Here is a 446,166-nt window from a genome sequence, read left to right on the forward strand (position 1 = left end):
CGGGCGGCGTGCTCGGCCAGCGCGTCCACCAGGTGCGGCACGTCCGCCTTCTCCGGCTGGACGTCGACCCGGAGCCCGAACTCGACCGCGGTCTCCGCGGTCTTCGGGCCGATGCACGCGACCAGCGTGCGGGTGTGCGGCTTGCCGGCGATGCCGACCAGGTTCCGCACGGTCGAGGACGAGGTGAAGCAGACCGCGTCGAACCCGCCGGTCTTGATCATCTCGCGGGTCTCGGCGGGCGGCGGCGCGGCCCGGACGGTCCGGTAGGCCGTCACGTCGTCGATCTCCCAGCCGCGCTCGCGCAGGCCGGCCGACAGCGTCTCGGTGGCGATGTCCGCCCGCGGCAGCAGCACGCGGTCGACCGGGTCGAGCACGTCGTCGTACGGCGGGAACTCGGCCAGCAGGCCTTCCGACGACTGCTCACCGGCCGGGACCAGCTCGGGGATGATGCCGAACGAGCGCACCTTCTCCGCGGTGGCCGCGCCGACGCAAGCGATCTTCACGCCGGAGAACGCGCGGGCGTCCAGGCCGAACTCCTCGAACTTCTCCCACACCGCGCGCACCGCGTTGGTGGAGGTGAAGACGATCCACTGGTAGCGGCCGTCGACCAGGCCCTTGACCGAGCGCTCCATCTGCGCCGGGCTGCGGGGCGGCTCGACCGAGATGGTCGGCACCTCGTGCGACGTCGCGCCGTGGCCGCGCAGGCGCTCGGCCATCTCGCCGGCCTGCTCCTTGGTGCGCGGCACCAGGACCTTCCAGCCGTAGAGCGCCCGCGACTCCCACCAGGACAGCTTCGAGCGGTGCCCGGCGGCCTGGCCGATCGTGACGATCAGCGGCCCGACGAGCTCGCCCGCGTCGTTGGCGACCTTCTCGAGCGTGGTGTCGAGGGTGCGTTGGGTGTTGATGGTGCCGTTCGCGGTGACCGCGACCGGGGTCGACGCCGGGACGCCGTTGCCGGTCAGCGCCGACGCGGCCTCGGCCAGGTGGGCCGACGTCGCGTGCAGCACCAGCGGGCCCGGCGAGGCGGCCAGGGCCGCCCAGTCGACGTCGCCGCGGACGTCGACCTCGGTGTGCGTGCCGCCCAGCGCGACGCCCGCGTAAGCCGGGACGGCCGCGCCCGGCGAGACGCCCGGGATGATGTCGAACACGGCGCTCGTGCGCGCGACCGCCTGCACCTCGGCCACCACGGCCGGGGTGGTCAGCGGGTCGCCCGCGATCAGGCGCAGCACCAGCCGGCCGGCCTTGGCCTCGGCGGTGAGGTCCTTGGCGACCTCGGCCGCCTCGCCGACGGCGGGCCGGACCTCGGCACCCTCGGCCGCCATGGCCAGCACGGCCTGGGGCACGTCGGGGTCGGTCACCACGACCTCGGCCTTGGCGAGCAGTTCCTGGGCACGGACCGTGAGCAGGCCGGCGTCGCCGGGCCCGGAGCCCACGAACGCTACGCGCCCGGTGGTCTTTCGCGCGGGGGTCATCTGTGCGTTTCTCCTCTTGCGGCGGCCGCGCGCGATCGCACGGCCACAGGTCTCCTACGTCTGTGAAGCGCCCCGAAGGTCGCTTACTGCGCGGGGCCGGAGAGGGCTCCGGCTCCGAGGTCCAGCAGCTCGGCGGCCAGGTCCTTGCCCAGCTGGGCAGCCTGGTCCTTGTCGGCGAGCGCGATGGCCCGGACCATGTCCACCGCGCCGTCCTCGCCGTCGACCGCGGCGGTGCCGCGCAGCGAGATCCGTTCCACGACCTTGCCCTCGGCGTCGAGATCTTCAACGATCTCGGCGAGCGCGCCCACCGGCGCGCTGCACCCCGCCTCGAGCGCGGCCAGCAGAGCACGCTCGGCCGTCACCGCGGCCCGCGTGCTCTCGTCGTCCAATGTGGATGCGAGCAGCTGCTCGAGGTCCACGTCGGCGGTCCGGCACTCCACCGCCAGCGCACCCTGGGCGGGCGCGGGCAGCATCTGGATCGGGTCGAGGGTCTCGGTGATCACCTCGGCCAGTCCGACCCTGGCCAGTCCGGCACGCGCGAGCACCACGGCATCCAGCTCGCCGTCGGTGACCTTGCGCATGCGGGTGTCGATATTGCCGCGAATCGGCACGATTTCCAAACCGAGACCGAGCGCGCGCAGCTGCGCGGTGCGCCGCGCCGCGCCGGTGCCCACCGTCGAACCCGGCGGCAGCTCGCCCAGCGTCAGCCCGTCGCGCGCGATCAACGCGTCCCGTGGGTCTTCGCGCGGCGGCACGGCGGCGAGCGTGATACCCGGCTCGGGTGCGGTCGGCAGGTCCTTGTACGAGTGGACGATGACGTCGACCTCGTTGCGCAGCAAGGCTTCCCGCAGCGCGGAGGTGAACACGCCGACGCCGATCGTCGCGATGGGCGCCAGCGACTTGTCGCCGGGGGTGGTCACCTTGACGATCTCGACCTCGACGCCGGTGGCGCGCAGCGCGTCGGCGACGGTCCCGGTCTGGGTGAGCGCGAGCTTCGAGCCGCGGGTCCCCATGCGAATGACTCTGGTCACTACTACTTCTTCTCTGGTGGGGGCTTCGGGCTCGCCATCGCGGCGGGTGCCTGCGGGTCGAGGCAGAACAGTTCTCGCAACGCGTTCGCGTAGTCGGTCTCGGCGGTCTCGGCGGCCAGCTGCTTGACCCGCACCGTCGGCGCGTGCAGCAGCTTGTCGACCACCCGGCGGACCGTGCGGCCGACCTCTTCGCGGACGGCGCCGTCGAGTTCGGGCAGCCGGTGGTCCAGCCGCAGCAGCTCGGCGTCCACCACCTCGGCCGCACGGCGGCGCAACGCCGTCACCGTCGGGGTCACTTCGGCGCTGCGCTGCCCGGCGAGGTAGTCGCGGACCTCGTCGAGGACGATCCCGGTCGCCTTCGCCGTCTGGCGCTCGGTGGTCGGGGTGCCGGCTTCGCGCATCCGGCGCTGGATGGTGGCCAGGTCCACGACCCGGACGTCGGCCAGCTCGCCGACCGCCGGGTCGACGTCGCGGGGCAGGCCGAGGTCGCAGACGGCGAGGGCCCGGCCGCTGCGCGGCAGGACCTGCGCCGGCGCGAACACAGCGTCCTGCGCTCCGGTGCAGCAGATCACGATGTCGGCGTCGCGCACGGCTTCGGCGACCCCGGACAGCGGGATCGCGCGGGCCGGCACGCCCTGGTCGGTGACGTTCGCGGCGAGGCGGCGGGCGCGGGCGTCGGTGCGGTTGGCGACGGTGATCTCACCGATCCCGGCCTTGCGCAGCTGCGACGCGCTCAGCGCGCCCATCGACCCGGCGCCGACGATGACGGCGTGCTTGCCGGTGACGTCGCCCGCCGCGGCGAGCGCCTCGGACACGACCGACGCGCCGAGGGTGTCGAGCCCGGTCTCGGTGTGGACGCGCTTGCCGACGCGCAGCGTGGTCTGGATCAGCTCGTGCAACGTGCGGCCGACGGTGCCGGCCTCGCGCGCGGTGGCGTAGGCGGACCGGATCTGGCCGAGGATCTGCGTCTCGCCGACGACCATCGAGTCGAGGCCCGAGGTGACCGAGAACAGGTGCTCGACGGCAGCGCCGGCGTAGTGCACGTACAGGCTGTCGTAGAGGTCGGCCGGTTCCATCCCGGACTGGCGGGACAGCACGCCGGTGACGTCGTCGAGGCCGCCGTGGAACGTCTCGACGACCGCGTAGACCTCGATCCGGTTGCACGTCGAGACGAGCATGACCTCGCTGACGTGCTCGGCCTGCTGCAGCTCGTCGAGCACCTTGCCGATCTCGGGCGTCGGCACCGCGACGCGCTCGAGCGTGCTCAGCTCCGCACTCCTATGCGAGAGACCGACCGCCAACACGCTCATGCCGTCACCTCGCTGACGCTCGGTGAGCGCCTGAGCGGCTGCGCTGTGCCGAATGATTCACTCGCAAGCTCGCTCATGAGCGCACCACCATTTCCCGTCCGCCGTCCGGACCCGAACCGTTCCGGCCGCCCTTCCCATTGTCGGACGGCAGGCCCGTGCCGGGTAATCCGGAATTGCCCTGACTGCCGGCGGCGTCATCCGCGCGGCGGGCCACATGGAACGAGAGTATCTGCAGCTCCACGGCCAAATCCACCTTGCGGACCTCGATGTGAGCAGGAACCTGCAGCACGACCGGGGCGAAGTTGAGGATGCACTGGACACCGCCCGCGACCAGGCGGTCACACACCGACTGCGCGGCGGTCGGCGGGGTGGCGATCACGCCGATGGAGATACCGCGCTCGGCGCAGACCCGCGGGATGTCGTCCATGTGCGACACCGGGAGGCCGCCGACCGGCACGCCGATCAGGTCCGCGTCCAGGTCGAACAGCGCTTCGACCGGGAAACCGCGCCCCGGGAAGCCGCCGTAGTTGGCCAGCGCGTGGCCGAGGTTGCCGATCCCGACCACGGCCACCTTGTGCTGCCGGGTCAGGCCGAGGATGCGTTCGATCTGGCTGACCAGGACGCTGACTTCGTAGCCGACGCCGCGAGTGCCGTAGGAACCCAGGTACGAGAGGTCTTTGCGCAATTTCGCAGAATTGACCCCCGCCGCCTGGGAGAGTTCCTCACTCGAAACGGTCGTCGCGCCCTGCTCGGACATTCCGGACAATACGCGGAGGTAGACGGCGAGGCGGGCGACCGCCGCTTCGGGAATCGACTTCGCCCGGACGGCCTCGGGGGCATCCCCGTTGCGGCCGGTGCCCTCGGCGGGTACGGCCGGGATTTCGGCGGTCGGCGCGTTGTCGGCGTCCGGGGTGGCCGGACGGCGGGGCCGTCGGGGCGGCCGGCCGGCGGAGTCCGCTCCGTCGCGCCTCCCCCGCTGTGTCACCACGCCGTCGTCTCCTGCTCGCTGTGCACCCGGCGGCCATCGCCACGGCCGAGCCGAACTGTGTCTTGACCCAGGGCGCGGGGTCCGGTTCGATGCGGACCGCCCGGGGGCGATGGTCCTACGGTAGACCACTTGTGAACGCGCGCACAAAGTCACTGGTCGGAGGCGTTTCCCGGGGACCGGGAAGGGCCGCCGATCATGACGCGGCGTCAGAATCCTTGCCCGCCAGGCACTTCCGGGCTCAGCGCGGGTCGGGGGCGTTCGGGGACCGATCTTCACGACGCGGTGAGCGGGCCGCCGGGCACGGTGAACGGCTCCGGTGCGCCGGTCACTCAGCGGGCGTCGAGGGTGACCGAGTGCCAGCCCGTCGCGCCGTCCGGCACCGGGTCCGCGCGGTTCTCCGTCTGGGTGTAGCCGTCCTGGTCGGTCGCGCGGACGAACGCCTGGTGCGTCCCCTTCGGCACGTCCAGCTCGATCCACCACATGCGCCAGGTGTCCTTGCTCACCTCGGCCGACAGGGTCGCCTCGCGCCACGAACCCTGGTCCAGCCGGACCTCGACCTTCGCGATGCCGGTGTGCTGCGCCCACGCCGTGCCGGCCAGCCGGACCTTGCCCGCCGGCACGTGGCCGGAGGCGGCCGGGGTGTCGATCCGGGACTCCGTCTTGATCGGCGCCTGCTCGGCCCAGCCGCGGTTGAGCCAGTACGCCTGCCGGTCGTCCCACTTGGCGAACTCGAGGGACTCGACCCACTTCGTCGCCGACACGTAGCCGTACAGGCCGGGGATGACGATCCGGGCCGGGAAGCCGTGCTCGACCGGCAGCGGCTCGCCGTTCATGCCGATCGCCAGCATCGCGCCGCGCCGCGGGTCGAGCGCGACGTTCGCCGGGGTGCCGCACGTCCAGCCGTCGACGCTGGTGGCGTACATCTGCTCGGCGCCGGGGTGCACGCCGGCTTCGCCGAGCAGGTCGACGAGGTCGACGCCGAGCCAGGTCGCGTTCGAGATCAGCGGGCCGCCGACCTCGTTGGAGACGCAGGTCAGCGTGACGCGGCGCTCGACCAGCGGCCGGTTGCGGATGTCGGCGTAGGAGAAGGTCACCTCGCGGTCGACCATGCCGTGGATCTTGAGGCTCCAGTCCTCGGTGCGGATCTGCGGGACGACCAGCGCGGTGTCGATGCGGTAGAAGTCGCCGTTCGGCGTGAGGAACGGCGGCGAGCCGAGCTTCGCGAAGTCGGCGTCGGCGGGCAGCGGCGGCGCGGTGCGGGCGGGGACGAGCGGCCCGACGGCGGCCCGGGAGTCCTCGGCGTTCGAGCTGGTCCCGGCCACCTGGCCGACGACGGCGGCGATCCCCGAACCGGCGGCGACGCCGATCCCGGCGCGCAGGAACTTCCGCCGGTCGAAGCCGCGGTCGTGCCCGAGGTCCACGGGCAGCGCGAGCCGGTGCAGCATCGTGAACACGACGAGCCCGGCGACCAGGGCGGCGACCGGCGCGAGCAGCGAGACCTGCCCGAGGTCGCTGCGCGCGTAGACGGCGGCGACCCCGGCGGCGCCGAGCAGGAAGACGAGGACCTGCCCGGCCCGCGGTGTCCGGCGCGAGAGCTGGCCGGCGAGCACCGCGAACAGCACGAGCACGACGCCGAGCCCGATCTTGAGGACCGGCTTGTCCCAGGTGCCCAGCGTCCGCTCGGCCCACTTCACGATCCCGGTCGGGCTGTGGTCGATGACGTAGTTGGCGACCGCGATGAACGGTGAAGCGGTGTAGCCGACGAAGCCCGCGACGAGGTGCCCGACCCCGAGGGCGGCGGCCAGCGCGAGGAGGCCGATGAGGGTGGCGACGGGCAGCGAAAGCCGCCTCGGCGCTTCGGGCGGCGCGTCCTGCAGAGTGCTCACGCCTCCATCTTCGGAGCACCGGCCCCGGAAGGCTGCCCGGAACGGCTTACGGACGTGTTACGGCTGGGGCCCGGCGCAAGTTGTCGTGAGTGGTAATCAGGGTTCTAACCCGAATTACCACTCACGACAAGCCGCGGCAGACTGCGGTCAGGCGAGGGCCTTCCGGAGCCGGTCCTCTTCCACCCGCCAGTACCCGTGCTCGGCCCCGTCGACCAGGATCACCGGGACGCGGTCGCCGTACTCCGCGCGCCACTCCGGGTCCGTGTCGACGTCTTCCGTCTTCCACGGCACCGCGAGCTCGCCGCAGATCCGGGCGACGTCCGCCTCCGCGACCTCGCAGAGGTGGCAGCCCACCCGGCTCATGACCGTCACTTCGTGCGCCATGGCGTCCTTACTACCGCAGTCGCGTGCGGCGCAGCTTGCCGGTGGCCGAGTGCGGCAGCGACTCGGCGAACTCCACGGCGTGCGGCACCTTGTACCCGGCCAGGTTGGCCGCGCAGTGGTCGACGACCTGCTGCTCGGACAGCGACGCCCCGGTCGCGGGCACCACGAACGCCTTCACCGCTTCGCCGCTTCGCTCGTCCACGACGCCGACGACCGCCGCCTCGGCCACCTCGGGCAGCTGCCCGATGACCTCCTCGACCTCGCGCGGGAAGACGTTGAAGCCGTTGACGATGATCAGGTCGTTGGCCCGGTCGACCAGGTGCAGGTCGCCGTCGGTGTCGAGGTAGCCGACGTCGCCGGTGCGGAACCAGCCCTCCTCGTCCGGGCCGTGGCCGCCGTCGGGCCAGTAGCCGGAGAACAGGTTCGCGCCGCGGATCGACACCAGCCCGGTCTCGCCTTCGGCCTCGAAAACGTCGTCGACGTCGTGCGGGTCGAGCGGCACGGCCTGGTCGGTGCCGTCGCTGTCCACCAGCCGCAGCTCGACCCCGGGCAGCGGCCGCCCGACCGAGCCGGGCTTCGGGTAGCCGGTGACCAGCGTCGAAGTCACCACCGGCGCGCACTCGGTGAGCCCGTAGCCCTCGAAGACGTCGAGGCCGGTGGCCTCGCGGAGCGCGCCCAGCACCTTCGGGTGCAGCGGCGCGGCGCCCGACGTCATCCGCCGGACGGTGGCCAGCCCCCGGCTCAGCTCCTCGGTGCCGAGCGCGGCGAACTCGGCGTACATCGTCGGGACGCCGGTGATCGTCGTGACGCCGTGTTCGGCGCAGTCGGCCAGCGTGCGGTGCGCCTCGAAGCGCTCCGACAGCACCGCGGTCGCGCCGACGGACGTCGCCTGCAGCAGACCGGGCCCGAGGCCGTAGACGTGGAAGAGCGGGATGGCGATCAGCACGCGGTCGTCGTGCGTGAGGACACCCTCGACGCCGCTCAGCTGCTCCAGGTTCGCCAGCAGCGCGCGGTGCGACAGCATCACGCCGCGCGGCGGGCCGGTGGTGCCCGAGGTGTACGAGACGACGGCGATGTCCTCGCCGGCCCGGCCGGCGTCGGCGACCTCGGCTACTCCATCCGGGTCGGATTCCGGAGTGAGCCCGCTCACGCCCTCCGGCAACGCCTCTTCCGCGTCGCGCGTGATGACAACCTTGGCACCGCTGTGCTCGAGCAGCTTCTCGAGCTCCGGTCCCGGCGACTGCGGCGACATCGGCACGACGACCGCCCCGGCGCGCAGGGCGCCGAAGAACGCGACCACGAAGTCCACCGACGTCGGCAGCCGCAGCGCGACCCGGTCGCCGGGCTCGACACCCGCCTCCGCCAGCCGCTCGGCCAGCGCGTGCACGGCCGCCTCGACCTGGCGATACGTCAGGACCCGCCCGGTGCCGGTCTCGCGGACGGCCGGGTGGTCCGGCCACGTCGCCGCGGCCCTCGTGAGCAGCCCGCCGACCCCCGACTGCGTCCCCTCTGGAGCACTCACCCGTGGTCCACCTCTCCTCGCCCGGCCCAAACCGTTGCAAGTCTGTCATTCGGAGCGACGTCATGGGTGCTGACCGCGAGCGTCGAGTCTGTGCAACCCCGGAGCCACTACCTACTTCGCGGTAACTACACGTATGCTGCACTGCGTCGCGGGGTGGTGTTGATCACCGCCGCGACCGGAGAGAGGGAGTCGCCGTGACGAACTTGCCTGCCCACGAGGTCGTGGGGCATGCGAGCCGGCAGGCCCCTGCTCGTCCGGGTTCCGGGGGTACCGTGGCCCACTGGGCCGAAGCCGCCGCCGGAGGTGCCGCCCGATGACCGTGCCGACCGCCGCCGTGAGCCGTGGGCCCGTCTTCATGTTCGCCGAGCGCGTGTTCGGGCGATCGCCGTCCGTGCCGTTGAGCAGGAAGGCGGTCGACGAGGAGCGCGCCGAAGCGGCGAAGGCCGAGGCCTGGGACCTGGTGCGCGCCGCGCAGGACGGCGACTCGTCCGCGTTCGGCCGGCTCTACGACCGCTACGTCGACGTCGTCTACCGGTACGTGCTGTTCCGCCTCGGCGACCGCGACCTCGCCGAGGACGTCACCAGCGAGACGTTCCTGCGCGCGCTGCGCCGGATCACGTCGGTGAGCTACCAGGGACGTGACGTCGGCGCCTGGTTCGTCACCATCGCCCGCAACCTCGTGCTCGACCACGTGAAGTCGAGCCGGTTCCGCCTCGAGGTCGTCACCGACGAGGTGACCGAGCCGGGTTCGGCCCCCTTCAGCGTCGGCGCGAGCGTCCAGGCGGGCCCGGAGCAGGAGGCGATCAGCCGCGCCACCCGCACCGAGCTGCTGCGCTGCGTCGCCGAACTGGGCGACGACCAGCGGGAATGCATCATCCTGCGGTTCCTGCAGGGCCTGTCGGTGGCGGAGACGGCCGAGATCATGAACCGCAACGAGGGTGCGATCAAGGCGCTCCAGCACCGCGCGGTACGCCGTTTGGCACAACTTCTGCCCACCGGATTGCGCTGATCCCGCGAACTTTTCGGCCCGTCGACCGAAACCGGTAACCCTGACGCCTTCTTAATCGTTACTCCAGCCAGACCGGTGTCAGGACCGGCCACGGCCCGAGATGGAGCTGCGCAGTGAGGTTTGCGCGTGAGCGAGCCGAGATCGACCGGTTCGCGCGTGCCCTGGAGCCGTCCCCGGTACGCCGGGACGGCGAGTTCGCCGACGAACTGGCCCTCGTCGGCGCACTGCGCGAGCTCGGTACGGCCGGGGCCCCGGACCTGGAGACGCGGCAGCGGATCCGCGCGGAGATCGCGGGCCGCCTGGAGACGGCGGCGGCCACCCCGCGTCGGAGGTGGCGGCCGCGGACCGCCGACCTGGTGGCCGCCGCGCTCTTCCTGGTCCTCGTCCTCTCCGGCCTGACCCTGGTGCTCTCGCGGAACGCCTTGCCGGGTGACCCGCTGTACGGCATCAAGCGGGCCGGCGAGTCGACGGCACTGGGCCTGACCTTCGGCGACCAGGCGAAGGCGCGCAAGCACCTGGAGTTCGCCACCAACCGCGTCACCGAGCTCGGCGAGCTGGCCGCCCAGGGCGCGAGCGAGGCCGACTACCGGACGGCGTACGACGACTTCGCGGCAGACCTGCGCGCCGGGGTCGCCCAGATGGCCGCGGTGGCGACCAGCGACGGCAGCGGCGCGCAGGCGCTGTCCGACGTCCGGCTGTGGGCGCGGAACCAGGCGGCCCGGATCACGGCGCAGCAGCCCACGCTCCCGGCGGGCGCGGCGACGGTGTTCGGCAACGTGCGCGACCTGCTCGGCAAGGTCCAGGAGCGCACGAGCGGGCTGGCCGCGCGGATGAACTGCTACCAGATCACCACCGGCACCTTCGACGACCTCGGCCCGCTCCCGGCTACCGGCGAGTGCACGCAGCGGCCGGTTCCCTCGTCCGGCGGCGAGCCGACGTCGGCGCCGACCGGCCCGTCGTCGGCCGAAAGCGCCGCGCCGACGCCGACGGGCACGCAGCTGCCGCCGTCGGACGCGACGGCGACGCCGGGCTCGCCCCTGCCGACGGGCGGGGTGACGCCGCCGCCGGTGTACGGCCAGGTTCCGACGACCACGCAGCGTCCCCCGGTGACGTCGACCACGCAGCCGCCGCCACTGGTTTCGATCCCGCCGCTGCTCCCCGGCCTGCCGCCGATCGTCATCGGCTGAGGTCCGGGCCACACCTGCGACGGCCCGGTGGGCGGCTCGCTACGCTGTGCGAAGGACCCGGACGTTCGCAGGGACGTGGCCAGACGTGGGCAGACGTGGAGGCGGTGTGCGTGTCAGCTTGGCGTGGCAGGGATAAGAGTCAGGAGCTGGAACGGCTCGCCACGCTCGCGGGCGAGGCGTCGGCCGAGGCCGCCCACGCCCAGGTGGTTTCCGAACCGCCCGCTCCGCCCGCCCCGCCGGATCTCACCGCAGCCGCGTTCTTCGACGTCGACAACACGATGATGATGGGCGCGTCGATCTTCTACTTCGCCCGCGGGCTCGCGGCGCGGAAGTTCTTCACGTCGTCGGACCTGGCCGGGTTCGTCTGGGGCCAGATCAAGTTCCGGCTCGGCGGCCGCGAGAACAAAGAGGACATCAAGACCCACCGCGAGCGCGCATTGTCCTTTGTGGCCGGTCGCACGGTGGCGGAGCTGACGTCGATCAGCGAAGAGATCTACGACGAGCTGATGGCGGACAAGATCTGGTCCGGCACGCGCGCACTGGCCCAGATGCACCTGGATGCGGGCCAGCGGGTCTGGCTGGTGACGGCGACCCCGATCGAGCTGGCGGCGATCATTTCGCGCCGGCTGGGGCTGACGGGAGCGCTGGGCACGGTGGCCGAGACCCGCGACGGCGTGTACACGGGGCGTCTGGTGGGCGACCTCCTGCACGGCCGCGCGAAGGCGCACGCGGTGCGGGCGCTGGCGTCCCGCGAGGGCCTGAACCTCAAGCGCTGCACGGCTTATTCGGACTCGGCGAACGACATCCCGATGCTGTCGGCGGTGGGCACCGCGGTGGCGGTGAACCCGGACGGCGGGTTGCGCGACGTGGCGCGGGCACGCGGCTGGGAGATCCGCGACTTCCGCACCGGCCGCAAGGCGGCGAAGATCGGCGTCCCGTCGGTACTGGGCGCGGGCGCACTGGCCGGCGCGGTCGCGGCCGGAATGGCCTACCGCCGCCGCTGACGTGTCGACCCTTCAATCACGCGAGTCGACCCTTCAATCACGCGAGTCGGCTCTCTGATCACCGGCGCCGGCTGCGACTCGCGTGCCGGAAACGACGACACGCGTGATCAGGAAGCCGACACGCGTGATTGAGGCGACGACACGACGCCCGGGCCTCAGCCGCGGAAGATCGACTTCCGTTGCGAAAGGCGCTGGTACAAGGTCTGCTGGATCGACTCCCGCACCTGGTCCGTCAGCTGGAACACCAGCATCGGGTCCTCCACGGCCTCGGGGCCGTACGAATCCGTCGCGATCGGCTCGCCGAACTCGATGCTCCACTTCGTCGGGAGCGGGATCGCGCCCAGTGCACCCAGCAGCGGGAAGAACGGCGTCACCGGGAAGTACGGCAGCCCGAGCATCCGGGCCAGGATCTTGATGTCGCCCAGCTTCGGGTAGATCTCCTCCGCGCCGATCACCGACACCGGGATGATCGGCACGCCCGCGCGCAGCGCCGCCGACACGAAACCGCCGCGGCCGAAGCGCTGCAGCTTGTAGCGGGACGAAAACGGCTTTCCGACGCCCTTGAACCCCTCGGGCCACACGCCGACCAGCTCGCCGCCGCGCAGGAGGCGTTCCGCGTCCGCGTTGCAGGCCAGCGTCTGGCCGGACTTGCGGGCGAACGAGCCCACCAGCGGCACCTGGAACACCAGGTCCGCGCCGAGGCCGCGCAGGTGCCGGCCGCCGGTTTCGTCGTGGACCGCCACCGCCGTCATCAGCGAGTCGAGCGGCAACGTGCCCGAGTGGTTCGACACCAGCAGCGCGCCGCCTTCGAGCGGCAGGTTCTCGACGCCGAACGTGTCGACGCGGAACCACTTCTTGTACAGCGCGCGCAACGGCGGCAGGAACACCGCGTCGGTCAGCTCGGCGTCGAAACCGAACTCGTCGACCGTGTAGTCGCCGGTCAGCCGGTCGCGGATGAAGCCGAGCGCCGAACGCGCGGCTTCCGAAAGCGGCTCCGGGGCCGGCTGGTCCGCACCCGGGAAGGCGACGACCGGCGCGTCCACCCGGGCGGCTTCCTCCTCACGGAGGTCGCGGTCCGCTGCCGGCTTCTCCCGGCCAGGTCCGTGCAGGGGGATGACCTGCGCCTCGGCACCGCCCACTGTCTCCGCCTCGCTTCCGAAGTCGTCCAAGTCGTGCGGTCTGCGGTAAAAATCGGAGCTTCGCTCCGGGCCTGGGGCTCCGTCACCCGGACCCCCGGAAGGCCTGGTCACCGGCTCGACTGCCCGGTCGCCGCGGCGACGAGCACCTTGCCGGCCAGACCCGCCAGCTTGCCGCCGTCGAGCACCGGCCGGAGCCCGCGTCCGACGATGTAGTCGTCGAACGCCTCACGCGTGGTCCACCGCGGGGTGTAGCCGAACTCGCTCTTCAGCTTCGTGATGTCGACGACCCGGCCGAAGTTCAGCAACCGGACCTGGTCGGCGGAGAAGTCCACCACCCGGGCACCGCGCAGAACCTTGCCGACCGACGGCACCACGCTCCGCGGCATCGGCAGCTCGACCCGGCCCGCTCGCCGGATCGCCTGTGACAGGGTGAGTACCCCCTCCGAGCCGACGTTAAAGACGCCGGGCTTGTCGTTCAGGGTCGCGCGCTCCAGCACGGCCAGCGCGTCCGAAGAGTGCAGCAGCTGGATGCGGGCGTCGTAACCGAAGACGGTCGGCACGACCGGCAGCGCGAAGTAGCGCGAAAGAACGGTGTCGGTCGACGGCCCGATGATGTTGGCGAAGCGGAACAGCGTCGTGGTGATGTCGGGACGGCGCCGCACCAGGCCGCGCACGTAACCCTCCATCTCGACGGCGTCCTTCGCGTACCCGCTGGAGGACGTCGGGATGAGCTCGGAATCCTCGGTGAACACCGCCTGCGAGCGGGCGCTGGCCCCGTACACCGCCGCCGTCGACTTGACCACCAGCTTGCGGACCAGCGGCGAGCGCTGGCACGCGGCCAGCAGCCGCATGGTGCCGATGACGTTGACTTCCTTGATCGCGGTGCGCCGCCCGGGCCCGGCCGGGTGCGCGGTGCAGGACGCGTGCACCACGGTGTCGACCTTCGCCGTGCTGATCACCTTGGCGATCAGCGGGTTCCGGATGTCCGCGCGGACGAATTCCGCGTGGCCCATGCGCTGCAGCACCGCCTTGTCCGGGGCGACCGTGTCGACACCGATGACCCGCTCGAAGTCGGGGTTGTTGCCCAGCCGGGCGAGGAGTTTCCCGCCCAGTTCGCCGGCGACTCCGGTGACGAGCACGATGTTCGACGGCATGCGACTCCCTGCGGCGTAGGGCGTGGTGGGGGTGGACGATCACCCGAAGTGCGCGAGCCTGCACTCACTGGAAGCATCGCGCGGACACCCTTGAGATGTTACCGCTCTTCAGTGGTAGCTCCGGGTTGTCTTACGTGCTATTAACCGCTATTCCCCCGGAAAGCGATGAAGGCCTCACTCGAACGGGGGGAACCGGCCCACCACATGGACGTGGCCCGTCCAGGGACTGGACGGGCCACGGCTACGCACGGCAGGTTCTACTTGCCGGCCTTACGACGCTGCACTCGCGTGCGGCGCAGCAACTTGCGGTGCTTCTTCTTCGACATGCGCTTGCGGCGCTTCTTGATCACAGAGCCCATGGGCGCTCCTTAGGTCGTCGTCGGTCACGCTGCCCGGCGCAGCGTCCAACGGGTGGAGCGCACAGGCACGAGCGGTCTTCCAGGTTACCCGTCACCCTGCGCGGGCCGGTCGGCGGGCACGTTGTAGCGCTGCGCGCCGCTGGCCACGGCGTGCCCGACCGCCGGTTCAGCCCACGTCGTAATACGCACCCTGGAGGTACTCGTGCACTGCTTTCTCCGGCACCCGGAACGACTTGCCCACCCTGACGGCAGGCAACTCACCCGAGTGCACGAGACGGTAGACGGTCATCTTGGAGACCCGCATCAGCGTGGCCACCTCGGCGACCGTCAGGAACTGGACCTGCCCGACTGCCGGCAGATCCTCCTTCTTGTTCGGCGACATGTTTACCGCGTCCTTCGACACGCGTCGCGCCACGAGGCTTCCCCACCTGTGGTACCGACACGCACGTGCTCTATCGAGAGTAGCGGGACTGGTGGGACTAATGCGACGCCTGTCACCGAGATGGGCTCCTACCAGCGCTAACGCATGAGCACCCGCGCGTGCAAGACCGCAGGAATCGCCCATTACGGCGAATCCGGACGCTCGGTGCCCGGCTCGAGCGGCAGCCGCAGCGCGCGGACCGTGAACGAAACGGCGTGGTACCACCCGCAGACGAGCAGCAGGTCGAGCGCGCCGTCCTCCCCCACCGCGGCCACCAGGCCCGCCCACGCCTCGTCCGACAGGTCCGACGTCGCGTGCAGCTCGTCGACGGCCGCGAGCACCGCGCGGTCTTCCGGCGACCAGCAGCCATCAGCCGGACCGCCGGCCGCGAGCGAGCGGAGCTGGACGTCGTCGAAGCCCGCCTTCTCCGCGTACACGGCGACGTGCACGCCCCACTCGTAGTCGGCGCCGCACAGCGCCGTCGTCCGGTCGATGACCAGCTCACGCTGCCGGACGCTCAACGCCGAGCGCCGGGAGAAGTAGTAGCGGCCCCAGCTCGCGACCCCGCGGGCCAGGCCGGGACGCCGCGCCCAGACGCGGAACAACTGGAGGGGTGGCCCGAGTTCGCCGAGCACCGCGCCGGTCTCGGCGTCGAACGGCGGCTCGAGGGGCGCGATCCGCGGCTGCTTCGATTTCAGAGGCATGACGGGCACGCTAGCATCGGGCGCTTCGGAAAGGAAAGCAATGACGACTCCCCTGCCCGGTCGCCCCGTCCGGGGTTCGACGACGGGCCGCCCGATCATGGCGCTGCTCGACCTGCTGGGCCGGCGCTGGACCCTGCGGATCCTGTGGGAGCTGCGCGACGGCGCGAAACCGACGTTCCGCGAGCTGCAGCAGCGGTGCGACGGCGTCTCGTCGAGCGTGCTGGCCACGCGGCTGCGCGAACTGGGCGAAGCGGACCTGGCCGACCACGCCGGCGACGGCTACGCACTCACCGAGCAGGGGAAGTCCCTGTTCACGACGCTCGTGCGGCTCGACGCCTGGGCCGCGGACTGGCGGCCCCGTCAGTCTTCGTGAGCCTTGCCGAGCGCCTCGGACCGGTCCTTCGCCGCCTCGATCGCGTCGAGCAACGCGGCCCGGACGCCGTGCTTTTCCAGTTCGCGGATCGCGTTGATGGTCGTGCCCGCCGGCGACGTCACGGCCTCGCGCAGCAGCACCGGGTGCTCGTCGGACTCGGCCAGCATCTTCGCCGCGCCGACGGCCGACTGGATGATCAGCTGCCCGGCCAGCGCCCGCGGCAGCCCCAGCAGGATGCCGGCGTCGATCATGGCCTCGACCAGGTAGAAGAAGTACGCCGGGCCGGACCCGGACAACGCCGTGACCGCGTCCTGCTGGCCCTCGGGCACCTCGACGACCTGGCCGACGTGCGAGAGCAGGTCGCGCACGACCGCGAGGTGGTCCGCCGTGGCCCAGCGACCCGCCGAAATCGCGCTCATGGCCTCGTTGACCAGCATCGGCGTGTTCGGCATGACCCGCACCACCGGGACGCCCTCGGCCAGCCGGCGCTCGTACAGCGACGTCGGCAGGCCCGCGCACAGCGACACGACCAGCGACGACGGGCTCAGCAGCGGCGCGAGCTCGTCGAGCACCGGGTCGATGTCCTGCGGCTTCACGGCCACGACCAGGACGTCGGCCTGCTTCGCGGCTTCCTCGACCTCGACGCCGCGGATGCCGTAGCGCGCGGTCAGCTCCTCGACGCGCGCCGGGTACCGCTCGGTGAAGAGGAGGTCGCCCGGCTCGTGGCCGCCGTGCAGCAGCCCCGAGAGCAACGCCTCGCCGATCTTGCCCGCACCCAGCACCGCGATGACCGTCATGGCGTAGAGCGTGCCAAACGCGGCTCAGCCGCCCGGGGCCGGGGCGAGCCCGAGCTGCCGGGCCTGGCACACCAGCCGGCCCTGCGAGTCGACGACCGTGGCGTCGGAGTCGAACCACGACTCGTGCACCGACCGGGACTCGACGACCACCCGCAGCCAGCCCGGGGCCGGGCGGGTGCGCAGCAGGGCCGTCAGCTGCACCGTCGGGGCCCAGCCGATCCGGCCGAGGTTCATCACCACCGGCGGGTTGACGTCGGAGGCGAGCAGCGAGAAGTACGGGTCGACGAGGCCGTGGCGCGGCCGGACCCACAGCCGCATCCGCGGCGGCTCGCCGGTGCGCCCGGCCAGGTAGCCCGCGGTCGCCGGGTCGAGCCGCACCTCGCAGCCCTTGGCCAGGTTGAACGGGCCCTCGGTGCTCTCGGCCATGGCGAGCGCGCCGGGCGGGGGCTCGGCGGGCATCGACGGCACGTCCGTCCACTCCGGGCGCCGCATCGGCAGCCGCCCGGTGGTCACCCTGGCCTCGACGCAGCTGCGGCCGCGCTGCTCCAGCCGGACCTCGACGACCGTCGCGCGGCGGCCGACCTTCCGGACGTCCGTGCGCAGCAGCACCGGGCCGAGCGCGGGCGCGTGCAGGAACTCCGCGCTGACGACCAGCGGCTCCGCGTGCGGCTCACCCCGTTCGTGCAGCGCGGCGACCGCCGCCTTGGCCAGCAGGGCCAGCAGGAAACCCCCGTGCGGGTGCGAGCCGATGGCCCATTCCGCACGCAGCACCGCGGTGAAGGTGCCGTCCCCCAGCGACCGCGCCACACTCGCCGTGTCGAAGGACACGGCGGTGCCGTCCGTTCCGCTCACGAACGCGCCGTGCCAACGGGGGAATCCGGAGAGGTGACGATCAACGAGCGCGACGGGTTCACAGCCGGAACTTTACGTGTTCCGCCGGGATTAATGGACCCGGGAGTAGTCGTGTCCAAGCGAAAGCGCGCAATTACTGCCCGAGGTGGAATCGCGCGAACAGCAATGCCTCCGCCAGATCCCGGACCCGCTGGGCGCCGGTGACGGCGTGCCGGGTGTTGATCTCCAGCACGATCTGCCCGGCGAAACCGCTGCTGACCAGCTTCTCCAGGAGCTGGGCGCAGGGCTGGCCACCACGACCGGGCACCAGGTGTTCGTCCTTCGGCAGGCCGGTGCCGTCGGCCAGATGGAGGTGTGAGAGTCCTTCGCCCATCCGCTCGGCCAGTGCGAGGGCGTCCATCCGGGCTGCCGCTGTGTGGGACAGGTCGAGCGTGTAGTGCCGGAAACCGACGTCCGTCGGGTCGATCGACGGCCGGAACGCGGAGACGCGGGAATTCTTCGAACCGCCCGGCGGGCGCACCTTGAACATGTTCTCGACGGCGATTTCGATCCCGCTGGACTCCTCCAGCTCGTCGACGAGATCACCGAAGGCGTCACCGTAGCGGCGCTGCCACCGGAACGGCGGGTGCACGACGACGGTGCGCGCGCCGAGCTCGAGAGCGGCGTCGACGGACATCCGCAGCCGCACCTCGGGGTCGGGCGACCAGATCCGCTGGGTGATCAGCAGCGACGGCGAGTGGATGGACAGCACGGGCACCCCGGTGCGCCGAGACCACCGGCGAAGGGCGCTGACGTCCTGGCTGACCGGGTCGGCCCAGACCATCACCTCGACGCCGTCGTACCCGAGTTCGGCGGCGATCTCGAAGGCGGTCCCGGCCTTGAGGGGCCACACGGACGCCGTGCTGAGCCCGACGGGGACCGGCTTCTCGTCTGTCACGCGCGCCATCCTGCCTCGTCACCGAGGGTGCGGAGCAGGGGCGTGCGCCGAGGGGGACTTGGGTCACGACGCCGGGCTGGGCGAGGCGGCGGCCCGAACGTCGTGAATGACTCATTCACGTCGTCGGACGAGGTGAATGAGTCATTCACGACACGCGACCGCGCCGCCGACCCGTTCGCGCCATCAGGCGGGGGGACGTCAGCGGCCGACGAGCAGCAAGGCCGCCGGCGACACCGTCACCACCAAGCCGACCAGCACCGCCAGCACCGTCGTCTGCAGGTCCTCGGCCCGGCGGATCTTCCGCACGATCCAGACCAGCGCGACCACCACCAGCAGCGCCGCCACCAGGGCGGCCGCGGGGATGTTCACCCACAGCCAGTTGAAGCCCAGCCACACGGCCGCGCCGCCGACGACGCCCATCGCCAGCTGGCCGGCCAGCGCCAGCCACGCCTTGCCCGGCGACGTCGCGGGCTCCGGCTCCGCGATCGGCTCGGCGGCGTCGTCGTACTCGTCGTCCTCGTAGCCTTCGCCCTGCTCGTAGCCGTAGTCGTCGTGCTCGAAGTCCGGGCCGTCGGCCGGGTAGCCGTCGGCGAACTCGCGCTCGTAGGGCTCGAGGTCGTCCGGGATCGGCGCCCGCGAGGCGCGGTCGCCGGGCGCGAACGGCATCGGCGGCGGGTACGTGCCGGTCGGCGGGCCGGCGTCGTAGGCGGCCTGGTAGCCGCTGCTCTCCGGCGCGAAGCCCTCGGGCTCGAAGTCGTCGTCGGGGTAGCCGTCGTCCGGGGTGTCGGTGGGCACCACCGGCATGACGCCGATCTCGGTGTCCTCCAGCTGCTCCTTCTGCCGGCGCTTGCGCCAGTTGGCGAGCCCGCCCGGCGGCGCCGGCTCGGGCGCGTCGGGCTTGCTCTTCCCCGGCGCCGGCACGGGTGGCGGCTGCTCGCCGGCCACCGCGTCGAACTGCTCGGTGTACGCCTCCTGCTGCGGCTGCGGACGGCGCGCCGGGCCGCGGCGCGGGCGGCCGGGTGCGGCCGGCGGTGTCGCGAACGTGCCGCTGGCCATCGGGGGCGGCGGGACGTCGACGTCGGCGTCCGGCGTGCCGTTGAGGCCGTCGAGCCGGGCCGACAGCGGTCCGCCGGACGGCGGCGGCGTCGGCAGCTGCTGCGACGGCTGCGGCGGCGGGGTCGGCAGCTGCTGGGAAGGCTGCGGGGGCGGCCGGCGCCGGACCGGCGGGACGGCCCCGCGGGTCTCCTCGGCCGCGGGCGGCGGCGGGGCCGGCAGCTGCTGCGACGGCTGCGGAGGCGGCGGCTGACGCCGGGGCGCGCGCGGCGGTACGGGCAGCTGCGCCGACTCCTGGGGGCCCGCGAACTGGCCGGACTCCTGCGGCGGCCGCGCCGGCGGGCCGGCGAACTGCCCGGACTCCTGGGGCGGCCGGGCGTACTGGCCCGACTGCTGCGGCGGCGCCGGGGGGCGCTGGTACTGGCCGGACTCGGCGCCGCCGGGGGCGGGCCGGGCCGGAGGCGGCGGGACCGGCCGCGGCAGCGGCTGGGAATCCTGCGGGACCGCGCGGGGTGCGGGCGGCGGCGGAGACGGCGGTTCGGCGCGGCGCCGGCCGGCGGGCCGGTTCGGCGGCGGGGGCGTGCCCTCGCCGGCGACCCGGTCGATGATCGCCTGCGGGCCGGTGTCGGTCACCCCCGGGCGCCGGTGGGAGCCGGTCGCGCCGGGCGGGGTCTCCGGGGTGCCGGGCTCGTCGTCGTCCTCGGCCGCGCGCCGCCGGCGACGGCGGCTGCCGCCGTCGACCTGGGCACCGTGCTGGGCGAGCAGCTCAGCCACGGTCTTCTGCGGCTGGTCGCCTCCGGTCTGGTCCGTCATACCTGGTAGTCCCCTGCGCGCTCCGGGTTCTCGGCTCTCGGCGAAGCGGTGTCCGACGGCACGCCGGCGGCGCCGCGCGCGCTGTACGCCGACCTCTGCATGTCCGTCACCTCTCCACCGTGCCCGTTTACCTTCCGGGAAGTCCAACCGCGTGCTTTCACCGGTCCTCCTGTGCGCCGAAACGCGCCACGAGGGCGGCTCCAGTTTCATCCGCGCCGTTGGAATGGTCCAGCCGCCGCAGGATGACACCTTCTCGCAGAGCCCACGGGCAGATCTCGAGTTCCGGCAAACCGAGCGCCCGCATCGTGGCCTGCGCGACGAGCGCGCCCGCCACCAGCTGGTGCGACCGGCTCGAGCTGACGCCCTCGAGCTGCGCGAGATCGGCCGACGGCATCCGCGAGATGAAGGCCAGGAGCTGGCGCAATGCGGTGTCCGTGAGCGTACGTCGCACGCGCGGGCCCGCCGCCGAGGGGGCGGCGCCGGTCAGCCGGGCGAGGGACCGGAACGTCTTCGACGTGGCGACGACCCGGTCGGGTTCACCCCATTTGGTGACCTTCCGGGCGAGCTCGGTGAGCTGGTCGTCGAGCCACGCCGACGTCGCGACGAGTTCCGAGCGCGTCGGCGGGTCGTGCTTGAAGCGGGTGCGCGTGGTGCGGCCGGCGCCCAGCGGCAGCGACTCGGCGAGGACGGGCTCTTCGTCACGGCCCATCGCGATCTCCAGCGAGCCGCCGCCGATGTCGAGCACGAGCAGCTGGCCGGCCGACCAGCCGTACCACCGGCGGACGGCGAGGAAGGTCAGCCGGGCTTCGTCGACGCCGGACAGGACCTGCAGCTCGACGCCGGTCCGGTCGGCCACGCGGGCCAGCACCTTGGCGGAGTTCTTCGCTTCGCGGACCGCGGACGTGGCGAACGCCATGACCTCTTCGCAGCCGAGGCGGGCGGCGGCTTCCTTCGCGGACTCGACCGCGGTCACCAGGTCGTCGGCGCCGGCCTTGGCGAGCTCGCCGCCGGGGGTGATCTGCTCGGCCAGCCGGAGCACGGACTTTTCGGAATGCATCGGCGTCGGGTGGGCGCCACGGTGGGCGTCGACCACGAGCAGGTGGACGGTGTTGGAACCGACGTCGAGTACCCCTAGGCGCACGGGGGTCCAGGGTACCGGGCCCAGCGCCAGGTCTCGAACATGTAACCAACAACACTCGGTGCGGTACCGCCCCGGCGCGCCTCCACCGGAAGCGGTACCACCACGAAAAGGACTTACGTCTCGAACTTGTACCCGAGGCCCCGAACGGTCACGAGGTGCCGCGGCGAGCCCGGGTCCGGCTCGATCTTCGACCGCAGCCGCTTCACGTGGACGTCCAGCGTCTTCGTGTCACCGACGTAGTCCGCGCCCCACACCCGGTCGATCAGCTGGCCGCGCGTCAGCACCCGGCCGACGTTGCGGAGCAGGTACTCCAGCAGGTCGAACTCCTTGAGCGGCAGCGACACCTCGGCGCCGTCCACCGTCACCACGTGGCGCTCGACGTCCATCCGGACCGGGCCCGCCGACAGCACCAGCGGGGCCAGCTCGCCGTCCGAGCCCGGCTCGCCGCCGCGGCGCAGCACCGCGCGGACCCGCGCGATCAGCTCGCGCGCCGAGTACGGCTTCGTCACGTAGTCGTCCGCACCCAGTTCCAGGCCGACGACCTTGTCGATCTCGCTGTCGCGCGCCGTCACCATGATCACCGGCACGGCCGAACGCTGGCGCAGCTGCTTGCAGACGTCCGTGCCGCTCATGCCCGGCAGCATCAGGTCGAGCAGCACGATGTCGGCGCCGTTGCGGTCGAACTCCTCCAGCGCGGCCTGGCCGGTGCCGGCCACGGCCGCGGTGAACCCTTCCTTGCGCAGCAGGAAGGCGAGGGGGTCGGCGAACGACTCCTCGTCCTCGACGATGAGAACCCTGGTCACAGGTTTCCTCCATGATCTGGGCTGTCCTGCCCGGTAACCACGAGCCTCGGGGTGCGCTCGGGGGTCTTCTCCTGCCGTGGTGCCGGCGAGGTCTTGGCGACGGCCGTCCGGCCGGCGTCGGGGGCCGGGTCCGGACGGACGTGCGCGGGGATGCGCAGCGTGAACGTCGAGCCGGTGCCGGGGCGGCTCCACAGCCCGACCGACCCGCCGTGGTTGGCCGCGACGTGCTTGACGATCGCCAGGCCCAGCCCGGTGCCGCCGGTGGCGCGCGAGCGGGCCTTGTCGGCGCGGTAGAAGCGCTCGAACACGCGCTGCTGCTCGTCCTCGGCGATGCCGATGCCGCGGTCGGTGACGGCGATTTCGACCATCCCGTCCGCGAGCCGGCGCGAGATCGACACGGGGCTGCCGGCCGGCGAGTACGCGACGGCGTTCTCCAGCAGGTTCGACAGCGCGGTGACCAGCAGCGTCCGGTCGCCCTCGATGAGCAGGCCGCTGGGCGTGTCGGTGGTGATCCGGATGTCGGCCGACTCGGCCGAGAGCGTCGTCCGGCCGAGCGATTCGCGGACGACCGCGTCGACCTCGACGACGTTCAGGTCCGGCAGCCGCTCGGCGCCCTGCAGCCGCGAAAGCGCGATCAGCTCGGTGACGAGCTGGCCGAGCCGGGTGGACTCGCGGAGGATCTTGCCGCCGAAGCGGCGTACCTCCTCGACGTCCTCGGCGGCGTCGAGCACGGCCTCGGTGAGCAGCGCGATCGCGCCGACCGGGGTCTTGAGCTCGTGGCTGACGTTGGCGACGAAGTCGCGGCGCACAGCCTCCAGCCGGATGGCCTCGGAGTGGTCGACGGCCTCGACGACGGTGAAGCCGTCGCCGAGCGGCCGGACCTGGCCGAGCACCGCCTCCGGCTGGCGGCCGCGCGCTTCGAGCGGCGAAAGGTCGATCTCCATCGGCTCGTCGGTCTCGACTACCTGCTCGGCCGCCTTGCGGGCCCGCGGGTCTGCCTGGTTGACCTTCACCAGGCCCAGCTCGTAGGCGCGCGGGTTGTGCAGCACCATGTCGCCGAACTTGTTGAGCACGACGACACCGTTGTGGGACGACCGGACCAGCCGTTCGAGGAGCTCCGCGACGGTCGGGCCCGGCGGCCGGGCCTCTTCGTGCCGGGTCCGCGCCCGCGCGACGAGGTAGCCGACCACCGCACCGGCCACCAGAGCTCCGATGGCCAGTGCGAGTGAAACAGGCGTGGTCACAGGCCGATCGTAAGCTGTGATGTGGCCCTTCGGCCTAGCGTTGTCCGCCTTGTCGTGAGCACCGCGACACCTGGGGAGGACATGTTCGCCCGGGCGTCAGCCCACGTTCACCCGATCGATTCCCCGGCGAGACATTCCGGGTGAATCACCCCTCGCCGTCGAGGGTCTTCAGATCGTCGGCCGTGAGCTCCAGGGCCGCCGCGGCGACGTTCTGCTCGAGGTGCGCGACGTCGCCGGTGCCCGGGATGGCGAGCACGTGCGGTCCTTGGTGGAGGGTCCAGGCGAGCCGCACCTGGGCCGGGGTGGCGTCGTGCCGGCGCGCGACCTCGGCGACGCGCGCGTCCTCGCCCGTCCCGCTCGCGACGGCGAAGAACGGCACGAAGGCGATCCCCCGCTCGGCGCACATCCGGACGATCTCGTCGTCCTCACGGCGCGCGGTGAGGCCGTACTGGTTCTGGACGCAGACGACCGGCGCGATCTCGAGGGCTTCGGAGAGGTGCTCCGGGGCGACGTTGGAGATGCCGAGCTCGCGGATCATGCCCTTCTCGCGCAGGTCGGCGAGCACGCCGAAGCCTTCGGCGAGGGAGCCGGTGCCACGGTCGAGGCTCTGGCCGATCCGGTAGTTGGCGACGTCGAGGTGGTCGAGGCCCAGCTCGCGAAGGTTCTCTTCGACCTGGTTTCGCAGCTGGTCCGGCCGGGCGGTGTAGAAAGCGCCGGTGAAGTCGCGGCCCGGCCCGACCTTGGTGGTGATCGTGAGGTCGTCGTACGGCGCCAGGGCCCGGTTGATCAGCTCGTTCGCCGAGCGCGGGCCGGCGAAGTAGAACGCGGCGGTGTCGATGTGGTTCACGCCGAGCTCGACGGCGCGGCGGAGCACGGCGATCGACGTCTCGCGGGCCCGGATGCCGCCGTCCGAAGTGGACATCAGGCGCATGGCGCCGTACCCGAGCCGGTTGACTTCGAAGGAGCCGAGTTTCCAGGTGCCCGCCGCGGCGGCGGGAGAGGTGTTCGTGGTCATGGCTCCAGCCTCGCGACGTGGCCCGATCGCCGCCGGGAATGGCATTTAGCTGCCAGACTGGAATACGTGGAGAGAGTCAGTGACGTCGTCGTGGTGCGGGGCGAGGCCGAGCTGTTCGAGCGGACGGCCCACCTGTTCGCGGCCGCGACGGAGGTTTCGTGCGCGGCCCGCGACCTGCACACGTGGTCGGTGGCGCACCCGACGGCGCCCGAGCGGGAGCAGGCCGTGCGCGACACGAACGTGCGCAAGATGTACCTGCCGGGCGTCCTGTTCGACCCGGCGCTGGCGGACCACCTGCGGTTCATGGCCACGCACGGCGCGCGGATCCGGATCACCGAGCGCGAGATCAACGAGACGATCCTGCTGGACCGGCGGATCGCGATCGTGGCGGGCGACAACGTCGGCGGCGTCCGCAGCTACACCGTGATCAGCAGCCCGGAGCTGGTCCAGGGCATCCAGTCGCTGTTCGAAGCGGCTTGGCACGGCGCCACCGACCTGGAGTCCTACCAGGCCCGGTTCACCGAGCTGGGCGCCCGCGAGATCCTCGAGCAGCTCGCGTCGGGGTGCAAGGACGAGACGGCGGCGCGCACCCTCGGCGTCGGCCTGCGGACCTACCGGCGGCGGGTGGCGGAGCTGATGGAGCTCCTCGGCGCGTCGTCCCGCTTCCAGGCGGGGGCGAGGGCCCGCGAGGCCGGGTTGCTGTGAAGCGAGCGCTGCTGGCGCTGGTCCTGGTGACGTCGGCGTGTTCCTCGTCGGTGCCGGGCACGGCCAAGCCGCTCACCGGCAACCTCGCGGTGATCAACGCCCCCGGCACGGCCGCCGCGCTCGACGGCGTGAAGACGGCGGCCGAGGCGGTCTTCAGCTACGACTCCGCGAACCCGGCGGCGTTCGACCAGGCCGTCGCGGCGAACGTCACCGGGGCCGCGAAACAGCAGCTCACGACGTTGTTCGACGCGGTCAGGAAGAGCCCGCAGCCGGTCCACCTGACCACGCGCGTGATCCGGAGCGCGGCGCTCGAGCTGACCGGCGACCGGGTCCGGGAGCTGGCCGTGCTGGAGCAGGTCAACGGGACCTCGAAGGGCTTGGCGACGGCCGCGCTCACCGCGCAGAAGGCGGGCGGGCGCTGGCTGCTCTCCGACCTCGCGGTGAACCCGGCACAGCCGCCGCCGGCGCCGCACCCGGACGACGGCAGCCTCGCGGGCCTGCGCGATTCGGCACTGGCCGGGGCGCGGGCGGTCGCGGGTGCGCTGTTCACGACCGACAGCGGAGACCCGGAAGGCTCGTACGCGCGGGCCGAAGCGGTCGTCGCCGACCCGCTGCTGAGCGACTACCGGACGAAGAAGTCCACCTACGTCGAGGCGATCCGCAGGAGCGGCACGAAGGTCGCCCTCGGGCCGGACCCGATGGCCGGGGTGACCGCGCTCGACGGCGGGAAGGCGGCCGTCGTGTTCTTCACGACGCTGAAGGTGACCGACCCGGCGGGCGCCGTGACCGATCGGCCCTTCACGACGGAATTCGACCTGATCCGCGAAGGCACCACCTGGAAGGCGACCGCGGTCCGCACGGTCACCGGGTCCTGAAAGCCGTGAATGGCACATCGAGGGACTTGAAGTCCCTCGATGTGCCATTCACGGACTTGCGTCAGCGGCCCTGGTTCGCCACCGCGGCGGCGGCTTCCTTGGCGGCCTCGGGGTCGAGGTACTCGCCGCCCGCCTTGACCGGCTTCAGGTCGGCCGTGAGGTCGTAGCGCAGCGGGATGCCGGTCGGGATGTTCAGGCCGGCGATGTCCGCGTCGGAGATCCCGTCGAGGTGCTTCACCAGCGCACGCAGCGAGTTGCCGTGCGCGGCGACCAGCACGGTCTTGCCCGCGCGCAGGTCGGGCACGATCTCGGACTCCCAGTACGGCAGCAGCCGCTCGACGACGTCCTTGAGGCACTCGGTCAGCGGCGCGTCGTCGCCGAGGTTCGCGTAGCGGGGGTCGCCCGCCTGGCTCCACTCGTCCTTCGGGTCGATCGCCGGCGGCGGGGTGTCGTAGGAGCGGCGCCAGAGCATGAACTGCTCCTCGCCGAACTCGTCGAGGGTCTGCTTCTTGTTCTTGCCCTGCAGCGCGCCGTAGTGGCGCTCGTTGAGGCGCCAGTCGCGCTTCACCGGGATCCAGTGCCGGTCGGCGGCGTCCAGCGCGATGTTCGCGGTGGAGATCGCGCGCCGCAGCAGCGAGGTGTGCACCACGTCCGGCAGCAGGCCGGCGTCGGCCAGCAGCTGCCCGCCCTGCCGCGCTTCGCCCTCGCCCTGCTCCGACAGCGGTACGTCCACCCAGCCGGTGAACAGGTTTTCCGCGTTCCACGTGCTCTGCCCGTGCCGCAGCAGCACCAACGTCCCAATCTCGGCCATGGTGGACAGCCTGCCAGAGCGGACCAGTCCGCCCACCGGTGACCTCGGCCTACACAGAGTGTGTTACCTCCGAGTAACACCTTCACTCTTGCACAAGTCCAAGTGCCAACAACGCGCAAAATCCTGGCAACGGACTGCGCACCGTTATCGCCACCGACTAAATTCACTCGAACGGACTAGTCAGTAGTCTTGTGATTACAGGTCGAGATCTGACAGGTTGACGTACGTCCCGAGCGGCCGGATTCCACGCACTCCCCGGCCGGTTTCGGGCTTCGACCGCGGCTCGTCTCCCCCTGCCGAGCCGCGGCCCGCCGGCCCCGTTGGCATCCCCCTCGTCACCGGGTCCTGATCGGCGGGAACTTCAGCGGGGCGGCTCGAGATCGCGACTCCCCCCTCCCTCGAGCCGTCCCGCCTGTTCCGCTCACACCCCGCAGCACCGCCCAAATGACGTGAATGACTCATTCACGTCATCGGACGAGGTGAATGAGTCATTCACGTCACCCGCAGCCGCACTGGCGCCCGCTCAGCTTTCGGTGTGCACCGGCTCCGGCTTCACCGGACGGCGACGGCGGTTCAGCCGCCAGCCCACCCACGCCAGCGGGACCACGAGCAGCAGGAACGGCGCCACCGCGCCCAGCACGGTCAGCAGGCCACCGCCGAAGGTCAGGAACGCGTCCCAGCCGCCCGCCAGCCCGCCGAGGAAACCGCTGTGGTCCTCCTGCGCGGGCGGCGGCGCGGCCACGCTCCGGACGGTCATCGCCACGGTCGCCATCGCGACGCTGCCGGCGAGGGAGTTCCGCTGCTGTTCGAGCGATTCGAGCGCCGACTCGCGGCTCGTCAGCTCGCTTTCGATCGATGTGATGTCCGACACGGAGCTCGCCTGCGAGAGCAGCGCACGGATCCGCTCGACCGACTTCCGCTGCGTCGCCAGCCGCGCTTCGACGTCGACGACCTGCTCGGTGACGTCCTGGGTGTTCAGCTCCCGCTTCACCATGCTCGAGCCGAGGTGCGAGAGCTGGTCGAGCACGGGGTCGAGCTTGTCCGCGGGCACCGCCAGCGACAGCGTCGCCGAGTCCTCCCCGGTCGCCTCCTGCCCGGTGTAACCGCCGGCGCCCAGCGCGATCCCGCGGGCCTGCGCGACGACGTCGACGACCTTGGTGGCGGTCAGCTCCAGCCGGGCGCTGCGCGAGAGCTTGCGATCGGTGGCGCCGGCCTGCGGCGGCGTCACTTTCGAACCCTGTTCGGTCTTCCCGGTGTTCCCGGTGCCTTGCTGCGGCGCGGCGGGCACGCGCGCCGAACCCGCACTGTCCGCCGTGGACGACGCTCCGTTGTCCGCCGCCGAGCACCCGGCCAGTGCCAGCGTCGCCGCCGTGATCGCGAGCGCCGCTCTCCATCGAGTCCGCATCCTGATCTCCCTCCAGTTTCGACTGGCGGTGAGACGGATGTCCGGTTCAGGGCCGTTGCACGGCCCGGGTCACGACTCGGTCAAGCCCGGTTCGTGCGGCTGGGCGGGCGCGACGAGGTGCTTGAACGCCTGCAGGTTGGCCAGCGACTCGCCGCGGGAGACGCGCCAGTCCCACTCCCGCTTGATCGACGTCGCGAAGCCGAGCTCCAGCAGCGTGTTGAAGTCGCCGTCGGCGGCTTCCAGGACCTGGCCGAGCACCTTGTCGAGCTCGTCGGCGGTCATCGTGTCCTTGCCGAACCGGCCGACCAGGTAGATGTCGCCAAGACTGTCCACTGTGTAGTGCACACCGTAGAGTTTCGCGTTGCGCTGCAACAGGAACCGGTAAACGTCCTCATGGGACTCGTCGGGACGCCGGCAGACGAAGGCCTCCACCGAAAACGCGTGGTCGCCGTCGACGAGCCACGCGTTCGTCTGCAGCTTCTTCGTTCCCGGCAGCGTGACGAAGTACTTGCCGGGACCGCGCTTGTCGTACTTCAGCTCCGCAGAGTCCAAAGTAGACTGGATCAGCTCGTCCAGGCTCACACCGCCACCTCCGCGCGCAGGTCCAGCGCGTGCCGGAAAGCGCTGGTGGCCTGAGCATAGATGTCGAGGAGCGCGTCCGTCGTACGACGCCAGGAGAACCGCCGCGCGTGCACGACGGCGTTCGCGCCGAGCTCGGCGCGCCGGTCCGGGCGCAGGGCGACGGCGGCGAGCGCGTCCGCCCACTCCTCCGCGCCGTGCCCGGGGACCAGCAGGCCGGACACGCCGTGCGGCACCGCCACCGGCAGCCCGCCGACCTCGGCCGCGACCACCGGCGTCCCGCAGGCCTGCGCCTCCAGGGCGACCAGCCCGAACGACTCGTTGTAGCTGGGCACCGCGACGACGTCGGCTGCGCGGAAAACCCGGGCGAGCGCCTCGCCCGGCTGCGGCGGCAGGAACCGGACCTGCCGCTCGATGCCGAGGGAAACGGCGAGCTCGCGCAGGGCCTGCGGCTGCTCCAGCCCGGTGCCGGACGGTCCGCCGACGACCAGCACGACCAGCTTCGGTGCCAGCTCGGGGCGGCGGCGCAGCAGGGCCGCCGCGGCGTGCAGCAGCACGTCCGGCGCCTTCAGCGGCTGGATCCGGCCGGCGAAGGCCAGCACGACGTCGTCGGCGGCCAGGCCCAGCTCGGCGCGGGCGTCCCGCTGGGGGCCCGGCGTGAAGCGATCGAGGTCGACGCCCGGCGGCACGGCGTGCACCGCGTGCGGCTCGGCGTCGTAGAGGTCGATGAGCTGCCGGGCCTCGACCGCGGTGTTGGCGACCAGCCGGTCGGCCTCGGCGACCACCTGCTCCTCGCCGATCACGCGGGTGCGCGGCTCGGGCTTGTCCCCCTCGGCCAGCGCGGCGTTCTTGACCTTCGCCAGGGTGTGCGCGGTGTGCACCAGCGGTACGGACCACCGGTCGCGGGCGAGCCAGCCGACCTGGCCCGACAGCCAGTAGTGCGAGTGGATGAGGTCGTAGTAGCCGGGCTCGTGGAAGGCCTCGGTGCGCAGCACGCCGGAGGTGAACGCGCACAGCTGCGCGGGCAGCTCGTCGCGGCTCAGCGGCTCGAACGGGCCCGCCTGCACGTGCCGGACGGTCACGCCCGGCGCGAGCTCGGCCACCGGCGGCTGGTCCGACGCCGTCGCGCGGGTGAACACCTCGACCTCGACCCCGCGGCGGGCCATCTCGGTCGCCGTCTGGCTGACGTAGACGTTCATCCCGCCCGCGTCGCCCGTTCCTGGCTGCTCGAGCGGCGAGGTGTGCACGGAGAGCACCGCGACCCGGCGCGGCGCGGCACGGAACCCCCGGATGGAGCTGGTCACCTTGGTCGTCTCCCGCGTTACGTCAGCATTCCTCGGCGAACTGCCGGAGTACCGCGTCGAACTCGTCGGCGGACTCGGCGAAGGGCGCATGCCCCCCGTCAAGGAACCAACGCCCGGTGGCACCCGGAATCTTCCCGATCGTGTGCTCGGCCGCCGCGGGGTCGATCACGCGGTCGTGCGAACCGTGCACGACCAGGGTCGGCTTGTCGATCGCGGCCAGGACTTCTTCGCTGCCGATGTCCCGGCGGAACAGGGCCGCGCGGACCGAAGGGGGCACGCTCAGAGAAGCCCCGAGCAGGGCCTGGACCTGCGCGCCGGGCACCGGGCCGCCGGCCATTTCGCGGCTGAACGCCGTGAGCGCCGGGACCGCGATGTCCGGATCATCCGAAAGCATCGCCCGCATGTGCTCGCGCATCAGCGGGCCGACGCGCCCGCCCGCCCGGTCGCGGCCGATCTCGGTGATCGCGCCGACGAGCACGATCCCGCGCAGCCGTGCGGTGCCGTGCACCCGGATGTGGTCCACCAGCACCAGGCCGCCGTAGGACCAGGCGACGACGATCGCGTCCGGCCCGGCGAAGTCGAGCACCGCGGCGAGGTCGTCGGCCCAGACCACCGGGTCGTCGTAGCCCGCGGCCGGGACGTCGGACGCGCCGTGCCCGCGCAGGTCCATCGCGACCAGGCGGAACCGCTCGGTCAGCGCCGGGTCGGCGAGCTGCGCCGCCCAGCAGCCGGACGACTGCGCCCAGCCGTGCACGAACACGATCGGCCTGCTGTTCCCGGCCCCTTCGACCCGCAGGCCGAGGCGTGTCCCGCCGTGCCCGACGACTTCGGTGCGCACGGGCTACTTCGCACCCAGCCCTTGCCAGGCCGACCAGCTGTAGTTCCAGTCCTTGACGTCCGAGGCCATCGGCGCGCCCAGCTTCGAGCCGGTGATCTCGACCGGGTCGCCGATCAGCGCGGAGTCGTAGAAGTCCTTGGCGTCGGCCTCGAGGAGGTTGACGCAGCCGTGGGAGTTGTTGGTCTTCCCGATGTTGGCCGCGTTGTCCTGGTTCTCGTGGATGTACTCGCCGTGGTTGGAGAACCGGCAGGCCCACTTCTTGTTGACGTTCGTGTAGCCGTAGCGGGCGTTGTCGAACACCGCCGTCGGCTCCCGGGTCATGATGATGTAGGTGCCGTTGGGGGTGTTGCGGTCGACCTCGGCGTCCAGGCCGTTCGCGCACGGGTAGCTCTTGACCTGGGAACCGTTGCGGTAGACGAGCATCTGGTGGTCCGGGGTGTTGACCTTGACCACCTGGTTGCGGCCGATCTTGAACTTCGTGGTGACGTCCGCCTTGCCGTACGCGCCACCGCCCAGCTCGACGCCGTACAGCTTCGCCTCGACGCTGACGGTGATGTTCTGCGGCCAGTACTCCTTCGGCCGGTAGTCGACCTGGCTGTCGGAGAGCCAGCCCCAGGCGCCTTCGACGTTCTTGTCCGTCTTGACGGACAGGGCCTTCTCGACCGCCGCGCGGTCCTTGACCGGCGAAGCGAACTTGACGCTGATCGGCATGGCCACGCCGACCTGCTGGTTGTCGGCCGGGTTGAGCGTGGCGCGGACCTGCTTGGCCGGGGTGACCGTGCTGAAGGTGCCGGTGAGCTCGACGGGCTTGCCGTCGGTGCCGGTGGCCTTGGCCGCGTAGGTGTAGGTCTTGCCGTAGCCGAGCGGCTCGGAGCTGGTCCAGGTGAGCCCGTCCGGCGCGGTGTCGCCCTTGACGGCCTTGCCCCCGTCGGCGGTCACCTTGCACTCGGTGAGCTTGCCGTCGGCGACCTTGATCACGACGGGCTTGAGGACGGAAGCGTCCTTGGCGTTGACGGCGGGCTCGGCCGTGATCTTCGCCACGGGCTGCGCGCCCTCACCGTCGGCACCCGCGGCGCCGGTGGGCAGCGCGGTGCCGTCGTTCGTGCTCGAACACGCCGCGGCGACCAGGGCGGCCCCCGCCGCCAGAGCGGCCTTGAAGACCGTACGCCGTTCGATCACCGAAACCTCCCGAGTTCCCCCGCCGGCCAGCGGGGCACACGCCCTTAGCGCTGGTAGCCCAGCCGACGTTACCCGCCGAAAGGTAAAGACCATCCGATCAGGTGGCGCCGCCTATGTCGACAAAGACGTCCTGTACACGTCCAGGTTGCCCGTTTCGGCTCAAATCACGCAGTTGATCAGCAACGGTTCCGGGTGGAGCCGGACGCCGAAGCGCTCGTAGACGCCGTCGCGGACCTCGCGGGCCAGCGCCAGCAGGTCCTCGGTCGTCGCGTCGCCGCGGTTGGTCAGCGCCAGCGTGTGCTTGGTCGACAGCGAGACGCGGTTCCCCGGCCCGGGGTACCCCTTCGCGAAACCGGCGCGCTCGATCAGCCAGGCCGCCGACAGCTTGACGCCGCCCTCGGCCGGGTACTGCGGAGCCTCGGAGCCCACGCTGTCCGTGATGCGTGCCAGGACCCCGTCCGCCTCGGCCGACGGGACGATCGGATTGGTGAAGAAGGAGCCCGCGCTCCACGTGTCGTGGTCGTCCGGGTCGAGCACCATGCCCTTGCCGCGACGCAGCTCGAGCACGGCTTCGCGCGCTTCGGCCGCCGGGACGCGGGCCCCGATCTCGACGCCGAGCGTGCGCGCCAGCTCGGCGTAGCGGATGGGCGCGGAGAGGCCGTCCTCGCGGATCTCGAAGCGGACCGAGAGGACGACGCCGGTGTCGGTGCCCTTGAGGACGCTGGTGCGGTAGGCGAAGCCGAGCTCGTCCGCCTTGAGCGTGCGCACTTCGCGCGTCCGCCGGTCGTACAGCTCCAGCGAGACGATGGACTCGGCGACTTCGCAGCCGTACGCGCCGACGTTCTGGATCGGCGTCGCGCCGACGCTGCCCGGGATGCCGGAGAGGCATTCGAGCCCGCCCAGGCCCGCTCCGACCAGCCCGGCGACGAACGCGTCCCAGTTCTGGCCGGCCTCGACCTCCACGACGTCACCGTCGTCGCGCCGCCAGCCGGTGTTCGCGACCTCGATCAGCGTGCCGTCGAACCCCGCGTCCGCGACGACCAGGTTGGAGCCGCCGCCGAGCAGCAGCACCGGTTCGCCCGCCGCGTCGGCCTCGCGGACCGCCGCGACGAGGTCTTCGCTGGTCACGGCGCTGACGAAGTGGCGGGCCGGGCCGCCGAGGCGCAGCGTGGTGTACGCGGAGAGCTTCGGGAGTGCGGGAGTTCGGGCGGTGTTCACGCGTCTGACGGTACTGTCCGGCTCATGGGATCCCGGATCGAGCACCGTGCTGAGTTCTCCGCCGACGTCGCCGCGACGTACGCCGCGGTCGCCGGCGAAGGCGCGCTGCGGGCGCGGCTCGAGCAGCTCGGCGGGCACGGCGCCGCGCTGCTGTCGTACGAGGTCTCCGGGACGGACCTGCGGTACGAGCTGCGGCAGGGGATCAGCGCCGAGAAGCTGCCCCAGGCGGTGCGGACGCTGCACAAGGGCGACCTGCTGGTGACCCGCACGCAGACCTGGCGCGTGAGCAACGACGGCACCGGCCGGCAGGGTCAGGCGACGGTCGAGGTCGGCGGCGTCCCGGGTGAGATCGCCGCGCGGACGGCGTTGCTGGCCAACGGCGGCAAGACGGTGCTGCGGATCAGCGGCGAGGTCACGGTCCGGATCCCGCTGTTCGGCGGGAAGCTGGAAAGCGTCATCTCCGAGCAGGTCACGAAGCTGCTGGAGCGCGAAGCCGAATTCACGGCGAAGTGGCTCACCGAAGCAAACTGAGCCCGGTCGGCGCGCCGACCCGCGGCACGACCAACCCGAACCGCCTCCGCCGGGTCGACCGGTGGATCACGTACGCGCCCGCGACGACCCGGCTGCTGCGCGCGGCGGGCTCGCCGCTGGTCGTCGACCTCGGTTACGGCGCTTCGCCGGTGACGACCGTCGAGCTGGCGCGGTGGCTACGGCGCGTCCGGCCGGACGTCCGGGTGCTGGGCCTGGAGCTGGATCCTTCTCGCGTGGCCTTCGCGCAATCCGCGGCGTCGCCGCCGCTGCTGGACTTCCGCCGCGGCGGGTTCGAGCTGGCCGGGACGCGGCCGGTGCTGGTGCGCGCGTTCAACGTCCTGCGGCAGTACGCGGAGGACGAGGTCGCGGGCGCGTGGGGGCTGGTGCTGGACTCGATGGCCCCGGGCGGCCTGCTGGTCGAGGGCACGTGCGACGAGATCGGCCGGCTGTCGACGTGGGTGCTGGTTTCGGCGGCCGGGCCGGTGTCCCTGACGTTGTCGATGCGGCTGGCGGGGCTCGAGAAGCCGTCGACGATCGCCGAGCGGCTGCCGAAGGCGCTGATCCACCGGAACGTCCCGGGCGAGCGGGTGCACGCGTTGCTCTCGTCTCTCGACGCGTGCTGGGCGACGGCCGCGCCGCACCAGGCGTTCGGGGTGAAGTCGCGCTGGCTGGAGACGATCCGGCTGCTGGTCGCCCGGGGCTGGCCGGTGGCGGACCCGCGGATCCGCCTGGGTGAGCTGACGGTCCCCTGGTCCGCGGTCGCCCCCGCCTGACCACAGCGCCCCAATGTGGCGTTCGGTGCGTCAGACGCACCGAACGCCACATTGGGTGCGTCTGACGCAACCAACGCCACATTGGGGCGCTTGTTCACCGGGGCACCCCCGCTGCGTCACCCCGAAGTGACCTGCGGTGATCACCATTGAGCCGTGGAACTGCTGGCGCACGTCACCGAGCTGCTGCGCGACGCCCTGGGCTCGCCGTGGCTGTGGGTGCTCGTCTTCGCCGTGTCCGGGTTGGACGCGCTGCTGCCGTTCATGCCCAGCGAGACGACCGTCGTGACCGTCGCCGTGCTGCTCGGGCCCGACCCGGCGGACCTCACCCTGCTCGCCGCCGTCGCGGCGGGCGGGGCGTGGGCGGGCGACTGCCTCGGGTACGCCGTCGGCCGGGCCGCCGGGCCGCACGCGATCGCGCGGCTGCAGCGGGGCGCGGACGGGCAGCGGCGCTACGCATGGGCGCGCGAGCAGGTGCGGCGCAACGGCGGGTTGCTGATCATCGCCGCGCGCTACCTGCCCGGCGGACGCGTCGCCAGCGCGCTCGCCACCGGCAGCCTCGGCTATCCCCTGCACCGGTTCGCACCGCTGGACCTCGCCGGCGCGGCGATCTGGGCGGTCTACAGCGTGCTGATCGGCCTCGCCGGCGGAGCCGCCTTCGCCGACGAACCGGTCAAGGGCCTCCTGCTGTCCTTCAGCCTCGGACTCGGTCTGGTGGTCGCGATCGAGGCCGGCCGGCGGCTACGGTCGGCCCATGCTGGAAGCGATCGACATCCACGCCGACGCGCTGAAGCGGGCGGCGCTGACGGCCGGTCCGGCGGCCCGGGTGCCGAACTGTCCGAAGTGGACTGTTCATGACCTGGTTGCGCACATCGCCTTCGTGCACGGCTTCGCCGTCGGCCTGGCGGTGAACCGCCCGGTGAGGCCGGAGCCGCCCGCGGACTGGGCCGACGTCCTGGGGTGGTGGGACGGCCAGCGCCTGGCCCTGCGCGAAGCCCTCGCGAGAGACCCGGAATCCCCGGCGTTCTCGCCGTACCCGGGCTTCGCCGTGACGGTCGGCGACTGGACTCGCCGGATGGCCCACGAGACGGCGATCCACCGCCTCGACGCGGAATCGGCCCTCGACGACGTCCCGCCGACGCGGTTCGACCCCGGCTTCGCCAACGACGGCATCGACGAGTTCCTGACCTACCTCACCCCGCGCTTGGGCAAGAAAGCCGACGTCCGTGTCACGACGCCGGAGCGCACCTGGACGTTCGGCGAGCCGGTCGCCGAGGTCGCCGGCGCCGCCGACGACGTCTACCGCGCGCTGTGGGGCCGTCCGCACGGCGCGTCCGTCACGGGCGACCTCGCACCGCTCGCGGCGCCCTGACCAGCGCGAGGGACAATGCTCGGCGTGACCGCTCCCGAACGCCGCTACGTCATCACCTTCGGCTGCCCCGACCGCACCGGCATCATCGCCCGGATCTCCGGGTTCCTCGCCGAGCACGGCGGCTGGATCGTCGAAGCGGCCTACCACACCGACCCGGACACGGGCTGGTTCTTCACCCGCCAGGTCGTCCGGGCCGACTCACTGCCGTTCGACGCCGCCGGGCTGCGGGCCCGGTTCGCCGAGGTGGCCGCGGACCTGTCGGCGGACTCGAGCTGGCAGGTCAGCGACACCGGTGAGCGGCGCCGCGCGGTCGTGCTGGTGTCGAAGGCCGGGCACTGCCTGTACGACCTGCTCGGCCGCGTCGCGTCCGGGGAGCTCGACGTCGACATCGCCGCGGTGATCGGCAACCACGAGTCGCTGGCCGACATCACCCGCGCGCACGGCATCCCGTTCCACCACGTGCCGTTCCCGGCCGAGGGCAAGGCCGCCGCGTTCGAAGAGGTCCGCAAGCTGGTCGACGAGCACGACCCGCACGCGGTGGTGCTCGCCCGGTTCATGCAGATCCTGCCCGCGGACCTGTGCCGCGAGTGGGCCGGCCGGGCGATCAACATCCACCACAGCTTCCTGCCGTCGTTCATCGGCGCGAAGCCGTACCACCAGGCGCACACGCGCGGCGTGAAGCTGGTCGGCGCGACGTGCCACTACGTGACGGCGGACCTGGACGCGGGCCCGATCATCGACCAGGACGTCATCCGCGTCGACCACGGCGACTCGGTCGAGGACATGGTCCGCAAGGGCCGGGACATCGAGAAGGTGACACTGGCGCGCGGCCTGCGCTGGCACCTGGAGAACCGGGTCCTGGTGCACGGCAACCGGACCGTGGTGTTCTGACGCGGTCGTGAGTGGTAATTCGGGTTCTAACCCGAATTACCACTCACGACGGGTCACGCGCCGATGGTCGAGGCGTCGATGACGAAGCGGTAGCGCACGTCGGAGTTCTCGACGCGCTCGTAGGCCTCGTTGACCTCGTCGGCCGAGATGGTCTCGATCTCCGCGCCGATGCCGTGCTCGGCGCAGAAGTCCAGCATCTCCTGGGTCTCGGCGATGCCGCCGATCATCGACCCGGCCAGCACCTTGTTGCCGCCCAGCAGCGAGAAAGCGTTGTACGACAGCGGTTCGCCGGGCGCGCCGACGTTCACCATCGCGCCGCCGACCTTCAGCAGGCCGAGGTAGGCGTCCACCGGCAGCTTGGCCGACACGGTGTTGAGGATGACGTCGAACTTGCCCTTGAGGACGTCGAACGTCGACTCGTCGCTGGTCGCGTAGTAGTCCGTCGCGCCGAGCTTGAGGCCGTCTTCCTGCTTCTTGAGGCTCTGGCTCAGCACCGTCACCTCGGCGCCCATGGCAGCGGCGATCTTGACGCCCATGTGCCCGAGCCCGCCGAGGCCGATCACGGCGACCTTCTTGCCCGGCCCGGCGCCCCAGTGGTGCAGCGGCGAGTAGGTGGTGATGCCCGCGCACAGCAGCGGCGCCGCGATGTCGAGGCTGATGCCCTCGGGGATGCGGCAGACGAAGGCGTCCTTCACGACGATCTGGTTGCTGTAGCCGCCGTAGGTGTTCTCGCCGTCGAAGCCGACGCCGTTGTACGTCTGGACGTTGCCCTTGACGCAGAACTGCTCGGTGCCGGCGAGGCAGTACTCGCACTCACCGCAGGAGTCGACCATGCAGCCGACGCCGACGCGGTCGCCGACCTGGTACTTCGTGACGTCCGAGCCGACCGCCGCCACGACGCCGGCGATCTCGTGCCCGGGGACCATCGGGAAGATGGCCTGGCCCCAGTCCTCCTTCGCCTGGTGGATGTCGCTGTGGCAGATTCCGGCGTAGGCGATGTCGATGAGGACGTCGTCCGGACGCAGGTCGCGGCGCTCGATCGTGGTCGGTGCGAGCGGCGCACCCGGCGCCGGGGCGGCGATGGCGTGCGTAGTGGTGCTCATGGAACCCTCCAAGTTCAAGTACCGTGGTGTTCGTAAGAGGTCTCTTACATCTCTACGTAAGAGGGGTCTTACATATTTCGAACGGGAGATGTGATCCAGGTCATGGGCGGGAAGTACCACCACGGCGACCTCCGGGCGGAGCTCGTGCGCGTCTCCCTCGACCTGATCGCCGAGCAGGGCCTGGAAGGCTTCTCGGTCGCGAAGGTCGCGAAGCTGGCGAACGTCAGTCCCGGCGCGCCGTACCGGCACTTCGCGACCCGGGAAAGCCTGCTGGCCGAGGTCGCCTGCCACATCGCGTGCCAGCTGGCCGACCGCGTCGCCGAGGCGGCAGCCGAGCACGCGGACCCCGCGGACGCCCTGGCCGCCGGTGCGGGCGCGTACACGCGGTACCTGATCGAACGACGGGCCGGGATGAACGTCATCTACGCCGACGGCCTCCACGGCCCGGAGCACGTCGAGCTGATGGAGCAGACCCGCCGCCTGACGGACGAGTTCCTGATGCGCTGCCTGGCGGTCGCCCCCGACCCGGCGACGGCGCTGGAACTGATGGAGCAGCTGTTCACCCAGGCCCACGGCTACGGCACGTTCCAGCTCGACGGCGTCTTCGTGAAGCACGGCTATTCGGTGGATCTCGTGGTCCGGAAGTCGACCGAGGCCGCGCGGATCGCGATCGCGGGCCGGATTGTCGGTGGTCCGCGCTAGCTTGTCGGCATGGGGATCAGCGAGACGCACATCGACACGCACGAGGCCCTGCGCGAGCTGCTGGGCGAACCGAAGCCGAGGACCCGGCAGAAGGTGCTCGCCCACATCGACGAGCACGCGCGGACCCTGATCGCGCACTCGCCGTTCGTGCTGCTGGCGACGTCGTCGCCGGACGGCAGCTGCGACGTCTCACCCCGCGGCGACCCGGCGGGGTCGGTCCTCGTGCTCGACGACCGGACGCTGGTGCTGGCCGACCGCCCGGGCAACAAGCTGATCGACAGCTTCCGCAACATCGTCGACAACCCGCACGCGGGGCTGTTGTTCCTGGTACCGGGGATGAACGAGACGCTGCGGGTGAACGGCCGCGCCCGGCTGGTGTCGGACGCGCCGTTCTTCGATTCGCTGGTGGTGCGGGGCAAGCGGCCGAAGCTCGCGGTGGTCATCGAGGTCGAAGAGCTGTACATGCACTGCGCGAAGGCGTTCCTGCGGTCGTCGCTGTGGGACCCGTCGACGTGGCCGGAGCGCTCGACGCTGCCGACCCTGGGCACGATCCTGCGCGACCAGCTGTCCCTGTCCACGTCGGCGGAAGAACTCGACGAGGACCTCAACGAACGGTCGCTGACCCAGCAATACTGAACTCATGCTCTGCGTCTTCGACGTCAACGAAACCCTGCTCGACCTCGCCGCCATGGACGACCTCGTCGGCGGCCCCGAGCTGCGGCGCGAGTGGTTCGGGCTGGCCATCCACACCGTGCTGACCGTGACGGCGACCGGCGGTTACCGCGACTTCGCGGGCATCGCGGGTGAAGCCGCGGCCGAGATCGCCGCCCGGCACGGCCGGGACGTGGACCTCGCGAAGATCGGCGAAGGGCTCCGCTCGCTCCCGGCCCACCCCGACGCCGAAGCGGGCCTCACCAAGCTGCGCGAAGCCGGCCACGACGTCGTCGCGCTGACGAATTCGCCGCTCACGACGGCCGAGGCTCAGCTGCAGAACTCCGGTCTCGCCCAGCGCTTCGACCGGATCTTCTCGGCCGAGCAGGCCGGCCGGCTCAAGCCCGCGCCCGAGCCGTACCGGCAGGTCCTCAACGCCTACGGCGTCGAGCCCCGGCACGCGGTGATGGTCGCCGCGCACGACTGGGACATCGCGGGCGCGCAGGCGGCCGGGCTGCGGACGGCGTTGCTCGCCCGCCCCGGCGTCCGCCCGCTGCCCGGCTCACCCGAGCCGACGTACACGATTTCGGCGTTGACCGAACTGGCCGGACTGCTGGGTTAGTCCGCGATCCGGACCAGCATCTTGCCGGTGTTGGCCCCGGAGAGCAGGCCGAGGAAGGCGTCCGGCGCGTTGCGGATGCCGTCGACGAACGTCTCGGAGTACTTGATCTTCCCCGACTTCACCAGCGGGGCGACCTCGCTGACGAACTGCTGCTGCAGACCCCAGTGGTCGAGCACGAGCAGGCCGCGGATGGTGATCCGCTTGGCGATGATCTGCGCGAGGTTGCGCGGCGCCGGCGTGGGCTCGGTGGCGTTGTACTGGGAAATCATGCCGCAGACGGCGATCCGGCCGTGGACGGTGATCGCGTCGATCGCGGCTTCGAGGTGTTCGCCGCCGACGTTGTCGAAGTAGACGTCGATGCCTTCCGGCGCCGCCTTGTGCAGCTGCTCGGCGACCGGACCGTCCTTGTAGTTGAAGGCGGCGTCGAAGCCGAGGTCGTCGATCAGGTACCGGACCTTCTCCGCCGACCCGGCCGAGCCGATGACGCGCTTGGCGCCCTTCAGCTTCGCGAGCTGCCCGACGAGCGAGCCGACGGCACCGGCCGCGCCCGAGACGAACACCGTGTCGCCCGGCTTGAACTCGGCCGACACCAGCAGGCCCGCGTACGCGGTGAGGCCCGGCATGCCGAGCACGCCGAGGTAGGTCGAGAGCGGCGCGGCTTCGGCGTCGACCTTGACGAACCGCTTGGCGTCGAGCACGGCGTGGGTGCGCCAGCCGGCCTGGTGCAGCACGTGGTCACCGGGCTTCACACCGTCCACATGGGACTCGACGACCTCGCCGACCGCCCCGCCGGACATGACCTCGCCGACCTCGAAGGGCGGCGCGTACGACTTCACGTCGCGCATGCGCCCGCGCATGGCCGGGTCGACGCTCATGACCAGGTTGCGCACCAGGATCTGCCCCTCGCCGGGAGCGGGGATCTCGGTGTCGACGACCTCGAAGTTGTCGTGCGTCGGAACACCTTCCGGGCGCGAAGCCAACCGGATTTCCGTCGCCTGTGCGTTCACCGTCGAACTCCTCAAGTCTCTCGAAGCGGGGCAAGCGCCCCGGATTCCACCGGGTAGAACCGGCTAACCGGGGCGCGCATTCCGATTGTGACGCGCTACACCCAACCTTCTTCCCCACCGCCACCCTCAACGGAGGCGCTTCGCGCCACTGTCACACTATTTCGGCGAGCTTCCCGAGCACGCCGTCGTAGATCTTCTTGAGCCCACCGGGCGCGAACGTCTTCTCGAAGAAGCCGCCGATGCCGCCGGCGCCGTCCCACGACGTCTCGATCCGGACCAGGCTCTTCTCACCGGCTTCGGAGACCGTCCAGGTGGTGACCATGCTGGAGTTCGCGTCGGTCTCGACCAGGGTGCCGGGCTTCGGCTCGCTGACCGTGGCCTTGACGTCGCGCACGCGCTTGGACGTCGCCTGCAGCTTCCAGCCGGCCTTGGTCCCGGCGCCGACGCCGCCCTCGGTGACCTCGTAGTCGCGGTAGTGCTCGGTGAGCAGCTTCGGGCGCGTTTCGGCGTAGTCGGCGACGAGCGCGCGGACCTTGTCGGCCGGGGCGTCGATGGTGCGCTCCGCGGTGGCCGTGACCTTTCCCATTTCGCTCCTTCTCCTTCGGACGTCGATTGTGGTCCACGATTCCACCACCGGCCGGGAGGCTGCTCACCGCGTTAGGCTGACGCGCATGAGTTCCACGACGGACGCCGTCGGCCGCCGGCGCGCGACCGTGGCGCTCAAGGAGGCGCTGCGAGACCTGCGCAACCAGCTCTCGCTGCTGAACCACCAGGTCAGCGCGCACCTGGCGCTCAAAGACGTCGACCTGGACTGCCTGGAGTTGATCGGCCGGCACGGGCCGTTGAGCCCGAGCGCGCTGGCCCGCCGCGCCGGTCTGCACCCGGCGACGATGACGGGCATCCTCGACCGGCTGCAGAAGGGCGGCTGGATCGTCCGCGAGCGCGACCCCGAGGCGGCCGACCGCCGCGCGGTCGCGGTGCGCGCGGTCCGCGGCCGCAACGCCGAGCTGTTCCGGCTGTATGCGGGGATGAACACGGCGATGGACGAGCTCTGCGCCGGCTACAGCGAGGAGGAGCTGGCGCTGATCGCCGGCTTCCTGCGGCGTGCGACGTCGGCGGGCAACACCGCGACCGGTGATCTGGCTAACGGCTGACCAGCGGTTTTTGTGCTGTACTCCACGTATGTGGCAGTCGGGCGAAGCTTACGAGGCCTACATCGGACGGTGGAGCCGCCGGATCGCGGAGACGTTCGTCCGGCAGCTCGACGCCCCAGCCAGCCGGCGCTGGCTCGACGTGGGCTGCGGCACGGGCGCGCTGACGTCGGCGGTCCTGACGGCGGCGGACCCGGCGGAAGTCGTCGGAGTCGACCCGTCCGGGGGATTCCTGAAGACGGCGCGCGCCGGCGTGACCGATCCGCGGGCGTCGTTCACGCTCGCCGATGCCCGTGAGCTCCCCTTCCCGGACGACCACTTCGACGTCACCGTGTCCGGGCTGGTCCTGAACTTCGTGCCCGACCCGGCGAAGGCCGCGGCGGAGATCGCGCGGGTGACGGCCGCCGGCGGCCTGGCGGCGGCGTACCTCTGGGACCTCGCGGAGGGCATGGAGCTGATCCGGCGGTTCTGGGACGCGGCGGCCGAGCTGGACCCGGTGCGGGTCGCGGACCTAGACGAAGGCCGCCGGTTCTCGCTGTGCCGCCCGGAGCCGTTCGGCCGGCTGTGGACGGAGGCGGGCCTGACCGGCGTGTCGGTCGGCGAGATCAAGATCCCGACCGTGTTCTCGGGTTTCGACGACTACTGGCAGCCGTTCCTCGGCGCCCAGGGCCCGGCCCCGGCGTACCTGGCGACGCTGCCCGAGGCCCGCCGCGACCAGATCCGCGAACTCCTGCGCAGCCGCCTGCCGACGAACCCGGACGGCTCGATCCCGCTGTCGGCCCGCGCCTGGGTGGTCCGGGGCACGGCGTAAAGCGCCCCAATGTGGCGTTGGTTGCGTCAGACGCACCCAATGTGGCGTTCGGTGCGTCTGACGCACCGAACGCCGCCTTGGGGCGCTGGGGTCAGAGACCGGCCTGGGACAGCCAGTCCTTCGCGACGTCGGCGGCCTTCTCGCCGTCCGAGTCGACGCGCTTGTTCAGGTCGCGCATGACGTCCGTCGTCAGCTTCGCGCTCACCGCGTTCACCGCGTTCGCGAAGTCGGCGCCGCGCTCGTCGAGCACCTTCTTGTTCACCGCCGGCACGACGTTCTCGGTCGGGACGATGTTCAGGTCGTCCTTGAGCACCGTGTAGTTCGAGTCGCCGGTCAGCGGGCTGACCGAGTCGACCGGGATCACCGTGACGGCGCCCGACTTCAGCTGCTCGACCCGCGGCCCGGCTTCCTGGATGGTCTGGAACGTCGCGTTCGTCAGCTTGTAGACGTCCTTGAAGCCCTGGAAGCACGGCAGGCGCTTTTCGCATTCCGGCGGCCCCGCCATGACGACCTTGTCCAGCTTCTTCAGGTCGCTGATCGACGCGATGCCCTTTTCCTTGGCCAGGTCGGACTTGATGATGTAGGTGTTCTTGTCCTCCGCCGCGGCGAAGTTCAGCAGGCCGACGCCGCTGGGCTCGAACAGCTTGGCCAGCTGCTCGTGCTCCTCCTGCGCGGTCTTGCCGGCCTCCTTGCCGAAGCCGGTGGTGATCGCCGCGCCCTGGTACTCCGGGATGAACTGCAGCTCACCGGACTTCAGCGAGGGGTAGATCAGCTCCCGCGAGCCCAGGTTCAGCTTCCGCGTCACCGGGTAGCCCTTGGCCTCCAGCGCCTGCGCGTAGATCTCGGCGAGGATCTGGCTGTCGGTGAAGTTGAAGGACGCGACGACGATCGGCGCCCCACCCTTGCTCTGCGCGGCGGGCTTGTCACCGCTGTCGCTGCCACCCCCACAGGCGGCCAAACCGAGCGTCGCCGCGACGGCCACCGCCACCACGGACGCGTTCCGGAACCAGCGCACGAATCCCCACTCCCTCGTCACTCGAACAGACGAAAGGACCCTAGCCCTGACCTCCGACAAGTATCCACATGTTGGGAGAAAGCCCCTCAAATTCCCAGACTTCGGAATGATTCCCCACCAAACGGGGTAGGGTCGACCGGTGCACGTGACCGCGGTGACCCCGCTGGCCGCCGACAGCGGACCCCCGATCTTCCAGTGGAAGTGGGTGGACCGCAACGCGGACGACATCGTCCAGCGCCTCGGCGAACACATCTCGCTCACCGCCGCCGCACTCGGCGTCGGGCTCGTCGTCTCGATCGCGCTCGCGGTGCTGGCGCTGCGGTACCGCTGGTCGTACCCGGTCATCCTGGGCACGGCCGGTGCGCTCTACGTGATCCCGAGCCTCGGCGCGTTCGCCGTGCTGGTGCCGTTCTTCGGGCTGACGTTCCTCACCGCGATGATCCCGCTCGCGACCTACACGCTGCTGATCCTGGTCCGCAACATCGTCACGGGCGTCGACCAGGTGCCGAACGAGGTCCGCGAGGCCGCGGTCGGCATGGGCTACACGCGCGGCAGGCTGCTCTGGCAGATCGAGCTGCCGCTCGCGCTGCCGGTGGTGATCGCCGGGCTGCGCGTCGCCGCGGTGACGACGATCGGCCTGGTCACGGTGACGTCGATGCTCGGCCTCGGCGGCCTGGGCTACTTCATCCGCGCGGGCATCCAGACGGCGACGCCCAACCCGACGGAGATCATCGTCGGCGTGGTGCTGTCGGTGGTCCTGGCGGTGGTCGTCGACCTGGTTCTCTGGCTCAGCGAGCGCCTGCTGGCGCCGTGGTCGCGGAAGGTGGGGGCGCGATGAGCTTCCTCGACCAGCTGAACGCGTGGCTCGCGGATCCCCACCGCTGGAGCTGGACGGACAAGGCCGGGATCCCGTACCGGACGCTGGAGCACCTGAGGTTTTCGTTGCTGGCGCTGGTGATCGCGGCGGTCCTGACGATCCCGGCGGCGCTGTGGCTGGCCCACTACCGCCGGGGCGCGTTCCTGGCGAGCAGCGCGGTGAACATCGGCCGCGCGATCCCCAGCTTCGGCCTGATCATCCTGTTCTGGTTCCTGGCCAGCCGCTGGGAGCTGGACACGACGTTCTGGCCGTTGCTGCTCGCGCTCGTCGCGCTGGCGATGCCCCCGCTGTTCACGAACACATACGCGGGGGTGGTGTCGCTGGAACAGGAGACGGTCGACGCCGCCCGCGGCACGGGCTACCGCGAGTGGCAGATCATGGTCCGGCTCGAACTGCCCCTGGCGTCCCCGGTGCTCCTGGCGGGCGCGCGGGTGGCGTTCCTCCAGCTGATCGCGACGGTGGCAATCGGCGCGATCGTCAACGACGGAGGCGGCCTCGGCCGCTACATCGTCGACGGCTTCGCGCTGGGAGCGTCGGGCTACGGCGAGATCTTCGCGGGCGGCCTGGCGGCGGTGATCCTGGCGCTGGTGTGCGACGGGCTGTTCGCGCTGATCACCCGCGTCGCGACGCCCCGGGGCCTCGCCCTGCAGAACGCCCGGCGCGAGTCGTAAGCCCTGGCGTCCACGCCTGCCTCCGGTCCACCACATCAGCGTTTGTCGCACTCTGGACGCAACAAACGCTGCATAAGTGCCGTACTATTGCTGCGTGGAGATGCGACAAGCGTTGGAGTTGATCAGCGGGTTCACCGCTGACCAGTGGGGCATGGTCACCTCTCGCCAGGCCTCCGGCGCCGGCGTCGACCGCTCCACCCTCCACCGGCTGGAGGCGGCCGGCTATCTCGACCGGGTCCGCCACGGCGTCTACGCCTCCACCACCGCCGTGGTCACCGCCGCCCGCGACGAGCAGGCCGCCTGGCTCTCCCTGGATCCGGCGACCGCGGCCTGGGACCGGCCGCCGCTGGACCCCGACGGCGGCGTGCTGTCCCACCGGTCCGCGGCCCGCCTGCACGGCCTCGGTGAGCTGGTCGACGACCGGATCACGTTCACCACCCCCCGCCGTCGCACCAGCCGCGATCCGGACCTGTGGTTCAAGAGGGCCGAGCTCGCGGAGGACGACGTGACCACGGTCGACGGCCTCCCGGTCACGACGGCATTGAGGACGATCCTCGATCTGCTCGACCAGCACGTCGACGGCAGTCACCTCGCCACGATCATCCGCGAGGCAGTCCTGGCGAACCTCGTCCGGCTGGACGAGCTCGCCGACCGGATCGGCCCCTACTCCGTGCGCTACGGCGTCCGCCGCCCCGGCGACGGCGAAGCGCTGCTTGATCATCTGCTCGCCGGAATAGGCACCAGCACGGTCGAGCTGGCCCTCCGCCCCGCACCGCCCCGCGCGGCCGGCGCCGCGAGGCTGCTCGCGGCGAGCACCGGCCCTCGAGGTGAGGCACGTGGCTGAACCGAAGCGGCCGGCGAGCCCCCGCGCCTACATCAGCTCGCAGAAGAGCCGGGCCGAGAACGCGGCGAGGATCACCGGCGGCCGGGCGAACGAACTGCTGGACCTGCATTTCCACCGCAGGCTGATCGCCCGGGTCTTCGACGGTGACGACGCCGTCAACTGGGTGCTCAAAGGCGGCCAGGCCATGCTCGTGCGCTGGCCGACCGCCCGGTACTCCACCGACGTCGACCTCCTGAGCATCGAGGACAGCACCGACACCGCGGTCGAGGCGTTGAAGGCCGCCGCCGCCCGGCGGCTGGGCGACGACATCTGGTTCCGCCACCTCGGCACTTCCGAGCAGACGCACGTCGACCGCCCCACCCGCAAGGTCAAGTTCATGACCATGTTCGGCACCGCGCCGCTCAACCGCCAGGTCAGCGTCGACGTCGTGGTGTCCGGGCACCTCCCGCAGGGCGAGATCACGACCGAACCGCTGCAACCGCCGTTCGACACCGACTGCACCCCCTGGCCGGAGGCGCGCGTCTTCCCCTTCGAGGACCACGTCGCCGAGAAGATCTGCGCGATGTACGAGCGCCACCGGGCAGGCGGCAACCCGTCGACGCGGTACAAGGACCTCGTGGACCTCATTCTCTTCGCCTTGAAGGCACCGCTGCCCGGCGCCGGAACCCACCGCATCCTGCGCGACGAAATCGCCAGGCGCCGCGGGCGGGGCATGGTCCTCGAACTGCCTGATCGCTTCCGGCTGCCGGACGAGAAGACCTGGCCCGGTGGCTACGCGAAGATCGCCGGGCAGGTCGCCGACCTGCCCGGGAACCTGCGGCACATGAAGGACGCCCGGCTGCTCGCCGATGCCTTCCTCACGCCCCTCCTCCAGGCGGAGCCGCCGGCCGGCCGCTGGCAACCGGACCAGCGCACCTGGGGATGACGCGAGCTCAGGTCGACGCGGGCGCGCCGGTGAGGCCACCCTCCCGGCAAGCGGCGATCAGCCGCTCGACCTCGGGCCCCAGCGGCCGGTCCTCCTCGACCGGCGGCACCACCGACCGCACCCATTCATAAGCGGCGGCCAGGCTCGCGACCCCGTCCGAAGCCAGGTAGCGCGCCTGCGATCCCGTGATCAGCTCGCACGCCGTGATCGCGAACAAGTGCGCCGCGGCGGCCCGAAGCTGCTCCCCCGCCGCCCACGCAAACGCTTGCACGTCTTCCTGACCGGCCGAGGTGTCGATCGAACCGAGCGTCGCCGGGGAAGCGAGCCGGCGCAGTGCGTGCAGCTCGCCGACGGCCCGCTTGTGCAGCGGCACCAACCCCGCCCGCGGCCCGGGATCCGACGTGAGCTGCGCCGGGAGCCCGCTGAAGCGCTCGTCGAGCAGGCGGTGCATGCGCTGCACGGAGAGCTCGCCGAGGTGGACCAGCGCCGCCGTCACCGCGTCCATGCGCAGCCCGAGGTCCACCGCGTGGTACGCCGTCCCCGGGATGAGCTCCCCCTCGACGAACGACGGCGAGTCCCCCGGCATCGTCTGCCACCGCGCGACCGTCTCGTGCAGGTCGGTGTTGACGCGGGAAGCGTGGGCCAGCGCCCGCGGCGCGACCCGCACCGACAGCGGCGCCTGCACGACCCCGGGGCGCACCGGCCCCGCACCCACCATCCCGGTCAGGGCCTGCAGCAGCCGCCGCAGGTGGTCGTCGCCGCCCGCCGTGACCGGGGAGAACACCTCGCGCGGCGCACCGAGGACGTCGATCGCCATCGCCTCGGTGAGCGTCTGCAGCTGGATGAGCTGCCGCGCTTCGGCCCAGCCGCGCTGCGCGTGCATCACGGCCAGCGGAGAACCCTGAAGCAGCGAAGCACCTTCCTTGGGCCCCAGCACATACGGCTCGGCGCCTCGGCGAGCGAGCGCCTCCACGGCGGGGGTCTCGACGCCGTCTTCGAGGACCGTGCCGATGCCGAGGAACGTCTGGAAAGCGTGTGACAGCGGGATGATCTCGCCCGAGCTGCCGAGGCCGCCGCGCGGGACAGCGGGCGTGAAGCCGTCGTTCAGGCGGTCCACGAGGAACTGCACCAGCTCCGCGCTCACCCCCGACCACGGCTGCAGGAAGTCCCGCAGCCGCGCGACGAGCAGCGCGCGGACGTCCTCGGGCGGCAGCCACGGTGGCCCGCCGACGGCCCGGCCGATCAGCAGGGTGCGCTGGTGCTCCGCCTGTTGCCGCGCGTCGAGCGCGACGCCCGCCAGCCGGCCCATCCCGGTGGTGACGCCGTACACGGGCTTTTCGCGGCTTTCGAGCGCCGTCAAGAGCGCTTTCCGGCGCTGCCGCAGGGTCTCCACCAGCGGTTCGGCCAATTCCCACCGTTCACCGTCGGTGAAATCGCTTCCGGTGACGATCATCGGTACGGCAGCATCGTGCCGACGCCGGAAGCCTCGGCACGGGCCAGGATCATGTCCGCCACCGCGACGTCCGTTGTGGACAGTCCGCGGTGCCAGAACAGGATCCGCTCGGCGTCGTGCTCGCGGCCCGGCTTCTTCCCGGCCACGATGTCGCCGATCTCGGCGTGGACCCGGTCCGCGGTGAGGAGGCCGGCGTTGAGCTGCGGGCGCAGGGCGCCGAACCGCGGGTTGCCGGACCGCGATTCGCGCCAGTCGTCGACGACGACCTTGTCGACGTCGTCGAGCAGCGTGAGCTCGAGCGCGCTGATCGTGCCGTAGGGCACCAGGAAGGTGCCCGGCCGGAGAAACTCGCGCCGCACCAGCGGCTCGGGTTCGACCAGCCGGGAGGCCTCGACCTGGATGTCCGCGCCGTCCAGGGTCTCCTCGGCCGTGGCGCAGACGCGGACGTCCTTGCCGAGCCGCTCGGACAGCCGGCGGCCGAAGTCCTCACGGGACTCCGGGCGCTTGCTGGTCACGCGGATCTCGGCGAAGTCGAACAGCGAGTCCAGCAGCACGACGTTCCACCAGGCGGTCCCGCGGGCGCCGATGTGCCCGAGCACCCGCGAGTCCGGGCGGGCCAGGTACTTCGCGCCGACGGCGGTCATCGCGCCGGTGCGGGCCTCGGTGATCATCGTGCCGTCGACGATCGCCCGCGGCATGCCGGTGTCCGGGTCGAGCAGCAGGATCAATGCCATTTCCGAAGGGAGGCCCCGTTCGAAGTTCCCCACGAAGTCGCCGACGACCTTCACGCCACTGACCTGCTTCGCGGACAGATGACCGCGAAGGATGTTGAAGTGGCCCTTGCCGCCGTTGTCCGGCACGAGGTGCGTACGCGGCTCGAAGACGACCTGACCGCGGCCGTGGTCGGCGAGCACGTCCTCGACCGCGCCGACGATGTCCGCGTCCGTGACGCCGAGCGAGTCGACGTCGGCACCGGTCAGGTACCGGAGCCAGACGGACGTCACCTGGCGAGGTCCTCGATGACCTCGGCCCCGGGCAGCGAGGCCAGCGCGGTGCCGGAGATCAGCAGCTTGCTGCCGCGGATCCCGCTGCCGATGACGAGCTGGGGAGCGTCGGCGACCCGCTGGTCGATCAGGACGGGCCAATCGGCGGGCAGGCCGACCGGCGTGATGCCGCCGTACTCCATCCCGGTCAGGGAGACGGCTTCGTCCATCGGCGCGAACGACGCCTTGCGGACGTCGAGCCGGCGCTTGATCACGCCGTTGACGTCGGCGCGGGTGGTCGCGAGCACGAGCGCGGCCGCGAAACGGACTTCGCCCGCGCGCTTGCCGGCGACGACGACGCAGTTCGCGGAAGCTTCGAGCGGCGAGCCGTACGTCTCGCAGAAGGCGGCGGTGTCGGCCAGCGCCGGGTCGATCTCGGCGACGCCGACGGCGTCCGGGTCGGCGAGCGCGGCCAGCGCTTTGGCGACGGGCTCGGCGAGCAGGTCAGTACGCGAGGGGGCGGGAACGACGGTGAGGCTCCCGGCGATGGTCCAGGTCACCTCGCCAGCCTAACTACCAGTTGGAGCCGCCGCGCTGGACCTCGATCAGCTTGGGGCGGACGTCCACGATGTAGACCAAGGCCGCGGCCATGGCCGGCACCCAGAAGATCATCCCCGGGCCCATCACGCTGAACAACGCCATCGCGAGCGTCGCGCCGCCGGTGATGAGCATCCAGACGGGCTTGGTCTTGCGATCGGCCGCGGAATAGGCGTCGGCGCGCTGAAGGAGCGCGTGCACGAACGCGAAGAGCCCGACCAGCGCGCTGCCCCAGTGGATGACTTCGAGGATCCAGATGGCAACCAGCACAGCGACAGCTTACGGCAAACCGCCCGAACGACCCCGGCCCCGCCACCGGGGTGCGGTGGCGGGGCCGGGGTGTTCACGGCGTTTTTACTTGTCGGCCTTCGGCGCGGCCGGCTTCTTCGCGGCGGCGCTGGTGGTCGTCCGGCGGGCCGGAACAGCCGTCTTCGGGGCCGTCTTGTTCGCGACCTTGCGGCTCGCGGAGCGGGTCTCGTGGGCGACGTCGTCACCCAGCTCCTCGATGGCCTCGGCAGCTTCGCCGGCGACCTCGGTCACCTTGCGGGCGGTCTTCTCGCCGACCGAGCGGGTGCGCTTGGTGAACGTGCCCAGCACGCCGTCGACGCGCTCGCGGACCTCGCTGGTGACGCCTTCGACCTGGCCCTGCGCGGTGGTCAGGGCCTCCTCGAGCTGCTCGATGGCCTTCTTGACCTGCGGCTGCGTGGCGAACTTGTCCCACGCCTGCTCGCCCGACTCGGCCAGCTTGTTGTACAGCTTGAGCGCGGCCTCGGTGTACTCGTCGATGACCTTGCGCAGCTCGGCCGGGTCCAGCTTCTCGCGGAGGCTCTCGACGTCGGTCGGCAGCTCCTGCAGGTTCTTGCGGGCGGTCTCGCTGCCCTTGGTCACGTTCTCCTTGGCCTTCGCCACGGCGTCCGTGACGGCCTGGCCGGCCAGGTTGCCGGCACCGAGCGCGGCGAGCAGCGGGGTGCGGACCTGGTCGAGGGCGTTGGTGACGGCCTTCTTGACGTCTTCGGTGGTCTTCGGGGTAGTCATGATGACTCCTTGAGGGTTGCGGCTGGAGTGGTGTCTGGGGTGGGAGACGACTCTGCGGCCGGCCGTGCCGCGGCGTTCTCCCGGCGGAAGGACTCGTAGACGTCGAGCAGGACCTGTTTCTGCCGTTCGGTCAGCTCGGCGTCGGCGCGAATCGCGTCGCCCACCGGCCCGCCCGTGGGCAGATCGAGGATCCCGGCCTGCACGTACAGCGCTTCCGCCGAAATGCGCAGGCCCTTGGCGATCTGCTGCAGGATCTCCGCGCTGGGCTTGCGGACCCCGCGCTCGATCTGGCTCAGGTACGGGTTGGACACGCCGGCGAGCTTCGACAGCTGGCGCAACGAGATCTTCGCGGTGTTGCGCTGCTGGCGGATGTACTCGCCGATGTCGGAGGCGATGTCCGCGACCTTTTCCATGGGGCTGCCGGATCCTGGCTGCGTCCCACCGGTTTCTGCCATTCGGTCACCTCCTCGCGACACCTACAACACTACGCCGATGTGCTAGCTATTGCAAGCACTCTGCTTGCAACTATCGGGTGTGGTGGTGGTCACCGCTAACGTGGTCGCATGACGCGCTCGGCCCGGCTGCGGCGGCGCCTCGTCGAGCACCTGCTCGACGAGGACGTCCTGCACGCCCCGGAATGGATCGCCGCCTTCCGCGCGGTTCCGCGCCACGTCTTCCTGCCGCGGTTCTTCATGCCGGCGGGCGGGCTGTGGGCGGCGGTCGACCGGGACGACCCGGGCTGGCTGGAGACCGTCTACTCGCGCGACGTGCTGGTCACGCAGCTGGACGACGACCCGGACCGCTGGGAGCTCGCCCGGCGCACCGGGCCGGTGGCGGGGACGCCGACGAGCTCGTCGAGCATGCCGTCGATCATGGCGATCATGCTCGAGGAGCTGCGGGTGCGGGACGAGCAGCGCGTGCTCGAGATCGGCACCGGCACCGGCTACAACGCCGCGCTGCTGAGCCACCGCTGCGGCGCCGGCCTGGTGTCCACAGTGGACATCGACCCGGTGATCGTCGGCGAGGCCCGCGAACGGCTGGCCGAGGCGGGCTACCGGCCGGCGTGCGCGGTGGGCGACGGCGAGCTCGGCTTCCCGGCCGGGACGATGTTCGACCGCGTGCTGTGCACCGCTTCGGTTTCCTCGATCCCGGTCGCGTGGCTGGCGCAGACCGTGCCGGGCGGGCTGGTCGTGACGACGCTGAACCGGCCGATCGGCGCCGGGCTGGTCCGGCTCGTCGCCGGCGAAGACGGCACCGGGCAGGGCCACGTCCTCGCGCGCGACGGCCGCTTCATGCCGCTTCGCGCGCACCGGCTGGCGCAGGCCGACCCGCTGCCGATGCCGTCACGCGACGACTGGGAGCAGACGCGGCTGCCGCTGTCCACGCTGCTCCAGCCGCGCAAGCAGTTCGAGTTCTTCGCCGGGCTGGCGATGCCGGGCGTGCGGCCGGTGCGCGACCACGACGGCACGGACCCGCACACGGCGGGCGGGCCGGGCGAGAGCGGGGTCGCGCTCGTCCACCCGGACGGCTCGTGGGTCCGCCACCGCAAGCGCGCCGGCGCGGACGAGGTGGCCCAGGGCGGCCCGCGAGCGCTGTGGGAGCTCGCCGAGGCGGCCTACGTCGACTGGTGCGAGCTGGGCAAGCCGGAACGCGACCGTTTCGGCGTGACGGTGACCGGCGACCGCCAGGAGTTCTGGCTGGACACCCCCGACGGCCGGACCTGGCCCCTCACCTGACGCATCTTTCCTAGGGAAAGTGACGCTCACGTCGGCAGGCGGGTGCGGATCCACTTCTCGACGTGGTCGGCCGTCGCCTCCGCGGAGGCCTCCGTCGTGTCGACGAGGTCCACGCCCAGCTCCTCCGCCGACTTCCGGAGCCAGTCGTTGAACTCCAGCATCTCCGCGATCCGCGGCTCGTCCCACTCGCGCCACGCCGGGCGCGCCCGCAACCGCCGGGTGAGCGACTCCGGCGTGCCGACCAGCGCCAGGTAGTGGATCTCGCTGAAGAACGCGCGCTCCGGCAGCGGTTCGAACTCCGGGGGCGCCACCGTTCCGCACAGCACGACCGGGCGGCCGTTCTGGTGCAGCATCGCCGCCATCCGGAGCCACACCGCGCGGAACGCCGCGACGTCGTCGCGCAGGGCGCCCGTCCAGAGGACGTCCTGCTCCAGGACCACGACCTCGCCGGCGAACCGGTCTGCCAGCAGGGGGCCGAGCGTCGACTTGCCGGCGCCGCTCGGGCCGGTCAGCGCGAACAGCGGCAGCCGCCGGAACGGCCATCGATGTCCGCACCGGCGACACGAAAGCGACGCCCCGCTGACGACCGGGCGGTCCGCCCGGTCGCCGCACGCCGGGCAGATCCGCAGGTCGAGACCCACCTCAGTCGAAGAGGTTCTCGAGGAAGCCGCGCTTGCGGTGGCCGTGCCCGTACGGCCTCGGCGAATCCGAGTACCCGCGGTGCGGCCGCGGCGAGTCCGCGTACCCGCCGCGGTAGGCCTTGGGCGAATCCGGATAGCCGCCGCGGTAGGGGCGCGGCGAGTCGGGACGGCCGTGACCGCCCTGGTAGGGCGGTGGCTGGTGGCCGTAGAACGAACTCTCCGCACCGGCGATCGCTTCGAGCTCACCGCGGTCCAGGAAGATCCCGCGGCAGCCTTCGCACTGCTCGATGTGGACGCCGTTCTTGTCCACGGTCCGCATCTGGTTCTGACACTTCGGACAAATCACACATGCGAGACTACGCAAAAATCGGTCAGCAGGCGCAGAGGCAGAACGGGTGGCCCACCGGATCGGCGTAGACGCGGAACGTCTCCGGCGCGTCGTCCAGCAGTTTCGCGCCCAGGCCGAGCACGCGCTCGTGCGCCGCTTCCAGGTCCGTGACGTTCAGGTCCAGGTGCAGCTGCTGCGGGTTCTCCGCGGACGGCCAGGCCGGCGGCCGGTAGTCGGGCACCCGCTGGAACGCGATCCCGGCACCGCCCGCGGGGTTGGCCAGGGTGACCCAGTGGCCGTCTTCGGCGACTTCGGGCGCGTCCCACTCCAGCACCGCCCGGTAGAACCCGGCCAGCGCCACCGGGTCGGGGCAGTCGAGCGCCACCACACCCAGCGTCGGCACCGCACTCATCGTCGCTCCCTTCGATCACGAGTAACCGTCTAAAGCATTATGTGGGTTAGCGCACGCGGGGGCAACCACCGGCCGCCGTACACTGGCCCGGTGCACACCGACGCCTCCCTCGTCGTGGAGTTCCTCAACACGGTCAACGTCGAAGAGGGCACTGACCTGCTCGAAGATCCCGGGCAGTGGCGGGAGTGGGCGGCCGGGCGCGCGTTGACGGCCAATCCGGCCGCCGAGGCCCGCGCGGCGCGGGACGCCCTGCGCGCCGCGATCGGCGACCCGCGGCTGCCCGGCGGGAGCCTCGACGTCGGCACCCGGATCTCCCTCACCGACGACGGCCCGGCGCTCGTCGCGGACGACGTCGTGGGCGCGGTCTTCGCGGCCTGCGCGCGGCTCGTCGTGCGCGGCGACTGGATCCGGCTGAAGATCTGCCCGGCCGACACGTGCCTGTGGGCGTTCTACGACGAGTCCCGGAACCGGTCGCGCACCTGGTGCTCGATGCGGGTGTGCGGAAACCGCGAGAAGGCGCGGGGCTGGAGGGCGCGCGCCGCCGAGACCGCGGCGGGCTGACGGCATCCGCTCTCATCCGAGCGGCGGACCCTCGAAAGGCTGTGGACAGCTCGCGCACCGAGCACCACATATCCACGGCCCCGGCCGGGTCACCCCCACACGTTGTGGACAGGGATTAGGCCATCACCGTGAAAAGCTGTGGATAACCCCGGGGATAACTCAGGTTCCTGTGGACAACTCGTTTGAAGCTCCCCCAGGTGTGGTATAGGACTCGGCCGTCAGAACAGCAGCTCCGCCACCACGTAGATGACGAGCCCGGCGAGCGCACCCACGACGGTGCCGTTGATGCGGATGAACTGCAGGTCGCGGCCCACCTGGAGCTCGATCTTGCGCGACGTCTCCTCGGCGTCCCAGCGCTCGACCGTGTCCGTGATGATCGTCGTGATCTCGCCCGAGTAGTTCTTCACCAGGTACGCCGCGGCACCTTCGACCCAGCCATCGGCCTTGGCGCGCAGCTGGTCGTCGTGCACCAGGCGTGAGCCCAGCGACACGAGGCCCAGGCGGACGCGCCGGCGCAGCTCGCTCGACGGGTCCTCCGCCGCGGTCAGCAGCATCTCCTTCGCCGTGCTCCACGCCGAGCCGATCAGCCGCTGGACCTCCTCGTGGTGCACGATCTGGCCCTTCACCTGCTCGGCGCGGGCCATCACGTCGGGGTCGGTCTGCAGGTCCTGCGCGAACTCGCCGAGGAACTTGTCCAGCGCCAGCCGCATCGGGTGGTTGACGTCGGTCTTCACCGCCCACGCGAACGACAGCACCTCGCCGTAGACCTTGTCCGCGAGCATCTCGTCGACGAACTTCGGCGACCAGCTCGGCGCCCGGTCGGACACCACGCGCAGCATCGTCGTGTGGTTGTCGCGGACCCACTCGTACGCGCGGTCGCACATCAGGTCGACCAGCTTGTGGTGCGCGCCGTCGGCGAACACGCCCTGCAGGATCTTGCCCAGCGGCGGGCCCCACGGCTTGTCGATGATCCGCCGCGCGACGGCCTGCTCCATGATCGCCTGGACGTCCTCGTCGCGGAGCACCTTCACCGCGGCGCGGACGACGGTGGCCAGCTCGGACGTGACGCGCTCGGCGTTGTCCTCCTGGGCCAGCCACGCACCCAGGCGGCGAGCGATCTCGACGCGCTTCAGCTTGTCGCGCACGACCTCCTCGGAGAGGAAGTTCGACCCGACGAAGTCGCCGAGGCTGTTGCCCAGCGCGTCCTTCTTGTTCGGGATGATCGCCGTGTGCGGGATCTTCAGCCCGAGCGGGTGGCGGAACAGCGCCGTGACGGCGAACCAGTCGGCCAGCGCACCCACCATGCCGGCCTCGGCCGCGGCGCGCACGTAGCCGACCCACCCGGGCCAGCCGCTCGACTGCGCCCAGCTGGTCAGCAGGAACACGACGGTGGCACCGATCAGGAACGACAGCGCGACCAGCTTCATCTTGCGCAACGCGCGCCGCTTTTCCTCTTCACCGGCTGCGCCGCCCGGCGGGTCGGCGGGCGTCACCTTGGCGGGGGTCAGTTGCTCCACATCACCATTGTCCGTGAGGATGGCTGATCGTGCGCGAACCTGCTCTCGTCCCCCGCCTCCGGCCGTTCACCTCGACCATCTTCGCCGAGATGACCGCGCTGGCCGTCCGGCACGACGCCGTCAACCTCGGCCAGGGCTTCCCGGACACCGACGGCCCGGCCGGCATGCTCGACGCGGCCAAGAACGCCCTGTTCGGCGGCGCGAACCAGTACCCGCCGGGGCCCGGGCGCCCCGAGCTGCGCGCGGCGATCGCGCGGCACCGGCTGCGCTACGGCACCGAGTACGACCCGGACACGGAGATCCTGGTCACCGCGGGCGCGACCGAGGCCATCACGGCGACGCTCATCGCGCTGACCGAGGCCGGCGACGAGGTCATCGTCATCGAGCCGTACTACGACTCCTACGCCGCCGCGGTCGCGATGGCGGGCGCGCAGCGGCGGGTCGTCGGGCTGGTCGAAGGCCCGGACGGGCGGTTCGGCCTCGACGTCGAGGGGCTGCGAGCCGCCGTCACGCCGCGGACGCGGGCCGTCCTGGTGAACTCGCCGCACAACCCGACCGGCACGGTCTTCACCCGTGCCGAGCTGGAGGCGCTCGCCGCGCTGTGCGTCGAGCACGACCTCATCGCGATCTGCGACGAGGTCTACGAGCACCTGGTGTTCGACGACGCGGAGCACATTCCGCTGGTCACGCTGCCCGGGATGCGCCCGCGGACGGTGAGCATCTCGAGCGCCGGGAAGACGTTCAACTGCACCGGCTGGAAGATCGGCTGGGTCTGCTCGACGCCGGAGCTGGTCGCGGCGGTGAAGGCGGCGAAGCAGTTCATCACCTTCGTCTCCGGCGGGCCGCTGCAACCGGCCGTCGCGTACGCGCTCGACCACGAGCTGACCTGGGTCGAAGGCCTGCGGGAAAGCCTGCAGGAGAAGCGTGACCGGCTTTCGGCGGGCCTCGCCGACGCCGGGTTCGCGGTGCGGCCGACGGCGGGCACGTACTTCGTCTGCGTCGACGTGCGGCCGCTGGGCTTCACCGACGCCGCCGACCTCGCGTGGGAGCTGCCCGGACGGGTCGGTGTCGCCGCGGTCCCCGTGAAGGTGTTCACCGATCACCCGGACGAGTGGAAACACCTCCTGCGTTTCGCGTTCTGCAAGCGCAATGACGTCATCGACGAGGGCGTCACCCGATTGCGCAAACTGGTCTGACGACCGCGGCCGGCGGGCGGAAATTCTCCGGCGGCCGAATCGGCGGCAAAAGCCGACGGACCGCGCGGCGCGCGGCCGGCGGCGCTGCGGCACCGGCTGGGAGGAGGTCGACCGGTTGCCGTAGCGGGCGGTCACGCTCCGCGAGGACATCGGAGGGGTCCCCGCAGCGGGTCCGGCGGCCGCGGAAGGCCTCGCGGCGCGCGCGTCCGCCTGGCGAGAATCCGCGGTGCGCGGTGGGGCCGGGCCCGCGCCGCGCTCACGGACCGCAGCCGGGTTACGGGCCGTTCGAGCCGCACCGGACCAAGATCAGCGGGCTCGTCAGAGCCGGTTCGGCCCGGTCGCCGTCCCCCATCCCGGACTTCTTTCGATCGACTGGCCGAAACCGGGACGAATTCACTGGCTGCCACCGTTCGGGCACGGATCGCGGTCGGGCTGCCGGAAACATCAGGTCAACGCGCGAATGTGCAAGTTGCAGTACTCGTCCGAATGGCCGCACCGGAACCCCCGAACGGCACTGAGAGTGATCAACTTGTCGGCCGCAGATACCTTGCCCGGTAGGGCCGTTCCGCCTTACGGGCTGGATCGAACGCGGGAGAGATGAAAGACTCCCGAGCGGTGCTAGAAAGAGTGCAGCCCCGGGGGAACTGCGACCTGGCCGGAGAAAGACCCAGCAAGAACGAATCTCGAGCGTGCATCGCTAGAGATTCAGGCGCGGACGGTGGTGGTGGCGGTGAGCAGCACGGCGAACGCGCGCCGCAGCGCTCCCGCTCAACCTGCGCTCACAGCGGGTGAATCCCCTGCGCGCGCGGGCACTCCGCGGCCATGGGCGGCCGCGCTGCAGCGGCCCGCCGCCAAGATCCTCGTCGCCGGAGGCCTGACCGTCGCCGGGTGGCTGCTCACCGCCGCCCTGTCCGGCAACACCGCGTCGGCCGCCGAAACGGCGAGCTGCCCGGACGCCCCCGCCGTCTCCACTGTGGACCATTCGGCGAAGCTCTTCGCGCACGGCAAGCACCACAAGAGCCACCGCGAAGCCGTCGCCCCCTGCGCGCAGCCGGGCGAAGGCAGCACAGCCGACGAGTCCCCGGCCGGCGACACCGAGACACCGGACACCGAGACCCAGACTGAGACCAAGACCGTCGCGAAGCAGAGCGCGACGGAGTCCACGAAGGACACTCAGACCGCCGAAGAGCCGGCAGCGGAACCGGCGGCCACGACGAAGGCAACGTCGTCCGGCGGCCTGCTCGGCGGGCTCGTCGGCGGCGTCCTCAACGTGGTCGGCGGCACGCTGAACACGGTCACGACCACCGTCAACGGAACGCTGAGCACCGTCGGCGCCGTCACGGACACGCTGTCCCACACGATCCTCGCGCCGCTCACCCAGCCGCCCGCGGGCCACCCCGAGGCGCCCGCCCTGCTCCCCCTCGACGACATCCTGAGCCCGATCCTCAACGGCGGCTCGAACTCGGGCGGCGTCACGGTCACCGTGCCCGGCCTCGTGGTCGGCTCCGTCACGCAGCCGACGACCCCCGCCGTCGCCGAAACCGCGCCCGCCGCGGCTCCCGCGGCGACCGTCCCGCAGACCTCCCGGGTCGCGGTCGGGCACCTCATCGAGCAGCAGAACACCCTGGCCGCCAAGCAGGAGCAGCCGCGGGACTCCGGCGTCCACGCCACGGGCGGCGGCGGCGACAGCACCCCGGGCCTGCCCGGTGGCACGAGCGCCCCGAGCGCGCCGGCCCCGACCGCGGCCCCCGGCCACGACGGCCCCGGCGGCGCCCGCAACCAGTTCGCCGTCCACACCGACGACGTCACCACCACCCAGCTGAAGCTCATCGGCGCCAGCCGCGACCACGACGTCGACGGCGCGGGCAGGGAAGCCGCCCTGCCCACCACTTCCCCCGACTGACCCCGAACCGGGCAGCCGGGGAGAACTGCGTCCAAAACAAGATCAACTAGACGCACTCGCACGCCGTGCAGGCGTGGCACTTCCCCTGCTCCAGTACGCGATCCGTGACTCTTTCACGTCTCCTGACGCTCACCCGCGTCCGACGTACTCCAGGGGCTGAAAGCCATGCGAAACCACAGTCTTTCCGACCGGCCGACCGCGCCCGGCCGGGTCGGATCCCGGTCCCGGCGCCGCGCTGCCCCCGCGGCGCCGGGACCCACACCGGGCGCGCTCCGGGAGTTTTCGCTCACCGCGCCGAGCGGAAACCCGCAGTACCGAGAGCGCGCCTGAACCGCGGGCTTCCCGGCACGTCGAGGGGCTGTGCCGGGAAGCCAGCGGTTACCCGCGAGCGGGGTCACGTCCGCGAACGGGGGTGTGGAACACCGAACCGGTGCGCTGGATGCACATGAACGCCGCCCATCCCTGGGAGCAGGCTCGCATCCAGCGCACCGGTTCGTTTTTTCAGGCGATCGGGGCGTCCAGGGAAGCCGGGGTGCCGCTGACCGACGCCGCCGCGGCGCTCAGCCGCCGGACCGCTTCCTCGATCTTGTCCGGCGGCAGGGAGAACGGCAGCCGGATCCACCGCTCGAGTCCGCCGTGGACGCCGAAGCGGGAGCCGGGCGCCACCTGGACGCCGTGGCTCGCCGCCGCCACCGCCAGCCGCGAGCTCACCGGCTCCGGCATGCGGCACCACAGCGACAGCCCGCCCTTCGGCAGCGTGAACGTCCAGTCCGGCAGGTACCGGTGCACCGCGCCGGCCAGCGCGTCGCGGTAGCCGCGCAGCTCCTCGCGACGGCGGGCCAGCGCGGCTTCGTCGGCCAGCAGCTCGGTCAGCACGATCTGCTCGAACACCGGTGAGCCCAGGTCGACCGCGTACCGCGCCGAAACGAGCCGGCCGAGCAGGTCCTCCGACGCGCGGATCCAGCCGAGCCGCAGGCCGCCCCAGTGCGTCTTCGACGCCGATCCCACGCAGATCGCCAGGTCGCCGGCGAACGCGGCCAGCGGCGGCGGCCCGTCGAGCGGGTCGCCTTCCAGATCCAGCTCGACGAGCGTCTCGTCGACGACGGCCGGTGTCCGGGAGCGGGCCAGCACGGCGCCGAGCCGGGTGCGGCCTTCGGCGTCCAGGCGGAGGCCGGTCGGGTTCTGGAAGTCGACGACGAGGTAGGCGAACCGCGGGTTCGCCTGGCGCAGCGCCGCGTCGACGCCCGCGATGTCCCAGCCGCGCGGCCCGGTCGGGTCGAGCGCCACCGGCACCGGGATCGCGTGCGCGGCGCGGATCGCCTCCAGTGCGTTCGGGTACGTCGGCTGCTCCACGAGGACGCGGTCGCCGGGACCCGCGAGCATGCGCAGGACCAGCACGAACGCGTGGTGCGCGCCGTTGGTGACCATCACCTGCGCGGGCGTCGTCGGCAGCCCGCGTTCGGTGTAGCGCCGCGCGATCTTCTCCCGCAGGCCGAGCAGGCCGCGTTCCTGGTAGCCGTGGTCCCCCAGGTGGTCGGCGAGCCGGCCGCGAGCCGCGTCGACCGCGGCGGCCGTGCCCGGGATGGCCGGCGAGGACGCGTGGGTGAAGTCGATCGAGCCGTCCCCCGCCGGGGCGAGCGGCCCGCGACGACGACGTCCGGGTGCGGCGATCCACGACCCCGCGCCGCGGCGGCTCGCGACGAACCCGCTTTCCCGCAGCCGGTCCAGGGCCCCGCCGATCAGCGTCCGGCTGGCGCCGAGCGCGTCGGCCAGCTCGCGCTCGGCGGGCAGCCGGGTGCCGAGCGGGAGCTGGCCGTCCAGCACCTGCAGTTCGATGGCCGCGGCCAGGTCGGCCGCCCCCTGCCGAGACCCGCCTTGCCGCCACGAGCCCAGCATGACGGCCAATCGGGGACCGGAGATGCGTCCACCTACCGGGATGACGGATTCCATCAGGCCAATATCCCGAAAGTGGCTATGGTTTACAAGACCACTTGCCCTTGATAGTGGGGGCGTGGCTCAAATCGATCTCCGGCCCGTCCGGATCTCCCGTGACCCCGTCCGCCGCAGCGTCCAGCTCGTGGCCGGCCTCGCCCTCTACGGCACCAGCGTCGCCTTCGTGACCCGGGCCGGCCTCGGCCTGGAGCCGTGGAGCGTGCTGGCCGAGGGCGTCATGAAGCACACCGGCCTGACCTTCGGCACGGTGACTGGGCTGATCTCGGTGGCCGTGCTGCTCCTGTGGATCCCGCTGCGCCAGCGGCCCGGGATCGGCACCATCGCGAACGTCGTCGTCATCTCGGTGGTGGTCGACCTCGTCCGCGCGGTGCTGCCCGACCAGCACGAGCTCGGCTGGCAGATCGCGTTGCTGGCCGGCGGGGTGGCGCTCAACGGCGTCGCGACCGCCACCTACGTCGGCGCCCGGCTCGGCCCGGGCCCCCGCGACGGCCTGATGACCGGGCTCGCGGGGCGCACCGGCTGGTCGGTCCGGCTGGTGCGCACCGGCATCGAGGTCACCGTGGTCGGCATCGGCTTCCTGCTCGGCGGGACCGTCGGGATCGGCACCGTGCTCTACGCCCTGGCCATCGGCCCGCTCACCCAGGCACTGCTGCCGCTGACCACCTGGCGCGACCGTGCCGCCGAGGCCGCGATGCCGTGAATGACTCATTCACCTCGTCCGGCGACATGAATGACTCATTCCTGTCATCGGACCAGCCGCCACGACCCGAACCTCGGACGCGCGGCGCTAGCCGGCTTTGCGCTGCTGCACGGCCCGGCGCAGCGTCGGGTAGTCGGCGCCGCGCCGGGCGAGCACGTCGTCGGTGTCCCGCTGCTGGGCCAGTGCCAGCAGGATGTGCTCCTGCCCGAGGTGCTTGTCCCCCAGCCGGACGGCTTCCTTGAGGCTCAGCTCCAGGGTCTTCTTCGACTGGGCGGTGAACGGGATGTGCCCGCGCTTGGCCGGCCCGAGCCGGCCGGCGAGCGCGCCCTCGCCGTGGGTCTGCTCGACGCGTTCGACGATCTGCTCGACGTCGATGCCGAACTCGGTGAGTGCCTCGGCGTCGGCGTCGCTGACCCCGCCGCGGCGCCGGGTGCGCGCCAGTTCGGCGGCGATCTCGTCGGTGGAGACGCCCAGGTCGGTGAGCAGGGGAACGCCGGTCTTGACCAGCCCGGCCAGCAGGTGCGCCGGCCCGATCTCCACCGAACCGGACTCCCGCGCCACGATCTGCGCTTCGACGACCGCCATCCGCGCTTCCGCCGTGAACCGTTCGAACATCAGTGCCTCCCGTACTTCTTGTGCACGGCCTGCCGGCTGACCCCCAGCTCGGCGGCGATCTCCTGCCATGACCAGCCGTCGATCCGCGCACTGCGGACCTGCACGGCCTCCAGTTGTTCCACCAGCCGCCGGAGCGCGGCGACCGCTCGCAGTCCCACCCGGGGATCGCGGTCGCCGGCCCGGGCGGCCAGGTCCGTCGCTTCCGTCATGTCTGTCAACCTACGTTGACAAGACCGGCTTGTCAACCTGGGTTGACAGGATTCGGCGCGAAGGTCCCCGACCGGCGACGTACAGTCGGGTGATGCCCGAGATCGTCATCGCCGAGCGGGCCGGGGTGGGCGCCGACGGCCACCCACGTCCGACCGAGGACCACGTCGTCGTGCTGGACAACGCCGTGTTCGTCCTCGACGGCGCCACGTCGTCGGACCCCTCGCAACCGCCGGGCGGCTGGTACGCCGAACGGCTGGCCCGGCACCTCGCCGACGACCTCCGCGCGGCGCCCGCCGCCGCCCTGACGGACGTCCTGACCGGCGCGATCGCCGCCGTGACGACCGAGAACGAGCTGCGGCCGCAGCAGTCGCCGTCGAGCACGGTCGCCGCCGTGCGCTGGCTCGAGGACCGCGTCGACGCGCTGGTGCTGGCCGACAGCCCGGTGGTCGGGTTCGGCGGCTTCGGCGTCGACGTCGTCTCCGACGACCGCCTAGCCCGGCTGCGGCGGCGGGGGATGCTCCAGACCGGCGCGGACGTCCGGCGCCGGCGCAACGCCCACGACGGCTTCTGGGTCGCCGAAGCCGACCCGGGCGCGGCCGCGCACGCCGTCCGCCGCAGCTGGCCGCGGGCCGACGTCGACGCCGTCCTGCTCGCCAGCGACGGCGTCTCCATCGGTGTCGACCAGTACGAGCTGTTCGACTGGCTCGAGGTCCTGGCGATCACCCGCACCGACGGTCCGGACGCCGTGCTGGACGCCGTCCGGACCGCGGAGAAGCAGGACCCGGACGGCGAGCGCTGGCCGCGTCCGAAACGCCACGACGACCAGGCGCTCGTGCTGATCGACTTCGCATCCGGGGGAATTCAGGGTCTTCCCTGATCACGGCCGTCCCGTTCTCCGAGAACCTGGAGGCATGGGGACGGAACAGGGGAAGCGCACGAGACCGTGGCGGCTCGTGGCGCTGGGCGCGATCGGCTGGGGGCTGTTCACGGCCGTGGTGCTGCACATCATCAGTTCGCACAACCCGGTGTACGACACGCTGTCGAGCTACACCGTGACCGACCGGGGCGAAGGCATGCTCGCCGCGAGCGTGTTGTCGCTGGCCATCGGCTCGCTGGCCGTGCTCGGCGCGCTGCACGCCGCCGGCGTGCCGCTGTCGCGGACGACCCGGCTGCTGCTCGCACTCTGGTCGCTCGGGCTGGCCGCGGCGGCGGTATTCCCGGCGAGCTACCCGGCGGCGCCGGACCCGGTCAGCGGCGAGATCCACCTCTACGCGTGCCTGGTCGCGTTCCTGAGTCTGCCCGGCGCGGCGATCTCGCTGCTGGAACCGTTGCGGGGACGGCCCGAACGGGCCGCCGTCGTGCGGGCGATCCGGCTGAGCGCGGGCGCGTTCGGGCTGTTCGCGGTCAGCTTCGTGCTGGTGCGGTTGAGCGAGGCGGAAATCGGGCCGTTCCCGGAGCTCTCGGACGCGTTCCCGATCGGCGTCATGCAGCGGCTGCTGCTGCTCGCCGACGTCGTCCTGCTCGGCACGCTGCTGCGGGTCGCGACCCGGCTGGAGTCAGCCTTCGACGGCCGCCGCGAATTCGGGCGCGTAGCCGTACAGGCCGGGCATCCCGCCGGTGTGCAGGAACACCACGTGGTCGTCGGGGGCGAAGTGACCGGCCCATTCGACCAGCGCGGCGGCCACCTTGCCGGTGTAAACCGGATCGAGCACAACTCCCTCGGTGCGGCCGAAAAGCCGTAGCGCGTGCCAGACCGCGTCGGTCGGGATGCCGTAGCCGGGACCGAGGGTCGAGTCGCTCATCTTCGTGTGCGCGAGCGACGGCGGCTCGACGCCGAGCAGCTTCGCCGCGCCGTCGACGAGGTCGCGGAGGTTCTCGGTGGCCTCGTCGAGCGGGTGGCTGACGCAGGCGATGCCGACGCCGAGGTTCCCGAGGAGCGCGGTGCCCAGCACCACGCCGGCCGCGGTGCCACCGCTGGCGTGCGGGACGACGAGGTGGGCGCGTTCGACGCCGCGTTCTTCGAGCTGCTTCGCGAGTTCGCAGGTGGCACGGACGTAACCGAGGGCGCCCAGGTCGTTGGAGCCGCCGACCGGGATCGTGGCGACCTTCCGGCCCTCGGCGGTGGCTTCGGCGACGAGCCGGTCGTAGGTGCGGCCGGTCTCCTCGCCGTCGGCGCAGACGTGGACGGTCGCGCCGAAGAGCTTGTCGAGCGGGATGTTGCCGCCGCGTTCGTACGCTTCGCCGTCGCGCGGGACCTTCGCGGTGAGGACGAGTTCGCAGCGCAGCCCGAGCTTCGCGCAGGCGGCGGCGGTCTGGCGGCCGTGGTTGGTCTGGAGCGCGCCGAACGTGATCACGGTGTCCGCGCCGGCTTCCTTCGCGGCGCCGAGGTGGTATTCGAGCTTGCGGAGCTTGTTGCCGCCGGCGCCGAGCGGGTGGACGTCGTCGCGCTTCAGCCAGAGGTTCCGCAGACCGAGGGCTTCGCCGAGCCGGGGCGCTTCCTGCAGCGGCGTGGGCCAGCCGCCCAGGTCGACGCGGGGGATCGCGGCGAGTGCGGCGTCGGGGAATCCGGCGAAGTCGAACGTCATCGGCCCTCCAGGCTCGGTCGTCCGCCCACTGTAGAGCGCCCCAATGTGGCGTTCGGTGCGTCTGACGCACCCAATGTGGCGTTCGGTGCGTCAGACGCAACCAACGCCACATTGGGGCGTTCGGGAGTAGCCGGAAACCATCGGTATCCGGTAACGTTCGTTCGAACGAACGAGAACCTTCGGGGGCCGCCATGACAGCCATGAGCCTGGACTTCACCGGTCTCACCGCGCAGGCCGCGCAGCTCGCCGCCGGCGAGGTCACCTCCGCCGAGCTCACCGCGACGGCGCTCGGGCGCGCGCTCGCGAGTCAGCCCACGCTCAACGCCTTCCGGCACCTGCGCGACGACGCGGCTCTCGCCGAAGCAGCCGAAGCGGACCAGCGGCTCGAGGCCGGGGACCGCAAACCCCTGCTCGGCGTCCCCGTCGCCATCAAGGACGACGTCGACCTCACCGGCCTTCCCACGTCCTTCGGCTGCGCCGGTGAGTTCCCGGTGGCCACCACCGACGCGCCCGCCGTCGCGCTGCTGCGCGAGGCCGGTGCTGTCATCATCGGCAAGACCAACACCCCCGAGCTGGGCCAATGGCCGTTCACCGAGGGCCCGGCCTTCGGCGTGACACGCAATCCGTGGCACGCCGGTCACACCCCCGGGGGTTCTTCGGGCGGGAGCGCGGCCGCGGTGGCGTCGGGGGTCATCGCGGCCGCGCTCGGTTCCGACGGCGCCGGCTCGGTGCGCATCCCGGCCGCGTGGACCGGGCTGGTCGGCATCAAGACCCAGCGCGGCCGGATCCCGACCGACGGCGAGCTCTTCCACGGCCTGACCGTGCTCGGGCCGCTCGCCCGGACCGTCGAGGACGCCGCGCTGCTGCTGGACGTCACCGCCGCCACCGGCACCGCGTTCCGGACCGCCGCGACGCGCGAACCCGGCCGGCTGCGGATCGGGCTGTCGACCAAGATCCCGTTCACCGCGACCAAGACCCGGCTCGACCCGGTCGTCGAAGCCAGCGTCCGGCGACTCGCCGACTCGCTCGCCGGGCTGGGCCACGAGATCGTCGAGGTCGAGCCGGACTACGGGCTGATCGGCCTGACGTTCCTGCCGCGCTCGCTCACCGGCGTCCGCGACTGGACGCTGCGGGTGCCCGACCGCGCCGGGCTCGATCCGCGCACGCGCAGCAACGCCGGTCACGGCCGCCTGCTGGCCGGGCCCGCGCTGCGGCTCGCCCGCGCGCTCGAGCCGGGACTGCACCGGCGGATCGGCTCGGTCTTCGGCCGCGTCGACGTCCTGCTGACCCCGACCACCGCGACCCCGCCGCCGCCGATCGGCACGTTCGACGGGCTGTCCGGCTGGGAGACCGACCAGGCCATGATCGCCGCCTGCCCGTACGCTTGGCCGTGGAACGTGCTGGGCTGGCCGGGGGTCAACGTCCCGGCCGGGCTGACGGACGGCGGGCTGCCGCTGGGCGCGCAGCTGCTCGGCCCCTCGCACGCCGAGGAGCGGCTGGTTTCGCTCGCCGCGCAACTGGAAGAGGTCGAACGGTGGCCGGAGCGGCATCCCGAGACAAGCTGGTAAGCACCCGGGACGCCATCCTGCGCGGCGCGTTGACGGTCGTCGGCGAGCACGGTGTCGGCGGGCTGACGAACCGCCGGATCGTGGCCGCCGCCGGCGTTTCGCTCGGCACGCTCACCTACCACTTCCCGAGCCAGACGGCGTTGCTGCGCGAAGCGATGCTGATGTTCGTCGAGGACGAGACGGCGAAGCTCCGCGCGATCGTCGACGGCTACCGCTCGGAGGGCCTGAGCGTCGAGCAGGCCGCGTCGGTCGTCGAGCACGTGATCGCGCAGCTGCCCTTCGGCGCCGACGAGCTCGGCGCGCACGAGCTGTACCTCCAGTCCGCCCGGGATCCCGAGCTGCGCGAAGCTTCTTCGCGCTGCTTCGCGGCGTACGACGAACTGGCCGTGACGATCCTCGAAGCGCTGGGCGTGCCGGAGCCGCGGCGGCTGGCCGGGCCGGTCGTCGCGCTGATCGCCGGGCTGCAGCTGCGGCGGCTGGCGACCGGCGACACCGGAACACCGGTGGCCGAGCCGCTGATGATGCTGCTCCGCGGGGCTTGATGGCGCGGGCGATCGTCCGCGGCACGGCGGCGTGGAAGTACTTCGGTGACTTCCGCGACGCGCTGCTGGCGGGGCAGGTGCTGGTGCTGCAGGTGGCGCACCCGGTCGTCGCGGCGGGGGTGCGGGACCATTCGGACTACACGTCGGATCCCTGGACGCGGTTGATGCGGACGGGCGCGTCGCTGTCGATCTACGTCTACGGCGGTGTCGCGGGTGCGCGGGTGGAGGCGGCGCGGCTGCGCTCCCTGCACCGGTCGTTCACCGGCTTCCTGGACGGACAGCGGTACAGCGCTTTGGACCCGGCGGCGTATGCCTGGGTGCACGCGACGCTGGTGAAGGTTCCCGTTGACGCGCAACGGTTTTTCGGACGCCCACTGTCCGGTGGGGAACTCGACGAGTACTACGCGCAGATGTGCGACGTCGGGCGGTTGCTCGGTGTGCGCGAGCGCGACCTGCCGCCGGACTGGGCGAGTTTCGAGCGCTACTACGACTCGATGGTGGCCGGGTTCGCCGGGAATCCGACGATCGACCAGCTCTTCGAGACGATCCGGACGGTGCCGAAGCCGGTGCGGTGGCTGCCCGACTCCTGGTGGCGGTGGCACGCCCGGATCCAGATGTTCCTGCTCCGGGCGACTTTGCCGCCCGGGCTCCGCACCCGCCTCGGTCTACAGTGGACTCTTCGCGACCAGCGGCGGTTCATCCGGTTCGCCGCGGTGGTGCGGGTTCTCGCGACGCCGGTCCCGGCCGGGCTGCGGACCGCGCACATGCGGTGGATCGGCAAGCTCAACGTCTGGCTCCGCGCGCACCCGAAGGTCTACCAGCGCCTGGTGGGCAGCAAGACGTCGTGAGTGAGAAACAGTGTTCTAACCCTGTTTCTCACTCACGACCGCTGACCCGCGCGTAGTGGGCCCGGGCCTTGGCGCGGTTCCCGCACCGGGCCATCGAGCACCACTGCCGGTTCCGCCGCGGCGAAGCGTCGCAGAACCGCAGCCCGCAGTCGTCCGCCGCGCACACGCGGACTTCGGCGTCGCTGGTCGCCAGGTCGATCGCGTCCGCCGCCAGAGTCGCGAACGCCGACGCCACCGGGTCCTTCGGGGCCGGCACCTCGCGACGCAGGCGTCCCCCGGCCAGGACCAGCCGCGGCGGCGGTGCGGGCGCCGAGGCCGCCGCGTTGTTCACCAGGTCGGCGTCCATCTCTTCGGGCGCTCGCAGCACCCGGTCGATCGCCTCCCGCAACGCTTTCGCCGCCAGCACGTTCCCCGCCGTCACCGGCACCGGACCCGTCGTGAACCCGGCGAGCGCGAGCCACTCCGCCAGCGCGTCGGGCCCGGTCAGCAGCTCGACGCCGCCGTCGTGCCGGCTGCGCAGGGTGTTGACCAGGTCGAGGCACGGCCGTCCGCCGTCGAAGACCCATTCCATGACCACATTCTAACCGTTGCGAACAGTTAGAAGTGCGGCTACCTTCTAACCGTATGAACAGGTTAGAAAGCACGGCCACGGTCAACGGGCTCCGGATGCACTACCTCCGCGCCGGCGACGGCCCGCCGCTGTTCCTCCTGCACGGCTGGCCGCAGACGTCGCACTGCTGGCACAAGATCCTCGAGCCCCTCGCCGCCACGCACACCGTCATCGCCCCCGACCTGCGCGGGTACGGCCGCACGGACAAGCCCCGGACCGGCTACGACAAGCGCACGATGGCCGCCGACGTCGCCGCCCTCGCCGAGCACCTCGGCTTCGAGCGCACCGCCGTCGCCGGGCACGACCGCGGCGGCCGCGTCGCCCACCGCTGGGCCCTAGACCGCCCGGACCAGGTGGACCGCCTCGCCGTCCTCGACATCGCGCCGACCCGCGCCATGTGGCAGCGCCTCGACACCGGCGTCGCGAAGGCCTACTGGCACTGGCTCTTCCACCTCCAGCCCGACCTGCCGGAACTGCTCGCCGGGCAGAACATCGCCGGCTACCTCGGCTACTTCTACGAGCGCTGGACCCACCAGCGCCACGGCCTCGACGCGGACGCCGTCGCCGAGTACGTCCGCGCCTTCTCGCAGCCCGGCGCGCTGCGGGCCGGTTTCGACGACTACCGCGCGTCCTTCCCGGACGACGCCGAACTCGACGACGCCGACTTCGCCGCCGGAAAGCGCGTCACCCAGCCACTTCTCGCCCTCTGGGGCGCGAACGGCCTGCTCGGCACCCTGCCGACGCTCGAGATCTGGCAGGAGTACGCGAACGACGTCACGGGCGCAGCACTGGCCGAATGCGGACACTTCCTGCCCGAGGAACAGCCGGACGAAGTCGTCTCCCACCTGCGGAAGTTCCTGAACCCCTGAGAACCCCGGGGGCTCCGGTCCCCCGCACTGGGGACCGGAGTTCCCTCCCCGCCGTGACGCCCGCCACCCGCGTCCGTGGCTAGGTTCGAACCCACGATGGGGACCAAACCAAGAGCTGTAGTGCTGATGCTGCTGGCCGCGCTGGGGATCGCGGCGGGCGGCGGAACCGCGCACGCCGACGGCGCACCGTCCGGCACCGACATCCAGGTCGCGCAGACACTCGGCGCACGCGAGCTGACCGTGATCATCCGCCGGGTCGACGTCACGCCGTCGCCGCTGCGGGTCGACGTCGTCACCCACCAGGGCACCGCGCCCGGCACGCTGCACCTGGCCGTCGCGGCCGATGGTGTCGTGACCTCACGCGGCGACGTCACGTTCGGCGCCGAACCGGGCGTGTACCCGGGAAATCTCCAAGTCGACAAGCCGGGGCCGTGGGAACTGTCGCTGAACGACGGCAGCGCGACCACCGCGACGATCCCGTTCACCGTGCCCGCGCGGGTGGTCCCGCCGTGGGAGAAGGCGACCTACGGCGGGTTCGTCGCCGCGGGCGTGTTCCTGCTGCTCGCGCTCGTGGTGGGGATGCGGGCGAGGCGCACCGCGTTCGCGCTGATCCCGGCCGGTGGCGTGGTCGCGGCGCTCGCCGTCGCGGTCACCGGCGCCCTGCTGTCGGCGAGCACTCCCCCGCCCCCCGCGCCCGGCAGCCAGCTCGACCCGACGTTCGACAACGTCACCGATCCCTACGCCAACGCCCAGTTGTCCACAGTGGACTATTCGCGGCCACCGGTGAACCTGGCCGTCACGGCCGAGCGCGGCGAGCTGACGCTGAGCCTCTCCGACGGCGCCACCGGCCGTCCGGTCGACGACCTGCTGATCCACGACAACGCGCTCGTGCACCTGGTGCTGGTTTCGCCGTCCGGACGGATGAGCCACCTGCACCCGGTGCGCGTCGGGCCCGGCACCTACCGCGTCGGCGTGGCCGATCCGGAAGCGGGCACCTACACCGCCGCCGCGGAGCTCGTCCGGCGCGGTGGCGGGGTCCAGCTCGTCCGGTCCACTGTGGACTTGACGGGCACTGCCGCACCCGCACCCGAACCGCCGGGCGCCGGACCGCGGACGGTCGACGGCACGCCGGTCGACCTCACCGTCACCCCCGGCACGCCGACCACGATCACCGCGCACTTCAAGACCCAGGATCTCCAGCCGTGGCTGGGGATGCTCGGCCACCTGATCATCGCCGGGCCGATCACCGGGCAGCCGGGGACCGACGCCGCGAAGGCACCGACGTGGGCGCACGTGCACGCGATGATCCCGCCGGTCGCCGGCCAGCTCGACCGCCCCGACGAGACCGTCGCCGCGTACGGGCCGGATGTCAGCTTCACCTACACCTTCGCCGCGCCCGGCCGGTACCGGATCTGGCTGCAGGCCGAACGCGGCTACCGCGTGCTCACGATCCCGGCCGTGGTGGACGTCCCGACGACCGGAGCCGCCCGATGAAACGCCCGACGTTGCTGGTCATCGTGGTCGCGCTGGTCGTCGTGGCCGGGGCCGCCTGGCTGCTCTGGCCCGCCGGCAGCGCGAAAGCCTCCACGCAGCAAGCGGTTTCCGGGCCGTACACCGTGCAGTTCTCGGCGGACGAGCCGCGCATCGGCGGCAACACGTTCGCGCTGGGCGTGACCGGGCCCGCGCCCGAGGCCGTCACGATCGAGCCGGTCATGGCGCAGATGGGGCACGCGTTCGCGCCGGTGCCCGCCGCGCCGGACGGCCCCGGCCGCTTCCGCGCCGCGGACGTCGGGCTGCCGATGGCCGGGCAGTGGGAGATCACCGTGTCCGTGCGCGGCCCCGGCGGGCCCGCCCAAGTCGTTTTTCCGTTGCTCGTCAAGTAGAAAGGTTCGGGGGAATGGATCTCACCGCATCCGGCGTGCGCACCACGTCGGTGGCGAAACAGGCGCGAACGGGGTTGCTGCCGGCGAACGTCGTGCTCGGCGGCTCGCTGCTGTCCCTGGTCGGGCTGACCTGGGACATCCAGTGGCACAGCGACGTCGGGCCGGACACGTTCTTCACGCTGCCGCACCTGTTCCTGTATGCGGGCAGCGCGGTCGTCGGCCTGGCGAGCCTCGCCGTCGTGCTGCTGACGACAGCGGCCCGGCGCGCGGGCCGCCCGGTCGACCCGCGGATCGGCGGGCGCGTGGTCAACGTGTTCGGCCGGACGTTCGCGGCGCCGCTGGGCTACCTGGTCTCCGGCGTCGGCGCGGCCACTTTCCTGCTGTACGGCCTGTGGGACCAGTGGTGGCACGGGCTCTACGGCTTCGACGCGGTCATCGACTCACCGCCGCACATCGGGCTGCTGCTGTCGATCACGGTGTCGCTGATCGGCACGACCGCGGTGTTCGCCGCGGCGCGGGAGTACCGCTGGGGCCGGCTCGGCACGCTGGCGTCGCTGACCGTGCTGCTCACGTTCGGCCCGGTGCTGGCCCTCGGGCTGCAGCAGGTGCCGGACGACTACGCCGACGCCGTGTCGATCGGCTGCTCGATGATGGCCGTGCTGCTGGTCACCGTCGGCGCCGGGTTCCGCCGCCGCCCGGGCGGCGCGGCCGGCACCGCGGCGCTGGTCCTGGTCGTGCAGGGGATCTTCTGGTGGTTCTCGCCGTGGGCCGCGAAGGCGTACGCCGACCTGGTCGACCTGCCGCTGCGAGACGCGATCTCCGGCGTGCCCGAGATGCCGTCGCTGACGCCGCTGGCGCTGCTGCCGGTGGCCGCGCTGATGGAGCTGGGGTACCTCGCCGGCCGGCGCCGGGGGTGGCGCGCTGGCCGGGTGTCCGTGGTCGCCGGCGGGATCGCCGGGGCGCTGCTCGGGCTGAGCCTGCCGATCCAGCGCGTCCTGCTCTACACCGGCGCGCACCTGCCGCCGGCCTGGTACCTGACGACGACGGCCGTGCTCAGCGGCCTGTTCGGGCTGCTCGGCGGGTTCGCCGGGTGGCGGTTCGGCGGGATGCTCTGCCTGCTGGCGCCCGCCAAGAAGGGGGAAACCGCTGATGCGTAAGACACTCCTGGCCCTGGCGGCCGTCGCCGGGCTGCTGTTCGCGACCGCGGCGCCGGCGAACGCCTACGAGCCGGTCAACATCGTGCACACCGAGCACGTGCAGGCCGGGCCGTACGGGATGACGGTCGGGTTCAGCACCTGGCCGCTGAAAGCCATGCAGTCGCTGGACTTCACGTTCATCCCCGACGGCGGGATCGACGACAAGTCCGGCACGCTCACGATGATCAACCCGGAGGGCGGCAAGAACCGCACGCAGCCCCTGGTCCGGCACCCGCGCAAGCGCGAGGTCTGGGGGCTGGACGTCCGTTCGATGCCGCGGCCGGGGGAATGGACGTTCCACTTCACGGTCAACGGCCCGGCCGGGTCCGGCACCGGTGACCTCCGCGCGCTGCCGGTGCTCGACCAGCCGGGGCCGCCGATGGGCCTGAGCTGGGCGATCAGCACCCTGCCGTTGATCGGGCTCGTGGTGCTGGTCGTGGTGGCCTGGCGCCGGACCCGGAGCCGGTTGCGCGGGGGTGAGCTTCCGGCAATCGGGTGAGATTTCCCTCACATTCGGCACTCGAGCGTATCCGTGCCGTCGCGAAGGCCTCCTTCACCGCAGAGACGGGAAGGGGGCCTTCGCGATTTCCAGGCACAGGCGGGTGATCACCATCACCGCCACGGGGGAGGGATCAGGCGGGCAGATCGAACTGCCCGGCCTTCACGGCGACCAGGAACGCTTCCCACTCGGCGGTGTCGAACACGAAGACCGGGCTGGTCGCGAGCTTGGTGTCGCGGACGCCGATCAGGCCTTCCCGGCCGAGGTTGACCTCGACGCAGCTCCCACCGTTGGGCTCGCTGGCGAACGACTTCTCCCAGGCAGCCTCTTGGAACAGGGACACGGCCGTGTTCGGATCGTAATCCGCGAACGACGGATAATCCGCCATGGGTCGTACCTCCGAGGATCGATGGGGGGCGCGGCCGTGACCTGGTCGAAAGTACCCGCTCCCGGCTACTCAGTGTCTCAATGGAGTACGCCGCACGGCCAAGCGGGTGATCAACTAGGTCCGGTCTCGACATGAAGATTATTCCAGGAGTAGGATTAATCGCATCGGCCGGGGCGCTGGTGTCGGTGAATGACTTCCTGCATGCGATGGGCGGTCCCCGAACGCAGGCCACCGGCTGACGACCGACCAACCACCACCGCAGGACCTCATGGGGGAGGATCAGCGTGATCGTCGAGGACAGCGCGCCACCGAGCGTGCTCGTCGTGGGCAGGCTCGCCAGGGGAACCGCCGGCGAGGCCCGCCGGGTGGTCCACGTCTTCGGACTGGACGCGACCCGCGGCACGAGTCAGCTGGTCCGAACCAAGTGCGGGGAAGCGCTTTCCCGCTCCGATGTCGAGTGGCTGGCCCCCGGGGCCGGCATGCCGTGTGAACCCTGTCTCGGACTGACCGGCGGCGAAAGCACCCGGTCACCGCGACGAGAGCTGGGGGTGTAGACGATGGCCGTCCGGCTGAACTCGCTCTTCCGCCGCGAGGAGGAAGAGCACCGCGGCCGCCGCGGGATCGGCAACGAACTGAGGAACCGCTTCGGCTTCAGCCTGATCCAGGCGCCCCTGCGCAAGACGACGACGTGGGCGACGGACCAGGACCTGCCGCTGCAGCGCTACTCCGACGGGGTCCGGACCACCCGGCCCCTGGAAACCGCGATCGACCTGAGCCCGCTGCTGCGCGGCCGGGTGGGATCGCGCGCCTGAACTGCCGTACCACCACGAAAAGAGCCCCGGTTCCCTGATGGGACCGGGGCTCTCGCCGTTCACGGCTGCGGTTTCCGCAGGAGCAACCGTCCCTGGCGGAACGGCCGCTCCCCTGCCGTGGGCTCGCGGTACATCCGGCCCACCTCGACGAGTCCCGCCGCGGCCGCCAAGGCCATCAGCTCGTCCAGCGGCCACCGGTACGCCGTCGTGACCTTGTGGTCGAACTCCGAGACCGGCCCGCCGCCGGCTTCGAAGCAGCCCAACAGAACGTGACCACCCGGCGCCAACGTCCGGGTGAATTCGGCGAAGTACCCCGGCACCTCCGCCGGCGGGGTGTGGATCACCGAGTACCACGACAGGATCCCCGCCAACGACGCGTCAGGCAGGTCCAGGGCCGCCATCGACCCCACCTCGAACCGCAACGCGGGCTCGGCCGCGCGCGCCAGCTCGATCATCGCCGGCGACAGATCGATGCCGAACACGTCGAGCCCCAGCGAGTGCAGGTGTGCCGTCAGGTGGCCCGGACCGCACCCGAGGTCGGCGACCGGGCCGCGGCCGCGCACGGAATCCGCGAACGCCGCCCACGCGGCCCGGTCCAGCGCGTCGCCGTCCCAGATGTCGCGGACGAACTCCGCGTACTGGACGGCGACCGCGTCGTAAGCCGTCGTCACGGTTTGCGGCCGAGGCCGCAGATGTGCCCGACGAACGCCGGGTCGTTCGCGACCTTCTTCGTGGCCCGGGACTCGATCTCCTCCGGGTGCCACTCCGGCAGGTAGACGATGCCGGGCTCGACCAGCTCGAGGCCGTCGAAGAACGTCGTGAACTCCGCCTTGCTGCGCAGGTGCAGCGGGGTGCTCGACCTGTTGTACTGCGCCACGATCGACTCGCGGCTCTCGGCGTCGGCCATCGCGTCGAGGCCTTCGGTGGTGAGGTGCGAAGACAGGAAGTACGAGCCGGACGGCAGCAGCGACAGGTACTTCTGGATGATCTCGGCCACCGGCTCGTCCTCGCCCAGGAAGTACAGGACGCCGACGATGATCAGGCCGATCGGCCGGTTCGTGTCGAGGACGCCGGTGTCGAGGGCGCGCTTCCAGATGTCGGCGGGGTCGCGCAGGTCGCCCTGCAGCACCGCGTGCCGGTCCGCGACGCCCTCCTTCTCCAGCAGGACCTGCGAGTGCGCCACCGCGACCGGCTCGTTGTCGACGTACACGCACCGCGCGTTCGGGTTCACCTCCGCCGCGACCTCGTGGACGTTCCCGACCGTCGGCACGCCCGACCCCAGGTCGAGGAACTGGTCGATGCCGTTGCGGGCCAGGTACCGGACACCGCGGCCGAGGAAGTCGCGGCCGACGCGGGCGACCGTCTTGATCATCGGGAACGTCTTGACCGCCTGCTCGCCGAACTGGCGGTCGATGGCCCAGTTGGCGTTGCCGCCGAGGAACCAGTCGTAGATGCGGGCCGCGTTCGGCCGCTCGAGGTCGACGCCTTCGGGGGCCTCGGGATCCTGCGTCGTCATTTCCGTCCTCCAGGCTTGCGGCCGACACCGCCGACCACGCTCGCGAGGGGGACCGGGGCGGCGCCGGGCTCGGGGCGCCACTCTCCCACAGGCACGATCCCGGGGTCGACGACGTCGAAGTTACCGAAGAACGCGGCGATCTCGTCGAGCGACCGGGAAACCGCCGGCGAGCTCGACCGCTCGGACAGCTTCACGAGCCGCCGGATCTGCGCCAGCTCGTCGCCCTCGACACCGGACTCGGTCGCGTGCGAGAGGACGTACGCCGACCCCGGCGCCAGCAGCGTCCGGTAGTCGCGGATGGCTTCGCGGACGCCGGTGACGTCCGGCAGGAAGTGCAGCACAGCCACGCTGAGCAGGCAGATCGGCCGGTCGGGGTCGAGCACGCCGGTGGCCAGCGCGGCCTCCCAGACCTCCTCGGCGTCCCGCAGATCGGCGTACAGCACGGCGTGGCGCTCGGGGTCGCCCTCTTCGTCGAGCAGGATCCGCCCGTGCGCGACGGCCACCGGCTCGTTGTCGACGTAGACGCAGCGGCAGTCGTCGGCGTACTCGTCGGCCACCTCGTGGACGTTGCCGGCGGTCGGGATGCCGGATCCGAGGTCGAGGAACTGCGTGATGCCCTCGGCGACGCAGTGGCGCACGGCCCGGCCGAGGAAGTCGCGGTTGCTGCGCGCCAGCGTCTTCGCCAGGGGAAACGCTTTCACGGCCAGCTCGCCGTACTGCCGGTCGATCGCCCAGTTCGCGGTGCCGCCGAGCGCCCAGTCGTAGATCCTCGCCACGTTCGGCCGGTCGAGATCGACGACGTCGGGGAGGAAGTCGGGGTCCACGATGTCCCCTTCGGGCGGCACTTCCGGTGGATTAGAGCGCAACAGACCCACTCTACCGAAAGTTGTTCACCGGCCGGGACAGTTGGCGCCGCCGTTCGCCCTATTGGATCTGCTGCATCTGGCTGCGGTAACCCTCTGCAAGCTCCTTGAGGAACTGCCGGGTCTCCTGCCGTTCCAGCGCCGCCCCACGCAGCCTGTCCCACGAGTCGACGAAGATGTTGAAGTCCTTGACGTCGTCGAGGTACAGCCCGCCGGCGGAGTGCTCGATGTAGACGAAGTCCCGGGTGCGGTCCGGGAAGCGCATGATCGTGAAGTCGTTGGGCACCGCGGCCAGCCGTGCCCCGAACGGCAGCACGTGGACGTAGACCCGGGGGTGCCGCTCGAGCGAGAGCAGGTGCTCGACCTGGTCGAGCATCACCGCGGGCGCGTACCCGCCGGGGGCCCGGCGCAGCGCGCCCTCGCTGATGATGAACCGGTAGTACGGCGGCTGCTGCTGCTCGAACACCGCCTTGCGGTCGAGCCGGTTGCGCACCAGGGACGTCACGTCCGTCGCGCCGGCCTCGGTGAACTGCTTGAGCATGTAGTGCTCGGACTGCAGCGGACCGGGGATGCGCTCGCCGTGCCAGGTGAGGATCTCCGCGGCCGCGGGTTCCAGGTCGGTGAAGGTGCGGAACCAGTGCGGCACCACCGAGCGGTAGCCCGACCAGTGGCCGCGCTGCCCGGCGGCGGCCCGCGCCAGGTTCATCAGCGTGTCGGCCTCTTCGCCGTTGATCCCGAACGCGTTCAGCATCGATCGCACATCCCCGAGCTTCACCCCGACGGCACCGGACTCGATCTTGTTGACCTTGCCCTGGGTGCAGCCGAGTACCTCGGCGACCTGCTGCTGTGTCATCCGCGCCGCGGTGCGGGCATGCCGGAGCTCGTTCCCGAGCTGCTTCCGGCGCGAGGTGACGGTGCTGGCCATCGCCCTGCTCTCCCGGACCACTACAAGCGACGGCGGCCGCCGGCCGCCGTCGCACGCGAACTATCGAACCCACCCAGGTTAGTGCTTCACCTTGCGGATCTCGATGATGACATCGCGCAGCGTTCCAGGAAACGCCGCAGAACGCCAGTCACCTGCGTTGTCACTCGCCTGGACCAGCGAAATTCCGAATTATTCCGCCAACCGGCGCAGCCGGGTCTCGGGCATAGTGGGCCGGTGACCGATCGTTCGCCCGCCGCCGCCGCCGCCGTCACCCGCCTGGCCGACCGGGTCCACGGCTACGTCCAGCCGGACGGCTCCTGGTACATCAACAACTGCGGGTTCGTCGACGCCGGCGACCACACCGTGCTGATCGACACGTGCTCGACCGAGCGCCGCACGCGCGCGCTGCTCGAGACGGTCGAAGCCGCGACCGGCAGCCCGGTGAGGACGCTGGTGAACACCCACCACCACGGCGACCACACCAACGGCAACTACCTCGTCACCGGCGCGGCCGTGCTCGGCCACCGCAAGACCCGCGAGCTGATGGTCGCCGAGGGCATCCAGACGTTCGAAGGCATCTTCGTCGGCAGCGACTGGGGCGAGCTGCGGTCGCGGCCGCCCGAGGTCGTGTTCGACGACCGGCTGACCGTGCACGCCGGCGACGTCACCCTCGAGCTGATCCACCCCGGCCACGCGGCCCACACCACCAACGACGTCCTGGTCTGGCTGCCGGAGCAGCGCGTGCTCTACGCCGGTGACCTGGTGTTCAACGGCGGCAGCCCGTTCGCGCTGATGGGCTCGGTGGCCGGCTGGCGCCGGGCTCTCGACGTCGTCCGGGAGCTTTCGCCCGAGGTGATCCTCCCCGGGCACGGTCCGGCCTGCGGGCTCGAGACCGTCGACACGGTGGACGCGTACCTGAAGTTCGTCCAGGAGACGGCCGAGCGCGGGAAGGCCGCCGGGCTGTCGCCGCTGGAGCTGGCCAAGGAGACGGACCTGGGCGAGTTCGCGTCGCTCTCCGAGCAGGAGCGGCTGCCGGGCAACCTGCACCGCGCGTACGCCGAGCTGGACGGCGCCGAGTGGGGCGCGCAGATCGACCTGGTCGCGGCGATCACCGACATGCTCGCCTACAACAAGGGCCCGATCCGCTGCTTCTCCTGAACTGAGTGAGCTGCTCCTCCGTGCCCTTCCTTGAGGCGTCGATCGGACTAGTGTCTGAATCGAGAGAGTCTTCGAGAGGATGCGGATGAGCAAGAAGGCGAGCATCGGGGTCACCGGCCTGGCGGTCATGGGCCGCAACCTGGCCCGCAACCTGGCCCGGCACGGGCACACGGTGGCCCTGCACAACCGGTCCGAGGAGCGGACCCGCGCGCTGGTGGAGCAGTTCGGCGACGAGGGCGACTTCATCCCGGCGTACTCGGCGCAGGCGTTCGTCGACGCGCTGGAGCGGCCCCGGCAGATCGTGATCATGGTCAAGGCGGGCGGCCCGACCGACGCCGTCATCGAGGAGTTCGCGCCGCTGCTCGAAGAGGGCGACGTGATCATCGACGCCGGCAACGCGCACTTCGCCGACACCCGCCGCCGCGAGAAGGCGCTGCGCGAGCGCGGGCTGCACTTCGTCGGCAGCGGCGTCTCCGGCGGCGAGGAAGGCGCGCTGAACGGGCCGAGCATCATGCCCGGCGGCTCGAAGGAGTCGTACGAGTCCCTCGGCCCGCTGTTCGAGGACATCTCGGCGAAGGTCGACGGCGAGCCGTGCTGCACGCACATCGGCGCGGACGGCGCCGGGCACTTCGTCAAGATGGTGCACAACGGCATCGAGTACGCCGACATGCAGCTGATCGCGGAGTCGTTCGACCTGCTGCGCGGCGCGGGCGGCTACTCCCCCGCCGAGATCGCCGACGTGTTCCGGACCTGGAACACCGGGCGGCTCGACTCCTACCTGATCGAGATCACGGCCGAGGTGCTGGCGCACGTCGACAAGTCGTCCGGCAAGCCGTTCGTCGACGTCGTCGCGGACGCCGCCGAGCAGAAGGGCACCGGCCGCTGGACCGTGCAGATCGGCCTCGACCTCGGCGTCCCGATCTCGGGCATCGCCGAAGCCGTCTTCGCGCGTTCGCTGTCCGGCTCGACTTCGCTGCGCGCGGCGGCTCGCGGCCTCGGTGGTCCTTCGCGGTCGCCGCTGTCCGGGTCGGAGCTGGAGCGCTTCGCCGACGACGTCGAACAGGCGCTGTACGCGTCGAAGGTCGTCGCGTACGCGCAGGGCTTCAACCAGATCCAGGCCGGCGCGACGGAGTACGGCTGGGACATCGACCTCGGCAAGGTCGCCTCGATCTGGCGCGGCGGCTGCATCATCCGCGCGAAGTTCCTCAACGACATCACGGCGGCCTACGCCGAGGAGCCCGAGCTGCCGACGCTGCTGACGTCGGGCGGCTTCCGCAAGGCGGTCGAGGACGCGCAGGACTCGTGGCGCTCGGTGATCTCGACGGCGGTCCGGCTCGGGATCCCCACGCCGGGCTTCTCGACGGCGCTGGCGTACTACGACGGCCTCCGCGCGGACCGGCTGCCGGCGGCGCTGGTCCAGGGTCAGCGGGACTTCTTCGGCGCGCACACGTACCGCCGCGTCGACCGCGACGGCTCGTTCCACACGGCCTGGGCCGCTGAGGGCCGCCCGGAGTCCGACGCCTGAGTTCAAGTCCGTGAATGTCGCATTGAGAGACTCTAAGTCCCTCAATGCGACATTCACGGCTTTCGGGGCTGCGCGAGCGGGAAGACCCCCTGGTCCATCCCGATCAGAGCAGCGTCACTGGTCCCGCGCGGCGAGGATCTCGGCCAGCACCTCCAGGATCTTCGCCTCGGCCTTGTCCTTCTCGACGCCGAGACCGTCGAGCACCTCGAAGCCGGCGCCCTCGCCCTGTTCCAGCAGGGCCAGGAGCATGTGCTCGGTGCCGATGTAGTTGTGCCCGAGCCGCAGGCCTTCGCGCATGGTCAGCTCGAGGGTCTTCTTGGCGGCCCCGGAGAACGGCACCGGGTCCGGCGCGGGGTCGGCCCGCTCGGGCAGCCGCGCTTCGGCCGCTTCCCGCACCGCTTCGAGCGTGACGCCCTGGGCCAGGATCGCCCCGGCGGCGAGCGCCGCGGGCTCGGTGAGCAGGCCCAGCACGATGTGCACGGTGTCGATGTACGGGCTGCCGTGCTCGACGGCGGCCTTCTGCGCCTCGACGACGACGTGCCGGGCCCGGTCGGTGTAGCGGCCGTAGACGCGTTCGATGCTGCCGCCCGGGTCACCACCGGGGTCGACCTTGGGCACGAACCGCTTCTGGGCGGCCTGCTTGGTGACGCCCATGCTCTTGCCGATCTCGGTCCAGGAGGCACCCGCGCGCCGGGCCTGGTCGACGAAGTGGCCGATCAGGTGGTCGGCGACTTCGCCGAGGTTCTCGCCCACGTACACGGCGTCGGACAGCTGGGCCAGGACGTCCTTGTCGTTGTTGCTCTTGATGGCGCTGATGAGGTCGTCGAGTCTGACGGGGTTGGGTAAGGTCATGCCGTCAACTGTAGGTTGACGATCTGGCGCCGTCAACCATGAGTTGACGACGGTCAGGCCGCTCGGGACTTCAGGTGCTCCTTGAGGTTGAATTCGCTCGCCGCCAGGTCCGCGTACCGCGGGTGGGGGTCCGCGGTGAACAGGCGCCGCGCGGCGATGTGGTCCGCCGGCCGGTTCACCGACTCGACCGCGATGAGGACGTCGTCGCGGAACGACAGCACCGAGAACTTGCCCGCGGCCTGGTCGCCCGCGACCACCGTCCGGTCGGCGCCCGCAAGGATCCCGGCGATCTGCAGCTTCGCGCCCGACTGGTCGGTCCAGAACCACGGCAGGCTCGCGTACGGCTCGGGCGCGCCGGTGATCGCCGCGGCCACGCACCGGGCCTGGTCGACGGCGTTCTGCACCGACTCCAGCCGGGTCGCGGCGCCGGCCTGCACGCACGGGAAGTTCGCGCAGTCGCCGATCGCGAAGATCTTTTCGTCGGCCGTCCGCAGGTGCTCGTCGACGACGACGCCGTTGTCCACCGCGAGCCCGGCCGCCGCCGCGAGCGTCGTCTCCGGCACGACACCGACCGCGATGACGACCAGGTCGGCGGGCAGCCGGGAGCCGTCGGACAGCTCGACCTCGCGCACCCGCGAATCACCGTGCAGCGCCGAGACGCCCTGGCCGAGCAGCACCGTGTGCCCGGCTTCGCGGTGCAGCGCGGCGAAGTAGGCGGAGATCTCCGGCGTCGCGACGCGGTTGAGGAGCCGGTCCTGCGCCTCGACGATCGTCACCGGGCGGCCGGCGTGCGACGCGAACTCCAGTCCGATGAAGCCACCGCCGACCACGACGACGTTCCCGGCGTCGGCGAGGGAAGCGCGGAGCCGGTCGGCGTCGTCGCGGGTGCGCAGGGTCAGCACACCCGGCAGGTCCGCGCCGGGCACGGGCAGCGTCCGGTTGCGCGCGCCGGTGGCCAGGACGAGGTGGTCGTAGTCCAGCTCGGTGCCGTCTTCGAGCCGCACCAGCGAAGCCTCGCGATCGATCGAAGCGACCCGGCCGGCGACCAGCTCGATGTCCTTCTCGGCGAAGAAGTCCTCGCCGCGCAAGTGCAGCTGCTCGAGCCCCGCGGTCCCGGCCAGGTAGGCCTTCGACAGCGGCGGCCGCTGGTACGGCACGCCCGGCTCGTCCCCGACCAGCACGACCCGGCCCTCGAAGCCGCGATCCCGCAGCGACGCCACGGCCTGGAACCCGCTCTGACCCGCCCCGACGACGAGAACGGTGGTCATCCCTGCTCCCTCACCCATCCGGCAACCTCACCGCCATCCGACCACAACCCGGCCCGGGCCGTCGAGGAGCGGAGGTGATCAGTGGGGTTCCCCGCTCGTCCGCAACGCCCGCGGCGCCCGGAGCACCCGCGAAATCCCCCGTGCCGCGGCGCGCACCGCCGGGACCAGCGTCCGCGGATCCGTCCCCTCCGCCGGGACGACCACCGAGATCGCCGCGACCACCTCGTCCGTCGAGTCGTGGACCGGGGCCGCCACCGACAGGGAGATCAGCTCGATCTGGCCGTCGCTGATCGCGTAGCCGTCGCGGCGGACGTCGGCCAGTACCCGCCGCAACTGCGAAGCCGAACTGATCGTCTTCGGGGTGAACGCCTTCAGCGGCGCGGACAGGACTTCCTCCTGAGCTTCGGCCGGTGCGTGCGCGAGCAGCACCTGGCCGACGCCGGTGGCGTGCGCGGGCAGCCGGCCGCCGACGCGGGTCAGGACGTTGACCGCGCCGCGGCCCGAGATGCGCTCGACGTAGACGACTTCCGGCCCGTCGAGCACCGCGAGCTGCACGTTCTGGTGCGTGGCCTCGTAGAGGTCCTCGAGGAACGGCATCGCGCTCTCCCTCAGCTCCGCGCCGTGCGGAGCGAGCGAAGCGACTTCCCACAGCCACAGCCCGACGCGGTAGACGCCCGCTTCGTCACGTACGAGCGCGCCGCGCCGGGTCAGCTCGCCGGCCAGCCGGTGCGTGGTCGACAGCGGCAACCCGGCGCGGCGGCTGAGCTCGGACAGCGTCAGCCGCGGCCGCTCGGCCGTGAAGGCGCCCAGCAGATCGAGGACGCGATCCACGACCGAGGGCGGCCGCCGCGCGCTGTGCCGCACGTCAGAGGTCGTCGTCCGGCAGGAGCGGGCGCATGAACGTCCGCCGGTACCGCACCACGCACCCGCTCTCTTCGCGGATCTTGTCGGCTTCGATGAAGTCCGGGTCGACGCCGAACAGCGTCCGGTAGCGCTCGTACGCCGCGAGGCTCTCGAAGCTGAACAGCGCCCGCGCTTCGTCGCTCGCGCCCTCCGACGGCAGGAAGTAACCGTGGTGGATGCCGCCTTCCCGCTGCACCAACCGCATCCACGCGGCGGCGAAGCGTTCGAAGTCGGGCAGCTTCGCGGGGTCGATGACGTAGTCGACGACGCACGTGATCATCAGTGGCCGCCCCAGACGCGATCAGCGGTCGCCACGATCAGCTCGAGCTTCCGCAGCTGGTCGTCCGGGGTGAGGTCGTTGCCCTCCTCGGTCGAGGAGAACCCGCACTGCGGCGAAAGGCAGAGCTGGCCGATGTCGACGTACTGCGAAGCTTCCTCGATGCGCCGCACCAGGACGTCGGGGTCCTCCAGCTCCGGCCGCTTCGTCGTGACCAGGCCGAGGACGACCTTCTTGTCCTTCGGCACGAACCGCAGCGGCTCGAAGCCGCCGGAGCGTTCGTCGTCGAACTCCAGGAAGAACCCGTCGACGGCCAGCTCGCCGAACAGCGCCTCCGCGACGAACTCGTAGCTCCCCGAAGCGACCCACGACGACCGGAAGTTGCCGCGGCACAGGTGGGTCGTCACCGTGAGCCCCTCCGGACGCTCCGCCAGCGCCGCGTTCATCGTCGCGATGTTGCGCAGGTGCTGGCTGTCCGGGTCGCCGCCCATCCGCGCGACGAGCTCCCGCTGCGCCGGGTCGTTGAGGTAGGCGAGGCTGGTGTCGTCGAGCTGCAGGTACCGGCAGCCGAGGCCGGCCATCGCGGCGATCTGCGCCTGGTACGCCGCGCTCAGGTCGGCGTAGAACTCTTCGAGGTCCGGGTAGACGCTCTCGCTGACCGCCGCCCGGCCGCCGCGGTAGTAGACCATGCTCGGCGACGGGATGGTCAGCTTCGGCGTCACGCCGGGGTCCACATGGGACTGCAGGAACCGGAAGTGGTCGGCGAAGATCGGCGCGTCGAGCCGCACCTTGCCGTCGACCTGCAGGCCCGGCGGGCTGAACTCGAGGTCGCCCGCCAGGTTGTGGAACTTGACGTGCAGCCGCTCGTCGCTCTTCGAGATGCCGCCGAGCGCGTAGATGAAGTCCATGTGCCACGAAGCACGCCGGAACTCGCCGTCGGTCGCCGAGCTCAGCCCGGCCACCTTCTGCATCTTGATGACGTCGCGGATCGCGTCGTCCTCGACCGCGCGGAGCTGCTCCGCACCGATCTCACCGCTTTCGCGCCGCCGTCGCGCGTCGCGCAGCACCGGGGGCCGCAGGAGGCTCCCGACGTGATCGGCGCGAAACGGCGGGCCCACCTGGGAAATACCGCCCGAAGTCATGCACCGATGGTCACACATCCGCGGCCGTCGCGCCGCCCCCTGAAACAAGATCATGACACCGGGTTCTTGCTACGGTCACGCGCACCGCGTTAGGTGTGCCGCGGGCTGTGCCGTCGGAAAGAGGGGCTTGACCATGACGAAACCCGACGTCCACCCGGTCGACCAGGGCCTGCCCGCAGGCCGGCTCGCCCTGCTCGGCCTGCAGCACATGTCGATCATGTACGCCGGTTCGGTCGCGGTGCCGCTGATCGTCGGCAGCGCGCTGAAGCTCGACACGGCGACGATCGGGCTGCTGGTCAACGCCGATCTGCTGGTGGCGGGCATCGCCACGCTGATCCAGGCGGTCGGCATCGGCAAGGTCCTCGGCATCCGGCTGCCGGTGGTCGCGGGCGCGACGTTCAGCGTCGTCAACCCGATGATCCTGATCGCGTCCCAGTACGGCCTGCCCGCGGTCTACGGCGCGATGCTGGCGTCCGGCGTCTTCGGCCTGCTCATCGCCAAGCCGTTCGCGAAGCTGATCCGGTTCTTCCCGCCGCTGGTCACCGGGACGCTGCTGCTCGTCATCGGCGTCTCGCTGCTCGGCCCGGGCGCGGGACTGATCGCGGGCAACGACGCAGGCGCACCGGACTACGCGGCCCTGTCGCACATCCTGCTCGCGTTCGGCGTGCTCGCGCTGCTGGTGCTGTTCACGCGGGTGCTGCGCGGGTTCGCCAACCAGATCGGGCCGCTGCTGGCCCTGGCGATCGGACTGGTGATCGCCATTCCGATGGGGCTCGTGCACTGGGACGGGCTCGGCGCGGCCGGCTGGTTCGGGCTCGCGTCGCCGTTCCACTTCGGCGCGCCGACGTTCCCGGTCGCCGCGGTCCTGTCGATGTGCGTGGTCATGCTCGTGACGTTCACCGAGTCGACCGCCGACATGATCGCCGTCGGCGAGATCACCGGGCGCCCGCCGACCGACTCCGACCTCGCCCGCGGCCTGGCCACCGACGGCTTCTCGGCCGTGCTCGGCGGCGTGATGAACTCCTTCCCCGACACGGCGTTCGCGCAGAACGTCGGCCTGGTGCGGATGACCGGTGTGCGCAGCCGCTGGGTGGTCGCGGTGACCGGCGGGATCCTGGTGCTGATGGGCCTGGTGCCGAAGATCGGCGCGTTCATCGCGGCGATCCCGCAGCCGGTGGTCGGCGGCGTCGCGGTGGTGATGTTCGCGATGGTCGCCGCGGTCGGCGCGCAGAACCTCAAGAAGGTGGAGTTTTCCGGCAACCACAACACTTTCATCGTCGCGGTCGCCCTCGGCGTCGGCCTGCTGCCGGCGTTCGCGCCGAAGATCTTCCAGCACTTCCCGGCCTGGCTGCAGACGATCTGCGGCAGCTCGATCACGGTGGCGGCGGTGCTGGCGTTCGCGCTGAACCTGCTGTTCAACCACCTCGGCCGGCGCTCGGAGCCGGATCTGCTGGAAGCGCCGTGAGCAGCCGTTCGACGAGCCGGGCGCCGGAACACCTCGGACTTCAGCGACCTCGTGGAGCAGCTGCCCTGATCACCAGCAGATGATCAGGATGCACGACGGCCGCGGCGGCGCCGGCGTCGTCGTGTGCGCCGGCGGCTGACCGCCCACCGGGGTCGTGGTCGGGGTGACCGGGCTGCCCGGGCCGCCACTGGTCGGTGTGGTGGTCGTCGGCGTCGTGGTGCCGGTGCTGCTCTCGGTGGTCGGGTCGGTGCCCGGCACCTCGGTGACGGTCTCACGGGGCACGCCGGCGCCGGGAACGACGTCGCCGCCGCCGGTGCCGCCCTCCGGCGGCGAGTCCGTGGCCTGGTCGGCGCCACCCAGCCCGGTGGTGCGCTGCGGGAACGGGATGACCTGGATCTGGTCGACCGGGGACGCGTCCTGGGTGCCCTTGCCGCCGAGGCCGACCAGCACCGCCGCGGCCCCGCAGCCGATGACGACGGCGAGCATCACCGCGAGCACCCGCCAGCGCGACTGGCCCGGCCCCGAACGGTCGCCCCAGCCCTCGCGCACGAGCAGCTCGCCGACCGATACCTCGTCGTTCACCCCGACAGACCTTCCCGAGAGGGCCTTTCGGCCGACATCGTGATCGTATTCTTACCGCACAAAGCACCCGAACGGGTGAGGTATCGGCAAAAATTCGTCACGTAACGAATGCCTTGACGGTGGGTGACATTCCACAGCGGATTCACAGCTGCGGTTCGGGAGACTCCCAGCATGACCGTCGAAGCTCGAACCATGCTGCTGAAAGCCGATCGGCCGATCCCCCGGATCGCCGTTCCGCGTCGCAGCCTGCGGGCGTTCGTCAAGGTCCTCCCGAACCCGAAGGCGACCCCGTTCACCTTCGGCTACCTGGTCCTCCTGCTCGGCACGACCCTGCTGCTCAAGTTCGCCGACCCGGAGCTGACCGCCCGACTGCTGCGGCTGTCCAGCACCGACGCCCACAACCTGTGGCGGCGGCCGCTGACCTCGCTGCTGACCAGCGCGATCTGGCTGTCCGACGAAGGCTGGCTCGCCTACGTCGTCATCTTCGCGATCGCCGTCGCGCCGCTGGAACGCCGGTACGGCGTCCGCCGCACGGCGACCGTGTTCTTCTCCGGCCACGTGCTGGCCACGCTCGTCACCGAGTTGCCGGTGATGGCCCTGATCAGCGCCCACGTCCTGCCGAACTCGGCCGGGCACTGGCTCGACATCGGCGTCAGCTACGGCTTCTTCACCACCGCCGGCGCGCTCGTCTTCCTGCTGCGCGGCCGCGCGCGCCTGGTCGCGCTGGCCGTCACGGAAGCGTTCATCGCGGTGATCTGGCTCACCGACGACCCGGCGAGCCTCGACTCGGTCGTCACCCTGCTCGGCCACGCGGTCGCCGCGCACTTCGGGCTGCTGTTCTGGGGACCGAGGCTGCGCGGCCGAGCCGCAGGCCGGGCCCGGATTCCGGCGGGTAGGCAGGCGCCGGAGTCGGTGGTGTAATCGACGGGCCACAGCCGCGAAGCATGGGGGACGGACGCTCATGGAGGCTGACTCCCTCGGCGAGCTGGTCGAGCTGAGTCCGGACGCGATCTGCGTCCACGAGAACGGCGTCCTGACCTATGCCAACCGCGCGGCCCTCGAGACGTTCGCCGCGCGTTCGGCGGCCGAGGTCGTCGGCCGCCGGTTCACCGACTTCGTCGCCGAGGACTCGCGCACCGCCCTCGTGGGGAAGCTCGCGCTGCTGGCCGAGCCGGGTCAGGCGAGCGAGCCGGTCGAAGCGCTGATGTCCCGGCTGGACGGGAGCAAGTTCGCGGTGGAGACGGTGTCGGTACGCCTCGCCGGCCGGCTCGCGTACCAGGTCGTCATGCGGGACATCACGGCGAAGAAGGCGGCCGCCGACGCCCTCCGCTACCAGGCCGCGCTCGTGTCGCACGTCAGCGACGCGCTGATCGCGACCACCGGCGAAGGCGTCGTGACCAGCTGGAACCCGGCCGCCGAAGCGGTGTACGGCTGGACCGCGGCCGAGGCCGTCGGACGGCGGGCGAGCGAGCTGGTCGGCGCGGCGCTCGACCTGCCGGCCATCCGGCGCGACGGCGGGGTCGCCGAAGCGGTGCACCGGCGGCGCGACGGCGCTCCCCTCGCGATCCGCGTTTCGGCAGCTGAGATGAATGACGGTTACGTGCTCGTCTGCGCCGATGAGACCGCGCGGCGGCGGGCCGAGCAGAACTACCGCACGGTCGTCGCGTCCCTCGACGAAGGCGTGCTGGTGATGGGCCCGGGCGGGCTCATCGAAGCGGCGAACCCGGCGGCCTGCCGGATCCTCGGCGTCCCGGAAGCCGAGCTGATCGGCGTCCCGTGCCACACGCTCGCGCTGTTCACCGAGTCCGGGCGCTGGATCCCGCCGGACGAGACGCCGTCGGTGCAGACGCGCAGGACCGGCGTCGCGCACAACGGCCTGGTCGTGCGCCTGCGCCGGCCCGACGGCCGCGACGTCTGGGTGTCGCTGACCTCGCGGCTGCTCAACCCGGACGACCCGGCGGCGATGACCGTGGTCACGTCGTTCACCGACATCACCGAGACCCGCGCGATCAGCGCGCAGCTCGCGCACGACGCGACCCACGACCCGCTCACCCGGCTGGCCAACCGGACCCTGGTGCTCGGCAGGCTCGACAGCACCGGGCGCGGCGCGGTCACCGTGCTGTTCCTCGACTTGGACAAGTTCAAGGTCATCAACGACTCGCTCGGGCACTCGGTCGGCGACCAGGTGCTGCGGATCGTCGGCGAGCGCCTGCGCCGCTGCTCCGGCCGCGACGACCTGGTCGGCCGGCTCGGCGGCGACGAGTTCGTCGTCGTCACCGGCGAGGTCACCGAACCCGGCGAGGTCCGCGCGCTGGCCGAGCACCTGCGGGCCGCGCTGGCCGAGCCGATCGGCGTGCTGGGCCGGCAGCTGCACCTCGACGCGAGCATCGGCGTCGTGCTCGTCGGCAGCGCCGACCGCCGCAGCGCCGGGGACCTGCTGCGCGACGCCGACGTCGCGATGTACCAGGCGAAGACGCTCGGCCGGGGGCGTCACCACTTCTTCGACGTCGGCCTGCGCGAGCGGATGCAGCGGCGGCTGCGGATGGAGCAGGACCTGCGCGACGCGGTGCACGACGGCCAGCTCTGGCCCGCGTACCAGCCGGTCGTCGACCTGCGGACCGGCGACATGGTCGCGGTCGAGGCGCTGCTGCGCTGGACGCACCCCCGCCACGGCGCGATCTCGCCCGCGGAGTTCATCCCGCTCGCCGAGGAGAGCGACCTGATCAACGTGATCGGCAAGGAGATGCTGCGCGCGAGCACGCGCGAGCTGGCCGGCCGGCGCCGCGACCAGGGCCTGGACCTGACGCTGAAGGTCAACCTGTCGACCCGTCAGCTCGACGACCCGCACCTGGTGCCCGCGGTGCAGGACGCGCTGGCCCACACCGGGCTGCCGGCCGGCGCGCTCTGCCTGGAGGTCACCGAAAGCGCGTTGATGCGCGACCAGGAAGCGGCCGCGGAAGTGCTGGCGTCCCTGCGCTCGCTGGGCGTGCTGCTGGCGATCGACGACTTCGGCACCGGGTATTCCTCGCTCGCCCAGCTGCGCCGGCTGACGCTGGACACGCTCAAGATCGACCGCACGTTCATCACCGGCATCGCGGAGTCCCGCGACGCGGCGGCGATCGTCACGAGCATCATCGCGATGGCCCACGCCGTCGACCTGACGGTGATCGCCGAAGGCGTCGAGTCCGCGGAGCAGGTGGACCTGCTCCGGTCGCTGGGGTGCGACCAGGCGCAGGGCTACCACCTCGGCCGGCCGGTGCCGGCTGCCGAGCTGTTCGGTCAGTAGACCTTCAGCAGCCTGCCCAGCTCGTCCGGCGTCAGCTCGATGCCGAGGTCCTTGAGGGTGGCGTCGAGCTCGTCGGGTGCGACGGTGGTGGTTTCGCTGCCGCCATCGGGCTTTTCGACGGTCAGCTCGCGGCCGAGCAGCTTCCGGCTGACGCCCGGTTCGAGCGTCATGATCACCAGCCGCCCGGTGAACGGCGACTTCGGGTGCGTCGAGGTGTAGTGGTGGTAGACCTCGTAGTCGATCGGGTGCATCCCGTCGAGCCGGAAGTCGAGCAGGTCCTCGGCGCCCTTCCCGAGCGTCCACCAGCCGTTCTTCTCGGTCAGCCGGTGCGGCCAGCCGGCCTGGTCGGTTTCCTGGCCGTCGACGAGCGGCATCGGGGCCAGGATCCCGGCGCCGAAGCCGACGTCGGCGTGGAACTTCCGGCCGTCGATCTCGGCCACCAGCGTCATGTGGGTGTACGGCCCCGGCCGCCGCGGCTGGACGCGCGCGGCGAGCCGGTGGATGGTGTAGCCGAGCTGCTCGAGGACGGCGGCGAAGAGGCCACTCTGTTCGTAGCAGTAGCCGCCCCGCCGCCGTCCGACGAGCTTCGCGCTCACGACGTCGAGGGAAATCCCTTGGTGCTGCCGGAGAACGACGTCGACGTTCTCGAACGGGATGGCCTGGACGTGGGCGCGCATGAGGTCCCGCAGCGCTTCCTCCGACGGCGGATTCGCCGGCCGCCCGATCCGGGCGAGGTACGCGTCGAGGTCGACGGCGTCGATGCCCCATTCCCCTGCAGTGGTCATGGGTCCAGCGTGCACCCTCGACCTCGATGGAGGTCAACCCTCGTGGATGATCTTCCGCACCTCGACGGCGGTGTACCGGGCATCGGGGATCATCGCGGCGAGCTCGACGGCGCGTTCCTCGCTTTCGACGTCGACGACGTAGTAGCCGCAGAGGAAGGCTTCCGACTCGACGAAGGCGCTGTTCCGGACCCGGGTCGCGCCGTCCTGGACGCGGACCGTCTTGGTTTCGGCGGCGTCGGCGAGCGCCTTGGTCTCGACCATTTCGCCGGTGTCGGTGATGTGCTTGATGAAGGCGCCGTGGCCTTCGTAGACGCCGTTCTTCTGGTCGTCGGTGAGGGTGGCCCAGACGGCCGGGTTCATGTGGAGGGTCAGGAGGTATCGCATATCGGCTCCCCGGTGTGGGTGGCGGCCCCGGGTGGGCTGCCTTTCGCCGGGTGGTCGGCGCCGCGTCTCCGGCCCGGACACGGGCTTTCGGGGTTCACTCGTTCGGCCTAACGGGCAGGGTGGTGAGCCCGCGGATCCGGATCCCTTCGTGCCAGGCGAGCTCGTCCTCCGCCAGGCTGAGCCGGGGGAACCTGCTCAGGAGCCGCGTGAAGGCGACCTGTGCCTCCAGCCGGGCGAGGGGCGCGCCGACGCAGTGGTGGATGCCGTGCCCGAAAGCGACGTGCCCGGCCCGGGTCCCGGGCCAGGTCCAGCCGGTCGGCCCCGGCGAACCGGGCCGGGTCCCGGTTGGCCGCCCCCAGCGCGACGTGCACGAACTCGTCCGTCTCGATGCGGACCCCGCCGATCTCCAGTGGTTCGCCGGCGTAGCGCAGGGTCGCGAAGCCGACCGGCCCGTCGTAGCGCAGGAGCTCCTCGACGGCGGCGGGCACCAGCGTGAGGTCCGCGCGGAGGGCGGCGGGCTGGCCGGGATCGAGCAGCAGGGCGTACATGCCGTTGCCGATGAGGTTGACGGTGGTCTCGTACCCGGCGAAGAGCAGCAGGAAGGCCGTGGCGACGAGCTCGCGTTCGCTGAGCCGGTCGTGCGCGTCACGGGCTTGGACCAGGCGGGAAAGGAGGTCGTCCCTCGGGTTTTCGCGCTTGCGCCGGACGAGCTCGACGAGGAACGCCTTGAGCTCCCGGACCTGCGCGGGCGTCGCGCTCCCCGCCGCCCCGAAGCCGGCTGTGAGCCGCCGGAACTCGACGCGTTCGCCGGGTGCGACGCCGAGCAGCTCGCCGATGACGGTGACCGGCAGCGGCACGGCGAGCCTCTCGAGAAGGTCGACCTCGTCGCCGGCCAGCTCGTCGAGGAGCGCGTCGCAGATCTCTTCGACCCGCGGCCGCAACGCTTCGACGGCTCGCGCGGTGAAGACCTGGTTCACGAGCTTGCGCAGCCGGGTGTGGTCGGGCGGATCGGCGTCGAGCATGTGCGTGCTCGCGGTCGAAGCGACCCCGGCCCACCGCGCGTTGGCCCCGGCCTTCCGCAGCCGCGGATCGGCGAGCGCCGCCCGCGCCTCGGCGTACCCGGTGACGACCCAGCCGGTCTTCCCGTCGGGAAACCGGACGCGGTGCACGCTGCCGTCCGCGCTCCACTTGCGGTAGTGCCGGTGCGGGTCGGCGAAGAAAGCGGTGTCGAGTTCGATCGAGGTCGGCTCCGGCTTCAGCGTCGGCTCAGGAGGAGGTACCGTTCGTCGTCGATTTCCTTGCCCCACAAGGCGGGATCGTCGAGCTTGCGGACTTCCGCCTCGCGCCGGTGCGCTCTCACGAGGGCCCGGCATTCGTCCGGCGTGAGTCCGGCACCGGTGAACCAGCGTCCCTCGATGAGGACGAGCCGGCCTCCGGGGTTGAGCAGCCGAACCCATTTCTCCAGGGCGGCAGCCGGATCGGGCATGGCCCAGAGGACGTGCCGCACGAGGACGACGTCGTAGGTCCGCGTGCCGGGCGGGTCCGCGGCGTCGCCTTGGCGGAAGTCGATCGTGCGGCCGGCGGCTTTCTTCCTCGCCACGTCGAGCATGCGGCTCGAGAGGTCGATCCCGCAGACGTCGTGGCCGGCTGGCGAGGAGGAGGGCGAGGCTGCCGGTGCCGCACCCGAGGTCGACGACGGTCGCCTTCGCGGCAGGCATGAGCGGGAGGACGAGGTCCGCCCAGGCCGCGCGGACGGCGGGGTCCCCGAGGCCGTGGTCGGGTTCGTCGTCGAAGGTCGCGGCTTCCGCGTCCCAGGGGTTTTCCGTCACGCGGGCGATCTTGCCCGGCCCCACCGACGAAAACCGCCCCGAACACCCGGGGCGGTTTCGTCACCGGTCAGTTCAGGGAGTGCACTTCCACTGCACGGGCAGCGTCTTCCCGGTCGCTGCATCGACGTAGGTCCCGCCGACGACGCCGCCTTCGGTGATCGAACCGGCGTTCGCGCGGGTCGAGCCGGCCGGGGCCGGGAGGTACTGCCAATCCGTGCCGGGAGCGGCGACGACCGGGACCGTGGCCTGCTCGCCCGGCTGCCGGTCACTCATCAGGACCGTGCCGGCCGAGGTCACCGCGAAGCCCTCGGTCGTCGGCGTTCCCGGCGTCGCGAGCAGCGCCCCGCTCAGGTCCCATTCGACTGCGCCGTAGCCCAGGGCCGAGCCGACGATCCGGTGGCCGCGGATGCCCGCCACCCGGGAGACCGTTCCGCCGAGCGGCGGGGTCAGGGCCCGGCGGGTGCCGTCGGGGGCCCAGACGTACCCGTATCCAGCCGACCCGACCAGGCCGAAGACCGCGACGCTCCCGTCGTCACCGATTTGCGGGATCGTGGGGAAGAAGCCGTCCGGCGCCGGAAGGACGACCGGCGGGTCCGCCTGGTGCCCGGTCCGCCACACCGCGACCTTGCGCGCGCCGTCCCGCGTGATCAAGCCGGCGATGTCGCCGGCGGCGTTGATCCCGTAGAGGGCCGGGGATTCGTCGCCGAACACCGAAGCCGGCTGGAACGCGCCGGCGTGGTACCAGAGTGGCGAACCGGTCCCCGCCTCGCTGGACCGTCCGCCGACCACGTCGCCCGCCGCGTTGATGCCCGTCAGGTCCAGCGAGCCGCTCTGCTGGGGCAGCTTTTCCGGGACGCCGTCGCGCCAGACGATCAGCTGCTGACGGCCGCCGGTGATGCTCCGCCCCGCAAAAGTGGTGTTGCCATCGGTCGCGGACACCAGCGCGCTCGTCACCCCCACCGGCAGGGCGAGCGGCTCGGCAACGTAGGTGCAACCCGCCGCGGCCGCGGGCGTGGCCGCCACGAGTGCGACCGAAGTAGCGGCGACGGCAACCGTGGCCAGCGCGGCCAGCCTGGATCTCAGCATGAGCAAGGGTTCCCTCCCGGTCCACGGGAGGACAGCACTCACCACCGGCTGTCCATCGCCGGCAGCGCATCCCCCCAGGCGATCAGCTTCGCGGATCATGACCGGGCGCGGCAAGCATGGGACCGACTGTCCGACCTGATGGCCCAACCTTCGCCGCACACGAAAAAACCGCCCCGAACACTCGGGGCGGTTTTCGTTCCGGTGGCCAGGGCCGGGGTCGAACCGGCGACCTTCCGCTTTTCAGGCGGACGCTCGTACCAACTGAGCTACCTGGCCGGGAACGCCGGCAAGGAGCCGAACGATCTTGCGACCCTGACGGGACTCGAACCCGCGACCTTCGCCGTGACAGGGCGACGCGCTAACCAACTGCGCCACAGGGCCTTGCGTGTACTACGATCTTGCCTTTACTACGGTACTGCGTACTCCCAACGGGATTCGAACCCGCGTTGCCGCCTTGAAAGGGCGGAGTCCTAGGCCGCTGGACGATGGGAGCCCGGCCGGTTTCGGGTGACCGACCGACCGCGCTCTCAGGTCCCCCCGGGAGCGATTACAAGCATAGGGCACGCCACCACCGCTTTGCAGCGGGGGCTCCTTAAGCCCCGGGCGCCGCCGCGACCTGCGCAAACAGCTCGGCCAACCGCTTTTCGAGCTCGGCCTGCTCCGCCGGTGCCAGCGCCGAGGCGAGCAGCTCGCCGACCCGGTCGTCGGTCAGGGACTCCGCGCGCCGCCAGCGGTCGCGCAGATCCGGCTTCCGGGAAGCCGCCGCCACCAGCTCGTCGGCCGCCTCCGCCGGCCACGCCGTGCGCAGCAGCCGCTCGCGGCCGCCCTCGGGGTCCGCGATCACCGCCTCCGGCACCGACAATCCCAGCGCCCGCAGTGCCGCGAAGTGCAGGCCGCCGCGCAGCTCGCGGAAGACCATCAGGGCGAACCCCAGCCGCTCGACGTCTCCCGAAGGGCGCGAAGCGTTCTTCCAGCCGGCGAACAGCGCCAGCCCGCTCGCGTCCGCGGCGTCGACGACGCGGAACAGCAGCTCCGCCAGACGGCCGGGCTCCGATACGGCCGAAAGGTTGACGCGCGACCACCGTGCCGATGACTCCGCGTAGGCGCGGACGGACGCGGGTGCGTCCAAGGCCGCCGTCGCCGGCGGCAGGACGAACTCGAACAGCCAGTGCGGGAAGATCCCGAACAGCTCCGCGGCCACCTTCGGCGGGACGTCCCCCAGCACCGCCGAGCGCCCCCGCACGTACAGCGAGCGCGGCGGCAATCCGACCTCCGTCTCCACCGCCGCCAGCTCCGGTGACGTCATGAACCTGCCGCCCAGCACCTGGACCACCGCACGAATCCGGTTCGCCAGCCCCGCCGCGCCCTCGATCGTCGTCATGTCCGTCCCCTTTCGACACAGCAAACGTAACACTGTTACGAAACTCGCGTCAAGGAAACCGGACCACCTCGAGAATCACTTTCCGGAAACGGCCACAACCAGCACGAACATCACCGGACAGGTCCGGCGGCACCCACCACCGCCGACCGGACCCACCAGCCCGCACCCACTCAACGCTGAACCGGCGCCTGCCCGTCCTCGTCCAGGTTCAAGCCCAGCATCTCCAGCAACTGCACACAGTCCTCGACCCCCAGCGCACCGTTCGCCACCGCCAGCCGAGCCCGCCGAACCTGATCATCCGACACCCGCTGCGCATCCGCGGCCCCGCTCCGCTGCGCCGGCAACCCCCCGGCGAACGGAGCACTCCCCCCATCGGCACCTTCGTACCGAAGGAGGAACTGCCGCACTTCAACAGACCCGCTCATAGCCCCTCCATACGGCTCACAACAGCTTGGCCGCGAGGCTAACCAGCACCGGCCGCCACACACAGCCCCCCGGAGAGTGAACCTGAGGCCACGCTCCGCTCAACGCAGCGCAATCGGCACGGAGGGAGAAGGCGACCACCCGAACGACGGTCACCTGCGCCGGAAGTGACACCAGACCCGGAAATTTCCCGCTCTCCACTCGCCCGGACGAGGAACTCGTGCAACAATCGAAGTGCTGACACACCCCCGGTCAGCGCCTGTGGAGATCCCCTCCGACCCCCGCGTTCCTCCCCCTGGCGCGGGGGTCCTCCATTTCTTGGGGCGCTCGGGCTTCGCCCTTCGCTGGGCCCCAATTCATTCCGGTGTGCCGACCCGGGGGCCGAGCCCCCCGGACCCCCACGGTGCCTCGCTCGCGGCTTCCAGCGTGGTCCTTTTTTCGCCTCGGGCGCTGGGCGCCCCGGCGACCGCTCTGGTGGGTTCGTGGTGATCGACTCGGTGGGTTAGTGGGGGGTTGCCGTGTGTTGTTGGTTGTTGGGCTGATGGGGTAGGGGTTGGGCTGAATGGGGAATGAATTTGGCGTGTCGTGGCTCACAGTGGTTTGCGGGGTGAGACCTAACCGTTATCGTGGCTGGCGTGCCTCTTCCCTCCCTTGGCCGCTTGAGCAGCCGGACGAACCTCAAAGCCGCGTCCTCCGGACGCCATCGTGGTGCCGCTAAGCCTGCGGATGATGGTGTTGTCGAGGACAAGGAACTCACCTCCTACCTCGCCGCCCTGGCGCCCGATGCCGACAACGAGAGCACGGGCACCGGCAAGCGCTTCGGTGAGGCCCAGGTCATCCAGCTGCGGATGAGCCTCATCGCCAACCAGCAGCTCAAAGACATCGCCGCCGACCGTGACATCTCGCCCCAGGCGCTCGCCCAGGAGTGGATCCTCGAGCGGCTCAACTGGGAAGGTCAGGCTTCCTCGCTGCAGGACCAGCGCCAGCAGGCCGGTGACCTGGGCGACCTGACCGACCTCACCGACGAGTTCCACTTCCCCGCCGACGCCTTCGACGCGCCAGCCGTCGGACGACGCTGAGCGCGTCCTCTCGTCTTCACGAGAAAGGGCCCCCGGCGTGATCGCCGGGGGCCCTTCACTCAGGCCTTGAGACGCGCAGAGGGCCTGTCTCTCAGATCGCGCGGACCTTCTGGGCCTGCGGGCCCTTCTGGCCCTGGCCGACCTCGAACTCCACTCGCTGGTTCTCCTCGAGGGTGCGGAAGCCGCGGCCCTCGATCTCCGAGTAGTGAACGAACACGTCGCCTTCGCCGCCGTCCTGCGCGATGAAGCCGAAGCCCTTCTCCGCGTTGAACCACTTCACAGTGCCTTGCGCCACCGCTGTACTCCTCGTTACACAGATCCGCTTCGAATGCCACCGAAGCGGCACCCCGACCGTCCCGGGCGGTTCCAACGAGACGAGTCAAGAGCGGTTCGGCTCCATGGCTCGCGTCAGAAGTTCCGCGAGTGTGAAGCCACGAACACGCAAAACGACGGCCTGAGAGCAGACTACCGGGATCTGGCCAAAGTTGAACCCCGTGATCGAGGCGAAAACCGCCTGTCCGGGCCAAGGTCACCGGAACGTCGTAGGGCTCCCGCCACGTTCTGTCGGACCCACCGGTTAGTCTTGCGCAGCACAGCGACACCGTGATCACCGGGTACGGCTCGGAGTCGCCCGTGCCCCCTCAGTGAAAGCCTCCGCGGCCGCTTGTGACCTTCGTCACGCGACTGCTGCTCAACGTCGCGGGTCCGCGGGACGTCTCGATGAGGGGAAGCACCAAAGGGGCAAAGGGGAATGGGTTGACGGTGAGGACTTCCACGCGGCGCCGGGGCGCTGCTGTGGCACTGGGCTTGGTCGCCGTGCTGACGCTGGGGGCGTGCAGCAGTGAACCGACGGTGTCGGCGAGCGGGACTTCGGGCGGGGGCCCGACACAGGCGCCCGCGCCCACCGCGCAGCCGGCGAAGCTGACGGTGACGCCGGCCGGCGGCGCGCAGGACGTGCCGCCCGGCGAACCGGTCGAGGTCAAGGTCGACAGCGGCACGATCGTCTCGGTCACGCTGACGAACCCGGACGGCAAGCAGGTCCAGGGCCAGGCGTCGGCGGACAAGAAGAGCTGGAACACCACCGAGCAGCTCGGCTACGGCAAGACCTACACCTGGTCCGGCCAGGCGCAGGGCGCCGACGGCAAGAACGTGCCGATCAGCGGCGCGTTCACCACGGTGAAGCCGAAGCGCCAGATGTCGGCCAGCCTGAACGTCGGCGACGGGCAGACGTACGGCATCGCGATGCCGATCGCGCTGTCCTTCCCGAGCCGCGTCACCGACAAGGCTTCCGTCGAGAAGGCGCTTTCGGTCGAGACCACGCCGAAGACCGAAGGCTCGTGGGGCTGGACGGACGGCGACACCTCGGTGCACTGGCGGCCCAAGGAGTACTACAAGCCGGGCACCACGGTGAAGGTCAACGCCAAGATCTACGGCGTCAAGATCGGCGAAGGCACGTACGGCAAGCAGGACGTGTCGGCCAGCTTCACCATCGGCCGCTCGCAGATCGTCAAGGGCAACACCCAGCAGCACACGATGCAGGTGATCCGCGACGGCCAGCAGATCGCCGACTACCCGGTGAGCTACGGCCTCGACTCCGACCCGGGCCGCGTCACCCACAGCGGCGTGCACGTCGTCATGGGCAAGCAGGCCACGTACGCGATGAGCAACCCGAAGTACCACTACGAGAACGTCGTGGTGCCCTGGGCGGTCCGGATCTCCAACAACGGCGAGTTCATCCACGGCCTGGCGGCGTCGGTCTGGGCGCAGGGCAAGAAGAACATCTCGCACGGCTGCCTGAACCTGTCGCCGGCGCGGGCCAAGGAGTACTACGACGGCGTGCTCACCGGTGACCCGGTCGAGATCACCGGCAGCACGCAGACGCTGAGCGCCAAGGACGGCGACTACAGCGACTGGACGTACGACTGGGCGAGCTGGCAGAAGCTGTCGGCGCTCGCCGGCTGAAGCCACTGACCGAACACCGGGCGGCCGGGAAGTCCACGCGGGCTTCCCGGCCGTTCGCGTTTTTCCGCGGACCCGGGAAATTCGATGCAACCCCGGTGATCACCCGCCGCATGACTATGGGCAGAGGCGCGCCGATCCCGGGCGCGCCCGCGAGAAGAGGAGCTGTCTTGCGTATCCGCATCGCCCTTTCCCTCGGCGCGCTCGTGCTCGCCGGTGGTGCCCTGACCGGTGGCGTCGCGCTCGCTTCGGACGCGCAGCCGTCCGCCCCGACCGCGACGACCCGGCCGACCGAGCCGCCGTCGGCCATCCCGACCACCAGCCGCAGGCCGACCAAGGCGCCGACCGCCGTGCCCGCGCCGCCGCGCGAGGCGACGAGGGCACCCGCCGCGGTGCCGCGCGTTCCCCGCGCCGTGCCCGCCGGCCCGACCGGCGACCTGCACCTGCCGGCCATCGGGGTGACCCGGTAGCCAGGTGATCTCCCGCTCCCGTCCGTCGACCGGGCCGGGCTCGCCGTGGGACGGCGAGTTCGCCCGGTACTTCGGCGAGCGCGCGCACAGCCTGCGGTCCACGGCCTTCCTGCTCTGCGGCGACTGGCACCAGGCCGAGGACCTCACGCAGGCCGCGCTGCTCAAGCTGTACCTCGCCTGGCCGAGGCTGTCGCGCCACGACGCCTTGGACGCCTACGCCCGCAAGGTCGTGCTGCGCACGTTCCTCGCCGAGCACCGGCGCAGCAGGTGGAAACGGGAGCGGCTCACCGATGCTCCGCCGGAACTCCCGGCGGAAGCCGCCACGAGCGACCAGGACATGCTGGTCCGCCAGGCGCTGGCCGTCCTGGCCCCCAAGCAGCGCGCCGTGCTGGTGCTGCGGTACTTCGAGGACCTGAGCGTCGAAGAGACGGCGCAGGCACTCGGCTGCAGCACCGGCACGGTGAAGAGCCAGGCCTCCCGGGGCCTGGCGACGCTGCGCAACCGGCTCGGCCCGCACTACGGTGCGCTGACCTTCAGCGCGACCACGGAGGGGAGGTGACGAACATGGACCCCGAAGACGACGTCCGCGCGTTCCTGACCGGCGCGGCCGGCGGCACCCAGCCGCCGATGCGCCTCGAAGCCACCGACGTGATCGAGCGCGGCGGCCGGGTCCGGCGACGGCGCAAGCGCTGGGCGGTCGCCGGCACCTCGACGGCGACGGCGGTGATCCTCGCGGTGGCCGGTTTCCTGGCCGGTCACCGCGCCGGACCGCCGGACCCCGTGCCGCCCGCGAACCCGGGGCTGTCCACGATCGGCACGACCTCTCCCGCCCCGACCACGGAAGCCGAGGTTCCGGCGACGTCGATCGCGCCGCAGCCGCCGGCGGCCGAACCGGACCGGACCCCGTCGCGCGCGCAGCGGACGACCGTGCCGTCGCCGGCGACGAGCCGCAAGGTGGAGCGGCCGACGTCACCGCCGTCGGCGAACCCGACCGGGACGAGCGCGACGGCGCCCGTCGCGACGACGACGTCTCGCTAGCTGTTTCCGCAGGTCAACGGCGTGGCGTAGATCACTGCACCAAGGTGGCTTCCTCACGAAATACCGGGCCGGGTCGTGGCGATATGCCCGGTGGCGTTCCGATCGGACGCCGCACACCCGCTCAGCCGGGCGCTCCGGCGCCGGCCCGAGAACCCGAGGAGGAAGCACATGGTGCTCGCCGCACTGATCGTCGAAACCGGAATCGCTGTCGTGGTCGCGAGTGCGCTCGCCGCTTGGTCCCGCAAGCGCTTCGCTCCTCGTAGCGACGCGAGCTGACCTCGGCGCACGTGTGCCCCGCCCGGTGATCCGGACGGGGCACACGCTTTTCGGGACCGCTCAGCGCTGAGCGGACGCGAGGGGCTTGTCTTCGGTGTCGATCTGCTCGATCGGCACCTGCGACGTCTCCGGGATCTTGATGATCGGGATGATCGCGATGAGCGCCGCCGCCATCAGGTAGTACGCCGGCCAGTCCTCGTTACCGGTGCTCTTGATCAGCGCCGTGACGATGACACCGCAGGTACCGCCGAACAGCGACGTCGAGATGTTGTAGCCGATCGCGAAGGAGCCGTAGCGCACGCGGGTCGGGAACATCGCCGGGAACGTCGAGCCGATCACCGCGAGCATGAGCACCAGCAGGATCGCCACGATCAGGAACCCGATGAACAGCCACACGATGCTGCCGGACTGCATGAGCTTGAGGCTCGGCCAGCTCAGCACCAGGAACCCGATGGCCGCGGTGAGCAGCAGGGGTTTCCGGCCGATCCGGTCGGACAGCGCGCCGAGCGGGATGATGATCGCCATCTGCAGGACCTCGACCGCGATGATGATCAGCGTCGACGTGTTGTCGTTGATCTTCAGCGTGTCCGTGAAGTACGTCGGCATCGTGGTCAGCAGCAGGTAGTCCGCGACGTTCAGCAGCAGGACGATGCCGATCAGGTTGAGGATCATCCGCCAGTTGCGGGTGAAGATCTCCTTGAGCGGCGCCTTCTGCGGCTTCTCGCCCGAGGCCTCCAGCCGGCGGAACTCGGGGGTGTCCTCGAGCTTGTTCCGCAGGTAGAGCCCGATCAGGCCGAGCGGCAGCGCGACGAAGAACGGGATCCGCCAGCCCCAGGCGTCGACCTGGTCGGCCGACAGCGAGAGCGTCACGGCGAGCACGACGAGGTTGCCGAGCACGTACCCGGCGAGCGTCCCCAGCTCGAGGAAGCTGCCGAAGAAGCCCCGGCGTTTGGTCGGCGAGTACTCGGCGATGAACGTCGCCGCGCCGCCGTACTCACCACCGGTGGAGAAGCCCTGGATGATCCGCAGGAGCAGGATCGCGATCGGGGCCGCGATCCCCATGCTGTAGCCGCCGGAGTACGTCGGCAGGACGCCGACCAGGAAGGTGCAGCCCGACATCAGCAGGATCGTGATGGCCAGGACCTTCTGGCGGCCGATCTTGTCGCCGAGCGGACCGAAGAACGCCCCGCCGAACGGCCGCACGATGAACCCGACCGCGAGCAGGGCCAGCGACTTGAGGACCGCGTTGCCTTCGCCGGGGAAGAACTCCGACCCGATGCTGACGGCGATCGCACCCGACGTGAAGACGCCGTAGTCGTACCACTCGGTGGCGTTCCCCATCGCGGACGCCCACACGGCGCGCTTGACGGTTCTCTCGTCCACTGACGGCTTCCCCGTCGTTGCTGCTGCTTCTTCACTCATGCCGGCGACGACCTCCTCCGAGCAGTGCCCATTGGGCCGTTCGAGCTCATCCATTCAGTCTTAACCGGCTGCCGCAGCTCGGCAGCCTGAGCCGCGAATCTTCTACGGTGGGGAACTTTCCGGCTACCGAGAGGTATACGTTGCCTGCTTACGCCGTGGGTCGCGCGCGGCGGACGGCTACCGGCGAGTTAACGTCAGCGCATGAGTCGTGTTTCTCAACCCTGGCCGCCGGTGGCGGTGGAGCCGGCGGTCCCGCACCCGAAGGCGCCGGCGCCCGGCACCGAGCTCGGCGTGCACTTCAGCGAGTGCTTCGGGTGCGGCGACGAGGCCGACGCCGGGTTGCACCTGCGCTCGACGGTCGGCGAGGGCCAGGTGATCCACTCGCGGTTCACCGTGACCGCGGCGCACCAGGGCGCCCCCGGGCTCGCCCACGGCGGCCTGCTGGCCTGCGCCTTCGACGAAGCCCTCGGCTCGACGGTCGGCAACCTGATGCGCCGCCCGGCGGTGACGGGCAAGCTCGAGACGGACTTCCGCCGCCCGGTCCCGGTCGGCTCGACGCTGTTCATCACGGCCCGGCTGGACGGCATCGCGGGCCGCAAGATCTACGTCAGCGCCGACGGCCGCCTCGACGCGGAAGACGGCCCGATCGCGGTGAGCGCGCGGGCGCTGTTCATCGTGGTCGGCTTCGAGCACTTCAGCACGCACGGCGACCCCGAGGCGCTGGAGAAGCTGTCGGCGCAGCACGAGAAGAACCAGCAGCGCCAGCGCGAAGAGCGCGACTGGGACATCAACCCCTAGTCTCCCGCAGCTTGTCGTGAGTGTTCAGGGCGGTTAGAACCGCCCTGAACACTCACGAGCCCGATCAGGTGAGGGTGCGGGGGCGGATGGCGTTCGCCCGGTCCACGAGCTTCACGCGCTCGTCGACCGTGCTCGCCAGCCGCGCCAGCGCGCGGTAGCACCGCTCCAGCCCGAACCGCAGCTCCCGCTCGTCCAGCGGGAACCCCAGCACCCGTGCACCCGGCGTGGGTTTGCCCTGCTTGAGCCAGTCGTGCGCGGCTTCGAGCACCCCCGCGGACAGCCGCGTCTGGCGCTCGAGGTCCAGCCGGAGCCGCTCCAGCCGGGACGACGCGTCCAGCAGGTCGTGCTCGGTCACCGGCGTCTCGCGGCCGTTCGCCTTGGTCGCCGTCGTCTTGATCCTGATCGCCGCGACCTGCGCGTCGACGTAGTGCGTCGAGGACTGCGGGACCGTCTCGAGCACCTCCACCGCGCTGTTGCGCGCGCCCTGCGCGAGGTACACCCGCGCGAGGCCGAACGCCGCGCTGACGTACGTGCGGTCGGTCCGCCAGACCAGCTCGTAGAACCGCGCCGCGGCGAAGTAGTCGCCGACGCCCTCGGCACTGATCCCCAGCGCCAGCTTCGGCGCGATCTCGCCCGGCAGGTCGTCGTACACGGACTCGAACGCGACCTGCGCGACCCGGGACCGCCCGCCCGCCAGCTCGATCAGGCCGCGGTACCAGTCGATCCGCCAGTCGTGCGGGAAGCCATTCTTGATCGCCAGGTACTGCCCCGCCTGCAGCTGCCGCTGCGCCTCGGCCAGCTCGCCCAGCTCGATCCGGGCGCGCACGATCCGCAGCCGCACCTCGATCGACTCGCGCGGCGCGCCGGCCAGCGCCTCGATGGCACCGCGCGGGTCGAGGGCGGTCGTCGTGGCGAGCACGCCCGCCGCCGGGTCGTCCGTGTCGACCTGCGGGATCGGCAGGCCGGCCACGACCTCGTCCGCGCCGGGCAGCGGCACGCTCTGGCCGGCCTCCGGCACCACCAGCTGCACACCGAAGGTGCGGCTCTCCGGGCCGAACACCGTCGACGCGCCGGGCCGCGGCTTGCCGGTGCCGAGCGCCATGATCTCGCGCAGCACCCCGGTCAGCTGGTCGCCCATCTCCTCGGCGGAGAGGAACCGCCGGTCCGGGTCGGCGTGCGTCGCGCGCCGCAGGAACCGGTAGTACGAACCGAAGAGCGCGAACAGCGGGACCGCGTCCGGGCCGGGCAGCGTCGTCTTGAACTTGCTGGTGTAGCCGGTGAACTCGAAGCTCAGCACCGCGAGCGTGCGCCCGACGGTGAACAGGTCCGACGCCACCGACGCGCCCTGCTTCGCCAGCTCCGGCGCGCTGTAGCCGGTGGTGAAGAACAGCGGGCTCTCGTAGTCGTCCATCCGCCGGACCGCGCCCAGGTCGATCAGCTTCAGCTGCTCGTTGGTCTGGATCACGTTGTCCGGCTTGAGGTCGCAGTAGAGCAGGTTCTGACTGTGCAGGTACCCGAGCGCGGGCAGGATCTCCAGCCCGTACGCGATGACCTGGCCGATCGGCAGCGGCTCCGGGCGGCGGCTTTCGCGGTGGTGCGCGAGCGCGAGCTGGCGCAGCGACTGGCCGCCCACGTACTCCATGACGATGTAGCCGACGGTCGTCCCGCTGTGGGCATCCGGGTGCTGCACGAAGTTGTGGATCTTGACGATGTTCGGGTGCTCGACCTCGGCGAGGAACCGCTGCTCGTTGGCCGCGGCCGCCATCGCCGTCTGGTCGCCGGTGTCGATCAGTCCTTTGAGGACGACCCAGCGGTCGCTGACGTTGTGGTCCTGCGCCAGGTAGATCCAGCCCAGGCCGCCGTAGGCGAGCGCGCCGAGAACCTCGTACTGGCCGCCGACCAGCTCGTTCGGCTTCAGCTTCGGGACGAACGAGAACGGCGCGCCGCAGTTCTCGCACTTCCCTTCCGCGGCACCGGGTTTCCCGTCCTTGCCGCGGCCGACCTTCGCGCTGCAGGTGCCGCAGAACCGCTTTTCCTCCGACACCACCGGGTTCGTCAGCACCGCCGACGCCGGGTCGCGCGCGGGCACCGGCGGGACCTCGACCAGCCCGGCGCCGAGCCGGCCGCGGCGCGAGCGCGACGTCCGCGACGACGTCCGCCGCGAGGTGCCGGGGAACGACCCCGACCCGGAGCCCGAACCGCTGCCGGTTCCCGAGCCGGTCCCGGTGCCGGTGTGCCGGCCTTCGCTGCTGCGCTCGGGCAGGACGCTTTCGGTGCCTGGGTCGGGCAGCGGCGTGCCCGGGCCGGTGTCCGGCCGAGGGGCCGGCGGCATGATGCTCTGGGTCTCCGGCGCCGGCGCGGCGAGCACGCTCGTCGGCTGCGGCGCGTTCGGGTCCGGGTGGACCACCTGCGTCGGGGGCTGCACGGCCTGCGTCGCCTGGACCGGCGGGAGGACGGGGTTGATGCTGCCCGGCGGGCGGGTCGGATCCTCCGCGCCCGGGATCGTCCCGCGCACCGCCGACGGCCGGCCACCCGGTGGCGTCGGCGGGCGGCGGACGGGCGCGTGGATGACGGTCTCCTCGCCCCGGGGCGGCGCACCGTCGTCGAGGCGGCCCGAGATCGACGGCTCCGGCGTCTCCCACCGCACCGGTGGCGGCGGCTGCCAGCTCGGCGTGGCCGGCTTCGGCTCGTCGTCCGGTGCGGCGTGCCGAGGACGGCGCGGCTCCTCCGACACTGCTTACCTCCCAGATCCCCGGCCTGCGGGAACCAATCCTAGTCGCGACGCGCTCACCGGTACTGCGGCGACGGCGGCGAGGCCGACCCGAGCGACGGCTCCACCCACTTGCGGTAGCTGTCCTGCCAGACGCCGGTGCCGCGGATCTCGTCGAGGACCGCGTTGACGTAGCGGACCATGTCCTCGTTGTCCTTCGGGATGCCGATGCCGTAGTTCTCCTGCGTGAACTGCGCGCCGACGACCTTGAGCGTCGGGTCCTGCGCGGCCATCCCGGCGAGGATCGTGTCGTCGGTCGACACCGCGGCGACCTGGCCCTGCTGGAGCATCACCAGGCAGTCGGACCAGTTGTCCACCGAAACCGGCACCACCTTCGCCGGGTCGGTCGCGATCTTCGCCAGCGACGTCGACTTCTTGGCCGCGCACACGCGCTTGCCGCTCAGGTCGGAGAGCTTCTCGGCCTTCGACTCCTTGGCGACCAGGATCCGCTGCCCGGCCACGTAGTACACCGAGGAGAACTGGACCTTCTTCCGGCGGTCGCAGGTGATGCTGTAGGTCCGGACCACGACGTCGACCTGGTGCGCCTGCAGGACGTCCTCGCGCTGCAACGACGGGATCGCGCGGAACTGGACGTGGCCCTCGGAGGTGCCGAACAGGGCGCGGGCGATGGCGTTGACCATGTCGATGTCGAAGCCCTCGAGGTTGCCCGAGGTGGGGTTGCGGAACCCGAAGAGGTAGGTGGTCTGGTCGACGCCGGCGATCAGCTTCCCGCGTTCCTTGATCTTCGCCATGGTCGAGTCGCTGCCGATGTTCCCGTTCGGCGGCAGGCTGGCCAGCGGGTTGCAGCTGGTGTCGGCGCCGCCGCCCGCGGTCGCGTCCGGGCCGCCGACGTGCGCGGGCTGCGGCCAGGCCGCGTTGCTCACCGGCGCCGGGTCGACCGGTTTCCCGGGGCTGCCGCACGACGCCGCGAGCAGCGCGACGAGCGCCAGCACGCCCGCCCGGACCGTGTTCCCCCGCCTGCTCACCGGTACTCCCTCAGTCGCTCCCGGATTCCCATGGTGACCCCCGCCGCTGCGACCACCGCGAGCACGGCGAGGCCCGGCGCCAGCAGCGTCAGCGCGGCGTCGCCGGCGTGGGTGTCGTCGAGGAACTGCTGCCTGCCGACGTCGATCGCCGCCTGGAGGCTGTCGTCGAGCCGCCGGAACGCCGGGGCCGAGCCGGTCTCGCGGTCCTCCAGCACGGCGGTGTCGACCGCTTCCTGGTACTGCCCGGAGTCGTCCTGCCGGCGGACCTGCTGGTGCGCCTTCAGCCAGTCTTCCGCGGCCTTCGTCGCGTCGGCGACCTTCGCGGCGCCTTCGCCGTCCGTGATCAGGCCGCGGGCTTCGCCGAGCAGGCCGCCCTGGCCGTCCGGGCCGACCAGCTGGGCCGCGTTGGTGCCGAAGTCCCGTTCGTACGCCGCGCCGTCACCGCGGGCGACCAGCGTCAGCGTCTCGTCGGCGCGGGCCTGCAGCGCGGCGATCCGCGCGCGGACGAGCACGTCGACGCGGTGCGAACCGTCGTCCTGGCCGCTGCCGACCAGGCTGCCCTGCACGATCAGCGCGACCGAACCCCACAGCAGCGACACGACGACGGCGGCCGTCGCGACGACCAGCCCGATGTTGAGCACCCGGTTGGTCCGCCGGGTCAGGTAGACCTGCGCGACGACGAGCGCGGCCAGCAGCGCGACCATCAGGATCGTGGCCAGCCACGGGAAGCCGGTGGAGCTGTCCTGCTCCTCGATCAGCCGCTCGGTGTCGACGCGGTAGAGGTCCTGCGCGGCGGGCAGGATCTTCGCGCGCATCAGCTCGGAGGCCTCGCGCAGGTAGGACGCGCCGACCGGGTAGCCGAGGCGGTTGTTCGCGCGGGCGGTCTCGACGAGCCCGGTGTAGACCGGCAGCGACTGGTTGAGGACGTCGACCGGGGCGGCCGCGGCGGCGACGTCGGAGGAGTCGGAGGCGGCCTTCGCGAGGGCGGCGCCGGCTTCGGCGATGTCGCGCTCGTAGCGGGAGCGCAGCTCGGGCGGCTCGGTGCCGATGGAGAGGAACGCGCTGGCCGCGGTCGCGTCGGCGTCCGAGAGCGACTTGTAGACCTGCTGCGCGGCGGCGGCCAGGGGCTCGCGGTGGTCGATGACGCCGCTGATCGTGTCGTCGCGGTCCTGCACCGACAGCGTCGCGACCAGCCCGGCGACGAGCGCGAGCAGCACCAGCCCGACGGCGATCACGGTGAGCCGGCCCGGCGTCGTCGCGGCGGACCGGATGATCGCGCGCACCGCCTGGCCGGGCAGGTCCAGTAGCCCGAGGAGGCCGCTGCGGCCCCGGTCGCGGCCGTCCGGTGGCGGCGGCGGGGGTCCGGGCGCGGGCGCCGCGGGACCCGGGGCCGTCGCAGTGCTGGTCATCCCCGATTCCTCCCCGAAAGCCGTACCCCGAGAAGGTAGCCGAGTGGCGGCGCACGCGGGCACGGGCACCACCCGCCGTCACCAGCACGTGATCTCGGCGCGAGCCGGTCAGCCCCGGATTTCGGCGAGTACGCGCCAGTAGCCGTCTTCCGGGCCCGACTCCAGCGCGCCATCGGCGAGGGCCAGGCGCTCGCGCATCCCGGCCAACCCGAAACCTTCACCTGTTCGAGTGAATCCACCGAGCTTGTTGCGGACCTCGAGCCGAACAACGCCGGGCTCGTGGTCCAGCCGCATCCGGACGTCTTCGCCGGGCGCGTGCTTGCCCGCGTTCGTCAGGGCTTCCCGCGCGACGCTCACCAGCGCGACGACCGCCGCGGACGGCAGCGGCCGGGCCTCGCCGCCGGTGTCGAAGGCGACTTCGACGCCGTGGTTGCCGGCGTGCTCGGCGGCCACCGCGGCGAGCGCCTCGGCCAGCGGCGGGACGTCGCGGCGGAGCGCGGCGACGGCGTTGCGCGCTTCGGCCAGCCCGTCGGCGGCCAGGCGCCGCGACCGGCGGACCGACCGCAGCGCACCGTCCACATCGGACCGTTCCTCGAGCAGCGCCTCGGCGAGCTCGAGCTGGACCCCCAGCGCGCCCAGGGAATGCGCCAGGACGTCGTGGATCTCGCGGGCGATGCGCGTGCGTTCGTCGAGCGCGGCGGCGCGCGCGTGTTCGGCCTGCGCGAGCCGGGTCTGCTCGAGCAGCGCCCCGGCCTGGATGGCCTGGACCTCGTACTGACGGCGGTTGAGCCCGACCAGCACGAGCATCAGCATCACGGCGGCGTCGCCGAGGGCCGCGCCGGCGGAGTGCCCGGCGACCGTGTGCGCGGTCACCGCGAGCGCGACGTCGAGCAGGCCGGTCCCGAGGATCACGCCGACACTCAGCGTGGTGAGCGCCGCCAGCCGGCCGAGCGGGATGACGGACAGGAGGAGCGCCGACGAGTCCCCGGCCTGGCCGACCAGGGCCGCCGGCAGCACGCTCGCCACGGCGAGCAGCGTCGCCGCCGTCCTCGGCCGCCGCGACGCGAGCAGGACGAAGCCGAGCCAGCAGGCGCTCGAGACGCCGTAGGCGGCCCAGATCCGCGGGTCCGGTTCGCGCGCGGTCACCAGCGTTCCGGCGACGAACAAGGTGCCGAGCACCTGCACCACGAGCCAGCTCGGCGCGATGGTGTCGGGCAGCAGGGGACGTTTCGGCACGTCGCCATCTTCCCCGGTTCGATCAGCCGCGGATGGCGGGGGCGAGCGAGTGCGGCAGCACCGCTTCGGGGCTCGGCGGGCGCCGGACCAGCACTTCGACGTCGTCGGCGAAGCGGTACGGCTTCGCGCCGAGGATGCCGCCGAAGTGGCGGCGCAGCCGGGACATCTCCGCCCGGACGGTGACCGTCCGGCCCGCGTCGCCGAACAGGTCCGACGACAGCTCGGACGCCGAGCGGCCGGCGCGGTGGCTGGCCAGCACGTAGAGCATTTCGGCGTGGCGCGGGCTGAGCCGGTGCGTCCAGGTCCCGGCCGCGCCGGCCACGGTCAGCTCGGGTTCGCGCGGCGACCGGACGTCGAGGACGACGCGGGTCGGCGCGGCGGCGTCGTTCTCGGTGGGGCGGATCAGCCAGCCGCCGGGTACGGGCTCGACCGCGCAGTGGCCGTACGCCGGCAGCCAGACCCCGCCCGGCGCGAGGTTCGCGGGCAGCGCGATCCGGTCGACCGGCGCGAGCCCGGCGGCCGCGGCGACCCAGCCGTGCTCGTCGGCGACGACGGCCTGCCCGCCGACCTTCGCGAGCACCGGGACGGCGAAGCCGCGAAGGCGTTCCAGCTCGGTGAGGTGGGTGGTGCGCAGCTGGGACTCCGCGAGCCGCGTCACGGCGTCGACCAGCGCCAACGTCGTCGCGTGGACGGTCGAAGCCGGGCCGGAGAGGTCGACGACCCCGAGCAGCCTGCCGTCGCGTGGGTCGTGCAGCGGCGCGGCGGCGCACGTCCAGGAGTGGTGTGCGCGGACGTAGTGCTCGGCGGCGTACATCTGGACCGGGCGGCGGGTGACCAGCGCGGTGCCGATCGCGTTGGTGCCGACGGCTTCCTCCTGCCAGCCGACGCCTTCGACGAAACCGAGCCCGTCGGCGCGGCGGCGGACCGAGGCACTGCCGTCGCGCCAGAGCACGGTGCCGCCCGCGTCGACGATCACCATGATGTGCGCGGCCTGCTCGGCCACGCTGATCAGCCCGCCGCGCAGCGTCGGCAGCGCCTCGGCCAGCCCGCTCGTGCGGCGGCGTCCTTCGAGCTCTTCGAAGGTCAGGACGGGCGCGGCGGACCGGCTGTCGGGATCGATGCCGAGGCGGCGCATCCGCTGCCAGGACGCGTCGACCACCGGCCGCGGCCGGCTGGGCAGTGCCTTGCCGGTCAGGGCCGCTTCGTGCACCTGCGCGAGGACACGGGCGTGCCGCCGGGGATCCGCCCCGGCAGGCAACGCTGCCTCGAGGTCTCGTTGCCCCAACCGCCGCTCCTTGCGCTCCGCCTCCTCAGTCTGCCTTTTCGGTCCGCTGATCGGAAGGTGGCGAGCGTCGCGGTCAGCTCGGCTCGTTGGCCACCTTGACGCCGCCGAAAACCGCGGTCGCGTTGACCTTCAGCAGCGGCGCGTCCACCGGCAGCGAGCCGTTTCCTTCGGTCTTGTCCTCGTAGCCGCCGAGAATCGGCAAGCCGCCGAGCTCCACCCGCCAGTCCTTCGGCACGAGGACGTCGACCCCGCCGAACAGCGCGAACGCGTCGACGCTGGCCTGCTCGTCGATGTGGGCACCCCGCAGGTCGAGGGTCGCGCCGCCGAAGACGGCCGCGGCGTCGGCGTGCTGGAAGTGCTCCGAGCGGTCCACCGTCTTCGCCCCGCCGAACAGGACGACCGACTCGGCCTGCGGCAGCCGCGTGCGGCTCTGCCGCCACAGTCCTGTGAGCACCGCCACGCCGCCGACGAGCAGCACCGCGGGCCAGAACAGATCGCCGTCGGTCCAGCTCAACTGCCCTGCCAGCAGCACGAGCCCGACCACGGTGAGCACGGTCGGACCGAACGTCACCCGCCGCTGCGACCACATCGCGGCCACGCCGAGCCCGATCAGCGCGACCGGCCACCAGGTTCCCGCCGTGCCGTCGAACCCCGCGACCCCGGTCGCGTCCAGGACGCCCAGCACCCCGAGCGCCACGAGGACCAGCCCGAGCCAAATCCGGATCAGCTTCATCTCGACCTCCTCCGGGTCCGCCCCCTGCTCCGACGCTCGCTTGCCGGAGGCGGGTTTTCCCAGAGAAGAAGGACCTCAGCCGCGGTGACCTCCGTCGAGGATTGCGGCGAGCACGGCGCCCGGGGCTTCCAGGTGCACCAGGTGGCCGGCGTCGTCGACGTACACGTCCGCCTCCCCGGGTGGCAGCACGGCGTCCCGGCGACCCCAGATCGTCCTGGTCGGCACGTCCACTCCGGACAGCAACGGAGCTGCGTCGATGGCCTGCGCGTCACCGTCGAGGAGCGTGTCCAGGAGGGTCGTGAGGACCTTGTCGACGCCGTCGCGCCGCTTGTACCTGAGCAGGTCGTCGGCCAGCTGGCGGGTGACGAGGTCCGGCGAGGCGAACAGGGCGCTCAGGTGCGGCTTCAGCTCGCGCCTGGTCGTCGCCGCCGCGAACCCGCGCAGGTAGCCGGCGTTGACGGCGGTGCCGAAGCCGGCCGGGGCGACCAGGGTGAGCCTGCTGACCTTGTGGGGTGCTTTCGCGGCCGCCGCCGTGACGACCGCGCCGCCCAGCGAGTGCCCGACCAGGTGCGCGCGCTCGATGCCCAGCGCGTCGAGGAAGCCGAGGACGGCGTCGGCCAGGGTGGCGAGCGAGCCGTCGCCGACGTCCTTGGTCGAATCGCCGTGGCCGGGCAGGTCGAGGGCGTGGACGATCTTCGTCCGGGAGAGCGGCTCCTGCACGAACAGCCAGGAGTTCTTGTCGCCGCCGTAGCCGTGGACCAGGACGACGACGTCGCCCTCGGTGCCGAGCGTCGCGTAGGCGAGCGTCCTCCCGCCGACCTCGGCAGTGCCGGTGACCGGCCCTTCGGGAGCCACAACCGCGCCCGCCTCGATCTCCTCGCGAGCTTTTCGGACGGCCTCGTCGAGTTCCGCGTCCTCGGTGTCCGCTTTGGCGAGCAGGGCGATCGTGCCGCCGACCGGCACCTCCTCGCCGACCGCGGCGACCACCCGCCGCAGCACGCCGTCACCCGGGGACTCGAGCGTGCCGTTGATCTTGTCGGTGTCGATGTCGGCGAGGTCGTCACCCGCTTCGACCTCGTCGCCTTCGGCCACGAACCAGTCGGTGATCCGGCCGCGTTCCATCGAGAGGCCCCACTTGGGCATCGTGACGGGCTGGATCATCGCCGGTACTCCACAACCGCCTTCGCCGCGTTGAGGACCTTCTGCGCGTCCGGGATGTAGAGGTCCTCGAGCGCGTCGGAGAACGGCACGGGCGTGTGCGGCGGCGTCACCATCTCGATCGGGGCGCACAGCGAGCCGAACGCCTTCCGCGCGACGAGCGCGGAGATGTCCGTGGCGAGGTTGCAGCGCGGCGAGGCCTCGTCGACGACGACCAGGCGTCCGGTGTTTTCGACGCTTTCGAGGATCGTGTCGGTGTCGAGCGGGCTGGTCGTGCGCGGATCGATGATCTCGGCTTCGATGCCGTTGCCGGCCAGCTCTTTCGCCGCTTCTTCGGCGATGGCGACCATGCGGCCGATGGCCACGATCGTCACGTCACCGCCGTCGCGCACGACGTTCGCCTCGCCGAACGGGATCGTGTAGCTGTCCTCGGGGACGTCGCCGCTGGTGTCGTAGAGGGCCTTGTGCTCGCAGAAGATCACCGGGTCGTCGTCGCGGATGGCCTGGATGAGCAGGCCTTTCGCCTCGTACGGGCTCGACGGCACGACGACCTTCAGGCCCGGGATGTGCGTGAAGATCGGGTACAGGCACTGCGAATGCTGCGCCGCGGCCCGCAGTCCGGCGCCGTACATCGTGCGGATCACCACCGGCGTCCGCGCGTTGCCGCCGAACATGTACCGGAACTTGGCCGCCTGGTTGAAGATCTGGTCGAAGCAGACGCCCATGAAGTCGATGAACATCAGCTCCGCCACCGGCCGTTGCCCGCGCGTCGCGGCGCCGATCGCCGCGCCGACGAAGGCGGACTCGGAGATCGGCGTGTCGAGCACGCGGCCCGGGAACTTGTGGAAGAGGCCCTTCGTGACGCCGAGGACACCGCCCCAGGCGTCGTCGTCACCGGGGCTGCCGGCGCCGCCCGCGTTGTCCTCGCCCATGACGATGACCGACTCGTCGCGTTCCATCTCCTGGGCGAGCGCCTCGTTGATCGCTTCGCGGTAGCTGATCGTCCTGGCCATGACGTGCGCTCCTTAGTACGACACGTAGACGTCGGTCTCGAGGTCTTCCTTCGTGGGTTTCGGCGCGGCCTTCGCTTCGGCGACGGCGTCTTCGATGAGCTTCGCGACTTCGGCGTCGATATCGTCGAGGACCTGTCCGGGCAGCTCACCGCTCTCGGTGACGCGTTCCCGGAACCGCTTGAGGCAGTCGAGGTTCTCGCGGGCGTCGGCGACTTCGCCGGCCCGGTAGGTCTGCTGGTCACCTTCGAAGTGGCCGAAGTAGCGGGTGAACTTGACCTCGATGAGCGTCGGGCCCCCGCCGCCGCGGGCGCGTTCGACGGCCTCCCCCGCGGCTTCGTGGACGGCGAAGAAGTCGAATCCGTCGACGATCAGGCCCGGCATGCCGAACCCGGCGGCGCGGTCGGCGATGTTGTCCGAGGCGACGGACCAGGTGCTCGACGTCGCTTCGGCGTAGCCGTTGTTCTCGGCGATGAAGAGGGCGGGGAGGTCCCAGACCGACGCGAGGTTCAGCGCCTCGAGCGTTGTCCCCTGGTTGCTGGCGCCGTCGCCGAAGAAGGCGACACCGACGCCGCCGGTGTTCTGCTGCTTCGCGGCGAGGGCGGTTCCGCAGATGAGCGGCGGCCCGCCGCCGACGATGCCGTTCGCGCCGAGCATGCCCTTGGAGAGGTCGGCGATGTGCATCGAGCCGCCTTTGCCGTGGCAGGAGCCGGTCCGGCGGCCGTAGATCTCGGCCATCATGGCCTTGACGTCGACGCCCTTGGCGATGCAGTGGCCGTGGCCGCGGTGGGTGCTGGCGATGGCGTCACGGTCGTCGAGGTGGGCGCAGACACCGGCGGCGGAGGCCTCCTCACCGGCGTAGAGGTGCACGAACCCGGGGATTTCGCCGGTGGCGAACTCCTCGTGCACCCGCTCTTCGAACGCTCGGATGGTGCGCATCACGCGATACGCCTCCCGCAGGGTGTCCGTCATCTTCGACGCTCCTTCCCTAGTTCGGTTTCCGTGCGCAACAGCCCTTTCCGTGCCGCCTCCGCCATCGCCGCCCGGACGTCCACGACCCACGGACCGTCCGGCTTGAGCTCGACGAACGCGCTTTCGCCGGTCTTCAGCTCGAGTTCGCGCTCCCCGTCGAGCGCGATCACCCCGCCGGACGCGGCCAGCTCGACCCGCATCCCGGGTTTGAACACACCCCACCCGCGCACGCCGACGGGCCGGACGAGCCCGGGCGCGATGGGCGCGTGCACGACGTACGGCGTCTCCTCAATCGGCCCGAGCTGCAGCGCGACGCCGTCCGGGCTCGACCGCGGGCTGGGGCAGAGCTGCCCGGGCACGCTGGACAGGCCGATGCCGTCGGGTTCGGCGAAGGTGCAGTAGAGCTCGGTGAGCGAAGACGGATCCCACAGGGCCCTCGCCCCGATGTGCCTGCTCAGCGACACGCAGACGTCGACGAGCGCGATCTCCCGGCGGGCTTTGGTGACGACCTCGAGCACGCTGACGCGGTGGGTGACGAGGTCCGGATCGATCTGCCCGGCGGCGATCAGCCCGGCGGCCAAACCGGCGACGGTCGCCTCCCGCATCTGCGGAAAGGCGTTGTTGGTCCCGGTGGAGAGGGCAAGGATCGGAACGTCTTCACAGGCCGCGGCGGCAACCCGGGCGGTGCCATCCCCACCGAGGACGACGATGACCCCGGCCCCCGCCTCGACCATCCGGCGGACGGCATTGGTCGTGTCGGCGGCGGTGCCGGTGATCGGATCGTCCGCGCAGAAGTCGACCTTGGGCCAGGTCCCGCCCCGGCCGAGCGCTTTGAGAACCGCGGCGGAGATCCCGCCGAGATCGGTGGAGACGAGGGCCCGGTCAAGCCCGGTCACCGCGAAGGCGGCCAGCAGCCGCTGGACCATGTTCGCCTTTTCCGCGGTGGGGAACACCGAAGCCTGCGCAACCAGCCGGCGGATGTCCCGCCCCGAAGCCGGATTCGCGACGATCCCCGCCACCGTCTCGCCCAACCTGACCTCCTTGTCACCGCACCGGAGAACAGAAGACTCCGCGGACGGGTGAAAGGGAAGGGTTGCAGGGCGTTGCAGTGTTCAAGTGGCTGTGTTCAGGGGCCTGTGTTCAGGCGCCGTCGCTTGCGCAGTCGCGCTGGCCGGACCACTCGGGGATCGCGCAGCCGCGCAGGCAGGCCGGACCGCTCGGGGATTGCGTAGCCGTGTGGCTGGTCGGATGGCTAGGGATCGCGCGGGCTGGATTGAGCAGCCTCGCCCGCGTCACCGCGGCCGTGCCGGGCGGATCGCGCAGACCGGCCGGCCGGATCGAGCCGGTGTACCAGCCGCATTGTGAGCGGCGCACCACACCAGCCACGCCTGTCCCGCCGAGGCAGTGCCGGGCGCCTCGCGCGACCACGCCGACCGCGTGCCGAACGGCCGGGCCGCCGAGTGAGCCAAAGGTCACACCCGCGCCGGAATCTCCAGTGGACTGTCCACCGTGGAGATCAACCCGGCGGAGAAGAACAACCCGAGGTCAAACCCCGGCGAAGAGCTACGAGACCAGGCTCGCCGTGCCCTCGTAGGAGAAGCCCGCCTCCTCGACCGCGGCCCGCACGTCGTCCTCCGCCAACGGGGTTCCGGCGCGAACGACCACCCGGCCGGTCGCGACGTCGACGTCCACTTCGGTCACTCCCGGCAGGCCGGTGAGTTCTTCGGTGACCGACTGGGCGCAGTGCCCGCAGCTCATCCCGGAGACGGTGTACCCGTGCTCGATCATGGTGCGCAGCATACGAAAAGAGCCGCCACCCCGTACGGGTGACGGCCCTTTTCCAAGATCAAAGTCAGATCACGGTGACCGACGTGGCCTGCGGGCCCTTCTGGCCCTGGCCGATCTCGAACTCGACGCGAGCGTTCTCCTCGAGGCTCTTGAAGCCGTTACCCTGGATCTCGCTGTAGTGAACGAAGACGTCGCCGCCACCGTTGTCGGGGGTGATGAAGCCGAACCCCTTCTCGGAGTTGAACCACTTCACAGTGCCCTGAGTCATCAAAAATCTCCATATGCAACCACAAAACAGGAAGCCACTTCGGCGCCCCGGGTCAACACCAGGACGGTTTGCTTCCTCGGCGAGGAGACACTACGCCCGCTGAATTCTGCGAGCGTGACTCAACACGAACACAAAAATCGAGACCTTGGTCAGTAAAGCACACCTTGAGCAGGGCGGACAAGCCGTCATCACCCGACAGGGGTGAGCTATTCGCCACTCGCCGGGCGCAGCCCCTCCGCGCTGAACGGCGAACGCCAGGTCGTGTCGCGCTCCGCGGCGACCACGGCGTCGTCGTGAGCCTCCGCGCTGGCGCTGAACAGCACCGGTACGACGCCGGAGGACTTCCGCGCTGGTTCGGATGCGTGCTGGTGATCGGTCACGTCGAAACTCCCCTCGTTCCCTGCCCGCTGCGGCGCGGGTCATGACCGTGATGGTGCCATGCGGCACCGACAGAAACCGGTTGTTTCCCGCCGGGACCCGGCCGGGAAGGTTCAGCGGCGAACCACCACCGGAACAACGTCAGATTACCCGAGCCGCCGCCGTGCTACCACACAACTTCCCCGGCGTTTTCCGAAGCGAAACCGAGCAAACCCTTACTGGGCGGGCGGTTGCGGACGCCCCTGCCCGAGCAGGGCCGAAAGCCGCACGTCCGGAGTAACCACGTCCGGGTCGGTGCGCACGTCGATCACGCACGGCCGCTGCCGCACCAGCGCACTGGCGATGATCGGCTCGAGCTCCTCGCGATCGTCCACCGTGTACCCGGCCGCGCCGAGTCCACGCGCCCAAGACGCGAAGTCGGTCAGCGGGATGGAGACCCCCGACAGCCTGCCGTGCATGCGGGCCTGGTGCATGGCGAGCGCGCCGTGCACGCCGTTTTGGAAGACGACGACCATCACCGGCGCCCGGTACCGCACGGCCGTTTCGATCTCCTGGCCGGTCATCAACGTCCCGGCGTCGCCGACCATGGCCACGACGGTCCGCCGCGGCTCGGCCAGCTTCGCCGCCACCGCGGCCGGCACGGCGTAGCCCATCGCGGCGTTGCTCGGGCCGAGCTGGCTGCGCGGCGCGGTGAAGCACCAGTACCGGTGCATGAACTGTGCGAAGTTGCCCGCGTCGCTGGTCACGATGGTGTCCTCGGGCGCCAGCTTCCGCAGCGCGCGGACGACGTCGACCGGGTGCACCCGGGTGTTGCCGCTCGTGTCGGGCGGCGTCATGAAGGTGTGGACGGCCGCGTTCGCCGCCGAAGCCCGCCGCGTCCGCGGCGACGCCACCTCGCGCAGCTCCCGCAGGAACGGCTCGACCTCGGAGTCGACGCGGAAGGTGAGCCCGCGCCGCTTCGGGCTGACGTCGATGCCGGTGCCGACCATGACCAGCGTCTGCTGGGGCGTCGGGTAGCGGTAGGCCTGGGTGGTGACCTCGTCGAGCTGGGTGCCGAGCGCGAGCACCAGATCGGCCCGTTCCAGGGCGTCCAGCTGCCGAGCAGGGATGCCGAGCCCGAGGTGGCCGGCGTAGCGCGCGTGGTTCTCCGGGAATGCGTCCTGCCGCCGGAAGGCGTTGTAGACGGGCAGCGCGAGCTCGTCGGCGACCGCGATCAGCTCGTCGCGCGCGGACCGGGCCCGCCCGCCGACGATGACCACGGGGTACTTCGCCTCGTCCACCAGTTGCGCCACGGCGTCCGCCGAACGGCCCAGCGTGCCGGAAGCCGGCGGCCGGACCCGCGCCATCGGCTTCGCCGCGTCGTAGGGCATCCCCCAGACGTCACAGGGCACGCCGAGCACGACCGGCCCCGGCCGTCCCTCCTGCGACGTGGTCAGCGCGTGCGCGAGCAGGCCGGGCAGGCCGTCCGGGTCGGTCACCCGCAAGGTCGACTTGGCGATCGACTCGAACATGGCCGTCAGGTCCGACGTCGGCAGCTCCCCGGACGACGAAGGCAATGGTTCGGTCGCCGGCGTCTCCAGCAGCACGACCATCGGCGTCTCGTCCTGGTACGCCGTCTGGACGCCGATCGCCAGGCTCGCCGCGCTCGGCCCCCGGCTGGCGAGCAGCACGGCGGGCCGTTCGGTGAGCTTGCCCTCCGCCTCCGCCATGAACGCCGCGCCCGCGTCGTGGCGCGCCGAGACCAGCGTTATCTCCCGCTCGCGCTGCATGGCGTCGAGCAGTTCCAGGAAGGATTCGCCCACCACCGCGTACACGCGGCGGACACGCGCCTCGGTCAGGATCCGCACGGCCGTCTGGGCGACGGTCGCTCCCAGTTGGTATCTAATGAGGAGAGCTTAGGCGGGCACCGTTCAGTGCAGTCAAGTGATCTTCGCCGAAACCCGGTAAGGATGGGCTGAATGTCCGCTTTGACCGACTGCTAGCCGATCAAGGGAGCGAGGACCGCAGTCTTGACCGCGACCGAACATGAAACCGTTTTTACTTATGGTGCACCGGCGTTGAAGTACGGCACCGGCGCCAGCGACGAGATCGGCTACGACCTGACCCAGTACGGCGTGCACCGCGTGCTCGTCGTGACGGACCCGCAGGTCGCCGCGACCGGCTGGCCGCGCCGCATCGCCGACGGGATCGCGGGTTACGGCATCGAAACCGAGATCTTCGACGGCGTACACGTCGAACCCACCGATGTCAGCATGCAGAAGGCGGTTGACTTCGCCCGCGGAACCGGTCCGTACGACGCCTTCGTCGCCGTCGGCGGCGGGTCGGCCATCGACACCGCCAAGGCGGCGAACCTGCTCACCAGCAACGACGGCGAGCTGATGGACTACGTCAACGCACCGGTCGGCGGCGGCCGCGCGCCCGATCGCCCGCTGAAGCCGCTGGTCGCCGTTCCCACGACCACCGGCACCGGCTCGGAGAGCACCACGGTCTGCGTGCTCGACGTGCTGTCCCTGCGCGTCAAGAGCGGGATCAGCCACCTGCGACTGCGCCCGACCCTCGCCGTCGTCGACCCGCGGCTCACCGTCAGCCAGCCGGCCGGGGTGACCGCTGCCAGCGGCATGGACATCCTCTGCCACGCCGCGGAGAGCTACACCGCGAAGCCGTACACCGACTTCGAGCGCAAGCGCCCGGAGCAGCGCGTGCCGTACTGCGGCTCGAACCCGCTGGCCGACATGTTCGCCGAACAGTCGCTGCGGCTGCTGTCGTGGGCCCTCCCCGCCGCCGTGCGCGACGGCGACGACCTCAAGGCGCGCGAAGCCATGGCCCTCGCCGCGACGTTCGCCGGACTCGGGTTCGGCAACGCCGGCGTGCACATCCCGCACGCCAACGCGTACCCCATCGCCGGGCAGGTCAGGGATTTCCACCCGGACGGCTACCCGGGCGACGAACCCATGGTGCCGCATGGCATGGCCGTGTCGCTGACGGCGCCCGCCGCGTTCCGCTTCACCTTCGACGCGGCGCCGGACCGCCACCTGCGCGTCGCGCGCCTGCTGGCGCCCGACTTCGAGTGGCCCGGCGACTTCGCCGACCACCTGCCCGCGGTGCTGATCGACCTGATGCGGCAGATCGGCATCCCGGACGGCATCGGTGCCGTCGGCTACGCGGAGTCCGATGTGGACTCCCTGGTCGAGGGAACGCTGAAGCAGCAACGGTTGCTGGCCACCGCACCCCGCGAGGCGTCCGAGGAGGACCTTTCCGGCATCCTGCGCGAGTCGGTGTCGCTGTGGTGAACGGGTACCCGCACTGGCAGACGGTTCCGTTGCGCTGGAAGGACAACGACGTCTACGGACACGTCAACAACGTCGTGCACTACTCGCTGATGGACACCGTGATCAACACGTGGCTGATCGAGCAGGGCGGCCTCGACATCGAAGCCGGGGAGGTGATCGGGCTGTGCGTCGAGTCGCACTGCGGGTATCACTCATCGGTTTCCTTTCCTGGAACGTTGCGGGTGGGCTTGCGCGTGGCACACCTTGGGAAGTCCAGCGTGCGCTACGAAATCGGCATGTACGCCGCCGACGAGTCCCTGGTCGCGGAAGGGCACTTCGTGCACGTCTTCGTGGACCGCGAGACCCGCAGGCCGACGCCGCTCGCCGGCAAGCTGCGTGCGGCGCTGGAAGCACTGCAACCCGGATGACGTCGACCGCCGGCGGTTCACCTCCTCTCTGACGGTGCCGGTTCCGGGCCGGGTTCTTCCCGCGCTTCCGATCATGCATCACGGCACCGACAGAACCGGTCGACCGGCCCGAGTTGTCCACAGGCGAGGAAAAGATCGGCGAGTTGTCCACAGATTCGCACCGAGGGGTTCCCGGACCGCTCGACGGCGATAATCTGGAAGCACCAGGAGATACGTCCACAGTGGACGGGAAGTCAGCTCGCTCGAGCGGCTCGCGACACGGATGACGGCCTAGGCGTCGATCCGGTGGCACCGTTGTGAGAAGGCGGCCCGCTCGTGGCTCCGTTGCCGGCAGGCGTGCCGGCGGCGGTCCCCACGTCCACTGACGGACCAGCAGTAGCTGCGGCTCCGTCGCCGGCAGGCGCCCCGGAGGCGACCGCAGATCCTGTGCCCACTGGCGGATTCGCAGTGGTAGCGCACCCGTTGCCGGCAGGCGCCCCGCCAACGGTCGCGCCACTGCCCGCAGGCGGCGAGCCCCCGGTACCGGCCGGTTGGCTTCCTGCACCCGCGGTCGGCTCGGCACCGGTGGCTGGGTCCCCAGCCACCGGTGTCGCCCACGCCTGCATGAGTTGGGCGTACCGCGCCGACCTGGCCAACAGGTCGGCATGGCGGCCCAGGGCGGTCTCGCGGCCGTCCATGACGAGGACGCGATCCGCGCGCAATGCCGACGAAAGCCGGTGCGCGATCACCACCAGGACACCACCCCGCGCGGCGAAGGCCCGCTCCGCGCGGGCCTCCGACACCGGGTCGAGATGGGAGGTCGCTTCATCGAGGATCACGAACTCCGCCGAACTGGCGTAGACCCTGGCCAGCGCGAGCAACTGCGCTTCGCCCGCGGAGATGCCTTCGCCGCCGTGACCGATCTCGGCGTCGAGACCACCGAGGCGCCGAAGCAACACGGCCGCGCCCACCGCGTCGACAGCGGCCGACAGCACGTCGTCCGAAGCTGACGACGCGAAGAGCCCGACGTTGTCCCGCACGGTTCCCGCGAAGACGTAGGCCTCCTGCGGGATCAGCGCCACGAGCTCGTGCCGAAGCGCCGCGGGCACGTCCCGGACCGGGACGCCGCCCAGCAGCACGCGGCCTTCCTGCGGCGTCAGCATCCCGGTCAGCAAGCCGGCCAATGTCGACTTGCCGATGCCACTCGGCCCGACGACGGCGAGGTGCTCCCCCGGCCGCAGGCCCAGGTCCAGCCCACGGACCACGGGCTCAGCCGTCGCGCCCCAGCCGAACGTGAGGCCACGAACCTCGACGTCAGTGCCGCGCGGGGTCGCCGTGCCGTCGGACACGACGGGCAGCTCGGCCGTCTCCGCCAGCCTGCGGAGTGCGACCAGCAGGCGCAGGACGACGGTGCCGGCCGTGGCTGCCAGGCCTCGGAGGGCCGGTTGCATCGTCGTGGCCAGGTAGACCAGCGCGCCGAGCGCGGCTCCCGCGGTCAGTTCGCCGCGCGCCACCAGGCCCGGCGCCAACGCCAGCGCGAGCAGCAACGGGACGAACCCGCCGAGCGAGATCACCAGGGCTCGGAGGGCGCTCGACCGCGCCACGCGGATCGCGGCCGTCGCCTGCTCGTCGACCGCGTCGTACATCGCCAGCGCGGCGATCGGCTCGGCGCCGCACGCCACGATGTCGCGCATCCCGGCCAGGGACGCGCCCGCCGTCGCGGCCGTGTGCTCGTCGGCCAGGGCGAGCGCGCGCTGGCGGCGAGCGAGAGAGGGAAGGAGGCAGACGAAGGCGACCAGCGAGACGACCACCGGCACCGCGACCGGGATCACCAACGCGCCGGCGACCGTCACGAGGCCGGCGAGCGCGGAAGCCGTCGTCACCAGCATGCCGCGGGCTTGCACCAGCAGGCCGGCGGTCGCGTCGCGGACGACTTCGACGTGCTGGGTGATCCGGGCGACGCCGCTGGAGTCCGGCTGGTTGCGCGGCGGGGACTGGTCGTGCAGCACGCCACGGACGACCGCCGTCACCAGGGCGTCACGCAGCGGCTCGACCACCTTGCCGAGTTGGTGCCACACCATCCGCGAGCCGAACGCGCCGAGCACGGCGGCGAGCCCGAACAACGCCAGCCAGCCGAGGCCGGCCGCGGGGTCGCCGACCGAGAAGCCCCGGTCCACGGACAGCTCGACGAGCCGGCCCGAGAAGAAAGCAGGTACGCCTTCGAGCAGCGAACACATGAGCAGCACCACGCCGCCACGCCATTGCCCGGCGAGAGCGGACCAGTACAACCGGCGCAGGCTCACGCGTCCTCCGTGAAGACACCCCGGTAGCCGGGCTCCTGCCAGAGCGCGGCGTGCGGGGCCACCGCGCGGATCCGGCCCTCCTCGAGCCAGGCCACCAGGTCGGCGCGGGCGGCGGTGCCCGCCCGGTGGGTCACGACGACGCGGGTGCGGCCGGGCAGCGCGCCGGCCACAGCGCGCTCGACGGCGGCCTCGGTAACCGTGTCGAGGCTGGCCGTGGCGTCGTCGAAGATCAGGACGCGCGGGTTGTGCACGATCGCGCGGGCCAGACCGAGCCGCTGGGCTTCGCCGCCCGAAAGCGGCGTCTCGGACAGCGGCGTGTGGTAGCCGTCGGGCAGGCGGACGACGACCTCGTCGACCTGCGCGGTCCGGCACGCGTTGCGAACGGCGGACTCGCCGGCCCAGGAGCCGTAGCCGACCGCGTCCGCGACCGTGGCGCCGAGCAGCGCGGGCCGTTCGAAGGCGTAGCCGATGACGGCGCGCAACTCCTCGCGGCGGATGCGCTCGAGCGGACGGCCGTCGAGCAGGACCTGACCTTCGTCGGGCGTGATCAGTCCGCCGAGCACACCGGCCAGCGCGGACTTGCCCGCGCCCGACCGGCCGACGACCGCGAGGAAGGTCCCACCGTCGATGCGCAGGTCGATCTCCGCCAGTGCGCCCGTGACGCCGACGTGGCGGAGTTCGACGGTGCCGTCGCCGGACAGGAGCGGGAGCTTGCCGGGCACGGGTTCGGGCTCGTCGAGGACCTCGACGAGCCGTTCGGCGCAGCCGCGCGCCCGGGACAGCATGGTGAGCAGCGGGATCTGGGTGACCAGGCCGAGGCCGAGCGCCACGTAGCCGAGCGTGGCCACGACGTCGCCGACGCTGAGCCGGCCCGCGAGGACGCCGAAGCCGGCTGCGGCCAGCACGGAGATTTCCACGGCCGGCGTCAGCAGGCCGGCGCGCCAGACCATCCGCGCCTGGGTGCGCCAGAGGCCCTGTCCGGCGAGCGTCAGCTTCGGCAGGGGACGCAGGACCCGTTCGGCCTCGCGGTCGGCGGTGCCGGACGCGGCGATGGTGCGGAGGCCGGCGACCGCGTCGACCATCCGGGCCGCGAGCTCACCGGAGACCCGCTGGTAGGTGAGGACGTCGTCGGCGGTGCGGCGGAGATGGCTGCGGGCGAGCAGCAGGGCGAACGGGATGCTGCCCAGGAAGACGAGCGCCAGGCGCCAGTCCAGGAGGGCGAGCAGGACGACCGCGCCGGTCGAGATGACCAGCATCGAGCCGCACTGGATGATGATCGTGACGATGCCACCGGCACCGACGCAGTCGCCGGTGAGGCGGCTGATCGCGTCGCCCTCGGCGAAGCGCGAACGGGTGCCGAACGCGAAGAGCTTGTCGGAGACCGTGCGGCGCAGCCATGCGGACGCCGTCGCGGTGACGCGGGTGGTCAGGATGCCACCCACGACGTCGGCCGCGATCTCCGCGCCGCCGACGAGCAGCAGCCAGGAGACTTCGGGCCAGCTCCGGCGGCCCGCGACAACGCTGTCGACCGCTGCCGCGAGCGCGCCGGGAAGGAGCAGACCGGCCGCGGTGGCGACCAACGCGGTACCCACGACGGCGGCCAGCCGGGGACGATCGAGACCGGCCACCCTGGCCAGCAACCGATCGGCGGGGCCGCGCATCTCACTCCTTCGGACGAGGTACCGCCGAGGCGGTACCGGGGCCACAATGAAGGTGCGGGAGCGGCGCACTTGGCCTGTGCCGCTCCCGCACCGTTCACCTAGGCACTACTTGCCGGCGATCCGCCAGGTCAGTGGCAGGTCAGCAGGCTGATGGTGCTGTCGGCGCAGGAGGCGAGCAGGCTCAGGTTCGACGTGCCGCCGCCACCGCCACCGTGGCCGCCGTCGAGCACCTCGGGAGTCTCCATGGCCTGCAGCTCCAGAACGAGTTCCATCGTGTTCCTTCTTTCTCTTCTTTGGATTCCGCCGGTCAACGACCGGTGGTCTGGGGGGACGGCGTGCTGCCCAGGAAGGGCAGCACCTCCTTGCCGTCCAGGAGGGCGGCGAGCGCGAGGAGGATCCCCGCACTGCCGGTCTTGAGGTCCATCGACAGACGCAGCAGCTGGTTGCCGGGGAAGGCGAGGCCGCCCTTGAACGGCACCGCGTACCAGGCCAGCCGCGCCAGGTGCAGGTCGATCGCCGCGCGGATCGGCGGCTCCGGGTCCGGGTCCATGCCCAGCGCCACCGCGAGCCCGCACCGGCCGTAGAGCAGGCCGGGGTGGATGACGAACTCGCCGCGGCACGATTCGCGCAGCGCGGGCAGGCTTTCGCAGGCTTCGGCGTCCGGGCGGTGCCGCGCCAGCTGCTCGGTGACCAGGAGGATCCCGCCGCTGCCGATGCCGACATAAGGCAACGTACGAGCCGCGCCGTCGCGGACCTGCAGCGAGCCGTCGTCGGACTCGACGCACTCTTCGAGGTCACGGCACAACGCCTGGTCGGCGAAGGACAGCCACGCCGGTTCGCCGGTGCGCTCGAAGAGCCGGACGAACAGCAGCGCGGGTCCGGACCAGCCGGACAGCAGGCCGGCGCGGGCGAAGTTCCCCGGGGGCGTGGCCGTCTCCAGCGATTCGGCCAGCCGGACGGCCGTGCTCAGGGCCTGGCGGCCGAACTCGTTGTCCTGGCGGACCGTCGCGAAGTGCAGCATGGTCAGCCCGATGCCGGCCAGGCCACCTTCCAGCGCGTGGTCGGTCGTCTGCTCGACGAGCCTCGCGGACGACGCCAGCAGCTTGGTCGCCTCGTCGTGGTGACCGAAGTTCTCCAGCACGTAAGCGATGCCGTAGCTGCCGTCGTAGAACCCGGGCCGGGTCGGCGGCTCACGGCGGACCGAGTCGATCAGCCAGCGCTCGTGTTCGGGGAACCGGCCGGCGCCGATGACGTCGAGGGCGTGCAGCACGCCCGCGGCACCGACGCCGAAACAGGCGCCGCCGACCCGGAACTGCTCGATGTCACCGGGGAACAGCCGGTCCTGGCGCTCGGGCGTCGCGCTGGCCAGGATCGCTTCGGCGATCTGCTTGCGGACCAGCGGCCAGTCGGGCTTCTCCTGGTCGAGCTCCGTGTGGACCGGTGCCGGCTCCGCGGGAGCGTCACGCGGGGCCAGCACCGCGACTGCGGCGTCCGCGTACCCCCGGGGCAGTGCGAACCGGCGTTCGACGAAGTCGGCGATACCGCGCAGCTTCGCCGGCGCGAGCTCCGTCAGCTGCGAGAGCGGAAGGAACAGCCACAGCCGCAACGCCGCGATCGCGTGCTCGTCGATCTCGAAGCCGGTGCGGTCGGCCGGGGCGCGGAACCCGGGGGCGCCCAGCGCCGGGCGGTCGCCGGACTCGACGTCGAAGGCCATCTCGAAGTCGATCAGGGAGATCCGGCCGTCGTCGTCCTCGTCGATGAGGATGTTCAGCGGGTGCAGGTCGCCGAAGACGACACCGCGGGCGTGGATCGCCTCGACCGTCTCCTCGACCCGGGCGACGACGTCGAGCGCGCGCCGGGCGTAGGCGGCGAGGTCCGCGTCGGTCGTGTCGCGCCTGGTCAGCGGGTAGTTGCGGGCCAGCCAGTTGCCCAGCGAATTGCCCGGCATGTACTCCATGGCCAGGTAGTGGTGCTCCCAGACCGTGAAGTGCTCGAAGACGCGCGGCACGCCGGGGACGTCGTTCAGCCGGTCGAGCACCTCGTGTTCGCGGCGCAGCCGTTCGACGGCGTCGATGCGCGCCTTGTCGAGGCCGGCGTGCGGACGGGCTTCCTTGAGGACGACCTCTTCGCCGCCCGCCTTGGGGTCGGCGAGGTAGACGCCGCCACCGTTGGAGAAGTGCAGGGAGCGCGTCACCTGGTAGGGGAACTGGGCCGGGTCGCCGCCCTTGCGCGCGGCGACGCTGCTCTGCAGGCAGGCCGGAATCTTCACCCAGTCGGGGACGGAGAACGTCGGTTCCCGCTTGTCGGGAACCAGCCGGCCATCCGGCTTGCGGATCGCCAGGACGCGGTTGCCGTCGTGTTCGACCCACTGTTCGGCGAAACCGCCGTAACGGACGTAGAGTGGCCCGTCGCCGTATCTGAGGTCGCTCAGGATATAGGCACCGTGCTCGCCGTCGAGCCGAACCGCCAGATCTTCGAGAACGCGCCCCAACTCGTCTTCGTCAGCCGGATAAATGGTGATGAGCTTGGCGCTGCCGTCACGGGGGGCGTATTTCGAATTCCGGGCGAGCAGGATCATCAGCGAGCGGAGGTGCTTGTAGGAGATCCGGCGCTCGATACAGTACTCGTGCACCTGCACGAGCACGCGCCGGGCGTTGTCCAGACCGGCGGAAACGTGGATTTTCCAACCCTGGCCGGGAAGTTGGCGACCCTCCGGACGCAGCGACCGCCAAACTCCGCGATCACCGGTGATCCAGCCGGAGGCCGGCGCCGGCAGCGCCTGGGCAAAATCGTCGACCGGCGCGCCGATTTCCTGTTGTTCGTCGTAGAACAACGGATCGGCGAAGCAAAATGCTTCGTAGCGCAGGTCCATCGAAGATACCCCTCCATGCGTTCCCCCGGGCACCTCAGCTCCGGGGACGAGGAATATTCCCCCATGCCGGACAGCCCCGCGCCTATCCGCCAACCCGGGGGTTCAACTGGGCTATCCGAGGTAGGCGAAACGGGCACATACCAGTCGGTAGCCGAACCCAGCGTGATTCTTGGCCGATTGCCAACCACTCTGTCGGGGTGTAACACGAAGCCTTTTACAACATTCCCGCAGGTCCACACCAGGATAACACGGAATAAACCACCGAATTGGCACGATGCCATCAACACCTTCTGGTGATCAATTCACCTGGTGCGACCACACCTCGTTGATCCGGGAAGTCCACTGTGGAGCGATCCGGGTGGTCCACGCCACGCCCGCGGCACCTCGGCGGACGGACCTGCCGGTACTACGGAGTAAGTTGGCGTCCGGCGGACCGGAAGGAGGAACGGGTGATCTTCGGATTCGCCGTGACGGTCGCCGTTGCGGCCACGCTCGTCGCGCTCTGGAGCTTCGTCCAGTCGGCCCGCAACCGGCTGCCGGACAACCCGCTCCTGATCGGGATCGCGGTCGTCGAGGTCCTGCTGGTCGTCCAGCTGGTGATCGGGATCGTGCTGCTCGCCGGCGGCGACCGGCCGGGCAGCCTGGCGACCTACCTGGCCTACCTGATCGGCTGCCTGGTCGTGCTGCCCGTCGGCGCCGCCTGGGCACTGGCCGAGCGGAGCCGGTCGAGCACCGCGGTGCTCGGCATCGCCTGCCTGGCCATCCCGGTGATGGTGCTGCGACTGAACGAGGTGTGGAGTGGAGCAACAGCGTAGGACGGCCTCCGGCCCCGGACGGGTGCTCGTCGCCGTGTACGCGATCTTCGCGCTGGCCGCGACGTCGCGGGCCGGCGTCCAGATCAGCACGAAGTTCCACGAAGCACCGCTGGCCTACCTGCTCTCGGCGTTCGCCGCGGTCGTGTACATCGTCGCGACGATCGCGCTGGCCCGCCGCGGCGACGGCTGGTGGCGCGTGGCGCTGGCGGCCTGCTCGATCGAACTGCTGGGCGTGCTGACCATCGGCACGCTCAGCCTCGTCGACGCGGCTGCGTTCCGGCACCCGACCGTCTGGTCGGTCTACGGCGAGGGCTACCTGTTCATCCCGCTGGTGCTGCCGGTCATCGGGCTGTACTGGCTCCGCCGCACCGCCCCGGTCAAGGTCACGGCCTGACTCCGCAGTCGAACAGCACCCCGGCGGTGGCGGCGTCCGGGCCGATCCGCGCGGGCGGCACCGGACGGCAGTGCTTCGCCTCCCACCCGATGCGCCCGGTCAGCTCGCCCGCGTCCCCCACGGCGGCGGTCCGCTGTTTGGCGGCGCCGCGGCCGATCTCGAGGAACACCTGCGGCAACAGCACGTACCGCAGCTTCCCGGCCGACACCCACTGCGGCAGGTCGGCGGCGGGCGGCGCCGGATCGAAGCCCAGGTAACCGCCCAGCGGCGCCACGCGCGCGTCGGTGTTCAGCAGGAACGGGTCCGCGCCGTAGGTGCCGCCCTCGACGGCCAGGACGATTTCCGTGGACGACGCCTGCGCGTACGCGAGCACCTCCCGCTGACCCGGGCTGAGCCGGTACGCGTTCTCGATGAACCGGACATACCCCGCCTCGGCACCCTGTCCGGTGTTGAGGCCGACGACCGTGCGCACCGCGTCCGTCGACGGCGGCCCGGCACCCGGGTCGGCGGTCTCCAGCACGCTGGCCGGACGCACGGCGGTGTCGACGACGAAGGCGGCGGGACCGGCCACGACGGCGGCCAGCCCGATGACGACCGCGACGCGCGGAGCCCGCAGGAGCGCCGCGACGACGGCGAGCAGCGCCAGCGCGAGCACGGGGTACCGCAGCCACGGCAGCCAGTCCGGCGTCCGGTCGAGGAGGACGTAAGCGAGCAGCGCCGTCCCCGCCACCGCGGCCGGCAGCACGAACCGGGCCGGTCCTTCCGAGCGGTGCCACCGCCAAGCCGTGGCCAGGCCGGCCGCGGAGAGCGCCGCGATCGCCGGGGCGAGCTCGGCGGTGTAGTAGGCGTGGAAGATGCCGCCGGTGAACGAGAAGACCGCGGCGCCGACGACCAGCCAGCCACCCCACAACGCCCAGCCGGCCTTCGTTTTCGCCGCGGCGCCACGAGCGCGGCAAGCGGCGACGACCAGGGACACCAGCGCGAGCGGGAGCAGCCAGGCGATCTGCCCACCGACCTCGGCGTCGAACAACCGCAGCGGTCCCGCGCCGCCGCCGAGCGCCGCGCCGATCGTGGCGCCGTAGCCGCCGCCGATCCCGGTCGACCCGCCGACCAGCCGCGTCACGCCGTTGTAGCCGAACGCCAGCTGCCAGACCGAGCCGTCCGTGGTGCTGCCGACGAACGGCTTCGCGCCCGGCCACAGGGTGACGACGACGGGCCAGGCCAGTGACACGACGAGCGTCACCCCGCCGGCCAAGCCGATCCACGCGAGACGTCGTCCGCGCGAGCCGGGCGCCGCGACGAAGTACGCCAGCGCCAGGCCGGGCAGCACGATCCACGCGGCGAGCATCTTCGTGAGGAACCCCAGCCCGACGAACACCCCGGCCCACACCAGCCACCGCGCGTTGTCGACGGCGCGGGTGACGCAGTAGGCGGCGAGCAGCAGCACGAGCACCAGGAGGGTGTCCGGCACGTTGTCGCGGTTGATCGCCGCGGTGATCGGCGTCAGCGCGAACAGCGCCGCGGCGAGCAGGGCGGTCCGGGGGCCGGCCCAGCGGCGCACCACCCGGTGCAGCACGAACACGGCGGCCACGCCTTCGACGACCTGGACCAGCGCGATCGCCCAGGGGTGGAAGCCGAACACGGCCACGCCGAGCGCCTGGGTCCAGAACGCGAGCGGTGGCTTGTCGACCGTGACGACTCCCGCCGGCTCGAAGCCCGCGAAGAAGAACGCCGAGACGTCGTGGGACATCGAGTGCACGGCGGCGGCGTAGTACGGCTGCAGCGGCCTGCTCAGCGCCCATCCCCACAACGCCGCCGCGACCGCCAGCACCGTCCCCAACGCGATCCGCTCGGCCTTCGCCGTCATGTCGCCCCCTCCGGTTCCCTGGGAAAGGTAGGGCGGCGCGGCGCCGGAGTCCTCAAGCTCCGGATTGAAGTGGGCCTCCACCCGTGGGTTGAGCGCGGAACAGTACGGGAACTGCACGTAGTCCATTCGGCGAAATAAATACGGATGCGACCGGACTTTCGTCGGTTCCGGACATTCCCTGAAAACTCGGACACTCTTCTCGTTCGGTCCCCACCGGCTTTCCCGTGCGGGTCTCCGCACGAAAAGGAGTGAGCGTGAAACTCGGCAAGTTCGTCCTGCTGGCCGCGAGCACCGCGCTGGCCCTGGTCGGCTTCGGCGGTCCCGCGGCGGCTCAGAGCACCCCGCAGGCCCAGCCGTCGATCATCGGCGGCAGCACCGCCTCGAGCGGTCCCTGGGCGGCCCGGCTGTTCGTGAACGGCCAGCAGAACTGCACCGCGACGATCATCGCGCCGCAGTACATCCTGACCGCGAAGCACTGCGTCAGCAGCTCCGGGACGTACACGTTCCGGATCGGCAGCCTGGACCAGTCCAGTGGCGGCACGATGGCCACCGGATCGACGATCACCCGCTACAACGGCGCCGCTGACCTGGCGATCGTCCGCCTCACGACGTCGGTGAACGCGACGTACTCGCCGCTCGGCAACGTCGGTGACGTCTCGGTCGGCCAGAACGTCTCGGTCTACGGCTGGGGCGCGACCAGCCAGTGCGGTTCCGAGATCAACTGCCAGTCGCGGTACCTGAAGGTCGCGACGGTGCGGGTGAACTCGATCGGCTGCAGCGACTACACCGGCGGCGTCGCGGTGTGCGCGAACCGCGTCGACGGCATCACCGCCGGCGGCGACTCGGGTGGCCCGATGTTCGCCTCCGGCCGCCAGGTCGGCGTCGCGTCGACCAGCGACCGGTCGAACAACACGGCGTACACGAACATCACGCGTTATCGCAGCTGGATTTCCCAGGTGGCCGGCGTCTGATTTTCCGGAAAGGGCCCGGCCGTTTCCGCGGCCGGGCCCGTTGCCGTCAGGACGTCGAAATGTCGTCGAGCTGTTCCGCGGCGGGCCGGACCGGGTAGAGGTCACCGCCCGGTTCGACCGGCACCCGCGGCAACGCCGTCCGAGCCGCTTTGTCGCCCGCGTCGGCCGCCGCGTGCAGGACGTCCAGCGCGGCGTACTGGCGGAAGTCCAGCTCGGGGTAGGACCACTGTCCCTGCGTCGCCCCCGGGATCAGGAAGTCGACCGCTTTGAAGAGCGTCGCGCCACCGGGTGCGGTGTAGTGCCACAGGTCGACGCCGACGTGCTTGCCGATCTGCGCGAGCCGCGTCAGCGCGACGAGGTTGAAGTTGGAGTAGTGCCAGCTGCGCGTCCGGCTCGCTTCCGCCGGCTGGTAGCCGTCAGCCCGGATCTGCGGGGCGATCCGCTTCGGCCCGGCGTCCTGGGCGATGGTCTTCGCCAGGTCCCGCTGCCCCGTGCCGAGCGCCAGCGCGGCGGCCATCATGTCGTAGAAGCTGCCGTGGTTGTTCTGCGCCGCGGCTTCGTCGGTGCCGTTCTTGCTGGTGCGCAACCAGTTCAGGAACTGCGTGTACCAGCCGGTCATGCCGGCCTGGTCGGTCTTCGTCCAGCCGGGGGCGCCGGTGGCGAGGATCGCGGTGGCGTCGACGACCTCGGTGAGCGTGTAGGAGAACTCGATGATGCCGATGCCGCGGCCGTCCACCTTGCACGGGATGCCCTGGGCGTAGTTCATGTTCGGGTTCATCTTCGTGGCGGCGTCGAGGAACCACGTGCGCAGGTCGAGGGCCGCACGCTGGGCGTACCGCGCGTCGCCGGTGTAGTACCAGGCGAGGGCGAGCTGGTAGATCGCGGCGAAGGCGTTGCCGCGGTAGGCGTGGTCGGTGATCTCGTCGACGATCGGGTTGCGCTGGCCGTCCTTCTGCACGAACGGGCAGCCCCAGGGGTTCTCGACGGTCGGGTCGGTGGTGGGCCACCAGTAGGGCGCGAGGCTGAGGTAGTCGTGCTTGTCGCCGCTGGGCGGGACCTGCTTCTTGGAGGTGACGCTCCAGGGCCCGGTCGTGAGGTCGGTCTTCGCGGCGGCGAGCAGGTTGTTCAGGGCGGTCTTGGCCGTGCGTTCGCCGACGAGCGCGGCGAACTTGGTCCGCAGCAACTGGTTGCCGTCGAGGACGGCGGTGTCCGGGGCGCAGATCGCCCCGAGGACCGGGACGGTGCAGCCGTGCGCCGCCGGGGCGGCCTCGGCGGGCGCGGCTACGAAGGTGGCTCCCGCGACGAGGGCGAGCACCGCCACGACAGTGTGGCGAAGAAGCATGTCCGCTCCATTCACGAATATGAACACAAATCCTGTGAGTGAATGGAGAGTACGCATGTGAACATCACTTCGGCAATGGGCCGATGGTTCAGTCGCGAGGACGGAAGAAGGCTTCGAGTCGCGCGGTGGCGAGCTCCGCCCAGGTGTCGGTGGTGACGAGCACGGCCGCGGCCCCGGTGGGGAACTTGGTCCGGACCAGCCGGGTGTCGTCCCCGTAGCCGGCGAGGTGCAAGGTCAGCTCGCTGACCCCAGGCTCGTGTCCGACGAGGGCGAGGGTGACGACGTCGTCAGGAATCCGGCGAGCGGCGGCCAGGAACTCTTCGGGGCCGGCACCGTAGAGATCTTCGTCGTACTCGACGGGTGGCGTTTCCGAGAACGCCTCGCTCACCCGCTCCCAGGTTTCCCTGGTGCGACGGGCGGTGGAACAGAGGACGCGATCGGGGACGTAGCCGTTGTCGCCGAGCCAGCGGCCGAGCTTGGGAGCGTCCCGAAGTCCCCGGGGCCCGAGGGGGCGTTCGCGGTCCGGGACGTCGTCCGGCCAGGCCGATTTGGCGTGCCGGAGGACGATGAGCCGCCTGGTCGCGTCCATGTTCACCGCCTGTCATCCGGAGTCGGTGCCCGTCACCGTAACCGAGAAACTCGGGGCGCACGGCCGAGCCGGGCGCCCCGAGCGGACTAACACCAGAACCAAAGCCAATGAAACATCTATTTCCTTCCGAGCATTCAACAGAAATGATTCGGAGCGGAACACAAAGAGGAATCCTCATGTGTCGCTCACGTGGTTACGCGGAGATTAGGGCAAGAAGAGCCCCTGGCGCAAGACTTTTGCTGACATAGAGTTACGTACAGCTGTGTCGGTAAAGGCATTCGACGAGCAGGGGTCAGCCGCTAGTGGCCAGAACCTGCGTGTTCGCCCACGGGGACACATAGTGAGAGTGTACGAACGTTCAGCGGTTCACTCTTTGGTGGACTATGAAGAGTGAGGCCGGGGCGGCGAGGGCAGGGAAACCGTGTCCTCGTCGCTCATCCGGGCATCCGGGACGTCGGGCGCGCCCCCGAGCTCGGCCAGGTACCGTTCGACCCGCTCGGCGCGGCGGTGACGTTCCCGGCCACGGTACAGGCTCGCGGCCCGCTCCCAGGCGATTCGCGCCGGCTCCAGGTCACCGCGCCGCGCCAGGGCATGCCCGAGAGCGGTCAACGCCCGGGCTTCTCCGGTCGCCGCGTGCGATCGCTCGGCGAAGACCACGGCTTCCCTGGCGAACCGCAAGGCGTCGTCGATCCGGTCTTCGGCGAGCGCCAGGTTGGCCCGAGCGGTGTGCAGCCGCATGACCGCCGACAGATCACGCACCTTCTCCAGCAGCGGAATCGCCTCGCGGCAGTGCGCGCGCGCCGAATCGAACTCGCCGAGGTCAGTATGGACGCCGACGAGTTCGGTGTGCGTTTCGACCAGCGCCGCCGCGTCACCGATTCCACGCCGCAGGAGCAGAGCCTGCCGCAGATGCTCGAGCGCACGATACGGCCGGTCGAGCTCGGCCAAGGTCTTGGCCAAATTGTGCGCGGCTTTCGCCTGCCGCTCCTCGTCCCCGATTTCGCGGGCGGCGACGGCGCATTCTTCGTACAACGCCGCGGCTTGATCGAGCCGTCCCGCATGCCGGTGCCGGTGCCCCATGTTGAGCTTCACCGTGAGCACGGCCAACGGTACGTCCCGCGCCATGGCCAGCTCGAGGGCCTGCCTCAGGTGAGTCTCCGCAACGGCGTCGTGCCCGGCGAGCAGGTGGATGTAGCCGAGGTCGTTGAGACAGGCCATGCGCGCCAGGTCATCTCCCGACGCGGCAGCGGAGCGGACTGCGACGGTCAGGCCGGCGATGATGTCGTCGAAGTATCCGAATCGATTCAGAATGCCGCCGGTGACGTGCGGGAACCGCCAGGCGAACTCGTGGAGGCCGTGATCGGCCGCGTAGCGAACCATCGCGGTGAGGTTCGCCCGCTCGCGCAAGCACCAACGCATCGCAGCGACGGGATCGGTAAACCGATCCGGCCGGCACCCGGGTTCGACGGGCGGCATCTTCGGTCCGGACCCGTGGGGGTGGACGCTCCGGTGCGCGTTGTGGGCGGTGTGCAGGTAGTAGGAGACCAGCCGCCGGCGCGGCCCGTCTACCGGCGTACCCGGCGTGTTCAGCGCCTGGGCGAAATGGTGGAACAGGTCGTGGATGCGGTAGCGGTCGCCGTCCCCCGGTTGCTGGACGAGATGGGCCGCGACGAGCAGGTCCAGTGCCCGCCGGCCCTCCGCCACCGGGACACCGGCCGCCGATGCCAGCACCTCGACGCCTGCTTCAGATCCCGGATGCAGGCCGAACACCCGGAAAGCCTGCTGCGCGGAAGGTTCGAGGCATTGGTAGGACCATGAGAACGCCAAGTACAGGTTCGTCTCTTCGCCGTCGCCGTCGTCACTGATCGTCAGCAGCGTGGCCGGGTCCCGGACCTGCTCGACGATGGTCTGCAGCCGACTGCCCGCCCGGCTGGCGGCCCGTTCGGCGACGATGGTCAAGGCCAGGGGCAGCCCGTTGCAGAGCGAGGCAAGACTCGCGATCGCGGCCGGTTCCCGTGCCGAACGGTCTCCCAGTCGCCGGCGGAGCAACTCGGCCGACATCTCGCCGGAAAGCGGGTCGAGGGTGATCGTCGGGCACTGGTGCCGCCGGACGAGGGCTTTGAGCCGCCGCCGCGCCGTGACGATCACCGCACAGTCGGACAGGACGCCGAGCAGGGGCTCGATGTGCGCGGTGTCCTCGGCGTTGTCCAGGATGACCAGCATCGGCCGATCGCTCAGGAGGCTGCGCAACCGTGCGGCCCGTCCGGCCGCGCCGACGATCTGGTCGACGGGGTAGTTCAACGCGGACAGCAGCACACCGACCACGTCGGCGGGCTCGACCCGCGGCGCGGGGCCGACCCCTTGCAAGTCGATCAGCATCACCCCACCGGGGAAGCGCGAAGCCGCCTTCCTGGCCCAGTGCACGACCGTGCTGGTCTTGCCGACGCCCGGCGGGCCCGTCACCGCCACGACGGTCGGGACGAAGGCGCCAGGCGGCGTCAACGCGGTGTCGAGATCGGAGAAGATGTCCGCCCGGCCGGTGAAACCAGCCACATCGCGCGGCAGTTCGCGCAACGGCGCCGGCGGCGTGTAAGGCCGATCCACCGGACCGGGATCCGATTCCGGGTCCGCGGGAAGCGGTTCCGGCGCACGCAGATGGTCCTGTAGCGCACGGAGGTCTTCGGCGGCTTGGTCGTCCCCGGCCTTGCGGAAGTACCGGTACGTGTCGAGGTAGTACTCGTTGCGTGCCGCATAGCGGCCGACGGCGGTCAGCGCCTGCAAACGCAGCTTGGCGAACCAGAGTTCGTCGGCACACTCGCGGCTCAACTCGTCGAGCAGGAGCAGGGCCTCATCCGGCCGCCCGACCGTGAGCAGTTCCGAGAGCAGGAACGTGTTGGCAGGGATCCAGTGATTCGCGGTGACGGAAGTCCGCCAATTCCGCGCCGGTTCCGACGTGATACCGGCGAGCGGTTCGTCGCGCCACAACGCCAACGCGGCACGGGCCGCCTCGCAAGCTTCCCGGTGCTCGTCCTGGTCGCTCAGTTCGTGGGCACGCCGCATCGCCGAACGGAATGCGTGGAAATCGATCAGCTCGGGGTCGATCTCGAGCTGGTAGCCACCGGTGATCGCGACGATCTTCGCGGGCGCCCCGGCTTGGTCGAGCGCCTGACGGATCCGGGCGATGCACTTGTAGAGCGCGCCTCTCGGCGCGCGCGGGCGCGCCTCGTCATCATTCCAAGCCCAGTTAACGAGGGTGTCGATCGACATCCATCGCCCCGGTTGCGTCAGCAGTGCCGCGACGACGTTGCGTTCGCGCCGGTGGGTCCACCTCACGCTCAGATTCCCGTGCATACGCATCGTTGTTTGCCCGAGAATTCCGAACGTGATCTCCATTCTGCGTCCCCTCCGCCGCAGAGGTGGCACGGCCGCCCACTCCTCCTTGACGAGTTTTGCATCCACCGTCCGGAAACGCTATGACAACCGGATAACGACGAGCACCGGAAACGACCTGTCGATCGGTTGTCAGTTTTTTGTCCAACGTGCGCAAGTGCCTTGTCGAACGGCCGTTGCAGGCTGGCCGCATGGTCGCGACGAATACGGGAGGGTGCGCGAACATGGACAGGTGGATTCGTGGGCCGATCGGCCTGGACGCCGGTCGCCGGGTCACCAGATCCGGCTGCCGGAACGCGTTGGTGGTCGTCCCCACCATGACCGCGGGCACCCGGTTGCTCGACGTGCTGCCGCTGCTGGAGGCGGATCACCGCGTGCAGACGGTGTTCACCGTGCCGCACACCGGCGACGGGTGGCACGGCGTCGAGGAGTTCGTCCGGGCCCAGCACGGGCTCGTACTGCCTTGGCACCAGGCTGTACAGCACCGTTTCGACCTGGTGCTCGCCGCCAGTCACCGGCACCTCGAAGAGCTGCACGGCCCGATTCTGCTCCTCGCGCACGGTGCGGGGACGGTCAAGTCACGGCGTTTCAGCCGCAAGGCCGGCGCGGCGACGCTCCCGGCGACCGGCCTCGACCGGGAACTGCTCACCCATCGCGGCCGGATCCTTCCGGCTGTCTTGGGGCTGGCGACCGACGCGGAAGTCGCCGCACTGCGGCGGTCCTGTCCCGAGGTGCTGCCGCGCGCGCTGGTGGTCGGGGACATCTGCCTGGACGAGATGCTGGAGAGCGTCGCGTTGCGGGAGACCTACCGCCACCGGCTGGGCATCAGGCCCGGCCACCGATTGGTCACCGTCAGCTCGACCTGGTCGGCCGACTCGGTGTTCGGGCGGCTTCCCCGGCTCTGCCATGTGTTACGGGGCGCGCTGCCACCCAGCCGCTACGCAGTCGCGGCCGTGTTGCACCCGAACGTCTGGACCGTGCACGGACGACGCCAGGTCACCGCGTGGTTCGCGGACTGCGTCCGTGACGGCCTGCTGCTCATCCCACCCGACCAGGGCTGGCAGGCGACCATGGTGGCCTCCGACTGGGTGATCGGCGACTACGGCTCGACGACGGCCTACGCGGCGGCAATCGGCCGCCCGGTCACCCTCGCGGCGGACGGCGGCTCGGCCATCCGCCCCGGCAGCATCGCGGACCTGGTGCGTCGCAACGCTCCCGGCCTGCGGTACGACGTTGCCTTGGCGCCACAGGAGGAACTCGCGTCACGAGCGAGCGATCGCCTCACGCGGGTGGTACGGGCGGCGATCACCTCCCGGCCCGGACAGGCCGCGGCCGTCCTCCGGCGCGCGATGTACGAGCTCCTCGCGTTGCCCGAGCCGGACGGCGCGGCGGGCACCCGGTTCGTGCCGGCACCGAATCCGCTTCAGGGCATCGCGTGACCGGCGGGGGCACGCTCGCGGTCGTGCGGCACGTACCCGGCGTCTGGCACCTGCGGGTTTGCGGACCGGGACGGGCCGCCGACGTGCTGGTCGTCGCCGAGGACGCCCCGCGTGCTTGGTGGGAGGCCGGAGACCTGGTGGTGTGCCGGGAATCCGGGGACGTCTCGGCGGCGCTCCTGGCGGCGTCACGGGCGCTGTCGTCAGCTCCCGGCGCCGGGGGCGCGATCGCCGCGTTCCCCGGCGGCTGTGCCTGGGTGATCCGAGGCCGCAGTGGGTTCGGCGAGTTCGCCGGCACGTGGGTCTCCGAGCCCGGCGTAAAGCTCGCGTGCCTCGGCGCGGTGGCGACGGCCGTCCTCGCCGTGTCCGGCCTCCAGCTCGACCTGCCCGAGGACCGCCAGCACTTCGGCCGTGTAGTAGGGCGAGTCGAGGTCGCGCACGACCTGTAACGCGTCCAGGAGGACCAGCTGGGCTTCGTCGTGCCGGCCTTGGTTCGACCGCAGCCCCGCAATGGCCGTGATGGCCCTGACGTGCTGGATCGGATCCCCCAGCTCGGCCATGGCCCTCGCCGCGGCAGTCAGCTCGATGATCGCTTCCTCGTCGCGGCCGAGCTTCGCCAAGACCTCGCCGCATCGGCGGCGGCACAACGCGACTCCGCGGGGGATGCCGAGGTCCTCCTGCAGCTGGGCGGCCCGCTGGTAGTACCCCAGTGCGGCGAAGAGGTCGCCCTGGCCGCGGGCGGCGCGCCCGAGCTGGGAGAGCGCGGTCGCCTGGGTGGGGCCGTGCGCCTGCTGCTCGCCGAGGCGCAACGCGATCGAGTTCTGCGTGACGGCTTCATCGAACCGGCGCAGTTTCGCGTACGCGAAGCCCAGCTGCGAGCGCAGTCTCGCCTCCACCAGCGGGACGTCGCACCGCTGGGCCGCGGCCACCCCCGCCTTGTGCATCGCCACCCAGGGCTCGTAGTCGCGGTGGTGCAGGAAGAAACCCCATGATGCTTCGCAGAACTTCCAAAGTTCTTCGTCCCAGTGCCGCCGGTCGGCCTCGGTGACCACCGCGTGGATCGATCGGAGGTCACGCCGCCACCACGCCACCGCCGCGGCCCGGTCCGGGAATGCTTTCCGGTGACGGCCGGGAGGGGTGACGCCGAGCCGGGGACGCTGCGGATGGATCATGTCGTCCGCGGCTTGTGCGCGAGCGAGGTACCACCGCGTGAACCCACGGACCACGGCGGCCTGGTCGGCGGTCTCGAGCTCCCGCTCCGCGCGCAGCCGAGCATCGCGACGCACCAGGTCATGCTGGGCAACGCGGTCATCCGCGGCATCGACGAGGAGATTCGCCGAAACGAGGGTGTCGACGGCGTCTTCGACGCGCGCGGAGGGCTCGCCGAGAACGTCGGCGAGCGCGTCGAGCGAGACATCCGGGCCGGGATGCAGACCACAGGCGCGATAGACCCGAGCGGCTTCCTCCGGCAGTTCGGAATACGAGGTGTCGAAGACCGCCTGCACCTCGCGCACGTCGTCGGGTGCGCCGGAGCCGGCGCCGAGATGGCGCGCGTAGGCGCTCGCTTCCCTGGCCATGCTCCGCAGCGGACGGGCCCGCAACCGGGCACCGATGATCCCGAGTGCGAGCGGCAGGCCGCCGCAGATCTCGATGATCGTTCCGGTCGCTTCCGGTTCCGCGGCGATCCGTTCGGGTCCGACCACCTCGCCGAGCAGCCGGCGTGAGTCGTCCGGAGTCAGCGGAGCGAGGTCGAGCAGTTCCGCGCCGTCCATCGCGAGACCGCCGAGCTGCCGTCGGCTCGTCACCACGACCATCGCCGAGGAGGTCGCGGGCAGCAGCGCGCGCACCTGCGCGGCGGAGACGGCGTCATCGAGCAGGATGCCGACGAACCGGCCCGCGACGGCGGCCCGGAACACGGCCGAACGCTGTCCGGGATGCGGCGGGATCGTGTCCACGGGGATACCGATCGCGACGAGAAAGCCGAACAGGATCTCGCCGGCGGGTACCGGATCGCCACCTGGTTCGGTCAGCCGCGTGTAGAGGAGGCCACCGGGAAACCGGTCACGGTGATCGGTCAGCCAGCGTACGGCGACCGTCGTCTTGCCGACGCCGCCGATGCCGCTCAGCACCACGATGGGCGGCCGGTCCGCCCGGCGCAGCCATGTCCGGTCCAGCAGGTCCAGCGCAGCCTCCCGGCTGACGAAGCCGTCCGCCGGAGCCGGGATCTGCACCGGCGGCGTCCGCTCAGGTGTGTCATCCATCCGAGATCTCCCCGTAGGTCTCGAACTTTCCGTTCTACCGCCGGTCCCGGCACGTGGCGGCGATTCACCCACTTTTCCACTCGAACGCGCATGCACGTGCACACGAACTTTGCGCACAGTGCCCGATCGGCGAAATTCAATACAGTCAGTTTTGTGACCCGGCACACATTTCAGCTGTCTCTGGGCTTGGCACGGGTCGACGGTCGCAGCTCGACACCTTCGCGCAGCAACAGTTCTCGCACACGCTTGTAGTACAGCCCGTGTTTCTCGGCGAGAGCGAGGATACTGGCCCCGGCCCGATACTCTTCGACGAGGATTTCCGGCGGCACCGGAGATTCCCGCGGCGCCGGCCGGGACCGCAACTCGACACCCGCCTTGAGCAGGCGCCGGCGCAGCCAGGAGTAGCTGAGACCGCTCAAACGAGCCAGTTCGGCGAGCGAAGCCCCCCGTGCGTAAAACTCGGCGAGCAGGTTGTCCTGTTGATCGTGAGTGAGATCGGCGAACGTTCGGTAGCGCGGTGTCCTTTCGTCCATGATGCCCCCGTCGCATCCTGGTTGGTGAAGCCGGATCGCAACAAGTCTCGGTGTCTCATCGCGGTGACAGCTGCTTTGGTTACTGCGCGTTCCGGTGAATTGACGCAAAACCTTACGAAATCAGATCCGGATGGAGCTGGTGGTGATCACGAATTCCGCTGCGCAACCGCGCCATCGGGGAGGGAGAGGTTGGGATTCCCGGATGTGGCATCGCGCCGAAGCGACGACGGCTCGGCGTGGCCGAGCGCGGGTGAGCGAACTGTCGGTCGACCCGGCCGGGGTCTCGCCTCGACGGGCTCAGGGAGGTTCCGGACCACACTCGGCTGCGCCGGGGTTGCCAGGGCTCCCGGGCCGCGAGGAGCCGATCTTGGCCGCCAGGCCACTGACCAGGGAGTTTGAGTGGGCCGCCTGGGGCTCGAACCCAGAACCTACGGATTAAAAGTCCGCAGCTCTACCAATTGAGCTAACGGCCCGCGCCCCAAGTTTAGCCAGGGGTCTGCCACCCACCCGCACACCGGGTCCGGCTGAGGGCGCGCCGGAGGTCAAGACTGGTTCTCGGCCCGCTGGGCCCGCATGATGCCTGGCATGCCGGGTTCACTGCTGATCCTCACCGGGCCGCCCGGTGCCGGGAAGTCCACGGTTGCCGGTCTGGTCGCCGAAGACGCGCCGAAGCCGACCGTGCACCTGCACACCGACAGCTTCTACGTCTGGATCCGGACCGGGTTCGTCGCGCCGTACCTGCCCGAGGCCGCGCGGCAGAACGACGTCGTGCTCGGGGTGATCGCCGAGGCCGCCTGCGGGTACGCCCGGGGTGGCTACGACGTCGTCCTCGACGGCGTCATCGGCCCCTGGGCGCTGGAGCCCTTCCGCGACGCCGCCAAGCGGGACGCTCTGGATCTCTTCTACGTCGTCCTGCGGCCGAGTCTCGAGGTGACCCTCGCCCGCGGGACCGCTCGCGAAGGCCGGGAACTCACCGAGGTCGAGCCCATCACGGGGATGCACCGCGCGTTCGCCGGCCTCGGCGAGCTCGAGAAGCACGTCATCGACACAACGGACCAGACCATCGGTGAAACCGCGGACGCAGTACGGCGCCGAGCACGCTCGGCGCCGTACTTGCTCTGATGTGGACAGACCGTCGTCAGCAGGTCACGAACAGCCCGGTGTAGGCCGTGCACTTCTTCGACGCCGTGTCGTTGGCCGCGACCGGGTCGGCCGGGGCGCTGGCCGCGCGCTGAGCCGTCGCCGTGAACGCGCCCCAGGCGAAGACGCCGCCCTCCGACGTGAACTTCGCCGTGGCCGAAGCGCCCGGCGCCAGGGTGCCGATCGCGCAGTTCGCGGTCGCGCCCGAGCGGGTGCACCCGGTCGCCGACGTGACCGTGCGGCCCGAGCCGGCGTTGGCCGTCACGCGAACGCCGGTCGCGGTGGCCGGGCCGCTGTTCGACACCGTGATCACGTAGTCGACGCGGGCGACCAGGCCGACCCGCGGGGTGGCGGTCAGCGCGACCTTGACGTCGGCCTTCGCGGCCGGGGTGATCGTGATGGCGGGGCCGTCTTCGACGCTGAACGCGTAGTTGTCGCCGGCGAACTGGTGCTGCAGCGTGAACTCGCCGCCGGTGACGTCTTCCTTCACGCGGAAGGTGAACGTCACGGTGCGGCTCTCGCCGGCCCCGAGGTCGCCGACGCCGCCGCGGTAGCTGCTGAGGTACTGGTCGCAGCCGATCGTGCCGGCGCAGGAGACCAGGTCCACCAGCTCGGTGATCGGCTTTTCCTTGGTGTAGACCGCCGCCTTCGCACCGGTGACGGTGAAGTCCGTCGGGTTGTACAGCTGCTCGGTGACCGTGAACGTGCCGCCGGCGGAGACCGACGTGTCGCTGACGTCGATCGTGCTGGGAGCCGGCGCGGCGGACGCGACGGCGGGGGCCGCGAAGAGAGCCGCTGCGGTCAGCGCGGCCAGCACGGCGGTTCTTCGACCGGTTCGCTCCATGGTCTTGATCTCCTGATTCCGGACGAGGGGTGCCGCTCCGACCCGGTGGGGACGGGTGATCGCAGCAGCTGACGAAGATCAGATCGCCGCACCCCGATATTCGTTACCCGGTTCTCGAAACCGTGTCTGAACTGGGGTTTCCCGCTGTTGCCGGGTCACCGTCCGCACCGGCGGCCCGAAAATTGTCGGACCCCCGTGGCACGCTCCGCACATGACCGAACACACGACTCCGGTGGTCTCGCCGGCCCGCCTGACCGGCGACCGGATCGACCCGTCGCCGGTCGCGGACGAGCGCCAGGCGCTGACCGAGACCCTCGACTACTACAGACGCACCTTCGAGCTGAAATGCGCGGGCCTGGACCCGGCCCGGCTGTCCGAACGATCGGTACCACCGTCGACACTGACGCTGCACGGGCTGCTGCGGCACCTCACCGGCGTCGAACGCTGGTGGTTCCGGATCCAGTTCGCGGGCGAGGACGTCCCCAACCTGTACTACTCCGACGACGACCCGGAGCAGGACTTCGCATCGCTGGACGGTGACGTCGGCGAGGCTTTTTCCTTGTGGCACGAGGAATGCGAGCTCGCCAGGCAGATCGTCGCGGCGAGTTCGCTGGACGACACCGGGACGCGCGTCAGCACCGGCGAACCGATCAAGCTGCGCTGGGTGATGCTGCGCATGATCGGCGAGTACGCGCGCCACATCGGCCAGGCCGACCTGGTCCGCGAGCGGATCGACGGCGCCACCGGCGAATGATGGCTCAGGCTCGCGCCGCCGGGCGGCGAAGCCGGAAAAGGAGGTTGCCCGCGAGCGGAATGACGATCCAGCACGCGTAGGCCCACTGCGTGACGAAGGCGACCGGGATCGACACGGCGAAGGCGGCGATCATCGTGCCGAGGCCGCGGTAGACCTCGCCGAAGAGCTCCGGCGGGATGTCCGCGCAGTGGAGACGGTGTCGCTGGATCTGCCTGGTCATCATGAGGAACAGCGCCAGCGCGATGACCTGGACGAGTGCGTACAGGACGAAGCGGAACTCGAACCCGCCGTCCTCGGCGAGCACCTTCGTGGCGAAGGGCATGAGCACCATCATCAGCAGCCAGCCGAAGGTGAGCCGCAAGAGTCCGCCGCGCACGGTGGTGACGAAGTGGAACAGGCGGTGGTGGGCTCGCCAGCGCCCGCCGATCACGGCGAAGCTGATCAGGAAGGAGATGTATTCGGAGCGATGATGCCCGAGTGATCGCAGCAGTTCGGCGCTGGTGGCGCCCTCCGGCAGCGGCAGCTCGAGCGCGAGCAGGGTGATCGCGATGGCGACGACGGCGTCCGAGAAGAAGGTGAGGCGCTCGGCGGCCAGGCCCCGGCTTCGGAGCTTGCAGTGTCCTCATCGGACGAGGCGCTACTCATGGCAGGTGAGCCTGCCAGACCCGGCTGTGGGACGGCAGCCGAGGTCGGGCGCGTGCGATGCTGACGCCATGACCGTCGACCCCGATTCGGGACTCCTGTCCCCGGTCCGGGCCGGTACGCCGGCCGAAGCGTCGACCGGCGACGAGGCCTGGTTGCGCGCCATGCTCGACGCCGAGGCGGCGCTCGCGAGAGCGCAGGCGCGGCTGGGGACGGTGCCGGCCGGGGCCGCGGACGCGATCACGGAGGCCGCGAGCAGCGCGCGGATCGACGTCGTCGAACTGGCGCGCGGGTCGCGGGCGACGGCGAACCCGGTCGTCGGGCTGGTCAAGGCGCTGACGTCGGCTGTCGGCGCGATCGCGCCCGACGCCGCCGAATACGTGCACCGCGGCTCGACCAGCCAGGACATCTTCGACACGGCGATGATGCTGGTCGCGGACCGGACGCTGCGGCCGCTCGCCGCCGACCTCGACGCGACGGCCGAGGCGCTGGCCGAGCTGGCGCGCGAGCACCGGGACACGACGATGCCCGGCCGGACGCTGACGGCGCACGCGGTGCCGACGACGTTCGGGCTCAAGGCCGCGGGCTGGCGGCAGCTGGTGCTGGACGCGGCTGTCCGGATCCGGCGCGTGCTGGACGGCGGGCTGCCGGTCTCGCTGGGCGGCGCGGCCGGGACGCTGGCGGCGTACATCGAGTACGCGCGCCTGGCCGACGCCGCGAAGCCCGAGCAGGTAGGGCACTCCGCGCAGGCCGGCGCCGGCGAGCGGGAGGGCGGGGGCGGGGGCGGGGGCGGGGGCGGGGGCGGGGGTCAGGATCTCGCCGACGCTGCCGCCGTGGCCGGACACCCCGCCGGTGACCGCGGTGCCCCCGGCGACTACGCGGAACGCCTGACCGCCGCGTTCGCCGAGGAGACCGGGCTGGCCGCACCGGTGCTGCCGTGGCACTCGCTGCGGACGCCGGTCGTCGACCTCGCGAGCGCGCTCGCGTTCACCGCGGGGGCGCTGGGGAAGCTGGCCGTCGACGTCGCGACGCTCACCCGGACCGAGGTCGGCGAGGTCGTCGAGCCGGCCGCCGAGGGGCGGGGCGGCTCGACGGCGATGCCGCACAAGCGGAACCCGGTGCTCGCGACGCTGATCCGTTCGGCCGCGCTGCAGGTGCCGGTGCTGGCCGCCGGCGTCACGCAGTCGATGCTGACCGAGGACGAGCGCTCGGCCGGGGTCTGGCACGCCGAGTGGCAGCTGGTCCGCGAATGCCTCCGGCTGACCGGGGGCGCCGCGCACACCGCCGTCGAGCTGGCGCGCGGGCTCAGCGCGCAGCCCGGGCGGATGCGGGCGAACGTGGCGTCGACGCACGGGCTGATCGTCTCCGAGCGGCTCTCCGCCGTGCTCGCGCCGCTGCTCGGCAAGGCGAAGGCCAAGGAGCTGCTCGGCGAGGCGTCCCAGCGGGCGGTGCGCGAAGACCGGCCGCTGCGCGACGTGCTCGACGAGCTGCCCGCGATCACCGACGTCCTCACCCCGGCGGCGCTGGACGCCCTCCTCGACCCGGCCGCGTACACCGGCGCGGCGGCGTCGCTGGTCGACCGTGCCCTCGGCGAGCCGCGGCCGGACGGCGCTCCGGAGTAGCGGCCAGGACAGCTCCCAGCCGGCGGCGGCTCCAACCCGCGGCGTACCCCAGGTCGCCGGCAGGCCCTGCCCTCGACGGCGGGCCTGCGGCGACGCAGGCCCCCGGCAAGCTGGCGCCGAAGCAGCCACCCGGCCACCGCGGCGCGCCAGGTCGCCGGCAGCTCCAGCCCGCGGCGGCAGTCCTACCTCCCCGCCCTGCGGCGGCGCAGGCCCACCGGCGACCTGGTACCAAGCCAGCCGCCCGGCCGCCGCACCTTTCTGACCAGGGGTGGGCCTCGGCCGAAAATACTTTGAACCGCCCCCGGCGGGGGTCCGTGTAGTGGGTATCAGGCAGCCGCACCGAGCGGCGGGAAACCCCAACGGACACAAGGAGAACTTCCATGCTTCGCACGCGCATCGCCGTCTCCGTCGCCGCTGCGGCAGCCGGGCTGGCAGTGCTCACCGCTTGCTCGGGTGCCGAAACTGCTCAGCCGGTCATCGCCCCTGCGGCGGCGGGCGGCACCGGTGGCGGCCAGATCGCCAACGGGCAGGTCGGCAACGCAGCCCCCGCGTCGAACGAATCGAAACTGGTCGTCGCGGACGTCGCCAACGTCGGGCAGGTGCTCACCGATCAGAACGGCATGACCCTCTACCGCTTCGACAAGGACACGGCCAAGCCGCCGAAGTCCAACTGCGACGGTGACTGCGCCAAGGCCTGGCCGCCGATGCTGGCCACCGGGGACGTGCAGGTGCAGGGGGTCGACAAGAACCTCGTCGGGAAGGTGACGCGCTCCGACGGCACCGAACAGATCACCGTCGGCGGGTGGGCGCTCTACCGCTACGCCAAGGACACCAAGGCCGGCGAGGCGACCGGCCAGGGCGTCGGTGGCGCCTGGTACGCCGCCAACGCCAAGGGTGGCAAGGCCGGGCAGGCCGCGAGCGAAGCCGGCGTCGTCAAGCTGAGCGCCAGCAACATCGACGGCCTCGGTGAGGCGATCGTCGACCAGAACGGCATGACCCTCTACCTGTTCCAGAAGGACACCAAGAAGGCCAAGACGTCCGCCTGCAACGGCGACTGCGCCAAGACCTGGCCGCCGGTCCTCTCCAACGGCAAGGTCGAGCTGCAGGGCATCGAGTCGAAGCTCCTCGGCAGCATCAAGCGCTCCGACGGCACCGAGCAGGTCACCATCGGCGGCTGGCCGGTCTACACCTTCTCGAAGGACCTGAAGCCGGGCGACGCGAACGGCATGGGCGTCAACGGCACCTGGTTCGTCATCGAGCCCAACGGCTGCAAGGTCGGCACCACCCCCAGCTCCACCGCCAACCAGGCTCCGGCTGACAGTGGCGCTGGGAGCAGCAGCAACTCCGGCTCGGGTGGCACCACCTACTGAGCCACCCAGCAGTACTTCCTAGTGGGCGAGGCCCGGCGGACGCTCTTCGCGAGCGACCTCCGGGCCTCGCTCGTCGTGGTGGCGACGCAGGAACGAACGACGGCGCGGCTCTTCGGCCGGGAGGGCGTCCGTGCGGTCGGTGTCCGCGACGCGGTCGGTGCGCTGCTCGACGACGGTCGGTTCGTCGGCCACCTCGTCCTCGGGGATGTGGATGGTGCGGCGGGCCGGCAGCACGGCGATCAGCAGGCCGAGCGCGGCGACACCGAGGTGCAGCCAGGTGTCGGCGCGGCCCATGTCCATCGGGTTGCCGGCGTTGGCGAACGGGTTGGTCGAGATGAGGCCGTCGATCATCAGGCCCCACACGAAGAGGGCGCCGTAGAAGATGAAGAGCAGCCAGCCGAACGCCCGGGCGCGGCCCGAGCCGAAGGCCAGCAGCAGGCCGACGACGCCGGTCACGACGCGGACCAGGCTCATGAGCGGGTTACCGGAGAACCGCCACAACCCCGCGTCGTGGTGGCCGGCGAAGTTGCCCACGCCGGTCCTGGTGAATCCGATGATGCCGACGATGATGAACGCGATCCCGGCCAGTCCGGCCAGCACCTGCGCCGGCTGCAGGCCGCGTACCCGGATGCGTGCGCCTTTCGCGTGAGTCATGACTCCAGTCCTTCCCAGCGTGTGGTGACGACAGTCACCGCACACAGGTACCCCGCGAACACGGTGCGCGAAACGACAGTGCTTGCCCGCAGGACCCCGGAGCGTTCCCGGATCCGGGCCGATCCGAGAGCTATCCCACAAACTCACCCGATCCGGGGAACGCCAGGCCGCGCTCCCGGCAATCCGGATCATGCGCAAGCTGAGCGGCATCTTCCTGGTGGGACTGTGTGTGGGGGCGATCGGCGCGGTGGCCGTGACGATCGGTCACGGTGCGGCTCAGGCGCCGCGGGCGATCGCCGCCACCGAAGCGCTGACAACGATGTCTGAAATGCCCGGCACACCGAGCCCGGCTCCCGAGCCGACGCCGGCTCCGACGCCCACTCCGTCGCCCACGCCCAAGCCCGAGTCCAAGCCCGAGTCCAAGGTGGACGCCGCCGGGCTGGACCGGCTGGTGCCCGGAGGCACCGTCAGCGTCGTCGTGTTCGACCGCCAGCTCGGATCGACGACCGTCTCGGTGCACGCGGACCGCGGATACACCTCGGCGTCGCTCGTGAAGCTCTTGATCGCCTTGGCCGTGCTCGAGCGGGGCGGTCCCGTGGCGGACGTGCAGCGGATGCTGTCCCGCAGCGACGACGACCTCGCGAGCCGGTTCTGGACGGCTTACGGCGGCCCGTCGATCGTGACGCGCTGGGCCGCGAAGATCGGCCTCACCGGCACCCGGCCGCCCACCGATCCCGGGCGGTGGGGCGACACGCGGATCACGGCGAAGGACGTGGTGCGGCTCTACCAGTACGTGCTGGCACACGGGCCCGCCGCGATCCTGGCCGCGCTGCGGGCCGCGACCGAGCGGGGTTCGGACGGTTTCCGCCAGTACTTCGGCATCCCGGATGCGGCCGGCGACCGGCCGTGGGCGGTCAAACAGGGCTGGTCGTGCTGCGGGCCGACGCGGATGCTGCACACCTCGGGCCTGGTCGGTGCCGACGAGCGGTACATCGTGGCGGTGCTCAGCGAGCACCCGTCCTCGGTCGACTACGCGACCGCCTCGAAACGGGTGACGTCGGTGGTCTCGGCGCTGCTCGGCTGACGGCCGTGGCTACTGGTCCTTGTCGGCCAGTGCTCCTTGCGCCCCCGAGCGGGGCAGCGGCCAGGGCAGCGCCCCGCCGGTCGTCTCCAGCTGGCGGCCCGCCGGGGCCGGGCCCGACATGTGCGCCCCGATCCACGCCAGGACGTCCGGGATCTGGGACTTGAACGTGTTCATGTTGTGGCCGGCGTCCTTGATCCGCCACGACGACAACTGGACCGGCGGCCGCGCGGCCGCGCGGATCCGGTCGATCGAGGCGCTTTCGTTGGCCTCCTTGTCGCCCGCGATCGCCAGGATGTCGATCGGTGCGGGGTGGAGACCGACGTTGATGCGGACATTGTTGGCGTCGTTGATGTCCTGGCGGTTCTTGAACAGGTTTTCCGTCTCCGCGTCGATCTGGGCCTTGTCGTAGCCGCTGACGCTGACCGCCTGGCCGTACCACTGGGGATGCCGGGTCACCAGGTTCATCGCGCAGTAGCCGCCGGAGGACCAGCCCGCGATCGTCCACGCCCGCCGGTTCTGCGACACGCCCAGCTTCTGCAGGGCCCAGTCGTGCAGGTCGGCCGTCAGGTACGTGTCGTTCGCCGAGCCGTCGACCTCGTCGACGCACTCGGTGTCGTGGCCGACCTTCGGGACGCCCGTCGGGTCCGGGACGATCACCACGGTCGGGGGCAGCGCCTTCTTCGCGATCGCCGCGTCGAGCTGCTCCGGCATGTGGTAGCCGCTGGTGAAGACCTCGGGGCCGGACGGGTAGTTCGGGATCCACTCGATCGCCGGGAACTTCAGTTCCTTGTACGCCGCGTCGAAGTACTGCGGGGGCAGGTAGACCGTCACGTCGCGGGTCAGCTTGGTGCGCCGGCCCGTCACCTTCATGTGGACGACCGTCCCCTTGCCCTCGCGCGCGTGCGCCACCCCCGTGTCGCGCAGTTTGTCGAGGTCTTCGCCGTTCTGCGCCGCTTCGGCGTCGGTGCCCGGGGCGGCGTAGACGCCGGTGCCGAGCAGGGACCCGACGGTCGGGAAGAACCCGCCGATCATGTTGCCCGCCATGGCGGTCGAGAGCACGACGAGCACGACCGCGAGCAGGGTCGTGGCGCTGCGCCACAGCCGCTTGCGCTTCCAGCGGTCCCAGAACCACGGGACCGCGATGATCGCGAGCAGCGTCAGCACGACCACCACGATCATGTTGACCGGCGAGTCCAGCCGGATGCTGCTCAGGTGCATGGGTTCGGTCCTTCCGGGCGGGCAGGAATGCGCGCCCGGGTCGGTCGGGAGTCGCGTATATATCACGTTTGAGCAGGCATGCACGTTGCGGCCCTGTGAGTTGGGTCATAGGGCCGCAACGCGGTGCGGACTCAGCGTTCTCTCAGTTATTCGGCCAAAGCCCGCGTCAGGACCGTGATGGCCTGGGTGATCGCCGCCTCGGCGGCGTGGGTCTCGCGCAGCGCGTTGACCATCACGAAGTCGTGGATGATCCCCTGGTACCGCACGGCCGTGACCGGCACGCCGGCCTGACGCAGCTTCGCCGCGTACGCCTCGCCTTCGTCGCGAAGCACGTCCGCCTCGCCGGTGATCACCAGCGCCGGCGGCAGCTCGGCCAGCTCGTCGAGCGACGCGCGCAGCGGGGACGCGGTGATCTCCGCTCGCTGCGCGGGATCCGTCGTGTACTGGTCCCAGAACCACTTCATGCCTTCGCGGCCGAGGAAGTAGCCCTCGGCGAACTTCGTGTACGACTCGGTGTCGAAGTTCGCGTCGGTCACCGGGTAGAAGAGCACCTGCTGGCGGAAGGTGACGTCGCCGCGCTGCTTGGCCAGGATCGTCAGCGCCGCGGTCATGTTCCCGCCGACGGAGTCGCCGGCGATCGCGATGCGCGAGGGGTCGAGCCCCTTCTCGGCGCCGTGCTCGGCGACCCACTTCGCCACGGCGTAGCTCTGCTCGATGGCGACCGGGTAGCGCGCCTCGGGCGAGCGGTCGTATTCGGGGAAGACGACGGCGGCACCGACACCGGCGGCCAGTTCGCGCACCAAGCGCTGGTGGGTGTGGAAGTCGCCGAACACCCAGCCGGCGCCGTGGACGTAGACGATCACCGGCAGCGGGCCTTCGACGCCGGCCGGGCGGACGATCCGGGTCTCGACCTCGCCGGTGGGGCCGCCGGGGACCTGCAGGACCTCGATCTCGGCGTCGGCCATGGCGACGTCGCCGTCTTGGACGCCGTCGACGGCCTTGCGCCCTTCCGCCGGCGGCAGCTGGAACAGGTAGGGCGGCTGGTCGGTGGCCTCGGCGAACGCCTGCGCGGCCGGTTCCAGGGCGAGGTTGTGCGGGTTGGCGGTCATGTCGTCCTCCTCGGGGGGCGTGAAGCTGACACGACTGAAGGTAGCCCTCAACTGAGTTGTGCACAACTGAATTGTGTCCAATGAGATTAAGGGCACTTGAGTTGTCTTCCGAAGCCGCGCCGAGGACCATGGAGTGTCACGAGCAAGGAGGACGCGATGGCATCACTGCGACTGGACGACCAGCTCTGCTTCGGCCTGTACTCGGCGTCGCGCGCGGTGACGTCGCTGTACCGGGTCGTCCTGGACGGCCTCGGCCTGACCTACCCCCAGTACCTCGTCATGCTGGCCCTCTGGGAGCGCGACGACCGCCTGGTCAAGGAGCTCGGCGCCGAGCTGAACCTCGACTCGGGCACGCTGTCGCCGCTGCTCAAGCGGCTGCACGCGGCCGGGCTGGTGGAGCGCAACCGGCAGGCCGACGACGAGCGCGCGGTCATGGTCAGCCTCAGCGACGCCGGGAAGGCGCTGCGCGCGAAGGCCGAGGGCGTCCCGGACGTCATCGGCGACGCGATGGGCCTGGACGAAGCCGGGATCGCCCGGATGCGCAAGGAACTGGACCGGTTGGCGGAGTCCGTGAACGCCTACCGGGAAGCGCTGTCCCCGGCTGGCTAACATGGCCGCGAAGGGGATGGTCATGATCAACCACGACGACGCGCTCAAGGCCGTCGAGAGCAGTCTCGACCGGCCGTCGGCGGCGCGGATCTACGACTACTTCATCGGCGGGCACACGAACTACGCGATCGACCGCGAGTTCGCCGAGAAGGTCCGGGCCCGGCTGCCGCTCATGGGTGAGTACTGCCTGACGAGCCGCCAGTTCCTCGGCCGCGCGGTCCGCCAGTGCGTGCGGGAGGGCATCCGGCAGTTCGTCGACATCGGGTCCGGGCTGCCGACCGCGGGCAACGTCCACGAAGTCGCCGACGAAGAGCGAGAAGAGCTCGACACGCGCGTGCTCTACATCGACAACGAGCCGATCGCCCTCGCGCATTCGACGCTGCTGCTCGCCGACACCGCCGACCCGGAGCGCCACCACGCCATCGCCGCGGACTTCCTGCAGCCGGAGGACCTCTGGGACCGCGTGGCCGCTTCGGACGTGATCGACGTGCGCGAGCCGATCGCCCTGGTGATCAACGCCGTCATGCACTTCATCAAGGACGAGCAGAACCCCGACGAGCTGCTCGGGTACTACCGGGAGCGGCTGGCGCCCGGCTCGCTGCTGGTGCTGTCGCAGATGACCAACGAGAACCCGGTCAACGACGACGAGCGGCAGGCGCTGATCGACCTGCTCGAGTACTACGAGACCACGACGAACCCGGGTTTCCTGCGGCCGATGGCCGAGTTCGAACGCTTCTTCGGCGGGTGGCCGATGCTGGAGCCGGGGCTAGTCTACGCGCCGGCCTGGCACCCGGACGAGCGGACGGTGTTCGCCGGCTCGCCGTCGGAGTCGCGGGTGATCGGCGGCGTCGCGCGCAAGCCCGGCCCGTACAGCCTCGCCCGCGATGCAGTGAATGACTCATTCACCTCGTCCGGCGACATGAATGACTCATTCATGTCGTCGGACCAGCCCCGCAAGCCCTAGGAGGCTGCCCGCAGCCCTTCGAGCACGTCGAGCACCGCGCTCCTGCCCAGGTCGACAGCCTTGCGCAGCACCTCGGGGTCGCGCTCCAGCACCGCCACGTCCGGGGACCCGGCGGGCGGCCGGACGGTGAGGATCCGCGGGTCGGACGCCAAGACCTCCTCGTCTTCGACGTCGCGGCGGTAGGTGTCGCGCCAGGCTTCGATCGCGCCCGGGGCTTGGCGGCGCAGGAAACGCGGCACCACGACGTCGTGCACGCGCGGCGGCGGCAGCGGCAGCTCGTCCGCGCGGCGGGTGCGCAGTACGAGGACGTCGGTCGCGTCCTGGGCCAGCGCCGTGCGGTACGGGATCGGTTCGGCGACGCCCGCGTCGACGAACCGGCGGCCGGTCATCGGGATCGGCGGGCCGGCCAGCACCGGCATGCAGGACGACGCCGCCAGCGCGACCTTGATCGCGTCGACGTCGTCGAGAAAGGGGTGGAGGTCGGTCGACTCCCCCGTGTCCGCATCGGTGGCCAGCGGGTGGAAGGTCACCGGGTTGGCCAGGATCGCCGGGAAGTCCATCGGCTCCAGCACCGAGTAGACCTGGTGGACGAGGTACTCCAGGTCGATCACCGCGCGGCCGCGCAGGGTGTGCAGCGGGTTGATGATCCGGCGCATGACCACCGGGTTCCACCAGGTCCGGACGCCGGTCGACGACCGGCCGCAGAGCAGCCACGCGCCGTTCAGCGCGCCGGCCGACGAGCCGTAGACGGCGTCGAACGCCGGCGTGACGCCCAGTTCGTCCAGCGCCAGGACCATGCCGCTCGAATACGTGCCGCGGCTGCTGCCGCCTTCGACGGCGAGCGCGAGGCGCCGGCCGTCGGTGCGCTCGCCCGGGACACTGCCCGTCGCCATCCGTTCCGAGATCAGTTCGAGTACCGGGTGCACTCCTCCCATCCTCGTCGTTCCGGGCGATCCGTCGACCCGTTTTGTGTCACTCTCGGGGGTGAAGTGATGCGCGCCTCGTTGCACTGCACCTAGTTGCATATGCATGCTGAGGCGCATGGCACTGGAGCACGCGATCCTCGTCTCCCTGTCCGAGCGAGCCGGCTCGGGCTACGAGCTCACGCGCCGCTTCGAGAAGTCGATCGGGCTGTTCTGGAGCGCCACCCACCAGCAGATCTACCGCGTGCTGAAACGGATGGAAGAAGCCGGCTGGGTCGCCGTCGACGTCGTCGCGCAGTCGGGCCGGCCGGACAAGAAGGTCTACACCGTCAGCGACGGCGGACGCGCCGAACTCGTCCGCTGGCTGGCCGAGCCGGACCCGTCGGCCGGGCCCGTCGAACTCGCCGTGAAGATCCGCGGCGCGACCTTCGGCGATCCCGGGGCCGTCGCCGCCGAAATCGTCCGGCACCGCGCGGCCCACGCCGAACGCCTCGACGTCTACCGCCAGATCGAGAAGCGCGACTTCCCCGCGCCCGCCGCCCTCGAAGGCCAGCACCTGCACCAGTACCTGGTCCTGCGCGGCGGCATCCGCGTCGAAGAGGGCCAGGTCGAGTGGTTCGACGAAGTCCTCGCCGCCCTCCACCACGAGAAGGACGCCTGATGAGCCCCTACCCGAACCTGCTGGCGCCGCTCGACCTCGGCTTCACGACGTTGCGGAACCGCGTGCTCATGGGGTCGATGCACACCGGCCTCGAAGACAAGGCCGCGCACTTCCCCGAGCTGGCCGAGTACTACGCCGAACGCGCCCGCGGTGGCGTCGGGCTGATCGTCACCGGCGGGTTCGCCCCGAACCGCACGGGCTGGCTGCTGCCGCTCGCCTCCAAGCTCACGACGTCCGCCGAAGCCGAGCGGCACCGGCAGCTCACCGCGCCCGTCCACGAGGCGGGCGGCAAGATCGCGCTGCAGGTCCTGCACGCGGGCCGGTACGCCTACCACCCGCTGAGCGTGTCCGCGTCGAGCATCAAGGCGCCGATCAACCCGTTCCGGCCGCGCGCGCTGACCGGCTACGGCGTGCGCAAGCAGATCGAAGCCTTCGCCGACTGCGCCGCTCTCGCGCGCGAGGCGGGCTACGACGGCGTCGAGATCATGGGCTCCGAGGGCTACCTGATCAACCAGTTCCTGGCCGAGCGCACCAACAAGCGCACCGACTCCTGGGGTGGCACCCCCGAGAAGCGCCGCCGGTTCGCCGTCGAGATCGTCAAGCGCACCAGGGAAAAGGCCGGCGACGACTTCATCATCATCTACCGGCTTTCGATGCTCGACCTCGTCCCGGGCGGCCAGCGCTGGGAAGACGTCGTCGCGCTCGCGAAGGACGTCGAGGCCGCCGGCGCGACGATCATCAACACCGGCATCGGCTGGCACGAGGCCCGCGTGCCGACGATCGTGACGTCGGTGCCGCGCGCCGCGTTCACCTGGGTGACCGGGAAGCTCAAGCCGCACGTCGGGATCCCGGTGGTCACGTCGAACCGGATCAACATGCCGCAGGTCGCCGAGGAAGCGCTGAGCAGCGGCGACGCCGATCTCGTGTCGATGGCGCGGCCGTTCCTCGCCGATCCCGAGTGGATCCGGAAGGCCGAGAGCGGCCGCGAGGACGAGATCAACACGTGCATCGCGTGCAACCAGGCCTGCCTCGACCACGCCTTCAAGCGCAAGCTCGTGTCCTGCATGGTCAACCCGCGCGCGGGCCACGAAACCACGCTGACGCTGACGCCCACGCGGCGCTCGAAGCACGTCGCCGTCGTCGGCGCCGGGCCCGCCGGGCTCTCGGCCGCGACCGCACTGGCCGAGCGCGGCCACAGCGTCGAACTGTTCGAAGCCGACGACGAGATCGGCGGCCAGTTCGGCATCGCGCGGAAGATCCCGGGCAAGGAGGAGTTCGCCGAGACGATCCGCTACTACCGGCGGCGCGTCGAGGTGACCGGCGTGAAGCTGCACCTCGGCACCCGCGTAACCGCGAACGACCTGACCGGCTTCGACGAGGTCGTGCTCGCCACCGGTGTCGCGCCGCGCGTGCCGGCGCTGCCCGGGATCGACCACCCGAAGGTGCTGTCGTACGTCGACGTCGTCCGGCACGGGAAGCCGGTCGGCGAGCGGGTCGCGGTGATCGGGGCCGGCGGCATCGGCGTCGACGTCAGCGAGTTCCTGACGCACGCCGGATCGCCCGCGCTCGACCTCGACGCGTGGATGGCCGAGTGGGGGGTCACCGACCCGGAACAGGCGGCGGGCGGGCTCGCGAAGCCGCGGCCCGAGCCGTCGCCGCGGCAGGTGTACCTGCTGCAGCGCAAGAAGTCCGGGATCGGTTCCGGGCTAGGCAAGACGTCGGGCTGGGTGCACCGGGCCGCGCTCAAGGCGAAGCGCGTCGAGCAGATCCCCGGCGTGACGTACGAGCGGATCGACGACGCCGGCCTGCACATCACCGTCGACGGCGTCCCGCGGCTCCTCGAAGTCGACACGGTCGTGGTCTGCGCCGGTCAGGAACCCGTGCGCGAGCTCGCCGGCGAACTGCGTGCCGCCGGCCTCCCGGTGCACCTCATCGGCGGTGCCGACGTCGCCGCCGAACTCGACGCGAAACGCGCGATCGACCAGGGAACGAGGCTCGCCGCCGCGCTGTAGCCCGTGAAGCGTCCGGCACACTTTCTTTCGGGATCCGGGTTGCGGAGCCCCCGGCTCGGGGCGCAGGCCCGGTTGTTACTGGCAGGATGGGCCCCGTGCGAGACGTATGCGTGATCGGGCTCGGGCTGATCGGTGGTTCGCTGCTGCGCGCAGCGGCCGCGAGCGGCCGCACGGCGTTCGGCGCCGCGGTTTCCGAAGTGGACGCCGACGCGGCCAGCAGGGCGGGTTACGACGTCACGACGGACGTCGAAGCGGCCCTGCACCGGGCGGCGGCCGACGAGGCGATGGTCGTGCTGGCCGTCCCGCTGCCGGCCGTCGAGGACCTGCTGCGGCTGGTCTCCCAGCACGCGTCGCACTGCCTGCTCACCGACGTGACCAGCGTGAAAGCGCCGGTACTGGACGCCGTCCGCCGTCGCGTGCCGTACACGCGGTACGTCGGCGGGCACCCGATGGCCGGGACGTCGAGCTCGGGCTGGCTGGCCGGGGACGCCACGCTGTTCCAGGGCGCGGCCTGGGTCGTCGCCGTCGAAGACGACACCGATCTCGAAGCGTGGGCCGAGGTCGCGGGGTTCGTGCTGGACCTCGGGGCGCACGTCGTCCCGCTGCCCGCCGAGTCGCACGACGAAGCCGTCGCCCGGATCTCGCACCTGCCGCACCTGTTCGCGGCGATCCTCGCCACGATCGGCGCCGAGGGCGGGCCACTGGCCATGTCGCTGGCCGCCGGGTCCTACCGCGACGGAACGCGCGTCGCGGGGTCGAACCCGCAGCTCGTGCGCGCCATGACCGAAGGCAACCGGGACGCGCTGCTGCCGATCGTCGACGAAGCCCTCGGCCGGCTCGGCGCCGCGCGCGGTTCGCTCGCCTCGACCGGCGGGCTGGCGGCCACGATCAACGCGGGGTACGAAGGCGCGCAAGCGCTTGCCGCCAGCCTGGACGCCGAGCGCGCCGGCGTCCGGATCAGCCTGTCGGCCCCGGACGCGCGGCAGGGCCTCGTCGCGCTCGGCGAACGCGGCGGCCGGATCACCGGCCTCGCGGACGGGATCGCGACCGGCGAGGTCCAGTAGCCGAACGCCGTGAATGGCACATTCACGGCCTAAGTGTCCGTGAATGTGCCATTCACGGACTTCGGGGCTACCGGGCCGGCGGGGTGTCCGGCGTGTCGTCGAACTTGTTGAGGAAGTCCTTGGCCTTCTCGACGCCGCTGTCGATCTGCGAGTCGTGGCCGGAGAACTTGGACTTCGCGAAGTCCGCGGCCTTGTCCAAGCCCTCCTCGATCTTGTCGTTGTGCTCCCGCAGGGCCTCCTCGGCCTTGCCCTTCAACGCATCGAAGTCGATTCCCATGACGGCAATTGAACAGCACGAACCTCACGTGCGCCTGTGGTAGGGCAGGAACCGCCGGACGAGCCGCAGCGGCGTGCGTTCCACCAGGTCGGGCCCGCGAACGGCGTCGAACGCCGACTCCAGCTGGTCGACCACGCCGGCCAGCTGCGGGCTGTCCGGCAGCGGCACCGACCGCGGCTCGCGCTCCTCGCGGATCGCCGACGCCAGTTCGCCCACCGCCGCGGTGAGCAGCTCGACGTCGCCCGGAGCCGGTGGCGCCACGCCCCGCCCGATCGTCACGCCGACCTCGGTGACGGCGTCCGCCACGCGTTCCTGCGCGGCGATGACCGGCCACCACGCCACCGCCTGGCGGCCGTTCGCGGACGGCTCGACGACGACCTGCTGGAACGCCGTCCGCAGGTCGGCCAGCGCCCGGTAGGCGCCACGCCGGGCCCGCGACCGCGCCAGCCGCGCCTCCCCTTCCGATGCCTCGACGAGCGCGAACGAGACGTACTTCGCGACCGCGTCCAGCCCGTCGGCGAGCCGGCCGCCGACCTGGGGACGGCGGCTTCCCGGCCACAGCAGGTAGCCGAAGACGAGGACGATCGCGCAGCCCAGGACGGTGTCGAGCAGCCGGGCCACGACGACGTCCCAGCTCCCGGTGTTCGCCAGGTCCATCTGCAGGATGATCAACGGCGTCACGAACGCGCTGAGGATGCCGTAGTTGCGCACCTTCCCCACCGCGACGCCACCGGCGAAGATCGCGATCAGGGCGACCAGGATCCAGCCGTGGCCGCCGGCGGCGAGCACGAGCGCGCCGACCCCGACGCCGACGACCGTGCCGATGCCGCGCAGCACCGCGCGGCCGAACACCGAGCCGAAGTCGGGCTTGAGCACGATCCCGACGGTCAGGGTGATCCAGTACGACCGCTCCAGCGGCACGAGCAGGCCGACGACCTCGGCGATCGCGACGCACAACGTCAGCCGCAGCGCGGCGATCCACGTCAGCGGGCCGGACGCCAGCGAGCCCGCCCACGTCCGCAGGCGCCGGTACCAGGGCGTCGGCTCCCGGCGCTTGCGGTCGTCGCCCTTGCCGATCCGGACCAGGCCGGCGTACAGCGCGGCCAGCACCGGGTCGGCGTCGTCGTCCGGCCTCACCGGGGGCTCCGGCAGCGGCTGGCTGGCCAGCACCGACGCCGACAGCGCGACGAAGTGGTCGATGACCTCCTGGGACGCGCGGCGGCCGGAGTTGACCATCGCCACCGACGCCTCGACCGCGGGCGTCGTCGCCGAGAGCAGGTTGAGCAGCTGCCGGTAGGCGGCGTCGCGGCCGGACAGCCACGAGCGGGCGGTGAGCAGCTGGTCGTACGCGGTGTTCATCGCCGTGGTCAGGCGGTGGCGGGCGACGCGTGAGACGGCTTCGTCGGTCGCCGAGAGCATCGCGGCCAGCTCGACGTAGACGTGCGCGACGGCGGTGCGTTCGGGGCTGGTCGCCCGGAACGTCCAGCTGGCGAGCGCCACCGCGAGGCTCCACACCGCGCCGAGGCAGAAGAAGCCGAAGAGGACCTCCACGCGCACGCCGGTCGCGTGCTGGCCGGTGCCGAGCACGCAGAACACGAACATCTGCAGCCCGGCGACCGAGGCGTTGCTGCCGGCCGCGCTGATCAGCGCGGACACCGCCGCGACCAGGATCACCGCGGGCACCGACAGCGCGGGCGTGCCGCCGGTGAGCAGCCCGACGAGGTAGCCCGCGGTCGCCGCCAGCGTCGCACCGCCCAGCCGGCGGGCGCGGTAGCGGTAGGGGCCGGCCGACTCGGACAGGACGGCCGGCAGCGCGCCGGTCGAGATCAGCGCGCCGACGGCGATGTCGCCCGCCGCGTAGGCGACCGCGAGCGGCACGGCCAGCGCGAGGACGGCGCGGGCGACCATGTTCCACGGCACGGGGACCGGCTTGCTGCGCAGGAGCTGGGTCAGCCAGTGCGGCGCGGCGATGTCAGGGCGCGTCGTGCTCACGCCCCCATCTTGACCTACGCTGCGCGGAGCGCTTAATTATCAGTCTGTCAACAACGTGGGAGGTTCCGGTGGGCCGCAAGTTCTCCTTCGAGGTCAACCGCACGAGCACCGCGCCGCCGGCCGCGTTGTTCGCGCTCGAAGCCGACGGCCCGCGCTGGGCGGAGTGGGGAAAGCCACTCATCGTGCAGGCCCGCTGGAAGCGCCAGGGCACCGGCGAGCCGGCCGGGGTCGGCGCCGTCCGCGAGGTCGGCCTCTGGCCGGTGCTGATCCGCGAGGAGACGATCGAGTACGAGCCCGGCCGCAAGCACGTCTACACGTTCTTCGGCGCCAACCCGATCAAGGACTACCGCGCCGAGGTGCTGTTCACGCCGACCGACACCGGCGGCACGCACCTGCGGTGGACCGGGTCGTTCACCGAGCCGGTCAGGGGCAGCGGCCCGATTCTGGCCGCCGGACTCGAACGGGTGATCCGACTGTTCTCCGGCAAGCTGGTCAAGGCGGCCGAAACCCGGCGCTGACCTGGGTGGCCCCGGCCACACCAGATCAGCCGACGCAACTTCACCCCCCACCCCCACGTCACTCTTTCGTGTAGTTCTTCGCTACACGGAAGGGGGGCGCGGGATGAAGCTCGTCGCAGCTGTGGCCGCCGCCGCGGCACTGGCACTGGCACTGACCGCCTGCTCGGCGAACGAGCCGGCGCAGCGGGAGTTCGGCACCAGCCAGCCGAACCCGGCGCCCGGGGGCGGGCCCGAGGCGACGACGTCGGCGCCGTACCCGTTCGGCACGGTCCAGCAGAAGGCACCGGCGATCGCGAACGGCCAGGTCCCGGTCGTCAAGCGGATCCCCACCGACAAGCCGTACGTCTTCCTCACCATGGACGACGGCGCGGTCAAGGACCCCGGCGCGCTGAAGCTCATGCAGCAGAACGGGACCCACCCGGTGCTGTTCCTCAACCAGAAGTACGTGAAGGGCCACGAGGCCTACTTCAAGCAGATCCTCGACGCCACCGGCGCGACGCTCGGCGACCACACGGTCGACCACCCGAACCTCAAGGGCAAGCCGTACGAGTTCCAGCGCAAGGAGATCTGCGACGACGCGGACGACTTCCAGCGCGGGCTCGGCGTGCGGCCGTCGCTGTTCCGCCCGCCATTCGGCAACTACGACCAGAACACGCTGCGCGCGGCGGCCGCGTGCGGGATGCGCGCCGCGGTGCTGTGGACGGCCGCGGTCAACGACGGGCACGTCCAGTTCCAGGCCGGGGACAAGCTCAAGCCGGGCGACGTCGTGCTGATGCACTTCCGCAAGACGTTCGCGGAGGACTACACGGCGTTCGTCGAGCAGGCGAAGAAGGACGGGCTCACCCCCGTCCCCCTGGCCGACTTCCTGGGTTAAAGCACGACCGTCGGCGTCACGACGGTCCGGCGGCACGACACGTCACCGAGGTGCACGAGGATCTGCGTCGTCCCGCGCGGCACGTTGTCGAGCACGAACCGGCCGCCTTCGTCGGCGGTCGTGGACGACGTCCCGTGCTCGGCGACCCGCACCTCGACGCCGTACTGGCCGGCGGGCACGAGCCAGCCGTCGATGCGGTGCAGCTTGCCCATCTTGGTCAGGTTGATCATCACGGTCAGGTCGCTGACGGTGAAGGTGATCGTCCCGGTGCCGCCGCCGCGCACGCCGGCGAGGGTGTCCAGCCGTTCCCACCGCGCGACCTCGACGTCGAGGTCTTCGAGGGCGAGCGCGAACTGGACCCGCTGCACCAGGTCCTCCGGTGGCGGGTCCAGCTCGTCGAGAAAGCGGCCGATGCCGGCCAGGATCACCTCGTCGGAAAAGGCCTCGCCCGGCGCTCCGAGGTCGTTCATCGGCTTCCCCCTTCACTGGCGAGGAGATCGCGCATCTGGTCGAGGCAGCGCCCTCTGGTCGGTCCGACGCTGCCGCGGGGCATGCGCAGCGTCTCGGCGACGAGCTGGTACTCCGCGCGACCCGCGAGCACGGTCAGCCGGAGCAGGTCCTGACAGCGGTGGGGCAGCCGGACGAAGGCGCGCCAGACCCGGCGGTCGCGGTCGGCGCGGACGGCTTCGTCTTCGGGTGCCGGTTGGGTGCTCGGCATGGCTTCGGCGACTTCGTCGCTCAGCGGCACGGGCTGCACGCGGCGGCCGAAGGGGTGGGTGGCCTCGCGCCGGGTGGTCGTGATCAGCCAGGCGGCGAGGGCCTTCGGGTCCCTGAGCTTCCCGAGCTGGCTGAAGAGGGCGAGCCACACGGTCTGGACGACGTCCTCGGCGACCGAGCGGTCGAGGCCGTTGGCCCGGGCGACGTGCCAGACGAGCGGGGTCAGCTCGGCGACGAGGCGGTCCATCGCACGGCGGTCACCCTCCCGGGCGGCCTGCATGCACGCGGCGTGCAGCTCGGCGCCGGTCAAGCCCTCCCAAGGCGGGTCTACCTCTGTGGTTTGCACGTCGGTCACGGTATCTGCCCCTCTTCGGAAAAGTCTTCGAGTCGGCTTCGGCAGTATCGCGGGTCCTTCGGGGGGAAGGAGCGTGCAGGTGGATCTCGGATACATCAATTCACTTACTTCGTCGGTCGCGCTTCCGGTCAATGACGGCTGAGGGAGGTACCGGCCGGCGCGAGCGGGTGACCCACGCCGACCGGTACTCCCCTCCCTCAAGGGCCCGCTCCCCAACGGGCCCGCCGGATGTCCCCTCCCCCGAAGGGCACCCGGCCTACGGTGTCCGGAAGCCCCCTCGGCTCCCGGCCACCGCGCATCGCGAACTCGGCACCCCCTGCCTCGTTCCCATCTCCGTGCTTGGCTGCTCCACAGGACGCAGTGACGGGGCGGCCAGATACCCGAACCGCGAACTTTTTTTGAAGATCGACGCAGTGCGGCTAACCGATCACCGAACGTGCTTCGGCAAGCGTTTGCGCCCACCGCGCGTAGCCCGCCGGGCCGGGGTGGAAGCGATCGGACGCGAACGCGGCGGGGTCGAGCAGCCGCGGGTCCATGGGCAGGTGCGTGACGCCGGGGATCCGGGCGAGGGTGGCGGCGGCGCGGTCGAGGGCGGTCGAGCGGACCGCGAGGACGTCCCGCAGTGGCCTCGGCAGCGCCGGGAAGCGGGACATCGGCGGCACGCCGGCCAGCAGGACGTCGACCGGGCCGAGGCGCCGCCGCAGCTCGACGACCAGTGCCAGCAGGTCACGCCGGTAGCCCGCGGCCGTCCGGAGCTCGATGGTGTCGTTGACGCCGAGGGCGATCACCACCAGGTCGGCCGGGCGGACCAGCGGGACCAGTTCGGCGCGGACGGTCCGGGCGTTGGCGCCGGTCCGGCCGACGGCCTGCCAGCGGACCGCCCGGCCGTCGCGCGCGAGCTCGCGGGCGAGGCAGCCGGTGAGCGCTTCCCCGTGGTGTCCCGCGCCGACGCCGTCCACTGTGGACTCGCCGAGCACGGCCAGGCGGAAGGGCTCGCCGGTGCCCGGCACGAGTCCGTCGGCCGGGCCCGCGGCGCCCGGGAGCCGCGGGGTCTTCCGCTTGACGTAGAGCGCTTGCGCCAGGATCACCATGGGTTCGAAGTTAGCCGTGGGCGATCGAAACCCCGGCCCTGACCAACGTGGGGTCCGCCACCGCGTCGAGCAGGAAGGCGGCGACGTCGGCGCGCCGGATGGTGAACGTGCGGACGTTCCCGTCGAGGCGGCTCGCGACCTTGCCCGTGCGCGGCCCGTCGAGCAGCATCGGCGGGCGGACCACGGTCCAGTCCACGTCGGACGCCGTGACCACGTCCTCCATCGCGAGCATGTCCGCCCAGCCGTGCTTGAGGAACGTGTTGAGCAGCGGTTTCACGAGCGTGCGGGTGAAGAAGCCGTCCCCTTCGGTGTGCATGCCGCTGGCGCTGACGACCAGCAGCCGCTTCGCCCCGGCCCCGAGCGCCGCGCGGGCGCCGTCCGCGCAGACCGTCGTGGGCCCGCGGTCGCGGGAACCCAGCGCCGAGATCACCGCGTCACGCCCCTCGATCGCGGCGGCCAGCTTCTCCCCTTCGTGCAGTTCCGCGACGACGACGTGCGCCGGCAGCTTCAGCCGGGCGGGATCGCGGACGACGGCCGTGACCTCCCAGCCGCGGTCGAGCGCCTGCCCGACGACCTCGCGGCCGACGCCGCCGGTGGCTCCCAGGACGGTGATCTTCATGGTGGTTCCTCCTCGGTTAGTGAACACTCACCAGGTAGGGTGAGTGTTCACTAACCGGACTGAGAAAGCACTGAGGAGCGGGCATGGGAAGCCGCGAAGAGATCGTCGCCGCGGCAGCGAAGGTGATGCGCGAGCAGGGCTACGCCCATGCGACGACCAAGGTCATCGCGCAGACCGCGGGCTACTCGGAGGCGATGCTCTACAAGCACTTCCGCGACAAGACCGACCTGTTTCTCAGCGTGCTCTCCGACGAGCTGCCGGCACTGGGCGCGACCCTGGCCGAGCTGACCGCGGACCCCGGGCGGGCACCGCTGCGGGACAACCTCGTCCGCGTCGCGCGGCTCGGCGTGGCGTTCTACCTGGACAGTTTCCCGATCGCCATCTCGATGTTCTCGTCACGGGAGTTGCTGCGCTCGCACCGGCAGCGAGTGGGTGGCGTCGGACCGCGCATTCCCCTGAAGGGCGTCGAGGACTACCTGCGGGCCGAGGTGGAACTGGGAAGGCTCAAGGCGGGCACCGACGTCGAGGCGGCCGCTTCCCTGCTCCTCGGCGCGTGCTTCCAGCAGGCGTTCCTGGCCACGTTCGAAGAGCGCGAGCCGGCCGACCTCGCCGACCGGCTCGCGGACACCCTGCTCGCCGGGCTCTAGGCGTTCTTCTCCTCGCGGAGCTTGTGCCAGCGCTCGTACATGCCGTTGAGCTCCTCCAGCATGAACGACAGGAAGTCCCGCATCTCGGCGAGCCGCTTCCCGGAGGGCGAGTCCTCGCCGAGGGCTTCGATGCCGTTCTCGGCCGCGTCGCGCCACATGACGATCATGCGGTCGCGCTTGAGGAACGTGGCGTACCAGAGGTCGTCGTAGAGGCGGTAGTGGTCGCGGCGCTCGCCGGGCTCGCGCTCCTTGGCGACCAGGCCGATCTGCTCCAGGTAGCGCACGGCACCGGAGATGGCCGCCGGACTGACCGACAGCTGCGCGGCCAGGTCGGCGGCGGTCAGCCGGCCCTCGTCTGTGGTCATCAGCGCGGCGAACACCCGCGCGGACATCCGCTGCATCCCGATCTGCGAAAGCACGAGCCCGAGGCTCTCGACGTACCGGCGGACGGCGTCTTCATCTCGCTTCGTGTCAGGCGTCGTCATCGGCCCATCCTCCCGTACCGCCCCCAGCAAGATCACTCGATCTAGACATTTTCTTAACTTCACAACTTCGTGAAATCAGTGTAGCTTCCGAAGCATGGAAAACGCCATCGCGATCTCCGGCCTCCACAAGTCGTTCGGCCGGACGAAGGCCCTCGACGGCCTCGATCTGCAGGTACCCGCTGGGGAGGTGCACGGCTTCCTCGGCCCGAACGGCGCCGGGAAGTCGACCACCGTCCGGGTCCTGCTCGGCTTGCTCCACGCGGACCTGGGGGACGTCCGGCTGCTCGGCGGCGACCCCTGGAAGGACGCGGCGAGCCTGCACCGCCGCCTGGCCTACGTGCCCGGCGACGTCAACCTCTGGCCCAACCTCTCCGGCGGCGAGGTGATCGACCTGCTCGGCCGCCTGCGCGGCGGGCTCGACGAGAAGCGCCGCGCCGAGCTCATCGAGCGGTTCGACCTCGACCCGAAGAAGAAGGGGCGGACGTACTCGAAGGGCAACCGGCAGAAGGTCGCCATCGTCGCCGCCCTCGCCTCGCGGGTCGACCTGCTGATCCTCGACGAGCCGACGTCCGGACTCGACCCGCTGATGGAGGCGACGTTCCAGTACGCCATCCAGGAGGAGCGCGAGCAGGGCCGGACCGTGCTGCTCTCCAGCCACATCCTCGCCGAGGTCGAGGCGCTGTGCGACAAGGTGAGCATCATCCGCAACGGCCGCACGGTCGAGTCCGGCACGCTGGCCGAGCTGCGCCACCTGACCCGGACGTCGATCACCGCCGAGCTCGCCGGACCGCCGAACGGGCTGGCCAAGCTGGCGAACATCCACGACCTCAAGGTCGACGGCAACCGCGTCCGGTTCGACGTCGAGACGCGCTCGCTCGACGACGCCCTGCGCCAGCTCACCGAGGTCGGCGTCCGCAGCCTGGTCAGCCAGCCGCCGACGCTGGAAGAGCTGTTCTTGCGGCACTACACCACCGAAGCGAGCGCGAAATGACCGCGACGCTCGAGCGCCCCGCCGAGGTCGTGCCCACGCACGAGCTGGCCGGCACCTGGCACCTCACCCGGCTCGCGCTGCGCCGCGACCGCATCGTCCTGCCGATCTGGATCGTGCTGCTGAGCATCGTCCCGGCCAGCACGGTCAAGACGTTCACGCAGTTCTACCCGACCGTCGCCGACCGGCAGGCCCTGCAGGCCGGCGCGAACACCAACCCGTCGTACGCGCTGCTCTACGGGCCGCCGTTCGACCTGACCACCGCCGGCGGGTTCATCGCCTGGCGCACGTGCGGGTTCCTGGCGCTGCTCACCGGGCTGATGGTGGTCTTCACGGTCACCCGGCACACCCGCGCCGAGGAGGACACGGGCCGCGCGGAGCTGCTCGCGTCCGCGGTCGTCGGCCGGTACGCGGCGCTGACGTCGGCCGTCCTGGTGGCCGGCGGGGCGAGCGTGCTGATCGGCCTGATCCAGTACGGCAGCATGGTCGGCGCCGGGCTGCCCGCCGCCGGTTCACTCGCCTTGGGCGCGTCGGAAGCCTTGACGGGACTGGTCTTCACGGCCGTCGCGGCGGTCGCCGTCCAGCTCGCCGAGTACTCCCGCACGGCCAACGGGATCGGCACCGCCGTGGTCGGCGCCGCGTTCCTGCTGCGCGGCGCCGGAGACTCCACTGTGGACGCTCGCTGGCTGTCGTGGCTCTCGCCGATCGGCTGGGTGCAGCAGGTCCGCCCGTTCGCCGGGGAACGCTGGTGGGTGCTCCTGCTGCCGGCGGCCTTCGCGCTGGTCGTCGGCGCGGCCGGGTACTGGCTGCTGCCGCGGCGCGACGTCGGCGTCGGCATCCTGCCGCCGCGGCCGGGCCCGGCGCAGGCGGCGGCGGGCCTGCGGACGCCGTTCGCGCTCGCCTGGCGGCTGCACCGCGGCCCGCTGCTCGGCTGGACCGTCGGGATGGCCGTGGTCGGCGCGGTGTTCGGCTCGATCGCCAGCGGCATCGGCGGCCTGGTCGGCTCCAGCCCGCAGGCGCAGGAGATCATGGCGCGCCTCGGCGGCAGCGAGGCGCTCACGCAGGCGTTCCTCGCCGCCATGGCCGGGATGTTCGCGATGGTCGCGTCGCTGTACGGGATCCAGGCGGTGCTGCGCATGCGCGGCGAGGAAACCGCGATCCGGCTCGAACCGGTGCTGGCCACCAGCGTCGGCAAGCTGCGCTGGGCGGCGGGTCACCTCGTGTTCGCGTTCTTCGGCACGGCGTTGCTCCTGCTGGCCGGCGGGCTGTTCATGGGCCTGGCCAACGGGTTGCGCACCGGCGACGTCGGCGGCTCGGTCGGCAACTCCCTCGCCGGGATGCTCGTCCAGCTGCCCGCGGCGTGGGTCGTGGTCGCACTGGCGGTGACGATCTTCGGGCTGCTGCCGGGCTTTTCGGCCGCGGCCTGGGCCGTCGGCTCGCTGGCGCTGCTGCTGAGCCTGTTCGGCCCGGTCGTCAACCTGCCGCAGGCGGTGCTGGACGTGTCACCGTTCCAGCACCCGCCGAAGATCCCCGGCCAGGAGCTCGTCGCGACCCCGCTCGTCTGGCTCACCGCGATCGCGGCCGTCGCCCTGGTCGCCGGCCTGGTGGGCTGGCGGCGCCGGGACGTCGGCTAGCGCGGCTTCAGCTCGTGGCCGGGTCCGGCCACCAGCTGGGCCTGCGGCCCCGCCTTCCCGCAGGCGGGGCCGCCCGGTTCGGTGAAGGCGGGGGTGACGGCCACGGTGTGCGGCTTGCCGTCGTCGAAGCGGACGGTGACCCGGATCGGCTCGGCCGGCAGGCCCGGGATGTCGGCGAAGCCCTGCAGGCCGCCGGTCGGGACCATCGAAGCGCCACAGGAGCTGTCCGGGCCGGTTCCCGTGCAGGACGTCGGCCCCGCGGCCGTCTCGGGGAAGAGGCCGACCGGGCGCGTGACGCACTGGCCGCCCCAGCACGCCTCGAGCGTCGCGCGGGTGATGCCCGCGGGGTCCGGGACGGTCAGGCCGATGCCGACCGGGGTGCCGATGGCCGGGCACCCGGCCTCCGTCCCCGAGCCGGCCTGGCCGCACCCCGCGGTGACGAGCACGATTGCCGCGATCCACCGAATTCTTCGCATGCCGATCAGACGGAGACACTCGCGCGCGGGTTGCACGAGTCAGTCGCGCCAGACACTGGTCAACGACAAGGCGGGCGAGGTCGACGTCGGTGTGGTGGAGGTCGGCGAAGGGGTCACCGTCACCGCCACGACGCTCGTGGTGGTGCTCGGCGGCGAGGTCGTGACCGACGTGACGGTGGAGGGCGGCACCGACGCGGTCACGGTGACCGGCACGGCGGGCACGGTGCTGGTCGGCGGGGCGACGACGTCGGCGGGTTTGGGGGCATGCCGCCCCGCGACGAGCAGCGCGGCCACCAGCAACCCGGTGGCGAACCCCGCCAGCCCGGTCACCGCGGCGGAGCCCCAGGTAGGTCGGCCGTGCATCCGGTCACCCCCTCGCCACGCGCAGCGCAGGTACGAGGACTAACTCGCGTTGATCTTAGCTTCTGTTACCTACCGTGCGACTTGAGTCTGCTTGACTCAACTTTGTTGAGCGTGGCACGTTGGGATCATGCGGGTGCTGGAGAACCGCGACTTCCGCCGCCTGTGGCTGGCCGACCTCGTGAGCCAGCTCGGCAGCCGGATCGACGTGCTGGCGGTGCCGCTGCTCGCGGCCACCGCGCTCGGCGCGCCGGTCTTCGAAGTCTCGCTGCTGCGGACCGCGGAAACCCTCCCCTACCTGGTACTGGGCCTGCAGGTCGGCGCGTGGTGCGACCGGATGCGCCACCGCCCGGTGCTGATCGCGGCCGACGTCGGCCGCGCGGTGCTGATCGGGTCGATCCCGGTCGCCGCGCTGTTCGGCGTGCTCGGCCTGGCGCACCTGCTGGCCGTCGTCTTCGGGGTCGGGCTGCTCGGCGTGTTCTTCGACATCGCGCACCAGACCTACGTCCCCCGCCTGGTGCCGCGCGAGCAGCTGCCGGAAGCGAACGCCCGGCTCCAGACGAACCTGTCGATGGCAGCCGTCGCCGGCCCGAGCCTGGCCGGGCTGATCATCCAGGCGCTCGGCACCGCGGCCGCCTTGGCCGTCGACGCCGTCAGCTACCTGTGCTCGGCCCTCTGGCTGCGCCGGATCGAGACGCCGGACGCGCGCCCGGACCCCGGCGAGCGGCGGTTGCTGCGCGAGATCGCCGACGGGCTGCGGCTGGTCCGCGGCGACCGCGTCCTGCTGGCGGTCAGCGTCCACGGCGCGGTGTCGAGCTTCTTCCAGTCGGTGCACCTGGCGATCGTGATCGTCTTCCTCGCGCGCGACGTCGGGCTCTCGCCGTGGGCGATCGGGCTGCTCGGCACGTCGACGCTGACCGGCGCCCTCACGGCCGGGCTCATCGCGCGCCGGATCGGCGACCGGATCGGCGGCGCGCGGGCGCTCTGGGGCGCGGCGGTGCTGTACGGCCTGGCCTACCAGCTCTACCCGTTCACCGGCCGCGGCTGGGCCCTCGCCTGCTACGTCGTCGCCGGGTTCTTCGCGAGTTTCGGCGTCATCGTGCTGAACGTCTTCGGCATGAGCTTCCAGCAGTCCGCGGCGCCGCCGGAACTGCTGGGCCGGGTCAACTCGATCACGCACACGCTGGTGTTCGGCGCCATCCCGCTCGGCAGCCTCGCCGGCGGCGCGCTGGCGAGCGCGTTCGGCATGCGGGTGACGCTGCACATCGCGGCGGCGGGAGTGCTCGCCTCGGCCGCGATCCTGGTGTGCTCGCCGGTGCGGAAGCTGCGCGACCTAGTTCCCGGCTGACGCGCGCAGGCCGTCGACGACCACGCGGACCAGGTGTTCGCGGCCCGGCGCGTACCGCTCGACGGCGAGGCAGCCGACGATGAGGGCGCGCAGGTCGTCGCCGTCGATGTCCTGCCGGACGACTCCGGCAGCCTGGGCCCTGCGCAGGAGTTCTCCATACGCCGCACGGAAGTCGTCGCCCGCGCCGGCCTTGAACGCGTGCCCGCCGGTCTCGGCCAGCGCGTCGCAGATGGCACGGTTGAGCGACGCCTGCTTGATCACGCGGACGAAGTAGTCGAGGAAGACTTCGCCGGGGTTGTCGGCCGTGGCGAGCGCGCGTGCCTCTTCGGCGAACTGCTCGATGCGTTCGAGGACGACGGCCTGGAAGAGCGCCTCCTTGCTGGGGAAATGCCGGTAGACGGTCCCGGCGCCGACCCCGGCCAGCCGCGCGATGTCGTCGAGCGGCACGGCGAGCCCGTCGGCGGCGAACGCCTCTTCGGCGGCAGCCAGGACCTTCGCCCGGTTGCGCCGCGCGTCCGCGCGCATCTTCTCCATGTCTTCTCCTCGTTGACAAACGGAGTGCACGCTCCGTATTGTCGTAAGCGGGTGCACCGTTCCGATTCAACGTCCAGTCTTCCAGGAGAATTCCGATGCCTCGCACCGTGCCCGAAATCGCCTCGCTGGTCAGCCAAGGGATGTCCACATTGGACACCACGCCGTTCGCGGACCTCTTCGCCGCCGACGCGGTGTACGAGCTGCCGTTCCTCGGCCACCGCGTCGAAGGCCGCGACGCGATCCTGGCGCGCCTCGCCGCGGCCGGCGCGCGGGCCCGCGACCTGGGCCTGCGGGAAGCCCAGGTCGCGGCGGAGGTGACGGAGACAGGGTTCGTGCTGGAGCTCGCGGTGGCCGGCCGCCCGTCGTCGGTCGGGGTGGTGACGGTGGCGGGCGGAGAGATCACGGCGTACCGCGACTACCCGAACCTCTCCGTCGCTTCGCTGCGCACGCGCGAAGTCTTCGACCGCTTCCTGGCCGCGTCCGTCGAGAACCGCTGGGACGACCTGGCCGACCTCTACGCCGAGGACGTGACCCTCGAAATGCCCTTCACCCTCCCCGGCGTGCCCCGCGTGACGAAGGGCCGCGAAGAACTCCGCCGCCGCTTCCACGCGGCCGGTGCGGTGCGGCGGGTCGTGGGAGCCGGCAACGTCGTGGTCCACGAGACGGCGGACCCGGCGGTGCTCGTCGCGGAGTTCGACCTGCACCAGGAGCTGCGCGGCACGGCTTTCACGGTTTCCTACGTCATGGTCATGACCGTCGTGGACGGCCGGATCGCGCACACCCGCGACTACACCGACACCGCCGCGGCGGCCGAGCGGGTCAAGGCGTTGTCGCCTGCTGGCTCGCCGGCGGGATGAACAGCCGCTCGAACATGCTCACCGAGTGGTCCCACACCCCCGGCACCAGCAGGACCGCGAGCACCGCGAACACCGGGAAGATCAGCCGCTTCTCGACCTTCTTGCCCGTCTTGAACCGCAGCACCCGAGGCGGCCGGATCTCGTACCAGGTCTCGCCGGCGATCGGAATCGGGAACAGGAAAGGACATCCGGCCTCGGTGAGCGCGTCACCGAGGCAGTGGGCCAGGCAGCCGGCCGCCACGGCGACGCCCAGCCAGCCCGTGATGGCAGCCAGCTCTCCCGCCCGGTCGGGCGGCGCCGTGAAGAACCACCAGGCCACCGCGGCCCCGCTCACCGGCAGCAACCAGTCGCCCAGTGCGCCTTCCGCCAGCATCAGCCCGAAGACCACCACGCCGACGACCGCCCACGGACCGCCGGTCTCGGTGCCCCACGACGTCAGCGCGCCGAGACCCGCCGCGAACAACACAGTGTGGGACAGGTGACGGTGCTTGCCCGTCACCTTCTCGTCGCGCGGGCCCTTCGTCAGCGCGTAGAACGCCGCCGACACCCGGCGCAGCAGCCACGACAAAGCACCCGTCAGCCAACCGAGCAGACGGGACGCACTCGCTCCGGGGTGATCGAGGTCGGGCAACAGGGCGAACCCCGCTGTCGTGGCGGCGAAAACCACCGCTTGGTGCACCGACCCCGCCCCGACCGCGGGCGCCAGGGCCAAGCCCGCGCACCAGCCGGTCAGGGCATGCGTCCGCCCCATCATCGTGCCGCCCCCAGATCCGCGAACCGAAATCAGTCCGCCGGACCGTAGCGGGCGGTCAGGCTTGGGGGTCTTCCGACACGCTCAGGTGTTCGGCCACGCCGGTGAGTTCGATCACCCGGCTCACCGCGGGGCTCGGGACGACCTCGAGTTCGACGTCCTGCTCGCCGGCCTGGCGTTGTGCGCGGAGCACCACGTTCAGCGCGGAGGAATCGAAGAAGGTCACCCCGGTCAGATCGGCCACGACCCGCTGCGCGCGCTTGTCCGCGATCAGCCCCGCCAGGGCCTCCTGCAGCTGCGGGCTGGTGAGCAGGTCGAGCTCGCCGGTGACCACCACCCGGGGCTCCGTCGCGTCGGTGTCCAGCGTGATGCCGAACCCGGGCGGGGTGGCGTTCTGGTCGGCTGCGGGCATGCAGTTTCTCCTCGTCAGGCGCTGCTCCTGCGCCGGGTACGCGCCTGTTGTCTCAAGCGGCAACCGTGTCACCGTGCCTTCCCCGAAGCTCGTGGTGGCACGGTCAAGGCAACTCCGGGGCCAACCCTAACCCAGGAAGCGGCCGAGCCCGCCACGGCCGCCGCCCTTTCGCGCGGGGTACTCACGTGCGATCGAATCCTGCCTGGTCAGTGCGCACTCATCACCTTCCGGGCCGCCCTGCGTTGCCGCAGGAACAGCTGCCGCCGTTCGATCTCACCGAGGCCGCCCCAGATGCCGTAGGGCTCTTGTACCGTCATCGCGTGCGTGCGGCACTGGGCCAGGACCGGGCAGGTCTGGCAGATGGCCTTGGCCCGCGACTCGCGGCGCTCCCGCGCCGAACCCCGCTCGTTGTCCGTGTGGAAGAACAGGCTGCTGTCCGCGCCGCGGCACGAGCCGCGAAGCTGCCATTCCCACTCTTCAGCAACCACGTTGGGCAGCCGGCTGACGTCAGCCATGTCGTCCCTGCCTTTCCCAGGATCAGCATGTCGATCGCTACATGCCCGCCGGTGGAGCGGATCAAACGCGGGTTTGGTTTGCTCACCCCACGGGCATCTCGCGACCGGGCGTGAAGAGGACATCGCCGAACACCTGGAGCGCGAGCCGGAGAAAGGAACAAACGTGGAGGACAACGCCCCGCTCGTCCCGGAAGGCGCGCAGGTCATCGAGGTGCGGACGGCCGCGATCCCGCACGTCGTGCCGACGTTGCGCACCATCGTGGCGGACATCGCCATGCGCCAGGACTTCGACCTCGACGCGGTCGAGGACCTCCGGATGGCGGTGGACGAAGCGTGCTCGCTGCTGCTCCCCGCCAGCTCGGACGGTCGGCTCACCTGCGTCTTCTCGTGGAGCGGGCCGCGCATCGAGGTCTCGGTGTCGGTGCTTTCGGACACCCCCGACCACGAGGACGACTCCGGCCTGTCGTGGCAGCTGCTGACCGCGCTGGCGACGTCGGCCCAGCGCACCGTGACCCCCGAGGACGGCCGTTACCTGTCCCGGGTCGACCTCGTCCGGGAGAGCCAGGCGGCGGACTCGTGAGCGATCCCGCCGGGAGCAGCGGGAACGACCTCGACGTCGGCGCGCTGTTCACCCAACTCGCCGCGCTGCCGGCGGGCTCCCCGGAACGCGAGCGCGTCCGGGACACCCTGGTGCGCAGCCACCTGGAGCTCGCGCGCAACCTGGCCCGGAAGTTCCGCAACCGCGACGAGGCGATGGAGGACCTGGTCCAGATCGCCACGGTCGGGCTCATCCACGCCGTCGACCGGTTCGACCCCGAGCAAGGGACGGACTTCCTGGCCTTCGCCGTCCCCACCATCTCCGGGGAGCTGCGGCACCACTTCCGGGACAACAGCTGGTCGGTGCGGGTGCCGCGGCGGCTCAAGGAGCTGAACGCGAACATCTCCGCCGCGCGCGAGGAGCTCACCGTGCAGCTCTCGCGCGCGCCCAAGCCCAGTGAGATCGCCGCCCGGCTCGGCGTCCCGATCGAGGACGTCTACGAGGGTCTTCGCGCTGGTCAAGGCCGCTACGGCGCGTCGCTGGACCACCTGCTGGAGAACGCGGCGCACACGCGGTTCGGGGCGCCGGACGCCGAGCTGGGCCAGGCCGAGCTGCGCGAGGCGCTGCGCCCGATGCTGGACAGCCTGCCGGAGCGGGAGCGCAAGATCGTCGCGCTGCGGTTCGGGTCCGGGATGAGCCAGTCGGACATCGCTCGCCGCGTCGGGGTCTCCCAGATGCAGGTGTCGCGGTTGCTGGCCGCGACCTTGAAGAAGCTGCGTTCGGGCCTGGACGAATCCGAGCTCGCCGACGGCACCTGATTAGCCGCTCACGCGCTTGGGTACTTCGCGGACGGTACCGGAACTCACTGGGAGGGGGACCGATGGCGACGAACATCCCGCAGCGCACCGCGGTGCCGGTCGCGCCGCTGACGGTGCTCCTCCCCGACGACGTCACCGCTCCGGCCCGGGCCCGGCACGAGGTCCGCTCGATGCTGCTCGGCTTCGGCCTGGACGAGCCGCAGCTGGACGACGTCCTGCTTGCCACGTCCGAGCTGGTCACGAACGCCTTCGAGCACGGCGAGGGCCCGCAGCGGCTCGAACTGGCCTACTTCGAAGGCCAGCTGACGCTGCGGGTGCACGACAGCGGCAGCATGCTGCCCGAGCTGCGGGCGCCGTCGCCGGCCCAGGCACGCAGCCGCGGGCTCGTGCTGGTCCAGGCGCTGGCCGAGGACTGGGGCTTCGAGGTCTGCCCCGGCGGCAAGTTCGTCTGGGCCGTCTTCCGCATCCCCGGCGCCTGATCAGGGCTCCAGCAGTTCGCGCGCGGCGGCCGTCTCCCCGATCCGCTGCCGGAAGGGCTTGCGGTCCAGCGCTTCGACGATCGCTTCCAGCACCCCGCGCAGCGGGTAAGGCAGCTCCGCTTCCAGCGCCTCGGACGCCTCGGTCGTCGCCGTCCACTCCGCTTCGATCAGCGGGAGCAGCTCACGCGTCTTCGCGGTGAGCGACACGATCCGCTGCCGGGCGTCGGCACCCGGTTCGAGGCTGACGAGCCCGGCGCGGTTCATCTGCGCGACGGTCTGGCTGGCCGCCGAGTGCGTCACACCCATCTCCGAGGCGAGGTCGCGGATGGCCAGCGGACCACGCGCGAGCAGCGCCCGCACCACCCCCGAGTACCGCGGGCGGTATTCGGCGAGGCCGATGTCGGCGAGGAACTTCGCCACGTCGCTCTCGAGGACCTCGAGGACGTGCCGCATCCGGGTCCCGAGTCCGTCCGGACCCGAAGTCATGGCCATGACGGCCGATCATAGGCGGGGCCGTGTGCTTGGATCGCGGCATGGAGAACCGCAAGATCACCCGGCTGGGCCGTGACGTGTCCGTCGTCGGGCTCGGCTGCTGGCAGCTCGGCGCCGACTGGGGTGAGGTCGACGAGAACGACGCCCTGGCGGTGCTGCACGCGGCGGCCGACGCCGGCGTCACCTTCTTCGACACCGCCGACGTCTACGGCGACGGGCGGAGCGAGCGGCTGGTCGGCCGCTTCCGCGCCGAGCGCGACGTGTTCGTGGCGACCAAGATGGGCCGCCGCGTCGAGCAGGTGCCGGAGAACTACGTCGCCGCGAACTTCCGCGAGTGGAACGACCGGTCGCGCCGCAACCTCGGCGTCGACACGCTCGACCTGGTCCAGCTGCACTGCCCGCCGACGCCGGTGTACTCGTCCGACGCGGTGTACGACGCACTGGACGAGATGGTTTCCGAAGGCCGCATCAAGGCGTACGGCGTGAGCGTCGAGACGTGCGAAGAGGCGCTGACGGCGCTGGCACGGCCGAACGTCGCTTCCGTGCAGATCATCCTGAACTGCCTGCGGCTCAAGCCGCTGGAGCGCGTCCTGCCGGCGGCGGCCGAGGCGGGCGCGGGGATCATCGCGCGGGTGCCGCTGGCGTCGGGCCTGCTGTCGGGGCGCTACACGGCGAGCACGACGTTCGCGGCCGACGACCACCGGAACTTCAACCGCCACGGCGAGGCCTTCGACGTCGGCGAGACGTTCTCGGGCGTGCCGTACGAGGTCGGCCTGGAGGCCGTCGAGCGGCTGCGCGGGCTCGTTCCGGCCGGGCAGACGCTGGCGCAGTTCGCGCTCCGGTGGATCCTCGACCAGCCGGGCGTGAGCACGGTGATCCCGGGCGCGCGCAACGCCGCGCAGGCGACGGCGAACACGGCGGCGGCCGGTCTGCCGCCGTTGTCCGACGAAGCACTGGCGGGCGTTCGCGAGACGTACGACGAGCTGATCCGGCCGCTGGTGCACGATCGCTGGTAGGCCCGGCATGATGGGCCGATGATGACGCCCGAAGAGCTCCTGACGACCACCAGGACCGTCCGCAAGCGCCTCGACCTCGACCGGCCCGTGCCGCTCGACCTGGTGAAACACTGCATACAGGTGGCCCTGCAGGCGCCGAGCGGCTCGAACACCCAGCGCTGGCAGTGGCTGGTGGTCACCGACGCCGGCCAGCGGGCGGCACTCGGGCAGATCTACAGCCGGGCGTGCCACGAGTACCTGGAGTCGCCGAACGCGGCGGGCAAGCAGTTCGCGGACGACCCGTCGCGGGCTCCGGTGCAGAAGCGGGTCGGCGACAGCGTCGCGTACCTGGCCGACCGGATGGGCGACGTCCCGGTGCTGGTGGTGCCCTGCCTGGAGACGGCGTCGGCGGAGCTGCCGGCGGGCAACCAGGCGGGGATGTGGGCGTCGCTGCTGCCGGCGGTGTGGAGCTACATGCTGGCGGCCCGCTCGGTGACGCTGGGAACGGCGTGGACGACGCTGCACCTGAAGTACGAGCAGGAGGCGGCCGAGGTCCTGGAGCTGCCGAAGAACGTCCACCAGGCGGCGCTGATCCCGACGGCGTTCTACACGGGCGACACGTTCAAGCCGGCGGCGCGCCAGCCCCTCGAAGAGGTGCTGCACCTCGACCGCTGGTGAGCCGTGCAGGCCTCCTTGCCGGGGCGGAGGGGGACGTCGGCAAGGAGGCCGTCACGGCCTTTCGGCGGCCGGGTGGCTCACCCCGTGTACGCCTTGAAGATGTTCGTGAACTCGTACAGCGACTGGGAAATCCCCGAGCACGTCGCCACCGCGCCGCCGCCCGGACAGCCGCCGTTGTCGCGGCCCGCCGACCAGAAGCCGATGCTCGCCACGTGGTTCGCCTGCGCGTACGACAGCAGCTGCCGGGCCGCCGCCTGGTCGGTGACCGAACCCGTGTCGTTGCGGCCGATCATCGGGGTCAGGCCCAGGAGCCCCTTGACCTCGGCGTCGGACTTCGCCGGCCAGATCGTCTTCAGCTGACCCAGCGTCGCGTTCGCCGCGGAGACCAGGGCGTCACCCCATGAGCCGCTGTAGCCGAAGTCCATCAGCATCGGGTTGACCACCACGTTCAGCCCGCGCGACGCCGCGTCCTGCAGGATCGACACCGAGAACGGGTCCATCCCGTAGTCCTGGCCCTGGATCCGCATCGTGTAGCTGAGGTGCGTGCCGCGTTGCTGCTGCAGCCGCAGCAGGGCCTGGTTGACCACGGCTGTCGGGATCGACGCCTCGACGTCGACGTCCAGGCTGTTGCTGCCCACCGCGTCCAGCGTCTTGACGTACGCGTTGTAGAGCGCGTCCACCGAGCCGCACACGTTCTCCAGGTACGGGCCGAGCGCTCCCCCGGACGCCACCGTGACGCCGCCGCCCAGATTTCGCAGCGCATTGACGTCGTTGATGATCCGCGAGTCCAGCAGCGGGACCGTGCCGCCCCACTGCGGGTCGCAGCCGAGGCTGCTGCCCAAGGCGAAGGCGAGCGTGAAGTTCTTCTGGCCCGTCGCGTTCGCCACCGAGACCAGTGACGGCGTCGCCATCGTGATGTCGAGGTAGGGCGACACGCGCGCGCTGCCCCCGGTCGGCGGCGGCGTGGTCGTGCTCGGCGTGGTCGTGCTCGGCGGGGTGGTGGTCGCCGGGGTCGTGGGCGTGGTCGTCGGGGTGCCGCCGCCGGCGCACGGCCGGCCGTTCAGCTTGCAGTTGGCGGGCAGGCCGCTGCCGCTGACCAGGAACCCGAAGCTCGTCGACGCGCCCGCGGCGACGGTGCCGTTGTACTCGCGGTTGACGAACGAGTGGTGGGCGCCGCTCGGGGTGTCGAGCGCGTCCCAGTACGACCCGAGCGTCGAGCCGGCCGGCAGGTCGAACTCCAGCTTCCAGCTCGTCAGCGCGGACGTGCCCGCGCTGATCGTGTACTTGGCCTGGTAGCCGGAACCCCAGTCGGAATCCTTGGCGAACGCCGCCGACGGCGCGGTGGCGGCCGTCGCCGGCGAGACGACGAGGACCGTCGCCACCGAGAGGATCGTCGCGGCGAGGGCGAGCTTGGCTTTCACGGTCCCTCCTCAGCGCACGGTCAGGGTGAGCCGCTGGATGCCCCAGGCGTCGGCCTGCGAGCCGGGCAGCCAGACGTCGACGATGTCGTCCTTGATCCAGCTGCCGATGTCCGCGGCGTAGCACTCGCCGTAGCCCGGCACGGAGAACCTGGTGCCCCACGGGATGTTCCGCGCGTCGACGGCGCAGAAGCCCGGCCCAGCGCTGTAGCCGAGCGCGGTCTGGGCGACGTCGTTGTAGGACGTGACGCGGTAGGTCAGCGTGGTGCCGGCCGGGATGCGGTAGGCCGCGAGGTGATTGCCGCCGTCGAGGCGGTAGGCGGTCGAGATCTGGCCGAGCGAGCCCGGCGAGTTGTCCTCGGCCGTCATCGCGTAGAGCTGGTAGTTCGCGTCCTGACAGGGGCTCGCGTCGGTGACCGTGAGCGTCGGCTGGCCCCAGTCGCTGATCCACTGGAGGGCCTGGCCGTTGCGGAACGCGCGGTACGCCTTCGCGCCGGCGACGCGGGCGAAGGTGAAGGTGACCTTGCCGTCGGAGCCCAGGCCGCCGGCGACCGAGCCGGGCGCGGGCAGGCGGTTGCTCACGTCCACGGCGCCGACGAGCGTGCCGGGACCGTGGCCGCCGGTGACCGGGCGGTCCGGGATGGTGCCTTGGTAGAAGTGCTGGCAGGCGGGCAAAGAAGCCGCCGACGCGGGTGCGGCGGGAGCGGCGAGGAGGCTGCCGGCGGTGAGGGCCGCCAGCCCGAGGACCCTGGCGAAACGCATGACGGAGTGACCTCCATGGTGGGGACCGGGGTGGAGGTGACGCAGGTGGGGAGGTGCGGGTTCGCCGCGGAACTGACGTTAAGTGGCCTGGACCACACAGTCAATAGGTCTAGACCTTTAAGTTTCCGGGTCCGCCGAACGGCCCAGCGCCCCAAGGTGGCCTTGGGGCGCTGGGGTTACAGGTAGCCGACCAGGCGGTCGGCGATCTGGGCGGGGTGGCTCAGCGGGGCGCAGTGCGGGCCGTCGACCTCGTCGGCCTCGATGCCCAGCCGCTCCCGGGCCACCTTCCGCTGGAAGTCCGGTACGAAGAACCGGTCGTCACGGCAGAGCAGGACCCGGGTCGGGACGTCCGGGTGGGCCGGCAGCGGCCACGGCTCGTCCCACTCCTTGCTCACCTGGTCGCGCCCGCGCGCCATGCCCTCCTCGGCCAGCTCGAGCGGGACGCCGTTGAAGTACGTCTCGATGTCGCTGAGCCCCTCGGGCCCCGAGAAGCCCGTGTTCCCCCACCACTGCCCCGGTGGCTCCCCCGGCGCCGGGATCATCCCGGCCAGGTACACCAGCAGTCTCGCCCGCGCCTTCTCCGCGACCAGCGGCGCCGTGAACCCGCCGTAGGAATGGCCGACGACGGCGACGTCCGTGCGGTCGCCCAGCTCCGCGAGCACGGTTTCGGTGAACGACGCCAGCCCGGCCGACGAGTCGGTGATCGGCAGGTCCGGCGCGATCGCGTCGTGGCCGCGTGCGGCCAGCTCCGGCACCAGCCGATGGAAGTCCCACCCGCTGCCGCCGCCCCCGTGGATCAGCGCGAACGTCGTCATGCCGGCCAGCTCAGCAGCGCCGCAGCATGTCCGTCAAGGCCATTTTCTCCCCTTGCGTGACGGTCAGCCCGTAGTAGTGCTTCACCACGATCCAGTCGGTCGCGTAGGTGCACCAGAACGCCACGAGCGGCGGTTTCCACTGGTCGGGCGCCTTGTCGCTCTTCTGCTGGTTGAGGTTGTCGGTGACGGCGAACAGCTGCGGCCGGGTGAGGTCGTTGGCGAACTGCTCGCGCTTCTCGGTCGTCCACGACTTCGCGCCGCTGGCCCAGGCCTGCCCGAGCGGGACCATGTGGTCGATGTCGAGGTCGGTCGCCTTGGTCCAGGTCTCGTCGTCGTAGACGCTCTTCCACGTCCCGGACGTCGCTTTGCAGTCCTTGTCCGTCTTCACGTCCGTGCCGGCGCGCTTCAGCACGACTTCGCGGGTGTCACACCCTGACCCTTGGCTGTCCCAGTGCGGGAACTTCTCCCGCGAGTAGCCGTCCATGGACGTCCGCGCGGCGATGGTGAGTTCGTCGAGCTGCTTCTGCGCGTCGGCCGCGCTGACCGGAACCGGTGCCGGGGAGGACGACGGCGGCGGGGTCGCACCGGAGCTTCTGCTCGTGGCCCAGTACCCGAAGAGGGCGATCGCCAGGATCGCGACTACCAGCAGAGATCGTTGGGTCACGCTGAGCCGAAAGCCGCGGGCCGCCACGAATTTCTCCTCTCGAATTCACCTGAGCGCGGCGTAGTCTCACCCCTGCCGGCCTGGGAAAACCGCGCCGACACGACGACCTGGCGCGAATGTGACCTCGCCCACCCTCAGCTGAGGTGTCACACCGGGCCGATCATCTGCGACTACCGGAGCAGGACCCATCCGGAGGGAGCAGCCGATGCCCGGCCGGCTCAAGAAGTTCGACGAGTTCTTCCAGCGCAAAGCCGCCGAGGGCGGCAACGTCGTCGCCATGGCCCGCATGGGGTCGGCGATGCGCGAGCGCGGGGACCTCGCCGAGGCCGAGACGTGGTTCCGCAAGGCCGCCATGGGCGGCGACCGCGTCTCCATGACCTCGCTCGCCCACCTGCTCGCCGAACGCGGCGCGCAGGACGAGGCCGAGCGCTGGTACCACGAGGCTGCCCTGGCCGGCGAGCCGCACGGCATGCTGAACCTCGCCCGGTCCTACGAGCGGCGCGGCAAGCGCGAAGACGCCCAGCACTGGTACGGCGAGGCGGCCCGCACCGGCGACCTGCCCTCGATCGCGGCGCTCGGGCACCTGCTGCGCGAGCAGCGCCGGACCGAAGAAGCCGAGACGTGGCTGCGGCAGGCCGCGGACGCCGGGATCACCAGCGCGATGATCGACCTGGGCATGGTGCTCCGCGACCGCGGCCAGGCCGCCGAAGCCTCCCGCTGGTGGCGCTCGGCCGTGCAGGCCGGCGACCTCGCCGCCACCTGCCAGCTGGGCAGGCAGGCCGAACGGCTCGGCCGGCCCGGCGACGCCGAGTCGTGGTACCGGCAGGGCGCGACCGGGGGGCACGTCGAGGCGATCGTCCGGCTCGGGCTGCTGCTGCACCGCCGCGGCGACCTCGAAGAGGCCGAGAACTGGTACCTCGACGCCGCCGAGCGCGGCGACCCGGCCGCGATGACCAACCTCGGCGTGCTCGCCCGCAACCGCGGGGACGAGGGCGAGGCCGCCGCCTGGTACCGCAAGGCCGCCGAGCACGGCAGCGTCCCCGCGCTCACCAACCTCGGGCACCTCGCCGAGCACCGGGACGACCTCGCGGAAGCGGAGCGGTGGTTCCGCCGGGCCGCCGAGACGGGCGACGTCCAGGGAATGCTCAGCCTGGCCCGGATGCTGCGGTCGCGCGGGTCCGGCCATGAGGCCGAACAGTGGCTCGCCCGGGCGGAGCACGTCCAGGGCGACCGAGAGCACCACTTCTGACCGTTCGATCTATTGTGTGATCCAACTCACAGCTCTAGCCTGATTGTGGGCTCCCACCACCGAGCAGCCCGGAGGAAGTACCGCGATGTCGTGGTCACCGAATCACCCGGACTCCGTCGACGCCCTCTTCGAGCGCCGGAAGGCGCCCGTGCTCTCCCTGGCCGACGACGCCAGGACAGTCGCCGAGGCGTGCCACGACATGGCCCGCCGCTTCCACCGCGGCGGCAAGCTCGTGGTGTTCGGCAACGGTGGTCCCAGCACCGACGCCCAGCACGTGGCGGTGGAGTTCGTCCACCCGGTGATCGTCGGCAAGCGCGCGCTGCCGGCGATCTCGCTGACCGCCGACGTCGCGACGGTCACCGGCGTCGCCAACCGCGTGGGCCTCGAAGACGTCTTCGCCCACCAGCTGCGGATCATCGGCGAACCGGCCGACATCGCGTTGGGCATCTCGGCCGACGGCGAGTGCGCCAACGTCCGCCGCGCTCTCGAAACGGCCCGGGACCTCGGGATGCTCACCGTCGCACTGACCGGTGGTAACGGCGGCGCGATCGCCGCGACTACCGGGCTGGACCACGTCTTCATCGCCCGCTCGGCCGACCCGCGGATCGTCAAGGAGGTGCACGTGACCACCTACCACGTGCTGTGGGAGCTGGTGCACGTCTTCTTCGAACACCCCGGCGTGCTGACCCCGGAGGTGGCGTCGTGAGCGCCAGTGACGCCGACAGAGAAGTCGGCCCCGTCTGCCACGACGGGGTGTGCATCACCTGCTCCGACACCGCGGTCGAAGTGACCGTGGTCGAACTCCTGGACCTCGGGTTCGCCGTCGTGGACACCGGTTCGGGCCGGGAAGAGGTGAGCGTGGCGCTGGTCTCGGCCGGCGTCGGCGACCGGATCCTGGTGCACGCCGGGGAAGCCATCGCCCGCCTGGAGAACACCCAGCCGAGGAGTTGACGCGCGATGACGCGGGAACAGTTCCCCGTGGACGCGGACGGTCTCGAAGCGCTGTACCCGTTCCTCTACGCGGGTTCCAGCGACGTCGACGCCGTCCTCGACCACGTCCGGAAGTCCACTGTGGACAAGGTGCACGAGATCGTCGCCCTCCGGGCCGAAGTGCTCGCGGCCGACCGCGAGCGCCTGTTCGCCTGCGCGCAGGACGTCGCGCGCGCGTTCGCCGGTGGCGGCCGGCTGCTCGCGTTCGGCAACGGGGGCAGCTCGACCGACGCCCAGGACCTGGCCAGCCTGTTCCTGAGCCCGGCGGGCGACGCCCGGCCGTTGCCCGCCTTCGGGTTGACGAACGACATCGCCGTGGTGACCGCCCTTTCCAACGACATCGGGTTCGACGTCGTGTTCGCCCGGCAGATCGGCGCGTTCGGGCGGCCCGGCGACATCGCGGTGGGCCTGTCCACCAGCGGGAACTCCGCGAACCTGGTGCGCGCCTTCGACGAAGCCGCCCGGCGCGGCATGGTGACCGTCGGCATCGCCGGCTACGACGGGGGGAAGATGGCCGAGCTGGACAGCATCGACCACCTCTTCGTCGTCCCGTCACCGTCCGTGCACCGCATTCAGGAAGCCCAGACGACCCTTTACCACGCGCTGTGGGAGCTGACCCTCGGCGCGCTCGACGAACTCGGGGTTGATCAGCCGTGACGCATGCCGCAGAGAAGACCGAGACCGAAGAACAGCCCATCCACATCCTCTGGATCAACGCCGGCCTGTCCTGCGACGGCGACTCCGTCGCGCTGACGGCCGCCACGCAACCGAGCATCGAGGAAATCGTCCTCGGCGCTTTGCCCGGCCTGCCCAAGATCGCGGTCCACTGGCCGCTGATCGACTTCGAGTGCGGCCCCGACAAGGGGGCCGACACCTTCATCGAGTGGTTCTACAAGGCCGACCGCGGTGAGCTGGAACCGTTCGTGCTGGTCGTCGAGGGTTCGATCCCGAACGAGTCGATCAAGGACGAAGGCTATTGGTGCGGGTTCGGCAACAACCCCGAGACCGGCCAGCCGATGACCACCAGCGAGTGGCTGGACCGCCTGACCCCGAAGGCGCTCGCCGTGCTGGCCGTCGGCACCTGCGCCACCTACGGCGGCATCCACGCGATGGAGGGCAACCCGACCGGCGCCATGGGCGTGCCCGACTACCTGGGCTGGGACTGGAAGTCCGGCGCCGGCATCCCGATCGTCTGCGTGCCCGGCTGCCCGACCCACCCGGACAACCTGTCCGAGACCATCACCTACCTGCTCTACCAGGCCGCCGGGCAGGCGCCGATGATCCCGCTCGACGACCACCTGCGGCCGCAGTGGCTCTTCGGCGCGACCGTGCACGAAGGCTGCGATCGCGGCGGCTACTACGAACAGGGCCAGTTCGCCGACACCTACGACTCGCCCAAGTGCCTGGTGAAGCTGGGCTGCTGGGGTCCCGTCGTCAAGTGCAACGTGCCCAAGCGCGGCTGGATCAACGGCGTCGGCGGCTGCCCGAACGTCGGCGGGATCTGCATCGGCTGCACCATGCCGGGCTTCCCGGACCGGTTCATGCCGTTCATGGACGAGCCGCCGGGGGCGCACCTCTCGGCGTGGGCCAGCGGCGCGTACGGGTCGGTGATCCGGCGGCTGCGGAAGATCACCGAGCGCAAGGCCGACAAGGAGCCCCGGTGGCGGCACACGGGCAAGAAGCTCGACACCGGCTACCAGTCTTCTTGGCGCTGAAAGGGATCGGGACATGACGGAGACGCAGACCGACAAGGGCATCAGCACCAAGGGCAGGACCGATCTCGTCGAAATGGCGTGGGATCCGATCACCCGGATCGTCGGCAGCCTCGGGATCTACACGAAGATCGACTGGGCGGCCAAGAGGGTCGTCGAGTGCCACAGCACGTCGTCGGTCTTCCGCGGCTACAGCATCTTCATGAAGGGCAAGGACCCGCGCGACGCGCACTTCATCACCAGCCGGATCTGCGGGATCTGCGGCGACAACCACGCGACGTGCTCGGTGTACGCCCAGAACATGGCCTACGGCGTCCGCCCGCCGCACCTCGGCGAGTGGATCCTCAACCTCGGCGAGGCCGCCGAGTACATGTTCGACCACAACATCTTCCAGGAGAACCTGGTCGGGGTCGACTACTGCGAGAAGATGGTCGCCGAGACCAACCCCGGCGTCCTGGAGCTGGCCAACCGCACCGAGGCACCGCACGCGCGTGACCACGGCTACCGGACCATCGGCGACATCATGCGCTCGCTCAACCCCCTGGAAGGCGAGTTCTACCGCGAGGCCCTCCAGGTCAGCCGCAGCACGCGCGAGATGTTCTGCCTGATGGAGGGCCGGCACGTCCACCCGTCGACGCTGTACCCCGGCGGCGTCGGCACGGTCGCCACCGTGCAGCTGTTCACCGACTACCTGACCCGGCTGATGCGCTACGTCGAGTTCATGAAGCGCTGCCTGCCGATGCACGACGACCTGTTCGACTTCTTCTACGAGGCCCTGCCCGGCTACGAAGAGGTCGGCCGGCGGCGGATCCTGCTCGGCTGCTGGGGCAGCCTCAACAACCCGGAGTACTGCGACTTCAGCTACGAGAACATGGAGTCGTGGGGCCGCAAGATGTTCGTGACGCCCGGCATCGTCGTCGACGGCAAGCTGGTCACCACCAGCCTGCTCGACATCAACCTCGGCATCCGGATCCTGCTCGGCAGCTCGTTCTACGAAGACTGGGCCGACCAGCCGATGTTCGTCACCCAGGACCCACTCGGCAACCCGGTCGACCAGCGGCACCCGTGGAACCAGCACACCATCCCGCGGCCGGCCAAGCGCGACTTCGACGGCAAGTACTCGTGGACGATGTCGCCGCGCTGGTTCGACGGCAAGGACCACCTGGCCCTCGACACCGGCGGCGGCCCGATCGCGCGCCTGTGGGTCACGGCGCTCGCCGGGCTCGTCGACACGCCGTACGTCAAGTCGACCGGGCACAGCGTCACGATCACCCTGCCGCGCACGGCGACCAAACCCGAAGTCGCCTTCGAGTGGAAGATCCCGCAGTGGAGCAACGCGCTCGAGCGCAACCGCGCCCGGACGTACTTCCAGGCGTACTCGGCCGCGATGGCGCTGCACTTCGGCGAGCAGGCGCTGGGTGAGGTCCGCAAGGGCAACACCAAGACGTGGGAGCCGTTCAAGGTCCCGGACGAAGGCGTCAGCTGCGGCTTCACCGAAGCCGTCCGCGGTGTGCTGTCGCACCACATGGTGATCAAGGGCGGCAAGATCGCGAACTACCACCCGTACCCGCCGACTCCGTGGAACGGCAGCGTGCGCGACAGCTTCGGCACGCCGGGGCCGTACGAGGACGCCGTGCAGAACACGCCGATCTTCGAGGAGAACACGCAGGAGAACTTCAAGGGCATCGACATCATGCGCGCGGTCCGCAGCTTCGACCCGTGCCTGCCCTGCGGCGTCCACATGTACACCGGCAAGGGCAAGGTCCTGGAGCGGCTGCACACCCCGCACGCGTTCGGCGGGGAGATCGGCTGATGACCGACGTCGACCGGGTCGGCGAGCGCATCGAGCAGCTGCTGGGCGAGTTCGACGGTGCCGACGCCGAGCTCGCCGAGGACCTCGTCCACACGCTGCTCGAGTTCTACGGCGCCGGCCTGGCCCGGATCGTCGAAGTCGTCGGAGCCGACCAGGCCCTGCTGGACCGCCTCGCCGAGGACGACCACATCCGCGGCCTGCTCGTGCTGCACGACCTGCACCCGAGGTCCACGCACGAGCGGGTCACGGAAGCGCTCGACAAGGTCCGGCCGTACCTGGGTTCGCACGCCGGCGACGTCGAACTCGTCGGGATCGACGACGGCGTCCTGCGGCTGCGGCTGCAGGGCACCTGCGACGGCTGCCCGTCGTCGACGGTCACCGCGAAGTACGCCATCGAGCGCGTGGTCCGGGAAGCGGCGCCGGAGATCGCCGACGTCGTCGTCGAAGGGGTCGCGCCGGAAGAGACCGGGCCCGGCGGGCGGCCGCTGCTGCCGCTGGTGCCGTGTCCCGTGGAGGTCCCGTGACGGGCGGCCTGCGCAGGTTCCGCACTCCCGCACCGCGCGCCGCGCCCGGCGAGCGGTGCGAGATGTGCGCGGAACCGATCGGCGCGGAGCACGGGCACGTCATCGACCTCGAGTCCCGGACGATCCTGTGCACCTGCCGGGGCTGCTACCTGCTCTTCACCCACCGCGGGGCGGGCGGGAAGCGGCACCGGGCGGTGCCGCAGCGCTTCAAGCACGCTCCGCGGTTCGGGCCGGGGATGGCGCTGTGGGAGTCGGCCGGGATCCCGGTGAAGACGGCGTTCCTGTTCCGCAATTCGGTGCAGGAACGCCCGGTCGCGTTCTATCCGAGCCCGGCGGGCGCGACCGAGTCGCTGCTGCCGCTCGGCACGTGGGACGAGCTGCTGGCGGGCACGCCGGCGTTCGCCGACATCGCCGACGACGTCGAAGCCCTGCTGCTGAACAAGCTCGACCTCGGCTTCGAGTGCTTCCTGGTGCCGATCGACGTCTGCTACGAGCTGGTCGGACTCGTCCGCGCGAAGTGGCGTGGCTTCGACGGCGGCACCGAAGCGCACGAGGCGATCGACGGGTTCTTCGCGCGGCTGCGGGAGCGCAGCGAGGTCGTGGCGGATGGCTGAGCTGACCTTCGACTGCATCGACGTCCGGCCGCTGAAGTACGCCGCGTCGCCGACGCTGGCGTTCAAGCTGCGGATCTCCGAGCTGACCGGGCAGCCCGTCCACGCGATGGTGCTGCGCGTCCAGATCCGCATCGAGCCGCAGCGCCGCCGGTACGCCGACGACGAGTCGGAGCTGCTCACCCACCTCTTCGGCGACCGGTCCCGGTGGGGCGAGACGCTGAAGCCGTTCCAGTTCACGACGATTTCGGTGACCGTGCCGGGGTTCACCGGCGCCACCGAGGTGGACGCCGAGGTGCCGTGCACCTACGACCTCGAAGTCGCGGCCGGCAAGTACTTCCACGCGCTGTCCGAGGGCGTCGTGCCGATGGTGCTGCTGTTCAGCGGCACCGTGTTCGGCAAGGGCGGACCGGGGTTCTGGGTCGAGCAGGTGCCGTGGCACACGCAGGCCGAGTGCCGGATGCCGGTGGCCGTCTGGGACGAGCTGATGTCCCGCTACTTCCCGAACGTCGCGTGGATCAAGCTGCCGCGGGACACGGTGGACGCGCTGCTCAAGTACAAGGCGCAGCACGCGATCCCGACCTGGGAAGCCGCGATCGAGCAGCTGCTGGCCGGTGGGCCGTGAACGCCGGGGACCAGGCCCGCGCGGTCGGCGACGCCGTGCTCTACGAGGGCTACCTCCTCTACCCGTACCGGGCGTCGGCGGGGAAGAACCGGGTGCGCTGGCAGTGGGGCGTGCTGGTGCCGCCGTCGTACGCGTCGGCCGAGATCGGCGAGCACGCGTCGACCCGCGTCGAGTGCCTGCTGGAGCCGATGGCCCACACGATCCTGCGCGTCAAGCTGCGGTTCCTGCAGGCACAGACGCGGCTGTCCCCGGACACCACGTGGGACGAAGCCGTCGAGCACGAGATCGACTTCGAGCTGCCGCTTGCGGACCTCCCGGTCGAGACACCGTTCCGCGTGCCCGGCGGCGAAGAGCGCGAAGACGCGCTCGTGCGACGGAGGCACGAGCTGTCCGGCGTCCTCAGTGCCCGGGTCGACCCGCTCGACGGGCCGTTCGGCGGCGCCCGGCTGCGGCTGGACCTGCACAACACGACGTCGTGGCGCTCCGACGGCGTCCGCGAGCACGCCCTTCGCCACGCGCTGCTCGCCGCGCACCTGGTGCTCGCCGTCGACACCGGGCACTTCCTGTCCATGCTGGACCCGCCGGAGTGGGCCAAGCCGGCCGTCGAAGCCTGCCGGCAGGAACGGCTGTGGCCGGTGCTGATCGGCGACACCGCCCGCAGCACGGTGCTGCTCGCGTCGCCGATCATCCTCTACGACAACCCGTCCATCGCCGCCGAAAGCGCCGGAGAACTCTTCGACGGCACCGAGATCGACGAGATCCTGACGCTGCGCACGATGACGCTGACCGACGAGGAGAAGCGCGAGGCCCGGGCCACCGACCCGCGCGCGGCGGCCATCGTCGACCGCGTCGACACGATGCCGCCGGAACTGCTCGACCGCCTGCACGGGACCGTGCGGTACCTGCGGTCGGTCACCGGCGAGCCCGAGTCCGAGACGGTGACCGTCGGGGGCGTCCGCGTCACGGCCGGGTCGAAGGTGCGGCTGCGGCCGAACCTGCGTGGCGCGGACGCCCAGGACATGTTCCTCGCCGGCCTGGTCGCGACGGTCCGCACCGTGCTGTCCGATGTGGACGGCATGACGCACGTGGCCGTCACCCTCGACGACGACCCGGGCGCCGACCTGCAGAACACGCACGGCCGGTTCCGGTACTTCTCACCCGACGAGATCGAGCCCATGGAGGTTGCGGAATGAGGCCACGAGTCCTGGTCGCCGGAATCGGCAACATCTTCCTCGGCGACGACGGCTTCGGCGTCGAAGTCATCAAGGAGCTGGAAGGCACCGACCTGCCGGAGTGGGTTCAGATCGCCGACTACGGCATCGCGGGCATGCACCTCGCCTACGACCTGATGGGCGGCTACGACACGACGATCCTGCTCGACGCGACACCGCACGGACGGCCGCCCGGCACGCTCTCGCTCATCGAGGCGGACACCGACGACCTGGCCGCCTCGGCGTCGATCGACGCGCACGGCATGCAGCCCGAAGCGGTGTTCCGGCTGCTGGGTTTGCTCGGCGGCGACGCCGGGCGGGTGCTGATCGTCGGGTGCGAACCGGCCTGCCTCGACGAAGGGATCGGGCTGTCGCCGGCGGTCGAGGCCGCGGTGCCGGCCGCGGTCCGCGCCGTCACCGAGCTCGCCTGGGGAACCAGTCCCGAACTGCCCCTCAAGGAGAAGACGGAGGTCTGACATGAAGCGTCTGCTGCTGCTGGCCGTGCTGCTCGGCGGGGCCACCTGGCTCGCCAAGCAGTTCGGGCCCGATATCCGGCGGTACCTCGAGATGAGCAGGATGTAACGGCCGTGTGCCTCGGGATCCCCGGCGAGATCATCGAAATCAGCGAGGAGCGACCGGACCTCGCAAAGGTGTCCGTGAGCGGTGTCAAGCGCACCATCAACATCGGCCTGCTGGAGGACGACCCACCGGTGCCGGGCGACTGGATCCTGATCCACGTCGGCTTCGCACTGTCCAAAATAGACGAACAGGAGGCGGCGGCCGCCCTGGAGTTCCTCGAGAGCATCGGCAAGGCTTACGAGGACGAAATGGCCGCCCTCCTGGAGTCCAGGATCGAATAGAGGAGTCGTCATGCGCTTCGTCGACGAGTTCCGCGACGCGGAGAAAGCGCGGGCGCTGTCCGCGAAGATCACGTCGTTGTGCGAGCCGGGCCGCCACTACAAGTTCATGGAGGTCTGCGGCGGGCACACGCACACCATCTACAAGCACGGCCTCGAGGACTACCTGCCCGAGAGCATCACGCTGGTGCACGGCCCGGGCTGCCCGGTGTGCGTGATCCCGATGGGCCGGATCGACGACGCCATCCACATCGCCCGGCAGCCCGGCGTGCTCATGACGTCGTTCGGGGACATGATGCGCGTGCCCGGCTCCGGCGGGAACTTCTTCGACTCCAACGCCGAGGGCACCAACATCCGCATGGTGTATTCGCCGCTCGACTCGCTGAAGATCGCGCGGCAGAACCCGGACCTGCGCGTCGTGTTCATGGCCATCGGGTTCGAGACGACCACGCCGTCCACCGCGATGACGCTGCTGCGCGCGGCCGCCGACGGCATCGAGAACTTCTCGGTGTTCGGCAACCACGTCACGATCATCCCGGCGATCAAGGCCATCCTCGACTCCCCCGACCTGCGGCTCGACGGCTTCATCGGGCCGGGGCACGTCTCCACGGTGATCGGCTGCCGTCCGTACGAGTTCATCGCCCGCGACTACGGCAAGCCCGTCGTGGTCGCCGGGTTCGAGCCCCTGGACATCCTGCAGTCGATCTACCTGCTGATGCTGCAGCTGTCGGAGAAGCGGGCCGAGGTCGAGAACCAGTACTCGCGGGTCGTGCCGTGGAACGGCAACCTCGTGGCGCTGAAGGCGATCAACGAGGTGATGGAGCTGCGACCCTACTTCGAGTGGCGCGGCCTCGGGTTCATCACGCACTCGGCGATGGCGATCCGCGAGAAGTACGCGAAGTTCGACGCCGAGCGGATCTTCGAGATCCCCGGGGTGCGCGTCGCCGACCCCAAGGCGTGCCAGTGCGGCGAGGTGCTCAAGGGCGTGCTGAAGCCGTGGGAGTGCAAGGTGTTCGGCACCGCGTGCACCCCGGAGACGCCGATCGGCACCTGCATGGTCTCGCCCGAAGGCGCCTGCGCGGCGTACTACAACTTCGGCCGGTTCAGCCGCCAGCGCGTCCGGGAGGCGAGCCGCGCATGACGACCACCGAGCGCGAGCAGCAGGTCCTCGACCGCATCGAGCGGGCCCGGCGCCGGCGCGCGAAGGTGCGTGAAGAGCGCATCACGCTGTCCCACGGCGCAGGCGGCAAGTCGACGCACACGCTCATCGAGGCCGTGTTCCTCGACGCGTTCCGCAACCCGCTGCTCGAGCCGCTGGAGGACGCGGCGTCGCTGACCATCGGCGACGCCCGGCTGGCCCTGACGACGGACTCCTACGTCGTCTCGCCGCTGTTCTTCCCCGGCGGGAACATCGGCGACCTGGCGGTCAACGGCACGGTGAACGACCTCGCCGTCTCCGGCGCGCGGCCGCTGTACCTGACCGCCGGGTTCATCCTCGAGGAGGGCTTTCCCGTCGAGGACCTGCTGAAGATCGTCGAGTCGATGAAGACGGCCGCCGAAGCGGCCGGCGTCCAGATCGTCACCGGCGACACGAAGGTCGTGCAGCGCGGCAAGGCCGACGGGGTCTACCTCAACACCGCCGGGGTCGGCGTGCTCACCCGCACCGGCCTCGGCGTCGCCACCGTGAAGCCCGGAGACGCCGTCCTCGTCTCCGGGCCGATCGGCGACCACGGCGTCACGATCATGCTGGCCCGTGGCGAGCTGGACATCGACGCCGACCTCGAGTCCGACACCGCACCGGTGCACGACCTGGTGGCGGGCCTGCTGGCCGCGGTGCCCGGCGTGCGCGCGATGCGCGACGCGACCCGCGGCGGCGTCGCGACGATCCTCAACGAGATCGCGAAGGCCGCGGAGGTCGCCGTGGTCGTCGACGAAAACGCCATCCCGGTCCGCGACGAGGTCCGCGGCGCGTCGGAGCTGCTGGGCATCGACCCGCTGTACGTCGCCTGCGAAGGCCGGATCGTGGTCGTCGTCGACGGCGCCCAGGCCTCGGACGCGCTGGCCGCGTTGCGCGCGAACCCGCTCGGCGCGGACGCGGCGGTGATCGGGCGAATCGCCGACGACCCGCCGGGGATCGTGCTGCTGAACACCGCGTTCGGCGGCACCCGGATCGTGGACCTGCTGGTCGGGGACCCGCTGCCGAGGATCTGCTGAATGCACGAAATGTCGATCACGCAGTCGGTCGTCGACGCGATCGTCGCCAAGCTGGGCGACGCGACGGTGACGAGCGTGCAGCTGGAGATCGGGCGGCTGTCCGGCGTGGTGCCGGACAGCGTCCGCTTCTGCTTCGACGTGCTGTGCACGGGCACTTCCCTCGAAGGCGCCCGGCTGGACATCGCCGAGCCGCCGGGCCGCGCCCGCTGCCACGACTGCGGCGAGGAGTTCGCCCTCGACGACTTCATCGTCCTGTGTCCCTGCGGCAGCGCCAACGCCGAGGTGCTGACCGGACGCGAACTGCGCATCACATCGGTGGAGGTGGTCTGACATGTGCGACACGTGCGGCTGTTCGGATTCCGAGGTGCGGATCACCGACCACACGCACACGGTGGTGCTGGAACAGGACATCCTGGCGAAGAACGACGAACTCGCGGCGCACAACCGCGCGCACCTGCGCGAGTCGGACGTCTTCGCGATCAACCTGATGAGCTCGCCCGGCGCCGGCAAGACGACGCTGCTGGAGCGGACCATCCGGGACCTCGACGTGCCCTGCGCGGTGATCGAGGGCGACCAGGAGACCCTGCTCGACGCCGAGCGGATCAAGGCCACGGGCGCACCGGTGGTGCAGATCAACACCGGTGCCGGCTGCCACCTCGACGCGTCGATGCTGCACCGGGCGCTGCATTCGCTGTCGCCCGCGCCCGGCTCGACGCTGTTCATCGAGAACGTCGGCAACCTGGTCTGCCCGGCGTTGTTCGACCTCGGCGAGGCGGCGCGGGTCGTGGTCCTGTCGGTGACCGAGGGACCCGGGAAGCCGTTGAAGTACCCGCACATGTTCGCCGCGACCGACCTCGTGCTGCTGAACAAGGTCGACCTGCTGCCCTACGTCGACTTCGACGTCGCCGAGTTCGAGCGGGACACGCGGCGGGTCAACCCTTCGGCGTCGATCCTGCCGCTCAGCGTGACTCGCGGCGACGGCCTTCAGGACTGGTACGACTGGCTACGGCGACCTGACCGAAACTGATCCCGCCGTCGTTGGTGGGCACGGTCCGGTGGGTGAGCACGCGGAACCCCGCGTGCTCGAGGTTTTCGACGGTCCGGTCGAGCAGCAGGACGTTCTGGAAGACCCCGCCGGAGAGCGCGACGGTGGTGCTGTGGTCGCGGAAGCGGTCGCAGGTCCGCACGATCGCGTCGGCGACGCCGTTGTGGAAGCGGGCGGCTCTCTTCGCCCGGGTGCCCGTGTCGTCCAGGAGGGCGGCGATAAGGTCTTCGCCGTGGACGACGTCGTCGACGCGTGCCCGGTAGGCGGACTTCTCGGCGGGATCGGCCAGCTGTTCCAGCTCGATGGCGGCCTGACCTTCGTAGGTGATGCTGTCGCGGACGCCGAGCAGCGCGGCCGCGGCGTCGAAGAGCCGTCCGGCGCTGGACGTCAGCGGTGAGTTGATGCCGCTGCGCTTGAGCTTCACGACGTCTTCCCGCGCCGGCCGGCCGAGTTCGTCCACATAGGACGCGGCCATCCGCCAAGGCTGCTTGATGGCCATGACGCCGCCGGGCATGGCTACCGGCCGGAGGTGGCTCAGCCGCTGGTAGCCGGCGAGGTCGGCGAGGAGGAACTCCCCGCCCCAGATGGTGCCGTCGGGGCCGAAGCCGGTGCCGTCGAAGGCGACGCCGAGGACCGGGCCGTCCTCGCCGTTGTCGGCCAGGCACGCGGCGATGTGGGCGTGGTGGTGCTGGACGCCGAGCAGCTCGACGTCCTGCTCGAGCGCGTATTTCGTGGACAGGTACTCGGGGTGCAGGTCGTGCGCGACGAGCACCGGGTCGACGTCGAAGAGGTGCTTGAAGTGCTCGATGCCCTCGGTGAACGCCTTCAGCGTCTCGTAGTTCTCGAGGTCGCCGATGTGGTGCGAGACGAAGGCGTGGCGGCCCTTGGCGAGGCAGAACGTGTTCTTGAGTTCGGCGCCGCAGCCCAGGAGGTGCTGCTTCGCGGGTCTGCGCAGCGTCACGGGCTCGGGCGCGTAGCCGCGCGAACGCCGTTGCAGCTGGGGTTCCTGCCGGACGATCCGCACCACGGAGTCGTCGGTGCGGACGTGGATGGGCCGGTCGTGGACGAGGAAGGCGTCGGCGATGTCCTCGAGGCGGCCCAGGTCCTCGTCGAGGTAGACGATGGGCTCGTCGGAGACGTTGGCGCTGGTCAGCACGATCGGCCCGGTGCTCTCCAGCAGCAGGTGGTGCAGCGGGGTGTAGGGCAGCATGAGCCCGATCCGGCGGTTCCCGGGCGCGACGGCGTCCGCGAGATCCGCCTTCTTCGGCAGCAGCACGATGGGCCGTCGCCGGCCGGTCAGCGCCCGCTCGGCGGCGTCGTCCACTTCGGCGAGTTCCCGGGCCTGCCTCAGATCGGCGACCATGACGGCGAACGGCTTGTCCTCCCGGTGCTTGCGCTGCCGAAGCCGGCGCGCGGCCTCCTGGTGCCGGGCACCGACGGCGAGGTGGTAGCCGCCGATCCCCTTGATCGCGACGACCTGCCCCGCGCGCAGGGCTTCGACGGTCGCCGGGATCGGCTCCCCGCCACCGGGCTCGAACCGCAGCGCGGGCCCGCAGGCCGGGCAGCAGACGGGCTGGGCGTGGAACCGCCGATCGGCCGGATCCTCGTATTCCTGCTTGCACTCGGCACACATCCCGAAGGCGGCCATGGTGGTGAGCGGCCGGTCGTAGGGCACGCCCTTGACGATGGTGAACCGCGGGCCGCAGTTGGTGCAGTTGACGAAGGGGTACCGGAACCGCCGGTCGCCGGGGTCCCGGAGTTCGCGAAGGCAGTCGTCACAGGTGGCGGAATCGGCGGAGATCAGCGTGTCGGCGGCCCCGCCGGCCGGGCTGGCGACGATCCGGAACCCGACATCCCCGTCGGGCGGAATCTCCCGGGTCTCGACCCGATCGACGACCGCCAGCGGCGGCGCCTGGTCCCTGAGTGCTTCGACGAAGGCTTCCACCCGGGCTTCCGGACCTTCGGCCTCGATGAAGACGCCGTGCACGTCGTTCCCGACGAACCCGGCGAGCCCGAACCTGGGCGCGAGCTGGTGGACGAAAGGCCGGAACCCGACGCCCTGGACCACTCCGGTGACACTGATCGCCACGCGCACCCGATCAGTCTGCGCTCCGGTCGACCCACGCGGCCAGTGCCGGGAGGTCCGGCGGCTGCCGCAGAGCGTCCAGCACCACGTTCACCCCCGCCCGCAACGGCGTCCCCCGGCGGACCACCGCCGCGATCGTGCGCGTCACCGGGGATGCCAGCTCGCGCGTCGCCACCCGGTACCGGCGGTCCACCGCCAGCTCCGGCAGCAGCGCGATCGACAGCCCGGCTTCCACGTGCTGCAACGTCATCAGGTAATTGCTGAACCGGCACACCACCCGAGGTTCGAAGCCCGACTCACGACACAACCGCAGCGTCAGGTTCGCCATGTACGACTGCGGGACGTCCAGTGCCCACGGCTCGTCCGCGAAGGCGGACAGCGAGGCCGGCCCGCGCGGGCCGCCCGGGGGTGTCACCAGCACGATCGGGTCCGTTGCCAGCGGGACGATGTCGAGGTCGGGGCCCAGCGGCAGCTGCACGAAGTCGGTCGTCGTGATGATCACGTCCGCGTCGCCGCCGCGCAGGGCCGGGATGCTCTCGTGGGGCTCCAGCTCCAGCAGCTCGACCTCCAGGTGCGGGTACGCGCCCGCGAGCCGCGTCACCGCCGGGACCGCCATCGTGTGGATCGCGCTCTGGAACGCTCCGAGCCGGACCTGGCCGACCGGCTCCTCGCCGAGGCTGCGCAGCTCCGCCTCGACCGTGTCCATGTGGTCGAGGATCGCCCGCGCGCGCCGCGCCAGCATCAGCCCGGCCGGGGTCAGGCGGACCCGGCGGCCGGTGCGTTCCAGCAGCTGGGTGCGGGTCTCCGCTTCGAGCACGGCCAGCTGCTGCGACACGCTCGACGCGCTCAGGTTCGCGTCCTGCGCCACCGCGCGGACCGTCCCCAGCGTGTCGAGCCGGCTCAGCAGCCGCAGGCGCCACGGGTTCAGCATCACCCCATTCTTGTGCGGAAGAACCGAACAAGAAAGCCGGAATCGTGAGATGGACGTGTCGCTCGGTGCGGCCTTACCGTCGAAGCATGGCTGCTCCGACCTCCGCACTGTCCACGTCCGAAGCCTTCTGGGCCGACGCAGACCGGCACCTCGTGCGCTACGCCGGCGCCGGCGCGTTCACCCGCGAGATCATCGACCACGCCGAAGGCAGCTTCGTCTTCACCGAAGACGGCCGCCGCATCCTCGACTTCACCTCCGGTCAGATGAGCGCGATCCTCGGGCACTCGCACCCGGAGATCGTCGACACCGTCCGGCGGCAGGCCGCCAAGCTCGACCACCTGTTCAGCGGCATGCTGAGCCGCCCGGTCGTCGACCTCGCCCGGCGCCTCGCCGAGACGCTCCCGGCGCCGCTGGAGAAGGCACTGCTGCTGACCACCGGCGCGGAGTCCAACGAAGCCGCCCTCCGCATGGCGAAGCTCGTCACCGGCAAGCACGAGGTCGTCTCGTTCGCCCGGTCGTGGCACGGCATGACGCAGGCCGCGGCGAGCGCGACGTACAGCGCCGGCCGTCGCGGGTACGGGCCCGCCGCGCCCGGCAACTTCGCCATCCCGGCGCCCAACGCGTACCGGCCGGACTTCACCGACGCCGACGGCCGCCTCGACTGGCGCCGCCAGCTCGACTTCGGCTTCGAGCTGATCGACGCGCAGTCCGTCGGGAGCCTCGCAGCGTGCATCGTCGAGCCGATCCTCAGCTCCGGCGGCATCATCGAACCGCCGCCCGGCTACTTCGCCGCGTTGCGGGAAAAATGCCGTGAACGCGGCATGCTGCTGATCCTCGACGAGGCCCAGACCGGGCTCTGCCGCACCGGGAACTGGTACGCGTTCGAGCGCGACGGCGTCGTCCCGGACATCCTGACGCTGTCGAAGACGCTCGGCGCCGGGCTCCCCCTCGCGGCGGTGCTGACCAGCGCCGAAATCGAGCAGGAGGCGCACGAACGCGGGTTCCTGTTCTTCACCACGCACGTCGCGGACCCGCTGCCGGCGGCGGTCGGCAACACCGTCCTGGACGTCCTGGCCCGCGACCGCCTCGACGAGCGCGCGCTCCGGCTGGGCTCGCTGTTGCGCCACGGCCTCGAGCGCATCGCCCACCGGCACGAGGTCGTCGGCGACATCCGCGGCCGCGGCCTGCTGGCCGGGCTGGAGCTGGTCGTCGACCGCGAGACCAAGCGCAGCTCGGACGAGCTGGGCGCGCGCGTCACGCGGCGCTGCCTGGAACTCGGGCTGCACATGAACATCGTGCAGCTACCCGGAATGGGCGGGGTGTTCCGGATCGCGCCGCCGTTGACGGCTTCCGAAGAGGAGATTTCGCTCGGCCTCTCGATCCTCGACGAGGCCATCGGGGACGCCGTCAAGACACTCTGAGGGCGGAATCCGGTGGCCTGCCGCGACGTTCTTCGTTAGGACTGACAAGGACCTGTCGCGAAGGAGCTCCCCATGGCTCTCGGCTTCCCCAGTCGCTCGCTCACCGTCGACCTGCCGGTCATCGCGCTCACCCTCGCGGCGATCGCGCACTGGATCCGGGGCGCGCCGGCGGACGCGCTGATCTTCCTGGCGGTCACGCTGCTGCTCCTGATCACCGAACGCCCCTCGGCGGACGACGGGTTCGAGCTCGCGGAACCGTTCCGGGTGCCGGGGTTCGCGGTGGTCGCGGCGGGGTTGCTGGTGCTGGCGTTCGGCCGCGACAGCGTCCCGGTGGCGGTCGCGATCTCGGCGATCGGACTGGTCGCGCTGTTCGCGGAGTGGCGCGACCCGTCGCTGCCGGTGGACCGGCCGGTGCCGCGCCGGGCGTGGCTGTGGTCGGCGGTGGCGCTCTCGTGGTGCGCGTGGGAACTGCTGTCGTTCGTCTACGAGCAGGCGGCGGGCGGGCTGTCGGTGACCCACCCGACGATGAGCGACCTGGTCGACCCGCTGCTGGCGAGCCGGATCGTCCAGGCGCTGGCGATCACGGGCTGGCTGGCGGCGGGCCTGGCGATGCTGCGCGCGGCGGCCACGGCGAGGCGGTCGTGAGCACCCGGGTCGTCACGGAGCTGGGCTTCGGGCTGATCGTCCTGGCGGCGATCGGCCTGGGCGTGGCGAGCCACGTGTGGCCGAAGCGGGTCCCGAAGCTGACGAGCGTGCTGGCCGTGGTGATGCGGCGGCGGAGCGCGCGGATCGCGTTCGTGCTGGCCTGGTGGTGGGTGGGCTGGCACTTCTTCGTGGGGCATTGAGAAAGGTCTCCTTGCCGGCCCGGGGAGCCGGCAAGGAGACCTTCGTTCACGACGGCGTCAGAAGCCCGCCGTCACCTTCGTGAAGTCCCAGTCGTTCTGCGTGATGCCGCTGCAGGCCGACTGCACACCACCGCCGGGACACCCACGATCCCGGTTCACCGACCAGAACGCCAGCCTGCCGATGTGGTTCGCCTTGGCCCAGTTCGTGATCTGGGTCCACGTCGAAAGATCGGTCAGCTCCTGCTGGTCGGACAGGCCGTTCATGCCCGAGATGCCCAAGTGGCTGTACGCCGTGGCGTCGCTCCAGCCGAACGTCGACTTCAGCTTGTCGCGCAAGCCGTTCGCCGCGTTCACCGTGCTCTGGTACATGTTCGCACCGCCGCCGAAGTCGAACGGCATGATCGTGTACACGTCCACGCCGGCACCGAGGGCCTTCGACTGGTCGATGAGCCGGTTGCCGTAGTAGTTCGGGCCGGTCGTCGACGTGCCGAACGTCAGGATCGTCTGCACGCCCGGGTTGTTCTGCTTGACGATCTTCAGCGCGTTCAGGATCCGGTCCTGCACGGCCTCGTTCTCGAACTCGTCGGAGTTCTCGATGTCGATGTCGATCGCCTTCAGCCCGTACGCGTTGATCACCTGCTGGTACGCGCCGGCCAGGGCGGCGGGCGTCGAGCAGTTCGGGCCGAGCTTGTTGCCGCTCCAGCCGCCGAACGACGGGACGACCTGACCACCCGCCGCCTTGATCTGCGCGATCGCGTTCGCGTCCGCACTGCCCGACAGCGGACGGCTGCTGTCCCACGCCGGATTGCAGCCACCGGAGGCGTTGACGAACGCCATGGTGAACCACTTGACGCCGGTCGCGTTCATCACCGTCTGCGGGTTGGGCGGGCTGCCCCAGCCCATGTACAGGTACGGCGCGCCCTTGCCGCCGGTGCCCGGCGGCGGGGTGGTCGTGGGCGGGGGCGTCGTCGTAGGCGGCGGTGTCGTCGTGGGGGGTGTGCCCCCGGCGGAGCACGAACCCCCGTTCAGCTTGCAGTTCGACGGCGCGACGTACGAACCCGAGTACGCCACGTTGAAGCCGAAGCTCGCGCTACCGCCGTTGCCGACGTTGCCGTTCCAGGTGTTCTTCACCGTGACGTGCTGGCCGGACGCCGTGTAGCTGCCGTCCCACAGCGAGGAGATCTTCGCGCCGCTCGGCAGGTCGAACTCCACGGTCCAGGTCGGCAACGTCGAGCCCGAGCCGTTGGCGATCGTGTACTTGCCCTCGTACCCGGTGCCCCAGTCGGAGCCCTTGGTGAAGGTCGCGGACACGCCGCCCGCCGCGTTCGCCGGGGCGATCACGAACATCGCGCCGACCGTGGCGGCCGCGGCCGCCAGCCCGAGCGCGGGCAACCACCGGCGCCTCATGACAAGCCGTTCTTCATCGCGGTGATGAGCTCGCCACCGGTGGTGTCGCCGGTCAGCTCCCAGAAGAAGGCGCCGCCGAGACCCTGCTGCTTGGCGTAGGACATCTTCCCGCCGATGGTCGCCGGGGTGTCGTAGCTCCACCAGTTGCTGCCGCACTTGGCGTACGCGGTGCCGGCGAAGGTGCCGGTCGACGGGCAGGTGTTCTTCAGGACTTTGTAGTCCTCGATGCCCTGCTCGTACGTGCCCGGCGCGGGGCCGGTCGCGGGGCCGCCCGGGGTCGACTGCGTGACGCCGGTCCAGCCGCGGCCGTAGAACCCGATGCCCAGCAACAGCTTGCTCGACGGGACACCCTTGCTCTTCAGCTTCTGGATCGCCGCGTCGGAGTAGAAGCCCGGCGTCGGGATGCCGGCGAAGTCGGTCAGCGGCGAGTGCGGCGCCGTCGGACCCTGTGCCGCCCAGGCGCCGAAGTAGTCGTAGGTCATCACGTTGTACCAGTCGACGTACTGCGCGGCGCCGCCGTAGTCGGCGACGTCGAGCTTGCCGCCGTTGCTGCCGTCGGCCGTGATCGCCGAGGTGATCAGGAACGACGAGCCGAACTTCGCCCGCAGCGCGCCCATCAGGTTCTTGTAGGCCGCGGCACCGCTGGTGTCACAGGACAGGCCGCACGAGTTGGGGTACTCCCAGTCGATGTCGATGCCGTCCCAGATGTCCGCCCAGCGCGGGTCCTTGAGCAGGTTGTAGCAGGACTGCGCGAACGCGGCCGCGTTCTGCGACGCCTGGCCGAAGCCGCCGGAGTAGGTCCAGCCGCCGAACGACCAGATCACCTTGAGCCCGGGGTGCAGCTTCTTCAGCTTGCGCAGCTGGTTGAAGTTGCCGGCCACCGGCTGGTCCCACGTGTCGGCGACGCCGTCGACGCTGCCCGCGGCGTCGTAGGTCTTCTGGTAGTCGGCGTACGGGTCGTCGTTCGCCGTGCACTGGCCGTTCGTCACGTTGCCGAACGCGTAGTTGATGTGCGTCAGCTTGCTCGCCGAACCCGACGTCTCGATGTTCTTGACGTGGTAGTTGCGGCCGTAGACACCCCACTGCACGAAGTAGCCGACGTTCTTCAGGCCGCCCGGCGGGGGCGGCGTGGTGGTCGTCGGCGGCGTGGTCGGCGTCGTCGGGGTGGTGGTCGGCTGCGTCGGGGTCGTCGGCGTGGTGGTCGGGGTGCCGCCGCCGGCGTCGCAGGAGCCACCGTTCAGCTTGCAGTTCGACGGCGCGGCGTAGGTGCCGGAATAGGCGACGTTGAAGCCGAAGCTCGCGGTCGAGCCGTTGCCGACGTTGCCGTTCCAGGTGTTCTTGACGGTGACGTGCTGGCCGGCCGCGGTGTAGCTGCCGTCCCAGAGGGAGGCGATCTTCGCGCCGGACGGGAGGTCGAACTCGACCGTCCAGGCGGGCAGCGTCGAGCCGGAGCCGTTGGTGATCGTGTACTTGCCTTCGTAGCCGGTGCCCCAGTCGGAGCCCTTCGTGAAGCCGGCGCTGACACCGCCGGCGGCGCTCGCCGGCACGGTCACGAGACCGACCGCGATCGCGCCGACCGCGGTGAACAGACCGAGGAGGTGCCATCTCTTTCTGGACATCGCTCTCCCTTGAACCAGGTGCGGGGACGGCGGTACCACCAGGCGGGGACCGGGGCGGTGTTTTGCGCCGTTTGCGAAGACGTTACGTGGTCCAGACCAATTAAGGAAGAACAACCACGGAGAGTGCTGAACGGCGGGTGACCAGCTGAGACGTTGGCGTGTTCACTGGTCCAGTCCAGTTACGCAAAGCAGCCGAGCCCGGCGGGTACCGGGCTCGGCTGCGGGTGGTTCGGATCAGTGCTGCGGGGGCGGTCCCCAGCCGGGATGCGGCGGGTACTGCTGCTGCGGCTGGTTGCCCGCGGGCCCGGCCTGCTGAGGCTGGCTCCACTGCTGGTTCCCGGTCGCGGGCTGCTGCGGCTGGTATCCCCCAGGCCCCTGCGGCTGGTTCCACGCCGCCTGCTGCGGCTGGTACCCGGTCTGCTGCGGCTGGTTCCACCCGGGCCCGGCCTGCCCGGCCGCCGCCGGCGTCCCCTCGCCGGGCTTCTTCCGCCGGTTCCGGATCCCGGTCCACAGGCTCTTGGCCCCGAAGACGACGATGAGCGCCCCGCCCCCCATCGCGGCCCACGTCCCGGCCTTGTCGGAGCTCTGCTGCTCGTCGACCGACTTGCGGCCGGTCTCCGCACCCGTCGAAGAGGAGCTCACACACTCGTCGCCGGACTGCATGATCCGCCCGCCACAGCGGACGGTCGAGTCGCCGAGCTTGCTGAACCCACCGGCGATCGCGGCGATCCCGAACAGCACGACCAGGCTCGAGATGATGATGCGTTTCATGTGCGTGTTCCCCTCGTCCTCGACATCGAGGTGATCACGCGCGAAGGGGCCGAACGGCTTAGTGGTGACACAAAGAAAGAAGCCCCCTCGCGAGAGGGGGCTTCTTTGCTGTCTCAACCAGACGTGCGCCCGAAGGGATTCGAACCCCTGACCTTCTGATCCGTAGTCAGATGCTCTATCCAGCTGAGCTACGGGCGCGTGTTCAGTTGTTCTCTAACCTAGCACCCGGCGAACCGGGTACCAGCGGAGGCTCCGGGATTTGAACCCGGGAGGGGGGGTTACCCCCAACCGCATTAGCAGTGCGGCGCCATAGACCAGACTAGGCGAAGCCTCCTGGGCCCAACGACCACTGCTCAGATAGGTTACACACCCCCCGATCACCCTCCGACAGCACCCCCCTCACGCCCGCTGCAGCAGCCTGAGCAGGCGCGGAGAGCGTCCGCCGAGGCCTTCCGCCTCGAACGTCGCGATGCCCACGCGGGGCAGTTCGCGGACGCCCGGGTACACCAGATAGCGGGGCACCCAGCGGGGCTGGAACTTCGCGTTGAACTTGTACAGCGTCTCGATCTGGATCCAGCGCGAAAAGAAGTGGAGCACCTTCGCCGCCGTCTTGGCCACCGGGCCCGCGCCGATGCGCTGGCCCTGTTCCATCAGCGCCCGGAACGCGGCGAAGTTGAGCGACACCTGCTCGACGCCGTGCCGCCCCGCCGCCAGCAGGAGCTCGGAAATCATCAGCTCGTTGACGCCGTTGTCGGCCGTGCGGTCGCGGCGCATGACGTCCAGCGACAACCCCTTCTCGCCCCACGGCACGAACTGGAGCACGCCGCGCACCCGCCCGCCCTGCTCGGCCGTCACCAGCACCGAACCCGCGTCGCCCATGCGGCCCAGCGCCATCGAGAACCCGCGCTCGGTGTCCGTGCCGCGCCAGTTCGCGGCCAGCGTCACCAGCTCGGCGAGTTCCCCGGGACGCAGGTCCTCGGCCCGGCGGACCAGCACCTTGTAACCCGCGCGCTTCGTGCGGGCCGCGGCCTGGCGGACGCCGCGCATGACGCGTCCGTCCAAGGTGAACCCTTCGGCGTCGACGACCGCTTCGTCGCCGATCTCCAGGACCTCCAGGCCGAACCGGGCCCAGACCGTCGCGCCGAGTTCCGAGACACCCATCGCCGCGGGAACCCAGCCGTTGCGGCGGCAGACCTCCAGGTACTCCTCGATCGCACCCGGCCACGCCTCGTGGTCGCCGAGCGGGTCGGCCGAGCACAGCGCGACCCCGGCGATCACGCGGTAGGTGACCGCGGCCTTGCCCGTCTTCGAGAACACCGCGAACTTGTCCCGCCGCAGCGCGAAGTAGCCGAGCGAGTCCCGCTCGCCGTGCTCGTCCAGCAGCTTGCGCAGGCGCGCGACCTCGTCGTCGGACAGCCGGGGCGCCGGCTCGGCCGAGCGCAGCAGGAAGTACGCCGAGACCAGGATCGCGGCGAGCCCGAACAGCAGGCCGACGGCCGCGGTCATGTCCTCCAGCCACATCTGGTGGAACACGGCGGGCCCGCTGGCCCCGACCAGCGCGAGCGCGGACTCCGCCAGCCGGTCCGGGAAGCTCATCGGCTCCAGCACCGCCCGGGACGCCACGGACAGCAGGATGACGTTGATCACGAACCCGGCCAGCGCCAGCTGCAGGAACACGCGCACCGCGCGCCAGCGCCCGACCACCGGGTCCGGCTTCGCGACGAAGTAGCGCCGGCTCGCGATCAGGCCCACCAGCAGCACGACCGAGACCAGCCCGGCGCCGAAGACGTGCCGGAGCCCGATGTGCGACACCGTGAGCAGCACCGTCGCGCCGATCGCCAGCTGCCAGGCGCGGCGCTTGCGGCGGCGCAGGCCCGCGGCCAGCAGCACGAGCAGCACGCCCGTGACCAGCGCGACGGTCGCCGCGGCGACCGTCGCCTCCTGCGGCAGCTCGAGCCACTCCGACAGGTGCCCGCGCAGGTTCCGGCGCCCGGCGGGCACCAGGACCGACACGAGCGTCATCAGTCCCGCCAGCCGGGTCACCCAGGTGATCACCCCCACGGTGGTGGCTCCCGCCACCCGCCAGGTGGTCTGCGCGCGTGTCCCCGTCACCACCTGTGCAACCCGTTGTGGACGATCATGCTTCCCCCATCTACCCTCCGGCGAGCTCCACGAACGGCGTCAGCGCCGCGGGGTTCGCCAGCGCGTCGCGGCTGACGGCCCGGTCAGGAGCCACACCGGCGAGGATCTTCTTCACCGGTACCTCACACTTCTTACCGTTCAAGGTACGAGGAATCTCCTGAACCACTACGAACCGATCGGGTACATGCCGGGGTGACAGTGCGCTACGGAGCTCCTTCTTCAGCCGGGGCTCGACGTCTTCGAGCTCGACGCCGTCGGCGAGCACCACGAAACAGATCAGCTGCCCGTCCTCGTTCCCGGCCGCCGAAGTGTCCACGACCAGGGAATCCACGACCTCGTCGTAGCCCTCGACGACCCGGTAGAACTCCGCCGTGCCCATCCGGACGCCGCCGCGGTTGAGCGTCGAGTCGCTGCGGCCGTAGATCACCGCCGAGCCGCGGCCGGTGACCCGGATCCAGTCGCCGTGGCGCCACCTCCCCGGGTACATCTCGAAGTAGGCCTCACGCAGGCGCGAGCCGTCGGGGTCGTTCCAGAAGAACACCGGCATCGACGGCATCGGCTTGGTGATGACCAGCTCGCCGACCTGCTCGACGACTGCGTTGCCGGCCTCGTCGAACGCGTTGACCGCGGCGCCCAGCGCCGGGCAGGACAGCTCCCCCAGCCAGACCGGCACGTCGGGCGCCGACGCGACGAACGCCGCGCACAGGTCCGTGCCGCCGGAGACCGAGCAGATCTGCACCTTCCTCCCGACCTCGTCCACGATCCACCGGAAGCCCTCGACGCTCAGCGGCGCCCCGGTCGAGCCGAGCGCGCGCAACGCCGTCAGGTCGTAGCGCTCGGCGGGCTTGATGCCCGCCTTCAGGCAGCTCTGGATGAACGGCGCCGACGTCCCGAAGTACGTGACGCGGTGCTGCTCGGCCAGGTGCCAGAGCGCGTTGAGGTCCGGGTAACCGGGGCTGCCGTCGTAGAGCACGATCGTCGTGCCGACCAGCAGGCCGGAGATGAGGAAGTTCCACATCATCCAGCCGGTGGTGCTGAACCAGAAGAACCGGTCGCCCGGACCGAGGTCGGTCTGCAGCGCGAGGGCCTTCAGGTGCTCCAGCGTGATGCCGCCGTGGCCGTGCACGATGCCCTTGGGCAGGCCGGTGGTGCCCGACGAGTAGAGCACCCACAGCGGGTGCGCGAACTCGACCGGCTCGAACAGCAGCGGCGCGCCCTCGTGCTTCGCGAGCAGTTCGGCCCAGTCGAGCGCGCCGTCCATCCGGCCTTCGCCGACGTACTGGACGAGCACGGTCGCGGCCAGCGACGGCAGCTTCGCCTGCAGGTCGGCGAGCGTCGTCCGGATGTCGAACCGGCGGCCGTTGTACGCGTAGGCGTTGACCGCGAAGAGCACCTTCGGCTCGATTTGCACGAAGCGGTCCGCGACCGCGCGGACGCCGAAGTCCGGCGAGCACGACGACCAGATCGCCCCGATGCTCGCCGCGGCGAGGAACGCGACCAGCGTCTGCGGGCAGTTCGGGGCCAGTGCGACGACGCGGTCGCCCTTGCCGACGCCCAGCTCGAGCAGCCCCGCCCGCGCGGCGGCGACCTGCGCGCGAAGCTCGCCGTAGGTCAGGTGGTCCGCGAAGCCGTCTTCGCGGTGGAAGATCACCGCCGTCTCGTCGTCACCCTTCGCGGCGCCCGCGACGCCGGGGGTGAGCGCGTGCTCGGCGTAGTTCAGCGTGGCGCCCTCGAACCAGACGGCGTCGGGCATCTCGCCGGAGAGCACCGCACCCGGCTGGTCGTGCCAGCGGACGCCGAGGAAGTCCGCGACCGCCGTCCAGAAGTCCGGACCGCGCTCGACCGAGAACTCCCAGAGCGAGTGGTAGTCGTCCACCTCGACGCCGCGTTCGGCGCGCAGCCACTGGCGGAAGGCTTCGATCTTGGTGTCGGCAACGTGGCTCGGCTCAGGGCGCCAGAGCACTTCGGGGGCGTCGGCGGTGTGCGTCACGTCACGAGCGTAATCCTTCGGATCCGGATGTGACGGCGCGCGGAATCCCCTAGCGCAGGTGGGCGTCGAACCAGTTGAGCGTCCGCTGCCAGGCCTCGGCGGCCGCACCCGGGTCGGCGTCGAACCGGTGGTTCGCACCCGGGTAGTGGACGACGTTCGTAGCGACCTTCGCCGACGCCGCGGCGTCGCGCAGCCGCTCGACGTCGGCACCGCCCGCCTCGTCGCCGGCGTCGCCGTACATGCCGAGCCACGGGCTGGTGAGCTTGCCGGCGATCTCGACCAGCGCGGGCAGTTCGGCGGCCTGCTGGCCGCCGACGCTGACAGCGGCCCCCAGCCTGCGGTGCGAGGCGACGACGAGCGCCGCGGTACCACCCAGGTCGAAGCCCATGACGCCGAGCAGGTCGGCCTGGACGCCGCGTTCGACGAGCCAGGCGAGGGTGATGTCCGTCGCGTCGAGCAGGTCCCGCTGCGTCAGCTCCGCGTTTTCGAGATGCGGCGTGACGGTCAGCCAGCCCTCGACGGCGAGGCTGGCGAGCAGCAGCTTCACGCCGTCGGTGACCCCGTCCGCTTCGTGCAGCACCACCAGACCGCCGCGTAGCGCGCCTTCGGGTTCCGAGAAGGTCAGGCGCAGAGCGCGGCCGTCGGTGCGCTGGTAGTCCACGGTGCTGGTCGACGTCATACGTCACTCAATCACTCGGAGGTGAACGGCGGGAAGCCAGTTTGGCAGGTCTGCTGGTCACATACCGCCTGTAGGGAGTCGCGGGGCGGCGGGCGGAAAAGATACGGTTGCCGGGTCGTCCCGTTCAATCCGAGGAGCGCCGAAGATGTCGTCCGTGTCCCCACGTGCCGATCTCGAATCGTTGCCGAAATACATCCCCGGCCGGACGATCGAAGGTGCGATCAAGCTGGCGAGCAACGAGGTGCCCGGCGGCGCGCTGCCGAGCGTCGCGCGGGCGATCGCCGAGGCCGCGGCGGGCATCAACCGCTACCCGGACACCGGCTCGCAGGCCCTGCGCGAGCGGCTGGCGCGCGAGCTGGACGTGCCGGTCGAGCGCGTCGCCATCGGCTGCGGCTCGGTGTCCCTGTGCCAGCAGACGATCCAGGCGGCGTGCGCCCCGGGCGACGAGGTGCTCTTCGGCTGGCGGTCGTTCGAGGCGTACCCGATCGTCACGCAGGTGGCCCACGCGAAGCCGGTGCTGGTCCCGATCACCGAGGGCCAGGAGCTCGACCTCGACGCGATGCTCGCGGCGATCACCGACCGCACGCGCGTGGTCTTCGTCTGCAACCCCAACAACCCGACCGGCACGGCGGTGCGGCGCGCGGAGCTGGAGCGGTTCCTCGACGCGGTCCCGGAGCACGTGCTGGTGGTGCTGGACGAGGCGTACAAGGAGTTCGTCACCGACCCCGAGGTGCCCGACGGCGTCGAGTACACGCGGACGCGCTCGAACGTCATGGTGCTGCGCACGTTCTCCAAGGCGTACGGCCTCGCCGGCCTTCGGGTGGGTTACGCCGTCGCGCCGGAGCCGATCGCCGACGCGCTGCGCCAGGTCTACGTCGCCTTCTCGGTGAACATGCTGGCCCAGGTCGCGGCGCTGGCGTCGCTCGACGCGGCCGACGAGCTGCTCGAGCGCTGCCAGGAGATCGTCGCCGAGCGCGGCCGGGTGCGCGACGAGCTGATCGCGGCCGGCTACCAGGTGCCGGAGACGCAGGCGAACTTCGTCTGGCTGCCGCTGGGTGACCAGGCGGTGCCGTTCGCCGAGCACGCGCTGGACCGCAAGCTGGTGGTGCGCCCGTTCGCCGGCGACGGCGTGCGCGTGACCATCGGGACCCGCGAGGAGAACGACCTCTTCCTGGCCGCGGCGCGCGACTTCAGCCGCTGAACTGCTTGATCGCCAGCTGGATCACGGCGGCGACGCCGATCACGACGATCACGCCGCGCAGCACCGCCGGCGGCAGCTTCCGGCCGATCTTCGCGCCGAGGAAGCCGCCGGCGGTCGACCCGACGGCCAGCCACAGCACCACGGGCCAGCTGATCGGCGCGACGAACGCGTAGATCACCCCGGCGACGACGTTGACCACGGCGGCGAGGACGTTCTTGACGCCGTTGAGCTTCTGCAGCGGTTCGGACAGCAGCATCCCCATGACGGCCATCAGCATCACGCCCTGCGCGGCGGTGAAGTACCCGCCGTAGATGCCGATGAGGAAGATGAAGAACATCAGCAGCGGGCCGGGCTTGTGCTCGGTGCCGTTCCGTTCGCGGCGGTCGGCGACCCACCTCGACACCTTCGGCTGCACGATCACGAGGATCACGGCCAGGCCGACGAGCACGGGGACGACGGCCTCGAAGGCGTCCTTCGGCAGCGACAGCAGCAGGACGGTGCCCCCGATGGCGCCGAGGAACGACGCGACGGCGAACTTCGCGACCTGCGGCCAGTAGCCGCCGAGCTCGTGCCGGTAGCCCCAGGCGCCGCTGAGGGTCCCCGGCGCGAGGCCGATGGCGTTGGACGTCGTCGCCGTCACCGGTGGGTAGCCCAGCGCGACCAGGACGGGGAAGGTCACGAGGGTCCCCGACCCGACCACGGCGTTGATGGTCCCCGCCCAGATCCCGGCGACCACGATGACCACCGCGTGCCACCACGTCATGAAGCACTCACGTGCGGAGCCTAAGCATCTCGGCGCAAGGCCGCGAAGCGGACGGGCCCAGATGTGGCAGGCGAGACAGTCACCACGGCGTGAAGACGCAGAACTCGTTGCCTTCCGGGTCGGCCATCACCTCCCATTCGAGGTCGCCGCCGCGGGGGTGGATCAGCGTCGCGCCCAGTTCCGCCAGCTCCGCCGGATCGCCGAAGACGTCCAGGTGCATGCGGTTCTTCACCGTCTTCTCCTCCGGGACCGGGTTGACCCAGATCAGCGGCCCCTCCCCGGCCGGGTCCACGATCGGGACGGGCCAGTCGTCCGGGCGTTCGCCACCGGTCAGCGAGTCGCGGCGGACGTAGCCCATCGCCCGGCACCACCAGTCCGCCAGTGCCTGGTGGTCGGTCGCGTCGAGCGCGAGGTCCTTGAACCGTGCGGTCATGGCGTGATCATGACAGTCACCACCGACACTTTCCGGAGCTGACAGGATGGCCGGGTGGACACCGAGCAGGTCTGGAGCACGACCGTCGACCGGCTGCGGTCGCTGATCGACTCCGGGAAGCTGCCGCCGGGCTCCCGGCTGCCCGCCGAACGCGTCCTGTGCGAGGACCTCGGCATCAGCCGCGGCTCGCTGCGGCAGGCGCTGCGCGTGCTCGACTCCATCGGCTACGTCCGGATCCGCGCCGGCTCCGGCACCTACGTCCGCGAGCAGCAGGAACAGCCCCTGCGCACCTGGTTCACCGAGCACGACCAGCTCGTCGAGAAGCTCTTCGACCTGCGCGCGACCGTCGAACCGACCCTCGCCGAACGGCTCGCGCGGCAGGCGACCGCGAAGACCGTCAGCCGGCTCGAGGACAACGTCGCCGAGATGGCGCAGGCCGCGGAGGACGGCGACATGCTGCACGTCATCGCCGCCGACGCCGAGTTCCACCGGGTGATCGCGCAGAACGCCGGCAACGACGACGTCGCCGGGCTGCTGCGGTCCGTGCTCGCCCTGGTCGGCGAGGAACGGCGGGCGGCGCTGCGGCTGCCCGGCCAGATCCGCAAGGCCGTCGACGACCACCGCGCCATCCTCGACGCCATCCGCCGGTCCGACCCGGCCGCGGCCCGCGAGCTGACCCTCAAGCACCTGGTCGACGCCAAGACCTACGCGCACGACTTCGCCGCGCACCCCGAAGAGCGCTAGACTTTTCACAACATTGTGAAACTTTTGGGGGTCGTGATGGAGAAGGTGCACTTCACCGAAGAAAAGGCCACCATGCTGGCCACCCTGTACGGCCGCGCGCTCGACAGCCGCGAAGCCGACCCGGTGCTCGGCGACCACGCCGCCGACGAAGCCGTCCGGCAGATCGACTACGACTTCGCCAAGCTGGGGATCACCCGCGACAGCGCCGTGAGCGTCGTCCTGCGCGCGAAGCCGATCGACGAGTGGGCGGCCGACTACCTGCGGCAGCACCCCGACGCCCTCGTGCTGCACCTCGGCTGCGGCATGGACACGCGCTTCCAGCGCCTCGCGCCGCCGGAGACCGTCCACTGGTACGACGTCGACTACCCCGAGGTCGTCGAGCTGCGCGAGAAGCTCTACGCACCCGCGCCGAACCACACGAACATCGGCACGTCGGTGACCGACTTCGGATGGCTCGACCAGGTGCCCTCGGACCGCCCGGCGCTGATCGTCGCCGAAGGCCTGACCATGTACCTGACCCCGGAGGACGGCACCGAGCTCATCCGCCGGCTGGTCGCGAAGTTCCCGTCGGGCGAACTGATCTGCGACGTCTTCAGCAAGCTGGGCATCAAGGCCCAGAAGCTCAACACCCCGGTCCGGCGCGCGAAGGCGACGCTGCGCTGGGGCATCGACGACCCGCACGAGCTGGAGCGCTACGGCCTCGACCTGATGTCCTCTTTGGACGCCTCGCACTGGTCCACTCCGGACGTCATGGCGCGGCTGCGGCCGTTCACGCGGTTCCAGCTGCGGATGCTCAAGTACTTCCCGGCGCTGGCCCGGATGGCGAACATCGTGCGGTACCGCTTCTAGCGCGACTCCAGCACCCGCGCCACGAACTTGTGCAGCTTCTCCTCCATCCGCGCGAGGCGTTCGGCCAAGGTGAGCGTCTCGTGCGGCTGGGGCACGTCGGACTTCAGCTCGCCGCGGACGTACTGGCAGCAGGCCAGGTTCCCGCAGGCGTAGATGCCCAGGGTGTTGCCGTCCCGGCCGGGCTTCCCGGCGCGCTTGCCCGAGAACAGCGTGATGTCGGCGAGCCCGTGGGTGGTGGTGCAGAAGCCGCAGATGTTGCTGCGCAGGCGGGACTTCGGGGCCGGCGCGGCCCGCAGCGCGAGCCCGACCACCTCACCGGCGTACGGCAGCACGAGGTAGGCGCGCCCCGGCGCCTTCGGGTCGCGCCAGCCGAGGAACTCCCGCCGCTCCCACGGGATTTCTCCGGGCCGGGCGGGCAGTGTCACGCCCTTGGCCTCGCCGCGGGTGCAGTTGACGAACGAGGCCCGGATCTCCTCCTGGCCGAGTGGCTCCATGATCCGCACGGTAACCAGCGGCCACCGGCGGTGGCCACGCATTTTCGGCCGTACGATCAACGCCGTGCGCAAGATCGCCGCAGGCAACTTCCGGGTGGTGTTGCGCACGAGCCTGGGCTTCGCCGGGCTCGGCCTCGGCTCCAGCGTCGCCGGCTCCGGGGTCGTCGCGCTGCTCCTGCTGCTGCAGGGCCTGCCGGGTGACGTCGGGGACCGCGGGTGGATCCTCGGGCTGACCGCCGCCGGGATCGTCGCCGCCTCGCTGCTCGTCGGGACACTGTGGACGGCGTGGCTGCAGCGCCGCACCGCGATCTGGTTCGTGCTCGGCCGCCCGCCGTCGGAAAGCGAAGCGAAACGCGCGCTGCGGCTGCCCGTCGACATGGCCGTGGTCAGCGGGACGCTCTGGCTGATCGGCACCGCGGTCCTGAGCGTGCTGGCCGGCGTGCTCGGCTCGGGCGAAGACGCGGTCGGCATGGCGACGGTGATCGGGCTCGGTGGCCTCACCACCGTGGGCCTCACCTACCTCGCCGCCGAGTGGGTGGCGCGGCCGGTGATGACGATCGCGCTGGAGATCCTCCCGCCGCGCGGGTCGCTGCCGGTCACCGTGCTCACCCGGCTCGTCGTCACCTGGGCGCTGGCCAGCGGCGTCCCGTTCGTCGGCGTCCTGCTCGTCGCCACGCCGCCGGACCTCGGTTCGGGCAACCACACCGCCAGCCTGATCATGCTGTCGGTGATCGGGCTCGGTGTCGGCGCGATCGGCACCGCCCTGCTGGCCAGGGCCGTCGCGGCGCCGCTGCACCGGCTGCGCGTCGCTCTCGACCGGATCGCGCGCGGCGACAACGACGTCACGGTCGACGTCGACGACTCCAGCGAGATCGGCCTGCTCCAGACGTCGATCAACCAGCTGGCCGCGGGCCTGCGCGAGCAGGCACGGATGCGGGACCTCTTCGGCAGGCACGTCGGCGCCGACGTCGCCCGGCACGCGCTGGAGTACGGCGCGTCGCTCTCCGGCGACGTCCGCGAGGTCACGGCGTTGTTCGTCGACGTCGTCGACTCGACCGCACTCGCCTACCACACGCCGCCGGAGGAGCTCGTCGAGAAGCTGAACCGGCTGTTCGCCGCGGTCGTCTCCGCGGTCGGCGCGCGCGGCGGGCTGGTCAACAAGTTCCAGGGCGACGCCGCGTTGTGCATCTTCGGCGCCCCGACGCGGCTCGCGGACGCGCCGACGGCCGCGCTGGCCGCCGCCCGCGCGATCCGGGACACGGTGTGCGCGAACGGCGAGCTCGACCTCGGCATCGGCGTCTCGAGCGGCCCGGTGTTCGCCGGGCAGCTCGGCACCAGCAGCCGGCTCGAGTACACCGTGATCGGCGACGCCGTCAACGAGGCCGCGCGGCTGACCGAGCTGGCCAAGACGGTGCCGTCACGGATCCTCGCCAGCGACGCCGTCGTCTCGGCCGCGCTGCCGAGCGAAGGCGCGTACTGGGAGAAGCACGGCGAGGTGGAGCTGCGCGGTCGCCAGGAGCCGACGCCGACCTGGACAGCCGGCCCGGAACCTCAGGACAGCTGACCCAGCTCCGGCCAGCGCAGCACCGTCGAGCCCCAGGTCAGGCCCGCACCGAACGCGCTGAGCAGCACGCGGTGCCCGGCGACGAGGGTGCCGTCGGCCCGGGCGTCGGCCAGGGCGAGCGGGATGGACGCGGCACTGGTGTTGCCGACGCGGTCGATGTTGGCGACGACGGCGTCGGCCGGCATGCCGAGCTGCTTCGCCGTCGCCTGGAGGATCCGGATGTTCGCCTGGTGCCCGACGAAGCGGTCGACGTCGCCGACCATCCAGCCCGCGCGCTCCAGCACGGTCCGCGACGACTCCGCCATCCGCGCGCAGGCGTGCCGGAACACCGCGGTGCCCTGCATCGCGAGGAAGCGGTCGCTCGGCTGGTCGGACAGCCGCCGCCGCGCGCCGCCGGCTTCGACCCACAGCAGGTCGGCGAGCTCGCCCTCGCTGTGCAGGTCGAACGGCCCGAACGCGCCGGGTTCGTCGGGCTCGCCCGCTCGCAGCAGGACCGCGCCCGCACCGTCGCCGAAGATCGGGACGGTCGTGCGGTCTTCGGGGTCGATGAGCGTGGTGAAGGTGTCGGCGCCGATCACGAGCACGCGCTCGGCCAGGCCGCCCGCGATGAACCCGGCGCCCGTGGCCAGCGCGTAGACGAACCCGCTGCAGACGGCGTTGACGTCGAAGGCCGCGGCGGTGCCCAGCCCGAGCCGGGCGGCGACCTGCGGCGCGCTGGCCGGGCAGGGCTGGTCGGGGGTCGACGTGGCGAGCACGACGACGTCGGCGGAGCCGCCCGCCAGGGCTTCGCGGCCCGCCCCGACCGCGAGGTCCACAGTGGACTCGTCGGGCCCCGCGACGCGGCGCTCGCGGATGCCGGTGCGGGTCCGGATCCACTCGTCCGAGGTGTCGAGCCGGGCGGCGATCTCGTGGTTTCCCAGGACTGTCGTCGGCAGCCACGAACCGATTCCGGTCAGCACGGCGGCAGGTGCGGGCACGGGAAAGCCTCCCCACGCCGGCGGGTTGGCGGGCAGACCGGCTGGTCTTCCACTTGTATGGGCTACCCCCTGGTAGACCGGCGAGTTGTGTTCCAGGTCACGGAAAAAGTTGTTTCACTTTCCCGGCGGACGGAGTAGTGAGCGACGTCACGCAAGAGTGAGCGCGCAGCGAACGCCGGGCGAATCGTCGGGGGTCCCGGCTAGCCTGCTGGAGTGCAGACTCCCGACCTCGACCAGCTGGACACCGCCATCCTCGCCTGCCTCCAGGAGGACGCCCGCACCATCGCCGAGACGATCGGCGCGAAGGTCGGCCTCTCGGCCGCGGCGGTGCAACGGCGGATCAAGCGGCTGCGCGAAGCGGGGGTCATCGAGCGCGAGGTCGCGGTGCTCTCCCCGGAGGCGCTCGGACTGAGCATGACGTTCGTGGTCATGGTCGAGATGGAGCGGGAGAACCTGGCGGTCCTGGACGCGTTCCGCCGCCAGATCCTCGCCGACGACTGCGTCCAGCAGTGCTACTACGTCACCGGCAACGCGGACTTCGTGCTGGTCGTGACGTGCCCGGACATGGCGGGCTTCGAGGCGTTCACCCGGCGGATGTTCTTCGACAACCCGAACGTCCGGCACTTCACGACGAGCGTCGCCATGGACCGGGTGAAGGTCGGGCTCACCCTGCCGCTCGGGCCGTAGGCGGGGTCCAGGACCACAGCTTCTCCGTCTGCTTCCGGATCACCGCCGCGGGCGCGCGCATGCCCAGGCGGTTGAGCGCATACCCGAGCCGTGACGTCGTCAGGGCCATCGCGCCCTTCCGGCGGGCCATCCGCGCGATGCCGCGGGTCCGGGCGAGCCGCGCCCGGTCGTAGCCCTCGAGGCCGACCGCCGCGAGCGTCACCGCGTCCTCGATCGCCTGGCACGCGCCCTGGCCCAGGTCGGGCGCCATCGCGTGCGCGGCGTCGCCGAGCAGCGCCACCCGGCCGCGGACGTAGGCCGGGAGCGGCGGCAGGTCCGTGACGTCGTTGTGCAGCACCTTCGGCGTCGCGTCGAGGAGCGGCTCGACGTGCCAGCCGCGCACCCGGCGCCGGACCTCGGCCAGGTCGTCGGCGTAGCGGACGCCCGGACGGCGTTCGTGCACCGCGAGCGCCCAGTACACCCGCTCGCCGCCGATCGGGTGGGCCAGGAAGTACGCGCCGCGGCCGAAGGTGAACGTGCCGGCCTCCTCGACACCGGGTTCGGTGACCCCACGCCAGACCGTGCAGCGGAACCGGGGCGTGATGCCGGGCCACAGCGCTTCCCGGACCGCGCTGTGGATGCCGTCCGCACCCACCACCAAATCGGCTGTCACCCGACCGGCGTCGTGGACGACTTCGCCGTCCTCGGTCACCGAATGCACCGCGCAGCCGGTCCGGACCACCCCGTCCGGCAGCTCGGCGGCGAGCAGGCGGTGCAGGTCCGCGCGGTGGAAGCACGACAACGGCGTGTCGTGCGCGGGGTCGAAGCGCCGCAGCCGCTCCCCCGAGGGCACGCACAGGTTGTAGGCCGCCTGGGACGGCGTCGCCGCGGCCCGCACCTTCTCCCCGATGCCCAGCGAGTCGAGCGCACGCAGGGCGTTCGGCGCGATCGACAGCCCGGCGCCGACCTCGCCGAGCTCGGGAGCGCGTTCGAGCACCTCGACGTCCCAGCCCGCCCGGATCAGGGCGAGCGCCGCCGTGACGCCGCCGATGCCGGCGCCTGCCACCACTGCCTTCATCGCGGTCCCTCCAGAGCCTCGGCCAACCACGCGAAGGTGTCCCGCGCGGCTTGGACCCGGGCGGCGCGCTCGTCGCCGGGTTCGAACAGCGCCAAGCCGTCGTCGGCGATGTCGACGAACGAGGCGAGCGTCGCGATGCGCTCCCGGACCACGCGCGGCCAGGCGTCGTCGTCGATGCGGAAGTAGGTGGTGCGGTCGCCCGGCACACGCTGCTTGCGGACCAGCCGCGACGCCGTCAGCAGGTTCGTGTTCGAGGTGAGCGACGCCCGGCTCGCGCCGATGGCCTCGGCGATCGCGGTCGCCGACTGCGCGGGCGGGTCGCAGACCATCAGCCAGCCGAGGATGCGGCCGGCGATCGGCGGGATGCCGTACTGCTCGGCGAAGAAGGCCGCGGCCCGTTCGGCCCAAGCTGTCGACTCGTCCATGCTAGTTGAGACTAGCATCTTCTGAAGGTCGGTAGGCTGGCCGTCTTGGGGGAACCATGCTTCGACACCGGCGGATCTTCCTGGTCGCCACCCTGATCGACGCTCTCGGCAGCGGGCTGTGGGTGCCGTTCGCGCTGCTGTTCCTGGTGCACGGCCAGGACATGGGCCTGCTCGACGCGGGGACGTCGCCGAGCACCGGTGCGCTGCTGGCGCTCGTCACCGGCCCGGCGACCGGGGCCGCCATGGACCGGTTCGGGCCGCGGGCACTGCTCGTCGCCGGGAACCTCGTGCGGCTCCTGGCCTTCTGTGCGTACCCACTGGTCCACACCAGCTGGCAGGTGATCGTGGTTTCGGTGGTCGCCGGGTTCGGCGACCGGCTGTTCTGGACGTGCAACGCGCCGATGGTGGCCCGGCTCACCTCGGGCAGCGGAACGGACCGCATGCTGGCGACGCAGACGGTGGGACGGTTCGCCGGCGCGGGGATCGGCGCGGCCGCGACCGCGGTGCTGCCGACGATCACGAGTCCGTGGGCGTTCCACCTGCTCGCGTACGTGAACGCGGCGAGCTTCGGGGTGGCAGCGGTGCTGATGGGGTTGCTGCCGCGGGCCGAAGCCCGCACGCACGCGCCGTCCGGGAGCTGGCGAACTGTGCTCGGGGATCGGCCCTTCACCGGGTTCTGCGTCACCCACACGGCTTTCACGCTCGCCAGCGCGAGCAAGTTCGCCGTGCTGCCCATCGTCGTGCGCGATTTCCTGCACGGTCCACAGTGGATCGCCGGGACCGCGATCACGCTCGGCACCGTGGTCGTCGTGACCGCGCAGCGCCCGATCGTCTCCCTGCTCGCCGGGCGCAGCCGGACCGCGGGGCTGATCGGCGCCGCGACGCTGTTCTCTGTTTCCTTCGCCCTGCTGATCCCGTTGGAAATGGTCCCCCTGCACATTGCGACCGGGCTGATCCTCGTGACGAGCCTCGGTTTCTCCGTCGCGGAGGCGATGTTCGGCCCCACCGGCACCGCGACGGCCGCCGCGGCCGCGCCCGCCGGCGCCGAAGGCCGGGCCAGCTCGATCTTCCAGCTCTCCTGGGGCCTGCCCGTCGCGCTCGCCCCGGGCCTGCTGGCCGTCCTGCTCAGCGTGAGCACCGCGCTGACCTGGTCGGTACTGGCCCTGACCTGCACGGCGGCGATCCCGGCACTGCTCGTGCTGCGGAAGAAGCTCCCCCAGGCCCTGCGCGAACCGTCACCGGCAGTCGCGGGTTGAACGCAAGGGGTATGTGCCGGACGTTACACCACAATGGACGGATGCAACCGATCAAGTGAACGTGAGAGTTCCTCCGTCATGCCGCAAGGCCCTGGCCATCTCCTTGCCGAACAGTTCGCGCCGCGCGAACCGCCACCGGACTCCAGGAGGGGCCATGCACACCGACGCCGTTCACCAGAGCCAGTTCGTGGTGCTGAACGAGAGCACCACGCCCGTCCTTTCCCGCCTCTCCTACCACGCCGACGAGCCGTTCGCGGTCACCGTCGCGTTCCGGACCGAGCGCGGCCGGTGGATCGAATGGACCTTCGCGCGTGACCTCCTCGTGTCCGGCATCGACGAGCCGGCCGGCCTCGGTGACGTCCGGGTCCGCCCGGACCTGTCCGAGGACGAGGACTTCCTCACCCTGGAAATCGAGTCACCGGACGGCTATGCGTCGTTCGAGCTCGAGGTCGAGGACGTCCGGACGTTCCTCGATGCGTCCTACGAGCTGGTGCCGCTCGGCGAAGAGAGCGCGCACTTCGACGTCGACGGGCTGATCGAGGAGATCAGCAACGTCTGACCCCTGAACCTCCCATTCCCGCGGCGAGGACGAAGGGCGGGTTTCGAGTGCGCTGGAGGCACTCGAAACCCGCCCTTTCGCGTTGCCGGGATCAGCTGGTCTTGAGGGTGGTGCCGGTGCCGGACAGCGCGCCGGCGATCGGGAAGAAGTACGTCGTCGCGGTGTTGCCACCGGACAGCAGGCCCTGCGCCGAGTTGCCGCTGATGAAGCCGCCGCCCGAGTCACCGGCCGCCGAGCGGACGTTGGTCGCGGTCATGCCGTTGACCGTGCCCTCGGAGTACCGGACGCTCTGGTTCTTGGCGCCGATGGTGCCGCAGGTCCAGCCGGTGGTCGAACCGGCCTTGCAGACCGACGTGCCGGTCGCCGCGTTCGACGAACCCCGCACCGCGGTCCCGTTGTTCATCTGCGCGACCGGGGTCCAGCTGCTGGTGGTCCGCACCGCCGCGTAGTCGCTGCCGGGGAAGCGGTAGGTGATCCAGCTGCCGAGCGCCGCGCCGTTCGACCCGGTCAGCGCGCCGCCGCCGGTGAGCGCGCCGCAGTGGCCGGCGGTGAGGAAGCCGGTCGTGGTCGAGAAGCCGACCGAGCAGCGCGACGAGCCACCGATGTAGTAGGCGTCACCGCCGCGGATGTTGGCGTGCAGGGCCGGCTTCGCGGCCGCGTCGAGGATCGTCACCGACGACTTGTCCACACCGGACCGGGTGAGGAACGCGTCGGCGGCGGCCCGCTGGCCCTGCAGGACCGACAGCGTGACGCGGTTGGTGGCGGAGTCGACGCCCCAGCCCGTGATCGCGTACGGGGCCGAGCTGTCGAGGGACTTGAACTTGTCCACAGTGGAGTCGAGCTGGCGGGCGCTGAACTTCACGACCTCCGCCTCGGCCCCGGAGGCCCGGATCCTGCCGACCGCGGCGGCGTCCGTCGTCTGGATGTGCGCCTTGCCCGTGGCGGCGTTGTAGGTGGCGCCGCCGAACGCGTCGCCGAGCGTCGCGCTGACGGCCTCGGTGACCTTGTTCGCGACGTCTTCGCTCTTCAGCCGCGTCAGCACCTGGTCGTGGGTCAGGCCCAGGTCGCGCTGCATGGCGGGCACGATGTCCGGGTTCAGCAGGTCCTGGCCCGACGCGGGGACGGCGACCGCGACGAGCGCACCCGTCGTCATCACCACGGCGGCAGCGGCACCGAAGAGTCTGGCGATCTTCATGCTTCTCCCTAGATGGTTACGCGCGGCTCTGCACTGGCCACGCAGTGGTACTCCCCCGAGTGAGGGTCCCCGCAGTGGGCGTTACGGTGCAATCCGGACGCCCGGCGAATGGGTATACGCATTCCCCCCGGACGAATCCCCTGCTCCAAGCGGTCCCACCCGCGGGTTGTCACCCGGTCGGACAGGTCCTTAAGTAGGGTTTCCAAGAACTACTTTCAGTAGCCGTCACACCCCCCTGAACGCGTTATGCGCAGCCGGAATGCGGTAATCGCCGGCGTTTCCCACGCACGGTGACCCGGGACCGGCGAATCCCGCGGCAAACCGGTGACAGCCGGTAGGCGGACGTGTGAGGGCGGTACCGACCACCTATTCGGTTAATGGTTTACGGACGGATGCGCGCTGCTTAGGCTCCCGCGCACAGCCCCCGGTGTGCGTCGAGGAGGTCGTTATGTGGTTGACGGCTCCCCGCCCCACCTCGGTGTCCGTCCGGTCGGGACCCGCCCGGCTGACCGGCCGCGACACCGAGCTGGACGCCATCGTCGACGTACTCCGGAGGCGCCCCGCCGCGGTCATGATCGAGGGTGAGCCCGGCATGGGCCGGACCCGGCTGCTCGCCGAGATCGGGCGGCGCAAGGAGTTCGCCGGCGGCCGCGTGCTCACCGGCGCCTGCCAGCCGCTGCGGGAACCGTTCCCGTACGGGCCCGTCCTGGAAGCGCTGCGCTCGGTGGGCGACGCCCCGCTCGGGCCGCTCAGCCCGGTCGCCGGGGTGCTGCGGCCGTTGCTGCCGGAGCTCGCGGAAGCGCTTCCTCCCCGGCCCGAGCCCCTCGCCGACCCGGTCGCCGAACGCCACCGCGTCTTCCGCGCGATCCGGGAACTCCTGCAGGCGTGCGGGCCGGCGCTCGTGCTGATCGACGACCTGCAGTGGGCCGACGAAGACACCCGCGACCTCCTGCGGTTCCTCGCCGGCGCGATGCCGCCGGAGCTGGCGGTGGTCGCCACCTACCGGTCCGCCACCGACGCCGGGGCGGTGACCTGGAGCGCGCCGTTCCGGACCGACCCGGCCGTGCACTCCGCGCGCGTCGCGCTGGGCGCGCTCGACGTCACCGCCGTGCGCAAGCTCGCGGTCGAAATCCTCGATCTTCCCCGCGTCACCGACGAGTTCGCGGCGAAGCTGCACGAGTGCACCGCCGGGATCCCGTTCGTGGTCGAAGAAACCCTGCGGGCCCTGCGCGAAGCGGCCGAGCGGCTGCCGGTCGGCGAAGTCCTCTCCGACCGGATGCTGGAGAACCTCGAAGTCCCGGTGCTGCTGCGCGAAGCCGTCACCGAACGGCTTTCCGCGCTGCCGGGGTCGGCGGTGCGGTTGGCCGGCGCGGCCGCGGTGCTCGGCGTCGGCGCCGAAGCCGACGTCCTCGGCGAGCTGGCCGGGCTGTCCGGCGACACCCTCCGCACCGCGCTGCTCGCGGCGTTGTCCGGCGGGGTGCTCGGCGAGGTCGGCGACAGCAAGTACGGCTTCCGGCACCCGTTGGCACGCAAGGCGGTCTACGACACGGTGAGCGGGCCCGAGCGCGCGTTGCTGCACGCGCAGGCGATCCGCGTGCTCGCCGCGCAGCCGTCGCCACCGCTCACGCTGCTGGCCCGGCACTCCCGCGCCGCCGGCCGCGTCGACCAGTGGCGCCACTACGCCGAAGCTGCCGCCGACGAGGCCGTCACCCGCGGCGAGACGTCCCGCGCGATCGACCTCCTGCAGTCCGTGCTGGCCGAACCCGGCCCGGCGCAGTCCGACATCGGGCGCGTCGCCGGCAAGCTGAGCCAGGTCGCGCTGCGCGGGTTCCGGCCCGACGTGATCGGCACGCTCGAACGCGTCCTCGAAGAGGTGGCGCTGCCGCCGTCGGTGCGCGGCTCGATCCGGCTGAGCCTCGGCATGCTGCAGGTCCGGACCGTCGGCGGGCTCGGCCGCGGCCGGCTGGAGGTCGAGCGCGCGATCGGCGAGCTGACCGACCGGCCCGACCTCGCCGCGCGCGGGATCACGCTGCTGGCGCAGCCGATCGACGGCCTGACGCCGTTGTCGTGGCACGAATCCTGGCGCGCCCGGGCGAACGAGGTGTACGAGCGGCTCGACGACCCGGAGCTGCGGCTCGCGCTCACCGCCGACCGCATCGCGGCCGCGTCGCACGTCGGCGACGGCTCGGCGTGGGCGGAGTTCGAAGCGCTGTCGGACACCGTGGGCACGGTCGCCGAGCGCGTCCAGCTGGCCCGGCTGTGGTGCAACCTCGCGGACGGCCAGTCGTGGGCCGGGCACCTCGACCGGGCGGACCGGCTGGTGACCGAGGGCGTCCGGCGGGCGACCGACGCGGGCGCGCTGTACGCGATCGGCCTGATCCAGGGCACCCGCGTCCGGCTGGACTGGGTGCGCGGACGCTGGAGCGGGCTGGCCGAAGCCGCCGAGCAGCTGCGCGACAGCTACCCCGAGCTCGGCCCGATCGTCATGGAGTCGTCGCTGGTGCTCGGCGGGCTCGCGGCCGTGCGCGGGGAGTTCGCCGCCGCGCAGCGGCACCTGAGCGCGGCGAGCGTCCACGCGCCGGACCGCGGGCCGATCCCGGTGGTGCTTTCGGCGGCCGGAGTGCTGATCACGGTGCTGCTCGCGACCGACGACGTCGACGGCGCGTGCGCGGTGGCCGACACCGCGGTGGCCGCGGCCGGGCGCAAGGGCGTCTGGATCTGGGCGGCGGCGCTGGTCCCGCCGGCGGCGCAGGCGTACGCGCGGGCGGGGCGCTGGCCCGAGGCGGACAGCGTGGTCGAGGCGTTCGCCCGCGGCATCGAAGACCGGGACGCGCCGGTCGCGACGGCCGCCCTGGTGGCCGGCCGGGCGGTGTTGCTGGAGGCACGCGGAAAGCACCTGGCCGCGGCGGCGCTGTTCGACGAAGCGGCCTCGGGCTACGCGGCACTGCCGATGCCGTACCCGGCGACGGCCATGCGGGAGCGGGCGGCGATGTGCCGGCTCGCGGCGGGCAACCGCGACGCGATCGAGGAACTGACGGCGGCGGCCGAGGCGTACGAGCAGCTGGGCGCGACGCGGGATGCCGGGCGGTGCCGTCACCAACTGCGGGAGCACGGCGCTTGGGCGCCCTCGCAACGCGGGCGGCGCGGGTACGGGAGCGAGCTTTCGCCACGGGAGCGCGAAGTCGCGCGGATGCTGGCGGAGGGAAGGACGAACCGCGAGATCGCCGACGGGCTGTTCCTGTCGCCGCGGACGGTCGAGCAGCACGTGGCGAAGGTGCTGCGGAAGCTGGGCGCTCGGTCACGGACGGACGTGGCGCGCAAGTTGCCCGGCGAAGTCACCACGGCTCCGGCGGGCTGACCAGCGCCCCAATGTGGCGTTCGGTGCGTCCCACGCACCCAATGTGGCGTTCGGTGCGTCCCGGCTCGCGCTGTTGACCACTCGCCAGCACCCCAAAGTGGCGTTCGGTGCGTCCCACGCACCCAATGTGGCGTTCGGTGCGTCCCGGCTCGCGCTGTTGACCACTCGCCAGCACCCCAAAGTGGCGTTCGGTGCGTCCCACGCACCCAATGTGGCGTTGGGTGCGTACCGGCTCCGTTGTTGACCACTCGCCAGCGCCCCAAGGCGGCCTTCGGTGCGTTCAACGCACCCAATGTGGCCTTGGGGCGCTCTGGGGGGCGCGCTGGCGGGGTGGGCGGGAGCGACCTAACGTGAGCCGGTGACTGAACAGGCACTTCCCGCGTGGCGCCGGCGGACCTCCGGGGAGACCCGGTGGCCCGCGATGGGCGTCGTCGTCGCCACCCTCGTGCTGCAGGTCGCCCTGCCCGCCGACATGGCGCTGCACCCGCGGTGGCTGCTGCCCGCCGTCTCCGGGTTGCTCGTCGTCGCGCTGCTGCTGGTCAACCCGGGCCGGATGTCGCAGTTCAGCGCCGTCGAACGGGCCATCTCGCTGCTGCTCGTCGCGGCCGTGACCGCCGTGAACGCCTTCTCCGCCGTGTCGCTCGTCTACGGCATCGCGGCCGGCACGATCGGCGACCACGCCGGCGCCGTGCTGGTCACCGGCGGGATCGTCTACTGGACGAACATCGTCGCCTTCTCCCTCTGGTACTGGGAGTTCGACCGCGGCGGCCCGGGCCGACGGGCCGCAGGCCGGGCCGAGTTCCCCGACCTGCAGTTCCCGCAGATGGCCGACCCGGGCCTGGCGCACCAGGACTGGGAACCGTCCTACCTGGACTACCTCTACTTCTCCTTCACCAACGCGGCCGCGTTCAGCCCCACCGACGTCATGCCCCTGCGGATCTGGGCGAAGATGACGATGATGCTGCAGGCCGTCGTCTCGCTGGTGCTCGCGGTGATGGTGGTCGCCTGGGCGATCAACAACCTGAAGTGACTCAGTGCCGCGAGATCGTGAAGCTCTGGCCGTCCGAGCCGATCGCGCCCGGGATCCAGGTGTTCGTGCCTCGGTCGTCGGCGTTCAGCGCGGACGGGCTCGTCGAGGCCAGGTTCGTCCCGTTGAACTTGACGCCGGTGAACGTGATGCCGCCCGAGATCGTCGGGTAGGAGTCGGTCGGCGACTCGATGATCGCCTCCGCCGACGCGTGCTTCGACGTCAGCGACTTCGTGGTGCTCTTGGTCCAGCCCTTGGTCGTGTCGGACAGGTCGAGCCGGTAGGTGTTGGTGGCGGTCCGGGTGACCGTCGCGGTGATGTGGTCGCCCGCGCTGACCGACACGTTGTAGTACACCGGCGCGGCCGGGTACATCTCGTACCAGGCGGAGTACACCGGACGCCCGCTGGAGCAGTCGGTCTCGACGCCGGTCTGCTCCACTGTGGACGATCCGTCGCCGTCGATGCCGACCCACGGCGCGAACAGGTCGTTGCTCGACCGGCACGTCACCGTCGGCTCGGTCCAGCTCGCCGTCGCCGTGGTGAAGCTGCCGAAGCTGACGTAACCACCCCAGTTGCCACCCGAGAACTGGTGGCCGTGGAAGTGGGAGCCGTACTCGACCGCGGCGTGGGCCGTGCCCGAAACAGCCAAGCCGGCGGCGGCAGCGGCAACCGCCGTGAGGACGCGGGCAGCGCGCGACGCAAGGATTCTGGACATGCGGGGACTCCGTTCACCGAGGGGGACCGGGAAAACCGTGTCCCCAAGTGTTGGATCCCCATCAAAAAGAAGGTAGCTACTTTCGAAGGGTCTTCACATTCCGGGAAATACCCACCAATTTGCCGGATTTGCGCCCGCTTGAACGAAAAGACCCGTGAAGGCCTCCGCGGGGGAAGAGGCCTTCACGGGTCATGACGCTCACCTACCGCCCGGTCAGGTGAGCGGGGACTGCTAGCCCTGCTTCGCGGCCGCGTCGACGAACTCCGTCGTGTAGGTCTTCGACAGGTCGATCTTGTCCTTGCGCGGCTGCACGTTCTTCGAAAAGCTCGAAAGCACTTCGAGCACGTTCTTCGCGCCGGCGGCGTCCATCTTTCCGTCGCCGTTGAACATCCCGATGCTGTCCTTGATGGACTTGACGTACAGCGCCTTGTCACCGCCGCTGTAGGACGGCGGCATCTTCGCCGCGATCTCCTCCGGGCTGTGCTGGTCGATCCACTTCAGCGTCGCCACGAACGCGTTGGCCAGCTTCTGCACGGCGTCCTTGTTCCGGTCCACGAAGTCACAGCTCATGTACAGCGACGACGCGGGGTACAGCCCGCCCAGCGCGGCCTTCGTGCCCTCGGGCGTCCGCAGGTCGTACAGCACCTTCGCCTTGCCCGTGTTGGTCAGCTGCGCGATCGTCGGGTCGGTCGTCATGCCGCCGTCGATGCCGCCGTTGTCCAGGCTCGCGATGAACGTCTGCCCGGCGCCGACCTTCACCGGCGTGTACTGGTCGGCTCCGACGCCCGCCTTGGCCGCCAGCGCCTTCGTGAGGAAGTCGGTGGACGACCCGAGCGACGTGACGCCCAGCTTCTTGCCCTTGAAGTCGGCCGAGCTCTTGATCGCGTCGACGTGCGCGGTGCCGACGACCTCGGCCTCACCCGGGATGTTGGCCAGCTGCACCACGCTCTTGATGCACTGGTCCTTGGCCTGCAGGTCGATCGTGTGGTCGTAGAACCCGACCACGCCCTGCACCTGCCCGGCGACGAGTGCGGTCTCGGCGTTGGCGCCCGACTGCTCGCTCTGCAGCTCGACGTCGATGCCCTGCGCGGCGAAGTTCCCGAGCTGCTGGGTGAGCATGGCGGGCAGGTAGATGACCTTTTCCAGGCCGCCGACCATGATCGTGACCTTCGGCTTGCCACCCTCGCCCGTCGCGGCGACGCGGGAGTCCTGGCAGGCGGTGGTCAGTGCCGCCACCGCGGTCAGCGCGGTGGCCGCGACGGCGATGCGTCGAATCCTCATCGATTCGTTCCCTTTCAGATGACGGTCTGGCCGCTTGAGGCGGACATCGAGGGCCGCCAGCGCAGCAGCCGGTTCTCGAGGTTCCCGATGCCCCACTCGGCGAACAGGGCGACGACGGTGATGATGATCATCGCGGCGTAGATGCCCGCGGAGTCGAAGGTTCCCTGCGCGTTCGAGATGAGGAAGCCGATGCCGGCCTTGGAGCCGGCGTACTCGCCGACGACCGCACCGATCAGCGCGAAGCCGAACGCGGTGTGCAGCGAGGACAGGATCCACGACGTCGCGCTGGGCAGCACGATCGCCTTGATCACCTGCATCCGGCCCGCGCCGAGGATGCGCGCGTTGTCGATCAGGTTGCGGTCCACCTCGCGGGCGCCGGTGAAGGCGTTGAAGAACACCACGAAGAACACCAGCACGACGACGGTGGCGACCTTCGACGCCAGCCCCAGCCCGAACCAGATGACGAACAGCGAGGCGAGCACGATGCGCGGCACCGCGTTGGCGGCCTTGATGAACGGCGCGAGCACGTCGGCCAGGTACTGGCTGCGGCCCAGGATCACGCCGAGGATCACGCCGGCCACGGCGCCGATCGCGAAGCCGACCAAGGCCTCCTCGACGGTGACCCACAGCTGGTACCAGAGGGAGCCGAAGTCGGTGCCGTTGGTGACCCATTCGGTCAGCCGTTCCCAGATCCGGGACGGCTTCGAGTAGAAGAACGGGTCGATCCAGTAGGTCGCGGTCAGCTCCCAGCTGCCGAGCCAGACGACGACCAGCGCCAGCCGCAGCAGCCAGGTGTTGCGCTTGCGCCGGGACGTCGCCCGCTTGGCCTTCGTGAGGATGTCCTGCTCGGTTTCCAGCACCGGCAGCGAAGTGGCCGGGGCCGCGGGGGTCTCAAGCGACATTGGCCGCTCCCTTCTCACGGGCCTTGTCGACCTCACTGCGCAACGATTCCCAGATGTCCGCGTAGAGCTTGCGGAACTCCTCGGTGAGCCGGAGGTCCTCGACCTTCCGCGGCCGCTCCAGCGGGATCTCGAAGACGTCCTTCACGGTGGCCGGCGACGTCGTCAGCACGACGACCTTGTCCGCCAGGGCGATCGCCTCGTCGAGGTCGTGGGTCACGAAGATGACGGCCGCGCCGGAGCCGGACCACAAGCGCAGCAGCTCGTCCTGCATCAACGCGCGCGTCTGGACGTCCAGGGCCGAGAACGGCTCGTCCATCAGCATGATCTTCGGCTTGGTGACCAGGGTCTGCGCCAGTGCGACGCGCTTGCGCATGCCGCCGGAGAGCTGGTGCGGGTAGTACTTCTCGAACCCGGCGAGCCCGACGCGGGCGATCCAGTCGACGGCCTGCGCGCGGGCCTCGGCCTTCGGCACGCCGCGGAAGCGCGGGCCGGAGGCGACGTTGTCGAGCACCGAACGCCACGGCATCACGGCGTCGCTCTGGAACATGTAGCCGACCCCGTCCGGGATGGACTTCACGTCTTCGCCGTTCACCCGCACCCGGCCGGCGGACGGCGGCTGCAGCCCGGAGACCAGCGAGAGCGTCGTCGACTTGCCGCAGCCGGTGGGGCCGACGACGGCGACGAACTCGCCGGGCTGGACGGTCATGGACAGGTCGCGGACGGCCGTGTGCACGGAACCGGACCCGCTCGGGAACCGTTTGGTGGCTCCGGTGAGTTCGATCAGAGGGGGGACCATCGGGAGGTGACTCCTTCGTCACGTGGTGGGGGTCACGCGTTGGGGAAGGACGTTAAGTACGTGTGGCGACCGCGTGAAGCTTGTCGACGTTCTGCGTGCGCGCTGCGCGTTCTGAATGTTTTGCTCATTTAGCGCACGGGCTTGACCTGGGGGTATGTTCCCAGCCATGCCAAAGTGGGCGCTCTTCCCGCGGATGCGGTTCAGCAGGCAGGTGCTGCTGCTGCAGATCGGCGTCGTCGTGCTGGTCGTCGGGATCGGCGTCGCGCTGGTGAGCGTGCTGCTGTCCCGCACCCTCACCGACCAGTACGGCCGCCGCGCGCTGGCCATCGCGAAGTCCGTCGCCGCGGACCCGGTCGTCGTCGCGGACGCGGCCGCGAAGATCCCCGGCGGACCGCTCGAAGAGCGCGTTCTCGCCGTCACGAAGGCCAACGACGCGCTGTTCGTCGTCATCACCGACGACAAGGGCATCCGGCTGGCGCACCCGACGCCGAGCGAGATCGGCAAGCCCGTCAGCACCCCGCCGGACGTCGCGCTCGCCGGCGGCGACGAGGTCAGCGCGGTGCAAAGCGGCACTCTCGGCCTGTCCGTGCGCAGCAAGACCCCGATCTGGCAGGGACAACGCGTCGTCGGCGAGGTCAGCGTCGGCTTCGAGGTCGGCGACCCCACCGGGGACTTCAACCGCCTGCTGACGATCACGCTGCTGTTCGCCGGCGGCGCGCTGCTGCTCGGCGCGGGCGCGTCGGCGTTGCTGAACCGGCGGCTGCGGCGCGTCACGCACGGCCTCGAACCGCACGAACTCACCGAGCTGCTCTACGAACGCGAGGCGGTGCTGCACGGGATCGGCGAAGGCGTCCTCGCCGTCGACGAGGCGAACCGCGTCTCGGTGCGCAACGACGAAGCCGAACGCCTGCTCGGCACCGAGCTCCCGATCGGCGCGGCGATGGCCGAGCTCGAGCTTTCCCCGCGGCTGCACAAGGCCGTCGCCGAAGGGCGCCCGGTCGACAACCTCCTTGCGGTGGCCGGAAACCGGGTGCTGGTGATCAACAGCCGGGCGGTGCGGCTGGACGACCGGCCGATCGGCACCGTGCTGACCTTCCGCGACCGCACCGACCTCGACACGCTCACCCGCGAGCTCGACGGCATCCGCGTGCTGTCCGACGGCCTGCGCGCCCAGCGGCACGAGTTCGCGAACCGGCTGCACACGCTCTACGGGCTGCTCCAGCTCGGCCACCACACCGAGGCCGTCGAGTACCTGCAGACGCTGACGGATTCCACGTCGGCCCGGCCGAGCGAGCTGGGGGACGCCGTGGCCGACCCGTACCTGCAGGCCCTGCTCGTCGCGAAAACCGAGCAGGCGCAGGAAAAGGGCCTCACGCTCAAGCTCGCCGACGACACCTGGGTGCCCACGACCGTGACCGACCCGATCGCCGCGAACACCGTGATCGGCAACCTCGTCGACAACGCGCTGCACGCCGCCCGGATGGGCCCGCGCCGGCCGGCGACCGTCGAGATCAGCCTGCTCGCCGAGGGCGGCACCCTGCACCTGTCCGTTGTGGACAGTGGGCCCGGAGTGCCCGAAGCCCTGCGGCGGTCGTTGTTCGACGAAGGCGTCTCGACGAAGATCGCGCCCGGCCACGGACTCGGATTGGCGCTCGCCCGGCAGGCGGCCCGCGCCCGCGGCGGCGACGTCTGGCTGGCGGATCCCGGCGACGGCGAGACGGGTGCCCTGTTCGTCGCGAAACTGCCCGGAATGCTGACGGAGGACGGATGATCCGCACGCTCATCGTCGACGACGACTTCCGCGTCGCCGGGGTGCACGCCGGGTTCGTCGAGGAGGTCGACGGCTTCGCGGTGGTCGGCACGGCCCACACCGCGGCCGAGGCGCGCGCCCGTGTCCGGGAGCTCGCGCCGGACCTGATCCTGCTCGACGTCTACCTGCCCGACGAGTCCGGCCTCGCGGTGCTCCCGGAGCTGCAGACGGACACGATCGTGCTGTCCGCGGCGACCGACAGCGCGTCGGTGGCGGCGGCGATCCGGGCCGGCGCGCTGAACTACCTGATCAAGCCGTTCACCACGCGCCAGCTCGCGGAACGGCTGACGTCGTACGCGCGCTTCCGCGGCCTGCTCGCCGAAGACCGCGCACTGGGCCAGGACGACGTCGACCGCGCGTACCGGGTGCTGCACGACCAGGACCGCACGTCCGCGCCGAAGGGCCAGTCGACGGCGACGTCCCGGCTCGTCTCGGAGCAGCTGCGCCGGGCGGGCCGTCCGCTGTCGGCCGCGGAGGTCGCCGGCGAGCTGGGCATGGCGCGGGCGACCGCGCAGCGGTACCTGACGGCGCTGGCCGAGTCGGGGACCGTCCAGATGCGCCTGCGCTACGGCGCCACCGGGCGCCCGGAGCACGAATACCGCTGGTCCGACGCCTGACCCGGGTCAGCGGCGGGTGGTCGTCTCCGCGCGGTACTGGTACTGCTGCATCATGCTCTCGGCCACGTTCACCCAGGACTGGACCGGGTTGGGGGTCGACGGCTTGGCCGAGGCCGACGGCAGGTCGACGCGCGCCACGTCCTCTTCCCGCACGGTCTTCTTCGCCTGCGGTTTCGCCTGCGCCTGAACCTGTTTCGGGGCCGGCTTGGCGGGCACCGGCACGAACACGGTCGTCGGAGCGGGCGTGGCCACCGGCGCCTGCGGGGCCTGCGGCTGGGGCGCCGGCGCCTCGGCGACGGCCGGGCGCGCGTCCAGCTGGGCGACGTCGGCGGGGTTCGAGGCGAACAGGCTCCCGGTGACCGTCCCGCCGGCCAGCCAGCCGACCGCTACGAGCAGCACCGCGGCGCCGCTGCCGAGCCACGCGCGGGCGCGGCGCCGGATCACCACGGACTTCGGGCGCAGGTCCTGGTCGCACACCGGCGGCCGGGTGTAGATCGGCTCGGCGGCCGCCACGTCGCCGTCGGTGCGGCGGCGCCGGGGCAGGCTCGCCGCGACGATGCCGGTGCGGTCCAGCAGCTCCACCGCCGTGCGGTCGTCGGACGGACGGGTCGCAACGCGCTGTGCGGTGCGAAGCATCGGGGACCTCCGGGACGGGGCTCGCGGACCCCACGCATTCTGGACCATTTCGGACGGCCCTGTCAGAAACGCAACTCCATTGAGTGAAGCGACAGCGCATGGGCAACCCGAAAGCCGCAACCGGTAATTCAGCTTTCCATTTGCTTGAGGCCCAGCCGGGCGAGCAGCGCCAGCGGCCGCTGGTACGCCGAACCGAGCACGCGCGGGATGGCGTCGATGACGTAGGCGTCCGGTCCGATGAGGATTCGCGCGCACTTGTGCTCGATACCGCGCAGGATCGTCTGTGCCGCCTTCTCCGGCGTCGTCATCGCGATCCGCTCGAAGCCCTGCGCGGCCTTCTCCCGGTCGTCGGCGATGCTGCGCGCGTTGCGCACGATGTTGGTCTTGATCCCGCCGGGGTGCACGCAGCTCACCGCGACCGGGTGCCGCGCGATCAGCATTTCTTCGCGCAGTGCTTCGGTGAATCCGCGGACCGCGAACTTCGCCGCGTTGTACGCGCTCTGCGTCGGCACGCCGACGAAGCCGAAGACGCTGGAAATGTTCACGACGTGCCCGTCGCCGGAAGCGATCAGGTGCGGCAGGAAGGCCTTCGTGCCGTTCACGACTCCGCCGAGGTTGACGCCCATCAGCCAGTCGTAGTCCTCGAACGTCATCTCCTCGACGGTCGCGCCGAGCGCCACGCCGGCGTTGTTCACGATGACGTTGACGCGGCCGAACTCCTCCGCGACCTCGTCGGCGTGGGCGAGCACGGCGGCGCGGTCGGCGACGTCGAGGACGTACGCGCGGGCGTTGTCGCCGGCCAGCTGCGCGGTCTCCTCCGCGTTCGCGGCGTTGACGTCGGAGAGGGCGACCCGTGCCCCGCGCCGGGCGAACTCGAGCGACAGCGCCCGCCCGATCCCCGAGCCCGCCCCGGTGACCACCACGACCTTGCCCGCGAACTGCTTCATCGGCCCTCCCTGGAACGACTGGGTGTTACCCACGAGTTACGGATATTAGCGGCTGTGAGCTTGCTGTGGGTGTGCCGATCGTGTCGGTGCGGCACCTTAAGGTGATGGGGACGACCGACCGGGGCGAGTACGACGAGGAGGCGATGCGCGTGCGGCGGCCCGCCGTCCTGCTGACCCTCGCCGCGATCCTCCTGCTCGGCGCGGGGTTCGTGGTCTTCGCGGCCCGGGAGCCGCGGTCCGCGAACGCGTCCGCTCCGGACACCGGGGTCGTCGAAGCGGCGCCGGTGCCGACCCCCGACCTGCCCGCGGCGTCCAGCCCGGCGGTCGGCGCGCTGTTCGTCGAGGGGTCGCACTACTGCACCGCCAGCGTCGTCCACAGCGACCAGGGCGACGTGCTGCTGACCGCGGCCCACTGCATCCACGACGGCGAGGGCGGCGACTACTTCACCGGCGTCACGTTCGCGCCCGGCTACCACGACGGCGTCGCGCCGTTCGGCTACTGGACGGTGTCCGACGAGCTCGTCGCGCCCGGCTGGAGCACGTCGTCGGACCCGGACCTCGACGTCGGCTTCGCCACCGCGCACCAGAGCGGGGCCACGAAGCCCCTGGAAAGCCTGGTCGGCGCGAACACCCTCGCGACGGGCACCGAGTTCGAGCAGACCATCACGCTCACCGGCTACCCGGACGACTCCGAGACGCCGGCGGTCTGCCAGAACACCACGAGCCGGCAGGACACCTACCAGCTGAAGGTGGACTGCGCGGGCTTCCCCACGGGCACCAGCGGCGGCCCGTGGGTCGCCGCGGCGGACCCGAAGACCCACCTCGGCACGGTCATCGGCGTCATCGGCGGCTTCGAGTCCGGCGGCGACGACCCGGACACGTCGTACTCGAGCTACTTCGACACGGACGTCCAGGCGCTGTACCGGCAGACGACCGCCCGCGCCTGAGCGGCATGATGCGGGGTATGAGCGACCCCGTCGACGTACCGATCACCGGCGAGCCGATCCGGCTCGGCCAGTTCCTCAAGCTGGCCGGCCTCGCCGAAGACGGCTCCCACGCGAAGGACCTGATCGACGCGGAGGAGGTCACCGTCAACGGCGAGGTCGAGACCCGCCGCGGCCGCCAGCTGACCGACGGCGACGTCGTGGCGGTCGGCGAGGACCGCGGCAAGGTCGTCCTGGTGTCCTGACCCACGCTGCCTAACCCACGCTGGTCAGCGGGGGCAGGCCCAGCGACGCCGCCAGCGCGTCCAGCTCGCGGCGCACCGGGCCGGACAGCGGCACCCCCAGCGCCCGGCACTGCTCCAGGTGCTGGGCCTCGCGCCAGCCGGGGTAGCGGATCGGCGCACCGCCCTCCCAGCCGAGCATGCTGCCGAAGAGCGCGCTCGCCGCGCGGTAGAAGCCGTCGGCGCTGCGCAAAGTCGTCGGCGCGATCGCCAGCACCAGCAGGCCCGTGTCGTGCTCGTGGTCGGCCACGCCGGAGAGCACCCCGGCGAGGACCTCGACCAGCAGCGTCAGCCCGGCGGCTTCTTCGCCGGGCTTGTCCATGTCGAAGACGAACTCGGGGTACGCACCCCCGGGCGCGGCCATGCCGAGCGGGTTCACCGGCTGGCCGGGTTCGCCGCCCGCGGCGAGCACCAGCCCGATCATGGCGTGCGGCAGGGCCCGTGCGGCGTGGTGCCCGGCCCGGCCGAACGGCCCGATGCCGCGCAGCGAAACGAGCCCGACGCCGAAGCGGCCGGCCCGCGTCACCGCCCGGTCCATCGCGTCGCCGACCGCCCAGAGCCCGGGCGCGCGGCGGTAGTCGAGCAGTGCGGCGGCCCCGCGGTCGGCGATCATCAGCGGCTCGGCGTGCGGCACGACGAGCCCGGTCTTCAGCATCGGCAGGTGGATCCGGGTCAGGTCGGCGACGCCGGTGTCCGGCGAACCGGTCAGGTCGCCGTGGCAGAGGGCCTCCGCCGCGATGCGGGCGCGCGGTTCGGGGAAGCCGTGAGCGGCGAAGACGTGTGCCACGAGGGTGACCAGCTCGTCGGCCCGCACGCGCGGCCAGGCCTGTTCCGGGATCGGGGTTTCGGGGGTTTCTTCTTCGAGGATGCCGGGTTCGGGGCGGGCGGAGCGGAAGGGACGCGGTCTGAGAGGCACTTCCCCGACACTGCCCAACCGCGGGATCCGCCGTCAACGAGGTGGGGCCGGGCCTACCCGACCGTGTGATCGAGGCGTCCGAAGAGTCGTACCCTGGGCGGCATGTGCCGAAACATCACCACCCTCCGGGGGCTCCAGCCGGCCGCGACGGGCGAGGAGATCGAGGCCGCGGCCCGCCAGTACGTCCGCAAGGTGACCGGCGTGCAGTCGCTGTCGGACGCCACGCGCGAGCCGTTCGAAGCGGCGGTCGCCGAGATCACGGAGATCACCGCGCGGCTGCTGGAGCAGCTGCCCGAACGCCGCCAGCCGCCGGCGACCATCCCGCCGCTGCGCCGTCCCGAGGTGCAGGCGCGGATCGCGGCCAAGGCCCTGAAGCAGGCCTGAAACTGTCGTACCCCGTCGCTAGGCTTTCCCGCATGGGCGGACAGGCTTTGGTACTGGGTGGCGGCGGGGTCGCCGGAGTCGCGTGGACGACGGGGTTGCTGACCGGGCTGGCCGAGCACGGCCAGGACCTGACGGGCGCGGACCTGCTGGTCGGGACGTCGGCGGGGTCGGTCGTGGCGGCGCAGGTGACGAGCGGTACGCCGCTTCACGAGCTGTTCGCGCGCCAGGCCGACCCGGCGCGCCAGGCTCCGGAGATCCCGGCCGAGATCGACTTCGAGAAGTTCGCCGCCGAGTTCGGCGGCGCGGTCACCGGCTGGACGTCACCGGCCGAGGTCCGGCGCGCGGTGGGCCGGCTCGCGCTGGCGGCCGAAACGGTGCCCGAAGCCGACCGCCGCGCGGTGATCGAGGCGCGGCTGCCGGTGCACGAGTGGCCGGAGCAGCGCCTGGTGATCGTGGCGGTCGACGCGGAGACCGGCGAGCCGCGCCGTTTCGACCGCGCGTCCGGGGTGTCCCTGGTCGACGCGGTGGCGGCGAGCTGCGCGGTCCCGGGCATCTGGCCGGCGGTGACGATCGGCGGCCGCCGGTACGTCGACGGCGGCGTCCGTTCGGCCGAGAACGCCGACTACGCGACGGGCCACTCGCGCGTCACGGTGGTTTCGCCGCTGGGGGCGGATGCCCCGCTGCCGATGGAGAAACCGCTGCTGGAGGTGCTGGACGACCTGCGCGCGGCGGGCGCGGAGGTCGCCCTGATCACTCCGGACGAGGCATCGGTGGCGTCGATCGGCGAGAACCCGCTGGACCCGGCGACCCGCACCCCGGCCGCGGAGGCCGGCCGGGCGCAGGGTGCGGCGTTGACGGTCACCTGGAAGTAGGTGCCGGGCCGGGCGCAGGGTGCCCCGAACTCCGTCGGCTACCCTCGTGGAGCGAGGTAGCGTGTCCGAGCGGCCGAAGGAACATGTCTTGAAAACATGCGAGGGGGCAACCTCTCCGTGGGTTCGAATCCCACCGCTACCGCTCCAGGCCCCGGGCGCGGAGTAGCCCGCGCCCGGGTTCAGCCCTCCACCTCGGACAGGTGGTCCAGCACCCGGTCGAACGCCGCGGCGAACGTCGCCTGTTCCTGGGGGCTCAGCAGGTCGATGAGGTGCTCGCGCACCCCCTCCAGGTGAGTCGGCGCCGCCTTCGTGAGCAGGGCCAGGCCCTCGGGGGTCAGCTCCGTGATGACGCCGCGCTTGTCCTCGGGGTCGCGGACACGCCGGACCACCCCCGCGTCCTCGAGCCGGCCGACCTGGTGCGACAGCCTGCTCTTCGTCGAGCCCATCAGCACGGCCAGCTCCGACATCCGCATCCGGTGCTCGGCCTGCATCTCCAGGCACACGAGCACTTCGTAGTCGGTCAAGGACACGTCGTGCTGCACCGCCAGCTCGCGGTGCAGCACCTGCCGCAGCTTCAAGGTCGCCACGATGTAGGAGCGCCACGCCGCCATCTCGGCTTCGTTCAACCAACGCACAGGCCGCTCCTCGGTCATAAGGCAGCCTAGAACGCTGATCAAGGGACCGCGCGGTCCGAGTCCGAACTGCGCGCCGGTAAAAATGCCGTCGCAACATCGCCCGAAGGTGGGGTTACGAAAAGGTTGAGACTCGGCCGGAAAAGGCGCATTCTGCTTGTGGCGGACGGTCGGCCAGGGTATGCGGCTCGGCAACGGTGACGTGCCGGCCCGGCTCCCCGCCGGGAGAGGTCAGGTGGTTGCGTGGCGGGTGATTCTCGCGGTTGACCGCCAGCTGTGTCCCCGCGACCGGAACGGCACAAGAACGGGCCGGGCGCGATTGTGAACAGCACATGCGCGGGCTTTCCATGCGATCACGCATACGGCGTCGATCGGGCCTGTATCGAGCCACGACCTCCGCAGTCGTGGCGACAGCGCCTGCACGCCGGCCCGATCGCGGCCAACCGCTCGACCAAAGACACAACCTCGGTACAGAGCCTGGGTGTGGCCGCCAGCGCGACGGCCGCACCCAGGCTCGTTACCATTCGCGGGTGAGATTCGACGACGACGCCGGCCTGGACGCCTCCGAGGTCCAGGACCTGCGCGGAAGCGGTGGAGGCGGCGGCGGGATCGGCGGTCGCGTTGCGCTCGGCGGTGGCGGGCTCGGCGTCGTCGGCCTGATCATCTACTTCGTGCTCTCCCAGCTCGGCGGGGTGAGCACCGGCGGCAGCGGCCTGTCCGGCGGGCTCGGCAGCGTCGGCTCCGGTCAGCAGGTCGACAACTCGAAGCTCTCCAGCCAGTGCAAGACCGGCGCGGACGCCAACAAGAACCACGACTGCGCCATCGTCGCGGTCGTCAACTCCGTCCAGGACTACTGGACGCAGCAGTTCGCGCGCTCCGGTTCGACCTACCGGAAGGCGCCGACCAACTTCTTCAACGGCGGTGTGCGCACCGGCTGCGGCAGCGCCACCTCCGACACCGGGCCGTTCTACTGCCCGGCCGACTCCGAGGTCTACATCGACCTCTCCTTCTTCGACGAGCTGAAGACCCGCTTCGGCGCGCAGGGCGGTCTCTTCACCGAGGCGTACGTGCTCGCCCACGAGTACGGCCACCACGTGCAGAACCTGCTCGGCACGTCGAAGAAGGGCAGCGGCACCGGCCCGACCTCCGGCTCGGTGCGCCTGGAACTGCAGGCCGACTGCTACGCCGGCGTCTGGGCCAACCACGCCTCGACGACGCCGACCGAGAGCGGCAAGCCGCTGATCACCGACGTCACCCAGGATGACATCGCGTCCGCGCTGGACACCGCGTCCCGCATCGGCGACGACTACATCCAGCAGAACCTCGGCGGCGGCCAGGTCGACCGCTCGAAGTTCACCCACGGCACATCGGCGCAGCGCAAGAAGTGGTTCACCACCGGCTTCCAGACCGGCGACCCGGCCCGCTGCGACACCTTCGGCACCAGCAACCTGGGCTAGCCCGGAAGCACAGCGGCACGAAGAAGGGGCCGTCCCGAACCCGGGACGGCCCCTTCTTCCGTCCTCAGGCGGTCAGCGCGTGCGGGTCACCGGCGACGGCGCGGGCGGAGAAGTTCCGCTGCGCACCGCGGTCGGCGGCCTTCTGCTTGACCGTCTTGCTCTTGCCCGGCTGCACGCCGTTGACGCTCTCGGTGCTCGTCGCGTAGACGCCGAGGGCCCAGGCGACGCCGTCCGCGTTGCGGTCCAGCGCGACCCGGTCGATGTTGCCCAGGTTGTCGCAGGCCTGGTGGTAGCACGGGTCGAACGCGATGCCGGCCGTGCCGCCCCACTTCGCCGCCTGCGCCGGGGTCTTCAGCACCTCGGCGCCGGTGTCCAGGCCGCCGGCCGGGATGCCGACGGCGATGAACTCGCCGTAGTCCGAGCGGCCGGTGAAGTCGGTGCCCTCGAGGGACACGCCGCGCGCGGCCTGCAGGTAGTCGACGAAGGTCTTCTCGATCTGCGCCGAGCCGTACGGGCCGGGGCCCGCGCCGACGCCGTCGGAGTTGTCACCGTCGTAGGCGAAGTACCCGGCGTTCGGCGAGCCGATCATGTCGAAGTTCAGGTACAGCGCGATGTCGAGCTGCTGCTCGAAGCTCAGCGAGTCGACGTAGTAGGTGGAGCCGATCAGGCCGAACTCCTCCGCGCTCCAGAAGCCGAAGCGGACGGCGTTGTTGGCCTTCGGGCTGCTCCCCAGCTGCAGCGCCGTCTCGAGCAGGGTCGCCGAGCCGGTGCCGTTGTCGTTGATGCCCGGGCCGGCCGGGACGCTGTCGAGGTGCGACCCCAGCATCACGACGTTGTCCTTGCGCCCGGTCTTGGTCTCGGCGATGACGTTGTAGCTGGTCCGCGCCTCCTGGAAGGTGCGCAGCTCCAGGGTCACCGGCTGCCCGGCGAGGGTGGCCAGCTGCGCGCCCGCGGCCGCCGTCACGCCCCCGGTCGGGATCTTCGCGTTGGCCGGGTCCCCCAGCGTGCCGTTCAGGTCGCCGTCGGTGTTGTTGTAGACGACGGCGCCGATCGCGCCCGCCGCCGCGGCGGTCTGCTGCTTCTGCGCGAACGAGCAGCCGCCGCGCTTGATCAGCGCGATCTTGCCGGCGACGTCGGCGGTGTAGTCGGTGGCCTCGCAGCCGCTGGTGTCGTCGACCGCGACCACGGCGAGCGGCGCGGTGATGCCGCCGACCGGCGTCGAGACGGTGTACTCCATCGCGATGACCGGGACGTTCTGGCCGCCCGCGGTCAGCTTCTCCGCCAGGGTCTGCGAGAAGGTGAACGGGAACTCCTGGCGGGTCACCTGGAAGCCGGCCGCCTCGAGCTTGGTCGCGATGTACTCGGCGGACTTCTTGTGGCCGTCGGTGCTAGCCGCCCGCGTGCCGCCGTTGGTGTCGGCGATGCGCTGCAGGGCGATCAGGTGCCGGTTGACGCCGTTGACGTCGACCTTCTTGACGAGCTGCTTCGCCAGGGCAGGACCGTCGGGGACCGTGTTCGCGGCGGCGGCCGGGGTCAGGCCGAGCACCAGCGTCGCGCCGGCGGCCAGGGCCATCGGCGGGAGGAATCTCTTTCGGAAAAGTGACATGGTTGCTCACCTTTGTTCCGAATGAGTAGTTCGTCAATGCGTCATTAGGCGGGAACTTCGTCAGCCGGTATACAGTCGACACATGTACGCGATCACCATCCGTGAACCAGGTGACCCGGACGTTCTCGAGTGGGCGGAGGTCGCGGATCCGCGCCCCGGCCCCGGTGAAGTGCTGCTGGACGTCGCGGCGAGCGCGGTGAACCGGGCGGACCTCCTGCAGCGCCAAGGCCACTACCCGCCGCCCCCGGGCGCCAGCGAAACGATCGGCCTCGAGTGCTCCGGCACGATCGCCGAACTCGGCGAAGGCGTCGAAGGCTGGAACGTCGGCGACGAGGTCTGCGCGCTGCTCGCCGGCGGCGGCTACGCGGAGAAGGCCGTCGTCCCGGCCGGGCAGCTGCTGCCGGTGCCCGGCGAAATCGACCTGATCACCGCGGCCGGCCTGCCCGAGGTGGCGTGCACGGTGTGGGCGAACGTCGTGATGCACGCGAAGCTCGCCGAGGGCGACGTGCTGCTGGTCCACGGCGGCGCGGGCGGCATCGGCACGCACGCGATCCAGGTCGGCAAGGCGCTCGGCGCGACCGTCGCCGTGACCGCCGGTTCGGCCGAGCGGCTCGAACGCTGCCGCCAGCTCGGCGCCGACATTGCGATCAACTACAAGGAAGAGGACTTCGTCGAGGTCCTCAAGAAGGAGACCGGCGGCGCGAACGTCATCCTCGACAACATGGGCGCGTCCTACCTCGGCCGCAACGTCGACGCGCTGGCGCCCGACGGCCGGTTGGTGATCATCGGCATGCAGGGCGGGGTGAAGGGCGAGCTGAACGTCGGCGCGCTGCTCGGCAAGCGGGCTTCGGTGTTCGCGGCGGGCCTGCGCTTCCGGCCCCTGGACCAGAAGGCGGCGATCGTCGCCGACGTCCGCGAACGGCTGTGGCCCCTGGTCGAGGAAGGTTCGGTCAAGCCGATCATCGGCCAGGTCGTGCCGATGGCCGAAGCCGCGTCCGCGCACCGCGCGCTCGAAGAGGGTTCGGTGTTCGGGAAGATCCTGCTGGCGGCGAAGTCCTAGTGTCGCGCGTCTGAGGTTCGTTGACAGCGGCCCGGCCCTGCGCGCCAAGGTGGCGTCGGGCGCATCGGACCGGGATCTGCCGAGCGTCGCGCCGGCTGGTCCGGCGACATGAATGACTCATTCATATCGCCGGACGAGGTGAATGGGTCATTCACTGCATCGCGGCCGAGGCCTGCCCGGGCCGGGCTCTCATGACGCAGGTTCCCGCCGCCCCGAACGTCAAACACCTTGCAACGCGCGACACTAGCTACATCAGCGCAGTTCTTCGAGGACCCGCACGAGCTGGTTGATCTCGAAGACGTTGGAGTAGTGGGCGAGCCCGATCCGCACGGCGCCGCCCACTTCTCCGACGCCGAGTGACGCGAAGACGCCGGCCGCTCCGTCGTCGGCGAAGGCACACAACCCCTGCGACGCCAGGTACTCGGCGACCTCGGGCGCCTTCTTGCCGGCGACCGCGAAGGCGAGCGCAGGGATGCGGCGCATCGCGTTGCCGATGACCATGATGTGCCGCAGCGACAGCAGTTCCGTCGACAGCTGCGCGAGCAGTCCCGCGTGGTACGACTTCGCCGAGCCGAGCGAGGTGACCAGGCGCTCGCGGCGCGATCCGGTCGCGGCGTCGTCGAGGCCCGCGAGGTAGTCGATCGACGCGATCAGCCCGGCCAGCAGCGGGTAGGCGTGCGGGCCGAGCTCGAGACGGGCGGCGCCGCGCGCCATCGGGTCGAGCGAGACCGACGGGATCCGCTCGATCAGCTCCGGATCGCGGAAGACGAGCGCCCCCACCGAAGGCCCGCCCCAGGCTTGGGCGGAGACGACCATGACGTCGGCGCCGAGCGCGTTGATGTCCAGCGGCAGGAACGGCGCGGCGTAGGTGGCGTCGACGACGACGAGCGCGCCGACCCGCTTGGCGAACTCGATGATCGTCGGGACGTCCGGCCGGGTGCCGACGGAACCGGACGCGAGCGTGACCGCGACGGCCTTCGTGCGCGCCGACACGAGCTGCTCGTACTGCCACGCGGGCAGCTCGCAGGTTTCGATGTCGATCTCGCCCCACCGCACGACGGCACCGACGCGCTTCGCGGCGCGCTGCCACGGCGCGAGGTTGGCCTGTTCGTCGAGCCTCGACACGACGACCTCGTCGCCGATCGTCCAGCGCTCGGCGAGCGCGTCGCAGAGGCGGCGCAGCATCACCGGCGAGCTCGGCCCGAGCACGACGGCGGCCGGGTCGGCCCCGACCAGGTCGGCCACGGCCCGGCGGGCCGCGGTCACGATGCTCTCCGCGCGCTGTGAGGCCGGAAACGCTCCACCCGGCCCGGACACCGGGGCGCGCATAGCCGTGGAAACGGCCGAAGCGACCTGTTCCGGGACCAGCATTCCGGCGGCGCCGTCGAAGTGAATCCAGCCGTCACCCAGCGCGGGAAAGAGCCCACGGATACGAGCGACGTCGAACGCCATGGGGACACCGTACGGACGTGCGGTTTCGCCGCGCGTCCGGGGTTGGGTGGAGAGCCACCGGGAACCCCGATAGCCGCTACGCTCGGAGACGGACACCCCGCGGGTGTCGCGGAGCGTGGCTAACGCGAGCCAGGATGGAGCACATGACCGAGCCGAACTCCCGGGAATCGGGTACAGCGGGTGACACCGACCACGAATCTTCACCCCACATAGTGGTAGTCGGCCAGGATGGCTCACCTGTTGACGGTGCGGAGCACGCCGAGGCGGTGGGTGAGCTCATCGAAGAGCCGGCCAAGGTGATGCGGATCGGCACGATGATCAAGCAGCTGCTGGAGGAGGTCCGCGCGGCTCCGCTGGACGACGCTTCCCGCACGCGGGTCCGCGAGATCCACCAGACCTCGGTGAAGGAGCTGGCCAACGCGCTGGCGCCGGAGCTGCAGGAGGAGCTGGAGCGGCTGGTCCGCCCGTTCACGGACGACTCGACGCCTTCGGACGCCGAGCTGCGGATCGCCCAGGCGCAGCTGGTCGGGTGGCTGGAGGGGTTGTTCAGCGGGATCCAGACGGCGCTGTTCGCCCAGCAGATGGCGGCGCGGGTCCAGCTGGAGCAGATGCGGCGCGGGTTGCCGGCCGGCCCTTCGGCCGCCGGCGGGCACGAGCCGCACGGGCCGGGGATTTCGGGGACGGGCCAGTACCTCTGACGGTTGTCCCGGGGTTGTCCACAGACCGAAGGGGATGTGGACAACCCCTGTGGACAACTCGCTTCGCGGCGGTTTCGTCCGAGGTGGCCGATAGACTGGACGAGGGGCCGCCCCCCAGGGAAGGGCGGGGGTCCCGGCGAGGTCGGGCCGCTGTGGCAATGGGCGCCCGGACGTCTTGAATGACTCATTCCTGTCCTCGGACGAGGTGAATGGGTCATTCAAGGCGCCTCGGTCACGCGACCACGCCCCCGAGCAGCACATCAGTCCCTGAGTGCCGCCAGGCCTCGAGTCGGCCCGGACCCGTCCTTGCCGGGACTCCGCCGAGAAGGGCGCGCCGTCCGGCCAGTGCGCCTCAGGGCCGCAGGGTGCGGAAGAACTCCCGGATGTCGCCGATCAGCGCGTCCGGTTCCTCCAGGGCCGGGAAGTGGCCGCCGCGCGGGAACTCCGTCCAGTGGACGATCTTGTCCGTTCGCTCTGCCAGGGTCCGGATCGGCAGGCCGATGTCGTCCGGGAAGACCGCCACCCCCGTCGGGACCGTGTTCGGTGCCGGCGGCGCTCCCCAGCCGCCCGTCAAGGCCGCGTACAGGCGCGCCGAGGAGTTGGCCGTTTCGGTGAACCAGTAGATCGACACGTCCGCCAGCAGGTCGTCGCGGTCGATCAGGTCGGCCGAGGTGTTCGAGAACGACCGGAACTTCTCCGCGATCCAGGCCAGCTGCCCCGCCGGCGAGTCGTGCAGGCCGTACGCAAGCGTTTGCGGCTTCGTCGCCTGGAGGATCGCGTAGCCCGTTCCCGACGCCGAAAACGCCTGCCCCTTCTCCAGCGACCGGCGTCCGGCGGCGAGTTCGTCACCCGCCAGCTCGGCGAGGTCCGACGGCGTCCGCGCCACCGCCGACGGCAGCATCGTCACGTGGATCCCCAGCACCCGCGCGGGGAACTGGACCGCCAGCTCCCGCGAGATGGTCGCGCCCCAGTCACCGCCGTGGGCGCCGAACCGCTCGTAGCCCAGGCGGGTCATCAGCTCCGCGAACGCCCGCGCGATCCGCTCCGGACCCCAGTCCGGCGTCGGTGTCGGGCCCGAGAAGCCGTAACCCGGGATCGACGGCACCACCACCGTCAGCGCGTCCGCCGGGTCGCCGCCGTACGCGCGTGGATCCGTCAGCGGCCCGATGACGTCCAGGAACTCGACGATCGAGCCCGGCCAGCCGTGCGTCAGCAGCACCGGCGGCGCGGCCGGCTCCGGGGAGACCACGTGCAGGAAGTGCACGTTCGTCCCGTCGATCACCGTCGCGAACTGCGGAAACGCGTTGATCCGCTCCTCCTGCGCCCGCCAGTCGAAGCTCGTCCGCCAGTACTCGGCCAGCTCACGCACGTAGTCGACGGGCGCCCCGAGCCGCCAGCCGGCGTCGGCGGGCTGGTCGGGCCAGCGCGTGTTCGCCAGCCGCGCGCGGAGATCGTCGAGAGCGGCCTGCGGGACGTCGATGCGGAACGGCGTGATCTCTGAGGTCATGCCTCAACGATAGGAAGCACCGAGGACAGATCCGGTCCTCGATTCCACCTGATCCAGCACCCGGTCCACCCCACGGCCGTCCACTGTGGCCGACGCCGTCTCCGACAACCGCCGCCGGAGTGCCGGGTCGGACAACAGCGAACGCAGGACCGCCGTCACCTCGGGCAGCCGCTCCGCCAGGGACTCCGCCGGGCCGAGTCCCGCCGCCAAGCCGAGCTCCAAAGCGGCCCGGTAGCCCGCTTCCTGGTTGTCCACCAGCAGCACCGCCGCCGTCGGGACGCCGAGGCAGCACAGCTCCACGAAGGTCACTCCGGACGCGCTCACCGCGACGTCCGTCGTCGCGAACAGCTCCAGCAGCGCAGGACTCGGCGCCGCGACGCGGATCGACTGGTCCGGCCGCAGGTCCGGCAACGCAGGTTCACCGCGCACCAGCACATCCGCCGTGAAGGGCAACTCCGTGTCGCGAAGCGCGCGAAGCAGCAACCCTGCTGTCGGCGCCCGCTCGTCGCTGCCACCGAGGGCCAGCGTGACGTGCAGCGGCGGCCCGGAAAGCACCCGGCGCGTACCCCGCACGACGTCCCGAAGCGGCGCGTAAGCGATCCCCCGCAGCAAGACGTCCGAGCCGTCGTCGGGCCGGGGCGAAGGCGCGAAGCCCGAGTCCACGACGATGTCCGCGGGCCGGCGCCCGAACACGTCGTCCTCGATCGAGACGAGCAGCGCACCCGCCGCGTTGACCTCTTTCCGCAGGTCACCGAGGCCGTAGTGGTCGACGACCACCGCGTCGAACCCCGTCGCGTCAAAAGACCCGACCCGCGAGACGCCCAGCTCGTCGAACCGCGAAGCGAGCCACTCCGCGTTCTCGACGCGGCCGGAAAACGCCACCCGCCAGCCCCGCGCGACCGCCCGCTCGGCGTAGGCGACCATCCGCGCGATGTGCCCGGCGCCGATCGACGCCGACGCGTCCGCGCGCAGGAGCAGCCTCACGAACCGACCTTCTTCTGCTCGACGTGCGCGTTGAGCGCCACCAGATCCGGGCGCGACCGCAGCAGCGCGACCACCGCCCGCCAGTCGCCGACGCCGTCGCCGAGTTCGCTCACCACCGCGGAAAGCAGTTCCCAGTCCTCCGTCGTGTCCAACGTCACCCGCAGGTCGTCGGCCGCGGGGCTCACCACGATTCCGGTGCACGAATAGCGCGAAGGGTCCGAATAGATGCCCGAGGTGACGTGCTCGCGGTCCGCCCCGGTGGCCGTCGAGACCTGCTCCAGCAGCACGGCAGCCCGCACCAGCTCGGCGTCGAAGCCGCGGGGCAGCGTCCGGACCAGCGTCGTGCTCACGTAGTCCAGCGACGGCTGGGCCCGCCAGAGCGACGCGAGCTGGCCGATCAGCGCCGGGTCCAGCAGCGGGCAGTCGGCGGTGAGCCTGATCACGGCGTCGGCGGGATACTCGCGCAGCGCCACCGCGAACCGGCCGAGCACGTCGTCGAGGGGACCCCGGACCACCGCGGCGCCGCAGCGGGCCGCCTCCGCCGCGACATCGTCGTCCGAAGCGTCCGAAGACGTCGCGACCACCACCTGGTCGACGCCGGGTGCGGCCGCCGCGGCCCGGACGACCCAGCCCAGCACACTGCGGCCGCCGAGCGGGCGCAGCACCTTGCCGGGGAGCCGGGTCGACGACGACCGGGCCTGGATGACGGCGTTGACCACGGGCGCTGCACGCATGGGTGACATGATGGCCGACGCACACCGTCACCCGAACGCGGAGGTCAACGATGTCCGAGCTGGATGGCTCCAGCATCCTGCTCACCGGCGGGACCGGTTCCTTCGGCAAGGCGTTCATCGCGCACGCGCTGGCCGAGCTGAACCCGAGCCGGCTGGTCGTGCTCTCCCGCGACGAGCTGAAGCAGTACGAAACGCGCCAGCTGTTCGGCGACGACCCGCGCCTGCGCTGGTTCATCGGTGACATCCGCGACCGCCGCCGGCTCGAGCGCGCCATGCACGGCGTCGACTACGTCGTGCACGCCGCCGCGCTCAAGCAGGTCGACACCGGTGAGTACAACCCGTTCGAATTCGTCCAGACCAACGTCATGGGCTCCCAGAACGTGATCGAGGCTTCGATCGACACGGGCGTCAAGAAGGTCGTCGCGCTGTCGACCGACAAGGCGTCCAGCCCGATCAACCTCTACGGCGCCACCAAGCTGTGCGCCGACCGGATGTTCATCAGCGGCAACCACTACGCGGCCGCGCACGTGACGCGCTTCTCCGTCGTCCGCTACGGCAACGTGATGGGCTCGCGCGGCAGCGTCATCCCGTTCTTCCGCAAGCTGGCCGAGCAGGGCGAGTCGCTGCCGATCACGCACAAGGACATGACCCGGTTCTGGATCACGCTCCCCCAGGCCGTGCGGTTCGTCGTCGACTCCTTCGACCAGATGCACGGTGGCGAGCTGTACGTGCCGCGCATCCCGAGCATGCGGCTGGTCGACCTGGCCCAGGCGATCGCGCCGGGCAGCGAGATGCACGAGGTCGGCATCCGCCCGGGCGAGAAGCTGCACGAGGAGATGATCGCCCCCGACGACGCGCGCCGGACGGTCCAGCTCAAGGACCGCTACGTCGTCCAGCCCCACCTCGCCGGCTGGGGCTTCCAGCCGCCGGCCGACGGCACGCCGATGCCGGAGGGCTTCGCCTACCGCTCGGACACCAACGACCTCTGGCTGAACGGCGAGGAGCTGCGCGAACTGGTCGAGCAGCATGCCTGAGTCCGATGCCGCCTCCGCGGGAAAGAGTGCGTCGGCGGGCTTCCTCCCCTACGGACGCCAGTCCATCAGCGAAGAGGACATCCAGGCCGTCGTCGGCGTGCTGCGCGGTGACTGGCTGACGACCGGCCCCGCGGTCCAGCAGTTCGAGAACGACCTCGCGGCGCACACCGGCGGGGCGCCCGCGGTGGCCGTCACCTCGGGTACGGCCGCCCTGCACGTCGCCTACGCGGCGGCCGGCATCAAGGCCGGTGACGAGGTCGTCGCGTCGCCGATGACGTTCGTCGCCACCGCCGCGACCGCCGCGCTGCACGGCGCGAAGGTGGTCTTCGCCGACGTCGAACCGGACACCGGGAACCTTTCGGTCGAGGCAGCCGCGGCCGCGGTGACCGACCGCACGAAGGTCGTCGCCGCCGTCGACTACGCCGGCCACCCGGCCGAGCTGGACGCGCTGGGCGAGGTCGCGCACAACGCGGGCGCGCTGCTCCTCGAGGACGCGGCGCACTCCGTCGGCGGCTCCTGGCAGGGCCGACCGGTGGGCTCGATCGCCGACCTGACGACGTTCTCCTTCTTCCCGACGAAGAACCTCACGACGGCCGAAGGCGGCGCCGTCGTCACGCCCGACGAGAACCTCCTGGACCGGGCGCGGAAGTTCCGCAACCACGGCCTGGTCCGCGACCGCGCCGAGCAGCGCTACCCGGACGAGGGCGGCTGGCACCAGGAGGTGCACGAGTTCGGCCTGAACTACCGCCTGCCGGACGTCCTGTGCGCGCTCGGCAGCAGCCAGCTCACCCGGCTCGCGGAGTTCAAGAAGCGCCGCGCCGAGATCCACGCCCGCTACAACGCGGCCCTGGCCGACCTCGACGGCGTGGCGACGCCGCCGAGCCGCCCGGGCGCCGACCCGGTGTGGCACCTCTACCCGCTGCGCGTGCTGGAGGGCCGCCGCAAGGCGCTGTTCGAGCACCTGCGCGGGGTCGGCATCGGCGTCCAGGTGAACTACATCCCGGCGTACTGGCACCCGGTGTTCGAGGACCTCGGCTACCGGCGCGGGCTCTGCCCGAACGCCGAGGCGTACTACGAGCAGGAGCTCTCGCTGCCGCTGTTCCCGTCGCTGACGGACGCCGACGTCGACCGCGTCGTCGACGCCGTGCACGCGTTCTTCTAGATCAGGTCCCAGGTCAGGGGCGTGCCCTTCGCGGCGTCGACGCGGAAGGTGCGCCCCACGACCTTGGTGATCTCGGCCGGGGCCAGGCCGCCGGCGGGCCGGATCGACCGGACGTTCGCCGGCGTCACCTCGTCGCCCGCACGCACGTCCTCGACGACGTAGAGGGACCGGCGCAGCCGCAGGCCCTCCTTCTCGCTCTCCCGCGGGCCCAGCACCGGCTCACCCAGCGCTTCCCAGGCCCGGTGCGTCTCGGTGACCAGCGCGGCCAGTTCGGCGGGCTCCAGCGAGAACTCGGAGTCGACGCCGCCGTCGGCCCTGGCCAGCGTGACGTGCTTCTCGATGGCCACCGCGCCCAGCGCGACGGCCGCGACCGGCGCCCCGATGCCCGGCGTGTGGTCGGACAGGCCCACCAGCGTCTGCGTGAGGCCGGCCAGCAGCGGCAGGCCGCGCAGGTTGCTCTCGGACGGCGACGCCGGGTAGCTCGCCGTGCATCCGAGCACGATCAGCTGGTCGTTGCCCGCGGCCCGCGCGGTGCGCACCGCGGCGTCGATCTCCGCGACGTTCGCCATGCCGGTGGAGATGACCAGCGGCTTCCCCGTGCGAGCGCACAGCTCGACCAGCGGCAGGTCGACGATCTCGGACGACGCGATCTTGTACGCCGGCGCGTCCAGGGACTCCAGCAGCTCGACCGCGGTCGGGTCGAAGGGGCTGGAGAAGATCTCCAGACCGCGAGCCCGGGCGCGTTCGAAGAGCGGCTCGTGCCAGTCCCAGGGCGTGTGGGCCTTTTCGTACAGTTTGTACAGGTTTTCCCCGCCCCAAAGGGAGTGCGAGTCCCCGATGCGGAACGCCGGGGTGTCGACGTCGATGGTGATCGTGTCCGGGCGGTAGGTCTGCAGCTTGACCGCCTGCGCGCCGGTCTCCGCGATCGCGTCGATGATCTGCAGCGCCCGGTCGAGGTCGCCGTTGTGGTTGCCGGACATCTCGGCGATCACGAACGGCGCGTGGCCCGGACCGATCAGGTGCGCGCCGAACCGGATGTCGTGCATGGTGCCTCCCCGGGGTGGACTGCGGGTCAGCTCAGAGTCTTGCGCAGCTGCCGGAAGCCGCTGACGGCAGGCGCGGCTTCGGTGTAGCCGGCGTGGTCGAACAGCTTCGCCGACGCGGCGTTGTCCTGGTGGACGGCGGCGATCACGACCCGGATTCCGAGGCGCTCCCGCGCCGCCCGCTCCCCCTCGGCGAGCACCGCGCCGGAGCGGCCACGGCCGCGGTGCTCCGGCGCGAGGGTGATGCTGACCTCCCAGCCGTCGCCGTCCCGGCGGTCGAAGCGGACGGTGCCCACCGGCGCGTCCTCGTGCTCCACGACGAGCAGCAGCCGGTCGGGGTCGGCGAGCACTCCGCGCAGCCAGGCGAGGTGCTCGTCCAGGGAGACCACCGCCGTCGACCGCGACGACCGGCGGGTCCGCGGGTCGTTGCGCCAGCCCAGCAGCAGCTCGGCGTCGGCGTCGGTGGCCTCCCGGGCGCGCAAGCTACTGGGCGACGGGCTGCTCGGCCCGCTCCTCGACGCGGCGGAGCCGGTCCTCGTAGCGGGAGATGCCGGCGAGCCGGACGCGGATCTGGGCGTGCTGGCGCTGGATCTCCTCGATCAGCGTGCGGGCCTCGGCGTTCTGGGCGCTGTCGGTGCTGGGCACCAGCGCCATCGACTCGCGCAGCGTCTCCAGCCGGCCTTCCTGCGCGGCCACGTGCGGGATCAGGCGGTCGAGCTCGGCGCGGGTCCAGCGCAGGTCGCCGCGAGCCTGCTCGAGGTTGTGCTCGGCGTTGTCCAGCCGGCGCCGGTGGTCGGCGGTGGCGTGCTCGAGGTTGTTGACGCGCTCGGCCAGGCCGCGGGTGCGGTCGTCGACCCGGAAGTCGATGAGCCGGGCGATCCGGTCGACGAGGCCTCTGCCGAGTTTCTGCACTGCCATGGGTGGTCCTTAAGTCGGTGGGGACGCGCGTCTAGCGCAGGAGAGTGGTGTCACCGGTCTTGGTCCAGGACTCCAGCAGCCGCCCTTCGGCGGCGATCTGGTGTTCCGGGCCGACGATGCAGGAGTCACCGGCGGCGTGCTCCCACGAGGTCTGGTCCGGGTTGTCGATGAACGAGAACCCGGTGAGCACGAGCTGGGCGGTCGGGAACGACGTCCGCGCGATCCAGGCGGCCAGCGTGCCGGTGGTCGACCACGTCGGCTCGTCGCGGGTCGGCAGGCCCAGCGCGTCCGACAACGGCAGCACCACCTCGCGGTTCGACACCGGGACCGCACCGAGGTCGGCGGGCCACCAGCCCGGCACGTCCTCCGGCTCCCAGTGCATCCGGCCGGGCTCGACCAGCAGGTAGAGCCGTTTCCGGTAGTCCTGGAAGACGTACGGGGTGGCACGGATCGCCCGGTTGAACACCACGACGTGCGTCCGGGAGCCGACGACCTCCTCGCCCGGCTTGTCGACGACGAAGCCGTTGACGCGGATCACGAGGTCGCACGCGTCGATCGCCTTCGCGCGCTGGGGGTCGGGTGGGAGCGGCTGGTTTCCGACGACGGCCACCGAACGGGGGTCCGGCCGGTCGGCGTAGGCCGCGAGCAGGTTGACCATCAAGCTCGCCGCGCCGAGAGCAGCAGTCATAAGCCGAGAAAGTACCAGCACGCAGGACACACCCCGCCGCGTAGCGGTCCCTAACCTCTACCACACGGGCGGGGTGGGCCGAACGCCGCTCATCCCATCGGTACCCTCGTCCACGTGCATGCCACCAGCACGGTTCAGGCCGCGAACTCACCCGTAGCGACGTCGGTGCCCCCGCCGTCGGACAGCAAGACGTTCGCGCGCGCCTTCGCCGACATCAAGGCCGGTTTCTCCGCCCGCGAGCTGTGGGGTCACCTCGGCTGGCAGGACATCAAGCAGCGGTACCGCCGGTCGGTGATCGGGCCGTTCTGGATCACCATCAGCCAGGCGGTCATCGCCCTCGGGCTCGGGCTGCTGTACTCGCAGCTGTTCAACTCGCCGATCCAGGTGTTCCTGCCCTACCTGAGCACCGGTTTCATCCTCTGGGGCTTCATCAGCGGCTGCCTCGCCGAGGGCATGGAGACGTTCATCGCCAACGAGGGGCTGATCAAGCAGCTCCCGGCGCCGCTGAGCGTCTACATGCTGCGCACGGTGTGGCGGCAGTCGCTGCTGCTGGCGCACAACATGATCGTCTACGTCGTGATCCTCGTGATCTTCTTCTCGGCGCTGGACAACAAGTACTCGCTGGGCTCGCCGGACGGCATCTGCCACCCGAACCTGTACTGCCACCCGGGTCTGAGCTGGAACATCCTGCTCGCCATCCCCGGCTTCTTCCTGCTCGCGCTGAACGCGGGCTGGGTGACGCTGCTGCTGGGCATCATCTCGACCCGCTTCCGCGACATCCCGCAGGTCATCAACTCGCTGATCCAGCTGCTGTTCTACGGCACGCCGATCGTCTGGCCGGTCGACCAGCTGCTGTCCGGCGGGACGCGCTCGGGTATCTCGTGGGTGTTGCCGATCATCCAGGCGAACCCGCTCTACCACTTCATGCAGGTGGTCCGGGCGCCGCTGATCGGCCAGCAGTTCACGCCGGGCAACTGGATCGTGGTCGGCTCCATCACCATCGTCGGCTGGGCGCTCGCGCTCGTCGCGATGCGCAACTACCGTGCCCGCGTCTCCTACTGGGTGTGACAAACATGGTCAGCATTGACGTCCAGAACGCCTACGTCGACTTCCCGATCTTCGACGCCAAGACCCGGTCGATGAAGAAGAAGGTCCTCGGCAAGGTCGGCGGCAAGATCGGTACCGACACCAAGGTGCCGATCATCGAGGCCCTGCACGACGTGACCTTGAACCTCCGCGAAGGTGACCGGGTCGGCCTGGTCGGGCACAACGGCGCGGGCAAGTCCACGCTGCTGCGGCTGCTCGCCGGGATCTACGAGCCGACCCGCGGTTCCTCGCGGATCCACGGGAAGATCGCGCCGGTCTTCGACCTCGGCATCGGCATGGACCCGGAGATCTCGGGCGAGGAGAACATCATCATCCGCGGCCTCTTCCTCGGCATGAGCGCCAAGGAGATGGAGAAGCGGGTCGACGACATCGCGGAGTTCACCGAGCTCGGCGACTACCTGCAGATGCCGCTGCGGACGTACTCGACCGGCATGCGCGTGCGGCTCGCGCTGGGTGTCGTCACCTCGATCGACCCCGAGATCCTGATCCTCGACGAGGGCATCGGCGCGGTCGACGCGGCGTTCCTCAACAAGGCGCGCGACCGCCTCAAGGACCTGGTCAAGCGCTCGGGCATCCTGGTGTTCGCCAGCCACGCCGACGAGTTCCTCTTCGAGCTCTGCGACTCGGCGCTCTGGATGGACGAAGGGCACATCAAGCAGCAGGGCTCGCTGCGGGACGTCCTCACCGGGTACAAGGGCCGCGACCCGTTCCAGGACATGAGCAAGGAAACGCTGCAGCGCCTGGGCATCGAACCGGTGGCGACGACGAACGGCGGGGAATGATGGCCAGCGAGACCCAGCAGCTGCCCGCCGGCGCGGTCGTCGGCGTCGTCGTCACGCGGCACCGGCGCGAGCTGCTCGCGGACTCGCTGAAGATCATCGCGGCCCAGACCCGGCCGGTCGACCACCTCGTCGTGGTGGACAACGGGCCGGACGACTCGGCGCGCGAAGTCGTCCAGAACTACCCGCTGCCCTTCACGTACCTGCCGTCGCACCGGAACCTCGGCGGCGCCGGCGGATTCGCGCTGGGCATGCTGCACGCGCTGTCGATGGGCGCGGACTGGGTCTGGCTGGCCGACGACGACGGCCGCCCGGCCGACGAGAACGTGCTGGCGATCCTGCTGGCCGAGGCGGAGAAGCGGAACCTGGCGGAGATTTCGCCGGTGGTGTCCAACATCGACGCGCCGGAGCAGCTGGCGTTCCCGCTCCGCCGCGGCCTGACGTGGAAGCGGTCGCAGGCCGAGCTGGGCGTGGACTTCCTGCCCGGCATCGCGTCCCTGATGAACGGCGCCCTGTTCCGCGCGTCCACTTTGGACGTCGTCGGGGTGCCGGACCTGCGCCTGTTCTTCCGCGGCGACGAGGTCGAGCTGCACCGCCGGCTGGTCCGCTCGGGGCTGCCGTTCGGCACGTCGCTGAAGACGAAGTACCTGCACCCGGACGGCTCGGACGAGTTCAAGCCCATGCTGGGCGGCAAGTTCCACGCGCAGGACCCGGAGAACGAGGTCAAGCGGTACTACACGTACCGCAACCGCGGATACCTGTTGTCCCAGCCGGGAATGCGCAAGATCGGTGCGCTGGAGATCGTCCGGTTCGGACTGTACTTCGTCGGCGTGAAGCGTGATCCGAAGGCGTTCCTGCAGTGGCTGAAGCTGGTGCGGCAGGGCCGGGCGGAGAAGTTCTACCGCTACTGAAACTGCCCTTCCAGCGGCACCGGCACGGACTCCGTCCGGACGTCGGTGAGCTCGGCGACGGGCACGCTGCGGCGCCACACGCGGTAGTCCACTTCGGACAGTCCGAGGTCGCGCGCGGTGAGGTAGTCCTCGTCGACCAGGTGCAGGTCGGCGGTGTCCCGCGTCCGGCCCAGGAGTTCGAAGGTGCCGCCGCGCCACCGGCACAGCGTCCGCACGAAGGTGAGCTCGTCCAGCTCGACCTGGTCGACGGCCTTCATCCGGAAGCCATAGGTCTCCCCGAAGTCGGCCGGCGCGGCGGCGCCGGGCAGCGGGTGCAGGACGACCCGGGCGGGGCCGGCGAACTCGGCGTCGAAGTCACCGCCGCGGTACCGGGCGGTGTAGCCGCGCCGCACGAGCGGCGGCAGCGGCACGGGCGGCGGGAAGAACGCGGCCTCGCCGAAGGCGTCCTTCTGCTCGGGGATCCAGCCGACCTTCCGGCTGTGGTACTGCCCGAGCCGTTCTTCGGTGTCGTCGGCGCGGCGCACGAGGAGTTCGGCGCCGACGGGGAGTTCGATCAGCCGCAGCACGTATTCGGGCAGCGGGTGGTCGACGCCGGGGAAGTACCCGGTCCCGAGGTACGGGGGCGGGTAGACGCGCGCGACGCCCAGCTCGGCGGAGATCTCCCGGTCCGAGGAGCCGTAGGAGGTGCGGAACGGGAACGTGTGGCCGGCGGTGAAGCGAAGCAGGTACAGCTCCTCGAGCGGGCCCCAGCCGGGGATCTTGGCGAGGCCGTAGTTCCGGACCATGGCGGCGGTGTCGAGTTCGGCGACGTCCTCGGCGCGGCCGGCGAACCCTTGGATCCGGTGCGGTTCGAAGCGGCCGGGGACGAGGACGTTGCCCAGGTAGAGGCCGGCCAGGCCGGGCTTGACCGGCAGCTGGACGACCGTGCTGCCGAGGAGACCGGCGGGAGCGTCAGCGGTCATCGGTTTCCTTCGGTCTCGAGCTGATCGGTGCGCTCTTCACGCAGGTTGGTGACCATGTCCTTCGGCACCGTGGCCTCGAAGGTGAACTGGTCCGTCCGCTGGAACTGCACCTCGGGGTGCTCCTCCGGCTTGGCCCAGGTCTCGGCGAGCCAGTGCCCGTCGCCCCGCCCGATCACCCCGATGAAGTACGTGCCGCCGCCCTCGCTGTAGATCTCGAACTCGTGCTCGAGAAAGGTGCCGTAGGTGCGGACGGTGTACCACTCGTCGAGATCGGCGGTCGGCACCAGCCGCCAGGGCGTTCCGTCCCGGTAGAGCTGCACGTCCGCCGGTACCCGGCCGGCCGCGGAGTAGACCTCGCCCTGGAACACCGCGTACTCGACGGGGGAAATCCTACGGTGTTGCGGCACTGGAGCCTCCTCGGCCACGTACGTCGAACCAACCCCGGTCCGGGAGGTACACCCCGGCCAAGGACTCCGTCCCGTCCGCGTGGACGAGGTACATCTCGGCCCGGCCACGGTAGTCCGCTCGTGTCTGGATCCACTCCGGCACCCCGCCGCCGGTGTAACCCGTTCCGAGGAACGGCGGGTCCCACGGGCGCGGCGCCGGCTGGCCGGACAGCACCTGCATCTCGTGCGCGGTCCGGGCGTCCGTGCCGCCGAAGCTGATCTCCATCGACTTCGAGTCGCCGGGGTACCTGAGCTGATAGGCGTGCGGCGCACCGTCTTCGATCGGTGTCCACCCGGCGCCCTTGTCGTCCAACGCGAGCTTGTCGCGGAATTCGCCCGGGGTTCCGTACTGGGCGGTGTCGCTGCCGCGCGCCACGGATCCGCCGACCTGCCCCGGGTCGAATTTCTTGGTGTCGCCGCTGCTCAGCTCCACGTAGCTGGTCTTGTTCTGCAGCGTCGCTTCGCCCATTTCCGGCTTGACCACCTTCGTCATGATCTCGCCGGGGTTGGCCTTCAGCTCGTTGCGGACCGCCACGATCTCCGCGCGCTGGGCCGGGGTCAGATCGGCCGTCGGCTGGAGGGTCATCGCCAGGTGCTGGTCCGGGTCGTAGCCCAGGCGGCTCGCCGCGTCGCGGATCTGGTTGTCCGTCGATGTCGGGCGCGTCTGCATCGACTCGCGCGTGTACTGGCCTCGCAGCTCGTCGTCCGACGCGTGGTGGCCCTGGTTGTTGTGCATTCCGCCGCCGTCGTCCGGCGGGCGGGGTGGGGGGTTCGAGCCGGGCGGGGGCGGGTTGCCGCCGCCATCGGCTGTCTTTGCCGGCGGTGCGTCGACCGGCTTGCCCGCCGCCGCGATCGTGGCCGCGCTGTTCGCTTCCGTGGTCTGGTAGTGCTCGCGGACCGCCTTCGTGCGCGCTCCCGCGTCCTCGACCGCCTTGCCCGCGCGGGCGACGTGCTCCTTGGCCGCCGACACCGTGCCGTTGAGCGTGCCGGTCATGCCCGACCCGATCACGCCCATCGACTTCGCGCCGAAGTTCGCCCCCGCCACGGTCTGGCCGACCGCGTGGACCTTGTCCTTCGTCCGGCCGAGGTGACCCTCCATGGTGCCGAGCGAGTCCGTGTGGACCCCGTACCCGCCGCTGTGGCCGCCGGCCGGGGCGTGCGGCTCGTGCGCCGGGCGGGGCTCGGCGGGGTGCGGGCTCGGCGTCTCGTGGTGGGTCGGCGACGTGTCGACGTGGTGGGGCGTGCTCGTGTGGTGCGGCGTGCTCGTGTGGTGCGTCACCATGTCACGCCTCCGCCGGCTGCTGCGTGCCGTACGGCTTCGCGGCCTGGTAGGCGCCCATCGCGAGACCGCCGACCGTGGAGAACCGGTCGAGGCCCTTGGTCAGCTTCTCCATCGCTTCCAGCAGCTTGGCCAGGCGGCCGCCCTGCCGCGCGAAGCCTTCGAGGAGCTTGCTGATCTTGCCCGCGATCTTCGACGCGGTCGCCGCGGCGCGCGCCGACGCGACCCCGCAGAACGCCGCGATCGACCCGCCGAAGGTGCACACGGCCGAGGCCGCCGCGATCAGCGCGTCGCGGATCAGCTCGGCGATCACCGACGAAATCAGGCCGAAGACGATGCCGCGCAGCGTGCAGACGAGCATGCCGGAGATGCCCGCGACGGCCGCCGTCCCGTCGAGGGTCTTGCCCAGGGACTCCAGCTCTTCGGCCATCTTCGAGAGGCTGTCGCGGTAGGCGTCGGCGGCCTGGCCGGTCCATTCGGCGACGCTGCGCAGGTCGTCGCGGTGCTCCTGGGCGAGGGTGTGCATCTCGGCCGCGGCGGACTTGAGCTGGTCGACGTTGGCGTTGATCTCGTCGGGGTTGCCGAGCAGCGCGTCGAGCGGCTCGCGCAGGAAGCTGATGTGTTCGAGCAGCCAGCCGACCCCGGCGTTGAGGACGGCGCCGAGCGGGTCGATCGCGGCGCCGACCGTGTCGACGACCGCGCCGGCCGCGCTGACCGCGACCCCGAGGACGTGTTCGCCCTCGGATTCGGAGTCGGCCTTGATGGAGTCGACGAGCCCGGAGTAGGTGTCGACGATGCCGGCACCCGAAGTCGCGGTGGTCATGGTTTCGGTCCCCTCAGTCCCGGCGCATGAACGTGTTGTCCCCGAAGTCGTCATCGTCGTCGCGCACCGGTCGCGGCGGACGGCGGACCGGCGGCGGTGGCGGCGGTGGCGGCGGGGTTTCCGGCTCTTCGTGCTGCCACAGCCGGCGCTCCTGGTACGCATCGGGCGCGGGTGGCTCTTCGGGCTCCTCCGGCGGCACGTAACCGGTGACCATGTGCATCGCCTCGGAGTCACCGCCGAGCGGCTCGAACGCGGCGGCGACGTTCACCGCGGCACCGCGCTGGGCCTTGCGCGCGAGCTTGAGGATCTCCTCGGCGAGCTTGGCGCCCGACTTGCCGGCCAGCGCGGCGTCGGCGAGCTGCAGGTCCGTGAGCGAGCCGTTGGGGGCTACGCCGACACGGATGGTCCCGTCGGGCGATGCCACGGTCGTCCCCGCGGCTTCGAGCCCGACGCGGAACTGTTCGGCCTTCTCACGGACGTCGGCGATCTTCGTTTCGAAGCCCGCCAGCCACTCCTCAGGTGTCATCCTCGCCTCCGCGGTGTCCGACGCGCAGCGAAGGCTACTGGTTCCCCGACCAGCGTGAACGCGAAACGGCCCCGGGGTCCCCCGGGGCCGTTCGCTTTGTCCGTTATTCGCCGATGACCGGCGGGGCGGTGCGCATGTCGGTGCCGAAGACCTCGTCGGGGTCGCCCTCGACCAGGTACGTGGGGCGCGAGTGCTCCGTGTCCTCGTCGCCCTCGCCCTTCTGGCCGCGGCCCATGCCGCCCGCGCCCATGCCGCCACGGCCGGCCGCGCCGCCCGAGCCGAGGCCGCCCATCCCGCGGCCCGCGGCCGCTTCGGCCGCGCCGATGCCACCCGGCCGGGCCGCGCCCGAGGCGGCACCCGCACCCGTCGCGTTGCCGGCGCCACCCGAGCCGCCGGGGCCGAAGCCGCCCCCGCGGCCGGCGCCGCCGCCGACCTTGGAGTTGTAGGCCTCGTCGCCACCGAAGTTCATGCCGCCCATCGGCATCGGGCTCATCGGCGGCATGCCGCCGAAGGACTGGTTCGAGTTCGACGTCGACCCACCCGGGAGCGAACCCGGCGTGAAACCGGACGGCGTGGTGGTGCCGGCCGGGATCAGGCCCGCACCGGTGGTCGAGCCGGGCCCGGCGACGTGCGGCGTGATGTTGGGGCCGGGGACGTTGCCGGTGGTGAAGTTGTTGTGGCCGCCCGGCGTGTTCACCGAGTTGGAGCCCGGCATGTTCACACTGGAGGGCGTGTTGATGCCACCCTTGTCGCCGCCGCCGTTGGGGTCGCCGGTGCCCCCGCCGGTGCTGAAGCTGGGCGGCGGCGCGAAGGCGGGCTGCTTCGACGCGGCCTCGTACAGGCTCTTGTCGTAGGTCGACATGACGCCGGCGGCCTCGTCGTGCGCCGCCTGGCTGTCCTTCTGCTTCTGCAGGGACTTGTCGACGTTGTCCGGCAGGCTGAACGGGTTCGACGTCGCCCACGACTTGAACTCGTCGCCCCAGGAGAACGGGATGGGGGCGGGCATGGAGTTCTTGGCCGTGGCCGCGGCCTGGCCCTGGTCGTAGATGGTCTCCGAGGCGAGCTTCGCGTTCTGCGAGTTCGCGTCGGACCATTTGCCGAGGCTGGTGAAGTACTGCTGCGCGTTCTCGGCGGCGCTGCCTTCCCAGGTGCCCTTCGAGGCGTTCACGGCGGTGTTCATCGACGTCGCGAACTTGTCGAAGACCTTGTGCACCTCGTGGTACGCGGTCGAGACCTCGGACACCTGGTCGACGTTCAGGTTGCTGTTCAGGTACGCCTGGAGCTGGGCGTGGTCGCTGCCCTTGTAGTCCGCGTTCGGCGCGTTCAGGCCCTGGACGTACTCGACGTCGCGCCCCTTGGTCGCGTCGGCGACGTTCTTCTGACCGAGCTCCTGAGACTGGTTCTTGGCCTTCTGCTGGGCCATCCACTGCTGGAGGGGCCCGAAGAGCCAGTTGCCCGGGTCGACTCCCTCGTCGGCCTTCTGCTGCAGGTAGGCATCGCGCTCGGCGGGCGCCATGTCCTGGACTTCTTGGGGCGTCTTGTCCGCGGTCTTCGGCGGCGGGCCTTGTCGCGTCGTCATCTGGGTTCCCCTATCCCTTCGGCAACCGCGGTTCGACAGCGGTCTTCGCAACCGCTTCAGCGAGCTGGCAGGCCTCGTCCGCCGAGTGGGCGCCGAGCACCGACACATCCACCCGCGACGAATCGCCCACCGGCAGGGCGAGCGTGCAACCGGCGACCGCGCTGCCACCCGACGCCTCTTTCGCCTTCCGGCCGTTGATGTCGCGGTCGACCACCCCACCGCCGGTGTCGTTGGTCTGATCGACCGACGCGGCGTCACGGACGTTCACACCGATCACCTTCTGGTCATCACTGGCCGAGGCGATCTTCTGCTGGTAGCTGCAGGACCGGGCGCCACCGAGCGTCTGCTTGCGCGGTTCGAGGAACTCGCCGTAGCTGCTCAGGTCACTCATCTCGAGGAGTGAGCAGGGATCCGTGATCGACTGGGTTCCGCTGCCACCCGTGGACGACGAAGAGGTCTCCGGAGAGCCGGACTCGGTGGCCGACGGCGACTGCGCGGGCGATGCCGTTCCGCCTTGGGTGCTGGTGCACCCGGCCAGCAGCGCTCCGCCGGCGAGGAGCGGAAGAACGACGCGAGTGAGAAGTTTGGTCATTACCTCAGGCCTGTTTGGTCTGGAGCGCGGAGAAAGCCTGGCTCTCGGTTTCCTTGTAAAGGCCCGCGGCCCGGGCGAGTGCTTCGTCGGCCTGCTTCGCAACCTGCCTGAGCTGCTCCAGGACCGCGGTCGCCGAACCTTCGGTTTCCGAGGCACTCTTCTGGTCGTGCTTCGCGACGGTGTGCCCGTACGGGTGGTCACCGAGTTGCGGGGCCTGATCGAGCATGGAGCTTTGGTACTGCAGAGCCCCGAGGTCGGTGACCAGCTCGGTCAGCGCGTCCCGGATGGGCTTCACGCCTTCGGGGGTGATCTTGAAACCGCCGCCCTTGGCGGCGTCGACCAGCTTCTGCGTTTCGGCGGTGACGCTCTGCACCGCGGCGCCCATACCCGCCGATGTGAGCGGGTTGACGATGTCCGACATCGACCCGCCGCCGCCGTCAGCTATCAGCATCGCTGTTCCACCCCGAATCGCTTCGCCCGTGCGTGTGCACCCGGAAGTCTACTAGCCGGGCACCCCACGCAACGGCTGTTCACCGATCTTCACCTTGGGACGTCGAAAGCCCACCGCCGGTTCCCGACCGTCAGAACTGGCCTTCGAGCTGGGCGTACAGCTGCTGAGCCAGGCGGGCGTTGTCGGCCGGAGCGTAGGTGATCCAGCGCTGGCCGTCCGCGGATGCGCGCGACGACATCAGCCAGCGGCCGGATGGTGTGTCGAACCAGGCCAGGGGCGGGAACGTGCCGCCGCGGGTCTGGGCGGTGAACTGGCCCACGCGCTTCTTCGGCTCCTGGAAGACGCGCTCGATCATCCGGAGCTGGGGGCCGCCGCCGCCGCCTGCCGAGCGCGGGCCGCTCACGCCCGCGAACGGGTCGTACGCGTCGTCGCGGCGCTGGTGGCGGGGCTGCTCCGCCGGGCGCGAGATGGTGACCGACTGGCCGGGCGCCGCCGGGGTCAGCGGGAGGAGGTCGACGATCGCCGGGACGATGCCCGTCGGGCGGACCTCCTCGAAGACGATGAGGTTCTCCTCCTGGCGGGCGAGCACCGCGAACTGGCCGTCGGACGCGACGCGGGCGAAGAGGTGGCGATCGCCCAGCTCGGCGGCCGCGTTGATCACCACGCTGCCGCGGGCGAAGGTGGCCAGCGCCAGCTCGGCGTCCGCGTCGAGGCGGCCGCGGCTCCACAGCCCGCGGCCGGACAGGTCGCGGACGACGGCGTCGCGGATCATCGCGCGCTGCTCGACGGTCGTGCCGACGTGCGGGACCTCGAACGGCGTCGGCGCGCGGCCGAGCCCCAGCTGCTCCAGCAGGATGTCCACCGCTGCCAGCGACAGCGAGAACGAGTGCGGCATCGCTTCCATCCCCCAACGGGTTCTTCCGGGCTTGGGAAAACGGTAGTCCATCCGCCCTCAGCGAACCCGCTTGCCCGGGCGAGATCGCCGCTGGTCCGATGGACGCATGGCCGACCCGAAACCCGCACTCGTGCTGCACCTCGCCACCGGCGGGGAACCGCTGCTGTTCGCACTGACGACCGAAGAGTCCGGCAAGCTGGCGGGCAGGCTCGCCCAGCTCGTGAAGGCCGGCGCGGTCGAGACGGTGACCACCAAGGACCACTCGGAGGTCGCGATCAACTTCGCCCACGTGGCCGCCGCGTACGTCGACGACCTCACCCGGAAGAGCACCGTGTTCGGCATGCACGGCTGACACACCGAAGGCCGCCCCACGACGAGCGTGAGACGGCCTTCGACGATGCCTGGGTCAGAGCTTGTACAGGCGCTTCCAGTTCTCGCGCGAGGTCAGCTCCGGCATGGCGCGCTTGTACTGCTCCTGCACCGCCGCGCCTTCCTTGCGCAGCCGCTGGACCACCTTCGCGCCGCGCTTGGCCAGGTCGAACATCTTCGCCTTGTCGTACGACCGGACGCGGACACCTTCCTGGTTCGCGTCGGTGACCACCGCGGTGTCGAACAGCGCGATGTGCCACCAGTTCGCCTCGTCGATCGGCACCGCGCCGAGCCCGAAGCGGCTGCGGCCGAGGACCCGGTCGAGCACCCGCTTGATCAGCACCAGGCGCTGCATGCTGGGCCGCGGCGCGCTGTTGATGATGCCGATGTCGTTGGAGGCGATGCCCGGGACGTCGGTGGCCTTGTGCCGCTTGGTCTCCGGGTACTGGTCGCGGATCCGGCGGATCTCCTGCATCGCCTCGACCCCGCCGTCCCGCAGGACCTGCGGGCCCTCCAGGAAGTCCTCCACCGCCTTGATCAGCGTCGCCGACAGCCCGTACTGCATCCCCAGCAGATACCGCACCAGCTGCGCCAGCAGCACCCGGGAGAGCAGGTTGAGGTTGAACGGCGAGTGCAACGCCGCGGTGATGATCGAGTTGCGCAGGTTGAAGTACCGGTGCCACTCGTCCCAGTCCTTCATGTGGAAGTCCGCGTGCCACACCCCCGCCCCCGGCAACGTCACCGTCGGGAAGCCGTGCGCGCGGGCCCGGTAGGAGTACTCCGCGTCGTCCCACTGGAAGAAGAACGGCAACGGATACCCGGTCGCCTGCACCACCTCGTACGGGATCAGGCACGACCACCAGCCGTTGTACCCGGCGTCCAGGCGCCGCTCCTGCCGGTTCGGCTTCAACGTCTCCTCATCCACCCCCAGCAGGTCCGCCGTCGACAGGGAGTGCTCGACCGGCTGGCCGGGCTCGAGGGTGTTCAGCCGGGCGTATTCGGCGCCGACGTGCAGCTGGTTGGGGTGGAACAGGTTGAGCATCTGGCCGCCGACGATGATCGGGTTGGCGGCGCGGTTGGAGAACGCCGTCATCCGGATCACCAGGTCCGGCTCCAGCAGCACGTCGTCGTCCATGAACAGCACGTTCGCGTGCTCGGTCGCGGTGTGCCCGGCCACCTCGAACAGGCCCCGGGTGAACCCGCCGGCCCCGCCGAGGTTCGGCTGCTTGATGTAGTGCAGCTTGTCCGCCAGGTCCTTGGCGACCTGCTCGAACCCGTCCCGGGACTCGACCAGGTCGCTGCCCTGGTCGGCGACGTAGATGGCGTCCAGGGTCTCCAGCGAGGAGACGTCCGCGGCCAGGGCCTGGAGGTTCTTCAGGCAGTCGTCGGCGCGGTTCATCGTGCAGATCGTCACCGCGGTCGGGCGGATCTTCTGCGGGGCCTCGACCGTCCAGCGGACCTGCTCCACCCGCAGCGTCTGCCCGCCCTCGGTTTCCAGGTCGAGCCAGAGCGCGCCGCCGTCGTAGAACTTGTCCAGCTTCGAGGTCAGCGTGATCTTGTGCTGCTTGACGTCGGCGACCTGCTCGGCGGCCACCACACGCGGCTCGCCCTCGACGTCGGAGGCACCCATCGACAGCAGCCCGGTCCCGGTCACCACGGCCTCGACCGACACCTCGGTCACCGTGGTCCACCGCTGCCAGTAGGAGGCCGGGAACCGGCCGAAGTACGTGTTGCCCGACACCTTGGAGGCGGGCTCGAGGGTGATCACCGCACGTTCCCGCACGGCCGAGCCCCACTCGAGCTCGGCGTACAGGTCCTTGCTGACGATCGGCGCCGGGCCCGCGTAGAGGCCGCGCTGCGCCGTCAGGCGACCCTGCGGAGTGTGCTCGGTGAACCGCGTCTCGGCGGCCGCGCCGGCTGGGGTGGTCGGCGCCGGGGTGGCTGTTTTACCGGGCATTGAGTTCCTCAGTTCTCCTCAGTCGACGGCTCGCGGAAGACGACCCACTTGAGCATCACGAAATTGATCACCGTGGCGGTGGCCTGCGACACGGCCCAGCACAGTGTGTGCTGCCACGCGGACTCCGGCAGCACCTGCAGCATGAGCTGGTTCACCCCGACCGCGACGAAGAACGTCACGGTGTAGAGCAGGACGAACGAACCGATCTGCGCTTTCCCGTCGCGGCGCCCGCCGGAGAAGGTGAACTTCCGGTTCAGGAAGAACGCCGTGGTGGTGCCCACGATGAAACTGATAGCGCGAGCGACGTCGACCCACGGTGAAGTGGCCATCCCGGCCACCTGGGTCAGCAGCGTGTACGTACCCAGGTCGACCAGGGCGCAGAAGCCGCCGATCAGGGCGAAGCGAACGAGCTGCCCGAGCAGTCCGAGGGAGGACGGCTGAGCAGCTGCGATGTCGGCTTGCGGATCGGTCGCCACCACTGCATTACCTCGTTGCCTGAGTCATGGTCACCCGCGCGGGCGCTTGTGCCTTGATGCGCAAAGTGTAGAAGCGAGCACTTCAGGGTCACGTTCCGGGCGTCGTTCGGCGTGGCTACCCTGGTCGAGTGACCCCTGCACCCGAGACACAGCGTCGCACGCTCACGGGCTGGGCGCGGACGGCACCGACCACCGCCGACGTGCTGAGCACCGCAGACGTCGAAGTCATCGCGCGTGCCGTGACCCAGGCCGGCGAGCGCGGTGTCATCGCCCGCGGCCTCGGCCGGTCCTACGGCGACCCGGCGCAGAACGCGGGCGGCCTGGTCGTCGACATGACCGCGCTGGACCGGATCCACTCGATCGACCCGGACAGCGCGCTCGTCGACCTCGACGCGGGCGTGAGCCTCGACCAGCTGATGCGCGAGGCGCTGCCGTACGGCCTGTGGGTCCCCGTTCTGCCGGGCACGCGCCAGGTGACCATCGGCGGCGCGATCGCCAACGACATCCACGGCAAGAACCACCACAGCGCGGGCAGCTTCGGCAACCACGTCGTGTCGCTGGACCTCATCACCGCGGACGGCAACATCCGCACGCTGACGCCGGAGGGCCCGGACGCCGAGCTGTTCTGGGCGACCGTCGCCGGCATCGGCCTGACCGGCATCATCACCCGGGCCACGATCCGGATGAAGAAGACCGAGACGGCGTACTTCTACGTCGACGCGGACCGCACGGCGAACCTCGACGAGACGCTCGGCCTGTTCACCGACGGCTCGGACCTCGGCTACGACTACTCGATGTCGGTGCCGGACCTGATCTCCTCCGACGGCCGCCTCGGCCGGGCCACGTTCTCCCGCGGCTCGCTGGCGACGGTGGACCAGCTGCCGCCGAAGCTGCGCAGCCAGCCGCTGAAGTTCGACGCGCCGCAGCTGCTGACGCTGCCGGACGTCTTCCCCAACGGCCTCGGCAACAAGCTCACGTTCGGCCTGATCAACGAGCTGTGGCAGAAGACGGTGCCCAAGAAGGGCGCGCGCGGCAAGATCCAGAACCTGACGCAGTTCTACCACCCGCTCGACATGATCAGCGAGTGGAACCGGGCGTACGGCTCGAAGGGCTTCCTGCAGTACCAGTTCTCGGTGCCGTTCGGCACGGAAGACCAGCTCAAGGCCATCTGCCGCAAGATTTCGACGTCCGGCAACTACTCGTTCCTGAACGTCCTCAAGCGGATGGGCGAGGCGAACCCGGCGCCGATGTCGTGGCCGTCGCCGGGCTGGATGCTCAGCGTCGACTTCCCGATCAAGGACGGCCTGGGCCGCTTCTGCACCGAGCTGGACGAGGACGTGCTCGCCGCGGGCGGGCGGCTGTACACCGCGAAGGACTCGCGCACCGCGCCCGAGACGTTCGCGAAGATGTACCCGCGCCTCGAAGAGTGGCGCAAGGTGCGCGCCGCCGTTGACCCCGAAGGCGTTTTCGCCTCTGACATGAGCCGGAGGCTCGAGCTGTGATCGACGCTGTTGGCAACCCCCAGTCCCTGCTGCTGCTCGGCGGCACGTCCGACATCGCGCTGGCGATCGCCGAGAAGTACCTGGCCGAGAAGCCGCTGCGGGTCGTGCTGGCCGCGCGGCCGTCGCCGCGGCTCGACGCGGCCGCGCAGCGCCTGAAGGACAAGGGCGCCGAGATCGCAACCGTCGACTTCGACGCGAAGGACCTGGCCTCGCACCCCGGCGTGCTGGACAAGGCGTTCGAGGGCGGCGACATCGACGTCGCGGTCGTGGCGTTCGGCCTGCTCGGCGACCCCGAAGAGCTCTGGCAGGACCACGCGAAAGCGGTCGAGGCGGCGACGGTGAACTACACCGCCGCGGTGTCCGTCGGCGTCGCTCTGTCGGAGAAGCTCAAGGCCCAGGGGCACGGCACGGTGATCGCGCTGTCGTCGGTGGCCGGTGAGCGCGTCCGGCGGTCGAACTTCGTCTACGGCTCCACCAAGGCCGGTTTCGACGGCTTCTTCCTGGGTCTCGGCGAGGCGCTCGCGCCGCACGGCGTGCAGGTGACGGTCGTCCGCTCGGGTCAGGTGCGGACGAAGATGACCGACGGCCTCAAGGACGCCCCGCTGACGCAGAACGCCGACCAGGTCGCCGAGCAGGCGGTGGCGGCGGCCCGCGCGGGCAAGGACCTGATCTGGGCGCCGGCGCCGTTCCGGCTGGTGATGTCGGCCCTGCGGCACGTCCCGCGGCCGATCTTCCGCAAGCTCCCGATCTGAGTTCTCCACCCTCGGGTTGACCCGGAGATCCATCCGGGCCCGGCCCGCACGCCGATGTGCCGCGGTGGTCGTCGCAACAAACTGTCATCATGACGACTACGACGAGCGACCGCGGTGGGCTCACGATGCTGCTCCGCGACGTCGCGCTCCCGATGGCCCTGTACTACGTCCTGCGCTCCTTCGACGTCGACGCGCTCTGGGCGCTGCTGGTCAGCGCCGTGCCGCCGGTGCTGCGGACCGGGTACGTCCTGGCCCGGCACCGGCGGATCGACCCGCTGAGCGCGTTCGTGCTGGCCGTGCTGCTGATCAACGGCGCGGTGGCGGTGTTCTCCGGTGATCCCCGGCTGCTGCTGGTCCGCAGCGCCTGGATCACGCTGCCGCTCGGCGTGGCGATGCTGGGGAGCCTGCTCGTCGGCCGGCGGCCGCTCCTGTTCCGGGCGGCGTGCACCCTTCAGCCCGCTCGCGCCCGTGAGCTCGACCAGCTGTGGGGCCTCTCCCCCGCGTTCCGGCAGCGGTGGCGCACGGCAACCCTGGGGTGGGGCGCCGGGTGCGTGCTGCTGGCCTGCGCCGTCGTCGTGATGGCGTTCACGCTGCCGGTCGACGTCGTGCCGTTCCTCGAGACCGCGCTGACCGTCGGGAGCGCGGTGCTCGGCGTGAAGATCACGCGGCAGCGGATGGGCATCAACCGGACGGTGGATGCGTAAGAGCCGGCTCGACGATGGTCCCGGCCGCGTCGGTCGTCCATGCTCGGGGACATGCTCGGCACGCTGCTCTGCGACATCGCCGCCCCGGCCGGCGGCTACTACCTGCTGCGGGCGTTCGACGTGGCGCCGGTCTGGGCGCTGACGCTGAGCGGCCTGCCGCCGGCGCTGCGCGTGCTGTACCTGGCGGCGCGGCACCGGCGGGTCGACGGCATGGGTGTGTTCGTGCTGGCCATAGTGGCGATCGGGCTCGCGACGTCGCTGCTGACCGGCGACGCACGGCTGCAGCTGGTGCGCGGCGCGTGGTTCAGCGTCCTGATCGGGGTGTGGATGCTGGCGAGCCTGCGCATCGGCCGCCGCCCGACGACCTACCAGGCGACGCTCGCGCTGCTACCAGGCCGCGCTTCGACGCTGGAGGCCCGCTGGGCGGACACGCCGTCGTTCCGGCGGGTCTGGCGGGTGCTGACGGTCGTGTGGGGCGTCGGCGGGCTCGTGCACAGCGCGGGAAGCATCGCGATGGCGTACACGCTGCCGGTGGACGTCGTGCCGGGGCTCGACACGGCGCTGTCGATCGGCAGCTTCGTGGTGCTGCAAGTGATCACGCAGGTGCTGCTGGCCCGCGAGGGGACGATGAACCGGATGTTCCGCGGCCGTGCTCAGCTGCCGGCCGCGTGAGCCGGCAGCAGGTAGAGGTTCTGGGGGCCCATCCACGGGGAGTCGATCCGCCAGCTCGCCAGCGCCGTCGGGGGCGGCGTCCGGCGGGTCGTCGCCAGGATCAGGTCGGGGCTGATCGGGGCCACGCTGTGGTCGAAGTTGTGGAAGTTGGCCTCCAGCAGCGCACGGCCGAGGTCGCCGCTGCGGCGTTTCGTCTCCGCGATCGCCGGGTCGACCGCGCCGCGGTCGGAGAACTCGTCCACCAGCTCGCAGTCGCACGCGTAGGCGAGCGCGCCGACCTCGCCCGCCGTCTCCACCGTGCGGCCGTGGGCGATCGACGCCAGTTCCTGGCCGATCTCGCGGTACTCCGTCGTCGAGGCGTGGTTGCTCGTGATCGGCGCGAACTGGCGCGGGAGGCCCGGCAGCGCGTACACCGCGACGCTCGCCGCGAGGACACCGCCGGCCAGCGTCCACGTTCCGCGGCGCACGCGTTCCGGCACCGCGCACGCGCACGCCGCCAGGAAGATCGTCGCGCCGATGATGCTCGGCGCGTAGTACCAGTGGTACGGCGGCACGCCGAGGCGGCTGTACGCCAGGTAGTGCAGGGCGCCCGCGACGGCCAGCGCCGCGGACGGCGTCAGGCGGCGGGCGATCTCGGAACCGCGGCGGTACTGGACGATCCAGACCACGCCCACCAGGCCCGCGAGCGGCAGCGGCAGGAACGACAGCGCGGCCTCGGCCGGGAAGTTGCGCCAGTACAGGAGCGGGCCGTTCGTGAAGCTGAACGGTCCCCACGACTGCTGGCTGATCTTGATGACCAGCGTGTCCGGCACGGCCGAGCCGAGCACGATCCAGCTGAACCCGAACCACGGCAGCGTGACCGCCAGGGCGGCGAAGGCCGTGCGCCAAATACCGGTCCAGAACTCGCGGCGGGCCGCGAACAGCACTGCCGCGATGAGCAGCAGGTCGATCCGGACGAGGGCGAGCAGCCCGATCAGGACGCCGAGCCGGCCCGCCTTGCGCTCCCCCGCGTAGACCAGCGTCCAGACGACGCCGGTGGCGCCGAGCGCGACCTCCAGCCCGACCGACGACAGCAGCAGCGGGTTGACCAGCAGCAACGCGAACGTCACCGGCGCGAACGCCGCCGGCAGCCCGGTGCGCTCGCCCAGCCGGCGCAGGCCGAGGACGAGCAGCACCTGCACGGCGACGAACACGATCCCGGCCGCCAGCACGGCGTCGCGGACGACGAACGTGACCGCGGCCAGGGCCAGGACGTTCAGCGGGGACGTCGCGGTGTTCGCCGTCCCCTGCTCGATCAGGCCCCAGTGGGCGTGGAAGGCGAGGTTCTTCGCGTAGGACAGCGTGATGTACGTGTCATCGATGAGATGGCTGCTGACCAGGGCGAACACCAGGGCGGAGGCCGCCGCTGCCCCCGCCGGCAACGCCCACGAGCGGGCAAAGGGCACGGCCGCCGACAGCGCGGTGGCGGCCTTGGGGAGTTCTGCGGAGGCGCTTCGCATCCCGGACACCGTACCTCGCCCGTGATGCTTCTGTGATCTGAGCGAGGTACGGGTGGCTCAGACCACAGCGATCAGATGCCGTTCCCGGAGCCGGAATTGCCCGAGTTGCCGGAGTTCCCGCCACCCCCGCCCGGGAAGCCGCGGCCGTCGAAGCCCTGCTTGCCGTTGGGGCCGTCGTACTGGCGGTGGATGCCGGGCCGGCCGTCGCGAGGACCGTGGCTGGTCGCGGCGGCGATCCCGCCGACGACGCCGCCGCCGATCAGCAGGCCGAGGACGCCGACGCCGACGAGCTGGGTCGCGCGGTTCCCGACGAACCGCCGGAAGCCGCCGGGCTGCCGTGGGGCGGCCTGGGGAGGGCCCCAGGCGCCGTAGGCCGGGCCGGGACCGGGCTGGGAGAGCTGGGGCGTGGGCGGGGCCTGAGCCGCGCTCGCGGCGGACGGCGGAGCCTGCCCCTGCGCGGCGGGTGGCGGCTGCTGCCCGTGGACGGCGGTCTGGTCGGCCGCCGGCAGGGCGGCCCCGGCTGCGGGGCTCTGCGCGGTGGCTGGTTCGCCCGGTGCGGCGGGGGTGGCCGGTGCTTGCGCGGGGGGCTGGTCGGCCGCGGCGGGCGTCGCCGGTGCCTGGGCGGCCGGCTGCTGCGTGGTCGGCTGGTCGGCCGCGGCGTGGGCCGTGGGCTGTTCGACGGTCGGGTGGTCGGCCCCCTCCGGGGCCTTCTCCTCGCGCGGCTGGTCGTTCATCGTGGCTCCTGTGGTCACGGGAGCGAGCGCAGTGCCCGCCCCCACCACCTCAGCGTGCGCCCCTCAGCTGTGCATCACCTGAAACCAACCTGTCGATCCGCCATGAGTCACAGGTAGAAGGACAGGAACAGCGTGACCACCCAGGTCGCGCCGAGCACCTGCAGCACGCGGTCCTTGAGCGCGATCTCCTCGGGCTCGCCCGCGATGCCGCCGTCGACGTCGACCGCGTAGCGGAGCACCGCCACCACGAACGGCACCATCGAGATGAGCGCCCACACCGAGTTGTGCTCGGTCTGGCGGATCTCGAACGCCCACAGGCAGTACGACATGATCAGGATCGCCGCCGACGTCGCCCAGACGAACCGCAGGTAGCTGGCCGAATACTTCTTCAGCGAGGAGCGGATCTTCGCGCCGGTGCGCTCGAAGAGCATGATCTCCGCGTAGCGCTTGCCGGCGACCATGAACAGCGAGCCGAACGCCGTGACCAGCAGGAACCACTGCGAAAGCGCGATGCCGCCCGCGACACCGCCGGCGATCGAGCGCATCAGGAAGCCCGAGCCGACGATGGCCAGGTCGACCACCGGCTGGTGCTTCAGGCCGAAGCAGTAGCCGAGCTGGACGGCTTCGTAGACCCCCAGCACCACGGCGAGCTGCCAGCTCGCCGCGAACGACACGCCGAGGCCGGCCAGGAAGAACACGACCGCGGCCCCGTACGCGACGGGGACCGGCACGATGCCGGCCGCGATCGGCCGGTTCCGCTTGGTCGGGTGGGCCCGGTCGGCCTCGACGTCGATGGCGTCGTTGATGAGGTAGACCGAGCTCGCCACCAGCGAGAACGCCACGAAGGCGACGATCGCGTCGAGCAGGAGGCCCGTGCGGTCGGTCGACTTCGAGAAGGCGAAGAACGGGGCCGCGAAGACCAGCACGTTCTTGACCCACTGGCGCGGCCGCGCCGTCTTGATGACGCCGCCGGCCAGGCCGAACCGCCCGCGGGCGGCGGTCGCCGTGGCCGACTCCGCCGTCACCGGGGTCTCCGGTGCCTCAGGAGTCACGGCCGCTTCGTCGCTGTTGCGCTGCTCGGTCGTCTCGCTCATGGCTTCTTCTTCAGCTTCCGTCGTATCAGACCACCGACGAGCCCCCCGAGGGCCGCACCGGCCAGGACGTCTGTCGGATAGTGAACGCCGAGCACGAGCCGCGAGGCGAGCATCGGCGGTACCAGGGCGGGCACCAGGTTACGCCCGGTCAATCCGGAGTAGAGCACCGCCGCCGCCGTCGTGGACGTCGCGTGCGACGACGGGAAGCTCAGCTTGCTCGGGGTGCCGACCAGTACCTCGACGCTCGGGTGGTCCGGCCGGGGCCGCCTGACCACGCGTTTCACCGCGATCGAGGCCGCGTGCGCGCCGACGACGCCGGCCGACGCGACCAGCCAGTCCTTGCGCCGCTTCTTGTCGACCGCGGCGCCGATCAGGCCGAGGCTGAACCAGCCGATCGCGTGCTCGCCGAAGTGCGACATGCCGCGCGCGGCTTTCACCGAAACGTCACTCTTCAGAAAGCCCTGCGCCTTCGAAAGGACGGCGACCTCGCCCGTCGGGGTGCCCTTCTCAAGCATCGAGGGACCCGTCGAGCGGCGCGCCGTCGGTCAGGTGCGGGGCGATCTTGTTGTCGAACGCCGACAGCGCCGACCCGATGGCCATGTGCATGTCGAGGTACTTGTAGGTGCCGAGACGGCCGCCGAACAGCACGTTCCTCTCGCGCGCCTCGGTCTTGGCCAGCTCGCGGTAGGCCTCGAGCTTCTCGCGGTTCTCCGGGGTGTTGATCGGGTAGTACGGCTCGTCTTCCTCGGTCGCGAAGCGGGAGTACTCGCGGAAGATGACCGTCTTGTCCTTCGGGTAGTCCCGCTCCGGGTGGAAGTGGCGGAACTCGATGATCCGGGTGTAGGGCACTTCCTGGTCGTTGTAGTTGACGACCGAGGTGCCCTGGAAGTCACCGGTCTCGGCGACCTCGGACTCGAAGTCGACGGTGCGCCAGGTGAACCGGCCCGCCGAGTAGCCGAAGTAGCGGTCCAGCGGCCCGGTGTAGACGGTCGGGGTGCCCGCCGGGATGTGCTCGCGGACGTCGAAGTAGTCGACGTTCAGCCGGATCTCGATGTTCTCGTGCTCGGCCATCTTCTCGAGCCACGCGGTGTACCCGTTGACGGGCAGGCCCTCGTAGGTGTCGTTGAAGTACCGGTTGTCGAAGTTGTAGCGGACCGGCAGGCGGGTGATGATGTTCTCGCCCAGGTTCTTGGGGTCGTTCTCCCACTGCTTCGCCGTGTAACCGCGGATGAACGCCTCGTAGAGGGGACGGCCGACCAGCGAGATCGCCTTCTCCTCGAGGTTCTGCGCGTTGGCGGTCTCGAACTCGGACGACTGCTTGGCGATCAGCTCGCGAGCCTCGTCCGGCGTGTGCGACTTGCCGAAGAACTGGTTGATCAGGCCCAGGTTCATCGGGAACGAGTAGACCTGGTCCTTGACCCGCGCGAACACGCGGTGCTGGTAGTTCGTGAACTCGGTGAACCGGTTCACGTACTCCCAGACGCGCTTGTTCGACGTGTGGAACAGGTGCGCGCCGTACTTGTGCACCTCGATCCCGGTCTCGGGCTCGGCCTCGGAGTAGGCGTTGCCGCCGATGTGGCTACGCCGTTCGAGGACGAGGACCTTCTTGCCCAGCTCGGCCGCAGCCCGTTCGGCGACGGTCAGGCCGAAGAAACCGGACCCGACGACGACGAGGTCGTAACCTGCGAAATCGTCTTCAGTAATCTGTGCGGGGTTCGTGTGCGCGCTCACGGGCGTCGAGGGTACGCAGTCCGGTAACCCGGGCCGCACCCGACTATCACATTTCGGCCTACGACACACCTGGAAAGCAGTGCCTGCACCCGAGGACTTCTGGAGCTACTTCGCCGCGGTGGCCACTTATCTGGCCGTACTGGCGGTGCCCGGCGGCGTCGTCGGATGGGCCGCCGGCGTCCGCGGCTGGGCTCTGGCCGGGCTCGCGCCGCTGCTGAGCTACGCCATCGCCGGCCTGGCCGGCCCGTGGCTGGCGATCGCGCACGTGCCGTACGGGCCGCCGAGCGTCGCCGCCTGCACCCTGCTGCTCGCCGCCGTGCTCCACGGTCTCCGCCGGCTCTCGATCGCGCGCGGCTGGATGACACCGGGAGCCGAAGAGCCGCCGCAGCCGTGGACGCGCCGCGCGCACCTGGCCGTGGTCGCCTGCGTGGCGATCGCCACGGCCGTGTCGATCGCCGTGGTGGTCACCGGCCGCGGCGGGACGACCGCGGTGTTCCAGCGCTGGGACACCGTCTTCCACGCGAACGGCATCCGCTACATCGCCGAGACCGGCGACGGCTCCCTGACCGGCATGGGCACCATCAACTGGTACCCCGACGGGTCCTTCTACCCGAACGCGTACCACCTGGTCGGCGCCCTGGTCTACCAGCTGTCGGGGACGTCGGTGCCGGTCACGCTCAACGCCGTCACGATGCCGATCGCCGGGCTGTTCGCGCTGGCCATGGTCGCGCTGGTGCGCCAGCTCGGCGGCCGCGCGGTGTTCGCCGGCAGCGCGGCGCTGGTCGCGGGCGGCGCGACGACCGGGGCGTACGAGTCGGTGTCGAGCGGGCTGCTGCCGTTCGCGCTCGGCATCGTGCTGACGCCGCTGGCGGTGGTCGCGCTGCAGCGGTTCGTCGTGCGGCCCGGCGTCGACACGGGCGCGGTGCTGGCGCTGAGCGCCACCGGCCTGCTCGCCGCGCACTCGAGCGCGCTGTTCGGGGCGATCCTGTTCGCGTTCCCGGTCGTGGTGCAGCGCTGGTACCGGGCACTGCGGGGCAAGCACCTCGACGGCGTCGCGCCGGAAAAAGCGGCCTGGCGGGTCGTCGGCGGTGACGTCCTGCGGATGCTGCCGGTGATGGTGGCGGCCGGGCTGATGGCCGCGCCGATGATCCTCGGCGCGATCTCCTTCACGTCCGGGTCGTACCCGTACCACGCGTGGGGCTCGCACATGCCGCTGTGGAAGGCCCTGGCGATGCTGGCGACGTTCAAGCAGGTGCTGCCGGTGCCGCAGATCTGGCTGACGGTGTTCCTGGCCCTCGGCGTGTTCACGCTGGTGCGGCTGCGGCGGATGCGCTGGGTGGTGCTCTCGGCGATCGCGCTGTCCGCGCTGTTCGTCGTGGTCGCGTGCTTCGGCGGCGAAGACTGGGTGATCAGCCTGTCGCGCCCCTGGTGGAACGACCGGTTCCGGCTGATGGCGCTGGCGGCGATCCCGATGTGCCTGCTCGCCGCGCACGGGATGAGCGAGACCCAGCAGTGGCTGGCGAAGGTCGCGAGCGGGCGCGCCTGGGTGCGCGCGCGGCCGTGGCTGACCGGCCGGGTCGGGCTGGCGACGGCGGTGCTGCTGGTCGTGGCGATGGGCGTGCTGACCGGCGGGTTCTACCGCGCGGCCAACGCCAAGACGGTGTCGCTGCTGTACTACAACGGCCTCCCCGGCGAGACGGTCCCGCCGGTCAGCCAGGACGAGATCGACGCGATGGACCACCTCGGCACGCTGGGGATCCCCGCCGACCAGAAGGTGCTCAACGACCGCATGGACGGCACGGCGTGGATGTACGCGCTGACCGGCGTGCACCCGGTGGCCGGCCACTACGACGCGGGCATCGCGCCCCCGGACTCGCTCTACCTGGCGATGCACTTCGGCGACTACGACAGCGACCCGCAGGTCCGCGCCGCGACGCAGCGGCTGAACATCCACTACGTGCTGGTCGGCAGCGGCACGATCCGCCGCGACACCCCGATCGCGCCCGGCCTGCGGCACCTGGACGGGCACGACTTCGTGCGCGAGGTCTACCGGAACCCGGGCGCCGTGATCTACCGGATCGTGAAGTAGCCCGGCGTGACGAAGCCCTCGTGGCCGCGGCGCCCCGTGCCGCGGCCACGAGGGCCCTCCGTCCCCCAACCACCCCCGGGGTGATCTCTGGCGTCTGCAGTGAAGGACGCCCGAGGGACGGCAATCGGTTTCCCGGCTACGCGGATGTCACCCGTTCGGACCAGCGTGGAGCTCCGGCAGGACGTCGCTCGCCACCTGCTCCAGCACGGCTTCGCGGCCTTCGTACGGTGACGACGAGCGCGGCCAGTGCGCGATGACGTCGGTGAAGCCCAGCTCCCCCGCGCGGCCGGCCGCGTCCCGGAACGCCTCGACGCTGCTCAGCGAGAAGACCGGCGACGCGTCCAGGCTCAGGTGCCGCTGGATGCCGGCCCGCTCGCGGCCTGCCGCGTCCAGCCGCTGGTCGAAGAGCTCGGTGAGCTGCTTGATGCCGCCCCACCACTCGTCCTCGGTCTTGCCGCCCCGGCCCGTGGTGACCCAGCCCGCGCCGAAGCGCGCCGCGAGGGTCATCGTGCGGGGGCCGTTCGCCGCGACCACGAACGGCAGCCGCGGCCGCTGGACGGTGCCCGGCAGGTTGCGGGCCTCGCGGGCCCGGTAGTACTCGCCGTCGAAGTCGAACTTGTCGGTCATGAGCAGCCCGTCGAGCGCCTCGACGAACTCGGTGAACCGGTCGGCGCGCTGCTTCGCCGTCAGCTCCGGCGCGCCGAGGACCGCGCCGTCGTAGTGCAGGTGGTCTACGCCCGCGCCGACGCCCAGGACGAACCGGCCGTCCGAGACGTCGTCGAGGGTGGTCAGCTCCCGCATGAACGGCACCGGGTGCCGGGCGACCGGGGACGCCACGAACGTGCCCAGCCGGATGCGCGACGTCACCATCGCCGCGGCGGTCAGGGTCGGGATCGCGGAGAACCACGGCCCGTCGACCAGGGTGCGCCAGCCCAGGTGGTCGTACGTCCAGGCGTGGTCGAAGCCGTACTCCTCGGCGGCCCGCCACTTCGGCTCGGCCGCCCACCAACGATCTTCCGGAAGAATCACGATGCCTACTCGCACACTGCCGAACGTAACAGCGGAGCGCAGCTCCTCCGTTGAGGGTGGTGGTGGGGAGGAAGGCGGAGGGTCGGCACCGACATTCGCTCGGACGGGGACGAAGCCACCCGGACGGGTCAGGGACAATGGCCGGGTGGAGAGACCCCAGTTGATCGCGTCCGACGTCGACGGCACCCTGCTCGGCCCCTCCGAATCCCTCAGCGCCCGCACCATCGCGACCGTCGGCCGGGCGATCGAGGCGGGCGTGCCGTTCGTGCTGGCCAGCGGCCGGCCGCCGCGCTGGATCGCGCCCGTGGCCAAGCCCCTCGAGCTGACCGGGTACGCGGTGTGCGCGAACGGCGCCGTCCTGTACGACTGCGGGCGCGAGGAGGTCGTCGCGGTACACGGCCTGCTGAAGCCGGAACTGCTCCACGACATCGCGCACGCGCTCGACAAGGCGCTGCCCGGCTGCCGCCTGGCCGCCGAACGCGTCAGCACCGGCGCCGACCACGAAATGCGCAGCTTCGTGATCGAGCCGAACTACCACAACCCGTGGGGCGACGGCGAGGGCCGCACCGCGCCGCGCGCCGAGGTGCTCGGGCACCCGGCGATCAAGCTGCTGGTCAGCCACCGCGGGATGTCGTCCGAGGAGATGTCCGAGGCGGTCAACGCGCTCTTCGACCGCGACGTCGACGTCACCTACTCGTCGTCGGGCGGCCTGGTGGAGCTGTCCGCGCACGGCATCACCAAGGCGACCGGCCTCGCCGACGTCGCCGAGCGGCTGGGCGTCGGACGCGGGCAGGTGATCGCCTTCGGCGACATGCCGAACGACGTCGAGATGCTGCGCTGGGCCGGCCACGGGGTCGCGATGGAGGACGGGCACCGGGCGGTGCTCGCGGTGGCCGACGAGGTCACCGGCCCGGCCGGCGAAGACGGCGTCGCGCAGGTCCTCGAGCGCTGGTTCTAACGGCGGTCGAGCTCGGCCGCTTCGGCCGGGGTCGGCGCGGTCCCGCCCAGGTGGGCGGGCAGCCACCAGCGTTCTTCGTCGGACGCGGGCTGGTCCGGGTACTCGGCCTGGGCGCGGTCGACCAGCGCGCTCATCCGGACGCGCAGCTCCTTCGTCAGGACGTCCCAGTCGTCGCCCTTCGCCGGGTACATCGGCTCGCCGATGAGGATCGAGATCGGCACGTGCCGGCGGGTCAGGTCCTTCGGCCGGCCCTTCGTCCAGAGCCGTTGGGTGCCCCAGAGCGCCATCGGCACGACCGGGACGTCCGCCGCCGCGGCCATCCGGACGGCGCCCGACTTGATCTCCTTGACGGTGAACGACCGGCTGATGGTGGCTTCGGGGAAGACGCCGACGACCTCGCCGTCCTTCAGCTTTTCGAGGGCCGCGCGGTAGGAGGCCAGGCCGGCGGAGCGGTCCACGGAGATGTGGTGCATCCCGCGCATCAACGGCCCGGCGATCTTGTTGTCGAAGATCTCCTTCTTCGCCATGAACCGCGTCAGCCGCTTGGCCGGGCGCGCTCCGAGGCCGCAGAAGATGAAGTCGAGGTAGCTCACGTGGTTGCACGCGATGACCGCACCGCCGTGGCGCGGGATGTGCTCCGCGCCCTCGATCGTGATGCGGTTGTCCAGTACCCGGAACATCGTCCGGGCCGCCGCGATCACGGGCGGGTACACCAGGTCAGCCATCGTTCCAGGTTACGGGACCGTAGGTTCTTGGCGGCCGTTCAAGCGGGGAAGAACACAAACCGGGCGAACCTCACACAGCCTGCACGTCCTCGCGCCGCCGGACCGGGATCGCCAGCACGAGGGCCAGCAGGATGGTGAACAGCGCGACGGACTGGTGCTTGATGCCCTCGATGCCGTCGCCCAGGGCCGCGGCGCCGAACTGCGTCAGGGACACCGCGAGCAGGAAAGCCAGCACGACGCCCAGCGCGCCGCGCCGCTGCATCCAGGCCCGGACCAGCACGAACAGCCAGATCGGCACCAGCGCGAACAGGCCGAGCGGGGCGATCAGGCCGGTCAGCCACGACACCACCGGCACCCGGTGTTCCTGCGCGTGCGGCGCGAAGCCCGCGCTCTGGTCGAAGCTGCCCAGGTAGCCGGGCCGGGCGGTGAGCTGGTCGGTCGCGGCCCGGTTCAGCACTTCCAGGGTCCGGCCGGGGTGGCTCGCGAAGTACGCGACGACGTTCCGGCGGCTCATCTGCCCGCGGTAGCTCGGGTAGAGCGGGTCCGTGGTCGCCGGGTGCGGGTGCCACCAGCCGTTGCCCGCGTACTGGGCGAACGACGGCGGCAGCCCGAGCGCGGCCAGGTCGGCCTGGGTGTCGTGGTGCCCGTCGACGATGTTCAGGAAGATCGAGTTGAAGACGTTGACCTCGCGCGAGTCGTCCCCCGGCCGCTCGGCGAGCGTGCCGTCGGGCGCGACGGCCGGCTCGACGCTCTGCTGCGCGTAGAGCGTCACGGCGCCGAGTGCGCCGACGACCAGCACCGCTGCCGCCCACCGCTTCGGCCCGCGCAGCGTGCCCGGCCGGACGAGGAGCACCGCGAGCGCGAGGATCGGCAGGATCGTCAGCGTCTGGACCTTGGCGTTGACCGCCAGGACGCCCCCGATGAGCGTCACCGCCATGCCCGCGTAGCTCCACCAGCCCTCGCGCGCGATCAGCAGCAGGCCGCCGACGACCAGCAGCAGGCCGAGGAAGGCCGCGCCCTCGCCGAGCACCGCGGCGAAGTAGCCGAAGAACGCCGAGTCGGCGACGACCAGCAGCAGCCCGGCCGCCACGGCCAGCCGGGTGCGGAAGGAGTACGGCAGGCCGAGCACGATCGCGGCGATCGCCGCCGCGGCGACGAGGCTGCTGAGCAGGCCCAGCACGACCAGGCTGAGCGTCCCGGGCAGCCCGATCAGCCTGCCGATCCCGACGGCGAGGTCCGCGAGCCAGCTCTGCGTGAGCAGGTAGGTCGGCCGGCACGGCGGCGCGCCGGGCGCCGGCGTGTAGGCGAGGTGGACGAACGCCTCCGGCGGGCCCTTCCAGGTGATCCCGGCGCCGCACAGCACGCGGCCGCCGTCGCCGTTGTTGGACATCGCGACCGGGCGCGGCACCAGGAACCGCAGCACGAACAGCGCGAACGACGTCCCGAAGACCCCGATCCCGAGCTTCGCTTCGGCGCCGAGCCGGCGTTTCCGAACCTCGAGCTTCACGAAGGACAGGGTACGTAGCGGAAGTCCGGGCCCTTGTCGAGGTCCGTGACCACGGACTTCGCCTGCTCCGCGCGCGGGTACACGGAGACCCAGTAGGGCGTGCCGACGCGGCGGAACGTGGCGACCTCGTACTTGCCCGCGTAGACCGGGTCGATCGCGCAGTGCTGGCGGTCGGCGTAGCCGCCGTCGGCGGGCACGGCGACGGTCGGGCGGCGGCCGTTGACGACGTAGTCGTAGTCGGTCGCGACGCCGCCGTCGTGCTGCCCCTCGCGGGCGATGTGGTCGTCGGTGCGGCCGAGGACGTCGATGATGAGCAGCTGCCCGCTGCGGGCCGCGAGCGCGCCGGGCACGGCGGCGCTGACGACCGACCCGGGCGGCAGGTACCGGCCCAGCCAGCCGCCGATTTCGGTCAGTTCGGTGCCGTGCGCGCGCCAGTCGCGCACGCGGTCGAGCATCTCGGGGCTGAACACCGAGACGAGCACCGCGATGCCGGCGAGCCCGCAGGCGGTCACCGGGACGAGCCGCGTCGCGGCCGGCCACGCCCTCGGCCGCGGCGACGGCTTCGCCTCGATGTCGACGGTGAGGACGCCGTACGCACTGACGGCCGCCACGGCGATCAGCGGCGGAACCGGGGCCAGCAGCCGCCACGACGGACCGGGGTCGCCGCCGATCAGCACCGCGGCCGCGGCGAGCCCGGCGGCTGTCGCGAACAGCAGCCAGATCAGGGCCCGGGCCTCGACGGCTTCGGTGCGGCGCAGCAGGAGCGCGACCGCCGCGACCAGCCCGAGCAGCAGGAACCCCTGGTGCGCCAAGGCGAACCCGGACAGGTACGGCCAGCCGGCGGCGACCTGCGAGCCGAGCGGCCCGCCGAACTTCGCGGCCAGCGGCGCGGGGAGGAAGTGCTGGTAGAACGTCGCGCGCCAGGCCAGCCGCGGGATCAGGAACACCAGCGCGCCGAGCACGTACCCCGCCGGCGCCCACCAGCTGTGCTTCTTCTTCAGCGCGGCGCCGGCCAGCCAGAGGCCGCCCAGCACGGCGACGACCAGCCCCTCCGGGCTCGTCATGACGGCGAACGAGACGAGCACCCCGGCGACCACCGGGCGGCGGGCCGCGAGCGAGTAGCAGACGGCGAGGAGCAGCAGCGCGAACAGCGGGGTCTCGGAGCCGGACGGCCCGTAGACCGCGAGGCCGCCGGCGCTCGCGGTCAGCACCGCGGCGGCGACGCCGATCGCCGGCCGCGGCTCGGCGTCGGCTCCCGCGACGATCCGGTTCACCAGGAGGTAGGACAGGAGCACGCACCCGAGCGCGGCGACGACGCCGAACACGACGGCGGCGGTCTGCACGTCGGCACCGAACGCGGCCCGCGGCAGGGCGATCAGCACCAGCCAGAGGAAGTTCGTGTAACCCTCGACGCGCTCACCGGGGTTGAAGACCGGGCCGTTTCCGTCGGCGATGTTCTGCGCGTAGCGGAACGACACGAGCGCGTCCTCGGTGACGGTCGCGAACAGCAGCTGGTGCAGCAGGGAAAGGCCGAGGGTGAGCGTGAGGACGAAGGCACGCCAGCCACGATCGGTGTCGAGCCGGCCCCAGGTCAGCACCACGATCGCGGCGAGGACCAGCCACGCCACCACGACCGCGTAGACCACCCGGCCCCCTCGTGAAGACAGCTCCGCCCGGCGTCAGTCAAGCAGGGAAACGCACTGGTCAATATAACCCGTTCGGGTATCGCGAAGAGACATTCGCGATTCGTCCCGATCGGACTGCTCACCCCGGAGCACCGCACTGATCGTTGTCGGCTTAGTCTCCACCGTGCTCTCCGTCTGCGTTGCCATTGTCGTCATCGCCGTCCCGGGCCTCCTGACGGGACTCGCCGCGGGATTACGCGGCTGGGCCCTGGCCGGATTGGCCCCGTTGCTCAGCTACGCCATCGGCGGCCTGACCGGGCCGTGGACGGCGGCGGTCGGCTGGTCGTTCACGCCGGTGACCTACGCCGTTTCGACCGTCGTGTTCGCCGCGATCGCTTACGGTGTCCGGAAACTGACGGTCCGGCGTTGGGCACCCGAGCCGGAACCCGGGCTGTGGGCGCGCCGCGGGCACATCGCCGTGGGCGCGTGCCTGCTGTTCGGGGCGGCGGTGGGCTTCTACGCGACGCTGCGCGGCCTGGGCCACATCGGCGCGCTGCCGCAGGGATTCGACGCGGTCTACCACGGGAACGCCGTCCGCTACATCGCCGACACCGGCGACGGCAGCCTGTTCGGCACGGGTCACGTGAACTGGTACGGCAACGCGGCGCCGGTGTTCTACCCCAATGCCTACCACCTGCTGGCGGCGACGACGTACCGCCTGAGCGGGGCGTCGATCCCGGCCACGCTGGACGCGAACACGCTGCTGCTGCCGGGTTTGCTGGCGTTGTCGCTGGTGACCCTGGTCCGCGAGTTCCGCGGGCGCGCGGTGCTGGCGGGTGCGGTGGCGCTGACGGCGGTGGCGCCGGTGGTGGGCGTGTACGAGTCGATGGACCGCGGGCCGCTGCTGCCCTTCGCACTGGGGGTCGCGCTGACGCCGCTGGCGGCGGTGGCCCTGCGGCGGTACCTGGAGCGCGTCGCGCCGGACACGGGATTCGTGCTGCTGCTGGCGGCGGTGGGCTTGCTGTGCATCCACTCGTCGACGTTGTTCGGCGGGATCCTGTTCGCCGGGCCGATGCTGGTGCAGCGCTGGCTTTCGGGATGGCGCCGGATCGGCCGCGACCTGCTGGCGCTGCTGCCGATCGCGGTGGCGTCACTCCTGGTGGCGTGGCTGCAGTTGTTCGGGGCACTGGGCCTGGCCACGGGCGACGTCCCGTACTACGGCTGGCCGAGCGAGTGGCGCGCGTCGACGGCGCTGGGGGCGCTGCTGGGGTTCCAGCACTACGAAGCGCATCCGCAGGTGTGGCTGTCGGTGGCGCTGTTCCTGGGGATCGTGTTCTTCGCGCGCGCGGGAGCGTTGCGCTGGATCGGATTGACGGCGGGGGTCACGGGCCTGGCGTACATGGCGGTGGCGTCGTCGAACGCCCCGATCGTGATGGCGTTGTCGCGCCCGTGGTGGGACGACCCGTACCGGTTCTTCTCGATGGCGGCGATCCCGCTGTGCGTGCTGGCCGCGCACGGCTTGGCCTCGACACAGGCCTGGCTACGCGACCACCTGCCGGCGCGCGTACCGGCGGTGGCGGTCGCGGTGGTGGTGCTGCTGGGTTTCGTGGCGCTTTCGAACGGCTTGTACTTCCGGTCGAACGGAGCCCGCGTGTACACGGGCTACCAGGCGGCGGACCCGTCGAAGCTGCGCGTGACGCCGGGCGAGCAGGCGGCGATGGAGGAGCTGGGCAAGCTGGCGGCCCCGGGCGAATGGGCGATGAACGACCGCTTCGACGGGACGGCTTGGACGTACGCGCTGTCGGGAGTCCGGACGGTGGCCGGGCATTTCGACGAGACGCTGCTGCCGAGGGATGCTCTGCTCCTCGCCGACCGGTTTCGCGATTACCGGACCGATCCCGAGGTCCGGGCCGCGGTTCAGCGGCTGAACATTCACTGGGTGATCCTGGGGAAGCCTTCCACCGAGCCGGGGAAGCCCTATCAGCCGGGGTTGGTCGGGTTGGCCGGCGAGCCGTTCTTGAAGGAGACCTGGCGCAATTCGGACGCGGTGATTTATCGGTTGCTGCCGTGAGCCGGTGATTCCCGGCAGGGCGGTGAGCGATACCAGCTGTGCACTAGGACCCAGGTTGTCCACATGTGCGTAACGCCTGTGGACAACCTGGGGGCAGACGGTGGACAACCCGCCCCGGTTCCGGGGCGGACCAGTGCGGAGCGCTGGAGACGGGCGGCTCAGGCGGGTGTGACCGCCGAGCGGGTCGAGCGCGCCGCCACCGCGGCCAGGCCCGCCGTCAGCAGGTCCGCCACCGTGAACATCACCCGGGACGCCACCGCGAACGCCGTCGCCTGGCCGACCGTCAGGCCGCTCGCCGTCAGGACCGCGACCTGGGCCACCTCCCGGACGCCCACACCGCTCGGGAGGATGAACGCGAACGTCCCCACCGTCATCGCCACGGCCATCGCGCCCACGCACAGGACGAAGCCGCTGAAGCCGGGGGTGCCCACCGAGTTCGCCAGGAGCCACAGGTGGATCCCCTGCAGGCACCACGCCACCGTCGAGGCGCCGAAGACCTTGCCCACCACGCGCCAGCCCAGGGGGTGGGCCAGTGGGGGACGCCGGAGGATCCGCAGCACCAGGGACGTGCCCCAGGTGAGGATCTTCGGGTGCAGCATCGCCAGGCCGACCGGGATCAGCACGAACAGCCAGAGCGCGCGGGGGCTGTGGCTGAACACCGCCGGCGCCGCCAGCAGCGACACCACCAGCGCCGACACCACGCCCACGCCCAGCTGGATCAGCGAGCCCGTGAAGATCCTGGCGCGCGCGAGACCCGCCTTGCGGCCCAGCTCCATCTGCAGCAGGTACGCCCAAACCGACCCCGGCACGTACTTGCCGAGCGAGCCGACCAGGCAGATCTGCGCTCCCCTGGCGTAGCCGATCGGCTTGCCCAGGTCGTCGACCATCACCTGCCAGCCCCAGGTCGACACCATGATCGCCGCGATCAGGGCCAGCAGGCTCAGCAGGGACGACTGCCACGCCACGTCGTGCAGGGTGTGCCAGAACTCGCCCCAGTTCGAGGCCAGCTGCTTCGCCGCGAAGCCGATGACCAGGAGGATCGCCAGCCATCTGACGACGTCGAGGATCCTCGCCTTGGTGGACTTCCGCTGCTTTCCGGCAGCCGGGAGCTCCTCCGGCGTTTCCACTGTCGTCATCGACGGTCTCCTCAGGCCTGCACCGTGACCAGGCGGCTGAATTCGGCCAGCAGATCGTAACCGTCCCACACCGCGGAGAACGTCAGGGCCGACCCGAACGGCACGATCCGGTCGACGCCGCGGCCCGCCAGCTCGTGCGCGAACGCCGTCAGCTCCTCGGTCGTGAACCCGAACTGGCTGACGGTCTGGTCCTTCCTCAGGACGATCGGCACCAGATCGGACAAAGTGGACACTTGGGCGTTCGCGAACGTGCCCGCGCCGAGCCACTCGCGCGGCAGCACCGCCGGGTCGGTCAGCTCCAGGGTGGCCAGGCCGTTGCCGTCGAACGCGATCTCCTTGACCAGCCCGTCGACCGCCGCGCCGTACGCCGAGACGCGTTTCTGAACCGCCATCGCCGGCTCCGTGACGTGCTGCTTCGCCGCCAGCACCGAGGCCAGCAGCGTCCGGAACTCCTGGCCCGCGGCCCGGGCGCCGGCGGAGTCGCCGACCCAGAACACCGCGCGCGGGGACGAGCAGGCGGCCTGGTCGAACCAGTACGAGTCGTTGTAGAAGCCCTCGGCGGCCGCGCGACGCTCCGCTTCGGAGGCTCGCTGCCAGCCCGCCACCGACGCGACGGCGAACGACGAGCGGTCCGGGAACGTCAGGTCACGTGCGTGCGGCGCCAGCGGGTACTTCCGCAGCGCCGCGACCGAGCCGTCGCCGCCCCAGATGACGCGCAGGTCGGCGGCCAGCGACAGGGCGCCGCTCACCTCGTCGCTGCGGTCGTAGGTCACCATGCGCTGGGTGGCCGTGATCGCCGCCGCCGTGTCCGGGTCCACTTCCGACAGTGCGGCGTTCAGCGCCTCCAGCACCGCCTCGGCGGCCCCGGCCGAGCGCGACGACACCCGCACGACGTTGTGGTTGCCCGCCAGCGCGGACAGCGCCCACGAGTAGACGAAGATCGTGTCGACGTTCGCCGGCGGCACGTGGAACACCAGCCCGCGCGGGAACCGCAGCGTACCGGCCGAAGTGTCCAGAGTGGACAACGCCTTGGCGATTTCGCCCTTGCGCAGGAAGAACCCGAGCGACGCCAGTTCCGGGAACCGCCGCGCGGTGGCCGGCGCCAGCAGCTTGCGCGCGAACTTCGTGACGAACTCGACGACCCGCGGGTCGCCCACGCGCAGCCGTCCGCCCGGCGGCGCGGCACGCAGCTCGTCTACCAGCGCGCCGACCTCGAGCGAGGGAGCAGCGGGAAAACGCTGAGTCAGAGAGGTCACGCCGCGGCTCCCGAGAAGGTGTCGGAGCAGCCGCGGGCCTCGGCCTTGGGCAGCCGGCCGAGCACGGAGAAGTGCTTGCCCGGCCAGTCGCCGTCGTCGATGCCGTTGTACACACCGAGGTCTTCGGTGAGCAGGACGTGCCCGGGGTAGGACCGCGGCAGCGTCGAGACGACCTCGATCACGCCCGGCTCGCCGACCGGCTGCTCCTCCCACGTCTCCGGGTTCCGGATCACGACGTCGGCGAAATCCGGGCAGTACAGCGAGTTCCCGGACGGGCCTTCGAGGAACACCGTGCCGATCTGCTCGATCATCCCGTAGTAGTTGTGGATCCGGGTGAGCCCGGTGTCCTCCTTGAACCGCCGCCGGAACTCGGTGTTGTCGACCGCGCGGTCGATCAGCTTCTTCCAGCCGCCGCTGTGGATCAGGATCCCGTTCGACAGGTCCAGGTCGTTGTCCCGGGCGACTTCGTACAGGTACAGCCACACCATGAACGTGAAGCCGAAGATGAGGAACGGCTTGCCGCCGTACTCGGCCAGGAACTTCTTGACCGCCTCGACTTCCGGCTGGTCGTGCTCGTCGAGCACGTACGTGTGCTTGCGGCCGAAGTTCGCCATGCCCAGCACGCCCGCGCCGCGCGCGGAGAACGAGCGGCGGTTCTTGATGATGCCGATGGTGTCGACCATCAGCATCGGCAGCCGCTCGCCGCCGAGGACCTCCTGCAGCGTCGCGCCCAGCTGCTTGGTCTGCGCGCCCGCCGCCTCCTTGTCCAGGTAGATCCGCGACGCGCCGGCGCCGGTGGTGCCGGACGACGTGAGGGTCTTGAACACCTCGCTGTCCGGGACGGACTTCAGGTCGTGCGTCTTGAACATCCGCACCGGCAGCCACGGCAGGTCGGCGATCGAGCCGAAGGTCGCGTCCGGCGCGATTCCGAGCGACGACAGGATCCGGTCGTACCCCGCGGAATTCGCCCGGTGGTGTGCCGTCAGAGCGGCGAGCTCGGGCAGCAGCAAGGTCTCCCGGTCGGCCTGCGACCGAGTGAACACGCTCATGCGCCGACCTCGCTGACGCTCAGTTCGGCCTGAGCGGCGAGCGCTGTGTTGAATGATTCACTCGCAAGCTCGCTCATACCTTCGCCTCCAGTGACCGGTAGTCGATCTTGCCGCTGGCCAGCAGCGGCACGGTGTCGATCGGGCGGACGTCGAACCCGCTGGCGTGCAGGTGCAGCCGCTCGGCCAGCGCCCGCGACGCGTCCTTGCAGATGTCCTTGTCGACGCCCTCGGCGAACAGCACCACCTTGTCGCCGGCGGGCACCGCCGCGACCACGTCGATCCCGACCGCCGCCGCGCGCGCGGCGTGCTCGAGGTCGTCGAGGCTGACGCGGTTGCCGAACACCTTGCCGATGCGCTTGAGCCGCCCGGTGATGAACAGGTACCCCTCTTCGTCGAGGTACCCGAGGTCGCCGGTGGCGAGCACGCCGCCGTATTCGTCGCCCTTGGCCAGGCCGGACTCGTCGTCCGCGTAACCCAGCATCACATTGGGCCCACGGTAGACGACCTCACCGACGATTTTGGGGTGCGTGGTCTCCGACCCGTCGTCGCGCCGGACCGCGAACGCCCCGCCCGGCACCGCCGGCCCGGCGGAACCGAGCTTCTCGGCCAGTCGTTCGGCGGGGACCGTCGTCATCCGCGGCCCGGCCTCGGTCTGGCCGTACATGACGTACATCCGGCCGCCGACGGCCAGCATCTTGTCGTTGAACTCGGCGATCAGCTCGTCGCGCAGCTTCCCGCCGGCCTGCGTCAGCGTGCGCAGCGTCGGGTACTTCGCGGGGTCGAACTTGAGCCGCCGCAGCATTTCGTAGTGGTACGGGACGCCCGAGAGGGACGTGACGCCGTAGGTGGTCACGGCGTCCCAGAAGCCCCGGCCGAGCACCCCGGACGGCTCGATCACGACGGTCGCGTCGCGCACCAGGTGCGAGTTCAGCACCGACAGGCCGTAGCTGTAGTGCAGCGGCAGGCACGTCGGCGCGACCTCGTCGGCGTCGATGTGCAGCACCTGCGCGATGGCGTCGGCGTTGGCCAGGATCGCCTGCCGGGAGAGGCGGACGAGCTTCGGGTTGCCGGTGGACCCGCTGGTCGGCAGCAGCACGGCCAGGTCGGGATGTGGCTGGACGCCCTCGGCACTCGAGCGGACCCAGTCGGCGCCCCGCACGGTGTACCCGGCAGGCGCGTCTCCGGACGCCGCCAGCACCGCCGCCGGCCGGAAGCGCGAGACCAGCCCGGCCAGCACGTCGGCGTCGAGCGCCGGGTCGATCAGCGCGATCGCCCGCCCGGACTCGAACGCGCCCAGGTAGGTCAGCACGCTCGGCAGGTCGACCGACATCCGCGCGAACACGACGCCCACGGGCAGCGCGGCCAGCGCTTCCATCGAGCGGCCGACCTCGGCCGCCAGTTCCGCACCCGCCAGCGTGCGGCCCCCGGCCACGTCCACCAGCCGAGCTCCCGCACCCAGCAAAGTCACAGCACCAAGCCTCCGTCGACGCCCAGCACCTGGCCGGTGATGAAGGACGCCTCATCACTCACCAGGAACCGGATCGCGTTCGCCACGTCTTCCGCCCGGCCGAGGCGCCCGAGCGGCGTCTTGCCGGTGTTCTCCGCCTTCGCGTCCTCACTCAGGCCGGCGGTCAGGTCGGTCTCGATCACGCCGGGCGCGACCGCGTTGACCCGGATGCCGGACCGGCCGAGCTCCTTCGCCGCCGAACGCGCGATGTTCGCCACCGCCGCCTTCGAGGCCGCGTACACCGTCTGACCGGCGCTTCCGTACTCGCCGACGATCGACGCGAGCACCACGATCGAGCCGGTTTTCTTGCGCATCATCGCCCGCGCCGCGGCCTGGACGGTGTGCAGCGTGCCGGCGACGTTCGTGCTCAGCGTCGTGTCGACGAGCTCTTCCTTGATCATCCCGAGCAGCGCGTCCTGCATGATCCCGGCGTTGGCCACGACGATGTCGAGCTTGCCGTGCTCCTTCGCAACGCTCCTGACCAGCGAAGACACCGCTTTCGCGTCGGTGACGTCGAGGACGAGCCCGGCCGCGGCGCCGGCCGCCGAAGCAGCCTCCTTGGCCCGGGCCTCGTCGCGGCCGGTGAGCACCACCGTCGCGCCCGCCTCGGCGAGCGCGCGCACGGTGGCCAGGCCGATCCCCCGCGTCCCGCCGGTGACGAGCGCGACGCGACCCGACAGATCAGTCATTCTTCGCCTGCAGCTCGGTCACCATGTCCACGGCGACCTTGAAGCTCGACATGTCGATCACCTGGTCGGTGTCGAACTCGACGTCGAACTCGTCCTCGATGGCCGCGACCAGCGCCATGTGACCGACCGAGTCCCACGCCTCGAGGTCGCGGTACTTCAGGTTCTCGACGTCCACGTCGGCGTCGAGGTCCAGTGCCTCGACGAAGACCTCGCGCAGCTTGGGGGCGACTTCCGACATCTGGCAGCTCCTAGTGTTCCTCGCGCGGGCGGGCGTCCCACGCCTTGACCAAGGTAGAGAGGTCGCCGGGCAGCGTGGCGTCGGGGAGCCCCGCCTTGCCCTTCAGCCACGGCCCGAGCGCTTCGATCGTCGCTTCGTCGACGCCGCGGCGGGACAGGCCCACCACGTTGATGCCGGTGACGCGGGCCGGGTTGCCGACGGCGATGGTGAACGCGCCGACCTCGCGCCGCACCGCCGAGCCCATCCCGATCATCGCGCCGGGGCCGACCACGACCTTCTGGTGCAGGATCGCGCCCATGCCGAGGTTGGCGCCGTCCCAGATGTGGCAGTGGCCGCCGGTGACGGCGTTGGAGGCGATCGTCACGCCGTCGCCGACCAGGCAGTCGTGCGCGACGTGGGAGTTGCGCAGGAAGTAGCCGTCGCTGCCGATCGTCGTCGTCCGCCAGGTCCCCTGGTGGACACTCACGTACTCGCGGATGCGGTTGCGGCTGCCGATGACGACGCCGTGGCCGTCGTGATCCGGGTCACCCGACGGCGGGCCGTCCCAGGCCGCCGGGTGGGGGCGTCCGCGGTCCTCACCGGGCGTGCCGATCGTGACGTGCGGGCCGATCCAGTTGCCGTCGCCGATCCGGGCCGGGCCGACGACCACCGCGAACGGCCCGATCACGTTGTCGTCGCCGAGTTCGACGCCTTCACCGAGGACGGCGGTCGGGTGGATGCGGTTGGCCACGGGCAGGTATCCGTTCGTCGGCGGCTGGGTACTGGGCGTGCGACCCCGGCCGGTAACGTGTGGCCCGCGTTCATGCAGGGCAGCCGGGCGCAGAACCGGCGGCTCACTGTACCGGACGCGCCGGAATCGCCTGCCGAGAGAGACTGCCCATGATCCCCATCACCGTGGTCGACGTGCGCGACGCGGAGGACCTCGTCGTCGAGGTGCTCCGCTCCGGCGCCATCGCACAGGGGCCGATGGTCAAACGCTTCGAAGACGCCTTCGCGGCCGTCTCCGGGACGAAGCACGCGATCGCGGTCAACAGCGGGACCACCGCGCTGGTCGCCGCGCTCCAGGTCCTCGACCTGAAGCCGGGCGACGAGGTCGTCACGTCGCCGTTCACCTTCGTCGCGACGCTGAACGCGATCCTCGAGGCCGGTGCGACCGTCCGCTTCGCCGACATCCGGCGCGACGACTTCGCGCTCGACCCGGACGCCGTCACCGCCGCCGTCACCGACCGCACGAAGGTGCTCATGCCGGTGCACCTCTACGGCCAGACCGCGGACATGGGCAAGCTCGTCCCGCTGGCCGCCGAGCACGGGCTGCAGGTCATCGAGGACTCCGCACAGGCCGTCGGCGCGTCGTTCGAGGGCAAGCAGGCCGGTTCGTTCGGCATCGGCTGCTTCTCGCTGTACGCGACGAAGAACATCACCACAGCCGAGGGCGGCATCGTCACGACGGACGACGACGCGCTGGCCGACAGGCTGCGCGTGCTGCGCAACCAGGGGATGCGCGCCCGCTACCAGTACGAGACCGCCGGGCACAACTACCGGATGACCGACCTGCACGCCGCCGTGGGCATCCCGCAGCTGGCGAAGCTCGACCAGCTGACCGCGGCCCGCCAGGCGAACGCGAAACGGCTGTCGGAAGGCCTCGCCGGCACGCCCGGCCTGGACACCCCGCAGGTGCTGCCGGGCCGGGAGCACGTGTGGCACCAGTACACCGTGCTGGTCGGGCCGCACGCTTTCCTCTCGCGCGACGAGCTGGCCGCGGCGCTCACCGAACGCGGCGTCGGCAACGGCATCTACTACCCCAAGGTCGTCTTCGACTACGACTGCTACGCCGACCACGACCTGATCCCGGGGGCCCGCGTCGAGGACTTCCCGGTGGCTCGCGCGGTTTCGGAGCAGGCGCTTTCGCTGCCGGTGCACCCGCAGCTGACCGAGTCCGACCTGGACACCATCATCGACACCGTTCGCGAGCTGTTGGGCGCATGACGCATCGGATAGCTCTTGTCGGGAGCGGGAACATGGGTTCCCTCCACGCCCGCGTCCTCGCCGGCAGCGAACGCGTGCACCTCGTCCGCGTGATCGATCCGCGCGAGGAAGCGGGCCGGGCCGTCGCCGAGCGGTACGAAACGCGGTGGACGCCGGAGATCGGCTCACTGTCCGATGTGGACGCCGTGGTGCTGGCGTCGGCCACCGAAGCGCACTACGAGCTGGCACAGGAGATCTTCGGCCAGGGCAAGCCGATGCTGGTGGAAAAGCCGGTGTGCAACAGCTTCGAGCTCTCCCAGGAGATCGTCGCGCTGTCGGCGTCGAAGGGCATCCCGCTGATGTGCGGGCTGCTGGAGCGCTACAACCCGGCGGTCATGACGGCGCTGGCGCTGGTGCAGGAGCCGGTGCACCTGATGGCGCGCCGCCACGGCCCGTACGCGCCGCGCATCAAGACGGGCGTCGCGTGGGACCTCCTCGTGCACGACGTCGACCTGGCGATCCAGTTCTTCGGCGGCGCGACGCCGTCGCGGGTCACCTCCGGCGCGGGCTACTTCCACCCGTCGTCGGTCGAGGGCGCCGAGGACACCATCGAGACGGTGCTGTCGTTCCCGACCGGCCTGGCCACGGTGTCCGCCTCGCGGCTGGGCCAGAAGAAGGTCCGGTCGCTGGTGGTGTCGGAGCTGGACCGGCTGATCGAGATCGACCTGCTCCGCCGCGACGTCACGATCTACCGGCACGTCTCGCACGACTCCGTCACCCCGGACGGCCTCGGCTACCGGCAGCAGACGGTGATCGAGATCCCGGAGCTGGTCACGGCGCGGGAGCCGCTGGCCACCCAGCTGGACCGGTTCTGCGACCTGCTCGAGGGCAAGATCGACCCCGACACCGAGCGCGAGCTCATCCTGCCGTCGCACCACGTCGTCGAGCAGGTCCTCACGCAGGCCGCGGCCTAGCTGACCGGCACCGGGAACGCGGCCGGGCTCCGGCGCCCGCCGGGGCCCACCGCGCGGACGGCGAAGAACACGTTGTCCTTCGACAGGTCGATCTTCGCCGTCAACGCCGGGCCGACGTCGATCGCGTGAGTCCAGTCCGGTGCCGTCGTTTCGCGCCAGAGGACCTCGTAGCCCACCGCGCCCGGCGTCGCGTCCCACAGCAGTTCGGAGTCGTTCGTCAGCGCCGCCGTACGGATCTTGACGCCCTTCGGCGTGCCCGGCGCCGTGGCGAGCGACCACAGGGCGGCGCCGTTCACCCGCGCGACCCGGGCGATGAACGGGAAGTCGCAGAACTCCGGCAGGTCGCCGTACTGGACGCCGTTCTCCACGCGGACGTCCTGGTGCTGGTGCGCGAAGTCCTCGGCGGGCTCGGTGAACCGCACGGCCGGGTAGCCCTGCTCGAGGAAGCCGATGTGGTCGCCGCCGCGCAGGTAGCGGTCGCGGCGGTGGATCACCCGGACCGTCATGCCGGTCGCGTCGTTCTCCGCCACGGACTTCACGAACCGGGCCAGCTGCCGCGGCGGTGAGTCGTTCTCGCCACCGATGCTGCGGCGCAGGTTCGCCTCCGCCGGCGTCTCGGCGGTCGGGACGCCCTCGGCGAACAGGCGGACCGTCGCCGGGTCCCGCGTGCCGTCGTCGGCCCGGCTGGAGCCGACGATGTCGTCGGTGAACATCGCCTGGACGTCGGTGCCGGCGGCCTTGAACTGCTGCGCGAGGTGCTGCGCGCCGTAGAGGCCCTGCTCCTCGCCCGCGACGGCGGCGAAGACGATCGTCGCGGCCGGCTGCCGGGCCGAGAGGACCCGCGCCAGCTCCAGGGAGACCGCGACGCCCGAAGCGTCGTCGTCCGCTCCCGGCGCGTCGCTCGTGAAGTTCATGACGTCGGTGCAGCGCGAGTCGTAGTGCCCCGAAACGACGTACACGCGGCCGGGGTCGGTGGACCCGTGCAGCGTCGCGACGACGTTCGTGATCTTCGTCGGCACCGGGATCCGGTCGGCGGGCGGCTGGACGTACGACTGCAGCTCGACGGTCAACCGGCCCTCGGAAGCGGCCGCGACCTGCTGGAACTGCGCGAACAGCCAGTCGCGCGCGGCGCCGATGCCGCGGGGACCGCCGTCTTGGGCGGACAGCGTGTGCCGGGTGCCGAACGCGGCCAGCCGCCGCACGGTCGCCTCGATCCGCCGCTCGTCGACCTGCCGCAGCAGCGCGCGCAGGTCCGGGCCGGGACGCTGCGGCCGGACGGGGCCGCCGGGCCCGCGATCGCCGAGTTCGGCGGCCCCGGCCGGAACACCGGCCGCGGACACCACCACCGAAGCCGCCGAAGCCGCGAGAAAAGCTCGTCGAGAGGTCACGGATCCGGTCTTACGCCCACGCGGGGCCGCCGTGCACCGCCGACCGGACGTCCGGCTACTTGGTGAGCCGCTGGCCGTTCGCGTCGTAGGCGATCAGCGGGGTCAGCGACGCCGAGTCCGGCACGGCGACGGGGTCGAACCAGAAGAAGACCACGTTCGGGTCCGCGGTCCACTTGGTCAGGCTGGCCTCGACTGTCTTGCCGTGCACCGTCGTCGTGATCCGCGCCACCGGGCCGGCGAAGTAGCCGAAGACCGGGATGAGCTGGTCGCTGATGAGCTCGCCGCCGTCGGTGGCGTGGAAGCCGAACGACCGGTCGGAGCCGCGGACCTCGTTCGTGGCCAGCACGGCCTGCAGCGAGGTGCCCGAGCGGAACCCGGCCACCAGGCCGAAGTGGATGTCCGGCAGCTGCTGCGGCTCGTCGACGGCCCGCGCGAAGAACACGATCTCGCCGGCCTGCGTCTGGATCCCGGTGCCGACGACGTCGCCGATCGGCGGCTGCGCGGGCGGGCTGCTCGCCGACGCGGGTGCGGACGGCGTCGGCGGGGCCGGCGGCTGCGCGACCGGCGCGGGCGCGGGCTGCCGCAGCTGGACCGCGAACACGAACACCAGCACGACGACGGCCGCGGCGGCGATGCCCGCGGTGGTCGTCAGCGCGCGGCGGCGACGCCGGATGCGCGTGCCGTCGGCCATGATCTTGGCCAGGTCGGGCTCGGCGAAAGGTTCGCCGGGCGGCTGCCGGAGGGCGGCGCGGAAGTCGTCGAGGTCGTTCATCGCCCGTTCCCTCCGATCAGCGTGTCCTCGGTGCCGGCCTCGACCCGCAGCTTGGCCAGCGCCCGCGAGTTCGTGCTCTTCACGGTACCCAGCGAAACGCCGAGCTCACGGGCCACATCGGCTTCGGGCAGGTCGAAGAAGTGGCGCAGCACGACGACGGCGCGTTCGCGGTCGGTCAGCGTCCGCAGCACGGCGGTGAGCCACGCGCGCTGGGTGACGGCCTTGTCGACGTCGAACCGGTCCTGCCGGTCGGGCACCGCCTCGGTGGCGTACTCGCGGATCGGGCGCCGCCAGCCGTCGATGACGTGGTTCACCAGGACGGTGCGGGCGTAGCCGTAGGCGTCTTTGTGCCGGACCCGCGACCAAGCCGCGTACGTGCGGGTGAAGGCGGTCTGGGCGGCGTCTTCGGCCTGGTGGCGGTCACCGGTGAGCAGGTACGCGGCGTGGGTGAGCCGGGCCGAGGACGCACGCACGAAGTCCGCGAACTCCTCGTCGCCGCGCGCCATCCGTCACCTCGTTCCGTCCCTCCCAGCGACGGCCGGGCCGCGGAAAGGTTGCTCTCAACCTTTCCGAGCGTACGCCCGTCGTTCCCCCCGGACGATCTTGTCACCGAGGGAGGAACCGCATGAGGAAACGCCTCGTCATCGCCGGTACCGTCGTCGCCGCGTGCGGCGCGCTGGCCGGGTCCGGCGTGCTGACCAGCGCGAACGCGGCACCTGCCGCGCCGGCCGCGCCGGTTGCTCTTGCCGCGGCACCGGTTTCGCCGCCGCCGACCCGCGTCTCCGCGCCCGAGCACGAGGTGCTGGGCGAGGTGATCCCGTCGGGCCTCGGCGACCTGGTCTTCTACGCCGTCAAGGTGCGGGAACCGCGGCTGCCGCGGACGACGTTCGGCATCATGGCGGGCGCGCGCGACGCGTCGGGCCTGAAGGACCTGGTCATCGCGAACGAGACGGCGGGCTCCGACAGGGCGCCGGGCTTCCACGCGGTGACCGGCGGGCTGAACGCCGACGGCCACGACGTGCCGGCCTTCGGCTACTACGTCGGCCCGGCCGCGAAGATCACGGGCTCGACGGGCGTCGCGCACCAGGCTCGCTGGAGCGCGGACCCGAACGTCGTCGTGTTCTGGTTCGCCCCGGGAACACCCGACCCGGAGCAGCTGAAGGCGTTCGACGCGGCGGGCGAGGAGCTCCCGGCGGGCCACACCGGCGTGGGGCACGGCTGAAACGTTGCGTAACCGATATCTCGCCCTCGGTCACCGAGTACTAGATTGTCGAGCGTGCGTTTCCGTGCGGAGTCTGCCCCGCCGCGCTCGCGCTGACCGCGAGTGCGAGCGGCTCCACGACGGCGGCGTCGGCCTGCGCGCCGGCGCCGCCGTCATCCAGCGCTACTCCGAGAAGTCGCCGGAAGGCGCGCCCCAGCCGGAAGCGTCGGCGCCGCGTTCTTCGGCCAGCGCCCGGCGGCGGGCGTTCTCCGCCCGTACCCGGTCCACTTCGGACTGGATGTACTCCTCGTCGTAGCGCTGGAACACCCGCGCCGGATTGCCCGCCACCAGTGTCCGCGGGGGAACGTCCTTCGCCACCACCGAGTTCGGCTGCACCGTCGCGAAGTCGCCGATCGTCACGCCCGCCATGATCACCACCAGGCCGCCGATGAAGCAGCCCTTGCCGATCTTCACCGGCTTGCGCTCGATCAGGTCGCTGCCCGAATGATTCTGCAGCGTCATGTTCGCGAGCCAGCTCGAGTGCGTGAAGATCAGCGTGTTCAGCCCGATGCTGGTGTGCTCGCCGATCTCCAGGCCGCCGCTCGCGTCGAGCGCCGCGCCCTCGCCGACCCAGCAGTGGTCGCCCATCTTGAGGTTCTCGGGACTGATGATCTTCACGCGCTCGCGCACGCGGCACGTCGAAGGCAGGCCGTAGAACTGGGCCCGCTCGGCGTCGTTCATGTACTGCGAGACGAGCTCGGTCAGGATCTGCGGGCGCAGCCGGTGGCTGCGCTCGTCATCGAAGAACATCCGCTTCCGACACCATTTTCTCGAACGTGCGAAGGTGTTCCTCGGCGACGACGTCGAGCCCGAAGTTAGCTCGGACCATCTCGCTCTCGCGCTGGGCGATGAGCGCGCGGCGCTCCGGGTCGTCCAGCAGCTCGATCACCGTGCGCGCCACGGCTTCCGAGTCGTCCGGGCGGACCAGCAGCACGTTCTCGCCGTTGCGCAGCTCGATGCCCGGGTAGTTGTCCTCGGTGACCGACGCGATCGTCGCCGTGCCGGACAGCATCGCCTCCAGCGACGCCGTGCCGCAGCCGCCGTTGAGGTCGTGCGTGACGATGTCCGCCGCCGCGAAGTACGCCGGGACGTCCGCCTTCGGCACCGCGCCCGTGACCACCAGCGCGTCGGAAACACCCAGCTCGGCGGCCCGCTTCAGGAACGCGTCGTGGTAGACGCGGCCGACGACGATCACCCGGACGCCCGGGTGCACGGCCAGGATGGCCGGCAGCGCCTCGATCAGCGGCAGCCGGTTGCGCAGCGGGATGACGTGCCCGAGCGAGACGATCAGCGGCGCGTCACCGATCTCGTGCTCCGCGCGGACGTCCTTCGTCACCGGCTTCGCGAAGTGGCCGGTGTCGACCGCGATCGGGAAGTACTCCGAGTTCGCGTCGCTGGTGCCGTAGCGCTCGACGCAGTAGTCGACGCCGAGCTTGTCGAGGATGACGTAGCGAGGCCGGAGGTAGCGCAGGATCGGCTTCACGAGCACCGCGTCGAGCAGCCGGAACACGCCGCCGTACAGCTTGTTGTCGCTGATCAGCAGCGTGTGGATGGTCAGCAGCACCGGGACGTTCCGCCGCCGGGCGTAGATCCCGGCCAGCCACGACAGGTCGAAGAACTGGCCGTGCAGGTGGATCGCGTCCGGCTTGAACTCGTCCAGCAGCTTCCACAGCCGCCGCCAGTTGCCCGGCCGCAGCGACGCGAAGCTCATGTCGAAGTCGATCGACAGGCCCACCTGCGGCATCTTCACCGCCGGGAGGCGCACGACGCGGTAGCCGTCGCGCTCCTCCTCGGCCGGGGCGTCGGCGTAGGCCGCCGTGACGGCCAGGACCTCGTGCCCGGCCGCCACGAACTGCGCCGCGAGCGACGCCGACATGTGCGCGCTCCCGCCCACCCGGGGCGGGAAGAAGTTGTTCACCACCGCGATGCGCATCGCACGTCCTCGGGCCGGCCCCGCGGTGGCACTCACTCGGTTTCCCGGACCAGCTGCCGCATACCCTCTTCGACGGTGATCCGCGGCTCCCAGCCGAGCACCTCGCGGGCGCGGGTGATGTCGGCGGCCCGCCGGGAAACCAGCACGTCCCGCTCGTTGAACTGCGGTTCGACGTCGACGCCGACGGCCTCGATGAGGATCTTCGCCAGCGCGGCGATCGACGTGTCGATCCCGGTGCCGATGTTGATCGGCAGGTTGGCCCGCTCCGACTCCAGCGCCGCGACGACCGCGCGCGCGAGGTCGTAGACGTGCACGAAGTCCATCGACTGGTCGCCGCGGCCGTCGATGATCGGCGGCTGGCCGGCGCGCAGGCGCTGGATGAAGTGGTTGATCACCGACGTGTAGTAGGCCTCGATCTTCTGGCCGGGGCCGTACACGTTGAAGAACCGCAGCGCGTTCCAGGACAGGCCCTTGGTGCGCTCGTAGAAGCCGAGCAGGTCCTCGCCCGCGCGCTTGGAGATGCAGTACGGCGTGAGCGGCTTGAGCTCGTCGTCCTCGTGCATCGGCAGCCGCTTCGGGTCGCCGTAGACCGACGCGGTCGAGGCGAACACCAGGCGCTCGACGCCCTCGTCCGCGGCCGCGGCGAACACGTTGTGGTTGCCGGTCATGTTGATGTCGATCGACTCGTGCGGGTCGGCGATCGACTTGTTGATCGACACCGTCGCGAAGTGGATGACGTGCGTGCAGCCGCGCATCGCTTCGCGGACCGCGCCGCCGTAGCGGACGTCCTTCTCGACGAGCTCGACCTTGCCGGTCGCGACGAACTCGTTGACGCGGGTGCGGTCGCCGCGGGTCATGTTGTCGAAGATGCGCACGGTGTAGCCGCCTTCGAGCAGCAGCGGGATGACGTGCGCGGCGATGAACCCACCCGCCCCGGTGAAGAGCACCTTCTTGTCGGACACCAAATTCTCCTCGGTAGGGGGCTTCAGGACAGGGACTGCACGGCTTGGCGCACGACCTCACCGACGCGGGTGACCTCGGCGTCGGTGAGGTTGGCGTGCATGGGGATCGCGAGCTGACGCGCGAACGCGTCCGCCGACACGGGCAGCGGCGCCTGGGGGCCGTAGATCGGCTGCAGGTGCGAGGCGTAGGTGCCGAAGTTGCACTGGACGCCCTGCTCCCGGACGCGCAGGGCGAGCGTGTCGCGGCTGACCTCCGGCGCGACCGTGAGCAGGTAGGCCTGCCACGGGTGCTCGCGATCGGACAGTTCCACCGGGACGGTCAGCGCGTCGACGTCCGCAAAGGCCTCGTGGTAGCGCTTCGCGACCGAGCGGCGGGCGGCGAGGAGATCCGGCAGCCGGTCGAGCTGGACGTTCATGATCGCGGCCTGGACGTCCGACATGCGGAAGTTGTAGCCGAGCTCGTGGAACTCCGGGATCGGCAGCGTGTTCGAGCCTTCGCGGCTGATCGCCGGCTCGATGCCGTAGGTGTGCAGTTTGCGGGCGTGCGCGATGAGGTCTTCGCGGTCGGAGACCAGCGCGCCGCCTTCGCCCGCGGTGATGCCCTTGCGGCCGTGGAAGGAGAACGCGGCGAGGTCGGCGAGGCTGCCGGCCGGGCGCGTCCGGTACGTCGCGCCCGCGGCGCACGCGGCGTCTTCGAAGAGCCAGAGGCCGTGCTTGTCGGCGATCGCGCGGTACTCGTCGAAGTCACCGGGCTGGCCGGCGACGTCGACGACGAGGATGCCGACGGTCTTCGGGGTGATCAGGGACTCGACGTGGGCCGGGTCGGCGCTGAACACGTCCGGGCGGATGTCGGCGAACACCGGGGTCGCGCCGGCCTGCACGACGGCGTGGCCGGTGGCGGGGAACGTGTAGTCGCCGACGATGACTTCGTCGCCGGGCTCGACGCCCAGGACCTTGAGCCCCAGGAAGAGCGCGGAGCCGCAGTTCGCGGTCGTCAGAGCGTGCGAGGTACCCGTGACCTGTGCAAACCGTTCTTCGAAACGGCGGCAAGCCGGTCCGGCGCCGGCCAGCCAGCCGGATCGGAAGACCTCGGCGACGGCGGCGAGTTCTTCTTCGCCCACGGTCGGCTGACCCAGGGCAATGCTGTCGGTCGACATACCTCTCCCGTTGCGTAGGGACCCGGCGAAGTGTATAGACGCTCGCTCAGGTGATTCACAGCCCCACGCCGAAGACCACTTTCGAGTGACACCCACTTGGCGGTGAAGGACGTCCTACGCTGGGCACATGCGATTCGGGGTGCTGGGGGCCGTCGCCGCGTGGCGCCCGGACGGCGAGCAGGTCGCGGTGGGCGGCCCGCGGTCGCGGACGCTGCTGGCGCTGCTCGCCCTGGAGGCCGGGCGGTTCGTGCCGGCCGAGCGGCTGATCGACGGCATGTACGGCGAGCACCCGCCGGACGGCGCGGCGAACGCCCTCCAGTCACAGGTGTCCCGGCTGCGGACGGCGTTGAAGGAGCTGGCGCCGGTCGAGTTCACCGCGGCCGGCTACCGCTTGGTCGTCGAACCGGACGAAGTGGACGCTCTCGCCTTCGAAGGCCTTGCGCGCGAAGGCCGCGCGCGGCTGAAAAGCGGCGAGCACGGCAGGGCGGCGTCCATTTTGGGCGAAGCGATGGCGTTGTGGCGCGGGGCGGCGTTCTCCGACCTGGCCGACGCGCCGTTCGCCGCGGGCCAGGCCGCCCGGCTCGAGGAGCTGCGGGCCGACGCGGCGGACGACCACGTCGAAGCCCGGCTGGCCCTGGGGCACGCCGAAGACGTCCTCGCCGAGCTGCGGGAGACCGTCGCCGCGCAGCCGCTGCGGGAACGGCCGCGCGCCCAGCTCGTTCGCGCGCTCGCCGCCGCGGGCCGGCCGGCCGACGCGCTCGCCGCGTTCGAAGACGCCCGCCGCACGCTGGCCGGCGAGCTGGGCGCCGACCCCGGCCCGGACCTCGCCGACGCCCACCTCGCCGTGCTGCGCGGGGGCACCGAGAAGCCGGCGATGGCCGCCCTGCCCGCGCAGCTGACCAGCTTCGTCGGCCGGGACGACGAGCTGCGGCAGGTGACCGGGCTGCTGGACCGCAGCCGGCTCGTGACGCTGACCGGGCCGGGCGGCACCGGCAAGACGCGGCTGGCCATCGAAACCACCGCGATCGCCGCCGTTGATTTCGGGCCGGTCGCGTTCGTCGAGCTCGCCCCGCACAGCGGCGCCGACGTCGCCGGCGCGGTGCTGGGCGCGCTCGGCCTGCGCGAGAGCTCGCGCGGCGGCCCGCAGGACCCGGCCGACCGGCTGATCTCGGCGTTGCGCGACCGGGCGGTGCTCCTGGTGCTCGACAACTGCGAGCACGTCGTCGACGTCGCGGCCCGGCTGGCCGCGCGGCTGCTCGGCGCGTGCCCGGGACTGCGGGTGCTGGCCACCAGCCGCGAGCCGCTCGGCATCACCGGCGAGCAGCTGGCGCCGGTGTCGCGGCTCGCCGTCCCGCCGCCGGGGACGCCCGCCGCGTAGGCACTCGCCTACCCGGCGATCCGGCTGTTCGCCGACCGCGCCGCCGCGAGCGACCCCGCGTTCACCGTCGGCGAGGCGACGATCGGCGACGTCCAGCACGTCTGCGCCGCCCTCGACGGCCTGCCGCTGGCGCTGGAGCTGGCCGCGGCGCGCGTCCGGAGCCTGGACCTCGGCGAGATCGCGGCCCGGCTCGACGACCGGTTCCGGCTGCTCGCCCGCGGCAGCCGGACGGCCGAGGAGCGGCACCGCTCGCTGCGCGGCGTCGTCGAGTGGAGCTGGGACCTCCTCGGCGACGACGAACGCGAGCTGGCGCGGCGCCTGGCGGTGTTCCCCGGCGGCGCGACGCCGGCCGCGGCGGCCGAAGTCTGCGGAGCCGACCCGGACCTGCTGCTCGAACTGGCCGACAAGTCGCTGGCCGAAGCCGTCGGCGGCCGGTTCCGGATGCTGGAGACGATCCGCGCGTTCGGCGCGGAGAAGCTCGCCGAAGCGGGCGAGACCGAGGCGTTCCACCGCGCGCACGCCGAGTACTTCCTGCGGTTCGCCGGGGAAGCCGACCCGATGCTGCGGACCGCGGCGCAGCTGGAGTGGCTGGACCGGATCGACGCCGAGTACGACAACCTCCTGGCCGCCCTGCGCTGGGCGACCGAGCACGACGTCGTGCTGGCGCTGCGGCTGGTGCCGCTGCTGGCGATGTACTGGTGGATGCGCGGACGGCGGTTCGAGGGCGCGGTGCTGTCGCTCGCCGTCGTCTCGCACTGCCCTCCGGAGGCGCGCGAGGAGTACGCCGAGGAGTTCCTGGTGTGCGTGCTCGGGGCGATGTCCGGGGCGCCGCACGAGTCGCTGGAGCAGTACCTGCCGCTGGTCCGGCGGTACGCGGCGGACGGCGACTGGGCGCCCCGGAACCCGATGCTGGTGATGCTGCTCGCCGTCGTCGTGGGCCCGCCGGCCGACGACGAGCAGCTGGCCGGGCGCGGCGAGGGCCTGCTGGCGGCCGGGGACGCGTGGGGCTGGGCACTGCTGCCGACGGGCATGGGACTGCGCGCGATGATGACCGGGAACCTGGCCGAGGCCGAGGAAGGGCTTCGCGAGGGAGCGGCGCAGTTCCGCGCACTGGGCGAGCGGTGGGGCCTGTCGATGGCCCTGGACCACCTGTCCCAGCTGCTCACGTGGCGCGGCGAGCACGACGCCGCGCTGCCGCTGATGGACGAGGCGCTGGGGCTGATCGACGAGATCGGCGCGACCGACGACGCCGCGGACCTCATCTGCCGCCGCGCGTGGGCCCGGCTGCTGTCCGGTGACCGCCCGGGCGCGCGAGCGGACTACGAGCTGGCCGCGGCGACGGCTCGCCGCACGGGAATGCCGGAGTCCCGCGCGGCGGCCCACGTCGGGCTGGCGAACCTCGCCCGGTACGAGGGTGACCTGGCCGCGGCCCGTGCCCTGTGCGAGCGCGCGCTGGCGGAGTGCCCGGGCGGTTCGTTCGCGGCGGAGACGTGCCGCGCGACGGCACTCGTCTCGCTGGGGTGGCTGGCGCTGGCCGAAGGCCGTCCGTCCGAGGCGGCCCAGCTGCACCGCTCGGCCCTGCTGGCCGGACGGCAGTGGAACGCGAGCGACGTGGTGGCGTTCGCGCTCGAGGGCCTGGCCGGAGTGGCCCGGCCCGAGCAGGCGGCCACACTGCTGGGCGCGGCGGCGGGAGTGCGCGGGACGTCGATCGCCGGCGACCCGGACGTTTCGTCGGTCCGTGCCCGGGTCGTCGGGGCGCTGGGGGCGGACGGGTTCGAGCGGGCCTACGGGACGGGCTTGGGGATGAACGCCCAGAAGGCGCTGATCACGGCGGGGCTGGCGGAGTGACTCGGCTCTGCTGTCGTGAATGACTCATTCATGTCGTCAGACGAGGTGAATGAGTCATTCACGACGGCCGGGGCGCCACCAGCGGGACCGCGTGCCGGTCGCCCGAGCGGACCACGTCCGTGTGGAAGCGGATCTCCGACAGGTGCGCGTACGCCACCTCGATCAGCGGCCGCAGCTGCGCGTGCCCGGTGAACCGCACCCGCGAGGTGAGCGGTGAATGCAGGACGGCGTCCGGCGCGAACGCCGTCATCGCCAGGTCGACGTCCCTCGCTTCGGCCGCGCGGCGGTAGGTTTCGGTGCTCATCGTTCCCCCTTGATCAGTGTGGCCAGCCCGCGCCACAGCAGGTCCACCGTCAGCGCGACGACCTCGTCGCGCGGGATTTCGCGGTGGCGCCACCACCACGTCGCCACCGCGTTCAGCGCGCTCTTGCACGCCTCCCCCAGCACCTCGTCGGCCAGCGGGCGCGGGATGCGGGCCGTGAGGTCCAGCGGCACGCCGTGGAACAACGCCGCCAGAGTGGCCGTCGCCCGCTCCTGCCCGCGGCGGTGCACCGACGCGACCGCCGGGTCCGACGGCGTCTCCGCGAAGATCATCCGCCAGCCGCGTTCGTGGGACTCGATCCACGCGAAGATCGCCGCGACCCGGCTGCGCAGCAGCACCTCCGGGTCGTCCGACGGCGGCAGCGAGCCCCACCCGGCCAGCAGGCCGTCCACTTCGGACTCCAGCAGGGCCGCGTACAGCTGCGCCTTCGCCGGGAAGTGGTCGTAGAGCACCGGCGTGCTGATCCCGGCGGCCGCCGCCACCTCGCGCATCCCGGCCGCGTCGTAGCCCACCGACGCGAAGACCGAGCCGGCCGCGGCGAGGATCCGCTCGCGCCGCGCTTCGCGCGTCAACCGCTTACCTGACATTGGTCAGGTACAGTACCTGACGAGTGTTAGGTAACGCCAGGGAACAGCGGCCGTAGCGCACTCGCGTAGCCTGATCGATCGTGCGCAACGTGGTGGTCGTCGGGGGCGGGATCGTCGGTCTGGCCGTGGCCTGGGAGCTGACCAGGCGCGGGCTGGATGTCACCGTGCTGGAGAAGGAGCCGCGCTGGGCGGCCCACCAGACCGGGCACAACTCGAACGTCGTCCACGCCGGGCTCTACTACAAGCCCGGGTCGTTCAAGGCGCGCATGTCCGTCGCCGGCAACCGGTCCATCGTGGACTTCGCGCGGCAGTACGGCGTGCCCGTCGAGGTCTGCGGGAAGCTCGTCGTCGCGACCGACGAAAAAGAGATCCCCGCCCTGAACACCCTCGCCGAGCGGGCCGAGGCCAACGGCGTTCCGGCGAAGAAGATCTCCCCCGCCGAGGCCCGCGAGTACGAGCCCGAGGTCGCCTGCGTCGCCGCGCTGCGGGTCGAGTCCACCGGGATCATCGACTTCCCCGGGGTCTGCCAGGCGCTCGTCCGGCTGCTCGACGAAGCCGGCGTCGACCTCCGGCTGAACAGTCCGGTGCTGGCCATCCGCGCCGGGAGCACCGGGGGCGTCGAGGTGGCCACGGGCGACGACGTCGTCCAGGCCGACGCGCTCGTGAACTGCGCCGGCCTGCACTCCGACCGCGTCGCGCGGCTGGCCGGGCTGACCCCGTCGGCGAAGATCGTGCCCTTCCGCGGCGAGTACTACGAGCTCAAGCCCGAACGCCGCGGCCTGGTCAAGGGCCTGATCTACCCGGTGCCGGACCCGACGCTGCCGTTCCTCGGCGTGCACCTCACGCGGATGCTCGACGGCAGCGTGCACGCCGGCCCGAACGCCGTGCTCGCGCTGCGCCGCGAGGGCTACCGCTGGCGCGACTTCTCCGCGAAGGACGTCGCCGAGGTCGCGGCCTTCCCCGGTGCCTGGCGGCTGGCGAAGAAGTACGCGTTCCCGACCGGCCTCGACGAGGTCCGGCGCTCGTTCTCGAAGAAGCGGTTCGCCGCGAGCCTCGCCCGGCTCGTCCCGGCCGTCACCGAAGCCGACATCGTCCGCCACGGCTCCGGCGTGCGCGCGCAGGCGATGCGCCGCGACGGCTCGCTCGTCGACGACTTCCTCATCGAGACCGCGCGCGACCAGGTGCACGTCCTGAACGCGCCCTCCCCGGCCGCGACGAGCGCGCTCGAGATCGCGCGCCACATCGCCGACCAGGTCTCCGAAAGCTAGCTCGGCAGGTTCGCCGTCACCAGCGGCAGGCCCTGCTTCACGACGTCGCAGGTCTTGGTGTCGTCGCCGATGAACCCGCTGACCACCTGCACCGACGAGGTGTCGGTGATCGGCAGGGTCGCGCCGCAGGTCGCACGCAGGCCGCCCATGTTCGGGAAGATGCCCCACTTCTTCCCGCCGACGTCGACGGTCTCGGTCGGGTTGACGCCCTTCGCGCCCGGCCAGTCCCCGACCGGCGTGCTGGGCCCGAACCAGACCTCGAACGCCTTCTGGCCCTGGTCACCGTCGGTGTCGTCCCAGAGGCAGTAGGTCGCGTTGGGCACCGACGACGAGCTGTCCTTTTCGCCGGTGGGCGAGATGTTCTTCAGCTGCGCCACCTGGTCCGGCTTCAGCATGGCGCACGGGTCGGCCGAGAGCAGCGGGCCGCCCGGCTCCGCCTTCGCCGGCCCCGTCGGGGTGATCGGCGGCGCCTCCCGGCCGCCGGGCAGGTGCGCCGCGACCTGCGGGACCACGGCCTTGGCCAGCTCACACGACTTGTCGATGGGCGGCTCCGACACGCTTACGTACGCGAAGGACTTGTCGCCCAGGATGGCGTAGAGCACGCAGTCGTCGGCGAGGATCGACGGGTACTGCGTCCAGCTGAAGCCGCCGATCTGCTGCGGCTGGGACTTCGGGACGGCACCGGCGATGTACTCGTTGAAGTCGATGTCCGTCGTGTAGCCGACGTTCAGGATGGCCGACGGCTCGACGTCGTCCTTCGTGTTCCACAGGCACATCGGGGTCTGGAGCCGCTCCTTGTTCTCCTGCACCGAGCGGCCCTTGGTCTCGTAGCCGAGCGCGTCGAGCTGGGACTCGTCGAGCAGCGTGCAGGCGTCGACGTCCTTGACGACCGGGCCCTGGCCCGGCACCGGCGCCGCCGAACCCCCGACGGCCACCGTGCAGCCGGACACCACGGTCAGGGCCGCCGAAGCCACCACGACCTGCCACTTCACGCGCATACGATGAGTCCTCTCCCGTTCGGCCCGCACGATACTGGGACGAACGGGGGAGCACCGCGGATCCGCCCGATTCAGCGCGGCGTGAGGACTTCCTTGCCGCCGACGAACGGGCGCAGCGCCTCGGGCACGCGGACCGAGCCGTCCTCCTGCTGGTGGTTCTCGACGATCGCGACGATCCACCGGGTGGTGGCCAGGGTGCCGTTGAGCGTCGCGGCGATCAGCGGCTTGCCGTTCTCGCCGCGGTAGCGGATCGAGAGGCGGCGGGCCTGGAACGTCGTGCAGTTCGACGTCGACGTCAGCTCGCGGTAGGTGTCCTGGGTCGGGATCCACGCCTCGCAGTCGAACTTGCGGTGCGCGGACGTGCCGAGGTCGCCGGTCGCGGTGTCGATGACCCGGTAGGGCACCTCGATCTTCGCCAGCATCTCCTCTTCCCAGCCGAGCAGCTTGGCGTGCTCGGCCTCCGCGTCCTCCGGCTTGGCGTAGACGAACATCTCCACCTTGTCGAACTGGTGGACGCGGATGATGCCGCGGGTGTCCTTGCCGTACGAGCCGGCCTCGCGGCGGTAGCAGGACGACCAGCCCGCGTAGCGCTTCGAGCCGTCGTTCAGGTCGAGGATTTCGTCGGAGTGGAAGCCGGCGAGCGGCACTTCCGAGGTCCCGACGAGGTAGAGGTCGTCCTCTTCGAGGTGGTAGATCTCGCTCGAGTGCGAGCCGAGGAAGCCGGTGCCGGCCATGACCTCGGGGCGCACCAGCGAAGGCGTGATCATCGGCGTGAAGCCGTTCTCGACCGCCTGCGCGACGGCCATGTTGAGCAGGCCGAGCTGCAGCTGCGCGCCGACGCCGGTGAGGAAGTAGAACCGCGAGCCCGACACCTTCGCGCCGCGCTCCATGTCGACCCCGCCGAGGCCTTCGAGCAGCTCGAGGTGGTCGCGCGGGGTGAAGTCGAACTTCGTCGGCTCGCCGACGTGCTTGACCACGGCGAAGTCGTCTTCGCCGCCGATCGGCGCGTCCGGGTGCACGAGGTTCGCCACGGTGCGGAAGAGCTGGTCGAACTCGTCCGACGCGGTGTTCTGCTCCGCCTCGGCCGCCTTGACCTGCGCGGCGAGCTCCTTGGCCGTGGCCAGCAGCTGCTGCTTCTCCTCCGGCGGCGCCTTCGGGATCTGCTTGCCCAGCACCTTCTGCTCGTTGCGCAGCTTGTCCGCGGCCGCGATCGAAGACCGGCGGCGGGTGTCGAGGGAGAGCAGCTTGTCGACCACTCCCTCGTCTTCGCCACGGGCGCGCTGCGACGCGCGCACGGCTTCCGGGTCTTCGCGCAGAGTCCTGGGGTCAATCACGAAGACAGAGGGTAGTCCGTACAGACTGTGCGCCCGTACTCGGTTGTCCCGACAGTCTGATCGTTGAAGCGCTGTTCACGGCCTCCCCATACTCCTTGGAGACCGCAGAGGAGGCGTCTTCATGACCGACGAGCTGCTGGCCCGCCACCGCGCAGTGATGCCGAGCTGGATGTCCTTGCTCTACGAAGAGCCGATCGAGATCGTGCACGCGCACGACCGGCGGATGACGGACTCGCAGGGCCGCACCTACCTCGACTTCTTCGCCGGCGTGCTGACCAACTCGATGGGCTACGACGTCGCCGAGATCGGCGACGCGGTCCGCAAGCAGCTCGACACGGGCATCCTGCACACCTCGACGCTGTACCTGATCCGGTCGCAGGTCGAGCTGGCCGAGCGGATCGCGAAGCTGTCGAACATCCCGGACGCGAAGGTGTTCTTCACCAACTCCGGCAGCGAGGCCAACGACACGGCGCTGATGCTCGCGACGCAGTTCCGGCGCAGCAACCAGGTGCTGGCGATGCGGAACTCCTACCACGGGCGCTCGTTCGGGACGGTCGCGATCACCGGCAACCGCGGCTGGTCGGCGTCGGCGCTGAGCCCGGTCAAGGTCAACTACGTCCACGGCGGGTACCGCTACCGCAGCCCGTTCCGGGACATGTCGGACGCCGACTACATCAAGGCCTGCGTCGCGGACCTGGTGGACGTGCTCGACACGGCGACGGCGGGCGACGTCGCCTGCCTGATCGCCGAGCCGATCCAGGGCGTCGGCGGGTTCAGCTTCCCGCCGGACGGGCTGTTCCGGGCGATGAAGGAAGTGCTGGATTCGTACGGCGTGCTGTTCATCTCCGACGAGGTCCAGACGGGCTGGGGCCGCACGGGCGAGCACTTCTGGGGCATCGAGGCACACGGCGTGACGCCGGACATGATGACGTTCGCGAAGGGCCTGGGGAACGGCCTGGCGGTCGGCGGGGTGGTGGCCCGCGGAGACGTCCTGGATTGTTTCCAGGCCCAGTCGTTCTCGACGTTCGGCGGCAACCCGGTGTCGATGGCCGGCGCGACGGCGGTGCTGGACTACATCAAGGACTACGACCTGCAGGCGAACTGCGCGGCACGAGGGCGTCAGCTGCTCGACGGGCTGCGCGCCGCTTCGTCGCCGATCGTGGCCGAGGTCCGGGGCAAGGGCCTGATGATCGGGGTCGAGCTGATCAAGCCGGGCACGACGGAGCCGTTCGTGGCCGCGGCGGCGCGGATGCTGGAGGAGACGAAGAAGCGCGGCCTGCTGATCGGCAAGGGCGGCCTGCACGGCAACGTCCTGCGGCTCGGGCCACCGATGACCCTCACCGCCGAGGAGGCCCAGGAGGGGCTGGACATCCTGGTCGACTCCCTCGCGGCAACCCACGCGGCGCTCGCCTAACGCGGCGAGCCCGCCCGCTCCAGCAGTTCGGCGGTCGCCTCCCACAGCCGGCGCTCGCGGTCACGATCGTGGGCGACCGGCTGAACTTCGGTCAGCTTGTCCTTGACCACGAACGCGCCGTCCCGCAGGTGCGCCCACCGGTCGTCGAGGGCCAGCGCGGCCAGCAGCGGTCCCGAGCGCCGGGGCGTCGAGACGCCGGGAACCCGGCCCAAGGCCCGGCTCATCGCCTGGAACGCCGCGGGAGCGCCGCGGCCCAGCGCGGTGCCGGGCATCCAGCCCGGTTCGAACACGGACACGTTGACGTCCGTGTGGCGCTGCAGTTCGTGGGCGTAGTAGAGGATCGCCAGCTTGGCGTTGGAGTAGGCGACGCCGGAAGCGGTCATGCCGGGGGCCTGCTCGCCGGGGGCCGGGCGGGCCAGCTCGACGGGGTCGGCCCACTCGGCCTCCGGCACGTGGAGCAGCTTGCGCCAGAAGTTGGCGTGGTAGGTGTTCGAGCCGATCAGCACGACCCGCGCCGGGGCGGTGAACGAGCCGAGCAGGTCACCGATGAGCTGGGCGTGGGCGAGGTAGTTGACGGCGAAGGTCAGCTCGTAGCCGTCGGCCGAGGCCTGCCGGGTGTCGGCCGACATGGTGCCGGCGTTGGCGACCAGCGCGCGCAGCGGACGGACGGCGCCACCGGCGAGCAGCTCGCGTGCGGCGGCCGCGGCGGCGCGGACGTCGGCCAGGTCGGCCAGGTCGCAGCCGATCTCGTGGACGCGGGCGCCGAGGGCGCGGGCTTCGTCGGCGACGGCGGTCAGGTCGCGGCCGGCCCGGCCGACGAGCAGCAGGTCGGGTCGCTGCCCCTCGGGGCGGCCGGCCATGGCCAGCACGGCGTGGCGGCCCAGGTTGCGGGTCGGGCCGGTGATGAGGACGGTTCCGGGTTCGGTCATGGTTCCAGCCTGCGAAAACGGCGGGGCCGCAACCAGTCGCCCGGTTTTCGTAGGACTGCCAGGGCCAGGACAACCGGCGCGGGCTCGTCCAGAATGGACGGCGTGGAGGCGTGGGAGTTCGGCCGGACGGTGCGCCGCTGGCGCGACCGCGTGACGCCCGAGGCCGTCGGGGTGCCGGTGGGCCGGCGGCGCCGGGCGAGCGGGCTGCGCCGGGAGGAACTGGCCACGCTCGCCGGGATCTCGGCCGACTACCTGACCCGGCTCGAGCAGGGCCGCGCCACCGCGCCGTCGGCTCAGGTGGTGGAGTCGCTGGCCCGGGCCCTGCGCCTGGCCGACGCCGAACGGGACCTGCTCTACCGCCTGGCCGGGCACGCCGCGCCCGGCCCGGACGTCGTGCCGTCGCGGGTCGCCCCGAGCGTGCAGCGGCTGCTCGACCGGCTGTCGCACACCCCGGTGGTCGTGTACGACGCCGGCTGGACGCTCGTGCTGGCCAACGCGCCGTACCACGCGCTCATGGGCGACACGAGCACCTGGCGCGGCCTGGACCGCAACGCCGTCTGGCGCAACGTCACCCGCCTGCCCTCCCGGGTCGTGCACACCCCGCGGGAACAGGCCGAGCACGAGGCCCGGCTCGTGGCCGACCTGCGCCTGACGATGTCGCGCTACCCGGCCGACCGCGCTTTGCGGCGCCTGATCGCCGAGCTGGCCGCCGGCAGTCCGCGGTTCGCCGAGCTGTGGGACTCCGAAGCCCCGCCGCCCCTGGCCGACCCGTCCCGGCGCAAGACCATCGACCACCCGGCGGTCGGCCTGATCACGCTCGACTGCGACACGCTGCTCGTCGCCTTGGACGACCTGCGCATCTCCGTCTACACCGCCGAGCCCGGCACCGAGGACGCCGAGCGCCTGGAGCTCGCCACCGTCCTCGGCACCCAGACACTGGGGCGCTGAGCCGGGTCAGCCGCGCACGAAGCGCACCACGTGCTCGGCGAACTCCTCGCCCTTGTCCTCCTGCAGGAAGTGCCCGGCGTCCGCGATCACCGGGTGCTCCACCCCCTGCGCCCCCTTCATCGAGCGCCGCAGGATCGGGGCCATGCCGCCGGTGATCGGGTCGCCGTCGGAGAACGCCACCAGGAACGGGATCTCCAGCTCCGTCAGCGTCTTCCACGCCGCGCGGTTCGCTTCCGAAGCCGGGTCGTCCGGCCGGTACGGCACCAGCGACGGCATCGCCCGGGGGCCCGCCTTGTACATCTCGTTGGGGAACGGCGCGTCGTAGGCCGCGCGGACCTCGTCCGGGAGGGAAGACTTGCAGCCCGACTGGACGAACCGCGCGACGTCCAGCACCGGGGCCTTCTCGACGGCCTCGCGGAACGAGTGCCAGACCGCCGGCATGTCGATGTCTCCCGTGGGCAAGCCCGTGTTGGCCGCCACGACCCGCGAGAATCGCGAGGGGTTCTCCGCGACCAGGCGCAGCCCGATCAGGCCGCCCCAGTCCTGCCCGACCAGCGTCACGTCGTGCAGGTCGAGGGCGTCGAACGCGAAGCCGCGCATCCACTCGACGTGCCGCGCGTACGTGTGGTCCACCAGGTCGCCCGGCTTGTCGGAGCGGCCGAACCCGACCAGGTCGGGCGCGATCGCCCGGAGCCCGGCCGCGGCCAGCACGGGCAGCATCTTGCGGTAGAGGAAAGACCAGCTGGGCTCGCCGTGCAGCAGCAGCACCGGCTGCCCGTCGGCCGGGCCCGCCTCCACGTAGCCGACTCTGATCCGGCCGCCGTGGGGGTCGTCGAGTTCGACGTACTTCGGCTCGAAGGGAAAGTCGGGCAGGTCCGTGAACCGGTCGTCCGGTGTCCTCAGCAGGCGCACGAACCCCACGCTAGTGCGAACGGAGGAACGCGGCCACGCCCGTGGGCCATCCCCACCGGATGGCCCACGACGTCCGGGTCAGGAGATGCCGACCGCCACCACGAGGCCCAGGCCGATGTGCGCGGCCGCGACCACGATGCTGGCCGGGGCGAAGTGCTCGCTCTCGATGGTCGACGCCACGTCGATGCGGGTCGCCCACTCGAGCAGCCGGACCGCGATCACCTGGACGATGATCCCGAGCAGGCCGTAGACCAGCGAGGTGATGAGGCCCTCGGTGAGGTCGCTGGCCGAGTTGAAGATCGCCACGACGACGATGAACGCCATCGAGAGCATCCCGGACGCGGTCACGATCACCGCGTTCGGCAGGCCCTGCGTGACCAGCTTCGACAGCTTGCCCGGCGTGGTCCAGTCGATCGCGTAGAAGCCGGCGAACATCAGCAGCAGGCCGATGACGCCGTAGAGCAGGATCGCGCCGATCCCCCGCACGAGGTCGGAGCCGAACGTGTCGGACAGCGCAAGGGTCGTGTTCACGAATTGTCTCCCAGGAGGAAAGAGCTGATCAGCAGCGGTGTTGTATCACGACTCGGGGATGCGATGTGGGACGAATGCCGCACCGTCGTCGGTGACCAGGCCGCCGGTCTCGCGGATGCCGAGGCCGGCTGAGCTGTCGCCGACGATCCACGCGCCGAGCGCCGGCCGGTAGCCGTCGAACTCGGGCAGCGGGTCGAACGCTTGGTAGACGAAGCCTTCGGCGCCGTAGACGCCGTCGGTCTGGGTCTCGTAGCCGGTCGCGACGATCTGGACGTTCGCGCCCTCGCGGCCCAGCTTCGGCTTGCGGACGTACTCGGTGAGCAGCCCGGGGTCGTCGGCGAACGCGGGCAGCAGGTTCGGGTGGCCCGGGTAGTTCTCCCACAGGATCGCCAGCAGCGTCTTGTTGGAGAGGATCATCTTCCAGAGCGGCTCGATCCACAGCGTCCGCGGCAGCGACTCGACGGCGTGGCGGCCGAACTCCTCGTCGACCACCCACTCCCACGGGTACAGCTTCAGCACGGTCGCCATCTGCTGCTCTTCGAGGTCGACGAACCGCTTGAGCACCGGGTCCCAGCCGATCTCCTCGATCGCCAGCCCCACCGTGTCGAGCCCGGCCTCGGCCGCCGTCTCCTGCAGGTACGCCGTGGTGACGTTGTCCTCGCCGGAGGGGTCGGCCGCCGACCAGGTGAAGTGCAGTTCGTTCGACGGCAGCTTGTCCTGCAGGAACGTCCACCGCTCGACGAGCTTTTCGTGGATCGAGTTCCACTGGTCGTCGTCCGGGAAGACGTCGGTCTTCCAGTGCCACTGCAGCAGCGACGCCTCCAGCAGCGTGGTCGGCGTGTCCGCGTTGTACTCGAGCAGCTTCGCCGGCGACTTGCCGTCGTAGCGCAGGTCGAACCGGCCGTAGACGTGCGGGTCCTGCCGCTTCCACGACTCGGCGATGTGCGGCCAGACCCACTCGGGGATGCCGAACCGCTGGTAGCCCTCGGTGGTCACGACGTTGTCGACGGCCTCCAGGCACATCGAGTGGAGCAGCTCGACGTCGGCTTCGAGCGAGAGGACCTCGTCCATGTCGAAGACGTAGTGCACCGACTCGTCCCAGTACGGCCGCACCCGGCCGCTGCTGTCGCGGGCCGGCGTGCCGTAGACGAGCCCCTGCTCCTCGACGATCCGCTGCCAGTCGCGCCGCGGCTCACGCCGGTCCCGGTACACCTACGATCCCCCGCTCTTGCCGCTGCCGCCGGTGCCCCCGGTGCCGCCGCTCTTCCCGCTGATGCCGAAGCCGCCGCGCTGGACGGACTTGCCGGACTTCGTGTTGACGCTGGTGCGCGACGACGGCGCGTCGTACGAGCCGCCGGAGACGTGCTGGCCGATCGTGCCGGTGCCGCCGTAGTTGTAGCGGTAGCTGTTGTAGCCGCCACCCGGGATCGGCAGGAACAGGAAGCCGCCGCTGTGGTATCCGCCGTGACTGCTGACGTAGGTGTCGTCGCAGTAGTCGTCGTTCTGGACGACGCCGTTCGAGTCGGTGCAGACCGCGGTGACGCTGCCTTCCGGCCTGGCGACCGTGTAGAACGTCGCGACGAGCCCGACGAGGCCGACCGTGACGCCGCTGCCGATGAGGATCTTGCGCCGGGTCGCCGCCTTGGCGTCGGCCTGGCGAGCCAGTTCCTCGTCGCGCTCCTCTTGCGCGAGCGCCTGCTGACGCGCGCGCTGCTCCGCGAGCGAGGGCTGCTTCGGCTGTGTGTTCGAGTCCTGGAATCTCATCGAACCGCGCTTCGGCGGCTCGGGGGGCGGCTGGTCCCCAGTGTTGCTGTCCTGCGTCATGTGCGCTCCGTAATCCCGGCCACCACGAAACCGTGACCCACCCTAACCACCCGGATCGCGCACGTCGCGCGCGGCGCGGGCATCATGGACTGCGATGTCTCCCAGCGCCGATCGGTTCCCCACCGCCACGCAGACGCTGCGCACCCGCGTCGTGATGGGCGGGATCTTCGCGGGCGCGCTCATCGCGCTCGCCCTCAGCGTCGTGTTCTCCTGGAGCGACGGCATCGCCGGAGGGGCCGGCGGCGGCGCCGGCAAGCTCTCGGCCGAGGCCGAGGAGGCCTTCCACTCCCCGCCCGGCAGCTGCCTGACCTGGGACAACCCGGACGCGAGCGACGCGCGCAAGGTGGCCTGCACCCAGCCGCACCTGTTCGAGGTGACGACGCTCGTCGACATCGGCGCCCAGTTCCCGGCGGGCGCGCCGGTGCCCTCGCTGGAGCAGTGGCAGCAGATCGCGCAGCAGAAGTGCACCGCGGACGTGAAGCCGTACCTCGGCCACAACCTCGACCCCTACGGCAAGCTCACCACGAACCTGCTGCGCCCGACGCCGTCGCAGTGGGACGACGGCGACCGCCAGCTGCGGTGCGGCCTGCAGTGGGCCGGCCCCGGCGGCAAGCTGCTGCCGACGACCGGGCCGGCGAAGGCGCAGGACCAGTCGCTCGTCTTCGAGCCGGGCACCTGCCTCGCGCTGCAGGGCAAGGGCGTCGGCGACCCGGTCGACTGCGCGAAGCCGCACTCCTACGAGATCATCGCGACCCTCGACCTCAAGACGAAGTTCAAGGACACCTACCCGAAGCAGGACGACCAGAAGGCCTGGCTCGACACCGAGTGCACCAAGCAGGCAGCGGACTACACGGGCGGTGCCGACCTCGACGCGAAGAAACTGATCCTGACCTGGGACCTGCGGGAGCAGGAGAGCTGGGACGCCGGTTCGACCAAGGTCAACTGCAAGGTCGCGGCGCTCCTGCCGGACAAGAGCGGCCTGCAGGCGGTCACCGGCAGCATCAAGGCCGCCCCGGCGGGGCCCGACGGCGGCCAGCCGCAGGACGGTGGCCCGCCTTCGGACGGGGGCGGCGGGCCGACGACGTCGAGCTCCGCCCCGCCGTCGACGAAGAAGAACGGCTGATGCCCGTCGAGATGGGCCGGGAGCGGTTCGAGGAACTGGTCTCGGAGGCCCTGGACGAGGTGCCGCCCGAGTTCGCGAAGGCGATGGACAACGTCGTCGTGCTGGTCGAGGAGTTCAACGACGAGGCGCCGGACATCCTCGGGCTCTACCACGGGATCGCGCTGACCGAACGGACGTCGTCCTACGGCGGGGTGCTGCCCGACCGGATCTCGATCTACCGGCAGCCGATCCTCGCCATGTGCGAAGACGAGGACGAGGTCGTCGAGGAGGTCCTCATCACCGTCGTGCACGAGCTGGGTCACCACTTCGGGATCGACGACGCCCGGCTGCACGAGCTCGGCTGGGGCTGAACCCGCACTAGTAGTGACACCGTGACCACAACCGGGTGACCTCACCCTTATCCTGTTACTCGAAGTCATGGGGTGACTGCGATGAGTGCCGGGGGGCCCGATGAATCCTGCTCGAAGACTCACGTGGCTGCTGACGTCGAGCGCGTCCTCGCACCTGGGCGACGGCATCGGCAAGGTGGCACTGCCCCTGCTGGCCACGACGCTGACCCGCGATCCCGTGCTCATCGCCGGGCTGTCCGCCACCCAGTTCCTGCCCTGGCTGCTGTTCGCCGCCGTCGCCGGCGCGCTGGTCGACCGGATCGACCGGCGGCGCGCGATGATCGTCGCGAACACCGCCCGCGCCGTCGCGGTCGGCACCCTCGCGGTGCTCGTCGCCACCGGCGGGATGACGATCTGGCTGGTCTACTTGACGGCGCTGGTCATCGGGACCGCCGAAACGGTCGCGGACAGCGCGGCCAACGCCCTGATCCCGGCGGTCGTCGGCGACGGCTCGCTCGACGCCGCCAACAGCAAGCTTCAGGCGTGCGAGATCGTCGGCCAGACGTTCCTCGGCGGCCCGATCGGCAGCATGACGTTCGCGCTCTTCGCCGCGTTCCCCTTCGTCCTGAATTCCGCGGGCTTCGCGATCGCGGCCGCGGTGCTGCTCGGGCTCGCCGGCACCTACCGCGGACAGGCCGAGGTGCACCCGCCCACGCGACTGCGCACCGAACTGGCCGACGGCCTGCGCTGGCTGCGCGGGAACGCGCTGCTCATGCGCCTGGTCGTCGTCGCCGGGCTGCTCAGCCTGGTCAGCGAGCTCGCGCAGGCGCAGCTGGTGCTCTACGCGCTCGACGACCTCCACCTGTCCGACGCGGCCTTCGGGTTCTTCGCGTTCGTCGGGGGCATCGGCGGGCTCCTCGGCGCGGGCGTCGCAGCGCGGCTCGTGCGCGCGGCCGGCCGCCGCGCGGTCGTGGTCGGCGGGGCCCTCTGCTGCGGCGCCGGGTTCGGCGGGATGGGCCTGGTGCGCTCGCCGGTCGCGGGCGCGGCGCTGTTCGGCCTGTTCGCGGCCGCGGTGGTCGCGGTCAACGTCGTGCTCGCCACCGCGCGGCACACGCTGGTGCCCGGCGAGCTGCTCGGCCGGGTGCTCGGGGTCTGGCGCACGGTCGTCTGGGGCGCGATCCCGCTCGGTGCCCTGCTCGGCGGGGTGCTGACCGAAGCGCTCGGCAGCGCGGCACGCACGTTCGCCGTGTCCGGGCTGGCGATGCTGGTGATCGCCGCGTTCGCTTCCGGCGCACTGCGGCGCTTCCCGCTCGATGACAAATCGGACTCAGCCGCGCCGCTAGAGCACCAGGAACCGGGTTTGTGAGCTGAAATGTCTCATCACCCAGGTGGTGGGAGGCGGCTATGCGCACCGTGGACCCCGGTACCGGCACCGATGCCGGACCCGACTTCGACGAGCCTCCGGGCGAGTCCGAGGAGGTCAAGGCGACACCGCCGCAGTCACGCCGGATGCTCGTGCTGTGCGCGGTCGCCGGGTTCGTGCTCGGCGGTGGCGTGCTCGGGCTGCTCTGGGGCCTGTCCGGGGTGCACGCGGGCGCGCTCGACGACGCGCTGGCCGCGTGCCAGGCCCTCGACCGCGTCGGCGAGCTGCCGGACACGAGCCGGGACGCGCAGCCGTCGCTGACGCCCGGTCTCACGCCCGAACGGCTGCACCGGATCACGGCGGCACGCGAGCTGTCCGCGGCCGCCGCCCAGGTCAACGCGACCTACCAGCCGCTGGCCGACCACATCGACGGCGTCAGCCGCATGGTGCTCAGCCTGCACTTCAACGACATCTCCGGCCAGCGGCACCTGGTCCAGGCGCAGGAGATCTGCGCCCGGATCTGATCAGGACGGGTGGACCGTCTTCACCGCGAGCTGGTTGCCGGGGATCTTCGTGCCGGCGCAGGCGGTGCCGTCGGACGGCACGAAGTTCGACGCCGTCTCCTGCGGCAGGTAGATGCGCAGGCCCTTCACCGAAGTCGGCTGGCAGGTGCCCGGGTCGAAGTTCCGGACGTTGACGAACTGGATGTCGGCGACCGCGCTCTGGCCCGGGTTCAGCTTCACCGCGTTGCCCTTGGTGCCTTCGCGGAACGCGTCCTTGCCGACCTGGTGCCCGTCGTTGCCCGCCACGTAGGAGACCCCGGGGAAGCCCTGGATCTCGCACGGCTTCGCGCTGGTGTTCTTGATGAGCAGCGGCCGGTACACCGAACCCGCGCCGGCGTCGCCCTGGCCGAGCGACAGCGCGACGTCGCCGGCCTTGCAGAGACCGTTGTCCACCGGCTGGGCGGGCGGCGACGAGGCCGGCGTCGAGCTGCTCGGGCTGGACGCGGCGGTGGTGGCCGTGGTCGAGGTGGGTGAGGCCGAGGTCGACGGCGTCGAGCTGCTCGCCGCGGGCGTGGTTCCGCCACTTCCGCAGGCGGAGAGCGCGAGAACGCCCGCCGAAGCCGCGACGACGGGGAACAACCGTGAAAGCTTCGTCCGAACCATGTCAATCGCCTCCCTGGTGTGGTGCTACTGGGTAGACGTACGGAGCTGGAGCAGGTTGGTTCAGCCCGTTAATTCCCCACCAAACGTGTCTTAAACGTGACGGGATCACACTTTCGTGACGATCAGAGCGGCGTGTCGACCCAGGTCAGGCAGTGCCACTCGCCGTCCGGACGGGCGTCCAGCTCCACCAGGCCGGTGTTCGGGATCAGCGCCGCGTTGGCGACGTCCGCGTGGACGTTCGGCGCCAGCCACTCGGCGGACAGCCGGATCGCACCACCGTGGCTGACCAGCGCGATCACGCTGTCCGGGTCGGCCTGCTCGTGCTTGGCGCGCAGCCGGCCGACCGCGTCGAGCATGCGGGTGCGCACGCTCGTGCCGCTTTCGCCGCCGGGCAGCGACGGCGTCAGCTCGCCGAGCGTCCACCGCCGCACCGTCTCCATGTAGGTCCGGATCGACTCGTGGTCGGTCGCCCCTTCGAGGTCACCCGCGACGACCTCGTGGACGCCGTCGACGACCTGGACGTCCAGCGAGAACCGCGCGGCCAGCGGCGCCGCCGTCTGCTGGGCGCGGGTCGCCTGCGACGCGTAGACCGCGGCGATCGGCTCCCCCGCGAGCCGCGCCGCGAGGTCGTCGGCCTGGGTGCGGCCGAGCTCGGTCAGCGGCGGGCCGGGCAGGGCGGTGTCGAGCGCGCCGCGGACGTTCCCGTCGGTCTGACCGTGGCGGATGAGCAGCAGCCTCACGCCAGGTCCCCCTTGCGGACCGCGTCGGCCCACATGGCCGCGTCGACGAAGTCGTCGTTGCCGGCCCCGGGCTCGATCGTGGAGCGCGTCCCGTCGGCGCGCGGGTGCGAGCCGAGGAACCGCAGGTTGCGGCAGAGCCGGCGCAGCGCCGTCAGCGCGTCGAGGATCCGCGGCTCGGCCACGTGGCCCTCGAAGTCCATGAAGAAGCGGTACTCGCCGAAGTTGTTGCGGGTCGGGCGGGCGTCGAGCCGGGTCAGGTTGATCCCGCGGTCGGCCAGCGCGGTGAGCAGCTCGGCGAGCGTGCCGGTGCGGTTCACGGCCGCGGCGACCACGGACGTCCGGTCGGCACCCGTCGGCTCCGGCAGCTCGCCCGGCGGGCGGACCAGCAGGAACCGCGTCACGGCGTCGCTGACGTCGGCCACCTCGGTCGCCAGCACCTCGAGGTCGTAGTGCTCGACGGCGACCGGCGCGCAGACGGCGGCGTCGAACTGACCGTCCAGCACGCCGACCGCGGCCGCCGACGTCGACGACGACGCCACCGGGCGCGCGTCCGGCAGGTTCGCCTCCAGCCACTCGCGGACCTGGGCGAGCGCGTGCGGGTGGCTGGCGACGGTCTTGATGTCCCCGCCGCCGCGCCGCGCGAGCACGCTGAAGTGGACCGGCAGGATGTGTTCGGCCACGGCGACCAGCGGGGTCGACTCGCTGAGCGCGTCGAGGGTGGCGGGCACCACGCCCTCGACCGAGTTCTCGATGGGGACGCACGCGGCGTCCGCCTCGCCCTCGCGGACGGCCGTCATCGCCAGCCGGACGGTCTCGACCGGAATCAGTTCTTCGCCGCCCGCGAGGGCTCGCGCGGCCTGTTCGGTGAAGGTCCCCTGGGGGCCGAAGTATGCGATCCGTGACACAACCCCAGGCTACGGGGCCGCACCGTGGCGACTTTCACTCGGACAGCCGGTACCAGAACCGGTTACGCCGGGTGGCATTTTTTGCGATGCTAGGGATGTGACCGCCGACTCGGGCACGCACACCGGCCGTGAGGGCACGCACCCGCCGGTCTCCCCTCGCACACCGGAGCTGGTGCTGTGCGCCGTCGATGAACCACTCGCCACCGCCTGGACCGTCACCGCCCAAAGGGCAGCCGGCCGGGTCCGGGTGCACCGCGGGTCGGTCCTCGACGTCGTCGCCCAGGCCGTGGTCAGCCCGGCCAACTCCTTCGGCTGGATGCGCGGGGGTATCGACGCCGTCTACGCGCGGGCGTTCCCCGGGGTCGAGCAGAGCGTCCGAAGTGCCGTTTTGGCCTTTCACGGCGGTGAACTGCCCATCGGGGACGCCGTGATCGTCCCGACCGGCGAGGCCGAACCGGCGTGGCTGATCAGCGCGCCGACCATGCGCGAACCGGGCGAGCGGCTGCCCGCCGACACCGTGCACCCGTACCTCGCGGCGCGCGCGGTGTTCCTGCAGTGGCGCGACGGCCGGCTCGACCACGGCCCGGTGCGGGAGTTCGTCGACACGATCGCGATGCCCGGGCTCGGCACCGGCGTCGGCGGCGTCGACCCCGCGACGTGCGCGCGTCAGGTCGCGGCGGCGTGGGACGAGGTTTTCCGTAACTCGCGGTGATCAACCCGAACCCGGCGTGGACTACATCACAGCGCGTTCACCGGCCGTAAGCCCTACCGTTGATCGCGCAGGTGAACGTCCGCCAGTGCAGGCGACGGCCGGAGGAGTGTGCGATGACCCGGGTCCGCGAACTCAGCCCGTATGTCGAGCTGCACCGGGAACAATGGAAAGAACTGCGAAGTTCGACGCCGTTGCCGTTGACGGCGGAGGAGCTGCTGCGCCTGCGGGGCCTCGGTGAGCAGGTCGACCTGGCCGAGGTGGCCGACGTCTACCTCCCGCTCTCCCGCCTGATCAACCTGCAGGTCGCCGCGCGCCAGCGGCTCTACGAAGCCACCACGACGTTCCTCGGGGACGACTCCCGCGGCACGAAGGTCCCCTACGTGATCGGCATCGCCGGGAGCGTGGCGGTCGGCAAGTCGACCACCGCCCGCATCCTGCGCACGCTGCTCGCCCGCTGGCCGGACCACCCCCGCGTCGACCTGGTCACCACCGACGGGTTCCTGTACCCGCGCGCCGAGCTGATGCGGCGCGGGATCATGCACCGCAAGGGCTTCCCGGAGAGCTACGACCGCCGCGCGCTGCTGCGGTTCGTCACCGAGGTCAAGTCGGGCGCCGAGCGCGTCGCCGCGCCGGTGTACTCGCACCTGGCCTACGACATCCTGCCCGGCCAGGAGCAGGTGGTGCAGCAGCCGGACATCCTCATCGTCGAGGGCCTGAACGTGCTGCAGCCGGGCCCGCGGCTGATGGTGTCCGACCTCTTCGACTTCTCGATCTACGTCGACGCGCACACCGACGACATCCAGCGCTGGTACATCGAGCGCTTCCTGGAACTGCGGCACACGGCGTTCGCCGACCCGGCCTCGCACTTCCACCACTTCGCCGGCCTGCCCGACGACGAGGCCCGCGCCGAAGCGCGGCACCTGTGGCACTCGATCAACGAGCCGAACCTGATGGAGAACATCAAGCCGACCCGCCCGCGGGCCACCCTGGTCCTGCGCAAGGATGCCGACCACACCATCAACCGGGTCCGCCTGCGCAAGCTCTGATACGTCGGACCGGTGACTCGGCCCGTCACCCACATGCCGACGATTCCCACGCTGGGCGAACATCCGGCCACCCATCGTCGCAACACGCGACTTTCCGCGTTCGGATCCCGGCCGATCGGCCGAGGTGCGGCGTTCAGCCGTAACCGGTTGGCCGATACCGGGCGCCCCCTGCGAAAGCGACCCTGAAGGAGTCAGGAAAACGACTCTGAGCTGGGGAGGAGGCCCACGATGTTCACGATGATCCTCACGTGGGTCGGTGCGGTGCTCGGTCTGGCCCTGCTCGTCGCGATGGCCGCCGGAACGTTCGTCGTGGACTTCGACGACAGGCTGCAGGAGCGCCGTCGCAAGACCAAGCCGATCGAACCGGCGGGCCCGCTCCCCTGATTCAGCCCAGCTCGGCGAGCGCCTCGAGATAGCCGTCGGCGTCGTATTCGAGCGTTTCGGAGTCCAGCAGACTGCCTTCCAGCGCGTCGATCAGCTGCTCGAAGACCTCGTCGCGGTCGAGTTCGCCTTCCTGCAGGCGCTGCACGGCCTGCCAGGCTTCGGCGGGCTCGTCGTCCCACAGCTGGTCGACGATCGTCGCGCGCAGCACCAGCCGCTGCTCTTCCTCGTCCTCGTCGGCCTCGGCGATGACCAGCGCCCGGCGCTGTTCGGGGTCGGTGGGGTCGAGGTCGACCTCTTCGTCCTCGATCTCCGTGGTCAGCGACGGCACCGCGAACATCCGGCGTTCCAGCGCGTCCGCCAGCTCGGTCGGTGACAGGTCGCCGACGTCGCCGAAGTAGCGCTCCAGCGGGGAGTCGTCCTCGTCGGCGTACTCGCTCAGGTAGTCGGCGACGGCCTCGTCGAGGGCGGCGATCGCGGTCTCGGTCAGCCCGGCCCGCTCCGCCGTCCACTGCACCCAGGCCAGCACGACCGGCTCCACGGCCTCTTCGTGCTCGGCGTCGAGCTCGAACTCCTCGCCGAGCAGCCCTTCGAGGAACCGCGCGATCTTCTCCGGGCCGACGCGCAACGGGTTCGCGGGGTCGGTCACCAGGCCGTGCTCCAGCAGCAGGCGCCCGATCGCGCGGGCGGCGTCGGCGTCTTCCCCGCTCGCCGCGACGAACTGCTCGACGACGGCGGCCCGCTCGGTCTCGGACCACTCGGCGACCTCGGGGACGAGCGCGGGCTCCGGCAGCGCGCGCGACCACGTCAGCGCGACCGCGTGGAAGCGGGCGTAGTCCTCGCTGACGTCGGCCTCGTCGAGGTGGTCGGTCACGGCGAGGCCGTCCGAGAGCAGGCGGTGGGCCTCGGCGGGGGCGACGGCCTCCAGCACGACCAGCTCCGGGTCGGCGTCGGCCTGTGCCCGCATCTCGGCGAGGACCTCTCCGGGCTGCTCGATCACGACGAGGTCCCGCACCCGGCCGCCCTCGGTGAAGTCGAGCAGCGCGAGCAGGCCGTGCGCCTGGTCGCCGTGGGTGAAGGTGCAGAGCAGGGAGGATTCGTCGCCGTAGACATCGCCGGTCCGCCAGCACTCGCCGGCGGTGACCTGGCCCAGATCCGCGGCCCAGGCCGGCGCGGGGATGCCACGGCCGAGGACGACCTGCAGCCCGTCTTCGGCGGCCTTGCGCTCGACGTCGGTCTCCGCGACGACCTTCAGCGCGGCCAGCAGCGCGGCGGCGCCGGGAGTGATCTTGCGCTGCGCGAAGGCGATCAGCTCGAGGCCGAGCGGCTCGTCGCCGTCTTCGAGCGGCACGTCGTGGAACTGGCCGAGGACCTCGGAGGCGAGCAGCTCGACGTCCACCGGCGCGGGGTCGGCGCCCAGCGCCGAAAAGTCGTTCAGGATGTCCTTGAACAAGCCGGTCACGCTGTGGGTGACGGGCTGCGGTGCCTTCTTGCGGGCGCGACTCACCGGGCTCATGGCCCCATGCTTTCACGCGCGCTTTCGGGGGCTCCGGGTGGCGGAGCCCCCGGCCCGGGGCGAAGCCCCGGATGTCTCAGAGCTGGTCGCGGTGGCCCTGGCGCGGGTCCCGCCGCGTGCTCGACGGGGAGGCGCCGAGCCGGACGGCGGAACAGGGCCACCGCGACATCGCTGGCCAGAGCGGGCAACCGCCTTGGCGGAACTTCGATGTCCCGGTGCACGTGAAACACCGGTTCACCCCGGTCAACGAGGTGCGCGCGGCGAAGTTACGGCTTTCGGCAAAGCAATGCGCGCGGCGCGGATTTCCGTGACCAGCCGGGTTTTCCGGCGGTGGGTTTCCACCAGGGCGCCGAGGTAAGCGGTGAATTCGTCCGGGGTTCCGGCACGCTTGTGCAAGGTGCGCAACAGCTTCAGGCGACGCGCGGCTTCGCGGTAGGCCTGCGGGTCCTTGCGCTCGATGAGCTCGTCGACGTGCTCGCGGAAGACCGGGATCGTCTCGGCCGGGTGCTCCGCGGCGCGCTGTTCGGCCAGTTCGAGCTTCAGCTCCGGCGACGCCCCGAACCGCACGCACGCGCGCCAGGCCTCGTCGGGACGGCCGTCGTCGAGCAGGACGCGGGCCAGCTCGTCGGCGTGCCCGGCGTCCTCGGCCGCCAGCTCGCGCAGGCGGGCCAGCGCGGCCCGGCGCTGCGTCGTCCACTTCCCGTCGGCCGTCGCGGCTTCACGCAGTGCGGCGAACGTCTCACGGTCCGGGTGCGCGTCGAAGTCCTTGCGGCGGCGCGAGGTTTCGTCTTCGGGTTCGGGCGGCTTCGGGTTCTTGTCGTGGGTGAGCGCGCGGGCGGCGTGCGCGATGGCCTCGCTGTGCCGCCCGGCGGCCCGCAGCACCCGGACGATCTTGAGGCTGACGTCGCGCCGCGGCGGCTTGGCGGACAGGATCGCGACCAGCTCGTCGACGTCGCCGAGGACCTCGGCCAGCTGTTCCCGCAGCCGTTCGGCCACGTCGCGGCGGTGCCCCGGCCCGCTCGCCGTCAGCACGTCGTCCACAGTGGACTTGATCCGGCGCAGGCCGGGTTCGCCCAGCGCCGTCGCGAAGTCGGCGAGGTCGATCGACGGGCGGCCCGGGCCGTCGAATTCCACTTCGAGGATCCAGTCGGCCAGCTTCTCCGGGTCCGGCGGCCGGGCGGCGCACGCGCGGGCGTACAGCTCCACGGCGCGGTCCAGCCGGTCGCCGAGGTCGCCGGCGTGGTCGCCGGAAAGTTCGAGCACCTCGCTGATGTCGTCGACCGTGCGGCGGGCCAGCGGGGCCAGGTCGGCGCGGCTGCCGGCGTCGAGCATCCGCTGCAGCGTGTCGAGGACCGCCCCGACCTTCGCGGTGTACTCGCCGTTCCCGTCGGTCACCGCCGTGTCGAGCAGCCGGTGCGCCTCACTGACGTCACCGGATTGGGTGGCGGCACGCAGTTCGAGTGAATGCCGCAACTCAGGGTCACGCTCGGCCTGGGCGTGCACCAGGTCCGCCAGCGTCTCCGCGTCCAAAGTGCGCAGGAAGGGGCGAAGATCCGAGTGGGGACTCACGCGGACCAGTCTGCCCCAGCTCGGCCAGTACGCGTGTGGGCCAACCGCGTGCTCTTTTCGGCGTAATCCGTGACTTTGCGTGAGGACTTCATCGGCGTCGCAAGTCGTCGAGCACGGCTTTCATCGGCCAGGGTTCCGGGACGCGCGGCCGTCGTGACCGTGCGTGCCGGGGTCGCGGGATCGCGGCCTGCATCGTCGGCACCATGATCGGCACGACCGGCACCGGCACCCGCGCGACGAGCCGGCGCACGACGACGAGCAGGAGTGCGGCGCCCAACAGCAGGGCCGCGCTCGCGGCGATCGCGGCGGCGAGCGTGCGGCGACCGTCGTCGAGGGTGAGCTGCACGGCGTACTGGCTCTGTTGCGAATACAGGAGACCGAGCTGCTGGGAGACGGTGTAGGCGGCGCTGCGCCACGTGGACTCGGGGATGGGTAGGGGTTCGGCGGCCGCGAAAGCGTCCTCGGCGGCGGCGAGCCTGCTCCAATCGGCGCTGCGGGTGAGCGACTCGTACGCGATACGGCCACTTTCGGTGAGCTGCGGGGCGATCCGGTCCAGTTCGGCCCGGTAGGCGGCCACGGCCTCGGTGAACGGCCGCCGCGTGACGCCGTCGATCCCCGCCAGGGCGAGGGAATCGGAGCGATCCATGCCTTCGGCGACGGAAAGCAGCTCGACGGCGGTGGTCTGCTGGTACGCGGATTCGGCGTCGGGCGCGTGGCGGGCGTACTCGCGCAAGCCGGCGATGGCGGTGTCGATCCGCTGGGTGAAATTCGCGTACGCGGCGGTCCGTTGGTCGGGCGCCGACATCGCTTCGCTGCGCTGGCCCTGCAGGTCGACCACGGCGCGCGCGGTCCGGCCTGCGGCCTCCGCCATGTCCATGGCGCCGTCGCGCGTCCGGTTCGCTTGGTGGACCAGCAAGAAAGCGATCACGAGAGCCACGACGACGAGCGCACCGCCGGGCACGAACGCGATGCACAGCATGCGGCCGCGGACGGATCGCAGGTACTTCAAGACGTTCCTTTCCGTGCTTCAAGCCCCGCAAGCATCCCGACGAAGTTCAACCTATTGAGTGAGAGATTCACCGGTCAACGGCAGTCCGCCATACGGGCGTTAGCGCACCGTGACCACCGAGGACAATCACCGGGTGACCTTCGACGACGTGACCCAGCGCCTCCGCGGCTTCGCGGCGGCCCGCGCCTGGGAGCCGTACCACACCCCGAAGAACCTCGTGATGGCGTTGTCCGGCGAGGTCGGCGAGCTGACCTCGCTGTTCCAGTGGCTGACGCCGGAGGAGTCGGACGCGTGGCGTGAGGATCCGGCGCTCGAAGCGAACGTCCTGGACGAGATCGCGGACGTCACCCTGTACCTGCTCCAGCTGGCGGACCGCCTGGGCGTGGACCTGACGGCCGCGGCCCACGCGAAGATCGACCGCAACGAGGTCCGGTTCCCGCCGCCGGGCTGACTCAGATCTCGGCCAGCAACGGCGGCGGCGTGCTGGCGACGGGCCCGTCCGGATCGGCCAGCCACCCGCCGTCGCCATCGGACCGCAGCATCGACCAGATCCCGAACTCGTCGAGGTGCAGCCGGGCGATCTCCCGTTCGGTCCACTCCGGATCGCCGGCCCGCCACTCGACGATCGCGACCGTCCGGCCGAGCGTCCGGCACTCGACCCGCAGACGGTCCTTGAGGTCCTCGGGAACCCGCTGGGCGCACCACCGTTCGATCTGGCGCATCGCGAGTTCCGGAATCACGGTCATGCGTCCAGTGAACCGCACGCCGGTCAGGCGCTCCGAACCCCGTCGAGCAGCGCGACGACGTCCGCGTAGGTCTGGCCGGGTGCGCGCCTGTCGGTCGGCACGACGACGCAGTCCGGCCGCTGCGGGAGGTAGGCGGTGAGCTGGTCGTGGATCCGCTCGACCACGGCAGTGCCGCCGCGTTCGTTGAGGACGTGGTCGATCCCCTTGGTGACGGCGTCACCGTCCGCGGCGCGATCGGCGAACCGGGCTGCGGCGACGGACTTGCCCGCGGTCAGCAGGATTTCCCGGTACTCGGCGTCGCAGCGTTTCGCGGCGTCTTCGAAGGCCTGGATGTCGACCACGCGGGTGGCGAGCTGCGGCATGACGACGTCGTGCCCGCTCCGCAGGTGCGTCTCGGCCATGGCGAGGGTGAGCAGCTGGGCGGCTTTGAAGGTCTGGAAGAAGGTGTCCCGCCAGCCGCCGATGAGACAGACGACCCGGTCGGTGTCGAGGTTGAGCACCCCCGGATGCCGCTCGGCGTAGGTCCGCGCGATCGTCGACTTCCCGATCCCGGACGGCCCGTTCAAGTGGATCAGTCTCGGCACCGGTCCGACGGTACCGAAACCCCGGTCACCGCGGCGCCGGCTCGGCGAGCCACCACCCGCCGAGCAGCGCGCCGACGCCCAGGACCGCCAGGAAGATCCCCGCCGCCAGCGGGGTGCCGCCGAACATCGCGAGCACGACGATGAACATCAGCAGCAGGCCGACAGCCATCAGGATCCGGCCGCCGAGCACCTTCGGCGTGCGTGCCGGTGCAACGACGGCCGACTGCGGCGATGGCCTGGGCAGCGGCGCCGCAGGACGAGGAACAGCAGGAGTGACGACCGGCCGCGTCACCGGTGGGCGTTCGACGGAGCGTTCAACGCTCGGCGCAGCCTCGAAGCCCAGTGCGACCGGCGCCGTATCGATGGCGAGGACCATGGCACCGTGCTCTGCCGCTCGTGCCAACCTCGGTTCCTGCGCCGAAACCGTGTCGTCCCGAACGAGGTGCGTCACGGTAGAAGTCAGCTTCTTGGCGAGCTGCACGCCTTCCGAGAGCACACGAGCGCGAAACCGGTCCGCTGCCACGGTGGTACCGAGCACAAGGACCCGCGTCGGCCTGTCCCCACCTGTGGACCGCAGGTCCGAGACGAGCTCGGCCACACCGAGCGCGGTCGCCACCTGGTGGAGTTCACGAGCTTCGGCGGTAGTCACGACCCCGTCCCCCTCGGCGACCTCACGCAGTGCGGCCACGAACTGCTCGTGAGCTGCGCGTACCTGCGCATCGGGAAGCCCCGCCTCGGTCGCCAGAGCGGCCAGTGCCCATACCTCGTCGTGCGTCAGGTGCGCATCGGCAACGGCTCCGGCGAGCAGATCCAAGTAGGCGTACGCGGTCACCGGATCTCCGGCGGACGCGCCGATCGTGATCCGCTCGACCACGCCGGACATCCAGCCCAGGTCGGCCGACGGCTCGCTCGGGCGCGACCGGAGGCCGGCGGAAGCCGCATACCTCGGCAGTGTCGGGAACGCGGGCCTCACCGCAAACGTCAGGCCATGCCGACCGAAAAGCGTGACCGCCAGCTGCGCGGCGGTACGCGCGCCGGTCAGCGCCGGCTGCGCTGGTGTGCCCGGTACACCGAAGGCGTGGGCCACCGTAGCGAGCCGGTAGTTCGGCAAGGCGATGACGGCCTGTGCCGCGGCGAGCGTGCACGCGCCGGGCGAAGCCGGGACCCGAACTCCGAGGCGGGCGGCTTCCGCGTTGAGGAAGCTCGCCACAAAGGGCAGGTTGTGCGCCACAACCACGCTGCCGGCACACAGATCCAGCAGCGGCCCGAGGACCGCACCGAACGGCGGCGCGCCGGTGAGTTCCTCCCGCGTGATGCCGTGCACGAAAGCCGACCCCGGCGACACCGCACGACCGGGATCGACCAGCGTCGTGAACTCTCCGGCGACAGCACCGTCCGACCGGACACGCACCGCGGCGAGTTCCACGATGTGCCCCGGACGCAGACCTGTCGTCCGAATTTCGACAGCGGTGAAGTCGAATCCGAGCGCGGGACAGCCGCTGGGCCCGGACAGCGGAAGAGATTCGATCACGTCCAGAAGATCGCGCGACCGGACAACCGCGTCACAGATTTTCGGGAACGACCGAGGATCCGTGACCAGATCGTGACAGAAATATTCCTTCCAATAACGGATGATGGTCCGTTACGCGCCCGGGCGTAACGTCGGCCGATGTTCTCACGAATCCAGGGTCGGCACGTCGCGTCAAGGAACGAGGAATCTCGATGCATCCGTCCGACCAGGGGCAGTCGCGCGCGAAGAGGCGCTTTCCGAACTGGCTCAAGATCATATTGGCAGTATTTGCCGTCTTGTTCCTTCTCGGCGCGATTTTCGGGAAGGCTCCAGAGGAGCACCCCACTGCGGCGCCAGCCGCACCCACGAGCGACAGCACCACCACGACCACCACGCCCGCCCCGGTCACCTATACCGTCGCGAGCGTGACGGACGCCGCGAACTTCGACGTCGTGGCCAATGACGGAAAGCGCCGGACGGTGCACGTCCAAGACGTCACCACAACCGGGGCGGCCGGCGACTGCTTCGGCGCGGAAACGGTGGCCTGGGCCGGCACCAAGCTCATCGGCACCGTGGTCCGACTCGGCGCAGACAGCGCATCCGGCGTCACTGTGGCGCTGGCCGACGGCCAGGACTACGCCACTTTGGCCGTGTCGAACGGATACCTCAAGGCCACCGGTTCCGCGTTGGCGGCGGCCGAAACGGCCGCCCGTCAGGCCGTGAAGGGGTTCTGGGGCCCGCCGTGCAACGGATCGATCACCCTCGCGGAGCCCGCACCGCAACCCGATCCTCAACCGACTTCGGCACCGCCCGCACCGGCCACGAAGGCGGCGCCCAAGCCGCCCCGGACGACCGTGGCGGATCCGCCGGCCCCGAAACCGGACAAGAGCGTCTACTACAAGAACTGCGCGGAAGCGAAGGCCGCAGGCGTCACACCCATTCACCGGGGGCAGCCGGGATACCGTTCCGGACTCGATCGTGACGGTGACGGAACGGCCTGCGACAAGGAATGACCAAAACCGGGGACCCTGCCGGCGCCTGGACGGGCCGGATCCCCGGTTCACCGACCACCGGTGGGGCCCAGCTTCTGTTCCAGATCGTTCAGAATGGCGTGCACCGGCGCCCAGCAGAGCATCACGCTGTCGGCGTCGAACCGCGGCTGTTCGGTCATTTCCTTGCGCGGGTGAATGAAGTTCCGAAAATCCCGGACGTTATGGGCGAACGCCTTAGCGTCCAGCTGGATCCAGTCCTTGGCGTGCGCGATGTCGATCAGCTGTTGCAGGGTGGCTCGGTCGTGCCTCCCGCGCTGGTTCCGCTGTTCGGAATCGGCAAAGCCGTTGGCCTTGATCTCGGCATCCCGTTCGGTCAGCACCGTGAGCAGCAGGCCTTCCACAAAACTGCCGATGCCGATGATCGCCATCGTGTAGGCGCCGCCCACCTCACAGACCTGGGTCTCTTCCACTCGGCGGCTCAGCATTTCCACCGCACCGGTGTCGTTGATCAACGCATCCAGCCGCTTCCGGAGATCAGGTGGCACGGTGTACCTCGGCTTCTCACCATCCGCGGCGAGCTCCCCAAGCACCGGACGGCCGGCGACCAACGTGACCACCAAGCCCTCGGCGGCCAGCTTTTCGTTGATCACCACGCGGAACTCGTCGGCGGTCGATGGTCCGTCGTCGTACTCGATCGGATCGCACACCCGACAGATCAGCCGCTCGATCGCGGGACGGTCGTCACGACGTTCGGTGAGCTGCTCGCGCAACCATGGTATCCGCGGCGAACCGTCGTACTCGGGCGGTTCCGTCCATCCGGCACCGCGCAGCAGCTCCTCGAGCTGGTACCCCTTCCGCTCGTACGGGCCGCCCATGTCGACGATCACCTCGGCCAGCCGGTCAACGGTCCGTGAGTCCAACGGGAACATTCAGTTCTCCTCTTTGTCAGCAAGGCGCTGCGCGATCTCGATGGCCCGGCCCAACGCCGCGACGATGCGTGGGCCACGGCGCTGGAAACCCAGTTCGGCCATCACCTGCCGAAGCCGCTCATCACGGTCGAGTAGCAGGCCGTCGCTCATGTGCCAGCGGCAGATCTCGATGAGTTGCCGCTCGCTGTACTCCTGGATGGCCAGCCCGGCCGGCACCCGCGGCCGCGGCCCTCGGACGGAGGCCGGTGGCGGATCCGCAGGCCGGGGCGGTGGCGTGCGTTCCGGCACGACCGCGGCCACGGCGTCGGCCTCCGCCATCGCCTGGTGCCAGGCCACGACGATGTTGTCGACCTCCTGCGCCGGGTTCGCGAACCACGCCGAAGACCAGACGCGGTGGAACCGCCAACCGAGGTTTTCCAGGTGCGCCTGGCGAAGCCGATCCCGGTCGCGGGCGCTGTGAGACCGATGGTAACGATCACCGTCGGCTTCGACGGCCAGCACCATCCGCCCCGGCTGGTCCCGGTGCTCGAGGGCGAAGTCGATGCGATAGCCCGAAAAGCCCCACTGCGGATGGACGGGGACACCGCGCTCCACCAGCGCGTCACGGATCGACCGCTCGAAACCGTTCAGCGGCAGGTCGTCCGGACGGCCGACATGGTCGATCTGCAGGTGGGTCGCGAAATCCAGGTAACGGCGAAGCAGCTCGGTCCCGGTCACCTCGTCCGAAGGCGCGAGGTCGCTGTGAGTGAACGACGCCACTACGGTCATTCGCCGCTTTGCACGGGTGACGGCGACGTTGACGCGTCGTTCGCTGTCCTTCCGGTTGAGGATGCCGAACGCCGTGCGGTTGATCTTGCCGGCAGCGGTCCGGGCGACTCCGACCGTGAGGATGATCGCGTCACGCTCGTCACCCTGGACGCTCTCCAGGTTCTTCACGAAGAACCTGCGGCCGAGCTCCTCCTCGTCAGAGAAGAACTCGTCGAGGTCGGGATGTTCCCGGCGAGCCTGGTTCAGGCGCTGCTCCACCCGGGCCTGGTGCTTGACGCCAGGAGTGATGACACCGAGGCTCTCCCCGGGTCGGGTCCGGGCGTGTTCCATGATCAGCTCGACCACCCGGTCGACTTCGGCCGGGGCCGAACCATTTTGCCCGGGCGACGCCTCACCGGCGACGGTCACGAGCGTGACCGGGGTGTCCCGCTGAGCGCCCGGGAACGTCACCAGGTTGTTGCGGTAGATCTCCCGGTTCGAGAACGCGATCAGCCGTTCGTCGGTGCTCCGGTAGTGCCAGCGCAGCATCTCCGTTGCCGGCATGATCGGCCGCAAGGCGGTCAGGATCGATTCGTAGTCCGAAAGGTCGCCGTCGTCCTCGTCGTCCTCGTCGTCGACCGCGATGGCGCGGTCGAAGAAGTTCGACGGCGGAAGCTGCTTCTCATCGCCGGCCACAACGAGCCGCTCCCCGCGCATGATCGAGGTGATCGCGTCGTGCGGTCGGATCTGGCTTGCCTCGTCGAAGATCACCAGGTCGAAGAGCCGTTCGGCGGGGAGCATCCGACTCACCACCAAGGGCGACATCGCCCAACACGGCCGGAGCGAAAGCAGCACGTCGGACGTCTTCTCGACGAGCTTCCGGGTTGGCATGTGCCGTGTCTTCAGGCTGGCCTGCTTCTTGAGGATCTGCGCTTGGTCCGGATAGGTGTCCTGCGCTTCGCGAGCGCGCCTGGCCACCTGCCTGCGGACTCGCCGCGCCGCGGTCGTGAAGTGTTCCCGGTCCGCCTCACGGAAGTCTGCCGCGGTGCGGCTATGCCGTTCGGCCACGAACTGGCCGAGTGCTGGAATCCGGAGCTTGAAGTCGTCTTCGATCGACGAGAGCCAGATGCGTTCGAACGCTCGCCAGGCGTCGTCAGGCCGCAGGTTCTTGCCCGCGATCTCGGTGAGCAGCGGGTCGAGCCCGATCTGACGGAAGCGGTCGAGCAGCGCGTTGAGCCGCGGCATCAAGAACAGCATGTCCTTGTCGTCGGCCAACGCCGCGAGCCGCTGCTCCACTTCAGGCGCAGGCCCGGAATCCAGTTCAGGCCAGCGGGCCGACAACGCGACCGCTGCCAGCTGCCGGCGCATCTCGCCGTATTCGTGCACTACCTGGTCGAGCCCGATGATCTCGGCCGGGGCCACATCCTGGCCACCGAGTTCCCGCCATCGCTGCCGTTGCCCGGTCACGGCCGCCAGTGCGGCGTGCAGATCACGCTTCTTGGTCAAGCCGGCGCTCGACATCGTCCGAAGCTGGTTGACCAGTGCCCGGCGGCGGCCCCATGACAGCTTTCGCGAGTACCGCGCCCTTGTCGACCGGTCCGCCGTCGCTTGGACGAAATCGTCCAGCTGAGTACCGAAGATCGCCGGTCCGAAGGCCTGCACGCTCCGGGAGACGCCGTCGAGCAGCTGGAGCACGTGATCCCAGCCGGCGAAGTCCTGCGGTTGCCGCAACCCCACCCGGGCCACGAGCCGGTACATACCGTGCTGGCTCCGCTTCAGGGTCTGGTTGGCAACCTGGTCGAGCTGGACCAGCACTGCTTCCGCCTCATCCGGAGTCCTGACCTGTGTGTTGCACCAAGGTGTCTCCCGACGAAGGATCCGCAGCCCGCCGGCCTCGACGAACTCTTGAATCGTTTGCTCGAGCTCGGTGACGACAGCCGCATCGAGCGCGCGCAGGTGGTTGCCGCGGAAAGCGCCGCGGATGTCCCCGCCCGGCGGCAGGTCGAGCAACCGGCTCCGGACCTCGTAAGCACTCACGCCCCACGGCTGCCGCCGGGTGTGCAGCTCGCGCGTGTGATCAAGCAGCCGCTGCCGCGCAGCAACCAGGCGGCCGTGCAAAGCCTCGACGCCAACCGGCGGCTCCTTCGCCATGCGGTCCAGGCTGCTGGCCAGCTGCTGGGCGACCTCCCTTTTGTTGATCTTCCGCTGGTGCAGGTCGAACATGAGGCCGTCCAGCTCCACGGCCGCAAGCCGGTTGAGGACCGCCTCGATCGCGGCGCGCTTCTCGGCGACGAACAGCACCTTCTTCCCCGTCGCGGCGGCCCCGGCGATGATGTTCGCGATCGTCTGGCTCTTCCCGGTGCCGGGCGGGCCTTCGATGAAGACGTGGCGCCCCGAAAGCGCAGTCATGATCGCCCGGTGCTGCGAGGAATCGGCGTCCTGGACCAGGAACTCGTCGGCGGGGCGCACCGAGTCGACCGCTGGCGGACGGAACTCGCCGGCGAGTGACTCGTGAGCCGGGATGAACCCGGCCATAGCCGCGACCAGGTCGTGCGAGGCCAGCAGCTCGGTCGCGTTGGCCAGGTCTTCCACCATCGGCAGCTTCTCGTAGTTGAACGTGCCGACCACGACGGCCTGCTCCAGCTGCAGTTCGATCCCGTGCACCGCCGCGACCTCGGCCAGCCGTGCGTGCGCTCGCTCCATCTGCGTCGTGTGATCGGACGTGCCGTCGATCACCTGCGCCAGCCGGTCGGCGAGTCCCTCGCTGTCCACGCCGTGCTGCTCGTTGAGTGCGTGCAGCAGGACGGGGTTCAGCTCCGGTTCGTCGGTGAGCTCCAGGGTGTAGTCGCTCTCCGAAGTGGTCCTCGCCTTGACCACGACCGGCCGGAGCAGCAGCGGTGCACGCAGCGGAGGTACCGGTACTGCTCCGCGGCGCTGGCCGGAGACGGTGCGCACCAGCCCGAACGCGACATGGCCGACGTCGACGCCCTGTTCCTCTTCGAAAAGCTGGATCCGCTTCCCGAGGCTCTTCGCTCGCCCGCAGGCGTCTCTGAGCTTGTCGGGCTCCGGCACCAGCTTGCTCAACCGGACCTTTCCACCAGCCACGAGTTCCCCCAGGGCTGCCGGCTCGGCCGCCGTAAGGTCGAGGCAGCCCTGCTTGGTGTTCTTGAAGTAGAGGAGGGTGTTACGAAAGCTCAGGTCGATGAGGTTGCGACGCCACTCCGCCGCTTTGACGGCAACGGCGTCGATTCGGCCGGTGTCCAGCTGCGCGGTCATCCCGCTTCCCCTCGCCAGAACAGTTCGCTTGACCAGACGTGACCAGCACGTGAGGGTCCGCCGTTCTGAGACGAACGTTCCAGGATGCCAGAAGATCCGCTATGGCGACAGCCGCCCAATGGATTGACCTCACGCATGTCTCGTTTCACTCCGTCCCCTGGCTTCCGGACAGAGATCGTTTACCCGAGCACGCTTGTCACACCTGCAGCCTGTGGACCACCCGAATGGCCCCATCCGCGAAGGACTTCGGCGGGCAACTAACCTGGGCCGATGACCACCGCCGACGAACTGCTCGGCAGGCTCGCCGCCCTGGATCGTGAGGGGCTGGCGAAAGTGCTGGCCCACCGACCGGACGTGCTGCACGAACCGTGGCCGCGGCGGCTCGACGTCGTCGCCGCCCGGCTCGCGTCCCCGCAGTCCGTGAACGATGCCGTGCTCGGGTTGTCGTTGCCGCAGGTGCAGGTCCTGGGTGCCGCGCAGCTGTGCCACGCGCTCGGGTCGCGGCCGACGCCCGTCGGCGAGATCGCGCGGCTGCTCGGCACCACCACCGGGACCATCGAGTCCTTTTTGGACGAACTCGCCGAGCGCGCTCTGCTGTGGCACGACCCCGACGGCGTCCGGCTCCTGGACCTCCTGCACAAGAACAACTTCAGCGCCGAGGGCCTCGGTCAGCCGGTCGCGGAGCTGCTCGGGGAGATCGGCCGGAGCCGCGCTGCGCAGCTGTCCCGGGCTCTCGGGCTCCCTGAAGGCCGGCAGGAGCTCGTCCGCTTCTACCGCGACGGCGACCGCGTGCGCGAGCTGTTCCGCGCCGCCCCCGAGCCGACGCGGAAGCTGTTGCAGGACATGGCCGACGGCGTTCCCGAGGCCGACGGGATACTGCCGTTCCACATCGCCGAAGGCTGGGCGTTCGACCACGGTTTCCTGTTCGGCACCTACTACGGCAGCGCGGCGATGCCGATCGAGGTGTCGCTCGCCCTGCGCGGCCCCGAGTACCAGCTGCCGTTCACACCCGAAGAACCGGAGTACGCCGTCACGCACGTCGGCGCCGAGTCGGCCGAAGCCACGTCGTCGGCCGCGGCGCTGCGGCTGCTCGACCGCGTCTCGGCCGTCCTCGAACTCGCCGGCGCGGAGCCGTTTCCGCTGCTCAAGGACGGCACGATCGGTGCGCGGCTCGTCAAGAAGGTCGCCAAGGAGACCGGCGCGACGCCCGCGGAGATCGAGCTGGCCATCGACCTCGCGGCGCAGGCCGGACTGCTCCTGGCCGACGAGCCGCCTCCGCCGCGCCGCGGCCAGAAGGCGCCACCGCCCACGCTCGCGCCGGACCCCGACCTCGCCCGGCCCGCGCCGGCACTGCTCTACCGCCTGCTGCTGACGACCTGGTGGGAACCGGCGCCGCCGGAGTACGAGACCGACGTCGTCGCGCTGGTGCGACGCCTCGTCGTGCGGCTGCTCGCGCGGCTCGAGCCCGGCGCCGCGATCGCCGACGCCGACGCGCTCGCCCGGCTCGCCGAGTGGCACGCGCCGATGCTGCCGACCGACGACCTCGCCGGCCACGTGCGGGACGCGCTTTCCGAGTCGGAGCTCCTCGGCGTCGTCGCGCACGGCGCCGTCACCTCGGCGGGCCGGGCCCTGCTCGACGAAGAAAAGCTGGTCGAAGTCACCGACGAGCTGGTCGCCCGCGCGCGGACGACGGCGTTGTTCGGCACCGACCTGACCGCGATCGTGCCCGGGTCGCCGGACGCCCGGCTCGCCGCGTCGCTCGACCGCGTCGCCGACCGCGAGAGCCAGGGCACCGCGACCAGCTGGCGGTTCTCCCCGGCGACCGTCCGGCGGGCCTTCGACCAGGGCGCGACGGCCGCCGAGCTGCTCGACGAGCTGGCCGCGATCGCCGCGGGCGAGCTGCCGCAACCGCTGGTGTACCTGGTCAACGACGTCGCGCGGCGCCACGGTGAGGCGCAGGTGTTCGACATCGCGAGCGTCGTCGTCGGCGAACCCGCCGTCCTCGCCGAGCTGGCCGCGCACCGCAAGCTCGCGAAACTCGGCCTGCGCGCGGTGGCGCCGACCGTCCTCACGTCCACAGTGGACGCTGCCAGCACGCTCGATGCGTTGCGCGGAGCCGGATACGCACCGACCCACCACGCCGCCGACGGCAGCATCGTGCTGCCCGCCCGCGAACCGGCCGAGCCGAAGGTCGTCGTCCGCGACGCCGACCCCGGCGAGCTGCCGCCCGATCCGCTCGACCACGCCGAGCGGCTGCTCGCGGCGCCGGCGAGCGGCCCGCACCTGCTGCGCGGGCAGCTCGCGCGGGCGATGAGCGACCGCTACGCGGGACGTCTCACGCCGAAGCAGCAACAACTGTGCTGGCAGCTCGAAGCCGGGATCCCGGCGGACGTCGGGTACCAGGCGGACGACGGTCCCACCCGGCTGGTGATCGCGTACCCGGAGCTCGACGGGGACGTCCTGGACGTCTGGTCACTCGGCGACCGCGCGTACCGGCGGCTCGAGCTGGCGAGGATCGACCTGAGCTAGGCCTCGACGCCGGTGAGCCGCGCGTAGACCACGACGTTGTCGAGGTAGTTGCCGCTCGACCGGTCGAACTCCCCGCCGCAGGTGATGAGCCGCAGTTCGGGGCCGGCCGTGTCGCCGTAGACCTGGTCCGTGGGGAACTCCGCCTTGGCGTAGCGGTCGACGCGGTAGACGGTGAAGACCGCGGTCCGGCCGTCGGAGCGGCCGACCCGCACCTGCTCGTCCGGGTGCAGCTCCTTGAGCCGCGAGAAGGCGCCGGGCACGTGCTTGTAGTCGACGTGCGCCGCCAGCACCGCCGGGCCGGCCTCGCCGGGTGACGGCGCGCCGGTGAACCAGCCGACCGTCGTGGCGTCGCCGGGGACCTCGAGCTCGCCGCCCGAGGTGAGGCCGAGGTCCTTGAGCACGTCGGTCCGCACCCCGATCGCCGGGATGCTCAGGGAGGCCGGTTTCGCCGCCGGGAGCCCGTCGCCGGACGGCGTGGCGGTGGTCGACGGCGCGATCTCGACAGGCGTGGCGGACGGTGGGGCGACCTCCTCCGGCGGGTGCGGCGAGAAGGCGAGGACGGAGGCCACCACCAGGACCGAGCCGAGCGCGGCGACGACCGCCGTGACCGCCGGCCACAGGCGCGGGTGCCTCAACTCGTGCGCCGGCGCAGGTAGAACACCATGCCGCCGGACGCCGCCGCGGCGAGCAGCGCGCCGCTCAGCACCAGGACGACGGGGGCGCCTTCGTCCGGCTCACCGCCGCCGGTGGCCACGCCGCCGACCGGCTTCACCTTGACCTGGCTGCCCGTCGTGGACTTCTTGGTGGTGGTGGATTTCGGGGCGGTGTGGGTCTTCGTCGTGGTCGACGGCCGCTCGGACGCCGGGGTCGACGTGTTCTGCTGCGGGCGGTGGGGCAGGGATTCGCAGGCCTTGCCGTCCTTGGGGTTTCCGTCCAATCCGTTGGGGTCGGAGGGATCCTGGTCGTAAACGGCCTGGGCGTCTTCCTGGTACTTGAAATCCGAGCAGTTCAAGTTGTCCGCGAGCGGGGTCGCGAGCTGCGCGGAGGCGAGGGAAACGGGACCGAGAAGAGCGAGCCCGGCGACGGCCGCGGCCGTCGTCAGGACACGACGAAACAAGGACACCGGAAGGTCCTTTCAGGAAGAATCGGGGCGATTGCCTGGTTACTATCGCGGTGCCGGCGACGTTGTTACGGACCATTCCGGAATTCCGGAAACGCCAGCGGCCCACCAAAATCCGGCGGGCTCGTGATTCTTCGCCATTCGCCGCTGACCTGCGGAATCAGCGGCGAAAATGCGTACCGGCGGGTTTGTTACGAGATCCTCGGTCACACTTTGGGGGTAATTGATCCGACTCGGCCGGTGTGACGTGCGGACCAGCCGTCACCGCGGCGTGCTCGTACCCCGTAGCCTGGGCATATGCCGATCCAGGTACTGCTCGTCGACGACCACGAACTGGTCCGCCGCGGGCTTCGCGACCTCCTCGGCGACGAGCCGGACATCGAGGTCGTCGCCGAGGCGAGCAGTGTCGAAGAGGCACTCGCGGTGGCGATGCACGTCGAACCGGAGGTCGCGGTGGTCGACGTGCGCCTCGGCGACGGCGACGGCATCACGCTCTGCCGCGAACTGCGGTCCAAGCCGAACCCGCCGGCCTGCCTGATGCTGACCGCGTTCGACGACGAAGAGGCGATGGTCGGCGCGATCATGGCCGGCGCCGCGGGCTATCTGCTGAAGCAGGTGCGGGGGCAGGACGTGGTGTACGCGGTCCGCGAGGTCGCGGCCGGGCGGTCGCTGCTGGACCCGGTGAGCACCGCGCGGGTGCTGGACAAGATGCGGCACCCGCCGACGGACGACCTGGCGACGCTGACCGAGCGCGAGCGCGACGTGCTCGAACTGATCGGCCAGGGCCTGTCGAACCGCGAGATCGCCGAGCGGCTGTTCCTCGCCGAGAAGACGGTCAAGAACTACGTCACGTCGGTGCTGGCGAAGCTCGGCATGCAGCGCCGGACGCAGGCGGCCGCCTGGATCGTGCGCCGGGAGAAGTAACTCCGCGCAGCCGTCCCGTCCGCAAGCCGCCGTTCGCTGCAACCTTTTCACCGGTCGTCACGGTCCGCCATCTCGATGGGCGGTTTTGCCCTGCCAGTTTCACTCGAATGTGAGTCGAATGGGTGTTCGAAAAGCCGGTACGATCTTCGGCGAGGGCGAGGAAGGGAGGCGGGATGACCCGAGAAGGGTAGATCGCGGTCAGTCGAGTGGGAGGTCGAACGCGACGAGCGTGCCGAGACTGGGCGAGGAGTTCAGGAAGAACTTGCCGCCTGCGGCATCCGCGCGTTCGGCAAGATGACGCAGGCCACGAGTCGCGACGCCTTGGGGGACGCCGGAACCGTTGTCCCGGACACGGAGTTTCACGCCGCCGGAGTCCCTGGTCAAGGTCACGCGGGTTTCGCTCGCGCCGGAGTGTCTGACCACATTGGACAGTGCTTCGCGCAGGGCGGCCCGGATGTGGTCGGCGCGTTCCGCGGGGATGTCGGCGAATTCGCCGGACAGCTCCAGGGTCGGCGGGTACCCGAGCAGCTCGCCGGCGATGCGGACCTCGCCGCGCGCCGACTCGGCGAGGTCGGTGGGCGTGCCGGTGTCGTGGCGAGGCTCCGGTGACCTCAGCGCGCGCACGGTGCCCCGGATCTCCTCGATGGTCTGGTCCAGCTGGTCGATCGCATCCGAAAGCCGCGCGCCGTCGGCCTGGGCGAACCGCTTGCGCATGTTGCGCCGAACCCGGTCGAGCTGCATCCCGGCGCCGTAGAGCCGCTGGACGATGACGTCGTGGAGCTCGCGAGCGATCCGCTCCCGCTCTTCGTAGAGCGCGACGCGGTGACGAGCGTTGGCGCCTTCGGCAAGAGCGAGCACGACCCCGGCCTGGGCGGCGAAGGCGACGAGCATCTCGACGGTCCCGGCGGAGAACGGCTCGCGCCCCCGCTTCCGGTAGACGGTGAGCGCCCCGAGAACACGCCCCCCGGACCCGAACGGCGCGGCGGCGAACGGCCCATAGCCATGGAGTTCGGCGGGAACGTAGGGCGCGGTCCGCGGGTCGACGATGAAGTCGGCGCTGGCAATGGGCTCACCACCCCGGGCAACCTGCCCGGCTGCGGAGTCGGCGGGGAGGGCAAGCCCCCGCAAGGCCTCCCCGGCGCTCAGCCCGCTTGCCGCGGTGGCGGCGGCGGTGTCCTCCGCGGGGGTTGCCGGTTCGGCCGCCGCCGGGTGGGCGCCGGCGTAGTGCGCGGCTTCGACCACCACTCGGCCGTCTTCGGCGCTCACCATGGCCAGGCCCAGGTCCGCGTCGGCGAGTTCGGCCGCCCTGGCGACGACCGTGTCCAGCACCGCTCCCGGGTCGTCGCCGGACAGGGCGGTGCTCGTGATCTCGGTGGCGGCGGACAGCGCCCGCGCGGCAAGCGTCGGATCCATGAGTTCCGCCATTATCGCGCGGTGCCTCGGCGGCGCGGCAAGCACGCTTCGAGAATCGATCACGACACCGGCACCCGCGCGACGACCCGGCCGTCGCGAACCTCGAGGACCACGTCCGCGCCGTCAGCCTCCTCCGCCCGGTGGGTCACGTGCACCACGGTCCGCCCCGCCAGCTCCTCACGCAGGTGGTCGCGGACAACCTGCGCCGTCGGCTCGTCGAGGTGGGCGGTCGGCTCGTCGAGCAGCACGAGCCCCGCCGACGGCGCCCCGAGCAACGCCCGCGCCAGCGCGACGCGCTGCGCCTGGCCACCCGACAGTCCGCTGCCACCGCTGCCCAGCACCGTCGACGGCTCGACATCGGCGAGCGCGGCCTGCCGCAACGCCTCGCGCAGGTCGTCCGCCGTTGCCGCCGGCTGCGCGAGACGGAGGTTCTCGGCCACGGTGGTACCGGCGAGCATCGGCTCCTGAGGCGCCCACGCGACCCGGTCCGGGACGGCGACCACACCGCGCCGGGGAGCGAGAAAGCCCAGCAGCGCGGCGACGAGAGTCGACTTGCCGGCACCGCTCGGCCCCACGACCGCGGCGTAGGTGCCCGGCGCCAGGTCGAGGTCGACATCGCGCAGGATCACGGGCCCGCCCGGCCAGCCGAGATCGGCCCCGCACAGCACCACGCGACGCTCGGCATCCACCTCGGCCGGCTCATCGCGCAACCGCACCTCAGCCTCGGCCAGCACACCGCGCAGCCCGGCCCCAGCTTCTTCCGGCGCACCGCGCAGCCCGGCCTCGTGCGCCACGCCGCGATGCCCGGCCGCCGCCGCATCCAAGGCGGCACCCCGCCGGGTCTCCCCAGCTCGGGTGCTCTCCGCCAGCCGCAGCCGGGCGTGCTGGAGGGTGTCCCAGTGCTGCGCGGCCGGCGGGAGCAGCGCCAGCACCTCCGCCAGCGCCAGCGGCACCAGCGCCAGCAGCGGCGCGAGCACCGGTTCGAGGCTTCCCGCCGCGACCGCCTGGGCAGCCAGCTCGGTGCTGACCACCGCGCCCGCTCCGCAGGCCAGCGTGATCAGTGCTTCTGCCGCGCCCACGCCGAACGCCTGACGGCGCGCCTGCCGCACCAGGCGCGTGTCCGCCTCCGTGAGCGCGCGGCGGTGGTCGCGGTCCGTGCCGAACGCCAGCAACTCCGCCGCCGCCTCGAACAGCACCAGGACACGCGACGCCACTTCGCGACGGCCATCCGCCAGCACCGTCGTCGCGCGGCGTTCGGCGCGCAGTGCCACCCACGGTGCGCACAGCCCCACCGCCACCGCCGCCGCGAGCGCCAGGCCGGCCGCGGGCAGCACCCACGTCTGCACGGCGATCGCGCCCGCCGCGACCAGCGCCACCACCAGCGGCGGCGACACCACCCGCGGCAGCAGGTCGCGGACCGTGTCTACGTCGGCGACCAGGCGACGCTGCCCCTCGCCCGCGCGCGGGCCCCGCGCGGGACCGAGCCGGACCAGCGAATTCCACAGCCGCACCCGGAGGCGGCCGGCGATGCGGAACGCGGCGTCGTGCGTGACCAGCCGTTCGACGTACCTCAGCGCGGCGCGGCCCAGCCCGAACGCGCGGACGCCGACCACCGCGACCGTCAGGGTCAGGATCGGCGGCTGCTGCGACGCCTTGGCGATCAGCCAGCCCGACGTCGCCGTCAGCGCCACCCCCGCCAGCAGCGCGAGCGCGCCCAGTGCCGCGCCGCCGAAGAGCCGGCCGTCGAGCAGTGCCCGCCACGGCAGCGGCGACACCGGATTGTCCACAGTGGACTCAGCAGCCGGCGGCGAGACGCCGGGCGGCAGGTCGACCGCCGCCGTGTGCTCGTGGGCCGCGATGATCGCCGCCGCGCCGTCGTCGACCGCTCGCTGGACCGCGTCGAGCACCAGGCGTGCGTTGGCCTCGTCCAGGTGGGCCGTCGGCTCGTCGAGCAGGAGCAACCACGCGCCATCCCGAACTCGCCGGAGCGCCCGGGCGACCGCGACGCGTTGACGCTGCCCCAGCGAAAGCCGGGCCACCGGACGGTCCGCGAGCCCGGTCAGGCCGAGTTCGGCGAGCAAGGCGCCGGAACCCACCTCTTCGCGAACCGTCCCGCCGGTGAACACGGGCGACTGCGGCACCCACGCGACCTGCTCGCGCCAGCGCGCGACGTCGGCGTCGGCCAGGTTCGTCGAGCCGACCGTGACGACGCCGTCGTGAGCCGGGACGAAGCCGAGCAGCGTCGAGAGCGTCGTCGACTTGCCGCCACCACTCGGCGCGCGGAGCCAGACCGTCTTGCCCGGGCGGACGGTGAACGTCTCTCCGTCGGGCGCGAACCCGCCGCGTCGCGCCACCCGCAGGGAAGACACGCGCACCTCGCCCCGCGCCGGGACCGCGGTCCCGGACGGGGGCGCCGGTACCGCCAGCAGGTCGGCGACGCGCCGGACCGCTTCGACGCCGTCCTCGCTGGCGTGGAACGCGGCGCCGACCGCGCGCAGCGGCTGGTAGCACTCCGGCGCGAGGATCAGCACGCCCAGCCCGATGGCCAGCGGCAGGTTCCCGCCGACCAGCCGGACGCCGATCACCACCGCGACGAGCGCGACCGACAGCGTCGCGATCAGTTCCAGCACGAACGCCGAGGAGAACGCGACCTTCAACGTCTTGAGCGTCGCGCGGCGATGGCGTTCGGACAGCTCCCGGACCGTCTCGCCCTGCGCGGCGGCGCGGCGGAACGCGGTCAGCACCGGCAGCACGCGCACGAGCTCCAGCAGCCGTTCGGACAGCCGGTGGGTCGCGTCGGCCGCGCCGGCGACGCGCCCGGCCGTGTACTTGCCGACGAGGATCGCGAACACCGGGAGCAGCGGCACGGTGAGCGCGACGATCACGCCGGACGGCCAGTCGGCGAACAGGATCGCCGCGCCGGCGCCGAGCGGCACGACCGCCGCCGTCACCAGCGCGGGCAGGTACTCGCGGAAGTACGCGTCGAGCGCGTCGAGACCGCGGGTGGTGAGCGCGGTCAGCTCGCCGTGGCCGCGGCGGGCGATCCACTCGGGGCCGAGGCGCAGCACGTGGTCGACGGCTTTCGCGCGCAGCTCGCGGTGCGCGGTCGCAGCCGCGCGGGCGGAGACCGTGCGCACCGCCCAGCCGGTCCCAGCACGCGTCGCGACGAGCGCGAGCAGCGCGGCCAGCTGGGCGGTGCGTCCCCCGGAACCTGCTCCGACGATCGCCGCGAGGACGTCCGCGAGCAGGAATGCCTGGGCCACCAGCGCGGCGGCGTTGAGGAAGGAGAGGAACCCCACCAGGGCCAGCGCCCGGCGCACGGCCGGCACGAGGGCCGGCAGTGCGCCGAGCGGGCCCTTTCCCGGCCGCGCCGAGTCCACTGTGGACTCCGAGGCGGAAAGGGGAGCGCGGCCGGGAAGCTTCGTCATGGTGCGTGGACCGCCGGGATGTGCTGGGTGCCGATGCGCTTGCGGAACACCCAGTACGTCCAGCCCTGGTAGATCAGCACGGCGGGGGCGCCGAACACGGCGACCCAGGTCATGACGGTCAGGGTGTACGGGCTCGACGCGGCGCCTGCGATGGTCAGGGTGTTGGCGGCGTCGAGCGTCGAGGGCAGCACGTTCGGGAAGAGCGCGCCGAACATCGTGACGGCGGTCCCGGCGATGACCACGCCGAGCGCGGCGAAGGCCTGCCCGTCGCGGTCGGCGCGCAGCCGCAGCCAGGCGACCGCCGCGGCGACGGCGCTGATCCCGAACGCGAGCAGCGTCCACAGGGTGCCCGTGCGCCACTGGACGACCGAGAGGAACGCGACCATCGGCACCATCGCGAACGGGAGTGCCCTGATGGCCGTGGTCCGGGCGCGTTCCCGCAGCTCACCGCTGGTCTTGAGAGCGAGGAACGCCGCGCCGTGCGTGAGGGAGAAGGCGGCGATCGCGACCGCGCCGAGCACGGTGTCCCAGCGGAAGGCGGCGAACGCGGAGCCGATGCGGTTGCCGTCGGCGTCGAGGGGCAGGCCGAGGACGGTGGTCGCGAGGATGAGACCGACGCCGAGCGGCGGGATCCACGAGCCGGCCACGATCACGCGGTCCCAGGAGCGGCGCCAGCGGTCGGAGTCGACCTTGCCGCGGTACTCGAACGCGACGCCGCGGCCGATGAGGGCGAGCAGCACGAGCAGGAGCGGCAGGTAGGCGGCCGAGAAGAGGCTGGCGTACCACTCGGGGAAGGCGGCGAACATGGCCCCGCCGGCGACGATGAGCCAGACCTCGTTGCCGTCCCAGACGGGCCCGATGGTGTTGACCATGACGCGGCGCTCGGTGTTGTCCCGCGCGAGGACGGGCAGCAGCATGCCGACGCCGAAGTCGAAGCCTTCGAGGAAGAGGTAGCCGAGCCAGAAGAAGGCGATGACGACGAACCAGACCGTTTCGAGGGTCATCGGGTACCTCCGACTGCTCGGTGGCCGTGAGTTATCCACAGATGGCCGAGTTGTCCACAGACCGGCTGTGGGTAACCCGGGAGAGTGATCGTGTTGTTACGTTGAGTACGAACCACGGCTTGGCTCCTCAGTACGCGAAGGCGAGCGTGTCGCCTTCGGTCGTGTCGGAGTCCTTCGGAGGGGGCATCACCGCGTCGACCCCGCCACGGACGTACTTCCGCATCAGGTACAGCTCCACCACGCCCAGCGCCGCGTACACCGTGGTCAGCGCGATCAGCGAAGTCCACACCTCGCCCGTGGTCAGGCGGGAGACCGCCTGGGCCGTGAACATCCACACCCCGTCGACGCCCGAGGGGTTCGGGACGACCACGAACGGCTGACGGCCCATCTCCGTGAAGATCCAGCCCGCGCTGTTGCCCAGGAACGGCGTCGCGATGCCGCCGAGGACCAGGAGCGGGAACCAGCGGCCGCCGGGAAGGCGGCCGCGGCGCGTCAGCCACAGGGCCAGCAGTCCGATGCCCGCCGACACCGCACCGAAGCCGATCATCATGCGGAAGCCCCAGTACGTCACCGGGAGGTTCGGCACGTAGTCGATCGGCTTGCCCGCCAGCGAACCCAGCGCCGGGTCGTCCGGGTAGTTCGTGCCGTACTTCGCCTGGTACTCGGTGATCAGGTCCTCGACGCCCTTGACCTCGGTCTTGAAGTCGTTGTGCGCCAAGAACGAGAGCAACGCGGGCACGTTGAACGTCTTCACGTCCTCGCAGTTCGACCCGGCCACGTCGCCGATCGCGATGATCGAGAAGCTCGCCGGCTTTTCCGTGTGGCACAACGCTTCCGCCGACGCCATCTTCATCGGCTGCTGCTCGAACATCAGCTTGCCCTGCGTGTCCCCCGTGATCGCGAGGACCGCGAACGCCGCCACGCCGACCCAGCCACCGAGGCGCAGGGAAGTCCGCCAGACGTCCTCGTGGTCACCGCGCCGCCAGAGGTGCCAGCCCGCGACGCCCACCAGGAACGCCGCCGCCACCGAGAACGCGCCGGCCAGGGTGTGCGGGATCGCGGCCAGCGCCGTGTTGTTCGTCAGCACGGCCCAGATCGAGTTCATCGTCGGCTTGCCGTTCTCGAACGTCACGCCGACCGGGTGCTGCATCCACGAGTTCGCCGCCAGGATGAAGTACGCCGACGCCATCGTGGCCAGCGAAAACGCCCACGCGCACGCCAGGTGCACCTTCTTCGGCAGGCGGTCCCAGCCGAAGATCCACAGGCCGAGGAAGGTCGACTCGACGAAGAACGCGACGAGCCCTTCCATCGCGAGCGGCGCGCCGAAGACATCACCGACGAAGCGCGAGTACGCGCTCCAGTTCATCCCGAACTGGAACTCCTGCACGATGCCGGTCACGACGCCCATCGCGAAGTTGACCAGGAGCAGCTTGCCCCAGAACTTGGTCATCTTCAGGTGCCGCAGCTCGCCGGTGCGGACCCAGCGGGTCTGCATCGCCGCGACCAGGATCGACAGCCCGATGGTCAGCGGGACCATCAGGAAGTGGTAGACGGTGGTGATGCCGAACTGCCACCGCGCTAGCTCAAGGACCTCCACGTGGTCCAGCGTGCTCCGGGGCCGGGACCACGGCCAGATCAAGTGGTCCTGTCCGGCCCAGGACCAACGTCCTGGGTGACTACAGCTGGTCGAGTGCCTGCCGCGCCTCGTCCGCCACCGTCCGCCGCGGCCCGGCGGAACCCAGCCCGAGGACGTGCTCCAGCGCCAGCGCGTACGCCGTGTCGAACGCCCTGTCCGCGGCTACCGGGAGGTCCGGCCGGACGCCGGTGCCTTCCCAGTTCTCCCCCGTCTCCGGGTGGAACGAGCGCGCGATCGACACCGTCACGTCGAGGTAGGTGTCCACTTTGTACTGCTCACGCGGGTGGGCGCCGCCGCGGGTCGCCTCCCCCACCGTCTTCGCCCGGCCCTGCTGCTGGAGCGAGAACGCGAGGTCCTCGCCGCCGGAGAAGGTCTTCGGCCCGGTCAGCACCCAGACCGGCTTGGTGCCGCCGAACCGCAGGCCCGGGACGTACGGCAGGGTCCACATCTGCGTCGTCCGGTGGCCCTCGCGCTCGTAGATGTCGAGGTAGTGGACCTGTTCGTCGACGAGGTAGGTCTGCAGCAGCGCGCTCGTGCCGGGGCTGCCCCCGCGGTTGCGGCGGACGTCGAGCAGGAGCGCGTCCGCCGGCGCGAGCAGCGTCATCGCCGCCGCGATCGCGGGTCCGGCCAGCTCGGGCGGGTAGAGCATCGTCGTGTCGAGGTAGCCGACGTTGCCGGCCAGCCGCCGGACCTCGGCGATGCCGAAGCTCTCCAACTCGGCCTCGAACCGGTACCCGGCGGAGTTCATGGCCGCGTCGCCGTCGTCGGCGACCGGGTCGGCGTGGTGGCGCAGCCGCAGGTGCTGGTCGCCGTTCACCGACTGCAGGTCCGCTGTGACGAGCGTCGCGAATTCCGCGTCGCCGAGCCCGTCGTACGCGCCTTCGCCGAGACGCTGGCGAAGCACTTCGGCCAGCTTCGTCGCGACGTCCGGGAACACGTAGTGAGCTTCCAACCGGCTGATGACTTCGTCGACCTGCGCAGCGCGCACCTCAGACCCCATGGCTGCCAACCTACCCCAGCCCACAATCGAATTTTCGGTGCGCCGAAAAAATTTGTGCGACGCGACTTGATGACAAATTCATGACCACCGATCCGGCAATTTCGCGGAAGCCATCAGCTTGCGGCGTTCCGAAACTCCCCTTTATCGTTGCAGTGAAAGGGGCGAGAAATACTCATGACTTCCGCGATGGTGGCGCTGATCAGCGCGTTCGGCCTGGTCCTCGCCGTGGAGCTGCCGGACAAGACGCTGGTGGCGACGCTGGTGCTGACCACCCGTTTTCGCGGTGGCCCGGTATTCGCCGGGGTCTGCGCGGCGTTCGCACTGCAAAGCGTCATCGCGGTCGCGTTCGGCAGCGTGCTGACGCTGTTGCCGGACGTCGTCCTTTCGCTGGTCGTCGCGTCGATGTTCGGCCTCGGCGCTTTCATGCTCCTTCGCGAGGGATTCAGCGAAGCGGACGAAGCAGGTGAAGACGCTTCGCGCGTCGGCCCCGTCCCGCTGTCCTTCGCGCGCTCCGCGATGACGTCGTTCGGCGTGCTCTTCGCCGCCGAGTGGGGCGACGCCTCCCAGCTCGCGACGGCGAGTCTCGCCGCCCGCATCGGCAACCCCGTCGCCGTCGGCGTAGGCGCGTTCACCGCGCTCATCGTCGTGGCCGGGCTCGCGGTGTTCATCGGCGCGAAGATCCGCAGCCGGATCCGCCCGAAGCTGATCCAGCGCTGCGCCGGCTTCGCGTTCGCCGGGTTCGCGGCGTTCGCGCTGGTCCAGCTGGCCTTCTGACCGCTGTTTCACAGGTTCGCCCGGTAACCTTTCGGAAACGAAAGGGTGGAAGCCAGGTGAACAAGCCACTGACTGCCGTCTCGCCCGTGCACGGCCGGATCGCGCTCGGCGGCATCGGCCTCGCCGTGGCCATCTCGATCGACCTGCACCTGCGGCTCTCCGGCCAGGTCAGCCCGATCTGGCAGACGCTGTCGGAGTACGTCTACGGCAGGCTCGGCTCGTCGTCGGCCGCGCCCCTGTTCAGCGTGATGTGCCTGGCCCTCTCGCTCGGCTCGGTCGCCCTGCTCGCCGGCATCGCCAAGGCCCACCGGCCGGGCACCACCGCCGTCTGCGGGCTCGTCGGCGTCTGGTCGGCCGGGCTGCTGGTGTGCGGGCTCGTGCCCGTGGACCCGGACGGACAGGCGCGTTCCCTGTCCGGGCAGATCCACAACATCGCCGCGCTGACGGCCTTCGTCGCGCTGCCCGCCGCCGCGTTCGTGCTGACCAGGCGCGGCCGCGAGCGCTGTCCGTGGGAGCCACGGCGGACCACGATCCGACGCCTCGCCACGGCGAGCTTCGCCAGCATCGGCGTGGTGCTCGCCGGGTTCGTCGTCACGCTGGTCATCGGCCCCGCGCAGCAGGACGTCACGCTGGGCCTGTTCGAGCGGCTGCTGTTCACGGTCGACGTCGCCCTGCTGCTGACCATGGTCCGGCCGCTGCTGGCGGTCTCGCGGCGCTAGGCGTCCGTTCGCAGGATGTCGGCCAGCCGGGCGGCGGCCGCGACGACCTGCGGGCCCACCTCGGCCGCCTTGAGCGGTTCCAGCGAAACGACGCCGACGCTCGCCTTCAGGCCCGGCACCCCGCGAACCGGCGCCGCGACGCCGGACGCGCCCGCTTCCAGCTCGCCTGCCGAAGTCACCCAGCCGTCGCCACCCGGGCGCAGGGACATCGCCTTGCCGGCCGCGCCCGACGTCAGCGAGTGCCGGCTCCCCACGCGGTAGGCGACGTGGAAACTCGTCCACGACGGCTCGACGACGGCCACCGCAAGCGCTTGCGTCCCCTGGGCGACCGACAAGTGCGCGGTCGCCCCGACCTTCTCCGCCAGCTCGCGCAGCACCGGGCCGGCCGCGTCGCGCAACTGCGGCAGCACCTGCCCGGCCAGCCTGAGCAGGCCGACGCCGAGCCGGACCTTGGTGCCGTCCCGCCAGACCAGCCCGCGCTCCGAAAGCGGCACGAGCAGCCGGTAGACGGCCGCGCGGCTGGCCCCGATGGCCACGGCCAGCTCGGAGATGGTCGCCGCGTCGCCGCCGGCGTCGGCCACTGCCTGCAGCAGCGCGAGCCCCCGGTCGAGCGTCAGCGACCCCTCCCGGCTGGTCACAGCAAGCCGAGTTCGCCCATGTCGGCGACGGGCTGCTCGAACGACGCGGCCGCGTACGACGCGAAGAGCGACCGCACGGCCTTCGCGGCCTGCTCGGACAACCCGCGGGCCTCCTCGGCCAGCGCCTCGGCGTCGGTCGACTCCAGCGCCGCCCGGACGTCGCCGCCGGAGAGGCTGCGCGCGGACGCCACGAGCAGGTTGAGGAAGCCGTGGTGCACGATGCCGGTGTCGGGGTCGGTGTGCCGGACCGCGCGGTGCAGGCTGTTCGTCGCCTTGAACGAGGCCCCGGTGGCCCCGCTGACGACGGCGAGGAAGTCCGCCACCTCGTCGACGCTGGGGAAGTTCTCGCCGGCCTGGCCGCCGCAGCGGATCTTCGGCCAGCTGCCGTGCTCGATGACCTTCCGCACGCCGTCCAGCCAGCCGACGCCGCGCCGCGGCTCGACCACGCGGATGACGTCCTCCGGGACGAACTCCGAGACGCGCTCCAGCCACACCTCGTCGACGTCCGACGGCGCCGGCATCTCGACCATCCGCAGCGCCAGCAGCTCGCTGCGCGACTCGACGATCGAGATCGCCTTCGGGACGCCGCCGAGGCCGGTGTCGATGATCAGCGAGAGGGGCAGTGGCTGCTTCGGCTTGATCTTGATCAACTCGGTGATCAGCTCGGGCAGCCGGGAGGCCTGACAGAGGAAAACCCCCAGGACACCGGCGTGCTCGGACTCCCGGCTCGCGAAGTGCGCGCGCAGGGCTTCGGGCATGGCCGCATCGCCCGGAGGGAACAGCGCCGAGTCGTCGACGAGCCTCGCGAACAGGGGAGGAATTCCACGGGGGCCGGGGGGCGTGAGTTCCACAGCGCTTGACACGACTGACACGCTAGTAGCGTACGACATGAGGACAAAATCGTTCGCACAACGGACACGTCAGAAGGGGTTGTCGATGCCTTACTACCGGCGAGTAGGTGAGATCCCGCACAAGCGGCACACCGCGTTCCGGAAGCCGGACGGCGGCCTCTACGCCGAGGAGCTGATGGGCGTCGAGGGCTTCTCCGCCGACTCGGCGCTGCTCTATCACCGCGGCCTGCCGACGGCGATCGTCGACGCCGTCGCGGTCGAGGAGGACCGCGGGCCGCTGACGCCGAACCACCCCCTCAAGCCGCGGGCGTACCGGACCGGCGACCTCAAGTTCGGCGGCGAAGCCGACGCCGTGACCGACCGGCGCCGGCTGTTCGGCAACAACGACGTCACCATCGGGTTCGTCACCGCGACCGCCCCCAGCCCGCTGTACCGCAACGCCGCCGGCGACGAGCTGTTCTACGTCCAGGGCGGCTCGGCGACCGTCGAGACGATCTACGGCAGCCTCGAGGTCGGCGACGGCGACTACCTCGTGCTCCCGACGTCGTGCACCTACCGCGTCGTCCCCCACGGCGAGGTCGGCCTCTTCATCCTCGAGGCGCGCGGGCACATCGGGCCGCCGAAGCGGTACCTGTCGGCGAAGGGCCAGTTCCTGGAGCACTCGCCGTACTGCGAGCGCGACGTCCGCGGGCCGTCCGAGCCGCTGCTGGAAGACGGCGAAGACGTCGAGGTCCTCGTACGGCACCGGGCCGGGCTGACCCGCTACACCTACGCGACGCACCCCTTCGACGTCGTCGGCTGGGACGGCTGCCTCTACCCGTGGGCGTTCAACATCGACGACTTCGAGCCGATCACCGGCCGCGTGCACCAGCCGCCGCCCGTGCACCAGACGTTCGAGGGCCCGAACTTCGTCGTCTGCTCCTTCTGCCCGCGGAAGGTGGACTACCACGAGGACTCGATCCCGGTGCCGTACAACCACGCGAACGTCGACTCCGACGAGCTGATGTTCTACGTGCGCGGCAACTACGAGGCCCGGAAGGGCTCGGGCATCGGGATCGGCTCGCTCTCGCTGCACCCGTCCGGCTTCACGCACGGGCCGCAGCCGGGCGCGGCGGAGGCGTCGATCGGCGCGGAGTTCTTCGACGAGACCGCCGTCATGGTCGACACGTTCGCCCCGCTGGAGCTCGGGGAGGCCGCCGACGCGTCCGAAGACCCCGGTTACGCGTGGACCTGGTCGCGCCGCGGCCCGAAGGCATAGTCAAGTTTCGGCAACGCGACCCCGTCCCCGATCCGCCGACCGGATAATGGAATTCCGGGTGGCGGATCGGGGAGGGTTCGATGATCAATTCCCAACCAGCACGGCGAAAGAGAAAGATTCTCCCGTTCCTGGCCGCGATCCTGGTCGCCGTCGGGTTGATCGTCGGAATCCGCTACTGGACCAGCGGCTCGAGTGACGAAGCGGACCAGCCGAAATGCACCGGCTCGGACGCCGTCGCGCTCAATGTCACGTCCTCCCCGGAAAAGGTCGGAATAGTCCAGGAAGCCGCGAAGGCCTACTCCGGACGGACGGTCGCCGGCCACTGCGTCGACGTCGTCGTGAAGTCGAAGTCGTCGGGTGTCGCGATGCAGGCGCTGGCGAACGGCTGGAACGAGGCCACCGACGGGCCGCGCCCCGACGTCTGGACGCCGGCCGCGAGCGGCTGGGTCAACCTGCTGCGCGTCAACGCGCAGGGCGACTCGGCGTCGATCGTGCCGGACGGCGACCCGCAGTCGATCGCGAACTCGCCGCTGACCGTCGCCATGCCGAAGCCGATGGCCGAGGCGCTGGGCTGGCCGGCCAAGCCGATCGGCTGGAAGGACCTCGCCACGCTCGCGACCGACCCGGCGGGCTGGGCGAAGTACGGCCATCCGGAGTGGGGCAGGTTCCGGCTCGGCAAGACGAACCCGAACATCTCCACCGCCGGCCTGAACGCCACGATCGGCGCGTACTACGCGGCCACCGGGACGTCGTCCGACCTCACCGCCGCCGCGCTCGAGAAGCCCGAAGCGAAGCAGTTCGTCACGAACATCGAGCAGGCGATCGTGCACTACGGCGACAACACGCTGACCTTCCTGACGAACCTGCAGAAGGCCGACGACCGCGGCGCGGCGCTGTCGTACATCTCGGCGGTGACGGTCGAGGAGAACTCGCTCATCGGCTACAACCAGGGCAACCCGACGAACGACCCGGCGAAGGTCGGCCAGCACGCACCACCGAAGGTGCCGCTGGTCGCGGTCTACCCGGCGGACGGCACGCTCAACTCCGACCACCCGTTCGTCACGCTGAACTGGGCCGACCCGACGCGCAAGCAGATCGCCGCGGACTTCCTCGGCTACCTGCGCGGGCCGGAGACCCAGCAGAAGTTCGCCGCGCTGGGCTTCCGCTCCTTCGACGGGAAGCCGGGCCCGCAGGTGACCACCGCGAACGGCGTGCAGCCGGACGCGAAGATCAGCTTCCTGCAGCCGCCGTCGCCGTCGGTGCTGTCCAAGCTGCTGACGACGTGGACCGAGCTGCGCAAGAAGGCGAACGTGCTGCTGGTCGTGGACGTCTCGGGCTCGATGGGCGACGAGGTCAAGGGCACCGGCAAGAGCAAGATCGACCTGGCCAAGAAGGCCGCGATCGACTCGCTCGGCCAGTTCGTGCCGCGGGACCAGGTCGGGCTCTGGCAGTTCTCCACCCACCTCGACGGCGACAAGGACTACCAGGAGCTGCTGCCGGTCCAGCCGCTCGGCAACAGCGGCAAGGAAACCCTCGCCATGCGGCTGAGCGGGCTGACGCCGCAGGCGGGCACCGGGCTCTACGACTCGTCGCAGGCCGCGTACGAGTACATGAAGGCGCACGTCGACCCGACGGCGATCAACGCGGTCGTGGTGCTGACCGACGGCCGCAACGAGGACCCCGGCGGCGTCGACCTCGACCACCTGCTGCCGCAGCTGCGGCCGGAGGGCAACGCGGAGACGGTCCGGCTGTTCACCATCGCCTACGGCTCGGACGCCGACCAGGGCGTGCTGAAGCAGATCGCGGAAGCGACCGAAGGATCGGAGTACGATTCGTCCAAACCGGACTCGATCAACCAGGTGTTCACCTCCGTGATTTCCAATTTCTGACATGAAGTTCGCCCGTGAGCTCGCCGAACCGTGGGGGCTGCTGCTGGCCGCCACGGCGGCCGGGGTGGCGTGGGCCGTCCAGCTGCCGGTCCTCGTCGCCCTGCTGATCGGGGTGGCGGTGCTGGCCGCCCGTGCGGGCGTGGCCGCCGCAACCGGCGAGAAGGAGCCGCAACGGCGTGAAGCGCGGGTGCTCGACGTCGCCGGAGGTTCCGCCGAGGAGAACTGGCTGCGCCGGGCCGAGAGCGCGGCCGACGGGTTCGCGTCGCTCAGCGAATCCCTCGACGCCGGCCCGCTGGCCGACCGCGTCGCGGACATGGAGCCGGTGGTCCAGGAGACGCTGGCGACGCTCGAACGCCTGGCGGGACGCGCGTCGGCAACCGGGAAGGCCCTGTCCCGCGTCGACCTCGACGCCGTGAGACGCGAACGGCACCGGCTGGAGCAGTCGATGGGATCGGCGCGCGAGGAGGTCCGGGGCGATCTCGAACAGGCGCTGACGGCGGTCCAGGCCCAGGAGGACGTGCACGCGCGGCTCTCCGGCGCGCGCGACAAGCTGCTGGCGCAGCTGCAGTCGGGCGCACTCGGGCTGGACAGCCTGGTGGCGCGCGTCGCGGAGCTGACGGCGGCGACGACGGACGTCGCGGTGGACACCGGCGCGGTGCGGGAGCTGAGCGACCAGCTGGAGGGCATCCGGCAGGGCGTGCTCGAAACCGAGCAGGCGACGCGGAAGTCGCTGGGTTAAGCGGCCACCGGTGTCCGGTCCCGGCGCGGCAGGAGCAACGGCGTCACCAGCACCAGGACCCCGGCGGCGCCGATCGCGACCCGCGGGCCGGTGAAGCTCGCGAGCACACCCCAGAGCGCGGTCAGCGCCGCGATCGACGCCTTGGTGCTGACCGACCACGCCGAGAGCGTGCTCGCGACGCGGTCCGCCGGGAGCTGCTCGAGCCGGTAGGTCGCGAGCACCGGGTTGAACACGCTGCAGCAGACGATCAAGCCGAGTTCGACGACCATGACGAAGGCGAGCCCGCCGGCGCCCGGCAGGAAGGCCAGCGCGAGCAGCCAGCACGCCCGCAGCGCCCCCGACGTCAGCAGCACGGGGTGCCGCCCGAACCGCGTGACGAGCCGCGGGGTCAGCCGCGACCCGGCGAGCCCGCCGAGGCACGGGACCGCGAACGCGAGCCCGTACTGCCACGGCGTGAACCCGAGCTGGTTCAGCATCAGCACGGCGAGCAGCGGCTCGGTCCCCATGATCAGGCCGTTGAACAGCAGGACGTTGAGGTAGAGCGGCCGCAGCCCGGGGTGCGTCAGGATCGTGCGCCACCCCTCCGCCAGGTCGCGCGCACGCAGGCGAGCGGTCTGCCGGGGCCGCGGTTCGTCCCCGCCGATCGCCCGGATCCCGAGCGCGGAGAGCAGGAAGCTGACGGCGTTGGCGGCCACCGCCGTCACCGGGCCGAAGAGCGCGAACGCCGCCCCGCCGAGCGGCGGGCCGAGCGCGGTGGCCGTCCAGTTCGTCGACTCGAACCGCCCGTTCGCGACGAGCAGGTCTTCGGGCGGCACGAGCCCCTTCAGGTAGGCGCCGCTCGCCGAGGTGAAGGTGATGTCCGCCGCGGCGACGACGACCGAGACGACGAGGAGCTGGGCGAAGCTCAGCGACCCGAGGCCGTACAGGGCGGGCACGCTGATCAGCGCGGCGAACCGGACGAGGTCCATGGCCACCAGCACCGGGCGCTTGCGCCGCCGGTCGACCCACGGCCCCAGCGGCACGGCCACGAGCGCCCCGACGGCCGGGCCGGCCGCGGCGAGCGCGGAGACGGCCGCGGGCCCGGCGTGCAGCACGAGGATCGCCAGCATGGGAAAGGCGCCGAAGCCGAGCCAGGTGCCGAACGCGCTCACCGCGTAAGCCGTCCACAGCCACCTGAACCGCCGCCCGAGCGACCTTCCGCGCATCATCGGGAGATCAAAGCGAAAGAGGGCCGCGGGGATCAAACAACCACCGCGTCGGCGCGCCACAACCCCGCGTTGTGACCCTAGAGTCGGTCGTCGTGGACCTCGATGCCGTGCGCACCTTCGTCGCCGCCGCGGACGCCGGCCGGTTCCAGGACGCCGCGGGCGACCTCGCCATCACGCAGCAGGCCGTCTCGAAGCGCATCGCGGCGCTGGAGAAGACGCTGGACGCGCGCCTGTTCACCCGCACCGCCCGCGGCGCCCGGCTCACCGGCGAGGGCGAGGCTTTCCTGCCGCACGCCCGCGAACTGCTCCTGGCCGAAGCGCGAGCGCTCGCCTCGGTCCGCACCGGCCCGCTGCGGGTCGACGTCATCGGCCGGCGCCTCGGCACCGCGGTCCTGCTGCGGGACTTCCACGTCGCGCACCCGCAGGTCGCGCTGGAGGTCGTGACGCTCTTCGACGCCGCGGCCGCGATCACCGCGGTCCGCGACGGCGAGATCGACGCGTCCTTCCGCGCCGTCGCCGCCCGTGATCTGCCGGACGGTGTCGCGTCGGCGTGGGTGCACGACGAGCCGCTCCACCTCCTCACGGGCCCGGCGCACGCGCTCGCCGATTCCCCCGTGGTGACGCCGGTCCACCTGAAGGGCCACCGCCTCTGGATGCCGGGCATCGTCCCCGGCACCGAATGGGCGGCTTACTACGCCGAGTTCGCCACCGCGTTCGGGCTCTCGATCGACACGGCAGGGCCGAACTTCGGCACCGAGGTGCTGTTCGACGTCATCGCGGAGTCGGCCGAGATCGCCACCCTGATCGGGACCGGCGCACGGCTGCTGTGGCCGGCGGGCCACGACCTGCGGCAGGTGCCGATCGCGAACCCGGCGCCGGTGTACCCGCACTGCCTGGTGTGGCGCCGCGACAACCCGCACCCGGCCTTGGCCGCGCTCCGCGCGCACCTCCGGCCCGGCTCGCGCACCCCCGGCGCGTGGCGGCCGAGCTGGGCTCAGCCCAGCCAGACCGTGCCCAGCACCGGATAGCCCGGCACGCCCGTCTTCGCCGCGCCCGGCCTGGGCACCCCGGCGATCCACAGGCGGCCCGTCACGGCGATGTTCGCCGCCATCGAGGGGTCCGCCTTCGGCAGGCGGAATGCGATCACCCGGCCGTCGGCCAGCATGGTCAGGCCGCTCAGCCGGGCCGTGCCGTGGCGGCCCATGCGGACCGGGCCGTCCGGGACCGCGCGCAGCTCCGTCCAGTGGTCGGCCGGCAGCGGACGGCGGTAGGCGACCGCGCGCGCCGCGGTCACGAGCGCGCCCAGCAGCGCGCCGGCGGCGAACGGCCACGCGACCCACCCCATGACCGGGAAGTCGAGCCGGACCCACCCCGCGAAACCCGCCAGGACCAGCAGGAACGCGGCCGTCGCGCGCAGCTCGCGGGCGATCTGGCGGCGGTGCGCGGTCAGCACGGGATCGAGCCTCGGAGAGCCGGACCCGGCTGGTTCCGGCACGGCCACGGCACCCGCCGGCGGCGCGTCGCCGATCCGGGCGCGGCGGAGCCGCACCACCCCGGAGAGGCCGACGAACACCTTCGGGCCACGCCCCAGCAGCCAGACCCGCCGGTGCCCGGCCACCAGCAACCGGTGCGCCTCGTCGAGCCGGACGCGCAGCCACCGCCCGTCCGGCAGGCGCACGCCGACCGTCCGCCCGGCCGCTACCAAGCCGTCGGCGGCGATGTCCACCCGCCGGAACGCTTCCCGCTTCAGCCGCGTTTCGGGCACCGAGAAGTACGCGCGGTAGAGCCACCACGCCTCGACCGAGCCGGCCAGGGCGATCGTGCCGACGGCCAGCGCCACCCCCGCACCGGTGAAGAACTGGGCGACCCCGAACACCAGGAAGAACCAGGCCAGCAGCCGCTGGTTCGCGAGGTCACGGCCGATCCGGTCGAGGTACTCGCCGAAGATCGGCAGCGCGCCGGACGGCATGGCGGGGTCGAGCTCGAACGCGGGCACGCGCTCGGGAACCGGGACGATCTGCACGCTGGCCCCCACCGTGTCGACTCTGGTCATCGCTCCTTTCGGAAATTTGCACAGTGGCGTTACCGGATACTCCGTTCAGCGGAACGCCCGCGTGACGCGGATCGACTACCCAGACCGGCGGATTCAGGTTAGGCTCACCTAAGTAGGAGGTGAGCCGTGACCGAGGCCCCGACATCCATCCGCCGCCCGCCGGCACCGAACCCCGCCGAGCGCGCCAAGACGATCGCGACCCGCAACGGTCCCGCGTCCCTGATGCCCACCTGCGAACGCGCCGGCCTGGACGGCGAGCGCGTCGTCCCGGTCCTGCACCACGTGCACCACAGCGGCAGCGTGAGCGTGCTGCTCGCCGACGACCACCCGATGGTCCGGGCGGCCGAGCAGACCCAGCGCGGCGAGCTGGCCGTGATGGTCGAGCTCGCCGACCAGGCGCCGGTCGAGCTGCGGGAGCCGATCCGCGGGCTGCTGTGGATCACCGGCTGGCTGCGGCCGCTCTCACCGGTGTCGGCCCGCGCGCGGGCGGTGTCGATCGCCGAGTCACGGCCGGACGAACGGCTCCTCGACGTCGGCCACGGCGTGACGCTGCTGCGGCTCACCCCCGCGTCGCTCGTGCTCGCGGACGCCGAAGGCACCCACTCGCTGCGCCCGCACATGTTCAGCGCGGCGCCGCCCGACCCGTTCCACGATTACGAGGCCCAGTGGCTGCGGCACCTGGAGAGCGACCACTCCGACGTCGTCGAGCAGCTGGCCAAGCACCTCCCGGCGGAGCTGCGCGGCGGCCGGATCCGCCCGCTCGGGCTCGACCGGTTCGGACTGCGGCTGCGCGTCGAGTCGGACGCGGGCGACCACGACGTCCGGCTGGCGTTCTCGAAGTCCGTCGAGAGCCCGCCGCAGCTCGCGATGGAGCTGCGGCGGCTGGTCGGCTGCCCGTTCCTGCGGGGTGCGTCAGGCTAGTTCGGCGGGGAAGCCGCCCTTCGCGATCGGGCCCCAGCTCTCGATGGTCACGCGGATGATGCTCTTGCCCTGCTTGACCATGGCCTCGCGGTATTCCTCCCAGTCCGGGTGTTCGCCCGAAATGGCGCGGAAGTAGTCCACGAGCGGCTCGACGGAGTCCGGGATGTCCAGGACCTCGGCGGTCCCGTTGAGCTGCACCCACTGGTCGTTCCACTCGTCGGAGAGGATGCAGGCCGAGACCTGGGGGTTGCGCTTGACGTTCACGACCTTGGCGCGCTTCGGGTAGGTCGAGACGACCAGCCTGCCCTCGGCGTCGACGCCGCAGGTGACCGGCGAGAGCTGCGGGCCGCCGTCGGCCTTCGTGGTCAGCAGGATCGCGCGGTGGCGGGTGGACAGGAACTCGACCAGCGCGGCGCGGTCGACGGTTTCGTTGGTGGCGATGCTCCTCGGCATACCCCGAAGGTAGCGTGCGCACATGACGTTCACCGCGCGATCGTGGCTGGCCCCGGCCCGGCCCGCGTTCCCGGAACCGATCGACGACCCGCGGGAACGCCGGGCGATCAAGCTCGAGCTGCTGATCGTCTTCGGCATCACGCTCGGGCTGTCCGGCGTGCGCAGCCTGCTGTCCCTTGTGGACTCGCTGCTGCAGCCGACGCCCCTGGCCCAGCAGCAGGTCCAGCTCAACGTGCCCCAGGCCGCGGCGAGCCTGATCGACCTGCTCAAGCAGCTGCTCTCGGCCGCCCAGCTGGTCGGCTGGGGCGCGCTCGGGCTGTACTTCCTGTGGCGCGCCGGGATCAAGATCGCGCAGGTCGGGCTGGACCGCCGGGCCCCCGGCCGCGACGCGCTGCTGACCCTCGGGCTGGCCGCGCTGATCGGGATCCCGGGCCTCGCTCTGTACTTCGTCTCCTACCACCTGGGCTTCAGCCTGGCGGTGCAACCGTCCACTTTGAACGACACGTGGTGGCGGCCGGTCACGCTGACGCTGTCGGCGTTCGGCAACTCGTTCGCCGAAGAGGTCCTGGTCATCGGCTACCTGCTGACGCGGCTGCGCCAGCTCGGCGTGCGGGAGAACAACGCCCTGGTCGGCGCCGCCGTGCTGCGCGGGTCGTACCACCTGTACCAGGGCTTCGGTGGGTTCGTCGGGAACCTGGTCATGGGCCTGGTGTTCGGGCGGCTGTGGCAGAAGACAAACCGGCTGTGGCCGCTGGTCGCCGCGCACACGCTGTTCGACTTCGTGTCTTTCGTCGGGTATGCCCTGTTGAAGGGGCACGTTTCCTGGTTGCCCTGACTAAGCTCGGGGGGTGATCGACGAAACGACACCTCCCCGGGTGGACAGCGAAGTCGGACCCCTGCGCGCGGTGCTGCTGCACCGGCCCGGCAACGAGCTCAAAAGGCTGACGCCCCGCAACAACGACCAGCTCCTGTTCGACTCCATCCCGTGGGTGGACCGGGCCCAGGCCGAGCACGACGCGTTCGCCGACGTGCTGCGGAGCCGCGGCGTCGAGGTGCTGCTGCTGGCCGACGCGCTCCGGACGGCGCTGGAGGACGACCGCGCCCACGCGGCCGGCGTGCACGCGGCGGTCGACGACCGGCGGCTCGGCGGCGACCTCGCCGACTCGCTGCGCTCGCACCTGTCCGGCGTCGGCGCGGCCGGCCTCGCCGAGGTGCTGATGGCCGGGATGACGTTCGAGGAGCTGCCGTCCGCGGAGGGCGCGTCGCTCGTGCGGATGATGAACCACCCCCACGACTTCGCCGTCGACCCGCTGCCGAACCTGCTGTTCACGCGCGACTCGTCGGCGTGGATCGCCGACCGGGTGGCGATCTCGTCGCTGACCATGCCCGCGCGCCGCCGCGAGACCGCGGTGCTGGACCTGATCTACGCCTACCACCCGTACTTCCGCCACGCCGCCCGCGCGTACGGCGCGCATTCGGCGCCGATCGAGGGCGGCGACGTGATGCTGCTGGCGCCGGGCGTGCTCGCCATCGGCGTCGGCGAGCGGACGACCGCGGCCGGCGCGGAGTCGCTCGCGCGGTCGGTGTTCGCCGACGGCATCGCCCACACCGTGCTGGCGGTGCCGATCGAGCAGTCCCGCGCGACCATGCACCTGGACACGGTGTGCACGATGGTCGACGCCGACGCCGTGGTGATGTACCCGCTGGCGCGCGACTCGCTGACGGCGTTCACCATCCGCCCGACCGGCGACGGCGGCGTCAAGGTGGCCGGCCCGACGCCGTTCCTGGTCGCCGCGGCCGAGGCGATGGAAATCGACCGGCTGCGCGTCATCGACACCGGGCTCGACCCGGTGACGGCCGAACGCGAGCAGTGGGACGACGGCAACAACACCTTGGCGCTGGCGCCGGGGGTGGTCGTGGGCTACGAACGGAACGTCGAGACGAACGAGCGCCTGGAGGCAGCCGGCATCGAGGTGCTGCCGATCGCCGGGTCCGAGCTGGGCTCCGGCCGCGGCGGGCCGCGGTGCATGTCCTGCCCGATCCGCCGCGAACCCCTGCGATAAACGAAAGTAAGCCTTCCCTAAATGAGGGCAACCATTTAGGGAAGGCTTACTTTAATTAGGTGAGTCTTCTTTAGGAATGGTAACCCTAATAGGGGGTAGATCACCACCCCGAAGTGGCAATTAATCGATTTCTGAAGTATCTTCTCGACCATGGCCCTCACCAAGAAGAAAGAACCGCGCTCGAAGTTCTACGAACTGCTGCAGGCGCAGATCCACAACGAGTTCAACGCGTCCCAGCAGTACATCGCGCTCGCGGTGTGGTTCGACGCCGAGGACCTGCCGCAGCTGGCGAAGCACTTCTACAAGCAGTCCGTCGAGGAGCGCAACCACGCGATGGCGCTCGTGCAGTACATGCTCGACCGCGACCACCACGTCGAGATCCCCGGCACGGGTGAGGTGCGCAACGAGTTCTCCGGCGTCACCGAGGTCATCGAGCTCGCGCTCGAGCAGGAGAAGGACGTCGCCACCGACATCTCCGCGATGGCCAAGGCCGCCCGCGCCGAAGAGGACTACATCAGCGAGCAGTTCACGCAGTGGTTCCTCAAGGAGCAGGTCGAAGAGATCTCCCAGATGAGCACGCTGCTGAACGTCGTCAAGCGCGCGAACGGCAACCTGTTCGAGGTCGAGAACCACCTCTACCGCGAGTCCGTCGGCGATGGTGGCCGCGACTCCGGGATGCCGCCCGTCGCGGGCGGAGCGCTCTGACAGCCTCCCACCACGAGGATCGAAAACCCGGGCTCTCCCCCTGTGGACAGCCCGGGTTTTCGCGTGCGGCCGGAACTCAGCCGGCGCAGTCCTGGTTGGCGCTCATCAAGCTCGTCTGCACGACCCGGTCGGCGGCGAGCCGGAAGTGGAACGCGGCAGCTCCGACCGGGGCCACGACACCGCCGGGTTCGTCCTTCGCCGCGGGATAGGCGGCAAGCACCTGCGCCTTCGTGGAGCCGCCGCCGACGCCTTCGGCCGTGTGCGCGACCGCGTCCGGGGTGACGACGACCAGGCCGGCGGCCTTCGAGATCACCACGCTCGCCGAAGCGGGAACGCCGCTCCCCTGCGCGCTGTAGACGGTGCAGCTCGCGCCGGTCTGCGCGTCGCCGAGCGTGACACCCTGCGCGGCGATCTGGGCCTCGGACATGCCGAGCTTGATGGTGCCGAAGCCGTCCGGGTCGAGCAGCGGCCCGCTCAGCACGGGCGAGACCTTCGACGGCGGCTGGGCCGACGGCGGCCGCGAAGCCCTCGACGTCGGCGAGGCCGGCGGCGCCGAGACCTCGATGTCCTGGGTGCTGGTCGGACCCGGGACGGAGGACTCGGGTTGCCGCCCGGCCGTGAGGTTCTCGGGCGGCTTGACGCTGAGGGAAGATCCGTCGGCGGACATCACCGCGGTGCCGTCCTCGGCGTGGAGGCGCACCATCGTGAGCCCACCCGAGACGGCCACCACGGCCGCCGCGACACCGGTCACGGCCAGGACGCCCTGACGACGACGGCGACGCCGTCGCGCACCGGCGACGATGGTCGTGCCGGCGTTCGGTGGCGGAGGCAGGTCCAGCCGTTCGTCGGCGAACAGCCGGCGCAGGCGCTGCTCCAGCTCGTCCTCGGAGATGTTCAACCCGCGTCACTCCCTTCGCCTTGGATGTCGGCCGCCGTCAGTTTCAACCGCAGCGACGCGATGGCCTTGCTGGCCTGGCTCTTGACGGTGCCCTGCGTGACACCGAGGGCACCGGCGATCTCCGCTTCCGAAAGACCTTCGTAGTACCGCAGGACCATGACGGCCCGTTGTCGCGGCGGCAGTGTTCGTAGCGCGCGCCACAGCGGCTCGTGCTCGAACGGGTCGTCCGGCACGTGCGGGCTGGTGTCCGGCAGATCGGCCACCAGGTTCTCCCGGCGCGTGCGCCGCCAGCGGCTGACGTGCGCGTTCGCCATCGACCGGCGCACGTAGGCGAGCGGGTCGCCCGTCTTTTCGTGCACGTAGGTCCAGCGCGAACCGATCTTCTCCAGCACGGTCTGCACCAGGTCGGCCGCGTCGTGTGGGTTCCCGGTGAGCGCGTGGCCGTACCGCAGCAGCCCCGGCAGGGTGGCCTGCACGAAGTCGCCGAAGTCGACCAGCTCACCCGGCAACGTCGCGGCCCTCCCTCGGCCTGCGCTGGTCACCCAGGTATCTCCCCCGGTGAAGACGGGTGCCGCAGCGGTCACCGTATCGCCTCCCATCGGGGTCGGGTAGCCAGAAGCCGAGTCGCTTTCCCCCTGCACACGCATCACAGCCCCCTCAGGTTGCCCGCGTTCCCGCCCGGATTCTCAGACGTCCGGGCGGGTGATGAGTTGTCCACGTCAGCGGTGCGCGAGCGAGTCCGGCAGCCGGAAGCCACCGTCAGTCATCTCGGTGAACGGGTGCACGCCGACGACCGCCGCGTGCGGAATCGCGCCGTAGACGTGGGGGAACCAGATCCCGGCCGGGTGCGGCGGCTCGCCGTCCTCCCACCGGACCGGGGCCCCGACCTTCGCCGGGTCGATCTCGAGCAGGACCAGGTCAGTGCGTCCCCGGTAGCGCACGTCGGCCGGCAGGTGCACCGTGCCGAAGTCGGAACAGTGGATGAACCCGACCTCGTCCAGCGAAGCCGGCCGGTACTCGCCTTCGCCCACTTCGGCCCACTCGGCCGCCCCGCAGATGTGGAGTATCACGCGGAGAATCGTCCCACCACGACGATCCGGCGGCGGTGTCTCGTGCGCCACATAAGGCCTGGTTGAACGCTCATCGAGCAGTTTCCGGTCACCGGTACGGACCGGTGGTCCGGTGCTTTCCGACGGGGTTCAGCGCGGGGCGCGGAGCCGGTAAGACCGCCGCCGAGCGCGGCGGCGGATGGGTCGGCCGGCCCATCGTCCTCGCGAGCGTATCTGCGAACCGCGGCCCGGCTCGGCTCGGCTCGGCTCGGCGCAAGTAAAGCCGCCACCGGGCCGCGGCGCTCGGCCGCGGGTCGTCAGGTCGACGCAGGGTGAGCCGACGGCCAACCAGGCCGCCGGGCGCGGTGCTCGGCGGCGGGTCGTCGGTTCGGTGCGGGTCAGCGCAGGGTGAGCTGACGGCCGATCAGGCCGTCGCGGGCGCGGCGCTCGGTTGCGTTGAGCGGTTCGGTGTCGAGGGACTTCAGGGCCGTCTCGAGGCGGGTGCCGAGGGCGTCCTTCGCCTCCGCCCACTCGCGGGCGTGGGCCTCGGGGTCGAGGTCCCAGACCGGGACCAGCAGGCCGTGCGCCCGGAACGAACCGGCGTAGCGAGAGCCCTCGCCCAGGCCGAGCTCGCCCGCCGCGGACAGGCGGGCCAGCGCCTGGAGCAGCAGGTTCTCCGGCTCCGGACGGACCCAGCGCAGGTGCGCCTTCTCGCCGGCGAGGACCCAGTAGGCGCCCGCGCCGAGCCGTTCGGTCGGCATGATCGCGGCGTTCGCGCGCTCGAGGGACACCGCGACGTCGCCGGTGGCGTCCGCGTCCTCCGGCAGCCACCAGGCGAAGTCCTTGTGCAGCGTGACGTCGAGTTCGGCGCCGGGGGTGAGCAGGTCCTGCAGGCGGGCGTGCTCGTCGGCGGACGGCGGGGTCGTCGTGTCCGGCACGCCGAGGACGTCGCCCTCCTTGGCGTCCAGCAGCCACTTCAGCGAGCGGCCGAGGTCGCGGCTGATGTCGGAGGAGCGGGTCTGCACCTGCAGGCCGAGGTAGCGCTCGCCGTCCGAGCGGACGAACGCGGCCGCGGCCATCGGCAGCACGGTGCCGAGGGTGACGTCGCCGCCGTCGGCGAGGGTCAGCTTGGCCGTCGCGGACGGCACGAACTCGCGCAGCGCGATCAGCTCGGGCTCCGCCGCCAGCCCCTCGAACGGCTGGCCGACGAAGATGTCGCGCACCTTCGGCTTGCGGTCCGACGCCTGCTTGGGACCCTTCTTGCGCGCGCCCTTGCCCACTGCTGCCTCCTCTGGCTCGGCTTGGAACGCTATCGAAGGGTTAGTCTCGCGACGTGTTCGACCCCCGCGATCCCGCGTTCCTGGAAGACCCGTACCCGGCGTTCGCCGCACTGCGCGAGCAGGGCGACGTCCATTTGCACGACGGGCTCGGCTTGGCCGTGGCGGTGTCGCACGCCGCGTCGTCGGCCGTGCTGCGGCATCGCGGCCTGGGCCGGATCTGGCAGGACGCGCAGCCGCTCGAGCGGTTCGCGTCGTTCAACCTGCTGCACCGCAACTCGCTGCTGGAGAACGAGCCGCCGGCGCACACCCGCCTGCGCCGGCTGATCGCGGGCGCGTTCGGCCGCGGCCACGTGCAGCGGCTGCGCCCGATGGTCGCGACGCTCGCCGACCGGATGGTCGACGACCTCTCGGCCGCCATCGCCGCCGACGGCAGCGCGGACCTCCTCGAACACCTGGCCCAGCCACTGCCGGTCGCGGTGATCGCCGAACTGCTGGGCGTCCCCGGCACCGACGGGCCGCGGATGGTCGAGCTGTCCAACGCGATCGTGAAGATGTACGAGTACGGCCTGCCCGAGGAAGGCCGCGACGCCGCCGAGCGAGCGGCCGCCGAGTTCGTCGAGTACGTCCGCTCAGTGGCTTCGGCTCGCGGCGACGCCCCGGGGGACGACATCATCAGCGACCTCCTCCGCAGCGAGCTGACGCCGGACGAGCTGGTCGCGACCGCGGTGCTGCTCCTGATGGCCGGCCACGAGGCGACGGTCAACGTGCTCGGCAACGGCATCACGGCGCTGCTCACCCACCGGGACCAGTGGGAACGCTTACTGGCGGCTCCTTCCCTGCTCGATTCGTGTGTCGAGGAGCTGATCCGCTTCGACGCGCCGCTGCAGCTGTTCGAGCGGACGGCGACCGAGGACGTGTCGATCTGCGGCCATGTCGTTTCGCAGGGGCAGAAGATCGGCGCACTGCTGGGCGCCGCGGCCCGCGACCCGAAGGTGTTCGACGCGCCGGACACCCTCGACATCGGACGCACGCCGAACGCGCACCTCGGGTTCGGCCTCGGGATTCACTACTGCGTGGGAGCTCCTCTCGCTCGGGTGGAGATCGCTGCGGCGTTGAGCGCGTTGGCCGCGAAGCTGCCGGGATTGCGGCTCGCCGAGGCCCCGCGGCGGCGGCCCGAGTTCGTGATCCGGGGCCTGCGGGAGCTTCGGGTCACGGTGTGACCCGGTCCCGGCGTGATCCGGGGCGGATCTCGCGTGATTGGGGAGGCATCACACGTGATTGGGGAGGCATCACGCGTGATTGGAGGGGCGACACGGGGTTTCATGGGGTTACTCCGGTGAAGAGGTCCTCCTCCAAGGTGGGGCCTGGGGCTGGGTGGGCCAGGTGGTAGTCCTCGTAGGGCCAGGCTTTTCGTTCGATTTCGCGTGAGTGGGCGAAGTACGGGTGGGCCGGGTCGACCTGGGTCGTGTGGGCCAGGAGGGCGCGGTCGCGCGTGGCGAAGTGGGACTCGCAGCGGATTCGGGTGGTGACCGTCAACGGGTCTTCGAGCGGGAGTTCCGCGAGGACCTCGGCCATTGCGGACTCCTGGCCGGCGGCCACGGTCGCGTCGTGGAGGGCTTGGAACCAGGCTCGGCTCAGGGTTGCTTGGTAGTACAGCTTTTGTGGTTGCCACGGTTCGCCGGTGCCGGGATAGCGGGCAGGGTTGGCGGCCGCGGTGAAGGCTTCGAGCGTCACCTCGTGGGTGCGGATGTGATCCGGGTGGGGGTAGCCGCCGGTTTCGTCGTAGGTGATCACGACGTGCGGGCGGAACTCGCGGATCAGCGCAACCAGCGGAGCGGCCGCTTCTGCCAGCGGAAGGGCCGCAAAGCAGCCTTCGGGCAGCGGTTCACCGTCGCCGGGCAGACCGGAGTCGACCAGACCGAGAAAACGCTGCCGGACACCCAGGATTCCGGCTGCCGCGGCCATCTCGCGACGACGGATCGCCGGGAGATCGGCGCGGGTTTCCGGAGTGTCCACGGCCGGGTTGAGGATGTCGCCGCGTTCACCGCCGGTGCACGTGGCCACCAGGACGTCGACGCCTTCGGCCGCGTAACGGGCCAGCGTCGCCGCGCCCTTGCTGGACTCGTCGTCGGGATGAGCGTGGACGCTCAAGAGGCGGAAGGTCATCGGGTGCTCCTTCGAGGGAAGAACGCCGCGGGAACCAGGGTCAAGGCAGACAGCCCCAACGCCCACGTGAACGCGGTGCCGAACGCCGTGGCCGGCGACGACGATGTCAGTGCACTGTGGAGGATCGCCGCCAGGAGGGCCGTGCCGAGCGAGCCGCCGACGCGGTTGATCACGTTGAACGCGCTTGCCGCTCGCGGGATGCGGGAGCGCTCCAGGGAGCCGTACAGCGTCGTCATTCCCGGTGCTGTCGCCGCGCCCAACCCGGCTCCGCGGATCAGGAGCGAGGCCGTCAACAGGACTCCGCCAGGTGCCGAGGCGAGCTGGGTGAACACGACCGTTCCCAGCAGGGACAGGCCGATTCCGGCCAGCATCATCCGCCGGGGGCCGAAGCGTGCCAGGAGCCGCCCGCCCGCCAGCAGAACCGCTGCCGAGCCGAGAGCCTGGGGCGCCAGCAGCAGTCCGGCCTCCCACGGGCTCGCGTGCTCCACCTGCTCGTAGTACAGCGGCAGCAGCACCATCGAGCTGTACAGCGACGCGCCCAGCAGGAAGGTGCTCACGCTCGCCACCGAGAAACCCCTGTCCCGGAACAGCTTCAGGTCGAGCACCGGCGACGGCGTCCGGCACGCGTGGACGCCGTACGCCAGCACCAGCACAGCTCCGGCCACCCCGGCGACGGCCACGCCCTCGGCCAAGCCGTAGACGAACGCCGCGAGCCCCGGGGAAAGCAGCAGGATCCCGCGGACGTCCAAAGGCGAACGGGCACCGGAAGGTGCAGGAGCCGGCAGCAGCCGGCGGGCGACCACGAACGTCGCCAGGCCCAGCGGGACGACGCCGAAGAACATCCAGCGCCAGCCGAAGTCCGCCACCAGTGCGCCGCCGAGCAGCGGGCCCAGCACCGGGGCCACCGTGGCCGGCAGGGTGATCACCCCGATCATGCGCCCCAGCGCCGGGCCCGCCGCCTGCGCGAACACCGCCTGCCCGACCGGCTGCATCAGCCCGCCGCCCAGGCCGTGGAGCACCCGGAACGCGATCAGTGCCGGCGCCGACCACGCGAAGCCGCACAGCAGCGTGCCCGCCGTGAAGATCGCCACCGCCGTCAGCCACACCGCGCGACCGCCGAAGCGGTCGGTCAGCCAGCCGGACAGCGGGATCGCCGCCGACGCCGCGAGCAGGTACGCGCTCGCCACCCACTGCACCGTCGTGACCGGGCTGCCCAGGTCACGGGCGATCGAGTCGATCCCGACGGTCACGATCGTCGCGTCGAGGATCGACAGCACCGCGCCCATGATCAGGACGCCACCGAGCTTCCACAGCGCCGCGTCGGGACGGGCCACCGCCGTCGTCACATCCACACCTCCCAGAGGATTAGGTCGGACCTCAGATTAGGTCGAACCCATTCATTGGGTCAAGCACAAACTTGGGTTCGACCCAGTAGGGTGACGGCATGAGCGAGGGACTCCGGGCCCAGAAGAAGCACGAGACCAGGAAGACCATCTCGGACGTCGCGACGAAGCTGTTCATCCGCGACGGCTTCGAGGACGTGACGATCGCGGAGATCGCCCACGAGGCGCGGGTCGCCAAGATGACCGTGACCAACCACTTCCCGCGCAAGGAGGACCTGGTCTTCGACATCCGCGCGGACTTCACGTCCTGGCCGGCCACCCTGGTCCGCGACAGCGTCTTCCACGACACCCGCGAGCTCTACTTCGAAGCGCTGGGTGCCGAGCACGCGCTGGTCGGCTTCTCGGGCCCGGGCTTCGTGCGGATGATCAAGGAGAGCCCGGTCCTGACGAACGCCCTGCACGAGATGCACCGCGAGCGCGAGGCAGCCCTCACGCACCTGTTGATCCGGCGCCATCCCGAGGAGGGACTTCCGCCGGTGCTCGCCGCCGCCCACCTCGCGACGGTGCTGCGAGTGCTCTTCCAAGAGGTCTTCGACCGCACGCTGGCGGACGAGAAACAGATCGCCGACGCGGTGTGGCCCGCCGCCGAACTGGCCTTCGACCAGCTGGAACCGGTGCTCGGCCGGTACTAGCGCGCCGCGCCGGCAGGGCGGGCGTTGCGCAGCTCGGGCTCCGGGGCACCCGCCACCTTCAGCACGCGCATCGAGCGCACGGCGCGCGCGTCCGACGGCGCCAGCAGCGCCGTGAACCGCCGCACGACCAGCGCCGTCACCACGGCGAGCGTGGCCGCCGCAAGGTCGGTCAGCGCGACCAGGACGACGCTGTCGGCCATCGACTGGACGTCGTCGCGGAAGCGCCAGACGATCGTCACGCCCAGCAGCACCCAGTTCAGCACCCAGGCGCCCCACCACACGAGCACCTGGCGCGACGGCTTCGGCCGGACGTCGCGCGGGCGGCCCAGCACCGCGTGCTCCAGCTCGCCGGCGATCGACAGCGCCATCGGCAGGTTCGCCACCGGCACGAGGATGCCGACCAGCACCTGCCACCCGGGCCGCGGCGGGTCGTCGCCCGAAACGTCCGCCGCCGCCCGGCGGGCGACCAGCAGCCACCAGAGCGACAACCCGGCGGGCAGCAGCGCGAGGACCGAGGCCAGCAGGCCCGCGGTGAGCACGAAGCCGTCGGAGAACGCCACCACCGAACGGTTCAGCGCGGACTCGCGACCCTGGACGAGCAGCACGTACCGCCAGATCTCCGCGCCGGCGGCGACCACGGAAAGGACGGCGAACCCGAAGAGGACGCCGATCAAGCTGCGGCTGAGCACCGGCATCCGGTCGATCGGGCGGACCTCGTCCGACGCCGTGCCGGGCACCGACGTCGGGCGGCGCCAGACCAGGTTGGGGAAGCCCCAGCGCGGCGGCACCGGGTACGACGGCGGCCCGTAGTACCGCTCGGGCGGCACGACCCGGCGACGGGGCCACGCGCCCGGCGGCGGGGTCGCCACCCAGCGCAGCTTCGGCCGGTACCCGGGACGGCGGTGGTACGGGTACGGCTCCTGCTGGGCGGCCAGCGCCCGGCCCTGCAGCTGCTGGGCGTTCGGCGGCGGCGCCTGGCGCGGCCAGTACCCCGGGGGGTACTGGGATCCGATCGGAGGCTGCCCCGGGTGCAAGGCTAGATCACTTCGGGTTCGATACCGGGGTGCTCGCCGACCATCGACCGGCCTTCGCGCTGCCACGCGCCCATGCCGCCGGCGACGTTCACCGCGTCCCAGCCGCTCTGGTTGAGCCAGGCGGTCGCCCGCGCGGACCGGCCGCCGCTGCGGCAGATCACGTGGATCGGCTGGTCGTCGGGCAGGTCGGTCAGCTCGCCGACGCGGGCGGGCAGCTCCCCCATCGGGATGTGCACCGCGCCGGGCGCGTGCCCGGCGGCCCACTCGTCGTCTTCGCGGACGTCGAGCAGCACGAGGCCGTCCTTGGGCAGGTCGCGGACCTCGGCGGTCGGCAGTTCAGCAGGGCTCACCACGATCTCCATGCTGCCATGCGGGGGCGTTGCCCGCGCGTGAGGTGGACCGGAGAAAGGGCCTCCCGGCCACCGGAAGGCCCTTTCGCCGCCGAACTCAGTGCGAGACGGCCTTCTCGGCGCCCGCGCCGGTCAGCGCGCGGACCTCCATCTCCGCGTACTTCCCGGCGTTCCGCTCCTTCGACAGGACCGTGCCGAGCCAGCCGAGCAGGAACGCCGCCGGGATCGAGACCAGGCCCGGGTTGTCGAGCGGGAACCAGTGGAAGTCGACGCCCTGGATCATCGACGCGCTCTTGCCCGTCTTCGGGTCGACCGGCTTGCCCGAGACCGCCGGCGAGAAGACGATCAGCACGATGGTGACGAGCAGGCCGCCGTAGATCGACCACAGCGCGCCCTGGGTGTTGAACCGCTTCCAGAACAGCGAGTACAGGATCGTCGGCAGGTTCGCCGACGCCGCCACCGCGAACGCCAGGGCCACCAGGAAAGCGACGTTCTGGCTCTTCGCCAGGATGCCGCCCGCGATGGCCAGCGCACCGATCACCAGCGCCGTGATCCGGGCGACGCGGACCTCGCCGCCGGTGGAGATCTGCCCCTTCTTGAGCACGCTCGCGTAGACGTCGTGGGCGAAGGACGCGGACGCCGTGATCGTCAGGCCGGCGACCACCGCGAGGATCGTCGCGAACGCGACCGCGGAGATGAACCCCAGCAGCACCGGGCCGCCCAGCTCGAGCGCCAGCAGCGGGGCCGCCGCGTTCGTCGTCCCCGGGGCCTTGGAGATCTTGTCCGGCCCGACGATCGCGCCCGCGCCGTAGCCGAGCACCAGCGTGAACAGGTAGAAGACGCCGATCAGCACGATGGCCCAGACCACCGAGCGGCGCGCGTCCCTCGCGGTCGGCACCGTGTAGAAGCGCATCAGGACGTGGGGCAGGCCCGCCGTGCCGAGCACGAGCGCGATGCCGAGCGACAGGAAGTCGAGCTTCGTCGTGCCCGTCTTGCCGTACTGCTTGCCCGGGTCGAGCAGCGCCGCGCCGCCCTTGCCGCCCTTGTCGACGGCGGCCTGGAACAGGCTGGACAGGTTGAAGCCGTACTTGCCGAGCACCCACAGCGTCATCGCGAACGCGCCGACGATCAGCAGCGCCGCTTTGATGATCTGCACCCAGGTGGTGCCCTTCATGCCGCCGATCAGCACATACACGATCATGATCACGCCGACGACGGCGATCACGATGTCCTGTCCCGCTTCGCCCGAGATGCCGAGCAGCAGGTTGACCAGACCACCGGCACCCGCCATCTGCGCGAGCAGGTAGAAGAACGACACGGCCAGCGTCGAAACCGCCGCCGCCGCCCGCACCGGCGTCTGCTTCATGCGGAACGCGAGGACGTCGCCCATCGTGAACTTGCCGGTGTTGCGCAGCAGTTCCGCGACCAGCAGCAAGGCGACGAGCCACGCGACCAGGAAGCCGATCGAATAGAGGAAACCGTCGTAGCCGTTGATGGCGATCGCGCCCGCGATGCCCAGGAACGACGCCGCCGAAAGGTAGTCACCGGAAATCGCGATGCCGTTCTGCGGGCCGGTGAACGCCCGGCCGGCGGCGTAGTAGTCCGACGCCGTCTTCGTGTTCCGGCTGGCCCGGAACACGATCACCAGCGTGATCGCGACGAAGACCAGGAAGATGATGATGTTGAGGGTGGAGTTGCTGCCCTCCACGCCCGCCGCGAGGTTCATTTGACCGGCTCTCCTTCGATCCGTGCGCGGATTTCGTCGGCGACCGGGTCGAGCTTCCGGTTGGCGTAGCGCACGTAGAGGCCCGTGATGACGAACGTCGAGACGAACTGCAGCAGGCCGAAGACCAGGCCGACGTTGATGTTGCCGACCAGCTTCGTGCTCATGAAGCCGTGCGCGTAGTCGGCGAGGAGCACGTACAGCAGGTACCAAAGCAGGAACAGCGCGGTCATCGGGAACACGAAAACGCGCAATCGGCGGCGCAGGTCCGTGAATTCGGGACTCCCCTGGACGCTCTCCCAGTCGGTCTGCGGCTCCGCGCCACCGACGTCGTGTTCGGTGCTGCTCACAGCGGATCTCCACCTTCCCGTTCTCGTACTGGCCGTACTGTTTGAAGCCAACGGACCGTAAAGAGTTAACGGCGTAGTTGGTAAGCCCCCAATCGGGCGCTTGACCTTGAGTAGAAAACCACCGAGAGATTCGCGCACGATGTCCGGTTAGCGGACCGACTTTCACACGATCGGGTAAAGAATTTCTGACCGACCGTCAGTGCGTCACTTGCGGTGCCGGCCCCGCCCGGCGACCCGCGTCTTCTCCTCGGCCTGGCCGAACCGGGCGACCGCCCGGTCACGCATGAAGCCGAGCGGATCGGGCGCGTGCAGCCGCAGCATGATGTCGTGCACGTGCTCCGGGCGCCCGTACCCGGTCGCGCGGCTGACGAAGTACGTCGTGACGAAGGCGACCGGAACGGTGATCAGCGCGGGCTGGTTGACGAACCACGGGGCCCAGCCGCCGGTGTAGCCGCTCACGACGTTGACGATCAGCGCGGCCAGCACGAGCCCGCCGCCGACGAACATCCCGGCCAGCGCACCCGGCCAGGACAGCTTGCGCCACCAGATCCCCAGCACCAGCAGCGGGCTGAACGTCGACGCGGCGAGCGCGAACGTCAGCCCGATCGACAGCGAGATGTCCTCCGGCCGCAGCGCGACCGCCAGCGCGATCGGGAACAGCGCGACCAGCCCGGTCGCCACGCGGAAGTCGCGCACCCGGCCGGGCAGCAGGTCGGTCGACACCACCCCGGCGACGCTGACCAGCAGCCCGGACGTGCTGGAGAGGAACGCGGCGAACGCGCCGGCCGCGGTGACCGCGCCGAGGAGCTGGCCGCCGACCCCCGGCAGCATCGCCGAGGGCAACCGCAGGATCGCCGCGTCCGTCTTGCCGGTGACCAGCAGCTCCGGGACGTACATCCGGGACAGGGCGCCGAGCAGCGTCGGGAACAGGTAGAACAGCCCGAGCAGCAGCAGGACGTGCACGGTCGTGCGGCGCGCGGCCTTGCCGTCCGGGTTGGTGTAGAAGCGGACCAGCACGTGCGGCAGGCCCATCGTGCCCAGGAACGTCGCGAACATCAGCGAGTACGTCTGGAGCAGGTCGGTGAGGCTGCCTGACCCCGGGTGCAGCCAGTTCGCGTTGTCCGCGACCGAGTCGCTGACGACCGGCACCGGCGTGCCGGCCAGGAACTTCAGCGTGGTGCCCTCGGAAACCGTGTGCGGGGCCAGCGGGGTCCAGTGCGTCGGGCCGGCGGCCGGGCCGTTGTCGGTGCGGCCGTAGGCCCAGAGGTAGGTGTCGTTCCGGACGTGCAGGGTGACATCGGTTTGGACGTCCACTGTGGTGTCGGCGGTGAACACCGGCGGCGCGGCCGCGCCGAGCGGGCGGAAGCCGTCCGGTCCGCCGCCTGCGAAGAAGACCATGCACAGCACGAACGCGGGCACCGAGATCGCGAACAGCTTGAGCCAGTACTGGAAGGCCTGGACGACGGTGATCGCGCGCATGCCGCCGGCGATCACGTTGAACGCCACCACGACCATCACCGCGACGGCGCCGGCCCACACCGGCACCGGCAGGATCGTCGCCAGCGTCAGGCCGGCGCCCTGCAGCTGCGGGACCATGTAGAGGATCCCGATGAACACGACGAACGCCGTGGAGAACCGGCGGAGGCCCTTCGAGCCGAGGCGCATCTCGACGAAGTCGGGCAGCGTGTACGCGCCGGAGCGCCGCAGCGGTGCCGCGACGAAGAGCATCAGCGCGAGGTAGCCCGCGGTGAAGCCGATCGGGAACCACAGCGCGTCGGCGCCGTCCTTGAGCACGATGCCCGCGATGCCGAGGAACGACGCCGCGGACAGGTATTCACCGGAGATCGCGGCGGCGTTGCGGCGGGACCGCACGGTCCGCCGGGCGACCAGGAAGTCGTGGGTGCTCGTGGCCGAACGCGAAGAGCGGTGACCGAGGAAGAACGTCACCACGGCGACCAGCACGATGCCGGTCAAGGCCCACGGGTTCAGCTGCACGGAGGAATCCTCGCACGAGTGAGTGCGAAACTAGTTTTCGATCATGTCCACGAACGCGCGTTCGTTGCGTTCGGCCAGCCGGTTGTACCAGATGCCCACGCCGAACAGGAACGGGAACGGCAGGACGCCGAGGATCAGCCAGGCCACGGGGATGCCCACCACGCTCAACCGGGAGAACCCGGGCAGCAGGTAGAACAGCACCGGCAGCGAACCGAACACGACGGCGACGAGCCCGGCCAGCAGCAACGCCGTCCGCAGCTGGACCTTCACCAGGTGGTCCTTCACGAGCAGCTTTCCCCAGCTGGTCTGCTCTTCCAGCTCGACGCGGGCGCGCAGGGTGCCGGCGCCGCGACGCGGGTCGTTGAGGATCACTCGTTCCCGCTTGGGCCTGGCGTGGTGGTCCGGCTTCGGCGCCGGCTCGTTCTCCGGCGCCGGCGGGAGCGGCTCGACGACGGCCTGGTCCGTCGGCTGGGGCAGCGGCCGCTGCTGGCGGGCGCGCCGGCCGAGCGTCGGATCGGGCTCTCGCACGCCGTTCGTGCGGCGCTCGTAGAAGTCGTCGGTCATGACCGGGCCCGGGTCAGCCGTTCCGGCCTGAACCGACCAGCCGGTCCTTCAGCGCGCGGGTGTGCCGCCGGCTGACCGGCAGCACCTTCTCCTCGTTGCCGATCACGACCTGGTAGCCGCCCTGGCCCATGCGCAGCTCGGTGATGAGCGGCAGCGCGACCAGGAACGACCGGTGGATCCGGACGAAGCCGGCCTTCTCCCAGCGTTCCTCGAGCTGGGCAAGCGGGATGCGGACCAGGTGGCTGCCGTCGGTGGTGAACAACCGCGCGTAGTCGCCCTGCGCCTCGACCCAGCGGACCGAGGAGCGCGGGATGAGCTTGGTGGTGCCCGCCAGCTCGACCGGGATGACCTCGTCGTCGTTCTTCACGCCCGGCTCGCCGCCCAGGGCACCGGGCGCCGGCGCCGCGGCCGAAGCCAGCTTCTCGATCACGCGCGAGATCGCGCGGTCCAGCCTGTCCTGCTGGTACGGCTTCAGCACGTAGTCCAGGGCGCCGAGGTCGAACGCGTTGACCGCCTCTTCGGCGTGCCCGGTGACGAACACGAGCGCGGGCGAGGGCCGGAGCGCGGCGAACACGCGCGACATCTCCATCCCGGACAACCCGGGCATGTCGATGTCGGCGAAGACGGCGTCGACGATCGGCAGGCCACGCTCCTTGCGGTCGCGTAGCCTCGGGTCGTCGGTCGACAGCAGCCGCAGCGCCTCCGACGCGTCGATCGCCGGGAACACCTTCGCGACGTGCGGGCTGTTGCGCAGGCAGTGGACCAGTTCGTCCAGACCTCGAGGCTCGTCGTCCACAGCCAGGACCACGAGCTTCCGGGTGTCATCGTGAGCACTCACAGTGAAACGCATCCTGCCCATTGCCGAGTGCAATGTCCAGCCCCCGTCTGCCTGAAGTGGGGAGACCCGCGGCCGGGGCCGCGGGTCCCTCGTCTCAATGCACGAACGTGAACCAGTTGAGGTTCACGAAGTCGGCGGGCTGGCCGCTCGTGAAGGTCACGTACACGTTGTGCACGCCGGTCACCCCGCTGATGTTGGCCGGGACCGTCCGCCAGCTCTGCCAGCCGCCGGTGTTGCCGACGGCGAAGCTGCCGATCGGCGCGTTGGCGAGGCTGTCGAGCCGCACCTCCACCAGCCCGCTCACGCCGCCGGCCGCCCCGGACGCCACCCGTGCCTGGAAGTTCGTCGCCGCGGAGCTGCCGAAGTCCACGCTCGGGTAGAGCGCCCAGTCGCCGTTGCCCGCCGGGCCGATGTTCTCGCCTCCGCCGGTGTCGCTGGTCGTCTGCTTGGCCAGGCCGTTCTGCTGGGTGTACGACTCGGCCTGGATGGTGCTGTACGCGCTGCTGCCGCCGGACGGCGGCGTCGTGGTCGTGGTCGGCGGGGTCGTGGTCCCGCCGCCCGAACCGCGCGTGGTGACCGTCACGTAGTCGACGACCATCGGGCGGCCCGGCACGACCCCCGGCCCCGGCGTGGTCGTGCCGGAGTTGTTGTTGGGGAACGCGCCGCCGATCGCGACGTTCAGCAGCACGAAGTAGCCCTGGTGGCCGGTCATGTTCGCCCACGTCGTCGCGTCGACCTGGTTCTGGCTGACCGAGTGGAACTGCTGCCCGTCGACGAACCAGCGGAACACCTGCGGGCTGACGCTCGCGTCCCATTCGAAGCGGTAGGTGTGGAAGGCCGACTGGCAGCTGCTGCCGGGGCAGGCCCGGTTCGCGACGATGCCGGTGGTCTCGTTGCACGGGCCGCCGGGGTTGACGCCGCAGTGCAGGACGCCCCAGACGGAGTTGATCCCGTTGACGTTCTCCATGATGTCGAACTCGCCGACGGCCGGCCAGTTCCACCAGTTGCCGCGGTAGGGGCCGCCGAGGGCCCAGAACGCGGGCCAGTAGCCGAGCGCGGCCGCGCCGGTGACGTTCGGCATCTGGATCCGGCTTTCGATCCGCAGGACACCGCCGGCCGGCGGCTTGAAGTCGGTGCGCTGGGTTTCGATCCGCGCCGACGTCCAGTTGCCCGCGCCGTCGCGCAACGGCGTGATGCGGAGGTTGCCGGCGCCGTCCTGCGCGAGGTTGGACGTGCTCGCCGTGTAGTTCTGGATCTCGCCGGTGCCCCAGTTCCCGGGGCCGCCGGGGTAGGCGTGGCCGGTGTCGATGATCCAGTTCGAGCCCGACGGCAGGGTGTTCGCGCCGCCGGTGAAGTCGTCGGCGAAGACCGTGGTCCAGCCCGACTCGGGCGGCGGGATCGACGCGGCGGCGGGCATGGTCAGCGGGATCGCGATGAGCGCGGCGCCGAGCACGGCACCGAGGGCGAATCTTCGGGAGCGGGAGAAGTGGGGCATCGGGTACGACCTCCTCGTCGTCCGGATTTGTTGCCGATCGCAACAAAGCCCGTCCACAAGGAGACCCGGCGCCCCACCGCAACTCCAGGGGCGTTACGCGACTAGAGTGATCCAGGTCACAAAGTCTGCCCGGAAGTACCCAAACCGGACATCGGTCTCAGAGGCCGAAGCGGGACCAGGCCGCCTTCTGCGTCACGGCGTCGAGCACCGCGGACGCGGCGGCCGGAGCACCCAGGCCGAGCCGCGCCAGCAGCGGGCGCTTCGGCTCGGCGACCGAGATGTCCGCGTCCGGGTACCGCTCGGTGACGATCTGGCGGAGACTGCCGAGGCCGTCGATCAGGCCGAGCTCGAGCGCGTTCGCGCCGAGCCAGACATCGCCGGTGAACAGGTCCTCGGCGTCGGTCAGCCGGTCACCGCGGCGCTCCTTCACCCAGTTCACGAACAGCTCGTGGAGCTGGGCGTGCATCTTCTTCAGCCACTCGACGTCTTCCGGCTTCTCCGGCGAGAACGGGTCGAGCCGCGACTTGTTCGCGCCCGCCGTGTGCAGCCGCCTCTCGACGCCGAAGCGCTCCAGCAGCCCGGTGAACCCGAAGCCGCCGCTGATCACGCCGATCGAGCCGACCATCGACGTCCGGTGCGCGAAGATCTCGTCGGCCGCGCAGGCCAGCCAGTACCCGCCGGAGGCGGCGACGTCCTCGCAGAACGCCAGCACCGGCACGCCCTTCTCGTCGGCCAGCTGCCGGATCCGCTCCGCGACCAGCCCGGACTGCGTCGGCGCCCCGCCCGGCGAGTTGATCAGCAACGCGACCGCCTTCAGCCGCTCGTGACCGAACGCCCTGGTCAGCGCCGTTTCGACGGCGGCGAGGTTGATCGCACCCCTGGCCAGCGGCGACGGCGACGGCGTGATCACGCCGTGCAGCTTCACCACGGCCACGACGTCCTTGCGCTCCACCCGGTCGGCGAGGCCCGGGATCCGCGAAGCCAGTTTGTCCGTAACGCTCATAACGCCAGGCTAGCGGGATTCAGCCCATGGGGAGGATGCCGGAGCGCGTGCCGTTGACACCGTTCACCTCGGAGCCGTTCAGCTGGGCCCGGCCGCCCTGCGACGGGACGTCGGCCTCGGCGGCGTCGGTTTCGGCGCTGTAGTCCGGCATGTTCGGCCGGACACCCGGGACGAACTTGGGTACCCGCAGCGTCACCTTCATGCCGGCGCCGGGCGCGGTCTCGACCATCACCGCGTAGTCGCTGCCGAAGACCTGCTGCATGCGCTGGCTGATGTTGCCGAGCCCGACGTGCGCGCCGGTGCTGTGCGCGTTCTTGACGTCCTTCAGCCGGCGCGGGTCCATGCCGATGCCGTCGTCCTCGACGCTGATCAGCGCTTCGGTGCCGTAGTCCTGCGCGATCACCGTGACGCAGCCGCCGCTGGGCTTGCTGGCCAAGCCGTGCTTGACGGCGTTCTCCACCAGCGGCTGGATGATCAGGAACGGCACGACGACGCTGAGCACCTCGGGCGCGATCTTCATCCGCACCTCGAGCCGGCCGCCGAAGCGGGCGTTCTCGATCGTCAGGTAGCGGTCGATGTTGCGCAGCTCCTCGGCGAGCGAGGTGAACATGCCCGACGTCCGGAACGAGTAGCGCGTGAAGTCGGCGAAGTCCTGAAGCAGCTCTCGCGCCTCTTCGGGGTCCGTGCGGATCAGCGCGGAGATCGTGTTGAGCGCGTTGTAGACGAAGTGTGGCGAGATCTGCGCGCGCAGCGCCTTGATCTCGGCCTGCTGGAGCTGCTGCTTCGACTCGTCGAGGCGGGACAGCTCGAACTGCGTGCAGACGAACTGGGCGACGGCGTCGGCCATCTGCACCAGCCGCCCGCGGGTGCGGCCGACGACGATCAGCGCCGCCTCGGTCTCGCCCTCGACCAGCAGCGGCACGATGACGGCGGTCTTCATCCGGCAGGTACCGCGGTGGTTGCACGGCATCCGGTCGTGCGCGACGACCTCGCGGCGGTGCTTGCGGATGGCCGCGCCGATCGCGTCGACGAGGTCGACGTAGTGCTCGTTCGCCTCGCCGTCCCAGGACAGCAGCGTGCCCTCGCTGTCGGTGATGCCGACGGCGACGCAGTCGAGCATCTGCAGCAGCTGGGTGGTGATCTTGTCGGCGGCGTCCTCGTCCAGGCCGGAACGGAGGTTCGGCGCGGCCTTCGACATCCGGTGGACGGCCTGCAGCATGGCGTCCTCCACCACGCTGGCCGGCTTGCGCTGTTTTACGAGCAGCACGATCACCACGATGCCGAGCAGGGCCGCGACCCCCCAGGGGACGACCTGCGCAAGCGGAAACCCGGACACGGCGTCCATGCTCTGCGCTCGACCAACCGGGTGCAAGGCCTGATCCCACTTTCTGTCCAACTGTGATGACCGAGGGTTGGAGCGACCCTACTAAGAGTCGGTCGACGTGCCACCCGGTCACTGTCCGCAACACGCGGGAGGGGCGTCCTGTTCCACCGGATCCGGGGAAAGCGCCAGGAAGAGGGCGGTTTCGCGAACGACGGTCGCGGTGGCCACCGAGTCGGGTCCGGCGGCGGCGCAGCACGTGCGGCCGAACGGGGGAATCCCGGTGCGTGACGCGGTGACCACAGGTGTCACCCGGCTACTTGAGCAGCCGCGACATCCGGCGGTCGGCCAGGGGCTTGCCGCCCGTCTGGCAGGTCGGGCAGTACTGGAACGACTTGTCGGCGAACGAGATCTCGCGGATCGTGTCACCGCAGACCGGGCACGGCAGCCCGGTGCGCGCGTGCACCCGCAGGCCCGAGCGCTTCTCGCCTTTCAGGCGCGCCGCCTTCTGGCCGACCGACCGCTGGACCGCGTCGGACTCGATCTCGACGATCGCCTCGGCCAGGGTCTCCAGCGCGCCGTCGTCGAGCTTGCCGATCGTCGCGTACGGGGAGAGCTTCGCGCGGTGCATGATCTCGTCGGAGTAGGCGTTGCCGATGCCGGCGATCAGCGACTGGTCGGTGAGCGCCCACTTCAGCCGGGTGTTCTTCCCGGCGAACAGCTCGCGCAGCTGGACGGCGTCCAGCGAGAGGGCGTCCGGGCCGAGGCGCGCCACGCTCGCGATCTCCTGCGGGTCCTTCACGACCCACACCGCGAGGCCCTTCTTCGTGCCCGCTTCGGTGAGGTCGAAGCCGGGACCGGTGGCGGACTCGAGGTGCACGCGCAGCGAGATCGGGCCCTTGCCCGGCTTGAGCGGCGCCGCGGCGAGGCCGTCGGACCAGCGCAGCCAGCCCGCGCGGGCCAGGTGGACGACCAGGTGCAGGTCACCCACGACGACGTCGAGGTGCTTGCCGTGCCGGGTCGCGCCGGTGATCTCGCGGCCGTGCAGGTCGGTCCACGGCGGAGTCGCCGTCTTCAGGACGCTCAGCGATGCGACATCGATGCGGAAGATCGTCCGGCCGACGGCGTTCTCACGCAGGTGGTGCGCCAGGGCTTCGACCTCGGGCAGTTCGGGCATGTCCCCAGTTTCACCCCTCCGGCCGATTTCCGGTACCGGCTACTCGACCGGGTGCAGCGGCCCGTCGAAGTCCGGCAGCGAGTGGCGCTGGATCGTCTTGGAGATCTTCTTGACCTCGCCCTGCACGGTGAACATGCCGCGGATGGTGCCGACCCAGCGCTCGGACGGCCGGTCGCCGGTCATGTCGCCCTCGGTCTCGGCGACCACCGTCCACGGCCGGCGCAGGATCCACCGCAGCGGGAAGAACAGCACCACGAGCAGCAGTGCCAGCAGCACCCACGCGGGGATGTTGACCTCGTTCGGCGTCCACACGACGAGGATCACGGCCAGCAGGGCGGTGACCACGATCATCGCGATGCCGGGGCCGTAACTGCCGGCGACGTCGTGCTCGAAGTCGTCGGCCGTCGCCGGTGCGCGCCATTCCATCTGGGCACGGACCACCCAGTCGCGGCCGTCTTCGCCGCGTACCAGCCGGTTCATTCAGTTGCCTCCCGGGGCGCCCGCAGGGTGAGCACCACAACGGTACCGTGCGCGGGCTCGCCCGCGCGAGGGAGGAATCGGACATCCCACCCGGCGAAGTTGATCACCGCAGTTCAGGGAGCCGGCGAGCCGGTCACGGTCGAATCCGCCGGTTCGCTCGAATCGGTGACGGCGGACGGGCGGCTCGGCCACGGCTTCCCGGACGTCGGCGTCACCGTCGTCGAGGGTTCGGTGGACGACGGTTCGCTTCCGGTCGGCTCCGGCTTGCCCGGCACCGTCGTCGTGCTCTCCGGGCAGCCGGACGGCGACAGCTCGGGTGCGTCGGCGCTCTCCGGCACCGTCTGGTCAGCGGACTTCGTCGTTTCCGTGCTCGTCGCGTCCAGCCGCGGCGACGTCTGGGCATGGCTGGGCGCGCTGAAGGTCGAGGACGACAGGTCGTCGCGCGGGGTGTCGCCGCTCGTGCCCGGCTGCGTCCCGGTGCCGACGTCCCCGGCCGGGACGTCGCCCGCCGGCACTGTGGGCACCTCGTTCGCCGCGACCTGCCCGCCGCCGGTGCGCTGCCGCGCCGGGACGGTGACCCCGGTGCCGCGGCCGTTGAGCACGCCGATGCCGATCAGCGGGTCCTGCTGCGGCTGCGGGGGCGGCTGGTGGTGCGTTTCGCTCGGCGGCACCACGACGAGCTCCGGCACGCCGCCGGTCAGCCCGACGTCCTGCACCGGCGTAGTCCCGAACAGGACGGGGCCGGCCGCGACACCGACGGCACCCACGGCCGCGGTCGACGCCAGCGCGAGCCCGATCTTGACCTTCGAGCCGACCAGCACGCCCTTGATCGTCGTGCCGAGCCCGGCCAGCACGCCGCTGCCGCTCGCGGCGGCTCCCGCCGCCGGCACCAGCAGCACCAGCACCCCGGCGTGCGCGCGCAGCGACGAGCAGACGTCGCGCAGCTCGTCCTGGGTCGTGCGGCACGACGGGCAGCCGTGCAGGTGCGCCTTGATCCGCTCGGCTTCGGCGCCGGTGACGCTGCCCGCGGTGAACCCGCCGAGCTTCTCGACGACCGCGCGGCACGAGTCCGGCCCGCGGTTCACCGAAAGGTGTGCCTGCAAGTACGCCGCGCGGAGGCCCTGACGGGCACGTCGGGCCAGGGCCGCGGTGGCGTTCGCGCTCAGCCCGAAGTGGGTGGCGACCATGGCGGGCTGCTCGCCCTCGACCTCGGTCTGCCACAGGACGGTCCGCCAGCGCTCGGGCAGGCTGGTGAACGCCGTCGTGATCAGCGTGTGCTCGGCCGTGCGGGCGTGCGTGTCGGCACCCGCGCCGGCGCGGAAGGTCAGCTCGTCGTCCGACACGGGGACGTCGCGGCGGGCACCGTGCCACTCCCAGGAGACCCGGCGGGCGACGGTGAGGAGGTAGGCGCGGACGTAGTCTCTGGGGCCGGCGCCGCGGCGAAGGGCCTGCAGGACGCGGAAGAACGTCTCCGCGGTGATGTCCTCGGCCTCGGACCGGTCGGCCGCGAGGCTCTGCGCGAGCCGGCGGACGGCGGCGGCGTGCAGCTCGAACAGCTCCCCGAACGCGGCGTCTTCGCCGTTTCGAAGTCGTTGCAGCAGTGCCTGCTCGTCGGATTCCGAGGCCGCTGGTGGCGGCACCGTGCCCAGCTCGGTCATCCGGCCCGGCACCTCCTCCCCGAAGGTCTCCCCGTTCGGTCGAATGGGGACACCATACGGAGGGAATCAGCCGTCGTCACCCCTTGTACGCCAGCTGTGACACCGAAGCACCGGGTCAGTGCACCGGGGGACCCGCTCATCGGAGCAGTTTTGGGAGGGTATAGAGTACTTCCCATCAGCAAGGCAGTGCGGATGTAGCGCAGCTGGTAGCGCATCACCTTGCCAAGGTGAGGGTCGCGGGTTCGAATCCCGTCATCCGCTCAGGAACAGGGGCCGTGTGTCGACGTAACGCGTCGACCTCGGCCCCTTCGCCATTTCACCCGGGGGCCGAGCCCCCGGAACCCCACAGCGCCTTCGCCAGACTTCGCGCGTGAACTCGTCTGGTGATCGCCGTCACAACTGGACTGTTACCTTCCGGCCGGGTTCGCGCCGGTTCGGCAACTGTTTTCATCTGGTGTTCCGGCCGCGTTCCCGCGATGCCACCTCTTCGGGTGATGCTCCCGCGTGATCGTGCTGGACATGACCGAACTGACTCGCCGTCGTCTCCTCGGTGGGGCCGCCGGAGCCGCCGCCACCGCCGCTGCCGCCACCCTCATGCCGCCGAACGTCCAGCGGGCGCTCGCACAGGGTGCTCCCCAGCACGGTTCGCTGAAGGACATCGAGCACGTCGTGCTGCTCATGCAGGAGAACCGGTCCTTCGACCACTACTTCGGCACGCTGTCCGGCGTCCGCGGGTTCGGCGACCCGCACGCCGCGCGGCTGCCGAACGGCAAGCCCGTCTTCTACCAGCCCGACGCCGAGAACCCCGCGGGTTATGCGCTGCCGTTCCACCTGGACACCCACGCCACCAACGCGCAGAAGATCCCGTCGACGTCGCACGCGTGGCAGGTCCAGCACGACGCCTGGAACGGCGGGAAGATGGACAGCTGGCTGCCGGCCCACCGCAAGGCCGACGGCAAGAACGGCCCGTACGTCATGGGCTACCACACCCGCGCCGACCTGCCGTTCCAGTTCGCGCTGGCCGAGGCGTTCACGATCTGCGACGCCTACCACTGCTCGGTGTTCGGCCCGACCTGGCCGAACCGGATGATGTGGATGACCGGCACGATCGACCCCGACGGCGAGCACGGCGGCCCGATCCTCGACAACAAGGCCCCGGCGGGCGGCTACACCTGGACGACGTACGCCGAGCGGCTGCAGGCGGCCGGCGTCAGCTGGAAGGTGTACGAGCAGAGCGACACCTACGGGTGCAACATGCTGGAGAACTTCGCGAACTTCAGGAACGCCCCCGCGGACTCGCCGCTGGCGGTCAACGGCCTCACCCACCGGCCCGAAGGCCAGTTCGAGTACGACGCGCGCAACGACAAGCTGCCGACGGTCTCGTGGATCATCTGCACCTCGACGGCCTCCGAGCACCCGCAGTACACGCCCGCCGAGGGCGCCGCGTTCGTCGCGTCGAAGATCGACGCGATCGCGGCCAACCCGGAGGTCTGGGCCAAGACGGTGTTCATCCTCAACTACGACGAGAACGACGGCCTGTTCGACCACGTCGTCCCGCCGACCCCGCCGGCCGGCACGCCGGGCGAGTTCGTCACGAAGACCTCGCCGGGCGGCACCCCGGGCAACGGCCTCCCGGTCGGCGCGGGCTACCGCGTACCGGCGATCGTCGTGTCGCCGTGGACCGCGGGCGGCTGGGTGTGCAGCGAGAACTTCGACCACACGTCGACGCTGCAGTTCCTGGAGAAGGTGACCGGCGTGGCCGAGCCGAACATCTCGCAGTGGCGGCGCCGCACCTTCGGGGACATGACCTCGGCGTTCCGGTTCGACGACCACAAGGCGCAGCCGCCGGTGCTCCCGGACACGTCGGGCCCGCTGACGCTGTCCCGCTACGAGCAGGCCAACCTGCCGGCGCCGACGTTCCCGGGCGTCGGCCAGAAGCCGCCGAAGCAGGAGCCGGGCGGACGGCCGCGGGTGCCGCGCCACCCGTGAGTCCAGCGGCCACCCCCGGAGTTCGGGGGTGGCCACTTCCCTTACACCGCGGTGGTCTTGAAGGGGTCGTGCTCGGCGAGGAGCTTGTCGAGCCGGGCCTGGTCGACGCGGGAGACCACGGAGGTCTCGTCCTGTCTGTCGCGGACGCACTTGGCCAGCGTGAAGGTCGAGGTCACCAGGTAGAGCGCGCCGAGGGCGAGGAAACCGCGGATCCAGCCGTCGACCGGGAGGTACGCGATCCCGCCGGTGACCGCTGCCAGCGCCAGGCCGAACGAGATCGCCGCCTGGATGTAGAAGGCCGTCGTGGTGGGGGACGTGGTTCCGGATTTGGTCATGTGACCACGGTCTCGCCGGGTCCCGCGGGTGTCTTGAGCAGATCTACTCAGGCGCGGTTGCGATGTGGCTACAGCTCGTAGACGTCCAGAACCGTCGGTGCCACCGGGGTCAGGTGCGGGTCTTCGCGTTCCGTCACCTGGCCGCGGGCCATGCGGTACACGCGGAACTCGTTGTCGTGCTCGGGGTCCTGGTCGTCCCAGATGTGCAGGAGCCCGTACGACCCCGGGGCCAGCTCGCCGGCCCGGGTGAACAGCTCCAGCAGCTCGGGGGCCAGGCGGCCGCCGTGCTTGTCGAAGCCCGCGAAGTGGAGCATCGGCATGCCCGCGCTCCAGCGGAGGTCGACCAGGTCGAAGTCACCCGCGTCGCGGATAGCGCGGTGTACGCGGTCGACCAGGCGCTCCAGGAGCGCCGCGTCGTCGTCGCCGCTCGCGGTCGCCTGGATGGTCACCCAGCCGTGATATTCGAACACCCGGAGAACGGTAGCAAGAGATCAACCGCGAGCTCAGCGGGCCAGTGCAGACGGCTTCCCGTCGCTGCGCAGGACGTTCGTCAGCACGCCTTCGCCGTGCCGCTCGAAGGCGGGCACCAGCTTCTCGCCGAACACGCAGAGCGTGCGCTCCCACGGGTGGCCGAGCGTGCCGAACGAGAAGTCCGCGGCCAGGAACAGGTGGTAGTCCGCGCGCGGGAAGACCGGCACCGGCCAGCGCGCGCCTTCGGTCATCCGGTGCGGCCGGACGCGGTAGGACTGGTGCTGCCAGTGCAGCGCCCACATCCAGTCGTCGGGGCCGCAGACCTCGCGGAACGCGGCCAGCGCGATCGCCGAGACCTGGTGCTCCTCGACGGCGTACGGGCCGAGGCGGAACTCGGCCGAGGCGCGGTCCACGTCGCCGGGCGAAAGGTCCCAGGTCCGCGACGGCGCCGGCTCGCGGAAGCCCGGCCAGGCGTGGGCGTAGGTGCTCGGCCAGAACCCCAGCTTGTCGTACACCCAGTACCAGGCGGGTTCGTCGGCGACGCGGGAGACGGCTTCCCAGGCAGCATTCACTGTTACGACCTCTGACTCGGCCGGGCACGAAAGAACACGCGAAAGCTTCGTGTTCGGTCTCCGGTTTGTCCAGCCCTCATCCGCTCACCGCGAACTGTGTCACTCGACCGGGTGGGTTCTGCCAGATTGTCACCATGCGAGTTCTCTTCGTCCACGGGGCGTTCGTCCGGGACGGCGCCTGGTGGTGGCAGCCGACGGCGGACGTCCTCGCCGGGCACGGTCTGCGCAGCTCAGCGGCGGTGTTGCCGAGCTGCGAGCGCGAACCGCGCGGCGACCTCCACGACGACGCGGCCGCCGTCCGCGCGCTGCTGGACGCCTCCGACGAGCCCGCCGTGCTCGTCGGGCACTCCTACGGCGGGGTGGTGATCACCCAGGCCGGCGGCCACCCCGCGGTCCGCCGGCTCGTCTACGTGACGTCGTTCCTGCCGGACACCGGCGAGGCGCTCGCGGACTTCGGCACCGGCGAGCCACCGCCGTGGCACGTCAGCCACGGCGACGGGACGGCCGGTGTCCGGGAGGAGCTGGTGCGGCCGCTGTTCGCGCAGGACTTCGACGACGCCACGTACGCCGGCGCCGCGGCCCGGCTCACGGTCCAGAACGAAGCGGTGTTCGGCCAGCGGACGACGGCAGCCGCGTGGCGGGAGATCCCGTCCACCTACGTCGTCTGCGCCGACGACCGCGCGACGCAGCCGGAGAAGCAGCGGGAACAGGCGGCGCGCGCGACCGACGTCGTCGAGCTGCCGGTGGCGCACCACCCGTTCGTCACGCGCCCGGACCTCGTGGCCGCGGTGCTTCAGACGACGACGTAGCCCATCAGGAACTCCTTGGTCTTGCCCTCGCACCCGGCGTCGAGCGAGTCGAAGTGGCTCGCGCCCGCGTTGCAGCGGTAGAGCGCCCGCGCGCCCGCCCAGGACGGCGGATTGGCGTAGATGTGCCCGAGCAGGCCGAGTGACTGCTGGCCCTCGCACTTGCCGCTCTGGTCGGGCGAGGTGAACCAGTCCTTCCCGTCCTTCACCTTGCAGGCGAACAGCTTCCGCGTGCCCGGCTCGGCCGTCGCGACGAGCGAGCCGAACACGCCTTCCTTGGTGAACCCGGCCGGCGGGCCGATCTTCTTCGTGCCGCTGAAGTGGCCGCCGTCCGGCTGGTGGTACCGGATCAGCGGCACCTCGGCCGGGTGGGGCTTCTCGCCGGTGGTCGTCGACGGCGGCGGGACCGTGGCGCTCGCTCCGGGCAGGGCAGATGTGCTCGGGGACGGCGTGGGCTTCTTGGAGCTGGGTTTCTTGCTGGTGGTCGGCGTCGCGGAGGTCGATGTCGGCGTGGCTCCCGCGGCCACCGGCGTGGTGCGGTCCGGCTTGAGGAGGAAGACCGTGCCGAGCGCGGCGACCACCGCGACCGCCACGCCGGTCAGCACCAGCGGGAGACGCCGTTTGCGACGCGGCTCCCAGTCCACTGTGGTCGGTGACGGCGGGGCCACCTTCGCCGTCACCGGCTCGAAGACGATCGTCGGCAGCGCAGCCGGGTCGACCGCCTGCGTCGGCGAGTCGGTGATCGCGGTGCGCGCGGTCTGCAGCAGGCCCCGCAGTCCCGACGCGCTCAACCGGTCCGAAGCGGACTGCGTGAGCAGCCCGCGGACGGCGTCGGCGAGCGGGCCGCGGCAGCGCTCCAGCACCGGCTGGTCGTACATGATCGCGTGCAGCGTCGCGGCCGTGGTGGTGCGCTGGAAGGGCGCCCGGCCTTCGGCGGCGTGGAAGAGCGTCGCGCCCAGCGACCAGAGGTCGGACGCGGGCGACGGGCCGGCCCCGGCGAACAGCTCGGGCGCCATGTAGCCGGGCGAGCCCATGACGCCGCCGGTCTGCGTCAGCGCCGGGTCGTCCATCGCCCGCGCGATGCCGAAGTCGGCGAGCTTCACGCGGTCGCCGGGCAGCACCATGATGTTGCTGGGCTTGACGTCCCGGTGCACGACGCCGGCCGCGTGCGCGCTCTCCAGTGCGCCCAGCACCTGCAGGCCGAGCGCGGCGACGCGGTCGTTCGCCAGCGGACCTTCGCGCCCGACGACGTCGGCGAGCGTCGGCGCGACCACCAGTTCCATGACGATGAACGTGGCGCCCTGCTCGCTGACGACGTCGTAGACCGTGACGACACCGGGGTCGTTGAGCCGCCCGGCTGTCCGGGCCTCGCGCATGACCCGCTCGAGGTTGGTGCCCGGCGGGGTGGCCAGCTCCTTCAGCGCGACCGGCCGCCCGAGCACCCTGTCCTCGGCGCGCCAGACGACGCCCATGCCGCCCCGGCCCAGCTCGGCCGAGATCGCGTACCGTCCCGCGACCAGTCTCATCGTCGCCCCCCTGAACGCTCGGGGGCGATGCTAAGGGAGGCGCCGGGCGGCCCCGGCGCCTCCCCGGCTCAGGCGGCGTCCCAGAGCGTGAGGAACGCCGAAGCCTCGCTGCGGGCCCAGGGCCGCAACCGTTCGCGGTCGCGGGCGGAGAGCTGGAACTCCTTGCTCCGGCGGACGTCGATCACCAGCGCGTGCCCGCCCGGCAGGATGTCCGGCATCGCCTGCTCCAGCACCCACAGCGCGAGCTGCGCGGAGTCCTTCGTCAACGGCTCCTCCTTGAAGTAGAGCCAGGTCGCGTACCGGCGGCCGTCGCTCTTGCGGAGCCCGAGCTGCGGGCTGACGCCGATCTCGAGGTCGCCGATCCGGCAGCGGCCGCGCCCGACCTCGACCAGCCGCGGCGACTTCCGGCCGAGGTACCGCAGCCAGCCCTCGGCTATCGCGGCGTAGTGCGGTTTGGTCCGGTCGTCGGCGGCGTTGACGAGGGCGCGCAACGCCGTCGCGTCCTGCCCCGCCGCCCGCCCGGACCGCACGGCGTTCGCCGCCCGCCGGTAGTAGTTGAACGCGGCTCGTGCCGGGTCCTCGTACAGCCGGCGCTGCCGCCGGACGAACGACGACCGCGACGGACCGGTACTGGCGCTGTAGCCCACGAACGTGGGCAGGGTGATGTAGGCCATGGCCCTGCCTTCCTCCATCACACCACCCGCGGGTGCGGGCGGCATCTCCCCTGTACAACGCCCATTTTAGAACATATGTACGACAGTTTCGGGGGCTGAAGAGGTGACTAGCGGAGGGTGAACGTGACGAGGTCCGTCGACTCGGTGCGGGTGAGCGGCAGCCCGTCGAGCGGCCGGGTGAGCGCCTGTTCGTACGGCGTTCCGGCGGCGCCGACCTTCAGCACCAGCACCCGCGGGATGCCGTACTTGCGCAGCACGTCGACGCTGTGGGTATCCGGGAACGTCTTGAACGCCTCGTTGATCTCGAGGTACTGCGGCGGCAGGAGCCCGTTGTGGCCGTTGGCGAGCGTCGGGAAACCTTCGACGGACCAGAACTGGTAGACGAACTCGCTGAACGGCCGGTCGGGTTCCTGGACCATCGGCAGGATCAGCGCCGGGCCCGGGTCGTCGCGGAAGGCCTTGGCGAGGTCCGGCGGGATGCCCGGCGGCGTCGGGTGCGGGACGTCCGGGATGCCCTCCACCAGCGCGAACAACGCGGGCACCACGAGCAGCAACTGGAGGAAGCGGCCCTGTCCGTACGACGTGTTCCGGGTGCGCAGCCACTCGGCCGCGCGGGTGAGCGCGCCCGCGGCGAGCAGGATCAGCAGCAGGAGCACCCACAGCATCAGGCGGCCGGGCGTGCGCAACGCGTCCCAGCCCGGCAGGTACCGCCACAGGATGTAGTAGGTGTAGTCGCCGCCGAAGAACTGCGAGCCCATCGCGAACACGAACACCACGACCGAGCCGACGCCGAGGGCGGCCCGCACCCGGACCGACCACGCGCTGAAGAACAGCCCCACGAGCGCCACGACCAGCAGCGCCAGCCCGGGGAACAGGACCTTCTCGGACGCGCCGGGCTGCATGAGCCAGTTCGAGTCGACCAGGACACCGGTGTTCGGGTCCAGTGGCGTGCCCTGCCACAGCCAGGTCGAGCTGAGGGTGGTGAACAGCCCGTCCGCCGGCGGCGAAAAGACCTTGACCTCGTCCCAGGGCCGGACGAACCCGTAGTCGGTGACGACCTGCCGGTACGGAACGGTCATCAGGTAAGTGACGACAAGGAAGATCACGACGCCGGCGCCGTCGAGCACGGCCAGCCGGGTGCCGAACGACCGCCACCGCCGCAGCGCCGTCACCAGGATGACGAGCCCGACGACGCCCAACAGGTAGATGAACGGGAGACCGACGGCGAAGCCGAGCGTCACCTGCCACGCCGCGACCACCCAGCCGACGAACGCCCACCAAGGGCGGGCCAGCTCGGGACGGCGGCCGTGCCGCAGGGAGTAGCCGTGGCCGCGGGCCAGCGCGAAGAGCGCGAGGGCGATCCCGCCCGAGGAAAGGATGTTGAGGTGGCTGATGTGGGTCAGCCGCCACGGCGCCCAGGCGAAGGCGACACCGGCCAGTGCCGCGGCCTGCCAGGTCCCGCCCAGCTGGCGCACAAGCAGGTAGGCGCCGGCGTAGGCCAGCGCGAAGGAGATCAGGAAGACGATGTTGTAGCGGAAGACCGCGGCGTACTGACCGTCGCCGAACAGGGTCAGCGGCAGGTAGCCGAGCAGCGAGTCGGAAAAGGCGAAGCTGTCGGGCCCCGGGAAGAGCGTGTTGCCCGTCCACAGTGGCCCACCGCCGGTCGCGAAGTTGTGCTGCCACGCCAGCTGCCACGCCTGCAGCAGCGGGTCGCCGAGGTCGGCGGTGACGAGCGACTTCGGGTGCAGCAGGACGGGATAGTTGAACAGGGCGGAAAGGACTCCGCCGACGATCAGGGCGAACAGGCCTTCGCGGGCCCGTGCCGTCGGGCGGAGACGAACGATCGCGCGCTGCGGCCTGGGTGGTGCTTCGGTTGTCACGTGGGCTCCCCTCTGAAGCCCAGCCGGCTCCCCGACCGCCGTGACCTGGGCAGCCGGACTGTACCGGAGGCCGAAATCGGACGCGGGTGCGGCGAGGGCTCCCGAAACCACGCCACTTGCGCTACGTTGCCGATCAACCTCAAACCGCAACCTCGCAGGTCGGCCGCACGTGCCAGACTGATGCCCCGAATGGTGGATGGGGGTCGAAGGATGAGCTGGCAGGACGATCTGCGCCGACTCGACGCGGATCTGGCGGCCGGCCGGATCGAGCCGGCCGCACACCGGAAACAGCGTGACGAGCTGCTCGCGCAGGCGTCGGGTTCGACCGTCCCCTCACCTGTCCCCTCACCGCTGCGCCGGCCCGCGACCGCTTGGCACAGCACGAACCCCGCCGGCCAGCAGCCGGTCGACCCGCGGACCGCGCCGCCGCAGCGCATGGAGTCGCCGTCCACCGGGCCGCACCAGCCACCACGCCCGGCCCCGCCGTGGCAGCGGACCGACTCCGGCGCGCAAAGAACGCTCTCCCACCACGGAGTCCCAGCGGTCCCCGACCACCTCACCACCGCACCGAGCCCGGCCGACATCACCCCTACGCGCTACATGCGGGTCGAAGGGCCGGGTCCGGAGCCCGACCCGATCAGCCGGTTCCCACCCCTCGGCCGTCAGGTGCACCACCGGCCGGAGGAACCCGAGGAGGCGCCGGGCAGGCACCGCTACGGCAGTTCCACCGGCAGCGGGCGGCCGGCCTGGCTGTTCATCAGCCTCGGCGTGCTGGTCGTGCTGCTGATGGTCGTCGGCGTGACCGCGTGGCTCGGCTCGGGCGACGACACGCCGTCGCAGGGCGCGCCGGCGCCCGGGACGTCATCGTCCGCGGCCGGGGTCCGGCCCGACCCGCTGGAAGACCGGTTGCCGAAGCTGCCCGGCGACCCCAACCCGAACAACTCGACGATGGCGATCGAGAAAGCGCGGGACCTGGGCCTGATCCCCGCCCCGACGGCCGACCTGTTCACCTCGAACGGTGCCAAGGAGATGGTGTTCCGCGGCAGCGCCGACGGTGACGTCCACTATCTCGTGCTGGTCATCCCGACGAGCAGCGCCGTGAACGCGCAGACCGTCGTCGAGACGCTCTACCAACAGGGACTGGCGTCCGGTATGCACTCGGTCAGCGCCGATGTCCGGACCATCTCCGGCCACATCGACGACCAGTTCCTCAACACCAGCTGGTACGGCTCGGGCAACAACGCCATCGTCATCGGCGTCGGGCTCCCCTACAAGGGCCAGTACGCGATGAGCGGCGAGCTGGCCGAGATGGTGAAGCAGTTCGAAAGCGTCCTGCCGGCGGGGTAACGGGTGGGGTCACGAAACGACCCTCCGAGGCCCGGCGAGCAGGGCTGAGTGCACAATGATGCGTGAGCTGGCTCAGCTGGCAACCGCTGACGAGATAGGGGGCCGGGTTTGTCCTGGCAGGAGGAACTGCGCCGGTTGGACGAAGAGCTGGCCGCTGGCCAGATTTCGGCCGACGACTACCGGATGCGCCGGGACAGTGTCCTGTCCGCGGCCGTGAACGCCGATCCCCACGCGGCCCCGATCCAGGGCGGTCCGGCGGAGAGCACCCAGATCATCGCCCCGGTCAACTCGCCGCAGAGCGGTGCGACACCGGCGCAGCCCGGGGGCTCGACATCGGCCGACCAGACCCAGATCGTGAACTCGTCCTTCGGTGACGGCGAACGAACCCAAGCCGTCAACCAGGGGTCGCCGCAGGGCTGGGCCCCGGGCGGCCAGGCCGGTGACGCCGACCGCACGCAGGTCGTGCCGGGCGTGCCGCCGCAGGCGGTCGCCGGTGGGTACCGGCCGGCGGGCCAGGGGTCCGGCGGGTTCCCCGCGCAGCCGACGCCGCAGTACCACCCGCCGCAGGGTCAGCAGATGCCCTGGAACGTCCCCAGCCAGGACACGAGCACGCCGTGGGGCGGCTCCGACTTCCCGGCCGACAGCAACTGGGTCGCGCAGGGCCCCGAGCCGTCGTTCGAGGCCGCCCCGGCCAAGGGCGGCAAGAAGATCATCGCGATCGTCATCGCGATCGTCGTGCTCGCCGGGCTCGGCGTCGGCGGGTACTTCCTCTTCTCCGGCAACGACGACAAGACGCCGCCGGTCGCGCAGTCGTCGAGCGCGGCCCCGTCGCCGACGCAGAAGCCGAAGGACGACCTCGAGATCGCGAAACTGCCGGGGAACGTCCTGGCGACCAACGACTTCGCGTCCTTCGCCGACCTCAAGGCGGCCAAGGCCCTCACCGACGGCGAGTTCCAGGCGCTCGCCGACGCGAGCCCGACGAAGGCCCGCCAGTCGGTGTCCAAGCTGCCGTCCGGGGCGACCGCGGTCGTGCTGACCGTGCTGGCCTCCGACGCGTCCGCCGCGTCGAGCGCCGTCGAGGGGCTCACCGACCAGCAGGTCAAGTTCAAGCTCGTCAAGTACAGCGGCACCACGCCTCCCGGGGTCGAAGTGATGCAGCTGGTCAACAACGACGGCGTCTCCCTGATCCGCGCGCACTACGTGCACAAGCAGACCGTCGTCCGCGTGCACGTCGACGGGCCCGACATGGCCACCGTCTCGAAGGTGTTCGACGAAATCCTCGCGAAGCAGCTGACCGAGCTGCCCGCCACCGGCTGACATGGCGGGAAGCGGCCCCGCCCGGATCACCGCCTGCACCGTCGTCACCGCGGACCGGCGCGCCGTCGCGGACGTGCTCGCCGGGTCCTACCGGGCGCACCACCCCGGGCACGGATTCACCACGCTCGTCGCCGATGACGCCGAGGTGCCCGGCGAGCTCGGCCTGGACCCGGACGAGTACCACCGGCTGGTCACCTCCCACGCCGGCGCAGACCTCGTCGACGTCCTCCGGCCGCTCCTCGTGCGCACTCTGCTGGACCGGTACGACGTCGTCGTCCTGCTCGACCCGGACGTCGAGGTCCACGCGCCGTTCGAGGACGTCTGCGTGCTCGCCGCGGAACGCGGAATCGTCGTCACGGCGGCCCTGCTCGAACCGCTGCCGCAGGACGGCCTGGAGCCGGAGCACGTGCCCGGTGTCTTCGACGGCTTCCTCGCCGCCGGGCCGGCCGCCCGGCCGTTCCTCGACCACTGGGCCGGCCAGGCGCGCCGGCGCCCGCCGCACCGGACCGAGCCGACCTGGCGCTGGCCGGACCTGCTGGCCGGGGTGTTCGCCCACCACGTCGTCCGCAACCCCGGTCTCGCGGTCGGCTACTGGAACCTGCACGAACGCCCCCTCGCCGAGCTGAAGTTCTTCGCCTTCCGGGGTTACGACCCCGAGACGCCGTGGCTGCTGACCACCGACTGCGGGCACCGGCCCCGGGTCCGGCTGTCGGCCGACCCGGCGCTTCGCGATCTCTGCGAAAGCTACGGCGAACGCGTTGCCCGGGAGGCCGAGGACGTCGAGGCACCGTACGAAAAGCTGCCCGACGGCACCCCGCTCACCACCCAGATGCGGCAGCTCTACCACGACACCTGGAGCCGTGCGGAACGCTTCCGGCACACGTCCGACCCGCTCGGCCGGATCGCCGGCGAACTCCCGCCGCACCCGTTCGGCGACGACGGCGGCCGTGCGTTCCGGCGGTGGCTGGCCGAACCCGCGTCCCCGCTCGACGCCGCCACCGGGCTGACGCGGCTGGCCGCCGCCGTCTGGCTCGCCCGCGTCGACCTGCAGGCGGTGTTCCCGCACCCGCGCGGCGCGAGCCGGGACGGCTTCCGGCGGTGGTGCGCCACCCACGGCATCGAGGAAGGCCTCGTGCCGGAGTGGGCCGTGCCGACGGAGCCACCGCCACCGGTCGCACCGGTGGACGGCTTCGGCGTCAACGTCGCCGGCTACCTGACCGCCGAGCTCGGGCTCGGCGAGATGGCCCGGGTGGTCCAGCGGGCCATCGCCGCGGCCGGCGTGCCGATGGTGTCGGTCGTGGAGGAGCACTCGCTGTCCGGGTCGGTCCGCACCGGCCTGGCGGCGCCGGCCGACGTCGGCGTGCCGCGGTTCGGAGTCAGCCTGCTGACCGTGAACTCGGACTTCACCCGGCTGATCCTCGATACCCACCCGGACACCGGGGCGGGACGCTACCGGATCGGGCTGTGGGCGTGGGAGCTCGAGGACTTCCCGGCCGCGATGCACGACGGGTTCGCGTTGGTCGACGAGATCTGGACGCCCAGTGAGTTCGCCACCAGGGCGATCGCGGCGCACTCGCCGGTCCCGGTCCGGACCATTCCGGTCCCGGTGCCAGATCCCGGCGAACCCGCGCGCGAACCGGGTCCGGTCACCCAGTTCCTCTTCATCTTCGACTTCAACTCCACCGGCGGCCGGAAAAACCCGTGGGGCGTCGTCGAGGCGTTCCACCGCGCCTTCCCGGGCCGCGACGACGTCCGGCTCGTCCTCAAGGCGACCAACGGGCACCTCAACACGCCCGCGGTCGAGCGGCTGCGCCGCGTGATCGGCGACGACGCGCGCATCGAGCTCCAGGAGCGTTACCTCACAGTGACCGAACTCGGGGCCCTGTATGCCGGGACCGACGCCTACGTTTCGCTGCACCGCAGCGAGGGCTTCGGGCTCACGGTCGCGGAGGCGATGGTCAGGGGGATACCGGTGATCGCCACCGACTACTCGGGCACGACGGAGTTCTTCGGGCCCGAGCACGGCTGGCCGGTGCCGTACGCGATGACCGACGTCGGCCCCGGCTGGCCTCCCTACCAGCCCGAAGGCCGGTGGGCCGACCCCGACCTCGACGCCGCCGCCGAGGCGATGCGTTCGGTCGCCGACGACCGGGACGAAGCCCGGCGCCGGGGGCAGGCCGCCCGCGCGCACATCCTGCGGACCCGCTCGACGGACACCGCCGCGGCATGGATGCGCGAGCGGCTGGCGGAGGCGCACCAGGCCTGGCTCGCCGACCGGCGAGCGTCCGCGTCGCGGCGGCATCCTCTGGTCGCCGGTGCCCGGCGGGTACTCCGGCCGGTCCGCGCCGCGGCTCGGCGGATGGGAGTGACGTCGTGACGCGCACCGAAGGTCCGAAGTCCACGCTGCCGCCGGTCTACGAGGCGTTCCTCCCGCGCGAGCACGCGCTGTACCGGCCCCGGCACGGCGGCAAGCAGCTGATCGCGCTGCTGTGCGCGACCGTCTTCTTCGCGACCCCGGTTCTGTCGGCGGTGCTCGGCGCGCAACCGTCGGAGTTCGAGAACCGCAAGCTGACGCCGTTCCCGAGCATCGGACAGGGCTGGTCGTTCTTCACCCAGCTGAGCCAGTGGACGACCGACCACCTGGTGTTCCGCGAGCAGGCGGTGCACGCGGCCGACGGCATCAGCCGCGGGGTGTTCGGCGAGCCGCCCCCGCTGCACCAGGAGAACCAGCAGGGTCCGCTCCAGGTGCCCGACAACACGCCGGCGAAGCTGGACCCGCGCCAGTTCCCGGACGTCATCGAGGGCAAGGACGGCTGGCTCTACCTCGGCGACGAGGCCACGAGCCACTGCGTGCAGCACGTCAGCCTGGACACGACGTTCGCCGCCCTGCGCTCCTTCCGCGACGCGGTCGAGGCGTCCGGGCGACAGTTCGTGGTCGTCGTCGCACCGGACAAGATCGGCATGGTCCCGGAGCACCTGCCCGCCAGCTACCTGGGCAAGGACTGCCGTGACAAGGTGGCCGACGACTTCTGGCGCCGGGTGGACGCCGAGAACTTCATGCTCGACCTGCGCGGCCCGATGCAGGAGTGGGCGAGCCGCAAGGGTTCGCCGCTCTACGGACCGCAGGACGCGCACTGGGGCGACGAAGGCGCCATCACCGCGGTGCGCTCGGTCGTCGAGAAGCTGCGGCCGGGGATCAGCGAGAAGTGGCGGCTCCAGCCGAAGGGCGACTGGCAGCTGCCGGCCGACCTGCCCCCGCTGATCGGCCGGACCGGGACCACGTCGGGAACGCACTACGCGCTGATGCCGGACGGCCGGACCGACCGGACACGGCCGATGCCCAGCGACTACGTCACCCCGGTGCACACCGACACCGCGCGCGGGGACGGCACCTACGGCCTGCGCACGGCGTGGATCGGCGATTCCTTCACCGTCCGCGCCCTGCCGTACCTCGCGGCGGCGTTCGGCGACCTGACCGCGCTCCACACGAGCACGGCCGACCACGACGGCGGCGAAGCCATCGGGGACCTGCTCAAGCGCAGTGACGTCGTGGTGGTCGAGCTGACCGAACGCGGTTTCGCCGCCGGCTCGGTGTCGCTGTTGTCACCCGGTGTCGAGCAGAACATCTTCCGCAAGCTCAACCCGTGACGAGAGCGAACCAGGGAACCGAGAATGTCTGCTGACCGCGTGGCCGCCGCACTGGCCCGCCTCGACGAGCACCGCGAGCTGCACCTGCCGCTGCGCAAGAGCGACCTGCTGGGCCGGTTGGCCCTGCGCTTCCTGTGGAAGCGCCAGGTGAAGTGGCAGATCGAAGCCAACCTGGCGATCCGGGACGCGCTCGAAGCCGTCCACGAGCAAACCCAGGGCGGGGACGGCAGGCTCGTCCGGCACCCCGAGCTGGTCCACGAGATCGAGCAGCTCCGGCGGCACGACCAGACGATGACCGCCGGGCTGAACCAGCGGCTGTACTCCGGACTCGGCCGGGTCGAGTCGCAGCTGAGCGAGATGCGGCTGCGCCACGCGGAAAGCGCCGAGTCCGGCGACGACGTCGAGCAGCGGCTGAAGGCCATCGAGACGCAGGTCGCCGCGCTGGCGTCGGCGGCCACCGACGTCCGGCTCCGGCACGCTCAGCTGGACCTCGCGCTCGACCGCGTCCGCGCCGGGCAGGAGCCGGCCGACGTCGAGGCCGCCGACCGCGAGTCCTTCCTCGAGCTCGCGCTGATCGAGCTGCTCGACGGTCCCGCGGACCACGTCCGCGAAGCCCGCCGCAGCCACCTGCCGCTGGTCACCGCCGCCCGCGAAGCCGGCGCCACCGGCCCGGTCTTCGACGTCGCGCCGGCCCGCGGTGAGTGGCTCGAAGTCCTGCGCTCGGCCGGGTTGCCGATCGCGGCGGCGTCGGACAACTCGCTGGTCCGGAAGCACTGCGCCGGGCTCGGCTTCGACATCGACGCGCGGGAGCCGCTGGCCGCGCTCGCCGCCCGGCCGCCGCGCTCGCTGGGTGCGGTGACGGCCTTCCGGTTCGCCGAGCGCCTGGCGCCGGACGTCCTCGCCCGTTTCACCGACCTCGCCGCGACCGCGCTGCAGCCCGGCGGGGTGCTGCTCGTCGAGACGCCGGCTTCGGAGGCCGACCTACGGCTGGACCCGTTCGCCCGCAAGGCGTTGCCCGCCGTCTACCTGCGGTTCCTCGCCGAAGCTTCGGGCTTCGCCGACGTCGAGGTCACTTCGGTCGAGGCCCCGCACGGGCTCGGCGAGCGGCTGCGCCTGGTCGCCCGCCGATGACGGGGTCGCGGGCGCGCGCCGCGGTGTGGACGCCGCTGCCGCCGCAGACCAGCGGCATCGCGGACTACAGCTACCGGCTGCTCGAAGCGCTGTCCGAACTGGTCGACGTCACCGCGGTGCACAAGTCGCCGTCGGCACGCGTGCCGGACGGCGTCGAGCTGCGGCGACCGAGCGATCCCGGCGACGGCGTGCCGGTCTACCACATGGGCAACCACGCGGGGGTCCACGGCGAGATCTACCGCGAGGCGATCAAGAACCCCGGCGTCGTCGTGCTCCACGACCCGGCGCTGGTCGACTTCCACGCCGGGTACTTCGGCAGCTACACCAGCGAGGCGTTCGCGGCGGAGGTGCGGTACGCGCACGGCCCGATCTGGGGCCACTCCACGGATCCCGCACTGCTGCACGGCATGCCGGCCATCGAGGTCGACGGCGTCAAGACGCTCGACTACGCGACGTTGACCCTGGAACGACGGCTCGTGACGAACAGCCGTGGCGTGATCGTCCACGACCCGCACACGGCGAAGTTCCTCCAGGCGCGGTACCCCCACGTTCCGGTGCACGCCGTGCCGCTCGGCGCGACGCTGCTCGACGGCTCCCGGCGCGACACGATCCGCGCCGAGCTGGGCTGGACCGACGACCAGGTCGTGTTCGGTGTGTTCGGCAGCTTGGTCCGGTACAAGCGGGTGCCGGCCGCCGTGCTGGCGTTCGCCGAGCTGCGCCGCCGCTGGCCGAACGCCCGGCTCGTCGTCGCCGGGCACGCCGGTGACCCCGAGCTGCTGGCCGGACTCCGGCAGACCATCGAGCAGAGCGGCGCGGCCGGCTCCGTCCACTTCGAACTGTCGCCGGACGAAAACCGGTTCGACGAACTGATCCTCGCCACCGACGCGGTGATCAGCCTCCGCTGGCCGACCGCCGGCGAGACCAGCGCCGTGATGATGCAGGCCCTCGGCGCCGGGCGGACGGTGATCGCGAGCGACCTGCCGCAGCACCGGCACTTCGACCCCGCGTTCGTGTGGACCGTGCCGACCGATCCGGCGGGCGAGGCGGCCGGGCTCTACCGGCTGCTGGAACGCGGGATGTACTGGCCCGAAGAGCTGCGCGCGGCCGGGGACCTGGCCCGCAAGTGGGTCGGCGAGAACGCGAGCTGGCCGATCGCCGCCCAGGGCTACACGAAGGCGATCGAAGCGGCACTTCCCGAACCAGCACCCGAAGTTCGGCGCCCCGGCGTCAACACCTTCGCCGACGTCCGCGCCACCACCGGCTTGTCGGAGTCGGCGCGGCGGCACATCCAGGCCCTCGCCGCGACGGACACGAACGTCACCTTCACCGAGTTCAACAGCCAGGCGCCGTACCGCTCGGTCGAAATCCCGCCGGACATCGCCGCGCTGCGCCGCGGCAAGGAGTTCGACGTCGACCTCTGGATCGTCAACGTCAACGAGTGGCAGCTGATCCCCGAGCACGCGCTGGACCGCTACACGATCGCGCTGTGGGCGTGGGAACTGCCGGAACCGCCGCCGCACGCGCTGCCGCACCTGCCGGGCATCGACGAGCTGTGGGTGCTTTCGTCGTTCGTCTCGGACGCGTTCCGCACGGTCACCGACATCCCGATCCTCGTCGTGCCGAGCGTGGTGCCGCACGCGCCGGGCATCCAGCCCGACCGGGCGCGGCTCGGCCTGCCGGAAGACGGCCTGATCGTGCTGTACACCTTCAGCGCGTCGTCCAGTGACGCGCGGAAGAACCCGTGGGCGCTGATCGAGGCGTTCCGCCGCGCGTTCCCGCCGGAGGAGCGGGGCACGAAGGCCCACCTGGTGCTCAAGGTGAACAACCTCGAACGCTTCCCGGAGCTGGACGCGGCGTTGACCGCGGCGATGGCTTCGGTCGGCGGCACGTTGCTCCGGCGCGAGATGTCCCGCGACGACATGGACACGCTGCTCGCGAGCTGCGACATCTACGCGTCGCTGCACCGGTCCGAGGGCTTCGGCATGGGCATGGCCGAGGCGATGGCGATGGGCAAGCCGGTGGTGGCCACCGGTTTCAGCGCCAACACCGACTTCATGCCGCCGGGTTCGGCCGCGGTGGTCGGGTACGACGTCCGCCCGATCTCGAAGCACGACCACCGGTTCGGCGCCGAGTTCGGCGACTGGTACACCGTCGGTCAGCTGTGGGCGGAGCCGGACGTCGACCAGGCCGCGCAGTGGCTGCGGCGGCTCGCGGACAGCCCCCGGCTGCGCGCGTCCATGGGTGAGCGGGCGATCCAGGCGATCCAGGACTGGTCCAGCCCGGCCGCCGTCGGCAAGGTCATGACGGACCGGCTGGCGCAGCTCGCCCGCGAGCGCGCGGCTCAGTAACGGCGGACGCCGAGCTGGGCTTCCAGCTCGGCGACGCGGTGTTCGAGCGCGGCCGCGCGACGGCGGTGCTCTTCGGCCGTCCGGCGGGCCTGCGCGAGTTCCTGCCGCGCGGCGTCCAGCTGCGCACCCAGCTCGCCGCGCGCCTTCTGCGCCGCTTCCACCGTCTCCTCGAGCCGCCGGATGTACGCAACTTCGGACGGCCGGGCCTGGCGCAGCTGATCCCGCTCTTCGCGCACTTCGGCCGCCGCGTAGCGCTCGAAGTCGTCGAAGACGTTCGCGGGCGCAGCCAGTGCGGCCAGCGCGTCGGTGTCGGTGGCCTGGGCGTAGAAGCGGTTGAGGCCGTCGAACAGCCCGCAGCGGTAACCCGCTTCGAGCAGCATCGGCTCCCACTCGTCGTGGGCGGGCTTCGGCGAGCCGGGCTCGGTCGCCTCAACGACGAGCACCCGCGGCCGGTGGCGGCTCCAGTCGGCGCCCTCGATCACCGCGCGTTCCGCGCCTTCGACGTCGATCTTGAGGAAGTCGACGGGCCCGGGGTGCCGGTCGAGCAGCTCGGCCAGCGTGACGACCTCGACCTCGACGTCCCGGACCGCCCAGTCTTCGCTGTACTGCTCGGCGAGCGAGTCGTCGACGGTCGCGCGGCCCCACTGGCCGTCGACCACGTGCAGCACGGTCTTGCCGGGCCGGGCCCCCACGGCGACGCGGAGGTTGCGGTCCTCGGGGCGCTCCCGGTCGAGCTCGTCGGCCAGAGCCGGTTCCGGCTCGACGTTGATCCCGCGCCAACCCAGGTCGTAGAAGTGCTTGGTGACCGAGTCCCGCGTCGGATAGCCGGCACCCAAGTCGACATAACGACCGGTCGCCTGGCCCGCGAAGACCCGGGCCAGGACGACGTCCTCCGCGTTCTGCGCGTAGGAAATCACGGGAGCGAGATCCCGGCCTTCTTGGCTTCGAGGCGCAGGTCGTGGTCGACCATCATGGCGACCAGGTCCTCGAAGCCGACCTCGGGCTTCCAGCCCAGCTCGGTGTGGGCCTTGGTGGCGTCGCCGACCAGGAGGTCGACCTCGGCGGGCCGGAAGAACCTCGGGTCTTGCTGGACGAACCGCTCCCAGTCGTCGAGGCCGGCGTGCTTGAACGCCAGGTCGACGAAGTTGCGGACGCTGTGCGTGCGGCCGGTCGCGACGACGTAGTCCTGCGGCTCGTCCTGCTGCAGCATCTGCCACATCGCGCGGACGTAGTCGCCGGCGAAGCCCCAGTCGCGGCGCGGGTCGAGGTTGCCGAGCACCAGCTTTTCCTGCAGCCCGAGCTTGATCCGCGCGACGGCGTTGGTCACCTTGCGGGTGACGAACTCCATGCCGCGGCGCGGGCTCTCGTGGTTGAAGAGGATGCCCGAGCAGGCGTAGAGGCCGTAGCTGTCGCGGTAGTTCACGGTGATGTCGTGCCCGAACACCTTCGCCACGCCGTAGGGCGAGCGCGGGTAGAACGGCGTGTCCTCGGTCTGCGGCGACTGCCGGACCTTGCCGAACATCTCCGAGCTGGACGCCTGGTAGAAGCGGATCGGGTTGTTCTGGCTCCCGCCGACCATCCGGACGGCGTCGAGCAGCCGCAGCACCCCGAGCCCGGTGACGTTCGCCGTCAGCTCGGCCTGCTTGAAGGAGAGCGCGACGAAGGAGATCGCGCCGAGGTTGTAGACCTCGTCCGGCTGCACCTGCTCCAGCACCCCGACCAGGCTCGACAGGTCCTGCAGGTCGCCCTCGACGATCTCGACGAAGGGGTACTCCGTGCGGATCATGTCGATCCGAGGGTTGTTCTGCCCCTTGACCAGGCCGAACACCTCGTACTGCTGCTCGTGGAGCAGCTCGGCGAGATATTGGCCATCCTGACCGGTGATACCGGTGATCAACGCACGTCGCACCCGGTGAGCTTAGCCGGGAAGTCTCCTTCACTTAGCCCGAAGGTGTGACTTCCGCCGTGTCGGTGAACGCCGTCCCACTCCCGGACGCCCTCTGAGCAGAGCATCGGCCCGGGAAGGAGGCGCCGTGATCTGGATCTGCCTGGTCGCCGTCCTCGCGGTGGTGTTCCTGGTCCGCGCGTTCCGCGTGGTGCGCCGGGTCAGGCGGAGTGGCGTGGGGTGACCAGCCCCGACTCGTAGGCCAGCACCACCAGCTGCGCCCGGTCGCGGGCGCCGATCTTCGTCATGATGCGGCTGACGTGGGTGCGCGCCGTCGCCGTGGAGATCACCAGGTGGGCCGCGATCTCGTCGTTCGACATGCCGCCCGCCACCAGGCCCAGCACCTCACGCTCGCGGTCGGTGATCTCGCGGACGGCGCTCGTGTCGATGCGCCGGTTCTCCGGGCGGCCGACGAACTCCTGGATCAGCCGCCGCGTCACCGTCGGCGCCAGCAGCGCCTCGCCGCTCGCCACGACCCGCAGCGCACGCAGCAGCTCGACCGGTTCGGTGTCCTTGAGCAGGAACCCGCTGGCGCCTGAGCGCAGGGCTTCGTAGACGTACTCGTCGACGTCGAAGGTGGTCAGGACCAGCACCTTCGTCCTGGCGAGGTCGGGGTTCGCGGTGATCCGGCGAGTGGCTTCGAGACCGTCGACGCCCGGCATCCGGACGTCCATCACCACGATGTCCGGCTTGTGCTCGATCGCACCGGCCACGGCCTGCTCGCCGTCGCCGGCCTCGCCGACGACGTCGAAGCCGTCTTCGGTCTCCAGCAGCACGCGGAACCCGGCGCGGACCAGGACCTGGTCGTCGGCCAGCAGGACGCGGATCATGCTTCCCCCTCGATCGGTAGCTCGACGCACACTTCGAAACCGCCGTCGACCGGCCCGGCGGTGCACCGCCCGCCGAGCGCGGCGGCGCGTTCGCCCATGCCCCGCAGGCCGTGACCCGGCGTCGGCTGGGCGGTGCCGCGGCCGTCGTCGCGCACCCGGAGCGTGAAGGTGCCTCTTTGTCGTTCGAACCGGACGTCGACGTGTTCCGGCCGGTCGGCGTGCCGGACGACGTTCGTCAGCGACTCCTGCAGGATCCGGTAGGCGGCCGCGTCCACGGGGGCCGGGAGGTCGACGGCCTCGCCGTGGACGTCGACCGTGAGCCCGGCGTCGCGGGCGTGCTCCAGCAGCTCGGCGGCCTGGGCGAGGCTCGGCGCGGGCGCCTTGTCCTCGCCCGAGCGGAGCACGGCCAGGGTCGCGCGCAGGTCCTTGAGCGCGGACGCGCTGGCCGCCTTGATGTTGAGCAGCGCCTCCTTCGCCTGCTCCGGCCGCCGGTCGGCGACGTGCGCGGCGACGCCGGCCTGGACGTTGATCACGGCGAGGCTGTGCGCGACGACGTCGTGCACCTCGCGGGCGATCCGCAGCCGTTCCTGCTCGGCGAGCCGGTGGCGGTGCTCGTCGGCCTGCTCGCGGCGGGCGGCGAGCGCGTCGAGCTGGTAGCGGACGGCGGTCCCGACCCCGATGACGGCGATCAGCCACACGACGACGAACCCGGCACCGGCCGCCAGCGTGAACGACCTGGTCGTGACGACGTGCACGACGTAGGCGGCGGCGAGCGCGGCCGAACCCGTGATGCCCGCGGTGAGCGGCCCCCGCTGCCGGGTCAGCACGAACAACGCGATGGTCGGCACGACGATGATCGGCCCGCCGGGCAGGCCGGACGCGTAGTAGCCGAACGCCGACGCGGCCGTGACCAGGAAAAGCGTCAGCGGGAAGCGGTGGACGAGCAGCAGGGTCAGGACGGTCGCGGCCAGCCACGCCGCACCGGGCGGCGTCAGCGGGGTCGCCCCGGGCTGCCACCTCGACGACGCGCTGGTCGCCCCGAGCACGAACCCCAGGACGATGACCGTGCGCACGACGCGCCCCACCCACGGGGACATGCTCGGCCATCTCATGCTGCGAAAGCTACCGTTCGCCGGGCCGCGGCGCGTCCGTCCTGAAGCGACTCCCGAGGTACGTCGACGGCCGTAGTCAGTCGAACATGAGGGGCAGCTTCGCCGCCGTCTCCTCGTCGGCCGGGGTGTACGTCGAGAACGTGATTTCCGAGCGGCGGCCGGAGTAGAGGTAGGTGAAGTTGAACCGCAGCAGCCCGACGTCCGGGTGCAGGTACCGCTTCGTGCGGATGGGCTCGGAGTTGACGTCGTGGTGCGGCCAGAGCTCGGCGAACAGCGGGGACTCCGCCTTCAGGCGCTTGACCAGGTTCTTCCACGCCGGCTCCGCGACGTGCTCGGCCATCGCCGCGCGGAAGGACGCGATCACGCGGGGGATGTTCGTCTCCCAGTCCAGCATGCGCTCGCGCCACTGCGGGTTGAGCAGGCACTGGACCAGCGTGTTGCGGTCCTCGAACGGGATCGCGTCGACCTCGCCCATCAGCCAGGTGTAGCCGCGGTTGTAGCCCAGCAGGTCGCAGCGGGCGTTGCGCACCGCGACCGGGTACGGCTCCAGCTTCTTCAGCATCATCTCCAGCTGCGGCGAGATGACCTGGCAGTCCTTCTCGCTCTCCGGCTCGGGCGCGCCGGCCAGGCGGAAGAGGTGCGTGTGCTCGTGCGGGTCGAGGCGCAGGGTGCGGGCGATCGCCTGCAGCACCTGCTCGGACGCGTTGATGTCGCGGCCCTGCTCGAGCCACGTGTACCAGGTGACCCCGACGCCGGCGAGCTGCGCGACCTCTTCGCGGCGCAGCCCCGGCGTCCGGCGGCGGCCCAGCATCGGGAGGCCGACCTGCTCGGGCGTGATCCGCTCACGCCGGCTGCGCAGGAACCTCGCCAGCTCCTGACGGCGGAGCTCGGATTCGACGGCGGTGGTCATGGTGCCAGGATCGCACGTCTTCGAACCTGGTACCAGGTAGTCGCAATACCTGGATAAACGACAACTGGTACCAGTTTAGATCCGCGGCGATCGTAGTACTCATGACCACGACAGAACTAGCGCCGACCGCGGCCGGAGCCAGATTTCGGCCGGGACTGACCCCCGCCGGCCTGGTCACGGTGCTGCTGGGGGCGGCACTGCCCATCATCGACTTCTTCATCGTCAACGTCGCGCTCCCGACGATCGATGCCGACCTCGAGGCGTCCACCGCGACGCTGGAGCTGGTGGTGGCCGCCTACGGCATCGCGTACGCGGTGCTGCTGGTGGTCGGCGGCCGCCTCGGCGACTCGTTCGGCAGGCGGCGGCTGTTCTTCGCGGGACTGTGGCTGTTCACGCTGACGTCCCTGGCCTGCGGAATCGCCCCGACGGCGACGACGCTGGTGATCGCCCGCGCCGCGCAGGGGGCGGCGTCGGCGTTGCTGCTGCCGCAGGTGCTCTCGATCATCCAGGCGACGACGTCCGGCGAAGAGCGTTCGCGGGCGCTGGGCCTCTACGGCGCCACCGGCGGTCTCTCGACGGTCGTCGGCCAGCTGCTCGGCGGCGGCCTGGTGGCGGCGGACCTGTTCGGCACCGGCTGGCGGCCGATCTTCCTGGTGAACGTGCCGATCGGGCTGGTGGTCCTGGTGATGGCCCGCCGGCTGCCGGAGAGCCGGGCGCACAATCCGCTGGGCGTCGACCGCCTCGGGACGACTCTGCTGGCGGTGACCCTGCTGTCGTTGCTGGTCCCGCTGATGGAAGGCCGGGCACTGGGCTGGCCGGCGTGGACGATCGCGCTGCTGATCGTGTCGCCGTTTTCGGCCGCGGCTTTCGTGCACGTGGAACGACGTCTGGAGCGGATCGGCGGAACCCCGCTGCTGCCGCCGTCGGTGATGCGGCTGCCGAGCGTCCGGCGCGGCTTGATGGTGGCGATCCCGTTCTTCGGCGCGTTCGGCTCGTTCATGTTCGTGTTCGCGATGACGCTGCAGGAAGGCCTGAAGTTCGGCCCGCTGAGCGCGGGCGCCGCGCTGACGCCGCTGGCCGTCGCGTACTTCACGGTGTCGATGCTGAGCAGCCGGCTGGTGGCGCGCTACGGCCAGAAGGTCGTCCCGATCGGCGGCGCGATCACGGCGGTGGGGATGGTGGCGCTGCTGTGCACGACGCTGTCGACGTGGCCGCACGTGACGGTGCTCGACCTGGCGCCGTCGATGGTGGCGATCGGTGTGGGGAACGCGCTGGCGATGACGACGTTGTTCCGGATCGTGCTGTCGCACGTGCCGACCGATTTGGCCGGCGTCGGGTCGGGCGTGATGACGACCAACCAGCAGACGTCGCTGGCTTTGGGCGTGGCGACGCTGGGGAGTCTGTACGCGGCGCTTTCAGGGTCGCTGGGGAGCCGCGACGCGTTCGCGGTGGTGATCGGGCTGGTGGCGGTGCTGGCGACGGTGGTCGCGATCACCGGCCGGCGGTTGCCGGATCCCCGGGTGTGACGGTGGAGAGGAAGGCGGACCACGCGGCCGGCGGCACTTCGAGTGCCCCGGCCGTGGGGGCTTTCGAGTCCCGCGCGGCGATGGAGTCACGGGCGAAGGCAACCTCGACGCAGTCGCCATTGTTGCCGGACCCGCCGCTGTAACTGCTCTTCCGCCACCGATCCACTGTGCGCCCTCCCGGTCAGGTGATCATCCGCTCGATCAGCGCACGAGAATCGCCATCGTCCAGCGCCAGATCGGCGAGATGCTCGAACATCAGGTTAGCACCGCGGACCTCGGCCTCCTTCTCGATCTGCAGCGATCCGAACCCGTATTCGAGGTAGGCGAGATCGGGCTCGGACCGCTCGGGAAATCCGGCGACGATGATGAAGTTGCTGTACAGCCCGTCGTGCGAGCCCACCGCCTGCGAAATCACCTGGAAGGTGACGTTCGGCAGTGCGGAAACATCGAGCAGGCGCAGCAACTGCTCGCGATTACACGGATCACGCCGCAAGGCGCTCTCGTCAACGATGGCGTGCAACTCCAGCACAGGCTCTTCGGTCAGCCGAAGCTGGCGATGCAGGCGGACCTGCACCTGGGCTTCGAGATCCCTTCCTTCGAACTCGCGCGCGGCCGCGAAGGTCTCGCGCATGTACGGCTCGGTCTGCATCAAGCCCGGCACGAAACCAAGCTGGTAGCTGCGAATCCGTGATGCCTCGGCCTCCACGCTCACGAAACCGCGATCGCTCAACCCGAACGCGTGCCACCAGCCCTTCTCCTTGGCGTAGTCGAACATCCGCACGTACTCGCCGTAGTCCGAGCTGATGATCCCGTAGCGGTCGAGGAGCGCCAGGAAGTCGTTGTAGCCCGGGATGTAGCCCTGCTCGATCCGGCTCATCTTCGACGTGGAGAACCGCAGCGGGCGGCCTGCGTCCTCTTGGCTCAGCCCGGCCGCCTCGCGTAGCTTGCGCAGGGTGCGGCCGAGCTGGCGTCGCCGGTAGTTCGGCTTGGTCGGCCGATCCATGGTGGTCACCCCTCGCTGTCGATCAACCACGAATCGTAGGGCGGGCGGCCCGATGTGGGATTCCCGTGCGCAGGCCGCGTCGCGCTGACTTGCGGCGAGAACCTTCAGGTCATGGACAGGTACGGCTACCCCCACGAGCTCGAATACCGGCGCGAGGTCGACGACGGGCGCGTGCACGAATACACCGAACTCGTCGACGACATGGGGTTCGTCCTCGAGCACCGCAGTGATCGGTACCAGGGGTGGACCGTCCGGTACGGGACTGCCTGCGCGCACGACTACCTGTCCCGCAAACGCGCGCGGGCCGGGACGTTCGTCGTCAGCGTCTACCGGCTCTTTCCCGGACGGCGGGACCACGTCGTCACCATCCGGGTGAGCTGGCCGCCGAAAAAATCACCGGTTCGCCCGTCGGAAAAGTCGCGCGCCGGACGACTATGAGGGTGTGACGGAACCTCGGGTACGACCGGACCCGGCCTTCGCGCTGCTCGGGCTCTACGAAACCGCCCTGCCGGAGGTCTACGGGTACCTGTTGTCCCGGTGCGGTGACCGCACGCTCGCCGAGGAGCTCACTTCCGAGACGTTCCTCGGGGCGGTCGCCGCCTGTCGCAAGGAGTACGCACCTCCAGTGAGCACCGGGTGGCTGATCGGCGTCGCCCGGCACAAGCTCGCCGACCACTGGCGGCGCAAAGAACGTGAGGAACGCGGGCTGCGGCTGGTGCACGACAGTGAGCCGGACGTCGACGACCCGTGGGACGAGCAGCTCGACGCCCTGCGCGCGAGACAGGTGCTCGAATCCCTCGGGTCGCACCACCGCGCGGCCCTGACCCTGCGGTACGTCGACGGCCTGGGCGTGCCCGAGGTCGCCGGCCATCTGGGGCGCAGCGTGCACGCCACCGAGGCGCTGCTCGTGCGGGCCCGTGCCGCGTTCCGGCGCGCCTACGAGGAGAAGGAGGGTCGCGATGCCTGAGCCTTTCGACGCGCTTCGCCGGCCCTCCGAGCGGGTCGACCCCGACCCGGACTTCGCCGCCGAACTGCGCGACAACCTGCGTCGCGTCATCTTGAACGGAGCCGATATGACGACCACCGAAGCCGCCCCGGCGGCCACCGCCGAACTGCGTTCGCTGACGCCCTACCTCGCCGTGCCCGACGCGCGGGCCGCGCTCGACTTCTACGTCGACGTCTTCGGCGCGACCCGCCGCGGCGAGCCGATCCTCATGGACGACGGCCGCATCGGGCACGCCGAACTGGCGATCGGCGACGCGGTGCTGATGCTCGCCGAGGAGTACCCGGAGATCGGGCACGTCGCACCGCAGAGCGGGGGCGCGTCGGTGCGGGTGGAGGTGCCGGACGCGGACGCCAGCGTGGCCCGGGCAGTGGAACTGGGCGGGACGCTGATCCGCGCGGTCAGCGATTCGCCGTACGGCCGGGGCGGCTCGTTCCGCGACCCGTTCGGCCAGCGCTGGCTGGTCTCGCAGGCAGCGCCGAAGCCGCAGCCGACGCCGAAGCAGGGCGAGGCCATGTACTTCACGTTCCAGGTCCCGGCCGACGAGCCCGCGAAGACGTTCTACGGCGCGGTGCTCGGCTGGCAGTTCTCCCCCGGCTCGGTCGAAAGCGCGTGGAACATCCAGGGCCACGGCTTGCAGGGCGGCCTCTGGGGCGGCCCGGGCCGCCAGGTCGGCTGGAAGCTGATGTACGCGGTGGACGACCTCGACGCGGCGCTCGGCCGGGTCCGCGAGCAAGGCGGACAGGCGGGCGAGGTCGAGACCCACCCGTACGGGCTGACCGCCGACTGCACCGACAACCAGGGCATCGAGTTCTACCTCTGGCAGCAGCCCGCCAAGTGAGCGATCCCCTCCGCCGGGCCGTGCTTTCGGGCGCACGCTCGAAGGCATGGCCGGGCAATGGACGCCACGTGACCACGACGAGCTGACCGCGGGCTGGCGGTTGTGGCTCGAACTCGGCTCGTCGGCCTGGCCCCGGCCGGACTGGGACGGCCGCACCGTCGAATAGGGCCTGTCGGGGCCACCTACCCAGCCCCCGCCCTCTCCGGGGGACCGGCCCCGCTTCCAGCGTATCGGTGGTGGGGGCGCAAAAGGGGTGGTGCGGCGAATCTGTGGATAGCCAGGGTGGATGTGGACAACTCGGCCGTGCCAGGGCAATCGCGCTTGACAGGGGCTGCGTGAACCGCCGGCACTTCGCCGAACACGCCCTCGGCGTGCGGACACTGCTCGCCGAGGGCGGGGGCTGGGCTTCACTGACCTTCTAGCGCCCGGCCGCGTAGCCCTGCATGCCGCGGGCGTTGGCCGCTGCCCGCAGCAGACCGTCGGAGCGCGAAACCGCCGACAACCGGCCCAGGGCCCAGTCGCCCGCGTCCAGGACCTGGTGGCCGCGGGCGCGCAGGGCGTCCAAAGTGGACGCACCCAGCCGGGACTCGACCACCAGCTCGCGCGGGTTCCACGAGCGCGGGTAGAACGAGCTCGGGAACGCCGTCGTGTGCCAGGCCGGCGAGTCGATCGACTCCTGGAGGTTCAGGCCGCCGTACACGTGGGCCAGCCAGAAGCACAGCTGCCACTGGTCCTGCTGGTCGCCGCCCGGGGTGCCGAACGCCAGCGTCGGGACGCCGTCGCGCAGGGCCAGCGACGGCGACAGCGTGATGCGCGGGCGCTTGCGGGGCGCCAGCGAGTTCGGCAGGCCCTGTTCCAGCCAGAACATCTGCCCCCGCGAATCGAGGCAGAAGCCCAGCGACGGGATCGTCGGGCTCGACTGCAGCCAGCCGCCCGACGGCGTCAGCGACACCAGGTTGCCCGCCGCGTCGACGACGTCGAGGTGCACCGTGTCGCCGCGGGTCTGGCCCTGGGGGCCGATCGTCGGCTCGCCCGTCGCGCCGCCCTCGACCTGCACGCCCTGCAGCGAGTCCAGGATCGCCGGGAGCCGGGCCGGACCACGAGCGTCCCCGGGGCGGAGTTCGGCGGACGCCGTGTCGGTGATCAGGGCACGCCGGGCGTCGGTGTATTCAGCGGAGAGGAGCACGTCCAGCGGGACGTCCGTGTCGCCGTACCAAGCCTCGCGGTCCGCGAAGGCCAGCTTTGCCGCCTCGACCGCCAGGTGCACCGTGCGCTCCGACGCGACGCCGTCCACAAAGGACAGTTCGTCGCGGAAGCCGTGCATCAGCAGCGCCTGCTGCAACAACGCCGGCCCCTGCGTCCAGCCGCCCATCTTGACCAGGCGCCAGTCGCCGACGTCGACCGAAGCCGGTTCTTCGTACGACGCCGACCACGACGCCAGGTCGTCACCGGTCAGCAGGCCCGCGTGGTCGCGACCGGAGTCGTCGCGGAAGGCCTGCCGGCTGAACTTCTCGATCGCTTCAGCGACGAAACCCTGTGACCAGGCACGACGTCCCGCGTCGATCTGCGCTTCCCGGCCGGAGACGGACTCCGCCTCCCGCAGGAGACGTTCCCAGGTGTCCGCCAGCGCCGGGTTGCGGTGCAGGCCGGACGCGGGCTTGCCGTCCGGCAGCCAGAGCGACGCCGACGTCGGCCAGTGCTCGACGAACAGCCGCTCGACGGCGCGGATCGTGTCGCCGACCCGCGAAACCAGCGGGACGCCGTTGCGCGCGTAGCCGATCGCGTACGACAGCACCTCGCGAAGCGACTTCGTGCCGTAGTCGCGAAGCAGCAGGAGCCAGCCGTCCCACGCGCCGGGGACGGTCGCCGGGAGCAGGCCGCTGCCCGGGATGAGGTCCAGCCCCAGCGACGCGAAGTGCTCGGGCGTGGCCCCCGCGGGCGACGGGCCCTGGCTCGCCAGCGCCCGCGGGGTCGGGTCGTCCGCCGTCACGAAGAGGCCGGGTACCTGGCCCGCCGGGCCGCAGAGGTGCGGCTCGGCGACCTGCAGGACGAACCCGGCCGCGACCGCCGCGTCGAACGCGTTGCCGCCGTCCTCCAGCACCGCCATCCCGGTGGCCGAGGCCAGCCAGTGCGTCGATGCCACCATCCCGAAGGTGCCGGCCAGCTCCGGCCTCGTCGTGAACATGCCCCGATAGTACGCATTGCTAAGGAACTTTTGCCAGACAGCGCTTACCAAGACGTCGGGCGACGCCGATCCGGCTCGTACGGCTGCGTGATGATTTCCATCCCGTTCCCACCGGGATCGAGGAAGTAGACGCCACGGCCGCCGTGGTTGTGGTTGATTTCGCCGAGCTGCTTCCCCATCGGGTCGGCGTGGTAGGTCACGCCCGTTTCGACGAGCCGCGCGAAGACGGCGTCGAAGTCGTCCTCCGGGATCAGGAAGCAGTAGTGCTGCAGGCGAAGGTCCTCTTCGGGGACGGTCGCGAAGTCCAGCCGGACGCCGTTGCGCGTCTCGACGGGGATGAACGGACCCCATTCCTCCCCGACTTCGAGGCCGAGCAGGTTCGCCAGGAATTCGGCGGATTCCCGGTTGTTCCGGGACGGGACGATCAGATGGTTCAATTCAACGGATACGGAAACTGACACGATTGAAATGCCTCCACGGGCACTCCCGCCACCTCCATGCCTCACCCAGCCGGTGACCGACACGCGATGCCGTGCGGCCAGCCTAGCCAAGAGAGGGCCGTCAAGAAACCTTGATTCGCGCCGCCGCCCGCGGCCGGCCCACGCCCTGCCAGGAGAGCCCCGCGTCGACGATCACCCGCGGGTCGAGCAGGTTGCGCGTGTCGACGACGTCGATGCCCTCCATGAGCTCGGCCATCGCCGCCCAGTCGAGGTGCTTGAACTCGGCCCACTCGGTCAGCACGACGACGACGTCCGCGTCCTTCGCGACCTGGTAGGCGTCGTCGACCACGGTCATCCCGTCGATCCCGCCGTCGACCGCCGGGTCGTAGGCGACCAGTTCGGCACCCAGCGCGCCCAGCACCGATGACACGGCGAGCGCGGGCGAGTCGCGCAGGTCGTTCGTGCCCGCCTTGAACGCCAGGCCCAGCACGCCGATCCGCGCGCCGGCCAGGGTGCCGCCGACCGCACCGGCGATCTTCGCGACGATCCGGTCGCGCTGGGCGATGTTCTCGTCGATCGCCGAGGTCAGCATGCGGAAGTCGTAGTTGACCGACTCGGCGACCTTGACCAGCGCGCTGGTGTCCTTCGGCAGGCACGAGCCGCCCCAGCCCGGGCCGGGCTTGAGGAACGTCCGGCCGATCCGGCGGTCGTGGCCCATGCCCTCGGTGACGAGGTCGATGTCCGCGCCGAGCCGTTCACAGAGCTCGGCGATCGAGTTGACGTAGGACAGCTTCAGCGCGAGGTAGCAGTTCGCGGCGTACTTCACGAGCTCCGCACTCGCCGCGTCGGCGACGACGACCGGCGCGTCCAGCTCCGCGTACAGCTCGCCGACCCAGTGCGCGGCGGCGAAGTCGGCCGAGCCGACGACGATCCGGTCCGGGCCCAGGAAGTCCGCGACCGCGGTGCCCTCGCGGAGGAACTCGGGGTTCGACACCACCGGCACATCGGCCCGGCCGAGCATCTGCTGAATGCGCTTCGACGTGCCGACCGGCACGGTCGACTTGGTGACCAGCGCACAGCCGGCGGGCAGGACGTCGCCGATCTCGGCGGCCACCGCCTCGACCGCGCGCAGGTCCGCGGAACCGCCCGCCCCCATCGGCGTCGGCACGCAGAGGAACACCGCCTGGGCGTCGCGGACCGCGTCCCGCGCGCCGACGACGAACTGCAGGCGCCCGGCCGAGATCCCGCGGGCGACCAAGTCGGCCAGCCCCGGTTCGAGGATGTCGACGCGCCCGGCGGCCAGCCGGGACACCTTCGCGCGATCGACGTCCACGCAGGTGACGAAATGCCCGAGACTGGCCAGGCAAGCCCCTGTGGTCAAGCCGACGTAACCGGTTCCTACCACCACGATCCGAGCTGGCGTCATGCCGCTGAAGGTGACAGCCGGAGTTGACCACGACGCTAACGGAACCGGTCGCCCCCGGGAGCGGTGAGCGAAGACACGAACCTCGCCTGCGAACGAGCGTTAACCTGGGTCGGCGAATCGGATCACGAAGGGAACGGCGAAGATGCAGATCACCGACACCGCGGCGCTCGTCACCGGGGGCGCGTCCGGCCTCGGCGGGGCGACGGCGAAGGCCCTCGCGGCCCAGGGCGCGCGGGTGTTCGCGCTCGACCTGGCGCCGTCCATCGAGAGGGCCGAGCAGGTCGACGGCATCACCTACGTCGAGGCCGACGTGACCGACGTCGAGCAGGTCGAGGCCGCCGTCGCGACCGCGGCCGGCTCCGGGGTGCCGCTGCGGACCGTGGTGAACTGCGCCGGCATCGGGCCGTCCGCGCGGATCCTGTCCAAGAAGGGCCGCCACGACCTCGCGCTGTACGCGAAGGTCATCCAGATCAACCTGATCGGCACGTTCAACGTCCTGACCGTCGCGGCCGAGGCGATCGCGCAGACCGAGCCCCTCGAGGACGACGCCCGCGGCGTCATCATCAACACCGCGTCCATCGCCGCGTTCGACGGCCAGATCGGGCAGGTCGCCTACGCGTCGTCCAAGGGCGGCGTCGTCGGCATGACGCTCCCCGCGGCTCGCGACCTGGCCTCGCAGGGCATCCGCGTGCTGACCATCGCGCCGGGCATCGTCGACACCCCGATGCTCGCCACCGTCAGCGACGAGTTCCGCGCGTCGCTCGCCGCCGGCATCCCGTTCCCGAAGCGCCTCGCGCGGCCGGACGAGTACGCGCAGCTCGCGCTGTCGCTCATCGACCACGACTACCTGAACGGCGAGGTCGTCCGGATGGACGGCTCGCTGCGAATGGCCCCGCGCTAACCCCGAGGTCGTCACTTTCGTAGGGAAAGTTCGGCTCGAGGGGCCCCGGAGGCCGAACTTTCCCTAGGAAAGATGCGTTTTGTCTCAGCGGGTGAGACGGACTTCCAGGCCGATGCCGTCGGCCGTCACCGAGCAGCCGCCGAACGCGCTCTCCGCGGCCAGCGCCTCGAACTGCTCGCGGGTGAACGCGCGGCGCCGGAGCCAGCCCAGCGTCTGGCGGACGGTGAAGCCGGCCACCGCGCCGACGTTCATGCCTTCGACCTCGCGGGCGATGTCCGCGCCGGTGGCCTCGTGGTTCAGGTCGTGGATCACCGCGAACCCGCCCGGGCGCAGCACCCGGTGCATCTCGTTCAACGCCGTCACCGGCTGCCGGAAGTTCTTGAACGCGGCCTGGCAGACCACGAAGTCGAACGACTCGTCGGCGAACGGCGCGTGCGTGACGTCTCCTTGCCGGAAGTCGACCTCCACCCCGGCCTGGCCGCTGTGTTCGATGGCGATCTCCACCATCGTGTGGCTGATGTCGAGCCCGGTGACGTGGAAGCCGCGCTTCGCCAGCTCCACGGCGAAGAAGCCCGGCCCGGGCGCCACCTCCAGGACGTCGGCACCCTCCTTCAGCCCGGACGTGACCTCGGCGGCCTGCCGGCGGTACTGCGCGAGCTGCGGCCCGGTGCCCCGGTTCTTGGCATACCAACGGGCCTGGAAGCCCTCCATCTCGGGCACCTTGTGCTTGCGGGTCGTCTCCATCGGTTCCTACCTCTCCACGAACTCCCCCAGGTCGTCCGGGAATTCGCCGGTTTCGTGAAAGCGCCGCCAGGCGTCGATGCCCGGCAGGGCGCCGGTGGTCAGTTCTTCGAGGAAGCCGCGCGCCCAGCGCGCCTCGGCCTCCGTCATCGCGATGTCGTACTCGACCTCCACCAGGAACAGCCGTGGCATCAGCGGACGCAGCTGCTCCAGGGCCGCCCGCTGCGCCCCGACGTGGTCGTCGAGCTGCTCCAGCCGCTGCCGCAGCAGGCTGATCGCCTGGTCGGGGCCGAGGACGCCGATCATCGACAGCCCGGACCGGAACCGCGGCGGTTCCTTCTCGACGGTGCCGACGAGCTCGCGGACCCAGTCCTCGAACTCCTCGCGCCCGGCCGGGGTGATCCGGTAGACGGTCCGCTCGGGCCGCCCGCCGTCCTTGACGCTCTCGACGGCCTCCAGGAAGCCGTGCTTTTCGAGGTTCGCGACGACCGTGTAGAGCGAGCCCCACTTGATCGGCATGTCGGCGTCCTTGCCGCGCTGCTTCAGCACGGCCGCCATCTCGTACGGGTGCATCGCGCGTTCCAGCGCGACGGACAGCACGGCCAGGCCGAGCATGCTGCCGACCTTCCGCTTCTTCATGCCGACTCCTCGTTCACGAGTACTCGCAGACGAGTATACGCAAGACGTGCCAGCAGACAAGTGTCTTAGTCGACGAACTACTCAGAGATCGAACATGTACGGGACTTCGGTCTGCGCCCGCGCGCTGATCCACTCCCGCAGCGCGCGCGTCGCCAGGACGTCATCCTCGTTGTAGCGCAGCAACCGCTCGCGCTGCGCACCGTCCGGCGTCTCGCCGTCCATGCCGACGGCGTCGCGGTACCAGCGCATCGACGCCTCGCCGCCCGCCTCCGGATCGCGCCAGGAGAAGCCGGCGACCGGGGCGATCACCTTGAGGCCCTTGCCGTGGGAGCAGAGGAACTGGTCGGTGACGCTGCGGAAGAGGTCGACCCACTCCTCGGAGTCCACAAAGGACTGGATTTCCTTCTTGTCCGGGATGCCCGGGTGGTCACCGAAGCGCTCGACCGAGCCGAAGAGCCAGCGGTTCTCGGCGAGCGCGTTGTAGCAGTACGCGCGGAAGGTCAGCCCTGCCGCTTCGGTGCGCTCACGGACGTCGGTGAGCCAGGCCCAGAACTCGGCGAAGGACCGGGCCTCGTCGTCGGTGGGCAGCGGGTCCCACGTCGCGAAGGCGCGGTAACCGGGCTCCAGTCCGATGTCGGCGCCGGTCAGCAGGCAGCCCCAGAGGTACGCGCCGGCGTCGCCGAAGCTCTCCATGTCGACGTCGACCTCGACGTCCGCGCGCGGCACCTCGACGCGGTCGACGCGGCGCACCAGGGTCAGGTCGGCCAGCCAGGCGCGGGCGAGCACGACCGCGTCCGGGAACGACACGCCGGTCCAGTTCACCTCCGGCGCATCGCCGGCGGGATCGAGCGCGGCCAGCTGGTCCACAGTGGACACGCCGGCGCGGCGCAGCTCCACCGCGTCCTCGCCGCGGACCACGAGGCTGACGTCGCGGGAGTCGGTGAGCACCACCTCGCACGTCGGCCACCACGGGCAGCGGCGGCACTCCAGCACGCGCGACGGCTCGGCCAGCGGCTCCTCGCCGTTCGCGGCCGCCGTGGCGATCGCGAGCCGGTCGGCGAACCGGGCCTGGTACTCGGTGAGCGCGCTGCGCCCGCCCGGCCAGGTGCCCGCGGTGAGGTCGTGCCAGACGACGACGTCGGCGTCGAGGCCGATGACGCCGCCCAGGGCGAGGCTCTCGTCGGCCTGCCCGAGCGTCTGCAGCATGCGGCGGATGTGCACGAGCCGGAGCTGGTCGCGCGGCTGCGACCGGACCTTGCGGCCCTCGTCGGCGCCGCGGTGCGCCGGGTCGAGGTCGGTCATCCCGGTGACGACGGCGCCGGTGCCGCGGTCGGTGATGCGGTGGCGCACGACGAGCACCGGGACGTAGCCGCGGCCGGTGCGGACGAGCAGGTCGATGCCGCCGCGCCGGTGCCCGGCCGGGTCGACCGGCAGCAGCGCGCCCCAGATGTAGCGGGCTTCGGCGGCGAAGGCCTGTCCGGTGAGTTCGACGCGCTCGTGGGCCGCGAGGTCGCGGCCGATCTTCACCCAGTGGCCGGGGTTGGCCGCCATCAGCCGGGCGACGATGTCCTCGCGGTGGGCGGTGGCGTCGTCGATCCGCTGCTGCGCGGTGGGGTCCGGCGGGGAAAGCGGTACCTCGCGCATCGCGGGGTCGTGTTCCAGGTGCACGCGGCGGCGGCAGCGGCTGACCGCTCCCGCGTCGAGTACCACCTCGCCCTTCATGGAGATCACTCTAGATTCCCACCGCCGAGCCGACATGCCCGCCACCCGGGCGACCAGTAAGTTCGTCCTCACACGTCGCAGGAGGTGCCATGGCGCGCAAGGCCAAGGTCGAGGGTGATGCCAGGTTCACCCCCAAGAAGGCGAAGAACGCGGTCGCGGTGGCGAAGGTGCTCGGCCCGGCCGTGATCCCGGTGGTCGCGCCGTTCGCGGTGCGCGCGGCGGGCGCCGCCCGGGAGGCGTACGACCGCTACCAGGCACGCAAGCTGGGGGTCTCGGTCGACAAGCTGGGCGAGTACACCGGCCGCGGCGCGGCGCTGCACGCGCGCATCGCCGGCGTTGCCGACGGCTGCCGCGACCTCCAGAAGTCCGAGAAGGCGTCGAAGGCCGACCAGGAGTTCGCGAAGGACACCCTGAGCACGCTCGAGCAGCTGTCGGCGTCGGTCCGGGCGGCGGAGCGGATGCCGGCGGCACGGCGCAAGTCCGTGCACCGCGCGGTGCACGGCGAGCTGGAGCGGCTGGAAGGCCAGCTCCTCCACCGCCTCGGGATCTGACCCGGACACGAAGACGGCCCCCGGTGCGCGCACCGGGGGCCGTCTCGCGCCTGCCTACTTCACGAAGCCCTTCTTGACCATCCAGTCGTGGGCGACCTTGCCCGCGTCCTGGCCGTCGACGTCGACCTGCTTGCAGAGCTGGACCATCTGCTCGTTGTCGATCGCCGCGCTGATCTTCTCCAGCGGGCCGCGCAGGTCCGGGTGCGCCTTGATGAAGTCCGTGCGCAGCGTCGCGACCGCGTTGTACTGCGGGAACGCCTTCTTGTCGTCCTCGAGCACCCGCAGGTTGAGCCCGGAGATCCGGCCGTCGGTGGTGAACACCTCGCCGACCGGGCACGTGCCGCCCGCGACCGCCGAGTAGATCGTGCCGATGCCGAAGTTCTCGATCTTCGGGTTCTGGAAGCCGTAGGCCTTCACCGCGGCCGGGAACCCGTCCTGGCGGCTGGTGAACTCCGTCTCCAAGCAGAACACCGCCTGGTCCGGCTTCTGCTTGATGAACGCCGCGAGGTCGGACGTCGTCTTCAGGTTGTTCTGCGCGCCGTACGCCTCGGTGACGGCGAACGCGTACTGGTCGTTGAGCGGCGAGTAGTTCAGCCACGTGACGCCGAACTTCTCTTCGTCGGCCTTGGCCGTCGCGTCGTACTGGGCCTTCTCGCCGCCGGGCACCGGGAGCTCGTTGCCCTGGTAGTTGATCCAGCCCGTGCCGGTGTACTCCCAGGTGACGTCGGTCTGCCCGGACAGCAGCGCCTGCCGCGACGAGTTGGAGCCCTTGATGTCGGACAGGTCGACGACGTCCGCGCCGGCCGCCGTCAGGGCCATTTCCGCCATGTACGCCAGGATGATGTTCTCGGTGAAGTCCTTCGACCCCACCGTCACCTTCAGGCCCTGCAACGACGGGATCGGCTGGATCGTGCCCGGCTGGATGTCGTACGGCACCGCCTGGTTGACCGTCAGCCCGCACGACGAGAGCGTCGCGCCGAGCACGGCCGCGCCGAGGACTGCCGTGATGCGCCGGAGTTTCATCGCAGCCCCTTCGGTCCGAAGTACTGTTCGGCGACCGCGCCCAGCCAGTCCACCAGCAGCGCCAGCGCCACGGCCAGCACCGAGCCGGTCACCAGCACCGAGGTCAGGTTCAGCTTGTAACCGGTGTCGATCAGCAGCCCGAACCCGCCGGCGTTGACGAACATGCCGAACGTCGCGGTGCCGACGGCCAGGACGAGCGACGTGCGCAGGCCGGCCAGGATCAGCGGGACGGCGAGCGGCAGCTCGACCCGCCACAGCACCGCGGCTGCCGACATCCCGATGCCGCGGCCCGCGTCGATCAGCGACTCGTCCACCTGCTGGATGCCGACCATCGTGTTCCGCAACACCGGCAGCAGCGAGTAGAAGGCCAGCGGCAGCGCCGCCACCCACAGCCCGCCGACCGCGCCGGTGACGATGAACCACAGCACCAGCACACCGAGCGCGGGCGCGGCCTGGCCGATGTTCGCGATGGCCAGGAAGACCGGCGCGAGGAAGCGCGCCCACGGCCGCGTCACGATCACCCCGAGCGGCACCGCGACCAGCACGACGATCGCGGTCACCACGAGCGTCATCAGCACGTGGTCCCACAGAGCAGTGAACAGCGAAGACGCGTTGAGCGTCTCCTTCTCGGTCGCGGTCAGCCCACTGGAGAACACCCAGACCAGCGTCACCGCGACGATCACCAGCACCACGATGGGCTGCGCGAACAGCCGGACGCGTTCCGCGCGTTTGGAGCCGGACTCGGTGCTGAAACCGGTATCGACGGCAGCCGTCATGCGGACACCTCTTCGTCGTTGGTGTGCTCCTCACGCAGCTGCTGGATGGTCGCGATCACGGTGTCGAGCTGGATGGTGCCCGCGTACTCGCCGCGCGCGCCGGTCACCGGCACCGAGCCGCCTTCGGCGAGCATCGCCTCGAGCGCGTCCTGCAGCGTCGACTGCAGGCTGACGATGTCCCGCAGCGGCTTGCCGACCGACGTCATCGATGTCGCCGACGTCAGCTCGCGGACGTGCGCCCAGCGGAGCGGGCGGCGCCGCCGGTCGAGCACCAGCGCGAAGTGCTTGCGCTGGTCTTCGAGCTTCTTGCGGATCTCGGCCGGGTCGTCGTCGACCGTCGCGGTCAGCGCGTCCTGCGCCAGCTCGACGTCCCGGACCCGCAGCAGTGTCAGCTGCTTCAGCGACGCGCCGGCGCCGACGAAGCCGGCGACCGTGTCGTTGGCCGGGTTGGCCAGGATCGCCTCGGGCGTGTCGTACTGCATGATCGTCGACTGGTTGCCGAGCACCGCGATCTTGTCGCCGAGCTTCACGGCCTCGTCGAAGTCGTGCGTGACGAACACGATCGTCTTCTTCAGGTCCGTCTGCAGCCGCAGCAGCTCGTCCTGCAGGTTGCCGCGGGTGATCGGGTCGACCGCGCCGAACGGCTCGTCCATCAGCAGCACCGGCGGGTCCGCGGCGAGCGCCCGCGCGACGCCGACGCGCTGCTGCTGCCCGCCGGAGAGCTGGCGCGGGAAGCGGTCGCGGAAGTCGGCCGGGTCGAGCCCGACCAGGTCCATCATCTCCTCGACCCGGTCGTTGACCTTCTTCTTATCCCAGCCGAGCAGGCCCGGCACCACCGCGATGTTCTGCGCGACGGTGAAGTGCGGGAACAGCCCGGCCTGCTGGATGGCATAGCCGATCCGGCGGCGCAGGGTGTCGACGTCGAGCTTCAGCGCGTCGTCGCCGCCGATGGTGATCCGGCCGGACGTCGGCTCGATCAGCCGGTTGATCATCCGCATCGTGGTCGTCTTGCCACAGCCGGACGGGCCGACGAAGACCACGATCTTGCCGGCGGGGACGACCATCGAGAAGTCGTCGACCGCGGGCTCGCGGGTGCCGGGGTACCGCTTGGTCACGTGCTCCAGCTCGATCTCGACGCCGGAGACTTCCTCGTTCTCAGCCACGGACACCCCTAGAAATGGTGAAGCGCTTGATCAGGACGTAGACGCCGTCGAGCAGCAGGGCGAGGATGACCACCCCGACCGTGCCGGTGACGGCTTGGTTCAGGGAGTTCGTGCTCCCCGCGTTCGTGAGCCCGGAGAAGACCTCGGCGCCGAAGCCGGGCCCCTTCGCGTAGGCGGCGATCACCGCGATGCCCATCAGCATCTGGGTGGCCACCCGCATGCCGGTGAGGATCGCCGGCCAGGCCAGCCGCAGCTCGACCCGGGTGAGCACGCCGAGGCGGCTCATCCCGATGCCGCGCGCGGCATCGGTGATCGCCGGGTCGACGCCGTCGAGCCCGACGATGGTGTTCCGGACGATCGGCAGGAGGCCGTAGAGCACCAGCGCGATCACGGCCGTCGTCGGACCGAGCCCCGAGATCGGGATCAGCAGGCCCAGAAGGGCGAACGACGGGACCGTCAGGATCGTGCTCGCCAGCGCCGTGGCCACCGCCGAACCGATCGGGCTGCGGTAGACCGCGATCCCGATCAGCACGCCGAGTACGGCCGCGAGGATCGTGCACTGCACCACCATGCTGGTGTGCAGGTAAGCCTCCAGCCAGAGCTTGCTCGCCCGGTCGGAGATGTAGTCGAAGAGGTTCATCCGTGTCCGCTCTCCCGCCTTTGCGCAGGCCTTCACCCGAACGGGCTAGTTCCTGACCGACGGCTCAGTACCCAGCGCGATGCCGGGTCAAACCCCCGTTTCGGCCCACCGGTTCCGCCCACCTTGGCCTTTCCGGCCGTGATCGGCAACAAATGGCCTGAACCACGGCGTGGCACGGCCCGTGAACTCGGTGTGTGCTCACTTCACGGGATCACACGCTCACCCGGGAGCAAGTCCCTTAGGCTGCTCCTCATGAGCGTTCCGGCACGGCGTCCCGCCGTGCTCGGCGCTACCCGTGGCGTGTCGCTCGCCGTGTGCGCGGCGGCGCTCTCCGTGACCGCGCACCGGCTCGCCGACGGCGGCCTGCCCGACCCGGCGATGACCGTGCTGCTCGCCGGCCTCTTCGGCTGGACCGCGACCGCGCTGGCCGGCAAGGCGCGCGGGGCGGTCGCCACCACCACGCTGCTCGGCGCCGCCCAGCTCGTGATGCACCTGCTGCTCACCACGCTCGCCGGCCGCCACGTCCACGACATGAACGCCATGCCCGCCGGCACCGGGTTCGGCATGGTCGCCGCGCACGCGTTCGCGACCCTGGCCACCGCACTCCTGCTCGCCCGCGCGGACGCGACGCTGCTGACGGTGCTCGCCGTGCTGCGCGCGATCCTGCCGCGGCTGCTCACCCCGCTGCCCGTCCCGGTCGCGGCCCCCGCGCTCGTCCCGGCCCGCACCACGTCGCCGGGGCACCTCGTCGGTGTCGACCTGCGCCGGATCCGCGGGCGGCGCGGCCCACCGGGTCACTCCTGAACCCAGCTCGTCCCCGAACAGCGGCCCCCCGAGTCCGCTGCCCTTTCTTGAGTTCATCAGGAGTGAACCCATGTCCCAGCACGTCTTCAAGCGCGCCGGATTCCTCGCCGCCACCGTCGGCGCCGCCGGTCTCCTCGGTGCGGGCGTCGCCTCCGCGCACGTCACCGCCAACGTCTACGGCCCGCAGCCGACGAAGGGCGGTTACGCCGCAATCGTCTTCCGCGTGCCGAGCGAAGAGCCGACCGCGACGACCACCAAGGTCTCCGTCGACTTCAAGGCCGACTACGGCATCGGCTCCGTGCGGACCAAGCCGGTCCCCGGATGGACCGCCGAGGTGACGAAGTCGAAGCTGCCGACCCCGGTCACGAAGGACAACGGCGCGCAGATCACCGAAGCCGTGACCGCCGTGACCTGGACCGCGCAGGCGGGCAGCGAGCTCAAGGCCACCGACTACCAGGAGTTCTCGGTCAGCTTCGGCCCGCTGCCGAACGTGGACCAGGTGGAGTTCCCGGCCCACCAGACCTACAGCGACGGCAAGGTCGTGGACTGGAACCAGCCGACGCCGGCGGGCGGCGAGGAGCCGGAGCACCCGGCACCGGTCGTCAAGCTGGCCGCCAAGGCCGCGGAAGGCGACGAGCACGCCGGGATGGCCGCGGGAACGGCGTCGACCACCGGCGAGCACACTGAAGCCGCCGCGTCGACGTCCGACAGCACAGCTCGCTGGCTCGGCGGGGCCGGCCTGCTCGTCGGCGCCATCGGCCTCGGCGTCGGAGCCGGGGCGACCATCCGGGCCCGCAAGGCCACGGCCAAGTCGGGAGGCAACAGCTAAATGCGGAAGGCGCTCGTCGCGCTGGCGTTGACGGTGGTGGCCGTGCTCGGCACGGCCACCCCGGCGCTGGCGCACAACGTGCTGGTCTCCTCGGACCCGGCGAACGGCTCGTCCGTCGCCGCCGGCCCGCAGAAGATCAGCCTGACGTTCGACCAGTACGTGCAGGGCGCGGACGTCAACCAGATCGCGGTGACCGGACCCGGCGGCGGCCAGTGGGCCGAGGGACCGATCAGCGTGGTGAACAACGTCATCAGCGCGCCCCTGCGGCCGCTCGGCCCGGCCGGCAAGTACACCGTCGGCTACCGCGTCCTGTCCGCGGACGGCCACCCGGTGACCGGTGAGCTCACCTTCACCCTCACGACCGCGGGCACCGGCACGCCGGCGACCGTCGACGCGGCGAAGTCCCCGGGCGGCTCGTCGTCGCAGGCGACCTCGCCGGGGTCGACCGGGGTGCCGATCTGGGTCTGGATCGCCGGCGCGGTCGTGCTGCTGGCGATCGGGCTGACCGTGGCCCTGCGTTCCGGCGGCCGCGCCGGTCAAGAGAACACAGCGGAGAAGCAGTAGCGATGACCCAGACCGAGACCACCGCGAAACCCCGCTATTCGACGCTGCTGTGCGTCGTGACGGCGGGCCTGCTCGGCGCCTTGATCGGCGTCGCGCTGATGGCCACCACCCCGGTCCCCGGCGTGGTGCAGCCCAGCGCGGTGGTCTCGGCCGGCATCCCGGTCGTGCGGGTCCTGCTCGACCTCGCCGCGGTCACGACGATCGGCCTGGCCCTGCTTTCGGTCCTCGTCGGCTACGACCGGCCGAAGCTGACCGAGCCGATCCTGCGGCTGGCCCGGCCGGCCGGCGTCGCGGCCGCGCTCGTCTGGGCCACGGCCGCGGTCGTCGCCCTGATCCTGCAGACCGCGGAGTACAAGCCCGGCTCGGCGACGCTCTCGGCGGGGGACATCGGCGGCTACATCGCCGCCGTCGGCGCCGGGAAGGCGCTCGTGATCGTCGCCGTGCTCGCGCTCGTCCACGCCGGGATCGGCGCGCTGGCGCTGCGCTTCGGCGAGAAGGTGCCCGCCGAGGTCCGCGTCGGGCTCGGCCTGTTCGCGCTGCTGCCGCTGCCGGTCACCGGGCACGCGGCGAACTGGAACTACCACGACTACACGATGATCTCGATGGAGCTGCACGTCATGAGCGCCGTCGCCTGGACCGGCGGCCTCGGCGCGATGGCCGTGCTGCTCGTCGCGAACCGGACGCTGCTCGCGCACGCGCTGCCCCGGTTCTCCAAGCTCGCGACGCTCTGCCTGGTCCTTTCCGCGGCGACCGGGCTGTTCAACGGCCTCGTCGAGATCTCCCTCAACCCGACCATCGGGTTCTGGGCGGCGATCTTCACGACGCCGTACGGGCAGCTCTTCGTCCTGAAGTTCCTGTGCACCGGCGTCATCGCACTGCTCGGCGCGTACACCCGCTGGCGGCTGATGCCGCAGGTCGTCCGGCACAACCGGACGGCCCTCGCCGCGTGGGCGACGCTCGAGCTGACCGTCATGGGGTTGGCGTTCGGCTTCGCCGTGGTGCTGACGCGGGCGCCGGTCGTCGCCTCCTGAAAGCCCTTCCACGCAGGTAGGGCCGGTTTCAGGTCACGGCGAGTAGCTGCAATTTGCGCATTGGGATGACAGGTGATCCATTGGGGGTGACCGGTCGGACTGAACTTTCTACCCAGAGCTGACTGCATTTCTGAAGCGACGAACGGTCATTTGCAGTCGTCGAATGCACGTGCAGATTGTGGCGCCGGTCACATGAAGTGACAGATGTGGGTCAACGGTAACGCGTCCACCGCGTGTCCGTCCTGGCGTTGCGGAGATCGTCCAGGCGGCGGTAGAGCTCCGGCCGCACCTGCGGCCGGCTGCGCAGGATCGGCAGCACGCTCGTCGTCAGCTTCAGCTCGCGGATCGCCCGGAGCACGGCGAACCCGGGCCACGACGTGACGTCGAAGCCGTAGGTCGCGGCGAACGTCCGGTAGCGCACCGCCGGGTCGCCGAACCGCTCGCGACCGACCGCCAGCGGCGTCAGGTCCCACTCCGGCGGGCCGACGCACGACGAGTCGAAGTCGCAGAGCACCGGTCCGTCGGGGCCGGGGATGACGTTGCCGGGGTACGCGTCACCGTGGACCAGGCCCCTGGGCAGCGGAAACTCCAGCTCGGCCAGCGCGGCCTCGAGCTCGGCGCAGCGGTCGAGCAGGAACGCGCGGTCGTCGGCGGCGAGCTCTTCGGCGTCGGACACCCGGGCCCGCACCGCGGCGAACGGGGCCCACTCGGCGAGCCCCTCGGGCGCGGGCAGCGCGTGCACCTGGCGCAGCAGCCGGGCCAGGTCGGCGGACGTCGCCGGGCGGCCGATGCTCGGCACCTGGTGCCACACGGTCACCAGGTGCGCGCCGACCCGCATCGGCTGCTCCACGGCGTCGAGCAGCCGGATCGCGGGGACGCCGTGGCGCTCGAAGTGCCGGGCCACGCGGACCACGGTCTCGACGCGGTGCCGGAGCTGGGTGGAGCCGACGATCCGGATCACGAAAGGCGCGGTGACCAGGGCGTACACCGCGTTGTTGGTGAATCGCAGCAACCGCGCGCCCGCCGGGTCCAAACCCAGCTGCGCACACGTCTCCGCCAGGACCCCACGCAGCTTGCCGGAGGTGAACCGGCCGTCCAAGACGGTTCCGGCGCCTTCGGCGTTATGCGGCGTAGAAAGCGTTGAGGCGGTCGGCGAGATCACGCGCGTCGGCGTTGTTGCGGCGGCGCTCGGCCTCGTCCTGCAGGGGCCGCATGCGGTCCTTGACCCGCTCGGACTTGATGCCCTCGGCGCAGTCGATGGCCTTGCCGCCGACCTTGGCGCCGTGGTCGAGGTCGCCGTCAAGCAGGTGGTTGGTGGCCAGCGCGCTCAGCATGAACGTCTTGGAGCGGGCCATCTCGTCGTCGTAGGACTCGACGGCCCTGGTCAGCGCCGGGATCGCGTACTTCGTGTGCTCGGTGTTCTGCTGCGCGAGCACCGTGTGGACGGTGCCGACCATGGCGTAGACGTCGGTCTCGGTGAAGAACTTCACCCACGACTCGGCTTCGGCCAGGTTGGCGCGCTCGAACTCGTCCTTGCTCCGGCCGAGCAGCTTCACCGCCTGCTCCTCGTTGCCCATCATCGCGTAGGCCCAGGCCTCGTTCGCGCAGAGCACGGAGACCGCCAGCTCGGAGCCGGATTCCTGGGCGGCGATCTGGCCGAGCTGGAACAGCTTCAGCGCGTCGTTCGGGGCGTCCTGGTGCAGGTAGACGCGGCCCATCCGGTAGAGCACGTTGGCGACGAGCGGGTGGTTTTCGCCCTGCTTGGCCAGGTCAAGCGCGTTCGCGAAGTGGCCGCGGGCGGAGTCCATCAGGCCGGTGTCGAAAGACGTCCAGCCGGCCAGCGAGTGGAGGTCGGCGAGGGCCACGTACAGCCGGTTCTTGACGATGTCGGTGCCGTGCGCCTCGAGCATCTGCTGTCCCCAGGACAGCTGCGCGACGACCGCGTCACGGCAGAACCCGCCGCCGTACTGGTAGTCCAGGGCGCGAAGGGCGCGCGTCGCGGCCTCCACCTGGCGCACGTCGGTCATGCCGATGCGCCCGGGCGCCGGTGTCCTGGCCGGCCCTGCCGACCACGAGCCGGATTCCGGACCGAACACCGCCGCACCCATCGTGACCTGGGCGGCGTGCGCGAGGAACCTCCGTCGCTTCACGGACTCGTCCTCCTCAGCCTGCTGGCCGTCGGCGGAGCCGACGACGCGTATCGCCGTGGCCTCGTCGTAGGCGAGGCCCATGTATCCACGCGGGACACCCAGGCCGTCGGCGATCCGCGTGAGGACGTCGTAGGCCATGACCTGGCGACCCTTGAGGATCTCCGACACCTCGGACTGGGACTGGCCGGTCATCGCGGCGATCTGGCGCTGCGAGACACCGTGCTTGCGCAGGAGCCGGTAGACGGCGCTGATCTCGCGGGACGCGAGAGCCGCTCTCATCTCCGGCTGCTCCCACGCGTCAGCGGGAACTGCGTGACTCTGCCGGGCTTCGGCACTGCCACCGTTACTGGCGTCCATCGCGCCCCCTCCACTGTCCGGTCGGGCGTCTGTGAAACAGCGTAGGCAAACCTGCGAAACCGTGTGAACAGCCGAACTGGTGCCCTGATCGGTCCGGGCGAAGTCCGTTGACCGCTTACCGTGGAACCCGGTCCGGTCACCGCTATGACGCCATTTCGACCTTCTATCGCACCCGGTTTCACCTCACTGTAGTTGTCAGATCTCCGTCACCGCCCGGACACCGGCAGCGATCACGGAGAGCTACGAAAACCGCAGGGATGTTGCAGAAGGCATCTTCGAAGCCCGACGGATTCGAAGACGGCACGACAGAGCGGAGAAGGGCGTGGAGTTCGTGGACTCGTTCGCAGGGGGACATGCCGGTACGGCGACCCGCGCCGTGCGGCCGGTGGTCTCTCCCATCTCCGCCGTCCGCCCGGTCACCCCCGCCGCCGCGGTGGACCCCCGCACCGCGAGCGTCCGCCACTACGAAGGCGGACAGCTGGTGTGGCGCGTGCAGTGCGGCGACCTCATCAGCCGCGAGCGCGCGGTGACGGTGTTCGTCGAGGACAACCAGGTGGTACTGGTCTCGCCCCCCGGCGAGACCGCGCGGTTGACGTCCGGCCAGCTCGGCCAGCTGCGCGCCGCGCTCAACGAAGCCGCCAAAATGGCGGAAAGGTAACGGTGAGCTGATCATGGATCAGGTACTCGGGCAGGTCCTCCGCAACGCGGTCTGGGAGCGCCTCGACATGCTGACCGACCTGGCGAACCGCGCCGACGCCCAGTCGCTCGTCTCGGTCGCGCGCTCCGAACTGCCCCGTTTGACGGAGGCCTGGCGCGCGATGCTGAAGATGCACGAGCCCGACGAGCGCGGTGACTGCCCGACCTGCTCGACCCGGTGGCACCGATGCAAGGCGCCGTGCTCGGTCTGGCAGGTCGCCCACGAACACCTGGTGGCCGGCGGACTGGCTCCGCAGCAGTCCTCGGCGGACAGCCGCCTGCAGGGCCGCCGCAAGAGCCCGGTCCCGGCACAGGGCCGTCCGGCTCCGGCGCCCACCGCGGCCGAGACCACCGGGCGCCACGCGCTGGTGAACCCGCGCCGAGCGGTCACGGCCTGAAAGATCCGGGCCACCCCACGTGAAATCCGCGTGAAGAAGCCGCACTTTCATAGCGAAAGTGACGCTTCGGCAGAGCCCTCCTGATCCGGCGAGCGCGGCCGACCGATCGCCCCATCGGACCCGCGCCGGCTCTCGCCCCGGCCGAGGACCGTTTCGCCCGCACCCCCGAGCAGCGCGAACCGGCCCTCGGCCGCCCCACCCGGTCCCCACCGCGATTAATCGAAGAAATTATGTGTTAGGCCTAGCCCAGGCGGTAATCCCCCGCTAGATTGATCATCGAAGAGGCCTGGACCACTGGTTCGCCTCGACATGACCCGCCTGTGAGCGGCCCCTGAATTCCGCGGGCCGGTGCCGTTGCACTCCCCTCCCCCGACCGGCACCGGCCCGCGGTTCCAAATCTGTCAGCGAACCGCTTTCACGCGGAGCACCAGCACCGCGGCCAGCAGGGTCGCGACGGCCGAAGCCGCGAACAGTCCCGAGTAGCCGCCCAGGTAGGCGAGCACCAGCGGGGTCAGCAGCGGGGCGACCACCTGCGGCAGCGAGTTCGCGATGTTGATGACGCCCAGGTCCTTCGCCCGGTCCTGCGCCGTCGGGAGCACCTGCGTCAGCATCGCCAGCGCGACGGCCATGTACGCGCCGAAGCCGACGCCCAGCAGCGGGGACGCCGCGAGCGCGACCGGCCAGCTCTGCCAGATCACCAGCAGCAAAGCGGCCAATGCCATCACACCGGACGCCGCAAGGACGTATGGCTTACGCCGTCCGGACTTGTCCGAGAAGTGGCCGGCGAGCACGGCACCGATGACGAGCGCGACGCCGTAGAGCCCCATCATGATGAGCAGGCCCGTGTCCGGGTCGGCGTAGTGCACCGCGTCCTTCAGGAAGAACAACAGGTAGAGCGTCCCGAACGCGTTGCCGAGGTTGATCATGAAGTGGCACGACCACGCCCACGCGAAGTCCGGGTGCCGCCGCGGCGAGACCCACAGGTTGCGCAGGACCTCACCGGCCTGGGACGACGGCCGGAACTCGACCGGCAGCCGCGCGTCCGGCGTCCGGAGCACGAAGAACGCGGCCCCCACGACGACGATCGCCGCGCAGACCCCATAGGCCAGCGGAATCCCGGCGATCCCGAGCATCACGACGACCACGACCGCGCCCAGCACCGTGCCGAGCATCTGCGCGATGCCGACCAGCCCGCCGACCTGCGCGCGCTGCCTGACCGGGACCCGGTCGGCGATGGCGGACATGAGCGTGGCGAGCATGCCGTTGAGCCCGGCTTGCACGAGGCACCAGCCCACGATCAGCACCGCGACGTTCGGCGCGAAGGCCAGCACCAGCAGCCCGACGGCCGCGACGGCGGCGCCGATGACCGTCCACGGGTGACGGCGGCCGAAGCGCGAGCACGTCCGGTCGGACAGCAGCCCGACGGCCGGGTTGACGACCAGCGCCACGATCGCGCCGACGCCCATCACCAGGCCGAGCACGAACTCCTTGTTCGCCTGGTCGAGCAGTTCGGCCTGCTGCGGCAGCAGCACCTGGATCGGCGCGTAGATCCCCAGCCAGAGCGCGATGTTCGCGAAGAACAGCAGGCTCATCCAGCCGGGCCGCACCCGCACCACGGGTTCGGCGAGGGCTTCCGGCAGGCCGGTCGTCTCGGTCGTCTCACTGCTCATCCCGCACCAGCTTCCGGTACCAGTGGAACGAGTCCTTCGGCGTGCGCCGCAGGGTTTCGTAGTCGACGTGCACCAGGCCGAAGCGTGGCGCGTAGCCCTTGGACCACTCGAAATTGTCCATCAGGGACCAGCAGAAGTAACCCCGGACGTCGACGCCGGCGTCCATCGCCTCGCGCACCGCGACGAGGTGGCTGTGCAGGAAGTCGATGCGCTCGGGGTCGTGCACGCCGCCGTCCTCGGCGACGACGTCGGCGAAGCTGCAGCCGTTCTCGGTGATCTGGATGGGCGGCAGCTTGTCGCGGTAGCGGCGGTGGAAGTCGAGCAGCAGCTCGCGCAGGGCGTGCGGGACGATCGGCGAGTCGTTGGTCGTCATCGGATAACCCTCGATCGGGCGAAGATCGAAGGGCAGCGGGTTGCCCGGGCTGGGCTTCGCGACCCCCTGCGGCTCGTAGTAGTTGACGCCGTAGAAGTCGAGCGGCTGCGCGATGACCGGCAGGTCGTCGGCGAACCCCGTGGGAAGGTGCTCGTGGAGCTGCTCCGGGTAGCTGCCGAGCAGCACGGGGTCGGCGTAGAGCCGGTTGAGCAGCGCGTCGAGCCACTCGGCGGCTTTTTCGTCTTCGGCAGAGTCGTCGGACGGCCAGATCGGCGAGTGGTTGTTGGCCGTGCCGATGTTCGTCGCCCCGGCCGCGCGGAGGGCCTGCACGGCGAGGCCGTGGGCGAGGTTCTGGTGGTGCGCGGTCGGGATGGCGTCGAGCAGGAGCGTCTTGCCGGGCGCGTACTCGCCGATCGCGTAGCCGAAGATGGACATCACCATCGGCTCGTTGAGCGGAATCCACAGCTTCACCCGGTCGGCGAAGCGATCTCCGAGGATTTGAGCGTATTCCGCGAAGCGCTCAGCGGTAGCCCGGGAGAGCCAGCCGCCCTCGTCTTCGATCGCCTGCGGGGTGTCCCAGTGGTAGAGCGTGACGGCGGGGGCGATGCCGGCTTCGCAGACGGCGTCGATGAGCTTGTCGTAGAAGCCGAGTCCCTCGGGGTTGGGCGCGCCCTTGCCCTCGGGCTGGATGCGGGGCCAGGCGATGGACATCCGGTAGGCGCCGACGCCGAGCTCCGCCATCAGGGCGATGTCTTCGGGGTAGCGGTGGTAGTGGTCGGCGGCTACGTTTGCTTGTTCACCGCGGGCGATCTTGCCCTCGGTCGCGGTGAACGTGTCCCAGATGGACGGTCCGCGCCCACCTTCGCTGGTGGCGCCCTCGATCTGGAACGCCGAGGTCGAAACACCCCAAAGGAAGCCGGGCGGGAAGATCGGGTTCTGCACCGGTGCTGACCCTTCGTCTGGCCACCCGTTCGGGTGAACATGAAAAGTTCTCATATACTAGGTCTTCACTCGTCCGTGGGGAAGCCCGTCGGCACGATAAAGTCCCAGATCAGACGAGGAGGAGCGCCGTGTCCGACATCCAGGCCGCGAAGGTGCCGGCAGAAGCCACCCCCTTGCGCCGTCAGCCGGTCCAGCAGCGAAGCGCGAAGCGGGTCGAGCAGATGCTCGACGCCAGCGCGGCGCTGATCGACGAACTCGGCTACGACGCACTCACGACGACCCTGATCGCCAAACGAGCGGGCGTGGCGGTCGGTTCGCTGTACCAGTTCTTCCCGGACAAGCGCGCGGTCGTGCAGGCGCTCACCGCCCGCAACCTGGAGAGGTTCGTCGGCGCGGTGAACGAGCGGCTGAAGCAGCTCGGGCCGGAGCACTGGTGGGACGTCGTGGACTCGATCCTCGACATCTACCTGGAGATGCACCGGACGGTGCCGGGGTTTTCGAAGGTCCACTTCGGCGACATCATCGACCGCCAGCTCCTCGACGAGACCCGCGACAACAACGCGGTGATCGTGGATTCGCTGACGGACCTGGTGGCCACGCAGGTGGATCAGCCGGTGGAAGACCTGCGGTTCGCGATCGGGATCGCCAACGAGGTGGCCGACGCGCTGCTGAAGCTGGCGTTCCGGCAGGAGCCCAGAGGGGACGAGAAGATCGTCGCCGAGGCCAAGTACGTGGTGAAGGGCTACCTGGCGGCTCGGTTCGGGGAGCAGTCCTAGCTGTCCACAGAAGTTGTCCACAGGTATGCACAGCTGTGGACAACCTGGCGGTTCGGGACGGGGCTGTCGGGGAGCGCCGATAGACTGGACAGGGGACGCCCCCCAGGGATGGGCGGGGGCCTGCTGTCTGGGCAGTGGCCCTGGCTGGTGAACCGATCGCCGATGACGCGCGGCTCGGCGTGGACCGACCTGATTCGGCCCAGCGCAAGCGATCGGCACGGCTGGTCCCGCCCGGACCAGGCGAGCGCTAGCCACCGACACGGCCTGGGCCCGTGAAGGCAAGCGCCCCGAAAGCACCCGAAACGGCCTAGTCCTGCGAAGGCAAAGCGCCCGGTCCGACCCGGCGACGTCTTGAATGACTCATTCCTGTCGTCGGACGAGGTGAATGGGTCATTCACGACACCCCGGCCCCTCGAACGGCACCCCACCACGACCAGACCGTCAAGTCGACCGCGGACCCGGCCTTGCCGGGCCCCTGCCAGGATGCGCAGGGACAGCGGCGGTTTCGAAAGGTGGGTCTCCATGGCCGATCTCCGAAGCCGTACCAGGGACCAGCCTGGGGAGATCCGGCCGGGTGACATCTACGAGGACTGTTCTTTCCACCCGTCCTGTGCACCTACATCGATGACGACGACGAGATCGGTGGCATCTCGCTGATCGATGCCAGCTCTCCGAGGGCCTGCTCGCTCAGTGGCCACGCGCTCGCCGCAAGGCGGAGTTCGACGCCGAGAACCGGTGAGTCAGCCGAAGTTCTGGTGCTCGCCTCGGTACGTCGGGACCGTGCGCTCCACCCGGTCGCCCAGCACCAGGTGGTAGTGCGTGAAGCGCTCGGCCAGCTCGCCCGCCTTGGCGTGCCTCAGCCAGACCCGGTCGCCCAGGTCGAGGCTTCGGGCCGCTCGGCCCGTCACCGGGGTCTGGACCTCGCCCGCTCCCTCGAAGCCGAGGAACTTCAGGCCCGTCGGGAGGTACGGCGTCGGCTGGCGCGAAGGGCCCGTGGGCCCCGAAGCGATGTAGCCGCCGGAGTACAGCGTGGCGATCTTGCGCGTCGGGCGGCGGACCACCGGCAGGGCGAACAGCGCCGCCGGGCGGGGCTTGAAGCGCGTGTAGCCGTCGAAGAGCGTGGGCCCGATCAAGCCCGAGCCCGCCGCGATCTCCGTGACCACCGCGTCCGCGCCCGTGGACTCGATGCTTCCCGTGCCGCCGCCGTTCACGAACTCCAGGGACGTCACCGCCTGGACCGCGCGGACCGCTTCGCCGCGGCGGCGGTTCAGCTCCGCCGCCGAACGGCGCTGCATCCAGCCGATCACGGCCTGGTTCAGGCGGCGGCCGGCCGCGTCGCCGAGGCCGGCGATCTGGCCCTCGTACGCCATCACGCCCACCAGGCGGAAGCCCGGCCGCGCCACGACCTGCTGGGCGAACGCCGACGCCTGCTTCGGCGTGAAGATCGGGGAACGCCGGGTGCCGACGTGGACTCCCGGCAGCGGGCGCCACGACGCGTCCAACTCCAGGCACACCCGGATCTCCGGGTGGCCGTGGCCGAGGGCCGCGTCCACCAGGTCCAGGTGCTCGGGCGAATCCACCATGATCGTGATCGCCGCGCGAGCCTGCTCGGACGCGGCCAGGCGCCGAAGCGCCTCGTGGTCGGCCGTCGGGTAGGCGACGACGATGTCGTCCGTCGTGCCCTGCTCGACGTGCCAAACCGCTTCCGCCAGCGAGTAGCACATCAGGCCCTCGAAGCCCGGCATCGCGAGCACGCGCTCCAGCAACGCCCGGCAGCGGACCGACTTGCTGACGACGCGGATCGGCTTGCCCGCCGCACGGCGGTGGAGGTCGTCGGCGTTCGCGTCGAAGGCCGCCAAGTCGACCACGGCCAAGGGTGGATCGAGGTCCTTGGTCGCCAAGTCGTACACCGTCGCACTGGTCACGAGGTCTAAAGTACGACACGAAGGCTTGAAACGCGAATACTATTCACTTACTGTTTCGGGCACTCGACGGATGAAGGGTGCGCGCGCATGACCCGGTGGACCAACTGGGCGGGCACGGCGTCCGCCTCACCGCAGCACGTTCACCAGCCGCGCAGTGCGGCGGAGATCGCGGCGACCGTCGAAGGCATCGCCGCGGCCGGCCGGACCGTGCGCCCCTGGGGCAGCGGGCACTCCTTCACCGCGATCGCCGTCGCCGACTCCGACGCCCTCGACCTGCGCAGCTGGACCGGCGTCGAGCGCGCCGACCTCGAAACCGGGCAGGTCACCGTCCGCTCGGGCACCACGATCAAGCAGCTCAACGCCGAGCTCGACGCGCTCGGGCTGGCCATGACCAACCTCGGCGACATCGACGCGCAGACCATCGCCGGCGCGATTTCCACCGGCACCCACGGCACCGGCGCACGCCTCGGCGGCATCGCCACCCAGATCGCCGCGCTCGAGCTCGTCCTCGCGGACGGCTCGGTCGTCACCTGCTCGGCCGACGAGCGCCCGGACCTCTTCGCCGCGGCCCGCGTCGGCCTCGGCGCGCTCGGCGTGATCACCACCGTCACGCTCCGGTGCGAGCCGTCGTTCGTGCTGCGCGCACAGGAACGGCCCGAGCCGCTGGAGCAGGTCCTCGAAGGCTTCCACGACTTCGCCGACCAGAACGAGCACTTCGAGTTCTACTGGTTCCCGTACGGCAAGAATGCGCTGGTCAAGCGCAACAACCGGTGCGAGACCGCGGAGCCGCTGAGCAAGGTCCGCGAGTTCGTCGACTACCGGATCATGGAGAACATCGCGTTCGGCGGCCTCTGCCGGACGGGCCGGCTGATGCCGCGGCTCGTGCCGTCGCTCGGCAGCTTCGCCTCGAACGTCCTCTCGGCGCGCGAGTACAGCGACACCTCGCACCGCGTCTTCGTCACCGCGCGCAACGTCCGGTTCACCGAAACGGAATACGCTGTTCCACGTGAATCAGTGCTCGACGTGCTCGCCGAACTACGGGCCGTGGTGCCGACGCTGAAGGACCCGGTGATGTTCCCGGTCGAGGTCCGGGTCGCCGCGGCCGACGACATCTGGCTGTCGACGGCGCAGGGCCGCGACTCCGCCTACATCGCCATCCACCAGTTCGTCGGCATGCCGTACCGCGAGTACTTCAGCGCGTTCGAGAAGATCGCCGGCGCCGTCGGCGGCCGCCCGCACTGGGGCAAGATGCACGACCTCGACGCCGGCGTCCTCCGCTCGCGCTACCCGCACTTCGACGACTTCCTGCGCGTGCGCAAGGAAACCGACCCCAACGGCGTCTTCAGCAACACCTACCTGGACCGGGTGCTCGGCCCGGCCTAGAAAAGCGCGGACACCGATTCGCCGTTGTGGATCCGGCGGATCGCCTCGGCCATGGCCGGCGCGATCGAGAGGATCTTCAGCTTTTCGGTGCGCTCCTCCTCGGGCACCGGAACCGTGTTGGTGCAGACGATCTCCAGGACCTCCGCCCGGCTGCCGATGCGCTCGATGGCCTTCGCCGCGAACAGCCCGTGGGTGCAGGCGACGCGAATCGAGCGCGGCTCCAGCTCGGCGAGCTTGTCGAGCAGTTCGAGGACCGTGCTGCCCTTGGCGATCTCGTCGTCGAGCACGATCACGTCGCGGCCGGTGATCTCGCCGATCACCGACGAGATCTGGACGCGGTCGTCCGGGAAGCGCTCCTTCGCACCGGCCGCGACCTGGACGCCGAGCAGACGCGCGAAGTGCGACGCCTCCTTCGCGTTGCCCAGGTCGGGCGAGACGACGGTGGTGCACGAGAGGTCGTACTGCCGGAAGTGCTTGGCCAGCTCCTGCAGCGCGTGCAGGTGGTCGACCGGAACGCTGAAGAAGCCGTGGACCTGCGGCGAGTGCAGGGTCATCGCGAGCACGCGGTTCGCACCCGCCGTGGTCAGCAGGTCGGCGACCAGGCGGCCGCCGAGGGAGATGCGCGGCGCGTCCTTCTTGTCCGACCGCGCGTACGAGTAGTGCGGCATCACGGCGGTGATCCGCGACGCCGAAGCGCCGCGTGCGGCGTCGAGCATCAGCAGGAGCTCGACCAGGTGTTCCTGCACCGGCTTCACGAGCGGCTGGATGATGAAGACGTCGCGCTCGCGGCAGTTCGCCTGGAGCTGCACTTCGAGGCAGTCGTTCGCGAACCGACGGATCTCCGCCGGCTGCAGCGGCACGCCCAGGTCGGCGCAGATCTCTTCGGCCAGCTCGGGGTGCGCGCTTCCGCTGAAAACAGCGATTTCTCTGGATGCTTGGCTGATCACAGTGCTGAAATCGCCTCACCGATGGTGGCTTCGCCGGAAATCAGTTCCAAGGTGCGGTGCGCGGAGGCGGGGGTGTCGAGCAGGCCGGCGAGCACGGCGGCGACGTCGTCGCGCGGCACCGAGCCGCGGCCGGTCTTCTCGGCGAGCAGGACCAGGCCGGTGCCGGCGTCGTCGGTGAGCTGGCCGGGCCGGAGGATCGTCCAGTCCAGGTCGCGGGCCTTGAGGTCGTCCTCCGCCGCGCGCTTGGCGCGCAGGTAGTGGCGGAACTCCTCGCTGACGTCGGGGTTCTCCGGGTTGTCGGCACCCATCGAGCCGACCTGGATGTGCCGCCGGACGCCGGCCCGCTCGGCCGCCTCGGCGAACAGCGCCGCGGCGCCGCGGTCCACAGTGTCCTTACGGGCGGGGCCGCTGCCCGGGCCGGCGCCGGCCGCGAAGATCGCGGCGTCGGCACCCTTCAGGACCTCGGCGACGGCGTCCACATCGGAGTTCTCCAGGTCGAGGACGACGGCCTGGGCGCCGGCGGCTTCGAGGTCCGCCGCGTGGGCGGGGTTGCGGATGATGCCGACCGCTTCGTCACCGCGCGCGGCGAGAAGCCGCTCGAGCCGCAGCGCGATCTGACCATGTCCACCTGCAATGACGACTCGCATGAGCCGACCCTATTACTGATCCGGCGAAACCGTCAGTCGAGGGCGGGGACCTCGGCGGTGCGGAGCAGGTGGTCGTAGACCAGCTCGTTCACCAGGCGGGAGACCGGGTCCTCGGCCAGCACGACGCGCTCGGTGCGGCCCTCGAGGTCGAGGTCGACGACCGCGTTCGGGTCGGCCGTCACGACGGCGAGGCCGTACGCGCGGGCCCGCGGCAGGCAGTTGCCGACGTAGTCCTCGGTGAGGACGGCCGGCGACGGCAGCACCATCGCGGCCTCGCCGTAGCGGGCGAACGGAACCGCGGAGGCCATCGCGGTGCGCCAGTGGCGCGCGACGACCAGGACGCCGACGATCTCGGCGGCCGGGGCGGGGGCGGTTCCGGCCAGCTCCGGCCAGGTCCAGGTGTCGACGGTGGCGCGGTCGGCCACCGGGCCGGCACCCATCGCGATGCGTTCGGCGTGCACGTCGGTGCGAAGCTTGGCGACCACGCAGACCTTGCGGCCGAGGATCGTGGTCTCGGGGAGGACGACGCCGTTCCAGCCCAGCTGGGCCGCGGCGGCGCGGGCGAGTTCGTCGACGCTCGCGGGGAGCTCGATCGGCGGCACCACACGGCTCGGCATCGACCGGCTGCGCTTCGCGCCACCGGCGACCGTCGAGCGCTCGGTGTTCTGAGGTGTAGCCGCCACGAGTCCGCCTCCTTCTAACCTGCACCGCTTCGTGACCGGTGAAAACCGGCACTCAATCTGTCTAACAGCGCGACGGCGCGGCGTCGCCGGGTAGTGCGAGTGGCTGCGATCGGCGGCGCCCAGCGGTCGATGACCGGTCGGTAGGCGGTCATCGGACTTCGGTCGAACGGTGCGGCCAACCGAGTGATCGCGAGGTGAGTGGCACTACCGTCCGCCTGCGACCGACTACCCGGGGCACGGTTCGACACACCCGGTCCAGCTAGCCCGTTCGGCGCAACCCGGAGGAAATCCACAGTGGACGCGGGCCGCTGAGCTGCGGATGTCCGGTGTCACCCACATGGCGGTGACTTACGCCGCAGCGGTGCCGCGTCCCCCGGACTAAAGTTACCCATCAGTCACTTAGTCGTCGCCGTGGAGGACCGATGCGCTCCCCGAAGGACTTCTTCGCCCCGCTCGCCCTGGGCGCGCCCGCCCCCGTGCGGGAAATCCCGGTGACACCGTCCCGGATGATCCACTTCTTCGACCCGGGCAACGAGAAGATGGCCGCGAAGGTGCCGGACATCGCGAAGAAGGTCGACGTCCTGCTCGGCAACCTCGAGGACGCCGTGCGCGCCGACCGCAAGGAGGCCGCGCGCGCCGGGCTCGTCGCCATCGCCAAGGCCAACGACTTCGGCAAGACGCAGCTGTGGACCCGGGTCAACAGCCTCGATTCGCCGTGGGTGCTCGACGACCTGGTGACGCTCGTCACCGAGATCGGCGACAAGCTCGACGTCATCATGGTGCCGAAGGTCGAGGGCGCGCAGGACATCCACTACGTCGACCGGCTGCTGGCCCAGCTCGAAGCGCGCGCCGGCCTCACCAAGCCGTTGCTGGTGCACGCGATCCTCGAGACGGCCAGCGGGGTGGCCAACGTGGAGGAGATCGCCGGCGCGAGCCCGCGCATGCAGGGCATCTCCCTCGGCCCGGCCGACCTGGCCGCGAGCCGCCGGATGAAGACGACCCGCGTCGGCGGCGGCCACCCCGGCTACCTGGTGCGCACCGACCCGACCGGCGACGACCTGACCGAGGGCCGGACGACCTACCAGCAGGACCTCTGGCACTACACGGTGGCGCGGATGGTCGACGCCTGCGCGATGCACGGGATCCTCCCGTACTACGGGCCGTTCGGGGACATCCGCGACGTCGTCGCGTGCGAGGACCAGTTCCGCAACGCGTTCCTGCTCGGCTGCGTCGGCGCGTGGAGCCTGCACCCGGTGCAGATCGACATCGCGAAGAAGGTGTTCTCGCCTTCGCCGTCCGATGTGGCCTGGGCCCGCAAGGTGATCGCCGAGATGGGCGACGGCACCGGCGCGGTGATGATCGACGGGAAGATGCAGGACGACGCGTCGGTGAAGCAGTGCCGCGTGGTCGCCGAACTGGCCGACGCCCTCGCGGCGGACGACCCCGAACTCGCGGCCGCCTACGACGCCGCCACCAAGGAGGCCCTCGGATGACCGAGCTGAAGCCGAGACGCTCTGTTCTCTACATGCCCGGCGCGAACGAACGCGCGCTGGAGAAGGCCAAGACGATCCCGGCGGACGCGCTGATCCTCGACCTCGAGGACGCCGTCGCGCCGGACGCCAAGGAAGCCGCGCGCGAGCGGGTCTGCGCCGCCGCTTCTTCGGGTGCCTACGGCACGCGCGAAGTGACCATCCGGGTCAACGGCCTGGACACCGAGTGGCACGACGCCGACCTGCGCGCGGCCGCGTCGGCCGGGCCGGCCGCGGTGGTCGTGCCGAAGGTGAACTCGGCGGCCGAGGTGCACAACATCGAGCGGGCGCTGGAGCTGGGAGGGGCGCCGGAGCACACGAAGATCTGGGCGATGGTGGAGACGCCGGTCGCGATGCTGCACGCCGAGGAGATCGCGGCGGCGTCCGAGCGGCTGACCGTGCTGGTGATGGGCACGAACGACCTGGCCAAGGAGCTGCACGCGGAGTTCGTCCCGGGCCGCGGGCCGCTGCTCGGTGGGCTGTCGCTGTGCCTGCTGGCCGCGCGCGCGACCGGCAAGGCGATCCTCGACGGCGTCTACAACGACGTGAAGGACCTTGCCGGGTTCGAAGAGGAGTGCAAGCAGGGCCGCCAGTACGGCTTCGACGGCAAGACGCTCATCCACCCGGGCCAGGTCGAGCCGTGCAACCGGATCTTCGCACCGTCCGAAGAGGAGATCGACCGGTCGCGGCGGATCATCGAGGCTTTCGAGAAGGCCGGCAGCGGCGTAGTCACCGTGGACGGCCGGATGATCGAAAACCTGCACGTCGACAACGCGCGGCGGGTGCTGGCACTGGCCGAGGCCGTCAAGAGCTGACGACCTCGGCCGGGCTCACTGCGGCAGGTCGTCCGTCCACTCGCCACTGACCGCGTACGTGTCACCGTTCGCGTCGTGGGCCGGCTGACCGTCCGGGCCCAAGAACACCGACGACCCGTCCACCTGGCCGGTCGCCGGGTCGACGACGAGGCGGCCACCGCCCGGCAGCCGCACGCCCTTGCCGTCCGGCAACGCGCTCACGTCCGGGTACGCGGCGATCGCGCGGAACGCCGCCGCCCGGACCGCCGGGGGCGCCGGCACGGTGGACACCAGGTCGATCAGGGACTGGAGCACCGCCGTGTCCCGCTGGTTCGCGGGGGTCCCGTGCCGCGTCAGCCCGTCCGCGAGCCAGTCGCGCAGGGCCGCCGGATCCGCGGGCAGCGCCAAGATCGTGCTGAGTGTGACGTCGTCGTCGCCGTTGATCCGGATGGGCCGGGCGCGGGGCAGGAGCTTGGCTTTGCCGTGGGTGATCTCGCCGCGGTACCACTCCTGCCCGTCGGTGGTCGTCCAGTACTCCCAGGTCGCCTTGCCCACCTTCGTCGTCGTGTGCCAGTACTTGCCGGCGCCGACCTGTGCGCGCTCGGCGGCCGTGGCCGCCGCCAGCAGGATCTGCCGGCCCGGGTCGACCGGCGCCACCGCCTGGGGAGGCGGCGGTGGGGCCGGCGGGCCGGGCACGGCCGTCACCACGACCGCGACGGCCGCCGCGGCGGCGGCGAGCCCGGCGCCGATCGCCAGCGGGAGCACCCGCTTGCGGCGCCGGCCGAGCATGTGGTTCTGCAGCCGGTGGCGGCTGCGGTCGACGACGTCCTGGGCCGGCTCGTCGGGGAGCAGCGCGGCGCGCAGCGTCTCCAGGTCAGTCATCGAGGGCCTCCGGGGCGAGAACGGGGGTGAGCTTCTTGCGGGCGCGCGTCAGCCGGGAGCCCACCGTGCCCGGGGAGATGCCGAGTGCCTGGGCGACTTCCGCGTAGCCGAGGTCGCCCAATGCCACGAGCAGCAGCACGTCACGCTCACCCGAGGTCAGCCGCGACAACGCTTTCGCCAGTTGCCCGCTCAAGGCGACGCGGTTTTCGTGGCCTTCGGCGGGCCGGGGCACCTCGATCCGCGCGAGCGCGCGGTAGTGGCGGGCCTCCTTGCGGCGATGCCTCGACACGAGGTTCGTCGCGATGCCGAACAGCCAGGCCCGCAGGTCGCCGCGGCTGACGTCGAACGTCTTCCGGCGGTCGTAGGCGACGAGGAACGTCTCGGCAGCGACGTCCTCCGCGGCCTGGGCCCCGAGCCGCCCCGCCACGTACCGGTGGACGGCCGCGAAGTACCGGTCGTGCACCTCGGTGAACTGCTCGATGTCGGTCACCGGGGCCGCCGTCATGGGGCTGCCTCAGTCATGGGGTTCCTTCCCGTCGGCGACAGCTTCACCACCACTTCGCCGCGGGCCCGGAACTCCTTCCGGTTTTCTTCTAGCCCACCGGCCAGGGACGTTGCGGCTCGCGAATGCCTTCATACGCCGCTGCCACGCGAAGCACCCCTACGTCGTCGAAGCGACGGCCCGTCAGCTGGAGGCCGATCGGGCGGCCGTCGTCGGTGTATCCGCAGTTCAGGGACACCGACGGCTGGCCGGACATGTTGTACGGCACGGTGAACGCGATGTGCTCGAACGGGCGGGCCGGGTCGTTCGTCGGGGACGCCCACTCGGCGGGCGGGGCCGCGACCGGGCACGTCGGGGACAGCACCACGTCGAACGCCGAGGACGCGCGCAGGGCCGCCACGCTGATCGCGTCGATCTGGGCGAATCCCCGGTAGACGTCCACTCCGGACACTTCCGCGCCGCCCGCGGCCCAGTCAGCGATGTAGGGCAGGACCTTCGCGCGCCGGTCGGGCGGCAGAGCCGACATGTCCGACCAGGCGCGCGTGCGCCAGAAGACGTCCAGGCCGCCGAGCATCTCGCGCGTGAGGAACGGCCCGACCGGCTCGACGATCGCGCCCGCGGCCTCGAAGGCCCGGGCCGCCGCCGTGACCGCGTCGCGCGTCGCCGGGTCCACCGGGAGACCGACCCCGGGGTCGAGGTGCAGGCCGACGCGCATCCCGGACAGGGAGCCGTCGAGTGCCGACCACGGCAGGTCGGCCGGCGGCAGGCTCAGGTGGTCACGTGCGTCGGGCGCGGACAGCACGCTCATCAGCAACGCCGTGTCGGCGACCGTGCGGGTCATCGGGCCGGCGACGCGCCCGAGGAACGGCGGGTCGACCGGCACGCGCCCGAAGCTGGGCTTGAGCCCGACCAGCCCGCACCAGCCCGCGGGCAGCCGGATCGAGCCGCCGATGTCGGTGCCGACGTGCAGCGGGCCGTACCCCGCGGCGGCCGCTGCCCCGGCGCCCGCGCTGGATCCGCCGGGCGTGGCCGACGTCCGCCACGGGTTCCGCGCGGTGGCGTGGAAGCTCGACAGCCCGGACGTCAGCATCCCGTAGTCCGGCATGGTCGTCTTGGCCAGCAGGACGCCGCCGGACTCGCGCACCCGCGCGGCCGCCGGTGCGTCTTCGGCCGCGGGGACCAGCGCGGTGACCGCCGTGCCCAGCGGTACCGGGGTGCCGCGCGTGGCGATGTTCTCCTTGAGCGTCAGCGGGACGCCGTCGATCGGGCCCAGCGGTTCGCCGGACGCCCAGCGAGCCTCGGACGCCTTCGCGTCATCGCGAGCCGCCGAAGGGTCGTACGCGTACAACGCGTGCAACTCGGGCTCGCGCGCCTCGATGCGTGCGAGAACGGCTTCGGTCACCTCGATCGGCGAGAGCGTCTTCGCGCGGTACTGCGCGACGAGTTCGACAGCGGTCAGGTCGGGCAACTCAGGCATGAACGCTCCTCACGAGGCGGGCGGTTCGAAGCGGCCGTCGACGGCGGTCCAGCCGCCGTCGACCGCGAGCACGGAGCCGGTCACGAACGACGAAGCGTCCGAAGCGAGGTACACGACGGCGCCGGCGAGCTCGTCCGGACGCGCCCAGCGGCCCAACGCACCCTTCGTCGCGTACGCGGCGTACCACTCCGGGTTCGCCTTGATCTGCTTGGTCAGCGGAGTCTCGACGACGCCGGGGGCGATCGCGTTGACCCGCACCCCGGCCGGGCCGAACTCCGCGGCGGCCGTCCGGAGCAGCTGGACGAGCCCGGCTTTCGTCGCCGCGTACGGGCCCTGACCGGGTTCGACGGTCGTCCCGCGGATCGACGAGAAACCGATGATGCTCCCCCGCCCCCGCGCGACCATGTCGGCTCCGAAGACGCGGACGACCTCGAACGACACCCCGAGGTTCAGCGCGATGACGCGGTCGAACTCCTCCCGCGTGTAGTCCAGCAACCGTTTGCGGACGTTCGTCGCGGCGGTCAGCACGACGATGTCCTGCGGGCCGAGGTCCGTCGCCGCGCGGTCGATCGCGCCGGGTTCGAGCAGGTCGACCTCGTACACCTCGCCGACGCCGGACTCGCGTGCGGCTTCGACGTCGCGGTCGGCGCACACGACGTCAGCACCGTGCGCGGCCAAGGCCCGCGCGGCTTCGCGGCCGATGCCTCCCGCGCCGAGCACGACCGCACGGCGGCCGTCCAGCCGGAAGAGGTTCTCGTAGTTCACGGGCGCAGCACCGCCATCCTCGTCACGGTCAGCTCTTCGACCGCGAACCGCGGCCCTTCGCGGCCGATGCCGGAGTCCTTCACGCCGCCGTAGGGCATGGTGTCGGAGCGGAAGCCGGGCACCTCGTTGACGATGACGCCGCCGACCTCCAGCTCGTCGAGCGCGCGGAACGCCGTGTTCAAGGACTTGCTGTAGACGCTGGCGTGGAGCCCGTAGCGGGACGCGTTCACCGCGGCGAAGGCTTCGTCCACATCGGACACCGTGCGCACGCAGACGACCGGGCCGAAGATCTCCTCGTCCCACACCTCGACACCGTCCGGGACGTCGAGCAGGACGGTCGGCCGCAGCACTGTGCCGTCGATGCCACCGCCGACTTGGCGGGCGCCGGACTTCTCGATCCACGCGGCGACGCGTTCGGTGGAAGCGGGGTCGATCAGCGCGGACACCCGCGTCTTCTCGTCGCGGGGATCGCCGACGACGACCTCGTCCAGCCGCTCGAGGAGCCGTTCGGTGAACTCGGCCGCCACCGACGCGACGACCAGGACCCGTTGCACCGAAATGCACGCCTGGCCGGACGCGTAGAAACCGCCGCGCACCACGGCGTCCACCGCCGCCTCGAGGTCGGCGTCTTCCGCGACGACGAGCGCCGCGTTCGAACCCAGCTCCAGCAGGGTCTTCGTCGGGGCCGCGTCGCGGGCGATGCGGTGGCCGACCGCGGCCGAGCCGGTGAACGAGACCGCGCCGATCCGGCGGTCGGTCGTCAACGCCGCGCCGACAGCGGCGTCCCCGGTGACCAGCTGGACCATCGCCGGCAGCGGGGCGAGCTGCCGGATCAGGTGCACCAGCCGGAGCGTGGCCAACGGCGTCTGCGGTGCCGGCTTGACGATCACCGGGCAGCCGGCGGCGATGGCGGGCGCGATCTTGTGCGACGCCAGCAGCAGCGGGTAGTTGAAGCCCGCGATGCCGACGACGACGCCGATCGGCTTGCGCTTCCAGAACCCGACCAGCCCGTCGCCCGAGGGCAGGAGGTCCAGCGGCACGGTCTCGCCGTGCAGCCGGGACACCTCTTCGGCGGCGGCTTCCCACGTGACGATCGTGCGCGCGACCTCGACGCGGCAGTCGACCAGCGGCTTGCCGGTCTCCAGCACGAGCAGGTTCTCGAACTCTTCGCGCCGTTCCCGCAGGGCGTGAGCGACGTCGTTGAGCAGCTTGCGGCGAGTCCGCGAAGGCAGCGAGGCCACTTCGCGCGCGACGGCGACGGCCTCGCCGACAGCACGAGCAGCCAGCTCCGGCGTCCCGATCGGTGCGGTGCCGACGACACTCCCGTCGTAGGGGAAAACGATTTCTCCGGTATCCACAGTGGACACCCAGTCCGCGCCGACCGGCAGGCCGTCCGGGTGGTCAGTCATCGTCACCTCCGCTCAACCGGGCGAGTTCCGCACGCAGGTTCGGCGCGGCGGCCAGCAGCTCCCGGGTGTACTCGTGCCGCGGCGCGTCGTAGACCTGCTCGACGGCACCCAGCTCGACGATCTCGCCGCGGCGCATCACCGCGACGCGGTCGCACACGTGCCGGACGACGCCGAGGTCGTGCGACACGAAGATCAGCGTCAGCGCGAACTGCTCCACCAACGACGCGAGCAGGTCGAGGATCTGGCCGCGCACGGACACGTCCAGCGCGCTGACCGGCTCGTCGGCGATCAGCACGCTCGGGTTCGGCGCCAGCGCGCGGGCGATCGA

General features: G+C 71.0%; 446 protein-coding genes, 8 tRNA genes and 3 pseudogenes (2 of these 457 cut by a window edge). 183 read left to right on the plus strand and 274 right to left on the minus strand.

The features are described 5' to 3' along the window. From QRX60_RS08845 to QRX60_RS08875, 7 genes are all read right to left on the minus strand, one after another. Positions 1–1,472, minus strand: partial view of a bifunctional uroporphyrinogen-III C-methyltransferase/uroporphyrinogen-III synthase gene (locus QRX60_RS08845; RefSeq protein WP_286000287.1) — the 5' portion only. Its footprint begins 61 nt before the window's first position; 1,472 of the gene's 1,533 nt are visible here — the first part of the coding sequence; it begins with the start codon at positions 1,470–1,472; its stop codon lies off the left edge, out of view. A gap of 83 nt (positions 1,473–1,555) precedes the next feature. Further along, the gene (hemC, locus tag QRX60_RS08850; RefSeq protein WP_286003535.1) at positions 1,556–2,485 is read right to left on the minus strand and encodes a hydroxymethylbilane synthase; all 930 of its coding nucleotides are present in this window, start codon (positions 2,483–2,485) and stop codon (positions 1,556–1,558) included. A gap of 20 nt (positions 2,486–2,505) precedes the next feature. Then, complete coding sequence (locus QRX60_RS08855; RefSeq protein ID WP_286000288.1) at positions 2,506–3,813, minus strand: glutamyl-tRNA reductase; 1,308 nt, start codon at positions 3,811–3,813, stop codon at positions 2,506–2,508. A 73-nt stretch (positions 3,814–3,886) separates the two neighbouring features. Then, positions 3,887–4,801 carry a redox-sensing transcriptional repressor Rex gene (locus QRX60_RS08860; protein WP_286000289.1) on the minus strand — a complete coding sequence of 305 codons (915 nt, stop codon included), beginning with the start codon at positions 4,799–4,801 and terminating at the stop codon, positions 3,887–3,889. A gap of 329 nt (positions 4,802–5,130) precedes the next feature. After that, a complete protein-coding gene (locus QRX60_RS08865) occupies positions 5,131–6,687 on the minus strand; it encodes a molybdopterin-dependent oxidoreductase (protein WP_286000290.1) in 1,557 nt (518 codons plus the stop codon). Positions 6,688–6,834: 147 nt separating this feature from the next. Next, positions 6,835–7,071 (minus strand): glutaredoxin family protein, encoded by a 237-nt coding sequence (locus QRX60_RS08870; RefSeq protein WP_286000291.1) that lies wholly within the window; start codon positions 7,069–7,071, stop codon positions 6,835–6,837. Positions 7,072–7,081: 10 nt separating this feature from the next. Then, complete coding sequence (locus QRX60_RS08875; protein WP_286000292.1) at positions 7,082–8,593, minus strand: long-chain-fatty-acid--CoA ligase; 1,512 nt, start codon at positions 8,591–8,593, stop codon at positions 7,082–7,084. Between the two features lie 313 nt (positions 8,594–8,906). On the opposite strand from QRX60_RS08875, the gene QRX60_RS08880 reads away from it, so the two are divergent. The 3 genes from QRX60_RS08880 (at position 8,907) to QRX60_RS08890 (ending at position 11,793) form a co-directional block, all read left to right on the plus strand. After that, positions 8,907–9,602 (plus strand): sigma-70 family RNA polymerase sigma factor, encoded by a 696-nt coding sequence (locus QRX60_RS08880; RefSeq protein WP_286000293.1) that lies wholly within the window; start codon positions 8,907–8,909, stop codon positions 9,600–9,602. Between the two features lie 113 nt (positions 9,603–9,715). Next, a complete protein-coding gene (locus QRX60_RS08885; RefSeq protein ID WP_286000294.1) occupies positions 9,716–10,789 on the plus strand; it encodes a DUF5667 domain-containing protein in 1,074 nt (357 codons plus the stop codon). A gap of 110 nt (positions 10,790–10,899) precedes the next feature. After that, positions 10,900–11,793 (plus strand): HAD family hydrolase, encoded by an 894-nt coding sequence (locus QRX60_RS08890; RefSeq protein WP_286000295.1) that lies wholly within the window; start codon positions 10,900–10,902, stop codon positions 11,791–11,793. 155 nt (positions 11,794–11,948) lie between these two features. On the opposite strand, the gene QRX60_RS08895 is transcribed toward QRX60_RS08890, so the two are convergent. The 5 genes from QRX60_RS08895 to QRX60_RS08915 form a co-directional block, all read right to left on the minus strand. After that, entirely contained in the window at positions 11,949–12,962 is a 1,014-nt protein-coding gene (locus QRX60_RS08895; RefSeq protein ID WP_286000296.1) for a lysophospholipid acyltransferase family protein, read from the minus strand. A gap of 77 nt (positions 12,963–13,039) precedes the next feature. Then, the gene (locus tag QRX60_RS08900) at positions 13,040–14,086 is read right to left on the minus strand and encodes an NAD-dependent epimerase/dehydratase family protein (RefSeq protein ID WP_286000297.1); all 1,047 of its coding nucleotides are present in this window, start codon (positions 14,084–14,086) and stop codon (positions 13,040–13,042) included. Between the two features lie 257 nt (positions 14,087–14,343). Next, positions 14,344–14,445 (minus strand): 30S ribosomal protein bS22, encoded by a 102-nt coding sequence (locus tag QRX60_RS08905; protein ID WP_007030867.1) that lies wholly within the window; start codon positions 14,443–14,445, stop codon positions 14,344–14,346. 166 nt (positions 14,446–14,611) lie between these two features. Next, positions 14,612–14,827, minus strand: coding sequence for a helix-turn-helix domain-containing protein (locus tag QRX60_RS08910; protein ID WP_013222402.1), 216 nt, complete (start codon positions 14,825–14,827; stop codon positions 14,612–14,614). A 182-nt stretch (positions 14,828–15,009) separates the two neighbouring features. Then, positions 15,010–15,570: a carboxymuconolactone decarboxylase family protein gene (locus QRX60_RS08915; protein WP_286000298.1), complete on the minus strand. Its 561-nt coding sequence runs from the start codon at positions 15,568–15,570 to the stop codon at positions 15,010–15,012. 40 nt (positions 15,571–15,610) lie between these two features. Here QRX60_RS08915 and QRX60_RS08920 point away from each other — a divergent pair, with 40 nt between their 5' ends. After that, a complete protein-coding gene (locus tag QRX60_RS08920; RefSeq protein ID WP_286000299.1) occupies positions 15,611–15,943 on the plus strand; it encodes a winged helix-turn-helix transcriptional regulator in 333 nt (110 codons plus the stop codon). Here QRX60_RS08920 and proC read toward each other — a convergent pair. From proC to QRX60_RS08960, 8 genes are all read right to left on the minus strand, one after another. Next, on the minus strand, positions 15,931–16,740 hold the full coding sequence (gene proC, locus QRX60_RS08925; protein ID WP_286000300.1) for a pyrroline-5-carboxylate reductase: 810 nt from the start codon (positions 16,738–16,740) through the stop codon (positions 15,931–15,933). The genes QRX60_RS08920 and proC overlap by 13 nt on opposite strands. Before the next feature lie 24 nt (positions 16,741–16,764). Then, positions 16,765–17,592 (minus strand): thioesterase family protein, encoded by an 828-nt coding sequence (locus QRX60_RS08930; protein WP_286000301.1) that lies wholly within the window; start codon positions 17,590–17,592, stop codon positions 16,765–16,767. A 133-nt stretch (positions 17,593–17,725) separates the two neighbouring features. After that, positions 17,726–18,538, minus strand: a complete 813-nt coding sequence (locus tag QRX60_RS08935) for a sugar phosphate isomerase/epimerase family protein (protein WP_286000302.1) — start codon at positions 18,536–18,538, stop codon at positions 17,726–17,728. A 189-nt stretch (positions 18,539–18,727) separates the two neighbouring features. Next, on the minus strand, positions 18,728–20,395 hold the full coding sequence (locus QRX60_RS08940; RefSeq protein ID WP_286000303.1) for a hypothetical protein: 1,668 nt from the start codon (positions 20,393–20,395) through the stop codon (positions 18,728–18,730). Positions 20,396–20,552: 157 nt separating this feature from the next. Then, entirely contained in the window at positions 20,553–21,536 is a 984-nt protein-coding gene (locus tag QRX60_RS08945; RefSeq protein WP_286000304.1) for a Ppx/GppA phosphatase family protein, read from the minus strand. A gap of 113 nt (positions 21,537–21,649) precedes the next feature. Next, complete coding sequence (locus QRX60_RS08950; RefSeq protein WP_091303839.1) at positions 21,650–22,339, minus strand: response regulator transcription factor; 690 nt, start codon at positions 22,337–22,339, stop codon at positions 21,650–21,652. Further along, on the minus strand, positions 22,336–23,583 hold the full coding sequence (locus QRX60_RS08955) for a sensor histidine kinase (RefSeq protein WP_286000305.1): 1,248 nt from the start codon (positions 23,581–23,583) through the stop codon (positions 22,336–22,338). The genes QRX60_RS08950 and QRX60_RS08955 overlap by 4 nt, the downstream gene beginning before the upstream one ends. 145 nt (positions 23,584–23,728) lie before the next feature. Beyond that, a complete protein-coding gene (locus QRX60_RS08960; RefSeq protein ID WP_286000306.1) occupies positions 23,729–24,598 on the minus strand; it encodes an oxidoreductase in 870 nt (289 codons plus the stop codon). 66 nt (positions 24,599–24,664) lie between these two features. On the opposite strand from QRX60_RS08960, the gene QRX60_RS08965 reads away from it, so the two are divergent. Beyond that, a complete protein-coding gene (locus QRX60_RS08965) occupies positions 24,665–25,303 on the plus strand; it encodes a helix-turn-helix domain-containing protein (RefSeq protein ID WP_286000307.1) in 639 nt (212 codons plus the stop codon). After that, positions 25,300–26,178, plus strand: coding sequence for a hypothetical protein (locus QRX60_RS08970; protein ID WP_286000308.1), 879 nt, complete (start codon positions 25,300–25,302; stop codon positions 26,176–26,178). Before QRX60_RS08965 ends, QRX60_RS08970 begins: the two co-directional genes overlap by 4 nt. 61 nt (positions 26,179–26,239) lie before the next feature. On the opposite strand, the gene QRX60_RS08975 is transcribed toward QRX60_RS08970, so the two are convergent. The 7 genes from QRX60_RS08975 to QRX60_RS09005 all read right to left on the minus strand — a co-directional run bounded on the left by QRX60_RS08975 (position 26,240) and on the right by QRX60_RS09005 (position 33,512). After that, positions 26,240–26,989, minus strand: a complete 750-nt coding sequence (locus tag QRX60_RS08975; RefSeq protein ID WP_286000309.1) for a phosphoglyceromutase — start codon at positions 26,987–26,989, stop codon at positions 26,240–26,242. 523 nt (positions 26,990–27,512) lie between these two features. Further along, positions 27,513–28,394: a DUF4349 domain-containing protein gene (locus QRX60_RS08980; protein WP_286000310.1), complete on the minus strand. Its 882-nt coding sequence runs from the start codon at positions 28,392–28,394 to the stop codon at positions 27,513–27,515. A gap of 69 nt (positions 28,395–28,463) precedes the next feature. Continuing rightward, on the minus strand, positions 28,464–28,976 hold the full coding sequence (locus tag QRX60_RS08985; RefSeq protein WP_286000311.1) for a type III secretion system chaperone family protein: 513 nt from the start codon (positions 28,974–28,976) through the stop codon (positions 28,464–28,466). Next, positions 28,973–30,277, minus strand: a complete 1,305-nt coding sequence (gene mshA, locus QRX60_RS08990; RefSeq protein ID WP_286000312.1) for a D-inositol-3-phosphate glycosyltransferase — start codon at positions 30,275–30,277, stop codon at positions 28,973–28,975. Before mshA ends, QRX60_RS08985 begins: the two co-directional genes overlap by 4 nt. 22 nt (positions 30,278–30,299) lie before the next feature. Then, a complete protein-coding gene (locus QRX60_RS08995) occupies positions 30,300–31,115 on the minus strand; it encodes an alpha/beta fold hydrolase (protein ID WP_286000313.1) in 816 nt (271 codons plus the stop codon). 3 nt (positions 31,116–31,118) lie between these two features. Further along, positions 31,119–32,294 carry a L,D-transpeptidase gene (locus QRX60_RS09000; protein ID WP_286000314.1) on the minus strand — a complete coding sequence of 392 codons (1,176 nt, stop codon included), beginning with the start codon at positions 32,292–32,294 and terminating at the stop codon, positions 31,119–31,121. Positions 32,295–32,453: 159 nt separating this feature from the next. After that, positions 32,454–33,512 carry a UDP-N-acetylmuramate dehydrogenase gene (locus QRX60_RS09005; RefSeq protein ID WP_286000315.1) on the minus strand — a complete coding sequence of 353 codons (1,059 nt, stop codon included), beginning with the start codon at positions 33,510–33,512 and terminating at the stop codon, positions 32,454–32,456. Positions 33,513–33,536: 24 nt separating this feature from the next. Between QRX60_RS09005 and QRX60_RS09010 the strand changes: the two genes are divergently transcribed. The 5 genes from QRX60_RS09010 to purU all read left to right on the plus strand — a co-directional run bounded on the left by QRX60_RS09010 (position 33,537) and on the right by purU (position 37,076). After that, a complete protein-coding gene (locus QRX60_RS09010; protein ID WP_286000316.1) occupies positions 33,537–34,043 on the plus strand; it encodes a DUF2505 domain-containing protein in 507 nt (168 codons plus the stop codon). Next, a complete protein-coding gene (locus QRX60_RS09015; RefSeq protein WP_286000317.1) occupies positions 34,022–34,816 on the plus strand; it encodes a class I SAM-dependent methyltransferase in 795 nt (264 codons plus the stop codon). The genes QRX60_RS09010 and QRX60_RS09015 overlap by 22 nt, the downstream gene beginning before the upstream one ends. A gap of 153 nt (positions 34,817–34,969) precedes the next feature. Further along, positions 34,970–35,671 carry a DedA family protein gene (locus QRX60_RS09020; RefSeq protein WP_286000318.1) on the plus strand — a complete coding sequence of 234 codons (702 nt, stop codon included), beginning with the start codon at positions 34,970–34,972 and terminating at the stop codon, positions 35,669–35,671. Beyond that, a complete protein-coding gene (locus QRX60_RS09025) occupies positions 35,568–36,185 on the plus strand; it encodes a maleylpyruvate isomerase family mycothiol-dependent enzyme (RefSeq protein WP_286000319.1) in 618 nt (205 codons plus the stop codon). The genes QRX60_RS09020 and QRX60_RS09025 overlap by 104 nt, the downstream gene beginning before the upstream one ends. Positions 36,186–36,200: 15 nt before the next feature. Further along, positions 36,201–37,076, plus strand: coding sequence for a formyltetrahydrofolate deformylase (gene purU / locus QRX60_RS09030; protein ID WP_286000320.1), 876 nt, complete (start codon positions 36,201–36,203; stop codon positions 37,074–37,076). Between the two features lie 53 nt (positions 37,077–37,129). On the opposite strand, the gene QRX60_RS09035 is transcribed toward purU, so the two are convergent. Further along, positions 37,130–38,179 carry an NAD(P)-dependent alcohol dehydrogenase gene (locus QRX60_RS09035; protein ID WP_286000321.1) on the minus strand — a complete coding sequence of 350 codons (1,050 nt, stop codon included), beginning with the start codon at positions 38,177–38,179 and terminating at the stop codon, positions 37,130–37,132. Positions 38,180–38,281: 102 nt separating this feature from the next. On the opposite strand from QRX60_RS09035, the gene QRX60_RS09040 reads away from it, so the two are divergent. From QRX60_RS09040 to QRX60_RS09050, 3 genes are read left to right on the plus strand one after another with little or no spacing between them, the layout of a single operon-like run. After that, on the plus strand, positions 38,282–38,881 hold the full coding sequence (locus QRX60_RS09040) for a TetR/AcrR family transcriptional regulator (RefSeq protein ID WP_286000322.1): 600 nt from the start codon (positions 38,282–38,284) through the stop codon (positions 38,879–38,881). A 9-nt stretch (positions 38,882–38,890) separates the two neighbouring features. Continuing rightward, positions 38,891–39,517 carry a pyridoxamine 5'-phosphate oxidase family protein gene (locus QRX60_RS09045; protein WP_286000323.1) on the plus strand — a complete coding sequence of 209 codons (627 nt, stop codon included), beginning with the start codon at positions 38,891–38,893 and terminating at the stop codon, positions 39,515–39,517. 4 nt (positions 39,518–39,521) lie between these two features. Then, positions 39,522–40,154 carry a haloacid dehalogenase type II gene (locus QRX60_RS09050; protein ID WP_286000324.1) on the plus strand — a complete coding sequence of 211 codons (633 nt, stop codon included), beginning with the start codon at positions 39,522–39,524 and terminating at the stop codon, positions 40,152–40,154. Here the strand turns inward: QRX60_RS09050 and QRX60_RS09055 are convergent. Then, positions 40,151–41,161, minus strand: coding sequence for an NADP-dependent oxidoreductase (locus QRX60_RS09055; RefSeq protein ID WP_286000325.1), 1,011 nt, complete (start codon positions 41,159–41,161; stop codon positions 40,151–40,153). The two genes, QRX60_RS09050 and QRX60_RS09055, sit on opposite strands and share 4 nt — an antisense overlap. Before the next feature lie 151 nt (positions 41,162–41,312). Next, entirely contained in the window at positions 41,313–41,747 is a 435-nt protein-coding gene (locus QRX60_RS09060; protein WP_286000326.1) for an SRPBCC family protein, read from the minus strand. Between the two features lie 85 nt (positions 41,748–41,832). On the opposite strand from QRX60_RS09060, the gene QRX60_RS09065 reads away from it, so the two are divergent. Further along, positions 41,833–42,315, plus strand: coding sequence for a MarR family transcriptional regulator (locus tag QRX60_RS09065; RefSeq protein ID WP_286000327.1), 483 nt, complete (start codon positions 41,833–41,835; stop codon positions 42,313–42,315). A gap of 28 nt (positions 42,316–42,343) precedes the next feature. Further along, positions 42,344–43,123, plus strand: coding sequence for a class I SAM-dependent methyltransferase (locus QRX60_RS09070; RefSeq protein WP_286000328.1), 780 nt, complete (start codon positions 42,344–42,346; stop codon positions 43,121–43,123). A 91-nt stretch (positions 43,124–43,214) separates the two neighbouring features. Here QRX60_RS09070 and QRX60_RS09075 read toward each other — a convergent pair whose 3' ends face one another. Continuing rightward, positions 43,215–44,138, minus strand: a complete 924-nt coding sequence (locus tag QRX60_RS09075; RefSeq protein WP_286000329.1) for an ABC transporter substrate-binding protein — start codon at positions 44,136–44,138, stop codon at positions 43,215–43,217. Between the two features lie 139 nt (positions 44,139–44,277). Here QRX60_RS09075 and QRX60_RS09080 point away from each other — a divergent pair, with 139 nt between their 5' ends. From QRX60_RS09080 to QRX60_RS09095, 4 genes are all read left to right on the plus strand, one after another. Beyond that, positions 44,278–44,976 carry an ABC transporter permease gene (locus tag QRX60_RS09080; protein ID WP_286000330.1) on the plus strand — a complete coding sequence of 233 codons (699 nt, stop codon included), beginning with the start codon at positions 44,278–44,280 and terminating at the stop codon, positions 44,974–44,976. Next, complete coding sequence (locus tag QRX60_RS09085; protein ID WP_286000331.1) at positions 44,973–45,686, plus strand: ABC transporter permease; 714 nt, start codon at positions 44,973–44,975, stop codon at positions 45,684–45,686. Before QRX60_RS09080 ends, QRX60_RS09085 begins: the two co-directional genes overlap by 4 nt. Before the next feature lie 100 nt (positions 45,687–45,786). Next, on the plus strand, positions 45,787–46,530 hold the full coding sequence (locus tag QRX60_RS09090) for a type IV toxin-antitoxin system AbiEi family antitoxin domain-containing protein (RefSeq protein ID WP_286003536.1): 744 nt from the start codon (positions 45,787–45,789) through the stop codon (positions 46,528–46,530). Next, positions 46,523–47,455: a nucleotidyl transferase AbiEii/AbiGii toxin family protein gene (locus QRX60_RS09095; protein WP_286000332.1), complete on the plus strand. Its 933-nt coding sequence runs from the start codon at positions 46,523–46,525 to the stop codon at positions 47,453–47,455. The genes QRX60_RS09090 and QRX60_RS09095 overlap by 8 nt, the downstream gene beginning before the upstream one ends. A 7-nt stretch (positions 47,456–47,462) precedes the next feature. Here QRX60_RS09095 and QRX60_RS09100 read toward each other — a convergent pair whose 3' ends face one another. The 6 genes from QRX60_RS09100 to QRX60_RS09125 all read right to left on the minus strand — a co-directional run bounded on the left by QRX60_RS09100 (position 47,463) and on the right by QRX60_RS09125 (position 51,936). Then, the gene (locus QRX60_RS09100; RefSeq protein WP_286000333.1) at positions 47,463–48,908 is read right to left on the minus strand and encodes an aromatic amino acid lyase; all 1,446 of its coding nucleotides are present in this window, start codon (positions 48,906–48,908) and stop codon (positions 47,463–47,465) included. After that, entirely contained in the window at positions 48,905–49,912 is a 1,008-nt protein-coding gene (locus tag QRX60_RS09105; protein ID WP_286000334.1) for an ornithine cyclodeaminase family protein, read from the minus strand. Before QRX60_RS09105 ends, QRX60_RS09100 begins: the two co-directional genes overlap by 4 nt. Beyond that, a complete protein-coding gene (locus QRX60_RS09110) occupies positions 49,909–50,451 on the minus strand; it encodes a YbaK/EbsC family protein (protein ID WP_286000335.1) in 543 nt (180 codons plus the stop codon). The genes QRX60_RS09105 and QRX60_RS09110 overlap by 4 nt, the downstream gene beginning before the upstream one ends. Positions 50,452–50,464: 13 nt before the next feature. Continuing rightward, a complete protein-coding gene (locus tag QRX60_RS09115; RefSeq protein WP_284748166.1) occupies positions 50,465–50,758 on the minus strand; it encodes a DUF2516 family protein in 294 nt (97 codons plus the stop codon). Positions 50,759–50,842: 84 nt separating this feature from the next. Further along, positions 50,843–51,523: a hypothetical protein gene (locus QRX60_RS09120; RefSeq protein WP_286000336.1), complete on the minus strand. Its 681-nt coding sequence runs from the start codon at positions 51,521–51,523 to the stop codon at positions 50,843–50,845. Next, the gene (locus QRX60_RS09125; protein ID WP_408630263.1) at positions 51,520–51,936 is read right to left on the minus strand and encodes a helix-turn-helix domain-containing protein; all 417 of its coding nucleotides are present in this window, start codon (positions 51,934–51,936) and stop codon (positions 51,520–51,522) included. The genes QRX60_RS09120 and QRX60_RS09125 overlap by 4 nt, the downstream gene beginning before the upstream one ends. A 150-nt stretch (positions 51,937–52,086) precedes the next feature. Between QRX60_RS09125 and QRX60_RS09130 the strand changes: the two genes are divergently transcribed. Beyond that, positions 52,087–53,259: a methyltransferase domain-containing protein gene (locus QRX60_RS09130; RefSeq protein WP_286000338.1), complete on the plus strand. Its 1,173-nt coding sequence runs from the start codon at positions 52,087–52,089 to the stop codon at positions 53,257–53,259. Between the two features lie 26 nt (positions 53,260–53,285). Here QRX60_RS09130 and QRX60_RS09135 read toward each other — a convergent pair whose 3' ends face one another. The 3 genes from QRX60_RS09135 to QRX60_RS09145 are packed head-to-tail and all read right to left on the minus strand — an operon-like array spanning position 53,286 to position 54,640. Beyond that, positions 53,286–53,900, minus strand: coding sequence for an AAA family ATPase (locus tag QRX60_RS09135; RefSeq protein ID WP_286000339.1), 615 nt, complete (start codon positions 53,898–53,900; stop codon positions 53,286–53,288). 1 nt (position 53,901) lies between these two features. Further along, the gene (locus QRX60_RS09140) at positions 53,902–54,243 is read right to left on the minus strand and encodes a TFIIB-type zinc ribbon-containing protein (RefSeq protein WP_286003537.1); all 342 of its coding nucleotides are present in this window, start codon (positions 54,241–54,243) and stop codon (positions 53,902–53,904) included. Between the two features lie 28 nt (positions 54,244–54,271). Further along, the gene (locus tag QRX60_RS09145; RefSeq protein WP_286000340.1) at positions 54,272–54,640 is read right to left on the minus strand and encodes a VOC family protein; all 369 of its coding nucleotides are present in this window, start codon (positions 54,638–54,640) and stop codon (positions 54,272–54,274) included. A gap of 90 nt (positions 54,641–54,730) precedes the next feature. Here QRX60_RS09145 and QRX60_RS09150 point away from each other — a divergent pair, with 90 nt between their 5' ends. Continuing rightward, entirely contained in the window at positions 54,731–55,201 is a 471-nt protein-coding gene (locus QRX60_RS09150; RefSeq protein ID WP_286000341.1) for a CGNR zinc finger domain-containing protein, read from the plus strand. 218 nt (positions 55,202–55,419) lie between these two features. Here the strand turns inward: QRX60_RS09150 and QRX60_RS09155 are convergent, their stop codons facing one another. Next, positions 55,420–56,718, minus strand: a complete 1,299-nt coding sequence (locus QRX60_RS09155) for a DUF445 domain-containing protein (protein ID WP_286000342.1) — start codon at positions 56,716–56,718, stop codon at positions 55,420–55,422. Positions 56,719–56,747: 29 nt separating this feature from the next. On the opposite strand from QRX60_RS09155, the gene QRX60_RS09160 reads away from it, so the two are divergent. Both QRX60_RS09160 and QRX60_RS09165 read left to right on the plus strand, forming a co-directional pair. After that, the gene (locus QRX60_RS09160; RefSeq protein ID WP_286000343.1) at positions 56,748–57,914 is read left to right on the plus strand and encodes a pyridoxal phosphate-dependent aminotransferase; all 1,167 of its coding nucleotides are present in this window, start codon (positions 56,748–56,750) and stop codon (positions 57,912–57,914) included. Between the two features lie 730 nt (positions 57,915–58,644). Then, positions 58,645–59,817, plus strand: a complete 1,173-nt coding sequence (locus QRX60_RS09165) for a hypothetical protein (RefSeq protein ID WP_286000344.1) — start codon at positions 58,645–58,647, stop codon at positions 59,815–59,817. A gap of 501 nt (positions 59,818–60,318) precedes the next feature. On the opposite strand, the gene yczR is transcribed toward QRX60_RS09165, so the two are convergent. Next, on the minus strand, positions 60,319–61,767 hold the full coding sequence (gene yczR, locus QRX60_RS09170) for a MocR-like transcription factor YczR (RefSeq protein WP_286000345.1): 1,449 nt from the start codon (positions 61,765–61,767) through the stop codon (positions 60,319–60,321). Between the two features lie 61 nt (positions 61,768–61,828). Between yczR and yczE the strand changes: the two genes are divergently transcribed. After that, entirely contained in the window at positions 61,829–62,470 is a 642-nt protein-coding gene (yczE, locus tag QRX60_RS09175) for a membrane protein YczE (protein ID WP_286000346.1), read from the plus strand. Between the two features lie 87 nt (positions 62,471–62,557). On the opposite strand, the gene QRX60_RS09180 is transcribed toward yczE, so the two are convergent. Then, positions 62,558–63,085 carry a Clp protease N-terminal domain-containing protein gene (locus QRX60_RS09180; protein WP_286000347.1) on the minus strand — a complete coding sequence of 176 codons (528 nt, stop codon included), beginning with the start codon at positions 63,083–63,085 and terminating at the stop codon, positions 62,558–62,560. Continuing rightward, entirely contained in the window at positions 63,085–63,294 is a 210-nt protein-coding gene (locus tag QRX60_RS09185; protein ID WP_086675674.1) for a sigma factor-like helix-turn-helix DNA-binding protein, read from the minus strand. Before QRX60_RS09185 ends, QRX60_RS09180 begins: the two co-directional genes overlap by 1 nt. A 92-nt stretch (positions 63,295–63,386) precedes the next feature. Here QRX60_RS09185 and QRX60_RS09190 point away from each other — a divergent pair, with 92 nt between their 5' ends. Both QRX60_RS09190 and QRX60_RS09195 read left to right on the plus strand, forming a co-directional pair. Further along, positions 63,387–64,172: a protein phosphatase 2C domain-containing protein gene (locus QRX60_RS09190; protein ID WP_286000348.1), complete on the plus strand. Its 786-nt coding sequence runs from the start codon at positions 63,387–63,389 to the stop codon at positions 64,170–64,172. Between the two features lie 34 nt (positions 64,173–64,206). Then, positions 64,207–64,767: pseudogene (locus tag QRX60_RS09195) on the plus strand (DUF998 domain-containing protein); the annotation flags it as partial. 84 nt (positions 64,768–64,851) lie between these two features. Here QRX60_RS09195 and QRX60_RS09200 read toward each other — a convergent pair. After that, positions 64,852–65,880 (minus strand): D-cysteine desulfhydrase family protein, encoded by a 1,029-nt coding sequence (locus QRX60_RS09200; RefSeq protein WP_286000349.1) that lies wholly within the window; start codon positions 65,878–65,880, stop codon positions 64,852–64,854. A gap of 191 nt (positions 65,881–66,071) precedes the next feature. On the opposite strand from QRX60_RS09200, the gene QRX60_RS09205 reads away from it, so the two are divergent. The 3 genes from QRX60_RS09205 to QRX60_RS09215 are packed head-to-tail and all read left to right on the plus strand — an operon-like array spanning position 66,072 to position 68,838. After that, entirely contained in the window at positions 66,072–67,448 is a 1,377-nt protein-coding gene (locus QRX60_RS09205) for an amidase (RefSeq protein ID WP_286000350.1), read from the plus strand. Continuing rightward, positions 67,415–67,990 (plus strand): TetR/AcrR family transcriptional regulator, encoded by a 576-nt coding sequence (locus QRX60_RS09210; protein ID WP_286000351.1) that lies wholly within the window; start codon positions 67,415–67,417, stop codon positions 67,988–67,990. Before QRX60_RS09205 ends, QRX60_RS09210 begins: the two co-directional genes overlap by 34 nt. After that, positions 67,990–68,838: an oxygenase MpaB family protein gene (locus QRX60_RS09215; RefSeq protein WP_286000352.1), complete on the plus strand. Its 849-nt coding sequence runs from the start codon at positions 67,990–67,992 to the stop codon at positions 68,836–68,838. The genes QRX60_RS09210 and QRX60_RS09215 overlap by 1 nt, the downstream gene beginning before the upstream one ends. 28 nt (positions 68,839–68,866) lie before the next feature. Here the strand turns inward: QRX60_RS09215 and QRX60_RS09220 are convergent, their stop codons facing one another. Next, positions 68,867–69,409, minus strand: a complete 543-nt coding sequence (locus QRX60_RS09220) for a CGNR zinc finger domain-containing protein (protein ID WP_286000353.1) — start codon at positions 69,407–69,409, stop codon at positions 68,867–68,869. A gap of 53 nt (positions 69,410–69,462) precedes the next feature. On the opposite strand from QRX60_RS09220, the gene QRX60_RS09225 reads away from it, so the two are divergent. The 5 genes from QRX60_RS09225 (at position 69,463) to QRX60_RS09245 (ending at position 73,895) form a co-directional block, all read left to right on the plus strand. Next, a complete protein-coding gene (locus tag QRX60_RS09225; protein WP_286000354.1) occupies positions 69,463–70,317 on the plus strand; it encodes an alpha/beta fold hydrolase in 855 nt (284 codons plus the stop codon). A gap of 126 nt (positions 70,318–70,443) precedes the next feature. Further along, positions 70,444–71,811 (plus strand): hypothetical protein, encoded by a 1,368-nt coding sequence (locus QRX60_RS09230; RefSeq protein ID WP_286003538.1) that lies wholly within the window; start codon positions 70,444–70,446, stop codon positions 71,809–71,811. Next, on the plus strand, positions 71,808–72,200 hold the full coding sequence (locus QRX60_RS09235) for a FixH family protein (RefSeq protein WP_286000355.1): 393 nt from the start codon (positions 71,808–71,810) through the stop codon (positions 72,198–72,200). Before QRX60_RS09230 ends, QRX60_RS09235 begins: the two co-directional genes overlap by 4 nt. A gap of 14 nt (positions 72,201–72,214) precedes the next feature. After that, positions 72,215–73,357: a hypothetical protein gene (locus QRX60_RS09240; RefSeq protein ID WP_286000356.1), complete on the plus strand. Its 1,143-nt coding sequence runs from the start codon at positions 72,215–72,217 to the stop codon at positions 73,355–73,357. Further along, entirely contained in the window at positions 73,350–73,895 is a 546-nt protein-coding gene (locus tag QRX60_RS09245) for a hypothetical protein (protein WP_286000357.1), read from the plus strand. Before QRX60_RS09240 ends, QRX60_RS09245 begins: the two co-directional genes overlap by 8 nt. A gap of 133 nt (positions 73,896–74,028) precedes the next feature. Here QRX60_RS09245 and QRX60_RS09250 read toward each other — a convergent pair whose 3' ends face one another. After that, entirely contained in the window at positions 74,029–74,283 is a 255-nt protein-coding gene (locus QRX60_RS09250; protein WP_285482105.1) for a DUF397 domain-containing protein, read from the minus strand. A 284-nt stretch (positions 74,284–74,567) separates the two neighbouring features. Here QRX60_RS09250 and QRX60_RS09255 point away from each other — a divergent pair, with 284 nt between their 5' ends. Further along, positions 74,568–74,837 (plus strand): hypothetical protein, encoded by a 270-nt coding sequence (locus QRX60_RS09255; protein ID WP_286000358.1) that lies wholly within the window; start codon positions 74,568–74,570, stop codon positions 74,835–74,837. Positions 74,838–74,840: 3 nt separating this feature from the next. Continuing rightward, a complete protein-coding gene (locus QRX60_RS09260) occupies positions 74,841–75,095 on the plus strand; it encodes a hypothetical protein (RefSeq protein ID WP_286000359.1) in 255 nt (84 codons plus the stop codon). Positions 75,096–75,154: 59 nt separating this feature from the next. Here QRX60_RS09260 and QRX60_RS09265 read toward each other — a convergent pair whose 3' ends face one another. The 4 genes from QRX60_RS09265 to QRX60_RS09280 form a co-directional block, all read right to left on the minus strand. After that, positions 75,155–75,766, minus strand: coding sequence for a class I SAM-dependent methyltransferase (locus QRX60_RS09265; RefSeq protein WP_286000360.1), 612 nt, complete (start codon positions 75,764–75,766; stop codon positions 75,155–75,157). Beyond that, complete coding sequence (locus QRX60_RS09270) at positions 75,763–76,611, minus strand: SAM-dependent methyltransferase (protein WP_286000361.1); 849 nt, start codon at positions 76,609–76,611, stop codon at positions 75,763–75,765. Before QRX60_RS09270 ends, QRX60_RS09265 begins: the two co-directional genes overlap by 4 nt. Then, complete coding sequence (locus QRX60_RS09275; protein WP_286000362.1) at positions 76,608–77,435, minus strand: SAM-dependent methyltransferase; 828 nt, start codon at positions 77,433–77,435, stop codon at positions 76,608–76,610. Before QRX60_RS09275 ends, QRX60_RS09270 begins: the two co-directional genes overlap by 4 nt. A 100-nt stretch (positions 77,436–77,535) precedes the next feature. Continuing rightward, positions 77,536–78,399, minus strand: a complete 864-nt coding sequence (locus QRX60_RS09280) for a helix-turn-helix domain-containing protein (protein ID WP_286000363.1) — start codon at positions 78,397–78,399, stop codon at positions 77,536–77,538. A 234-nt stretch (positions 78,400–78,633) separates the two neighbouring features. Here QRX60_RS09280 and QRX60_RS09285 point away from each other — a divergent pair, with 234 nt between their 5' ends. Both QRX60_RS09285 and gndA read left to right on the plus strand, forming a co-directional pair. Then, a complete protein-coding gene (locus QRX60_RS09285; protein ID WP_286000364.1) occupies positions 78,634–79,557 on the plus strand; it encodes an MBL fold metallo-hydrolase in 924 nt (307 codons plus the stop codon). 85 nt (positions 79,558–79,642) lie between these two features. Then, entirely contained in the window at positions 79,643–81,082 is a 1,440-nt protein-coding gene (gene gndA / locus QRX60_RS09290) for an NADP-dependent phosphogluconate dehydrogenase (RefSeq protein ID WP_286000365.1), read from the plus strand. A gap of 114 nt (positions 81,083–81,196) precedes the next feature. On the opposite strand, the gene QRX60_RS09295 is transcribed toward gndA, so the two are convergent. The 5 genes from QRX60_RS09295 to QRX60_RS09315 all read right to left on the minus strand — a co-directional run bounded on the left by QRX60_RS09295 (position 81,197) and on the right by QRX60_RS09315 (position 85,524). After that, complete coding sequence (locus QRX60_RS09295; RefSeq protein ID WP_286000366.1) at positions 81,197–81,934, minus strand: Clp protease N-terminal domain-containing protein; 738 nt, start codon at positions 81,932–81,934, stop codon at positions 81,197–81,199. Positions 81,935–81,987: 53 nt separating this feature from the next. Continuing rightward, on the minus strand, positions 81,988–83,202 hold the full coding sequence (locus QRX60_RS09300) for an NAD(P)/FAD-dependent oxidoreductase (protein WP_286000367.1): 1,215 nt from the start codon (positions 83,200–83,202) through the stop codon (positions 81,988–81,990). Between the two features lie 78 nt (positions 83,203–83,280). After that, positions 83,281–84,066, minus strand: a complete 786-nt coding sequence (locus QRX60_RS09305) for an IclR family transcriptional regulator (RefSeq protein ID WP_286000368.1) — start codon at positions 84,064–84,066, stop codon at positions 83,281–83,283. 1 nt (position 84,067) lies between these two features. After that, entirely contained in the window at positions 84,068–84,385 is a 318-nt protein-coding gene (locus tag QRX60_RS09310; protein ID WP_286000369.1) for an NIPSNAP family protein, read from the minus strand. Continuing rightward, positions 84,385–85,524, minus strand: coding sequence for a 5-methyltetrahydropteroyltriglutamate--homocysteine S-methyltransferase (locus tag QRX60_RS09315; RefSeq protein WP_286000370.1), 1,140 nt, complete (start codon positions 85,522–85,524; stop codon positions 84,385–84,387). Before QRX60_RS09315 ends, QRX60_RS09310 begins: the two co-directional genes overlap by 1 nt. Positions 85,525–85,657: 133 nt before the next feature. Between QRX60_RS09315 and QRX60_RS09320 the strand changes: the two genes are divergently transcribed. Continuing rightward, a complete protein-coding gene (locus tag QRX60_RS09320) occupies positions 85,658–86,989 on the plus strand; it encodes a nucleobase:cation symporter-2 family protein (RefSeq protein WP_286000371.1) in 1,332 nt (443 codons plus the stop codon). Between the two features lie 69 nt (positions 86,990–87,058). On the opposite strand, the gene QRX60_RS09325 is transcribed toward QRX60_RS09320, so the two are convergent. Continuing rightward, the gene (locus QRX60_RS09325) at positions 87,059–87,571 is read right to left on the minus strand and encodes a hypothetical protein (RefSeq protein ID WP_286000372.1); all 513 of its coding nucleotides are present in this window, start codon (positions 87,569–87,571) and stop codon (positions 87,059–87,061) included. Positions 87,572–87,742: 171 nt separating this feature from the next. Here QRX60_RS09325 and QRX60_RS09330 point away from each other — a divergent pair, with 171 nt between their 5' ends. Both QRX60_RS09330 and QRX60_RS09335 read left to right on the plus strand, forming a co-directional pair. Next, a complete protein-coding gene (locus QRX60_RS09330) occupies positions 87,743–88,492 on the plus strand; it encodes a rhomboid-like protein (protein WP_286000373.1) in 750 nt (249 codons plus the stop codon). 40 nt (positions 88,493–88,532) lie between these two features. Continuing rightward, the gene (locus tag QRX60_RS09335) at positions 88,533–90,857 is read left to right on the plus strand and encodes a sensor domain-containing protein (RefSeq protein ID WP_286000374.1); all 2,325 of its coding nucleotides are present in this window, start codon (positions 88,533–88,535) and stop codon (positions 90,855–90,857) included. Here the strand turns inward: QRX60_RS09335 and QRX60_RS09340 are convergent. From QRX60_RS09340 to QRX60_RS09390, 10 genes and pseudogenes are all read right to left on the minus strand, one after another. After that, a complete protein-coding gene (locus QRX60_RS09340; RefSeq protein ID WP_286000375.1) occupies positions 90,851–91,642 on the minus strand; it encodes an arylamine N-acetyltransferase family protein in 792 nt (263 codons plus the stop codon). The genes QRX60_RS09335 and QRX60_RS09340 overlap by 7 nt on opposite strands. A 33-nt stretch (positions 91,643–91,675) precedes the next feature. After that, complete coding sequence (locus QRX60_RS09345) at positions 91,676–92,026, minus strand: YciI family protein (RefSeq protein ID WP_286000376.1); 351 nt, start codon at positions 92,024–92,026, stop codon at positions 91,676–91,678. 94 nt (positions 92,027–92,120) lie between these two features. Continuing rightward, a pseudogene (locus tag QRX60_RS51445) lies at positions 92,121–93,285 on the minus strand (cytochrome P450 family protein). Beyond that, positions 93,282–93,635 (minus strand): class I SAM-dependent methyltransferase, encoded by a 354-nt coding sequence (locus tag QRX60_RS09360; protein ID WP_286000377.1) that lies wholly within the window; start codon positions 93,633–93,635, stop codon positions 93,282–93,284. The pseudogene QRX60_RS51445 and the gene QRX60_RS09360 overlap by 4 nt, the downstream one beginning before the upstream one ends. Positions 93,636–93,927: 292 nt before the next feature. Next, on the minus strand, positions 93,928–94,941 hold the full coding sequence (locus QRX60_RS09365; protein ID WP_286000378.1) for a hypothetical protein: 1,014 nt from the start codon (positions 94,939–94,941) through the stop codon (positions 93,928–93,930). Between the two features lie 202 nt (positions 94,942–95,143). Beyond that, positions 95,144–95,217, minus strand: a tRNA-Phe gene (locus QRX60_RS09370). 31 nt (positions 95,218–95,248) lie between these two features. After that, a tRNA-Asp gene (locus tag QRX60_RS09375) sits at positions 95,249–95,322 on the minus strand. Positions 95,323–95,361: 39 nt separating this feature from the next. After that, positions 95,362–95,434, minus strand: a tRNA-Glu gene (locus QRX60_RS09380). Positions 95,435–95,533: 99 nt separating this feature from the next. Beyond that, positions 95,534–96,322, minus strand: coding sequence for an SCO6745 family protein (locus tag QRX60_RS09385; protein ID WP_286000379.1), 789 nt, complete (start codon positions 96,320–96,322; stop codon positions 95,534–95,536). A 170-nt stretch (positions 96,323–96,492) separates the two neighbouring features. Next, entirely contained in the window at positions 96,493–96,747 is a 255-nt protein-coding gene (locus QRX60_RS09390) for a hypothetical protein (RefSeq protein WP_086683067.1), read from the minus strand. Positions 96,748–97,380: 633 nt separating this feature from the next. On the opposite strand from QRX60_RS09390, the gene QRX60_RS09395 reads away from it, so the two are divergent. Further along, positions 97,381–97,824: a hypothetical protein gene (locus QRX60_RS09395; protein WP_286000380.1), complete on the plus strand. Its 444-nt coding sequence runs from the start codon at positions 97,381–97,383 to the stop codon at positions 97,822–97,824. 91 nt (positions 97,825–97,915) lie between these two features. Here the strand turns inward: QRX60_RS09395 and QRX60_RS09400 are convergent, their stop codons facing one another. Beyond that, positions 97,916–98,119: a cold-shock protein gene (locus QRX60_RS09400; protein WP_003097368.1), complete on the minus strand. Its 204-nt coding sequence runs from the start codon at positions 98,117–98,119 to the stop codon at positions 97,916–97,918. A 425-nt stretch (positions 98,120–98,544) separates the two neighbouring features. Between QRX60_RS09400 and QRX60_RS09405 the strand changes: the two genes are divergently transcribed. The 4 genes from QRX60_RS09405 (at position 98,545) to QRX60_RS09420 (ending at position 101,291) form a co-directional block, all read left to right on the plus strand. Continuing rightward, on the plus strand, positions 98,545–99,786 hold the full coding sequence (locus QRX60_RS09405; RefSeq protein ID WP_286000381.1) for a L,D-transpeptidase: 1,242 nt from the start codon (positions 98,545–98,547) through the stop codon (positions 99,784–99,786). Between the two features lie 167 nt (positions 99,787–99,953). Beyond that, the gene (locus tag QRX60_RS09410; RefSeq protein WP_286000382.1) at positions 99,954–100,253 is read left to right on the plus strand and encodes a hypothetical protein; all 300 of its coding nucleotides are present in this window, start codon (positions 99,954–99,956) and stop codon (positions 100,251–100,253) included. Between the two features lie 4 nt (positions 100,254–100,257). Further along, entirely contained in the window at positions 100,258–100,812 is a 555-nt protein-coding gene (locus tag QRX60_RS09415) for a SigE family RNA polymerase sigma factor (protein WP_286000383.1), read from the plus strand. A 5-nt stretch (positions 100,813–100,817) separates the two neighbouring features. Then, positions 100,818–101,291 (plus strand): hypothetical protein, encoded by a 474-nt coding sequence (locus QRX60_RS09420; protein ID WP_286000384.1) that lies wholly within the window; start codon positions 100,818–100,820, stop codon positions 101,289–101,291. 336 nt (positions 101,292–101,627) lie between these two features. Here QRX60_RS09420 and QRX60_RS09425 read toward each other — a convergent pair whose 3' ends face one another. Continuing rightward, positions 101,628–102,950 carry an MFS transporter gene (locus QRX60_RS09425; protein ID WP_286000385.1) on the minus strand — a complete coding sequence of 441 codons (1,323 nt, stop codon included), beginning with the start codon at positions 102,948–102,950 and terminating at the stop codon, positions 101,628–101,630. A gap of 240 nt (positions 102,951–103,190) precedes the next feature. On the opposite strand from QRX60_RS09425, the gene QRX60_RS09430 reads away from it, so the two are divergent. After that, a complete protein-coding gene (locus QRX60_RS09430) occupies positions 103,191–103,787 on the plus strand; it encodes a PaaI family thioesterase (protein ID WP_286000386.1) in 597 nt (198 codons plus the stop codon). A gap of 64 nt (positions 103,788–103,851) precedes the next feature. Here the strand turns inward: QRX60_RS09430 and QRX60_RS09435 are convergent, their stop codons facing one another. From QRX60_RS09435 to QRX60_RS09500, 14 genes are all read right to left on the minus strand, one after another. After that, positions 103,852–106,521 (minus strand): serine/threonine-protein kinase, encoded by a 2,670-nt coding sequence (locus QRX60_RS09435; RefSeq protein WP_286000387.1) that lies wholly within the window; start codon positions 106,519–106,521, stop codon positions 103,852–103,854. 53 nt (positions 106,522–106,574) lie between these two features. Beyond that, the gene (locus QRX60_RS09440) at positions 106,575–107,543 is read right to left on the minus strand and encodes a glutamate ABC transporter substrate-binding protein (protein WP_286000388.1); all 969 of its coding nucleotides are present in this window, start codon (positions 107,541–107,543) and stop codon (positions 106,575–106,577) included. Next, complete coding sequence (locus tag QRX60_RS09445; RefSeq protein ID WP_286000389.1) at positions 107,540–108,952, minus strand: hypothetical protein; 1,413 nt, start codon at positions 108,950–108,952, stop codon at positions 107,540–107,542. The genes QRX60_RS09440 and QRX60_RS09445 overlap by 4 nt, the downstream gene beginning before the upstream one ends. Positions 108,953–109,060: 108 nt before the next feature. After that, a complete protein-coding gene (locus QRX60_RS09450; protein WP_286000390.1) occupies positions 109,061–110,188 on the minus strand; it encodes a sensor histidine kinase in 1,128 nt (375 codons plus the stop codon). 22 nt (positions 110,189–110,210) lie between these two features. After that, on the minus strand, positions 110,211–111,473 hold the full coding sequence (locus QRX60_RS09455) for a helix-turn-helix domain-containing protein (RefSeq protein ID WP_286000391.1): 1,263 nt from the start codon (positions 111,471–111,473) through the stop codon (positions 110,211–110,213). Positions 111,474–111,546: 73 nt separating this feature from the next. Further along, positions 111,547–112,206 carry a LiaF transmembrane domain-containing protein gene (locus QRX60_RS09460; protein ID WP_286000392.1) on the minus strand — a complete coding sequence of 220 codons (660 nt, stop codon included), beginning with the start codon at positions 112,204–112,206 and terminating at the stop codon, positions 111,547–111,549. 75 nt (positions 112,207–112,281) lie between these two features. After that, positions 112,282–113,367, minus strand: a complete 1,086-nt coding sequence (locus tag QRX60_RS09465; RefSeq protein WP_286000393.1) for an acetoin dehydrogenase dihydrolipoyllysine-residue acetyltransferase subunit — start codon at positions 113,365–113,367, stop codon at positions 112,282–112,284. After that, positions 113,364–114,377 (minus strand): alpha-ketoacid dehydrogenase subunit beta, encoded by a 1,014-nt coding sequence (locus tag QRX60_RS09470; RefSeq protein ID WP_286000394.1) that lies wholly within the window; start codon positions 114,375–114,377, stop codon positions 113,364–113,366. Before QRX60_RS09470 ends, QRX60_RS09465 begins: the two co-directional genes overlap by 4 nt. Positions 114,378–114,389: 12 nt before the next feature. Further along, the gene (locus tag QRX60_RS09475) at positions 114,390–115,346 is read right to left on the minus strand and encodes a thiamine pyrophosphate-dependent dehydrogenase E1 component subunit alpha (RefSeq protein WP_286000395.1); all 957 of its coding nucleotides are present in this window, start codon (positions 115,344–115,346) and stop codon (positions 114,390–114,392) included. Continuing rightward, positions 115,343–116,377 (minus strand): ATP-NAD kinase family protein, encoded by a 1,035-nt coding sequence (locus QRX60_RS09480; protein ID WP_286000396.1) that lies wholly within the window; start codon positions 116,375–116,377, stop codon positions 115,343–115,345. Before QRX60_RS09480 ends, QRX60_RS09475 begins: the two co-directional genes overlap by 4 nt. A gap of 532 nt (positions 116,378–116,909) precedes the next feature. After that, positions 116,910–117,134: a heavy-metal-associated domain-containing protein gene (locus tag QRX60_RS09485; protein WP_286000397.1), complete on the minus strand. Its 225-nt coding sequence runs from the start codon at positions 117,132–117,134 to the stop codon at positions 116,910–116,912. 64 nt (positions 117,135–117,198) lie between these two features. After that, positions 117,199–117,402: a cold-shock protein gene (locus QRX60_RS09490; protein WP_013222289.1), complete on the minus strand. Its 204-nt coding sequence runs from the start codon at positions 117,400–117,402 to the stop codon at positions 117,199–117,201. Between the two features lie 206 nt (positions 117,403–117,608). Then, positions 117,609–117,782: a hypothetical protein gene (locus QRX60_RS09495; protein WP_286000398.1), complete on the minus strand. Its 174-nt coding sequence runs from the start codon at positions 117,780–117,782 to the stop codon at positions 117,609–117,611. A 213-nt stretch (positions 117,783–117,995) separates the two neighbouring features. Next, a complete protein-coding gene (locus tag QRX60_RS09500) occupies positions 117,996–119,654 on the minus strand; it encodes a thiamine pyrophosphate-binding protein (RefSeq protein ID WP_286003540.1) in 1,659 nt (552 codons plus the stop codon). Between the two features lie 135 nt (positions 119,655–119,789). Here QRX60_RS09500 and QRX60_RS09505 point away from each other — a divergent pair, with 135 nt between their 5' ends. Beyond that, positions 119,790–121,070, plus strand: a complete 1,281-nt coding sequence (locus tag QRX60_RS09505) for a hydroxyacid-oxoacid transhydrogenase (protein WP_286000399.1) — start codon at positions 119,790–119,792, stop codon at positions 121,068–121,070. Next, positions 121,064–121,477: an acyl-CoA thioesterase gene (locus QRX60_RS09510; RefSeq protein WP_286000400.1), complete on the plus strand. Its 414-nt coding sequence runs from the start codon at positions 121,064–121,066 to the stop codon at positions 121,475–121,477. Before QRX60_RS09505 ends, QRX60_RS09510 begins: the two co-directional genes overlap by 7 nt. Positions 121,478–121,710: 233 nt before the next feature. Here QRX60_RS09510 and QRX60_RS09515 read toward each other — a convergent pair whose 3' ends face one another. From QRX60_RS09515 to lanKC, 4 genes are all read right to left on the minus strand, one after another. Continuing rightward, positions 121,711–123,759, minus strand: a complete 2,049-nt coding sequence (locus tag QRX60_RS09515) for an ATP-binding cassette domain-containing protein (RefSeq protein ID WP_286000401.1) — start codon at positions 123,757–123,759, stop codon at positions 121,711–121,713. After that, positions 123,756–125,420: an ABC transporter ATP-binding protein gene (locus tag QRX60_RS09520; RefSeq protein ID WP_286000402.1), complete on the minus strand. Its 1,665-nt coding sequence runs from the start codon at positions 125,418–125,420 to the stop codon at positions 123,756–123,758. The genes QRX60_RS09515 and QRX60_RS09520 overlap by 4 nt, the downstream gene beginning before the upstream one ends. 128 nt (positions 125,421–125,548) lie before the next feature. Further along, entirely contained in the window at positions 125,549–125,692 is a 144-nt protein-coding gene (locus tag QRX60_RS09525) for a SapB/AmfS family lanthipeptide (RefSeq protein ID WP_257922137.1), read from the minus strand. Positions 125,693–125,727: 35 nt separating this feature from the next. Further along, on the minus strand, positions 125,728–128,292 hold the full coding sequence (lanKC, locus tag QRX60_RS09530; RefSeq protein ID WP_286000403.1) for a class III lanthionine synthetase LanKC: 2,565 nt from the start codon (positions 128,290–128,292) through the stop codon (positions 125,728–125,730). A 449-nt stretch (positions 128,293–128,741) separates the two neighbouring features. On the opposite strand from lanKC, the gene QRX60_RS09535 reads away from it, so the two are divergent. After that, on the plus strand, positions 128,742–129,107 hold the full coding sequence (locus QRX60_RS09535; RefSeq protein WP_286000404.1) for a hypothetical protein: 366 nt from the start codon (positions 128,742–128,744) through the stop codon (positions 129,105–129,107). 22 nt (positions 129,108–129,129) lie between these two features. Further along, positions 129,130–129,501, plus strand: a complete 372-nt coding sequence (locus tag QRX60_RS09540; RefSeq protein WP_286003541.1) for a hypothetical protein — start codon at positions 129,130–129,132, stop codon at positions 129,499–129,501. Here QRX60_RS09540 and QRX60_RS09545 read toward each other — a convergent pair. Further along, positions 129,491–131,368, minus strand: a complete 1,878-nt coding sequence (locus QRX60_RS09545) for an ArnT family glycosyltransferase (protein ID WP_286000405.1) — start codon at positions 131,366–131,368, stop codon at positions 129,491–129,493. The genes QRX60_RS09540 and QRX60_RS09545 overlap by 11 nt on opposite strands. Before the next feature lie 254 nt (positions 131,369–131,622). Between QRX60_RS09545 and QRX60_RS09550 the strand changes: the two genes are divergently transcribed. After that, entirely contained in the window at positions 131,623–132,339 is a 717-nt protein-coding gene (locus tag QRX60_RS09550) for a S1 family peptidase (RefSeq protein ID WP_286000406.1), read from the plus strand. A gap of 46 nt (positions 132,340–132,385) precedes the next feature. On the opposite strand, the gene QRX60_RS09555 is transcribed toward QRX60_RS09550, so the two are convergent. The 3 genes from QRX60_RS09555 to QRX60_RS09565 form a co-directional block, all read right to left on the minus strand. Further along, complete coding sequence (locus QRX60_RS09555; RefSeq protein WP_286000407.1) at positions 132,386–133,681, minus strand: alginate lyase family protein; 1,296 nt, start codon at positions 133,679–133,681, stop codon at positions 132,386–132,388. Positions 133,682–133,769: 88 nt separating this feature from the next. After that, positions 133,770–134,270, minus strand: coding sequence for a SixA phosphatase family protein (locus QRX60_RS09560; RefSeq protein WP_286000408.1), 501 nt, complete (start codon positions 134,268–134,270; stop codon positions 133,770–133,772). A 381-nt stretch (positions 134,271–134,651) separates the two neighbouring features. Next, positions 134,652–137,663 (minus strand): AfsR/SARP family transcriptional regulator, encoded by a 3,012-nt coding sequence (locus tag QRX60_RS09565; protein WP_286000409.1) that lies wholly within the window; start codon positions 137,661–137,663, stop codon positions 134,652–134,654. A gap of 221 nt (positions 137,664–137,884) precedes the next feature. Here QRX60_RS09565 and QRX60_RS09570 point away from each other — a divergent pair, with 221 nt between their 5' ends. Beyond that, positions 137,885–139,099, plus strand: a complete 1,215-nt coding sequence (locus QRX60_RS09570; RefSeq protein WP_286000410.1) for a hypothetical protein — start codon at positions 137,885–137,887, stop codon at positions 139,097–139,099. Between the two features lie 200 nt (positions 139,100–139,299). Here QRX60_RS09570 and QRX60_RS09575 read toward each other — a convergent pair whose 3' ends face one another. The 3 genes from QRX60_RS09575 to QRX60_RS09585 all read right to left on the minus strand — a co-directional run bounded on the left by QRX60_RS09575 (position 139,300) and on the right by QRX60_RS09585 (position 142,363). Beyond that, positions 139,300–141,357 carry a tetratricopeptide repeat protein gene (locus QRX60_RS09575; protein ID WP_286000411.1) on the minus strand — a complete coding sequence of 686 codons (2,058 nt, stop codon included), beginning with the start codon at positions 141,355–141,357 and terminating at the stop codon, positions 139,300–139,302. Between the two features lie 170 nt (positions 141,358–141,527). Next, entirely contained in the window at positions 141,528–141,890 is a 363-nt protein-coding gene (locus tag QRX60_RS09580) for a helix-turn-helix domain-containing protein (protein WP_286000412.1), read from the minus strand. A 400-nt stretch (positions 141,891–142,290) separates the two neighbouring features. Next, positions 142,291–142,363: transfer RNA gene (locus tag QRX60_RS09585), tRNA-Lys, on the minus strand. Between the two features lie 112 nt (positions 142,364–142,475). On the opposite strand from QRX60_RS09585, the gene QRX60_RS09590 reads away from it, so the two are divergent. After that, positions 142,476–143,012, plus strand: coding sequence for an AAA family ATPase (locus tag QRX60_RS09590; protein WP_286000413.1), 537 nt, complete (start codon positions 142,476–142,478; stop codon positions 143,010–143,012). A gap of 16 nt (positions 143,013–143,028) precedes the next feature. Here the strand turns inward: QRX60_RS09590 and QRX60_RS09595 are convergent, their stop codons facing one another. Continuing rightward, a complete protein-coding gene (locus tag QRX60_RS09595) occupies positions 143,029–143,874 on the minus strand; it encodes a COG1361 family protein (protein WP_286000414.1) in 846 nt (281 codons plus the stop codon). Positions 143,875–144,085: 211 nt separating this feature from the next. Between QRX60_RS09595 and QRX60_RS09600 the strand changes: the two genes are divergently transcribed. Further along, positions 144,086–144,628 carry a DinB family protein gene (locus QRX60_RS09600; RefSeq protein WP_286000415.1) on the plus strand — a complete coding sequence of 181 codons (543 nt, stop codon included), beginning with the start codon at positions 144,086–144,088 and terminating at the stop codon, positions 144,626–144,628. Positions 144,629–144,632: 4 nt separating this feature from the next. Here QRX60_RS09600 and QRX60_RS09605 read toward each other — a convergent pair whose 3' ends face one another. Continuing rightward, positions 144,633–145,223 (minus strand): TMEM175 family protein, encoded by a 591-nt coding sequence (locus tag QRX60_RS09605; protein WP_332845851.1) that lies wholly within the window; start codon positions 145,221–145,223, stop codon positions 144,633–144,635. Between the two features lie 118 nt (positions 145,224–145,341). Between QRX60_RS09605 and QRX60_RS09610 the strand changes: the two genes are divergently transcribed. Then, positions 145,342–146,892: a class-II fumarase/aspartase family protein gene (locus QRX60_RS09610; protein ID WP_286000416.1), complete on the plus strand. Its 1,551-nt coding sequence runs from the start codon at positions 145,342–145,344 to the stop codon at positions 146,890–146,892. Positions 146,893–147,272: 380 nt separating this feature from the next. After that, the gene (locus QRX60_RS09615) at positions 147,273–148,262 is read left to right on the plus strand and encodes an SCO0930 family lipoprotein (RefSeq protein WP_286000417.1); all 990 of its coding nucleotides are present in this window, start codon (positions 147,273–147,275) and stop codon (positions 148,260–148,262) included. 18 nt (positions 148,263–148,280) lie between these two features. On the opposite strand, the gene QRX60_RS09620 is transcribed toward QRX60_RS09615, so the two are convergent. Then, on the minus strand, positions 148,281–148,916 hold the full coding sequence (locus tag QRX60_RS09620) for a DUF4383 domain-containing protein (protein ID WP_286000418.1): 636 nt from the start codon (positions 148,914–148,916) through the stop codon (positions 148,281–148,283). Positions 148,917–149,106: 190 nt separating this feature from the next. Between QRX60_RS09620 and QRX60_RS09625 the strand changes: the two genes are divergently transcribed. Then, complete coding sequence (locus tag QRX60_RS09625) at positions 149,107–150,000, plus strand: serine hydrolase (RefSeq protein ID WP_286000419.1); 894 nt, start codon at positions 149,107–149,109, stop codon at positions 149,998–150,000. A gap of 9 nt (positions 150,001–150,009) precedes the next feature. On the opposite strand, the gene QRX60_RS09630 is transcribed toward QRX60_RS09625, so the two are convergent. Both QRX60_RS09630 and QRX60_RS09635 read right to left on the minus strand, forming a co-directional pair. After that, positions 150,010–151,218, minus strand: a complete 1,209-nt coding sequence (locus QRX60_RS09630; protein WP_286000420.1) for an alpha/beta hydrolase — start codon at positions 151,216–151,218, stop codon at positions 150,010–150,012. 146 nt (positions 151,219–151,364) lie between these two features. Then, positions 151,365–152,327 carry an alpha/beta hydrolase gene (locus QRX60_RS09635; RefSeq protein WP_286000421.1) on the minus strand — a complete coding sequence of 321 codons (963 nt, stop codon included), beginning with the start codon at positions 152,325–152,327 and terminating at the stop codon, positions 151,365–151,367. A gap of 156 nt (positions 152,328–152,483) precedes the next feature. Here QRX60_RS09635 and QRX60_RS09640 point away from each other — a divergent pair, with 156 nt between their 5' ends. Continuing rightward, entirely contained in the window at positions 152,484–152,936 is a 453-nt protein-coding gene (locus tag QRX60_RS09640; RefSeq protein ID WP_286000422.1) for a MarR family winged helix-turn-helix transcriptional regulator, read from the plus strand. 22 nt (positions 152,937–152,958) lie between these two features. Beyond that, positions 152,959–153,900, plus strand: coding sequence for an SAM-dependent methyltransferase (locus QRX60_RS09645; RefSeq protein ID WP_286000423.1), 942 nt, complete (start codon positions 152,959–152,961; stop codon positions 153,898–153,900). On the opposite strand, the gene QRX60_RS09650 is transcribed toward QRX60_RS09645, so the two are convergent. Further along, entirely contained in the window at positions 153,897–154,835 is a 939-nt protein-coding gene (locus QRX60_RS09650; protein ID WP_286000424.1) for a patatin-like phospholipase family protein, read from the minus strand. The genes QRX60_RS09645 and QRX60_RS09650 overlap by 4 nt on opposite strands. A gap of 106 nt (positions 154,836–154,941) precedes the next feature. On the opposite strand from QRX60_RS09650, the gene QRX60_RS09655 reads away from it, so the two are divergent. From QRX60_RS09655 to QRX60_RS09665, 3 genes are all read left to right on the plus strand, one after another. Next, positions 154,942–155,484 (plus strand): PadR family transcriptional regulator, encoded by a 543-nt coding sequence (locus QRX60_RS09655; protein ID WP_286000425.1) that lies wholly within the window; start codon positions 154,942–154,944, stop codon positions 155,482–155,484. Beyond that, entirely contained in the window at positions 155,484–157,496 is a 2,013-nt protein-coding gene (locus QRX60_RS09660; RefSeq protein WP_286000426.1) for an NADPH-dependent 2,4-dienoyl-CoA reductase, read from the plus strand. The genes QRX60_RS09655 and QRX60_RS09660 overlap by 1 nt, the downstream gene beginning before the upstream one ends. A 110-nt stretch (positions 157,497–157,606) precedes the next feature. Then, positions 157,607–158,560: a prephenate dehydrogenase gene (locus QRX60_RS09665; RefSeq protein ID WP_286003543.1), complete on the plus strand. Its 954-nt coding sequence runs from the start codon at positions 157,607–157,609 to the stop codon at positions 158,558–158,560. 67 nt (positions 158,561–158,627) lie between these two features. On the opposite strand, the gene QRX60_RS09670 is transcribed toward QRX60_RS09665, so the two are convergent. Both QRX60_RS09670 and QRX60_RS09675 read right to left on the minus strand, forming a co-directional pair. Next, entirely contained in the window at positions 158,628–158,837 is a 210-nt protein-coding gene (locus QRX60_RS09670; RefSeq protein WP_286000427.1) for an antitoxin, read from the minus strand. A 24-nt stretch (positions 158,838–158,861) separates the two neighbouring features. Then, positions 158,862–160,829, minus strand: a complete 1,968-nt coding sequence (locus tag QRX60_RS09675) for an FUSC family protein (protein ID WP_286000428.1) — start codon at positions 160,827–160,829, stop codon at positions 158,862–158,864. 68 nt (positions 160,830–160,897) lie between these two features. Between QRX60_RS09675 and QRX60_RS09680 the strand changes: the two genes are divergently transcribed. Both QRX60_RS09680 and QRX60_RS09685 read left to right on the plus strand, forming a co-directional pair. Next, entirely contained in the window at positions 160,898–161,347 is a 450-nt protein-coding gene (locus tag QRX60_RS09680) for an SRPBCC family protein (protein ID WP_286000429.1), read from the plus strand. A gap of 103 nt (positions 161,348–161,450) precedes the next feature. Beyond that, positions 161,451–162,221, plus strand: a complete 771-nt coding sequence (locus QRX60_RS09685; RefSeq protein ID WP_286000430.1) for a polysaccharide deacetylase family protein — start codon at positions 161,451–161,453, stop codon at positions 162,219–162,221. On the opposite strand, the gene QRX60_RS09690 is transcribed toward QRX60_RS09685, so the two are convergent. The 4 genes from QRX60_RS09690 to QRX60_RS09705 form a co-directional block, all read right to left on the minus strand. Beyond that, the gene (locus QRX60_RS09690; RefSeq protein ID WP_286000431.1) at positions 162,218–162,691 is read right to left on the minus strand and encodes a carboxypeptidase regulatory-like domain-containing protein; all 474 of its coding nucleotides are present in this window, start codon (positions 162,689–162,691) and stop codon (positions 162,218–162,220) included. The genes QRX60_RS09685 and QRX60_RS09690 overlap by 4 nt on opposite strands. After that, the gene (locus tag QRX60_RS09695) at positions 162,688–163,293 is read right to left on the minus strand and encodes an RNA polymerase sigma factor (RefSeq protein WP_286000432.1); all 606 of its coding nucleotides are present in this window, start codon (positions 163,291–163,293) and stop codon (positions 162,688–162,690) included. The genes QRX60_RS09690 and QRX60_RS09695 overlap by 4 nt, the downstream gene beginning before the upstream one ends. A gap of 419 nt (positions 163,294–163,712) precedes the next feature. Further along, positions 163,713–164,384 carry an SGNH/GDSL hydrolase family protein gene (locus QRX60_RS09700; protein WP_286000433.1) on the minus strand — a complete coding sequence of 224 codons (672 nt, stop codon included), beginning with the start codon at positions 164,382–164,384 and terminating at the stop codon, positions 163,713–163,715. Positions 164,385–164,394: 10 nt separating this feature from the next. Next, positions 164,395–165,003 (minus strand): NAD(P)-dependent oxidoreductase, encoded by a 609-nt coding sequence (locus QRX60_RS09705; protein WP_286000434.1) that lies wholly within the window; start codon positions 165,001–165,003, stop codon positions 164,395–164,397. Positions 165,004–165,086: 83 nt separating this feature from the next. Between QRX60_RS09705 and QRX60_RS09710 the strand changes: the two genes are divergently transcribed. Further along, the gene (locus tag QRX60_RS09710; protein ID WP_286000435.1) at positions 165,087–165,650 is read left to right on the plus strand and encodes a TetR/AcrR family transcriptional regulator; all 564 of its coding nucleotides are present in this window, start codon (positions 165,087–165,089) and stop codon (positions 165,648–165,650) included. On the opposite strand, the gene QRX60_RS09715 is transcribed toward QRX60_RS09710, so the two are convergent. Continuing rightward, a complete protein-coding gene (locus QRX60_RS09715) occupies positions 165,647–166,135 on the minus strand; it encodes a GbsR/MarR family transcriptional regulator (protein ID WP_286000436.1) in 489 nt (162 codons plus the stop codon). The genes QRX60_RS09710 and QRX60_RS09715 overlap by 4 nt on opposite strands. Before the next feature lie 94 nt (positions 166,136–166,229). Between QRX60_RS09715 and QRX60_RS09720 the strand changes: the two genes are divergently transcribed. After that, positions 166,230–167,126 carry an ABC transporter ATP-binding protein gene (locus tag QRX60_RS09720; protein WP_286000437.1) on the plus strand — a complete coding sequence of 299 codons (897 nt, stop codon included), beginning with the start codon at positions 166,230–166,232 and terminating at the stop codon, positions 167,124–167,126. Then, entirely contained in the window at positions 167,123–168,757 is a 1,635-nt protein-coding gene (locus tag QRX60_RS09725) for an ABC transporter permease (protein ID WP_286000438.1), read from the plus strand. The genes QRX60_RS09720 and QRX60_RS09725 overlap by 4 nt, the downstream gene beginning before the upstream one ends. Here QRX60_RS09725 and QRX60_RS09730 read toward each other — a convergent pair. Together QRX60_RS09730 and QRX60_RS09735 are read right to left on the minus strand one after the other, a co-directional pair. Then, positions 168,754–169,233: a hypothetical protein gene (locus tag QRX60_RS09730; protein ID WP_286000439.1), complete on the minus strand. Its 480-nt coding sequence runs from the start codon at positions 169,231–169,233 to the stop codon at positions 168,754–168,756. The two genes, QRX60_RS09725 and QRX60_RS09730, sit on opposite strands and share 4 nt — an antisense overlap. Before the next feature lie 39 nt (positions 169,234–169,272). Beyond that, positions 169,273–169,596, minus strand: a complete 324-nt coding sequence (locus tag QRX60_RS09735; RefSeq protein WP_286000440.1) for a hypothetical protein — start codon at positions 169,594–169,596, stop codon at positions 169,273–169,275. A gap of 127 nt (positions 169,597–169,723) precedes the next feature. Between QRX60_RS09735 and QRX60_RS09740 the strand changes: the two genes are divergently transcribed. Then, positions 169,724–170,941 (plus strand): MFS transporter, encoded by a 1,218-nt coding sequence (locus QRX60_RS09740; protein ID WP_286000441.1) that lies wholly within the window; start codon positions 169,724–169,726, stop codon positions 170,939–170,941. On the opposite strand, the gene QRX60_RS09745 is transcribed toward QRX60_RS09740, so the two are convergent. After that, positions 170,927–171,475 carry a TetR/AcrR family transcriptional regulator gene (locus QRX60_RS09745; protein WP_286000442.1) on the minus strand — a complete coding sequence of 183 codons (549 nt, stop codon included), beginning with the start codon at positions 171,473–171,475 and terminating at the stop codon, positions 170,927–170,929. The genes QRX60_RS09740 and QRX60_RS09745 overlap by 15 nt on opposite strands. 95 nt (positions 171,476–171,570) lie before the next feature. Between QRX60_RS09745 and QRX60_RS09750 the strand changes: the two genes are divergently transcribed. After that, positions 171,571–172,332, plus strand: coding sequence for a nuclear transport factor 2 family protein (locus QRX60_RS09750; RefSeq protein WP_286000443.1), 762 nt, complete (start codon positions 171,571–171,573; stop codon positions 172,330–172,332). On the opposite strand, the gene QRX60_RS09755 is transcribed toward QRX60_RS09750, so the two are convergent. The 3 genes from QRX60_RS09755 to QRX60_RS09765 form a co-directional block, all read right to left on the minus strand. Continuing rightward, on the minus strand, positions 172,295–173,083 hold the full coding sequence (locus QRX60_RS09755; protein ID WP_286003544.1) for a metal-dependent hydrolase: 789 nt from the start codon (positions 173,081–173,083) through the stop codon (positions 172,295–172,297). The two genes, QRX60_RS09750 and QRX60_RS09755, sit on opposite strands and share 38 nt — an antisense overlap. Positions 173,084–173,141: 58 nt before the next feature. After that, positions 173,142–173,495 (minus strand): STAS domain-containing protein, encoded by a 354-nt coding sequence (locus QRX60_RS09760; protein ID WP_086862300.1) that lies wholly within the window; start codon positions 173,493–173,495, stop codon positions 173,142–173,144. 206 nt (positions 173,496–173,701) lie between these two features. After that, on the minus strand, positions 173,702–174,010 hold the full coding sequence (locus QRX60_RS09765; protein ID WP_284744532.1) for a WhiB family transcriptional regulator: 309 nt from the start codon (positions 174,008–174,010) through the stop codon (positions 173,702–173,704). A 163-nt stretch (positions 174,011–174,173) separates the two neighbouring features. Here QRX60_RS09765 and QRX60_RS09770 point away from each other — a divergent pair, with 163 nt between their 5' ends. From QRX60_RS09770 to QRX60_RS09780, 3 genes are all read left to right on the plus strand, one after another. Continuing rightward, complete coding sequence (locus tag QRX60_RS09770; protein ID WP_155548577.1) at positions 174,174–174,590, plus strand: ATP-binding protein; 417 nt, start codon at positions 174,174–174,176, stop codon at positions 174,588–174,590. Beyond that, the gene (locus QRX60_RS09775; RefSeq protein ID WP_286000444.1) at positions 174,587–175,366 is read left to right on the plus strand and encodes a SigB/SigF/SigG family RNA polymerase sigma factor; all 780 of its coding nucleotides are present in this window, start codon (positions 174,587–174,589) and stop codon (positions 175,364–175,366) included. The genes QRX60_RS09770 and QRX60_RS09775 overlap by 4 nt, the downstream gene beginning before the upstream one ends. 62 nt (positions 175,367–175,428) lie before the next feature. Beyond that, on the plus strand, positions 175,429–175,845 hold the full coding sequence (locus QRX60_RS09780) for an ATP-binding protein (protein WP_286000445.1): 417 nt from the start codon (positions 175,429–175,431) through the stop codon (positions 175,843–175,845). On the opposite strand, the gene QRX60_RS09785 is transcribed toward QRX60_RS09780, so the two are convergent. Next, complete coding sequence (locus QRX60_RS09785) at positions 175,846–176,337, minus strand: MarR family winged helix-turn-helix transcriptional regulator (RefSeq protein WP_286000446.1); 492 nt, start codon at positions 176,335–176,337, stop codon at positions 175,846–175,848. A 41-nt stretch (positions 176,338–176,378) separates the two neighbouring features. Here QRX60_RS09785 and QRX60_RS09790 point away from each other — a divergent pair, with 41 nt between their 5' ends. Continuing rightward, positions 176,379–177,353, plus strand: a complete 975-nt coding sequence (locus QRX60_RS09790) for an aldo/keto reductase (RefSeq protein ID WP_286000447.1) — start codon at positions 176,379–176,381, stop codon at positions 177,351–177,353. 18 nt (positions 177,354–177,371) lie between these two features. Then, positions 177,372–178,010 (plus strand): nitroreductase family protein, encoded by a 639-nt coding sequence (locus QRX60_RS09795; RefSeq protein ID WP_286000448.1) that lies wholly within the window; start codon positions 177,372–177,374, stop codon positions 178,008–178,010. A 77-nt stretch (positions 178,011–178,087) separates the two neighbouring features. Here the strand turns inward: QRX60_RS09795 and QRX60_RS09800 are convergent, their stop codons facing one another. The 4 genes from QRX60_RS09800 to QRX60_RS09815 all read right to left on the minus strand — a co-directional run bounded on the left by QRX60_RS09800 (position 178,088) and on the right by QRX60_RS09815 (position 181,696). Continuing rightward, positions 178,088–179,431: a cellulose binding domain-containing protein gene (locus QRX60_RS09800; protein ID WP_286000449.1), complete on the minus strand. Its 1,344-nt coding sequence runs from the start codon at positions 179,429–179,431 to the stop codon at positions 178,088–178,090. 9 nt (positions 179,432–179,440) lie between these two features. After that, positions 179,441–180,190 (minus strand): 3D domain-containing protein, encoded by a 750-nt coding sequence (locus QRX60_RS09805; RefSeq protein ID WP_286000450.1) that lies wholly within the window; start codon positions 180,188–180,190, stop codon positions 179,441–179,443. A gap of 176 nt (positions 180,191–180,366) precedes the next feature. Next, complete coding sequence (locus QRX60_RS09810; protein ID WP_286000451.1) at positions 180,367–181,005, minus strand: alpha/beta fold hydrolase; 639 nt, start codon at positions 181,003–181,005, stop codon at positions 180,367–180,369. Positions 181,006–181,015: 10 nt separating this feature from the next. Further along, complete coding sequence (locus tag QRX60_RS09815) at positions 181,016–181,696, minus strand: HNH endonuclease family protein (protein ID WP_286000452.1); 681 nt, start codon at positions 181,694–181,696, stop codon at positions 181,016–181,018. A 178-nt stretch (positions 181,697–181,874) separates the two neighbouring features. Between QRX60_RS09815 and QRX60_RS09820 the strand changes: the two genes are divergently transcribed. The 17 genes from QRX60_RS09820 to hypB all read left to right on the plus strand — a co-directional run bounded on the left by QRX60_RS09820 (position 181,875) and on the right by hypB (position 194,502). Further along, complete coding sequence (locus QRX60_RS09820) at positions 181,875–182,918, plus strand: tetratricopeptide repeat protein (RefSeq protein ID WP_286000453.1); 1,044 nt, start codon at positions 181,875–181,877, stop codon at positions 182,916–182,918. 85 nt (positions 182,919–183,003) lie between these two features. Further along, the gene (locus QRX60_RS09825) at positions 183,004–183,624 is read left to right on the plus strand and encodes a D-sedoheptulose-7-phosphate isomerase (RefSeq protein ID WP_286000454.1); all 621 of its coding nucleotides are present in this window, start codon (positions 183,004–183,006) and stop codon (positions 183,622–183,624) included. Beyond that, positions 183,621–183,869, plus strand: coding sequence for a HypC/HybG/HupF family hydrogenase formation chaperone (locus QRX60_RS09830; protein ID WP_286000455.1), 249 nt, complete (start codon positions 183,621–183,623; stop codon positions 183,867–183,869). Before QRX60_RS09825 ends, QRX60_RS09830 begins: the two co-directional genes overlap by 4 nt. Before the next feature lie 6 nt (positions 183,870–183,875). Then, entirely contained in the window at positions 183,876–184,565 is a 690-nt protein-coding gene (locus tag QRX60_RS09835) for a D-sedoheptulose-7-phosphate isomerase (protein ID WP_286000456.1), read from the plus strand. After that, the gene (locus QRX60_RS09840; RefSeq protein ID WP_286000457.1) at positions 184,562–185,623 is read left to right on the plus strand and encodes an NADH-quinone oxidoreductase subunit B family protein; all 1,062 of its coding nucleotides are present in this window, start codon (positions 184,562–184,564) and stop codon (positions 185,621–185,623) included. The genes QRX60_RS09835 and QRX60_RS09840 overlap by 4 nt, the downstream gene beginning before the upstream one ends. A gap of 13 nt (positions 185,624–185,636) precedes the next feature. Beyond that, a complete protein-coding gene (locus QRX60_RS09845; protein ID WP_286000458.1) occupies positions 185,637–187,433 on the plus strand; it encodes a nickel-dependent hydrogenase large subunit in 1,797 nt (598 codons plus the stop codon). Further along, a complete protein-coding gene (locus QRX60_RS09850) occupies positions 187,433–187,957 on the plus strand; it encodes a NifU family protein (RefSeq protein WP_286000459.1) in 525 nt (174 codons plus the stop codon). Before QRX60_RS09845 ends, QRX60_RS09850 begins: the two co-directional genes overlap by 1 nt. Beyond that, entirely contained in the window at positions 187,954–188,571 is a 618-nt protein-coding gene (locus QRX60_RS09855; protein WP_286000460.1) for a DUF5947 family protein, read from the plus strand. Before QRX60_RS09850 ends, QRX60_RS09855 begins: the two co-directional genes overlap by 4 nt. Further along, positions 188,564–189,193, plus strand: a complete 630-nt coding sequence (locus QRX60_RS09860) for a DUF6084 family protein (protein ID WP_286000461.1) — start codon at positions 188,564–188,566, stop codon at positions 189,191–189,193. The genes QRX60_RS09855 and QRX60_RS09860 overlap by 8 nt, the downstream gene beginning before the upstream one ends. Beyond that, on the plus strand, positions 189,190–190,386 hold the full coding sequence (locus QRX60_RS09865) for a hypothetical protein (protein ID WP_286000462.1): 1,197 nt from the start codon (positions 189,190–189,192) through the stop codon (positions 190,384–190,386). Before QRX60_RS09860 ends, QRX60_RS09865 begins: the two co-directional genes overlap by 4 nt. Further along, entirely contained in the window at positions 190,383–190,880 is a 498-nt protein-coding gene (locus tag QRX60_RS09870) for a hydrogenase maturation protease (protein WP_286000463.1), read from the plus strand. Before QRX60_RS09865 ends, QRX60_RS09870 begins: the two co-directional genes overlap by 4 nt. Before the next feature lies 1 nt (position 190,881). After that, entirely contained in the window at positions 190,882–190,986 is a 105-nt protein-coding gene (locus QRX60_RS51570) for a DUF6893 family small protein (RefSeq protein ID WP_408630220.1), read from the plus strand. A gap of 5 nt (positions 190,987–190,991) precedes the next feature. Next, positions 190,992–191,264, plus strand: a complete 273-nt coding sequence (locus QRX60_RS09875; RefSeq protein WP_286000464.1) for a HypC/HybG/HupF family hydrogenase formation chaperone — start codon at positions 190,992–190,994, stop codon at positions 191,262–191,264. Between the two features lie 10 nt (positions 191,265–191,274). Continuing rightward, positions 191,275–192,402, plus strand: coding sequence for a hydrogenase formation protein HypD (gene hypD / locus QRX60_RS09880; RefSeq protein WP_286000465.1), 1,128 nt, complete (start codon positions 191,275–191,277; stop codon positions 192,400–192,402). Next, on the plus strand, positions 192,399–193,475 hold the full coding sequence (gene hypE, locus QRX60_RS09885) for a hydrogenase expression/formation protein HypE (RefSeq protein ID WP_286000466.1): 1,077 nt from the start codon (positions 192,399–192,401) through the stop codon (positions 193,473–193,475). The genes hypD and hypE overlap by 4 nt, the downstream gene beginning before the upstream one ends. Then, positions 193,476–193,805, plus strand: coding sequence for a hydrogenase maturation nickel metallochaperone HypA (hypA, locus tag QRX60_RS09890; RefSeq protein WP_286000467.1), 330 nt, complete (start codon positions 193,476–193,478; stop codon positions 193,803–193,805). It abuts the gene before it with no gap. Between the two features lies 1 nt (position 193,806). Then, on the plus strand, positions 193,807–194,502 hold the full coding sequence (hypB, locus tag QRX60_RS09895; protein ID WP_286000468.1) for a hydrogenase nickel incorporation protein HypB: 696 nt from the start codon (positions 193,807–193,809) through the stop codon (positions 194,500–194,502). On the opposite strand, the gene hypF is transcribed toward hypB, so the two are convergent. Both hypF and QRX60_RS09905 read right to left on the minus strand, forming a co-directional pair. Beyond that, entirely contained in the window at positions 194,435–196,615 is a 2,181-nt protein-coding gene (gene hypF, locus QRX60_RS09900; protein ID WP_286000469.1) for a carbamoyltransferase HypF, read from the minus strand. The two genes, hypB and hypF, sit on opposite strands and share 68 nt — an antisense overlap. A 4-nt stretch (positions 196,616–196,619) precedes the next feature. Then, entirely contained in the window at positions 196,620–197,537 is a 918-nt protein-coding gene (locus QRX60_RS09905) for a LysR family transcriptional regulator (RefSeq protein WP_286000470.1), read from the minus strand. Between the two features lie 86 nt (positions 197,538–197,623). Between QRX60_RS09905 and QRX60_RS09910 the strand changes: the two genes are divergently transcribed. The 3 genes from QRX60_RS09910 to QRX60_RS09920 all read left to right on the plus strand — a co-directional run bounded on the left by QRX60_RS09910 (position 197,624) and on the right by QRX60_RS09920 (position 199,803). Further along, the gene (locus tag QRX60_RS09910; protein WP_286000471.1) at positions 197,624–198,958 is read left to right on the plus strand and encodes an aspartate aminotransferase family protein; all 1,335 of its coding nucleotides are present in this window, start codon (positions 197,624–197,626) and stop codon (positions 198,956–198,958) included. A gap of 72 nt (positions 198,959–199,030) precedes the next feature. Further along, positions 199,031–199,603 carry a hypothetical protein gene (locus QRX60_RS09915; RefSeq protein WP_286000472.1) on the plus strand — a complete coding sequence of 191 codons (573 nt, stop codon included), beginning with the start codon at positions 199,031–199,033 and terminating at the stop codon, positions 199,601–199,603. Next, positions 199,600–199,803, plus strand: a complete 204-nt coding sequence (locus QRX60_RS09920; protein ID WP_286000473.1) for a DUF6186 family protein — start codon at positions 199,600–199,602, stop codon at positions 199,801–199,803. The genes QRX60_RS09915 and QRX60_RS09920 overlap by 4 nt, the downstream gene beginning before the upstream one ends. Before the next feature lie 57 nt (positions 199,804–199,860). Here the strand turns inward: QRX60_RS09920 and QRX60_RS09925 are convergent, their stop codons facing one another. The 8 genes from QRX60_RS09925 to QRX60_RS09960 form a co-directional block, all read right to left on the minus strand. Then, positions 199,861–201,210: a cellulose binding domain-containing protein gene (locus QRX60_RS09925; protein ID WP_286000474.1), complete on the minus strand. Its 1,350-nt coding sequence runs from the start codon at positions 201,208–201,210 to the stop codon at positions 199,861–199,863. Then, the gene (locus QRX60_RS09930; protein WP_286000475.1) at positions 201,207–202,829 is read right to left on the minus strand and encodes a glycosyl hydrolase family 18 protein; all 1,623 of its coding nucleotides are present in this window, start codon (positions 202,827–202,829) and stop codon (positions 201,207–201,209) included. Before QRX60_RS09930 ends, QRX60_RS09925 begins: the two co-directional genes overlap by 4 nt. A 234-nt stretch (positions 202,830–203,063) precedes the next feature. Then, complete coding sequence (locus QRX60_RS09935; protein WP_286000476.1) at positions 203,064–203,600, minus strand: hypothetical protein; 537 nt, start codon at positions 203,598–203,600, stop codon at positions 203,064–203,066. A 124-nt stretch (positions 203,601–203,724) separates the two neighbouring features. Beyond that, positions 203,725–203,798 (minus strand) — tRNA-Arg (locus tag QRX60_RS09940). 46 nt (positions 203,799–203,844) lie between these two features. After that, a tRNA-Ser gene (locus tag QRX60_RS09945) sits at positions 203,845–203,934 on the minus strand. A gap of 65 nt (positions 203,935–203,999) precedes the next feature. Continuing rightward, positions 204,000–205,715 (minus strand): phosphatidylglycerol lysyltransferase domain-containing protein, encoded by a 1,716-nt coding sequence (locus tag QRX60_RS09950; protein ID WP_286000477.1) that lies wholly within the window; start codon positions 205,713–205,715, stop codon positions 204,000–204,002. Between the two features lie 37 nt (positions 205,716–205,752). Continuing rightward, positions 205,753–207,732, minus strand: coding sequence for an acetoacetate--CoA ligase (locus QRX60_RS09955; RefSeq protein WP_286000478.1), 1,980 nt, complete (start codon positions 207,730–207,732; stop codon positions 205,753–205,755). 49 nt (positions 207,733–207,781) lie between these two features. Further along, on the minus strand, positions 207,782–208,411 hold the full coding sequence (locus QRX60_RS09960) for a dienelactone hydrolase family protein (protein WP_286000479.1): 630 nt from the start codon (positions 208,409–208,411) through the stop codon (positions 207,782–207,784). Positions 208,412–208,556: 145 nt separating this feature from the next. Between QRX60_RS09960 and hisC the strand changes: the two genes are divergently transcribed. After that, positions 208,557–209,612: a histidinol-phosphate transaminase gene (gene hisC / locus QRX60_RS09965; protein WP_286000480.1), complete on the plus strand. Its 1,056-nt coding sequence runs from the start codon at positions 208,557–208,559 to the stop codon at positions 209,610–209,612. On the opposite strand, the gene QRX60_RS09970 is transcribed toward hisC, so the two are convergent. After that, entirely contained in the window at positions 209,602–210,375 is a 774-nt protein-coding gene (locus QRX60_RS09970) for a sulfite exporter TauE/SafE family protein (protein ID WP_286000481.1), read from the minus strand. The genes hisC and QRX60_RS09970 overlap by 11 nt on opposite strands. A gap of 79 nt (positions 210,376–210,454) precedes the next feature. Continuing rightward, entirely contained in the window at positions 210,455–210,808 is a 354-nt protein-coding gene (locus QRX60_RS09975) for a VOC family protein (protein ID WP_286000482.1), read from the minus strand. Between the two features lie 54 nt (positions 210,809–210,862). On the opposite strand from QRX60_RS09975, the gene QRX60_RS09980 reads away from it, so the two are divergent. Continuing rightward, positions 210,863–211,552: a FadR/GntR family transcriptional regulator gene (locus QRX60_RS09980; protein WP_286000483.1), complete on the plus strand. Its 690-nt coding sequence runs from the start codon at positions 210,863–210,865 to the stop codon at positions 211,550–211,552. 36 nt (positions 211,553–211,588) lie between these two features. Continuing rightward, the gene (locus tag QRX60_RS09985) at positions 211,589–212,401 is read left to right on the plus strand and encodes a class I SAM-dependent methyltransferase (protein WP_286003545.1); all 813 of its coding nucleotides are present in this window, start codon (positions 211,589–211,591) and stop codon (positions 212,399–212,401) included. Here the strand turns inward: QRX60_RS09985 and QRX60_RS09990 are convergent. After that, positions 212,398–212,895, minus strand: a complete 498-nt coding sequence (locus tag QRX60_RS09990; protein ID WP_286000484.1) for an FBP domain-containing protein — start codon at positions 212,893–212,895, stop codon at positions 212,398–212,400. The genes QRX60_RS09985 and QRX60_RS09990 overlap by 4 nt on opposite strands. A 64-nt stretch (positions 212,896–212,959) precedes the next feature. On the opposite strand from QRX60_RS09990, the gene QRX60_RS09995 reads away from it, so the two are divergent. Continuing rightward, positions 212,960–214,459 carry an adenylate/guanylate cyclase domain-containing protein gene (locus QRX60_RS09995; RefSeq protein ID WP_286000485.1) on the plus strand — a complete coding sequence of 500 codons (1,500 nt, stop codon included), beginning with the start codon at positions 212,960–212,962 and terminating at the stop codon, positions 214,457–214,459. Here QRX60_RS09995 and QRX60_RS10000 read toward each other — a convergent pair. After that, positions 214,447–215,436 (minus strand): beta-ketoacyl-ACP synthase III, encoded by a 990-nt coding sequence (locus QRX60_RS10000; protein WP_286000486.1) that lies wholly within the window; start codon positions 215,434–215,436, stop codon positions 214,447–214,449. The two genes, QRX60_RS09995 and QRX60_RS10000, sit on opposite strands and share 13 nt — an antisense overlap. Positions 215,437–215,649: 213 nt before the next feature. Here QRX60_RS10000 and QRX60_RS10005 point away from each other — a divergent pair, with 213 nt between their 5' ends. After that, a complete protein-coding gene (locus QRX60_RS10005) occupies positions 215,650–216,123 on the plus strand; it encodes an Lrp/AsnC family transcriptional regulator (protein ID WP_286000487.1) in 474 nt (157 codons plus the stop codon). Here QRX60_RS10005 and QRX60_RS10010 read toward each other — a convergent pair. Next, positions 216,101–217,180 carry an FAD-dependent monooxygenase gene (locus QRX60_RS10010; protein ID WP_286000488.1) on the minus strand — a complete coding sequence of 360 codons (1,080 nt, stop codon included), beginning with the start codon at positions 217,178–217,180 and terminating at the stop codon, positions 216,101–216,103. The two genes, QRX60_RS10005 and QRX60_RS10010, sit on opposite strands and share 23 nt — an antisense overlap. Beyond that, positions 217,177–217,605, minus strand: coding sequence for a GbsR/MarR family transcriptional regulator (locus tag QRX60_RS10015; protein WP_286000489.1), 429 nt, complete (start codon positions 217,603–217,605; stop codon positions 217,177–217,179). The genes QRX60_RS10010 and QRX60_RS10015 overlap by 4 nt, the downstream gene beginning before the upstream one ends. Positions 217,606–217,661: 56 nt before the next feature. Between QRX60_RS10015 and QRX60_RS10020 the strand changes: the two genes are divergently transcribed. Next, entirely contained in the window at positions 217,662–218,861 is a 1,200-nt protein-coding gene (locus tag QRX60_RS10020) for an MFS transporter (protein ID WP_286000490.1), read from the plus strand. A gap of 154 nt (positions 218,862–219,015) precedes the next feature. Next, positions 219,016–219,420 carry an SsgA family sporulation/cell division regulator gene (locus tag QRX60_RS10025; RefSeq protein ID WP_286000491.1) on the plus strand — a complete coding sequence of 135 codons (405 nt, stop codon included), beginning with the start codon at positions 219,016–219,018 and terminating at the stop codon, positions 219,418–219,420. Between the two features lie 91 nt (positions 219,421–219,511). Here QRX60_RS10025 and QRX60_RS10030 read toward each other — a convergent pair whose 3' ends face one another. Next, the gene (locus QRX60_RS10030) at positions 219,512–220,615 is read right to left on the minus strand and encodes a S1 family peptidase (RefSeq protein WP_286000492.1); all 1,104 of its coding nucleotides are present in this window, start codon (positions 220,613–220,615) and stop codon (positions 219,512–219,514) included. Between the two features lie 448 nt (positions 220,616–221,063). On the opposite strand from QRX60_RS10030, the gene QRX60_RS10035 reads away from it, so the two are divergent. Both QRX60_RS10035 and QRX60_RS10040 read left to right on the plus strand, forming a co-directional pair. Continuing rightward, entirely contained in the window at positions 221,064–223,973 is a 2,910-nt protein-coding gene (locus tag QRX60_RS10035; protein WP_286000493.1) for an ATP-binding protein, read from the plus strand. A gap of 421 nt (positions 223,974–224,394) precedes the next feature. Beyond that, on the plus strand, positions 224,395–225,003 hold the full coding sequence (locus QRX60_RS10040; RefSeq protein WP_286003546.1) for a hypothetical protein: 609 nt from the start codon (positions 224,395–224,397) through the stop codon (positions 225,001–225,003). A 1-nt stretch (position 225,004) separates the two neighbouring features. Here the strand turns inward: QRX60_RS10040 and QRX60_RS10045 are convergent, their stop codons facing one another. From QRX60_RS10045 to QRX60_RS10060, 4 genes are all read right to left on the minus strand, one after another. Continuing rightward, positions 225,005–225,715 carry a G1 family glutamic endopeptidase gene (locus QRX60_RS10045; RefSeq protein ID WP_286000494.1) on the minus strand — a complete coding sequence of 237 codons (711 nt, stop codon included), beginning with the start codon at positions 225,713–225,715 and terminating at the stop codon, positions 225,005–225,007. A gap of 231 nt (positions 225,716–225,946) precedes the next feature. Next, positions 225,947–226,996: an ABC transporter substrate-binding protein gene (locus QRX60_RS10050; protein WP_286000495.1), complete on the minus strand. Its 1,050-nt coding sequence runs from the start codon at positions 226,994–226,996 to the stop codon at positions 225,947–225,949. Positions 226,997–227,010: 14 nt separating this feature from the next. Further along, positions 227,011–227,898: an ABC transporter permease gene (locus tag QRX60_RS10055; RefSeq protein WP_286000496.1), complete on the minus strand. Its 888-nt coding sequence runs from the start codon at positions 227,896–227,898 to the stop codon at positions 227,011–227,013. Then, positions 227,888–228,694, minus strand: coding sequence for an ABC transporter ATP-binding protein (locus tag QRX60_RS10060; RefSeq protein WP_286000497.1), 807 nt, complete (start codon positions 228,692–228,694; stop codon positions 227,888–227,890). Before QRX60_RS10060 ends, QRX60_RS10055 begins: the two co-directional genes overlap by 11 nt. A 193-nt stretch (positions 228,695–228,887) precedes the next feature. Here QRX60_RS10060 and QRX60_RS10065 point away from each other — a divergent pair, with 193 nt between their 5' ends. Both QRX60_RS10065 and QRX60_RS10070 read left to right on the plus strand, forming a co-directional pair. Further along, positions 228,888–230,465 carry a sensor histidine kinase gene (locus tag QRX60_RS10065; RefSeq protein ID WP_286003547.1) on the plus strand — a complete coding sequence of 526 codons (1,578 nt, stop codon included), beginning with the start codon at positions 228,888–228,890 and terminating at the stop codon, positions 230,463–230,465. Then, complete coding sequence (locus QRX60_RS10070) at positions 230,462–231,121, plus strand: response regulator (RefSeq protein WP_286000498.1); 660 nt, start codon at positions 230,462–230,464, stop codon at positions 231,119–231,121. Before QRX60_RS10065 ends, QRX60_RS10070 begins: the two co-directional genes overlap by 4 nt. Before the next feature lie 6 nt (positions 231,122–231,127). Here the strand turns inward: QRX60_RS10070 and QRX60_RS10075 are convergent, their stop codons facing one another. Together QRX60_RS10075 and QRX60_RS10080 are read right to left on the minus strand one after the other, a co-directional pair. Beyond that, entirely contained in the window at positions 231,128–231,757 is a 630-nt protein-coding gene (locus QRX60_RS10075; protein WP_286000499.1) for a hypothetical protein, read from the minus strand. A 128-nt stretch (positions 231,758–231,885) separates the two neighbouring features. Beyond that, complete coding sequence (locus tag QRX60_RS10080) at positions 231,886–232,704, minus strand: SDR family oxidoreductase (protein WP_286000500.1); 819 nt, start codon at positions 232,702–232,704, stop codon at positions 231,886–231,888. Between the two features lie 143 nt (positions 232,705–232,847). Here QRX60_RS10080 and QRX60_RS10085 point away from each other — a divergent pair, with 143 nt between their 5' ends. Together QRX60_RS10085 and QRX60_RS10090 are read left to right on the plus strand one after the other, a co-directional pair. Then, entirely contained in the window at positions 232,848–233,651 is an 804-nt protein-coding gene (locus QRX60_RS10085) for a trypsin-like serine peptidase (RefSeq protein WP_286003548.1), read from the plus strand. A 17-nt stretch (positions 233,652–233,668) separates the two neighbouring features. Continuing rightward, complete coding sequence (locus QRX60_RS10090) at positions 233,669–233,893, plus strand: RNA-binding S4 domain-containing protein (protein ID WP_286000501.1); 225 nt, start codon at positions 233,669–233,671, stop codon at positions 233,891–233,893. Between the two features lie 10 nt (positions 233,894–233,903). Here the strand turns inward: QRX60_RS10090 and QRX60_RS10095 are convergent, their stop codons facing one another. Next, positions 233,904–234,845, minus strand: a complete 942-nt coding sequence (locus tag QRX60_RS10095; RefSeq protein WP_286000502.1) for an Ldh family oxidoreductase — start codon at positions 234,843–234,845, stop codon at positions 233,904–233,906. Between the two features lie 102 nt (positions 234,846–234,947). Between QRX60_RS10095 and QRX60_RS10100 the strand changes: the two genes are divergently transcribed. The 3 genes from QRX60_RS10100 (at position 234,948) to QRX60_RS10110 (ending at position 236,243) form a co-directional block, all read left to right on the plus strand. Next, positions 234,948–235,229, plus strand: coding sequence for a DUF2277 domain-containing protein (locus QRX60_RS10100; protein ID WP_286000503.1), 282 nt, complete (start codon positions 234,948–234,950; stop codon positions 235,227–235,229). Between the two features lie 32 nt (positions 235,230–235,261). Further along, a complete protein-coding gene (locus QRX60_RS10105; protein ID WP_286000504.1) occupies positions 235,262–236,101 on the plus strand; it encodes a patatin-like phospholipase family protein in 840 nt (279 codons plus the stop codon). A gap of 55 nt (positions 236,102–236,156) precedes the next feature. After that, positions 236,157–236,243 (plus strand) — tRNA-Ser (locus QRX60_RS10110). Between the two features lie 37 nt (positions 236,244–236,280). Here QRX60_RS10110 and QRX60_RS10115 read toward each other — a convergent pair. Beyond that, positions 236,281–236,754 (minus strand): MarR family winged helix-turn-helix transcriptional regulator, encoded by a 474-nt coding sequence (locus QRX60_RS10115; RefSeq protein WP_286000505.1) that lies wholly within the window; start codon positions 236,752–236,754, stop codon positions 236,281–236,283. Between the two features lie 509 nt (positions 236,755–237,263). Here QRX60_RS10115 and ypfJ point away from each other — a divergent pair. Continuing rightward, complete coding sequence (gene ypfJ / locus QRX60_RS10120; protein ID WP_286000506.1) at positions 237,264–238,190, plus strand: KPN_02809 family neutral zinc metallopeptidase; 927 nt, start codon at positions 237,264–237,266, stop codon at positions 238,188–238,190. 64 nt (positions 238,191–238,254) lie between these two features. Here ypfJ and QRX60_RS10125 read toward each other — a convergent pair whose 3' ends face one another. After that, the gene (locus QRX60_RS10125) at positions 238,255–239,796 is read right to left on the minus strand and encodes a M28 family metallopeptidase (protein ID WP_286000507.1); all 1,542 of its coding nucleotides are present in this window, start codon (positions 239,794–239,796) and stop codon (positions 238,255–238,257) included. 82 nt (positions 239,797–239,878) lie between these two features. Between QRX60_RS10125 and QRX60_RS10130 the strand changes: the two genes are divergently transcribed. After that, a complete protein-coding gene (locus tag QRX60_RS10130; protein ID WP_286000508.1) occupies positions 239,879–240,856 on the plus strand; it encodes an NAD(P)H-quinone oxidoreductase in 978 nt (325 codons plus the stop codon). Positions 240,857–241,108: 252 nt separating this feature from the next. On the opposite strand, the gene QRX60_RS10135 is transcribed toward QRX60_RS10130, so the two are convergent. Continuing rightward, the gene (locus QRX60_RS10135) at positions 241,109–242,308 is read right to left on the minus strand and encodes a cysteine desulfurase-like protein (RefSeq protein WP_286000509.1); all 1,200 of its coding nucleotides are present in this window, start codon (positions 242,306–242,308) and stop codon (positions 241,109–241,111) included. A 134-nt stretch (positions 242,309–242,442) separates the two neighbouring features. Here QRX60_RS10135 and QRX60_RS10140 point away from each other — a divergent pair, with 134 nt between their 5' ends. Further along, positions 242,443–243,006, plus strand: coding sequence for a bacterial proteasome activator family protein (locus tag QRX60_RS10140; RefSeq protein WP_286000510.1), 564 nt, complete (start codon positions 242,443–242,445; stop codon positions 243,004–243,006). Between the two features lie 352 nt (positions 243,007–243,358). Here QRX60_RS10140 and QRX60_RS10145 read toward each other — a convergent pair whose 3' ends face one another. Genes QRX60_RS10145 through QRX60_RS10155 form a run of 3 tightly spaced genes read right to left on the minus strand, consistent with a single transcriptional unit; the run spans position 243,359 to position 246,240 of the window. After that, positions 243,359–244,513 (minus strand): epoxide hydrolase family protein, encoded by a 1,155-nt coding sequence (locus tag QRX60_RS10145; protein ID WP_286000511.1) that lies wholly within the window; start codon positions 244,511–244,513, stop codon positions 243,359–243,361. 3 nt (positions 244,514–244,516) lie between these two features. Then, on the minus strand, positions 244,517–245,497 hold the full coding sequence (locus QRX60_RS10150; protein ID WP_286000512.1) for a PseG/SpsG family protein: 981 nt from the start codon (positions 245,495–245,497) through the stop codon (positions 244,517–244,519). Continuing rightward, positions 245,494–246,240: a glycosyltransferase family protein gene (locus QRX60_RS10155; protein WP_286000513.1), complete on the minus strand. Its 747-nt coding sequence runs from the start codon at positions 246,238–246,240 to the stop codon at positions 245,494–245,496. The genes QRX60_RS10150 and QRX60_RS10155 overlap by 4 nt, the downstream gene beginning before the upstream one ends. A 41-nt stretch (positions 246,241–246,281) precedes the next feature. On the opposite strand from QRX60_RS10155, the gene pseB reads away from it, so the two are divergent. Then, positions 246,282–247,265: a UDP-N-acetylglucosamine 4,6-dehydratase (inverting) gene (pseB, locus tag QRX60_RS10160; protein WP_286000514.1), complete on the plus strand. Its 984-nt coding sequence runs from the start codon at positions 246,282–246,284 to the stop codon at positions 247,263–247,265. Further along, entirely contained in the window at positions 247,258–248,427 is a 1,170-nt protein-coding gene (gene pseC / locus QRX60_RS10165; protein WP_286000515.1) for a UDP-4-amino-4,6-dideoxy-N-acetyl-beta-L-altrosamine transaminase, read from the plus strand. The genes pseB and pseC overlap by 8 nt, the downstream gene beginning before the upstream one ends. Here the strand turns inward: pseC and pseI are convergent. From pseI to QRX60_RS10185, 4 genes are read right to left on the minus strand one after another with little or no spacing between them, the layout of a single operon-like run. Further along, entirely contained in the window at positions 248,424–249,473 is a 1,050-nt protein-coding gene (pseI, locus tag QRX60_RS10170) for a pseudaminic acid synthase (protein WP_286000516.1), read from the minus strand. The two genes, pseC and pseI, sit on opposite strands and share 4 nt — an antisense overlap. Before the next feature lie 26 nt (positions 249,474–249,499). Next, complete coding sequence (locus tag QRX60_RS10175; RefSeq protein WP_286000517.1) at positions 249,500–249,952, minus strand: GNAT family N-acetyltransferase; 453 nt, start codon at positions 249,950–249,952, stop codon at positions 249,500–249,502. A 1-nt stretch (position 249,953) separates the two neighbouring features. After that, on the minus strand, positions 249,954–250,388 hold the full coding sequence (locus QRX60_RS10180) for a hypothetical protein (protein ID WP_286000518.1): 435 nt from the start codon (positions 250,386–250,388) through the stop codon (positions 249,954–249,956). Positions 250,389–250,419: 31 nt separating this feature from the next. After that, positions 250,420–251,046 (minus strand): glycosyltransferase family 29 protein, encoded by a 627-nt coding sequence (locus QRX60_RS10185; RefSeq protein WP_286003549.1) that lies wholly within the window; start codon positions 251,044–251,046, stop codon positions 250,420–250,422. Positions 251,047–251,190: 144 nt separating this feature from the next. Here QRX60_RS10185 and wzm point away from each other — a divergent pair, with 144 nt between their 5' ends. The 3 genes from wzm to glfT1 are packed head-to-tail and all read left to right on the plus strand — an operon-like array spanning position 251,191 to position 253,873. Then, positions 251,191–252,144 carry a galactan export ABC transporter permease subunit Wzm/RfbD gene (gene wzm, locus QRX60_RS10190; RefSeq protein WP_286000519.1) on the plus strand — a complete coding sequence of 318 codons (954 nt, stop codon included), beginning with the start codon at positions 251,191–251,193 and terminating at the stop codon, positions 252,142–252,144. A gap of 5 nt (positions 252,145–252,149) precedes the next feature. Then, entirely contained in the window at positions 252,150–252,965 is an 816-nt protein-coding gene (gene wzt, locus QRX60_RS10195; RefSeq protein WP_286000520.1) for a galactan export ABC transporter ATP-binding subunit Wzt/RfbE, read from the plus strand. After that, positions 252,965–253,873, plus strand: a complete 909-nt coding sequence (gene glfT1 / locus QRX60_RS10200; RefSeq protein ID WP_286003550.1) for a galactofuranosyltransferase GlfT1 — start codon at positions 252,965–252,967, stop codon at positions 253,871–253,873. The genes wzt and glfT1 overlap by 1 nt, the downstream gene beginning before the upstream one ends. On the opposite strand, the gene QRX60_RS10205 is transcribed toward glfT1, so the two are convergent. The 9 genes from QRX60_RS10205 to QRX60_RS10245 all read right to left on the minus strand — a co-directional run bounded on the left by QRX60_RS10205 (position 253,867) and on the right by QRX60_RS10245 (position 261,426). Beyond that, a complete protein-coding gene (locus QRX60_RS10205) occupies positions 253,867–254,835 on the minus strand; it encodes a hypothetical protein (protein ID WP_286000521.1) in 969 nt (322 codons plus the stop codon). The two genes, glfT1 and QRX60_RS10205, sit on opposite strands and share 7 nt — an antisense overlap. After that, the gene (locus QRX60_RS10210) at positions 254,832–255,242 is read right to left on the minus strand and encodes a hypothetical protein (RefSeq protein ID WP_286000522.1); all 411 of its coding nucleotides are present in this window, start codon (positions 255,240–255,242) and stop codon (positions 254,832–254,834) included. The genes QRX60_RS10205 and QRX60_RS10210 overlap by 4 nt, the downstream gene beginning before the upstream one ends. Next, positions 255,226–256,563: a hypothetical protein gene (locus QRX60_RS10215; protein WP_286000523.1), complete on the minus strand. Its 1,338-nt coding sequence runs from the start codon at positions 256,561–256,563 to the stop codon at positions 255,226–255,228. Before QRX60_RS10215 ends, QRX60_RS10210 begins: the two co-directional genes overlap by 17 nt. A 1-nt stretch (position 256,564) precedes the next feature. Then, positions 256,565–257,383 (minus strand): WXG100 family type VII secretion target, encoded by an 819-nt coding sequence (locus tag QRX60_RS10220; protein ID WP_286000524.1) that lies wholly within the window; start codon positions 257,381–257,383, stop codon positions 256,565–256,567. A gap of 13 nt (positions 257,384–257,396) precedes the next feature. Beyond that, complete coding sequence (locus tag QRX60_RS10225; protein WP_286000525.1) at positions 257,397–257,909, minus strand: YbaB/EbfC family nucleoid-associated protein; 513 nt, start codon at positions 257,907–257,909, stop codon at positions 257,397–257,399. A gap of 103 nt (positions 257,910–258,012) precedes the next feature. Continuing rightward, a complete protein-coding gene (locus QRX60_RS10230; RefSeq protein WP_286000526.1) occupies positions 258,013–259,488 on the minus strand; it encodes a hypothetical protein in 1,476 nt (491 codons plus the stop codon). Between the two features lie 10 nt (positions 259,489–259,498). Beyond that, a complete protein-coding gene (locus QRX60_RS10235) occupies positions 259,499–260,080 on the minus strand; it encodes a DUF3558 family protein (RefSeq protein ID WP_286000527.1) in 582 nt (193 codons plus the stop codon). A gap of 4 nt (positions 260,081–260,084) precedes the next feature. Then, positions 260,085–260,531: a hypothetical protein gene (locus QRX60_RS10240; protein WP_408630221.1), complete on the minus strand. Its 447-nt coding sequence runs from the start codon at positions 260,529–260,531 to the stop codon at positions 260,085–260,087. A gap of 130 nt (positions 260,532–260,661) precedes the next feature. After that, the gene (locus QRX60_RS10245) at positions 260,662–261,426 is read right to left on the minus strand and encodes an ESX secretion-associated protein EspG (protein WP_286000529.1); all 765 of its coding nucleotides are present in this window, start codon (positions 261,424–261,426) and stop codon (positions 260,662–260,664) included. Positions 261,427–261,532: 106 nt separating this feature from the next. On the opposite strand from QRX60_RS10245, the gene QRX60_RS10250 reads away from it, so the two are divergent. Next, positions 261,533–261,778 carry a hypothetical protein gene (locus QRX60_RS10250; protein WP_286000530.1) on the plus strand — a complete coding sequence of 82 codons (246 nt, stop codon included), beginning with the start codon at positions 261,533–261,535 and terminating at the stop codon, positions 261,776–261,778. Positions 261,779–261,832: 54 nt separating this feature from the next. Here QRX60_RS10250 and QRX60_RS10255 read toward each other — a convergent pair whose 3' ends face one another. After that, positions 261,833–263,752: a glycosyltransferase gene (locus QRX60_RS10255; protein ID WP_286000531.1), complete on the minus strand. Its 1,920-nt coding sequence runs from the start codon at positions 263,750–263,752 to the stop codon at positions 261,833–261,835. Positions 263,753–263,760: 8 nt separating this feature from the next. Beyond that, positions 263,761–264,231, minus strand: coding sequence for a GtrA family protein (locus QRX60_RS10260; protein WP_286000532.1), 471 nt, complete (start codon positions 264,229–264,231; stop codon positions 263,761–263,763). Between the two features lie 125 nt (positions 264,232–264,356). Between QRX60_RS10260 and QRX60_RS10265 the strand changes: the two genes are divergently transcribed. The 4 genes from QRX60_RS10265 to QRX60_RS10280 all read left to right on the plus strand — a co-directional run bounded on the left by QRX60_RS10265 (position 264,357) and on the right by QRX60_RS10280 (position 267,858). Next, complete coding sequence (locus QRX60_RS10265; protein WP_286000533.1) at positions 264,357–265,730, plus strand: FAD-binding oxidoreductase; 1,374 nt, start codon at positions 264,357–264,359, stop codon at positions 265,728–265,730. Beyond that, positions 265,727–266,482, plus strand: a complete 756-nt coding sequence (locus QRX60_RS10270) for a decaprenylphospho-beta-D-erythro-pentofuranosid-2-ulose 2-reductase (protein WP_286000534.1) — start codon at positions 265,727–265,729, stop codon at positions 266,480–266,482. Before QRX60_RS10265 ends, QRX60_RS10270 begins: the two co-directional genes overlap by 4 nt. 89 nt (positions 266,483–266,571) lie before the next feature. Continuing rightward, positions 266,572–267,186, plus strand: coding sequence for a VC0807 family protein (locus tag QRX60_RS10275; protein WP_286000535.1), 615 nt, complete (start codon positions 266,572–266,574; stop codon positions 267,184–267,186). Between the two features lie 51 nt (positions 267,187–267,237). After that, on the plus strand, positions 267,238–267,858 hold the full coding sequence (locus QRX60_RS10280; RefSeq protein ID WP_286000536.1) for a VC0807 family protein: 621 nt from the start codon (positions 267,238–267,240) through the stop codon (positions 267,856–267,858). Here QRX60_RS10280 and QRX60_RS10285 read toward each other — a convergent pair. From QRX60_RS10285 to glf, 5 genes are all read right to left on the minus strand, one after another. Then, positions 267,840–269,357, minus strand: a complete 1,518-nt coding sequence (locus QRX60_RS10285) for a hypothetical protein (RefSeq protein ID WP_286000537.1) — start codon at positions 269,355–269,357, stop codon at positions 267,840–267,842. The genes QRX60_RS10280 and QRX60_RS10285 overlap by 19 nt on opposite strands. Positions 269,358–269,428: 71 nt before the next feature. Then, positions 269,429–270,091, minus strand: coding sequence for a hypothetical protein (locus QRX60_RS10290; RefSeq protein ID WP_286000538.1), 663 nt, complete (start codon positions 270,089–270,091; stop codon positions 269,429–269,431). Between the two features lie 107 nt (positions 270,092–270,198). Further along, complete coding sequence (locus tag QRX60_RS10295; protein ID WP_286000539.1) at positions 270,199–271,185, minus strand: decaprenyl-phosphate phosphoribosyltransferase; 987 nt, start codon at positions 271,183–271,185, stop codon at positions 270,199–270,201. Then, a complete protein-coding gene (locus QRX60_RS10300) occupies positions 271,182–271,700 on the minus strand; it encodes a phosphatase PAP2 family protein (RefSeq protein WP_286000540.1) in 519 nt (172 codons plus the stop codon). The genes QRX60_RS10295 and QRX60_RS10300 overlap by 4 nt, the downstream gene beginning before the upstream one ends. Then, entirely contained in the window at positions 271,693–272,916 is a 1,224-nt protein-coding gene (glf, locus tag QRX60_RS10305) for a UDP-galactopyranose mutase (RefSeq protein ID WP_286000541.1), read from the minus strand. Before glf ends, QRX60_RS10300 begins: the two co-directional genes overlap by 8 nt. Positions 272,917–272,995: 79 nt before the next feature. On the opposite strand from glf, the gene QRX60_RS10310 reads away from it, so the two are divergent. After that, positions 272,996–275,005 carry a DUF6541 family protein gene (locus tag QRX60_RS10310; RefSeq protein WP_286000542.1) on the plus strand — a complete coding sequence of 670 codons (2,010 nt, stop codon included), beginning with the start codon at positions 272,996–272,998 and terminating at the stop codon, positions 275,003–275,005. A 147-nt stretch (positions 275,006–275,152) separates the two neighbouring features. Here QRX60_RS10310 and QRX60_RS10315 read toward each other — a convergent pair whose 3' ends face one another. Beyond that, the gene (locus QRX60_RS10315; protein ID WP_286000543.1) at positions 275,153–276,049 is read right to left on the minus strand and encodes an LLM class flavin-dependent oxidoreductase; all 897 of its coding nucleotides are present in this window, start codon (positions 276,047–276,049) and stop codon (positions 275,153–275,155) included. A gap of 145 nt (positions 276,050–276,194) precedes the next feature. On the opposite strand from QRX60_RS10315, the gene QRX60_RS10320 reads away from it, so the two are divergent. Next, positions 276,195–276,992 (plus strand): HAD family hydrolase, encoded by a 798-nt coding sequence (locus QRX60_RS10320; RefSeq protein ID WP_286003551.1) that lies wholly within the window; start codon positions 276,195–276,197, stop codon positions 276,990–276,992. Here QRX60_RS10320 and QRX60_RS10325 read toward each other — a convergent pair. The 3 genes from QRX60_RS10325 to QRX60_RS10335 form a co-directional block, all read right to left on the minus strand. Further along, positions 276,989–277,717 carry a lysophospholipid acyltransferase family protein gene (locus QRX60_RS10325; RefSeq protein WP_286000544.1) on the minus strand — a complete coding sequence of 243 codons (729 nt, stop codon included), beginning with the start codon at positions 277,715–277,717 and terminating at the stop codon, positions 276,989–276,991. The two genes, QRX60_RS10320 and QRX60_RS10325, sit on opposite strands and share 4 nt — an antisense overlap. A gap of 70 nt (positions 277,718–277,787) precedes the next feature. Next, positions 277,788–279,224 (minus strand): glycan biosynthesis hexose transferase WsfD, encoded by a 1,437-nt coding sequence (gene wsfD, locus QRX60_RS10330; RefSeq protein WP_286000545.1) that lies wholly within the window; start codon positions 279,222–279,224, stop codon positions 277,788–277,790. Then, positions 279,221–280,870: a hypothetical protein gene (locus tag QRX60_RS10335; protein WP_286000546.1), complete on the minus strand. Its 1,650-nt coding sequence runs from the start codon at positions 280,868–280,870 to the stop codon at positions 279,221–279,223. The genes wsfD and QRX60_RS10335 overlap by 4 nt, the downstream gene beginning before the upstream one ends. Positions 280,871–281,033: 163 nt before the next feature. Between QRX60_RS10335 and QRX60_RS10340 the strand changes: the two genes are divergently transcribed. Then, a complete protein-coding gene (locus QRX60_RS10340) occupies positions 281,034–282,920 on the plus strand; it encodes a DUF6541 family protein (RefSeq protein WP_286000547.1) in 1,887 nt (628 codons plus the stop codon). A gap of 158 nt (positions 282,921–283,078) precedes the next feature. On the opposite strand, the gene QRX60_RS10345 is transcribed toward QRX60_RS10340, so the two are convergent. The 7 genes from QRX60_RS10345 to QRX60_RS10375 all read right to left on the minus strand — a co-directional run bounded on the left by QRX60_RS10345 (position 283,079) and on the right by QRX60_RS10375 (position 289,525). Continuing rightward, positions 283,079–284,056: a lysylphosphatidylglycerol synthase transmembrane domain-containing protein gene (locus QRX60_RS10345; protein ID WP_286000548.1), complete on the minus strand. Its 978-nt coding sequence runs from the start codon at positions 284,054–284,056 to the stop codon at positions 283,079–283,081. An 11-nt stretch (positions 284,057–284,067) separates the two neighbouring features. Beyond that, positions 284,068–285,312, minus strand: coding sequence for an acyl-CoA reductase (locus QRX60_RS10350; protein WP_286000549.1), 1,245 nt, complete (start codon positions 285,310–285,312; stop codon positions 284,068–284,070). Further along, complete coding sequence (locus QRX60_RS10355; RefSeq protein ID WP_286000550.1) at positions 285,309–286,361, minus strand: LuxE/PaaK family acyltransferase; 1,053 nt, start codon at positions 286,359–286,361, stop codon at positions 285,309–285,311. Before QRX60_RS10355 ends, QRX60_RS10350 begins: the two co-directional genes overlap by 4 nt. A 73-nt stretch (positions 286,362–286,434) precedes the next feature. Next, positions 286,435–287,829 (minus strand): AMP-binding protein, encoded by a 1,395-nt coding sequence (locus tag QRX60_RS10360; protein ID WP_286000551.1) that lies wholly within the window; start codon positions 287,827–287,829, stop codon positions 286,435–286,437. Then, a complete protein-coding gene (locus QRX60_RS10365; protein ID WP_286000552.1) occupies positions 287,826–288,557 on the minus strand; it encodes an SDR family NAD(P)-dependent oxidoreductase in 732 nt (243 codons plus the stop codon). The genes QRX60_RS10360 and QRX60_RS10365 overlap by 4 nt, the downstream gene beginning before the upstream one ends. Further along, on the minus strand, positions 288,550–288,795 hold the full coding sequence (locus tag QRX60_RS10370) for an acyl carrier protein (protein WP_285477865.1): 246 nt from the start codon (positions 288,793–288,795) through the stop codon (positions 288,550–288,552). The genes QRX60_RS10365 and QRX60_RS10370 overlap by 8 nt, the downstream gene beginning before the upstream one ends. A 10-nt stretch (positions 288,796–288,805) precedes the next feature. Beyond that, a complete protein-coding gene (locus tag QRX60_RS10375) occupies positions 288,806–289,525 on the minus strand; it encodes an acyl-ACP--UDP-N-acetylglucosamine O-acyltransferase family protein (protein ID WP_286000553.1) in 720 nt (239 codons plus the stop codon). A gap of 149 nt (positions 289,526–289,674) precedes the next feature. On the opposite strand from QRX60_RS10375, the gene QRX60_RS10380 reads away from it, so the two are divergent. Both QRX60_RS10380 and QRX60_RS10385 read left to right on the plus strand, forming a co-directional pair. After that, positions 289,675–290,781, plus strand: a complete 1,107-nt coding sequence (locus QRX60_RS10380) for a DegT/DnrJ/EryC1/StrS family aminotransferase (RefSeq protein WP_286000554.1) — start codon at positions 289,675–289,677, stop codon at positions 290,779–290,781. After that, positions 290,778–291,734: a Gfo/Idh/MocA family protein gene (locus QRX60_RS10385; protein WP_286000555.1), complete on the plus strand. Its 957-nt coding sequence runs from the start codon at positions 290,778–290,780 to the stop codon at positions 291,732–291,734. Before QRX60_RS10380 ends, QRX60_RS10385 begins: the two co-directional genes overlap by 4 nt. On the opposite strand, the gene QRX60_RS10390 is transcribed toward QRX60_RS10385, so the two are convergent. Genes QRX60_RS10390 through QRX60_RS10400 form a run of 3 tightly spaced genes read right to left on the minus strand, consistent with a single transcriptional unit; the run spans position 291,731 to position 294,400 of the window. Beyond that, a complete protein-coding gene (locus QRX60_RS10390; RefSeq protein WP_286000556.1) occupies positions 291,731–293,122 on the minus strand; it encodes a M20/M25/M40 family metallo-hydrolase in 1,392 nt (463 codons plus the stop codon). The two genes, QRX60_RS10385 and QRX60_RS10390, sit on opposite strands and share 4 nt — an antisense overlap. Positions 293,123–293,177: 55 nt before the next feature. After that, complete coding sequence (locus QRX60_RS10395; protein WP_286000557.1) at positions 293,178–293,894, minus strand: hypothetical protein; 717 nt, start codon at positions 293,892–293,894, stop codon at positions 293,178–293,180. Beyond that, on the minus strand, positions 293,891–294,400 hold the full coding sequence (locus tag QRX60_RS10400; RefSeq protein ID WP_286000558.1) for a SigE family RNA polymerase sigma factor: 510 nt from the start codon (positions 294,398–294,400) through the stop codon (positions 293,891–293,893). The genes QRX60_RS10395 and QRX60_RS10400 overlap by 4 nt, the downstream gene beginning before the upstream one ends. Positions 294,401–294,519: 119 nt before the next feature. On the opposite strand from QRX60_RS10400, the gene QRX60_RS10405 reads away from it, so the two are divergent. Then, positions 294,520–295,116: a hypothetical protein gene (locus QRX60_RS10405; RefSeq protein WP_286000559.1), complete on the plus strand. Its 597-nt coding sequence runs from the start codon at positions 294,520–294,522 to the stop codon at positions 295,114–295,116. A gap of 162 nt (positions 295,117–295,278) precedes the next feature. Here the strand turns inward: QRX60_RS10405 and QRX60_RS10410 are convergent, their stop codons facing one another. Genes QRX60_RS10410 through QRX60_RS10425 form a run of 4 tightly spaced genes read right to left on the minus strand, consistent with a single transcriptional unit; the run spans position 295,279 to position 299,207 of the window. Then, positions 295,279–295,905, minus strand: a complete 627-nt coding sequence (locus QRX60_RS10410; RefSeq protein ID WP_286000560.1) for an acyltransferase — start codon at positions 295,903–295,905, stop codon at positions 295,279–295,281. Next, entirely contained in the window at positions 295,892–297,088 is a 1,197-nt protein-coding gene (locus QRX60_RS10415; RefSeq protein ID WP_286000561.1) for a glycosyltransferase family 4 protein, read from the minus strand. The genes QRX60_RS10410 and QRX60_RS10415 overlap by 14 nt, the downstream gene beginning before the upstream one ends. Positions 297,089–297,120: 32 nt before the next feature. Continuing rightward, positions 297,121–298,050, minus strand: coding sequence for an NAD-dependent epimerase/dehydratase family protein (locus tag QRX60_RS10420; RefSeq protein ID WP_286000562.1), 930 nt, complete (start codon positions 298,048–298,050; stop codon positions 297,121–297,123). A gap of 23 nt (positions 298,051–298,073) precedes the next feature. Next, entirely contained in the window at positions 298,074–299,207 is a 1,134-nt protein-coding gene (locus QRX60_RS10425; RefSeq protein ID WP_286000563.1) for a DegT/DnrJ/EryC1/StrS family aminotransferase, read from the minus strand. 127 nt (positions 299,208–299,334) lie between these two features. Here QRX60_RS10425 and QRX60_RS10430 point away from each other — a divergent pair. After that, positions 299,335–302,433 (plus strand): annotated as a pseudogene (locus tag QRX60_RS10430) (BTAD domain-containing putative transcriptional regulator). 58 nt (positions 302,434–302,491) lie between these two features. Here QRX60_RS10430 and QRX60_RS10435 read toward each other — a convergent pair. Together QRX60_RS10435 and QRX60_RS10440 are read right to left on the minus strand one after the other, a co-directional pair. Then, positions 302,492–302,737 (minus strand): nuclear transport factor 2 family protein, encoded by a 246-nt coding sequence (locus QRX60_RS10435; RefSeq protein ID WP_286000564.1) that lies wholly within the window; start codon positions 302,735–302,737, stop codon positions 302,492–302,494. After that, a complete protein-coding gene (locus QRX60_RS10440; protein ID WP_332845830.1) occupies positions 302,734–303,342 on the minus strand; it encodes a TetR/AcrR family transcriptional regulator in 609 nt (202 codons plus the stop codon). The genes QRX60_RS10435 and QRX60_RS10440 overlap by 4 nt, the downstream gene beginning before the upstream one ends. Before the next feature lie 80 nt (positions 303,343–303,422). Here QRX60_RS10440 and lhgO point away from each other — a divergent pair, with 80 nt between their 5' ends. After that, entirely contained in the window at positions 303,423–304,610 is a 1,188-nt protein-coding gene (lhgO, locus tag QRX60_RS10445) for an L-2-hydroxyglutarate oxidase (RefSeq protein WP_286000566.1), read from the plus strand. On the opposite strand, the gene QRX60_RS10450 is transcribed toward lhgO, so the two are convergent. Together QRX60_RS10450 and serS are read right to left on the minus strand one after the other, a co-directional pair. After that, positions 304,607–305,608 (minus strand): DUF3558 family protein, encoded by a 1,002-nt coding sequence (locus QRX60_RS10450; protein WP_286000567.1) that lies wholly within the window; start codon positions 305,606–305,608, stop codon positions 304,607–304,609. The two genes, lhgO and QRX60_RS10450, sit on opposite strands and share 4 nt — an antisense overlap. 71 nt (positions 305,609–305,679) lie before the next feature. Continuing rightward, on the minus strand, positions 305,680–306,942 hold the full coding sequence (serS, locus tag QRX60_RS10455) for a serine--tRNA ligase (RefSeq protein WP_286000568.1): 1,263 nt from the start codon (positions 306,940–306,942) through the stop codon (positions 305,680–305,682). A gap of 121 nt (positions 306,943–307,063) precedes the next feature. On the opposite strand from serS, the gene QRX60_RS10460 reads away from it, so the two are divergent. Then, positions 307,064–308,356, plus strand: a complete 1,293-nt coding sequence (locus QRX60_RS10460; RefSeq protein WP_286000569.1) for an aspartate aminotransferase family protein — start codon at positions 307,064–307,066, stop codon at positions 308,354–308,356. On the opposite strand, the gene QRX60_RS10465 is transcribed toward QRX60_RS10460, so the two are convergent. Beyond that, positions 308,353–309,285, minus strand: a complete 933-nt coding sequence (locus tag QRX60_RS10465) for an SDR family NAD(P)-dependent oxidoreductase (protein WP_286000570.1) — start codon at positions 309,283–309,285, stop codon at positions 308,353–308,355. The genes QRX60_RS10460 and QRX60_RS10465 overlap by 4 nt on opposite strands. Positions 309,286–309,378: 93 nt before the next feature. Here QRX60_RS10465 and QRX60_RS10470 point away from each other — a divergent pair, with 93 nt between their 5' ends. After that, positions 309,379–310,233 (plus strand): helix-turn-helix transcriptional regulator, encoded by an 855-nt coding sequence (locus QRX60_RS10470; RefSeq protein ID WP_286000571.1) that lies wholly within the window; start codon positions 309,379–309,381, stop codon positions 310,231–310,233. A gap of 6 nt (positions 310,234–310,239) precedes the next feature. Here QRX60_RS10470 and QRX60_RS10475 read toward each other — a convergent pair whose 3' ends face one another. From QRX60_RS10475 to QRX60_RS10490, 4 genes are all read right to left on the minus strand, one after another. Then, on the minus strand, positions 310,240–311,154 hold the full coding sequence (locus tag QRX60_RS10475; protein WP_286000572.1) for a haloalkane dehalogenase: 915 nt from the start codon (positions 311,152–311,154) through the stop codon (positions 310,240–310,242). 69 nt (positions 311,155–311,223) lie between these two features. Continuing rightward, the gene (locus tag QRX60_RS10480; RefSeq protein ID WP_286000573.1) at positions 311,224–311,676 is read right to left on the minus strand and encodes a DUF350 domain-containing protein; all 453 of its coding nucleotides are present in this window, start codon (positions 311,674–311,676) and stop codon (positions 311,224–311,226) included. Between the two features lie 45 nt (positions 311,677–311,721). Beyond that, the gene (locus tag QRX60_RS10485) at positions 311,722–312,888 is read right to left on the minus strand and encodes a glutathionylspermidine synthase family protein (protein WP_286000574.1); all 1,167 of its coding nucleotides are present in this window, start codon (positions 312,886–312,888) and stop codon (positions 311,722–311,724) included. Next, positions 312,889–313,440, minus strand: coding sequence for a hypothetical protein (locus QRX60_RS10490; protein WP_286000575.1), 552 nt, complete (start codon positions 313,438–313,440; stop codon positions 312,889–312,891). A gap of 154 nt (positions 313,441–313,594) precedes the next feature. On the opposite strand from QRX60_RS10490, the gene QRX60_RS10495 reads away from it, so the two are divergent. The 4 genes from QRX60_RS10495 (at position 313,595) to QRX60_RS10510 (ending at position 316,839) form a co-directional block, all read left to right on the plus strand. Next, positions 313,595–314,623, plus strand: a complete 1,029-nt coding sequence (locus QRX60_RS10495; RefSeq protein ID WP_286000576.1) for a septum formation family protein — start codon at positions 313,595–313,597, stop codon at positions 314,621–314,623. Next, entirely contained in the window at positions 314,623–314,973 is a 351-nt protein-coding gene (locus QRX60_RS10500; protein ID WP_286000577.1) for a metallopeptidase family protein, read from the plus strand. The genes QRX60_RS10495 and QRX60_RS10500 overlap by 1 nt, the downstream gene beginning before the upstream one ends. Before the next feature lie 100 nt (positions 314,974–315,073). Then, positions 315,074–316,318, plus strand: coding sequence for an MFS transporter (locus QRX60_RS10505; RefSeq protein ID WP_286000578.1), 1,245 nt, complete (start codon positions 315,074–315,076; stop codon positions 316,316–316,318). Between the two features lie 38 nt (positions 316,319–316,356). Continuing rightward, positions 316,357–316,839 (plus strand): hypothetical protein, encoded by a 483-nt coding sequence (locus tag QRX60_RS10510; RefSeq protein WP_286000579.1) that lies wholly within the window; start codon positions 316,357–316,359, stop codon positions 316,837–316,839. Here the strand turns inward: QRX60_RS10510 and QRX60_RS10515 are convergent, their stop codons facing one another. The 3 genes from QRX60_RS10515 to pheA form a co-directional block, all read right to left on the minus strand. Beyond that, the gene (locus tag QRX60_RS10515) at positions 316,840–317,481 is read right to left on the minus strand and encodes a DUF4232 domain-containing protein (RefSeq protein WP_408630222.1); all 642 of its coding nucleotides are present in this window, start codon (positions 317,479–317,481) and stop codon (positions 316,840–316,842) included. Between the two features lie 122 nt (positions 317,482–317,603). Beyond that, positions 317,604–318,221: a histidine phosphatase family protein gene (locus QRX60_RS10520; RefSeq protein WP_286000580.1), complete on the minus strand. Its 618-nt coding sequence runs from the start codon at positions 318,219–318,221 to the stop codon at positions 317,604–317,606. Further along, the gene (gene pheA / locus QRX60_RS10525) at positions 318,218–319,126 is read right to left on the minus strand and encodes a prephenate dehydratase (RefSeq protein ID WP_286000581.1); all 909 of its coding nucleotides are present in this window, start codon (positions 319,124–319,126) and stop codon (positions 318,218–318,220) included. Before pheA ends, QRX60_RS10520 begins: the two co-directional genes overlap by 4 nt. Before the next feature lie 97 nt (positions 319,127–319,223). Between pheA and QRX60_RS10530 the strand changes: the two genes are divergently transcribed. The 3 genes from QRX60_RS10530 (at position 319,224) to QRX60_RS10540 (ending at position 321,268) form a co-directional block, all read left to right on the plus strand. Continuing rightward, a complete protein-coding gene (locus QRX60_RS10530; protein WP_286000582.1) occupies positions 319,224–319,838 on the plus strand; it encodes a macro domain-containing protein in 615 nt (204 codons plus the stop codon). 113 nt (positions 319,839–319,951) lie between these two features. Continuing rightward, on the plus strand, positions 319,952–320,884 hold the full coding sequence (gene coaA / locus QRX60_RS10535) for a type I pantothenate kinase (RefSeq protein WP_286000583.1): 933 nt from the start codon (positions 319,952–319,954) through the stop codon (positions 320,882–320,884). Positions 320,885–321,112: 228 nt separating this feature from the next. Continuing rightward, on the plus strand, positions 321,113–321,268 hold the full coding sequence (locus QRX60_RS10540; RefSeq protein ID WP_286000584.1) for a hypothetical protein: 156 nt from the start codon (positions 321,113–321,115) through the stop codon (positions 321,266–321,268). Position 321,269: 1 nt separating this feature from the next. Here QRX60_RS10540 and QRX60_RS10545 read toward each other — a convergent pair whose 3' ends face one another. The 3 genes from QRX60_RS10545 to QRX60_RS10555 all read right to left on the minus strand — a co-directional run bounded on the left by QRX60_RS10545 (position 321,270) and on the right by QRX60_RS10555 (position 325,359). Then, entirely contained in the window at positions 321,270–322,781 is a 1,512-nt protein-coding gene (locus QRX60_RS10545; protein WP_286000585.1) for a sigma-70 family RNA polymerase sigma factor family protein, read from the minus strand. Positions 322,782–323,024: 243 nt separating this feature from the next. Then, the gene (locus QRX60_RS10550) at positions 323,025–324,350 is read right to left on the minus strand and encodes a hypothetical protein (RefSeq protein ID WP_408630223.1); all 1,326 of its coding nucleotides are present in this window, start codon (positions 324,348–324,350) and stop codon (positions 323,025–323,027) included. Positions 324,351–324,438: 88 nt separating this feature from the next. After that, positions 324,439–325,359 carry a nitrate- and nitrite sensing domain-containing protein gene (locus tag QRX60_RS10555; RefSeq protein ID WP_286000586.1) on the minus strand — a complete coding sequence of 307 codons (921 nt, stop codon included), beginning with the start codon at positions 325,357–325,359 and terminating at the stop codon, positions 324,439–324,441. Between the two features lie 133 nt (positions 325,360–325,492). Here QRX60_RS10555 and QRX60_RS10560 point away from each other — a divergent pair, with 133 nt between their 5' ends. Then, positions 325,493–325,810, plus strand: a complete 318-nt coding sequence (locus QRX60_RS10560) for a nucleotide pyrophosphohydrolase (protein ID WP_286000587.1) — start codon at positions 325,493–325,495, stop codon at positions 325,808–325,810. A 1-nt stretch (position 325,811) separates the two neighbouring features. On the opposite strand, the gene QRX60_RS10565 is transcribed toward QRX60_RS10560, so the two are convergent. The 3 genes from QRX60_RS10565 to QRX60_RS10575 are packed head-to-tail and all read right to left on the minus strand — an operon-like array spanning position 325,812 to position 328,220. After that, positions 325,812–326,105, minus strand: a complete 294-nt coding sequence (locus tag QRX60_RS10565) for a DUF3024 domain-containing protein (protein ID WP_286000588.1) — start codon at positions 326,103–326,105, stop codon at positions 325,812–325,814. A gap of 23 nt (positions 326,106–326,128) precedes the next feature. Then, complete coding sequence (locus tag QRX60_RS10570) at positions 326,129–326,689, minus strand: AAA family ATPase (protein ID WP_286000589.1); 561 nt, start codon at positions 326,687–326,689, stop codon at positions 326,129–326,131. Between the two features lie 25 nt (positions 326,690–326,714). Next, positions 326,715–328,220 (minus strand): 3'-5' exonuclease, encoded by a 1,506-nt coding sequence (locus QRX60_RS10575; RefSeq protein WP_286000590.1) that lies wholly within the window; start codon positions 328,218–328,220, stop codon positions 326,715–326,717. Positions 328,221–328,411: 191 nt separating this feature from the next. Between QRX60_RS10575 and QRX60_RS10580 the strand changes: the two genes are divergently transcribed. Then, positions 328,412–329,212: an excalibur calcium-binding domain-containing protein gene (locus tag QRX60_RS10580; protein ID WP_286000591.1), complete on the plus strand. Its 801-nt coding sequence runs from the start codon at positions 328,412–328,414 to the stop codon at positions 329,210–329,212. A 47-nt stretch (positions 329,213–329,259) separates the two neighbouring features. On the opposite strand, the gene QRX60_RS10585 is transcribed toward QRX60_RS10580, so the two are convergent. Both QRX60_RS10585 and QRX60_RS10590 read right to left on the minus strand, forming a co-directional pair. Further along, entirely contained in the window at positions 329,260–330,120 is an 861-nt protein-coding gene (locus QRX60_RS10585; RefSeq protein WP_286000592.1) for a hypothetical protein, read from the minus strand. Further along, positions 330,121–334,143 (minus strand): AAA domain-containing protein, encoded by a 4,023-nt coding sequence (locus QRX60_RS10590; protein WP_286000593.1) that lies wholly within the window; start codon positions 334,141–334,143, stop codon positions 330,121–330,123. Positions 334,144–334,413: 270 nt separating this feature from the next. Here QRX60_RS10590 and QRX60_RS10595 point away from each other — a divergent pair, with 270 nt between their 5' ends. After that, positions 334,414–336,672, plus strand: a complete 2,259-nt coding sequence (locus tag QRX60_RS10595; RefSeq protein WP_286000594.1) for a helicase-associated domain-containing protein — start codon at positions 334,414–334,416, stop codon at positions 336,670–336,672. On the opposite strand, the gene QRX60_RS10600 is transcribed toward QRX60_RS10595, so the two are convergent. Both QRX60_RS10600 and QRX60_RS10605 read right to left on the minus strand, forming a co-directional pair. Then, positions 336,669–337,307 carry a class F sortase gene (locus tag QRX60_RS10600; protein ID WP_286000595.1) on the minus strand — a complete coding sequence of 213 codons (639 nt, stop codon included), beginning with the start codon at positions 337,305–337,307 and terminating at the stop codon, positions 336,669–336,671. The two genes, QRX60_RS10595 and QRX60_RS10600, sit on opposite strands and share 4 nt — an antisense overlap. Further along, entirely contained in the window at positions 337,304–337,795 is a 492-nt protein-coding gene (locus tag QRX60_RS10605; RefSeq protein ID WP_286000596.1) for a calcium-binding protein, read from the minus strand. The genes QRX60_RS10600 and QRX60_RS10605 overlap by 4 nt, the downstream gene beginning before the upstream one ends. Before the next feature lie 294 nt (positions 337,796–338,089). Between QRX60_RS10605 and QRX60_RS10610 the strand changes: the two genes are divergently transcribed. Further along, positions 338,090–338,716 carry a response regulator gene (locus QRX60_RS10610; RefSeq protein ID WP_286000597.1) on the plus strand — a complete coding sequence of 209 codons (627 nt, stop codon included), beginning with the start codon at positions 338,090–338,092 and terminating at the stop codon, positions 338,714–338,716. A gap of 198 nt (positions 338,717–338,914) precedes the next feature. Here the strand turns inward: QRX60_RS10610 and QRX60_RS10615 are convergent, their stop codons facing one another. The 5 genes from QRX60_RS10615 to QRX60_RS10635 all read right to left on the minus strand — a co-directional run bounded on the left by QRX60_RS10615 (position 338,915) and on the right by QRX60_RS10635 (position 347,197). Beyond that, positions 338,915–340,129 carry a GAF domain-containing sensor histidine kinase gene (locus QRX60_RS10615; RefSeq protein ID WP_286000598.1) on the minus strand — a complete coding sequence of 405 codons (1,215 nt, stop codon included), beginning with the start codon at positions 340,127–340,129 and terminating at the stop codon, positions 338,915–338,917. A 59-nt stretch (positions 340,130–340,188) separates the two neighbouring features. Further along, complete coding sequence (cydC, locus tag QRX60_RS10620) at positions 340,189–343,557, minus strand: thiol reductant ABC exporter subunit CydC (protein WP_286000599.1); 3,369 nt, start codon at positions 343,555–343,557, stop codon at positions 340,189–340,191. Further along, on the minus strand, positions 343,554–344,561 hold the full coding sequence (gene cydB, locus QRX60_RS10625; protein ID WP_286000600.1) for a cytochrome d ubiquinol oxidase subunit II: 1,008 nt from the start codon (positions 344,559–344,561) through the stop codon (positions 343,554–343,556). Before cydB ends, cydC begins: the two co-directional genes overlap by 4 nt. A gap of 127 nt (positions 344,562–344,688) precedes the next feature. Continuing rightward, complete coding sequence (locus tag QRX60_RS10630) at positions 344,689–346,158, minus strand: cytochrome ubiquinol oxidase subunit I (protein ID WP_286000601.1); 1,470 nt, start codon at positions 346,156–346,158, stop codon at positions 344,689–344,691. Between the two features lie 79 nt (positions 346,159–346,237). Then, positions 346,238–347,197, minus strand: coding sequence for a S41 family peptidase (locus QRX60_RS10635; protein ID WP_286000602.1), 960 nt, complete (start codon positions 347,195–347,197; stop codon positions 346,238–346,240). Between the two features lie 186 nt (positions 347,198–347,383). Between QRX60_RS10635 and QRX60_RS10640 the strand changes: the two genes are divergently transcribed. Together QRX60_RS10640 and QRX60_RS10645 are read left to right on the plus strand one after the other, a co-directional pair. Beyond that, on the plus strand, positions 347,384–347,971 hold the full coding sequence (locus tag QRX60_RS10640) for a TMEM165/GDT1 family protein (RefSeq protein ID WP_286003554.1): 588 nt from the start codon (positions 347,384–347,386) through the stop codon (positions 347,969–347,971). A gap of 56 nt (positions 347,972–348,027) precedes the next feature. Beyond that, positions 348,028–348,690 (plus strand): DUF998 domain-containing protein, encoded by a 663-nt coding sequence (locus tag QRX60_RS10645; protein WP_286000603.1) that lies wholly within the window; start codon positions 348,028–348,030, stop codon positions 348,688–348,690. Here QRX60_RS10645 and QRX60_RS10650 read toward each other — a convergent pair. After that, positions 348,687–349,328 carry an IclR family transcriptional regulator gene (locus tag QRX60_RS10650; RefSeq protein WP_286000604.1) on the minus strand — a complete coding sequence of 214 codons (642 nt, stop codon included), beginning with the start codon at positions 349,326–349,328 and terminating at the stop codon, positions 348,687–348,689. The genes QRX60_RS10645 and QRX60_RS10650 overlap by 4 nt on opposite strands. Continuing rightward, the gene (locus tag QRX60_RS10655; RefSeq protein ID WP_286003555.1) at positions 349,325–350,179 is read right to left on the minus strand and encodes a hypothetical protein; all 855 of its coding nucleotides are present in this window, start codon (positions 350,177–350,179) and stop codon (positions 349,325–349,327) included. The genes QRX60_RS10650 and QRX60_RS10655 overlap by 4 nt, the downstream gene beginning before the upstream one ends. Positions 350,180–350,264: 85 nt before the next feature. Between QRX60_RS10655 and QRX60_RS10660 the strand changes: the two genes are divergently transcribed. From QRX60_RS10660 to QRX60_RS10670, 3 genes are all read left to right on the plus strand, one after another. Then, positions 350,265–351,437, plus strand: coding sequence for a homogentisate 1,2-dioxygenase (locus QRX60_RS10660; RefSeq protein WP_286000605.1), 1,173 nt, complete (start codon positions 350,265–350,267; stop codon positions 351,435–351,437). Between the two features lie 80 nt (positions 351,438–351,517). Further along, positions 351,518–353,326 (plus strand): substrate-binding and VWA domain-containing protein, encoded by a 1,809-nt coding sequence (locus tag QRX60_RS10665; RefSeq protein WP_286000606.1) that lies wholly within the window; start codon positions 351,518–351,520, stop codon positions 353,324–353,326. A 1-nt stretch (position 353,327) separates the two neighbouring features. Next, positions 353,328–354,065, plus strand: a complete 738-nt coding sequence (locus tag QRX60_RS10670) for a hypothetical protein (protein WP_286000607.1) — start codon at positions 353,328–353,330, stop codon at positions 354,063–354,065. Here the strand turns inward: QRX60_RS10670 and QRX60_RS10675 are convergent. Then, entirely contained in the window at positions 354,062–355,273 is a 1,212-nt protein-coding gene (locus QRX60_RS10675; protein ID WP_286000608.1) for an MFS transporter, read from the minus strand. The genes QRX60_RS10670 and QRX60_RS10675 overlap by 4 nt on opposite strands. Positions 355,274–355,365: 92 nt before the next feature. Here QRX60_RS10675 and QRX60_RS10680 point away from each other — a divergent pair, with 92 nt between their 5' ends. Further along, entirely contained in the window at positions 355,366–356,301 is a 936-nt protein-coding gene (locus QRX60_RS10680; protein ID WP_286000609.1) for a LysR family transcriptional regulator, read from the plus strand. Here QRX60_RS10680 and QRX60_RS10685 read toward each other — a convergent pair. Continuing rightward, the gene (locus QRX60_RS10685; protein ID WP_286000610.1) at positions 356,268–357,326 is read right to left on the minus strand and encodes a hypothetical protein; all 1,059 of its coding nucleotides are present in this window, start codon (positions 357,324–357,326) and stop codon (positions 356,268–356,270) included. The two genes, QRX60_RS10680 and QRX60_RS10685, sit on opposite strands and share 34 nt — an antisense overlap. Positions 357,327–357,452: 126 nt before the next feature. Here QRX60_RS10685 and QRX60_RS10690 point away from each other — a divergent pair, with 126 nt between their 5' ends. After that, entirely contained in the window at positions 357,453–358,247 is a 795-nt protein-coding gene (locus QRX60_RS10690; protein ID WP_286000611.1) for a DUF2470 domain-containing protein, read from the plus strand. Here the strand turns inward: QRX60_RS10690 and QRX60_RS10695 are convergent. Continuing rightward, positions 358,239–358,700, minus strand: coding sequence for a PPOX class F420-dependent oxidoreductase (locus QRX60_RS10695; protein WP_286000612.1), 462 nt, complete (start codon positions 358,698–358,700; stop codon positions 358,239–358,241). The genes QRX60_RS10690 and QRX60_RS10695 overlap by 9 nt on opposite strands. Before the next feature lie 22 nt (positions 358,701–358,722). Here QRX60_RS10695 and QRX60_RS10700 point away from each other — a divergent pair, with 22 nt between their 5' ends. The 3 genes from QRX60_RS10700 (at position 358,723) to QRX60_RS10710 (ending at position 361,468) form a co-directional block, all read left to right on the plus strand. Then, positions 358,723–359,535: a CPBP family intramembrane glutamic endopeptidase gene (locus QRX60_RS10700; RefSeq protein ID WP_286000613.1), complete on the plus strand. Its 813-nt coding sequence runs from the start codon at positions 358,723–358,725 to the stop codon at positions 359,533–359,535. 40 nt (positions 359,536–359,575) lie between these two features. Further along, positions 359,576–360,763 carry an arginine deiminase gene (locus QRX60_RS10705; RefSeq protein ID WP_286003556.1) on the plus strand — a complete coding sequence of 396 codons (1,188 nt, stop codon included), beginning with the start codon at positions 359,576–359,578 and terminating at the stop codon, positions 360,761–360,763. 150 nt (positions 360,764–360,913) lie between these two features. After that, positions 360,914–361,468 carry a ferritin gene (locus QRX60_RS10710; protein WP_286000614.1) on the plus strand — a complete coding sequence of 185 codons (555 nt, stop codon included), beginning with the start codon at positions 360,914–360,916 and terminating at the stop codon, positions 361,466–361,468. A 76-nt stretch (positions 361,469–361,544) separates the two neighbouring features. On the opposite strand, the gene QRX60_RS10715 is transcribed toward QRX60_RS10710, so the two are convergent. The 4 genes from QRX60_RS10715 to QRX60_RS10730 form a co-directional block, all read right to left on the minus strand. Next, positions 361,545–362,366, minus strand: a complete 822-nt coding sequence (locus QRX60_RS10715) for a hypothetical protein (protein ID WP_286000615.1) — start codon at positions 362,364–362,366, stop codon at positions 361,545–361,547. Then, entirely contained in the window at positions 362,363–362,875 is a 513-nt protein-coding gene (locus tag QRX60_RS10720) for a SigE family RNA polymerase sigma factor (RefSeq protein ID WP_286003557.1), read from the minus strand. The genes QRX60_RS10715 and QRX60_RS10720 overlap by 4 nt, the downstream gene beginning before the upstream one ends. A gap of 210 nt (positions 362,876–363,085) precedes the next feature. Beyond that, positions 363,086–363,436, minus strand: a complete 351-nt coding sequence (locus QRX60_RS10725; RefSeq protein WP_286000616.1) for a DUF952 domain-containing protein — start codon at positions 363,434–363,436, stop codon at positions 363,086–363,088. Between the two features lie 377 nt (positions 363,437–363,813). Beyond that, positions 363,814–364,695, minus strand: coding sequence for a DUF5926 family protein (locus QRX60_RS10730; protein ID WP_286000617.1), 882 nt, complete (start codon positions 364,693–364,695; stop codon positions 363,814–363,816). 53 nt (positions 364,696–364,748) lie between these two features. On the opposite strand from QRX60_RS10730, the gene QRX60_RS10735 reads away from it, so the two are divergent. Further along, positions 364,749–365,915 carry a cytochrome P450 gene (locus tag QRX60_RS10735; RefSeq protein WP_286000618.1) on the plus strand — a complete coding sequence of 389 codons (1,167 nt, stop codon included), beginning with the start codon at positions 364,749–364,751 and terminating at the stop codon, positions 365,913–365,915. 100 nt (positions 365,916–366,015) lie between these two features. On the opposite strand, the gene mca is transcribed toward QRX60_RS10735, so the two are convergent. Together mca and QRX60_RS10745 are read right to left on the minus strand one after the other, a co-directional pair. Further along, the gene (gene mca / locus QRX60_RS10740; RefSeq protein WP_286000619.1) at positions 366,016–366,861 is read right to left on the minus strand and encodes a mycothiol conjugate amidase Mca; all 846 of its coding nucleotides are present in this window, start codon (positions 366,859–366,861) and stop codon (positions 366,016–366,018) included. After that, positions 366,858–368,207 (minus strand): DHA2 family efflux MFS transporter permease subunit, encoded by a 1,350-nt coding sequence (locus QRX60_RS10745; protein ID WP_286000620.1) that lies wholly within the window; start codon positions 368,205–368,207, stop codon positions 366,858–366,860. The genes mca and QRX60_RS10745 overlap by 4 nt, the downstream gene beginning before the upstream one ends. A gap of 98 nt (positions 368,208–368,305) precedes the next feature. On the opposite strand from QRX60_RS10745, the gene QRX60_RS10750 reads away from it, so the two are divergent. Then, on the plus strand, positions 368,306–368,896 hold the full coding sequence (locus tag QRX60_RS10750; protein WP_286000621.1) for a TetR/AcrR family transcriptional regulator: 591 nt from the start codon (positions 368,306–368,308) through the stop codon (positions 368,894–368,896). On the opposite strand, the gene QRX60_RS10755 is transcribed toward QRX60_RS10750, so the two are convergent. The 13 genes from QRX60_RS10755 to QRX60_RS10815 all read right to left on the minus strand — a co-directional run bounded on the left by QRX60_RS10755 (position 368,893) and on the right by QRX60_RS10815 (position 382,884). Further along, a complete protein-coding gene (locus QRX60_RS10755; RefSeq protein WP_286000622.1) occupies positions 368,893–369,930 on the minus strand; it encodes a DUF4328 domain-containing protein in 1,038 nt (345 codons plus the stop codon). The genes QRX60_RS10750 and QRX60_RS10755 overlap by 4 nt on opposite strands. A 2-nt stretch (positions 369,931–369,932) precedes the next feature. After that, positions 369,933–370,292 (minus strand): rhodanese-like domain-containing protein, encoded by a 360-nt coding sequence (locus QRX60_RS10760; RefSeq protein WP_286000623.1) that lies wholly within the window; start codon positions 370,290–370,292, stop codon positions 369,933–369,935. A gap of 85 nt (positions 370,293–370,377) precedes the next feature. Beyond that, positions 370,378–372,006 (minus strand): solute symporter family protein, encoded by a 1,629-nt coding sequence (locus QRX60_RS10765; protein ID WP_286000624.1) that lies wholly within the window; start codon positions 372,004–372,006, stop codon positions 370,378–370,380. After that, on the minus strand, positions 372,003–372,353 hold the full coding sequence (locus QRX60_RS10770; protein ID WP_286000625.1) for a DUF485 domain-containing protein: 351 nt from the start codon (positions 372,351–372,353) through the stop codon (positions 372,003–372,005). Before QRX60_RS10770 ends, QRX60_RS10765 begins: the two co-directional genes overlap by 4 nt. Before the next feature lie 204 nt (positions 372,354–372,557). Continuing rightward, entirely contained in the window at positions 372,558–374,348 is a 1,791-nt protein-coding gene (locus QRX60_RS10775; protein WP_286000626.1) for a sodium/solute symporter, read from the minus strand. Positions 374,349–374,378: 30 nt separating this feature from the next. Beyond that, positions 374,379–374,912 (minus strand): DUF485 domain-containing protein, encoded by a 534-nt coding sequence (locus QRX60_RS10780; protein WP_286000627.1) that lies wholly within the window; start codon positions 374,910–374,912, stop codon positions 374,379–374,381. A gap of 13 nt (positions 374,913–374,925) precedes the next feature. After that, complete coding sequence (locus QRX60_RS10785) at positions 374,926–375,762, minus strand: LytR/AlgR family response regulator transcription factor (RefSeq protein WP_286000628.1); 837 nt, start codon at positions 375,760–375,762, stop codon at positions 374,926–374,928. 82 nt (positions 375,763–375,844) lie between these two features. Then, a complete protein-coding gene (locus QRX60_RS10790; RefSeq protein WP_286000629.1) occupies positions 375,845–377,245 on the minus strand; it encodes a glycoside hydrolase family 16 protein in 1,401 nt (466 codons plus the stop codon). A gap of 157 nt (positions 377,246–377,402) precedes the next feature. After that, positions 377,403–378,248 (minus strand): S49 family peptidase, encoded by an 846-nt coding sequence (locus tag QRX60_RS10795; protein WP_286000630.1) that lies wholly within the window; start codon positions 378,246–378,248, stop codon positions 377,403–377,405. 19 nt (positions 378,249–378,267) lie between these two features. Beyond that, complete coding sequence (locus QRX60_RS10800; protein WP_286000631.1) at positions 378,268–379,593, minus strand: histidine kinase; 1,326 nt, start codon at positions 379,591–379,593, stop codon at positions 378,268–378,270. 292 nt (positions 379,594–379,885) lie between these two features. Continuing rightward, positions 379,886–380,746, minus strand: a complete 861-nt coding sequence (locus tag QRX60_RS10805) for an Fpg/Nei family DNA glycosylase (RefSeq protein WP_286000632.1) — start codon at positions 380,744–380,746, stop codon at positions 379,886–379,888. Positions 380,747–380,785: 39 nt separating this feature from the next. Beyond that, the gene (locus QRX60_RS10810) at positions 380,786–381,226 is read right to left on the minus strand and encodes a DUF983 domain-containing protein (RefSeq protein ID WP_257922856.1); all 441 of its coding nucleotides are present in this window, start codon (positions 381,224–381,226) and stop codon (positions 380,786–380,788) included. A gap of 113 nt (positions 381,227–381,339) precedes the next feature. Then, positions 381,340–382,884, minus strand: a complete 1,545-nt coding sequence (locus QRX60_RS10815; RefSeq protein WP_286000633.1) for a sigma-70 family RNA polymerase sigma factor — start codon at positions 382,882–382,884, stop codon at positions 381,340–381,342. 188 nt (positions 382,885–383,072) lie between these two features. On the opposite strand from QRX60_RS10815, the gene QRX60_RS10820 reads away from it, so the two are divergent. Continuing rightward, positions 383,073–383,145: transfer RNA gene (locus QRX60_RS10820), tRNA-Gly, on the plus strand. A gap of 258 nt (positions 383,146–383,403) precedes the next feature. Continuing rightward, the gene (locus tag QRX60_RS10825) at positions 383,404–384,873 is read left to right on the plus strand and encodes a phosphocholine-specific phospholipase C (RefSeq protein WP_286000634.1); all 1,470 of its coding nucleotides are present in this window, start codon (positions 383,404–383,406) and stop codon (positions 384,871–384,873) included. A 41-nt stretch (positions 384,874–384,914) separates the two neighbouring features. Here the strand turns inward: QRX60_RS10825 and QRX60_RS10830 are convergent, their stop codons facing one another. The 3 genes from QRX60_RS10830 to QRX60_RS10840 all read right to left on the minus strand — a co-directional run bounded on the left by QRX60_RS10830 (position 384,915) and on the right by QRX60_RS10840 (position 386,251). Further along, positions 384,915–385,208 (minus strand): YiaA/YiaB family inner membrane protein, encoded by a 294-nt coding sequence (locus QRX60_RS10830; RefSeq protein ID WP_286000635.1) that lies wholly within the window; start codon positions 385,206–385,208, stop codon positions 384,915–384,917. Between the two features lie 68 nt (positions 385,209–385,276). After that, on the minus strand, positions 385,277–385,678 hold the full coding sequence (locus QRX60_RS10835; protein WP_286000636.1) for an immunity 7 family protein: 402 nt from the start codon (positions 385,676–385,678) through the stop codon (positions 385,277–385,279). Positions 385,679–385,711: 33 nt separating this feature from the next. Further along, positions 385,712–386,251, minus strand: coding sequence for a DUF2716 domain-containing protein (locus tag QRX60_RS10840; protein WP_286000637.1), 540 nt, complete (start codon positions 386,249–386,251; stop codon positions 385,712–385,714). A 134-nt stretch (positions 386,252–386,385) separates the two neighbouring features. Between QRX60_RS10840 and QRX60_RS10845 the strand changes: the two genes are divergently transcribed. Beyond that, positions 386,386–387,060 (plus strand): alpha/beta fold hydrolase, encoded by a 675-nt coding sequence (locus QRX60_RS10845; protein WP_286000638.1) that lies wholly within the window; start codon positions 386,386–386,388, stop codon positions 387,058–387,060. Here QRX60_RS10845 and QRX60_RS10850 read toward each other — a convergent pair. From QRX60_RS10850 to QRX60_RS10860, 3 genes are all read right to left on the minus strand, one after another. Further along, entirely contained in the window at positions 387,045–388,583 is a 1,539-nt protein-coding gene (locus QRX60_RS10850; RefSeq protein ID WP_286000639.1) for a serine/threonine-protein kinase, read from the minus strand. The genes QRX60_RS10845 and QRX60_RS10850 overlap by 16 nt on opposite strands. 68 nt (positions 388,584–388,651) lie before the next feature. Beyond that, positions 388,652–389,275 carry a hypothetical protein gene (locus QRX60_RS10855; protein ID WP_286000640.1) on the minus strand — a complete coding sequence of 208 codons (624 nt, stop codon included), beginning with the start codon at positions 389,273–389,275 and terminating at the stop codon, positions 388,652–388,654. Between the two features lie 89 nt (positions 389,276–389,364). Then, positions 389,365–391,137: a hypothetical protein gene (locus tag QRX60_RS10860; RefSeq protein WP_286000641.1), complete on the minus strand. Its 1,773-nt coding sequence runs from the start codon at positions 391,135–391,137 to the stop codon at positions 389,365–389,367. 210 nt (positions 391,138–391,347) lie between these two features. On the opposite strand from QRX60_RS10860, the gene QRX60_RS10865 reads away from it, so the two are divergent. The 6 genes from QRX60_RS10865 to QRX60_RS10890 all read left to right on the plus strand — a co-directional run bounded on the left by QRX60_RS10865 (position 391,348) and on the right by QRX60_RS10890 (position 400,928). Further along, positions 391,348–392,484: a chromosomal replication initiator protein DnaA gene (locus tag QRX60_RS10865; RefSeq protein ID WP_286000642.1), complete on the plus strand. Its 1,137-nt coding sequence runs from the start codon at positions 391,348–391,350 to the stop codon at positions 392,482–392,484. A gap of 108 nt (positions 392,485–392,592) precedes the next feature. Beyond that, positions 392,593–393,801 carry a hypothetical protein gene (locus tag QRX60_RS10870; RefSeq protein ID WP_286000643.1) on the plus strand — a complete coding sequence of 403 codons (1,209 nt, stop codon included), beginning with the start codon at positions 392,593–392,595 and terminating at the stop codon, positions 393,799–393,801. 1 nt (position 393,802) lies between these two features. Beyond that, positions 393,803–396,178 (plus strand): glycosyltransferase, encoded by a 2,376-nt coding sequence (locus QRX60_RS10875; protein WP_286000644.1) that lies wholly within the window; start codon positions 393,803–393,805, stop codon positions 396,176–396,178. Then, on the plus strand, positions 396,175–397,449 hold the full coding sequence (locus QRX60_RS10880; protein ID WP_286000645.1) for an alginate O-acetyltransferase AlgX-related protein: 1,275 nt from the start codon (positions 396,175–396,177) through the stop codon (positions 397,447–397,449). The genes QRX60_RS10875 and QRX60_RS10880 overlap by 4 nt, the downstream gene beginning before the upstream one ends. Positions 397,450–397,473: 24 nt before the next feature. Then, positions 397,474–398,580 carry a hypothetical protein gene (locus tag QRX60_RS10885; RefSeq protein WP_286000646.1) on the plus strand — a complete coding sequence of 369 codons (1,107 nt, stop codon included), beginning with the start codon at positions 397,474–397,476 and terminating at the stop codon, positions 398,578–398,580. Beyond that, positions 398,577–400,928, plus strand: coding sequence for a glycosyltransferase family 4 protein (locus tag QRX60_RS10890; RefSeq protein WP_286000647.1), 2,352 nt, complete (start codon positions 398,577–398,579; stop codon positions 400,926–400,928). Before QRX60_RS10885 ends, QRX60_RS10890 begins: the two co-directional genes overlap by 4 nt. Here the strand turns inward: QRX60_RS10890 and QRX60_RS10895 are convergent. The 5 genes from QRX60_RS10895 to QRX60_RS10915 form a co-directional block, all read right to left on the minus strand. Further along, the gene (locus tag QRX60_RS10895; protein WP_286000648.1) at positions 400,922–401,845 is read right to left on the minus strand and encodes an FkbM family methyltransferase; all 924 of its coding nucleotides are present in this window, start codon (positions 401,843–401,845) and stop codon (positions 400,922–400,924) included. The genes QRX60_RS10890 and QRX60_RS10895 overlap by 7 nt on opposite strands. Then, the gene (gmd, locus tag QRX60_RS10900) at positions 401,842–402,837 is read right to left on the minus strand and encodes a GDP-mannose 4,6-dehydratase (protein WP_286000649.1); all 996 of its coding nucleotides are present in this window, start codon (positions 402,835–402,837) and stop codon (positions 401,842–401,844) included. Before gmd ends, QRX60_RS10895 begins: the two co-directional genes overlap by 4 nt. A 197-nt stretch (positions 402,838–403,034) precedes the next feature. Continuing rightward, positions 403,035–403,703, minus strand: a complete 669-nt coding sequence (locus tag QRX60_RS10905; protein WP_286000650.1) for a response regulator — start codon at positions 403,701–403,703, stop codon at positions 403,035–403,037. After that, positions 403,700–404,815: a sensor histidine kinase gene (locus tag QRX60_RS10910; protein WP_286000651.1), complete on the minus strand. Its 1,116-nt coding sequence runs from the start codon at positions 404,813–404,815 to the stop codon at positions 403,700–403,702. The genes QRX60_RS10905 and QRX60_RS10910 overlap by 4 nt, the downstream gene beginning before the upstream one ends. Positions 404,816–404,891: 76 nt before the next feature. After that, the gene (locus QRX60_RS10915; protein WP_286000652.1) at positions 404,892–405,725 is read right to left on the minus strand and encodes a helix-turn-helix transcriptional regulator; all 834 of its coding nucleotides are present in this window, start codon (positions 405,723–405,725) and stop codon (positions 404,892–404,894) included. A 101-nt stretch (positions 405,726–405,826) separates the two neighbouring features. Here QRX60_RS10915 and QRX60_RS10920 point away from each other — a divergent pair, with 101 nt between their 5' ends. Continuing rightward, positions 405,827–407,251: an MFS transporter gene (locus QRX60_RS10920; protein WP_286000653.1), complete on the plus strand. Its 1,425-nt coding sequence runs from the start codon at positions 405,827–405,829 to the stop codon at positions 407,249–407,251. On the opposite strand, the gene QRX60_RS10925 is transcribed toward QRX60_RS10920, so the two are convergent. Both QRX60_RS10925 and QRX60_RS10930 read right to left on the minus strand, forming a co-directional pair. Next, positions 407,217–407,417, minus strand: a complete 201-nt coding sequence (locus tag QRX60_RS10925; RefSeq protein ID WP_286000654.1) for a DUF397 domain-containing protein — start codon at positions 407,415–407,417, stop codon at positions 407,217–407,219. The two genes, QRX60_RS10920 and QRX60_RS10925, sit on opposite strands and share 35 nt — an antisense overlap. A 15-nt stretch (positions 407,418–407,432) precedes the next feature. Then, complete coding sequence (locus QRX60_RS10930; protein ID WP_286000655.1) at positions 407,433–408,254, minus strand: helix-turn-helix domain-containing protein; 822 nt, start codon at positions 408,252–408,254, stop codon at positions 407,433–407,435. Between the two features lie 111 nt (positions 408,255–408,365). On the opposite strand from QRX60_RS10930, the gene QRX60_RS10935 reads away from it, so the two are divergent. The 3 genes from QRX60_RS10935 to QRX60_RS10945 are packed head-to-tail and all read left to right on the plus strand — an operon-like array spanning position 408,366 to position 410,098. Beyond that, positions 408,366–408,692, plus strand: coding sequence for a hypothetical protein (locus QRX60_RS10935; protein WP_286000656.1), 327 nt, complete (start codon positions 408,366–408,368; stop codon positions 408,690–408,692). A gap of 4 nt (positions 408,693–408,696) precedes the next feature. Further along, a complete protein-coding gene (locus QRX60_RS10940) occupies positions 408,697–409,221 on the plus strand; it encodes an RNA polymerase sigma factor (RefSeq protein WP_286000657.1) in 525 nt (174 codons plus the stop codon). Beyond that, the gene (locus QRX60_RS10945; RefSeq protein ID WP_286000658.1) at positions 409,214–410,098 is read left to right on the plus strand and encodes a VOC family protein; all 885 of its coding nucleotides are present in this window, start codon (positions 409,214–409,216) and stop codon (positions 410,096–410,098) included. The genes QRX60_RS10940 and QRX60_RS10945 overlap by 8 nt, the downstream gene beginning before the upstream one ends. Positions 410,099–410,516: 418 nt before the next feature. On the opposite strand, the gene QRX60_RS10955 is transcribed toward QRX60_RS10945, so the two are convergent. The 3 genes from QRX60_RS10955 to QRX60_RS10965 form a co-directional block, all read right to left on the minus strand. Beyond that, positions 410,517–412,283 carry a gamma-glutamyltransferase family protein gene (locus QRX60_RS10955; protein ID WP_286000659.1) on the minus strand — a complete coding sequence of 589 codons (1,767 nt, stop codon included), beginning with the start codon at positions 412,281–412,283 and terminating at the stop codon, positions 410,517–410,519. Positions 412,284–412,327: 44 nt separating this feature from the next. Continuing rightward, entirely contained in the window at positions 412,328–412,720 is a 393-nt protein-coding gene (locus tag QRX60_RS10960) for a VOC family protein (RefSeq protein ID WP_332845831.1), read from the minus strand. 124 nt (positions 412,721–412,844) lie between these two features. Beyond that, positions 412,845–414,149 (minus strand): UDP-glucose dehydrogenase family protein, encoded by a 1,305-nt coding sequence (locus tag QRX60_RS10965; protein WP_286000660.1) that lies wholly within the window; start codon positions 414,147–414,149, stop codon positions 412,845–412,847. A gap of 142 nt (positions 414,150–414,291) precedes the next feature. Here QRX60_RS10965 and QRX60_RS10970 point away from each other — a divergent pair, with 142 nt between their 5' ends. Then, positions 414,292–415,050, plus strand: a complete 759-nt coding sequence (locus QRX60_RS10970) for an SDR family NAD(P)-dependent oxidoreductase (RefSeq protein ID WP_286000661.1) — start codon at positions 414,292–414,294, stop codon at positions 415,048–415,050. A gap of 84 nt (positions 415,051–415,134) precedes the next feature. On the opposite strand, the gene QRX60_RS10975 is transcribed toward QRX60_RS10970, so the two are convergent. The 3 genes from QRX60_RS10975 to QRX60_RS10985 form a co-directional block, all read right to left on the minus strand. Continuing rightward, positions 415,135–415,794 (minus strand): class I SAM-dependent methyltransferase, encoded by a 660-nt coding sequence (locus QRX60_RS10975; RefSeq protein WP_286000662.1) that lies wholly within the window; start codon positions 415,792–415,794, stop codon positions 415,135–415,137. 6 nt (positions 415,795–415,800) lie between these two features. Beyond that, the gene (locus tag QRX60_RS10980; protein WP_286000663.1) at positions 415,801–416,430 is read right to left on the minus strand and encodes a PadR family transcriptional regulator; all 630 of its coding nucleotides are present in this window, start codon (positions 416,428–416,430) and stop codon (positions 415,801–415,803) included. 81 nt (positions 416,431–416,511) lie between these two features. Then, the gene (locus QRX60_RS10985; protein ID WP_286000664.1) at positions 416,512–418,152 is read right to left on the minus strand and encodes a TM0106 family RecB-like putative nuclease; all 1,641 of its coding nucleotides are present in this window, start codon (positions 418,150–418,152) and stop codon (positions 416,512–416,514) included. An 89-nt stretch (positions 418,153–418,241) separates the two neighbouring features. Here QRX60_RS10985 and QRX60_RS10990 point away from each other — a divergent pair, with 89 nt between their 5' ends. Next, positions 418,242–418,703 carry a DUF6474 family protein gene (locus QRX60_RS10990; RefSeq protein WP_286000665.1) on the plus strand — a complete coding sequence of 154 codons (462 nt, stop codon included), beginning with the start codon at positions 418,242–418,244 and terminating at the stop codon, positions 418,701–418,703. A 54-nt stretch (positions 418,704–418,757) separates the two neighbouring features. On the opposite strand, the gene QRX60_RS10995 is transcribed toward QRX60_RS10990, so the two are convergent. The 4 genes from QRX60_RS10995 to QRX60_RS11010 are packed head-to-tail and all read right to left on the minus strand — an operon-like array spanning position 418,758 to position 422,305. Beyond that, positions 418,758–419,726 (minus strand): glycine betaine ABC transporter substrate-binding protein, encoded by a 969-nt coding sequence (locus tag QRX60_RS10995; RefSeq protein WP_286000666.1) that lies wholly within the window; start codon positions 419,724–419,726, stop codon positions 418,758–418,760. Beyond that, complete coding sequence (locus QRX60_RS11000; RefSeq protein WP_286000667.1) at positions 419,723–420,502, minus strand: ABC transporter permease; 780 nt, start codon at positions 420,500–420,502, stop codon at positions 419,723–419,725. The genes QRX60_RS10995 and QRX60_RS11000 overlap by 4 nt, the downstream gene beginning before the upstream one ends. Next, positions 420,499–421,665: an ABC transporter ATP-binding protein gene (locus QRX60_RS11005; RefSeq protein ID WP_286000668.1), complete on the minus strand. Its 1,167-nt coding sequence runs from the start codon at positions 421,663–421,665 to the stop codon at positions 420,499–420,501. Before QRX60_RS11005 ends, QRX60_RS11000 begins: the two co-directional genes overlap by 4 nt. Then, the gene (locus QRX60_RS11010) at positions 421,658–422,305 is read right to left on the minus strand and encodes an ABC transporter permease (protein WP_286000669.1); all 648 of its coding nucleotides are present in this window, start codon (positions 422,303–422,305) and stop codon (positions 421,658–421,660) included. The genes QRX60_RS11005 and QRX60_RS11010 overlap by 8 nt, the downstream gene beginning before the upstream one ends. Positions 422,306–422,557: 252 nt before the next feature. On the opposite strand from QRX60_RS11010, the gene QRX60_RS11015 reads away from it, so the two are divergent. The 4 genes from QRX60_RS11015 (at position 422,558) to QRX60_RS11030 (ending at position 425,533) form a co-directional block, all read left to right on the plus strand. Then, on the plus strand, positions 422,558–423,109 hold the full coding sequence (locus QRX60_RS11015) for a hypothetical protein (protein ID WP_286000670.1): 552 nt from the start codon (positions 422,558–422,560) through the stop codon (positions 423,107–423,109). A 70-nt stretch (positions 423,110–423,179) separates the two neighbouring features. Then, the gene (locus tag QRX60_RS11020) at positions 423,180–423,938 is read left to right on the plus strand and encodes a YcnI family copper-binding membrane protein (RefSeq protein ID WP_286000671.1); all 759 of its coding nucleotides are present in this window, start codon (positions 423,180–423,182) and stop codon (positions 423,936–423,938) included. Continuing rightward, positions 423,939–424,502 carry a copper resistance CopC family protein gene (locus QRX60_RS11025; protein WP_286000672.1) on the plus strand — a complete coding sequence of 188 codons (564 nt, stop codon included), beginning with the start codon at positions 423,939–423,941 and terminating at the stop codon, positions 424,500–424,502. A gap of 2 nt (positions 424,503–424,504) precedes the next feature. Then, a complete protein-coding gene (locus tag QRX60_RS11030) occupies positions 424,505–425,533 on the plus strand; it encodes a copper resistance D family protein (RefSeq protein WP_286000673.1) in 1,029 nt (342 codons plus the stop codon). 211 nt (positions 425,534–425,744) lie between these two features. Here QRX60_RS11030 and QRX60_RS11035 read toward each other — a convergent pair whose 3' ends face one another. Next, positions 425,745–426,632, minus strand: a complete 888-nt coding sequence (locus QRX60_RS11035; RefSeq protein WP_286000674.1) for an aminoglycoside phosphotransferase family protein — start codon at positions 426,630–426,632, stop codon at positions 425,745–425,747. 22 nt (positions 426,633–426,654) lie between these two features. Next, the gene (locus QRX60_RS11040; protein WP_286000675.1) at positions 426,655–428,040 is read right to left on the minus strand and encodes a helix-turn-helix transcriptional regulator; all 1,386 of its coding nucleotides are present in this window, start codon (positions 428,038–428,040) and stop codon (positions 426,655–426,657) included. Positions 428,041–428,362: 322 nt separating this feature from the next. On the opposite strand from QRX60_RS11040, the gene QRX60_RS11045 reads away from it, so the two are divergent. Continuing rightward, positions 428,363–428,698, plus strand: a complete 336-nt coding sequence (locus tag QRX60_RS11045) for a hypothetical protein (protein WP_286000676.1) — start codon at positions 428,363–428,365, stop codon at positions 428,696–428,698. 13 nt (positions 428,699–428,711) lie between these two features. After that, a complete protein-coding gene (locus tag QRX60_RS11050) occupies positions 428,712–429,134 on the plus strand; it encodes a hypothetical protein (protein WP_286000677.1) in 423 nt (140 codons plus the stop codon). A gap of 401 nt (positions 429,135–429,535) precedes the next feature. On the opposite strand, the gene QRX60_RS11055 is transcribed toward QRX60_RS11050, so the two are convergent. Continuing rightward, positions 429,536–430,804: an MFS transporter gene (locus QRX60_RS11055; RefSeq protein ID WP_286000678.1), complete on the minus strand. Its 1,269-nt coding sequence runs from the start codon at positions 430,802–430,804 to the stop codon at positions 429,536–429,538. After that, positions 430,794–432,119, minus strand: coding sequence for a GH1 family beta-glucosidase (locus QRX60_RS11060; protein ID WP_286000679.1), 1,326 nt, complete (start codon positions 432,117–432,119; stop codon positions 430,794–430,796). Before QRX60_RS11060 ends, QRX60_RS11055 begins: the two co-directional genes overlap by 11 nt. 128 nt (positions 432,120–432,247) lie before the next feature. Between QRX60_RS11060 and QRX60_RS11065 the strand changes: the two genes are divergently transcribed. Continuing rightward, complete coding sequence (locus tag QRX60_RS11065) at positions 432,248–432,895, plus strand: TetR/AcrR family transcriptional regulator (RefSeq protein ID WP_286000680.1); 648 nt, start codon at positions 432,248–432,250, stop codon at positions 432,893–432,895. A 740-nt stretch (positions 432,896–433,635) separates the two neighbouring features. Here the strand turns inward: QRX60_RS11065 and QRX60_RS11070 are convergent. Beyond that, positions 433,636–434,820 (minus strand): amino acid deaminase/aldolase, encoded by a 1,185-nt coding sequence (locus QRX60_RS11070; protein ID WP_286000681.1) that lies wholly within the window; start codon positions 434,818–434,820, stop codon positions 433,636–433,638. An 87-nt stretch (positions 434,821–434,907) separates the two neighbouring features. On the opposite strand from QRX60_RS11070, the gene QRX60_RS11075 reads away from it, so the two are divergent. After that, on the plus strand, positions 434,908–436,203 hold the full coding sequence (locus QRX60_RS11075) for a D-arabinono-1,4-lactone oxidase (protein ID WP_286000682.1): 1,296 nt from the start codon (positions 434,908–434,910) through the stop codon (positions 436,201–436,203). On the opposite strand, the gene QRX60_RS11080 is transcribed toward QRX60_RS11075, so the two are convergent. From QRX60_RS11080 to QRX60_RS11090, 3 genes are read right to left on the minus strand one after another with little or no spacing between them, the layout of a single operon-like run. Continuing rightward, positions 436,200–437,150: a ribose-phosphate diphosphokinase gene (locus QRX60_RS11080; RefSeq protein ID WP_286000683.1), complete on the minus strand. Its 951-nt coding sequence runs from the start codon at positions 437,148–437,150 to the stop codon at positions 436,200–436,202. The genes QRX60_RS11075 and QRX60_RS11080 overlap by 4 nt on opposite strands. Continuing rightward, positions 437,147–437,797, minus strand: coding sequence for an NAD(P)H-binding protein (locus tag QRX60_RS11085; RefSeq protein ID WP_286000684.1), 651 nt, complete (start codon positions 437,795–437,797; stop codon positions 437,147–437,149). The genes QRX60_RS11080 and QRX60_RS11085 overlap by 4 nt, the downstream gene beginning before the upstream one ends. 32 nt (positions 437,798–437,829) lie before the next feature. Then, a complete protein-coding gene (locus QRX60_RS11090) occupies positions 437,830–438,480 on the minus strand; it encodes a hypothetical protein (RefSeq protein WP_286000685.1) in 651 nt (216 codons plus the stop codon). A 422-nt stretch (positions 438,481–438,902) separates the two neighbouring features. Between QRX60_RS11090 and QRX60_RS11095 the strand changes: the two genes are divergently transcribed. Both QRX60_RS11095 and QRX60_RS11100 read left to right on the plus strand, forming a co-directional pair. Continuing rightward, positions 438,903–439,973 carry an HpcH/HpaI aldolase/citrate lyase family protein gene (locus QRX60_RS11095; protein WP_286000686.1) on the plus strand — a complete coding sequence of 357 codons (1,071 nt, stop codon included), beginning with the start codon at positions 438,903–438,905 and terminating at the stop codon, positions 439,971–439,973. Then, positions 439,970–440,824, plus strand: coding sequence for an HpcH/HpaI aldolase/citrate lyase family protein (locus QRX60_RS11100; protein ID WP_286000687.1), 855 nt, complete (start codon positions 439,970–439,972; stop codon positions 440,822–440,824). The genes QRX60_RS11095 and QRX60_RS11100 overlap by 4 nt, the downstream gene beginning before the upstream one ends. A 15-nt stretch (positions 440,825–440,839) precedes the next feature. On the opposite strand, the gene QRX60_RS11105 is transcribed toward QRX60_RS11100, so the two are convergent. From QRX60_RS11105 to QRX60_RS11130, 6 genes are all read right to left on the minus strand, one after another. Next, a complete protein-coding gene (locus QRX60_RS11105) occupies positions 440,840–441,685 on the minus strand; it encodes a CU044_5270 family protein (protein WP_286000688.1) in 846 nt (281 codons plus the stop codon). Then, complete coding sequence (locus QRX60_RS11110) at positions 441,678–442,190, minus strand: RNA polymerase sigma factor (protein WP_286000689.1); 513 nt, start codon at positions 442,188–442,190, stop codon at positions 441,678–441,680. The genes QRX60_RS11105 and QRX60_RS11110 overlap by 8 nt, the downstream gene beginning before the upstream one ends. 88 nt (positions 442,191–442,278) lie before the next feature. Next, complete coding sequence (locus QRX60_RS11115; protein WP_286000690.1) at positions 442,279–443,664, minus strand: amidase; 1,386 nt, start codon at positions 443,662–443,664, stop codon at positions 442,279–442,281. A gap of 9 nt (positions 443,665–443,673) precedes the next feature. Continuing rightward, positions 443,674–444,429: an SDR family NAD(P)-dependent oxidoreductase gene (locus tag QRX60_RS11120; RefSeq protein WP_286000691.1), complete on the minus strand. Its 756-nt coding sequence runs from the start codon at positions 444,427–444,429 to the stop codon at positions 443,674–443,676. Continuing rightward, positions 444,426–445,838 carry an aldehyde dehydrogenase family protein gene (locus QRX60_RS11125; protein ID WP_286000692.1) on the minus strand — a complete coding sequence of 471 codons (1,413 nt, stop codon included), beginning with the start codon at positions 445,836–445,838 and terminating at the stop codon, positions 444,426–444,428. The genes QRX60_RS11120 and QRX60_RS11125 overlap by 4 nt, the downstream gene beginning before the upstream one ends. Further along, on the minus strand, positions 445,831–446,166 hold the final stretch of the coding sequence (locus tag QRX60_RS11130; RefSeq protein WP_286000693.1) for an ABC transporter ATP-binding protein. 435 nt of this gene lie beyond the right edge of the window; 336 of the gene's 771 nt are visible here — the last part of the coding sequence; its start codon lies off the right edge, out of view — the gene reads right to left on this strand; the stop codon is at positions 445,831–445,833. Before QRX60_RS11130 ends, QRX60_RS11125 begins: the two co-directional genes overlap by 8 nt.

The organism is Amycolatopsis mongoliensis (assembly GCF_030285665.1).
GTDB lineage: Bacteria > Actinomycetota > Actinomycetes > Mycobacteriales > Pseudonocardiaceae > Amycolatopsis > Amycolatopsis mongoliensis.

Coding starts and splice junctions, on each gene's coding strand:
- QRX60_RS09705 (WP_286000434.1), bottom strand. CDS start 165,003: ATGAAGATCACCGTCCTGGGAGCCACCGGCGGCGTCGGCCGCGAGGTC.
- QRX60_RS10115 (WP_286000505.1), bottom strand. CDS start 236,754: ATGACCGAGGAGCGGCCTGTGCGTTGGTTGAACGAAGCCGAGATGGCG.
- QRX60_RS09460 (WP_286000392.1), bottom strand. CDS start 112,206: ATGAAGCTGATCCGGATTTGGCTCGGGCTGGTCCTCGTGGCGCTCGGG.
- QRX60_RS10100 (WP_286000503.1), top strand. CDS start 234,948: ATGTGCCGAAACATCACCACCCTCCGGGGGCTCCAGCCGGCCGCGACG.
- QRX60_RS09130 (WP_286000338.1), top strand. CDS start 52,087: ATGACGCGCTCGGCCCGGCTGCGGCGGCGCCTCGTCGAGCACCTGCTC.
- QRX60_RS11030 (WP_286000673.1), top strand. CDS start 424,505: ATGACCCAGACCGAGACCACCGCGAAACCCCGCTATTCGACGCTGCTG.
- QRX60_RS08920 (WP_286000299.1), top strand. CDS start 15,611: ATGACGACTCCCCTGCCCGGTCGCCCCGTCCGGGGTTCGACGACGGGC.
- QRX60_RS09670 (WP_286000427.1), bottom strand. CDS start 158,837: ATGGGAATCGACTTCGATGCGTTGAAGGGCAAGGCCGAGGAGGCCCTG.
- QRX60_RS10795 (WP_286000630.1), bottom strand. CDS start 378,248: ATGAGCGTTACGGACAAACTGGCTTCGCGGATCCCGGGCCTCGCCGAC.
- QRX60_RS10915 (WP_286000652.1), bottom strand. CDS start 405,725: ATGACCACCGCCGTCGAATCCGAGCTCCGCCGTCAGGAGCTGGCGAGG.
- QRX60_RS10380 (WP_286000554.1), top strand. CDS start 289,675: ATGATCCCCATCACCGTGGTCGACGTGCGCGACGCGGAGGACCTCGTC.
- QRX60_RS11000 (WP_286000667.1), bottom strand. CDS start 420,502: ATGACGGCTGCCGTCGATACCGGTTTCAGCACCGAGTCCGGCTCCAAA.
- QRX60_RS11055 (WP_286000678.1), bottom strand. CDS start 430,804: ATGAGCAGTGAGACGACCGAGACGACCGGCCTGCCGGAAGCCCTCGCC.
- QRX60_RS09975 (WP_286000482.1), bottom strand. CDS start 210,808: ATGACCGCACGGTTCAAGGACCTCGCGCTCGACGCGACCGACCACCAG.
- QRX60_RS11110 (WP_286000689.1), bottom strand. CDS start 442,190: ATGACGGCGGCCCCGGTGACCGACATCGAGCAGTTCACCGAGGTGCAC.
- QRX60_RS10275 (WP_286000535.1), top strand. CDS start 266,572: ATGACGACTACGACGAGCGACCGCGGTGGGCTCACGATGCTGCTCCGC.
- QRX60_RS08940 (WP_286000303.1), bottom strand. CDS start 20,395: ATGACGGACCAGACCGGAGGCGACCAGCCGCAGAAGACCGTGGCTGAG.
- QRX60_RS09260 (WP_286000359.1), top strand. CDS start 74,841: ATGGCCGTCCGGCTGAACTCGCTCTTCCGCCGCGAGGAGGAAGAGCAC.
- QRX60_RS09850 (WP_286000459.1), top strand. CDS start 187,433: ATGACCGACGTCGACCGGGTCGGCGAGCGCATCGAGCAGCTGCTGGGC.
- QRX60_RS09215 (WP_286000352.1), top strand. CDS start 67,990: ATGGCGCGGGCGATCGTCCGCGGCACGGCGGCGTGGAAGTACTTCGGT.
- QRX60_RS11115 (WP_286000690.1), bottom strand. CDS start 443,664: ATGCCTGAGTTGCCCGACCTGACCGCTGTCGAACTCGTCGCGCAGTAC.
- QRX60_RS09250 (WP_285482105.1), bottom strand. CDS start 74,283: ATGGCGGATTATCCGTCGTTCGCGGATTACGATCCGAACACGGCCGTG.
- QRX60_RS09280 (WP_286000363.1), bottom strand. CDS start 78,399: ATGGCCAGCACCGTCACCTCGCGCCGGAAGCAGCTCGGGAACGAGCTC.
- QRX60_RS09765 (WP_284744532.1), bottom strand. CDS start 174,010: ATGGCTGACGTCAGCCGGCTGCCCAACGTGGTTGCTGAAGAGTGGGAA.
- QRX60_RS10230 (WP_286000526.1), bottom strand. CDS start 259,488: ATGACGACGCGACAAGGCCCGCCGCCGAAGACCGCGGACAAGACGCCC.
- QRX60_RS10085 (WP_286003548.1), top strand. CDS start 232,848: ATGCGCGTGCGGCGGCCCGCCGTCCTGCTGACCCTCGCCGCGATCCTC.
- QRX60_RS11100 (WP_286000687.1), top strand. CDS start 439,970: ATGACCGAGCTGAAGCCGAGACGCTCTGTTCTCTACATGCCCGGCGCG.
- QRX60_RS10635 (WP_286000602.1), bottom strand. CDS start 347,197: ATGGGGTCTGAGGTGCGCGCTGCGCAGGTCGACGAAGTCATCAGCCGG.
- QRX60_RS09835 (WP_286000456.1), top strand. CDS start 183,876: ATGACGCGGGAACAGTTCCCCGTGGACGCGGACGGTCTCGAAGCGCTG.
- QRX60_RS09235 (WP_286000355.1), top strand. CDS start 71,808: ATGAAACGCCCGACGTTGCTGGTCATCGTGGTCGCGCTGGTCGTCGTG.
- QRX60_RS09230 (WP_286003538.1), top strand. CDS start 70,444: ATGCTGCTGGCCGCGCTGGGGATCGCGGCGGGCGGCGGAACCGCGCAC.
- QRX60_RS10185 (WP_286003549.1), bottom strand. CDS start 251,046: ATGGTCAACCTGCTCGCGGCCTACGCCGACCGGCCGGACCCCCGTTCG.
- QRX60_RS09315 (WP_286000370.1), bottom strand. CDS start 85,524: ATGACTTCGGGCGGTATTTCCCAGGTGGGCCCGCCGTTTCGCGCCGAT.
- QRX60_RS09970 (WP_286000481.1), bottom strand. CDS start 210,375: ATGACGTGGTGGCACGCGGTGGTCATCGTGGTCGCCGGGATCTGGGCG.
- QRX60_RS10220 (WP_286000524.1), bottom strand. CDS start 257,383: ATGACCACCGCGACTTCGGGTGCCGGCATCGTCGACACCTACTCCGGG.
- QRX60_RS10800 (WP_286000631.1), bottom strand. CDS start 379,593: ATGGACGCCGTGTCCGGGTTTCCGCTTGCGCAGGTCGTCCCCTGGGGG.
- QRX60_RS09270 (WP_286000361.1), bottom strand. CDS start 76,611: ATGACGACGCAGGATCCCGAGGCCCCCGAAGGCGTCGACCTCGAGCGG.
- QRX60_RS10395 (WP_286000557.1), bottom strand. CDS start 293,894: ATGAACGACCTCGACGACTTCCGCGCCGCCCTCCGGCAGCCGCCCGGC.
- wzt (WP_286000520.1), top strand. CDS start 252,150: ATGGTCAGCATTGACGTCCAGAACGCCTACGTCGACTTCCCGATCTTC.
- QRX60_RS09100 (WP_286000333.1), bottom strand. CDS start 48,908: ATGATCGTCACCGGAAGCGATTTCACCGACGGTGAACGGTGGGAATTG.
- QRX60_RS09470 (WP_286000394.1), bottom strand. CDS start 114,377: ATGGCCAGGACGATCAGCTACCGCGAAGCGATCAACGAGGCGCTCGCC.
- QRX60_RS10245 (WP_286000529.1), bottom strand. CDS start 261,426: ATGCCGCACTCGTTCTCGCTGTCGCTGGCAGCGGTGGACATCCTGCTG.
- QRX60_RS09385 (WP_286000379.1), bottom strand. CDS start 96,322: ATGACGACGATCGAGGGCGCGGCGGGGCTGGCGAACCGGATTCGTGCG.
- QRX60_RS10815 (WP_286000633.1), bottom strand. CDS start 382,884: ATGACCGAGCTGGGCACGGTGCCGCCACCAGCGGCCTCGGAATCCGAC.
- QRX60_RS10910 (WP_286000651.1), bottom strand. CDS start 404,815: ATGAGATGGCCGAGCATGTCCCCGTGGGTGGGGCGCGTCGTGCGCACG.
- QRX60_RS10955 (WP_286000659.1), bottom strand. CDS start 412,283: ATGTTCACGACGAGGCCGGAGCTGGCCGGCACCTTCGGGATGGTGGCA.
- QRX60_RS10405 (WP_286000559.1), top strand. CDS start 294,520: ATGAGGAAACGCCTCGTCATCGCCGGTACCGTCGTCGCCGCGTGCGGC.
- QRX60_RS09560 (WP_286000408.1), bottom strand. CDS start 134,270: ATGGACGCGACCAGGCGGCTCATCGTCCTCCGGCACGCCAAATCGGCC.
- QRX60_RS10825 (WP_286000634.1), top strand. CDS start 383,404: ATGACCGAACTGACTCGCCGTCGTCTCCTCGGTGGGGCCGCCGGAGCC.
- pseB (WP_286000514.1), top strand. CDS start 246,282: ATGTCCGAGCTGGATGGCTCCAGCATCCTGCTCACCGGCGGGACCGGT.
- hypD (WP_286000465.1), top strand. CDS start 191,275: ATGCGCTTCGTCGACGAGTTCCGCGACGCGGAGAAAGCGCGGGCGCTG.
- gndA (WP_286000365.1), top strand. CDS start 79,643: ATGAGCAAGAAGGCGAGCATCGGGGTCACCGGCCTGGCGGTCATGGGC.
- lanKC (WP_286000403.1), bottom strand. CDS start 128,292: ATGGACCTGCGCTACGAAGCATTTTGCTTCGCCGATCCGTTGTTCTAC.
- QRX60_RS09630 (WP_286000420.1), bottom strand. CDS start 151,218: ATGCACCTGAGCAGCATCCGGCTGGACTCGCCGGTCAACATGATCGTG.
- QRX60_RS10675 (WP_286000608.1), bottom strand. CDS start 355,273: ATGATGCGCGGAAGGTCGCTCGGGCGGCGGTTCAGGTGGCTGTGGACG.
- QRX60_RS09990 (WP_286000484.1), bottom strand. CDS start 212,895: ATGGAGCCACTCGGCCAGGAGGAGATCCGGGCCTCGTTCGTCAACTGC.
- QRX60_RS09645 (WP_286000423.1), top strand. CDS start 152,959: ATGATCAACCACGACGACGCGCTCAAGGCCGTCGAGAGCAGTCTCGAC.
- QRX60_RS09025 (WP_286000319.1), top strand. CDS start 35,568: ATGCTGGAAGCGATCGACATCCACGCCGACGCGCTGAAGCGGGCGGCG.
- QRX60_RS09575 (WP_286000411.1), bottom strand. CDS start 141,357: ATGGATGACACACCTGAGCGGACGCCGCCGGTGCAGATCCCGGCTCCG.
- QRX60_RS10070 (WP_286000498.1), top strand. CDS start 230,462: ATGATCCGCACGCTCATCGTCGACGACGACTTCCGCGTCGCCGGGGTG.
- QRX60_RS11105 (WP_286000688.1), bottom strand. CDS start 441,685: ATGACTGACCTGGAGACGCTGCGCGCCGCGCTGCTCCCCGACGAGCCG.
- QRX60_RS09420 (WP_286000384.1), top strand. CDS start 100,818: ATGGACCCCGAAGACGACGTCCGCGCGTTCCTGACCGGCGCGGCCGGC.
- QRX60_RS10565 (WP_286000588.1), bottom strand. CDS start 326,105: ATGACCGTGATTCCGGAACTCGCGATGCGCCAGATCGAACGGTGGTGC.
- hypA (WP_286000467.1), top strand. CDS start 193,476: ATGCACGAAATGTCGATCACGCAGTCGGTCGTCGACGCGATCGTCGCC.
- QRX60_RS10785 (WP_286000628.1), bottom strand. CDS start 375,762: ATGCGTTTCACTGTGAGTGCTCACGATGACACCCGGAAGCTCGTGGTC.
- QRX60_RS10845 (WP_286000638.1), top strand. CDS start 386,386: ATGCGAGTTCTCTTCGTCCACGGGGCGTTCGTCCGGGACGGCGCCTGG.
- QRX60_RS11075 (WP_286000682.1), top strand. CDS start 434,908: ATGACCCGGTGGACCAACTGGGCGGGCACGGCGTCCGCCTCACCGCAG.
- QRX60_RS09845 (WP_286000458.1), top strand. CDS start 185,637: ATGACGGAGACGCAGACCGACAAGGGCATCAGCACCAAGGGCAGGACC.
- QRX60_RS11125 (WP_286000692.1), bottom strand. CDS start 445,838: ATGACTGACCACCCGGACGGCCTGCCGGTCGGCGCGGACTGGGTGTCC.
- QRX60_RS10145 (WP_286000511.1), bottom strand. CDS start 244,513: ATGACCTCAGAGATCACGCCGTTCCGCATCGACGTCCCGCAGGCCGCT.
- QRX60_RS09345 (WP_286000376.1), bottom strand. CDS start 92,026: ATGCGATACCTCCTGACCCTCCACATGAACCCGGCCGTCTGGGCCACC.
- QRX60_RS09625 (WP_286000419.1), top strand. CDS start 149,107: ATGCGCAAGCTGAGCGGCATCTTCCTGGTGGGACTGTGTGTGGGGGCG.
- QRX60_RS09035 (WP_286000321.1), bottom strand. CDS start 38,179: ATGAGCACCACTACGCACGCCATCGCCGCCCCGGCGCCGGGTGCGCCG.
- QRX60_RS09555 (WP_286000407.1), bottom strand. CDS start 133,681: ATGCTTCTTCGCCACACTGTCGTGGCGGTGCTCGCCCTCGTCGCGGGA.
- QRX60_RS10080 (WP_286000500.1), bottom strand. CDS start 232,704: ATGAAGCAGTTCGCGGGCAAGGTCGTGGTGGTCACCGGGGCGGGCTCG.
- QRX60_RS09740 (WP_286000441.1), top strand. CDS start 169,724: ATGCGGGTGCTGGAGAACCGCGACTTCCGCCGCCTGTGGCTGGCCGAC.
- QRX60_RS09870 (WP_286000463.1), top strand. CDS start 190,383: ATGAGGCCACGAGTCCTGGTCGCCGGAATCGGCAACATCTTCCTCGGC.
- QRX60_RS11025 (WP_286000672.1), top strand. CDS start 423,939: ATGCGGAAGGCGCTCGTCGCGCTGGCGTTGACGGTGGTGGCCGTGCTC.
- QRX60_RS10030 (WP_286000492.1), bottom strand. CDS start 220,615: ATGAAGATCGCCAGACTCTTCGGTGCCGCTGCCGCCGTGGTGATGACG.
- QRX60_RS09715 (WP_286000436.1), bottom strand. CDS start 166,135: ATGACGACGCCTGACACGAAGCGAGATGAAGACGCCGTCCGCCGGTAC.
- QRX60_RS09590 (WP_286000413.1), top strand. CDS start 142,476: ATGCCGGGTTCACTGCTGATCCTCACCGGGCCGCCCGGTGCCGGGAAG.
- QRX60_RS10750 (WP_286000621.1), top strand. CDS start 368,306: ATGAGCGAGGGACTCCGGGCCCAGAAGAAGCACGAGACCAGGAAGACC.
- QRX60_RS09090 (WP_286003536.1), top strand. CDS start 45,787: ATGCGACAAGCGTTGGAGTTGATCAGCGGGTTCACCGCTGACCAGTGG.
- QRX60_RS10290 (WP_286000538.1), bottom strand. CDS start 270,091: ATGAACGACCAGCCGCGCGAGGAGAAGGCCCCGGAGGGGGCCGACCAC.
- QRX60_RS10450 (WP_286000567.1), bottom strand. CDS start 305,608: ATGCGCGTGAAGTGGCAGGTCGTGGTGGCTTCGGCGGCCCTGACCGTG.
- QRX60_RS10640 (WP_286003554.1), top strand. CDS start 347,384: ATGGTGGCGCTGATCAGCGCGTTCGGCCTGGTCCTCGCCGTGGAGCTG.
- QRX60_RS09985 (WP_286003545.1), top strand. CDS start 211,589: ATGGAGAAGGTGCACTTCACCGAAGAAAAGGCCACCATGCTGGCCACC.
- QRX60_RS09685 (WP_286000430.1), top strand. CDS start 161,451: ATGAAGCTCGTCGCAGCTGTGGCCGCCGCCGCGGCACTGGCACTGGCA.
- QRX60_RS09125 (WP_408630263.1), bottom strand. CDS start 51,936: ATGGAAAAGGTCGCGGACATCGCCTCCGACATCGGCGAGTACATCCGC.
- QRX60_RS09925 (WP_286000474.1), bottom strand. CDS start 201,210: ATGAGGCGCCGGTGGTTGCCCGCGCTCGGGCTGGCGGCCGCGGCCGCC.
- QRX60_RS10410 (WP_286000560.1), bottom strand. CDS start 295,905: ATGTTCTTCGATGACGAGCGCAGCCACCGGCTGCGCCCGCAGATCCTG.
- QRX60_RS09060 (WP_286000326.1), bottom strand. CDS start 41,747: ATGGGAAAGGTCACGGCCACCGCGGAGCGCACCATCGACGCCCCGGCC.
- QRX60_RS10345 (WP_286000548.1), bottom strand. CDS start 284,056: ATGACGACAGTGGAAACGCCGGAGGAGCTCCCGGCTGCCGGAAAGCAG.
- purU (WP_286000320.1), top strand. CDS start 36,201: ATGCTCGGCGTGACCGCTCCCGAACGCCGCTACGTCATCACCTTCGGC.
- QRX60_RS10015 (WP_286000489.1), bottom strand. CDS start 217,605: ATGGACGAGTCGACAGCTTGGGCCGAACGGGCCGCGGCCTTCTTCGCC.
- QRX60_RS09735 (WP_286000440.1), bottom strand. CDS start 169,596: ATGCACGGCCGACCTACCTGGGGCTCCGCCGCGGTGACCGGGCTGGCG.
- QRX60_RS09905 (WP_286000470.1), bottom strand. CDS start 197,537: ATGCTGAACCCGTGGCGCCTGCGGCTGCTGAGCCGGCTCGACACGCTG.
- QRX60_RS10810 (WP_257922856.1), bottom strand. CDS start 381,226: ATGAACCGGCTGGTACGCGGCGAAGACGGCCGCGACTGGGTGGTCCGT.
- QRX60_RS09660 (WP_286000426.1), top strand. CDS start 155,484: ATGAGCCCCTACCCGAACCTGCTGGCGCCGCTCGACCTCGGCTTCACG.
- QRX60_RS10500 (WP_286000577.1), top strand. CDS start 314,623: ATGCCCGTCGAGATGGGCCGGGAGCGGTTCGAGGAACTGGTCTCGGAG.
- QRX60_RS10970 (WP_286000661.1), top strand. CDS start 414,292: ATGCAGATCACCGACACCGCGGCGCTCGTCACCGGGGGCGCGTCCGGC.
- QRX60_RS10255 (WP_286000531.1), bottom strand. CDS start 263,752: ATGCCCGGTAAAACAGCCACCCCGGCGCCGACCACCCCAGCCGGCGCG.
- QRX60_RS10700 (WP_286000613.1), top strand. CDS start 358,723: ATGACGTTCACCGCGCGATCGTGGCTGGCCCCGGCCCGGCCCGCGTTC.
- QRX60_RS10670 (WP_286000607.1), top strand. CDS start 353,328: ATGAAGTTCGCCCGTGAGCTCGCCGAACCGTGGGGGCTGCTGCTGGCC.
- QRX60_RS09185 (WP_086675674.1), bottom strand. CDS start 63,294: ATGACGGAAGCGACGGACCTGGCCGCCCGGGCCGGCGACCGCGATCCC.
- QRX60_RS11040 (WP_286000675.1), bottom strand. CDS start 428,040: ATGGACGCCAGTAACGGTGGCAGTGCCGAAGCCCGGCAGAGTCACGCA.
- QRX60_RS09010 (WP_286000316.1), top strand. CDS start 33,537: ATGGGATCCCGGATCGAGCACCGTGCTGAGTTCTCCGCCGACGTCGCC.
- QRX60_RS09065 (WP_286000327.1), top strand. CDS start 41,833: ATGAGTTCCACGACGGACGCCGTCGGCCGCCGGCGCGCGACCGTGGCG.
- QRX60_RS10930 (WP_286000655.1), bottom strand. CDS start 408,254: ATGGATCGGCCGACCAAGCCGAACTACCGGCGACGCCAGCTCGGCCGC.
- QRX60_RS09200 (WP_286000349.1), bottom strand. CDS start 65,880: ATGACGTTCGACTTCGCCGGATTCCCCGACGCCGCACTCGCCGCGATC.
- QRX60_RS09785 (WP_286000446.1), bottom strand. CDS start 176,337: ATGGCCATGACTTCGGGTCCGGACGGACTCGGGACCCGGATGCGGCAC.
- QRX60_RS10685 (WP_286000610.1), bottom strand. CDS start 357,326: ATGACCAGAGTCGACACGGTGGGGGCCAGCGTGCAGATCGTCCCGGTT.
- QRX60_RS10980 (WP_286000663.1), bottom strand. CDS start 416,430: ATGAAGAAGCGGAAGGTCGGCAGCATGCTCGGCCTGGCCGTGCTGTCC.
- QRX60_RS10490 (WP_286000575.1), bottom strand. CDS start 313,440: ATGAGATTCCAGGACTCGAACACACAGCCGAAGCAGCCCTCGCTCGCG.
- QRX60_RS09690 (WP_286000431.1), bottom strand. CDS start 162,691: ATGAACGACCTCGGAGCGCCGGGCGAGGCCTTTTCCGACGAGGTGATC.
- QRX60_RS09710 (WP_286000435.1), top strand. CDS start 165,087: ATGGGAAGCCGCGAAGAGATCGTCGCCGCGGCAGCGAAGGTGATGCGC.
- QRX60_RS10125 (WP_286000507.1), bottom strand. CDS start 239,796: ATGTCACTTTTCCGAAAGAGATTCCTCCCGCCGATGGCCCTGGCCGCC.
- QRX60_RS09600 (WP_286000415.1), top strand. CDS start 144,086: ATGACCGAACACACGACTCCGGTGGTCTCGCCGGCCCGCCTGACCGGC.
- QRX60_RS10385 (WP_286000555.1), top strand. CDS start 290,778: ATGACGCATCGGATAGCTCTTGTCGGGAGCGGGAACATGGGTTCCCTC.
- QRX60_RS10805 (WP_286000632.1), bottom strand. CDS start 380,746: ATGCCCGAACTGCCCGAGGTCGAAGCCCTGGCGCACCACCTGCGTGAG.
- QRX60_RS10855 (WP_286000640.1), bottom strand. CDS start 389,275: ATGGAGGAAGGCAGGGCCATGGCCTACATCACCCTGCCCACGTTCGTG.
- QRX60_RS10885 (WP_286000646.1), top strand. CDS start 397,474: ATGTCTGCTGACCGCGTGGCCGCCGCACTGGCCCGCCTCGACGAGCAC.
- QRX60_RS10850 (WP_286000639.1), bottom strand. CDS start 388,583: ATGAGACTGGTCGCGGGACGGTACGCGATCTCGGCCGAGCTGGGCCGG.
- QRX60_RS09805 (WP_286000450.1), bottom strand. CDS start 180,190: ATGCGTTTCGCCAGGGTCCTCGGGCTGGCGGCCCTCACCGCCGGCAGC.
- QRX60_RS10990 (WP_286000665.1), top strand. CDS start 418,242: ATGGCGCGCAAGGCCAAGGTCGAGGGTGATGCCAGGTTCACCCCCAAG.
- QRX60_RS10205 (WP_286000521.1), bottom strand. CDS start 254,835: ATGACCGCTGACGCTCCCGCCGGTCTCCTCGGCAGCACGGTCGTCCAG.
- proC (WP_286000300.1), bottom strand. CDS start 16,740: ATGACGGTCATCGCGGTGCTGGGTGCGGGCAAGATCGGCGAGGCGTTG.
- QRX60_RS10875 (WP_286000644.1), top strand. CDS start 393,803: ATGGCGGGAAGCGGCCCCGCCCGGATCACCGCCTGCACCGTCGTCACC.
- cydB (WP_286000600.1), bottom strand. CDS start 344,561: ATGACCCTCGAAACGGTCTGGTTCGTCGTCATCGCCTTCTTCTGGCTC.
- QRX60_RS10130 (WP_286000508.1), top strand. CDS start 239,879: ATGTACGCGATCACCATCCGTGAACCAGGTGACCCGGACGTTCTCGAG.
- QRX60_RS09205 (WP_286000350.1), top strand. CDS start 66,072: ATGACAGCCATGAGCCTGGACTTCACCGGTCTCACCGCGCAGGCCGCG.
- QRX60_RS10010 (WP_286000488.1), bottom strand. CDS start 217,180: ATGAAGGCAGTGGTGGCAGGCGCCGGCATCGGCGGCGTCACGGCGGCG.
- QRX60_RS10595 (WP_286000594.1), top strand. CDS start 334,414: ATGACCACCGCCGACGAACTGCTCGGCAGGCTCGCCGCCCTGGATCGT.
- QRX60_RS10935 (WP_286000656.1), top strand. CDS start 408,366: ATGGACAGGTACGGCTACCCCCACGAGCTCGAATACCGGCGCGAGGTC.
- QRX60_RS09340 (WP_286000375.1), bottom strand. CDS start 91,642: ATGACCACTGCAGGGGAATGGGGCATCGACGCCGTCGACCTCGACGCG.
- QRX60_RS10105 (WP_286000504.1), top strand. CDS start 235,262: ATGGGCGGACAGGCTTTGGTACTGGGTGGCGGCGGGGTCGCCGGAGTC.
- QRX60_RS09725 (WP_286000438.1), top strand. CDS start 167,123: ATGACCGCGACGCTCGAGCGCCCCGCCGAGGTCGTGCCCACGCACGAG.
- QRX60_RS10510 (WP_286000579.1), top strand. CDS start 316,357: ATGCGCACCGTGGACCCCGGTACCGGCACCGATGCCGGACCCGACTTC.
- QRX60_RS09145 (WP_286000340.1), bottom strand. CDS start 54,640: ATGAGTGCGGTGCCGACGCTGGGTGTGGTGGCGCTCGACTGCCCCGAC.
- QRX60_RS11015 (WP_286000670.1), top strand. CDS start 422,558: ATGAGCGTTCCGGCACGGCGTCCCGCCGTGCTCGGCGCTACCCGTGGC.
- QRX60_RS09565 (WP_286000409.1), bottom strand. CDS start 137,663: ATGGAGATCACGTTCGGAATTCTCGGGCAAACAACGATGCGTATGCAC.
- QRX60_RS09930 (WP_286000475.1), bottom strand. CDS start 202,829: ATGTCCAGAAAGAGATGGCACCTCCTCGGTCTGTTCACCGCGGTCGGC.
- QRX60_RS10325 (WP_286000544.1), bottom strand. CDS start 277,717: ATGGCTGACCTGGTGTACCCGCCCGTGATCGCGGCGGCCCGGACGATG.
- QRX60_RS09755 (WP_286003544.1), bottom strand. CDS start 173,083: ATGGGGCGGACGCATGCCCTGACCGGCTGGTGCGCGGGCTTGGCCCTG.
- QRX60_RS09700 (WP_286000433.1), bottom strand. CDS start 164,384: ATGGTGATCCTGGCGCAAGCGCTCTACGTCAAGCGGAAGACCCCGCGG.
- yczR (WP_286000345.1), bottom strand. CDS start 61,767: ATGGAATCCGTCATCCCGGTAGGTGGACGCATCTCCGGTCCCCGATTG.
- mca (WP_286000619.1), bottom strand. CDS start 366,861: ATGACCTTCCGCCTCTTGAGCGTCCACGCTCATCCCGACGACGAGTCC.
- QRX60_RS10060 (WP_286000497.1), bottom strand. CDS start 228,694: ATGGTCCCCCCTCTGATCGAACTCACCGGAGCCACCAAACGGTTCCCG.
- QRX60_RS10365 (WP_286000552.1), bottom strand. CDS start 288,557: ATGACTGATCTGTCGGGTCGCGTCGCGCTCGTCACCGGCGGGACGCGG.
- QRX60_RS10460 (WP_286000569.1), top strand. CDS start 307,064: ATGACCGACGAGCTGCTGGCCCGCCACCGCGCAGTGATGCCGAGCTGG.
- QRX60_RS08905 (WP_007030867.1), bottom strand. CDS start 14,445: ATGGGCTCTGTGATCAAGAAGCGCCGCAAGCGCATGTCGAAGAAGAAG.
- glfT1 (WP_286003550.1), top strand. CDS start 252,965: ATGGCCAGCGAGACCCAGCAGCTGCCCGCCGGCGCGGTCGTCGGCGTC.
- QRX60_RS09750 (WP_286000443.1), top strand. CDS start 171,571: ATGCCTCGCACCGTGCCCGAAATCGCCTCGCTGGTCAGCCAAGGGATG.
- QRX60_RS09860 (WP_286000461.1), top strand. CDS start 188,564: ATGGCTGAGCTGACCTTCGACTGCATCGACGTCCGGCCGCTGAAGTAC.
- QRX60_RS09915 (WP_286000472.1), top strand. CDS start 199,031: ATGGCTCTCGGCTTCCCCAGTCGCTCGCTCACCGTCGACCTGCCGGTC.
- QRX60_RS10660 (WP_286000605.1), top strand. CDS start 350,265: ATGCCTTACTACCGGCGAGTAGGTGAGATCCCGCACAAGCGGCACACC.
- QRX60_RS10155 (WP_286000513.1), bottom strand. CDS start 246,240: ATGTCACCCATGCGTGCAGCGCCCGTGGTCAACGCCGTCATCCAGGCC.
- QRX60_RS10075 (WP_286000499.1), bottom strand. CDS start 231,757: ATGCTTCGCACCGCACAGCGCGTTGCGACCCGTCCGTCCGACGACCGC.
- QRX60_RS10905 (WP_286000650.1), bottom strand. CDS start 403,703: ATGATCCGCGTCCTGCTGGCCGACGACCAGGTCCTGGTCCGCGCCGGG.
- QRX60_RS09825 (WP_286000454.1), top strand. CDS start 183,004: ATGTCGTGGTCACCGAATCACCCGGACTCCGTCGACGCCCTCTTCGAG.
- QRX60_RS10890 (WP_286000647.1), top strand. CDS start 398,577: ATGACGGGGTCGCGGGCGCGCGCCGCGGTGTGGACGCCGCTGCCGCCG.
- QRX60_RS10355 (WP_286000550.1), bottom strand. CDS start 286,361: ATGAGCGTGTTCACTCGGTCGCAGGCCGACCGGGAGACCTTGCTGCTG.
- QRX60_RS09655 (WP_286000425.1), top strand. CDS start 154,942: ATGGCACTGGAGCACGCGATCCTCGTCTCCCTGTCCGAGCGAGCCGGC.
- QRX60_RS08910 (WP_013222402.1), bottom strand. CDS start 14,827: ATGTCGCCGAACAAGAAGGAGGATCTGCCGGCAGTCGGGCAGGTCCAG.
- QRX60_RS10505 (WP_286000578.1), top strand. CDS start 315,074: ATGAATCCTGCTCGAAGACTCACGTGGCTGCTGACGTCGAGCGCGTCC.
- QRX60_RS10215 (WP_286000523.1), bottom strand. CDS start 256,563: ATGGTGACGCACCACACGAGCACGCCGCACCACACGAGCACGCCCCAC.
- QRX60_RS09365 (WP_286000378.1), bottom strand. CDS start 94,941: ATGCTGAGATCCAGGCTGGCCGCGCTGGCCACGGTTGCCGTCGCCGCT.
- QRX60_RS10370 (WP_285477865.1), bottom strand. CDS start 288,795: ATGTCGGAAGTCGCCCCCAAGCTGCGCGAGGTCTTCGTCGAGGCACTG.
- QRX60_RS08900 (WP_286000297.1), bottom strand. CDS start 14,086: ATGCCGTCGAACATCGTGCTCGTCACCGGAGTCGCCGGCGAACTGGGC.
- QRX60_RS09960 (WP_286000479.1), bottom strand. CDS start 208,411: ATGACGTCGACCAGCACCGTGGACTACCAGCGCACCGACGGCCGCGCT.
- QRX60_RS09810 (WP_286000451.1), bottom strand. CDS start 181,005: ATGACGACGTTCGCGCTGATCCACGGGGGCGGCGGCAGCGGGTGGGAC.
- QRX60_RS09295 (WP_286000366.1), bottom strand. CDS start 81,934: ATGACCTTACCCAACCCCGTCAGACTCGACGACCTCATCAGCGCCATC.
- QRX60_RS09320 (WP_286000371.1), top strand. CDS start 85,658: ATGACGAAACCCGACGTCCACCCGGTCGACCAGGGCCTGCCCGCAGGC.
- QRX60_RS10240 (WP_408630221.1), bottom strand. CDS start 260,531: ATGCTGATAGCTGACGGCGGCGGCGGGTCGATGTCGGACATCGTCAAC.
- QRX60_RS10300 (WP_286000540.1), bottom strand. CDS start 271,700: ATGCTTGAGAAGGGCACCCCGACGGGCGAGGTCGCCGTCCTTTCGAAG.
- QRX60_RS08960 (WP_286000306.1), bottom strand. CDS start 24,598: ATGACCACGAACACCTCTCCCGCCGCCGCGGCGGGCACCTGGAAACTC.
- QRX60_RS08855 (WP_286000288.1), bottom strand. CDS start 3,813: ATGAGCGTGTTGGCGGTCGGTCTCTCGCATAGGAGTGCGGAGCTGAGC.
- QRX60_RS09310 (WP_286000369.1), bottom strand. CDS start 84,385: ATGATCACGTGCGTCGTCGACTACGTCATCGACCCCGCGAAGCTGCCC.
- QRX60_RS10235 (WP_286000527.1), bottom strand. CDS start 260,080: ATGACCAAACTTCTCACTCGCGTCGTTCTTCCGCTCCTCGCCGGCGGA.
- QRX60_RS09780 (WP_286000445.1), top strand. CDS start 175,429: ATGGCGACGAACATCCCGCAGCGCACCGCGGTGCCGGTCGCGCCGCTG.
- QRX60_RS09520 (WP_286000402.1), bottom strand. CDS start 125,420: ATGCGCGGCCCCGCCGATCGGTTGCTGGCCAGGGTGGCCGGTCTCGAT.
- QRX60_RS09445 (WP_286000389.1), bottom strand. CDS start 108,952: ATGACCAGCACTGCGACGGCCCCGGGTCCCGCGGCGCCCGCGCCCGGA.
- hypB (WP_286000468.1), top strand. CDS start 193,807: ATGTGCGACACGTGCGGCTGTTCGGATTCCGAGGTGCGGATCACCGAC.
- QRX60_RS10965 (WP_286000660.1), bottom strand. CDS start 414,149: ATGACGCCAGCTCGGATCGTGGTGGTAGGAACCGGTTACGTCGGCTTG.
- QRX60_RS09300 (WP_286000367.1), bottom strand. CDS start 83,202: ATGACCACCGTTCTCGTCGTCGGGGCGGGTCAGAGCGGGTTCCAGGCC.
- QRX60_RS10040 (WP_286003546.1), top strand. CDS start 224,395: ATGGGCGTCGTCGTCGCCACCCTCGTGCTGCAGGTCGCCCTGCCCGCC.
- QRX60_RS11095 (WP_286000686.1), top strand. CDS start 438,903: ATGCGCTCCCCGAAGGACTTCTTCGCCCCGCTCGCCCTGGGCGCGCCC.
- QRX60_RS09650 (WP_286000424.1), bottom strand. CDS start 154,835: ATGGGAGGAGTGCACCCGGTACTCGAACTGATCTCGGAACGGATGGCG.
- QRX60_RS10465 (WP_286000570.1), bottom strand. CDS start 309,285: ATGACCGAACCCGGAACCGTCCTCATCACCGGCCCGACCCGCAACCTG.
- QRX60_RS09240 (WP_286000356.1), top strand. CDS start 72,215: ATGGATCTCACCGCATCCGGCGTGCGCACCACGTCGGTGGCGAAACAG.
- QRX60_RS10985 (WP_286000664.1), bottom strand. CDS start 418,152: ATGAAGGGCGAGGTGGTACTCGACGCGGGAGCGGTCAGCCGCTGCCGC.
- QRX60_RS09070 (WP_286000328.1), top strand. CDS start 42,344: ATGTGGCAGTCGGGCGAAGCTTACGAGGCCTACATCGGACGGTGGAGC.
- QRX60_RS11010 (WP_286000669.1), bottom strand. CDS start 422,305: ATGAACCTCTTCGACTACATCTCCGACCGGGCGAGCAAGCTCTGGCTG.
- QRX60_RS08975 (WP_286000309.1), bottom strand. CDS start 26,989: ATGGCCGAGATTGGGACGTTGGTGCTGCTGCGGCACGGGCAGAGCACG.
- QRX60_RS09465 (WP_286000393.1), bottom strand. CDS start 113,367: ATGATCCAGCCCGTCACGATGCCCAAGTGGGGCCTCTCGATGGAACGC.
- QRX60_RS10295 (WP_286000539.1), bottom strand. CDS start 271,185: ATGAGCGAGACGACCGAGCAGCGCAACAGCGACGAAGCGGCCGTGACT.
- QRX60_RS09580 (WP_286000412.1), bottom strand. CDS start 141,890: ATGGACGAAAGGACACCGCGCTACCGAACGTTCGCCGATCTCACTCAC.
- QRX60_RS09485 (WP_286000397.1), bottom strand. CDS start 117,134: ATGATCGAGCACGGGTACACCGTCTCCGGGATGAGCTGCGGGCACTGC.
- QRX60_RS09390 (WP_086683067.1), bottom strand. CDS start 96,747: ATGAGCGGGTCTGTTGAAGTGCGGCAGTTCCTCCTTCGGTACGAAGGT.
- QRX60_RS11050 (WP_286000677.1), top strand. CDS start 428,712: ATGGATCAGGTACTCGGGCAGGTCCTCCGCAACGCGGTCTGGGAGCGC.
- QRX60_RS09335 (WP_286000374.1), top strand. CDS start 88,533: ATGGAGGCTGACTCCCTCGGCGAGCTGGTCGAGCTGAGTCCGGACGCG.
- hisC (WP_286000480.1), top strand. CDS start 208,557: ATGTCGTCCGTGTCCCCACGTGCCGATCTCGAATCGTTGCCGAAATAC.
- cydC (WP_286000599.1), bottom strand. CDS start 343,557: ATGACGAAGCTTCCCGGCCGCGCTCCCCTTTCCGCCTCGGAGTCCACA.
- QRX60_RS09760 (WP_086862300.1), bottom strand. CDS start 173,495: ATGCCCGCAGCCGACCAGAACGCCACCCCGCCCGGGTTCGGCATCACG.
- QRX60_RS09525 (WP_257922137.1), bottom strand. CDS start 125,692: ATGGAACTCGTTCTGGAGCTGCAGGCCATGGAGACTCCCGAGGTGCTC.
- QRX60_RS10425 (WP_286000563.1), bottom strand. CDS start 299,207: ATGTCGACCGACAGCATTGCCCTGGGTCAGCCGACCGTGGGCGAAGAA.
- QRX60_RS10470 (WP_286000571.1), top strand. CDS start 309,379: ATGGACGGCGTGGAGGCGTGGGAGTTCGGCCGGACGGTGCGCCGCTGG.
- QRX60_RS09635 (WP_286000421.1), bottom strand. CDS start 152,327: ATGACCGCCAACCCGCACAACCTCGCCCTGGAACCGGCCGCGCAGGCG.
- hemC (WP_286003535.1), bottom strand. CDS start 2,485: ATGGGGACCCGCGGCTCGAAGCTCGCGCTCACCCAGACCGGGACCGTC.
- QRX60_RS10440 (WP_332845830.1), bottom strand. CDS start 303,342: ATGTCAGGTAAGCGGTTGACGCGCGAAGCGCGGCGCGAGCGGATCCTC.
- QRX60_RS09050 (WP_286000324.1), top strand. CDS start 39,522: ATGCTCTGCGTCTTCGACGTCAACGAAACCCTGCTCGACCTCGCCGCC.
- QRX60_RS51570 (WP_408630220.1), top strand. CDS start 190,882: ATGAAGCGTCTGCTGCTGCTGGCCGTGCTGCTCGGCGGGGCCACCTGG.
- QRX60_RS09220 (WP_286000353.1), bottom strand. CDS start 69,409: ATGGAATGGGTCTTCGACGGCGGACGGCCGTGCCTCGACCTGGTCAAC.
- QRX60_RS09475 (WP_286000395.1), bottom strand. CDS start 115,346: ATGACGGACACCCTGCGGGAGGCGTATCGCGTGATGCGCACCATCCGA.
- QRX60_RS10615 (WP_286000598.1), bottom strand. CDS start 340,129: ATGGATCCGACGCTTGCCGCGCGGGCGCTGTCCGCCGCCACCGAGATC.
- QRX60_RS10585 (WP_286000592.1), bottom strand. CDS start 330,120: ATGTTCCCGTTGGACTCACGGACCGTTGACCGGCTGGCCGAGGTGATC.
- QRX60_RS10975 (WP_286000662.1), bottom strand. CDS start 415,794: ATGGAGACGACCCGCAAGCACAAGGTGCCCGAGATGGAGGGCTTCCAG.
- QRX60_RS10790 (WP_286000629.1), bottom strand. CDS start 377,245: ATGCCCCACTTCTCCCGCTCCCGAAGATTCGCCCTCGGTGCCGTGCTC.
- QRX60_RS10180 (WP_286000518.1), bottom strand. CDS start 250,388: ATGGCAGTGCAGAAACTCGGCAGAGGCCTCGTCGACCGGATCGCCCGG.
- QRX60_RS10065 (WP_286003547.1), top strand. CDS start 228,888: ATGCGGTTCAGCAGGCAGGTGCTGCTGCTGCAGATCGGCGTCGTCGTG.
- QRX60_RS08915 (WP_286000298.1), bottom strand. CDS start 15,570: ATGCCTCTGAAATCGAAGCAGCCGCGGATCGCGCCCCTCGAGCCGCCG.
- QRX60_RS09610 (WP_286000416.1), top strand. CDS start 145,342: ATGACCGTCGACCCCGATTCGGGACTCCTGTCCCCGGTCCGGGCCGGT.
- QRX60_RS09745 (WP_286000442.1), bottom strand. CDS start 171,475: ATGGAGAAGATGCGCGCGGACGCGCGGCGCAACCGGGCGAAGGTCCTG.
- QRX60_RS10045 (WP_286000494.1), bottom strand. CDS start 225,715: ATGTCCAGAATCCTTGCGTCGCGCGCTGCCCGCGTCCTCACGGCGGTT.
- QRX60_RS09045 (WP_286000323.1), top strand. CDS start 38,891: ATGGGGATCAGCGAGACGCACATCGACACGCACGAGGCCCTGCGCGAG.
- QRX60_RS10695 (WP_286000612.1), bottom strand. CDS start 358,700: ATGCCGAGGAGCATCGCCACCAACGAAACCGTCGACCGCGCCGCGCTG.
- QRX60_RS09430 (WP_286000386.1), top strand. CDS start 103,191: ATGAGTCGTGTTTCTCAACCCTGGCCGCCGGTGGCGGTGGAGCCGGCG.
- QRX60_RS08870 (WP_286000291.1), bottom strand. CDS start 7,071: ATGGCGCACGAAGTGACGGTCATGAGCCGGGTGGGCTGCCACCTCTGC.
- QRX60_RS10135 (WP_286000509.1), bottom strand. CDS start 242,308: ATGGCGTTCGACGTCGCTCGTATCCGTGGGCTCTTTCCCGCGCTGGGT.
- QRX60_RS11020 (WP_286000671.1), top strand. CDS start 423,180: ATGTCCCAGCACGTCTTCAAGCGCGCCGGATTCCTCGCCGCCACCGTC.
- QRX60_RS10580 (WP_286000591.1), top strand. CDS start 328,412: ATGCATCCGTCCGACCAGGGGCAGTCGCGCGCGAAGAGGCGCTTTCCG.
- QRX60_RS10760 (WP_286000623.1), bottom strand. CDS start 370,292: ATGGAGATCGTGGTGAGCCCTGCTGAACTGCCGACCGCCGAGGTCCGC.
- hypE (WP_286000466.1), top strand. CDS start 192,399: ATGACGACCACCGAGCGCGAGCAGCAGGTCCTCGACCGCATCGAGCGG.
- QRX60_RS09545 (WP_286000405.1), bottom strand. CDS start 131,368: ATGACGGCGAAGGCCGAGCGGATCGCGTTGGGGACGGTGCTGGCGGTC.
- QRX60_RS10250 (WP_286000530.1), top strand. CDS start 261,533: ATGGCCGACCCGAAACCCGCACTCGTGCTGCACCTCGCCACCGGCGGG.
- QRX60_RS10285 (WP_286000537.1), bottom strand. CDS start 269,357: ATGCGAAGCGCCTCCGCAGAACTCCCCAAGGCCGCCACCGCGCTGTCG.
- QRX60_RS10540 (WP_286000584.1), top strand. CDS start 321,113: ATGTTCACGATGATCCTCACGTGGGTCGGTGCGGTGCTCGGTCTGGCC.
- QRX60_RS10225 (WP_286000525.1), bottom strand. CDS start 257,909: ATGACACCTGAGGAGTGGCTGGCGGGCTTCGAAACGAAGATCGCCGAC.
- QRX60_RS09330 (WP_286000373.1), top strand. CDS start 87,743: ATGACCGTCGAAGCTCGAACCATGCTGCTGAAAGCCGATCGGCCGATC.
- QRX60_RS09795 (WP_286000448.1), top strand. CDS start 177,372: ATGATGACGCCCGAAGAGCTCCTGACGACCACCAGGACCGTCCGCAAG.
- QRX60_RS08935 (WP_286000302.1), bottom strand. CDS start 18,538: ATGGCGCGCGTGACAGACGAGAAGCCGGTCCCCGTCGGGCTCAGCACG.
- QRX60_RS09040 (WP_286000322.1), top strand. CDS start 38,282: ATGGGCGGGAAGTACCACCACGGCGACCTCCGGGCGGAGCTCGTGCGC.
- QRX60_RS10435 (WP_286000564.1), bottom strand. CDS start 302,737: ATGAGCACCGAAACCTACCGCCGCGCGGCCGAAGCGAGGGACGTCGAC.
- QRX60_RS10400 (WP_286000558.1), bottom strand. CDS start 294,400: ATGGCGCGCGGCGACGAGGAGTTCGCGGACTTCGTGCGTGCGTCCTCG.
- QRX60_RS09935 (WP_286000476.1), bottom strand. CDS start 203,600: ATGAAACGCATCATCATCTCGAGCCTGGTCGTGCTGTTCGGGATCGCC.
- QRX60_RS10830 (WP_286000635.1), bottom strand. CDS start 385,208: ATGACCAAATCCGGAACCACGTCCCCCACCACGACGGCCTTCTACATC.
- QRX60_RS09595 (WP_286000414.1), bottom strand. CDS start 143,874: ATGGAGCGAACCGGTCGAAGAACCGCCGTGCTGGCCGCGCTGACCGCA.
- QRX60_RS10035 (WP_286000493.1), top strand. CDS start 221,064: ATGTGGTTGACGGCTCCCCGCCCCACCTCGGTGTCCGTCCGGTCGGGA.
- pseI (WP_286000516.1), bottom strand. CDS start 249,473: ATGCACGACATCCGGTTCGGCGCGCACCTGATCGGTCCGGGCCACGCG.
- QRX60_RS10090 (WP_286000501.1), top strand. CDS start 233,669: ATGAGCGACCCCGTCGACGTACCGATCACCGGCGAGCCGATCCGGCTC.
- coaA (WP_286000583.1), top strand. CDS start 319,952: ATGACCCGGGTCCGCGAACTCAGCCCGTATGTCGAGCTGCACCGGGAA.
- QRX60_RS09820 (WP_286000453.1), top strand. CDS start 181,875: ATGCCCGGCCGGCTCAAGAAGTTCGACGAGTTCTTCCAGCGCAAAGCC.
- QRX60_RS09730 (WP_286000439.1), bottom strand. CDS start 169,233: ATGCGAAGAATTCGGTGGATCGCGGCAATCGTGCTCGTCACCGCGGGG.
- QRX60_RS08980 (WP_286000310.1), bottom strand. CDS start 28,394: ATGCGGACTCGATGGAGAGCGGCGCTCGCGATCACGGCGGCGACGCTG.
- QRX60_RS10515 (WP_408630222.1), bottom strand. CDS start 317,481: ATGGTTCGGACGAAGCTTTCACGGTTGTTCCCCGTCGTCGCGGCTTCG.
- QRX60_RS10780 (WP_286000627.1), bottom strand. CDS start 374,912: ATGACCGACGACTTCTACGAGCGCCGCACGAACGGCGTGCGAGAGCCC.
- QRX60_RS10050 (WP_286000495.1), bottom strand. CDS start 226,996: ATGAGGATTCGACGCATCGCCGTCGCGGCCACCGCGCTGACCGCGGTG.
- QRX60_RS10995 (WP_286000666.1), bottom strand. CDS start 419,726: ATGAAACTCCGGCGCATCACGGCAGTCCTCGGCGCGGCCGTGCTCGGC.
- QRX60_RS11085 (WP_286000684.1), bottom strand. CDS start 437,797: ATGCGAGTCGTCATTGCAGGTGGACATGGTCAGATCGCGCTGCGGCTC.
- QRX60_RS10610 (WP_286000597.1), top strand. CDS start 338,090: ATGCCGATCCAGGTACTGCTCGTCGACGACCACGAACTGGTCCGCCGC.
- QRX60_RS10055 (WP_286000496.1), bottom strand. CDS start 227,898: ATGTCGCTTGAGACCCCCGCGGCCCCGGCCACTTCGCTGCCGGTGCTG.
- QRX60_RS10920 (WP_286000653.1), top strand. CDS start 405,827: ATGACCACGACAGAACTAGCGCCGACCGCGGCCGGAGCCAGATTTCGG.
- QRX60_RS10140 (WP_286000510.1), top strand. CDS start 242,443: ATGGAGCACATGACCGAGCCGAACTCCCGGGAATCGGGTACAGCGGGT.
- pseC (WP_286000515.1), top strand. CDS start 247,258: ATGCCTGAGTCCGATGCCGCCTCCGCGGGAAAGAGTGCGTCGGCGGGC.
- QRX60_RS09245 (WP_286000357.1), top strand. CDS start 73,350: ATGCGTAAGACACTCCTGGCCCTGGCGGCCGTCGCCGGGCTGCTGTTC.
- QRX60_RS10415 (WP_286000561.1), bottom strand. CDS start 297,088: ATGCGCATCGCGGTGGTGAACAACTTCTTCCCGCCCCGGGTGGGCGGG.
- QRX60_RS09360 (WP_286000377.1), bottom strand. CDS start 93,635: ATGCTCGACGTGGCGAGGAAGAAAGCCGCCGGCCGCACGATCGACTTC.
- QRX60_RS09405 (WP_286000381.1), top strand. CDS start 98,545: ATGAGGGGAAGCACCAAAGGGGCAAAGGGGAATGGGTTGACGGTGAGG.
- QRX60_RS09085 (WP_286000331.1), top strand. CDS start 44,973: ATGAGCTTCCTCGACCAGCTGAACGCGTGGCTCGCGGATCCCCACCGC.
- QRX60_RS10545 (WP_286000585.1), bottom strand. CDS start 322,781: ATGAGCCCGGTGAGTCGCGCCCGCAAGAAGGCACCGCAGCCCGTCACC.
- QRX60_RS09180 (WP_286000347.1), bottom strand. CDS start 63,085: ATGTTCGAACGGTTCACGGCGGAAGCGCGGATGGCGGTCGTCGAAGCG.
- QRX60_RS10280 (WP_286000536.1), top strand. CDS start 267,238: ATGCTCGGCACGCTGCTCTGCGACATCGCCGCCCCGGCCGGCGGCTAC.
- QRX60_RS10765 (WP_286000624.1), bottom strand. CDS start 372,006: ATGAACCTCGCGGCGGGCGTGGAGGGCAGCAACTCCACCCTCAACATC.
- QRX60_RS10665 (WP_286000606.1), top strand. CDS start 351,518: ATGATCAATTCCCAACCAGCACGGCGAAAGAGAAAGATTCTCCCGTTC.
- QRX60_RS09120 (WP_286000336.1), bottom strand. CDS start 51,523: ATGACTACCCCGAAGACCACCGAAGACGTCAAGAAGGCCGTCACCAAC.
- QRX60_RS10025 (WP_286000491.1), top strand. CDS start 219,016: ATGCACACCGACGCCGTTCACCAGAGCCAGTTCGTGGTGCTGAACGAG.
- QRX60_RS09910 (WP_286000471.1), top strand. CDS start 197,624: ATGGCTGCTCCGACCTCCGCACTGTCCACGTCCGAAGCCTTCTGGGCC.
- QRX60_RS10865 (WP_286000642.1), top strand. CDS start 391,348: ATGAGCTGGCAGGACGATCTGCGCCGACTCGACGCGGATCTGGCGGCC.
- QRX60_RS09790 (WP_286000447.1), top strand. CDS start 176,379: ATGGAGAACCGCAAGATCACCCGGCTGGGCCGTGACGTGTCCGTCGTC.
- QRX60_RS09640 (WP_286000422.1), top strand. CDS start 152,484: ATGGCATCACTGCGACTGGACGACCAGCTCTGCTTCGGCCTGTACTCG.
- QRX60_RS10945 (WP_286000658.1), top strand. CDS start 409,214: ATGCCTGAGCCTTTCGACGCGCTTCGCCGGCCCTCCGAGCGGGTCGAC.
- QRX60_RS09225 (WP_286000354.1), top strand. CDS start 69,463: ATGAACAGGTTAGAAAGCACGGCCACGGTCAACGGGCTCCGGATGCAC.
- QRX60_RS09720 (WP_286000437.1), top strand. CDS start 166,230: ATGGAAAACGCCATCGCGATCTCCGGCCTCCACAAGTCGTTCGGCCGG.
- QRX60_RS08880 (WP_286000293.1), top strand. CDS start 8,907: ATGACCGTGCCGACCGCCGCCGTGAGCCGTGGGCCCGTCTTCATGTTC.
- QRX60_RS09190 (WP_286000348.1), top strand. CDS start 63,387: ATGCCCGAGATCGTCATCGCCGAGCGGGCCGGGGTGGGCGCCGACGGC.
- QRX60_RS09620 (WP_286000418.1), bottom strand. CDS start 148,916: ATGACTCACGCGAAAGGCGCACGCATCCGGGTACGCGGCCTGCAGCCG.
- QRX60_RS09570 (WP_286000410.1), top strand. CDS start 137,885: ATGGACAGGTGGATTCGTGGGCCGATCGGCCTGGACGCCGGTCGCCGG.
- QRX60_RS10020 (WP_286000490.1), top strand. CDS start 217,662: ATGCTTCGACACCGGCGGATCTTCCTGGTCGCCACCCTGATCGACGCT.
- QRX60_RS10710 (WP_286000614.1), top strand. CDS start 360,914: ATGGCCCTCACCAAGAAGAAAGAACCGCGCTCGAAGTTCTACGAACTG.
- QRX60_RS09615 (WP_286000417.1), top strand. CDS start 147,273: ATGCTTCGCACGCGCATCGCCGTCTCCGTCGCCGCTGCGGCAGCCGGG.
- QRX60_RS09490 (WP_013222289.1), bottom strand. CDS start 117,402: ATGACTCAGGGCACTGTGAAGTGGTTCAACTCCGAGAAGGGGTTCGGC.
- QRX60_RS10590 (WP_286000593.1), bottom strand. CDS start 334,143: ATGACCGCGCAGCTGGACACCGGCCGAATCGACGCCGTTGCCGTCAAA.
- QRX60_RS10495 (WP_286000576.1), top strand. CDS start 313,595: ATGTCTCCCAGCGCCGATCGGTTCCCCACCGCCACGCAGACGCTGCGC.